We start from the raw sequence: 461373 nt of genomic DNA, 5'->3' as shown, positions 1-461373 counted from the left end.
GTAGATAGCGGAGGATTGCCTGTTTATTATGAATTATCCTGTGGAAATACGCATGATATCGTCCATGCAGAGTCACTTGTAGCCAATTGCCCAACGAGTAATGTTGTTGTCGCAGATAAAGGCTACGATAGTGAAAAACTAAGAGAGTTTATTCGTGACAATAGCGCTACACCCGTTATTCCACGCAAGGATAACAGTTTAGTGGGTAATGAAGATATTGACTGGTGCATGTACAAATATAGGCACTTAGTTGAGAATGCCTTTGGTCGGATCAAACAATATAGAGGGATAGCCACACGGTATGAAAAGCTTGAGCGGAATTATCATTCCATGCTCGCTTTAGCATTCACTATGATGTGGCTACCAATATGGGCTGATTAATATATATACTACAAAGATCAACAGCCCCTAGCTCTTGGTATAAATCTGAATTGTTTGAAAAATAAAGCTGTGAGATTAAATCAAGTGCCGCTCTGTCTTTTTTAGCTGGCTCCCACGCAGCGCCTTTGTACGATACAAGTAACCAATGCCCTGGTAGCGCTTCATCTTGCTGGTGCAAATATTTCGGTGCTTGTTGAACAGGCTCTGCTTTAATGTCAGCAACATAGTTACCCTTTTTCCAGCTACCCCAATGCTTTTTAACCATTGCCATTGTTGCTTGTGGATCTACATCGCCCACAATAACAAGTGACACATACTCAGGTTTATAAAACTTAGCAAAAAATTCTTTCCCGTACGCCATTTGATCAGGCATGGCTTCTATGTCTTTAAAAAAGCCCATAGTGGTGAGTTTATACGTGTGCTTATCAAACGCTTCTTCGCGTACAGCGCTTAATAATTTACGAATTGGGCTCGCGTTGTTTTTTAAGTACTCACCTTTTACTGTTTGCGCTTCGGTTCTAAATTGCTCTTCGGTGTAGGTTAAGTTTTGAAAAATATCAGCTTCAAGCTCAAGTACTTTATCAAGATGCTGCTTTGAAAAGTTTAAATGGTAATTTGTGTAATCGTTTGTTGTATAAGCGCGGTTATCAACACCTGAATTTTTTAATATGTCTGAGTACACATCTTCAGGGTATTTTTTTGAGCCTTTAAACATCATGTGTTCAAAAAAGTGAGCAAAGCCTGTTTTGCCCTCTTCAACTTCGTTACGCGATCCAACCGATACCGGAATTTGCAGCGACACTACATCAGGGTAATCAGTTTTAACAACCATGACACGTAAGCCGTTTTCTAGCTCTTCAATTAAATAATCTTGCGAAAAAACACGATCATCAGCTTTATTTACTTGTTCTTGTTGTGCTGTTGTTTGCGTGCTTTGGTTTTGTTGCATGGCGCAACCTGTTAACGCCAGCGATACCGCTAAGCTGGTTGCTAATAATTTAAATTTCATTGTTGTCCCTTTTTAAATTGAGCAAATTTGTTGTCAGATTTAACTCTTTAATTATGCCCCAAAGCCAATAAATATAAGAGCCCCAAGGGAATTTATTATGTAAACAACTGTGTCAATTATAAATTATGGGAACAGGCCCTATGAATAAACATCATGTTAGTTGAAAAACTTTCACTAAATAAATCTATCTAGACGTCTAAATGGCTGCTATATTAAATCCATCAAAACAAACTTAGCTGGAATGAGGATTATGGCTTTATCACTAAAAGAGAAGATAGTGGACACCAATCAAGGTGTTTATCTTATTGGTACTACCCCGCCTAAAATTGGCACCGATAAAGCGCAATTAAAAACCATTGCAGAAAAGCTATTAGGTCGCTTACACGAAATTGAATACGACGGCGTGATAATTTACGACATTCAAGACGAAAGCAGCCGCACTAATCAAGACCGCCCATTTGCGTTTAAACAAACCGTTGATCCGCGTGAATACAGCCATTTACTTCGTAATTTATCTGCACAAGATGTGATTACTTATAAAAGTGTGGCGCAGCGTGGCGTAGGCGAATTTAAAGATTGGCTAAGTGAAACTAAAAACGACTACGATTTACAAAATGTTGTTTTAGTAGGTAGCCCGTCATCGATAGGCGATATAAAGCTAAGCCTGCCAGATGCGTATAAAGCGATGGCTGAGCAATCAGATGATTTCTTTTTAGGTGGCGTTACTATTGCCGAGCGCCATTCAAGTAAACGAAATGAGCACGAACGATTAATAGAAAAAACAGCACTAGGTTGTCAGTTTTTTATATCGCAAGCTGTTTACGATGCACAAGCTACTATAGAGTTAATTACTAGCTACGCACGTACATGTAAAGCACAGGGTATTACACCTCAACGTATTATATTAACGTTTACCCCGTGCGGCGGCGAAAAAACCTTAGAGTTTATGCAATGGTTGGGTATCTCAGTGCCAGAGGCAACTAAATGGCGCATGCTTGATGCAGACAATACATTAAGCGAATCAGTACGTATTTGCCGCGAAAACCTCGACTTAATACTTAAAAGCTGTGCGCACCTAGACGTGCCACTGGGCTTAAATATTGAAAGCTTAACAAACCGTAAAGAAGAAATTGACGCGTCAATTAACTTATACCGTTTATTAAAAGCCATTATGGAATTAAACCTTGCTGAAAAGTTAATAGCTTAAAGGCTAGGTGAGAGCTAATTAACACCCTTCTTGGCAAGCCTAATGGCTTGCTTTTTTATGGGTAGAATTTAATTTAAAGATATTTATTTCAAGTTTCATCAAATCCACCACAAGAGACATAATTCAACTTAGTATTATTTTTTATTTAATTTTTTGGCCAGCTTATACGCTTAATGCCGATCAGTTAAGAAATATTTGACGATCCATTGACCGATCTTCTGGTTAGTTTATAAAGGCTTCTGAATTTATTCAGGAGCCTTTTATTTTGCAACTCACTACCGCACTTTCTCTTGCCAATAGCTACGCACCCAATTCAGAAGGCTTAGGTCAACTGAGTGATTTTTTATGTCCTGACTTTATCAAACAATGCGCTGAAACCGCTGGTGTCGCGACGATAAGGTGCGTATTCTCATGACTTTGATCACCGATTCTCATCAGCTTTGATCACCTGATTTATCATTTTGTAGAGCCATTTTTAAATTAGCTTAACTGATCATCATCAGTCAATTTATTTAACTGTTTTCGTATCGATTCTCCTTTTAAATTCAACTTAATCGAACCATGAATTAGCCTATCTAAAATGGCGTCAGCATGGGTTGATTCTCCAATCATCTCATGCCAGTTTTCCTGCGGGAGCTGACTTATAATTATGTGTGATTTATACCCATACCGCGCATCGATTAATTCGAGTAAGTCACCTCGTTGCTGTGCACTCAGTGGTTCAAGCCCCCAGTCGTCTAAGATCAGTAGATCATACTTTATTAACTTCGCCAGTAATTTCCGGTAACTACCATCTGCTTGTGCTAGAAACAGGCTTTCAAGTAGTTCTTTTAATCGAATATAGTAAACGCTTTTTCCTTGTAGGCAGTGCTCATGCCCTAAGGCACATGCGAGGTATGTTTTTCCACAGCCTGTTGCCCCGGTGATTAAGATATTTTGATGTAAGTTCAGCCAGCTATTTTGGCTTAAGTTACGTATCTGTGCTTTTTCTATATTACGTGCCGGTGAGTAAATCAGCTGATTTAACTGAGCCGGTAAGCGGAATTTAGCGTGTCGCACGAGCCGGTCGATTTTTCTTTGCTCACGCGTGTCAATTTCATGTGTTAGCAATAAACTGATGCGCTCTATAAAGCTTTGCTCTTGGTATAAGTTAGGCTGCTCAAGCTGCTGCTTTAATGCGTGTTTTATACCGGATAACTTGAGTAGTTGAAGTTGTTGGTTAATGGTGTCTATCATGATTCATTTCCTTAATGGTAATACTGTGTGCCGCGTATGTTGTCATGCTTTATTGGCTTTTCTGGCTCTGTTTGCTGTGTGGGTAACGGTTGTTGATCCAACCCTTTCTTCAGCATCTGCTTTATTGATTTGAGTGTTGTCGTATTCATTATGATTGCGCGATAACACGCTTGATCAAGCCGTTCTTTTGAATAAGTTTTAGCTAAACTTAACACCCCTAAACAGGCGCGATAAGCGTGCTCGGGGTGACGCCGTCCACTGAGCTGTAACTCAATAACTTGGTGAGTATACTCCCCGATACTTAATGCCCATGAGCGTAAATTTATCGGTGACTGCTCATGCTGTTTTTGATGCGCCAGAGGCATATGATGAGACTGTGTTGTATGCCCTCCTAAACGATGTGAGCGCGGATGCTGTGCGATTAAGGTATCGTCATGATAAAGCTGTACTAGCTGATTGGTTATGTGTGCGCGTAATTGTTTCTTAACCCACTGATACGGCACACTGTAATAATGTTTTTCTATTTCAACATGATAATCAATGTGTACTCGCACCGTTTTGATTTGTGTATAGTGATAGGGCTTTTCAGGCAATGGCTTTAATGCGCTTTTATCCACCATCTCAAATAGCTGTTTACGTGACTGTTGATATTGCTTCATGACCTTATTGTTCATTACATCAAGTAGCTTTGCTATTTCTTGATTTAGGTGCGCTAAGCTGTAGAAGGTTTGCTTGCGTAGACGTGCCATGATCCAACGCTCAACAATTTGTACACCGACTTCAGCCTTCGATTTATCTTTGGGTTTATAAGGTCTAGCCGGTATGACAGCGACATTAAAATACTCGGCTAATTGATGATACGTGGGGTTTAAATCAGGCTCGTAGCGACAGGGTTTACTAACGGCGCTTTTTAAGTTGTCGGGAATAACAAGCTCTGGAACACCGCCTAAAAATGCAAAGCAACGGGCATGACTCATCACCCAATCTTCAAGTTGTTGACTATACGTTGCCTCAGCATAGGTATAATTTGATGCGCCGAGCACGGCAACAAACACTTGAGCAGGTCGTGTTTCCTGTGTTGTAGGGCACGTGATGGTCAGCGTAGGGCCACAATAATCCACAAACAGCTTTTCACCGCCTTTATGATGCTGACGCATCGACAACCGTTGTTTTCCTAACCATTGCCGGTAGGCGCGGCAGAAGTGGCTATAGCTGTAATAAGGCTCACCGACTTTCTCACACAATTCATCGAAGACTAACTGCAACGTCAAATGTTTGTGCTGCTTTAAATCCTTATTGATGGTGAGCCAGTCAGGTGTTGGGTATCTTTTTTGACGGGTTGAGAAGTCCCTGATTTTTGTATTAAGAAAAGTACCGTGTTGTTTATCTTCAGGTAACGGCCATTGGTTTAACCCTAACTCATTGGCCTTTTTAACGTAATTAGCCACAGTGCCAGGGGAGATATTTAAGCTTCTAGCAATCTCTCGATGGGATAATTTTGCTGAATATTTCAGCCGTAAAATAGCATGTAATTTACTCATAGATATAGGTCTTGTTGACATTATTGTTATCCTCATCAAATGATTTAGATAACGGTTTAACATACCTACAAAGTAACTATTCAGCCACATTTTCAATAAATATATCAGGTAACTGATTTTTGAAGAGTAACTCAAGGGCTAGGCTTGCTGATACATGCTGTTTTCTGCAAGTCGAGAGGTAGCTTCTGATTAAACAAAACATCTCTGCACCTTGCATGCTTCTGAAGCACCCAGATATCTTTTGATGAACCTTGGTCATCCTAATATCATTCTCACCCTGGTTGTTGCTAAAAGGCACCGCCGTTTCCGTCATGAACCGTAAGACATCATCTTGATAATCTCTTAACCGCTCTAACAACGCTCTAGACTTTGTTCGTTTCAATCTGCCTCGCTGGCCTTTTACTCGGCTGTTTTTATCCGGTGGAGGGCATTTAATGTCACCTTGAGCCAATATTTGTTGATATTTCTCTATATAGTGAGCTTTTGTGTCTGCATCTAGCTCGGGGTTATCTATTTGATGTTTATTGATTTCAGTCAGTAGGGTTTGCAAATCCTTTGCCCATTGCATACCGTCTTGCTCCCATGCCCTTTCTAACTCTCGGATATGATGTGCATTACACAAGGCATGTTGGCACTGTGTATATTGATAATACGGTTTCCAGTGGTCGTGGCATAGTACCCCAGTAAAGTGAGGTAAAATATCGGCGTCATCCATCGCTATTTTCCCTCTTTTCTCATGCGGGTAAAAATACGTCCACCACGTCGTTGATGCACCATGAAGCCATCGTCGTTTACCACCTATATTAATCCCCGTTTCATCAACGTGTAAGGCTTGATAAGTCGTTTTCAGGGCTTTCTTGAGCGCGGCTTCTGCGCCGGAGGACTTTACCAAGGCCGCTGCTTGTTCATTAAAGTTAAATAAACTACCCGCACTGATTGGAATACCGAGTTGATCACAAAAATATTCTTCAATGCGGTTGTAAGGGAGTAATTGATATTGGGATAGGTAAACTGCATGGGCTTTTACACCAACCCCATATTGAATAGGACTGTTAACGTCTTCTGGAAATTCACCAATAAAACGCTTACCTTGCTCATTTTCCAGAATTTGTGCTTGGTATTCAGTGACCACTTTCCTGATATCTATATCGACAACCTGTCGTTTTTGAAAGCCAATTTCACGGTAGTGACCTTTCGGTAAAAAATCACGTTCAACTAGGATGATTTTGATCTCATCAGGCGTCTGTGTTTGGGTTAGTGTTTTACCTGCACGGCCTTTTTGACCACCCGCTGACTTGGCTGATTTCTCTTTGTTTTGTTTTTTTCGGTTGATGTCTTTTGATGGCGGGATACTGCTATTGTTACTGTTAAGTCCTAATTTACTTGCTAACATAACAACGACAACCAGAATGAGTTCAATAGACATCTTCAGCGCAGGCGTGAGAGTTTTACCTTCTTGTAATTGAGCTTTGGTTTTCTCAACGATTTCGTCGATGTTGATGCTGTTTAAATTCATTGAAGCTAGGGCTATTAGGTCATAGCCCTAGCTTGGCATACTGGCGGGATCGGTCAATAGTTAAAAAAGATCCTTTGAAAATAATTTACCATGGTGAATAGTTACCCTACAAAAATGATAAAACGTGAACTCGGTTACGAGTGGCATTAAGCTTTGATCGGCAAAATCATTAAGAACACAAAAGTGATCATTATAGAGTGATTTTCGTGATCAAAGCTTAATGAGAATAAGTGATCAAAGTTAGTGCCATTGGGTGATCAAAGCTGGGGAGAATATGCATACATTAGCTCGTCTTGACTTCAAGGGAGCGTCCATATATGTCTTTGTTGTTGCTTTTCTTTTAGCTCTCTGATCTCTTCTTGCTCAGGGGTTAAATTACCGTTCCCTCTAAAAGCATGCCCATCATCATTTTCAGCTTCTTTTATCCAGCGACCAAGCATGTTGGGATTTACCCCTAAATTTCTAGAGGCTTCTGCTTGTGAGTAGTTTTGCTCAACAACTAATGCGATAGCATCAAGTTTAAATTCTTTGGAATACTTTTTACGTTTTGTCATTATCGATCTCCAGTTAAGTTGATTATCTCTTAACTGGGGTAGTCGAATCCATTAAACCACGTCATATGAAGGCACATGCTCTATTTCATTTGAGTTTCCTGATTTTATCTCTAAAGGGAACTTAGAAGCGGAATTACTCATTAAAGTAAATTCGGTAAAGTTCAAGGCGAATAAAGTTGATATTACACAAAAGAAAATGAAAGAGATTTTGTTAAGTGAGTTAGAGGAACCAAAGCTATCTCTTTATAACGAATACTCAAAATAAGTAACTACCAGTTAGTGACTATCTTTATCAGAGGCTTTAGTCATTCTCTCGTAAAAGATAGCGCTAACAATTCCTATCAAAAATGAGAAAAAGACAAAGCCAACCAATACTTCTATCATAGCTATTATTTGTGCAGCACCTGTAGGTAAATAGTCGCCATACCCAAGAGTCGTAAAAGTCACAACACTAGGGCGTGTTGATCTTTGCGGTATAAAAAACAAACAGCATAAGGATAAGGTATAATTGAATTCGCTAAAAAACATTACACGAACCCTCATGCCAAGATTAATGTTAACAGACGCGACATGGAATGTCTTATCAAAAGTAATGCACTTAAGTGGTCGAATTTATAATAAGCCTGAGCATAGAAAAACGCTCGAAGGCATACTCTATAAGATGCGTACCGGTATTCCTTGGCGAGATTTACCGTCTTATTTCGGCTCGTGGAGTGCTATTTATAGACGATTTAATTTATGGTCCAAAAAAGATATTTTGAATGAATTATTTCGAGTGTTATCCCACTATGCTGATATGGATTGGATCTTTATTGATGGCAGTATTGTCAGGGCTCACCAGCATAGTTGCGGTGCAAGAACCGCTGACAATGAATCAATCGGTAAGAGTCGAGGTGGTAATTCGACTAAAATTCATCTTGCAGTAGATAGCGGAGGATTGCCTGTTTATTATGAATTATCCTGTGGAAATACGCATGATATCGTCCATGCAGAGTCACTTGTAGCCAATTGCCCAACGAGTAATGTTGTTGTCGCAGATAAAGGCTACGATAGTGAAAAACTAAGAGAGTTTATTCGTGACAATAGCGCTACACCCGTTATTCCACGCAAGGATAACAGTTTAGTGGGTAATGAAGATATTGACTGGTGCATGTACAAATATAGGCACTTAGTTGAGAATGCCTTTGGTCGGATCAAACAATATAGAGGGATAGCCACACGGTATGAAAAGCTTGAGCGGAATTATCATTCCATGCTCGCTTTAGCATTCACTATGATGTGGCTACCAATATGGGCTGATTAATATATATACTACAAAGATCAACAGCCCCTAAAGTAAGTAAAATCTAATAAACTGTTTAAAGGAACTTCAGAGTTATTAACTGTCCCAAATAATTCATAGGCATTTGCAAAAAGCATAACAGTAAAAAAGATATCGCATATTAAGCTAAAAGCTAAAAAACAAAGGTGTTTATTAGCTTTCAAATAGTTATTTAATGCGAACTTTAATGTAAAGGGAGTTAACAGAACAAAGAATGCACAATACAATAATGAGAAGATTGGCTTTATCTCATACAGATGAAAAAACAGTAAAACAAAAAGTATTTGAATCACCGCAACAATTATATTCTTCATAGTAAATTCAATCCCTGCTACACATGTGCTACACAGAAAAAACAATCCTGCCAAATAAAAACATAACTCATTGATTTAATTGGTAGCCCCTGCAAGAATCGAACTTGCAACTGCCCCTTAGGAGGGGGCCGTTATATCCATTTAACTAAGAGGCCATAAATAAGCGTGTGCTTAGAGGTGTGAATTATAACGGTATCTGGTTTTTTATATCAAGCGACAACTGAACTTAATTGCTTGATAAGTATATATCTTCTTTATTTAGTACATAAAGTGGTATTAGTTTTCGACTACTCGCGACGATTTTTTTTGTATGCACATTAATTACACGCGCATTTACAGCTACGCCGTTAGGTCTATAAATTAGAGTACCGGCCAATACATAATTCGCCATGCTATCTTCGCTTAGCAATTCTATATCTCGTGAGAGAACAAAGTCGCCTTGGCGTGTTACATTTATGCCATCCATCGCTTTAAAATCAACCACGCTGTAGCCAAATTTTTGTAGTTGATGAATTAAGGTCTCTGATAACTGATTACCTAATTGATTAGTGTTATTCAGCGTTGCATCTAAATCAACTAACGTGGTGACAGCTATATTTATTGGGCTGTTGGCAGTTGCTTTAGATTCTAATGTATCGGCTAAATCAAGTGCCATTTGTTCTACATAGTTAACTAGTGTTTTGTGATGCTTGCGCGCAAGAAATGCAGGGCCATTGTTATGCATTTCTTCTTTCGGGGCTTTTAAGCTTTGTAACATAGCACTAAAGTCGGGCTGCTGTGATTTTTCAGGTGTATTTTCTACGGTGTTATCATTTTGCACATTGGCGCATGCGGCGAGCATTAAAACACTGACCGCACTCAAGCTTTGCTTTAGGTATTTAAAGTCCATACATGCCTCACTTACTCGCTTGTTTAAGCATTATTCCATCGGTTCGGTAACTGCTGTTTAATGCATTAACCACCGATTGCGGTATAAACCCTTGCGCGCTGCCAACAACCGCTTTACTTTTTATACCTACTATACGTGCATTTACTAGTACACCACCTTGATGGCTTACTAATGTGCCAGCTAATACATATTGAAAATTTTGATCTTGGTTTAGCTCTAAATAGTCGCGACTAAATACAAAGTCGCCCGTAGCCGTTACGCGTATGTAGTCAGTTGTTTTAAAGTCGATAACCGGCACCCCAAAGGTATGGAGTTCGTGCATAAAGCTTTCGGCTATTTGATTGCCTAATAAGCTTACGTCGGTGTAATTATCATCTAAAAAAACAAAACTCGATACGGCTAACGGTGTTTTATCGTTTACATATTCTAGGTTGTCTACCATGTCTTGCATGATGCCGCGTACGTAGTGGTTTATGTTTCTTCGTGTTGCAGGGGCTTTTTTAGTGTAGTTACTACGTTGATTAAGTTGAGCCTGAAAAAGATCAATATTTTCTTGCGGTGATTTAACTGCTCGCTGGTTTGACATAAGCGGCGCATTGTTAACCTGCATATTTTGTTCAAGCTCAGCGTCAAGTGAATCATCCATTAGTGAACAGCCAAAGCCCAGCGGTAAGCATAATGTAATTAATAGGTTTTTCATTTTGTGCTCCAAATTAGTATTCGCTTCGGTATAAAAGTCCGTCACGCTGCTGAATTTTCTCATTGCCCCACATTACATTAATTGGGATTTCGGTACTTCCCGCAGAGAGCACCTGTTTATTTTCTATATTCACAAGCCGTGCATTAACTATGTATGCATGCTGCTGGCGAGTCACTGTTCCGGTGATCACTAAGTCAATATTTTGGCGATTATGTAATTTACTTAAATCGCGACTTAAAATACTGTCTGAGTTTTCTGATAAAGAGAGGTTATTCCCAAGTCTGTACTCAACGGTGTGATAACCTAATTGAGTAAATTGTGTAAGTAGACTTTCTTGGATCTGCTGACTTAAGCCTGAGGCCTGCCCTGTCACCAATTTTGTATCTAGTGCATCTGCATAAAAGAAGCTACTAACGCCAACACGTGCATTAGCATTTAATGCTCCGTTTAGGTGGTTGAGTTGCGACGTTAAATTAACTACATAGTCATTAACCGTAAAAGGAGCCATGACTGCTTTAGGTGCATCTGTAGGCACACTGGGTTCTGGCGGTGGCACCAAGTTACAAGCAGCTAAATTTAAAAATAATAAAGGCAGTAAAAGGCGCATAATTGCCATCCTCATTAAAACATAATTAGGACGAAGCAATTATTATGCCTAGTTATTTAATGGTGCTTGCGTGTAGTGGCTAACTACACAATTAATCTCTTGTTTTTTAAGTTTATCACAACCCGCTTTTGCATTAGCTTGGGTTTCATAAGCGCCTAGCTTTAAACGATAAAAAGTTACACCACCAATGTCAACGCTCTCTATATTGGCAATAAACGGTCCCTGAAATAGCTCTGGACTGTTATTTTTTATTTCATTTAGGCTTTGCTTCAAGCGCGTTTTATCTGTAACAGCTGCAACTTGTAGTGCATACCGTGCTGTTGCAGGTATATATTCAGCTTTTTCACTACTGGCTGGTATTATTCTTTTTACCTTATTGGTTTCATCAACTTCAGGTTTTAATACTGGTTTTTCTGCTTTTGCTATTACTGGAGACGATAGCATTTGGGATGTTTTTTCTATTTTTATTGCCGGTTTTGTTATTGCTGTTTGAGGTTTTTCTTCTATTTTTTTTAACGGGCTAATTGTTGCTGATCGCACTGCCTCATTTGAGTCGCTTTCTTGCTTTACCACTGCATTAAGCTGGCTTATTAATAATTTTAAATCTTCTTCTATAATTAATAACCGCTCAACGCCTTCTTTTGCAGACTGCCATTGCTGAGAAGAAGCCTTTAACTGTGCCAATTCTTCTGCTGAAATACGTGTGCCTTCTTGATTTGTCGCTGCTACTTCGCTTGGTTTAGTTGTGCTACTACAGCCTGATAAAACAAGCATTACAAGAGAGGTCATAACTACTAAATTGTGTTTAGATAAATTAATAAAATACATGGTTAAGCCTTTTTAGTATTAGTGGCTGATAAGTTGCGCTTGAATTTTACACTTTAGCCCTTTAGCAGTTAATTTATTGCATACCTGCTCAAGTTTTTCTTGCTCTGAATCGGTGTAAGCAACAGCTAAAATATAACGATTTTGTTCGTTATCTTTTATATAAAACGCATCACGCCTTGATTGTTCATCCAAATGGCGCTTTATCAATTGGTAATACGCTTTCATAATTGACAACGATGAAAAACCACCTGCATTAGCAATATACGCTGGCGTTTGTGTTTTTTCTTTCAGTTCAAAGTCTACGCCCATCACCACTTCGCCTTGCGCTGGTAAATTTACAGTTACTTGTTGTGTGTTTTTTAAGGATTTCCGCTCTTTAAACTCATCATCTATTACGGCTTTATATTGGCCTGGCCGTAAATCTGTAAATAAGTAGTACCCATCGTAAGCAGCTTGTGTTTGCGCCACTTGTTTACCTTGTTTATTGAGTAATTTAATCGTGGCGAACGGCTGCACTTCACTGTTACCTTGTTCACTTTGCTTGTAAACAGTGCCCTCAACTTCACTACTATTGTTGAGCGGTATTTCCATATATTCAACAAAACCTGCGCGGGGGGTAATAGAAAAGCCATTATTTGCGGTAACTAAAAAGGGCTCACTAATACTACCAGAATCAATCACTATATCGGTGGTTAAATTAGCTGTCATACCCTCAAGTATAGCTAAACCATTTTCGTTGGTTATAGCTCGGCGATAGTTTTGAACTCCTTTTACTTTAACGCCTTCAACTCCCTTTTCTCCATCATCTTTAATATTGTTGTTATTTGAATCAAGAAAAACTTGAACCATTAAAGTGCCTGAATTTGTGAGGCTTCTTTTACTTAAAAAGTACTCATTAGTGTTCGTATCAAAGCCAATACTAAAACGACTAAATAAACCTAGTCGCCAATTATCATCATCATCGTAGTTCATTGTGCTATTTAAGCTAAAACTGTCACCTTGCCAATTTAGACCCAACTCCATAGATACTAAATCATTTATACGGGAGTTTCTTAGCGTGAATTCAGATTGTAAATATTGAGATAAGCTACGGCTAAATTCTGCTTGATAACCCAGTATATTTGAACCGGGGTCTGTACTGTAATCAACACTAAAACGAGTGTATGTTTTACCAAACCGATGTTGAAGACGCATACTGCCAAGTGTTGTTGAATCGTCTAAAGAATCAAATTTTCGCCAAATTAAGTTGTTACTAACAACAGTGCCGCCAAAGTTGTAAGATAAGGTATTATCAACACTTAAATATGAGTCGCTAAAATCTCTGTTGTTATATGCAAGGGTATTTTGATAACTCAAGCTTCCAAATGATTTATCAAACAACTTTCCTGACGTATATAATTGATAACTTTCAACTTTCGCTGTTTGCGAATCACCAACTATTTTTTCATTGTTTTGAGACAGGCTTAAACGTACCGATTGACCAATTAATTCACCTCTAGCAGCTACCTCTAGCTTATCTTCATCGTTATTATTTTTTTCATAATCTAGATTAAGTAATACTTTATCAAATATACTTAGGTTCGAACCAAAGGCATAATTGTTAACATTATCACCCGAATTGCTATTTAATATTGATGTACCAGCATAAACCGATAAATAATCAGTTAATCCCATTTCATAACGACCTGCTAACTGCCAACCTTTACCTTCTGTTGAATAAAGTGACTGATTGAATAACTGCTCACCTTGCTCAGTAATTGACAACTCATAAAACGATTCATCTGCTGACAAACTATTACCATCTATAAAATATTGCTCTGTTTTTCGCTCTACTTGTCCTTGAGGGCCATAAAAAATTAGCTCGAAATTATTAGCACCAAATAATAAATCAATGTCTTCAAATAAATAACGCCCGTCAGCTAAACTAAACTGCTGCGCTAACAGTACGTCATTACGGTATAACTCAACATCCCACCCCGGTTGAATAGCACCCGTTAAATTAATTTGATTACTATTAACCTGTTTAAAAAGCGGTTTGTCATCAACTTTTATTCCTCTGGCGTAACTACTACTAAATTGTTTTCCGACTTGGGTTGCTAATACATCTCCAAATTGAACAGTTGTCGCATTTAAAGGACCAAATAGCTGCGCATTTTTACTTTGACGGCTAAATAATAACCTTGAATCTGATAGTAAATCTTCTTTTCGCCCTGCAAAAAAATACTGAGTATTAAAATAGGCCAAGTCATTTGATCCCAATATTGAGTAACCTATCGCTGAATCTGTATCAGTCTTAGTTGCACTAAGCTGCACATCAGCAAGGGGAGATGAAATTGCGCTGTATGGACTGGCCTTCCACGGTAATATTGCTTGGCGTGACTCTCTATTAGTTGCAGTTCCTCGCTGCTCTCTTTCGCGTTTTAATTCTATAGGGAGTTTGTTGGGTGAGCTTACATTTAGCTCAAGTACTGAATATTCAATATCAATGTCTAACGAAAACACCTGCGCTAACAGGTTACTATCAACAAACATATCACCGTTCTCAGTATAAGCTTGTTGGTTATTAAATGAATATCTAGCGCCGTTAATTTGTGCTGTGTTTGTATTTAAGTCTAGATAAAACTGATTATCTTCATTAATAAACCAGCCTTGAGCAATGAGGTCATCGCTATTTATATCGATAGCAAAATCCAAGTTTTCTGAAAAACTTAATAAATCTATTAATACACCGGTTTTACTTTTCACCCCGAACATTTCACCTAGGTAATTTCTTTTCACGAACGATGAAAAAAATAATAACTCCCCTTCTGGAATGCCTTCACCTTGCTGTACATTTAGCTTAGACTCGGCTCTCTCATTTACAGCTTGTTCAGTGTTGTATTGCTGCCATTTTTTATCTATTTTTTTTATGCTAGCAAAAATGGCCTGAGTGTCAGGCTCTGCTGCGAATAATGGATCAATTGATAAAAAAATGATCAACAACCACTTTAAGCGCTTAAAGTAATACATCGCCTATTTCAAATTACCGATAATTGCATTATTAATTGGCGCAAACTTTTCACTAAAAATAGTATCGCGATATTCTTTAAGCCCTGTATAAATGACGCGAACTTCGCCATTTTTCGGGATATTTTGATCTGCAAAAATTGGTATCGTAGCCGTTGTTGTTTTTAGCTCAGGGTAAATACTAAAATCGTTTAACATTGCGATCTTTTTCTCTGAATCCGTTCCTTTTTGCTTAAAGAAAACTTCTAACTTGCCAAAAGAGCTAAAGCCCCCCTCTCGCTTAATTTCAATCTCAAGCGCTTTTTTTTCTGGGCTATGTATAAGCTGTAAATTGCTAATATTAACATTAGGTTTTTCAGCGCCTTTTCGCAAAATAACGGGAATAGTGTAGCTTAAGAGTAAGTTTACCTTAATGCCTAGTCTCTGTTGCTGACTTTGAGCTTCATTAGGGAGTGCTTTAAAGGCTAGATGAGATCGGTATTCCTGCTCTGTTAAACCTTTCGGTTTTCTAATAGCAAGCTTAACAATCTGCCTTTCTCCTGGTGCTAATCTAACTTGCGATGGGCTGATCCTAACCATGTTTTTAAGTGAAGATGAAATTTTTTGATCAGCCGCTAAATTAGCATATCCCCCACCAGCTAGTGCGACTTTATCTTGCCACTCCAACCTATAAGTTTTGGGTTCATTAGAGTTATTAACAACAATGACTTTAGCAACACGTTGGCGCTCATCAAAATTGATTCTTGTTGGAGAAATAAGTAAGTTTGCATAAGAATGAAAGCTAATTAAAATAAAGCTTACTAAGATAAAAAAAGTTTTTATTATTGTCATTTAATCAACATCTCTAGTTGTCTAATAATTTAGCGTCACTTCAATTGTAGTATCAAAGATGCCATCTTTATAAGTATTGCCGTCACCTGAGGTACTCAATTGCCCCCCAACTCTCAATAACGCAGTCCCTGTGGTATCGGTTGTAATGGTCGCATTGTATATGAGTTGATTTAAAATCAGTGGCGCACCACCGAAAATGTTATTTAAAGGTTGGTTGCTTACAAAGTCACTCACATTTACTTGAATACGCGCTGGATAGCCTTCGAGCAGCAACTCGGCCGCATGGCCTTTCTCAAGTAAATATATATTGTTAGTTAAGGTATTTGTATTACTAGGCAACAAAGTTATAGAGCTAACACTTTGATTATCACTTATAACAATTTTACCAAAACTCAATGGCTCAAGCGGTGTTACCTGCGCCCACAAACCTGAAGTTAAGAAAGCTGCTAGTATGAATAAAATTAATTTCATAAAATAGCCTGCTTTATAATAAAGCAGGCTTTGCTCATTAATAGTTTAATTCTAATGTGAATGAGCCACTGTAAGTGCCATCAATGTAATCACTCGTAGGAGTTGTGGCATCTGTCGTTAATGTGGCACCAACATTAAATGTCGCTTCACCATTTGAATCCACCTGAATGGTGGTTGTAGCTGCACTGTTAGGCGTCGCGCCAGTTAGCACATAATACGTTGGAGTGCCCAAAGTAAATGCTGCAGTGCCTGCAGGTGCTGCATCAGGTGAAATTGCAGTTTCTGTCGGATCTGTAATGGTTAGTGAACCGAAAGGAGATACACCTGAAACAGAAAAAGCGGCTGGTGCACCTGGTACTAAAATTGCGATTTCAGCATCTGCAATCGATGTAGAAGCCGTTGTAGGTGAGGTCGCTGGATTTGCGGCTAAAACAAGAGTAGCCGTCTCAGTTGCTGCTAAATCCGCTGAGGCACGAATTGTTCCAAAATCTAGTGCAGAATCGTTAGTCAAGGTAAAAGCATTTTGAACTGTAACACCTGCTTGAAACGAAACTGATTCAGCTGCAGCGCCGAAAGAAAGTACAGCCATTGATGCAGCTAATGCTGCTTTAGTAAATATTTTGTTCATAATTTATCCCTTAAATATATTTAATTAACCCTTAGTCAGGTTACATTAAGTATCGGCCGAGTCCATGAAATATTTAGAAAAAATACATTTTTTATTAATTATTCAAAACAAGTAAACTGTTTTTTAAAATTTAGCCTTCTTTAAAAGTGGTCAATTTACACTTATTACCTAGCCTGAAAAAAAACATGCACAACTGCGCTGCTTGCTTTTGAGTCTCAACGGGCCCAGCTAACAGATTATAAAGCGTAACTGAATTTTTAGTTTGCGCACTTATTTGATATTGCAAAATTGCACTTAATTGCGGGTATTGCTGTTGTAAACGCTGCACTTGTGCTTCAGCTATTTTAGCACTCATATACCTAGCAATTTGAACACTGTAACTTATTTTTTTCTCATCAATAATACTTTTGCTTTCTGTGAATCCTGTTGGTATTAAAGCCCTATTTTCACTTCCGTACTTTATGTGCTTAACATCATCTTTAAGTGGCTCTGGCACTGCATCAATATCGGTTTGTGCAGAAAGAGCCTGAATCAATAATAGCAGGTCTTCTTCCATACCGCTTAAGTTAGCAATTTTTTCTTTACTGTTATCCCATTGCTCTAAATAAGGTTTTATATCTGCTTCGAGCACAAACTTCTCATTAGACGTCGTAAATTGTGTTTTCTGGTTACTACAAGCAGCTAACATCAATAACAAGAGTAATATTCCGGATCTAGGTTTCAATTTTAGACATCCATAAAAAATAACTCTAATTTAAAAGCAATAATTAAGCCAAAAATTCAACTATAGTTTTATAGGTTTATCTGTGTAATTACTTACTATGCAATCGAGTTTATACAGCTTGAATACGGCGCAGTCTGCTTTTACATTTTTAAAATTTTGGTAAGAGCCTAACTTTAGCCTGTAAAACGTTTTGTTATTTATTTTTGCGGTTTCTACATTAGTCAATATTTTGTCTCTAAACAACGGAGCAGCTTTAGTATTTAGCTCTTGCCATGCTTTAGCCACACCTTGCTCTGAGTCAACCGAAGCTACCTGTAAAGCAAATACATGTTTAGGTGTATTTAATTTTACTGTTTGTTTTTTATTACTGTAGTTTTGCATAACTTGTCGCGGGCGCGATTGTGTACTGCGGGTATTGCGTGGCGAGCGGACTGACTTACTGCTATACCCTTGGTTAGACTGCGCAATAGCTTTGCTGTTTATGATATCAATATGATTTACGAGGTAAGTTATTTCTTTTTCTAACCTTAAAATTCGCTCTATGCCTTCGCGCGCTTGTTGCCACTGCGTTGCGGCATCTTTTAGCTGAGCAAGTTCAAGGGCTGTAATTGAGACGTAGTCAGGCGAGTTACTTTGAGGTTGTTCGTCAATGGTTTTTATTTCAGGCTTAACGCTGCATGCTGTACCAAATAAAAGCATTAGCAAGCTGAGTAAAAGCCCTATGTTATTTTTTTGTAACTATTCAGCCACATTTTCAATAAATATATCAGGTAACTGATTTTTGAAGAGTAACTCAAGGGCTAGGCTTGCTGATACATGCTGTTTTCTGCAAGTCGATAGGTAGCTTCTGATTAAACAAAACATCTCTGCACCTTGCATGCTTCTGAAGCACCCAGATATCTTTTGATGAACCTTGGTCATCCTAATATCATTCTCACCCTGGTTGTTGCTAAAAGGCACCGCCGTTTCCGTCATGAACCGTAAGACATCATCTTGATAACCTCTTAACCGCTCTAACAACGCTCTAGACTTTGTTCGTTTCAATCTGCCTCGCTGGCCTTTTACTCGGCTGTTTCTATCCGGTGGAGGGCATTTAATGTCACCTTGAGCCAATATTTGTTGATATTTCTCTATATAGTGAGCTTTTGTGTCTGCATCTAGCTCGGGGTTATCTATTTGATGTTTATTGATTTCAGTCAGTAGGGTTTGCAAATCCTTTGCCCATTGCATACCGTCTTGCTCCCATGCCCTTTCTAACTCTCGGATATGATGTGCATTACACAAGGCATGTTGGCACTGTGTATATTGATAATACGGTTTCCAGTGGTCGTGGCATAGTACCCCAGTAAAGTGAGGTAAAATATCGGCGTCATCCATCGCTATTTTCCCTCTTTTCTCATGCGGGTAAAAATACGTCCACCACGTCGTTGATGCACCATGAAGCCATCGTCGTTTACCACCTATATTAATCCCCGTTTCATCAACGTGTAAGGCTTGATAAGTCGTTTTCAGGGCTTTCTTGAGCGCGGCTTCTGCGCCGGAGGACTTTACCAAGGCCGCTGCTTGTTCATTAAAGTTAAATAAACTACCCGCACTGATTGGAATACCGAGTTGATCACAAAAATATTCTTCAATGCGGTTGTAAGGGAGTAATTGATATTGGGATAGGTAAACTGCATGGGCTTTTACACCAACCCCATATTGAATAGGACTGTTAACGTCTTCTGGAAATTCACCAATAAAACGCTTACCTTGCTCATTTTCCAGAATTTGTGCTTGGTATTCAGTGACCACTTTTCTGATATCTATATCGACAACCTGTCGTTTTTGAAAGCCAATTTCACGGTAGTGACCTTTCGGTAAAAAAATCACGTTCAACTAGGATGATTTTGATCTCATCAGGCGTCTGTGTTTGGGTTAGTGTTTTACCTGCTCGGCCTTTTTGACCACCCGCTGACTTGGCTGATTTCTCTTTGTCTTGTTTTTTTCGGTTGATGTCTTTTGATGGCGGGATACTGCTATTGTTACTGTTAAGTCCTAATTTACTTGCCAACATAACAACGACAACCAGAATGAGTTCAATAGACATCTTCAACGCAGGCGTGAGAGTTTTATCTTCTTGTAATTGAGCTTTGGTTTTCTCAACGATTTCGTTGATGTTGATGCTGTTTAAATTCATTGAAGCTAGGGCTATTAGGTCATAGCCCTATCTCGGCATACTGGCGGGATCGGTCAATAGTTAAAAAAGATCCTTTGAAAATAATTTACCATGGTGAATAGTTACCATTTTTTTTATATATAAACATGTATTTGCTGTCCTGAAAGCAGTGTTTTCACACTACATTTCAGTTAAACATTCTCACAAGAAAGCGTTTAACTTTATTTAAGCTGTGAGCTATAAAACTTAGCTCTTCGCATGCTTGTCAGTGTTTTGTAAAACACAACGTTGCATACTCCCACCCTTCCTTGAGAGCATTATTTAATACAAATTCAATGCCAATTAACACAAACTTTACAACATAAATAACAATATGTCTGTAATGACTTAAAAACTTTATTTTTAGAGTGGCTCCTTTCTTACTTCTACCCTAATAAAACTCATAAAAAAGGCGCCGATACAGGCGCCTTTCATGTTTTTGTTAACTGTTAAATTAGGGGCTGTTGATCTTTGTAGTATATATATTAATCAGCCCATATTGGTAGCCACATCATAGTGAATGCTAAAGCGAGCATGGAATGATAATTCCGCTCAAGCTTTTCATACCGTGTGGCTATCCCTCTATATTGTTTGATCCGACCAAAGGCATTCTCAACTAAGTGCCTATATTTGTACATGCACCAGTCAATATCTTCATTACCCACTAAACTGTTATCCTTGCGTGGAATAACGGGTGTAGCGCTATTGTCACGAATAAACTCTCTTAGTTTTTCACTATCGTAGCCTTTATCTGCGACAACAACATTACTCGTTGGGCAATTGGCTACAAGTGACTCTGCATGGACGATATCATGCGTATTTCCACAGGATAATTCATAATAAACAGGCAATCCTCCGCTATCTGCTGCAAGATGAATTTTAGTCGAATTACCACTTCGACTCTTACCGATTGATTCATTGTCAGCGGTTCTTGCACCGCAACTATGCTGGTGAGCCCTGACAATACTGCCATCAATAAAGATCCAATCCATATCAGCATAGTGGGATAACACTCGAAATAATTCATTCAAAATATCTTTTTTGGACCATAAATTAAATCGTCTATAAATAGCACTCCACGAGCCGAAATAAGACGGTAAATCTCGCCAAGGAATACCGGTACGCATCTTATAGAGTATGCCTTCGAGCGTTTTTCTATGCTCAGGCTTATTATAAATTCGACCACTTAAGTGCATTACTTTTGATAAGACATTCCATGTCGCGTCTGTTAACATTAATCTTGGCATGAGGGTTCGGTGTAACGTTTTTTAGCGAATTCAATTATACCTTATCCTTATTCTGTTTGTTTTTTATACCGCAAAGATCAACACGCCCTAGTTTTTTAATAAATGACTTTAATTCATCAGCAAATTCATCACGGCGTAGTGCAAATTCAATAGTTGCTTTTAAGTAACCAATTTTACTTCCACAATCGTGGCTACGGCCTTTTATAGCGTATGCATCTACTTTTTCGTGTTCCATTAACATCGCAATTGCATCAGTTAATTGAATTTCGTCGCCTGCACCTTGCGGAGTTTTTGCAAGTAACGGCCAGATATTTTCGCTTAATACGTATCGACCCACTACAGCTAAGTTTGATGGCGCTTCATCTACTGGCGGCTTTTCTACCATATTAAAAATTGGCGAGTTTTCACCTTGCTTTAAGTCAACATCACCTAAATCAACCACACCAAACTGGTTAACTTGTGCCATTGGTACTGGTTCTACCATAATTTGGCTGTGCTTGGTTTTCTCAAAGTTAGCGATCATTTCTGCTAAGTTATCTTTTTTAAGATCGCTCTCTACATCGTCAATAATTACATCTGGTAAAATAACTACAAACGGTTCGTTACCAATAATAGGCGCTGCACAACTAATAGCATGGCCTAAGCCTTTTGCTTCACCTTGGCGTACGTGAATAATGGTTACGTCTTTAGGGCAGATTGCTTGCACTTCGGCAAGTAGTTGCCGCTTAACACGCTTTTCTAAAGTAGCTTCTAGTTCAAAACTTGTATCGAAGTGATTTTCGATTGAGTTTTTACTTGAATGCGTTACTAACACGATTTCTTTAATGCCTGCAGCAACGGCTTCGTTTACTACATATTGAATTAAAGGACGGTCTACCACTGGCAGCATTTCTTTAGGAATTGCTTTAGTGGCTGGCAACATACGCGTGCCAAGGCCTGCTACTGGGATCACTGCTTTCATTTTATGTTTTCCTCAATCTTTTATTATACTGAAAATGGATATTGAATCGCTTCGTGGCATTGATAGCCTGTTACTTCGAAATCGTCTCGTGTTACCCACGTTTCTATATCTTCTAACGATTTAATTTTTGGATTAATTTTTAATTGAGGCGATGCAAATGGCTGACGTGTTAACTGCACATCTCGCATCAACTCAAGTTGGTTTTCGTAAATATGCGCATTAGCAATTTTATGGTATGCCTTACCCGCTTTATGACCAGTAATTTGAGCTACTAGCGCCAATAATACAAAGCATTGTATTTGATTAAAGTTCAAGCCAAGCGGCACATCACAGCTGCGCTGATAAGACGTTAAATATAAGGTATCGCCAAGCAACGAAAAGGTGTGCGTATGCATACACGGGCGCAAACAACCAAGCTCAAATTCGCCTGGGTTATAAAACGTGATTATCTCACCACGGTCATCAATGCCATTTTTTAAGTTATTAATAACTTTAGCGAGCTGATCAAGTGTTGAACCATCTGGGCGTTGCCAACCACGCCCTTGTACGCCGTAAACGCGGCCCATGTCGTCCTCACCTTTACGGTTAGGATTATTAAGCCATGCGTTATTATCGTTCGCATTAGCATCCCATGTTTTACAGCCAATATCACGAAACTGCCCAGCACTGTCGTAACCACGTAAGTAACCTAGTAATTCAGCAATCGCTGCTTTGTAGTAACTTTTTCGTGTGGTGATCATCGGAAACTGATTATTAGCTACATCGTATTCTAAATCAGCATTAATTACAGTTAAACAACGCGTACCTGTACGTTTGTTTTCTACCCACTGCCCTTCGTCAACAATACGCTGACATAACTTTAAATATTGTTTCATGTTTTTTGTATTATGCCTTAGCTGTTGTAACGTGTTGTGGTTGCTTATAAGCCCAAATTAATAACCCTAATCCGCCTACTATCATAGGAAGCGAAAGTATTTGCCCCATTGAAATAAAGTCGGCAAATAAACCGAGTTGTGCATCTGGTTGGCGGAAGTATTCAATACAGAACCTAAACACGCCATAACCTAATAAAAACACACCGGCAACGCTGCCTGCCGGACGAGGCTTTTTAATAAACCATTGCAAGATTAAAAAAAGCACTAAGCCTTCAAAAAATGCTTCGTATAATTGCGATGGGTGACGCGCAAGCGGCCCGCCCGTTGGAAATACCATTGCCCATGGCACGTCGGTAACTCGGCCCCATAACTCACCGTTTATAAAGTTACCAATACGTCCGGCTAAAAGCCCTACAGGAACCAATGGTGCAACAAAGTCGCCTACTTGAAGAAGCGATTTTTTGCGCGTCCACGAAAAAATTGCGACGGCGGTTATAACGCCAAGTGTTCCACCATGAAACGACATGCCGCCCTGATCTATTCTAAATAAATACAGTGGGTTTTCTATAAAGTAACTAAACTGGTAAAACAATACGTAGCCAATACGCCCGCCTAGTATTACCCCTAACATGCCGTAAAACAGTAAATCGCTAACTTGATCTTTAGTCCAACCAGAGTTTGGTTTTGACGCTTGACGATTTGCAAACCACATCGCAAATGCAAAACCTATTAAATACATTAAGCCGTACCAACGTACGCTAAGTGGCCCAACTGAAAAAATTATTGGATCGATTTGAGGAAACTCAAGTGCCATAAAAATAAACCTTTAGCTAAAAACCATTTTAATTGCGATAACTACAAGCAGCACCGCGAAAACTTTCTTAATTGTATTAACAGGTAAATAATGAGTTGCTTTAGCACCAATAGGTGCAACAAACCACGACGTTAATACAATACCAAATAACGCAGGAAGATACACAAATCCTGCAAAACCATGTTCTAAATCAGTCACGTGCCAGCCGGCACTGACATAGCCAACAGAGCCAAATAATGCAATAACAATTCCGCAGGCTGCGGCACAACCAATTGCTTTTTTTATATCAACCGAAAAATAATTAAGCATAGGGACTATTAATGCGCCGCCACCAATACCTATTAAACCTGATAACCCGCCCATTATTGCCGAAATCCCGCCTAAAATAGGACCTGCTGGTAACGGTTTTTCTGACATTGGTTTATTACGAGTTGAGAGCACCATTCTCCCTGCTATAAATACAACACTTACAGAAAACACAGTGCGCAATATTTGCTCTGGAATAAGGCTAGCTGCAAAGCCGCTAATAAGCGCGCCTAAAGCCACACCCGACATAACCCAAGGCGCAATTGCCCAAGGCACATTATCATTTTTATGATGAGCCAACGCTGAAGAGGTGGAGGTAAATAAAATAGAAGCAAGTGACGTTGCAATAGCAATCACTAATACATGATCTGCTGAGGTTACATTAAATGACAGCAGTAACGCACTGAGTACTGGGACAATAATTAAACCGCCGCCAATGCCTAGTAAACCCGCTAAAAACCCGACAATACAGCCTAGTAGTGCGCAGCTTGCGACTAACAAACCTAAGTCATACATAGTAATCTCAAATACCCTTTGGAGACTTATATATTAAAGGATTATAAAACTAATAGCATCTTCGTATTTAAATTAATTCGGCGAACTTAGTTATTTTGGCGTGTAAAACAAGTCACCTAAGTGATGTTCTAACATAAAATTACGTGTTAAACGCAGTACTTGCTTTGCAGTTGACTGCGCCAAACATGCAGTTAGTAATTGTTCCATATCACTTACACTTAAACGTCTAAGTACCCACTTAACTTTATTAAGTGATGATAGATTCATGCTTAAACGCCTGTACCCCATAGCAATAAGGAGTATTGCACCTTCAGGATCGCCGCCTAACTCTCCACATAAACTAAAAGGTAACTCATATTGTTCGCACTCGCAGGCTATTTTATTAAGCACTCTAAGTACGCCAGGGTGATAGGGATTAAACAACTCAGCAACTCGGGCATTTGCTCTATCTACCGCTAATAAATACTGTGTTAAATCGTTACTGCCTACGGAGCAAAAATCAACTTTTTTAGACCACTCTGGCAGCATAAATACGCTTGATGGCACTTCAAGCATAATACCTATATCGGGTCTTTCTATTTGTTGTTCTGGGTATTTTTCACTTAGCTCAAAATAAGCCTGCTCAAACAATGCGAGTGACTCGTCTACCTCTTCGGTTCCGCTGATCATTGGCAGCATTATTTTTAAATTACCTAAACCTATATTGGCTTTAAGCATGGCTTTGAGTTGATCTAAAAACAATTCAGGGTGATCAAGGCTGATACGAATACCACGCCAACCTAAAAATGGGTTTTCTTCGGTTATGTTAAAGTAATCAAGAACCTTATCGCCACCTATGTCTAATGTTCGCATAACCACAGGATTGGGATGATAGTTAGTTAGTACTTCTCGATACCAATTTTCTTGCTCTGATTGCGAAGGAAACTGACCTTTTTGCATAAACCACGCTTCGGTTCGATAAAGCCCTACACCGTCACAAATATGTGAACTACTTTGCTCGGTATTAAGCTCAAGGCCTGCGTTCAATAATAAGCTAACATGCTCACCGTCAAGCGTAATTGATTCTGAGTCTTGCTCTGCTAAAAAGCGATTATTAAGTAGATTATCTTGATGTTGTAATTCGGTGTATTCATCCATTAACATTTGCGATGGCGATATGTATAAACGCCCTGAAAATGCATCTAAAATCATTGATTTACCGTCAAACTGCAATAAAGGTAAATCCTCTATACCCCAAATAGCAGGAATACCCATTGCGCGCGTTAATATAGACGCGTGACTATTTGCTGAGCCATTTACACTAACGACACCGGTTAAATGCCCTTTTGGTACTTCTGCAAGCATTGCTGGTGTTAACGTATTGGCAATCAAAATTGTATTGGGTGGGTAATTTTTAACAGCATGTTCGGTATTTACAAGATGATGCAGTACCCGCAAGCCAATGTCTTTAACATCAACGGCGCGCTCTTTTATGTAAGGGTCTTGCATGGCATTAAATTGAGATATTAAACGCTCTATTACAATTTTTAATGCACTTTTAGCACACCAGCCTTCTTGTAATTGCATTTCTACATTGTGGCCTAAACTTTTTGCATCAAGCAGCTGTTGGTAAACATCAAATACAGCAAGAGCTTCGTGCGGAATAGAATCACTTAGCGTCATCGAAAGGGTACTAAATTCTTTACGCGTTGCAGCTACGGCTTGTGTAAACAAACGGTGTTGCTCTGTTGTATCATGATCTTTTTTGAGTTCAATCGATTTAAAATCAAGTTTTGGCAAAAGTACAAATGCCTGTCCAATACCGATACCCGGCGCACTCGATACGCCTTTTAATACCGATGTTTGATGAGATGATTCATCTTGGCGCAAAACTTCTTTAATTTCGGCATGTGCTAACTGTGAAGCCAGTTGAGCAGAAAGCGTAATTAAAAATGACTCTTCATCTTGACTGAATACACGCGCCATTCTTTGTTGAACAACAATAACACCCAATACTTTTTTTTGATGAACAACGGGTACAGATAAAAAAGCGTTGTAGCCTTCCTCATTTACTTCGGGGGAGAGTTTAAAACGCGGATGCGATTTAGCAAATGCAATATTAATAGGTTCTTCGCGTTGCGCTACTAGGCCAACTAAACCTTCGGTAAAACCAATTCTAAACTTACCTACCGCATCGGGGTTTAGTCCTTCGGTTGCCATAAGTACAAAATTGTCTTGGCTGTAATCTGCAAAATAAATGGAGCAGCACTGGGTTTTCATGGCATCTTTCACCATTTGCACAAAGCACACTAATGCGCTGTCTAAATTCGCTTGCCGCGATACAGACTCCGCAATAGATCTCAGTGTAGCCAGCATACCCTGCTCCTTTATTTTATACTTAACCTGAACTCTGGTTAAGAGATTTACTAACGTATTGAATCATGGTGATATTTAACTTTATTTTCTCTAGCCAGAGATTTTCAGTGAAAACAAGGCGAACTTACGCGTCAATAGCTTGCCTATTGCAAGTAAATTCAACGCAGTTAGCGCTGAAAATAGCTGCTCGAGATAGATTTATTATCCAGAGTCCAGGTTACTTAGTTAACTACCTTTTACTTCGCCAGTGATCTTTATGTTGTTCTCTCTTATTAAAAGGCATGGAAAAAGGAGCAAACTCTTTCATTACACGTCGATAAACATCCCGTTTAAACGATACAACCTGTCTTACAGGGTACCAATAACTTACCCAGCGCCAATCATCAAATTCAGGATGATGGGTTTTAAGTAAATTTACATCTTCGTCTTTACAGCGTAATTTTAGTAAAAACCATTTTTGTTTTTGCCCAATACACACCGGACTAGAGTCTCGGCGGATTAATCGTTTGGGTAATTTATAGCGTAACCAATGTTTTGAACTTGCGACTATTTCTACATCTTCTGGTCGCAGCCCTACTTCTTCGTGTAATTCGCGATACATGGTTTGTTCTGCGGTTTCACCATCATCAACACCACCTTGGGGAAATTGCCAAGAATGTTGACCATAACGTCTAGCCCAAAACACTTGCCCCTGATTATTGCAAATTACAATTCCGACATTGGCACGAAAACCTTCGGCATCAATCACCTTAGTGCCTCATTTGTAAGTCGATTTTCTATGATTGTTCCACATAACCCGCAATACGGCAAATACTATTACGAGTTTTACTCTGCTTACCCACAGCTTGTGTATAACTTTTGTAAAACACGCTCGTTTTGCAAACAAATCCACAATATAAGATCTAAAAGCTGACTTTCTCCACAGAATCTGTGGATAAACTTGTTCATATATCTGTATTTATCCCTATAACTCTAATCTCACTTAATTAAAGCTGAACTATAAAACACAAAATTACAAAGCAGTTCAGTTACTTAAGTTAATTCGCTCACTTTTTAGCGTGTGTAAAATTACAGCAAACACCTCATGTACAAAAAACACACAAACGCAAAGATATCCACGGCTTAGCTGATTTGCTATCATGACAAGGGTATTTATTCAACTCAAATTAGTGATATGCGACCAACAAAACCACATTCAATTAATGACCTAATAAAGCGGGTTGATAATATTGCAGGCCTGACACTTGGCCAATTAGCCAGTGAGTATAACTTTAAAACGCCTGACGATTTACTGCGAGAAAAAGGCTGGACGGGACAATTAATAGAATACGTTTTAGGTGCAACTGCAGGCTCTAAACCACTACCCGATTTTGAAGATTTAGGCATAGAGCTAAAAACACTCCCTATTTCTTATAAAGGGAAACCACTGGAAACAACATTTGTATCTGTAACGCCACTAATGAACGTGACGGGGATGACGTGGCATACCAGCAGCGTTCGCAAAAAGCTTAATCACGTTTTATGGCTACCTATTTTAAGCGAGCGTGATATTGCTCCATTTGATAGAACAATCGGCAGTGGCTTTTTATGGCAACCCACACCTGAGCAGGACGCTTTATTACAGCGCGACTGGGAAGAGCAAATGGAGTTAATTGCACTTGGCCGAATTGACGAAATATCGGGCCATTTAGGCGATGCAATGCAAATACGCCCAAAAGCGGCCCATAGCAAAATAGTCACTGATGCCATTGGCCCTAACGGGCAAATAATAAAAACCCTGCCCAGTGGCTTTTATCTAAAAACCAACTTTACTGGCGAGATTTTAAAACAGCAATTTCAGCTTTGAGTGCTCTGTAAAGTAGTAAGACTTAAACAAAGAGTTATTATTTGTGAATCTTCCTTTTCGCACTGCGTGCGCGCGTCAGCAAGCTTAACGCCTATAACTTATTTTCATCTCTTTGAAAAAAGTATCAGGCATAAAAAATCCCCGCTTGTGCGAGGATTTTATCATCTAAAATTAAAAATTAGATTCTATATAAAATAGAATTACTGACCTTTAACTTCTTTAAGACCGTTGTACGGTGCTTTATCGCCTAATTGCTCTTCAATACGTAGCAATTGGTTGTACTTTGCAACACGGTCAGAACGGCTCAATGAACCTGTTTTAATTTGACCTGCAGCAGTACCCACTGCTAAATCAGCAATTGTCGAGTCTTCAGTTTCACCAGAACGGTGAGAAATAACAACAGTGAAACCAGCGTCTTTAGCCATTTTAATTGCTGCTAACGTTTCAGTTAAAGAACCGATTTGATTAAACTTAATTAAGATTGAGTTAGCAATACCATTGTCGATACCACGTTTTAAAATCTTAGTGTTAGTTACAAATAAATCATCACCTACTAATTGGATTTTATCACCCATTAGTTTAGTTTGATGTGCAAAGCCATCCCAATCAGACTCATCGAGACCATCTTCGATAGAAACGATTGGGTACTGATTAGTAAGATCTTGTAAGAAGAAGTTAAATTCTTCAGAAGTGAATTTTTTGCCTTCACCCTTAAGGTCGTAGATGTTTGCTTCTTTGTCGTAAAACTCAGATGCAGCACAATCCATTGCTAAAGTAATATCTTTACCTAGCTCGTAACCTGCGTTTGCAACAGCGACTTTAATTGCAGCAAGAGCTGCTTCGTTAGATGCAAGGTTAGGCGCAAAACCACCTTCATCGCCAACTGCTGTTGAATGGCCATCAGCTTTAAGTACTTTAGCAAGGCTATGAAATACTTCAGCGCCCATACGTAGACCTTCGCGGAAGTTAGTAGCGCCAACAGGTTGGATCATAAACTCTTGGATGTCTACAGAGTTATCTGCATGCTCGCCACCATTGATGATATTCATCATTGGAAGTGGCATTGAATAAACACCCGGCGTGCAGTTTAAGTCAGCAATATGTTCATAAAGCTCAACCTTTTTAGATTGTGCAGCTGCTTTTGCTGTTGCTAGTGATACAGCTAAGATTGCATTGGCACCTAATTTTTCTTTATTTTCGGTACCATCTAAATCTAGCATTACTTTATCAACAGTACTTTGCTCTAATGCATTTTGACCAGCTAAAGCGTCAGCAATTTCTTTGTTGATATAACCAACTGCTTTTAATACGCCTTTACCTAAATAACGCGTTTTGTCACCATCACGTAACTCTAATGCTTCGCGAGTACCTGTAGATGCACCAGAAGGTGCTGCAGCACGGCCCCATGAACCATCAGCTAAATGTACATCAGCTTCAACAGTTGGGTTACCACGCGAGTCCATAATTTCGCGACCAATTACTTTTACGATTTTTGACATCTTGATTCCTCTATATTCCCAAAATGGTGAGTTCGACTAACTTTACTACGTTTTATATAGTTTATACCAATTGCATTAAATTAGTGAGCTATTATAGCGCTAAGAAAATAGCTCAATAACAAGGCAGAAATTATGACATATAGTTGTTCTATATGAGTAATATTTAACGCAGTGAGTGAGTTATTTAATGCGATACAATGCTCATTTTTTAATAAAATTGGTATTAGTCAGCCCTTAAAACAAAAAAGCCGTGCAATATGCACGGCTTTTTTAAATTACGATGACGCTTTTTGGTGGATATGAGCGGCTGCTACAAACCCTTCAAATAGCGGGTGACCATCACGTGGTGTTGACGTGAATTCCGGGTGGAACTGCGCGGCAATAAACCAAGGGTGATCTTTATTCTCAATAATTTCTACCAGTTTTTTATCTTCTGATAAACCGGTAAAGCTTAAACCTGCTTTTTCTAATTGCTCTACAAAGTTGTTGTTAACTTCGTAGCGATGACGATGACGCTCAACAATTTCATCACTACCGTATACTTCATGTACTTTAGAGCCCGGTGTTAAATGACATTTTTGAGCGCCTAAACGCATTGTGCCACCTAAATCAGATTCAGCATCACGCGTTTCAACATTGCCTTCTGCATCTAGCCATTCAGTGATTAAACCAACAACTGGTGCTGCAGATTTTGCATTAAACTCGGTTGAGTTTGCATCGCTAAGGCCTGCAACATTTCGTGCATATTCAATAAGCGCTACTTGCATACCTAAACAAATACCTAAGTAAGGCACTTTATTTTCACGCGCATATTTAGCCGCTAATATTTTACCTTCAACACCACGCCCGCCAAAGCCGCCTGGCACTAAAATAGCATCTAAATGCGAGAGTAACTCAACACCTTTACTTTCAAGATCTTGTGAATCTACGTATTCGATATTAATTGTTAAACGGTTTTTAAGGCCCGCATGCTTTAATGCTTCGTTAACCGATTTGTACGCGTCTGGTAATTCAATGTATTTACCAACCATACCAATTGTCACTTCACCTGTTGGGTTAGACTCTTGATAAAGTACTTGTTCCCACTCAGCTAAATCAGCTTCTGGTGGATCTAAGTGAAAACGACGACATACAAAGTTATCTAATTCTTGCGACTTTAATAATGCTGGAATTTTATAAATGCTGTCTACATCTGGTAGTGAAATAACCGCTTTTTCTTCTACGTTTGTAAATAATGAGATTTTTGCACGCTCATTATTTGGTAGTTTACGGTCAGAACGACAAATAAGAATATCTGGTTGAATACCGACTGAGCGTAACTCTTTAACAGAGTGCTGAGTTGGTTTTGTTTTCACTTCACCGGCAGGGCCTAAGAATGGCACTAGCGTTAAGTGAATAAATAGCGCGCGTTCGCGGCCAATTTCAGTTCCCATCTGACGAATTGCTTCAATAAACGGTTGTGATTCTATATCACCTACAGTGCCGCCAATTTCTACAATAGCAATATCATAACCTTCAGCACCGTCGTATACACGTTGCTTAATATCGTTAGTGATATGTGGAATAACCTGAATAGTTGCACCTAGGTATTCACCACGGCGCTCACGACGTAATACGTCTTCGTATACACGGCCTTGTGTGAAGTTATTACGACTAGTCATTTTGGTACGAATAAAACGCTCATAGTGACCTAAATCAAGGTCAGTTTCTGCGCCGTCTTCTGTAACGTATACTTCACCGTGTTGAATTGGGCTCATTGTGCCTGGGTCAACGTTGATGTAAGGATCCAGCTTTAAAATGGTAACATTTAAACCACGGGCTTCTAAAATAGCTGCCAACGATGCTGCTGCAATACCTTTACCCAACGAAGAAACAACTCCGCCAGTAACGAAGATAAATTTTGTACTCATGCGAACCCTAGAATATCAGGAATTAAAAGGAATATAACACCCAAAGAAGAGCCTAAGGGTATATCATCAAGACGGGGCGAAATTGTACCAAAACACGGCTTATCAATCCAGCTAAAAATAGCAAATGTGCGCACAAAAAATGTGCATAATTTAATTACAATTTTTTAATCGCATCCCATGCGCGATCCATTTCTTCAAAGGTGGCAGTATCTAAACTTTTGCCTTGTGCGTTTAAATACTCTTGGACCTTTTCAAAGCGCGCCGAAAACTTATCATTGGCACTGCGAAGAAGTTGCTCAGGGTCGCGTTTTACATGGCGTACTACATTCACGGTTGCAAAAAGTAAGTCGCCAAGTTCTTCTGCGGTATGATCCGACAAAGGGTCCTGTTCAATCGCTTCTTTTACTTCAAGCACTTCTTCGCTCACTTTATCAAGTGCACCATGATACGTTGGCCAATCAAAACCAAGAGAAGCCACGCGTTGTTGGATTTTTTTAGCTTTGCTTAAACTTGGCATATTTGCAGGAATATCTTGCCAAAAGGAAGGTGATTCACTTTTTGCTCTGGTACTGCGTTCTTGCGCTTTTATTGCTTGCCACTGCTGCGATAATTGCTCAGCAGTGAGTACTTTTTTATCGGCAAATACATGTGGATGACGACGGATCAATTTGCTGTTTAATTGCTCAACTACATCATTAAAATCAAATAGGTTTTGCTCTTGAGCTAGTTGGGCATAAAACACGATTTGAAATAACAAATCACCGAGCTCACCTTTAAGCTCACCTAAGTTGCCTGATTCAATACAGTCAGCAACTTCGTATGCTTCTTCTAATGTATGCGGCACAATAGATTTAAAATCTTGCTTGAGATCCCACGGACAACCGCCCTTGGGATCTCGCAGTGTTTTCATTATGCTAAGAAGTTGTGTAAGCGCTGCATTATCATTCATGGTTAATGACCACGCTTGGCATCGTGTACACCTTCAATTTGGTGTAACTTAGAAAGAACACGGTTAGTACCCGATAAGTCATGTACTTCTATTTGCATTGTGAACACTGCTAACTGATTATCTTCAACCGTATTTACATTCATATTAAGTACGTTGACTTTTTCGTTAGCAAGTACTGAGCTTATATCGCGTATTAGCCCTGAACGATCGGTTGCTTCTATTTTAATACTTAGTGCGTATGAACCACTAATATCGTCTGACCAACTCACTGCAATAACACGCTCTGGGTGTTGTGCCTTAAGGTGGTTAAATGAGTCACAATCCTCACGATGCACCGCAATACCACGCCCTTGCGTAATATAGCCGATAATTTCATCGCCAGGTACAGGGCGGCAACATTTTGCAACATGGCTCATTAAACTACCAACGCCATCAACTACAATGCCGTTTTTATCACCCGTTACTTTACTGGGTGCTTTAATACGAATTACCGGTTCGTCTTCTGTGCGGTCGGTAACAAAATTTAGCATTTGATTGAGGCGTACATCACCCGCACCAATAGCAACCATTAAATCGTCAAGCTCTTTAAAGTTAAACCGCTTTATTGCTGGCTCTAGAGCTTTATAGCTTAAACCTAATTTTTGCAGTTCATTATCAAGTATTTCTTTACCAGCACTTAAGTTTTTGTCGCGATCAAGTTGCTTAAACCAATGATGTATTTTAGCTCTTGCACGCGATGACTTAATGTAACCTAGTGACGGGTTTAACCAATCTCGACTCGGATTAGGTTGCTTTTGTGTCAGTATTTCTACTTGATCCCCAGTTGTAAGCTGATGCGTAAACGGCACTATTTTGCCAAATACTTTTGCACCAATACAGCGGTGGCCAACGTTCGAATGAATATAATAAGCAAAATCAAGCGGTGTAGCGCCAAGTGGCAAATCAATAATATCGCCACTGGGTGTAAATATGTATACGCGGTCTTCAACCACCTGATTTTTAAGCTCTTCAGCTAAATCGCCGCCATCAACTACTTCTTCTTGCCATTGCAGTAATTTACGTAGCCAGCTAATTTTTTGCTCATAACCCGAGCCGCGCCCTGGTAATGCGCCTTCTTTATATATCCAATGCGCTGCCACACCCAGCTCTGCATCTTGGTGCATATCTTGGGTACGTATTTGAATTTCTACAGTTTTACCTTCAGGGCCAAATACCACGGTATGAATAGACTGATAGCCGTTTTGTTTCGGCGTCGCGACGTAATCGTCAAACTCTTTATTAAGATGACGCCAATTGGTATGCACAATACCCAACGCACCGTAGCAGTCTTGCAAGCGCTCAACCACAATACGCATAGCACGAATATCAAACAGTTGATCAAATTCGTAGTTTTTTTGCGCCATTTTTTTATAAATACTGTAAATGTGTTTAGGTTGACCGTAAACTTCAGCCTCTATGCCTGCTTCACTCAAACGGCTTTTGACTTGCTCCACCATATCTTCCATATAAGCTTCGCGTGCTAAACGTTTATCATCGAGTTGCTTAGCAATATTTTTGTAAATATCAGGACGAAGATACCTAAACGATAAATCTTCAAGTTCCCACTTTAATTGCCCAATACCGAGTCGATTAGCTAGTGGAGCAAAAATATCGGCAGTTTCTTTTGCAGCAATAACGCGATCTTCTTCGCCAGCATCTTTTACGTTACGTAAATGGCAAACCTGCTCAGCTAACTTAATAACCACTGCACGGACATCTTCAACCATGGTTAACAGCATTTTTCGAATGTTATCGACTTGCACCGTGCCTTTGCCCTGATGCGATAAAGTGCTAATAGTCGCCATTTGCGCAACGCCTGTTAGCAGTATGGCCACATTACTACCTAGCTGCTCTTCGATCACTTCTAAAGGCACTAAGCCATCTAAAAAATATGGGGTTAAATACGCCGTCGCTAACGATTCAGCATCAAGATTTAACTCAACTAAAATCTCAACCATTTCAATGGCTGTATTTTGTCGGCTCTGACTATTACTGTTAACACACAGTGCTTGCGCTTGATTAAGCATCTCCGCCTTTTCAGCACAAAGTTTGAGTACTTTAAGACGAGTCGCAAAATCACCTGTTTCAACTTGCTGATGTGATTGACGTGTAGCTACCATAATGCGCTTTACCTCCGTTGAAATAACGCCATTGTTTCGATATGTCCTGTATGAGGAAACATATTCATTAGCCCTATTTTATTAAGCTCAAAGCCTGCTTGCGAAATAATAGCGCTGTCACGGGCTAAAGTAACAGGGTCGCAAGAGACATATAAAATTGTTTTAAACTGCTTTAAAGATAGTTGCTCTAAAACAGCCATTGCACCAGTACGAGATGGGTCTAACACTAATACATCTAAATCTTTACTAAACCACGGCGCATTTTGTATTTTTTGCGTTAAATCAAAGCAATAAAACTCGGCGTTGGTAATAGAGTTAGTTTGCGCATTTTGAGCCGCCATTGCAACCGCTGAAGTAACACCTTCTACGCCAATAACTGTTTTTACTTGTTTTGCCAACACTAGTGAAAAGTTACCAATGCCGCAAAATAAATCTAATACGCTTTCATCGCCATTTAAATTAAGCCAGTCTGCGGATTGCTTTAGCATAGCTTGATTAACTTTCGCGTTTACTTGGATAAAATTACCTAAACCAAATTCAAACTTAAGATCAAATTCTTTTAAATAATAATACGGCATCGCAAAGTGTGAATGTTCAATCACGTCACTTTCACTTTGCCATACAATCTCATATTTATGACTTGCAGTAGCCTGCTCGACTAATATTTTAAACTCGTCGGGGATTGTTTTTGTATGACGAATAACAACAAAGCTGTGCTCGTCGCTTTCACACAATTGCAGATGACTTATACTGTGCAGCGACTTATGTTGATTAATTAAACTATCAAAAAGTGTAAATACATCTGCGAATGCTTCACTCAATACCGCACACTGGTTAATACTAACAATATTTTTAGAACCACTCGCCCTATAACCCACGCGTATTTTTTTAGCCGCTTTATCAAACATAACAGCAATACGGGCGCTGCGCCTGTAATGCGTTGACTTACTTAATAATGGCGCCTCCCAATTTAAGTTTTTTTGTTTGGCGAACTTTTCAAATAACTGGTTAACCGCCGTTTGTTTTTCGATGACTTGTTGGCTTGTCTCTAAATGCTGTAATTGACAGCCACCGCAGTGATTATAATGTTCACAAAAAGGGGTTACGCGTGCATCACTTGCTTTAATAATCTTTTGCGTTGCCGCGCTACTGTAGCGGGCTTTATCATCGATTATTGTTGCTTTAACTTGTTCGTTAGGTAAAGCACCACTAACAAAACACACTTTATTATTATGTTTAGCTATACCACGCCCTTGATGATCCATTGCTGTTATATCAAGTACCACTGACTTTTTTTGTAGCGGCTGTTTTTTAGCTTTAAAAATTTGTGCCATTTGGCATTACCTTAAATAATTATTGGTTAAAACAATTGATCTTCAACGATGGTAGATGCTTTGAGAATAGGTGTTGATCCGTATATACTCAAAGGATGCTAATAATGATAAAAATGCTTCCATTATGACCAAATTAGGCTTACGCGATTCTGTTTTAACACTGACCCTGATCCCGACGGTGATCATTGGATTGTTACTTGGTGGGTATTTTACAATAAATCGTTACATTGAGCTTGATGAAATTTTATATCAACAAGGGACTACTATTTCAGAGCCTTTAGCAATTGCGCTTGAACAACCACTACAAGAAAAAAACAAACAACTGCTTAATCGACTAATTAGCTATACCCATAATAAGCACTCACCCACAGTAAAATCGATTGCCATTTTTGATGATAATAATCAGCTCATCATGACCAGTAATTATCATCGCTCTTTTGATAAGTTAATTAATCAAAAAGCAATGCAAAACTTAAATACTACTCAAGTGCAAAAGTCAGATGAACTCGTCACGTTTTTTACCCCCATTTTTAATCACACTAGCCAAGATTTGAAATGGGAACCGACTCAATTACAATCACCTTTAGGCACAGTTATTTTACAGCTAAATAAAGATCAAGCTGTAATAGGCCAACAACGTGCGCTATTAATAAGCGGTATTGTTATTATTCTATCTTTGGTGTTTGCCGCTATTTTAGCATTAAGACTTAGTCGTATGTTTATGACGCCGCTTAATAAACTCGTACTTGCCACCGACAAGTTGGTTGAAGGAAAAAGAAATACGGGACTAACTGATACCATGATCGGTGAGTTTGAACTATTGCGGGAAGGTTTAAATACGATAGCCCATACAATGGTAATGCAAAAAGATGAAATGCAAAAAAACATCGATCAAGCAACCAGTGATTATCGTGAAACATTAGAGCAGTACGAAACTCAAAATATCCAGCTCACGATGGCAAAAAAAGAAGCGCAAGATGCCAACAGAGTTAAGTCTGATTTTTTAGCTAAAATGAGTCACGAACTACGTACCCCTTTAAATGGGGTGATTGGTTTTACACGACAACTTTATAAAACACCACTAAATAAACACCAAAAAGACTATTTAGACACAATTGAACTTTCTGCAAATAGCCTGATGACGATTATTAGTGATATTTTAGATTTTTCTAAATTAGAAGCCGGTGCAATGGAACTTGAATCAATTCAGTTTCAACTTAGGGATGCCATAAACGAAGTAATGACATTGCTCGCTCCGAGTGCTCATGATAAGCAACTTGAGTTATCTATTTATATTAATCAACAAGTCCCTGATGACTTAACTGGCGATCCAACTCGTTTTAAACAAATACTTATAAACTTATTAAGTAACGCTATAAAATTTACTGAAAAAGGCTCTATAAAAGTAGATGTAAGTTACCGATTACTTGATGAAGAGCGTGCTTCTCTATTAGTTTCAGTAACTGATACGGGTGTTGGTATTCCTATGAATAAACAAGACTCACTGTTTACCCCATTTGGCCAAGCTGATTCGAGTATTACTCGAAAATTCGGTGGCACGGGCTTGGGGCTTATCATTACCAAACATATTGTTGAAGCAATGAATGGCCGAATAACACTCAACTCAGCACCTGGTAACGGCACGTGTTTCACATTCAACAGTATATTTAGATTACCGAATCACGTATTTACCAACGATTTACCGAGTAAATCTCTCATTGGTAAACGTATTTTATATTTAGAACCGCATGAGCATACTCATCACGCTGTTCTATCGTTATTAACACAGTGGCAAACATCAGTTACAGCCTGCTTTAACGAAACCAGTTTTTTAGACGCTATAACAAATAAAGAGCATAAATACGATATTTGCTTAATAGGTCACATGGCTTCTGTTGATGATATGCAGCAATTAAAAAGCTATGTAAAATCAGTTCGCGAATCGACTGACTACTTATATTTAATGTTAAATACAGTTTCGCACAATATGCGAGAAGCGTTTATAGGCAGTGGTGCTGATGCGTGTTTAAGTAAACCACTTAACCACCGAAAACTGTGTGAAGTACTTGCAGCACCATACAGACTAGACCACCCTGTTCATAATATTGAGCGGAATGAGCACCAGTTACTTCCACTTAAAGTACTTGTCGTTGATGATAACGATGCTAATTTAAAGCTTCTCCATACTTTATTAAGTGAACAGATTGAAGTAATAGAAACCGCTCATAACGGCTCACAGGCTTATAGTTTAAGTAAAAGCCATAAATATGATGTTATCTTTATGGATATACAAATGCCAATTATGGACGGTATTACTGCATGTAAACTTATTCAAGAGTCATCTCTAAACGAAGATACACCAATCATTGCAGTAACTGCTCATGCACTGAATAGCGAAAAAGAGCAGCTACTTAAAGATGGCTTTAAAGGTTACCTAACCAAGCCTATTGATGAAGACATGTTGAAACAGATAATCAGCGAACATAGCCCGCAGACACCTGTTAATCGTGATAAAACCAAAAATGAAGTACCACAAAGCCCTGCTCCTTTCGAAAGTAATCGTATAGATTGGGCATTAGCACTGCAACGTGCTGGTGGTAAAAATGAGCTTGCTCTTGAAATGCTCAATATGCTGTTATCAAGCATACCTGAAACACTTAGCTTACTTGCAAAAGCAATTGATGATACCAGTTGTAAACAAGTGCTAAGCATTGTCCACAAGTTCCATGGAGCGTGTTGTTACACAGGTGTACCAAGACTTAAGTCATTGGCAGAGACCATCGAAACATCACTTAAGAGCGAATGTATACTTGAGAGTATAGAACCAGAGCTTTTTGAGCTACAAGATGAACTTGAAAGCTTACTTCTCGATTCAAAATCAGCTGAAAAATCTGAAATTGACACGCTATAATAAGCGTGTCTTTTTAACTAAAATAACTTAAGTTCGTGCTTCAAGCATTAGGCGTTTCATATCGCGGACTGCTTTTTCCAATCCATCAATCGCGGCGCGAGCAATGATAGCATGACCTATATTAAGCTCGTAAATTTCTGGCATTGCTGCAATCGGTTTTACATTATGATAATGAAGTCCATGTCCCGCGTTAACAATCAGCCCCAAACTCGCTGCGTATTTAACACCTTCACGAATGTGCTCTAACTCTTTGTGTAAATCGGTATCATTTGTTGCATCAGCATACGCGCCTGTGTGTATCTCTACATAAGGAGCACCACATTCTTTGGCTGCATCTAATTGCACTTTATCTGCATCAATAAATAACGATACTTTAATGCCTGCGTCAGTAAGCGTTTTTGTTGCGGCTTTAATTTTATCTATATTACCGGCTACGTCTAAGCCACCTTCGGTTGTTAATTCTTCGCGCTTTTCAGGTACTAAACACACGTACTCAGGTTTTACTTCAAGCGCTATTTTTATCATTTCATCGGTAACAGCTGTTTCAAGATTCATACGTGTTTGAATCGTTTTAGCCATCACGTAAACGTCGCGGTCTTGAATATGGCGACGATCTTCACGTAAGTGAATTGTAATGCCGTCGGCGCCTGCGTGCTCAGCAACACTGGCTGCATGAGCAGGGTCTGGATATGTAGTTCCACGCGCTTGGCGAAGCGTTGCAATATGATCAACGTTTACACCCAAAAGAATATCTTTCATTATTTTACCTGTAAAATTACGATTATTGAGAAGCACTAAAAAGCTCACGGCTCTTTAATGGCTTATTACCTAACAAAGGCTTTAATAAATATCGACTTAATTGTTTTGCCATATATAACACATCAGTTTGGCTAAAGTCATGATTTGCTATCGCATTTAGTTGTAAACCGCTAAAGCCAGAACGCGTATCTTCTTGCACTAAAAAACCAAACTCAGGAAAGTAACTATACGTTTGCGTCTCGTCTATTGGTTCACCACTGGCATCAAAACTAAAATCGACGCCATAGCCAAGTAGCTCTAATAATTGAAACTCGTATGAGCGAAGCACAGCTTGTAAATTAGCCCCACTGTTTAGGTTTTCTAAATGCGTTTTATAAAGATGAAAAACCTGTTCTATAGGTTCATTAATAGGCACTATTCGGTTAGTTAATTCATTTAAATAAAAGCCACAATAAAGCTCATCACCTTTTAAAAAAAGTGGTGTGCCATGTAGCTCAAACTTATTGATGTATTTTAGATCGTATTTACCACTGTAATGGACAAGTAGTGGTTGAAAAGGTTGTAACTGAGCTTTATGTTTAGTGGCCTGGCGGCCACTAATGCGTGCAATCATTCTAAGTTGCCCAACGCCTTCTACAAGCATATCAAGCATTACTTGCGAGTCACTGTAAGGACGTCGATGCAATAAATAAGCAGTGTAGAAGTCGCTATCCATAGATAATACTAATTATTGGTTTAGTCTTCACCATAACCTAAGCTTCGTAGTGCTCGTTCATCATCAGCCCAACCAGATTTAACTTTCACCCAAAGCTCTAAAAATACTTTGTTATCAAGCATTTCCTCTATGTCTTTACGGGCTTCACGGCCAATGGTTTTTAGCTTTTCGCCTTTATTACCAATAACCATGCGTTTTTGTGTTTCGCGCTCAACAAGAATTAATCCGTTGATATGCCAAATACCGTTGTCTTGCCATTTAAACTGTTCAATTTCAACAGTAACAGAATACGGTAATTCTTCACCCATGAAGCGCATTAATTTTTCACGGATAACTTCAGCCGCCATAAAGCGCATTGAGCGGTCAGTGACGTAATCATCCGGAAAATAAAACTCACACGGTTGTAAGCGCTTAGTTACTTCAGCTTTGATTAAGTCTATATTTTTTCCCTGTTTTGCAGACACAGGCATAATACCAACAAAATCAAACTTATCGCCTAACCACTTCATATGAGGCAATACAAGATCGCGGTCTTTAACTTGGTCTATTTTATTAATAACCAATAATACCGGCTTACCACTTTGCGATACTTTGTTCAGTACCATGTCGTCATCAGCATTCCAGTGAGTGCCTTCAACTACAAATATAATAAGCTCTACATCACCGATTGAGCTAGACGCTGCACGGTTCATTAAGCGGTTAATAGCACGCTTTTCTTCAACGTGTAGTCCTGGCGTATCGATGTAAACAGCTTGATGTTTACCTTCGGTATGAATACCCATAATACGATGGCGCGTTGTTTGTGGTTTACGTGAGGTAATACTTACTTTTTGCTCAATGATCTCATTGAGTAAAGTCGATTTACCAACATTTGGACGTCCTACAATTGCGACCATGCCACAAAACGTATCTACATCACCTTCACGAGGCTGTATTAGGGTATCAAGATTCATTTTTAATTATCTTCAATGCTTTTTCGGCAGCTTTTTGTTCAGCCTTGCGGCGTGAGCTACCAACAGAAATTATGCTATCCATTCCATCAACAATACATTCAACCGTGAATGTTTGATTGTGTGCCTGGCCTTTAGTATCAACCACAGTGTAACCTGGAAGAGGCAACTTACGGCCTTGTAGATGCTCTTGCAGCAGGGTCTTCGGATCTTTTTGATTAAGCCCTGGTGAAATAGCATCCAAGCGAGATTCATACCACGCTAATATAAGCTCGCCACAGCGGTCGATACCTGAATCTAAAAATGCAGCACCAATAATAGCTTCTACTGCATCGGCAAGCGTTGACTCACGACGGAATCCGCCACTTTTAAGCTCACCCGGACCTAAGCGTAAATAATCGCCCAAGCCAAATTCAAGACCAAACTCGGCAAGAGTTTGACCTCGTACAAGTGTTGAGCGCATACGGCTTAAATCACCTTCACGCGCTTTAGGGAATTTGGCATAAAGTGCATTAGCAATCACAAAGCTCAAAATAGAGTCACCTAAAAATTCTAGTCGCTCATTATGTTGACCTTTGTGGCTGCGGTGCGTCATTGCCTGCTCAAGTAAACCTTGATCAGTAAATACATAGCCAATTTTGTCATATAATTCTGTTACATTTTTTTTCATTGTTACTGAATATTACCTAGGCGCTCAAAACGAACACCAGTTGGAACCCATCCTGGTAAAATATCATCAGGGCCATTCTCAAATTCAAAACTCATCCATATAAAGACAGCTTTACCCACCAAGTTTTCTTTTGGTACAAAGCCCCAAAAGCGACCATCTTGGCTGTTGTCGCGGTTATCACCCATCATAAAATAATGATCAGCAGGAACAATCCATTCATCAGAAGGCGTGCCCGGTTGCTGGTAATAACGCCCTTTTCTTTCAGGCGCTTGTGGGTTGATTAAAATATCATGCGTAACTGTTGTTAAATTTTCATTTACGCGAGCTAGAGGCATTGGGCCTTGTTTAAATTCATTATCATTAATTAATTTAAAATCAATTTTATTGAATTCATTACATAAAAGCTCACCCTGCTGGGTTTCGCCTTCTTTACAATTTGGCTGAATATATAAACGTTTATCACGATAAACAACTTTATCGCCAGGTAAACCTATTGTACGTTTAATATAGTCAACTTTTTCATCTAACGGGTATTTAAAAACAACAATATCACCACGTTCAGGTTCACCCATATCAACTAATTGGGTACGCCAAACAGGGTCTTTTATTCCATATGAGTACTTTTGCACTAAAATAAAATCACCAACTAGCAGCGTAGGCATCATTGAACCCGATGGAATTTGAAACGGTTCAAAAATAAATGATCTAAAAATAGTAATTGCAGCAATCATCGGAAAAATCGACTTTGCCGTTTCTGTTATTACTGGTTCTGGTGCTATTAATGCTGCTGTTTCGTCATCTAACGGAGCGCCTGCCGACGTTTGCGCTATCGCTAAGCGCGCCTGTCTTTTAGGTGCATACAGTAAGTGATCTATTAACCATATTAAGCCTGAGCCCAAAGTTAATAGCACCAATAAAATTGAAAAATAACCAGCCATTTATAATCCTTTGTTTTTATTTACCAACTTTTAAAATAGCTAAAAACGCTTCTTGAGGCACTTCAACATTACCTACTTGCTTCATTCGTTTTTTACCATCTTTTTGCTTTTTAAGTAATTTTTTCTTACGACTCACATCACCGCCATAACACTTAGCGATTACGTTTTTACGTAATTGCTTGACTGTGGTACGTGCAATAACATGCTGTCCAATCGCTGCTTGAATCGCAATATCAAACATTTGACGTGGAATAAGTTCTTTCAATGCATCAGCTAACTGACGACCACGAGATTGTGCACCATCTCTGTGAACAATAATCGCAAGCGCATCAACACGCTCACTGTTGATCAAAATATCAACACGCACCATGTCTGATGTTTGGAAGTGTTTAAAATTATAATCCAGTGATGCAAAACCACGACTTGTAGATTTTAATTTATCAAAAAAGTCCATTACTACTTCAGCCATAGGCAGCTCGTATGTAACAGCTACTTGCTTTCCGTGATAAGTCATTTTTGTTTGGCTACCACGTTTTTCAATACACAAAGTAATAACATTACCTAAGTATTCTTGTGGTACCAAAATATTAGCTTCAACAATCGGCTCACGAATTTCTACAATATCGTTTACCGCAGGTAAATCAGATGGGTTATCAATCTGGAATGTACCTTCTTTGGTAACTATCTCGTAGATTACCGTAGGTGCCGTAGTAATTAAATCAATATCGTATTCACGCTCTAAACGCTCTTGAATGATTTCCATGTGTAGCATGCCTAAAAAGCCACAGCGGAAACCAAAGCCTAGTGCAGTTGAATTCTCTGGTTCAAAGAATAATGACGCATCGTTTAAGCTTAATTTATTAAGTGCATCACGGAATGATTCATACTCATCTGATGCAATTGGGAACATACCCGCATAAACCTGAGGCTTAATTTTTTGAAAACCAGGTAAGCGAAGTGGAGCTGCATTTTTTTGATGAGTAATAGTGTCACCTACTGGCGCACCATGTATCTCTTTAATGCCAGCAATAACAAACCCTACTTCACCTGTTCTTAAAATACCGGTGTTGGTTTGCTTAGGTGTAAACACACCCACTTGGTCGGCAGTATGTATATGCTCGTTCGACATTATTTTGATTTTGTCGCCAGTGCGTAATTCACCGTGCTTAATACGCACTAGTGATACAACACCTTGGTATGGGTCAAACCAAGAATCGATAATAAGTGCTTGTAAAGGTGCATCTTTGGCGCCTACTGGTGGCGGAACATCTTTAACAATCATTTCAAGTACTTCAGCAATACCTACGCCTGTTTTAGCACTACACTGCACAGCATCTAGGGCATCAATACCAATAATCTCTTCAATTTCTTCTGCAACACGTAAAGGGTCTGCTTGCGGTAAATCGATTTTATTAAGTACTGGAATTACTTCTAATTCCATTTCAATAGCGGTGTAACAGTTAGCTAGTGTTTGTGCTTCAACGCCTTGGCCTGCATCAACAACGAGTAGTGCACCTTCACATGCAGCTAAAGAACGCGACACTTCATACGTAAAATCAACGTGTCCTGGAGTATCAATGAAATTAAGTTGATAAGTTTCGCCATCGTTTGCTTTGTAATTCAACGTTACACTTTGCGCTTTAATGGTAATACCACGTTCGCGCTCAATATCCATTGAATCCAAAACTTGTTTTTGCATTTCACGGTCGGTTAAACCGCCACAAACTTGGATCAAACGATCTGAAAGGGTCGATTTACCATGGTCAATATGGGCGATGATCGAAAAATTACGGATATGCTTCATAAACTGGATTCTATACTTCTATTTTAATGGACTAAATATGAATACCTAAGTGACTTGAAAATACTTGCTTTAGGATGCCATAAGCTCAGTTTGTAAATTACAGACTTAACTCACGCTTTTTAAGATGCGTTTATAATAATTTTATTTAATGAATAACAATAAGTTATGCTTAATAAACTTAAATAAGTCAGTCAGATAAAATAATTTAAAAAACCACGATTCCCTGTATTTCCAAGTTACTTTGGTATAAAACGGCAATTTTACATTTAATTGGCGTCAATCACCATCTATTTGAGTTAAAGGGATACTAATTGGATGAATTTTTATTACTTTTATATCGTGCCTAAGTGATTTAACACGAGTTTTAGCAATAAAAAATCCAGCAATGCCACCTAAAGCCGCCGCTAAGATTTGCCAGCCTTCAGCCATTAAAAGTAACTCAGAAGCAATAAGTGCAAACGTTAGGCTTAAAAATAAAGGTAACATATATACAGCAAAAGCATGTTTAACAACGAGGCTATCATCAAGTGACAAAGTAACTTTTTGACCGACCTCGACTGGTAAGTCGAATCTATATGGAAAGGTTTTTTTTGCGGTGCCAAATAATTTGCTAAATACTTGTGAGCCGCAACGACCATTGCAGCCTTCACAAGCTTGTTTTTGCTGTGCTTCTAAATAAGCAATGTGGCCATCAAGGGCCACAACTGTGAGGGTTTGTTCAATCATAACAATCCTTACGGAATCGTCTATAGTGCGCGGGTAACTGACTCTGCAATTGCTTTTGCGGTCATACTAGGTACATTACCAACAACCGATACATCAAAATTACCGCCATTATGCACATATACCGTCGTTGCACCAGATGTTAATGCACCGCTTAAACGCTTACCTGGTAAAGGTCGCTGTATAAATATAGAGATCTCAACAAAACCATCAGAAAATAAATAATAGTCTGTTAACTCATTATTTAAATCGAGTTTATGCCTGTCAGATTTTAATAATTCAAAGCCATTAGGTAACCAGTTTATATTCCAATTCTTTGCTGTATTCTCTGCACCACCTAAATCACTTTCTGGTAGAGGCGTTGGAAAGTTACGATTGAGTACTTCCAACAGCATACTAGCAGGCTGTTCAGTAACACTAACATGAGTTAGCTGTAGCTGTTCAAGCGCCTCACCTTCGTGGTTCACGTACGCTGCTTTTAAAAGTAAAGACGACTCCATATCAAGCCAAATCCAGTAGTTATATTTGAATTCATCTTTGGATTCAATTCGAACTAATTGAGCCGCACGCCCTGCAATGCGTCCTTTACCACCCATTACAAAATCATAATGTGCGCTCAAACGCTCAATGTCTTTAAATAACACTTCAGGAATGGGGCCAGCAATCGAATCAGTTTTAAGAGAGTATGGCTCTGACTGCGGTTCAAAATAAGTGACTTGATTATTAACACGAACCATTTCAAGGCCTGCGCCATTGAGTAAACTTAAATGCTCAAGCTCTGTGTCGCCTTGTTTGGCATGGACCCAACGATATGGTTCCATTGTTTTACCCTTAACAACCACAAATGAAGCATCAAAATTACGGTTATGTACGGCATTAGCCATTTTAAGTAATAAATCTTTAGCAGGATTTATATCGTTGGCAAATGCAGTAAAGCTAACTACCAACGACAGAATAAAAGTGATTACTTTCATTTAATTAGTTTTTTTCCTCTTGCGCTTTTATACTATTTTGCGCTGTTTTAAGCGAGTTAGCAACACGTGCTTGCCGTTGATGCTCTAAAACTAATGCGCCAATACGTTGTTGTTGCAATTCACGTAAGCCTTGTTCAGCATTTTCAAGCGCTGGCTCAGATGAGTAACTTACTGGCGAAGCCATACCTGTTAAAGGGGTAGTTTGCAGTAAAGGGATTTCGCTTTGCTGCTGATTGTTACTTTGCGGAAGTGTATTAACGCCCACAATAGCAAACATTGCCACACTTGCTGCAATCGCTAGTTGGGCAACAGGTTTGCGCCAATTAAAAGCAACTACATTATTTTTTACAGTTTCAGTGGCTGCTTGAGGCTCTGTGTTTGGCTGGTTGAAGTCAGCATAAACAGGCTCGCTTTCTAATGCTAATGCAACGCGATCGCTAATATCAATATGTATGTCATTATTATTTTTTTGAGCACGCATTGCATCACCAATTAACGCGTAACGGCCAAACGTGGTTACATCTTGCTCTGCAATTTTTGCATCAGTTAGATGTTGTTCGCCATCAAGTAATGCCGATAACACTTCGTTATCTAACTTGTTAAGGTGTGCTTTCGTCATACTAAGACTCGCCTATTAATGGGTTTAATTTGTTATCAATTGCTTCACGGGCACGAAAGATACGCGAACGCACCGTCCCGACAGGGCAATCCATGACCACTGCTATTTCTTCATAGCTCATCCCTTCGATTTCTCTTAGGGTTATCGCAGTTTTAAGATCTTCAGGCAAACTATCAATCGTATTAAAAATAACAGCGCGTACTTCTTCGCTTAAAAGTAGACTTTCAGGGGATGCATTTGAACGCATCGAATCCGCACAGTCATAAAATTCTGCTTCTTCGGCGTCGATATCATTTGCTGGCGGTTTACGGCCCTGTGCTACTAAGTAATTTTTAGCACAATTAACGGCAATACGGTATAACCAAGTATAAAAGGCACTATCACCTCTAAAGTTTGGAAGTGCACGATAAGCTTTTATAAATGCTTCTTGTGCTACATCTGCAATATCACCTTGGTTTGATACATAACGTGATATCAAACCTGCAATTTTATTTTGATACTTCTTTACTAATAGATTGAAGGCGTTTTTATCACCCTGCTGAACCCTTTTTACTAGCGCTAAATCTAATTCCTGCTCGCTCATTCGAGCCGGTACTCCTATGTCTGATTTTTGCTTGTTATTCATAGTGTCGCTATTGTTCACAAATACTCTGACCTCTACATGAATAAAAAGTTCTGTTTAATATTATTTTTTATAAAATAGTTCATAAATAACAGCGTTAGGCTATTAAAATCACTACGTAGTAATATGACAAATATGATACAACTACAGATATTGAAAACAAATATTGCTCTATACGAGCATTGTAACCGCAAAGTACCTCTGACATGAACCAAAATAAACACCACATTGCTGATGTCGCTATTATCGGTAGCGGCGCAGCAGGCTTATCACTAGCTTTATCTTTAGCTAATTTTTGTAACGTTACCGTAATTAGTAAAGGGGCTCTGACAGAAGGCTCTACATTATATGCTCAAGGCGGTATAGCTGCTGTATTTGATAAACAAAATGACAGCATTGAATCCCATGTAGAGGATACACTCGATGCTGGCGGCGGCTTATGCAACAGAGAAGCTGTCCATTACACTGCAAGCAACGCCCATGATTGCCTGCAATGGTTAATTGATCAAGGCGTGCCTTTTGATATGGAATTTGATAGTAAAGGCAAAGAGCGATTTCATTTAACGCGCGAAGGCGGTCATAGCCATCGTCGTATTTTGCATGCAGCTGATGCGACTGGCAAAGCAGTACAAACCACATTAATAAGCCAAGTAAAAGCGCATAAAAATATTACACTTTTAGAGCAATACAACGCAATTGATTTAATTACTGATAAAAATACCGAAAAAACAGCTTCGCATATTCACGGTATGTATGTGTGGAACAAAAAAGCTAAAAAGGTAGAAACCATTTCGGCAAAATTTGTTGCTCTGGCGACCGGTGGGGCAAGTAAAGTGTATTTGTACACCTCAAATCCTGACGTATCAAGTGGCGATGGTATTGCAATGGCGTGGCGGGCGGGCTGTAAAGTGGCTAATATGGAATTTAATCAGTTTCATCCAACAAGTTTATATCACCCTGAATTACAAAACTTCTTAATTACTGAAGCTATGCGTGGTGAAGGCGCTTATTTAAAACGCCCTGACGGCACTCGCTTTATGAAAGACTTTGATGAGCGTGAAGAACTTGCTCCACGCGATATTGTTGCACGCGCAATCGATTTTGAAATGAAACGCCTCGGCGCAAACTGTGTTTACCTAGATATTAGCCACAAAGATAAAGATTTTATTATTGAGCACTTTCCTACTATTTATGCGAAATGCTTAAGTGTAGGACTTGATATAACCAAAGAAGCAATCCCAGTTGTCCCCGCTGCCCACTATACTTGCGGCGGTGTAATGACCGATTTTAACGGAAAAACCGATTTAGATAATTTATACGCTGTGGGTGAAGTAGCTTATACAGGCCTTCACGGTGCAAATCGCATGGCTAGTAACTCATTACTTGAATGTATTGTGTTTGCCCATGCTGCTGCAAAAGATATTTTAAGTAAAATAGAGCATGCGCCAGAGCCTATAGCACTTCCATATTGGGATGAAAGCCGAGTTAGTAACTCCGATGAAGAAATTGTAATTACCCATAACTGGCATGAACTACGATTATTCATGTGGGATTACGTTGGTATTGTTCGATCAACTAAGCGTTTAGAGCGTGCACTGCATCGAGTTGAACTATTACAGCAAGAAATACATGACTACTATGCTAATTTTAGAGTCAGTAATAATTTGTTGGAGCTACGTAATTTAGTGCAAGTAGCTGAATTAATCATTAGAAGTGCAATGGAACGCAAAGAAAGCCGTGGCCTTCATTACACTATTGATTACCCTGAGCAAAACGAAAATCCAACACCAACTATTTTGACCCCGCAGCGCCACTAATAGCGCTAAGTGTTGCACGTTTTAATCGAGCATAGCTTTGTTCGTTAACTCCATTGGCTGAAATAATTAGCCAATGGTTTTTACTAAAGCCTTTAATATAAAGCCATACACTGCTACCAAGTATGCGACTTTGAGTACTTATTTCACCTTGAATTTTTAGCGACTGACTTTCAAATCTAAATAGGTTTGGCTCTAAAATAACAACTCCCCGTATCGGGTGAGCAGCTAAAACTTTTCGCCAAACAAATAATCCAGCCACTGTATTTACTACAACACAAAAAAGCATTGCCAGTACAGAACTTAAAAATAAGCATAATATCAAAGTCAGCATACAAAAAAAGACCACAACTGGTTTATGGTCTGCTTTATTATCTGTAACTGTAAATCTATACACGAACTCTATCTAAAATAAGTGAAACCATTGTATTTAACTGCTCATCTTTACACTCTTGATGCCCCATAAACCATGCAAATAAATCAGGGTCTTCTTCTGTTAGCAAACGCTGAAAGATAGCTTGCTGCTCTGTGCTCAAAGAGTCGTATGCTTCTTCTACAAACGGCATAAACAAAACATCTAGCTCTAACATGCCACGACGGCAAGCCCAACGAATACGTGCTTTACTATGAATTTCAACCATTTTAAACCTCATACTTAATTGACTCGAGTTTAACAAATGCGTGTCAACTTATCAGCTATTAATCGCCGATTAAAATAATAATCCACGCCAATTAGCGCTTGTCTGTACCATACGTAACAACTGCGTTATTATGTCACCTCATTTATATTGCAAAGAAGGTTTTTATGTCGAGCGTTTATGCATGTCCGTTATCTCATCAACTTATTAGCCTTAGCGGTGTTGATAAATTATCTTATTTGCACGGGCAAATTACTCAAGATCTCAATAAATTAACCAGCAGTAACTATTTATGGACTGGCCATTGCAGTGCAAAAGGAAAGCTCTGGGGTGTATTTAAATTATTTTCTCATCAAGATAACTATTACCTTACAGGCAGCGCAGCCGAAGTAGGAAAGTCGTTAGTTGAACTTAAAAAATACGCTGTATTTGCAAAGGTCGATATAAATGTCTCCTCTGAGCGTTTAATTGGCTTAATCGGCGATGACTTAACAGACGTACTTGCTCAGCTTAGTATAACATTTGAAGACGATGCTACTGCGTGCGACTTTAGTTATGGTAAAGCATTAAAGTTAGCAGATAATCGCGTGTTATTGATGGTTGATAGCCAATTTAGTATTCCTGATAATATATCGACTCTTGATAACGATGCGCCCTGGAAACAAGCAGCAATTTTAGCCGGCGAACCACAATTAAGTAGTGAAGCTATTGGGGAATATGTTCCGCAGATGGTTAACCTACAAGCTATTGGTGGCATTAGCTTTAAAAAAGGATGTTATACAGGTCAAGAAACTGTGGCCCGTATGAAATACCTTGGTAAGAATAAACGCGCAATGTATATCGTTTCAGGACAAAGCGAAGGGCTACTTTCAGAGCTTGATCTGGAAACCCAGTTAGGCGAAAACTGGCGCCGTGCGGGTAAACTTATAACGCAAAATTTTGATGAGCAAACAAATAAACTAACAGGCCTCGTTGTGTTGCCAAACGATACTGATGTAACTCAGGTACTTCGTGCAAAACACACACCTCAGGTGGAGCTAAGCATTCTGCCTCTACCCTACTCTCTTGAAGATGAATAAATAGGAATGACTATGATCGTTGCGGCAAACAAAGTGGTAAAAATGCATTATTCGGTAATGGATAATGATGGCAATAGCATTGATAACTCGTTCGGTGGTGAGCCACTACACTTTATCATTGGCACAGGCTATTTAATTTCAGGCCTAGAAAATGCTTTGCTGGGCAAGCAACCAGGCGACACGCTTAGCGTAAAGGTTGAACCTGAAGAAGGTTACGGCGAGCGCCACGACAACCTAATGCAAGCGGTACCTAAATCAATGTTTGAAGGTATGGAAATTGAAGTTGGTATGCAATTTCGTGCATCAACAGATGATGGCGACCAATCAGTAATGATCATCGACATTCAAGATGAAGAAGTGATTGTAGATGGTAATAACCCGCTTTCAGGTATAACACTTAACTTTGATGTAGAAATTCTAGAAGTGCGTGATGCAACACAAGACGAATTAACTCACGGCCACGTACATGGCGAAGGTGGGTGTGGCCACGACCACTAATATTGTATACAGCAGATAAAAAAGCGCCTAAGGCGCTTTTTTTATATCATATTGTTGCGCTTAACCACTTCAGTTTCTCTTTTTGTCTTACTAGGAAGTGCTATTGATACTTTATTTTCTTTCAATGCGGCTAGTAAACCTTTTTGATCGTTTGTACCTACACGATACATAGTGCCATCCTTAAGCGTTAGCTGTATTGCACTAAAACCAGATACTGTATACACCCAACCATCGTGAGTAATACGGATACCTATACCATGGCGATATGAATTTTGTACTGCTTTTACTTCAGTAATCTCGCTAAGCAAAATACTTTGCCCAGCAACACCAGGCCCAAACGCCCAACTTATTTTATTATCATCAACTTTTACTGTTAAGCCATGAAACAAAAAGCCCACCAGCACTAAAATACCAGTAAATATCATTAAAGGTCCATCTGCACCTAATAAGTTCCACGCTAGTGCAACAAATCCGCCTATCCATGCTAATACAAAAAAAATGAACACCGCATACTGCTTATGCTGATACATAACACTCTCTAAAATTAAATAAATACTTAAAAGTTATAAACCAAGGTTGCACTAAGCTCTGAATCAAACTTAAGTTTATCATCCTCGGGTTTTGAATTATAACGGTACATATACGCAAACTTAAGTGATACAGCACCAATGACTTGGCTTATTAATGCTGTTTCTGATTTAAAGCGAGAATTAAGACCCGAAAGCGATTGCTCTACACTGACATCTTGATTAAAACGAGTTCGCTTAGAAACCAAACGCTCCCATTGCATTGCAACTCTGACTAAATAACCCGTTTTATTTATATCATCCTCACTTACATCTGACTCTTCATCAGCAACGGAGCGATATAAACCGGGTCCTACATCAATATCAACTTTGTTTTTAGCACCTTGATATACACGAGTACCGTAACCGGTTGCGATTGTGCTTTTAAAATCTAAGCCGCTAAATTCATCTTCTTCGTAATCGCCGTAAATAAAAAAGGATGAGTTTTTCACACCCACTTTATAATTACCCTGTGCAGAGACAAACACACGATTAGCTGTTACATCGCTGTCGCCTGTTTCATCGTTTTCATCGCGCTTATAAAGGGAGTCTATTTTGAATTGATTACGCCACTTCTCAAAGTCTTGATATAAATTACCTTTGAGCTTAAAACTGGTCGAATTAGCGTTGCCTTTGCTAAGAATAAAGCCAAACTCAGTATCCCCATAAAGCATTTCACCTTTGTGTAACTCATGGTTCTCTTCATCCGAAAGCTGTCCATATTCATGAAAATCTTCAAAAGGATCAACAGCCCAGCTTGGGCTACTAATCAATAAGAGAATTAAAAATAAATACTTACGCACAAATACGCTCTCTTGCAAACAATTATAAACAAACAAGCCATATGGGCTTATTCACTTTCTTTCCATAAAATATGACAAAACGGCGCGTCTTTATCACGACTAATTAAAATTTTTGCAAATAAGGCATCTTCATTTTCAAATTCTAAACCGACTAACACTTGAATAAAGTGCTCTGGCTCAATTTCAAGTGCCACAAAATCTTGCCATTGGTCATCTGGCTCATCTTCTTCAATAAAGCCAAGATCTTCTCGGTATTGATTAAAGTCTTCAACATCTTTATCGCTCAAGTTATTTGGCGCTAGCTCTAAAAAAATATCATAGGCTTGATGAGTTGCTTCTTCTATCGTGTGTAAACGTGGGCCAGACATGAGTGATTAACCTCTAAGCTTTTAAGTGACATCATAATAACAAAACTAGCATCTATATAGATAAAAAAACGCTTAAATACCTTACTTTTTTATCATCGCTGCACTCATTTCGAAATATTTATATTGTTATTAGCAAGATCAACAATATAAGACTTTGAATTACTCAATTAATTCATTTTTTGTGTAAAAACTTTCTCTCTTTACTTAGTTAACTTAACAACATAAGCTCAAGTAACAGGTCAGAGGAGTGTGTAATGATAAAACTAGAAAAACAACTTGGCATTGCTACCGTCACGCTTAGTAGAGCAAGAAAGCAAAACGCATTAAGCTTTCAAATGTTTGTAGAGTTAAACAAAGCCATTAAAAGCATAAAAAGAGATCGCAGTATTCGTGCTGTAGTAATAAAAGGCGATGGCGAGCATTTTTGTGCAGGCCTTGATATATCAGCTGTCATGGCGGCACCATTGAATATTATAAAATTATTGCTCAAATGGTTACCTGGCAATCAAAACTTAGCGCAAAAAGTAGTATTAGGCTGGCAGTCACTAAGCGTTCCTGTTATTGCACAAATTGATGGCAACTGTTTAGGAGGGGGATTACAAATAGCACTAGGTGCCGATTACAGGATTGTTCATGTTGATGCCAAGCTTGCCATTATGGAAGCACGCTGGGGGCTGTGCCCCGATATGGGCGCAAATGTAATGATGAGCGGTTTAGTTAAGCGTGACCAAGCACTTTGGCTTGCAAGCCACGCAAACCCAATCACAGCACAACAAGCAAATGAGCTAGGTTTGGTTACTCAGCTTACCGATGATACTCAACAAGCCACGCAAAACATGCTCAATACATTACTCGAGCGCTCACCCGATACGCTTGCTGCTATTAAACGTGTTACACAACTTAGCTATAAACCAAACCAACGAAAAATACTCGCTAAAGAAACCTTCAGCCAAATTCGCTTATTGCTAAACCCAAACACTAAAAAAGTAATTGCTAAAGCAAAAGGAAAAGCGGACATAACCTACGCAAATACAAAGCGCTGGTAGACAATGCATAAAAGAGTTTGATTTGTTAAAGTTAAGCTCTTATCTTTTCTGTGAGCCACTTTGATGAAATATCTGCTCAGTAGCGCTATTATTTTACTATGTTTAGCCTGCGCTAAACTCATTATGCACTTTATTGGTGGAAGCTTTCCTGCACCGTTACTCGCTATGGTTATTTTATTAGTTTTACTCTTATCGGGTATTGTAAAAGAGCAACATGTAAAACCATGCGCCTCCCCTATTTTAAATATTATGCCTATATTTTTCATTCCTGCTGGTGTGGGATTTATTGAACATCTCGGCCTTATAAAATCGCACTGGGCATTTTTAGCATCAGTTGTGTTGCTAGTTCCTATAACTACCTTATTGCTTGTTAGTAGTGTAATTGCGTACTTTAAGGGAAGATAAAATAATGACTAATTTTACTTTTTCCGCTATTTCAGAACTACAGCCTACTTTATGGTGGCTAAGTATCCCTTTTATTATTATATTGTTTTTAGCACTAAGGGCCGTAAACCAAAGTATAAAAAACAGCGTATTAAAATCGCTCACCAACCCCGTATTTTTAAGTATTAGTATTATCGCTTTATTCCTCGTTAATCTAAATTTGCCTTATACGCAATTTGCCTCGAACAGCAAACTACTAAGCTGGTTATTAGAGCCCGCGATTGTTGCTTTAGCCCTGCCTTTATATCAACAGTTTATTCATATACGTAAAAACTTATTATTAATAGTGCTTACATGCAGCTTAGGTATTATTAACGCAACCTGTGTGGCGTTTGTTCTTAGCTTATTATTTGACGCTTCGGATCAATTGAGCGCCTCGGTTGCCGCGCTAAGCGTTACAACACCAATTTCTCTTATTGTTACAGACTCATTGGGGGGCATTAGTTCGCTTGCTGCTGCTTTAGTTATTTTTATTGGCTTACTAGGGGCTTTATTTGCCATGATGTTGCTAAAGTTCATAGGAATATATAATCATGAAGCACAAGGCGTAGCAATGGGAACCGCTTGTCATGCAATAGGCACCGCTGCAGCACTTGCAGAGCACCCAAAAATTGGGGCTTTTTCATCTGTCGCAATGGCATTAAGTGCACTACTAACCGCTGTAATAGTTCCCTTGCTGTATCCTTTTCTTGTTAACATTTTGCTATAGTTGGCAAATATAATATTGCCGTGTAAAGAGCCCACTATGATCAGCACCGAAATAGAACAGTTTGAAAAATACTACACCATGCTTACCGAATACTTAGTGACCTACAGTATGCAAATTGTTGGCGCTGTTTTTATAGTACTGATTGGTTTGTGGCTAGCACAAAAGCTTGCCAAAGTGGTTGCAAGCATAATGACGCGTCACAATGTTGACATCACCCTCACCAATTTTGTCAGTAGCGTTGTAAAAGTACTGCTAATTGTTATGGTTATAATTATCGCACTTGGCAAAATCGGTATAAGTGTTACTCCCTTTGTAGCGGCTATTGGTGCTGCATCTTTAGGGGCTGGTTTGGCGCTGCAAGGGATGTTATCTAACTATGGTGCTGGGCTTGCAATTATTGCCACACGCCCCTTTGTAGTGGGCGATACGATTGAAGTTAAAAATGTAAGTGGCCAAGTTAAAACCATTGAACTGGGTTACACCATTTTAATTAACGAAGAAAAAGTAGAAATTACCATTCCAAATAAACACATTGTAGGCGAAATACTGCATAACTCGTTTAGCTATTCATTAGTAAAAGGTGAAATCGACATTGCGTATAACGCGTGCTCCAACACCGCAATTAATCTCATTGAAAATGTTTTAAATGCAAATGAGTTAGTCGCTAAAAATCCTGACTCTCAAGTCGGTATTGAACGTTTTGCCGACAGTGGCGTTACCATTAGTTATCGCTATTGGGTACCAACAACTAAAATTATTGAAACTAAACTCGCTATTAATGGCGGAGTTTATAAAGCAATTAATAGCGCTAATATAGAAATTCCGTTTCCGCAGCGCGTAATAACAATTAATAAAAGTGATTTTTAACGCACTATCACTTTTATAATCTTTAAAGGCTAACTTTACCCGTTAGCTTTATATTTTATCGTCACACGCTTTATAAATTGCATACATTATTTATTTTTTTGTTTATTATATAAGAGTTAAGTAGTACAAACCGACACCATTTAGTTTCACCATATAATTATAACAATGAGTAATTATGAATCGTAGTCCATTTTACTTAGGCGATTGGCAGATAACGCCCTTAGCCAACTCTATTCAGCGACTAGGTAAAACAAAGCAACTTGAGCCAAAAGCAATGGATGTGCTGTTACGACTTTGTCAGCAACAAGGTGATATCGTTACAAGTGACGAATTACTTGATCATTGCTGGAAAAATATCGACGTTGGCGATAACCCACTTCATAAAACTATTACTCAACTCAGAAAAGCACTCGGCGATAAAGCCAGTGAGCCTCATTACATAGAAACTATCCGTAAACGTGGTTATCGCGTTATTGCAAAACTTGATTTTCCACTCACCGATGACATACCAAGCGCTAATAAAGCTTGGCAAGGTGGCTCTCCCTTTTTAGGGTTAAGCGCTTATAACCCAAGCGATACACATTTATTTTTTGGCCGTAATCAATCCATAGAAACGTTACTCGGTAGAGTATCGATCCAAATTAACTTTGGTCGCGCTTTTTGTTTAATACTCGGCCCAAGCGGTACTGGTAAATCATCACTTGTGAATGCCGGTATTTTACCAAAACTACTTGATGAGCGAGGCTATAACGGCATTGGGGTTGTTTCCTACACCCAGCTCGACTTTGCAGATGTACATCAAAATAGGCTTTTTTTAGATTTAGCCTGTGCTCTACTCGATTGGGATATAAACACTCACCCCGTATTTGAAGGATTAAGCGCACAAACACTGGCAGAGCAACTACAATTCGCAATCGATGACGTAATTAACACCATACAAGCAGCGCTTAACAAAGCCGCTACGCAACTTAAAACGCCGCAATTGTTTTTGTTTATAGACCGTTTGGAAGTGCTACTCTCCTCGCCGCTATTTAGTAACGACACCCGAAGTCATTTTTTATCTGTTATTGAGCGTTTAGCGACCTCTAAAGCGGTGATTGTATTTAGTGCGTGCCGTAACGATTTTTACCCTTTAGTAGTTGAACAACCCAGCCTTATGGCGGGCAAAGCTCATGGCGCGCATTACGATTTAACCCCGCCAAATCGCCATGAACTACAACAAATTATTCGCTTGCCAGCCTTAACCGCTAATTTAACGTTTTCGCAAGACCTACACACTAAAACCCCGCTGGATGAAATACTCTGCGCCGATACCGCCAATAATCCAGATGCACTGCCCATGCTGCAATACACACTGCAAGAACTGTATTTGCAGCGCAGTGATAATAACGAGTTACTGCACAGTGTTTACACGCAACTTGGTGGCATTGAAGGCGCAATCGGTAAAAAGGCCGAAGATGTATTTATTGGCCTTAGTAGTGAACAACAGCTGCAACTTAACAGCGTGTTATCGCAATTAGTGACCCTTAATCCAGACGGTAAAACTATCACTAGCCGAGCAGCACGTTGGCAAACATTAAATAATAAAAGCCAAAAAGAATTTGTGCAGGCCATGGTAGAAAGCCGCTTATTTGTATCGCACTTACAAAATGGCGAAGCCTGTTTTAGCCTTGCCCACGAGGCGTTATTACGCCAATGGCCACGTGCAAAAAACTGGATCAGTGAACATAAAGAGGCCCTTGGCGTTAAAAGCCGCTTACAAAATCAAACTCAGCACTGGTTAGCCGAGCACAAAAGTGCCGCTTACCTGTTAGCGCCAGGTAAGCCACTGCAAGAAGTTATTTCACTACTCGACGATAACGTATTCAAGTTTGACGATAACGAACATGCACTTATTAAAAGCTCCATTAAAAGCACTAAAACTAAAACAAACATAAAACGTGGCACAATATTTTTACTCTGTTTGCTTACATTTACCGCACTATTAATGAGCTTTAGTAGTTTTAAAGCGCAACAGCAGGCGCAGCAAAAACGACTTGAAGCTGAAAGTTTACTCGGTTTTATGGTCGGCGATTTTGCCGACAAATTACGTAGCGTAAAACGCATGGATTTACTTGATGGAATAAGTAATAAAGCGCTCGAATATTTTACTAATCAAGCAGAAGAACCCGACTCTTTATTTAGCTTTAACGATGAAAAAACGCAATTTAAAAACCGTTTTCAATACGCACAAACACTTGAGGCGATGGGTGAAGTGGCTTATTCACGGGGTAAAACCGATGAAGCCTTTACCGCCTTTGAAAACGCCCGTATTCGCCTTGAGTCACTATTAAAAGATAGCCCCAACAATCTTGAGTTATTAACCCTCGCGGGTGCCAATGCCTTTTGGTTAGGTCAACTTAGTTACGACAAAAGTGATTACGCTGCCACTGAGCCATTATTTAAAAAGTACCATTCATATAGCGAAAAAATGTATTCATTAGCACCGAATGACTTTAACTCTATTATGGAGTTGTCGTATTCACATAATTCATTGGGCTCATTGTATTTAAAGCAATTTAATTATACAGCAGCAAAACAGCGCTTTACTGAGTCGCTTGCCCTTAAGAATAAAGCGCTTGAGCTTAAACCTAATAATAAAAACTTATTACGTGATAAAGCAGGCACCATCAGCTGGCTTGCAAAAACCGAAGAAAGCTTAGGTAACTTTAATGCAGCATTAGAAATATATATATATGTATCGAATGAATTAAAAAACATGCTAATGTTATATCCTAATGATGCCAGTTTATTCAAAGCTATTGCAAATACTTATATTCAACAAAGTTACCTTTTGAGCTATTTATCTAACAAACAACCAGCCTACAAATATGCGGAGCAAGCGACAAAAATAGTTAATGACGCACGATTGCAAGATCCAAAAAGTAAATATTTTCAGCGTGCTTATTATCGCTTTTTAGCCCACCAGCTAATGCTTTCACCTAATAAAAATATTGACGTTCGGGTAAACGACATTATCGGTTTTTTGAAAGTTCGAGGCTTTAGAAATAATCTAACAATTAATACTCAATTAAGCCTTATTCACTATTTTATTAAGAAACAGTTACCGCTCAAGGCACAAGAGTTATTAACCGCACTTGAGAATGACGACGACTATAAACAGTACATAGCTAAGCAAATGAAAATTGGCGATAACGTAGTTTTAACAAACATAAACCTATTTAAAGCTAAATTAGTTGCAACGAATGAACAGCGAGAGCAATTTTGCTTAAATGCGCTTCAAGCCATTGCCAAAACTATAGTAATAAACCAAAGCGTTCAAGTAACGTATCCGCTGGTACAGGCGTACACATGCTTAAATCGAGCAAACGAAATACCAGCAATAAAAGCAAACTTAGTAAAACTAGGTATTACTAATTTCAAACTATAACCATGAATACAAAAGGAAATAATATGAATACCACCTTAGAAAAAGTCAACTTTCAAGTACACATTGAACTTAACGATAAAAAAGAGGCTATTTTTAGCTATAAAAAAGATGGCAAAGAAGTTACTGGTGGCGGTATGGTAAGAACCGAAACTGCGGGTACTTACATGTTAGATCCAGCAACAGTTAAACAAGGCTTTTTTTTTACAGGGGTAACAATTACTGACAAAATAGGCAAGTGCGCTCAAGATTTTAGTCATAAACTAAGCGATAACCGCCAAGCAATCATCATTACAGACACCGCTGTAAACCCGGGTACTGCGTGTTTAATATTTAATGTTGAGTGTAATGGTAAAACATACGAAAGTACCGATCCTCAAGTAGAAAATGAGGAACAATAACTGTTAACAACATTTGATTTTTATATTGCACAAGGCTGATTTATCCCTGTGCAATTTTATCAATCAAGTACCTTCACGCCAACATTTACTAATCAATATCATTAATAAACAACCCTTTACTACTACCTCACCAGAAAAAGCCAAACTTTCAATTGCTTAATTATTTAATATACGAAACAATCTAATAACAACTTGATTCATATATCAAAAACATAAAAATAAGGATTGTATTATTTATGTATATTAAAAAACCTGCTAGGCTGCTGCCTTCTCGGTGCATTTAGCAGTCTCGCTGCTGGTAACTTAACGAATACCGACCCACTAACACCTTAGCAATGGCATTTAAATAACACCGGTCAAAATAGTCTTACTACAGACACTGTTGAAGGTGAAAATTTAAATTTACTTACCACCGAGCTATTGGGTATTAAAGGAGCTGGCGTAACCATAGTCAACACTGGTGTCGAGCTTAGCCCCCCTGATTTATGGCGTAATGTTGCATCAGGCTCGCTCAATTTATTGAACAACAGTGCAATGCTTGATGATAACAATGGTCACGGCACAGCTGTAGCTGGCATAATTGCCGCGCCCGCCAATAATAATATTGGCGGGCGCGGTGTGTAGCACCTGAAGCGAAAATTGTTGGGTTTAATTACCTTGATGCGCAATCAATGAGTAACTGCCTACAATCGCATGGCATGCCATTAACAGCACAATAGACATCCTCCAAAACACAGGGTTAGATAGCCATGGCGATGCTACGGCAGCCATGTATGGCACTTCTGAGGCAGCTGCCAATACATCGGGCGCAATCGCGCTTGTTATGTCGGCTAATCCGCAACTCGATGCCAGAACCATAAAACATATCCTCGCCACTACAGCACGTAAACTAGATGGCAACAATGCCGGTGTTGATATTAATTTTACAGATACAAATGGTGATGCATTCAGCTACAACGCCACCCCTGGTTGGCAACAAAATGCGGCAGGATACAACGTTCATACATACCTTTTATGGCTTAGGCGCAATTGATGTGACGCTGCTATGGCTCAACAAACTACTGGGTTATTACCCACATTATACCAATCTGCTTATATATGGGGTCTATTTAACGTTAAGAAAATTACGCTAGAACTAGGCTAAAGTTTTTGTATCTAGTTGTTCTAAATGAAAAATTTTTAACAACGTTATAGTGCAATTTAATTCGTTAAATTGATCAAAAATTTATGCAGGTTGGTATTACACGTATCTGATTGGCATACTGCTAACACAGAGCTAACAATACCCGATGCTAACGTGAACGGTGTGAAAGATACTCTAGCAATCACTGATAATCTAACCATTGAAGCTGTGCAGTTAAAGCTATCGATTGATCATGCACGTATGCGTGACCTTGCCATTGAGCTTATTTCTCCATCAGGTACTCGAAGTATTCTATTAAGCCCACGCACAGGGTTAATAAACGCGGCCGATACCCCAGTGCAAAATGCCCTATTGTTGAGCCAACATTTTTATGGTGAATCGGCGGCTGGACAATGGCACTAGCCAAACCCTACTTTACAATGAGCAGGCATGCTTACTCAGCATGAACGACACTAATAATAGTGTAGATGGCACTGTGTTATCTTGGTCTTTTCGCTTTTACAGCCACTAATAGGGAATTTTTATGAAAACAAATATTGTTATTTTAGTACTCACTTTTATTGTAAGTACTATTTCATTAGCGCAAGCACAAACTACAACCGTAAACACAGCTGTAAAAGCAGGCGCTGCAATACTGGCCAGCTTAGCCAGTCAAGCCAACAACGCAAATAGTTTACAGCTTGGCGATATTATTAGTGATAGCCAAAGTAGTACTGGCCTGCAACTCACTGGCGAAGTGTTACTGCAATTAACAACACAAGCCGACTTTACCAACCTGGCAACACGTTATAACTTGCAGCTAAAACACCGAGTAGGCGATATTGTTGCTGTAACAACTGCCACTGATAATCTTCAGCAGCTAGTGCAACAGTTAACGCAAGAGCCAACAGTAAAACACGTAAGTGCTGACCTGCGCGAATTAGGGCTAAGCGCCGACCCACAAGTTATAAATGATCCTCGTTAAACTATTTCTAGTTAGAGCATTAAGATTACAGCTATTTTATTGATGTAATTTTTTAAAGCCTTCATTTAGCTTAAACTAAACGAGGGCTTCGTTATCTATATATTTTAAGTAATCTATCTGATAAATCCGTTCAAAATTTAACGCTCTTTTTTAGCCCCATCCATATTTACTTGTTTATTTGTAACTATTCAGCCACATTTTCAATAAATATATCAGGTAACTGATTTTTGAAGAGTAATTCAAGGGCTAGGCTTGCTGATACATGCTGTTTTCTGCAAGTCGAGAGGTAGCTTCTGATTAAACAAAACATCTCTGCACCTTGCATGCTTCTGAAGCACCCAGATATCTTTTGATGAACCTTGGTCATCCTAATATCATTCTCACCTTGGTTGTTGCTAAAAGGCACCGCTGTTTCCGTCATGAACCGTAAGACATCATCTTGATAATCTCTTAACCGCTCTAACAACGCTCTAGACTTTGTTCGTTTCAATCTGCCTCGCTGGCCTTTTACTCGGCTGTTTCTATCCGGTGGAGGGCATTTAATGTCACCTTGAGCCAATATTTGTTGATATTTCTCTATATAGTGAGCTTTTGTGTCTGCATCTAGCTCGGGGTTATCTATTTGATGTTTATTGATTTCAGTCAGTAGGGTTTGCAAATCCTTTGCCCATTGCATACCGTCTTGCTCCCATGCCCTTTCTAACTCTCGGATATGATGTGCATTACACAAGGCATGTTGGCACTGTGTATATTGATAATACGGTTTCCAGTGGTCGTGGCATAGTACCCCAGTAAAGTGAGGTAAAATATCGGCGTCATCCATCGCTATTTTCCCTCTTTTCTCATGCGGGTAAAAATACGTCCACCACGTCGTTGATGCACCATGAAGCCATCGTCGTTTACCACCTATATTAATCCCCGTTTCATCAACGTGTAAGGCTTGATAAGTCGTTTTCAGGGCTTTCTTGAGCGCGGCTTCTGCGCCGGAGGACTTTACCAAGGCCGCTGCTTGTTCATTAAAGTTAAATAAACTACCCGCACTGATTGGAATACCGAGTTGATCACAAAAATATTCTTCAATGCGGTTGTAAGGGAGTAATTGATATTGGGATAGGTAAACTGCATGGGCTTTTACACCAACCCCATATTGAATAGGACTGTTAACGTCTTCTGGAAATTCACCAATAAAACGCTTACCTTGCTCATTTTCCAGAATTTGTGCTTGGTATTCAGTGACCACTTTCCTGATATCTATATCGACAACCTGTCGTTTTTGAAAGCCAATTTCACGGTAGTGACCTTTCGGTAAAAAATCACGTTCAACTAGGATGATTTTGATCTCATCAGGCGTCTGTGTTTGGGTTAGTGTTTTACCTGCACGGCCTTTTTGACCACCCGCTGACTTGGCTGATTTCTCTTTGTTTTGTTTTTTTCGGTTGATGTCTTTTGATGGCGGGATACTGCTATTGTTACTGTTAAGTCCTAATTTACTTGCTAACATAACAACGACAACCAGAATGAGTTCAATAGACATCTTCAGCGCAGGCGTGAGAGTTTTACCTTCTTGTAATTGAGCTTTGGTTTTCTCAACGATTTCGTCGATGTTGATGCTGTTTAAATTCATTGAAGCTAGGGCTATTAGGTCATAGCCCTAGCTTGGCATACTGGCGGGATCGGTCAATAGTTAAAAAAGATCCTTTGAAAATAATTTACCATGGTGAATAGTTACGTTTATTTTACTATTTAATTCCAAAACACACTCATTATAAAACATCTAAAAACTGCTATAAAAACAATAAAATCAATCAGTTAAACAAGAAGATTACCGAAAGGTTTAAAACACTTAAGTTCAATAAACTACTAGACATCAAATTTCATTAAAATAAAAATGAGCAAACACAATGTCTAATAATAATGAAAACCATAGCCAACAAAATGTAGACACAGGCGTGTCGGCATTAATGAATCGCATTTCTAATACATTTAACAATGAAAAAATAAGCGCTATTATTAATGTCATTAATGTCATGGCCGATGCTATTTTTATTGTTAACGCACAAGGTGTTTTTGAATCGGTAAACCCAATTGCTGCTAAATATTTTAATGTACTCGCTGACTCACTAATAGGTAAAAAGTGGCAATACTTTTTACAAGAACAATATCGCGACGATTATGAGTATATGTTTAACAGTTGGAACAACAACTACCAAACGCCACTTAATCATGGTCCAAAAGAAGTAAAAGTAATTAAGGCAAATGGAAACTTTTTAGATGTAGAGCTTTCAATCTCCTGCCTACCAACAGCCATTACTGGCAATACCCCTTTGTTTATTTGCATCATGCACGATATTTCCAAACACGTAAAAAAATACAAAGAACTTGAATCGTTAGCCAAGCTCGATCATTTAACGGGGGTTGCTAATCGCTGTACTCTTGAAAAAACAATGATTAAAAACTGGCAAGAGTGCTTAAATAACAAGCAACCTTTGAGCTTTATATTGATAGATATTGATTTTTTCAAACAATTTAATGATAGTTTTGGTCATGTAAAAGGCGATAAATGTTTGCAGATGGTCGCAAGAACAATTGAAAATTGTTTACCATCAAAAGAGTGCTTAGTTGCCCGCTATGGTGGAGAGGAGTTTGCTGTTGTACTTCCTCGCGCTCACATTTCAAATGCCGAAATGATTGCGAAACGTATTCAAGAAAAAATACTCAACATTAACTTTAGAGACATAGGCTTGCCTGCTAACGTAAAAATAAGCGTAAGCCAGGGTTTAGCGTGTGAATACTATAATCAATATAGAACATCAGAGGCATTAATATGCGCGGCTGATACGGCTTTATATAGAGCGAAGTCGGAAGGTCGTAATAAACTATGTATAAGGTGATGTGCTGACTATTTGGTATAGCATTTATCTACTAAAATAAAAACCGCAATTGCGGTTTTTTATTACTTGAGAGAAGCTTAAATGTCGATTAGCAGCCCTTCGTCCTTTTTAATTTTTTCAATCACCATATAAGTGTGGTGCGTACCGACTCCCGGTATATCAACTAAATCCCCCAATACTTGTCTATACTCTTCCATGTTAGACACGCGTATTTTTAATAAATAATCATAGCCACCAGCAACCATGTCGCATTCAACCACTTGCTTAATTTTTAAAATATGCTCTCTAAATACTTTAAATACGGCTGTATTTGAGGTAACAAGCGAAACTTGCACATGAGCAACTAAGCTTTGACTTAGCTTAGCTTCACTAAGTTTTGCATAATAGCCTTCTATGTAACCCTCTTGCTCTAAACGTTTAACACGATCAAGGCATGGGCTAGGGCTCAAGTTAACCTGTTTTGCCAGGTTAACATTAGAAATTCTGCCGTTCTTTTGTAGAACGTCTAGTATGGCTAAATCGATACGATCTAGCATGCGTAATCTATTTGGAATTGTCATAACAGAATTTTATGCGGATAAGTTAAATTTATGCCCTGTAAATTATCGTAAATCGTGAAATTTAACCAGCATATTCTGCGGAATTTTAATTAGAATGCACTCACAATATCACTGAAAATTTATTGGTAATTAATTTTACTTTAAATCCTAAACACTCCTGAGGGTTGCTTATGTTATTCAACGGCGATTTAACTACTAACTGTCCTATTAGACAGAAAATTCGTGACTTTTACCGCATAGACGAAAATGCGGTTATCGATCATATTTTACCACTTGCAGAAGTGGGCGTAAAAGCACGAAGCCGTGCATGGGAAAGAGCCCGCCAGATTGTTTTAAACATTCGTAAAGAGCAAGATGGACAAGGCGGTGTTGATGCACTTTTAAATGAATTCTCACTCTCTAGTGAAGAAGGTGTTGTATTAATGTGTTTGGCCGAAGCTCTGCTTCGCGTACCAGACAAAGCAACTCAAGATGTACTTATTCGCGACAAGTTGGCCAAAGGTGATTGGAGCTCTCATTTAGGCAGCAGCGATTCTTTATTTGTAAACGCGTCTTCTTGGGGATTATTAGTTACCGGTAAAATGGTTAACTACACAGACAAAACGAAAGAACAGCAGTTTGGTATGCTTAAAAAGGCCATTGGTCGTTTAGGTGAGCCAGTTATTCGTAAATCTGTAAATTTTGCTATGAAAATTATGGGTAAGCAATTCGTTATGGGCCGTACCATTGACGAAGCAATTGAACGTGCTGCCGATACAGAGCAAAAAGGCTATGTATATTCTTACGATATGCTAGGCGAAGGCGCGCGCACAATGAAAGATGCAAAGCGTTACTTTGACAGCTACATGAATGCAATTCATGCCATTGGTAAAGCGGCTAATGGCCGTGGTCCAATTAAGAGCCCGGGCATTTCAGTTAAACTTTCGGCTATTCATCCACGCTATGAGTTCACTCATAAAGAGCGTGTGATGGCAGAAATAGTCCCTAAGTTAAAAGAACTTGCACTTGCCGCTAAAAAATACGATATCGGCTTTACCGTTGATGCCGAAGAAGCTGATCGCTTAGATATTTCATTAGATATAATTGAAGCGGTATTTAGCGATGAAGATCTTGGTGATTGGCAAGGGTTTGGTTTAGCGGTTCAAGCGTACCAGAAACGTGCTATTTTTGTAATTGAATGGCTAACTGAGCTTGCGACCCGCGTTGGTCGTAAAATGATGGTCCGTTTAGTTAAGGGAGCTTATTGGGATACAGAGATTAAAACCACACAACAAGATGGTTTGGATCACTACCCCGTATTTACACGCAAAGCCACAACTGATGTTTCCTACAAAGCATGTGCAATTAAAATGCTTGAAGCGCGCGATGTGCTTTATCCGCAATTTGCTACACATAACGCTTACACTGCCGCGACTATTTTAGAAGTAGCCAAAGGCGACAATACAGGTTTTGAATTTCAACGTTTGCACGGTATGGGTGAGTCATTATTCGACCAAATCGTTAACGAAGAAAAAATTCAGTGCCGCGTATATGCCCCTGTTGGTCAACACGAAGATTTACTTGCTTACCTTGTTCGTCGTTTATTAGAAAATGGCGCTAACTCATCATTTGTAAATGCCATTGTAGATACATCTAAACCTGTTGAATCGCTATTACCAGATCCTGTAGAAACACTACAAGGCTTACGTAACAAGTATAATACGCAAATTAAAATGCCAATTAATTTATACGGTGAAGAACGTGCTAACTCTAAAGGCATGGATTTAACCGACATTAATGTTATTACCCCTTTCAAAGAGAATCTTGAAAGCTGGTTTAATGAGCATTTAATTGAGCAAAGCCAAGTACCTGAAGGCTCATTGGCCGTTAAAAACCCAGCGAATCATAAAGAAATCATCGGCCACGTTAAATTACAAACTGGCGAAGAGATGAAAGTATTACTGGCTAACGCAGAAGCAGCTTTTGAATCATGGTCGCAAACATCAGTAAAAGAACGTGCAAATTTACTGCGTCGCGTTGCTGATATTTTAGAGCGTCATCACGACGAACTAGTCGCTATCTGTATTAAAGAAGCGGGTAAAGTAGCACAAGACGGTATTGATGAAGTACGTGAAGCGGTTGATTTTTGTCGTTATTACGCTGCACGTGCTGAAGAGTTATCGCAAGATGAACGCTTTGAAGCCCGTGGCGTTATTTTATGTATCAGCCCGTGGAACTTCCCGCTTGCAATATTCTTAGGCCAAGTTGCTGCTGCCATTGTTACAGGTAACACAGTAATAGCAAAACCTGCTGAGCAAACAAGCTTAATTGCCCTTCGTGTAATTGAACTCATGCTGTCTGTTGGTTTACCTGAGCATGTTGTTCAACCGGTTATTGCTCGTGGTTCTGAAGTAGGCAAAATAATTGTTCCTGATGAACGCATTCAAGCGGTTATGTTTACAGGCTCTACTGAAACAGGCACATTAATTTCTCAAACACTTGCTGCACGTAACGATATTCAAGTACCGTTAATTGCAGAAACAGGTGGCCAAAACTGTATGATTGTTGACTCAACGGCGCTTCCTGAGCAAGTAGTTGACGATGTGATCAGTTCTGGTTTTCAAAGTGCTGGGCAACGTTGTTCAGCTCTTCGTGTTCTATTTATTCAAGAAGACGTAGCTGATGGCATCATCGATATGCTTAAAGGGGCTCTAGCTGAGTTACACATTGGCGATCCATCGTTACTATCAACTGATGTAGGCCCTGTAATTGATGAAAAAGCACTTAAAAACTTAAACGACCATGTTGAGTACTTAAAAGGTAATGCAACACTGCATTACGAGTGCAAAATTCCTGATAATACATTAAATGGTGCATTCTTTTTTGCGCCTCGTTTATATGAAATTAAGGACTTATCAGTACTTAAACGTGAAGTATTTGGCCCATGTGTTCATATTGTGCGTTTTAAATCGAGCGAACTTGATGATGTGATGGATCAAATTAACAACACAGGTTATGGCTTAACAATGGGTGTACATTCACGTATTGAAGAGCGCTGTGAATACCTTGCTAAAATGTCACGTGCGGGTAATGTTTACATTAACCGCAACATGATTGGTGCTATTGTTGGTGTGCAACCATTTGGTGGCCGTGGTTTATCAGGTACTGGCCCTAAAGCCGGTGGCCCTAACTACCTACAACGTTTAGTAAAAGAAAAGGCATCACCAGATAACGTGCAAATGACAAACCTGACGCCAGACGAACTTGATTTACACCACTACAGTGGTGCAAATGAACAAGTTAAAAAGCTAATGGCTAACTCAATGCGCGATGAAAAGATTTGGCGTGCAACACCGCTAAACGACCGTGTTTCGGCTGTACGTCAGTTGCTTGCTAAAATCGCGACGGTAGAAATTATCGACGATTTAGCAGACGATTTGGCATTAACACTATCAGAAGCTCGTGCACAGCTTAACCGCCTCGAAAAGCACATGCGTAAATTTACTACCCTGCCTGGGCCAACGGGTGAGTCTAATACACTTCATCTAGAAGCGCGTGGTTGTGTCGTGTGTTATGCAGATAAGAGCACATCATTTAACTTCTGGGCATTGTCTATCATTACCGCTATTGCCGCAGGTAATACGGTAATTACTGTAGCGTCTGAGCTGTTTTATGATGAAGCTGTTGCCTTTAAAGATAAATTTATCTCTACAGGTGTTGCTGAAGGTGTTTTCCAAGTAGCTAAACCTAATCAGTTACAAGCTATCTTGGCTCACCCTCATTTAGCAGGTGCAGTAGTTGCTGCTCGCTCGTCTCGCTTAGGCTACTTTAGCCAGCAGCTAGCACAGCGTAAAGGTGCTATTTTACCAGTAATTAGCTCTGAGTATTACGATACGTTAATCAAACGTCTTATTACTGAAAAAACAATCAGTATTGATACAACAGCATCAGGTGGTAACACATCACTAATGACGCTTGTTGAAGATGATGAGTAATTAGAAAAACTAATTTTTTAATAGACACGAGAGGCACCTAATGGTGCCTTTTTACTATGTAAATAGCGTAAAGTTTGTTACTTTATAGTTAGTCAAACTATATAAGTTATTAAATTGAAAACCATTCTTATTTCACAATTACTCCCTGGTATGTTTGTACAACATGTTACTAAGCAAACAGGTCGCATTAAAGTTAAAAGCCAAGGCTGGGTTAAAACTCAAGCGGATATTGATAAGCTAAAAAAAGCAGGGATCTTAGAAGTCGAAATAGATCCTGATAAAACCCTTATCAATAGAGTTCCTGAAAAAGAGCTAGAGAGCACTTCTGCAGTAAAAATTAAACGAGACCCTTGGCAAAAAGCACACAGTGCAGAACAAGAAATGGGCAAAGCTAAAAAGCTTTATGACGAAGCTAAAACACTTCAAATCAAAGCATTTAAAGAAATAAAAGCTGGCCGAAAAATAGATATAGCCCCTTTTAGAGAGCTTGCAAGTGGCTTTATGGATTCAGTGTTTAGAAACCAAGATGCGTTAGCGTGCCTTACACAAATGCGTCAAAAAGATGCTTATTTACTTGAGCACTCTATTAATGTTTCTATTTTAATGAGTATTTTTGCTAAGCACTTAGAAATAGATAAAGAGATTATCGAACAATTAACCACAGGTGCTTTGTTGCATGATATTGGTAAAATAAAAATACCTGACGAAATTCTCAATAAACCGGGTCGTTTTAGCGACGCTGAATTCGAAATAATGAAAAAACATTCCCTTTTTAGTAAAGAAATTTTAGAAGGGTCTGGCTTAAAAGGAATCGCTGTTGATATTGCTGGTATGCATCATGAGCGTTTGGATGGCAAAGGTTATCCGTTTGGTAAAAAAGGCAATGAAATAAGCCAATATGTGCGCATGGCCTCAATTGTTGATGTTTATGATGCATTAACCGCTGAACGCGTTTATAAAGCTGGCATGGAACCCATTAAAGCATTTAAAATATTAAAAGAAGGCTGCCCCGATAGTTTTGACCCTGTGCTGCTTACTAAATTCATTCAATGCATTGGTATTCACCCGGTTGGGACTTTAGTAAGATTATCAAGCCAAAAAGTCGGACTAGTGACTGAAAGCAACCCTGCATCGCCACTAAAACCGATAGTAAAAACATTTTACAGCGCTAAACACAGCCGTTATACGGAAGTACAAGATATCGATTTAGCCAATAAAAAGACTTTAGATACCCTTGAATCTACTGTTAAACCAAAAGAATATAATATTGATTTAGAACGTTTTTATAAAAATTCAATACTGCCATAGAGTGGTCGCTTATTGCGGCCAATCTTGCAATGCTTTTAAACTAAACTCGTAACCATCAAAATCAAGGACGCTCTGCTCTGGTGTTATTTCTCTAACCGTTAGCGCACCAATACTCTCTCCTTCATGTAGCTCTCGTCCATTTAACTTTATCCAACGTTTATCAGCACTGGATGAATAAATATGCGCTTGGTATTTAATACTAGGCAACATTGATTGCAAACCATCAGGCAGTAGCTCCACAGGCTCAACACGTGATGACGTTTTTGATGCTTGAGTAACTTCATAATCTTGATTTTTTTCGACATCTTGTATCGCTTGCGCAAATGCATTTTTAAGCGTTGTTGGCACGGCATCAAGTTCAGGATCGCTCACTTGTTGAGATTGATTGCTACCATTAATTGGCTTACCTAGTACTTTATATTTGCTCATATCTAGTTGAGCCGATGCGGTATTTTGATTTTGCCCGAATACCGAAGTGTTTTGTGCATTATTTGGATTGTAATTACTTTGTGGGTTAAACGCTGGCTGATTATAATTTTGAACCGGCATTACTTGTTGCATATTTTGCTGATTATAACCTGCTGCGCTCGTGACCTGACTCGATGGCATAGGGATATATTGCCCACTAGGGGTTAATAACATTTGCTGTACACCATTAGGTGTTTGCACATGCACAAGTTGCCCTTCAATCGTTGCAGTATTTGTTGAAGCTACTTTTGCAGGCTCTAACTTAGCTATTTGCTGCTTTTCAACTTCAGTATCTATTTTTTTAGCATCTTCTTTAGGTGCTGATTTTTCGCTTTCAACCACATTAAGTACAGCAGGTTCCAATGTTTTTAATAAGCCTGTACCTTGAAACCACTTACCGACAGTAAAGCCACCAGCGACAGCAATAAAAGCACCTAAGCTTGTACCAAAAACTAATGCTAATCGCCTATAACGCTTGAGTGCTTGCTGCTGTTTTAACTGCTCTGATTGCAAGTCGTACTGCTCAGCACTCATATCTGATTGCTGCGACTGCTTTAGCGCATCTAATAAATAAGACATAACTTACCTAACTATAAAATAAATGAAAGCCCAATACCTACGGCAAATAAAGTAGCGAAAGCAAAGCTGTATGATACAAATGATGTTCCCTTGTTCGCTTCATTAACTGGCGCTACAAAATCCATTGGTAATGACTCATGTGCTGATTTTTTTATTATATCGCTATCAACTATCAACTGCTGCTTTGCAAATGTGCCCACTAAAGCACGTTCACACACCAAGTTCATTAGGCGCGGCACACCACCCGTTAATTGATGAACTGCTTGCATAGCATCCATCGAAAAAATCCCTTTATCGCACCCTGCAACGTGCAAACGATGCTTTATATAAGCCACGGTTTGGCCTTGCGTGAGTGGCAATAAATGGTAACGAGCTGTTATTCGCTGAGCAAGTTGTCTTAATTCATTGCGCTTTAAAAGCTCTTGGAGTTCAGGTTGGCCCACAAGCACTATTTGTAATAGCTTTTTATGATCGGTTTCTATATTTGTCAGCAAGCGCAATTGCTCAAGCACATTAGGAGCAAGTAACTGTGCCTCATCAATGATAAGTATGGTGTGACCACCCGATTTATTATTAGTCTCTAAATGCTTTTTTATAATATCGGTAAGGCTTTTAAGCGTCGAATTATTAGTATCGTAACTAATATTAAGCTCATCACAAATACTGGCTAATAACTCTAGCTCCGAAAGTGCTGGATTATGGATCATTGCGACTTGGGTATTTTCAGGCAATTGCTCAAGCATACTGCGAGTGATCGTGGTTTTTCCGGTGCCCACTTCGCCCGTTAATAATACAAAGCCGCCATCTTCACCCAATCCATAGGTAAGGTGCGCTAAGGCTTCTTTGTGGCGTTCACTTAAAAACAAGTAATGGGGGTTAGGCGAGATAGAAAAAGGTTTTTCGTTCAGGCCAAAATAGCTTAAATACACCGTGATGTTCCTTCATAATTAAATCACGGCCTATAATGGCAAAAAAATCCCCTAAGTGACAACACTGTGAGTGCTTTATTATTGAAATAACGTAAATTTATGAAAAACAAAAAAGCGCAACTGTTTTAAAGTTGCGCTTTATACCTTTAAATTTACACTTTTTTATTTTTCATAGCGCACTAATCGTAAATACACATTACTTGTTTTAGCATGCAAACTATTTAGGCCACTATCAAACTGATAGACCCATGCAGAGCTCATTGTGCTCACACCCGATGTATTTGACCAATAATTTTGAAGCTTAGTGCCAAAAAATACAGTTTCATTAATACTCGGCTCTGTGCAACTGTGCTCTAAAATACTCGCCAATTCTTTAATGTTAGGCATTTGCCAATCATCGTAATCTGCGGTTGTATCATTTTTAGCACCGCGTAGTGCCTCTTGCCAAGTGAGAGAAGGTGTTGATCCTTCACAAAGTTGTGTCTCTGTATTGTAAGTCTGCCCATAACTACAGCGTTGCCACATAAGGCCAGTTTCGCTATCAGACACAGTGCCATCTGTATTTATAGTAAACCTATCTGTCGGTGTTGTGGTATCTGCACCTGCATAACAAGTTTGCGCCGCTGCAATATTAAAGCTCAAACTTATAGTTGCTATTGCATAGAGTAATTTTAATTTCATTATTTTCTCCTAACGACTTCTAACTAAACGTACATAAGCAGTATTTTCTTTTGGATAAGCAAGGTCGTTACCATCACTCATATCAATAATATACGCTTGCGATAAACTTGTACCGTCGGCTGCGGTTTGCGAAGTCCAGTAACGTAGATGGCTTAATGCACTTTCACTTGGCATATTAGGGAAAAATGCCTCGTCAATTAATACACTTTGACCTTGTTTTCCGTAATCAATTAAGCCTAAAAGCTCTGTGTAACTAGGTAATCGCCAGTTCGTACCGCCACAAAAATCTAAGTCATTCACTTCGTTTATATAGCTTTGTACACCACAACTTGTATTATCAGGGCACGTACTATTAGCTGAACTTGTATCGGTAAAAGTCGTATTCCCTACATCCCAAAAGTAATGATTTTGACCATCACGTAACGAAGTATTTGGTACCGTGCCAGATGCCACACTTTTCACCTCCCAAACCAACCCTGTTACGTTATCGCGAATACAACTAAAACTATTGCTGGTATCAGACACTTCATCGGCAAATTCATTTAACTTCGTATAATCAAACGCTAAATTACCTTTACCTACTTTATCCAAACGATTTGCAAAGCTGTCGCGGCCAAGTTCTGCATCTTGCGCGGGAAAGTCATCGCTTTCACAATTAATACGCTGGGTATTGTTATAACACTCACCCACACCACTATCATTTATAAGCCCGAGAGCTTTTGGCGATACATCTACAAATAAAGAATCTGTGTCTGTACGTCCTTTTGAGTCAGTTACCGTTACTTCAAAGCTCAATGTGGTCTCGGTGTCTACATCTGAGGCAAAAAATGTCGTTGTACACTGATTACTATTACTTAATGTTTCGGTATTACCGGTAAGTTGTTGCCATTTACATTGGTATGTATCTGTTACGGTTTCACTGCTAGTTGCATCAAGTGTTACCTGCTCAAACTCTTCAATATTTTGATCAGCACCCGCATTTGCATCCACTAATTCATTTGTTTTGTTGAGGGTCATTGAATATTGAGTGCTTGCCTCACCGCCTTCATCATCTATAACAGTTAACTGCCAAGATAAATTTACGTTACTTTCAAGCAATGGATGAGAAAAGCTGAGTGTTGACTCATTAAAGCTCGCAATATTTAACTCAGGCCCCGATAGCAATTGCCAAAAATAGCTATCAATTTGGCCATTTTCATCCGGATCGCTTGACTCAAGACCGCTTAAAGCGACCGTGTCTTTGTATACAGAAGGAAGTGTTTCAGGCGATGTTTGTGTAACAGTAACAAGGGGAAGCTGGTTATTAGAACTAACTGAGATGGAAATGTCGTCACTAACGGCGCTAGTGCCGGAGCTTTGATAACTCACTCTTAAAACTATTTCACTGTCAGTTTTTACATCTGGTGCGGTGAGCGTTTGTTCTGCTCCCTCTAACGGAAAGCCTTCTAAGCTTGGACCGCTTACTTGTTGCCAAGTAAAAGTTCCATCAGCAGGAGAACCCTGTGCTGTAATGGAAAAATCGGTTTTTTCAATAATTTGTAAATCGTTTCCAGCATTAACAGATGATTCTACATCGGCATCATCGCTGCCACCACCGCCTCCACATGCGCAAAGCAAAGCAATAAGAGGAATTAAAGCAAACGCTTTCATACAAAGCACCTTTTATGTCAAATAGTTACTATAGTGTAATCATAAGCAATAAAGATGCCATTAAAGTGCTACATATAAGTATCTTGATGAATACGTACAAACAACTTAGTACCGATTTTACTGTAATCTACTTTGTATTCACGCCCATCTAAGGCTTGAATGAACAATAGCTGTTTTTCTTCACCAAACACGTCTGGGCTTCCAACATACACTATTTCTAAATAACGATCTTTTGCATCACGTCGATTTTTTGGCAACTCTTCTTTAAAAGGCTCTAGGCCATTTTGTGTTACTTTAATTCGCGGATGAATTTCAGAGTTAACAATCACTAAATCATGTTTTTTATCTTTATGTATTATGGTATTTCGCCCACTTTTTAAAAAGGATCTGTCTTGACTCATTACTATTCCTACTACCGCACTTGAGTATTTACGTTATTTACTCTGCGTCGCTATAAACTGACTGGGGTTTTGCTTCCACTTATTTAAGTTAGCACTAAACGCCCAAATATCTCTATCTAATACACTGGCAGGTAACAATAAATCATAACCTGTTAACAGCTGAAGGTGCTTTGTTCTATTTGCAAACATAGCTATAAGCCCATTATAGCTTATTCCCCTTTGAGAGATATACTGTGTATCTTCTATTAACCATTCTGATGGGCAATGACCATTTTTGCAATGTTTTTGAACAGCTTGCATGAATAAATGTCGTTGTTCTATTAGCAGTTTCCCTGCAATTCTAGGTGATAAACTTGCTAAAAACTCATCAATATCATTTACTTTGATACCCACAGTATTTAACTCAATGTATTCAACCCCGTCCTCAACCTTAGGTATACCACTATGCCTAAAATTACTTTGAAAAAGGTGCCATGCTCCATACTTATGCTGATATATAAGTTTGGATTCACTTAATATTAAACTATAGAAGGGTTCTTGGGTTTTTAAAAACCCAATAAAAATAGCACCGATACAAGCACTCACTAAAAAAACTTCAACAATACTTATTTTATCTGGACGTAATAAATTAAACCCCATAATAAGCACCAACCCAATGGCACCCACTATTAATATTTCGATGCCATCACGTGCGCCTTGTGCCCTGTATTTCACATGGTTTCTATCGTTTTTATCCATGCTGATAGAACACCATATAAAATATCAACATAATAATAGCCCATAAAATAACTTTGCGGGCAGTTATACAAGCCTTACAGGATGTTTTAAAATTCATATACTTACCACTTTATATGTAACAAAAGAGGGACACTGTATCAGGATCATTAACTTTTACGCTTAACGCACAAATTTATGAGACACATAACCGCCTTTCTCCGGTCTTATTTCGTACAATACTTACAATTAATTTTCAGGTATGAAAACGATGTACTCAAGACAATCAGGCAAAGCTCTTTTTCCATTTATTATTACGCTACTTTTGATATTTAGCGTTTACTTATATTTACCGTCAAGCCATGGTGAACAAGCCGACTTATCTAAAATGTCTACTCAGGTATCTGCGCATACGGTGACATCACAAGAAAACGCGGTAATGATAGAAGCTATTGGTAGTGCACGTGCTAACCAAGCTGTTTATATTAAAAGTGCCCAAAACGATTATGTCACAGATATTTACTTTAAAGACGGTGACTTAGTTAGTAAAGGCCAAAAATTAGTGCAACTACAAAGTAAGCAAGAACAACTTGCAGTTAAAGAGCTTGGCATTAATTTACAAGAAGAGAAACGTCAACTCAACCGCTTAACCGAACTTTCACGCTCGCAATCAACGGCAAAGTCATTACTTGAAGAACAATTATCTCGTGTTGATGCCACTGAAGCTCAACTAGAAAGCGCTAAAACAAAGTTAAATGAAATGACTATTACCGCGCCATTTTCAGGCCTGTTAGGTAAGCGTGAAATATCAGTTGGCGCCTACGTAAGCAACACAACAATAATCACCACACTTGATGATATTAGTATTATTAAAGTTGACTTCAAAGTACCTGAAAAATATTTAGCACAATTAAACATAGGTATGAAAGTACTTACCCAAAACGATGCCTACCCAGGGCAGACATTTAACGGCAAGGTAACGCATATTAGCTCGCGTATTGATTCGGTAACACGCAGTGTTGAAGTAACTGCAAGTTTTGCTAATAAATCAGGATTACTTCGCCCTGGTATGTTACTAAATACAGCACTTGAGCTAAGCAGTAACCAAGCTTTAATGGTGCCAGAAAAAGCGGTTATCCCTTTACAAGACAAACACTTTGTTTTTCAAATTCAAGACGGAGTAGCCAATAAAGTTGAAGTACATGTTGCTGGCAGAAATAATGGCTGGGTTGCTATCGATGAAGGTTTAAATGATGGCGAGCAAATTGTTACTGAAGGGCTAATAAAAATTCGCTCTGGTAGTAAAGTAAGCGTAAAGGGGTAATACGTGAAAATTACTGATACTAGCGTTAAACGCCCCGTTTTTGCCATAGTAATTAATTTACTACTTCTTACTTTTGGTCTGGTTGCATTTACTATGCTGCCACTTCGTGAGTACCCTGATATTGAAACGCCAATAGTAAATATCAGCACTGAATACACAGGAGCTTCTGCCGAAATTATAGAAACAAAAATAACGCAAATAATAGAAAATCGAATTTCCGGTATTGAAGGCATTAAAAGTATAAACTCATCTAGTCGTAATGGGCGTTCAAACATTACCATTGAGTTTGATATTAACCGCGATATAGATGCCGCATCTAACGATGTACGTGAACGTGTAGCACGTGCACTTGATAGTTTGCCTGATCAGGTACGCCCACCAGAAGTGTCAAAATCAAATAGTGATGAAAGCCCAATCGCATGGTTTGTATTAAACAGCGAAACAATGGACTCGTTACAGCTCTCTGATTATGCGCAGCGTTTTATTGTTGACCGCTTAGCCGTTGTAGATGGTGTATCTAACGTGCGTATTGGTGGTGAGCGCCAATACGCCATGAAAATTTGGCTAAACCGCCAAGCAATGGCTGCACGCGGTATTACCTCAAGCGATATTGAAAATACACTGCGTACAGAAAACGTTGAATTACCTGCCGGCGAAATAGAATCAATAGATCGCGACTTTACCGTGCGTACCGCACGTAGTTATAAAGATCAGCGCGATTTTAAAAACCTTGTTATTAAACGTGGTGAAGAAGGTTATTTAGTGCGTTTAGGTGAAGTTGCCGACGTAAAATTAGAAGCTGCCGATGACGAAAGCTTATTTCGTGGTAACGGGCGCAACATGATTGGCCTAGGAATTGTAAAACAAGCTAAAGCAAACACGCTTACCGTAGTAGATAACGCACGCAGTGAACTTGAAAAAATAAAACGTAACCTACCTGAAGGTACAACAATTCAAGACAGCTACGATTCGTCTGTATTTATTAAAGAATCAATTAATGAAGTTTACAGCACACTTGCCATCTCTATGGGTTTAGTCGTACTCGTTATATTTTTGTTTTTAGGCAATATACGAGCAACGCTTATTCCTGCGGTTACCGTACCGGTCGCACTTGTTGGTAGCTTTATGTTTTTATTAGCAATGGGCTACTCAATCAACTTACTAACTTTACTTGCCTTAGTACTGGCTATTGGTTTAGTAGTAGATGATGCCATTGTAATGCTTGAAAACATTCACCGTCGTATTGAACTAGGTGAGCCGCCATTACTAGCTGCATATAGAGGTGCGCGTGAAGTTGGTTTTGCCATTGTCGCAACCACGCTTGTACTAATATCGGTGTTTGTGCCATTGGTGTTTATGGATGGCCGTATAGGGGCATTATTTACTGAGTTTGCAATGGCGGTAAGTGCTGCCGTATTTTTCTCAAGTGTTACAGCGCTGACTCTCGCTCCAGCCTTGTGTTCTAAAGTACTTAAAGTATCAGACAAACCAAATAAATTTAGTCAATGGATGGACCACCAGTTTACTAAAATTGAAGTAAGTTACCGTAATTCACTCTCCACCAACATAACCCGTAAATGGGGTTTAATGGTGAGCTTATTATTAGCGGGCTTTGTTAGTTACTCGTTGTTTTTACAAGTTCCCTCTGAGCTAACGCCAAAAGAAGATCGTGGCACATTCTTTATCATGATGAGCGGCCCAGAAGGCGCAAGTTACGAAAATAACGCCGCTAATATGGCTAAAATTGAAGAGCGTTTAATGCCTTACTCGCAAGCGGGTGAGCTAAGTCGCGTACTTGTTCGAGTGCCTGGCTGGGGTGGCAGCGGCGGTGTTGCGATTGTTGGTATGGCCGATTGGGATAAGCGCAAACGCTCAACGTGGGAAGTAATGGATGAAATAAGCGGTAAAATGCAAGAAGTTACCGATGTTCGTGCATTTGCCATTATGCGCCGTGGTATTGGTGGTGGTGGCTCATCTCGCCCAATTGAGTTTGTACTGCAAGGTAATGATTACGCTCAACTAGCCGATTGGCGTGACCGTATAATTAAGCGTGCTGAACAAAACCCAGGTTTAGTAAGAATCGATCATGATTATAAAGAAACCTTCCCGCAGTTTTTAGTCAGCATAGATAAAAACAAAGCTGCCGATTTAGGCGTTTCGGTATCTGATGTAGGCCGTACACTAGAAACAATGCTTGGCCAGCGCCGTGTTACAACCTTTATTGACCGTGGTGAAGAATACGATGTAATTTTAAAAGGGACTAAAGAAGACTTTACTAACCCTACTGACATTTCAAATATATACCTTAAATCACGAAGCGGTGAACTAGTCCCACTTGATAGCCTTATCAGCTTAAAAGAAGAAGCAACCGCATCGCGCTTAAACCGATATAACCGTATGCGCGCAATTACATTAAGTGCCAACTTAGCCGACGGTTATACGCTTGAGCAAGCGCTTAACTTTTTAAACGAAGTAGCCGCGCAAGAAAACGATATAGATGGCGCCGTAGATTACAAAGGCGAGTCGCAGCTTTATTACGAAGGCGCATCAGCGATGACCTACGTATTTATACTTGCACTCACCGTTACCTTTTTAGTACTGGCAGCGCAGTTTGAAAGCTTTATGCATCCGTTCGTCATTATGCTTACCGTACCACTTGGTTTAATGGGCGCTATGTTCGGACTTTGGGCTACAGGACTTACTTTAAATATTTACAGTCAAATAGGTATTGTCATGCTCATAGGGCTAAGTGCTAAAAACGGTATTTTGATTGTAGAATTTACTAACCAACTGCGCGATAAAGGCGTTGAATTTAGTGAAGCTATTTTGCAAGCAGCAACTCAGCGTTTGCGCCCTATTATTATGACCTCGCTGACTACGGTTATGAGTTCGGTACCTTTAGTACTTGCTTCAGGTCCGGGCGCTGAAAGCCGTATGGTGATAGGTGTAGTCGTGTTTACTGGGGTTATTGTATCGACCCTACTAACTCTTTTTGTTGTACCTGCTGCATATTATGCACTTGCACGTAACACTCAATCACCTGAGTTTTTACAGCAAAAATTAGACAAACAAGCTGCTGAAAAACCTTTCGAAGAGATCTAGCCTCTTAATTGCGCCGTAACCTTGTTGTTGCGGCGCATACAATTTATGCTCGCTTTTAAAACCCCATATACATTTTAGGAATACTTATGAGCTCAACAAAGCAAGTAGCAACATTTGGTGGCGGCTGTTTTTGGTGTATAGATGCTGCATTTAGACGTGTAAATGGCGTACTAACCGTAAGCTCTGGCTACACCGGCGGTGAAACAAATAACCCAACATATGATTCTGTATGCTCAGGCACAACCGGTCACGCTGAGGTTGTTAAAATTGAATTTGACGCGACTGTAGTTAGCTTTGAAACACTCTTAGCAATGTTTTTCATACTGCATGATGCAACACAATTGAATCGCCAAGGTAACGATATAGGCACACAATATAGAAGTGTGGTTTACTATCACGATGAAGCTCAACTTAAGCAAACCAACGAAATGATAGCTCAACTGCAAAGCCATGTTGCTGAGCCAATTGTGACAGAAGTCAGCCCTGCCACTACGTATTACCCAGCAGAGCATTATCACCAAGATTACTATAACGAAAATCCACAGCAGGGTTACTGTAGTATTTTAATAGCACCTAAATTACATAAGTTTGAAACCGTATTTAAAGAGTTCTTAGCTGACTAGCTAATTTTAGTAGTTAAACTTAGCTAAACATTAAAAAGCCCGACATATGTCGGGCTTTTTAATATTAATAAATACCGTTAAAACTGGTAGCTTGCGCCTGCAAAAAAGCGACGCTCTGGCGTGTTGTAGTAATACACTTCACCCGTTGTAAAATCAGCGTTTGAATCAACAGCGTTATACTCTTTATCAAATAAGTTTTCTACACGAAGCGAAACTTCAATATGTTCATTTACTTGATAATTACCCGCCAAGTTCCAAAGTGTATAAGAGCCTAAGCGAGTCACAGCACCTTGTCGGTCGCTACGGTATTGCATGTCTAAGCTTGCGTCAAACGCACCAAACTGTTTTGCAAGTTCCCAGTTAAAAGTACGTTTAGCAACATTACGCAACTCTGCGCCCGTTTCTTCGTCTTCAGCGCTTAAGTAAGCAAAGTTAAGGTTGCTATCAAAACCAAAAAACTGCTGAGATAAGCTAAATTCAACCCCTTCGTAGCGTGCTTCATTTAAGTTGATAGGAAAAAAGTTAGAATCTAAAGATATCTTATCTTCAATATCATTTCTAAAAATAGCAACGTCAATACTTGCTATATCAAAATCTACATTTAACCCAATCTCTTGATTTAATGATTTCTCAGGCTCTAAATCAGGATTAGATGAAGGTGGAAAACCAGGGAAAGCCGGAAAGTATAAATCGTTAAATGTAGGTGCTTTAAAACCAGTGCTTTGGCTTATGCGGAACGTGGCGTCTTCAGATAAATGATAACCCGCAGCAGCTGTATATGTTGTTTCGTCGCCAAATTGTTCATCATCGTCTTGGCGAATTGTTAAATTAGCTAACACTTTTTCAGCATTGTAATAAGCCCCAACAAATACTGCTAATACATCACGCTCTTGCATATCATACTGCGTTGAACTGTGCGATACATCATCGTTGTACCAGTTAACACCACCGCTAATATTAAGCTTTTCAGATAATATATATTGACCGTTATAATCAAATTGCACACGTTTCGTTATAAAATCATTTACACCAAATGCTGAGGTATCGTGAGAATCATCTGTTGAAAGCGCTAAATCAATACTATGCGTTTGGTTAGTGTAGTTTTTACTCCAACCTGCAGAAAGCTGATAGTTTTTAAAATCACCTGTTTCTATAGTACTTGTGGCTGGACTAAAGCGACTGTCGTAATCTGCATAGCCTTCACTGTATTGGCCTAATAACTTAAAGTCGCCGTAATGTGCATCGGTGTAATTTACTTTAAAACCAAGGTTTTTATTTTCATAGCCATCTTCATCTGGTGCTACGCCTTGCAGTGCATCAAAGTTATCTGTTTTTTCAAAGCCTGCATTAAATGCTGTTGTTATATCGCCTGATTTTACAGAGCCCGCAACTTGATAATTTTGATAAGAGTCAGAACCAAATGTAGCGCTTAGGGATAAGTTATCTGACTCACGCGTAATAATATTAATAACACCAGCGAGTGCATCAGAGCCATAAACAGCCGCGCGAGAGCCTTTAATAATTTCTATGCGTTCAATACTATTTAGAGGGACATTATTTAGTGCTTTTTGACCTAGTGTTGCTGAGCCTGTACGTACACCGTCAATTAAAATCAACGTATCGCCAGAGCCCGTACCACGAAGTGACACACCTGTATTTTGACCAAAACCACCGTTTGGATTAACTTGAAAACCCACTCGCGTGCTTAAAAGTGTAGGTAAATCGCGTACGTTACTTGCTTCTATTTCAGCACGTTCAATAACATTTACACTCGCTAAAACGTCGTTAATTGATTGCTCAAACTTATTAGCTGTAACGGTTATTTTTTCAATTGATTGCTCTGCACCAGACACAGAAAATGAAAGCGCAGCAGAAATTGCAACGCCTAGAGTTGTTTTGTTTAACATGATGTCCCCTACCTTTGCCCACCGCAAAGATTTAAGTAAGTAAGATTGCATCAAGGCCGGTCTCCGGACTCAGTAAGCATATAAAACATGCAATACTTTACCGTTGCGGGGGCAGTGTTGGGCTTGTAGTCATCATGAAAACGCACCAACTTCCCGATTATCCTGCTAAAAAAATCATTACATGAAGTGGCTAGCAAGCACCTTGAAAATATGCCGCTATTGTGGGTATTTTGTTTATAAATGTCAATGGACGTCTATACAGCTAAAGATAGGTTCATCTATGATAAATACGAAAAATAACCTCACAAAAAAAGCCAAACATTGCTGCTTAGCTTTTATTAATACATTTTACACACTCGTTAGCTAGGTTCTAGCTGGTGTAATTTAGTCGCGAAAGTTTTTAAACTGAAAAGGCTGACCTAGCTCAGCGCTACGCACTACTTGCATAGCCTCTTGAAGATCGTCACGCTTTTTACCAGTAACGCGTACTTCTTCGCCTTGAATAGCGGCTTGAACTTTAACTTTAGAGTCTTTAATGGCCTTAACTACTTTTTTAGCCATGTCTTTTTCGATACCTTGCTTTAAGCCAACGTTACGAAATACATTTTTACCTGCACGAGTAATATCTTGAAGCTCTAAGCTTGATACATCCATACCACGCTTAGAGATTTTGTTTGCCAAAATATCAAACAATTGCATAACTTGAGAATCAGCTTCAGCTTTTAATTTAATTGTTTTGTCATTTAATTCAATAGATGCATCAACACCTCTAAAATCAAAACGGGTCTCTAGCTCACGGTTGGCGTTATCAACCGCATTTTTAGCTTCGTTCATTTCTACTTCAGATACAATATCAAATGAAGGCATTGGTTTCTCCTAACTATTTAATCTTAATTTTATGTGGCAATTATAACGCTAAAATTATAATTCTTTACATTTTTCTGCATCTTGTTCAGGTGCGATACTAAATTAGTTTGATATACTGCGGTCTCTTTTTTAAGCGATTTTAGGATTTGTCGTGACAAGGCGTGTTTACCAAGCAATTTTTTTAATTAGCATTGTGGCTTTTACCCTTTTATTTGCTAAAGAAATAAAAGGTGGCGTTGTAAATTTATTCCCTCATGTTGATAAAGTCGCCCATTTTGGGGTTTTTTTTATACTAGCCATAATAATGGATAAAGCGTTTAAACTTCCTTTATATGCGCAAATACTTTTATTGGCAGGCTATGGCGCATCTATAGAAATAATGCAAGACGCACTCCCGTATAGGCAGGCATCACTCGGTGATTTTTTTGCTGATTTTGCAGGTGCTGCAAGCTACTTTTTACTTAGAGTAATTTTTACATCTCGAAAAAAGAACCCATATGGCTAATATTTTAATCGTTGGCGATGGTGCTATTGGCTTATTACTTAGCCACTTTTTAAGCGCATCGCATAATGTCAGTGTTTTAACTCGTAAAAGCCCAACAAATACCCGCTTTTATAGTCGAGGTAAAGGGACCTCTAAAAAAATTGACGCTCAATTTATTTCATTAAATCAGCTAAATAAAGCTGCTGAATTTGATGTTGTTTTATTTACTGTTAAAGCTTTTCAAGTACTTGATGCGTTTTCACAAATAAAGCCATTTTTACCAATTCATTGCTCTATTGTACTTTCGCATAACGGAATGGGTAATGTTGATGAGGTAAATAGCCAACTAAACACCCATCAAGCACTCTACTTTTTAACGACAAGCATAGCGGGCTTTAAATCAAACCAATATATTGTGCAACACACTGGTGAAGGACAAAGCGTTATTGGTGGCTGTAATGAGCTAGCACTTCAAAATAGTGCGCCAATAGCTGATATTTTTAAAGTAATACCCAACCTAACATTTACTAATAACATTCAGCAGCTTCGTTTTGAAAAACTACTCGTAAATATTGCCATTAACCCATTAAGCGCTTTAAGTAATGTAAGAAATGGCGAATTACGTGCACCTAAGTACAATACAATAATTTTTAATGCACTCACTGAAGCATGTAATATTGCAAAGGCTCAAGGGCTTAATGTTCCATTAATTAAAGCACTTAATACCGCTTATAAAATAATGGAGTTAACCGCAAATAATTACTCCTCAATGCAGCAAGATCTAGCGTATAACAGAGAAACTGAAATCTCAGCTATATGCGGCTATATTAGCCAACAAGGTAAACTCCACAACATTAAAACACCTTACAACGATGAGTTGTTTGTCAAAATTCAGGCAAAAAAAAGCGTGGTATAAACCACGCTTACATAAACTTTTAACTTTACGGGCGATAAACTTTTACAGTTTCGAAGCCCTGTTCGTGCAGCATAAGTGCCTGTAGTTGGCTCATTACGCCTCTGTCACAATATAAATAGTAGTCGGTATCTTTTGGTAAATCACCAAACTTAGTCGCCAGACGAAAGAACGGTAAATGCACCACTTCAACACCGTCGATTTCTAGCGGTGCAGCTTCTTCTTCTTCTGGTGAGCGAATATCAACTACCACAGAGCCTACAGGTAAATCAGCAACCGATTCCGCTTCTTTAAGTTCTTGTTTGGCTTCAACGTCAATATCACGCACATCCATTATACGTGCGTTGTTTACAACGGTATCAAGTACATCAAAGTCGAACTTTTCTTCTTCACCAAGAATAACGTCTATTTTGGCTTTAACTGTTGGCTTTTTAGAAATAACACCACAGTATTCAGGCATTGTTTCTGCCATTTCAGCCGTACCAATTTGGCGAGCAATATTAATAATTTCTTGCTTATCGTGTTGAATAAGCGGACGTAAAATAAGCGTTTCAGTAACACGGTCAATCACGCTTAAATTCGCTAATGTTTGACTAGATACTTGGCCAATACTTTCACCAGTGACAAGTGCCTGAATGTTTAACTTGTCGGCAACTACACTCCCTGCGCGCATCATCATACGTTTAAGTACAACACCCATTTGGCTGTTTTCAACGTTTTCTAAAATTTCAGCAACAACAGGTTCAAAATCAACCGTTACAAATTTAACTTTATGTGTAGAGCTGTATTTTTTCCATAAGTAGTAACTTGCTTGCTTAACACCAATTTCGTGCGCTGCGCCACCTAGGTTAAAGAATAAAAAGTGTGTACGTGCACCTTTACGAATCATTTGATAACTTGCTACGCCAGAGTCAAAACCACCTGACATAAGAGAAAGCACGTCTTCTTGCGTTGGTAGTGGAAAACCAGCCATACCAAAATGCGTTTGCGAAACAATGTAAGCTTTGTCGTCTTTTACTTCTAAACGTATTGTTACTTCTGGACGGCTAAGTTTAACGCTTGCGCCTTCAATATGTTGATTCAATCCACCACCAACATAACGCTCTAAATCAGTTGAGGTAAAGTCATGTTGACCTATACGCTTAGCACGAACACAAAAGGTTTTACCTATAATTGTATGCCCAACTAACGCTATTGTTTTTTGGTAAATATCATCAAGAGTTTCGAATTGTGTTTCGGTTACTTCAATAAATTGAACGATGCCAGGTATGCGTTTAAGGCTATCGATAAAATCTAAACGAACTTGCGCATCTTCAAGCTTTGTAACAACTGAAATATTATCCCAGTTATTTCTAACTTGTACTTTTTCGTCAACACGGCGCAATACAATTTTAATGTTATTTTCTAACACTTTAGTAAAGCGTTTACGGACTGAACGGCTTTTAATGGCTATTTCAGGATGTAGTTTGACGATAAATTTAAGCATAGTTCACTCTTAGACTGCGGGAATTCGCGCTCCCAGGCATTTGGCGCGCGATTATAGCAAAAAATTCAGCGTCTAGGAAACAGCCAATGATTAGCGATTAGGCAACAGTTTGCGCGTGTTGTGCTAATTCGGTGTATTTTTCGCGTAGCAGGTTCATTTTATCGATACTTTTATCAGTACTATACGCTCTAAACAATGTAAGTACTTTTAAAATACCGTGATATATATCTTGCTCAGCAAGGGTACCGCTTGGCCTGCGGGCTTTTATATAAGGCGTCCAAAAGCTAACCGTTAGCTTAAGCGTATGGGCTAAATCAATGACATCTTGCTCATCAATTGCAATCATTTCACTGTCGCGAAGCCCCAGTATAATTTTTCGCACTTGTTCTAATAATTCGAGTTGGAAATCAATGTAAGCTTGCTTCAAATCAGCGTCTCTGGCGAGTATATCGCCGAGGTTGTCGTAAAAAAAATGATAGCGCCACATCAATTCAAACAACGAATCTAAATAAGCTGTTAAGTGGTTAAATGCATCGTCATTTTTGTTGATAGGTTTAAATTGCGTACTTAAATGATCGCGATATAACGCAAATATATGACGAATAATGTCTTCTTTATTTTTAAAATGGTAGTAAAGATTACCGGGGCTCATCCCTAAATGCGACGCTATATGATTGGTTGATATTGCACGCTCACCTTGCTCATTAAATAACGAAATACTGGTGTGTATTATTTTATCCTTGGTATTCATACGCTAATACTCTAATTATCTTATGCACTACATTACACTAAAAATAGACCACGCAGTATAAACAAATATTATCGATTAAAACACACTTACTCCTTAACCATCATTAGGAACTGAATAAATAATCTATTTGGGCAAAGCTGATTTGTGCCCTAAACACTGTTAAACTAACGCTAAAATAATAACTAGTGAATATTATGAACGTTACTGCAATTTACCCAGGCACTTTTGATCCGCTTACCAATGGGCACACAGACTTGATTCATCGTGCTGCAAAAATGTTTGATACCGTATTAGTTGCTGTTGCCCACAACCCAAGTAAAAAACCCTGCTTTACCCTAGAAGAACGTGTTGAACTTGCTAATACCATTTTGAGTCATTTGGGTAATGTTAAAGTTATCGGATTTTCAGGCTTGCTGGCTGACCTTGCGCGCGATCATAATGCTAATGTGCTTATTCGTGGTATTAGGGCTGTATCTGATTTCGATTATGAATTTCAGCTCGCAAATATGAACCGTCGCCTAAACCCCGATTTAGAAAGTGTATTTTTAACGCCCGCAGAGCGAAATTCATTTATTTCATCAACACTCGTTAAAGAAGTAGCACGTCACAATGGTGATGTAAGCGAGTTTGTGGACCCTGTAATTGTCAAAGCGCTAAAAACTAAATTGGGCTGTGGTGCCCAATAGTAATTTACTGCGTTAGCGCATAACCCGTATGCGCTAATTTAGCTTTGATATAGATGATGTCTTTAATTTTTTAATTAACCAAACCAGCTTCAGTAAGTCTTTATTGATAATTAATATTAGTGCCATCGTAATATCAATAATAGGCACAGGGCGGGATCACACTTTGTAAATAAACAAATTTTATGATCTAATACCATAAATTTCATCACCTTAAACTTATTATGTCACTCTTCTCACATTTAGAACTCGTCAAAGATAATCGTTCACATATAAATCAGCACCATAACTTAGTTGATGTGCTTTTTCTTATTATTACTGCCGTTACATCAGGGTGTGAAAACTGGCAAGACATTGAAGTCTATGGCGAAAGTAAGCTTAATTGGTTAAGAGGATTTCGTTCTTTCAAAAATGGCATACCCACTCGACATAGTATTGCTCGGATTTTTAGAACCGTTGATACTGACTCATTACTACTCGCGATGTATAGCTGGGTCAATCAAAACCGCGTTAAATCAGCGCATCCTGTCATTGCCTTCGATGGCAAAACTATTCGCGGAGCAAGTAAACACATTGCTGATAAATTACACCTCGTCTCAGCATTTGATTGTGAGGCAGGTCTCACATTATTCCACCAAACAGTTGGCAGTAAGACGAATGAAATACCGGCAGTTCGGGATTTATTGAAAATACTCGATATCAATAACACCGTCATTACACTTGATGCTTTGCACTGCCAAAAAGAAACGCTAAAACAGCTAATTAGCAGACATGCAGATTATCTAGTGCAAGCAAAGGGTAATCAAAAGAAACTTTATAGCGCGATTCAAGATGCATTTACACACCAGTATGAATCTGAAAACTCAGAGATACTTAGTCATGTAACACAAGATGAAGGGCATGGGCGAAAAGAAGTACGCACGATAGATTGTCTTGATGCGCGTTTATTACCGAGTGAAATTAAAGAGAGCTGGCCATCAGTTAGAACAATCGTTGCGGTGCAGCGAGAGCGAACGAAGGGTAATAGAACGAGTATTGACACACATTACTACCTAACATCGTTGACAGACAATATATTGATAAGTAAAGCAATAAGACAACATTGGCTGATAGAAAATCAGCAACACTGGATACTGGATGTCGTATTTAAAGAAGATGCCTGTCAAATACATGAGCCTTGAATTCAAGTATTAAGTGCAATCATTATGCAGCCACCAGAACTTCTGATTGCCCCGTAAATAACTCATGAGGGGTTTTATACCCTCTTGTTTTTCTTGGCCGATGGTTGAGCTTATCAACTGCCGCCTGTATTTCTGCTTCACTTAGCGACATAAAGTCAGTTCCCTTGGGGAAGAAGCGTCTAAGTAAGCCGTTGGTATTCTCATTTATGCCCCGCTCCCATGATGAATATGGGTGAGCGAAATACACATCCGCTTCTAATTTTTGTGCAATATGCTCATGGTGAGCAAACTATTTTCCATTATCTAAAGTCACGGTAATAACCTTACCTTTATAGGGTGTCATACACTTGATCAGCGCATCGGCTGTTATTTTCGCATGCTTGCTTTCAATTCTGTGAACGACTGTATATAACGTTTTACGTTCAACCATTGTAACAAGGGCATTTTTACGCCCTTTGCCTATCACTGTATCGCCCTCCCAATCACCAATCCTAGACTTTGAATCCACAATACTTGGGCGTTCATCAATACTGACTCGATTAACTATCTGTCCACGTTTATCGTAGCTTCCATAGCGTTTTTTATACTTTTTACATGCACGAGTGAGTGTCTTATGTAGTTCACCACCACGAGCCTTGTCTCTGTAAATATATTGATAAATCGTTTCATGATGCAAAACGACCTTTTTCTCTAAAGCTAAGCGGCCTGCCACCTGCTCTGGCGAAAGTCCGTCAACCAACAATTTATTAATCCAGTCAGTAACATCATCTGTTAACTTACTTGCTTTGAAAGATGACTTGCGTCTTTGCTCTGCAAAATTATTGGCTTGGTTAGGTCGATAGCCTTTAAGCCCTTTATTGCGTTTTAACTCTCTAGAGATAGATGACGGTGAACGAGTGAGTTCATCAGCTATCTGTTTTTGGTTATTTCCTGCTTTTATTAACGCGTAAATCTGGTATCTTTCTGCTTGTGTCAGCTGTTTATATTTCATTAAAGCAATTTCCTTTGGCGAGAGAATGGCCGAATTATAACAGCTGGCCATCTAATCTGAGAAATTGCACTTATTATCCGAATTTAGGAGCCATTAAGTGCGCAACATATGGCACTATTTAGACGCGTCGTTAGGAACATGATAAAGCAGCATACGAAAAGCAAGGGGTCAATAAGAAGTAAGTGTGTAAGAGCTTGTTATGATGATACTTTTAGAGAAGAACTTCTTTTTGGTTAACATTTTTAACAAAGTATGCTTGCGCCCTGCTGAAATTAGGCAATCAAATTTTATGTGATTTTAATTTAATGACTCTTCAATAAGAGTGCTGGTAAATAATGTAACCCTATCTGTTCAGCTAAATAAATTAAAAGTATTTTTAAGTCATATTTGCTAAAGCCATTGAAAATAGATTTACATCGAGTGCTTTATTTAATTAAGTGAATTTATAAGTCTTCTTTTTTTGATGAATCCCTAAAGAATAATGAGAGGCTCTACACAAAAGTAGAGCCTCATTTTTATAATTTAGAAACGATAACTTGCACCTAAATAAACAGTACGACCATTAACCGTCGTATTGTACAAACGATCATTGGAGTCTGAATACTGCTCTTCTCGTTCATTAGTCAAATTACTGGCTTCTATAGTGAGCTTTAGCTTTTCATTAACCTGATAAAATGCTGATGCATCTATGTATGTACTGGCATGAAAACCATTTTCGTCTTCATCGCCGTTACCGGCTTGTACCGATGCAATATAGTCACTTCTATAAGCGGCTGCAACGCGTGCGCCCCATGAATCAGAATCGTAATATACTGTAAAGTTACCCGAATGCTCTGACAGGCCCGGGAATGATTTATATTGATCAATACCTGAATTACCCACATTACGGTACAAGGCTTCACCATCAGCAAATGTATAATTAGCAATAACACCTAAGTTATTAAACGGGGCAGGTAAAAAGTCTAGGTCACGTTGAAAAGCAAGTTCCCAGCCACTAATATCACTTTCATCTAAGTTTTGTGGCTGAATAACAGTAAAAACAGTATTTGCTGTTTGCGGATTACCGTTTTCGTCTACGTCGCCTAAAAAGCTAAGAGGATATCCGGTTTGACTGTATGGAATATCATATGTTTCGGTGATAATGAAGTTATCGATAGATTTATGGAAGTAACTTACGGCCGCATACCCAATGTTTTCAAAATAGTACTCGACTGAAAAGTCGAAGTTAACTGATTCGTAAGGTTTAAGGTTTGGGTTTCCTGAGCTGATACTAAGGCCATTAGTTGATGTGGCATCATTTTGTACAACGCCTGTTGGCACTAATGCACCGAGCGAAGGGCGGGTGAGATTTTCGCCATAGCTTGCACGCAGTACTAAACTGTTATTACTATCCCAAACTAAATTTATAGCAGGCAAAAGTCCTGAGTAGGTGTTTTCAACATCAACTACTTCTCCATTTATTAAACCTACGGCGTTGGTTTTAGTATCGTAATGGCGTACACCAGCATTACCCATTAAATAACCTGAGCCCAATTCCCATTCAGCTTCGTATTGCAAATAAGCCCCAAAGGTTTTTTCTTGTACGTTATCGGTAAAATCAGGATTATCTAAATTAGGATCGATATTCATACTTGCTAGGGTGCCTAGTACATCGACACTTACCCATTGCTGTTTATTGTGCGCGGTATTTGTAAATGTCAGGCTTGGATATACCGTGTCATCCAGTACGCCATTTTCCCAATCGCTGCGGTTAACGTTATCAGATTTAGTTTCACCGTTTTCACTTTCAAACTTTTTATTAGATACACCGAACTTTATATTTGAAGTATTGTTAAGCGTGTAATTAAAATCTAATTTTATAGAGTCAAATGTATTGGTGATTTCTTCTTCAGATATATCAATTTCGTGATAACGGAATAAACTACTGTCAGCAGGATCAAACCCGTATGTATTTTCCCCATAATAAGCATCCTTGCGATAATCAATAGTTTCATTGCCAAATGTTTCTAGGTAAACTTTAACACTGCCTGTATTGAACTTGGTTTCTGAACGCCCGACTAAGGCGGTCATATTTAAATCTTCTGTAATTTGCCAATCGCTATTTAATACAAACTGACTTATTTGAGTATCAGCATATTGGCTACGACTTTCTGAATGAATAGCGGCGTCTTCGTATACCGAATAAATAGCGTCGTTATTTTCATTTATTTCAAGAGTTGTGAGCTTTGAGCATATTTGCTCGTTGTTATAAGCCGGTCCAGTACAACCAATAGCTGTTGAACTAGAACCTCTATTTTGTAAGTGGTATTCACTGCGGTCATTATTCAGTTCACCATATAGAGCGTCAAAACCGAATTCAAGGTTATTACTTGGGCGATACTGCAGGGCAAGTGTCGTCCCTAGGCGCTCCTGTTGGTTTTCAAATAATGAGTAGCGGCTACCGCGTGAAAAGCTAATGTCTGAGTTGTTAATTTTATCTTGTAACTCCTCAGATAATTCAGATATATCTGAGCCTGAAGCATTTTTTTTGCGCCAGCGATACGTATTGTAACCTTGCTCATTTACATCACGTTTGCTGTATGCAATTGAAAATAATGCGCCAAATTTATCATCCCAAGTATCTGAGATCAGAGCTGCAAAACGTGGACTAACATCATCAGTTTGTGAATTGTCACCAAGTTGACCTGATATTGCAGTATTAAAACCATCAAAATCAAATGGTTTTGCTGTATGAAGTCCAACAGTTCCACCTATACCACCTTCATCCATTTCGGCAGAGAAGGATTTTTTTACATCAACGCGCTGAAATAACTCAGAAGCAAATATGTTAAAATCAAAAGCGCGAGATCTGCTTACTGAGCCTCGGCTATCCATTGCCGAAGAAGACGTACCCAAAGCCTCCATACCGTTAAGTTGTACTTGTGTAAAGTTTGGTCCTAAACCTCGTAATGAAATTTGTCGGCCTTCGCCACCTTCTCGGGTAATCGCAATGCCAGGCACTCGTTGTAGTGAGTCAGCTAAGTTTAGATCCGGAAAATCAGCAATATCTTCAGCAACAATAGAGTCCTGTGCGCCTACAGAGTTTCGTTTTAAATCTTTCGCTTTTAACAAACTGTTGCGATAACCCTGTACAACTATTTCCTCTACTTCTGTTTGTACACCTTGCTCTGCATGTAGATAGTTTGAAATACCTAATGTGCTCATTATAGCAGTCGCTAAAAGCGTACGTGATGGTTTGTTTAACATGATGCTTCCTTGGTTTTTAATTTAAAGTTGATTATTAATAAAAGGGTTCGTGCGTACTAAATGACCGTCATCAAATTGCACAACATAGTTAAAGCGTGCCTGTTGTGGCGAGCCTGGTATAAAGTCTGTTGAAATTACTTGTGCGCCGCTATTTTTCGCGGCATTAAATTGGATTGTTCGTTGTGATCTGGTTGCACTTAAGCTTGCATCTGCGCGGGTGCGCACCATGTAACCTTTAAGTACAAGTTGCTGAATTCTATAAAAGTCGCGTGTAGGGTTGTTTACAATCATAAAAGCAGCTTCGGGCTGCTTTTCATCATAATTGGCAAACATGCTTGCCCCTTTTAACGAAGGCCTATTTTGTTTATAAAGTGCCGATTGCTGTGTATTGCCATCAAATAAGAATATGAACTTACCAGCCAAGGCGCGTGTACTTGGCCACCCAAATTTAACGACTGTTTGGTTTAAAGATAACGGTATTTTACGTAAGTTATCGGGCGTGAATAATGAGTTAGGTAACGACTTTAGAATTACTTCATCGAGTAAATAATAATCGTTCGGTGTAAATTTAAGTGGATTATTGCCCAGAATTACATCTGATCGCGTTTCTTTTACATTGAGCATTACAACAATAGGAAAGTGCTGCGGGTTTGCCTCTGACCATGTTTTGAGTGTATTCAAACATCCACTAAGCAATACACAATGGCTTTGCACATCAATATCGGGAATGTGCATTACTTTAAATCCAGGGGTAGCTAATTGCTTTTTTTCTAACTCATTATATAAAGGAGTCGTTGCAAAAGTATTAGCCCAAGGTTTTATGTATAAATCACCATTAGGGTCTTTTAAAACGTCAATTTCTAAATGGCGAACACCGCTATTTAACTGTTTAATAATGGGAGAGTGACCGTAATCAATACGGGCTATTAGTTTAGGATTTAGAGTATTTAATTTATTTTTAACGCCTACATTTAATGTTTTTTTATAGCTGTTATGTGAGCCAATCATTTGAAAGGTATTTAATGGCATAGCGTTAATGCTAGTTACATAACCTGCAAAAATAATAAAAATAAAAAGTGGCATAGCACGTCTCAATTGTTGAGTTTGCTATCTAAGAGCGAGCATTTATAAATTAGGGGACACAAAAATATGGATTTAATAAAAGCTTCATAATTGAAAAGCATGTTTATAAAATTTTATGTCCCCTTTTATCCATTACCGCGCTCTAAACAATAAGTTGAGTGAAAACTGGATAAAGCCATCATGATTAGAGTCAAAGCACTATGGTTAGCACTATGGATTGGGTTATGTATTACATTTAAAGTGAGTGCTATTGAGTACTACGAGGTTAAAAGTGCAGTGAAGGTGGAGACGGTTAAAGTTGCATTTTTAGCTGATATTCATCTACATGATATTTTTGCTAATTTACATAATACAGACAATATAGACTTACCAAAGGATGTAGGGGCAAAGCAACCATTACTGGTGCGAAGTATGTATGCGCAGCTTCACTCAACGCGACTTTTCAATGAAAATTATTTTGTTTTTTTACATGTATTAGATGAGCTAGTAGAAAAAGAAATTAAGTTAGTCATCCTACCTGGCGATTTCACTGATGATGGCCAACCTATTAATGTACGGGCACTAGCACGTATTTTAGACCATTATGAAAAAACATATGGGATGCGTTTTTTTGCGATTCCAGGCAATCATGATCCTGTAAAGCCATTTACAACACCGGCAGGTAAAGCTGACTTCTTAACGGCTCAAGGTAAAGAGTTTGGCGTTTATAGTTATCAACATGAAAAGTGTATGACTAAGCAGTCTGTATGTGATGATGGTTTAAAAAACTGGGGTTACACTGAAATATTAAGCACACTCAGTAACTTTGGATTTAGCAAACATAAAAGTGACGTGCTATATGAAACACCTTATAAAAACCGAGAGTTTATATGGTGTGACCCTAATGATGTTAATCATTGTATAACGATGCCAGATGCAAGCTACTTAGTTGAGCCCATAAAAGGTGTTTGGTTAATGGCAATAGATGCCAATGTGTATGTACCGCAATGGCAAAATTCGCCACTCACTTTTAAGGGGTCGTCTAGTGCCGGCTATAATGCTTTAATTGATGCAAAGCCTTTACTGTTAAAGTGGATAAAAACGGTTGTAAAAAGGTCAAAAGAGCAAAACAAAACACTGATTGCATTTAGCCACTTTCCAATGGGAGAGTTTTACGATAATGCGAATGATGAATTACATAAAGTGTTTAGTCGTGGCCATTTTTCCCTACCTAGAGTGCCTACACCCCGAACAACACAAATACTTGCAGATACAGGATTAACACTACATTTTGCAGGACATATGCATCTAAATGATACTGCGCTGGTAACAAGTAATCGGGACTCTCAGTTAGTTAATGTACAAGTGCCAAGTTTAGCTGCTTATAAAGCTGCATATAAGATTGCAGAGCTAAACTTAGCTAAGCACACCGCATTGGTAAGTACTCATACATTAGACGATGTTCCTGGTTTCAATGATTTATTTGGTTTATATGAAGAGGAATGGCTATATCGTAATCAACATAATCTTAGTAATTTTGACCGAACTATTTTGAACTCAGAAAATTATGGTGATTTTACTAAACAGCATTTATTTGGACTCATTAATCAGCGTTTTTTAAAACGCGATTGGCCAAAAAATTTAGTGGCATGGCTAAACGATAATCACTATTTAGCAGATTGGTTTACAGATATGCAGTGTTTAAATAAAGTCTCGCCTAATTTGCTAATTCAACTTAAAGCTGTATCTACAAAAGAATGGCTTCGAGATTTTTATTTATTAAGAAATGGCGATGTAACTGCAGATATAACACCTCAAAAGCGTATTACTTATCAACAGCTAAATGAGTTTTCAGCTCAATCGACTTGTAAAACAGATACGCAAACACAGCAGTACTTGGCTTTGTTAATAAAAATAATGGCAAAATTTAGTAAGCATACCCAAGGTGAGAATTTTAGCGTTGATCTAAAAACAGGGGAGATTATCTAATACTGATAACTCAACCCCAAGTAATAAGTGCGACCACTTGTGGTTGAGTTGTAGGCTCTTAGTGTTGAGTTACTGTATTGTCGCTCTTGTTCATTGCTGAGATTAAATGCGCTAAATTTAAGTTTCCAATGATTAGAAAAATAATAATTTAGGTTTGCATCCCAATAAACAGTCGGCATAAACCCAGTTTCGTTTTCATCGAGCAAAAGACTGCCTGCTCGAATTAAATATTTATCTCTAAAAATAGCGCCTAGTTTAAAATTGAACTTAGGGTGATCGTAAAAGATCATACTTGAGGCGGTTATTTTAGATAAAAAAGGTAGGTTTTTTTTAAATAAAGCTGAGCCATTATTTGAGTCATAATACGTGACTTTGCCTTTATTGTAAGTTGTTTGTAGGTTGATACCCCAGTCAGAATTATGTATTAAATAATTTAAACTTATTTCCGCTCCCCACTGATAAGCTGATTCTGCATTACTTAGCCAAAGGTTATTAATATCGGGGGTTGTAGACTCTGAAGTTTTTGATAAAGGGACTTGCGTTGTAACTATGTAATCATCTAAATCTTTATAAAAGAGTGATATATTAAACGTACTACGACTACTAAAATCTGCTTCTAAGGAAATATCGGTATTAAAAGATAAGTAAGGTTTTAGACTTGAGTTAAATGTATATTTTGTATTATTTGGGGTATCGTTTGAACCATCAAAACTTAGTGAATTCAGTAATGGTTTTGAATAGTTTTTAGAAAGTCCTACACGTAATCGCCATTTATCGTTTATAAAATATGATCCATTAAAAGTTGGAAGCCAAAGGCTATATGAAATAGGAGAGTAAGGGGCTTGAGTGTGAGATGTTATAGATTCTGATTGGTAACGCAAACCTATATGAGCTTCCCATTGTGCCTGCTCTGTGCTTATTAAAGTATAAGTTCCTCTACTATATTCTTGTATATGCTCAGCTTCAGTGGCGATTGATGAACTATTATTTTGTATGTTAAATGGGTCGATGCTATAAAGTTTAAGTGCTTCATTGGTGTTTATTTTTAACCATTGTAGATTTTTATGTGCATTTTGCGATGAAACATATGACGCAGGAAGGTCAGTTAATTGTTGTGGTGCGTTAGTTAATTCATTAAAAAAAATGTCGTTTTGCTGTGCGTTATACATTTTATTTTCAAACAGAGTCCAATCAGCTCCAAATTGAAGGGTTATTAAACTATTAATGTCATATTGAAAATCTAATTTTGCGAAGGTGTACTCACTATTTGAATTGTATTGTTCTATATCACCATGATGCATATGCCACATTGTAGGGTTGTTTAAATTCTCACTGTAGTTAATATCTGCATAAAATGGAGTTTTACGATAATCAATCGTAACGTCACTTATGCCTTGGGTATAAATCTTATTGCTGTAAGGAATGTCATACTTTGATTGTTCTTTTCCTAATATGGCGCTTACTTTCCAATTTTTATCCACTTGTTGCTTAAGTGATAGCACACCTTGCTGATATGCCGTATTTATTTCTTGGGTTCTATTTTCGGTTGCGACTCGTGCATTTTCGTAACGTGCATACACTAGCTCATTATTTCCATTCGCTTGAATGTCTGTAACTGTTGTTAGCCCTTTAATTATAGGCGTAGACTGCTCCCCTCTAGGGTATAAATGATATTCATGCCTATCCCCTTTTAAAAACCCTGAGAGCATATCAAAATCAAAATGGGTGGTTTCATTTTTATACTCTACAGATAGATTTGCCCCAAATCGCTGCTGTGTAGCTTGCCATACCGAGTACCGATTACCGCGAGGAACTATATAATCGCCTTGAGTCAAATGCAGTGCTTGTGGTTTGGTTAAAGCCGATAGGTCTGCCCCTTCTATCGCGATATTACGCCAGCGAAATGTATTAGCACCTTGCTCTAACGACTCTCTGGTTGTGTATGCAACGCTTGCAAGTACCCCCCAATTATTCCACGTGTTAGAAATTAAGCTTGAATAGCGTTTTGCGCCTTTACCCACATAGTCGTTGTAGCCAACTTCTGGGGTAATAATAAATTTAAATCCCTCATTATCTAAAGGGTTTATAGTTTGTAATGCCATTGTTCCAGATATTCCACCTGCAATTTTATCGGCGGAGTATGCTTTAATTACATGGATTTGTTTAAAAAGTTCGGCAGGTAAAATATTGAAATCGAAAGAACGATCGCGCTGTTTTTGTACTCGGCTATCCATCGGTGAATCATTATTTGCTAACACAGGCATGCCGTTGAGTGTCACCAAGCTAAAATCAGGATAGTTACCTCGTATTGAAACTTGGCGACCTTCGCCTGCTTCGCGAGTAATCGCTACGCCAGGAATATACTGTAAGGCCTCGGCCAAGTTAGTATTGGGAATATCTGTAATATCTTGTGCTGAAATTGCTTCACTAATCGTTTTATTATTGTGTTTTAAATTTCGTGAGCTAGCTAATGAATAGCGAATACCCTTTACTGTTATTTCTTCCAGTATTCCGCTATTGGTCGTTATTTTTTTTTTTTTTGAAAAATAACAAAACCCTTGTCTTGAATTTTATATGTTAACTCGCTGCCTCTTAATAAAAAATCTAGTGCTTGAGCAAGTGTATGATCGCCCACTAAGGTGGACGTAGTTTTGTCGTTGATAAGTGAAGGGTTACTACTAAAAGAGACTGCATATGCATTTGCTACCTCTCTTAAACTATCACTGAGAGAACCCGCTGGTATATAAATAAATGTATTTATATTTTTTGCCGCACTAGGCAGCGTTGTTAAACAACTAGCACCGATAAAAAAGTACACTAAAATACTTTTATTTAATGTACATACCTGTTTTAGCATAATGGTTTAATCAAAGTAATACAGTCATATTTTTTACTCATTTAAGGTAGCGTTAAATGAAGTACGTTGTTCTTCTTATCTACTTTCCAGTTATAAGTTGATGCAATGAGCATAAGGCTTTGTTGTGGCGTTTCGAGATTAAATCGTCCGCTAATTAGTGTATTATTTAGTGTGTTATCTACTTTAATTACCATAGGACTGTAACGCTGCAATTGTTTAATAACACTGGTTAGAGGTTCTTTTTCTGCATCAATCCAACCCATTCGCCAAGCAGGGAGTAGTGTTAACTGCTGGCTATAATCTACAGTTATATGGCCATTTTTTATAATAGCTTGTTGAGAGGGAGTTAATATTACTTTATCTAAAGCCGACACTTCTACTTTGCCTTCGTACACAGTTACCACTACTTCATCTTTACTGCGCTCTACATCAAAAGAAGTACCCAGTACTTTAATGCTTGCTTGTCCTGAATTTATTATAAATGGCCGTGTTTTATCTTTGGCTACATCAAAAAAAACCTGTCCTTTTTTTAATTCGATTTGTCTTGAGTGTGGTAGCAAGTGCGCAGTTAACTCACTATCTGCATTTAAGTGTAGATATGAACCGTCATTTAATAACTGCGATACGCGTTCACCTAAATGCGCTTCTAAAAGCTGAGGCAGGTTAGGTTTAACTGCGGTTTTTGCAATCGGTGTTGGTGTAAATACCTGTTGAGATATAGCAAGCCAGTACACTGCAAAAGCAATAGCGCTAAAACTAGCTGCTAAGGCGAGCATAGGGAAAGTTTTAGAACGTTTTGCATTAGGCGTAATTATCGGAGTCGGTAAACTATATTGTTTAGTGTAAATATGTAAAGCCTGTTTAACAGCAGGATCGCCAAATACATTGGCTATTTTTTCAAATGCATTCTTATTTTCTGTGCATTTTAACCAAAGCGATAGCTCTTCACGGTCATGATCATTTAAATCATTAATCCGATCTACCCAATCTGCTGCCTGTTCTAAGCGTTGTTCGTTCATTAAAAACCTAACCTGCGTTGATTAAATATAAAGAGCGTAAAAGTGTAATAAAGGGGACATTTTTATTGATTTTTTTCTATGTGAAGCGTTATTTGTATCATTGCGCGCGTAATATGTTTTTTTACAGATTCTTGGCTCATATTTAACTGCAGACTAATTTCTTCGCGACTTAATCCGTCAATACGTCGAAGCTTAAATACTTTTCTTCTTAAAGGTGGTAACTCTTCCAACGCACTTTTAACAAGCTCGAGCTTTTGCTCTGTAATAGACTGCGCTTCTGGATCGCTATTATCATTTGTAAAAAGCTCAATATCTTCTGCATTATTTGGTTGGCTTTTATTTTTTTGCCAATCACTATACATAACAGACTTTGTGACTTGATTTATGTACGCCTGAAAGTTTTCAATTTCTAATGTGTCATTTCTATTTAATGTTCTTAGTAGAGCTTCTTGCACAAGATCGTCTACGTCATCTGTATTATTGGTTCGACGACTAATGAATTTACGAATATGGCTGATAACGTTTTTTACATCGCTTTGTTCAGAAGAAATATTTAAATTCGATGGCAGGGGGCTTTTAAAAGTCTTCATTACTCAGTCTAGAATTTTATTTTAAATAAATACTAAGTGAATAATATGACCAATTGATTACAGCCAGGTTGATAGCGATTAAGTAAATTGAAGTGATGACACTAAGAATAAAGTACCATTGAGATCATCTTAACGTTTTAAATAGGGTTTAATACCAATCTGCTTATATATGGGGTCTATTTAACGTTAAGAAAATTACGCTAGAACTAGGCAAAAGTTTTTGTATCTAGTTGTTCTAAATAAAAAATTTTTAACGACGTTATAGTGCAATTTAATTCGTTAAATTGATCAAAGATTTATGCAGGTTGGTATAATTTTAGGCATAGAGTATTTGCGCAAATAACACTTTGAAAAAGCTAAATTTTTGGAGGTACTACATTCACTTGTTATCCTTATTTGAATGTTCTTTTGACGGGATTAGCATATAAGTAGAGGGCCAAAGCGCTTTTTGGCAGGTCAGCTAATTTTATATTAATTTAAACAAATGACTTAGGAAAGTTAAAATAATAATATCAAACTTAGTAAAAGTGCGGCTATTTCTATTGATTAAGATCAACAAAGCAACATAGAAAAATAGGCATAATTCGCGGCTGTAATTTACACCTAAAAAATAAAGGTTTTTTATTAAACTAAAGTTGTTTTAAAATCAGTCTAATTACATCTGTTTTTATTTTATCTATATGCTTTATATGGACTTTAATTGGAAAGGCTAAATAGTGGCTCTACTCATAAATAGTAAATACATTAACTTCGATAGTTATAAGGTTTTCAATTAAAATATTTAAAAACAGCTAGTTACTTTGTCGTGCTATGGCTTGTGCTACGATTTTATGTAACTCGTTAGCATTCAGCTAGTATCTTAAAAACAGCCTTAAAAGGCAAATTGTATTAACTAAAAAATTAAAAACACAAACCAGGGCAAGAGCATGAAAAAAGTCTATGCGTTCAGTACCTTTTCAAGGTAGGCTGTACTGCGCATAGCTTTTTTCTGTTTTGCGGGCATGCCTTTACTAAAACTTTTTTCTGCTTTTAGCTGATTAAATGCGATGTGTCTCAGCCCCGCAAATACAGGTGCTGCACCTTCGCGCCTAATTCGACACTCATCTTCTTTAAATCCTACATCTAAACGCCAATGTAATCCATTTTCTATTTGCCAATGTTGTCGTGCTCCTCTCGCGAGTTCTTCCGCTGTTAAATTCGCTGAACTAATATAGTATCTATAGCATAACTCATTGCTTAATTTACCTTTTTCTTTTCTATAAGAAACAATAACACCCACTGTTTTTACACCTTCCCAGTGTATCGTTTCTGATAAACCGCTCACGTTATGGCTCACTGCACAGCACCTAAATTCTTCTCTATTTTTTTGATAATCGGCTTCGTTAAACAAGAGCCCATCAGATGCTTGTCGTGCTACCTCAGGTAATAACACATCTTCTATTTGTGACAGTAGCCTTTTATGGTTTGCTTTTACCGCAAGTAAGTAATCGGCTTCTTTACCAACTATTTTTTTTGCAATTGATTTTTGACACCCCATAGCGTCAATCGTTACTAAGCAGCCTTTTATCTCTAATAATTCAAGCAGCTCTGGCAACGCTTTTATTTCATTCGACTTTTTATCAACAGGGCATTGTGCCAAAACAACACCATTTTCGCATGCAAATGCACTGATCATATAAAGCGCATCGCGTCTATCTGACTGATTAAATGAACCTTTCAATCGTTTACCGTCAATAGCAACTACACCGCCTTGAGTTAATTTGGAGCAGGCTTTCATCCAAGAAGAAAAGGAATCTTGGAATTGCGTCATGTCAATACGGCTCATTACACGAGCAATTGTGTCATGGCGAGGGATCCCTTGTTCAAGAAGAACATATTTTCTGAGCCAATCTAGTCTATCATGACCAAAATCTTCAATCTCTTCCCAGCCCTGACAGCCTGAAACAACAGCGCTAACAGCTAAGAATATGATATCAAATAGTTTATGAACAACTTTACCTTGTTGGCGAGGGTCGTCGATTGATTCGAAATATTTAAATAGCTGAATGTTAGACATGGGGATGCTCCTTAAAAAAGGAGTATAAGATCATACTTTTAAGTCAAGGTAAAGTTCGTGATCTTGCCCTGGCTTTTATCTTGCTTATTAATAGCAATTGATAGAGTGAACAAAAAAGCAAAAACAAAAAGCCATGTAATAAGTATTCCAAAATATTCATTAATTGAATTTAATTGCCAAAATAGACCCTCCATTCTATTCAACCTTTTTATGAATGCTTTTTATACTGCCAAATAAATAACGTTTTAATGCAACCAAACCTAAAAAGTCTTTATTAATTAGGAGAGCTAAAAGCATTGTTAAATCAGAAATTATTTGCCCTATTACATACAAGGCCCAAAACCACCAGTAGTCTAAATTTCCTAAAACAATACTGTCGTAGTGCATTCCAAAAAAAACAAATGCGTTAAAGCTAAGTCCAACTAAAAGATAATAAAAGGCTATAGGGAGGCTTTTACTAAAATAGCTCCGCCATATAATCAGAAAAAATATAGTTACGATATCAAATATGAAAAGGGTCAAATGAGGCGTGTTGCTAAAGGGATCCATAAAAATACTTGAGGTGTAAGATACCACCATAATGAATGCAAGCTGTGTGCAGCTTTTGTCATACTTGTTAATGCTTGTAGACAAATTATATAAAAAAGCAATAACAAAAGACCATGTAATAAAAATAATTATATAGTCGTATAAACCAGCCAACCTCCATAGAAAGTCAGGCATGGCGTGACCTATTAAATTTTTCAGCTAAAAATTTAGTAAACTTAACTAAACCTCATAGCTTAGTTCTTAAGGAACACAGACCGTGTGACTTCCTATCTTAAAACGGCAAATATCATTGTTTTTCTCAATGCTTTGCCGCTTACAATTTACCGCTAGTAGCTCAAATACACGATGTATCTTATGGCTGCACCGTGTTTGTTCTATGCAATCCAGAATATCATCCAACCAAAGATAACTGCACTTACTCGCTCTAAATGTCGAGATCGCACACTTAAACATACCCGCTGCACTATGGCAGATAAAACGCTTGATAAGTGTTTGCAGTATGCTCAGCCAAACCAATGATTCGGCAATATGAGGATCTCGTGTGATGAACCCTTTAAGGTTATTCCATGACTTTAGTTCTTTGAAAAACAACTCAATTTGCCAACGAGTTGCATATATATCGAGTAGTTCGTCAAAGCTAAACTGTGCCTCTTTTAAATTAGTAACAAGGAAAACGGGGCGCTTTTCATTCGGTAAATAGATAAGCCTGTACTCGGGCCCATTTTTCTTCCAACGTACTGTTAATTCAAGTGGTTGGCTTGCGAATTTATCGAGTAACGTTTTGATTTTAATGTTCTTTTCTTTAAGTTCTATACCCGCGCAATAAGCTGATGTAACGATTGGGTTAATGTTTTTATTTGCTCTGATCAAAAAATATCCGCCATCTTGAGCTACTTGCTCAAAGTAATCTAAGTCAAAATACCCAGCATCAGCAAGTAATAACGTATCTTCAAGTGTGTGGCTACCTGGTAAAAAGGCGCGCTCAGTTTCAACATCAGGACGAATATCTATTTCGCAGGGTTGTTCATTAAATAGGTCATAGGTAACGTGCAACTCAATTGCGGCAGGACTTACAGCAGTAAAACGACCAGCAAAAACCTGCGCTAATTCATCATGTAGAGCAAATGAAGAACCATCTTGCAATAACACTCGCTGTATTCCTCGCTGGGTAAAAAAGGTTTTATCCAGCGTGTTTACAGTCAATTTAGACATCGCTTGAATAACGAGCTCACGGACAAGCTCAGTCAAGGCTGGTTTTCGAATTTGATTATGAAAGGGTTTATAACTTATCGTGCAATCAGCCTGCGTTCGCAAGTTTTGATGGATATCTGACAAGTTAGCGTCTTGCAGGCAAGATAAGCTTTTAAATACGGCTTTGAGCAGAGAAACGATCGACAGGCAACGGTGTCGAACTTGAAATCCAGAGGTTTTTGCAAGCTCAATGAGGTGTTTTTCTGAGATAAGGGCTTTTAATTGGTTTGAAACTTGGTTAATCTGCATGTGAACTCTGTTTTTAGTCATGTTTTTATTGGCGTAACTATTTGATCATTAACAGAGTTCAACTTCAAGTTTTCTTAAGATCCAACCTATGAACTAAACCTAAAAAATCTTTGTTAAAAAAGAGAATAGTTACCATTGTGAGATCGACTAAATTGATAACTATTAAATAAAAATTCCAAAGCCACCAATAATCAACATTATCTAGTACATAAATATCATAGTGCATAAAAAGGTGCAGGGTTGAATTTATAGTCAAACCAGTTAGAAGATATATATAGGCAACATCCCTTTTTAGAAATCGCCTTAGAAGTGTAAGAGCTACAGGGCGCGAGCATACTTTGTTAAAAATGTTAACCAAAAAGAAGTTCTTCTCTAAAAGCATCATCATAACAAGCTCTTACACACTTACTTCTTATTGACCCCTTGCTTTTCGTATGCTGCTTTATCATGTTCCTAACGACGCGTCTAAATAGTGCCATATGTTGCGCACTTAATGGCTCATGTATTTGACAGGCATCTTCTTTAAATACGACATCCAGTATCCAGTGTTGCTGATTTTCTATCAGCCAATGTTGTCTTATTGCTTTACTTATCAATATATTGTCTGTCAACGATGTTAGGTAGTAATGTGTGTCAATACTCGTTCTATTACCCTTCGTTCGCTCTCGCTGCACCGCAACGATTGTTCTAACTGATGGCCAGCTCTCTTTAATTTCACTCGGTAATAAACGCGCATCAAGACAATCTATCGTGCGTACTTCTTTTCGCCCATGCCCTTCATCTTGTGTTACATGACTAAGTATCTCTGAGTTTTCAGATTCATACTGGTGTGTAAATGCATCTTGAATCGCGCTATAAAGTTTCTTTTGATTACCCTTTGCTTGCACTAGATAATCTGCATGTCTGCTAATTAACCTGAGTTCTGCTTAAGCGATAACTAATGCGTTAAGCTCTACGTCAGTTAAATTAAGGTGTGGCTTCTTTTCTTTCAAGCAATAAGCCACCAATCCAGCGACTAAATTCAACATAAAGCCGTTCATACTCCGATGTCTTGAATGTTCAATGAAGGATATGTTCTTGAGCTGGTCATTAATTGTTTCGATTATAAAGCGTTTTGAAAGCATTGCTCTATCCCATAATGACATCGCTTTTGCCTTCATATTTTTGCGAACCGTCGTAATGAGCTTTACCCCTTTATCGAGTAAATCGGCTTCTAAAGCTTTACTTAAATACCCTTTGTCACCATATAATTTATCCGTCAGGCAGCTCGCTAACTCACGCACTGGTTGAGTATCATGTACATTTCCTGTTGTCACTTTCGCAGCAACAATTTCACCATGGTGATTAACGATTAAATGTAGCTTGAAGCCATAAAACCATCCCATTGTTCCTTTGCCACGCTGGGCTATTCCATCAAAGGTTTTGTGTCTTGGAATACGAATATTATGGCACACTTTAATACATGTGGAGTCAATGAATTCAACGCCTGTGGGTTTACCTTTAAGTGAAGTAAAATAGGCACACATCGGCACAATTACCCTTGGCATAACGGCTAAAAATAGTGTGTAACTGAGCAAGTTGGGAAATTCACTTTTGTACATAAGTGATACATAGCCAAGGTAGTAATTTTTGAAATCTCGGTGATGTGACATATGAAAACTAATAACAATAGTCATAATTTCACTGGTCGTCATACGTCCTGAACGCTGACGTTTTTGGGTGCCATCTTCGAGTAATTGTTTTTCCCATTGGGGTATAAATACTTTGCAAAAATCATCGACATCGCAAAATAATTCAACTAATTTAATCATGCCTGTTCCTTGCTTATCCAATCGTTTTTGGTCGAAAGATCGGATCTCGGAACAGGCATTTAGTTCAATTTCTTAAACGAGATTCAGGTTAATTAGCTGTTTTAGCGTTTCTTTTTGGCAGTGCAAAGCATCAAGTGTAATGACGGTGTTATTGATATCGAGTATTTTCAATAAATCCCGAACTGCCGGTATTTCATTCGTCTTACTGCCAACTGTTTGGTGGAATAATGTGAGACCTGCTTCACAATCAAATGCTGAGACGAGATGTAATTTATCAGCAATGTGTTTACTTGCTCCGCGAATAGTTTTGCCATCGAAGGCAATGACAGGATACGCTGACTTAACGCGGTTTTGATTGACCCAGCTATACATCGCGAGTAGTAATGAGTCAGTATCAACGGTTCTAAAAATCCGAGCAATACTATGTCGAGTGGGTATGCCATTTTTGAAAGAACGAAATCCTCTTAACCAATTAAGCTTACTTTCGCCATAGACTTCAATGTCTTGCCAGTTTTCACACCCTGATGTAACGGCAGTAATAATAAGAAAAAGCACATCAACTAAGTTATGGTGCTGATTTATATGTGAACGATTATCTTTGACGAGTTCTAAATGTGAGAAGAGTGACATAATAAGTTTAAGGTGATGAAATTTATGGTATTAGATCATAAAATTTGTTTATTTACAAAGTGTGATCCCGCCCTGGTAAGAGCTATAATAGTTAAAATATCAAAACATAAAAAATCAAGATAAGTTACCGTATTCATATTTGTAAATATACTAAATGAATATGAAACACTCATAACCAAAGACAAATACACTTTTTCTTTATTAGGCTTATTAATCGAATGAGCAAGGGAGTACAAAAAGGCCATAAGGAATCCCCATTGTACAAATGCACCTATGTACAAAGAAACTGTTGGACTAATTAAAAGTTCATTCAATATTTTTCAACTTTTTAAAGTTCAATGCAGCCCCTCTTTTAAAAATGGTATTTTTATTGAATACTAGGGGCTGTTGATCTTTGTTTGAATTTTGTGCGTAAGCGGTAATCTCGTATAATTTACTTCGCCAAAAACAAACCTTACGAGATTACCATGCCCCGATTAATGCTCACTGATAAGTTGTGGTCGAAGCTAAAATCAATTTTGCTTGAAGATAGAGTTTATAACAAGCTTGAACACAGACAAACGATGGAAGGAATTTTATATCGCTTACGTGTTGGTTGCCCATGGCGTGACCTCCCTGAGTGTTTTGGTTTATGGAATACTATTTACCGCCGATTTCTACTTTGGTCTAAAAAAGGAATATTAATAAGGTTGTTCAAATCATTATCCGCCAATAGTGACACTGAGTGGGAATTCATTGATGGCAGTTATGTTAAAGCACATCAACACAGTACAGGTGCTGCGTCTCAACAAGAACAAGCGATAGCATTAAGTCGTGGCGGTAATACAAGTAAAATTCATTTAGCTGTTGATAGTTATGGCTTACCAATTGAATTTATTATTACAGGCGGCGATGTTCATGATAGTAAAGTGGCAAATGAACTGATTGAATTATTGCCCCAAGGCGATTTTGTTATCGCAGACAAAGGCTATGATAGTGAAGTCATTAGAAATAAGGTTCGAGAGAGAAACTCAAGCCCAGTGTTCCCTAGAAAGAAAAACTCAAAAACAGGTAATGGTGATATTGATTGGTGCTTATATAAATATAGGCATTTAGTTGAAAATGCCTTTGCAAGGCTAAAGCACTTCCGTGCTATAGCGACAAGGTACGATAAATTGAAATTACAGTTTGAGAGTATGTTAGCGCTGGCATGTGCAATGATTTGGCTACCAATGTGAAAGATCAACAGCCCCTAGTGAAAGAATCATTAAAACATCGAACATATTTCCACCAAAAGAATAAACACTCCAATACCACCAAGGCTCATAGTTATATAAAACGTATAGGTCATAATATATTATGAGAGTGAGTACAGCATTTATTGTTAACGAAATTATGATTAAGTGAAAAGCTACAGAACGTTGGAGTACTTTGAAGCACTGTAAAGTTAACAGAGCTAAAATTGTAATGAAATCGCAGAGTGCCCAGCTTAAATATAAATTTTCTAATAAATCTATGTAGCCACTAAAAATATATGAGCAGAGCATAAGCGCAGATAAATAAACAGGAGACTTACTTTCCTTATTTATATTAGTAGCTAAACAGCATAAGAAAGCCATTAAAAAGACCCCATTGGGAGAAAGCTCCTACATAATCCGTTAAGGCTTCAGTAACGTACATATTAAACTAGGTTAATTTGTGGGTATCGTTTGATTTAAAGTAACTGAGAGTTTTATTTTTTAATTTATGAAGACCGAGAAAGTCTCTATCAACAATAAGTGCAACAATCATTATTACGTCTATAATATTAACTGAAACTGCGTAAATATCCCATAATAACCACCGTTCTTTGTTTTGATGTACATATAAATCAAAATACATCAAAAGAAAAAAAGTTAAATTTATTGATAGTCCTACGGTCAAGTATATGAATGAAACGGAGGTTTTTTTCTTACAGGCTAGGCTCACAGAAAGAATTAGAATAGTTAGAACATCATATATTGCCCAATCCAAATATACTGTAGTTTTTATAGACAGCCATGTAAAGAAGTAATCTGATAGTGTATAAGAAACCATCATTACAAACGAACTGAACAATAGGTTTGTATCTCTTTTCACATTTAGGGAGTAAACAAAGACATTGAAAAAAAATGCCATTAAAAACCCCCACATTGTAAATGCAGAAAGCGAAAAAAAGCCAAAAAACTCAGTTAAAAACATTTATAACCTTAATTAATCACTTAGGTTTTATAGGTATCATACCACCACCGCGCTGTAATTCTGCACCAGCTGCAGCAATAGCCTCTTGAGAAAAGCTCACTGTATCAGATTGCAGGGTTTTAGGGCTAGCAGTTTGTTCCATTGCAGGCTTTAATTGTTGTGTTTTATTATATGCTTGCATTTGTACTTGGTTATTCGCTGAAATTTGCATGTTATTGATCCTTATAAAATTATATTTTGCGCAACTTTTATCACGCTATTGTATAGGTAAACATGTTACCTGTTTTAATCTAGGTAGCCATTTTTGCCACCCACTTATAATAAAGCAACCTGTATGCCAACTTTATTTGACACTTTAAAAAATGCAACAGATCAAACCAGTTTGTTTTAGATATAAAAAAACGCACAGGGATAACCGTACGTTTTTTGTATCCAGGGAGTTTAAGCCACGTATTTACACGGGATCTCCACACTTTTACTTGGCTTTAAAATAAATTCCATAGCAACTTCATCGCAATTTTCTTTACGAAGACAAAGCTCACAATCTTTCATTACTTTTTCTGGCAAACTGTCTTTAGTGCAAAAGGTAAAGCGCTGCTTTTCGAAAAAGTCAGGCACACGCGTTAGTACAATCACTCTATTCAACGCCAGTTTTTTAGCTTTAATTAACAAATGCTCAACGAGTTGCCGCCCCTGCCCAGTAACAACGCTTTGAGGATCAATACCTAAAGAGCGAATTTCAGCAAGACCTGTATCATATATATACAGCGAGGCACAGCCCGATACCTTACCGTTAATTTCAGTGACCGCAAATTCATTTATAGAATGCACCATGTCACTTTTAGCTCTAGGTAGATTTTCGCCAACTGTAGCCCAATGCTGAATGAGCTTAGCTATAGATTCAACGTCATCTAGATTTGCATCACGAACCGTTATTTGCTGTTTTTTTTTGGCTTCTTTAATTGCACCAGTTACTTGCTCAATCGATGTGCCGCCAAGAGCTTGGCGCGCTTTTATACACGCATCAATTTCTAATACCGGGTATACATCGTCTTCAAAAATATCATTAACTGATTTGTATTGCTCAAGCGAAAGCTCTTCTAGTGTTTTATTTTCGCTAATAGCAAGCTGAACAAGGACGCCTACAATGTGGTGCCCCTCTCTAAAAGGTACGCCTCTTGCGACGAGATAATCAGCAAGCTCTGTTGCATTAGCATGACCGCCTTTAGCAGCAGCAAGTGTACAATCTCCTCTTACCTTAACGCCCTTAATACAAGCTTGTGCCATATGAATACACGCAAGCCATGTTGGCATAGCGTCAAATATACCTTCTTTATCTTCTTGCATGTCTTTGTTGTAAGCAAGAGGGAGTGCTTTTAAGGTCATCATCATCGCACTAAACGCGCCAAATACACGACCCGTTTTACCACGGATAAGTTCTAATGCATCAGGGTTCTTTTTCTGTGGCATAAGCGATGAGCCCGATGTCACGTTATCTGCAAGCTCTATAAAACCAGCTTCACCCGAGTTATAAAATATTAAATCTTCTGACATACGCGATAAGTGAATCATCGAAATCGATGCACAGCTTAATAACTCTACAACAAAATCGCGATCAGAGACGCCATCAAGACTATTTTTAGTCGCACCAGTAAAACCCAAACCTTGCGCAAGTGCTTGACGATCAATTGGGTAAGCAGTACCGGCTAATGCACCACTTCCTAGTGGGCAAAAATTCATGCGCGCTTTCGCGTCTTGCAAGCGGCTTTCATCACGCTCTAGCATTTCTACGTAAGCCATACACCAGTGGCTAAATAATACTGGCTGTGCTCGCTGTAAATGAGTATAACCGGGCAATATAGTACCAAGTTCACGCTCAGCTAAAGATACAAACTCGCCTTTAAGTTGCTCAATTGCTTTTAAAATATGCTCAGCGGTATCACGGCACCATAATCTAAAGTCTGTTGCGACTTGATCATTACGGCTTCGGCCTGTATGTAATTTTTTAGCTAAATCACCTACTTTTTCGATTAATGCAGCTTCAACATGCGAGTGAATATCCTCTGCGCCCGATGTAGCTACAGCGAGTGGATCAGCTTTTACTTCTTCAAGTAACTCATACAATGCTGCAACGAGTTCTTTGTGCTCATCACTCGATAACACATTAACTTGCTCAAGTGCGCCAGCCCATGCCACAGAGCCGATAATATCTTGCTCTGCTAACTGATAATCGAAGGGAAGAGAGTCGTTAAATTGCTTAAACGCCTCATCTGGACCCGTAGAAAAACGTCCGCCCCATAATGCCATGAAATATCTCCAAACCCTGTATTGCCCCTTTTACAGGGGCGTAATAATTTACTTTTTAGCGAGTGCTGAAATTCTGCTTGAAAGCGAGAATAAACGAATAAAGCCTTCAGCGTGTGATTGGTCATACACATCATCTTCACCAAATGTGGCAAATGCTTCGCTATATAAACTATTTGGCGACTGCTTTTGAACCGCAGTTACTTGACCTTTATATAATTTAAGTACGACTTCACCTGTTGCCACTTTAGAAAGCGCTTCTGCACCGGCTAAAATAGAATCTTTAAGTGGTGTAAACCAGCGGCCGTCATATACTAAATGCGAAAATTCACCACCCAGCACTTCTTTCCATTTACGGCTTGCTTTATCAAGTACTAGCTCGTCAATTGCTTGAAGTGCTGCCATGATAACTGTACCACCGGGCGTTTCGTAGCAACCGCGTGACTTCATGCCTACTAAACGGTTTTCTACAATATCAACACGACCAACACCATGAGGTGATGCAATACCGTTTAATTTAACTAAACAGTCATATGGTTTAAGTTCTTCGCCATTTACAGCAACCACTTCGCCTTCAACAACTTTTAAAGTTACTAGCTCTGATTTATCTGGTGCTTGCTCTGGAGAATTAGTCCATGTCCATACTTGCTCAGTTGGTTGACACCATGGGTCTTCAAGCTCGCCACCTTCGTGTGAAATATGCCATGCGTTAGCATCACGGCTGTAAATTTTTGTCGCTGATGCTGAGCACGGAATGTCACGCTCCGCCAAGTAATCAAGTAATGACTCACGGCTCGATAAGTCCCACTCACGCCATGGCGCAATTACTTTTAAATCAGGTGCGAGTGCTGCAAAGCATGATTCAAAACGAACTTGGTCATTACCTTTACCAGTACAACCATGAGAAAGTGCATCAGCGCCTACTTTACGCGCTATTTCAACTTGCGCTTTAGCTATAATTGGGCGTGCCATAGAGGTACCTAATAAATAAGTGCCTTCATAAATTGAGCCCGTTTTAAGTGTTGGGTAAATGTAATCACTTACCATTTCATCTTTTAAGTCAACTACATAACATTCAGATGCACCAGAGGCAATTGCTTTAGCTTCTACGCCTTCAAGTTCTTCTGCGCCTTGACCTACATCTGCAACAAACGCGATTACTTCACAGCCGTAGTTTTCTTTTAACCATGGCACGATAGCCGACGTATCAAGACCACCTGAATAGGCTAAAACGACTTTTTTAATTGAACTCATAGGTGTTCCTTAACAAAATTTGGATTTAATAATGTAACTAGCAGAGCATTTTGCGCGTGCATACGATTCTCTGCTTGTTGAATAATTTTAGATGCTGGACCATCCATTACCTCTGAGGTAATTTCAAATTCACGGTGCGCCGGTTGGCAGTGTAATACCGTCGTAGCACCGGTTTGATCTAGCAATGCCTGATTTAGCTGATATGGCATATACTTGGCTTTAACTTGCTCAATTGGTGTTGTATTACCCATTGATACCCAAGTATCTGCGTAAACAACATTTGCACCAACAGCAGCTTCAACGCGATCACTCACCATAACTGATGCACCGTTCATTGCTGCAATCTGCTCTGCTTTTTTAAGTATTTGTGAATCTGGTGAGCACCCTTTTGGTGTTACAGCTACAAAATCTGTACCTAGTGTAGCTGCTAACAACATCAATGAATGAGTTACGTTATTACCTTCACCTAAGTAAGCAACTTTAAGCTCACTTACATCTCCATGTACTTCTTGAAGCGTTAAAAAATCAGCGAGTGCTTGGCACGGGTGGTACAAATCACACAAACTATTGACCACCGGTACCGATGAATATTCACCTAATGTAGTTAACGTACTGTGTTGATTAACACGCGCTACAATCCCGTCAGCCCATGTTGAAATATTAAGAGCGAAATCTTTAATTGATTCGCGTGCACCCATAGCGCCATTTTGCTGATCTAAATAAACCGCGTGACCGCCCAGGCGATTAATACCTATATCAAATGATAAACGCGTACGTAAACTTTGTTTTTCAAATAACGTTACAACCGATTTACCAGCTAATACTTGGCTGTATTTCTCTGGTTTTACTTTAATGTCTTGCGCTAACTTTAATAAATTAAGTGCGCCTTCTTGGTCTAATTCTAAACCGGTTAAAAAATTCTTAAACATAATAAACCTATGGTGTAATTTTAGTTCCGACATGCTTGCCTTCAAGCAAGTCAGTTAAATTTTCTGGCTTTTGCCAGCTGGAAATATACACACCGCGTCGTAAATGTTGGGCAGCGTGAAGGCTGGTCTTAACTTTGACCTCCATCCCGCCCACAATTACTCCTTCATCTATTAAAGTATCAATGTGTTTTGTGTCAAGTTGATGTAAGGGCTGCTTATTTACGTCAAGCACCGCTTCTACATCAGTCATAAAAATAAGTTCTGCGTTTAAATTACTAGCAATAGCCGCTGCAGCTTCATCAGCATTTACGTTATACCAAAGGCCTTGCTCATCAAAACCGACAGAGCTAACGATCGGTAGCCTGCCAATTTTAAGTAAATCGTTAATAATAGAATCATCGTTGCTTGTGCATTTACCTACTAAACAAAGTGCTTTTAACTTTTGAGTAGCAGTAACACCCGCTTCATACAAACTTAACCCAACCGGTTTATGCCCTGCACTAATAGCCTGAGTCATTAATTGTTTATTGGCACAACCTGCTAGTGCACCTACGATGTAAGGCATTTGCTCTGCAGGGCTGATACGCAAACCTTGGTGCTTAGCACTGGCAAAACCAGCTTCTTTTAGCCAAGTATCAACAAGTGCACCGCCACCGTGTACAATTACAAACTGAGTATCTTGTTGCTCATTAAGTACATCAAACAATGCTTTAGCCGCGTTTTCTGTATTAAGTACAGCACCACCTAGTTTAATAACCCACGTTTTTTTACTCATTTAAAACGCTCCTTTTAAGCCCGTGGTATGCTCTAAATTCATTGATAGATTAATACACTGTAAAGCTTGCCCTGCAGCGCCTTTTAATAAATTATCTATTGCTGCAATAACAATTAATTGCGATCCTTGTTGCTGCCAACCAATATCAATATAAGGTTGCTTAGCTACACCTTTTATTGATGGGATTTTATCGCCTAATAAACGAATAAGTGGCTCATCGGCAAGTACCTGATACGCTTGTGTTACTTGCTCACTTGTTACCTCAGGCTTTAACTGCACATAAATAGTTTCTAAAATACCACGAGGAAAATTGCCTAAGTGCGGCGTAAATAAGACTTGGTGACCAAGATGTTGCTCAATTTCAGGACCGTGACGATGATTAAATAAACCATAGGGAGTAAGCGAAACCTCGCAAAAATGCGTGCCAACACTTGCTTTACGTCCAGCACCGGTAACTCCCGATACCGCATTAATAATAATACTCTGTTCGCTTAATAAACCGGCTTGTTGCAAAGGCTTTAATGCATTTAGTGCAGCCGTTGGGTAGCATCCAGCAACAGCGACTAACTGTGCATTGGCAATAGCTTCACTATTCCACTCAGCTAAACCATAAGCAGCTTTATTTAATAGCTCAGGATGTTGGTGCTCAAAACCATAATATGTAACGTAATCATCATTGCTTGCAAGGCGATAGCCACCAGATAAATCAAATACCTTTTTACCCATTGCTAAAAAACGCGGTGCTAAATCAACACTCACTTTATGGTCTGTACATAAGCACACATAGTCAGCACTAGTTTGAATGTCATCAAAAGCTGATTCACCAAGAGGGAGTAATGGTAAGTCGAGCAAGCCTAGATGTTCAGGATATAAATCACTTAGCAATTTATTTTTATCTAAGCTACCTTCTGATACATAACAACCCGCTAAAGTTAAGTTTGGGTGTTTAGCAACTAAACTTGCTAACTCTGCGCCGCTGTAACCGCTTGCGCCAATAATCACTACATTCATTTGTTACTCGTTATCTTAAAATTAGTTGTTACTTGTCTATCTTGTTCGCTTAAACTAGCCTTGGCGCTAATTTAGCCTTTTATTAATGAATTTTGATTATCGTCGCATTGTTTTCATAACGTTACTTTAATATATTTATGCTTAAAAAGTGAATTGATATTCATCATAAATACTTTTATATTGTTATGCAATTAAATTGAATACTTATTTTGGATTTTTTTATGCCTTTGCCATCGTTTATTTCTATGTATCAACAATTGATTGCAGCTCCGTCTATCAGTGCAATTGAAGATAGTCAGTGTATGAGTAATAAAAGCGTAATTGAACTACTTGCGAGGTGGTGCGAAACACTTGGCTTTACATGTGAAATCATTGAATTAGAAGGAGGTAAAGGTCGCTATAATTTATTAGCTAAACGTGGCAAAGGAGATGGTGGATTAATGCTCGCGGGCCACACCGATACAGTCCCGTTTGATGATAGTCGCTGGAATCATAATCCGTTTAAGCTTACCGAACTCGACAATAAATTATATGGGCTCGGTAGCATTGATATGAAAGGTTTTTTTGCGTTTGTATTACAAGCAATTAGTGAACTTGATGAAAAGCAGCAAACCCAGCCTATCTTAATACTCGCCACTGCCGACGAAGAAACCACAATGGCAGGTGCACAGCAAATATGTAAGCACCCAAATTTAAAACCTGCGCGATGTATAATTGGTGAACCTACTGATATGACACCGGTATTTACACATAAAGGACATATGAGTACAGCGATTAGAGTAATTGGACGCTCAGGTCATAGCTCTGATCCCGAACGTGGTCTCAACGCCATAGAAATCATGCATAAAGTAACTTCAAAATTATTGTTCTTAAAAGAACAGTTAAAGCATAAGTATTCATTAAGCCACTTTGAAATACCTTACCCAACATTAAATTTTGGTAATATTCATGGCGGCGACAACGCTAACCGAATTTGTGCTTGCTGCGAAATGCATATAGATATGCGCCCATTACCAGGTTTGAGTGTAAAAGAGTTACAAGCATTAATACTTGATGCAACGAAAGAGATAAATCAACAATACCCCAATGCGGTCAGCGTAATTGATTTACACGAGCCAATACCAGCCTTTACTGGCAACACCGACAGTGCTTTAGTGATATTAGCTGAAAAAATAGCAGGGCAAAAAGCAATAGCTGTTAATTACTGTACTGAAGCACCTTTTATTCAGCAATTAGGGTGTGAAACAATCGTTATGGGGCCGGGCTCAATAAATCAAGCCCATCAGCCTGATGAGTTTTTAGCAATGGAAAAAATAAAACCGTCACAAAAAATTATCAGTAACATTATTAAAGCCAGCTGTTTTAATATCAATTAACTTAATTAAGTGCCCTATTTTGAGATAAAAAAATCTTATCGATGACAACAGAAAATAATTATTTAGAGCAACTAGATACAAAATTTTTTGCCTAGTTCTAGCGTAATTTCCTTAACGTTAAATAGACCCTATATTTAAGCAGATTGGTATTACTCCTGTGTTCATACAGTTGTAAATAAGAAATTAGCGTTAGGTTTAATCCCTCAAGTTTATTAAGTAACCAAGTAAAAAAAAAGACGCAATTAAGCGTCTTCTTGTTTTAAATTACACCCTATTAGCTACATATACTTACTGAGGTACTTTTTAAATACAGGATCTGTTTTAGCTAGTTCTTTTTGCTCGGCTAAAATATCTTTTAAAATAGCGCCTGATGTAAGTGGGTTTGCAAGGACCACTCTAAATACAACAGTAGGTTGATTATCGTATTTAGATGGCGTTAGGCGTGTACGTGATACAAACGAGCGACCAGACTCCCGCTGACGCTTTTGCATACTCGCAGTAAAACGATTAAGTGATGCAAAAATGTCTAAACGTGTTGTTGCATCAGCATCTTTTATTGCCTGCTTAATCTGTTTAGGTACATAACGATACGTTAGTAAACACAGCTCAGGCTCTGAAATAAGTTCGAAATCTTCATCTGCTTTAATTAAACCAGCAAAATAATGTGCTTTTTTTATACTGCGGTCGATTAACATCTCGTAGCCTTTACGACCAATAACACGTAAGCAAGCATGTACTAACATCGCCATACCTGGGCGACTACCTTCAAGCGTGTGGCTACCTAAGTCTTTTGAACCTTTACGTAATATATACTCAGCATGGTGCTCTATTGCATCAGTTGCAGCAGGATCTTTAAATAAAACTAAACCAGCGCCCATGGGTACATACATTTGTTTGTGTGCATCAATGGTAATTGAATCTGCTCGCTCAATTCCTTTTAATAAAGGACGATGCGTGTTTGATAAAAGCGTCGCTCCTCCCCATGCAGCATCTACATGAAAATGGCAGTTAATATCTTGTGCCAAATCGGCCATTTCGTCCAGTGGGTCAATATTACCGGTTTCAGTTGTACCCGCCACCCCAATAATGGCCATTACTTTAATGCCTTGCGCTTCAAGCTCACGTGCTTTTTCGCGCATCGCTATTACATCGACTTTATTATTTTCGCAGGTTTTAATACCAATTAAGTTATCGCGACCAATGCCGAGTAAATCAACCGATTTACCTAATGAATAATGTCCACGTTCTGATATTAATACCGCTAAACCTTTATAGCCATAATGCAGCATACCGGCAATTAAGCCTTGTGCGCCTATACCTCTAAAATCGCCATCCGGTTTTAATAAACGGTTTCGCGCAATCCAAAGCGCAGTAATATTAGCAACCGTACCACCAGAGCAAAATGCACCTAATGAGGTTTTAGCACTGTGCATCCATTTAGAATAAAATGAATCTTCTTGCCCATAAGCTAGATGATGCATCATCCCAAGTACTTGACGTTCAAGAGGCGTAAACGCTTTAGATGTTTCTATTTTTACTAGATTTTGATTTAGCCCTACCATCAGTTTTGACAGCGGTAATAAAAAATGCGGCAAAGCAGAGGTCATGTGACCAATAAAGCTAGGCGCAGCTGTATGCACAGAATGCGCAACAAGTTGCTCCATAATGTCTTGGGCATAAGCAGATACAAACGTTGGATCTTCTGGGATCACTGCCGATTGAAAGTCTTTTTCTATTTCATGTAATGGTTTTTCAATTGCCGCAATATTTTCGTTTAAGAAACCTGCTAAATTACTCGAAATTTCAAGCTCGATTTTGCTTAAAGTTGAGTCTGGCGCTTCAGGTACAGTAAATATACGCTTAAGGCTTTCTTTAGAGGCGACGGCACAACGCTTTTGATCCATCTCAATACCTAGTGTGTGTAGCTAAAACACGTGTTTGTCTATGAAACACGCCAAACTAAGGCGTTATTTTAAGTAACAGTGTTTTTAATTAATTGCGCTAACTTTACTGCAATATAACTAAAATGTCTCGCTTAAAGCCATAAAAGCAGACAAAGACATGACAAAAAAGTGATAATTTAATTAATATTTAAGCCTTGCCAATAAATAAGAATTAATTATTGGGCATTTATATATTTTGCGTATAATAAAAAAACAACAAAAAAGGGACGCACATGCTAAAAGGAAAAGTAAGGGTAAGTTGGTTAATGGCGGGTTTTAGCCTATTTTTAATCAGTTTACTTACCTACGTTTATTATACTTACCAAACAACACGCGCAGATATAATGCATTCTGTTGATACGCGCTTACTTAACGCAGCCACCAGTGTTAAGCATATACTCGGCGATACGTACCTAAATAAAGTTAATCAGGGAAAAACGATTAGTTTTTCTGATTATCAAAAAAAGAGTAAGCAACTTTCTGACTTTGCCCAAGCACTCAACATTGCTTATGTATACGCGATGGTACTTCAAAATAACAAAGTCTACTTTAGTGCATCGAGTTATACAAAAGAAGACCAAAGCAATGGCAAAGTAACCCAGTTTTTAGATCTTTACCCTGAAGCTACTAAGGCGAACATTAGTGCTTTTTATTCGACAGAGCCTGTATTTGAAATATCAGCAGATCAATGGGGACATTTTAAAACTATTTTTATCCCTTATGTTGATAGCACTAATGGTAAAACCTACATAACAGGTGCTGATATCACCATTTATGATTTAAACCAAAAACTTAAAGAAAGTGTATCAAAAGCGGCCGCTATGGCGAGCTTCTTTTTCTTCATCGCAATACTTGTTGCAACTATTTATATTTACTTACTCAAACGATCTTTAGCAACAGATTCCAGTACGGGCTTTGCAAATCATATAGCGCTTGAATACTTCCTAAAGCAAAGTAATGCGCACCATATGCAATTAGCTGTTATTTGGATTAACGAAATTGAAGACATAAATAGCTTTTATGGCACTGAGGTGGGCGATAAAGTAATGAAGAACTTGCTCATGCATTTTAAAAGTCGCTGCTCTGCTCGTTGTCATATTTATCGCTTAGCGACCAATAAACTGGTATTACTTGCACCAAAAGAAATTCCGTACGATGAGTTTAACGACTTAATCGAAACCTACAACTTTAATACCCCACTATTAACCGACCCGTTTATTTATATTACGTTGTGTGCCGGTATAGCCAGCGGTAACAAATCTTTGTTATTAGAAAATGCCCATATTGCGGCACTGCAAGCCAAACAAGGTCGTCATACCGTTGTTAATTACTCAAAAGCACTTCACGATGTAAAAGTGCAATATCAATACAATGTAGAAATGGCTAAAGAGGTTCGTGAAGCATTTGATAACAATCGTATTGTCCCTTACTTTCAACCTATTATTGATATAAACACTAAACGCGTAGTCCAGTATGAATGTTTAGCGCGCATGGTTACAGCAAGTGGTGAAATACTCAAGCCAGAGGCTTTTTTAAATGTAGTTACCCGTTCAAGAATGGATGGCTTGTTGACCCGTACTATATTCTCACAATGTATTAGCCGCTTTAGAAAAACAGATATTTGCTGGAGCTTAAATATAACCGCGCAAGATATGCTTGATCCTAGTTTGAGCGAATTTATAGCCGACGAATTAAAACGTTATCCACACCCGAGTAACATCACCTTAGAATTATTAGAAACACAAGCTATAGCTAATTTTTCAGAGGTAAAAGCATTCATAGGAATGGTTAAAACAAAGGGTGTAAAAGTAATCATTGATGATTTTGGCAGCGGTTATTCAAATATTTCTAACGTACTAAAACTTGAAGTCGATGGTATTAAGTTAGATGGGGCCTTAATAAAACAAATTGTTAACGATAAAGATATCTATTTGTTTATTGAGCACATAGCAAGCTTTGCAAACCAACTTGGCTTACAACTCGCAGCCGGTTCAGTAGAAAATGCAACCATAGTGACCGCACTTAAAAAAGCGAATGTGACGCTGATGCAAGGTATTTATTTTGCTCCCCCAGCGCCACATGTTAATTCTCAAAGTGATGAAGAATTAATGAGCTAAATTGGTCATCATATTAGGTTAAATTAATAATGAGTCGGTAGCTTTGCTGGCCACTGGCCCAATATTTACGCTCAAAAGGCGTAATTGCATCGTCTGACTCATAAAGCGTTACATCGCAAGGGTTGCCTGTTAATTCAAGTGCCCTAGCAAACTCCTTAACGTAAATATCCCAATTGCTGCGCACTTCTAATTGACCACCTAACTTAACAATAAATGGAAAAATAGCCGCGCCATGCCAGCGTCTACGAATATGCTTAGACTTAGGCCATGGATTTGGATACAACAAGTAATGGTGCGTAGGTTGCCAATTAGCAGCAACCGCTAAACGCCAAAAATCATTTAAATCAGCTTGAACTAAAATATATTGCCCGCTGTCGGTTTGCTTGTACTCAACATCGTGCTTATCTAATCGGTGTGATGACTTATCAATACCAATGACAAGTGCATCAGGATGGCGCTTAGCTAAGTTAGCTGAGCTTTCACCCACGCCACAGCACGAATCTAAAATAAGCGGGCCATTAAAGGCCTGTACTTTAGCATTAACCTCGTCAAATGCAGTTTGTGTATGCGCTGCAATCGGTTTTTTAAACTCAGCATCTAAATGCTTATTTACTATTTCATCAAGCTTTTCGTGAATACCCGCTTGATTAGATACAATACTACGTGAATTTGCATCACTCATTAGTGTCTTAGCCCCACACCTTTTTTAATTAATGTAAGCGCTAATGTAAATAACGCTGTTATAAATACTAAAATAACCCCAAGCGCCACGCTTAAATCGACATCCGACACGCCTAAAAAGCCATAACGAAATGCGTTAACCATGTAAATTATAGGATTGATTTGTGATACATTTTGCCAAAATTCAGGCAATAACGATATAGAATAAAACACCCCTCCTAAGTAGGTTAATGGCGTTAGTATGAAGGTGGGGATAATGCTTATATCGTCAAAGCTATTTGCATAAATTGCATTAATTAAACCACCTAAAGCAAATACAGCCGAGGTTAAAATAACGGTCGCCATAATTACAAAAATATTATGAATTTGAATATCAACAAATAACAACGACACACAGGTAACTATAAAGCCCACCATAATACCGCGCGTCATACCACCGCCCATATAACCAAGCACAATAATGTAGTTAGGCACAGGTGCAACTAAAAGCTCTTCAATGCTTTTTTGAAACTTTGTTGAATAAAAACTAGAGGCTACATTGGAATAGGAATTAGTAATAACCGACATCATTATAAGACCAGGTACAATAAACTCCATGTAGCTAAAGCCACCCATATCGCCAATCCGTGAACCAATCAAGTTACCAAAAATAACAAAATATAAGCTCATCGTAATTGCCGGTGGCACTAAGGTTTGCACCCAAATACGTAAAAAACGAATGCACTCTTTAATCCATAAACTCTTTAAGGCTACGCCATATTTAAACATTTATTCGCCCCGCCCTTGCTCTAATAATCCTACAAATAACTCTTCTAGTCTGTTTGCTTTATTTCGCATACTCAAAACAGTATTACCTTGGGTCGTTAATGCACTAAATACCGCATTTAACCCCTGAGATTTAGCGACTTCAACTTCAACAGTGTGATCGTCCGTCATGGTAAATTTATAGCCTTCAAGCGTGACAGGGTTTGCAGGCATTTTTAAATCTAAAATAAAGGTTTCTTTATCAAGCTTTGCAAGCAACGCTTTAATTGTGGTGTTTTCGACAATTCGGCCATTATCGATTATGGCGATGTTTTTACACAGTAACTCAGCTTCTTCAAGGTAATGTGTGGTTAAAATAATCGTTACGCCTTGCTCATTTATTTGGCGTAAAAAATCCCACATTGAACGGCGAAGTTCTATGTCTACACCTGCTGTTGGTTCATCAAGTATAAGCAGTTTTGGCTCGTGCATAAGTGCGCGGGCAATCATTAAACGGCGTTTCATACCGCCTGAAAGCGTACGCGCTTGTTTGTCTTTTTTCTCAAGTAAGCCAAGCTGCGCTAGGTATTTATCGGCGCGCTTGTGGGCTTCGCCGCGTGGCACACCATAATAACCGGCTTGGTTAACCAGTATTTGGCTAAGCGTTTCAAACTGGCTAAAATTAAACTCTTGCGGCACGAGTCCTAAATGCGCTTTTGCAGCTTCTAAATCAGTATCAATATCACAACCGAATACCTCTACTTTGCCTTTTGTTTTATTAACAAGTGACGAAATAACACCAATAGTAGTTGATTTACCTGCTCCGTTTGGACCAAGTAAAGCGAAAAAATCGCCCTCTTCAACTTGTAAATCAACGCCCTTTACAGCTTCGACACCATTTTTATAAACCTTGGTTAGGCCTTCAATATTTAAAGCAATATTTTGCTTATTCATTATTTACCCTCACCATAACCCCAACGTTTTGTTAGGTTATGTTCAATGTTTAAATGATCTAAAATTCTCGCCACCATAAAATCAACTAAGTCTTCAATACTTTGTGGTTTATGATAAAAACCAGGCGCTGCTGGCATAATTGTCACCCCTAAACGAGATAACTTAAGCATGTTTTCTAAATGAATTTCGTTGAATGGTGTTTCGCGAGGCACTAAAATGAGCTGTCCGCGTTCTTTAATTACCACATCAGCGGCGCGTTCTAATAAATTATCTGACGCCCCCACTGCAATTGCAGAAACCGATCCGGCACTACACGGACATACCACCATTTTTTTAGGTGCAGCAGAGCCTGAAGCGACAGGGCTAAACCAGTTATCTTTACCGTATACTTTTAGCTGCTCAGGTTTGGCATTAAACAGCGTACTTAACTGCTCAGTGGCTTTATCTTCATTACCAGAGAGCTTAATATTTGATTCTGTATCAAGCACCACTCGCGCAGCACTTGAGATAAGTACGTAAACTTGAAATTGCTGCTCAAGCAATACTTCAAGTAACCTAAGCCCATAAGGCGCACCCGATGCACCACTAAAAGCGAGCGTAATTTTATCTTTAAATTGCACGTTATTCTCCGCTGTATTTAGCAGCTAAACCATTAACAAGATGTTGATGAAGGCCATTAAAACCGCCATTGCTCATAATTAAAATGTGTTGATTAGGCTCAATATTTTCAAGCACTGTATCAATAATTGTTTGTGTACTGTTAAAGCACTGCATACCCGCTTGATCTGCTTGTTCTTTTAGCGACCAATTTAGATTCTCTGGATCAAAAAGTAGCACGTCGTCAGCATCACGCAGTGAATCTAATAATGTATGTTGGTGTACGCCCATTTTCATGGTGTTTGAGCGCGGCTCTAAAATAGCGATAATTTTTTCATCGCCTACTTTTGCGCGCAAGCCCGCAAGCGTTGTTTTAATTGCCGTTGGGTGATGCGCAAAGTCGTCATACACTTTAATATTATTTATATCAGCCTTAAGCTCCATACGCCTTTTAGGGCTAATAAATTCTCCTAACGCATCAATACTATGATCAATGGCTATACCCACATGGCGCGCAGCAGCTATAGCCATTATCGCATTTTTAACATTATGCTCGCCTATTGCTTGCCAGCGAACAACTCCCTGCTTTTCGCCATTAAGTAATACATTAAACTCACTACCATCGGCTTTTATTAGCTCATAATTCCAATCAACACCGAGCGTTTCGCTTTCGCTCCAAAGCCCTTGTGCTATTACGTCATTAAGCGCTACGTCTTGCTTTGGCCAAATTACCTTGCCGCTTTGGGGTAATGTACGCATTAAGTGATGAAATTGTTTTTTTATTGCGTTTAAATCTTCAAAAATATCAGCATGATCAAATTCAAGGTTATTTAAAATAAGCGTACGTGGGAGGTAATGTACAAACTTACTGCGCTTATCAAAAAAAGCAGTGTCGTATTCATCGGCTTCAATAACAAAAAATGGCGTTTCGCCCACTTTCGCTGATATACCAAAGTTTTGTACTATGCCGCCAATTAAAAAACCAGGCTTTAAGCCAGCGTATTCTAATACCCATGCCAACATACTCGCTGTGGTTGTTTTTCCATGGGTCCCTGCTACAGCAAGCACCCATGAGTTTTGCAATAAATTATGTTTAAGCCATTCAGGACCTGAAGTATAAGGCAGACCTTTATCAAGGACATATTCAACACACGGGTTACCACGGCTCATTGCATTACCAATAACCACCATATCAGGTTTTGGCTCTAATTGAGATACATCGTAGCCTTGGGTTAATTCAATACCAATATCTTCAAGTTGCGTACTCATTGGCGGGTAAACGTTTTGATCAGAGCCGGTTACTTTATGACCCAACGATTTAGCTATGGCTGCAATACCACCCATAAACGTGCCACAAATGCCCAAAATATGTATATGCATATACTTTCCTTAAATCGTGTGACCACTTTACAGTAATGAAAAGTTTAATGGCGCTATAATGCCAAAATTAGTGCTGAGTTACCATTGCGAGTAAGCATTTCACTCATGCCAAAAAACAACACTTTAATAACAAAAAAGCCTTCTTAAGTTAGAAGGCTTTTTGTTCGTCGGTGGTTAACTACATTGTCAAAAATACAATCAAGCCAACACCTAGTAATAAGCGGTATATTACAAATGGCAGCATACCCATTCGCTCTATCACTTTCAAAAACATAAATATACATGCATAAGCTGATAGGAACGATAACCCCACACCTAGTAATAACGTGTTCCAATCTACAACATGATCGCCTAGCGCAAGCTCTACTGTGTAATATAGCCCCATCATAGAAATAATAGGAATTGCCAGTAAAAACGAAAAACGCGCTGCGCTTTGCTTATTCATTCCAAGCATTAAACCAGCAGTCATGGTAATACCTGAGCGAGAAGTTCCCGGGATCATTGCAACAGCTTGTGCAAAACCGATGAAAAGCGCTGTTTTCCAATTAAGTTGGTAAATAGTTTTAATTTGCTTACCTTTTGCATCGGCGTACCAAAGGAGTAAACCAAATACAATGGTCGTTGTGGCAATAACCCATGCACTGCGTAAATACAATTCAACTAAGTCTTTTAGCAGTAAGCCTAAAATAGCCGCTGGAACAGTGCCTAAAATAATCCACCAGCCTAACTTACTATCATCTGTAGTACCTTGTGCGCCAAATGATTTAAACCACCCAGTAAGTATATCGGCCACCTCTTTACGAAAATAAATAACGACCGCAATTAAAGTCCCAACGTGAACAGCGACATCAAATGCAAGCCCCTGATCTTCCCAGCCTAAAACTTGCGATGGTAGAATTAAATGCGCTGAACTCGATATAGGTAGAAACTCAGTAAACCCCTGAATGAGGGCTAAAATAATTATTTCAATAATACTCATGGGTTAGAAAACTCCACCTTCCATAATTTTTGTTGAGGGTTATTATACGCACTCCATAACTGGGCAATTGTTTGTTTAGCTACAGGGTGATAAAAATCAGGAGCAACCTCGCTCAGAGGCTGTAATACAAATGCATTTTTAGTTATTTCGTCACGGGGCAGTTGTGCAGGGCTTTGGCAAATTACATCGTCGTAAAACAGTAAATCTAAATCCAGTGTCCGAGGGCTAAATTTTTTGTCGCTGGCAGTACGGCCATTATCACGTTCTATTTGCTTTAATAGAGCGCATACATCAGCCAATGCCATATTTGTTGTCGCTGCAACCACTGAGTTATAAAAATTATTACCAGCAAACCCCACCGCTTCACTCTCAAAAACAGACGAGTGAATAATTTTTTTAAAGTGGCTCTCAAGTGCGATTAATGCAGATTGCATGTAATGTACTTTATTTATATTTGACCCAAGGCTGATATAAATCTGCGCCATTTAGTTACTTACCTTAGCGCGTGTAATTTCAACACCTACAGTTTGCGCTTGCGCCACTGCTGCGGGTTTACTTACTTTAATTGTTACTTGTGGAGTATTAAATTCAGTCAAAATAATTTGCGCTAATTGTTCTACTAATGTTTCGAGTAATTCAACTGGTTTAGCAGTGCAGTGCTCAATAACTCGCTCACTTACTTTTGAGTAATCAAGTGCTAAATTAATATCGTCATTCGCAGCTGCGGGTTTAATATCACTCAGCATTTCAATATCAAAATAAAGGCTCTGTTTACTTTCTTTTTCAAAGTCGTACACTCCAATAATAGTGTCAACGTGCAATTGAGATATAAATACCTTGTCCATTGATACTCCAAATAACCAAAACGACTGAACTTGTTATATAAAGCATCAAAAAAATTAATGCTGTATATGCTTTAATCAGTGTTTAAATATGTAAAAAATCCTTCTACAATAGCAAAATAGCTAGGTTAGCTAGTAATGAAAGAAGCATAATAATTTTTACGATAAATTTTGCCGCCAATAATAGCCCAAAAGCAATACCAATTGCATTAAATGTGGTTGGTATAACAATAAAAAAGTAAGGAAGCGTGTGTTAGCCATTTTGATATTTGTTTTAGCTTATTTACTCGGGTCAATTTCATCGGCCATATTGGTGTCACGACTATTCTCCCTTCCAGATCCTCGAAGCCATGGTTCTAACAACCCTGGCGCAACTAATGTTTATAGATTGGGAGGTGCATTACCTGCTTGCTTAGTGTTAATTTTTGATATTTTAAAAGGAACGATTCCGGTCTGGGGCGCTTATTTTTTAAAGTTTGAGCCATTTGAGTTAGGTTTGATTGCAGTTGCTGCGTGTTTAGGACATATGTATCCACTGTTTTTTAGTTTCAGAGGCGGTAAAGCAGTCGCTACAGCATTTGGGTCATTGTTACCTATTGGTTTATCGCTGGCGGGTTTACTTATTTTTACGTGGTTAGTTATTATTGCAGTTACACGTTATTCATCACTTGCAGCATTGGTTACGGTCTCTTTAGCACCTTTGTATACTTGGCTAATAAAACCACTTTATACGTTACCAGTCGCTTTTATTACGATCTTAATTATTTTTCGTCATCGCACTAATATTATTAGATTATTTAGTGGCGATGAACCAAAAGTGGGCACTAAAAAAGCACCCACAGATGAAAATAAAAACATTTAATATATCGAGTATCAAATAGCTTCCAAACTATCTATTGGCCAACGCGGTTTTGTTTTCATATCAAGCGTGGCAAATTGCCCTGCTTTTAAACGCTGCATACCTGCATAAGCAATCATTGCTCCATTGTCGGTACAAAACTCAGTGCGAGGATAAAAAACCTCGCCTTTCATGCCCTTCATAACGCGCTCAAGCTGTAAACGAAGCTGTGTATTTGCACTTACTCCGCCTGCAATGACTAAACGTTTAATACCGGTTTGTTTAAGTGCTCGCTTACATTTAATAACAAGCGTATCAATAACTGCAGTTTGAAATGCATGCGCTATATCGGCTTTAGTTTGTTCGTCATCATCATTTTCACGAATAGTGATTGATGCAGCTGTTTTTAAACCACTAAAACTAAAATCAAGGCCTGGCTTATCGGTCATCGGACGAGGAAATACAAAGCGTTTAGCAACACCTTGTTCAGCCATTTTAGCTAAGCGCGGACCACCGGGGTAATCAAGACCAAGCAACTTAGCCGTTTTATCAAAAGCCTCACCTGCAGCATCATCAACCGACTCACCTAGTACTTCGTATTGTCCAATACCTGCTACTTTAACCATCATGGTATGACCGCCAGATACTAATAAAGCAATAAACGGAAACTCAGGGATATTTTCCTCAAGCATAGGGGCAAGTAAATGCCCTTCCATGTGATGAACCGCTACCGCAGGAATATCCCACCCGTATGCTAGAGAGCGGCCAATGGAGGTACCTACAAGTAGTGCGCCAACCAAGCCAGGTCCTGCAGTATAAGCAATACCATCTAAATCTTCAGGGCCACAACCAGCTTGCGCAAAAGCAGCATCTATAAGCGGTAGCGTTTTACGAACATGATCGCGTGATGCAAGCTCCGGCACTACACCGCCATAATCAGCGTGTACTTTTACTTGGCTATATAATTGATGAGCTAACAAGCCTTTTTCATCATCGTATATTGCTATACCCGTTTCATCACACGACGATTCAATGCCTAAAATTCGCACAGTATTTCTCCAGCCTTTTTAAATTATTACTAAACTATTTTTATAACGAAAGACCAATATTTGTTTGGCCATCTTCAAGGGCAAACTTTTTAAGTGCCTTTACGCTATCGGAGGTAATACGCCCCATATTCTCTACAAAATCAATTAGCTCACCCAATACTTCAATCTCGTATTGCATTAATGGATGCTCTCTAACGGCGGTATTATCTGCGATTTCACCTTCAACTGTCATTTGGTATTCAATAAAACGCGCAACGGTCGCTTGCGATATTTTACTTACACTAATGAACTCTTGCTCGTCTTGCGCCATTAAACCGTGCATTAAGCTAAGTAACGACGTTGCTGCATCAATAGCTGGATACGTACCAAACATATCAAAATCAGCAAGTTCAGGAACATTTGGCTCTATTTTTTCAACTTGTTTCTCGAGATCTATTTTACTTTTAGGTAGTAATATTTTTTCCCAACAAACATTAAGCGAATTTCGTAATAATGTTTCGTCACCAAACCCTGTTGCTTCGCTAAATAAACCGTAATTTGGCAGCATTCGCTCAATTAAAGCACTCGCTAAAACGGCTTTTTGTAAATAGTTTAGCTCTCTAATACGCTGAAAATTATTTGCTTTAGTCATTCTTTAATGTCTCACATGACCAACAAAAATCAAATGTTGATCCATTATGCTCATTACAGTTAGGGCATACCCAATCTGGAGCGGATTGTTTTACTTGTTGATAGTTTACCAATATTTGTCGCGCATGGCGCTCTTTTATCGCATAAACCTGCACGCTAACTTGGGTTTGATCAAATGGGATTTCTCCCATTGCGCCTTGCAACATCTCTCCTTTAATTTGGCATTCAATACCACTTGTTTGTATTAAACCTTTAAGAATATTAGCTTCAAGGGTATTTTCGGCTTTATAAATTGTTACCCATTGAAAAGAGCCTACTGTTTCGTTTGTATTATTAGTATTTTGCAATTTCCACCTCGTTTATTTTATGTATACAATATCTTGCGTTACGCTGTACAAATTAAAGCTAGTAATACCACTTAAGGATACATTATGACACTCACTACTCCAGGTTTACTTTTTCCTGCAATATCATTGTTATTACTTGCCTACACAAACCGATTTTTAGTATTAGCACAATTAATTCGGGAACTAAATGCACGAGAAGGAGAGTCAATTCGTCCCGTTGTCGTCGCGCAAATAACAAACTTGAGAAAGCGTATTAAGCTAATTAGAACTATGCAAGTATATGGTGTGGCATCATTTTTATTATGCACTTTATCCATGTTTGCACTATTTATTGAATTTAATACAGCGGGCATTATTTTATTTGGTGTTAGCTTAACTTGCTTAAGTTTATCGTTATTAACCTCTTTATTTGAAATCCACATATCATGTGATGCTATTGAAATAGAACTCCAAAGCATAGAAAACAAACCATTAAGCAACCGTGTTAATCGTAACTTTGTTAAATAAAAAGCTGATATGTGTCAATGTTCATGCAACTATTCATAAATTGTGCTTAATCAATACCCTATTATGTGGCATACTTTTTTCTTAATTTAGAATGTTCGTCTTTACTAAAATATATAAAAAATTGATTACAAAGCCTTTTTTATGATTTACTTATCCCTAAAAAGGATACTAGGTAAGTAATAAATCATGAGTTTTAAGGCTAAAGGATAATACTTTTTAACAATTTACCTCTTTGATAAATATTAAAAGGGGGATATCCTGACCAAAATTTGTCATAAATTTGCAAACGCATTTAGATATTAAATTTTACTATTTTGTTTAGCTAAAAATTAATATAATTGATGTTCGCGGCATCCGCGACTTACTTATAAAAAGGGACTATAAAGTGAGATTTGAACAATTAGAACAATTTGTAGCACTCGGCATACTACGCCATTTCAGACAAGCAGCAGAACAAACCCAAATCAGCACCTCCGCACTTACGCGAAGTATTCAAACTCTTGAGGATGAAATGGGATACGAACTAGTTAAACGTTCAACTCGTTCTGTAAAGCTAACTCAGCAAGGTGAGCTATTCCTTGATTACGCAAAAAACACTTTATCTGAGCTAGAGCTTACTAAAAAGCTTATTTTTCAATCCGTAAGTGGAAAAACAGGTGAGAAATTAATTATTGGTTACACCAATAAAGCAAGTAATGTTGTACCTATTTCTTGCGGGCAATTTTTAGCACAGTACCCACATGTAAAAATAGAAATGCAACTGCAAGAAGAACACGAACTGAGCCGAAAGCTTCAACTAGGTGAAATTGATATTAGCGTATATTCACAAGCGATTAATAGTATTGGCAGTGATATACATTTACCAGATCAACTCATTTTATTCGTATCTAAAAATCACCCATTAGCTCAAAAAAATGACATTAGTAAGCACGACCTTGATAGCTACCCGATGTATGGTTGCTTTTCGCAATCAAAACAAGTTCAAACAATGCTAAATGAAGCAATTGACTCTTTAAATAAGTCATCAAGCATTAAAGTGGGTAGTATTGAACAGGTCATAGCTGGTTTAGAAAAGTCAGACCACTTTGCTATTGCTAGCATAGAGCATACGAATGCTGTAGCAGAGCACTCTGAGTTAATTCAGCTAAAAACAAATAAGAGTTTAAGCCACGAACAGTTAGTCGTACAAACAAACAAACAGACAGCTGTTAATGAACATATAGATCAACTGTTATCTCTCATTAAAAAAGCCGCAACGACAATCAACTAACCTCGTTTTGTCTTGAGATAAGTGCGACACAAAGTGATAGCTTTTAACTTCTTTTGAGCTACACTGTCGCACCTTCAAAAAATGACCCACTTGAATGATTAACTTTTCAGCCGACGATACTTATTTAAATGATATCGAAGAGCTTGGCTACACTGTTATACCTAATGCTATAAATGAAGAGCTTATTATTGATTTAATGGCTGACTGTTATCGTATAAATCCTCAATTTAGCCTCGCAGGTATTGGCCGTTTAAATAATTTGCAAATTGACGATACTATCCGCAAAGATAAGACCTTTTGGTTTGATGGTACCTCACAAGCGCAATTAACTTATCAAGCGACTATGGAAAGTATTCGTACAACGCTTAACCGTACTTTTTTCATGGGCTTATTTGACTATGAATGTCACTATGCAAAATATACTGAAGGTGATTTTTATAAAAAACACGTTGATGCTTTTAAAGGCCGCTCAAACAGAGTTTTTACCAGTGTACTTTACCTAAATACTCCAGCACAAGGTGGTGAACTCGTTGTCTACAAAACCAAAAGCAAAGAAATTGAAATAATAATAAAACCTCAAGCCGGTACATTGGTTTTATTTGAAAGTGAGCGTTTTGTACATGAGGTATTGCCAGCCATAGATAATCGTTATTCAATTGCTGGGTGGTTTAGAAAAAACGCATCTATCAGCGGCATTATTGATCCGCCTCGCTAAAGATGACTCAAACTAAATAGCCATTGGATACGAAAACAATAAACCTATAAAAATAGCTAATCCAACATAGTGATTATTTAAAAATGCTTTAAAACATGCCCCGCGCTCACGTTTGTGGATAAGTGTTTGCTGATAAAACAACAAACCAGCAGCGACACTTAATCCAACTCCAAATGCAGTTGATAGTTCATTAATAAAACCTATAAAAGCCACTATAACTACAAAGGTCATATTAAGGAAAAAAATGATGTGACGATCGTATTCACCAAACAAAATAGCCGTCGATTTAACGCCTATTTTTAAATCATCATCTCTGTCTACCATTGCATACATTGTGTCGTAGGCTACCGTCCAGCAAATATTAGCAATAAATAATAACCAAGCCTGTAAAGGAAGTGCATTTATCGAAGCCATATAAGCCATCGGTATTGCCCAGCCAAATGCTGCCCCGAGTACAACTTGAGGTAACTGTGTGTAGCGCTTCATAAACGGATAACAAAAGGCTAATGCCAACGCACCAAAAGAAAGTAAAATAGTATTAAAACTGAGTATCAACACTAAAATAAATGCTATGACTATTAATAGTAAAAACAAACTAAGTGCTTCACCACTGCTAACCAGCCCCGAAGCCAATGGACGCTGGGCGGTCCGCTTTACTGAGCCATCTATCTCTCTATCAGCAAAATCATTTATTACGCAACCTGCACTTCGCATAACGATAACGCCAAGCGTAAATACAACAAAGTTGACTAAGCTAGGCATTCCATCATTAGCAAGCCATAAAGCCCAATAGGTTGGCCAAAGTAACAATAGTGTACCAATTGGTTTATCTACACGCATAAGTTGTATGTAGTAAGGGAGATGCTGTGACTTTAAGGTTGCTAGCTTCATGAGTAAAGGTACGCTCCAGGTAAAAACACTTCACAGACCAAAAAATTGTAATCTTTAAGCGAAAATACGCTACGTCGGCCTAACAACTTTTGTATTGGTAAGTTTAGTTGTAATGCTAATTGCTGTATCGGGTGCTCTGTATCAAAACGAGCGACTTCTATCTCTTTGCGCACGAGCTCTGGATTTTGAAAAATAACATCGCCTAATGGGCGATCCCCCATATTATGCAGAGGGTTTTTTGGTTGATTTGATAATTTATTATCTGGCAGCCAGCTTTGTGCATATACCATGGGAATATTATCGCACAATAAAAGTACTTCTCGGTTTAATGCCGTTGAGGCTTCGCAGCCAAGCAATGCTTTTTGCTCAAGTGTTAAATCAAAGATTTTTTCACTGAGCACTTTTACGTTAAATACTTGCGCCCTGCTTTTTAATTTAACTGTTAAGGAATGTGGCTCAAAAAGCCACTCACGTTCAGAGGATGATAAATCACTTACTTGTGATGTGCATTGCCAATTGACTAATAACGAAATAGGGAAAGTAATCACGATAACTCTATTAAATAAAATCCAACGCGATAATAACATTGCTAAAGCATTTGAAAAAGTGATCATTCATTATCGTAAATAACGAGGGCGTGTTGACCTTTCAAGATGGAAAATAGTTCAACTTAGGGACGATTTAATCGCAGCGCGAGATAATAAGCGAAACAATTAGTTCAAAATATCTTTTTTAGTCCATAAGTTAAACCGCCTCCATATGGCACTCCATGCACCAAAGTAAGAAGTCAGATCTCGCCATGGAATATCTGTGCACAGATTATAATGCTTTCAAGCGTTTTTCTATGATCAAACTGATTATAAATTCGACCACTTAAGCACATTACTTTTGATAAGATATCCATGACGCCTGTGAACATTAATCTTGGTATTAAGATTAGGTGTATCATTTTTTAGCGAGTTCAATTATGCCTTTCTTTCATGCTATTTATTTTTCATACCTCAAAGTTCAGCGCGCTCTAGTATAAATAGCTCGACTCAATAGGGTGTATTAACCGAATTTACTGCCAACTTACTCTTAAATCTAGTGCTTCCCCTATACTCGAAGAACAAGGACCAAAAACGGCATAGTCACCAATAATTCTCATAAATTTAGCCTGACTGCTCCTTGGCAGCGTTGATAAATCGAGTATAGTATTAAGGCCATAAGGTTGCCCCTCTTCGACAAATTCATCTACGACAAGCTCATTAACCTCATCGCCATAAATTCCATTATCGTTGAGGTCAATCCAGACTTTCCATGAGGTAGAACGCTCTGTTACTTCAGTATCTCCTTGAATATTAATGATAGTATTGCTGGGATCTATTAGCTCTATAGGCATTTGGGTATAGTCCCATGCTGTTGAACTATAATTAATGTTGTTATCACCAATTAAAACATGAGTGATGTGCTTATCGACGCTAGCTGAGTTTATTGAACAATACTCATCTGTTACCTGAATAAGCCGTTCAAAGGTATCCTGATCATCGGATTGATCAGTTACTGTTAACTTAACTGGGTAGCTTCCAGATTCTGCGAAGATATGCTCGGGGCTTGCTTCTGTTGAAGTTTGGCCGTCTCCAAAATCCCATAACCATTGAACTACTTGACTCGTTGAGCGGCTATCATCGGTAAACTGAGTGCGTAATTTAATTTTCTCTGCATTAAAATAGCTAAGCACGCCTTGATCAAAAAGTTTTATTTTTACCACCTTAAAAGCTTCAACAACATCTTCTTCAGATAAGCCAGCTACACCTGCTTGCTGTTTAATACATTCAGCAGCTTCAGTTAGTGTGGTCAACGCACTCCAACAGACCTTCGCTGAATTTAAATACACTTTATAGGTAGGCTCTATTCCCCATTGATTTGATAGTAAATAAAATGGGTAGGTGATCATACCAATGCGTAAATAGAAATTATCACCAGCCTCTTCATAATCAAGAAAGCTATCAATTGCACCATTTTCAGTTTTTATCTGATCGAGATGACGAATAAAGCCGCCATTCTCTTGGCCGTGAATCCAATTATCTGAATGTCCCGTAAACTCGTATTTTGCCATTACACCTGAGATATCGCCAAAGGCTTCATGCAAGGTACGAGCATCAGTACTAATTTCATGATCGAATCGATTTAAATCAGATATTCTATTTAAAACTCCATGGCCTACTTCGTGCGCAATGATGTCAAGTGAAGCCATAGAGTAAAATAATGGATACGCATCACCAAAGTTGGCATATGCGCCATCCCAAAAGGCGCTTTGTTCATATTGTTGACCATAGTGGACACGGATTCTAATTTTGTCCTCCAGTGGCGGCTCCCCTAGGTATTTAACAAAGCTATTGTAAACTAGTGTGCCGTAAAACATGGCGTCATTTAGCGTTGAATACGTCCAAACCCCAGTCTCATCAGAAATCATATCTTCGGAATGTGTTGGCTGCGTACCACATAAAAAGGAATAAGGAGGGAAGGCATTCTCATTAATATCGTTAGGGAGTTCGTTACGATTATAACTCTCCCCAACTTCATCCTTAGTATTATTCATATGCGTAATACTAACTAAACCATTATCAAAAATACATAATCCACCTTGCTCTTCTGTGCGTTGAATTGAAATTTTCTTGCGACCAACGCCATAATCCCAAGTGTGAACTTTATTTCCACCAGGCCCCGATAATTCAGCATTACCGATGAAATCATGAAAGGGAATAAGGGTACCTTTCGTGGCCTGTCCAATGGTGTTTACCGGCAAAAGAAGTAACGCATTGGTATTTTCAGGTATACTTGTATCCTCTGGAATATTAAGATCGTAAACCGATTTTTTCATAGTTTTTAACCAAGCATCCCCCTGTTTATTTCCTTGCTCATCTACCCAATAAGCCCATACAGACTCAACTCTAGCGGGGTCACTATCAATAACTTCAGGCGCGACAATAGTTACGCTGCCAGATAGTTTGCCAATAGAACTATCTTGATCACGAAAAAACGCATGTAATATTTGATTTGTTGGTACTTCAGTAACAGAGTTTAGCGGTTCTTCAATTGGCGGTAGTTTTATCTCAGGAGAGCCAGAGCTGCCGCCCCCACACGAAACGAGGAATAAAGTAATAAATATAGAGGTGAATTGTTTAAATCGAATAAGATTTAATTGGATGAGATTTGTCGGCAATAAAAGTGATTTAAAAAAAGTCATTGGCTATCCTTAGTCGATGGGCATATAAAAAGACATTATAAATCAATGAAATATGAGTTAACTTTAGCTTTTTATCATTAAGTTTACACTCTAGAACAAATACGCTATTTTTTCAATTTATTAGGCTAAATTATAGACTGTAGTGTGTAAGTAACTTGAGGTTTCAATTAGCCTGTTTTTCATCCAAAGTTCAGGTTAAATAACCCCATTAGTTAAAGAGCAATCTAACTAATGTGGCTAGACAACGGGTTAAGACCGTGCAGTATCGCAGATATTCTTCCAAATATTTGTTCAACTAGTCAACGTTCGCTATCGCAGACTCAATACGGCTTTCGCAAAGAGTTGTTCCGGGCAAAATTGCACAATACTCGCCAGCTTGCTCAAGTCCGATACGTTGAGTATTACGTGCAGTAATACGCGCTGCTAGTTGCTCGATTTCAAGCGGCTCTTCAGATACCGCTTTAAACGCACTCAACCTCTCTATCTCGTCATAAACTAAATCTTGATAGCTTCTGAGCCTTGCGGACAGCGCAATATAGCGCTCAGATATTGCAGCTTGACCAGCATAGGCTAAGTCATAATGGCCAGAATCCTCGTAACTTTCGACTTCATACTTTAAAATATTTAAATGTTCATCTTTAAGATCATCAACATAGTCACCACCATCAAATAAATAGCTAAACAAATTATCGGCATACGTTATACAAGGAGTTAGATTATCGGTTTTACAATGCATAGTGCCATTTTTACTTAGCCCTGCTAGTTCTGGCGTCATACCACCATCGGTGTTCACCTGAATAGTATATACAGCATCTTTGGTAGCTTCTTGAAATACTTTAGTTTTAGTAAAAGTCTTACTAAAAAAAAGAAACTTCACTTTGATTTTAGTCTGAAACCATTCGTATTTAGCGCGATCTTTAAAATGGAGTTTGGCTGTTACATAGATACGCGAGCCGAGTTTGATATTGTGGATAAAGCTGTCACCACAGCGGCTTCTTACTTGATTTGGATCTGTATTTAGTAGCCCTTGAATAGCCATTTTAGTCGTTCTATTTTCAAAGTTATAACTTCCTTTTTCATAGGTTAATTCTACTGCCGAGGCGGCAGAATTTCTATTTTTTGTTACTTTCCTGCGCATGGAAAATTTGGCTGAACCTCCAAAAATAACCAAGTTGATACCAGCCTTTACGCTGCCAGTGATGGTATTGATCATGGTATCTGAGTCAAAGTCGCCACGATAAGCCAAATCGCCCATACTACCGCCTTGAAATTGCCACTGACCATCGAGGCATGATTCAAGCGGTATGCCTAATTTCTGCTCAAACCCATGTCCAAGTTGTTCTTGTTCGGTATTTAAAGAGTAATAGGTATGTCCATTTGCGTAAAAGCTTAACAGGCCACAGAGCACTATTAATATGGTAATTAAGTGCATACATAAATTCCTGTAAATGGTTTGCAGAGGCAAAGGGCGAGGAAGCAATAACTCAATATTCGATTGTTTATTACTTACCACGTCCCAATTTTACTAATTGAATCTTAGCATTTTTTATTACTCGCTAATTTTCAAAAGCAGCTCCATAGGTTGGAAGGGCTGATTTACATGGTAGCCATGCCATCACACCCGCAGCGGGGTCATTAGCATCAACGAATGATGGTGCCCAACCTAATTGTCTAAACCCAAGCGATACATGGTTTTCTTCAATACCAAAGTTCGCGGTTGCCTCTCGAGCATTTTCGCATTTGAAATATTGGCTCATGTTATCCGCTGGTATATTCAGATCAGCAAGCGTGTAGCTTTGTATGCAGCCGACACCGCTACCACCACAGGTGTTGAGGTAATCATTCCATGCATCTGAACATGCTGCCCCATAAGGGTTATCGCGACAAACTCGGGCATATTGCTCATAAATCCAAGCGTTATTGTAAGCGGCTTCCTGCACGCTTTCTGCTTTTTGACGTTGTACATCAGTCATCCAGCTAGCGTATTGTGCAAGCACACCACGAGCACGGTGCTCATGATTAACCGACTTTTTGAATTGATCTTCAAGCCATAAAGTACGGTAGGTAGTTTCAAAGCGAATATCTTTATTACCGGAGTCTAAGCGACGTAAATCCTGTGAACTGATCTCGTAAGGAGTTGCTTTGTAACGCACAACATTATAATCAGAGAGTGCATTAAACTGATTGCCAAAGTCGTTCTTCGCATAGTTCACCGCTTGCTCAAATAAGGTAAAGCAAGGCTCATAGTTATCAAGTGAACAAGTGATAATATTGTTAGGAATTATACTTAGCAGCTGCTTAGGATCCCCCCCTTTTTGCAATGCTCTGACGGTGATACGCACACTTTTCTTAAGATCTTCGTCAATATAATTAAGCTTACCATCGACGCTAATACCAATATTTCCTGCGCCATAGCTAACGCCTAAATAACCGCCAATTTCACTTTTGTGCTGCTCACTTAAGTACTCAATTTTCATGTTAATAAGTAACTGAGCACCGTATTCAATCTCACTAATAAAGGCATCACCAGCCATGCTCATTAGTTTACTTTGATACTCATTTGCTAGCGTATTACCTGAAGGTGTCAATGTATAACCAATATTGGCATCTGTTGGCATAAGAACACGTTTTTTGGGTGTCAACGATGCTTGGAAGGTATAAGTATTCGAAAACTCAGTAGAGGACATTTCCTTGGCTAAATGACCACCCGCTTTAATACGAATAACAGGAAAGCCAACATCTACATCAACATTACCATTTAGCTGACGAAGAACTGCGTCGTAGCTGCCATTATTTACTAATTCAAATTGCACACGAGTATTACCAAGGGTTTCAATGGTTTCACCTGCGACAGTTTGAACATTCAAAAAGCGTTTTTGATCGCTGTTATAGGCTGTACCCAACACAATGTGATCGTTCACCAATCCAGGTATTTCACTTTGGAAGGTATTCACATTGAGTGCTTTTTGCATTAGCTGTGCTTCATTCACAAAATTTGAATCTGCGAATGCGAAAGGTGTAGTGCAGGCAATAAGTGCCGCGATAGTCTGTTTGTATAAGTTCATGTTGCCACCTATTACTTCACGTAAAGGAGGTAATCTTCTACCTCTCCGGAGTCTACTTCTTTACATGCATCATTGCTGCCACCCAAGTAATCCATGGTAACGCGCATTTTCGTCATGCCCTTTTTTGCACCTGTTGGTGGGGTAATTTCGACCTGAGTTGCTTGCTCAGAAACACCAGCAAACAAGGTTTCTTTTGTATCGTTGAAATCACCGTCTTGGTTCCAATCAATAAACACATGCCAAGTTTCAGGGTATGCTTCTGCACTACTAAATCCCGGTGTTAATGTTAACTGGTAGCTTTTATCTGCATATATTTTCGCGGTATCGCCAACATAGTTACTGTAAAAGGTGTTGCTGCTGGTGTTCTCAATATTGGAAAATTTCACCGATTGGATGAATTCGTAGGTTCGCTCACGAGACTTTGTCGTACAGTAGTTTGGCATTGTAGGGGTGACCATAACAGCACTGATCCGATAGTCAGACGGGATCTGAAAACAAGAGGTAGTTGGTAATTTACCCGCAAACCAGTTCTTAGGATTCGCATTATCTTCGTCACCAAAGGTGAGGTATTTAGCATCTCCCCTAAGGGTATTATTTTCGTATAGCATCACTTTTTTAAGATCCGCTATTTTCTCATCGTTTGGAATGGGGGTTGTGGGGTCGAAAATATTATCAGAGACCTCAACCAATAATCCTGAATAGCACTTTTCCAACCATTGAAAGCGACCTAACGCTTGCTGTGGTGTGAGTACATCTCGAGATTCAAATAAAGTCGTATTCGCTTGTACTGATGGCACTATTATGGCAGCAAACGAGGTAATTAATGTGCTGGTTAGCATGACTTTTAACATAGTCTTATTCCTTATAATTCTAGCCATTTACGGTCATATTGATGAACGCGGCCACGAGTCTGTAGCTCTCTATCACGGCAATAATTACCTATTGGATTACGCTTACAAAAATCAACGGCGTCCGCCAAAATAAAAGAGTTAAAGAGTGAATTATCGCGAATGGTTTCTAATGCAGTTCGATGTGAGTTATTCAACTCACTGGCGTAGTAATTGAGTACGTTATCCGCACGACGATTATCGAGAATTGCCTGCACCCAATCATCACTCATGTTTTTGAGCGCCAATTTAGTCAAGATGCTTTTAGCAGGGTACACATCATCAGGTACTAAAGGAGATAGACTTGGCCCTGAATCGGTGTAACTTTGTGTCAATACTCTACCGACGTTATATTTATCCAAGGTATCAAACTGAGCAACGTAGTTGGTTTTGATGTAATCGATGCTATTTTTAAAAACATCAAAGCATGGTGTCGGGTTTTCCATCGTGCAGTTGACGAGTTGATTTGGGATCACCTTCAAAAGCTCTATCGGGTCGCCACCAAACTGTAATGCAGAAACCGTAATTTTTATATTACGTTTCACGTCTTCGTCTACTTTTTGCAATTTCCCACTGACATTGACTTTACCAGCCCAATCGACACCAAGCTGTCCCCCCCATTTTACTTTGTCTTCGTCATTTTTATATTGGAACTTGAGGTTGATCATCACTTGAGAGCCATATTCAATCGCTGACACGAACTCATTACCAATATTATTGAATTTGTCTCCTGGATTAGCATTGGCCAAATCAAGCGCGGCTTGTGTAGGTTTAAACCCTATTTGAGGATCTGCAACTAACAGCCGTTTTTTTGGCTTTAAAGAGAGAAATAGTGTGTAAGTACCGGTGTAGTTATCTGCAGTATTTTGTTTTGCGTAGCTTGCGCCAACCCCCACTTTTATTACGGGAACATCAAGGGCCGCTCCTAAGTTACCATCAAGCATACTCGATAGTTGGCTATAACTCATGTCAACACCGACAACAAAATCCATTTCAGTATTACCATAGGTTTCATCTACTTGACCAAGTACACTTTGCAGTGCATAAAAACCTTCTTTTTCACTGTGGTAAGCGGTACCTAGTGTGACTGAATCTAAGTCAGAGTTACTTGCTTGAGTAGCAAAGTTAGAATTGCCTATTTGCTCAGCTGCGGTTGAAAAACTACAGGCAAAAAAAAACGCTACCCCCATGGCACGTGCCAATGGAGAATATGTAAATTTCATATTTAATTCCTTACAGAGAAGTATGGCCTTTCGAATAGAAAGGCCTAGTGGCCTGATTAATCCAAACTGTTGATGTAGTCAGTTTTCCACTTTTCAGGAAGGCGTTGAAGAATCTCTTCTTCTGACATGCGAATATTCTGATCTTTGTAGTTCAATTCGTCTTGAGTAGCCAAATCCCCTACCGCCATGCCGTTTGCAAACATTGCAAAATTACGAGACTCAGCGAATTTCGAATTTTCTGTAGGCGCTAGTTTCAAATTGTAGATTTTGTCTTTGTACTTCTCTTTTGTTACATTAGTAACAAGCACAGAACCTGTTTCCGTAAGAATACGATCACCTATTTGCAGTTCTTTCGCCCAAATAAGACCTTTATTAGAGGTAGAAATTGGGTGGGTTTCAGTTGTTAAGATATCAGAGCCATCAGCGCCTTTTATGCGATACATCTTAATAGCTTCAATTCCTACTGACACATCAATAACTTGCATAGGTTCTTTAACTTGAGTATTCGAAGCTAGTGCACCTAACACCAAATCGCCTTTCGCAATATCTTCAATAGCGCGTTGCTTGCCATCGGCCATAGTGATCATTGTGCCGGTTGCTAAACAACTGTAACCAAGCTTCATCATAGGCAACACTTCACTATAGAAGTTACCAAAACGCGCTGATGTCTCTGACGTTAACGATACTTGGAATGCATTCGCGCCACCACGCCCCCTTTTAAAGTACGGATAACCTTTAACAGCAAATGTCATATACCAGTTTGCTTGGGCGATATTCGAGAAAAGTTTGGCATTGCCAAAACGACCTTCTGAACGCGGGATGTTCCAACGGATGATCGACTCTTGGTTTGCACTATCAACTTCAAATTCTAAATAGTCAGAAAATTGTTTAACTGCATTGTCGAGTCCTTTGTAGCTTTGCTTTGTCGCGCCACCATAGATACCTTCTTGTAAATAGATATTTGTTGGCTCATCTATACCGTTTGGTAAATCACCTATAGTTGGATAAATATCAGTGATCTCGTGAGGAATCCGTAATTCACCGTTGAATGGGATGTTCACACCCGCCATGTCGTTTGGATCTCCAATTTGGTCGGCGGCGTAGTCACAGTCTGCATGATTACGGTTTAGACAGATTTTAATAACAGCATCATTGTTTTTATCGATAGGTGCAGTTGCATTGTATTTTGGACGTGTGTCCAATGATGAACTGATCCCAACGTTAAGTGCAGATACCGGAGCGTCGCCCTTTGCAGCTGGTGAAGCAGAGCCATAAAGTGCTTCAAAATGCTCCCATGAGAAGGGGTATTCAGTATACTTCATCGTTGTACTGATGGTGCCATCGTCTAGATCAAGTTCCACATATGAACTGGCATAAATGGTATCTAAATTTGGGAAGTTTGCCTTCAATGATTTCAGTGAAATAGTCGAAGTTGCAAGCGTGTCTTTGCCAGACAACACATTAAATGTAGAGCCAAAAGGAGCAAGCTGATTGCCGTTTGCATCTTCTAATAATAAGTCGATGTAAGTCACTTTTGTACCGCCAAAACGTGAGCTTTTTGCACGTACAATAAGATATGGCTCGTTTGTATCTGATGAAATGGCTAAGTTCATATCCAAGAAGAAATGCGCTTCTTTGATGATATCGACTTCAGCTTCACTAACCGGTGGCACTTCAGACGTTGTCATGTTCATTTTTGCTGATAAATGCTGTCCTTTAGCTACATCTAGCGTTTTATGTAGTTGCGGATAATCACTCTCAATACGATTTGCTTTTATCAATCGTGACTTTGCCAATTGATAGTGCTGTGGATTTGACATATCTAGCTTGCGGATCCCAAATTGATCCGGCTGTGTTACCGCTGTGCCCTTCGTTGCTGCAGGCCCAGACTTCTGTTTTGACGCGGTGGTAACTTGTTGTTCATTAATATAGTTGCTAGCAGCTACCGCGTTACTGATTGCTAAAGCGATTGCAAGCGGCATGAGCACATTTATATTTAGTTTTTTCATGTTATTTTCCTTAATTTTTATAGATTTCGACAAGGTAGTCTTCAATTTCTCCGCTCCCCGAGGTTGCGGCACTGCTATAGTCAGAGCAAGGATTAATACTATTTACTCTACTAAATCCGTAATACTGCAAAATTCTCATACGAGTCGTCGTGATAGGCTGTGACAACTTATTGCTTAAAATGCTAAATTCCCCTTCAACATAACCTTTACCGTAGTCTTGGTTAGTCTGATCGAAGTCCATTATTAAAAGCTCTGATTTGTCGTTTCTCCAGTCTCCATTACCAAATTGACCATCACCGTTTAAATCAATCCAGACATGATAATTCTCAGCGAATGTTTCACTGCCTGCATAACCTGCTTCAATACGGTAGGTATTACTCTGTGTGGCATATAGTTTGATTGGATTATTCGGATTAACGACGCCAGATTGCTGCGCATTGCTAAACGGACCATCTTGATTGAAAGTCACTTTACTAATGTGTTCATAGTCGGTGAGATCCACCGCCGTGCAATATTCAACAGATTGTGCTGATTTAAGCTCTAGCAGCATATTTTTGGTGCCGGTAACTCGCCCACCCCACCAATGTTGGTCGTAACTAATAGTTAGGCTAGCGGTATAGATTCCAGCAGCTTGATATGTATGCTCTGTATCGTCGGCAAAATCACTGTTTTGTGTAAGCGTTGTGCCGTCTCCAAAATCCCAAACTAGAGTGACATCGGGATCCCAAGCTGCGTTGTCAGGTTTTGTGGTAGTGTTATTAAAGCTTACCTTAAATGTACCATCTGCTTGTTCGTTTATCGTATAGCTCACTTCAGGGGTCAAATTACTCTCGCCAATGTTTACCGTTTCACTGGCCGATTGCGTACCATCAATATGCTGAATTGTGAGTGTAATTGTGTACTCACCATCGGCTTGGTAGGTGTGATCAGTGTCTCTGTCCGATGAGTTATCCCCATCGCCAAATTGCCACTGTATCTTACTGTTTTCAGGTATAATACTTTGATTTGTGTCTAGATAAACAGTGCTTCCAGAACTGTGAGGTGTAAACTTTGCTGTGATTGTCGTATCGAACTGAACTTGTTTGTTCCAACTTCCTATCACTTTGTTGAATCTGTCATATGCTTTTAGCTCTACCTCATAGCTACCAGACTTCGCATATTTATGAATCGGTGACTTTTCGCTACTGGTGGTGCCGTCGCCAAATTTCCACTGCCAACGTTTAACACGCGCATCTATCGTGTTGTTATCAAAACTCATCTGATTAACACCTTGGTTAGCACTAATTCTCAAAACAACAGGGTCATTGTTTTCAAGTAGTTTAACGGTGTAGTCTTCAACTTCACCCCAAGACATATCTCCACACGCGGATTTCACTAAACCAAATGACACCATAGTACGAATGCGGTAAGTTTGGTTTAACTCGCCACTCAATGATATCTCGCCAGTCAATTGTGTCTTAGTGCTTCCATAGAGCACGAGTTCTTCAGTCTTGTGGAATAAACCATCATTGTCTTTGTCTAACCAGACATAAAAGTTCTTTGTTTTGTCTTGAGTGTCTGGATGTGGTGCTGCGGTTAGCGTTACATTGAGTGCTTTACCGTCCTCCACTTCGACTACATCAGATGAGTAGTTACTGTAATTACTTGAAGTAGAATCATTTTTAAAGTTATTTAACGAAACCGACGATAAGTAATACTTACTATAATTAATACCTTGCGCTGGACAATAGTCGTTAAAAACTTCAATAGGTAGCATGAAAGTATCTGACTGACCAGAAGGGGCTATGGCCGTGAGTTCAACGTTATATTCGCCAGCATTAGCAAAGTTATGTTGGGGCTCAAAGGCGCTACTTTGCAAACTGTCATCGCCAAAGTTCCATTGCCATTGCCATCCTTCGCTGTTGGCAGCCGCAACTTGCTGACCATCTTTTCGAGTTAAATTTTTAAAGTCAAAAGCCAAAAATTGGCGGTCATAACCAAGTTCGCTTTCGAGTCCACGGTCAACTTTCAGACCAATACCTACTTGCGCAAACGCCTTACGTACATGGTTTTGTAATTCAATGGTTTGCCATTGGCTACCATCTTGCTTTTTAACCCCATCTTGAGTCAACTGATCACCTACCGTGTGGGTTTGTCGCATTACACAATCTGCGCCAGTAAGATAATTACTATTACTGGTCCAGCAGTTTTTATTTGCGTTAGCAAACAGGATAAAGGAATATTTTGTATTCCAAGGTGAGGACTCATTATCTAAATCAGTTGTAGTGAGGTAGTAAAAAGCTTTGTTAAATACCCCTGCGCCATGATGAGAAGTTACTGAGTCATCATAGTCATCAACATGATCAATTGAATTTCCATCGAGTGTAGGTGTTTTGAAATAACGCAGTGCATCATCGAGGCGAAATGTTTCGTGATTGCTTTTCCAATCATTAGTTCCCAAGTAAAAGTATTTAGCTGCTTCACCCGCCATATCAGAAAACGCTTCATTAATAGCACGAGCCTGCCCTGTCAGCATTGACTTTGGCGTATTTGAGCCAAATTCCTCAGTAAAACCATGAGCGATTTCATGCGCAACTACATCTAAGGAAACCATAGGATAGAAGAGGTAGTCACCATCACCAAAATATACCTCGCCATTTTCGTAAAATGCCTGATCCATATTAAGACCATAATGGACATTTTGAGTTATCTTTTTATTAAAGTAAGGCTTATGCCCAAGGTAAGCTTCAAACATTAAATTCGCTGTTTGTCCATGATGATGGGCATCATTCAAGGCAGAGCGAGCACCGTGATATTCTTTATAATTGTTACGAGTTGAATCTGAGCAGTTGTAGCTATAAGGATTATTAACTTGCGCTGTGCCGTGATTATAGTTTCTAGTCTCAACGTTTTTTGCATCAAATAAACAGGTGGTTTGCTGATTGTCTGTTTCCATTGCAACAACAAAAGTCTTTGGTGGATAAGAAACATAATCTACTTGCTTATAATCTGGACGTGAAACCTTGTCATTGCCTGATGGACCGCTTCCTCCCTCATAAACGATCCGCTGTAACACATCGGATTGGCTGATGAGTTCGTTTGTCGTTAAGTCTATAAAAGAGATGATTCTTTGTGGTTTAAAGGGCCCTGACTCGAAATCGGTGAAAAAGGCAATTTTAGCAGCGTGCCGTGCTTTTCCTTGAGTATCTATATAAATGACTTCCTCTGCTGATTTACGCCTAAAAACTCTGGGGCGTTCATTATTAAACTGAGAAATTATTGAATCTAGAGCTACGCTTAGCTGTTCTTCTGACGCGGGAGTTAGAGTTGATATATCTTTAGCAACGTTAACAATGAGATCGCCATAAACTTGTTCAACTACACCACTCTCGTCAGTCAGTACAACAAGGTCTTGATTCCAAATAGGAATATTTTGGTACTTTTGAGTAATTGTATGGCTTTGCTTGGTTTGACTAATTTTGCTTTGGTGAAATGTAAGCGTGTGACCTGAGTATTGCGCTGCAAATACTTTTAGCGCGAGTAGATAGTTTTTATCTGAAGCATCACTAAATATGGATTGTTTTTTTTGTAAAGTAGGCGCAATTTTTTGCGTGTCGTTGAATAAAGATACACGTTCTGTTGCATGGCAATGCGTACTTATCGCTAATGCTAAAACGCAAAGAGACTTTAATCCTTTCATATTAACTCCATAAGTATTTGAAGATACCTTTCCACTTAAACGCAATGACTCAATAATTAAAACAGTCGAGCGAATAAGTGCTGTTAAGAATAAAACCCTACACTAGCAACCAAATTAAAACAAGTAAATAACATAAAATAAATAAAAACTTAACATATAGTTCATAAATTAAATTAGAGATTAATTTTACTTTTTTTGTTCTTTTTATTTAACCTGTTATTATTGTTGAATAAATCCAAACTTTTTGAGAAAAAATAAAGATGTGAAAAACCTGTACGATACGGAGCACAGTCATCATTTTGTAATTTACAGTGAATTTGAAAACTGAAGCGTTAGCTAGCCATTTTTGTATTGGGATCATTGACGCAATATTGGGGAAGTAAAATGAGAAATAAACGTCGTTTTAGGTTGGGTGATTGTAAAATAATTACTCTGGTAAAAAGACTAGAGCCATTTAATCTTTCAGGATTAAGGTTTGCTTAACCCAGACGAAACCCTTCAGGCGGCGTATATTTGGCATTTATACTATTTTATCGCCTATTTATGGGGGATAACCACATGCAACTTTACCTAAAAGCCAACATACGGTTTATCTTTGTAGTACATAACAACCCATATAAGTAAGCACAGCAAAGGCATACCTTGTAGCTATTTCTCTATATTACTTAATTCGATCAAATGCATTGCCAACCAAGTGCCTATATTTACGTGCACCAGTCAATCTTTTCATTACCGACCAAGCTGTTACACTTACGTGGAATAAAAGGTGTAGCGCTGTTATTACAAACGAAAGCTCTCAGTTTTTCACTATCGTAGCCTTTACATTGTTTACTGGGAAGTTGACTACGATTGACTCTGCATGGAAGGTATCTGCATATTTACACAGGATAATTCATAGTAAACAGGTAACTCTCTGCTATCTACTGCAAGGTGAATTTTTGTAGACCCACCTCGACTTTTCCGATTGATTCATTCTCTGCGATTCTTACACCGCAATTATACTGCTGAGCCATGACAATACTGCCATAAATAAAGACCTAATCCATACCAGTATCGCGAGATAATATGCGAAACAATTCGTTCAAAATATCTTTTTAGACCATAAGCTAAACCGACTCCATATGGCACTCCATGCACTAAAATAAGAAGTTAGATCTCGCTATGGAATACCTGTGCACATATTATATAATTTGCTTTCAAGCGTTTTTCTATGATCAAGCTGATTATAAATTCGACCGCTTAAGCACATTACTTTTGATAAGATATTCCATGACGCCTATAAACATTAATCTTGGTATGAGGATTCGGTGTATCGTTTTTTAGCGAGTTCAATTATGCCTTTCCTTCATGCTATTTATTTTTCATTCCGCAAAAATCAACATACCCTAATATAAATAATTGTTTGGCGCTGTTTATTACCTATTATTAAGTATAAACTATTTACAACAGGTTTTAGGAAACGCTTAAAATATGAAAAAAATAATATACGCAGGTCTTTTTACATTCTTGGTAAGCGTAATAAGCTTTACGGCACGTGCGGAATCAACCGTCGGTTATTTTGGCTTTGAGCCAGATATAATCACTAATTATATAGGTGCATCAAGTAAAAAAATGGGCTATGTGCGTGTCACTGTCGATTTAATGCTTAATGATACTTCAGATATTGCTGTAGTCGAACATCACACACCATTACTGCGTGACGCTTTAGTAGAGATTTTATCTAAAGAGCCAGAAGAAAAAGTAAAATCCCTCACTGGTCGTGAAGAAATACGCGCAAAGTGTGTAGAAAAACTTAAGAGCCTGTTAAAAGAAGAAACAGGACAAGAGATCATCCGTGAAGTCTTGTTCACTAAATATTTATATCATTAGTGTTTAACGTTTTGCGTTAAATATTTTGGCGGTGTAGGCAAAAGCCATACCGCTAACTAACCCACCTAAATGCGCCCAATTAGCCATACCTACAAACAAAACATCTGCAAAGCCAAGTACTAACCAAATCAACATAAAACCAACAATTGCCGTACTGACTAGCGCTGGCTTGTTAGGGTTTAAAAAGCTGTGTATCCAACAAAAACCGAGCAATCCATACACCACGCCGCTTAGCCCACCAAAATTAGGACCAACCATTAAATATTGTGCCCAATTACTAATCAGTGCAGTCACTAAAAACAAACCTATTAAGCTTAATTTTCCGCATTGCTTTTCGATATTATCACCAAGCGACATCCACCAAATTAAATTAAACACTATATGCATCGCGCTAAAGTGAACGAGCGCGGGGGTTAGCCAACTAAGTGGTTGTGATGGGTTAAATTGCAGAGCGGTATAAATTTCATTAAATCCACCTAATAAAAAAGCAACATAAATAACAATACTCAATATGCTAACCGTTTGATTAAGCCAGCTTAGCGCTTTAAATCGCGCCATTAAATTAAGTGATTGCCCTTGATATTTAAGCGGCGATTGAGTGCTACCTACATCCCAAGACGCTTGTTGATAGCGTTCATGATTAGGGTTTTGTGTAAATTCAGCCCATAAAGGTTGTATTTGATGAAAATGCTCAGGCGCAACACTAATAATGACATTGCTACCATCTGAGGAGCTTAATTGCCCTTGTAAACCTTGGCTTTTTAAATAATCTATAAAGCCCTGTGCGGCGCGCGGGTTATTTAAACTGCCAAGCTCTATCATCGCTCTACTTTCTCGCTGTAAGCAGCTTCCCAAGCTGTAAAGCCGCCATCCATACTGTAAACGTCTTCAAAACCTTGCTCAACTAAATAGCTAGCTGCGCCTTGAGAGCTCATACCGTGGTAGCAGACAATAATAATTGGCTGATCGAATTCTTTTTCCATCATAAATTGTGCGATATTACCGTTAGAAAGTGCTTCTGAGCCTGGAATGCGACCGGCTTGATACGAATTAGGATCGCGAATATCTGCAATTACCACGTCTTCTTTATCTAAAAACTCTAACGTTTGCGCTATAGAAATATGTTTAAATGCCATTGAAGTCTCTTTAATTAATAGTATAAAAAAGGCGGCTAGGGCCTGTTTATCTTTCGAGGTTGAATTTGCAGCAGTATGTTTGGTATTTAGGCAAGGCAGAGCCTATGTAGTGTGGTTATTCCCCATAAATAGGCGATAACGTAGCACAAATGCCAAACATACGCTGCCCGAAGGGTTCTGCCTAGGGGCAATTTACTCTTTGTTGCTCGGTTTTTACTTAGCCCACTAGGTCACAAACCTCGCGCCGCGATTAAATAGCCCCTAGTTTGAACAAATTTTAATCCGCAAAGATCAACAGACCCTAGAGCCGCCCTTCTCGTAAAATAAGTTTAAACTAGTCCCAGTTTAAAATCACTTTACCTGACTGACCTGAAATCATCATATCAAAGCCAGCTTGGAAGTCATCTACAGAATACTGATGTGTAATGATTGGGTTTAAATCAAGACCAGATTGAATCAGACTTGCCATTTTGTACCACGTTTCGAACATTTCGCGACCGTAAATACCTTTAATCACTAAACCTTTAAAAATAACTTGGTTCCAGTCAACTGCCATATCAGATGGTGGAATACCTAGCATGGCAATTTTACCGCCGTGGTTCATGTTATTAAGCATTGAATTAAACGCGCTTGGTACACCTGACATTTCAAGGCCAATATCAAAGCCCTCTGTCATACCTAGCTCTTTCATTACATCTTCAAGCTTTTCGTTTGCGACGTTTACAGCACGTGATGCACCCATTTTACGTGCTAAATCTAGGCGGTATTCGTTTACGTCGGTAATTACAACGTGGCGAGCACCAACATGTTTTGCAACAGCTGCTGCCATAATACCAATTGGGCCTGCACCAGTGATAAGTACATCTTCGCCAACTAAGTCAAACGATAGTGCGGTATGAACTGCGTTACCAAATGGGTCGAAAATAGAAGCCAGTTCGTCAGATATATTATCTGGAATTTTAAATGCGTTAAATGCAGGAATAACTAAATACTCTGCGAATGCACCTTCACGGTTTACACCTACACCCGTTGTATTACGGCATAAATGTACACGCCCTGCACGACAATTTCGACAGTGCCCACACGTAATATGCCCTTCACCCGATACACGGTCGCCTACTTTGAAGCCACGAACTTCCTGACCCATATCAACGACTTCACCTACATATTCGTGACCAACAACCATAGGCGTTGGAATCGTTTTACTTGCCCATTCATCCCATTTGTAAATATGTACGTCGGTGCCGCAAATAGCTGTTTTGCGAATTTTAATCAGTAAGTCGTTGTGACCCACTTCTGGCTTTGGCGCATCTGTCATCCAAATGCCCGGTTCTGCTTTTAATTTAGATAATGCTTTCATAATTCACACTCAACTAAAAAACCGAAGCGAGGCTTCAGTTTAAAATAAAATTAAATAACGCCCATTTCTTTACCAATACGGGTAAATGCATCGATAGCTGTATCGAGTTGCTCAATACTATGTGCCGCTGAAATTTGTGTACGAATGCGGGCTTGCCCTTTTGGTACTACTGGGAATGAAAAACCAGTTACGTAAATGCCCTCAGCAAGTAGCTTATCAGCCATTAACGAGGCTACTTTGGCATCTCCTAGCATTACAGGGATAATTGCATGATCTTTACCTGCACACGTAAAACCAGCAGCTTCCATTTGCTCACGGAAATATTTAGCATTTGACCAAAGTTTAGCGCGAAGCTCGCTGCCATTTTCAAGCATTTCAAGTACTTTAATTGATGCAGTAACAATTGAAGGCGCTAATGAGTTTGAGAACAAATAAGGTCGTGAACGTTGGCGTAACCATTCAACAATTTCTTTTTTACCCGATGTATAACCGCCTGATGCGCCACCTAGCGCTTTACCTAATGTACCGGTGATAATATCTACACGGTCTAAAACATTACAGTACTCAGGTGTACCCTTACCGTTTTTACCAACAAAGCCAACTGCGTGAGAGTCATCTACCATTACAAGCGCATCATATTTATCGGCTAAGTCGCACACAGCTTCTAAATTACAAATAACGCCGTCCATAGAAAACACGCCATCGGTAGCAATTAGTTTAGTTTTAGCACCGGCTTCATCTGCTGCAATAAGTTGCTTCTCAAGATCAGCCATGTCGTTATTTGCATAACGAAAACGCTTAGCTTTACATAAACGTACACCGTCGATAATTGATGCATGATTTAATGAATCAGAAATAATAGCGTCTTCTGCGCCTAAAATAGTTTCAAACAAACCTGTATTTGCGTCAAAACATGAAGAATATAAAATAGTATCCTCTGTTTCTAAAAACGCACTGATTTTTTGCTCTAGTGTTTTATGGATATCTTGCGTGCCACAAATAAAACGTACTGAAGCCACACCAAAACCATGATTATTTAAACCATTTTGCGCCGCTTCAATTAACTCTGGGCTATTAGCTAAACCTAAGTAGTTATTAGCACAAAAGTTGATTACTTTACCTGATGCAACTTCAATTTGAGCTTGCTGCTGGGACTTAATAATACGTTCGTTTTTATACAAACCTTCGGTTTTTACGTCTTCAATTTGCTGTTGTAACTGGCTAAAAAAAGCAGATGCTCTCATCTAGGTTCTCCATCTATTTGAACGGGTAAACAACCGCACTTTCGCGGCTGTTTATTATGCGGGGTATTGTAAAAGTTTAATGGGTAAAATGCACGGTTTGCAGTTCGTCGCAAACGGCCTAAGTTGGAAGGAATTCCTGCCAGTTTACAGGCTGTTTATTTATGTGTTTAAAAGTGCAGGTAAACTGCTTATAGAATCGATAATTAAATCAGCTTCATGCTTAGCGCTTTCATCAAATCTTTGCCCTGAACGCACTAAAACGCGTGTAGTTATGCCTGCTTTTTTTGCAGCCTGCATATCACTGAGTTTATCGCCCACCATAATACTGCAAGCAGGGTCGATGTTATGCTCTTGTATGCCCTGTAATAACATACCTGGCGCAGGCTTTCTGCAACTGCACTCTTTCAAATATTCAGGGTGCGCTTTTTTTGGGTGGTGCGGGCAAAAATACACATCGGTAACTTCAATGCTGTGGGCACTAAATTGGTCTTTCATCCACTCGGTCAGTGCTAAAAAATCAGCTTCGGTGTAATAACCTCGACCAATTCCAGATTGATTAGTGACGATTATGATTTTATAGCCTGCATCATAAAATGTTTTACAAGCGCTAAAAACACCTTCAATAAATTCAAATTTATCGCTTTGATACACATAACCATGATCAACATTTACCACGCCATCTCGGTCTAAAAAAAGCGCTTTATTTTTTTGTTGCTCATTCATTACAAAGACTCTTTTTGTACAACATGGTCAAACATCGCTTTTACATCATCAACCGTAATTTGGCTCATTAAATCATCGTCTTTTACGCGTGTACCCCACGGTACTTGCTCAGCCGTTTTACCTGTTTGCTTAAACAAGTTTTGATGATAAACCTCTACCACGTAGTCTTGATATAAATAAGGACCTGTGCGTGCTGGATTTGAATGTGCATATAAACCAATAACCGGCGTACCAACTGTTACTGCCATATGCGCAGGACCCGTGTCGGGCGCAAGCACTAAGCAGGCACGTTTTAACACGCACAACAATTCTTTGAGTTTCGTTTTACCCACCAAGTTTAAAATAGGCGTGTTGCTGTGCTCAATAATGCTATTTGCTAGGTTAATTTCAAGCTCTGTTGGGCCACCCGTCAATACCACCTTAAAGCCTTGCTCGCTTGCATAATCAGCCAATGTGGCATAACGATCAGCGAGCCAATTACGCTGCGCTTTACTAGCTGCGGGCGATATTACTAATAGTTTATTAGTTAGGTATTCTGATGTTAATAACTCATCTGCAACCGCTTGGTCTTGCTCGGTATATGGCATGTTCCAACTCGGTTTATAATCAGCAACACCAATGGCTTTTGCAAAACCTTTAAAGCCTTCAAGAACGTGCGCCTGAGCTTGTGGCTCTATTCGTTTATTAATAAATAAACTGTGCAATTCTTTTGAGCGCGCCCAGTCAAAACCAATTTTTACTTTTGCCGGAATACAACGCGCTACAAACCCAGCCCTTAATGCAACTTGCATGTTAAGTAACACATCAAATTTTTGATCTTTAAAGCGTCGTTTTAAGCTTTTAAGCGCTGCTTTGCCTTGCTTTTTATCAAATACCACCAGCTCAACGCCAGGTAAGTCAGCAAGTAACATGGCTTCTATTTTGCCAATAACCCAGGTGATTTTTGCATTAGGGTGTGCTTTTTGAATAGCTTGTACTGCACTCACACCATGACATACGTCACCAATGGCTGAGAGTCTTAATATACAAATAGATGAATAATTAGGAGCTTGAGTCACACATTCCCTTAGGTATTAAATACAAAAGCCGATCTTAAATTATAATCACGCTATTGCAAGCACTTATCCTGCGCTTTAAAACGCGCTAATATAGACACATTATTTAGCAATTACACAGAGCTATGTTTAAACAACACGTGCAAGGCAACCACACTGTATTAAGCCACCCTAAATACACAAGCCAAATTACCCTCGATTGGTTTGATGCAAATTATTGGCAACAACAAAATAAAATTGTGGGCGCTAAAAAAGGCAGAGCAACTGCGTGGTTTTTTAAGCAAGACGAATTAACAGCCGTACTTAGGCATTATTGGCGCGGTGGTTTAGTGGGTAAATTGCTAAGCGATCAATATTTATACCCAGGACTTGAACAAACCCGTGTGTATAAAGAGTTTAGTTTAATGAGTAAACTTATAGAGTTTGGTTTAAACGTACCAACCCCTGTTGCAGCTAAAGTAACCCACAGCGGATTAATTTACCGTGGTGATATTATTACCGAGGCTGTTAAAGGCGCTAAAAGTGTACTTGATATATTAATTGAACGCCCATTGACCGAAGATGAGTTAGAGGGCATAGCTAAAACAATCGCGCTATTTCATTCAAAAGGTGTGTATCACGCCGATTTAAACATTAATAACATTTTGTTTGATGATACTGGTGATGTGTATATTATCGACTTTGATAGAGGTGAAATAAAAACACCTAATGTGCAGTGGCAACAAAGTAATATGGCACGTCTTGAGCGCTCATTTTTAAAAGAACAAGGTCGAAACGAGTCATTTAATGGGCAAGCGACTGACTGGCAAACTCTGCATAGCAACTACCTCAAAGCACTCGCTAATATAAGTTAACCTAATATAAGTTAACTTAGTTAGCCAATGCTAAATACTGCAGAGCAACCTGCTCTGCCTGTACTTGTTTTAGAATATCTGCGTTTTCTACATTTGGCTTATCTGCTAGCACCTGCTTAACGGCATTGGCTAATGCCTCACTTTGCTGAACGGGTACTAAATATTTACTTAGCTCGCCTGTTAATATCTCGCTTGGTCCAAATGTACAATTAGTGCTGACTACCGGAGTACCCACCGCTAAAGCCTCAATTAATACCGTTGGCAGCCCTTCAAAATCAGAACTCAACACTAAAGCTTTGGCATGCTTAATCCAGTTGTACGGGTTTTGTTGAAATCCAGGCACTACTAACTGTTTATCTATGCCATATTGCTGTGCAAGCTTTAACGCTTTTGCAGGTTTATTAGATAAAAGGACTAACTTGTATTTTTTATCAAGCTTTGCAAATGCTGCAAATAATATATCGTGGCGTTTTTGTTTGGCCAGCCTTCCTACATGAATTAAGTAAGGCTCATTTGGGATGTCGTTATTTTTCTCATTTGCTTGTTGGTTTATTTTTTCAAAATCGAACGGGTTATAAATAGTCGCGATTGCACTTGGGTTAATTAAATCCCCTTGTGTTATTTCTTTTTCAACACCCTTTGATACGCAAATAAGTGATTTACCATTTAAGTTTTGCTTACTTTTTTTAAGGTATAAATATGAAAATGGACCTAACTTTTTTTGACGAGCAAGTTCTGCATTGACGGAGTTATGAATAACAAAGTGAACATTTTTGATATTACTACGCGCAAGTAAATTATTACTTCTATCAAGGTTAGAAAGCACTAGATCAATATTGCCAATCTCGCTTTGTTTTTTTTCAAACCACGCATCTAATCGCAAAGTACTATTTTTTCGCTGCCAGAATCTATCTACTTTAGATGCTCTATCAGGAAAAAGGCTATCAACTTTAACTATATCAGGAATGTCATACTCAGCGTTGCTCGCAAGAGATAATATAGTGACATTGTGCTGTAGTTTCGCCATTTTTTCAGCCAAAGTAAGCATTACTTTTTCAGCACCACCACCTACTAGTGAATCAATTACAATAATGATATTCATAAAGAGGATCCATCAAGCATATTTTTCACACCATTAGTAATAACATCATAGCTGTGTATATTTTCAAGCTGAGCATATTTACTAGTTGTCTCATTATAAAAAACCACCTCTATAACTTTCTCTACTTTAGTCACTATGTCATCAATATTAAGATTTGCTTTTAATACAACCCCCGTATTAATGCAGTGGTCTAAACGTGCATTTTGATCCTTAGATATTGCACATGCAACAGCAGGTGTGTGCACGGCAATTGCTTGTAATAAGGTGTCACCACCACTTAGCAATGCAACTTTGGCTTGGCTCATTAATGCTAAAAACTCAGTATTTTGCAAACTTTTGATACAAAGAATGCTATCAGAACTTGGGATCGTTTTACTATAATTTTGGCCAAATACAACAACGCCCCTCAAACCTGTTTGTTTAGCAATTTTAAGCGCGGCCTCAAAGTAAATATCGGCGCAATTTTGACCATTTAGTGTGTGACCGCCAGATCCTGCATTAACTATAAAATAATTTTTTAGTTCTAAACTATACCTGCTCAACATCTGTTGCTTTTGCTCACTGGATGCAAAAGCAACAAATGGGCCCACATTACGTGGACGCACTAAAGGAAATATATCTAACTTAGCATTTTCAGCCCAAGTTAATGGCTCTATACAATAGTCTGGCTGGACAACCCAATGTACATCAATCAAATTGATTCTATTAAGCTTTAAGCCTTTTGCTCGTTTTTTAGCATGTTGAGAAATAAAGACTACTTTTGCGCCTACCTTTTTAGCCGCTTTCATATGCCCTGCTCGTCCGGCACAATCAAAAATAACAACGTTAGGCTTAAATTTTTCAATGACATCGCACACATAATCCAGCTCTTTGGTCGCTGAATGATCAAGTAGTGTCGTTTCGAATGGGCAGCTTTTTGCATAAGCAGCATGCTTATTTAATATAAAATGAATATCGATAGAAGCGTGAAGTTCAGCCTGTAAACTTTGAGCTAACAGCAACGAGCGCATATACTCACCAATGCCTTCTGGTGATGATACTGGAATAAATAAAAGTCGTTTGTTGCTCATTGCATTCTCAATTTCCTATTTAGCCCGCAGTATATCAACCACATCGTTATTACGATAGACAGGTTACATTTTTATACATTAAATACCCCCTATTTTGTCTATTATTTGCTGCAATAGACGCCTGAGGTTGATAAACTTAGCCGCAATCTAAATCACAAGGATCTGAACTTTGCGAAACAGAATTTTTCTTCTTTCTTCTCTTTTTTGCGCAATGAGCGTATCGATTAACGCTGAACCATGGGTAAAACCAGATGACTACGGATTAAGAGCTGACATTCAACAATTAGCCGATGCCGGCGTTATTTTAGCTCCTGTAACCACTTACCCACTTATGTGGAAAAGTTTTATAAACGATGTCGATAGTATGCCGCTTGAGCAATTAACACCAAGCCTACAAGATGCATTGTTACGTGTTAAACATCGATATAAATCCGAAAATAGTAGCTCGCATAGTCTTCAATTATCAGCTTTTGCAGCCACAGATCCAATTGTAGCAACAAGCTTTGGTGCAACAAATACACAAGAAACAGAGCTTTCAGCAGCTTACGCTTATTTAGGCGATAACTTTGCAGCTAAAGTAGCCGTAAATTATAGAAAAGACGGTAAAAAATGTTTAGCTGATGGAAAAACGGCTGACGATATAGTTACTGATCAGCAAGCTTTAACCGATTGTAACGACACTTCACTTGACGATAGTTACTTAGCTTATCGTTTAGGCAATTGGATTTTTAGAGCCGGTGCTGTTGAACAATTTTGGGGACCTGGTGTTGATAACAGCTTAATTATATCTGGTAATGCGAAACCTTTACCTGCACTAAGTGTAACCAGAGAAAAAAGTACTGCTTTTGAAACACCGTGGCTAAGCTGGATTGGTCAATGGGGCTTTACCGCACAAATGGCTAAACTTGAGTCTACACGTGTAATTCCTGATGCTTTACTTTGGAGCAGTAGATTAAATATACGCCCAATACAACAATTAGAAATTGCCGTTAGCTGGTCTGCACAATGGGCAGGAGACGGACAACCAGGATCTGCTGGTGACTTTATTGATGTAGTTACAGGACAAACAAGCTGTATTGATGGAAGCGATAGTTGTGATAGCCAATTAGAGTCAAAAATAGGTAATCAATTAGCAGGCATAGATATTCGCTGGTCAGATACACTTTTCAACCAACCTTATGCTGTATATGCCAGTACGATTGGAGAAGATGCCAGTTCACAATTTAAACCCGCTGATAGAGCCTACTTATTTGGTGTACAGACAACACAGCGTGTATATGATCAAAACTTATTAATAAATGTAGAGTACATAGATACAGGTGTTTCATGCCAAGCTGAATCAATAGTTGAAAATTGCTACTATGAGCATTCAGATTACAAATCGGGTTACCGTTACCACGGTCGCACTATTGGCTCTACTTATGATAACGATGCACAGTCAGTTGTTTTAACCCTATTAGGTCAGTTATCTAATGGAGACGATTGGCAGGTAAAATTGCGCAGTGTTGATTACAATAGCGATAACCGTGATCTTTACCCAAATAATCCTGACTTAGGTAACACCATTACTAAAATAGGGTTTAACTCTAAGCAGCTAGAAATGCGTTACAGAATGCTTTCTATGGGCGGCCGCGTCACTTTAGGTGCTTTTGCATCTAACAATGACGGTGCTGAAAACGATACATCAGCATTTGCCAAGTACGAATTAAATTTTTAGTAAGTTACTTTATTAAAAATAAAAAGGGATGAAAACACTGTTTTCATCCCTTTTTTGTATTTTTTAAGCAAACTTAAATCAGTAATTATACCAATTGCATTAAATTATTGTTCTATTATAGCGATAAGAAAATAGCTCAATAACAAGGCTAAAATTATGATACATAGTTGTTCTATATAAATAATTTTTAACGTAGTTAGTGAGTTATTTAATACGCTAGAATGCTCATGTTTTTAATAAAATTGGTATTACTGTTTAATTTTACTTATTACTTTTGATGTTGAGCAGCCATCTAAAAATTCAAGCACTTCAACTTTTCCGCCATGGCGAAGTACATGCTCAGCACCCGCTATTTGATCTACAGTGTAGTCGCCACCCTTAACTAAAATATCAGGGCTTATTTGCTCTATTAAGTTAGCGGGAGTGTCGTTTTCATCTAAGCTACCAAACGGAATAACCCAATCAACTGATGAAAGTGCGCTAAGTACCATCGCACGCTCATCTAGCGGGTTAATAGGACGTTCTGCCCCTTTTAAACGCGTAATAGATTCATCATTATTTAATCCAACAACGAGTCTATCGCCTCGTGCTTTAGCTTGCGCTAAATAACGTACATGCCCAGCATGTAAAATATCAAAACAGCCATTAGTGAATACAATGGTTTCGCCGTTTTGTTTTGCAAATTCAATATGCTGAAGTACATCATCAAATGGTGTTTGGTAATGCTCACCCGTAGTATGTAAATACTGACCAAGCTTGCGGCTTAGCTCTTCTGGCGAGACCGTTGCTGCACCAAACTTACTCACAACGATACCTGCGGCTAAATTAGCAATTTCGACAGCATTTTTAGGTTCCATGCCCGCGCCAAGCATAACCGCGAGTGTAGCTATAACCGTATCACCAGCCCCGGTTACATCGCTTACTTCAAGCTCTTGCGCTGCAAAATCAAACTTTTCATCTGCACTAATAAGCGACATACCTTGCTCAGAACGCGTAAGTAACATGGCTTTAATGCCATTTTTGCTTATTAAATCACGCGCACTTGCTGCTAAAGCTGCTTCTGAATCGGTTTGACCACCCGCTAATTTAAACTCATGTAAATTAGGCGTAATGTAATCAGCACCTTCATATAAATGTAAATCTGGCGATTTAGGGTCGATTAAAACCGTTTTTCCGGCGCCCTTAGCAAGGCTTACCATCTCTTTAATTAAGCTTAAAGATCCTTTGCTGTAATCAGAGAACACTATAAAGTCGTATTCATCAAGTACAAGCTCTAAGCGATTTAATAAAAGCTGGCTATGCTGCTCGGTAAACGTTTCTTCTAAATCAAGTCGGACTAGTTGTTGATGGCGGCTAATAACACGCATTTTTGAAATAGTTGGTAAATCACATACACTGACTAATTGTGAGCTTATTTTTTCACCTTTTAGGATGGTCTCTAAAATTTGCCCGCTTTCGTCCTCACCAATTAAACCCAATAAACCAACTTTTGCATCTAACCGCGCTATATTTTTTGCAACGTTAGCTGCGCCGCCCGCTTTGTCTTCAAATTTACTTACTTTAACAACCGGTACTGGCGCTTCTGGCGAAATGCGACCAGTATCGCCATACCAATAACGGTCTAGCATTACATCGCCAACAACTAATATTCGTGCCGCTGATAAGTTTTTTAATAACGATAAATCCATTACTGCTGCTCCGCAACAACCATATCCATGGCTTCACATAACCAGTGACCTATAAACATGTGAGCTTCTTGGATACGTGCTGTTTCGTCATTTTTTATAATAATAGGTAACTTAGCAATATCTTTTACTTTACCGCCATCACGCCCAGTTAATGCCACTGTAAAAGCGCCTAGTTTATTTGCAGCTTCTAATGCTAAATTAATATTATTACTAGTACCTGATGTGGTTAAACCAATAACTAAATCTTCTGGCTTACATAGCGCTTGAACTTGGCGCTCAAACACCGTATCAAAGTGATAATCGTTGCTGTGCGCTGTTAAAATAGAGGTGTCAGTCGTCAATGCCATAGAGGCAAGCGGACCACGTTCCAATTTATAACGCACTACAAATTCTGCTGCTAAATGCTGCGCATCGGCTGCACTACCACCGTTACCAAACCAAACAATCTTGCCACCAGCTTGTAATGCACTATGGCATGCCTCTAACAATTGCATAGATTCTTGATGATAAGCTTCCATCGTTTCAAATAATGCCTGATGACGGTTTAATGTTTCAACGTAGCTAGTTGCCACTGAATCGATAATTGACATGAAAAAATTCCTCTTGGAACTGAAATGGCAGGAAAAATTAAATTCATTATTCCATAATTTTATTTAATTGTGTGTATTTTATCGGGTTATAACTGAACCCAGACCATATTTTATAACGAGTATGTTTAGAAAACGGCTATTTCACGGTAAACTAACGCCACTTCCCTTTAAGAAAGATCAGTATGGCACGCATTTTTTACTCATTCGCATTAATTATTATTAGCCCACTGATTGTATTTTATCTCTATATTTTACGAGGTAAAAAAAACCAAGGTTATCGTGCACACTTTAAAGAGCGCTTTGGGTTTGTCAGTAAGTCTTTATTTACGGTTAAAACTAAACCTTTAGTTTTTCATTGTGCTTCTGTTGGTGAGGTACTTGCCGCAACGCCACTTATTAAAGCTTTGCAAAAAGCGCATCCAAACTTAAATATACTTATAACCTGTAATACCCCAACAGGCAGAGAGCAAATACTTAGCCAGTTTAAAAATACTGTGGCGTGTAGCTATTTACCAATCGATTTTCCGTTTGCGACGGCTCGATTTTTAAAGCGTATAAAGCCACAAGCATTATGTATTTTAGAAACCGAGCTATGGCCAAATTTAATGGCGATAAGTCACAAAAAAAATATACCGGTACTTGTCATCAATGCAAGACTCTCTGAAAAGTCGCAGCAAGGCTATCAAAAGGTCGCTAAATTAACGCATATTATTATGCGCTCAATTACAGTACTTGCGAGTCACAATAAAACAGATGCTAAACGCTTTATTGAACTTGGTCTTGAAGCTTCAAAAAGCCATGTAACAGGCTCAATAAAATTTGATATAACACCAAGTGAAGAGCAACTAGCTAAAGTACTCAACCTTAAACAGCTTTATAGTAGTAATGAACGCTTTGTGTGGGTGGCAGGCTCAACACATCCTGTTGAGCATGAGCTGGTACTTTCAGCCCATCAAGAGTTACTAAAAAAACAACCGAACGCATTACTTATAATTGCCCCGCGCCATCCAGAGCAATTTGACAAAATGGCAGAGCTTTTAACGCAAAGCCCACTTAGCTTTAGCCGTCGTAGCCAAAATAACTATAATAATGAGCAAGTACTTCTTGCTGATACGCTTGGTGAATTACAGTGTTTATATGGCGCTGCAAATGTTAGCTTTATTGGTGGCAGCTTAATTCGCAGAGGTGGGCATAACCCACTGGAATCAGCAGCGTTTTCGGTAGGTGTAATAACAGGTCCACACACATACAATTTTGACCATGTTTATCCCGAGCTAACAAAGCTCAAAGGTGCTGTAGTGGTTGATAGTAACGACAAACTCGCAAAGCAGCTTATAACGTTTAGCCAAAACACAAAAGCGTGCCAAACCTTAGGTATTAAAGCTGCGCAATGCGTAACTAAAAACCAAGGTGCTATACAAAAAACACTTACCATTATTAATCAATATTTAGAGCCAAAACCGTGACCAACATAGCTATAAGCCAAACCCGCGAATGGGTATCATCTGTTATTGTTAAATATAACTTTTGCCCGTTTGCTCGAAAAGAAGTAGAAAATAACTGTATTCATTACATCGTAAGTCCAGCAACGAGTATGGATGATGCTGTAATGGATATGCTTGAGCAATGTGTTGAGCTTGACCGTGAACCAGAGCGCGAAACAACCCTTATCATGTTTGACAACGGCTTTAGTGACTTTGAAGACTTTTTAGACTTGGTCGATTTAGCTAATGCACTTTTAGTCGCGCAAGGCTTTGAAGGTAAGTATCAAATCGCTAGTTTTCATCCTGATTACGTATTTGCTGACAGTGATGAAACCGATGCCGCAAACTACACAAATAGAGCGCCCTTTCCTACATTGCATTTAATCCGCGAAGCAAGTATGAGCGAAGCACTTGATAGTTATAACGAGCCTGAATCTATTCCTGAGCATAATATAAATCTAGCAAGGCGTAAGGGGATTGATTTTTGGCAGCAGTTACTTGAAGGCTGTAAAAAACCGAGCGCTTAAATGCTCGGTTTTATTTGGGTTTGTGCAAAACAAGACAATAACAAACGCTTATTTTTTAACCCAGTTACCATTTACTTCAACGTAATGACCACTTTGGGTTTTTTCAATTGTTTTAGCGGCAGCAAGCGCTTCTACTTGTGAAAGTGACAAGTTATTCTTTTTAGCCAACTTTAAGTACTGCGCTTTACGCTTTGCATTTATATCATCAACAACGGCTTTTGCTTCTGCGTTTTGTACAACAAGCCCTAAATAACCAGAGCTATCTTCACCTACTAAACCTTGGTTTTTAGCGTCATCAAGGCTAATAGCCCACGCAGAGAACGACATACATACTGCACTAACTAACGTAATAATGTTTAATTTTTTCTTCGTATTCATGTTCTAGCTCCTTAAAATAACTCACTGTCGTCACTAAATAAATTGTCGAGTTCTTTATCTACTTTTACGCGAATTTCGTGATCGACCTTCACATTTAAATTAATAGTAATGGGCTCTTTAGCAGACACCTCAACACGATGCGTGCAGGCACTGAGTGCACTAATAGCACTCAGCGCGAGTAGTACTTTTGTCAATAACGACTGTCTCATTATTAGTTTCCTTTTTGTGAGTATTGTTGCTCAACTTTTTGTGTAATTTCGTCACTTAAACGCAGTGCGCGTAAAAGTGTAAACACGTTTTCTTCGTGGTTATAGTTAAAGTTAACTTGCTGCTGCTCTGCTTTATTATAGCCTTGTAAATTAACCCCTAGTTTTAACCAGCCATCGTTTTTTAGTTCAACACTACTATTTAGCTTTTGAATATCTAGATTTGTTAATAACCCTAACACAGGTTGCAACTCTTGCTGTTGCTGCATCACCGAATCAAACGCGGCATTATTAGTAATTTTTAAATTACCGGTGCCTTGGCTAAATAAGCTACCGTCAATTATTTCAATTTTTCCACTATCAAAATGGACAGGTAAAGACCCCGCCAAGCGCCCCGTTAATACAATGCCCGACTTATCGTCGAGTGTAACAAGTTTACTTGCATCAATATTTTCAAACTTAACATTAGCAACTTGGTTTGGCTTCCCTACTGTGTAGCTATCTAACGAAAACTCGCCACCAAACACACTTCCTTTTACATCATTTATAAGCGCGGTATTGCCACTCACTTGCCATAGCCCTTTAATCTTTTTAACTACGGCACCTGCTCTAAATTCATTCAAATTAAAGTTAGTTGATTTTAAATTAAGCTTACCTGAATTATATTCCCCACTAAATGTACTGTTCAAATCGCTCGCAAGGTAATCGTTATACAATGCACTTGTATGACTAATCCCTATATTGAACAGTGCATTTTGTAAGTTTATATCGCCACTAATATAGCCATTAAATTCGCCCTCTGTTAGTTGCGCTAGTGGCTCAAATTGACTAATAAACGCATTTAACGGCAACGTACTTTGCTCAGGAATAATCACTTCAAACGGATGAGCTTGCGACGATACATGATGATTTACCACTAACTCAACATCGTTTACAAATACATGATGCGTGGCTTTTAGCGCTCGGCTTTGTAGCCCAGTAGACTCTACTTTTATATTATTAAGTTTTATGTCAGGGCTATTAACAGCTTTTATATTCGTTTTTGCTGTTAGATCAGCAAATAACTCACCTACTCCTAAATTAGCCTTTGCTGTTAATGTGTTACTTATATCTGTGACTTTAAATTCTTTATATTCTGCGCTTTTTAATTGCTGGGTTAACGCTACCTCTGCGTTTAACTGTTTATCCATTTTTGCTGTTAAATCACCTTGGTATTGCACTGCACTTATATCAAACGCATCTACACTATTAAGCGTTAATTTAGCATTTATAAACCCAATTGGTTTTGAGTCTATAAACCCACTTATATCAAAGTGACCACTAAGGCTAAGCCCATTAGCTGTTGCAGGTACAAACTCAGGCAAGCCTTCAAGCATAACGACGTAATCGCCTTTAATTGCAGTGCCAGATAACTGAGCATTAACGTTAATATTATTTATATCGGGTGTATTTATTTGAGCTGATAAAGTTGTCTGTAAGTATTCAAGTGGAGATGTAATATTTAGTGTTGTATCTGTTATTAAAATATCAAATTGCTTATCGCCCACGCTTACCAAATTAATTACAGGTACACTCAACTCACTAGCCCCTAAGCTAATTGATTGAGGGAGTTTAAGTTGCCAATTTAAAGGAACTTGTTTGCTAACAAAGCCTGCATATTCACTCGGTGGAATTAACTCAGTACAGCTTGGTTTTAAATTAATTTTGTTATTAAGCAAATCGGTATTAAACATTAACGCTTGGCTATTAAAATTAAAACGCATCGCCAATTTACCAGTGGTTAAAACGTTAACTTTGCACTGCTCATACATGTAAGCAAACTGGGAGCTAATATCGCCATTTAACTCAAGTTCTATACCATCAAAGCTAAATGCTTGCTGAGTATTAAAGTTAAAATCTGCTATTAATGTATTTTTAGTGTTTGTAACGTGCTTTAAAAAAGTGTCATTAATTTCAAACTGACCACTTACTTTATTAGCAGTCAAAATTGCACTTGCGTTTATATCACCTGAGACATTAAATTTATTTATTTCGGGTTCTAATATGCTTATTTTAAGTGGCTTATTGAGCTCATCACTTTTTACTACAAGCTGTTTAATATTGATTAATGGGCGATTTAAGGGAAGTGCTAAATCGAGATTTTTAGCAAGCTGATTAGCATTATCACTTTTAGGGAGTGGATTAACTGTTAGCACTGCATTTTCAATATCTACACGCTTTGTATTTGCAGTAATACCAGTAAGTTGTAATTGTTGACTTTGATAATTTAAACACACTTTATCAGCATGGAAATTTAGTTCAGACGTGATTGAAAAATCAAGGCAGTTTAATGTGACACCCGCTTTTTTAAGCTCAGGCGCTATAACCCACTGTAATAATGGCAAGCGAAATACATAACCAAGCAGTAAGGTACTTAGTAATACAGCTCCAACAATTAAACCAACTCGCTTAAACATACTATCCTTAAATGCTTTGTGCTTTTAGCTAAAACTATACTAATCAAAAAAGGCTGCACAATGCAGCCTTTTTTATTTTACAGTAAGATTATGAATCTAACTTGTATAAACGTAAATATAATTAACCTACGTTTTTACGTGCGTTACGGAACATACGCATCCACGGGCTATCCTCGATCCACTCATCAGGATGCCAAGAGTTGGCAACGCTTCTGAATACGCGTTCTGGATGCGGCATCATTACAGTGGCGCGACCATCAGTTGACGTAATACCTGTAATACCTTCTGGAGAGCCATTTGGGTTAGCTGGGTACTGCGTTGTAGGGTTACCGTAGTTATCTACAAACTTAACCGCTACAGTGCCGCTATCAAGCGCCGCTTTAGTGGCTGCATCGTTTGCAAACTCAGCATGACCTTCACCATGAGAAACCGCTATAGGCATACGCGAGCCAGCCATTCCGTTAAAGAACACAGACGGATTTTCTTGTATTTCTACTAAACTAAAGCGTGCTTCAAAACGCTCTGATTTATTAGTTACAAAGCGCGGCCAATGTTCAGTACCAGGGATCAACTCTTTTAACGTTGATAACATTTGGCAACCGTTACATACACCTAAGCTAAAGGTATCTTCACGGTGGAAGAAGTTTTGGAACTGATCGCGTGCCATGTCGTTAAACAAAATAGACTTAGCCCAACCTTCACCCGCACCAAGTACGTCACCGTATGAGAAACCACCACAGGCCACTAAACCTTTAAATTGCTCGAGTGTTAAACGACCTTCTAAAATATCGCTCATGTGTACATCAACAGCAGCAAAACCTGCACGGTTAAACGCTGCCGCCATTTCTAAATGAGAGTTAACACCCTGCTCACGTAAAATAGCCATTTGCGGTTTAGCACCGGTTGCAATGTATGGCGCTGCTATATCTTCGTTTAAATCAAAGTTAAGTTTTACGTTTAAGCCTGGATCTTTTGCATCAAATTTTGCATCAAACTCTTGCTTAGCACACTCAGGGTTATCACGACGTGCTTGCATTTGATACGTTGTTTCAGCCCAAATAGTACGAAGCTCAGTACGCGTATGATTAAGTACCGTATTTTCGCCACGGTTAAATATAATCGTATCGTCACTGTTAAGCGTGCCAATGTTGTGGCTAATTGCTGCTATACCATGTTGTTCAAACACCGCATTTACTACATCTAAATCAGCATTTGCAACTTGAATTACTACACCTAGCTCTTCGTTATAAAGCGCTTCAATGTCAGAACCTGTTAAAACTGCTAAATCAACCGTTACACCGGTATGACCCGTAAACGCCATTTCAGCAACCGTGGTAAATAAACCACCGTCTGAGCGGTCATGATAAGCAAGTAACTTACTATCAGCCACAAGTGCTTGCATTGCGTTATAAAAGCCTTTTAATAACTCAGGGCTATCAACATCAGGGGTTACATCACCTAATTGCTTATAAACTTGCGCAAGGCTTGATGCGCCCATGCGGTTTTTACCCGCACCTAAATCAACTAATATAAGCGATGTATCGCCTTTATCTGTGCGCAGTTGTGGCGTGACTGTCTTACGTACGTCGTCAACACGACCAAACGCAGTTATAACCAGTGAAAGCGGCGATGTTACTGACTTCTCTTGTGAGTCACCATCATCTTTCCATGTCGTTTTCATCGACATAGAATCTTTACCCACTGGAATCGTTAAACCAAGCGCAGGACAAAGCTCTTCCCCTACAGCTTTAACAGCTTCATATAAACCAGCATCTTCACCAGGGTGACCCGCTGCTGCCATCCAGTTTGCCGATAACTTAATGTTTTCAAGGCTACCAATATTTGCACAGGCAATATTAGTTAACGACTCAGCTACAGCTAAACGAGCAGATGCACCGTAATTAAGTAATGCAGCCGGAGTACGCTCACCAAGTGACATAGCTTCACCGTGGTAAGTGTCATACGTTGCCGCAGTTACTGCACAGTTAGCAACAGGTACTTGCCAAGGACCAACCATTTGATCGCGCGCCACCAAACCCGTAACTGAGCGATCGCCGATTGTTATTAAGAATGTTTTTTCTGCAATGGTTGGTAAACGCATTAAGCGCTGCGCTGCATCTGCTGCATTTATTGATGTGATATCAAGCGCTTTGCCAACAACGTGCTTTGACGTTACATCGCGGTGCATTTTAGGTGCTTTACCTAATAATACGTCCAGCGGCAAATCAACAGGGTTATTTTCAAAATGGCTGTCTGACACTGTTAAGTGAGGTTCAGTGGTTGCTTCACCAATAACAGCGTACTGGGCACGTTCGCGCTTACAAATTGCTTCAAAGCGGTCAAAGTCCTCTACGCCAACAGCGAGTACATAACGCTCTTGTGATTCATTACACCAAATTTCGTGTGGTGCCATGCCTGGCTCATCGTTAGGGATGCTACGTAATTGGAACTTACCACCACGTCCGCCATCATTAACAAGCTCAGGAAACGCATTAGATAAACCACCGGCACCTACATCATGGATAAACGCGATTGGGTTTTCATCGCCTAGTTGCCAACATTTATCAATAACTTCTTGGCAACGACGTTCCATTTCTGGGTTTTCACGTTGTACTGAAGCAAAGTCTAAATCTTCGTTTGACTGACCTGAGGCCATACTTGATGCAGCACCACCGCCTAAACCAATGTTCATTGCAGGTCCGCCTAGCGCAATTAATTTAGCGCCAACAGGAATATCACCTTTTTGAACATGATCAGAGCGAATATTACCCAAACCACCGGCAAGCATAATGGGTTTATGGTAACCACGTACTTCTTCACCATTATGGCTTGTTACTTTTTCTTCGTAAGTACGGAAGTAGCCTAGTAGGTTAGGACGACCAAACTCATTATTAAATGCAGCGCCACCTAGTGGACCTTCTGTCATTATATCAAGTGCGTTTACAATACGACCCGGCTTACCAAAATCGCTTTCCCACGGTTGCTCGTAACCTGGAATACGTAAGTTTGATACAGTAAAGCCAACTAAGCCTGCTTTTGGCTTAGAGCCACGACCAGTTGCGCCTTCATCGCGAATCTCACCACCAGAACCTGTAGCAGCACCTGAGAATGGCGCAATAGCTGTTGGGTGGTTATGAGTTTCAACTTTCATTAGTATTTCAATGTCTTCTTGGTGATACGCATATTCACCTTGCGCATTTGGGAAGAAGCGACCCGCTTTTGAGCCTTTCATTACCGCCGCGTTATCTTTATACGCCGACAATACATTTTCAGGATTTAGCTCAAAAGTATTTTTAATCATTTTAAACAGCGATTTTGGCTGCTCTTTACCATCGATTGTCCAGTCAGCATTAAATATTTTATGGCGACAATGCTCTGAGTTCGCTTGTGCAAACATAAACAATTCGATGTCGTTAGGGTTACGGCCTAACTTTGTAAAATTTTCTACTAAGTAGTCTATTTCGTCATCAGCAAGCGCAAAGCCTTGTTCAACATTGGCTGTTGCTAGTGCTTCGCGTCCACCACCTAAAATATCGACAGACGACATTTGGCGTGGTGCATCACTGCGAAACAGCTGAGCCGCATCTTCAAGTTCATTATGTGTGGCTTCAGTCATGCGGTCGTGTAATAACGCAGTTACTTGTGCAAGTTGTTCTGCATTTAAATCACCTTCAACATAATAAGCAATACCGCGTTCAACACGGTGAACCTGCTTTAAACCACAGTTGTGGGCGATGTCGGTAGCTTTAGATGCCCAAGGTGAGATGGTACCTGGGCGAGGTGTAACAAGTACAAGTTTGCCAGCTGGGGTATGCTCAGCAATGGTTGGACCGTAAGTTAATAGTTTTTCAAGCTTGGTTTGCTCAGCGCTACTCAACGGCGATGTTAAATCGGCAAAGTGAGTATACTCGGCATATACGTTAGTGATTGGAAGTTGCGATTGTTGGCAACGCGCTAAAATTTTATTAACTCTGAACTCTGAAAGTGCTGGTGCACCACGAAGGATCAACATAGATAATTTCATCCGGGGTTAGGGATTGAACGATATTTTAGGCACGCATTATAGTCCAATTAGCATTCAGATTTAACTCAAAATTACGCTTTTCATAAAATTAACTTTTCAGCTGTATTTATAGTCTGTTTTGGTTAATAAAATAAAAGGTAAAGTGACGTGATGGCTTAGTTTTGCTATAACGGTGGCTAGCGAGATTAAGGGGCACTCAATGTTCAAAGAAAAACTAATAATAATCATTACTTTAGTTATGCTGTTATGCGCATGTGATATGCAAGAACAGCCAACTCAACTCGCCCAAATAAAAGAGCAAAACAAAATACGTGTGGGTACGCTTGCGAGTGCCAGTAATTATTATCAAGCAGTACAAGGAGAGCAAGGTTTTGAATATGAGTTATCTCAAGCCTTTGCTGATTATTTAGGTGTAGAGCTTGAAATAGTACCTTTCTTTAACTTATCTGACATGTTTGAACGCCTTGAAAAGGGGGATTTAGACTTAATTGCCTCAGGACTTACCTACAATAAAACCCGTGCAGAGCAATATCGCTATGGCCCAACTTATCGCACAATTAGCCAAAAGTTAGTTTATAAACAAGGGCGCGTTCGCCCACGTGATTTTGATGATTTAGATGGTAACTTTACCGTTATAGCTAAAAGTAGCCATTCGCTTACTTTACAAAAAATGAAAAAAAACAATCCTGAACTCACTTGGACCGAAAGCGAAGAGTTTGACGAAGAAGAGTTACTTCAAGCAGTTATTGACGGTGAGATAGATTACACCCTTGCCGATACACATACCTTGTCTCTGTTTCGTCGGTATCACCCTAATTTAAGTATTGGCTTTTCAGTTACCCATAACGACCCAATCGCATGGATACTCAACAAATCTAAAGACGACTCTTTATATGCTCTACTTGTACCTTTTTTTGGTGATATAAAACAAAGTAATCAACTTTACGTACTTGAAGAAAAATACTTTGGGCATGTACGCCAATTTAACTATGTAAATACCCTAGCTTATATAGAAGCGATAAAAGAAACTCTACCAACATACCAACCGTGGTTTGAACAATATGCAGGTAGTCTTGATTGGCGTTTACTAGCAGCGCTTAGTTATCAAGAATCTATGTGGAATCCTCGCGCTAAATCGCCAACAGGCGTTCGCGGTATTATGATGTTAACCCGCAGTACAGCAAAACAAGTGGGTGTTACTAACCGATTAGAGCCAGAGCAAAACATTCGCGGTGGCGGTAAGTATCTAAGTAAGCTTATTAAGCGTATTCCCGACAGAATCCCGCAACCCGATAGAACATGGCTTGCATTAGCGGCCTACAATGTAGGTTGGGGACACGTTAACGACGCGCGTATAATTACCGAACAGCAAGGCGCAAGCCCTGATAAATGGGCTGATGTAAAAAAACGCTTACCACTGTTAATTAAAAAGCGCTATTACCGTAAAACCCGCTATGGTTATGCTCGTGGCGATGTAGCTGTAAAATACGTTGATAATATACGTCGCTATTACGATGCACTTGTTTGGTTAGATGAAAATAATGCTATTACAGAAAAACCTGAATCAATCGTAGAGCTAAGCACTGGAATCGAGCCAAAGCTAAACGTAACAAGTGAGATAAAAATTGAGGCAAGTGAAGCTCAAATACAAAAGCAACAACCTATAATTGAGCCCGAGCAGTCAAGTGAAAAAAATAACTAAGATTAATTTAGGTGTTTAATTTTGACCATATCTATAAGCGAAATTTAAGTAAATAAAATATCTGTTTACTTGTCATCAAATGATCACTAATGTGTGTTAATTGTATATCATTAATTTATAAGATACACCTCGTGCCTTTCTCACTCTTGCATTAGGAGAAAACATGCTAAAACGTAGACGCACACAAAGATTAAAACGTAATGTAATTTATTCAACGGCCACACGTCGTCGTGTTATGTTGCGAAAACTGCACAAAAAGATTATCTGGCGTCGCCGAATGTTTGCTATGCAGCAAATGGTAGAGTCAGAAATATCCCCTGCTGCTAATTAAAGATTAGTCGCATCACGAGCAGCTTTTTTAGCTGCTTTAATTTGTGCTCTTCTACGTTTAAAAAAATCTGAAATAGTATTGCCACACTGCTGTGCTAAAACACCACCACACACTTCAACTTGATGGTTTAACCTCGGCTCCTGTAATAAGTTCATAATTGAACCAGCGGACCCTGTTTTTTCGTCGGCTGCACCAAATACTAAACGCTTTATTCTGCTATGCACCAACATTCCTGCACACATAGAACAAGGCTCTAATGTTACGTACAGTGTACAATCTACTAAGCGATAGTTGTTAAGGACTTTTCCTGCTTCCCGCACTGCGATCATTTCGGCATGGGCAGATGGGTCGTTATCGGTTATTGAACGGTTGTACCCTACTGAAATTAGCTGGTTATCTTTTACTACAATCGCTCCTACAGGGATTTCATCAAGCAACTCTGCCTGCTTTGCATACAAAAGCGCTTGCTCCATCCAGTAGGAATCATCAAATGGCTCGTTCATTCTTTCTACTTAAATAACTTTTTATGCTGTGATTATACCTAGTTAGCACTCTAAAGTGCGTCATTCATTACTTTATTGCAAAAATAAAACAATATTTACCCGTTTGTAATGGCTCACTCGTGCTGATTTACGCTATAATCTCACGCTTTTTTTATTTAGCTCACAACACGGGTAGCAAATGAAATTTCCTGGACGCCGCAGGCATAAACATTATTTTCCAGTGGAAGCCAAAGATCCACTTACCAATCAACTTAACGCAACAGAGCGATTACAACGTAGTTATATTACGGGTATCGATCAGATCGTTGTTGATATAGAGGCAAAAGTTGATCAAGCTTTCCTTGACGAATTTCAACTACGTAGAGGTATGTCGCAAGTTATTGATAGCGACATAACAAACGCCTTATACGATCGTTTAAAATTAAACGATATGGTTGATTTTGAGTTTGCTGGTGGGACCATTGGTAACACTATGCACAACTACTCTGTACTTGCAGATGATCGCTCAGTTTTATTAGGCGTAATGAGCGAAAATATAAAAATAGGTAGCTACGCCTACCGCTTTTTATGCAACACCTCAAGCCGCGTAGATTTAAACTATCTTCAACCAGTAGATGGGCCTATAGGTCGTTGTTTTACATTAATTGATGAAACCGGTGAGCGTACTTTTGCAATAAGTGCGGGCCTAATGAATCACTTACGTCCTGAATCTATCGATAAAAACCTTATTGAAAATTCATCAGCATTAGTGATCAGTGCCTACCTCATGCGTACGCAAGGTAGTGAAACGATGACTGAAGCGACTATGCAAGCGGTAAAATACGCTAATGATGCAGGTGTGCCAGTTGTTCTTACACTCGGTACCAAGTTCTTAATTGAGCAAGACCCTACCTGGTGGGCAAACTTTGTTGAAAAGCATGTTGATATTCTTGCTATGAACGAAGAAGAAGGGTTAGCTATTACGGGTTTTGAAGACCCACTCCTAGCTGCTGATAAAGCACTTGATTGGGTAGATTTGGTAATTTGTACTGCTGGCGAAAAAGGCTTATTTATGGCCGGCTACGTTGACGAAAATTTAAAGCGCGAAACCGAATACCCGTTATTACCAGGAGCAATACCTGATTTTAATCGATACGAATTTTCACGTGCTATGCGTAAAACCGAGTGTGATAAGCCTATAAGAGCATATAGCCATACAGCCCCATTCATGGGTGGACCTGACTCAATTAAAAACACCAATGGTGCAGGCGATTGTGCTTTAGCGGCTGTACTACATGACTTATCAGCAAATGTTTATCATAAACTTAACGTGGCAAACTCTGCTAAGCATCAGCAACAAGCTATTACTTACTCATCACTATCGCAAATTAGTAAATATGCTAACCGAGCTAGTTATGAAGTGTTAGTTCAGCACTCTCCTCGCTTATCTCGCGGTTTACCAGAACGCGAAGACTGCTTAGAACAGGTTTATTGGGAACAGTAAATAACGGTGGGAGCAAGTATTGCTCCCTCTCGATTTCCTAAAAAATAGAAATATCGAGCTTTTTAGATAGTAGTTCCAGCGCCGCAATTCCTGCTACCGAATTACCAAACGAATTAAGCCCTGGAGAATAAACAGCTACCGTAAACTTATTTGGTAACACGGCTAAAATAGTCCCTGACACTCCCGACTTACCTGGCATACCTACTCTGTAACCAAAATCCCCCGCAGCATCATATAAACCACTGGTAAATAAAAGCGAATTTAGCTGCTTATTTTGACGACTACTTAAAACACGATCGCCCGATCGATTATCAACACCTTTATTTGCTAAAAAATTATAAGCTTTGGCTAATTCAATACAGTTGAGCTCAATAGAACAAAAGTTAAAATAAGACCATAAAACATCATCGACTTCATTTTCAAAATTACCAAACGATTTCATTAAATGTGCCATAGCAGCATTACGATGCCTAAATTCATACTCAGAATTAGCGACTTTTTTATCAATCACTATCCCTCTATTACCAGCTAACAACCTAAAGGTCTCGAGCATAGAGTGCATTGGTGCAGATAAGCGGCTGTACAACGCATCACACGTTACAATTGCGCCTGCATTTATGAAAGGGTTACGAGGAATCCCTTTTTCAAACTCAAGCTGTGTAAGCGAGTTAAAGGCAGTCCCTGAAGGTTCCTTTCCAACTCGATGCCAAAGCTCATCACCATAACGTTGCAGTGCCATAGTAAGTGTCATAACTTTAGAAACTGATTGAATAGTAAAACGTTGGGAGCAATCCCCCGCACACACAGTCTCACCATCAGTTGTATAAATAGCAATAGAAAATTGCTCAGGATCGACCTCTGCTAGGGCCGGTATATAATCAGCTACTTTTCCTTGTGATAATAAAGGGCGTACTTCATGTGCTATTTCATCAAGCACCTTTTGATAATCAGCTGTAGGCAAACTAGACCTCTATATCATCATTCATAAAAATTGGATTTTAGCACGCGCGAATAGACGCAACTAGTTTTGTTGTTGAATTTAAAGGGGGATGTTTTTCTTAATTTTAAAAAGCAAAAAACCCGTCACATTGCTGTAACGGGTTTCTCTTAATTAAATCCTAGTAATGTCGTAGTTGCCCACAGCGGTAGAGAGTCACATAGCAAATGCTAAACTATCTTTGTGTCGGGGCGTCCTTCTGCGGGGCTCGCCTTAGAACTATTTTATTTCGCCACTGAGTTCGGCATGGACTATTTACAAAATTCCAAAAAGCAAAAAAAACGTCACATTACTGTAACGGGTTTCTCTTAATTAAATCCTGGTAATGTCGTAGTGCCACAGCGGTGGAGAGCCACATAGCAAAAGCTACACTATCTTTGTGTCGGGCCATCCTTCTGCGGGGCTCGCCTTAGAGCTATTTTATTTCGCCACTGAGTTCGGCATGGACTATTTACAAAATTTCAGAAAGCAAAAAACCCGTCACATTACTGTAACGGGTTTCTCTTAATTAAATCCTGGTAATGTCGTAGTGCCACAGCGGTGGAGAGCCACATAGCAAATGCTACACGATTATTAACCTTGTCGTCACTTAGTGTGCAGAGTTCTACTAATTTCAAAAAGCAAAAAACCCGTCACATTGCTGTAACGGGTTTCTTTTAATTAAATCCTGGTAATGTCCTACTTTCACATAGCAAATGCTACACTATCATCGGCGCTGTTTCGTTTCACTACTGAGTTCGGCATGGAGTCAGGTGGGTCCAAAACGCTATTGTCACCAAGAAAATTCTTTTCAATTTTCTTATTTTAATTATTAAGGTTAAAGTCCTTCGACTGAATTTGAAGCCTGGTAATGTCCTACTTTCACATAGCAAATGCTACACTATCATCGGCGCTGTTTCGTTTCACTACTGAGTTCGGCATGGAGTCAGGTGGGTCCAAAACGCTATTGTCACCAAGCAAATTTGGGCGTTAATACGTATTTCTGCGCATTAACTGAATTTGGAAAATATCTGATAATATTTTTTAAGTCTTTCTAAGTAATTTCTACTTTAGTCATATTAACTTCTTCGCTTGTTTCACTATCACATAAAACGCGTTTGGCGTTGTATGGTTAAGCCTCACGGGTAATTAGTACAAGTTAGCTTAATGGCTCACACCACTTCCACATCTTGCCTATCAACGTTGTAGTCTTCAACGGCCCTTCAGAGACTTTAAAAGTCTAGTGAGAACTCATCTCGAGGCCTGCTTCGCGCTTAGATGCTTTCAGCGCTTATCAGTTCCGAACGTAGCTACCGGGCAATGCCATTGGCATGACAACCCGAACACCAGCGGTTCGTTCACTCCGGTCCTCTCGTACTAGGAGCAACCCCTCTCAATTCTCAAACGCCCACGGCAGATAGGGACCGAACTGTCTCACGACGTTCTAAACCCAGCTCGCGTACCACTTTAAATGGCGAACAGCCATACCCTTGGGACCGACTTCAGCCCCAGGATGTGATGAGCCGACATCGAGGTGCCAAACACCGCCGTCGATATGAACTCTTGGGCGGTATCAGCCTGTTATCCCCGGAGTACCTTTTATCCGTTGAGCGATGGCCCTTCCATTCAGAACCACCGGATCACTATGACCTACTTTCGTACCTGCTCGACGTGTCTGTCTCGCAGTTAAGCTGGCTTCTACCATTACACTAACCGTACGATGTCCGACCGTACTTAGCCAACCTTCGTGCTCCTCCGTTACTCTTTAGGAGGAGACCGCCCCAGTCAAACTACCCACCAGGCACTGTCCGTAACCCCGATTCAGGGGCCAACGTTAGAACATCAAAACTACAAGGGTGGTATTTCAAGGTTGACTCCACAACAACTAGCGTCGCTGCTTCAAAGTCTCCCACCTATCCTACACATGTAGGTTCAATGTTCAGTGCCAAGCTGTAGTAAAGGTTCACGGGGTCTTTCCGTCTAGCCGCGGGTACACAGCATCTTCACTGCGATTTCAATTTCACTGAGTCTCGGGTGGAGACAGCGTGGCCATGGTTACACCATTCGTGCAGGTCGGAACTTACCCGACAAGGAATTTCGCTACCTTAGGACCGTTATAGTTACGGCCGCCGTTTACCGGGGCTTCGATCAAGAGCTTCTCCCTAAGGATAACCCCATCAATTAACCTTCCGGCACCGGGCAGGTGTCACACCGTATACGTCATCTTGCGATTTTGCACAGTGCTGTGTTTTTAATAAACAGTCCCAGCCACCTGGTCACTGCGGCTCCCGTCCGCTTAGAGAGCAAGTCTCATCACAGATAGGAGCGTACCTTCTCCCGAAGTTACGGTACGATTTTGCCTAGTTCCTTCACCCGAGTTCTCTCAAGCGCCTTAGTATTCTCTACCTGACCACCTGTGTCGGTTTGGGGTACGATTCCATATAATCTGAAGCTTAGAGGCTTTTCCTGGAAGTATGGCATCAGCAACTTCATCACCGTAGTGACTCGTCTCGTGTCTCAGGTTTAGTGTTCGTCCGGATTTACCTAAACAAACGCCCTACTCACTTTCACATAGACTACCAACGCTATGCTTGCTTAGCCTGCTCCGTCCCCCCATCGCAATTATATCGAGTACAGAAATATTAATCTGTTTCCCATCGACTACGCCTTTCGGCCTCGCCTTAGGGGTCAACTTACCCTACCCTGATTAACATGGGATAGGAACCCTTGGTCTTCCGGCGTGGGAGTTTTTCACTCCCATTATCGTTACTCATGTCAGCATTCGCACTTCTGATACGTCCAGCATACCTCCCGGTACACCTTCAACCGCTTACAGAACGCTCCCCTACCACTCAGAATAAATTCTGAATCCGCAGCTTCGGTGCATAGTTTAGCCCCGTTACATCTTCCGCGCAGACCGACTCGACCAGTGAGCTATTACGCTTTCTTTAAAGGATGGCTGCTTCTAAGCCAACCTCCTGGCTGTCTGGGCCTTTCCACATCGTTTCCCACTTAACTATGACTTTGGGACCTTAGCTGGCGGTCTGGGTTGTTTCCCTCTTCACGACGGACGTTAGCACCCGCCGTGTGTCTCCCGGATATTACTTTACGGTATTCGGAGTTTGCAAAGGGTTGGTAAGTCGGGATGACCCCCTAGCCTTAACAGTGCTCTACCCCCGTAAGTATTCGTCCGAGGCTCTACCTAAATAGATTTCGGGGAGAACCAGCTATCTCCCGGTTTGATTAGCCTTTCACTCCTAGCCACAGGTCATCCCCTAACTTTTCAACGTTAGTGGGTTCGGTCCTCCAGTTGATGTTACTCAACCTTCAACCTGCCCATGGCTAGATCACCGGGTTTCGGGTCTATACCTTGCAACTAGTCGCCCAGTTAAGACTCGGTTTCCCTACGGCTACCCTATTCGGTTAACCTCGCTACAAAATATAAGTCGCTGACCCATTATACAAAAGGTACGCAGTCACCCAACAAGTGGGCTCCTACTGCTTGTACGTACACGGTTTCAGGTTCTATTTCACTCCCCTCACAGGGGCTCTTTTCGCCTTTCCCTCACGGTACTGGTTCACTATCGGTCAGTTGGGAGTATTTAGCCTTAGATGATGGTCCACCTATATTCAGTCAAAGTTTCACGTGCTCCGACCTACTCGATTTCACTTAAAATGTCTTTTCATGTACGGGACTATCACCCTGTATCGTGGCGCTTTCCAGCAGCCTTCCATTAACACATAATGAGCTTAAGGGCTGTTCCGATTTCGCTCGCCGCTACTTTCGGAATCTCGGTTGATTTCTTTTCCTACGGGTACTTAGATGTTTCAGTTCTCCGCGTTCGCCTCGTTAACCTATGTATTCAGTTAACGATACCTGCAAGCAGGTGGGTTTCCCCATTCGGAAATCCTAGTCTCAAGCGCTTTTTACTAGCTTGACTAGGCTTATCGCAAGTTAATACGTCCTTCATCGCCTCCAACTGCCAAGGCATCCACCGTGTACGCTTAGTCACTTAACCATACAACCCAAACGGGTCTTTGTTTCGTGACAGTTTAACTTCGCCAGAAGTCAATATTGAATACTAAAGTAGATACCAATCAATCAACTCATAAGAGTTAACTAAATGGCACTCAATGGTACTGCTACCATTGTTTTTTACTTTTGAAAACTCTTGATAAATACAATGTATCTATCAGAATTTTATTATCAGCTTTTCCAAATTTTTAAAGAGCATATTAATTAGTTATTCCGAAGAACAAGCACTAATTAACAATCATCTGTGTGGACACTACGAACAAATAAGTTCTAAATCGTATAAGGAGGTGATCCAGCCCCAGGTTCCCCTAGGGCTACCTTGTTACGACTTCACCCCAGTCATGAATCACTCCGTGGTAAACGTCCTCCCGAGGGTTAGACTATCTACTTCTGGAGCAACCCACTCCCATGGTGTGACGGGCGGTGTGTACAAGGCCCGGGAACGTATTCACCGCGTCATTCTGATACGCGATTACTAGCGATTCCGACTTCATGGAGTCGAGTTGCAGACTCCAATCCGGACTACGACGCACTTTAAGTGATTCGCTTACCTTCGCAGGTTCGCAGCACTCTGTATGCGCCATTGTAGCACGTGTGTAGCCCTACACGTAAGGGCCATGATGACTTGACGTCGTCCCCACCTTCCTCCGGTTTATCACCGGCAGTCTCCTTAGAGTTCTCAGCATTACCTGCTAGCAACTAAGGATAGGGGTTGCGCTCGTTGCGGGACTTAACCCAACATCTCACAACACGAGCTGACGACAGCCATGCAGCACCTGTATCAGAGTTCCCGAAGGCACCAAACCATCTCTGGTAAGTTCTCTGTATGTCAAGTGTAGGTAAGGTTCTTCGCGTTGCATCGAATTAAACCACATGCTCCACCGCTTGTGCGGGCCCCCGTCAATTCATTTGAGTTTTAACCTTGCGGCCGTACTCCCCAGGCGGTCTACTTAATGCGTTAGCTTTGAAAAACAGAACCGAGGCTCCGAGCTTCTAGTAGACATCGTTTACGGCGTGGACTACCGGGGTATCTAATCCCGTTTGCTCCCCACGCTTTCGTACATGAGCGTCAGTGTTGACCCAGGTGGCTGCCTTCGCCATCGGTATTCCTTCAGATCTCTACGCATTTCACCGCTACACCTGAAATTCTACCACCCTCTATCACACTCTAGTTTGCCAGTTCGAAATGCAGTTCCCAGGTTGAGCCCGGGGCTTTCACATCTCGCTTAACAAACCGCCTGCGTACGCTTTACGCCCAGTAATTCCGATTAACGCTCGCACCCTCCGTATTACCGCGGCTGCTGGCACGGAGTTAGCCGGTGCTTCTTCTGTCAGTAACGTCACAGCTAACGGGTATTAACCGTTAACCTTTCCTCCTGACTGAAAGTGCTTTACAACCCGAAGGCCTTCTTCACACACGCGGCATGGCTGCATCAGGCTTGCGCCCATTGTGCAATATTCCCCACTGCTGCCTCCCGTAGGAGTCTGGGCCGTGTCTCAGTCCCAGTGTGGCTGATCATCCTCTCAAACCAGCTAGGGATCGTCGCCTTGGTGAGCCATTACCTCACCAACTAGCTAATCCCACTTGGGCCAATCTAAAGGCGAGAGCCGAAGCCCCCTTTGGTCCGTAGACATTATGCGGTATTAGCAGTCGTTTCCAACTGTTGTCCCCCACCTCAAGGCATGTTCCCAAGCATTACTCACCCGTCCGCCGCTCGTCAGCAAAGTAGCAAGCTACTCTCTGTTACCGCTCGACTTGCATGTGTTAGGCCTGCCGCCAGCGTTCAATCTGAGCCATGATCAAACTCTTCAATTAAAAAGTTTTATGTCTTTCGACAGCTCAATGAATTCTGAATTTTTAATATCTTTCGATATTGAATTGACTGTGCCGAATAATTACCTAAATAACTATTCTGTTGGTCACTCAGTTTTCAATTGAGACTCTAATTTGTTTGCCTCGCTAATTACCCATAAAGAGTAAGTAGTTTGGCTGTTAGAACTCAATCTGTACGAGTGCCCACACAGATGATTGCTTTATATTGTTAAAGAACGTTTTGAGTCGCTTTAGCGCCTCAAGGGATGCGAATAATACACCCTTTATTTTTCGAGTCAATACTTTGTTTTAAACTTTCTTTTTAGAAGATTTAAAACCGAAGTTTTATTTAACTCTCTAAGTAGTTCGTGCCTCGCTATGCGTTGGCGTTTCCCGTCTCAGTGGGGTCGCATTATAGGGAGCGGCGGATTTTACGCAAGCGTTATTTGCATAAAATAGTAATTAAAATTAAGTCCCAAGCAAGCGCACACGATAAACACAAGTTACCCACAAAACCCTGTTGATAACTCTTGTTTTTACATAGCTAAACCATACTAAAGCTATTAATTAAAACCCTAAAAATGCAAAAAGCACCTTATGTAGGTGCTTCTCAAAAGTAATAGTTATTAGAATCTAGGGTCTGTTTATCTTTCAAGGTTAAATTTGCAGCAGCCTGTTTGGTATTCAGCCAAGGCAGAGCCTATGTAGTGTGGTTACTCCCCATAAATAGGCGATAACGTAGAATTAATGCCAAACAGACGCTGCCCAAAGGGTTCTTCCTAGGGGATATTTACTCTTTGTTACTCGGTTTTTACTTATTCTTACATGGATGTAAGCCTGTCTCTTGATCACAACTTTTCTGTCTGCTGAATTGATATTAACAATTCGGCAGATTCGACCATTTCTGCTAATTTCAACCACCCCTTCCAGAGTGCTTTTACGCCAACTCGACCATTTCTTTTACTGTCATACCACCCTCCCAATTTCGCTAAACTATAGTATAGCCAATGGAGAGACGGTACTTTATCCGGCAACACATCCTTTTCAACCTTTGCCCATAGTAATTTCCACGTCATCTCTTTAACACAAGTTGTACATCTCACTTCTTTGTCTAATTCACTCCTTTGCGCCATATTTTGCAGCTGTAATAACCTGACAGCAATAAACGCTTTAATGATCGCAATTCGTAAAATATTATCACTGTGCTGCAAACGTAAATCTTCTACTTCGGTTCCATCTGTTTTCCATGTTTTATGAAACTCCTCTACACGCCAGCGAAGTTCATAGTATCTTACTAATTTCTGGGCATCTTCTGCTGTATTTACGGGCTCTGTCGTATATAAAATCCAACATAATGGATTTTTTTGCGTACTTTCTTTTTCCTGACAGACAATGACATTGACGCTCAATGTCGGTGATTCTTGCCCTTGTACTCGCTTAGGCTTGGCGAGTGTTATAGGTTGATAGCTCAATGTAATTCGGGCCTGACGCGCTTTTCTTCCCGCACGTTGCGCTATATTAATAGTGTAACAACACTGACCCTGCGCTGTTTCTATTAACTGATTGAGATTGCATTGAGGCTCTATTAATTTTCTATTTTCTTTTGCTCTGACTAAAAATCGATGCCCTTCATCTTTTTGGTAAGTCATGTACTCATAAATGTCAGCTTCTCTGTCGCAGATGTTAAGTATATTTGATAATTCACCTGTACGTTTTTTTATATCCATTAATGTTTGTTGCCAGCGATAGCTTTCTTTCTCTTCGTAAGGGCGTTGCTGTTGTTGATCTTTAGTCCCTTTAACCTTTGATTTCCTAAACCAATAGGACTGGTCGAGTAAACCAATAACGTGCTCCGTATCTGCATCAATTGCTAAAGTTGAATGCGCATATAGCGTTCTTGTTTTTGATGGTTTTCCTAATGTATTTGTACAGTTCACATCGCCTAATTCTTTGCAAACACTGTGTTTAAATGTCAATCCTGTCGTATCTTGGATAGCGAGAACCAAAGGCAACTGCTTTACCGCTTCACTCGTTTGTGAGAATCCTGAATAGGCAATCGCTTGAGGGGATATTTTCTCATTTCTAATGAAACGATAAGCGGCTTCAATTTTTGCGGGTGTATCAGAAGCCTTAACAATTGAGCTGTCTGCATTCTCAGCCATATCGCTTGCTAGTAGAGCTAATCGTCGGGTGCGTCTCGGATCTCCTAAATTAGCGTTACCAAAAATTAATTGAGCCCATTCTTCAGAAGTGTTTGTGTGCATATGATAAATCTATGAGTGATGATGATCGATTAGATCACAGACTTAACGATATTCAAAGACTTGTGTATAAGAGACAGGGATGTAAGCCAGTAGGGTAACGCTGGAGTAGTTACTGAGCCCACTAGGTTACAAATCTCGCACCGCGATTAAACAACCCCTAGTTTGAACAAATTTTAATACGCAAAGAGCAACAGACCCTAGGGGCTGTTGATCTTTCACATTGGTAGCCAAATCATTGCACATGCCAGCGCTAACATACTCTCAAACTGTAATTTCAATTTATCGTACCTTGTCGCTATAGCACGGAAGTGCTTTAGCCTTGCAAAGGCATTTTCAACTAAATGCCTATATTTATATAAGCACCAATCAATATCACCATTACCTGTTTTTGAGTTTTTCTTTCTAGGGATCACTGGGCTTGAGTTTCTCTCTCGAACCTTATTTCTAATGACTTCACTATCATAGCCTTTGTCTGCGATAACAAAATCGCCTTGGGGCAATAATTCAATCAGTTCATTTGCCACTTTACTATCATGAACATCGCCGCCTGTAATAATAAATTCAATTGGTAAGCCATAACTATCAACAGCTAAATGAATTTTACTTGTATTACCGCCACGACTTAATGCTATCGCTTGTTCTTGTTGAGACGCAGCACCTGTACTGTGTTGATGTGCTTTAACATAACTGCCATCAATGAATTCCCACTCAGTGTCACTATTGGCGGATAATGATTTGAACAACCTTATTAATATTCCTTTTTTAGACCAAAGTAGAAATCGGCGGTAAATAGTATTCCATAAACCAAAACACTCAGGGAGGTCACGCCATGGGCAACCAACACGTAAGCGATATAAAATTCCTTCCATCGTTTGTCTGTGTTCAAGCTTGTTATAAACTCTATCTTCAAGCAAAATTGATTTTAGCTTCGACCACAACTTATCAGTGAGCATTAATCGGGGCATGGTAATCTCGTAAGGTTTGTTTTTGGCGAAGTAAATTATACGAGATTACCGCTTACGCACAAAATTCAAACAAAGATCAACAGCCCCTAGTTTGAACAAATTTTAATACGCAAAGAGCAACAGACCCTAGTATAAAATACTATATAACTTGCGACGATACTTAGCTGCGAGTGCGTCGCCATCAGGTAAAGAGGCAATAATGGCTAAAAAGCTTGGTTTTGCTTCGTTGAAGTTCAGATCTTTTTGCAACACTGTAAATAGTACATCCAATGCTTCTTCTTTTCTGCCCGCTTCATTTAGTAAAATACTGAGCTCTTCTTTTAATTCTAAGTCATTTGGATACTTTTCTACTTGTTGTTGCTTTTCTTTAATCTCTGGTGAATCTTTTGCTTCAAGCGCGGCTTCGCATTTTGCTTTTATATTATTAAAGTAAGCATCTTGCTCTTGTGCATCTATTGTATTTATAAGCGCTTGCGCTTCATCTACCTTATGAATTTGAATACATATGTCTGCAAGCACTAATTTGATACGTGCATTACCGCTGTCTATTTCATAAGCTTGCTTTGCATAATTAAATGCAGCATTTAAATCTGACTTTAGTAACGCTTGCTTTGCTTGTTCTAACAGTAAGTCTTGTTGCGCAGGTAAATGCTTCGCTAGGGCTTCGCGTATTTGTGCTTCGCTTTGAACACCTGCAAGTAAATCTACTGGTGCAGAGTCTTTTAATAATACAAGCGTAGGCAGTGTTTGCAGACCAACTTGTTGCGCAAGTTGAGATGCGAGTGCTTGCTCTGCATCGCAATCTAGGTTTGCTACTACTATATAGCTTGCATATTCTGCCGCTACTTTATCTAAAATTGCAGCCTGTCCGATGCAGTCAGGAGTTTGAGGAGAGAAAAAATTAAGCAACACCAATTTTTGCTGTGATGTTTCACCGAGTACTTGTTGAAGGTTTTGCGCATTAATACTAACTATGTTGCTCATTGAATTGATTGCCATATTCATCTATTTAGGTTTTTATATGGTGGTGAACATAATAATTACAAGTCATATACCTAAATCACTCGGTATACATATTCAACAATGAGGGAAAACATGAAATTAACTTATCTAAGTGCAGCACTTTTATTAGCAAGTCCATTTGTACAGGCAAATGGACTCGATTTGAATTTAAGCAAAACCATGCCAGCTATAGAAAAGTTTTACCTCGATTTACACCAATCGCCAGAGCTTTCTTATCACGAACAAAAAACAGGTAATAAAATAGCGAATAAATTAACTCAGCTGGGTTTTAAAGTAACAAGTAATGTAGGTGGCTTTGGTGTTGTCGGCATTTACAAAAACGGAAGTGGTCCAACCGTGATGATCCGTACTGACACCGATGGTTTACCTATTATTGAGCAAACAGGAAAATCCTATGCCTCAAAAGTCAAAGTAATAGACGAGCACGGTGCAAAAGTAGGTGTAATGCACGGCTGTGGCCACGATATCCACATGAGCTCTTTTATTGGAACTGCAGATCAGTTAATTGCTCATAAAAAACAGTGGCAAGGTACATTAATGATGGTTGCACAGCCTGCAGAAGAAGTAGGTGGGGGTGCTAAAGCGATGTTAAGCGAAGGACTATTTAGTAAATATGCAAAACCTGATCATATAATTGCTTTACATGTAAGCGCTAGCGTCCCCGCTGGTAAGGTATCAATGAAAAATGAATACACGATGGCAAGTGTAGATTCTGTCGATATTACAATTAAAGGTAAAGGTGGTCATGGTGCTTATCCGCATACAACTATAGACCCAGTGGTTATAGCTGCACGCACTGTACTTGCTCTACAAACAATCACAAGCCGAGAGCTTTCACCGCTTGAGCCTTCTGTTATTACAGTGGGGTCTATTCATGGTGGTTCAAAACATAATGTGATTTCGGATGAAGTAAAACTACAACTCACTCTCAGAAGCTATAACCCCGATGTAAGAAGCGCTCAAATAGCAGCAATAAAGCGAATCACCGCAGGTATTGCACAAAGTGCTGGCTTAAATGAATCAAACTACCCTGTAGTATATGTACATGAAGATGAATCTATTCCATCTACTTATAATAACCCTGCACAAACAGACATTGTTAGAAACTCTATTGCCAGCGCAATTGGCGATACTAATGTACTTGAAACACAAGCTGTAATGGCGGGTGAAGATTTTGGCCTATACGGACGCACCGATGAAAATATCCCTATTACCCTTTTTTGGCTAGGAGGCGTAAACCAAGCACAATATGCAGATTCGATAAAAACAGGTGAGGTACTCCCTTCTCTACACTCTAGTAAATTTGCACCAGATTATAAAGTTGCTATTCCTACTGGAATAAAAGCAATGAGTAACGCTGCTGTTGCCTTATTTAATAACGAGTAAATAGTGTTGAAGAGCTCAGTTATCAACTAGTTGCTGAACTCTTTTTATAATTTGATTTTTTACTACGTTTAGCAAAGCGTTTTTTGGGGGATGTTTTAGGAAGCTTTGAAAATGCATAGCTATCGCAATTAGCCGCTTGCTGTACGAAGCCTTCAAGCTCTGCTAGTAATGGCTGTAAAAACTGCTGATAACCCATTGCTTGTTGCGCTATATCCCCTAAGCTCGACTCCCACTTAGCCGTTAAGTCGGGACTTGCTAGACCTTGGGGTAAAACACTAATAAGTGCCAAACCGGTTTCGGTTGCTTTAATTGCTTTACCTTCACGCTTTAAAAAACGCCGCTTGAATAGCAACTCGATTATTCCCGCTCGTGTTGCCTCCGTACCTAAACCATCGGTGTCTTTTAATACTTTTTTAATTTGTGGATCTTTAACATAACGACTAATACCGGTCATCGCAGCCAATAATGTAGCATCGGTAAAATAAGTAGGGGGTGATGTATGCTTTTCGACTACTTCGCCTTTATCGCAAAAAAGAGGCATACCTTTTGTTAAAGGAGGTAGCGAGGCTTCATCTTTTAATTCAGATTTACCCATTAACACCTTAAAACCCAAGCTTACATCTTGCTTTGCATTTGTCTTAAAAAGCCCACCAGCAATAATTACCTCAGCTTTAGTTTCGTTATATATATAGTCGGGATAAAACTGAATTAAGTAATGACGGCTTATTAATTGATATACCTTTGCTTCGTCACCGCTCAAACTCGCTGACTTTAACTGCTTAGCCGTAGGCACAATGGCATGATGGGCTGCTACTTTTGAATCGTTAAAACATTTACTACGCTTTTTTACATCAGCCCCGTTTACTAATTCACTGCTTTGCCCCCCATTAGCACTTATTGCCTTAAAAATAGCAGATGCTTCTTGATGGTGATCTTTGGGTAAATAACGATTATCTGAGCGTGGGTAAGTAATTAATTTATGACGTTCGTAAAGTATTTGGCAAATATCCAATACTTTTTGAGCTGGCATTCCAAATGCTTTAGCTGCATCTATTTGCAGAGCAGATAAATTATAAGGCAATGGAGCACTTTGCTTTTTTTGTTTTTGGTCGAGTGAAGTAAGCTCAGCACTTTGCTTTGTAATGCGTGAAGCAACATTTCCTGCAAGAGCTTTGTTAAGTATTCGCCCTTCTTCATCTTGATGTGGCTCACATGCTTTGCTTGGAACCCACTTAGCTATGAATGGTTGATTATCTGGAGTAAACAAATGCGCCAATACATCGTAAAAAGGCTTAGATACAAAATTAGCTATTTCGTTATCTCTATTAACAACAAGACCTAAAATAGGGGTTTGAACCCGCCCTACCGAAAGCACATTACCAAATCCTGCTTTTTGCCCAGCTAATGTATATGCACGCGTTAAATTCATACCAAATAACCAATCCGCACGAGAGCGCGCTAAAGCAGATACACTTAACGGAATAAAATCTCGATTAGAACGCATTGCGCCCAATGATTTCTTTACCGCCGACAAGTTTAAATCACTAATGAGTAAACGTTGCGTACTTTGCTTTTTAGCCTGACTTATTTTAGCTTCTTCTATTACTTGGTCAACCAGAAGCTGGCCTTCGCGGTCTGGATCGCCAGCATGAATAAGTTGCGAAGCTTGTTTAATTAATTTTTTTAAAACAGTGAGCTGTTTGCGAGTTTTGGTTTTGGCTTTTAATTTCCATTGCTCAGGTATTATAGGTAAGTGATCAAACTGCCACTTTTTAAAGCGCTCATCATAATCATCAGGCTCTGCTTGTTCTAGTAAATGCCCAATACACCACGAGACACAATCACCGTTAGCAACTTCTATATAGCCATCGTGTTTTTTATGTGGTTTTGGTAACGCATCAGCAATAGCGCGTCCAAGTGAAGGTTTTTCTGCAATGTAGAGTTTCATAGCTTGCTCACAACTGTTCATATAAACAGTAGTTTAGCACAGCTATTTTAAAGGAGGGGTATTTTGTAGTTATTAACTTAAAGCTTTATTTCGCTTATTAGCAAAAATATATAAAAGAGGAAGATAACACACTACAATAGTGCCAATATTAATTAATGGCAGCAAAGTTTTATACATATAAGTGCTGTAAGATAAATCCCAAAGGTGACGGTCAACTAGACGAAACAACTGCAGGATGGGTGCACCAATAACCACAAGTTGGCCCAATACGCATTGCCACAAATGCACTTTATCTTTAAGACCCCAATAGGCAATCAGAGCCATCCACGCCAGATCATTAAATACCCAGACAACATAACGCCAAATATAAGGGTCATCAATAGTTATTAGATCACCGTAAATTAAAGTACCGTACAAAAAAAAAGCAGCGGTAACTAACACAAAGCGAAGTGCCAGATAATCCTTACGTAAGTAGAATACAAAAATAGCTGGGAGTAAAAATAGCACCCAGCTAATTTCGAGTATTTGCATACTACTATTAAACCATGTAGGCATAGAGTTACCTAATCTGGTTTTGTGTCATCATCCTGTCCATTTCCATTGCCTGGCATGTAGCTAAATTTATCTAACTTTTTCATAATTGATATCCTGTAAGTAAAAGTTATTATTGTTTAGAAGAAAAACTTCCACCAATCTTGAGTTTGGCTATCTGTTTTATCATCATTATCATCTCCGCCACTACCATTTCCTGGCATATCGCTATACTTATATTTTTTATTCATGGGTTCTCCATTACATTTGTTAAGATTTATTATCTTAAGTTAAAAAAACTGCTTTGCCAAGCAGTACTATCTTACATCAATAGGTGCTGACTCTTTTGCTTTACCTTGCAAAATAGAAATCTCGACACGACGATTTCTTCGGCGGTCTTCATCTGTGTCATTTGGTACAAGTGGTCTTGTTTCAGCTCGCCCAACAACCATCATCCGCGTTTTATCAAAACCAGATACTTTTTGTAACTCGCTTGCTACAGCAACAGCTCGCTTAGAAGAAAGATCCCAGTTGTTTATGTACAGCTCATTCGAAACCTGAAAATCATCAGTATGACCTGATACTGTTATCTCACCAGGTACATCTTTTAACAATATGCCAATATCTTGAATAATGGGTTTAAATTTAGGCTGCAAAAAAGCACTACCGGAAGGAAAAGACCCATTTTCTCTGATGCGAATAATTATTTGCTGGCCTAAAGACTCAAGCTCTATTGCACCATCAATAATTTGCTTTTCAAGCTGCTGCGCGATTTTTTTAACAAGCTCGTTTGTTTGTTCTTGATCCGCTGCTGAAATAGCCTGCTCTGATGATTTTTCTTGCGAAGTGCTCCGAGACTCACCACCACGTTTATCACCTCGTTGTTCTTGCCTGCCGCCAGCTGAACTTTCATCACCGGCTTGAAATTCAAGCATTTGCTGAGTCATTTCTACGGTTTGCTGCTGAATAGTTTCAATTGGTGTAGGTTCTGGTTTACCTGGCGTAAACTCCATTGCAATAACCGAGGTACCTTTGGGAATATCTTTTACTTCTATTTTGTTTTGTACACCGAAAGCAAACTTCATCGAGCCTGCTATTTGTTTAAATTTAAGTACATCCATTTCAGAAAATGCAAGCAAGAGTACAAAAAAGCACATCAGTAAAGACATTAAGTCGGCAAAGGTTCCCATCCAAGCAGGTAAACCAGGAGGTGGACATTTACACTCTTGCTCAGACATGGTTACTCCTCAGTATCAACTTTACGTTTTGATTCAGCTAAGTAGTTCTTCAAAATACCTTCAATCACTTTTGGATTTTGACCATCTTGGATACCTAAAACTGCATCTAAAATCAAACGTTGATTCATCGCCTCTTCGTCTTTACGAAGTTCCAATTTAACTTGAATAGGGATAGCCACTACGTTTGCTAAAAAGGCACCGTATAAGGTAGTTAATAGTGCAACAGCCATTGAAGGACCAATTGATTTTGGATCGTCCATATTCGATAACATAGCAACTAAACCAATAAGCGTACCAATCATACCCATTGCAGGAGCAATATCAGCCATCGCTTTAAATAAGCCTGCGCCCATTTCATGTCGTGTTGAAGTTAAAGTGATATCTTTTTGTAAGGTCGCTCTAACAACGTCAGCATCGTGACCATCAACTAGCATATCTACGCCTTTACGCATAAATTGATTTGGTATTTCAGCTTCCTCAAGCGCCAGAAAACCGCCCTTTCGAGCTGAATCTGCAAGTTCAACCGCTTTTTCAATTAACTCTTCCGGCGATTCAATTTTAAACATAAAAGCTTTAGCGGCAACTTTACCTATCCCAAAAAATTGTCCCATGGTGTAATTAGATAAAACTATAAATATAGAGCCACCAAATACAATTACCACTGAAGGGGTATTGTAAAACATGGCCATTTCACCACTACTACTCATAAACATGGACATGACAATTAAGCCAATTGCGCCAAGGATCCCTATTATGGTTGCTAAATCCACATTACCTCCAGAGGTTTCATGCACTAAGGCCTTATTGTAAAACTTTTATTATTAACTGCTTATCGGCAACATGCTAAATTGCTTGAGTCATATATGAAAATAAACATAAAAAACAATTTCAGGATTATTTTTAAACAAAGTTACAATGTTAATATAACGATTAATCATTTAAATGATATCAGTATGACCGTAATTAAGGCTTTATTAATCCACATAAAGTAACATTTAGCCGTAATAGAAGAAAAAAACATATCATTCTTTGACCTAGTTTAGCATTCCCCCTAAAATTGGCTCCTAAATTTATCAAGTAAGCTGAAATAAGATGGCGACTAAAAAACCTGAAAACTTAAGTTTCGAACAAGCACTAGAAGAATTATCAATAATTGTTAGTGATATGGAACAAGGTGATTTATCGCTTGAGCAGTCATTGAAGCAGTTTGAACGCGGTATTGCTCTAGCTAACGCTTCATCTGGTAAACTCAAGCAAGCAGAACAAAAGGTATCTATTTTAATGGGTAATGGCGATAAATCAGTACTTACAAACTTTGATAATGATATGGAATAGCGGTGAGCATTAAAGAACATATTGAGCGTGCTCAAATAGACGTTGCATCAGCACTAAACCTTTATTTTGAACAAGCACTTGATAGTGATAGAGCAATAAAAGAAGCAACTCATTACAGTTTGTTTAATGGTGGAAAAAGGCTGCGCCCATTTTTAGTCTACGCAACAGGCAAAATATTAGGGGCAGACAAAAAAGATTTAGATATATTAGCAGCAGCTATTGAATGCATACACAGTTACTCGCTAGTACATGATGACTTACCTGCTATGGATGACGACGATCTGCGTCGTGGTCGACCAACTTGTCATATAGTTTATGGTGAAGCCCAAGCAATTTTAGCCGGCGATGCTCTTCAAACTTTAGCTTTTGAACTAATTGCTAAACATAGTTTTAACTGCTCTGCTCAAACACAGGTAAAAATGATAGCGGCACTCGCCCACGCATCAGGCCTTGAAGGAATGGTTTCAGGTCAAGGTTTAGATATTGCAGCCACTGATAAAATAATTACAGTACAAGAACTTGAGCGAATACATAAGCTAAAAACTGGCGCACTTATTAATTGCGCAATTACACTTGGTGCACTGTGCAGCGAAAATGTTGATGAACAAACCTTAGAAAACTTAAGCGTTTTTGGGTATGCTATAGGGCTTGCATTTCAAGTACACGACGACATTTTAGATGTTGAAGGCGATACGGTTACTTTAGGTAAACCACAAGGCTCCGATATTGCCGCGAATAAAGCGACATACCCTGCGTTATTAGGTATGCTAGGCGCTAAAGAAAAGGCACAAAACTTAATACAACAAGCCCATGAAGCGTTGGCAAATATAGATGCAGACACCACACTTCTTGCATCGCTGGCAAATTACCTAATTGAGCGTGACCACTAATTATTACTCACACGTATTGCAATTAACACTGACATTATTACTCAACATTAATTATTCGTAAAAGCTTTGGATTAATTAATGTTAGCGAAGGATATATATAAAACCATGACACTTGATAGTAGCAAGTATCCATTACTTAATTTGGTTGACGAGCCAGCCCAATTGCGTGATTTAGCGCAAGATAAACTCCCTGCATTTAGCAATGAGCTGCGCGATTATTTACTCAACTCAGTATCGCAAAGTAGCGGTCATCTAGCGTCTGGTTTAGGGACGGTTGAACTAACCGTTGCGCTGCATTATGTTTATAACACTCCAGACGATCGCCTAGTTTGGGATGTGGGTCACCAAGCTTATCCACATAAAATCCTTACAGGTCGTCGCGACCAAATGCACACTATTCGCCAAAAAGACGGTTTGCACCCTTTTCCTTTTCGCGATGAAAGCCAATACGATACGTTTAGCGTAGGCCATTCAAGCACCTCTATTTCAGCTGCCTTAGGTATGTCTATTGCCGCCCAAAAAGAAGGCAAAGGTCGAAAATCTGTAGCCATTATTGGTGACGGAGCAATAACCGCAGGCATGGCATTTGAAGCGATGAATCATTTAGGTGATGTAAAATCAGACATGCTTATTATTTTAAATGATAACGAAATGTCGATTTCTGAAAATGTTGGCGCCTTAACAAATCACTTTGCCCGAATTTTATCAGGTAGCTTTTACACTAACATTCGTGAAGGTAGCAAAAAGTTACTCTCAGGCGTGCCTCCGGTAAAGCAACTTGCCAGTAAAATGGAAGAGCATATTAAAGGCATGATGATCCCAGGTACCTTCTTTGAAGAATTAGGCCTAAATTACATCGGCCCAATTGATGGTCACGATGTAAACATGCTTGTAGATACATTACGTAATATGCGTAATTTAAAAGGTCCGCAACTTTTACATATAAAAACGCAAAAAGGTAAGGGTTATAAACCAGCTGAAGCCGATCCGATTGGCTATCATGGCGTACCAAAATTTGACCCAAGCACAACTAGCTTACCTAAATCTAAACCTAGTGCAGCTACTTTTTCAAAAGTATTTGGCGATTGGTTATGCGATATGGCAGAGCAAGACAGCAATTTAATGGCGATTACGCCAGCAATGCGCGAAGGCTCAGGTATGGTGCGTTTTTCTAAAGAATTCCCTGACCAGTATTTTGATGTGGCCATTGCAGAGCAGCATGCTGTTACTTTAGCTGCTGGTTTTGCCTGTGAAGGTTTAAAGCCTGTTGTGGCTATTTACTCAAGCTTTTTACAACGTGCATATGACCAATTAATACATGATGTTGCACTGCAAAACTTACCTGTATTATTTGCCATTGACCGGGCAGGCATTGTTGGAGCCGATGGTGAAACTCACCAAGGTGCATACGATTTAAGCTTTATGCGCTGTATTCCAAATATGGTCATTATGGCACCAAGCGACACTAACGAGTGTCGCCAAATGCTATACACCGGTTATAAAGCAAACTGCCCTGTTGCAGTTCGTTATCCTCGAGGTAGCGCAGGTACTGCAGACATTGAAAGCACTATGCAATTGCTTGAAATAGGCAAAGCAAATACGGTTAAACAAGGCAGAAAGATTGCCATTTTATCATTCGGTACATTACTTGAAAACGCACAGCTTGCCGTAAATGAATTAGATGCAACGCTTGTTAATATGCGTTTTATTAAACCACTTGATACTGCACTTTTAAATGAGCTTGCTACTAGCCACGATACCTTTGTTACGCTTGAAGATAACGCGATTGCTGGCGGTGCCGGCTCTGCAGTTAACGAATACTTCGCAACGCAAAAAGCTGATATTAATATCCTTAACTTAGGTATTCCTGATGAGTTTATTAAACACGGCACGCAAGATGAAATGCACGATGAAATGGGATTAGGCGAGCAAGGAATATTAACCGCGATTAAAACGTTTATTAATTAACTTCTATACATTTAAATGTAGAGCACATTAAAAAAGGAGCCTAGGCTCCTTTTTTAATGTCAAATATTACCCATCAGCTGATCAGCGCATCCACACTTTAATATCAGCTAGGCCATTACTTTGTAAAATACCTAATTGTTGGTCAACGTTAGAATTTTGCTCAAACTCAAATGCATCAAGCTGATCATCAAATGTAATGTTTGCAACACCATCGCCACCACGCTTTTTAACTTGGTGCAGTGCAATATCAGCTAAGTTAATAGATGTCTCCCAACTGATTACTTGCCCACCTAAAAGTGGTAACGGGTAGAAAGACCAACCAATTGACGCCATAATATTAGTACTTTTTCCATTCGGAAGCTGGAATGAATACTCTGCAACAGCTTGGCACAGCTCCGAAGCATAGCTATCTATTTTATTACATTTAAAATCACGCAGTAGGAGTAAAAATTCATCGCCACTCCAACGCGCTACGTAGTCGGATCCTTGTGTGCGAGAGTTAAGTAATGCTGCCATTTGCTGCAAACAGCTATCACCCGCTATTGGGCCATATGCATCGTTAATTCGACTAAAGTTATCAAAGTTGATTATTAGTAAAACAAGTGACTTACCCTGAGCTTGCAGCGATTGAGAATTACGTTGAAAGTGTTCGATATCTTTAGGCAATTGATCGAACAAAAATCGACGACTACGAAGCCCCGTAAGCTCGTCTGAATGACTTACTAGCTTGAGCTGTGAATTCACTTGATTAAGCTTATCATTAGCTTGACGTAGCTCTAATGTACGTTCGGTGATCAATCCCTCGAGTGCTTCTTGCTTTCTGCGCTCTTGTGCTCTAAATACCCAAAAAACCAAGTAAAAAAACAAAATGAAGCCACTGGTGATCAACAATCTAAAATAAATAGTTTCATCAAAGCGCTCTGGCACAATAAAGCCGTATTCAGCTTCTTGTGCTTTACTCCAATCTTCACCTTGTCGCTTTGCTTCAAGCTGAAATAAAAACGACCCTGCTGGTAAGTTAGTATAAATAGCTTCTCTACGTGTATTTGCATAACGCCAATCGCTATCTAAGCCACTTAGCTTATACCTAAATTCAATGCTGTTTGGTGCATAATAATCTATAGCCGTGTAGGCAAGCGTTATATCTCGCTCATCAGTTTCTAATGATGGTTTTTGACCTAAGGCTGCAGTTGTTAAATTACGCAATGGTGTGGTAATTGTTTCTACTTTTGGCTTCAATGACAACACGCCAAATAGCTCTACGTTTTTAGGGATCTCTACAATCCCTTGCAAACTAGGATACCAAATTGAACTGCCAATATTAGCAACTGCGTCATGGCCTAACCCACTACAACACTGATTAGCTTTACCATCGAGTTGACGATCAAATGAAGAAATAACTTCCTCTACTTTTAAGCTTTTAATATCTGCTTTGAATTGATCTACAGGCATCCTATAAACGCCTTTCATGGTGCTAACCCAAACATGTTTTAGCTTTTCATCGTATTCGAGGCTAAAAATTGATCCATATGGTAGACCATTAGCCGCATCAAGTTGACGCCATTGCCCTTGGGTACTTCTATAAAAAAGCCCGTCGTTAAGAGAGCCAATTAAAATACCTACACCATCAATATGCAGTACACTTGTTACATAAGCACTTTCTAAAGATGTTTGATCACCAATTTTTTCAATGCCACGCTCGGTAAAGTAATAGGCGCCTTTACTTGTACCTATCACTCCAAAATTAGTTTTATCCAATACGTAAGTAATAAACTTACTACCTAAAAATGCATTATACGCAAACGGCGTTAGTCCCGCATAACCAAGACGATATAACCCCCGTCCAGTGCCAATCCAAAAACCACCTTTGCTTGAACGGCTTATAGCAAATACAGGGTTATCACGTAGCGCGCGCCCTGGAACGGTATAAAGTGTATTATTCTCATAAACAAATAAACCTCTTCCTGTGGCTATATAGAGTCGCTCACCATCAAACTGTAAGTCATGGACTGACGATCGGCTGTATTTACTACTAGGGATCAGATTTATAAAGCTTTTACTTAAATCAAAGTAACCAATACCACTTTTGTTAGCGACCCATAATTTACCATCAGGTGCTTGGCTTATTGCCATAACGGCCTCAGTCATCTCAGATACAGCTGAATGTCGTTCAACCCGCCCTTCATGCGCAAGCCATAAGCCTTCACTAAAGCTTGCTAGCCATACATTATTTTTATCATCACGAAAAATATCTGCAAACCAAATACTTTGATCTAGCTGGCTTGGCTCAACCCATTGCCATTCGCCTGACTTATCTCTAAATAATAAACGCCCGTAAGTTGAAACCCATAATCCACCATTGGTATCACTCATAAACTTATAAACAGCTGAATTATTAGCATTGGGTAAAGGAAATGGCCTTAGCTCATCATCTAAATCTAGAAAATATGCACCTAGTTCTGAAGCCAAGTATAAATTGCCGTTCAAAAATGATAAATCATGCACAATAGTTTGCGCTAAACGCTCTGGTAGCGATATTTTTGCAGTGAGCTCTAAACGTAATTTAGAAAAATCGGAGGCGTTTTTAGTAAGGCGTAACAAATGACGGTCATTAACCAGCCAAATACCTTCCGGAGAAAGTGCCATTTGACTAACTGAGCCGACAATTTGGGTGATTACTGTCGCATTGACAATAGGTAGTTGACCGCTAGCGTGAGTTTGCAAGTCAACTTGCCCTCTATCAACATAATACAAACCATTTGCTGCAATCCAGATACTGCCTTTAGAATCTTCTAAAATATCCCTTACAGGGCCTTTAATATTAAATTCTTGTGCTGCAAATGTTGCCGGGTTAATTACAACTAATCCGCTTTTAGTACCTATCCACAACAACCCGTTCGAATCGATTAAAAGTTTATTAATACCATTACTTGGTAAAAAATAACTATTTTGGGTACTATAGTTAGTAAATGTTGTTCCATCAAAACGGCTTAACCCAAACTGAGTACCCAGCCACATATAACCTTGCTGATCTTGCACTACACTTTTGAGTGATTGTGACGGCAAACCGTCTTTTATATTCCATTGCTTAACGACATAATCAGTAATTGAGGCCCAGCTTGGCGTCGCGCACAACATCAGTACACAAACCAGTAAAAATCGCATCATATTGCTGCCACCTAGTTAAACAATTCAAATATAAAAATTAAAAGGGTAGTAAACCCACTTTTATTAACGCTTGCAAACAAATAAGCGAAAAAATACCAGCCAATATATCATCAGCCATAATACCTAAACCGCCATGTACTCGTTTATCTAGCATACGGATTGGGCCGGGTTTTGCTATATCAAAAAAGCGAAATAACAAAAAGCCAACTAATAAACTCTGCCAGCTAAGCGCTGCGCCAATCATGGTAATGTAATAGCCAGCCACTTCATCCCATACAATTGCAGGATGGTCGTGCACGCCTAAATCATCAGCCGTTTTACCACATGCCCATATACCAAATATACTGATCACTACAGCAAACACAATTTGTAACCATAATGGATAGTACATTGTCATAAAAATAAATGGCAGTGCAGCAAAAGTACCAAATGTACCAGGCGCTTTAGGTGCAAGGCCTGTGCCAAACCCTAAACCAAAAAATTGGTGCGGACGCTTTAAATTAAACTTGCGGTTATTATTCAAACCTGCTCCTTTGCAAAATGCTCAAAGCCATGCTGCTCAAAATTAAACTCTTCACCATTGTATAAAAGCTCAATTTGGCCATCACCACTTTTAACTTGGCCAATGCATGTTGCATCTACACCATACTGACGTAGCTTAATTTCTAACATACTTTTATTACTATCAGGAACAGTAAATAACAATTCGTAGTCATCGCCGTAGCTAAGAATAAACGGTAATTGCTGATCAAAATCAAGGCTCGATTTCATCGCATCTGATGTAGGAATACTTTCAACATTAATAACAGCACTTACTTGCGACATATCTAGAATATGGCCTAAATCAGCAATAAGACCGTCAGATACATCAATAGCCGATGATGCAAGTCCGCGTAAAACTTGGCCAGCTGCTACGCGAGGTGTTGGATAATCGAAACGTTTATTAACATATTTTAAATGTTCAGGCTCTATTTTAAAACCTTGCTTGCGCGATTCAATAGCTAAACCTGCATCCCCTAAAGGACCTGTAACATAAATCCAATCCCCCACTTTAGCACCACTTCTGCGCAGAGCTTTCCCCTCAGGTACCGTTCCTTTTGCACAAATAGTAATAGTTAATGGCCCTTGAGTCGTATCGCCACCAATAATTTGTACATTAAAGTATTCTGCAATTTCATGCATGCCTTCAGTAAATTCTTCAATCCACTGCGGATCTATACTTGGCAATGTGAGTGCAACCGAAACCCATGTTGGTTCAGCGCCCATTGCAGCTAAATCACTTAAATTCACAGCGAGTGCTCTATGACCTAATGCACGAGGGGAAATATCATCAAAAAAGTGCACGCCAGCAACAAGAGTGTCTGTTGTAACGGCAAGTTGGCAATTTTGTGGAACAGAGACCAATGCGCAATCATCCCCTATTCCTAGGTTTACATCACGACGAGTGATACCGCGACCTTTAAAGTAGCGATTAATTAATTCAAATTCCTTCATACACAAAAAAGCCGACCTATGCCGGCTCTCCTTTTAACGGTTGTTTAACCAATCAATCTGAAATTTAAAATTCAGAGTGAATTGTTATGACTTGCGTAAATGCTTAACAGCTTTATCAAGTACACCGTTTACAAATTTATGGCTATCTTCAGCGCCAAAAATTTTGGCAAGCTCAATACCTTCGTTAATAGCAACTTTATAAGGTACGTCTTCACGGAACTTAAGCTCATAGCTGCTTAAACGTAAAATTGCACGCTCAACCATATCTAAGTCATCAAACGGACGTGTTAAATGTGGTGATACAGCTTCGTCTAGTTGCTTGTAATTTATAGCAACACCCGTCGCTAAATCTTTAAAGTATTCAACATCAATTTTAGTAACGTCTGTTTCGATCAACATTTGTTGTTCGATATCGGCAATTAGATTGCCACTTATTTGCCAAGAATAAACGGCTTGGAGTGCTAAGATACGTGCTTTACGTCTTGCTGCTGGTTTCACAAAAATTCCTTAAACTTAAATTTTATCTAACACATTAACCATTTCAAGCGCGCCTAAAGCAGCTTCGCCGCCTTTATTGCCCATTTTGGTGCCAGCACGCTCAATTGCTTGTTCAATGCTTTCGGTGGTTAATACGCCAAATGCAACCGGGATATCATACTCAAGTGATACTTGCGCAAGACCTTTGTTTGATTCGCCAGCAACTAGGTCAAAGTGTGGTGTACCACCTCTGATCACTACGCCTAATGCGATGATTGCATCATACTCTTTTTTTGCTGCAACGCGTTTAGCCGCTAAAGGTAATTCTACCGCGCCTGGTACATAAATAACGGTAATGTCGTCATCAGATACGCCACCAGTGCGTTTTAGCTCATCAACAGCACCTGCAAGGAGGCTGCTACCAATAAAGTCATTAAAACGAGAAATGACAATGGCAAACTTTTTGCCTGGAGCGTACTTATTACCTTCAATAATTTTCATTTGATAACCCTAAAAATAAGTTCAAGCGGTTGCGATTGCGCAAAAATTGCTGCGCATCATACCATAAAAATAAAATAATAGCCTAGTTTAAGCGTGATGCTTATTGTGGCTCAATGTAATCAACAACTTCTAAATGAAAGCCCGAAAGTGCATGGTACTTTTTAGGACGACTCATTAATCGCATTTGTTTAATTCCAAGATCGGCAAGTATTTGCGAGCCTACGCCAACAGTACGAGATGTACCTTTGAATTTACGTGGCGTAACGCTTTCGCCAGCATCAGCTGCCGCGAATGCTTTTACTGTTGCTTCTAATTCTTCAGTGCTTTCTTGCTTACCTAAAATAACTAAAGCACCTTCATTTTTAGCGATATAAGCCATTGCTTCAGAAAGGCCCCAACTACGCTCAGCACTTCTGTCCGAAAGTAGGATATCGTTAAAGGTACTTTGCAAATGTACACGTACATTTGTCGGTTCTTGCTCTTTTATATCGCCTTTAAGCAATACGTAGTGTAATTGGCCGTCAATTGTGTCTTTGTAAGTCACCAAATCAAACTCGCCATGCTCTGTTGGTAACTTACATTTTGCAACTTGCTCAATTGTTGTTTCGTTTAAGTTACGGTATTCGATTAAATCAGCAATGGTGCCAATTTTAATACCGTGCTCTTTCGCAAAGACTTCTAAATCAGGGCGACGCGCCATGGTGCCATCAGCATTAAGTATTTCAACAATAACAGATGATGCTTCAAGCCCAGCCAAACGCGCTAAATCACAGCCAGCTTCAGTGTGTCCTGCGCGAGTTAATACGCCACCAGGTTGTGCCATAATAGGAAAAATATGCCCCGGCTGCACAATATCACTTGGTATTGCACCTTTAGCTATAGCAGCTTGCACTGTGCGCGCTCTATCTGCTGCTGAAATACCGGTTGTAACACCCTTTGATGCTTCTATCGACATTGTAAAGTTAGTCGAAAATGCTGCACCATTGTTTTTAACCATTAACGGTAAATCAAGTTGCTCGCAACGCTCTTGCGTCATGGTTAAACAAATTAAACCACGGCCATAGGTAGCCATAAAATTAATCGCTTCTGCGCTAATATGCTCAGCAGCTATTATTAAATCGCCTTCATTTTCTCTATCTTCATCATCCATTAAAATAACCATTTTACCGGCTTTAATATCGTCGATGATTTCTTGCGCGCTGTGTAAATTCATAAATTTGCTCGTGTAAGTTATCAGTTTCGTTATTTAATAAAACCCGCTTTAGCGAGTAAGCTCATCGAAATATCAGAGCCCGTTGGTTGCTCTGCACCTTTTATAAGGCGCTCTAAATAACGTGCAATTTGATCGACTTCTAAATTAACTTGAGTGCCTACTTTAAAATGAGCAATTGTGGTTTGCTCACTCGTATGTGGGACAATTGTTAATTTGAATTTATTACCTTCTACAGCGTTTACTGTCAGGCTTATACCATCAATACATACCGAACCTTTGTACGGAATGTATTTCATTAAATTTTCTTCGGTTGTAAGCCAATACTCTGTTGCTCGAGCGTTTGCTGTAATGCTTGTAATCGTTGCTATGCCATCAACATGGCCAGATACTAAATGACCGCCTAAACGCGAAACAGGTTGCATGGCTTTTTCAAGATTCACCGTTTGCCCTAAAGCATAGTGAGTAAAACCGGTTAAACCAATCGTCTCGTTAGATAAATCAGCACTAAAACCGTCAATATGTTTATCAACTACGGTTAAGCAAACGCCATTGGTTGCAATGCTGTCGCCTAGCTTTACGTCTTTCATATCAAGGTCAGCACTTTGGATACGAATGGCTAAGTCGCCTTGTTTTTTTTGTAATAAAGCAATTTTGCCTGTGGCTTCTATTATCCCAGTAAACATAGCGCTACTCTTTTTATTAAGTGATTTTAATGAGTTTTTAACGCGGTGATACGTAAGTCGTCACCAATGCGCGCACATTCATTAAATGTTAAATCAACGGTGTTTTGCATACTCGTCAATTCAGGAAAATTAACTAAACTTTTTGCATCATGGCCCATTAGTTTAGGCGCTAAATAAAAAACAAACTCGTCAACTAAATTAAGCTCTGTCATTTTACCAGCAAGTGTTGCGCCAGCTTCAAGCCAAACATTATTAAACTGCAGTTGCCCAAGTTTTTCTAAAACGGCTTGTAAATCAACTTTACCGTTACTTTCACTGACTTCAATATGCTTTACAAAATGCGGCCATTGCAATGATTTATCAACCTTAATGGTAAATATAATTACATCACTTTGGATTTCAAATAAAGCAAGGTCAGGTGTTAAACGGTTTTGAGAGTCAATTATAACACGCACGGGCTGGCGAAGCGGCAAATCAGTAGGCAGTGTGCAAGGCAGCTCACTTAGTCGCACATTAAGTTTAGCATCATCGACTAACACGGTATCGGCACCGGTTAGAATAGCGCAGCTTTTCGCTCGGTATAGCTGTACGTCTTGGCGAGCAGCGGGGCTTGTGATCCACTTACTTTGCCCATTTTTAAGCGCTGTTTTACCATCAATACTTGCTGCCATTTTACAGGTCACATAAGGTAAGCCTTGTTCCATACGCTTAAAAAAGCCAACGTTAAGTGCCCGCGCTTGTGATTCAAGTAACCCATAAGCAACGTCAATACCGGCGTCGCTCAATATTTTAAGGCCTTTGCCTGCAACTTGTGGGTTTGTATCAACCATAGCGGCAATTACTTTTACTACGCCCGCCTTTTTTAAGCCTTCAGCGCACGGTGGCGTACGCCCATAATGACTACACGGTTCAAGCGTTACATAAGCCGTTGCACCTTGTGCATTTTTTCCAGCGATTGCCAGTGCATTTACTTCAGCATGACCTTGACCTGCTAATTGATGAAAACCCTCACCAATTATTTGATTATTTTTAACTAATACACAGCCAACATTAGGGTTCGGCGTGGTAGTAAACCGGCCTTTTTTGGCTAGTTCTATGGCGCGTGCCATATACATTTCGTCATGTTCAGTAAAAGTAGTTTGGCTTTGCATTGTTACTCCCCTAAGCGGGCAATTTCTTCGCCAAATTCACGTATGTCTTCAAACGAGCGATAAACAGAGGCAAATCTTACATACGCTACTTTATCGAGCTTTTTGAGGGCTTCCATAATGCATTCACCAACCAAATGGCTTGAAATTTCTCGCTCGCCTGTAGCGCGCAACTGCGATTTTATTATATTCACTACTTCGTCTACTTGCTCTGTGCTCACTGGGCGTTTTTCGAGTGCGCGATTTAAGCCATTTAATAATTTATCTTCGTTAAATGGTTCGCGGCTGCCGTCTTGTTTAATAACACGAGGCATAACCAGTTCAGCGCCTTCAAATGTAGTAAAGCGCTCATGGCAGTCGTTGCACTCACGGCGCCTGCGAACTTGATGGCCTCCACCAACAAGGCGTGAGTCAATAACTTTAGTATCTTTTGCGGTACAAAATGGACAATGCATAGCTCGGTACTTCCGTTTTAAAACAAAAAAGACCGCTAAATAGCGGTCTTTTATCTTAGCAAAAAAATAGGGCCTGTTGACCTTTCAGGATTAAATTTGTTCTATCTAGGGGCGATTTAATCGCGGCGCGAGGTTTGTAACCTAGTGGGCTAAGTAAAAACCGAGCAACAAAGAGTAAATCGCCCCTAGGACGAACCCGAAGGCAGTGCATGTTTGGCATTTATGCTGCGTTGTCGCCTATTTGTGTGGAGTAACCACACTACATAGACTCTGCCTTGCCTAAAAACCAAACATACTACTGCAAATTAAACCTCGAAAGATAAACAGGCCCCTAGCCTATGTGATCTAAATTACTGCTGCTTATGCAATTAAGCGTATACAGGTAATTTTGCACAAATTGCTTTAACTTTTTCTTTAACTTGCGCCTGTACAGATTCATCAGTGATGTTATCTAGTACGTCACAAATCCAGCCAGCAAGCTCTTTTGATTCTTCTTCTTTGAAACCACGACGAGTGATTGCAGGAGAACCAATACGCAAACCAGATGTTACAAATGGAGAACGTGGATCGTTTGGCACTGAGTTTTTATTAACTGTGATATTAGCGTTACCAAGGGCTGCGTCTGCATCTTTACCAGTAATATCTTTATCGATCAAATCGAGTAGGAATAAGTGGTTTTCAGTTTTGTCAGATACGATTTTGTAGCCGCGCTCTTGCATTACAGCAACCATTGCTTTTGCGTTTTTAACAACTTGTGTTTGGTATACTTTAAATTCTGGTTGAAGCGCTTCTTTAAATGCCACTGCTTTTGCTGCAATAACGTGACATAAAGGGCCACCTTGGCCACCAGGGAAAACTGCGCTGTTAAGCTTTTTATAGATTGCTTCGTCGCCACATGCAGAAATAATTAAACCACCACGAGGACCAGCAAGTGTTTTATGCGTAGTTGTAGTTACAACATGTGCATGAGGAACTGGGCTTGGGTAAACCCCTGCCGCAATTAAACCTGCAACGTGAGCCATATCAACAAACAGGTAAGCACCTACTTTGTCAGCAATTTCACGGAATTTAGCCCAATCAACAATACCTGAGTACGCTGAGAAACCACCAATAATCATTTTTGGTTTGTGCTCAAGTGCTAGTGCTTCAACTTGTGCGTAATCAATTTCGCCCGTTGCTTCATCTAGTCCGTATTGGATTGCATTGTAAAGCTTACCAGAGAAGCTTACGTGAGAACCGTGAGTTAAGTGACCACCATGAGCTAAGCTCATACCTAATACAGTATCGCCTGCTTCTAATAGCGCTAGAAAAACAGCAGCGTTTGCTTGCGAACCAGCATGTGGCTGTACGTTTGCGTAGTCAGAACCAAATAATTCGTTAGCACGGTCAATTGCTAATTGCTCAACAACATCTACATGCTCACAACCGCCATAATAACGTTTGCCTGGGTAACCTTCTGCGTATTTGTTAGTAAGCTGTGAACCCTGTGCTTCTAGTACACGTGGGCTACAGTAGTTTTCAGATGCAATTAGTTCAATGTGCTCTTCTTGGCGAGCAGTTTCTTTAGTGATTGCGTCAAATAACTCTGGATCAAAATCCGAAATATTCATGCTACGTTCTAACATTGGGGTCTCCTAGGGCAACGTGTATGGTGTTTTTTAGAGGCTTTATTGTACGCTTTAAACGACTCTTTGCCTACGCTCTTAAGTTGAGGATATTTAAACAGGGATTGAAACTATTTCACAGACTTTTTAAGATGATATTTTTTAATAAGTACATAACTATTTTAAATGCATTTCATTTTTCACATTTAATTAGCTAATGAAAGCCTCTCTTTTTTGAATTATAATTTATAAAAAAAGCGGCCATAGCCGCTTCAATTGTTATTTTTTATTATCCTAGCTTTGCAAGAATTTCAGTACGCAAAGCATCGTAATCGGCGTTTATATCGCTTGCTAGACATGGTTTTGCTAATGCATCACTAAGTGGTTTTGGCATATCCAATTCAATATTTAAAATATCCTCTACGCTTTCTTTAAACTTAGCAGGGTGAGCGGTCGCTAAAAAGATACCCGCTGCACCAGGCGCTCGATTTTCAACAAGACCTTGGTACGCAATAGCAGTGTGAGGCTCTGCAACATAACCCGTTTGTTGAATTTTTTTCATCACCGATTGCGTGTCTTGCTCGTTTACGCTAGTTGAATAAAAGTTATCGTAGCTAAACCAGTTATTATCTAACATTGTTTGCACACGCGGCCAGTTGTTTGGCTTACTTACATCCATTGCATTTGAAAGCGACTCAAGTGTTGCGTTTGGCGTCCACGTTTTATCAAGCATAAAGCGCGGCACAGTATCATTTTGGTTGGTTGTTGCACTTAATTTACCTACAGGTAAGCCAATAACCGCACCAATCATTGCAGCACATACATTACCAAAGTTGCCACTTGGCACTGATATATGCGCTGTTGCGCGTTTTTCTTTTGGTAGTTGTGCAATGGCCTCAAAGTAATAACAAACCTGAGCAACTAAACGGCTAATATTAATTGAATTAGCAGAATTAAGCCCAAGTGTTGATTTAACTTCTTCATCTAAAAAGGCATTTTTAACCAACTCTTGGCAATCATCAAAACTGCCCTCAACTGCGTAACAATGAATATTGTTACCTAGCGTAGTAAATAGCTTTTGCTGAGCAAGTGAAATTTTGCCTTTAGGATATAAAATTACTACGTCGATATTTGGTTTGTTGTAAAAAGCATGCGCTACAGCTGCACCAGTATCGCCCGATGTTGCGGTTAAAATAGTTACTTTTTCATCTTTATTAAATTGCGCCAAACACTCTGCCATAAAGCGACCACCAAAGTCTTTAAAAGCAAGCGTAGGACCATGAAACAACTCTAAGCAGTATGTATTCTCTTCAACTTCCACCAGCTTAACTGGAAAGTTAAATGCATTTTTAACCATTTGTGCAACAGTGTCGCTTGGTAGCTCATCACCAATTAGGTGAGATAATATTTTGCCACTGCGTGTAACAAAGTCCATATCAAGCAATGCATCAACATCGGACAGTGGGGCAAGGGTTTCAGGAAAAAACACACCTTGATTACGACCCAAACCTGTTTTTACGGCTTCAACGAACGACACTTTTTGTGAGCTATCTTTTAAATTATGTAATTGCATGACTACCTATCCTATAAAACTGTTAATTGACGCGTGCCGTCGTTATCTAATTTACAAATGTGGCAAAAGCCTTGCTCGTTAATGTAATTTTCCTCTAACCACTGTGCGCATTGCTGCGCAGCTTCAAGTGTTTTACATACACTAAACAAGGTGGGTCCTGCGCCCGAAATACTCACTATTTCAGCGCCCAGCGTTGGCAAGCTTGCTTTAGCTTCACTAAAGCCTTTAATAAGCGGTGCGCGGTAAGGTTCTGCTATTTCATCTTTCATTATGCTTAGCGCATCGTCAAAACGGTTAGTTAACAGTAGGCTACTAAATGCCGATAAACGCTGTGCAAACTCAACACTTGCATGCATGCTCAACTCTTTTGGTAAAACCGAGCGCGCTTTTGCAGTGTTGAGTGAAAAACCAGGGAACGCAGCAACGTAGTACCAATTATCATCAACAGGCAGTGCAATCGATTTATCAGGGATTAAATCACCTGTTAATTGCAAACCACCTAAATAACATGGCGTGATGTTGTCGTAATGACGACCGCCGCTTACCACAGCTTCAAAGTCAGCCATAAGCTCAATAAGCTCAACCTGACTCAAGTTAGTTTGTGCAAACTTATCAAGAGCTGCAAAGGTAGCCACTACCGAACATGCACTGGATCCAAGTCCAGATCCAATTGGTAAATTTTTTTTAAGCTCGAGCTTTACGCTTGGCATATTAGGCGCAACATGCGCTCTAAAATGCACTAAACACTGGTACGCTAAGTTTTCATTCGCATCACTTGGTAACTTGTGAGCGTAGTCGCCAGTACAAATAAATTCGTCACTTGGTGCTGCACTTACAACAGCTACATCGCCTAATAAACTACCATCAATTGGCGCAAGCGCTGCGCCAAGTGCATCAAAACCCACTGCAAAATTACCAATAGACGCCGGAGCATATACTTCAATCATAACGAGCTCCTAGCGCGATAGTGTTTTTAAAATATCAGCAAATACACCCGCTGCTGTTACTTCAGAGCCGGCACCATAACCACGAATTACAAACGGACGTGGCTGGTAGTATTGGCTTAAAATAGCCAGCGCGTTTTCGCCATCGCGAATTACATTAAGCGCATGTTTTTCATCAACAGCCTCAATACCTACTTTACAGTGACCTTCTTTAATTGTACCTACATAACGAAGTACCTTACCTTCGCTCGCAGCACTTTGAATGCGGTCATTAAAATCAGCATCTAGGCTTGGTAGTTTTGCCATAAACTCATCAACGCTATCACCTTGTGCAAAACCTTGTGGTAATACTGACTCAACTTCGATATCGCTTAGCTCCAACTTCATGCCGGCTTCGCGAGCAATGATCAATAACTTACGTGCTACATCGGTACCCGATAAATCATCACGAGGGTCTGGCTCAGTAAAACCGCTTTCTTTGGCTTTAATAGTTGCCTCAGAAAGTGATAAACCATCTTGAAGTGCGCCAAACATATACGAAAGTGAGCCTGATAAAATACCGCTAAACTCTAATAACTCATCACCCGCACCAAATAGCGACTGTAAGTTATCGATTACTGGTAAGCCTGCACCAACGTTAGTCTCGTATAAAAATTTACGATTATTCTTTTGCGTTGCCGCAATTAAATCTTGGTAATACGTGTATGAGCTTGTTGTTGCTTTTTTATTAGCAGCAACTACATGAAAGCCTGCATTTAAAAAGTCTACATACTGCGCAGCAAGTGCATCTGAAGATGTACAATCTACTAATACCGGATTCACTAAGTGGTTTTGCTTAACAAATTGCTCTACTACCTTTAAATCAAATGCTTGCTCAGATGAGGCTAATTTTTGCTGCCAATCACTAAAAGCAATGCCTTCGTTATCAAGGTGTAATTGACGAGAGTTAGCAACACCGTACAAGTTGAGTTTAATATTACGCTTTTCAAGCCAAGCTTGTTGACGTTCAAGCTGATTAATAAGCTCTTGCCCTACTAAGCCACAACCTAGTAAAAACACATCAATTGACGGCACATGTGTGAAAAAGTTTTCATGGCATATTTTTACGGCGTCATTACATAACTCACCATCAATTACCGCAGAAATAGCACTTTCTGTAGAATCCTGTGCAATTGCCACAATATTTACTTGCGCTTGTGCAAGCGATGCAAAAAACTTAGCTGCTAAACCACGGTGTGCGCGCATGTTATCGCCCACTAAAGTAACAATGGCTAAATTGCGCTGCACTTGTACAGGCTCAATAAGCCCTGCTTGTAATTCAAGCTCAAATGCAGTTTGTAGCGCATCGAGTGCAAGTGCTAGGTCTGTTTCGTGCACACAAAAACTAATGCTAAATTCACATGATGATTGCGTGATCAATACAATTGATACGTTATCGTGAGCAAGCGCGTTAAATACCTTAGACGCCATGCCTACTTTACCTTTCATGCCAGGGCCTGAAACAGTTAACATTGCAAGGTCTTGTAAGCTAGAAAGCGCTTTTACGGGCTCATCAGATGAATAATCGTTACCAATTAATGAGCCTTGTGCGTCTGGGTTATGCGTATTTTTAATTTCACATGGCACGCCTGCTTTAGCACACGGTAAGATTGTTTTAGGGTGAAGTACTTTTGCACCAAAGTAAGAAAGCTCCATCGCTTCTTTATAAGATAAAAAATCTACTTTAGTGGCTTTTTTAATATAACGAGGATCAGCGCTATATACGCCATCAACGTCAGTCCAAATTTGGCAAATCTCAGCTTCTAAACATGCCGCAGCAATAGCTGCTGAGTAATCTGAACCATTACGGCCAAGCGTTGTAAGCTCACCTTTATCATTACTCGCCGTAAAACCAGGCATGATATAAATAGTTGCAGGGTTTTCTTTAAGCACAGCTTGAAAGCGAGCTTTACTTGCCACTAAATCAGCTTCTGCATCAATGTAGCCACCCGTTGAAGCAATACAGCTTGTTGCTTCTAAGTACTTTGCATCTTGCGAGTTCAATAAAGCCTGCATTAAAGAAACACTAACGCGCTCTCCAAAGCTAATTACAAATGCGCGAACTTGATCAGGGCAACACTGTATAAGCGACACGCCATCTAATTTATTTTTAAGTTCCCTTAGGTCTGGCCAGCTTGTAACTACTACGCCACTTTTTTCAACGTCAGCTTTCAAGCCTTCACAACGGCTAGCTAATGCTTGCCATTGCTGCGAAAAATCTAAGCCTTGCTCTGCCTCACTTGCTAACGCAACTAATGAATCGGTCATTCCACCTGGAGCAGAAAGCACCAATAACATTTCATCTTTTAGCTGTGTTTTAACTAATTGAGCTACCTGCTGAAGGCAAGTAAAGTCGGCAAGCGACGAGCCTCCAAATTTTAAAACGCGCATTGTTTATGTTCCTCATCCCATAAAACGAAAAAAGGCCTGTGTTCTAAGTGAACACAGGCCTTTAAATTTGTTGCACCGACCTATGCCACTATCCAGTAAGAATGGTGGTTGTAATAATAATGGTCAGTACGCGATTAATTGTTTTCATAGGTTAAGACTGCCTTAACAAAGGCTATACTGTCAACCCCAAATTAAAAGATAAAACAGCCTTTTTGAACATGAAAAAACCTAATGAATGCCAAATTTATGCAAAATATTATTCATGCGGGTTTTATCTATTGGTTTATTTATAAAATCGATAGCGCCTAATTGAGTAACTCGTAACTTCATTTTGTCTTGAATATCTGCCGATATGACGAGCACAAAACACTCTATTTTATTAGCTTTGATATACTCAAGCACTTGAACTCCATCAACTTCAGGCATAGTTAAATCCAAACATAACAAATCAAAATTATGAGTATTTAATAGCTCAATAGCTTGTGCGCCATTTATTGCTTGCTGAATATCTGCATCAAGACATTGCTGCAAACATCGAATAACTTGCTTACGAGCCACGGTTGAGTCATCACATACTAAAATAGAAAAATTCATAATATTTACTACTGTATTAAGCGTAATTAAATTTGTTAAAAAACAGCTATCCATAGCAACTTTATTTTATCTTATCACGGTCTCTTTATAAGCAAACAAAGTAATGGTAATTATTTACTCTTAAATTTTCACCCTACGATAAACTATAGTACTAGGCGTATTGTTCTTACATAACTAAACGTGCTCATTTCGGTAGCTAATCAGATACAAAGTTTGTAACCTAACCGCTAAGTAAAAATGTCGGGCTCTGGTTATGCATTCCTTGCTTGAAATCAAACATGCCGAAGTGAAATAAAGCTAAAGACTTAATGTAATCAGAAAATAAATTTTGATTACATTAGGGCGTGTTGATCTTTGCGGTATAAAAAACAAACAGCATAAGGATAAGGTATAATTGAATTCGCTAAAAAACGTTACACCGAACCCTCATGCCAAGATTAATGTTAACAGACGCGACATGGAATGTCTTATCAAAAGTAATGCACTTAAGTGGTCGAATTTATAATAAGCCTGAGCATAGAAAAACGCTCGAAGGCATACTCTATAAGATGCGTACCGGTATTCCTTGGCGAGATTTACCGTCTTATTTCGGCTCGTGGAGTGCTATTTATAGACGATTTAATTTATGGTCCAAAAAAGATATTTTGAATGAATTATTTCGAGTGTTATCCCACTATGCTGATATGGATTGGATCTTTATTGATGGCAGTATTGTCAGGGCTCACCAGCATAGTTGCGGTGCAAGAACCGCTGACAATGAATCAATCGGTAAGAGTCGAGGTGGTAATTCGACTAAAATTCATCTTGCAGTAGATAGCGGAGGATTGCCTGTTTATTATGAATTATCCTGTGGAAATACGCATGATATCGTCCATGCAGAGTCACTTGTAGCCAATTGCCCAACGAGTAATGTTGTTGTCGCAGATAAAGGCTACGATAGTGAAAAACTAAGAGAGTTTATTCGTGACAATAGCGCTACACCCGTTATTCCACGCAAGGATAACAGTTTAGTGGGTAATGAAGATATTGACTGGTGCATGTACAAATATAGGCACTTAGTTGAGAATGCCTTTGGTCGGATCAAACAATATAGAGGGATAGCCACACGGTATGAAAAGCTTGAGCGGAATTATCATTCCATGCTCGCTTTAGCATTCACTATGATGTGGCTACCAATATGGGCTGATTAATATATATACTACAAAGATCAACAGCCCCTAACAGAAATCATTATTTAACTAAGGGGGGAAAGTTAAATATCTGAGATACATTTCCGACTTTTAACACTTTTTAATAAGTAAAAATTAATTTTTATTTATTTTTATTTATTTTTACGCCTTTATTGACTAGCTTTTATATAAACCGCAGTTATTTAACTCAACCCAAGGAACCATAAATCACTTATGTTACAACAAAGCCTTTCTAAAAAGTTGCTGACCAGTGTGCTATCGGTCTATTTTTTGCTTACCTTTGTGGTCACTTGCGGACAAGTTATTGCCGAATATGTAAACACTAAGGACTATATAAGAGACGAGCTAACTACTTTACAAAAAACCTTTAGCCGAAGCCTAACCCGCGCTATTTGGGAGCTGAATATAAAGCAAACCATAACAACTGCAGAAGGTCTGTTAGCTATTCCTATGATTGAAGGTATTATTGTCCGTGATGATAGTGGTGAAGTAATTTCGCAACTCGGCCGTTCTCTCGATATACATAAACTTTACAGCCAACAGCTAGTACAAGAAGAAGTCATGTTAGAGGACTCTAAGTCTGGTTTGTTTGGTTATACTTTTCCGCTTATTTTTGAGTTTTCAGGCAGAGCAACGCAAGTTGGCGATGTGACGTTATTTTCTAGTCGTGAAGTCGTTTTTAGTCGAATCATGGTTTCAATCTACTTTTTGATTGGTAACGCAATGATTAAAACTACTTTTTTAATCATTCTATTTCTAATGGCATTTAGAAAGTTACTCACAGACCCTTTATCTCAGCTAACAGATCAAATAGAAAACCTCGAATTAGACGAACTTGAAGGGCAACATATAGAAATCGAAACGGAGGAGCATAATGAACTCAACGTTATGGAACAATCGTTTAATAAATTAATAGATAAAGTAGTCCAATACCGTCTAGAGCTCGAGCAAGCACAAAAAGAACTCATTATTAGTAATGAGAAGCTAGATCAACATAACATTCAATTAGAACAAGATGTAGCACGTAAAACATCAAATTTAAGCCAAGCAATGATGGATCTACAGCAGCAAAAATATGAATTAGAAAAACAAAAAATTGTACTTACTGACGAAGTTGATCTTCGTAGAAGTACAGAGCAAGAGCTGCTAACAAAACAAACTGAACTAGAACGCTATGTTGAAGAATTAAGTCTTGCACAAGAACGCTTACTTGGCACTGAAAAAATGGCTGCATTAGGGGGACTCGTTGCTGGGATAACTCATGATATAAATACCCCTATAGGAATTGGGGTGACTGCAATTTCGTTTTTACAAGAACGCTTAAATCAGCTTGAAGCCGCCTATAAAGAAAAAACGCTTTCGCCGAAAGCCCTTGAAGAGTTCATTAATGACGCAAAGCAAAGTACGAGTTTGCTTACAACTAACCTTGATAGAGCCTCAGAACTAATTGCAAGTTTTAAACAAATAGCCGTAGATCAGGCAAGTGATGCAGTAAGAACGATCAATTTTAAAGACTACGTGAACGAGGTGATCCATTCACTTCATCCCAAACTCAAAAAAACGTCTCATAAACTTCATCTAGAATGTCCTGATGACTTAGTTTTAAATTTACCTGCGGGGGCAATAAGCCAAATTTTCACTAACCTAATAATGAACTCGCTAATTCATGGTTTTGAAAATATAAACAACGGCATTATAGATATAAAAATAGCCAGCGACGAAACATTTTTAACTATTGATTATAAAGATAATGGGAGCGGTGTTACAGAGCAACAACTTAAAAAGCTGTTTGACCCTTTTTTCACAACAAAACGAGATCAAGGCGGTAGTGGGCTTGGTACACATATAATGTTCAATTTAGTAAAACAAACTTTAAGTGGTTCAATTGAAGCGATTAGCGAACCAGGTGAGGGTTTGCACTACCATATACAATTCCCTAAAAACATGCCTAAACCCCTGCCTATTTTTAATCAGAATTAAATTGGCAGGAATAAAATCAAGCATTTCGAGATAGTGATTTTATTGTTATGATTGTGCAAATTTTTCAAATGGATCAGTACCCCTATGTGGTTTAGTAACCTTATATGTTATCGCTTTAAACAAGACGTTTCATACACGCAAGAAGATTTCGACAAAGCATTAGAGCAAGATTTATTTCGTCCATGTACAGGCCAGGAGCTTTCTACATTTGGTTGGACAAAAGCATTTGGAAAGCACGGTGAAACACTATCGCATTTTTCTCAAAAAAGTATTTTAGTCTGCGCTAAACGTGAAGAAAAGGTACTACCAGCATCAGTTATTAATGAACTTGTCGCTGAAAAAATTGACTTAATTGAAGCTGAAGAAAACCGTCCAGTTAAGAAAAAAGAAAAAGACGAATTAAAAGAAAACATTCTTCATGCTCTTCTACCTCAAGCATTTAAAAAATCGAGCTTACAATTTGCATTTATCGACCAAGAAAATGGCTGGGTAGTTGTTAATAGTGGCAGCTTTAATAAAGCCGAAGAGCTACTTGCATTGCTTCGTAAATCACTTGGTACGCTACCAGTAGTACCTGCATTTGCAAACTACGACTTGGATGTATTTTTAACTGATTGGTTAACTAACTTTAGTACACCGGAAGGCTTTGCTATAGGCTCAGACGCAGAGCTTGAAGAAGCAGATGACAGCGGAGCACAGGTAAAGCTTAAAGGTCATGACTTGTCGTGTGACGAAGTTAAATCACATCTTGAAAGTGGCAAACGCGTAACTAAACTTGCTCTAGATTGGCAAGAACGCGTTAAGTTCATGCTACAAAATGATGGCTCTATTAAGCGCTTAAGTTACTCAGAAACATTAAAAGAAGAAAATGCGGATATCCCAAAAGAAGATATGGCTGTAAAACTAGATGCTGACTTTATTTTGTCATCAGAAGAGATTAAGCAACTTCTTGAAGAACTTACTCTTGGCTTAGGTGATTCTGACGATTTAGCTAAACCTGAACTCTAACTTAGAACTCTAACTTAGAACTCTTTAATATTCTAAGAGCAAAGGCAAACTTTCGTATTAATAGCTAATTGCCAGAAATAAATACGCCGTTCATTTAAAATGAACGGCGTATTTATTTGTAACTATTCAGCCACATTTTCAATAAATATATCAGGTAACTGATTTTTGAAGAGTAATTCAAGGGCTAGGCTTGCTGATACATGCTGTTTTCTGCAAGTCGATAGGTAGCTTCTGATTAAACAAAACATCTCTGCACCTTGCATGCTTCTGAAGCACCCAGATATCTTTTGATGAACCTTGGTCATCCTAATATCATTCTCACCTTGGTTGTTGCTAAAAGGCACCGCTGTTTCCGTCATGAACCGTAAGACATCATCTTGATAATCTCTTAACCGCTCTAACAACGCTCTAGACTTTGTTCGTTTCAATCTGCCTCGCTGGCCTTTTACTCGGCTGTTTCTATCCGGTGGAGGGCATTTAATGTCACCTTGAGCCAATATTTGTTGATATTTCTCTATATAGTGAGCTTTTGTGTCTGCATCTAGCTCGGGGTTATCTATTTGATGTTTATTGATTTCAGTCAGTAGGGTTTGCAAATCCTTTGCCCATTGCATACCGTCTTGCTCCCATGCCCTTTCTAACTCTCGGATATGATGTGCATTACACAAGGCATGTTGGCACTGTGTATATTGATAATACGGTTTCCAGTGGTCGTGGCATAGTACCCCAGTAAAGTGAGGTAAAATATCGGCGTCATCCATCGCTATTTTCCCTCTTTTCTCATGCGGGTAAAAATACGTCCACCACGTCGTTGATGCACCATGAAGCCATCGTCGTTTACCACCTATATTAATCCCCGTTTCATCAACGTGTAAGGCTTGATAAGTCGTTTTCAGGGCTTTCTTGAGCGCGGCTTCTGCGCCGGAGGACTTTACCAAGGCCGCTGCTTGTTCATTAAAGTTAAATAAACTACCCGCACTGATTGGAATACCGAGTTGATCACAAAAATATTCTTCAATGCGGTTGTAAGGGAGTAATTGATATTGGGATAGGTAAACTGCATGGGCTTTTACACCAACCCCATATTGAATAGGACTGTTAACGTCTTCTGGAAATTCACCAATAAAACGCTTACCTTGCTCATTTTCCAGAATTTGTGCTTGGTATTCAGTGACCACTTTCCTGATATCTATATCGACAACCTGTCGTTTTTGAAAGCCAATTTCACGGTAGTGACCTTTCGGTAAAAAATCACGTTCAACTAGGATGATTTTGATCTCATCAGGCGTCTGTGTTTGGGTTAGTGTTTTACCTGCACGGCCTTTTTGACCACCCGCTGACTTGGCTGATTTCTCTTTGTTTTGTTTTTTTCGGTTGATGTCTTTTGATGGCGGGATACTGCTATTGTTACTGTTAAGTCCTAATTTACTTGCTAACATAACAACGACAACCAGAATGAGTTCAATAGACATCTTCAGCGCAGGCGTGAGAGTTTTACCTTCTTGTAATTGAGCTTTGGTTTTCTCAACGATTTCGTCGATGTTGATGCTGTTTAAATTCATTGAAGCTAGGGCTATTAGGTCATAGCCCTAGCTTGGCATACTGGCGGGATCGGTCAATAGTTAAAAAAGATCCTTTGAAAATAATTTACCATGGTGAATAGTTACATTTATTTTATCTTTTTATACCAATCTGCTTGTATATGGGGTCTATTTAACGTTAAGTGAATTACGCTAGAACTAGGCAAAAATTTTTGTATCTAGTTGTTTTAAATAAAAATTTTCACGACGTTATAGTGCAATTTAATTCGTTAAATTGATCAAAGATTTATGCAGGTTGGTATTACTTATGAATCTTACTTTTCTAGCAAAATATCATGTATTTTTGCAAGGTCAGATTTACCTGCAATAATTTCATCTGGTGTTAAACCCGATAGTTCATGCGGAAACACCAACCACTCTTCAGACTCATGAATATAGTAATCTGGCACTGTATCTACTTTTGAGTTTTTTGGTTTGTAATATGGGCATGCGATACGAATATCACGTGGCAAGTTTAAACGCATAAGCTCTGAAAGTTTTTCTTTTAATGCAACAATACTACGACCAGAATCAAATACATCATCAACAATTAATAATGAATCGCCTGCATTCGCGTTTTCAACTATGTAATGTAAACCATGTACTTTAATTTCTTTCGATTGTTTACCAATACCGTAATAAGACGAAGTACGTACTGCAATGTGGTCAGTCTCAATGCCTTTGTAATCGTAATATTCTTGAACAGCAATACCGATCGGTGCACCACCTCGCCAAATACCAATAATAAAATCAGGACGAAAGCCATCTTGGTATACTTGTGCCGCTACGCGGAACGAATCTTCAAGCAGTTGTTGAGCTGTGATGTAGCACTTATCTGACATAATTAGAAACCCCAGTGGTGGATATAACGCTTGAGCGCAGCTTAGAGTTAAGCAGAAATTAAACTCAAACAGGTATTGGCGACGGATTTTACCGCAAATGAAATAAAATTGCTTGCTTCACGTACAAAAAAATAGGCACCAAGTGGTGCCTATTTATTCAAAGTATAAAAAGCATAAATTTAGTAAATACTATGCTTTTTCTAGTAAAGTTCGCGCAACTGTACGCATACCTTGAGTAGTTGCACCCGCTGCCCACTGACTTGTGCTGCCCATGTTAAACGCAGCGGCTAAATCTATGTGTACCCAACCTTTGCCGTCGTTTGGCACAAAGCGTGATAAGAAGCCAGCCGCATTTGATGCACCGCCGTAACCGCCACCTTTTTGTGCACGGCTATTCGCTGTGTCTGCATAAGGGGATGGGCAGTTTTGTTGATGCCATTTTTCAAGAGGTAATGGCCAAGCCGCTTCCATTTCTTGAGATGCAAAACCTTCAACTTCGCGTGCAAGTTCTTTATCAAGTGCAAATAGTGCATTGTACTCTTGGCCAACAGCAACAAGCGCTGCACCGGTTAGTGTTGCGGCATCAATAATAAGTGGAGCGCCAGTCTCCCCTGCGGCCATTAAGCCATCAGCAAGTACTAAGCGACCTTCAGCATCGGTGTTTACAATTTCAACTGTCGTGCCATTTTTATAAGTAAGAATGTCACCTAATTTGTATGCATGACCTGAAATTAAGTTTTCAGCACAACATAAAAACAGTTTAATACGCTTTTCAATACCACGGTTAATAGCCAATGCTAAACCTGCAGTTACTGTTGCAGCACCGCCCATGTCGCACTTCATACCAAGCATTCCTTCGCTTGATTTAATTGAGTAACCACCTGAATCAAACGTAATACCTTTACCTACAAGCGCTGCACTTACTGGAGCATTTTCATCGCCTGTTGGGTTGTAATCAAGTTCTAACAATACTGGTGGGCGTTCACTGCCACGACCAACAGCATGGATACCAATCCATTGTTGCTCTAGTAAGGCATCGCCTTTAATAATTTGGTAACTTACATGCTCAGGCGCTAATGATTGAATAAACTCAGCCGCTTTTTCTGCAAGGCTTTCAGGATAAATGTCATCGGCAGTGCCGTTAACCATTTCACGCGCCCAAATTGCTGACATTTTTAAGTGAGCAAGTTCTTTAATATCTGATTGTGCGTTATCAACAAACTCAACACCGTTTAACGATTTTGGTGTTACAAAACCTTGATAAAAAGCCCACTGACTTTCTGTACACCAAGTATCGCCTGCTAGTTCAACGTTTTTAACGCCTTGGCTTGCAATAGTACGACCTGCTTTTTGAACATTTTTCAATGTTTCTTGCTCAGACAAATGCACTGTTGCACCGCGCTCATTAAAAGACAATGACGCATTATCGCCCCAATGACTCGCTGCTGCTTGTTCGCTTAGTTGAACAACAAATTTTTCACTCATGTTAGAATACCCTTGCACTTAAATGTGCCACCGAGTTTACTATAGAGTGCTTAAGTTCCCAACAGCTTGAGATAAATAACATAAACCACACTGCTGTGCAGTATTTACGCTTTGGAATTTATCATGAAATACACGCCAACTCTGCAACCTGCCATCTTATTAAGGCGCTACAAACGGTTTTTAGCTGATTTACAATTAAGTGATGGCAGCGAATTTACCGCCCATTGTGCTAATACAGGTAAAATGATCGGATGCGCTGAGCCAGGCTTTGCTGCTTTTTATTCAACGAGCGATAACGCAAAACGAAAATACCCGCATTCATTAGAGCTGACGCAAAATAATTTATCGCAGCTTATTTGTGTAAATACAGCGGTGGCCAATAAAGTAGTAGAAGAAGCAATAAACAATAATGTGATAAGCGAGCTACTCGACTACAGTCAATTGCAAAGCGAAGTAAAGTACGGCAGTGAAAATAGCCGCATAGACTTTTTACTCACAGACGAAAATAAACCTGATTGCTACGTAGAAGTTAAATCAGTCACATTACTAAGCCAAGATGCACCACAAAGTGGGCAAGGCTACTTCCCAGATGCGCAAACACTGCGCGGACAAAAACATATTCGCGAACTAATAGAAATGATCGAACAAGGTCACCGAGCAGTATTACTGTTTGCTGTTTTGCATGAAGGAATAAATACAGTAAGTGCAGCTGCGCATATTGATGAAAAGTACGCCATGCTATTAAGCCAAGCAATTGTGGCGGGGGTTGAAGTATTAGCATACAAAGCAAAGATTTCAGCAAATGAGGTTTTGCTTCATAAAAAAATAGCATTTGTAAAATAATGTATAAATACAAACAATTAAACTAGTCTTACTGTTGAAATGACAAAGACTCGAAAATAGTCCTTGTTAAATTGTACAAATCAGCTTGTTTTTAAAACTTTTGCCCACATAACTAGGCAAGTTTTAAAGAGCGAATACATGAGTTAATAAAAGTGTAAATAGACTATTAATACACTTTTTGATCAGTGAACATGGTTGAAGCTAATTCGATTAATTAAAAATAAATTTGCCTAGGGTATAAGATTCTGTTATTTATACCGCCGGCTAATGCTGAGGCATTAAATTAAGGATTTAGGAGAGAGTTATGCCAGACCAAAAGAAACATGGTTTATTGGCTCAAGCCGGTTTAGAACCATACCAAGAAAAACCAGGTGAAGAGTACATGAATGATGCACAACGTGCACATTTTAGAGCGATTTTAGAAGCTTGGCGTAATGATTTACGCAATGAAGTTGACCGTACTAAATCGCACATGCAAGACGAAGCTGCTAACTTTCCTGACCCAGTTGACCGCGCTGCACAAGAAGAAGAGTTCTCTTTAGAACTTCGTACTCGTGACCGCGAACGTAAATTAATCAAAAAAATTGAAAAAACAATTAACCTGATTAAAGAAGATGATTTTGGCTTTTGTGAGTCTTGTGGCATCGAAATTGGCATACGCCGCTTAGAAGCGCGTCCTACTGCCGATTTATGCGTAGACTGTAAAACACTTGCAGAAATCAAAGAAAAACAATCTGGACGCGGCTAATTAACCTCTATTAATTAGTTATGTCTCCTACAGCCGTTACTGTGCCAGTGCGTAAATATCGCGGTCGTTTTGCACCGTCTCCTTCTGGGCCATTACATTTTGGCTCACTTGTGGCGGCTGTGGGTAGTTACCTTGATGCAAAAGCAAACAAAGGTAAATGGTTAGTCCGTATCGAAGATATAGACACTACGCGCGTTGTAAAAAATGCCGACTCCGATATTCTAAATACCTTACACGCTTATGCCCTTTACTGGGACGAACCGGTTGTTTATCAAACACAGCGCTTGCCTTTATATCAAGATATTACCCACTCACTTTTAAAACAAAAGCTTATTTATGGTTGCACCTGTACTCGCAAACAAATAAAAACCATTGGTGGTATTTATCAGGGACATTGCAAAGTACTTGATCACAGCACTGAATCCGGTGCACTTCGCTTAGTTCAACAACATCCAACGACTCAATTTAGTGACTTAATCCAAGGTGATATAACGGTAAATAGTCCCCTTGCCCATGAAGATTACTTAATTAAACGTAGCGATGGTTTATTTGCTTATCAGCTTGTAGTGGTTGTTGATGATATTGATCAAGGGATTAATCGAATTGTAAGAGGTGCAGATTTAATTGAACCTACTGCTCGGCAAATTAGTTTGTTTAAACAACTCAACAGCCCTGTACCTGAATTCGCTCATTTACCTTTAGCGGTTGCCAAACCTGGCTTTAAACTGTCTAAACAAAATTATGCACCCGCAATTAGTAAAAACAATCCAAAACCTGCATTAATCAGTGCATTTGAGTTTTTAGGACTACCTGTAATTGCTGATCTAATCGATTTAAATATTGAACAATTAGTCGCTTGGGGAGTTAAAAACTTTAGCTTAAAACAGGTGCCACACGTTCCCGAAATACAGATTTCTCAGCATCCGACGAGTCAAGCCATCCAATTTACTCAACTAAGTAAATAAAAATCGCTAAAAACGGCTTAATTTCAACACATCAACTTAATTTTTAAACCCTGCTGGTATATGATAGCCGCCTAAATATATGCTATTTACGTTAAACAGCTTGTACTGGGTTATAACTTCCCTATTTGCTGTAATTTTTGATTGCGATGACAAGTCAATCAACACCTTCTAGGAGACAGACTATTATTTCCAAGCTTTTTCAATTTTGCCGACAAATAATCGGCCCGAATACCAGTGCAAAAAGCGCTTCGGTAAGCAGTGAACCTATTGTTGTCACTCGTGGTGAGCATGGTATTTCGCGCAAACAATTTAGCCCAAATGCAATCAAAGTACTGTACCGTTTAAAAGATGGTGGTTACGACGCCTACCTAGTTGGTGGTTGCATTCGCGATATATTGTTGGGCCAACAACCAAAAGATTTTGATGTAGTAACCAATGCAACGCCAGATCAAGTAAAGAAACTTTTTAGAAACTGTCGCTTAATTGGTCGTCGCTTTCGCTTAGCACATATCGTATTTGGTCGTGAAATTATAGAAGTCGCAACGATGCGCGGACATCACGAAGCGCCAGAAGATAAAAACCAAATAAGCCAATCGAGCGATCAAGGTCAATTACTACGTGATAACGTATTTGGCAGTATTGAAGAAGATGCAGAGCGCCGCGACTTTTCAATCAATGCACTTTATTACTCAATCAATGATTTTAGTATTCATGATTACGCAAACGGCTTAGCTGCAATTAAAGCCAAACAAATTGAGCTCATTGGTGACCCTGAAACTCGCTACCGTGAAGACCCTGTTCGTATGTTACGTGCAGTGCGTTTTGCCACTAAACTTGATATGAGCATCGCACCGAAAAGCGAAAAACCAATTACAGAACTAGCAAGTTTGCTTGATAACATTCCGCCAGCTCGCTTGTTTGAAGAAGTACTTAAACTGTTTTTAAACGGTAAAGCTGAAGCTAACTTTTTAATGCTGCGTAAATACGGTTTATTTAAATCGCTATTTCCAGACCTTGATAGCATTTTAAATAAAAAGCCTGGTGGGCTAGAGCACACACTTGTTCAGCAAATGTTTCAAAACACCGATGAACGTATAAATGCCGATAAAAAAGTAACACCTGCATTTATTTTTGCAGCGCTACTTTGGTTTCCATTATTAGCACGAACTAAAGAAATTCAAGAACAAGAGCAACTCGTTGAATACGATGCTTTTGCTCAAGCAATGAATAAAGTATTGAGCGATAGCGCTCAGCACATTGCAGTTCCAAAACGCTTTACACTAGGTGCTCGCGACATTTGGCATATTCAGCACCGTTTAGATAAACGAGCAGGGCAACGCGCTTACAGACTAACGCAACAGCCTCGCTTTAAAGCCGCTTATGACTTTTTGTTATTACGTGTTGATGCAGGTGAAACACAGCACACCGAATTAGCACAATGGTGGACACAGTATCTAGGCCAAGACATTAACGGCCAAAAAGAGATGGTTAAGAACCTAGGTCACCCTGGCGGTCCTAAACCACGAAAGCGCACACGCCGTCGTGCACCTAAAAAGCCTGCTGAGTAATACCATGCATTGTGTTTATTTGGGTTTAGGTGCAAATCTAAACTCACCAAAAGAGCAGCTTGATAACGCCGTTATTGCGCTTAAAAAGTTGCCTCACTGTGAATTTATGAGCGTATCGCATTATTACGCCAGTAAACCTATGGGTCCACAAGATCAACCCGACTACATAAATGCCGTTGCATGTATTAAAACAAGCCTTGAGCCAGAGCAATTACTTGATTTAACACAAAGTATAGAGCTTGAGCACGGTCGAGTTAGAAAAGCAGAGCGTTGGGGGCCACGCACTCTTGATATAGACACCCTATTATTTGATGATCAAATCATAAATACACAGCGCTTAACAGTGCCTCATTATGGTTTGAATAATCGCGAGTTTGTAGTGTATCCACTATTAGAGCTTGCACCTGAACTTATTTTACCTAGCGGCGTTGCATTAAAAACCATTGCAAAAAATTTACCGCTCAACGACTTACAACAATTACCTCTGTAATTAACCTAGGCTCAGCCTGCGAGGAATATTATGTCTAAAATAACTGTTTCTACTTTAAATAAAATGAAAGCAGAGAATAACAAAATTACTGCGTTAACGGCATACGACGCCAGTTTTGCAAAGTTATTTCATGATAACGGCGTTGAAGTTATTTTAGTGGGCGACTCTTTGGGCATGGTACTTCAAGGTGGCGATGACACGCTTGGCGTAACCAATCAAGATATCGCATACCATACACGTTGTGTGCGCGCTGGTAGTCGTGAATTATTTGTAATTGCCGACCTGCCTTTCATGACCTATTCAAGCGTAAGTGATACCTGTAAAAATGCAGCTGAGCTTATGCGCGCTGGCGCAAACATGATTAAGCTTGAAGGCGGAGAATGGCTTTACGAGAGTATTAAAACGCTTACCCAACAAGGTATTCCAGTTTGCGGGCATTTAGGCCTTACACCGCAGTCAGTGCATGTATTTGGTGGCTTTAAAATACAAGGTCGCGAAGAAGACAAAGCACAAAAAATGATTGATGACGCAAAAGCACTAGAAGCTGCTGGCGCACAATTATTAGTACTTGAATGTATTCCTAGTGCATTGGCAAAACGCATTACAGACGCTCTAAGTATCCCAACTATTGGTATTGGTGCTGGTAGCCTAACTGACGGCCAAATACTGGTAATGCACGATCTAGTCGGTATTTCAGCTGGGTATATTCCTAAATTTTCTAAAAACTTTTTGCTCGAAACAGGCAATATGCCTGCAGCCGTTCAAAAATATTGTACAGACGTTAAAAGCGGTGCATTTCCTTGCGCTGAACACGAGTTTAAATAATGCAGTCAATCACTGAAATAAAATCATTACGCAGCCAAATTAAAGCATGGCGACAAGCAGGTCTTAGCGTGGCATTAGTACCAACCATGGGAAACTTACACCGAGGGCATTTTTCGCTAGTCGAAAAAGCAAAAACACTGGCCGACAAAGTGGTTGTGAGCATTTTCGTAAACCCTATGCAGTTTGGTGCTAACGAAGATTTAGATAACTACCCTCGTACACTTAACGAAGACAAACAAGGTCTTGCTGAGCTTGAAACCGATATTGTATTTACTCCAAGCGTAGAAACAATCTATCCTAACGGACTTGGTGCACAAAGCTTTGTCGATGTGCCTGACATTTCATTAGGCTATTGCGGTGGTTCACGCCCAGGGCATTTTAGAGGCGTTGCAACAATCGTTACTAAGTTATTTAATCTAGTACAACCTGATTATGCCTGCTTTGGTGAAAAAGATTTTCAACAGCTGCAAGTCATTAAAACCATGGCACGCGACTTATCAATTCCGGTTGAAGTGATTGGTGTCCCTACAATGCGAGAAGTTTCTGGCCTTGCTATGAGTTCACGTAATGGTTATTTATCTGAAGAGCAAAAAACGACTGCAACCGTATTATTTAAAACGCTTAATACATGCGCAGAACAGCTAAAAAGTGGCGAGAAAGACTTCGTAAAACTTGAAAGCTTAGCTAAACAGAGCTTAGAGCAAGCTGGTCTAAAGCCAGACTATTTTGAGATAGCTCAACAAGATACATTAAAAACTGCTACACTCAAAGACACCAAGTTTGTTATTTTAGCTGCTGCCTATTTTGGTAATGTTAGATTAATCGACAATATTCAGGTCGAAATTTAATATTATTGCGACTCCATTTTTAAGGATTAAACATGCACAATTTAATAAAAACAAGCGTAGTTGCCCTTACTTTTGCATTTTTAGCTGGTTGTCAAAACCAAATACAAAACCCTGAACTTAACCAGTGTGCTCAACAAAACTATCAATGTGAAACTACCTGTGAACAGCAGTCAAGTGGCGAAGGCTTAAAGCAACAAGTATGCTCTGGCAAATGTGTTGAAAGCTACAATCAGTGTAAAGTACAAGCCGAAAAATTAGGTGGTATATAAGCGTTTAAAATACTTGGAGCTGTTTATCTTTCAGGCCCTTAATTTTAGGCACAAAAAAACCGCTCAATGAGCGGTTTTTTTATTGCTTATAGTTTATTAATTTAAACCTAGCTTTTTAAGCTCTACTTCTACGAGCTTTGCCGAAAGTGGTACATAACCATCTTTTTCTACAATTTGTTGACCATCTTGCGAAAGCACCATTTTTAAAAATTGTGCTTCGATAGGCGCTAATGGTTTATTTGGGTGTTTATTCACGTAAACGTATAAGAAACGAGATAGCGGGTATTTACCTTGAGCAACGTTATCAAGAGTCGCATCAACAAAATTACTGCCTTTTTTAGCCAATGGAACAGTACGTACACCCGACGTTTTGTAACCAATGCCTGAGTAACCAATTGCATTCAATGATGATGAAATTGACTGTACTACCGATGCAGAGCCTGGTTGTTCATTTACGTTGTTACGAAAGTCACCTTTACACAATGCTTTCTTTTTAAAGTAACCGTAAGTACCTGATACCGAGTTACGTCCGTAAAGTTGAATATCTCTTGCTGCCCAGCTACCAGTTAGGCCAACTTCACTCCAGCGGTTAACTTGCTCTGGTGCTCCACATTTACGAGTCGATGAAAAAATAGCATCTACTTGGTCAATACGAAGACCTTCAATTGGGTTATCTTTATGAACATAAACCGCTAGCGCATCAATAGCAACGCGCACTTCTGTTGGTTTATAACCGTAACGTTTTTCGAACGCTTCGATTTCTTTTGATTTCATTTTTCGGCTCATTGGGCCTAAGTTAGCTGTACCTTCAGTCAATGCCGGTGGTGCAGTAGAAGAACCTGCGGCCTGAATTTGGATATTTACATTTGGGTAAATACGTTTGTACTCTTCAGCCCAAAACGTCATCATGTTGGCTAAAGTATCAGAACCTACCGATGAAAAGTTGCCTGAAACACCACTAATTTTTTGATATTCAGGAATGTTTTTATCTAGTGCAACTGCTTGCGCAGATACGAAAGTTGTAACAGCCACACCCATTGCGGCAACTAAATTTTTAAATTTCATGTCGGGTTCCCCGGTTTGTTCGTCTCATTTACTAACTGTTGCCCACTCTAAAGTGAGTAGATGACAGTTAGATTGCTATTAAGTGACACTTTTATGACTTTGATTTTTATACCAATTCGCTTAATTCGTTGTTCTACTTTGAGATAAGAAAGTGGTGTTGATAACAAGGCAAAAAGTTCGTTATTTAGTTGTTATATATAAGAAATTTTTAACGCAGCTAGCACCAGGTTTAATCCCTCAAATTGATTAAGTATTATTGCGAATTAGTATTAGGGCATGTTGTTCTTTATGGATTGAAATTTGCTCAATCTAGGGGCGATTAAATCGCGGCGCGAGATTTGTAACCTAGTGAGCTAAGTAAAAACCGAGCAACTAAGCGTTAATCCTCCCTAGAAAGAACCCTTTGGGCAGCGCATGTTTGGTATTTATGCTGCGTTATCGCCTATTTATGGGGAATAACCACACTACATAGGCTCTGGCTTGCCTAAAAACCAAACATACTACTGCAAACTCAACCACTAAATATCAGCACGCCCTAGTATAATTACTTAGCCAACGGAACTATCTTATCGATTGAAAAATCAAAAGAAAAACATGAACCTTTGCCTATTTCACTGCGAATATTTAATTTGCTATCGTGGCGCGTTAGTACATGTTTTGTGATCGCAAGGCCTAAACCCGATCCCCCTGTTGTTCTGCTTCGTGCTTTATCTACCCGATAGAAGCGCTCCGTTAAACGATTAATATGCTCTGGCGCAATACCATCACCATTATCGGTAACACTAAAACAAGCACGATCACCTTTATGCTGCCAGCATACCTGTACTTTGCCGCCAGCTTTGGTGTAATGAATAGCGTTAAAAACGAGATTAGAAAACGCGCTACGTAGTTCATCCTCAGAGCCTTTAATATCTAAAGTCGCATCAATATCAAAAACAAGTTCATGACCTTTATCCTGATTAATTGATTGTCCTTCGGTTTGAATGTAACCAAGCAACTTCGGAACATTAATTGCTTTATCGTTATCTTGACGCCTAGCACCTTCTATTCGCGAAAGTGATAATAACTGGCTAACCAAGCTATCCATGCGCTTACATTGCTCAAGCATCGTTTTTTGTGCCTTGCCCCACATTGCTGGCGGCGGCATCATATCGCCATCCATCATTTCAAGATAGCCAGATACCACTGTAAGCGGCGTACGTAGTTCATGTGATACATTGGCTACAAAGTCTTTACGCATTTGTTCAAGCTGCTTTAAACGTGTTACATCACGCACAACGACCATTAGCTGTGTACTTGCATATGGCATAACCCTAAATTCAAGTACTTGCTCAACCGCATGTCCATTATCAAGCTCAAGGGCATCATCAAATTCACCTTTGTGCATGTATTTAGCAAACTTAGGTTCGCGAATTAAGTTATCAAGGCGCTGACCGTGATCAGTTGGCCACTGCAGGCCAAGCACCTTAAGTGCTAGTTGATTACACCACACAATACTTAAATCATTTTGCAGTACCACAACAGCATCAGGTACAGCTTCTGCCCCATCGCGAAAGCGCCGAATTAAATCAGCAAGCTCATTACGCTTTTTACGATTGCGGTGCTGTAGATGATAAATGCCTTCGAATACTTGTTCCCACGCACCTTCGCCCTCGGGTGGATTAAAGCTGCGTTGATTAAGTAGCCAATCGCTCAAGCGATAAAGCTGATGATAGTGCCAAATAAGGAGGGAAAAAGATCCTAAAAATAAAAGCAAAAATGGCGCGCCAACCAGCACACCAATTAATAGTAAAGGTAAAAAATAGATAAACAGACGTTTTACTAACGCCTGCTTATTAACAACTCGATACATACACTCACTTTACCTTAGAGTAGTAATACACACGCACGTTATACCAACTGGCTTATAAATGGGGTCTATTTAACGATAAGGAAATTGCGCTATAACTAAGCAAAAATTTTATTTCTAGTTGTGTTCTAAATAAAATTTTTAACAACGTTATAGAGTTATTTAACTCGTTAAATTGTTCAAATATTTATGCAATTTGGTATTACAGCTTACTTGAAAAACGATACCCAGCACCACGTACAGTTTGCACCAAACGGTCATGTCCAAGTGGGCCAATTGCTTTACGCAGGCGACGAATATGCACATCAACCGTACGATCTTCGACGTAAACGTTAGTTCCCCATACATGATCAAGCAGTTGTTCACGGCTATAAACACGCTCTGGGTGGGTCATAAAAAAGTGTAGCAATCTAAATTCGGTTGGCCCCATATCAAGCTCGTTACCTTCAGAGGTAACACGGTGAGAAATAGGATCTAAGCGCAGGCCATGTACTTCAATAGCTTCCTCTAATGAGGTTGGCGATACACGGCGAATAACTGCTTTAATACGCGCCATAAGCTCTTTAGGGGAAAACGGCTTAGTGACGTAATCGTCAGCACCTACTTCAAGACCGCGTACTTTGTCTTCTTCTTCGCCACGGGCTGTAAGCATAATAATTGGGATTTGGCGGGTATGTTCATTTTGCTTAAACTTTTTCGCAATTTGAATACCGCTGCCACCTGGCAACATCCAATCAAGTAAAACCATGTCTGGATAAGGTTCAACCATAGCTGCAATTGCAGAGTCATAATCTTCTGCTTCAATCGCCTGAAATCCATTTTGCTCTAAAACAAAAACCAGCATCTCCCTGATAGGAGCTTCGTCATCTACGACTAGTACTTTACGTGACATTCCAATTTATCTCTTACGCTATCGAATTAGTTTTCATTATTATGACTAAGTATGACATTTTTATGAAAGTGTAACGTGTAAATTAAAATGGTGGTAAAAAAAACACAAATTAGTGATAAATAACCTCATTAACGTCATATTTTTAAAACCTTTTTAATATTTAACGCAATAAAAAGAGGTTTACGATAGATTTATAAAATATTTAACTTTGACACTACCTGCTTTTTTGTGATTATTTAAATAACACCTAACTAACTGGGATCATTATTTTACTAACCAATGTTTTTTTCAGATCAGCGACTTAAAAGTAACCTTAAAGCCATTTCAAAATCAGCAAACCCGCCTGTGCAACCATCAATACGTTTAAAAATAGATCTAAATTTTACTAAGCCTTAAATAAAGGATCAGATTTTTACCAAGCCGATCACCCCTCAGATCAGAGTTGTACTTAGTCAAAGCTATAAGTTGTTGATTGTTTATACAAATAAATAATGATCAGATTATTTCAAAGCCTAAAACAGCGTCAAAGTGTACTTTTCTTAGTAAAATAATGATCCAAAAATAGCTGTGTTAGTAAATGCGTGATCCCAAAGTACGGTGTTGGTAATACAGTGATCTGATTAATAAACCGTAATCTGCAATATAAAAAGGGCTAACATTAAAAAAGCCAGTAACAAAGTTACTGGCTTAGGGCCTGTTGACCTTTCAGGATTAAAATTTGTTCAATCTAGGGGCGATTTAATCGCGGCGTGAGGTTTGTAACCTAGCGGGCTAAGTAAAAACCGAGCAACAAAGAGTAAATTGCCCCTAGGCAGAACCCTTCGGGCTGACGAATCCCCAAAACGTGACAGGCACAGCAATTTATGATCTTATGTAAATCACCACAACCCACATAAGTCACAACTGCTATGCCTGACACATCAGTTTGCCATAAGTACTTTAAACATGCATTAGCGCCATTCAATAATGCCAGAGTAAAAACATTACTAAGCTGCAGTAATGCATTAATTTCGGGCAATAAACTTACCTTAACTGAAATCGGCAGAAATTTGTCTGGCGCTGTGGATGTAAAACATAAAATAAAACGCGTTGATCGCTTCTTAAAAAATACTCACCTCTACAATGAAAGGGTCGCTATCTATAAAGCATTAGCTCATCCTATTATCGACTCTTTACCAATGCTTGCAATTGCCGTTGACTGGAGCGGTGCCTGTGGTCACGACTATCACTTACTGCGAGCAAGCTTACTTGTGGATGGGCGCTCTATCGTGATTTATAACATGATTGTTGAGCAGAAGAATTTTGATAGCCCAGCAACCAACAGCCTGTTTTTAGATGAACTTTATGAAGTGCTTGGACGACATCCTAGTGTCTATATTGTAACAGACGGCGGCTTTCTTACGCCTTGGTATAGTAAAGTACGCGAACTTGGTTGGCATATGATAGGTCGATTAAGAGGCTCAATGAAGTGTAAACTAGCCATGCAATCACAATGGCATACATTAAAACAACTTAGGGCTGGTGCCAGCGATATACCAAAGGCGTTAGGTCAAGCAAGACTAACTCAGTCCAGCCCGACAGCATGCGATACATTTTTACACGTATATCATGGAAAAAATAAAGGAAGAAAAGGAAAAAGCAGATTTACGAAAGATACAAAAATGTATCAAAACTTAGCGAAAGAGCCATGGTTACTCGCGACATCAGACAATACAATGACGAGTAAGCGAGTAGTTGGTTTATATAGTAAAAGAATGCAAATAGAGCAAAATTTCCGCGATGACAAAAGTTTGAGATATGGTTTTTCGTGGCGTTTTAGTAAAAGCACCGGCATAAATAGAATAGGAATATTATGCTTGATAGCCACAATAGCGAGCACTGCGTTATGGTTTATAGGGTGTGAAGCAGAAAAAAGAAAGTGGCATATAAAATTTCAAGCAAATAGTGTTAAGAATCGCCGAGTTCTTTCATTTTTAACCTTAGCCAAGCAAGTCATAAAGCTATGTAAGAGACGTATTACACAAAGCTATATAGAAAAAAGTTTAAAAAACTTTATTTTTAATTATCAAAAAGAGGCCGCTGGATAAAGTGGGGATCCCTCAGCCCTTCGGGCAGCGCATGTTTGGCATTTATTCCACGTTATCGCCTATTTATGGGGAATAACCACACTTCATAGGCTCTGCCTTGCCTAAATACCAAACATACTGCTGTAAATTTAACCTCGAAAGATAAACAGGCCCTAATAATGATCAATTATAAATTGATCGATTATCTAATTTTAGGGTCTAGCTCACCGCTTAAATATTTAAGGTGCATTTCATCAAGTGAAATTGGCTTAATTTTACTCGCCTGACCAGAGGTACCAAACGAGTTATAGCGTGCAACACAAATCTCTGTCATTGCTTTAGTTGCTTCAGCTAAGTATTTACGAGGATCAAAGTTAGATGGGTTTAACGCCATGTGACGGCGAATTGCACCGGTAGAAGCTAAACGTAAATCAGTATCAATATTTACCTTACGAACACCAAACTTAATGCCTTCAACAATCTGTTCAACTGGCACACCATAAGTTTCTGGAATTTCGCCACCATACTGATTAATAATTTCTAACCACTCTTGTGGAACCGAAGATGAACCATGCATCACTAAGTGCGTGTTAGGAATACGTGCATGAATCGCTTTAATGCGGTCAATCGCTAAAATGTCATCTGTTGGTGGGCGCGTAAATTTATAGGCACCGTGCGAAGTACCACATGCAATTGCAAGTGCGTCAACGTGTGTTTTATTTACAAAGTCAGCCGCTTCTTCAGGATCTGTTAGCATTTGCTCAGTGGTTAATATGCCTTCTGCGCCAACGCCATCTTCTTCGCCAGCTTCACCTGTTTCAAGTGAACCAAGTACACCTAGCTCGCCTTCAACCGATACGCCACAGGCATGCGCCATAGCAACAGTTTCACGCGTTACTTCTACATTGCATTCGTAGCTTGAAGGAGTTTTACCGTCGCTCATTAACGAGCCATCCATCATTACTGATGAAAAACCAAGCTGAATTGAACGCTGACATACACCTGGCGATGTGCCGTGATCTTGGTGCATAACAACGGGGATATGTGGCCATTCTTCAACAGCTGCTAAAATCATATGACGAATAAATGGAGCACCAGCATAAGCACGTGCGCCCGCTGATCCTTGCACGATTACTGGGCTGTTTGTTTTGTCAGCCGCTTCCATTATTGCGCGCATTTGCTCTTGGTTATTAACGTTAAAAGCTGGAACGCCGTAACCATACTCTGCTGCATGATCTAAAAGTTGTCGCATACTGATTAAAGCCATTGGGTATTCTCCAATTTATCGATAGCAGTTCCCTACCATCTAGTTTGAACGGATGTGTTAGTTTGGCGTTATAACAACGCCACGAAAAACCACTGCTTTACAGTAAAATTCCGTCAAAATTAATTATTAAATTAGGGTGAGAGGTATTTAATAATTAATTGTTGGCGAGGGTTTCCCCTCACCTTACACGGCTAAATAAATTTATTTAGCGCGCGACTCTAGCATTTCAACTGCTGGAAGTTTTTTGCCTTCTAAAAACTCTAAGAACGCACCACCACCAGTAGAAATATAAGAAACTTTATCGGCAATGCCGTATTTATCGATTGCGGCTAAGGTATCACCACCACCCGCAATCGAAAACGCATTTGAGTTAGCAATTGCTTGTGCAATAGCACGAGTGCCATTACCAAACTGGTCAAACTCGAACACGCCTACTGGACCATTCCATACAACAGTGCCCGCATTTGCAATAATTTTTGCAAGCTTACTCGCTGTATCAGGACCAATATCAAAAATCATATCGTCGCTTGTTACTTCGCTTACATCTTTAAGCGTAGCTACAGCAGATTCAGAAAACTCATTACCAACAACTACGTCAGTCGGTACCGGAATTTCACCATTATTAGCAATCGCTGCTGCACATAAACGGTTCGCTTCATCCATTAAATCAGGTTCGTAAAGCGATTTACCAACTGGGCTACCTGATGCAGCAATAAAGGTATTTGCAATACCGCCACCGGTAACTAATTGATCAACAATTTTAGAGAGTGAATCTAAAACGGTTAATTTAGTTGAAACTTTAGAGCCACCTACAATCGCCACTAATGGACGAGCGGGGTTATCAAGTGCCTTGCCTAATGCTTCTAGCTCAGCCGATAACAGCGGACCTGCACATGCCACATCAGCAAATAAGCCAACGCCATGGGTAGATGCTTGTGCACGGTGAGCCGTACCAAATGCATCCATTACATATACATCACACAGTGCTGCTAGTTGCTTAGATAGCGCTTCGTCGTTTTTCTTCTCGCCTTTGTTAAAGCGTACATTTTCAAAAACAACCACTTCGTTATCAGCAATATCAACACCGTTTAGGTAATCTTTTTCTAAACGTACAGTTTGCTCTAGGGCATCGTTTAAGTAATCAGCTACAGGTGCAAGCGAAAACGCTTCATCGTATTCCCCTTCCGTAGGACGGCCAAGGTGTGACATAACCATTACTTTAGCGCCTTTCTCAAGGGCTAGTTTAATAGTAGGTAGTGCTGCACGAATACGCGCATCTGACGTCACTTTACCTGCTTTAACTGGTACATTTAAATCTTCACGAATTAATACGCGTTTGCCGTTTAAATCTAAATCTACCATTTTTATGACCGACATGAACATCTCCTTAGTTAACGATACTGAACCTGAAAAATACGTTTAAAATTATTATATTAATAAATTACTTATTCACTGCCATCATAGCACGCGCGGTGTCGAGCATACGATTAGCAAAACCCCATTCGTTATCACACCATACTAATAATTTTATCAGTCGTTTGTGACTAACACGTGTTTGTGTGCCATCAATAATACAAGAATGTGGGTCGTGATTAAAATCAACCGATACAAGCGGCTCTTCGGTATAACTTAAAATACCTTCTAAGCGGTCTTTTGCTTGTGCTTTAAGTGCATTATTTACTGCGTTTAAATCTACATCGGTATTAACCGTTACACTTAAATCCATTGCCGTTACATTTATAGTCGGAACTCGTACGGCAATTGCCTCAAAACGACCTTTAAACTTAGGTAAAATACGGTCTATACCACGGGCAAGCTTTGTATCAACTGGAATAATTGATTGGCTTGCAGCGCGAGTACGGCGTAAATCATGATGATAACCATCAATCACTTGTTGATCGTTCATCGACGCATGAATCGTTGTAATAGCGCCCGACTCAATACCAAATGCATCATCTAATACTTTAATAACCGGCACAACACAGTTAGTTGTACACGAGCCGTTAGACACAATTGTATGCTCGCTTTTAAGCTCATCGTCGTTAATACCATACACAATAGTGGCATCAACATCGTTATCGGCCGGATGTGAAAACAACACCTTTTTAGCGCCTGCTGTAATATGTAACTGCGCATGTTCGCGCGAGTGATAAACACCTGTACATTCAAGTACAACGTCTACATCGAGCGTTTGCCAAGGTAATTCAATTGGGTTTTCTTCACAAAAAAGTGCAATGGTATCGCCTGCAACACTAATGGTGTCTTCACCAAGTTTTACAGGAAAAGAAAAACGACCGTGGGATGTGTCGTATTTTAATAAATGAGCAATAGCTTCAGGGTCAGCAAGTTCGTTAATCGCAACAATTTTTATATCGTCGCTCAAACCAGACTCGTATAACGCGCGGACAATATTTCGACCAATACGACCAAAACCATTAATTGCAAGTTTGATTGCCATGAAATATAAAATCCACTCTTTTAGCGTGCAGATAAAGGCAATATGCCTTTTAGATGGCTGTATTGTAATCGACCTTGCATCTGATTATAAGAGGGAAGCATTAGAAACTTTAAATTAAGAGAAAAGAGCTTAGGCATTGCAAGCTCTTCGAGAGTTCTGACTTTTTAAATTAAGTTTTTTAGTAACTATTCACCATGGTAAATTATTTTCAAAGGATCTTTTTTAACTATTGACCGATCCCGCCAGTATGCCAAGCTAGGGCTATGACCTAATAGCCCTAGCTTCAATGAATTTAAACAGCATCAACATCGACGAAATCGTTGAGAAAACCAAAGCTCAATTACAAGAAGGTAAAACTCTCACGCCTGCGCTGAAGATGTCTATTGAACTCATTCTGGTTGTCGTTGTTATGTTAGCAAGTAAATTAGGACTTAACAGTAACAATAGCAGTATCCCGCCATCAAAAGACATCAACCGAAAAAAACAAAACAAAGAGAAATCAGCCAAGTCAGCGGGTGGTCAAAAAGGCCGTGCAGGTAAAACACTAACCCAAACACAGACGCCTGATGAGATCAAAATCATCCTAGTTGAACGTGATTTTTTACCGAAAGGTCACTACCGTGAAATTGGCTTTCAAAAACGACAGGTTGTCGATATAGATATCAGGAAAGTGGTCACTGAATACCAAGCACAAATTCTGGAAAATGAGCAAGGTAAGCGTTTTATTGGTGAATTTCCAGAAGACGTTAACAGTCCTATTCAATATGGGGTTGGTGTAAAAGCCCATGCAGTTTACCTATCCCAATATCAATTACTCCCTTACAACCGCATTGAAGAATATTTTTGTGATCAACTCGGTATTCCAATCAGTGCGGGTAGTTTATTTAACTTTAATGAACAAGCAGCGGCCTTGGTAAAGTCCTCCGGCGCAGAAGCCGCGCTCAAGAAAGCCCTGAAAACGACTTATCAAGCCTTACACGTTGATGAAACGGGGATTAATATAGGTGGTAAACGACGATGGCTTCATGGTGCATCAACGACGTGGTGGACGTATTTTTACCCGCATGAGAAAAGAGGGAAAATAGCGATGGATGACGCCGATATTTTACCTCACTTTACTGGGGTACTATGCCACGACCACTGGAAACCGTATTATCAATATACACAGTGCCAACATGCCTTGTGTAATGCACATCATATCCGAGAGTTAGAAAGGGCATGGGAGCAAGACGGTATGCAATGGGCAAAGGATTTGCAAACCCTACTGACTGAAATCAATAAACATCAAATAGATAACCCCGAGCTAGATGCAGACACAAAAGCTCACTATATAGAGAAATATCAACAAATATTGGCTCAAGGTGACATTAAATGCCCTCCACCGGATAGAAACAGCCGAGTAAAAGGCCAGCGAGGCAGATTGAAACGAACAAAGTCTAGAGCGTTGTTAGAGCGGTTAAGAGATTATCAAGATGATGTCTTACGGTTCATGACGGAAACAGCGGTGCCTTTTAGCAACAACCAAGGTGAGAATGATATTAGGATGACCAAGGTTCATCAAAAGATATCTGGGTGCTTCAGAAGCATGCAAGGTGCAGAGATGTTTTGTTTAATCAGAAGCTACCTCTCGACTTGCAGAAAACAGCATGTATCAGCAAGCCTAGCCCTTGAATTACTCTTCAAAAATCAGTTACCTGATATATTTATTGAAAATGTGGCTGAATAGTTACGTTTTTTATACTAAATTTTTTAAAGCGTTAATTATATCTTCTGGCTCAGAACGAGTACGATAATCAACATCAACATAACGCCAAGTCACTTTACCTTGTTTATCTAAAACAAAGGTGGCAGGGATCGGTAAAACACTACTATTGCCATTGTTAACCGACTCTAAATCTAGGCCTCGGTCTACTCGCATATGCTCTAGTAAAAATGTGGGTACTTTCCATGCTACGCCGTAGCTTGCTGCTACATCTGCATTTTGATCACTCAGCACTAAAAAATCCATGTTACTTATTTCATCGTCACTAAGTGAGCCATCGGGTACTTGCGGGCTAATAGCCACCAATTGTGCGCCTAATGCGTGAACTTCAGGTAAACGTGCTTGAAGCGCTTTGAGCTGTAAATTGCAGTACGGACACCAACTTCCACGATAAAAAGTAACAACCACAGGCCCTTTAGCAAGTAACTCGGTTAACTGCACCGATTGACCATGTTGATTTGGTAACTCAAAACTTGGTGCGCTTTGGTTTAAATCAAGTGCATTAGCACCTTGTTGAAACGCTTTTGCTTGTGCAATCGTTTCATCTACACCTTTCATAAAATCAGGATTACCTTTACGCCCTGCTGCTATTTTTGCCTCAGTTTGTGCTTTTAACGTGCTATTTTTATCGCTCATAATATAGCTACTTTTAAATTAATCAAAAACTTAAAGCCAGCTTACATTATGAAAATGTATTTGAAATGAAAATTTTAACTTAATCATTTACTTCTAAATCAAATACCACGTTTATTGATGATTTAAATGTAATAGTTTCTTGCAGGTATCTACCTTGCTCAAATGGATTTCTAGTAACTTTAGAACCGCTCACAACTATTCGCTCAAAATCATCTACGCCATAACCATAACTTGAACGGTTAGAATTTGAATTAATGCTGTAAATTTTTCCAAGCTCTGCGCCAAATGCTTTGGCAAGCTTACCCCCTTTAACTATAGCGTTATCTATTGCGCCTTGTGTTGCTTGTGCTTTTAACTGCGCGGCTTTTGAAGACATAAGCTCAATATTCGTCAGTTCATTAATTTTTACACTTAGTGCAAAATCGATAAAATCATTCAACTTTTCAAAATTTCTTAATGTTACTTTAAGTGTTCTTGTTGCCACAAATCCTGCATTAATCATTGTGCCACTCTCAACATTAAACTTGTCGTCATCATTGTAAGTTAACAGGCTTGTAGCAGAAACATCCGTCTCCTTAACACCGTACTTGCTTAATCCTTTAAGTAACAAATTTACTCGATCATCAACATCACGTTTAGCATCAAGTGATTTGTCTTTAAAGCTTATTACTTCAAAAGAAATCTTAGCCATATCGGGCTTTGCTAATACCTCTGCAGTACCCTGCACTGCAATATGGCGATTAGCAGGCAAGCTTGAATTAGCAAAAGTGATAAGTGGGAATAAGGTTAAGAAAATAGTAGTGATGAGTTTCATGTTCGTTCCTTGAAGTAATTAGTAAATAATGATTACGTAACTGTACCTATAGTTATACGGATAACAATAAAAGTAAACTGCTCTTTATTGTAGGCGGGAGTTTATCTCGCGCGGCATAAAGCCCAACCTACAGCCAACCTACGTCAACTCGCCTACTTTTAACTCTTTGCCACGGCTTATTTGATGGCATTGAGCTAGCAGTAACTCGGCGGTCGCTTGTGCATCGGTTAATGCGTGGTGGCAATGATAGCTTGGTAACTCATAACGTGTGCGGCAAGCATTAAGGGTTAAATCATCTTGTTTTATTTCAGATGAATGGTTGAGTAAGCGCTTTTTCTCGATGTGAAGGGTGTCGAGTATCAGTTTAGGCCGCGTTGTTATATTGGCATTTTTTAAGGCTATTTTTAAAAACCCCCAATCGAGCATGGCATTATGAAACACTAAAATACAGTCGCTAAAATGGCAGCTCAATTGCGTTAATATACTGCACAAGCTCTGTCCTTTTGTTATAGCATCGTCGCTAATCCCATGAAAAACAGGGCTTTGTTCGAGGCTTATAACGTCTTTATTGATAATATGCTGCGACTCACTCATTTTTATACATTGATTATCTATTACCACCCACGCTACCGATACAATTTCGTGCTGTTTTGCATCAAGGCCAGTGAGCTCTAAATCAATCACTAAGTAACGCTGTTGCAAGGCATTTTTGCCTAGTAATTTACGGCGCTTTAAGTACCGAGTGAGCAGCTTTTTTACCATGTTAGTAATCCATCATTATAAACTGCCGCGAGCAAACTTAAACGCAGCAGCTTGCTGCGCTTGTTTAACAAGGTAAAACGCTTCTTTTAGTTGATGGCGCTCTAGTGAGTTTAATTTATTAGGATTAATACAATTACTTGGTAAACCTTCTTCGTTTATTTGTGTACTCAAACGAAGCTGCGTTAAAAACCGCCAGCAATCTTTTAGGTTGTATATATCTTCTTTGCTAAGCAATTTATGTTTGAGCAGTGCCTCTAGTCGCTCTTGGGTATTGGCGCGCTTAATACCCGCTTTTAAAGCGTATAACCGCACTATGTCATTTATAATTACGACACCGCGTTTTTTTAAATCTATGTATTTATTATTTTCATCGGTTTTTTCGGTTTTAAATTTATTAAATAAACCAATTGGCACGCTGTTACTACTTATGTCGGTTGCCATTGCAGCATAGAATAAGTCGTTACGCGATATACGAATTAGCTGCTCGCAAAAAGCGGTGTATAAAGCGTTTGAACCTTCAATAAAGCGCAGGTCAAAAAATATTTTACAATTAAGCATCGCATCTGGTGTGGGGCTTTTTATCCATTTAAAAAAGCGCTCGCTCCAGTCATTTACGCTCATTCGGCACTCATCGCTGCTTGCCATAATATTACCTGGGCAACGCCTAATGCCGCATTCAACTAAGTTCTCACATACAAATTCCCCCATGCTTTTAAAGTAAGCTTGCTGATCATTGCTTAAGTCGTTAGGGAGTAATAAGCCGTTATCTTGATCCGAATGCAGAGTTTGCTCTTCGCGTGCTTGCGAGCCAAAGCAAATAAAACTAAAGCTGGTTGGCGCTGCGCCATGCTCTTCTTGAAATAAGTGAATAAGTCGCGATGTAAGCGCATCGGTTAATCCACTTAGTAATTTACCAATTAGCGATATGTCGTCAATGTTGTACGAAAAACCACGCAATAACTCGGGGATTTCTTTTGCATAGCGTTTTAAGTCAGTAATAGTGTGCGCTTTATAAATGCGCCCAATAAGCTGCACGGGGTCACTTTTTTGTTGGCGTAATAAGTCGGTGCTGGTTATCATTCCTATCGGTTTATGGTTTTCATCAAGAACCGGTAAGTGATGAATATTATGCTTAAGCATTAAGTGCAGCGCTGAAAACACTCGATTATTTTCAAATATAAACTTGGGCTTAGCGGTCATAATGCTGCTTACTGCATCTTGAGGGTTTACCTCATCGGCGAGTACGCGGTTACGTAAATCACGATCGGTAACCACGCCAACTAAATGTGCATGCTGCGTTATCATTATTGACGACACACCATGCTGTTTCATCTTTTTAGCGCTTTGCCTAATGCTTGCATCAGGCGCAAGCGTAATCGCTGTGCGTGCCATCAGCTCTGATATTTTACGCTCAGACCAGCTATCGTTTTTACTTTTATAATGCGATGACAACAACCGGTTAGCATGAGCGCGTACAAAGTATTGCTCAAACGATTTATATTCTCTGCGCAAAAAATCAAAATGCGTTTGAGAGAGCATATACACTATGCCCTCTTTTTGTACCGCTAAACGGTTTTGAATCGCTTCCCCCGTTAGTAACGACGGGAAGCCAAAGTAATCACCTTGTGCTAAACGCGTAACAACGTCGCCTTTAGCATCAACTAAATCATACAAACCAGAGCGAATTAAAAATAGTTTAGGGTTTTCACTTTGCAACCACTGAGTTTGATTTTCGCGGGTGAGGTAAATAATGTCGAGATGATTTACAAAATACTCGTATGCACTGCTATCAAGTAGGCTAAATGGTGCTTGCATGCAAACATATTGGGCTATTTCTTGTTGTTCTAAGCTCATCGTTGTGCTCATTAAAAAGTATACACAACACCAATGTACTCATTTTTTATACAAATAAAAAGCCCGACTTAAGTCGGGCTTTTTACGCTTTATTTTAAGTAACCTTAGTGATCGTGCGCTTCTGCCGATCCTTTAGGATTACGAATACCTTCTACCATTTCTTGAATTTCAACAGGTGTTGGTTGAGTAAATTTAAGAACAATTGCAGCAACTGCAAAGTTAATAATCATACCAATTAAGCCAATACCTTCAGGCGAAATACCTAAGAACCAATTTTCAGGGCTGTTTAGCTCTGGACTAACAAACTTGAAGAAGATGATATACGCAGCGGTAAAGCCTATACCCGTTACCATACCGGCAACAGCACCTTCGCGGTTCATTGTTTTAGAGAATATACCCATAATAATTGCAGGGAAGAAACTCGCAGCCGCCAAGCCAAAGGCAAATGCCACAACCGATGCCACAAATCCAGGCGGGTTAATACCAAAGTACGCGGAGATAACAATAGCAACCATGGCTGCCAACCTCGCTGCAAATAGCTCTTGCTTGTCGGTAATATCGGGCTTGAGGGTTCGCTTGAGTAAATCGTGCGAAACGGAGGTCGAAATAACCAGTAGTAAACCTGCTGTTGTAGATAATGCGGCGGCAATACCACCTGCTGCTACAAGTGCAATAACCCATGCTGGTAAGTTAGCAATTTCTGGATTTGCTAATACCATAATGTCGCGATCTACATTGACTTCGTTAGCACTGTTCGGATCGGTAATTTTACCCGCCGTGTAGAACATTTTGCCATCGCCATTTTTATCATCAAACGTAATTAATCCCGTACGTTCCCAATTTTTAATCCATGCAGGTGCTTCTGCGTAAGCTGTACCGCTACCGTCTTTACCATTAATGGTATCAACCATGTTTACTCGAGCAAAAGCTGCAACCGCAGGTGCTGTAGTATAAACAATCGCGATGAACACAAGAGTCCATGCGGCAGAAATACGCGTGTCTTTTACGCGAGGTACAGTGAAAAAGCGTACAATTACATGTGGTAAACCAGCAGTACCTACCATTAACGCACCAGTAATAGCGAACACGTCAATCATGCTCTTAGAGCCTTCGGTATATTGCGCAAAACCAAGTTCAGCGCTTAAGCCGTCTAGTTTATCAAGTACGTACACGCCGTCGCTGCCAATTAATGTGGCACCAAAACCGGTTTGTGGGAAAAAGTGACCCGTCATCATCATTGAGATGAAAATGGCTGGTACAAGGTAGGCAAATACAAGTACACAATATTGCGCTACCTGTGTATAGGTAATGCCTTTCATGCCGCCAAGTACCGCATAAAAGAATACAATCACCATACCGATGTAAACACCAGTTTCAATTTCTACTTCTAAAAAGCGTGAAAATACGACGCCTACGCCGCGCATTTGCCCTGCAATATAAGTAAAACAAATGAATATGGCACATACAATTGCCACTAAACGTGCGGTGCGTGAATAGTAACGGTCGCCAATAAAGTCAGGTACAGTAAACTTGCCGAATTTACGTAAGTAAGGCGCTAAACACATAGCTAATAGTACATAACCACCTGTCCACCCCATTAAGTAAACGCTGCCATCGTAACCTGCAAACGAAATAATACCCGCCATTGAAATAAACGACGCGGCGCTCATCCAATCAGCTGCTGTTGCCATACCATTAGCAAGAGGAGGTACGCCGCCGCCCGCGACATAAAATTCTTTAGTTGAACCCGCTCGGGCCCAAATTGCTATGCCGATATAAAGCGCAAAGCTTAAACCAACAATTAAAAACGTGAGTGTTTGAACATCCATTGCTTAGCTCCTATTCGTCTACGCCATATTTTTTATCTAACGTATTCATTTTGAAAACGTACACAAAAATCAAAGCAACAAAGGTATAAATCGCGCCTTGCTGGGCGAACCAGAAGCCAAGTTTAAACCCAAAAAAACGTACTTCATTAAGTACATCTACCAATAATATGCCAAAGCCAAAAGACACAATAAACCACACTGCTAATAGTTTAAATAACAGTGAAATATTTTCTGCCCAATAAGCTTTTGCTTGTTCTTCATCTTTAAAAGCCATTTTTATTTTCCCCTTTAAGCACCGCAATATCGCGATGAGTGGTTTTTTATCTTCACTTACCAATTTAGCAATGCTGTCTCAAGATTGAATTGCGACCATAGTCGTAACAGCTTATTAACGTTTACGTAAACTGTATAAAAACAACTAAACCTAAATAGCTCTTTTTGTTATTTTTCAGCCTGTTAAGGTTTTTAAGTTGAGTTTTAGGGTTATAAAGAAGCTAAGTACTAAATTAATGCGACATTAGTCTAATGCTATAAGTTATTTTATTTTTATCTTTAATATTCAAAAAGATAAAAACAAAACTAAAATTATGATTTAAATTCAACCCTCACACTTAACCTGAGTTCTGGTATTGTGTTAATCCCTCATAGGGTTGGGGCTATTTTAAATAATAAGGTTTAATAACAACATGACTGCCGTACTCATTATTGTTGCTTTAGGATATATAGGTGTGCTGTTTTGGCTGGCTAACTGGGGTGATAAAACGACGCCTTTAGCAAAACGCATTAGCCACCACCCTTTTGTTTACTCATTTTCATTAGGTATTTATTGTACTTCATGGACCTACTATGGGTCAGTAGGAACTGCGGCGACTAGTAGCTGGAGCTACTTACCTATTTTGCTTGGTCCTGCATTGTTGTTTTTTTTCGGACAAGGCTTTTTACGTAAATTAGTGTTGGTGAGTAAAAAACAAAACATAACCACTATTGCCGATTTCATCTCTGCTCGTTACGGTAAGCGCCAAACTACTGCAATTATGGTAACAGTTATCGCGTTACTGGCGACTATTCCTTATATCGCACTACAACTAAAAGCACTCAGTACCAGCTTTTTACTTTTGCAAAACAGTAATAAAATATCCGGCGATATGCTCGCGCTTTCTGCCACATTAATTATGGCTTTATTTGCTATATTTTTTGGTACGCGCAAAGTCGATGTAACCGAATATCACTCAGGCTTAATGCTTGCTGTTGCCTTTGAATCAATGATTAAACTTATTGCACTTATGGCTGTGGCAGGACTTGCCATATTCACACTATTTAATTTGCCCGAATCAACCTCAAGTAAAATCACCGAATCAATTTGGGATCACTGGAGCGATTTTAACTTTTTCAGTTTTAACTTTATTGGTCAGTCGTTAATGGCTGCAGCTGCCATTATATGCTTACCACGCCAATTTCATGTCACCGTTGTAGACAACCAAAATAAACGTCATTTATTTACTGCTCGCTGGGCTTTTCCTCTGTATTTGTTATTGACTGCTGCGATGATTTTACCCATTGCAACTGCCGCTATCCATCCTGAAATTGGCAGTGGTTATTCCCCCGACAGCTTTGTACTTGCCCTACCGTTAATTAACGACAATGCATTTTTAACCACTTTTGTATTTATAGGCGGGTTGTCTGCCGCCACCGCAATGATAGTGGTCGCAACACTTACATTAAGTACTATGATCTCAAATGATGTTGTATTGCCATTAATATTACGCCGTAAATTTAAACGTAACTTAATTACCACCAGCTACAAATCGCAAATTTTATTGGTAAGACGTTTTACCATTGCCGGTATTCTAATCTTGGCTTATTTTTATCAACAATGGTTTGGCCACAGCAGTGCATTGGCGAGTATGGGGCTAGTGGCATTTTCACTCGTTACGCAATTATTGCCCGCTATTGTTGGCGGTTTATACTGGCGAAAAGGTCATGCTTACGGTGTTTATGCTGGTTTAATAGCTGGCATTATTTGTTGGGTGCTATTTTTAATGCTACCTATTTTAGATGCAGGCAACACCTTAAATAGTGAATTACAACAAACACTCATAACACGCGGGACGCTCATTGCCTTATTTGCCAATATTGGTTGTTATATTAGCTTTTCATTAGGCGCAGAAGAGCGTCTAATCGATAAAATTCAAGCAGCTGCATTTGTTAACCCAAAAGATCAGGCTATCTTAGCAAGGCGTTTAAATAAAGACGTAAAAGCCACGGTTTACGATTTTAAAATACTACTGCAAACTTTTTTAGGTATTCAGCGTAGCCAACAAGTCCTCGCGCATTACGCATTGGCACATCATTTAAGTGATAACAACGCTCACCCTGAACCTGAATTTATTGCTTATTGTGAGCGTGCTCTTACGGGTGTGTTGGGCGCCTCATCGGCACAAGCATTAATACATACGGTATCGTCGGGTAAGCGCATGGCGTTTGAAGAGGTTGTAAACTTTTTTGACGAAACGACACAAGCACTGCAGTTTAATCAAAATTTATTGTTTACCTCGCTCGAAAATTTAAGTCATGGTATTTCAGTAGTCGATAAAGACTTAAAACTTGTTGCATGGAACAAACGCTATGGTGAAATGTTTGGCTACCCAGAGGGCTTTTTAGAAGTAGGCCAACATATTGAAGATATTATTAGGTACAACGCCAACCGTGGTGAATGTGGCCCAGGCGAAATAGAACGCCAAGTAGAAAAACGCGTGCAGCATTTAAAAAATGGCAGTTCCCATCATTTTATTCGCCACCGCCGTAACGGCCAAGTATTTGAGATGATTGGTAACCCACTACCTGATGGCGGTTTTGTTACTAGCTTTTCGGATATTACAAATCATATAAGCACACAAAATGCGCTTGAAGAAGTAAACATGGATCTTGAAAATCGCATAGAAGCACGTACCCAAGAAGTACAAACAATTAATAAAGACTTACAAGCACAAATAGACAGTCGCGTACAAACAGAGCAAGCACTTACTTTAGCCAAGCGTGAAGCAGAGCAAGCTAACGACAGTAAAACGCGATTTTTAGCGTTGGCAAGCCACGATATTTTACAGCCGCTTAATGCAGCGCGTTTATACCTTGCTGCTATTGACGAAAAGCAGCTCGATAGCACCAACCAAAATAACTTTGATAAATTGGGCGACAGCCTCGACTCAACCGTGCATTTAATGTCAGCTTTGCTCGAAATAGCCAAACTAGAACAAGGCGCGATGACCCCAACGCCTCGCCATTTTTGCATTGATGAAATTTTAGCGCCATTACAAAGCGAATACGCAATATTATCTAGTGATAAAGGGCTTAAACTAACGGTACGTTCAAATCAACAAATCGTACACAGCGACATAACCTATTTACGCCGAATTATTCAAAACTTGGTATCTAATGCCGTTAAGTACACTGACAAAGGCCGTGTATTAATTGCCTGTAGAAACCGTAAACACAACCTACTGATAGAAGTATGGGACACCGGCCCAGGTATTAGCGAAGTTGAACAAGCCAAAATATTTAACGACTTTTACCGTGTTGAATCAGGTGATAACAAAGGCGTTGGCTTAGGCCTTGGCGTAGTGAAACGAATGGCTGACTTACTTAGCTTGCCATTGCATGTTCGCTCAGAGCCCAATAAAGGCAGTCGCTTTAGTGTTGAAGTACCTTATGGCGATAAGCTGTTCGTACAGCAAAAAAACACTGCAAGTAGCCTAATAGAAAACCGCGCAGCAATTAATATAATAGCCGTAGACGACGACCCCGAAAATTTAGCCGCCATGGCGAGTTTACTTAAAAAATGGCAAGCTAATTACACACTATTTGATAACGTAGATAGTGTACTCACTTATGCTAAACAAAATGGCGCACCCGATGTTATTTTAATGGATTATCAACTAGGCAGTGACTGCGATGGAATAACACTAATTAAAACCCTGCGCGAAATTTGGCAAAGCCAAGTACCTGCTATTTTAATTACCGCTGTACGCGACACAGAGCTTAAACAAGAAACCAAAGCCGCTAATATTCATTATTTAAGTAAGCCAATTAAACCGGGCAAACTAAAAGCACTGCTTAATCACAGTACATAATAAGCGAGTAACAAGTGTTCTAGTTAAAAGCTATCTAGTAATCGAGTAAAACAAAAAGCCCAGTATCTTCACTGGGCTTTTTGTTTTATAAAGTGTTCATAAAGTTAAACTGGATTTACTCGGCTTCTGAGCTTTTGGAACAACCAACTTAGCCCCACTAACGAAAGCCCCAATCCAATAAACGAAAGCGCTTTAAGTAAGCCCTCCAAGTTAGCCATGTCAATTAAAAACACCTTAACAATAACTGCAGCTAGTAAGCCTAGGCCTACTTTTTGTATTAATAATTGATTTTTAAGATGACCAAAAATAACAGTACCCGCCCCCAATAATAACCAAATAACAGAGTAGCTATAAAGCTCTGCATTGCTTGCGCCTTTTGATAAGTAAATGTAAGGGCCTTGCCAATATTGGCGAATAAAGCTGTTTATAGCCAATAATATAAAACCACCCGCAACGGCCAATATAAATGGCGTAGCTTTAGCATTTATTGGTTTTACAAGCTTGGCCAGCCAAAGCGTTAATCCTGCAGGTACTAACCACAATAGTAATAACCAGTTAAATATTGGCAGCTCACCTATGTAAAGTGATTCAAATAATGGGTTGTCGTCAAGCAGTGTTTTAATAGCAAAAAACCCCGCTAACCCTGCAAGTGCAAAACCCGCCACTTTATATAACTTAGCTAAAGTACCGGCAAGTTTTGCTCTGTGTAAGTACACGCACCCTAATGCCAGCCAGTTACAGGTAAGGAGTATTTGTTCGTAAAAGTTAAGTGAATCAAATTGCGGATAATGCCCTACTAACTGATAACTTGTTTCGGTGGTAATAAAAATCGCTAAACAATGAAGGGCTGCACCTTCTAACCATACTTTTAATTGAGATGCTTTAAAGCACCTAGCTGCGGCAAAAAATAACGCAATGCATAACGGGTAAACCACTATGCTCCAATGCAAACCAAATACCGTGAGTGCATCGTAACTTGGCGTCCAAGGTGAAAGCGTAAGGCGCAGTAATAACGCAGCAACCAAGGCTTTTATAGGCCAATGTGGCATAGGCACGCTATAGCGTTTAATAAGTACGCTTATAAGTAATACTTGTACAGCAAGAGCAATGGTTAGGCCGCTGTCACTTAGTAGCATGGTAATTGCTAACGTAATATTGGCATTAGCGCCTACCCAATAAGTAAAACGCTGAAATAGCGTTGTATTATGTTGCGCGAGCTTTATTAAAATAGCCGCCACTACAAACAATACAACGGCCCAAAATGGATATGCAGTACTTAACGCAGAATTAGGAATAAGCGTATATAAAGTCGCTATCATTACAAATACACTAAATGCCCCCGTAATATGAAACGCTAAACGCTTAATCTGTTTTTTACCGTAATAAAGCCCAAAAGCGGTAAGTAACAATCCGAGTAATAAACCCAAACCGTATTCATTTTTGAATATAAAGAGAGCGTCATCAAATAGATTTGGCGAAAGATGCGTGCGCTGAGCGCCTATCACTAATAGCGTTGATATAACTAACGCTACACCCTGCCAAATATCCCAACGGCTATTTTTAAGGACTAAAAATAGCATTAATACAATACTTAACACGCCGATTGCTTGCCACTGCATATCAAAGTGACTTATTAGCATGGTAAATATTAAGGGCGCTATAAAAGCGAGTAATAAGAGATGATCTGGGAGCACTTTAATTAAGCGCTTTAAACTGTGCGGGCGATGTTCAATAACATTCAGTTTTAGACCTAAGCGCGGTATAGCAATTAGCCCTATAATACTAAGTAAAGCAAACGTCCCCATTAACCAAACGGTATTAATTTTAAGTAATGTAAAACCAACTAAATACCAGCCAATGTGCCCTGCCCATAATAAATACCACAACCAAGCTCGCTGTACTTTATGTGCAACTAACGCAGCCGACAAACTTACAAAACCAACATACATAAATAATGCAAACAAGTTACCACTGCCTGTACTAACCCATATTGGTACACTATAAGCGCCAATAATACCTAATACAGCCAATAATGGGCCTAGCCTAAGCGCCATTGCGCTTGCACTAATCGCAATAACAGCCAGTGCAAAAAATGCCACGGTAGGGCTAAGCATAGCGTAGCTACTGTAAGCTAAAAGCGTTAAAGCAAAGCAGGTAATAAACCCGCCGCTGGCAAGTGCTGCGGGTATGTAATTATTAAAGCCTTCAAATACAATGCGTTTATGGTGTAAATAAGCCGCAGCTGCAATTAAGCTAAGCCCAAATAAGCCACCTAAACTCAGCCTCATAACAGGCGATAGTAATCCCGCTTCTAGGCTGTATTTAGCTAAAAATATGCCACCAAACGCAAGCGCTATTGCGCCAATCCAGGTCATCCAATTCTCTTCAAACCCTGTACGTAGTTTATTAAGTAATAATTCGATAGGAGATGGTGTTTTGCGTTTTGTTTTAGCTGTGCTGTTAATACTGGATTTAACCGCTATTTGGGGTCCAGTGGCTAGATTTGTGTATACGGGTTCTGGTTTATATACTTTGGCTGAAGCAATCACAGGCTGGTTATGTGCAATATTTGCATCAACACATTGAGTTTGTTTTTGCACTACGACATTTGATTGTAACTCATTCACTTTTGCTTTTAAAAAAGTAATATCTTGCTTCAAACTCTTTAATTGTATAAGCGCAATTAATCCACAAATAGCGCCCCCCACAACTACCAATATAAGTATTACTGCTAAACCTATTAAATCATCCATGGCACACTCTGTAGTTATTCATTTACAGCGGCTATAGTACCTATTTTTTTATATTATCTACATTAATAATGTTTTTTACGCTATTACTTAGCCTGAACTCTGGTTAAGAGGCTTACTAACTTATTGAATTATGGTGATATTTAAATTTATTTTCTCTAGCCAGAGATTTTCAGTGAGAACAAGGCGAATTTACGCGTCAATAGCTGGCCTATTGCAAGTAAATTCAACACAGTTAGCGCTAAAAATAGCTGCTCAAGATAGATTTTTTATCCAGAGTTCAGCTTAATTAGCATCAATAAATAATACAAAAGCCAAGCACAGCTTGGCTTTTGTTGTGTTAAGCTTTTATATTATTGTGTGCGTTTTTTAAACCTAAATTGCCCCTCATCTATCAACCCACCACTTAAGTTTCGCGGCGTTGTATAAAAACTAACTTTAAGTTGATCTTGTTGATTATCAATATTTATGTGACTAAAGCCCCAAACAAAGCTCTTTGACCACACTAAATCATACTCCGGATATTTTTGGGCTTGAAACTGTGCAAATGGGGAATGTTTGCCACGCATTTTTGAAGCTGCACCAGATATTATAAGCGGTAATTTGCCATGACTACTGCCGCTATCAAACTCAGAGCAATCATCAGTTAACAGTTCTAAATCGTGTTCATGACCCGCAATATAGCCATCAGCATATTTACATAGTGTTGGCATTAGTAAACGCCGTAAAACATGCCCTTCTGTGTATTTTGTACCACCAATTGACCATAAAATATGATGCCCATACACTAACTTCCACTTAGCTGTTGAGTTAGCAATTTCTTTTTTTAACCATGCTAGCTGCTTAATATCTTCGCCATTTTTTGGTCCTTCGTGCTTATCATGAACTTCAAGCTTGGCTGCACCACTTTTAATTGCTTGTTGTTCATTACCTTCACTGCCATCAGGGTTAAGCGGCACTTTATAGTATGTTTGCCCCGCCAACAGCATATTTGTATCTAAAACGAAAAATTCTACGTCGTTACCTGGCGTCCCTTTTTTATAACTGTAGTACCCTTGTTCACCCATAAAAAAATTAGGTTGTTGCGCCATCCACTCAGTTTGTAATGCCACACCTTTTCGAGAGCTGCGCCAGTCATGGTTACCTAAAGCAGAATATACAATCAAAGATGGATCAGCATCGAACAATGGTTTCAAAGGGGCATAAATTAGCTCATGTAAACGTTTTTGATCATCTTTACCATCATTAGCATCTGCGCCATCGGGGTAAACATTATCGCCTAATTGAATAGCAAACTGACACTCTTTGCTTTCACATAATTTAGCCATAGCTAGGCCAACCGCTTGTGCACCACCTTGTTCGGTTGCTATATCTGTCCCCGGATACACATAAATAGGAGCATGATCAAACTCTTTACGTGGTCGATAATCTTCAAGCCAATCTTGTAATTCTTTGGCTATAAATTCAGTTTTGTTTTTGGGGTTTTTAATCTGTTTCTTTTTGGGGTAGTCAACGTGATAGCCGCCATCCCCAAAAGCGATAAAATTTATATTTTTACTAGGTGTATTTTCAGCCTGCGCACTGCACGCACTAAGTAACATGCAACAAGCAAATGCAAGTGGTGAAAGAAGTAATTTGTTCATCATTTTATATTCCACAAAAAGGCCTACTTATATCAAGTAGGCCTTTTTAGTTGTGTAAATTAAAGAGAGTTAATAGTAAACCCTAGCTCATAAGTACGACCGTATGATTCATATTGGTAGTTGTATTTACGCTCACCATGATAAAGATACAAAGGCTCATCGGTTAAGTTTTTCGCATTAAAGTAAACATTAACAGAATCATTTATAAAGTACTTACCGCTGAAATCTAATTGCGTGTGACTATCTTCATATACATTCATGTCAGCATCTTCAAATTGGAAGCTTTCACTCTTATAAGATGCGCTCAAACGAGTGCTAATTACATTGTTTTCATAACCAACAATAAAGTTACCTATTTTATCTGCTTGATTTGGTAAGTCATCGTCAGCATTAATAAATGTGCCATTTGCACTAATTAAAAAACCAGAATTAAACGTTTTACTCCAGTTAAGTTCAAGCCCTGTTAGTGATGCAGAGCCACCATTAACCATTTGCACAACTTCTTGGTAACCATTCCATTGGCCGTTATCTTGTACTTCTTGCTGAACAATATAGTTGTCGATATCTTTGTAGAACAGCCCCGCTGAAAGTACCCCAATACTGCCTGGGTAGTATTCAATAGAGGCATCGAGATTCATTGATTCATAAGGGTCTAAATCGGGGTTTCCCACTTCAGCTTTACGCTCAACGGAAATTACGCCGTCATCTTCACTGCTTTCAGATTCAATTAACTGAAACGCCGCAGAATCTTTAAATGAAGGGCGTGCAATTGTATTTGTATAGGCAAAACGAGAGACTAATTTATCACTGTGCTCATAGCGCATATTTAAACTAGGTAAAAAATGATCATAATCTTTTGTGGCTTTCCAAGGTGTGCTTGTAACTACTTCCGTATCGTTTACATCATCAGTTAATAGCGCGACCTGATTACCTTCAGTATCAAATTGAGTTCCTTCATAACGAAGGCCTGCGACAATTTGTAACTTATCAATATCTAACGTTACCATTGCATAAGCTGCAACAATATCTTCATTACTGGTATAACTTGCACCATCGGACTCAACTTGTGAGTCGTTTTCGTTCAGTTCAAATGCACCACGATTATTATTCACAAATTGACGGATAGCTGAACGATTTAGACCAGGACCAAATTCTCCTAAATCATAGTCGGGGGCAGACGCAGCGAAGTCACTCGCGAGTGCTCCTTGTAAGTCATCCTTATAAATCCAAACATTTACATCGTTACGTTTTTCACGGCTTTGATATTTAGCGCCAAACTTGAATTCACCATTGTTATTATTCCAAACAAAATCACGACTGAAATCAACCTTAAAGGTCATTGCTTCATCTTCACTAAGATTGTCGTTAGCCTCGACTTTATCTAAAACAAAATTGCTCATGTCGTTAGCATTAGATGATTGAGATAAGCTTGGTATTTCACTTTGTGCAATATAACCCAAATCAAGCCCTTCACCCGCAAAGCTTACATCTAAGCGATCTGGCTCTTTTTCGTCTGACTTTGAGTAACCGACGCTGTATTCAACAAACCAATTGTTTAATTGATGCTCGCCACCTGCGACCAATGACAAAATGCTTTGTTCTTCATAACGATCTTTCGTATCTCGGTCCATTTCAGCGTCAGAAAAAGAAGCGCTGTTATTATCATGTGTATTAACTTGGCCATCGCTAAACTTAAACTCTTTACGCTGGCGGTATTCATCATCCGAGAAATCACTGTAAAGTGTGCGTAAATAGTATCGATTTGCTACACCACTGTGTAAATCAAAGTTAAGCGCAGCACCTAAACGCTCACGTGTAATTTGATATTGGCGTTGCTCAATCTCTTCTGCTCCAAAAATTTTTATATCTTCACCCGTAGCGTCATCTTCAACTTTAAATTCGCTCCAGCCACCATCAGTTTCAACATTACGAGAACCAAAGTCACGTTTAAACCATGAAATAGCAGTCGCTACCCCTAAATCCAAACCGTTACTGAGTTCATAAACATCTGTAAAACTTGCCGAAAATTTAGGGCTAGTGTCCGACTCAAGTTCATTATATGAACCTTGTGCGGTGAAGCTATAACTCTGCCCAGATTTATCAAAAGCACTTAAACTTTTAACTTCAATTGAGCCACCAATCGCACTTGCATCCATGTCGGGTGTGACCGTTTTACTTACTTCTAAACTTTGAATTAATTCACTTGGAATAACATCCATTGCCACACTGCGAACCCCTGCCTCGGGAGAAGGTACATTAAGGCCATTCACGGTCACATTATTTAAATTAGGATCGATACCACGAATACCAACAAAACGTCCTTCACCTTGGTCTCGCGCTATAAAAACCCCCGGCAGGCGCTGTAAAGCTTCCGCTGCATTTTGATCTGGGAGCTGACCAATTGAATCAGCACTTACCACTGACTTTAGGTTACTGGCATTTTTTTGTCTGTTAATCGCGCCAGCTTGCCCTGCACTTTGACCATAAACAATAATATTATCAATCGCATCCTCTTGCTCACCTATTATTATTTGTTGCGTGAACACGTTTTCATCAACAATTTTTATTTTTTTCTCTACCGAGGATGCACCAATATAATCAACCATTAAGGTGTAATCCCCTGCTGGTAGATTATTAAATGAGAAAGTACCATCACGCCCGCTGACTGTTTTTAGGTTTAGTTCTTTTACAGTAATTTTTGCACCACCAAAGTAAACACTTTGACTTGAATCGGTAATGCGTCCTTTAACGGCGCCATCAGCTAAAACTGGGGTTGTATATAAAATGCCACAACATGCTAATGCGAGACTCGACTTAATAAAAGGTGATGATTTAAAAGGGTTCATAATGTTTCTCTTAATTGCTGCTTATGATTAATAGGCCATACTGGCTCGGCACGGACATCCTAATTACAGAAGATGAATTAAATATGTCAGTGTTTTTTATCTCCTATTTAAACCATGTTTTTATGTTGTTTTTTTTACAAAAAAACGACAACGTGAGCTAATTTGACTCCCCTTAATTTACCTATAATTACGGTTTGATAATAAAAACTACAAACAAAATAGAGCTAAAATAATAAACGATTAAATATGTTGAGCTGTTCAGACTCTAACTTAACTAAGACATCTGTTTACGACCAAAATACAACCTGTCTCAATCAACAAACAAACCTGTTATTTTTAATCAAAAAAAAGCCCCAAGTAAAAAATACTCAGGGCATGTAACTATTTTTAAAACTAACTATTCAACACTATCGGTGATCGTACGTTCTAAGGTCATTTTATAACCTGAACTCGTTGTTGTATCGTGCTCTAAGATAAGTATGTAGTTTCCTTCTTGCGTAAAGTCCATATCGCTTTGTTGGATAAGCACGATTTGCTGCCCGTTATCCTCAAATACTGCATAAACAGTGTAAATCTCGTTGTCTACGACTTGCTCTTCTTGATCGTATTTATCAAGCCCATCAACAACATTACTTGTGTCTTCTACTGTTTCACCGTTAAGTGTAAAGTACACGTCAACTTCAGAGACTGATTGACCTGCATAATTTTCAATTAAATTTACAACTGATACCGTATGACTATAACTGCTAGGTGTAAGGTTTTCTTCTACGCTCATCATACGAGGACCATTTTCTTCGTCGTTATAAAAAATCCCCACTGCACTTTGTTCACGCTCTAACGTCATTAAAAAGTTATCAGCAAGCTTAGTGCCTTCTTCGTCATACATAGCAACACTGTAGCTGTTAGGCGATAATTCAACATAGTTAGTATAAGTATCGTTGGCTACTGTATCGGTTGTTAACTCTGTAGTACCACGAGTAATTGAGAAGCTAACCGGTGAATAGCTATCCATTGTATTAATGAATCGTAATTGGCCTTGTGCATCTTGATGATTTAGCTCCGTGACATAGTTATTATCAGTCACTACATCAAGCGTAATACCGTTTTTTTCGGTTGCATAGCTTGGACGGATCATAGCAACGTAGCTTGCTTCGTCGTAGTAATAAACTGAAGGTGATTCAAAAATAACATCCGAACTACCTGCCGCTGTCACATAAATTGTATAATACCCTTCTTCAAGTGTTTGCAGCTCGGGCTCAGCCAAATACTGCGCAGAGGCAAATAATGTTGCGCTTTCAAATACACCATCATCCGTAGCTATATAAATATCATAGTTATTATTTTCATTCGTGGTATTAAAAAAGCCTAAGTTAAATTCATCAGTGTCACTAGAGATAGGCACGCTAAGCTCTGTGAATATAGGCTCAGCAAAATCGCCACTCATCACAATTAATTGTGTTTTATCACCTTTAATTGATATTTCTTGATCACTAATTGTTATATAGCTGTCGTTAGCATCTAGATACTCAAAACTTACGTCATAAGTACCTGTACTGTAGTTATGGCGAGTAGTTACATCGGCAAAATCAGCGCCTGATCGCTCTGTTTCTTCAACAAACAAACGTGTGTATGGGCTATTGTAAGAGCCGTTATACAATTGGATGTAACCTGTAGAGCTTGAGCTATCGTCAGAGCCACAGCCCGACAAAATAGTAATTAGACTTAAGGGTAATGCAGCTTTTAAAAGGGAGTTGGTCATTAAGGTTATTCCTTATTATTAATATCCCCATTATGACCCAAACATTCTATTTTAATTTCATGGTTTACAAACCATTACTCTCACTGACATTTCCTTACGAAAACGTTAAAAAGTGTAAGGAATGTGCAAACAATAAGAATATATTTTATATAATTAAGAGCGACTAGAGGGCAATTTCATAACGATCTCGACCGCCTTTCTTAGCTAAATATAAAGCTTGGTCAGCGCGCTTCATTACTTTATCCAAAGGCTCATCAGGCATTTGCATTGCAACACCAATACTCACTGTCAAGTGGCGAGCATTTTGAACATTAATAGAATGCGCAAGGGCAATTAACTGCTGCGAAAACTCACACGCTTGCGTCATATTATTTGTAGGTAAATAACCACCAAACTCCTCACCACCGAGACGAGCAAATTTGTTTTTGTGCGTAAAAGTATTGTCGAATTTAGTTGCTAGTTCTTTGAGCACTAAATCACCAATATCGTGACCAAACTCATCATTAATCATTTTAAAGTGGTCTATATCGATAATTAAAATAACGTAAGGTGAGTGCTGAGCACCTTTAGCGTGCTGATAAAAGTAGCGTCTGTTATGTACCTTAGTTAAATCATCAATAATGAGCTCACGCGCTAATCGGTTATTAATACTTTGTACAAACCTCATCGTTTTAAATAAACCATAAGATGTTAAAAGCATGCCGATGGTTCTGCATAAGTCTTCCAAGTAAATACTCACCCAATAAGGCTGTACTACTATCTCATCTATTAAATCAGCTATGTTACCCATAGACCAAAGCATCAATCCAAGAGTCAAAAATGCATATGCAAGCTTAGAAAGTTTGGAGCATTGAACCATCCAAAATAAAAAAATAAGAACAATTAAATTAATAAAGTCAGTTGCAAAGCCGTAAACATTACTTTGAACTTGCAAGGGAGGTAAATTAGTTAAAGAATAGGCCGAAAAAATAACAATATAAGCGAATAAAAATAGACTTACAGCTTTATTTCCCCAACTCATTTTAAAAAAATTAGAAAGCCTAACGGTAACGTTTACAGTTTCAATCATATTGACCACTAAGCTTTTTCAGCAATACATCAGAAAATTATAACATACTACTAAGTAGTAGTATGAGAATAAAGTGATAGATAATGCTTAATATTGAGCTTAAATCACCAAACTTAGTCCCCAAACCACTAACACTAGAAATGTTATTAAAACCATTGCCTTAGTTTTATGCTTATTAATAATGCGTTCGGCTTGGTTGCCTGCATAGTAGACCACAATGGCCAAGCCAAAATAACGAATAGAGCGTGCAATAGCACTTGCTAATAAAAACAGTACGAGTGAATATTTAGTAGCGCCCGCTGCAAGCATCGCTATTTGAAAAGGGATTGGTACAATACCAAGCGTTATTACAAACCAAAAACCTTGATCTTGTATTTTTTGTTTAACGTTTTCAAATTGCTCAGGGCTCGAAAGTGTATTAATAATCCAATCGCCAACGGCATCAAATAGGTAATAACCCAAAGCATAGCCAAACAGAGCTCCCACAACACATCCCAAAGTAGCCATAAATGCAATAAGCCAAAGTTTTTCACGTCGAGCTTGCATTAATGGCACTAAAACAGCCTCAAGTGGAATAGGGACTATAGTCAACTCTAAAAAAGACGCAACGGTAATACCACTTAACATATGCTTAGAATCTATAAATTGACGTGTTTTTTGTTTAAGTTTTTTTTGAATAGCCATTATAATTCCCTTCTATAATTTAAACTCTCAACAATATAAAGTAGAGGTCTTTATTTCTATTTATCAGACACTTAAAAAACAAATATAAAGTCTATTTCACCTAAAAAACCACTACTGTAAATTTAACCTACAGAGATAAACCCACCAAAATCGAATGCTAGGGGCTGTTGATCTTTCACATTGGTAGCCAAATCATTGCACATGCCAGCGCTAACATACTCTCAAACTGTAATTTCAATTTATCGTACCTTGTCGCTATAGCACGGAAGTGCTTTAGCCTTGCAAAGGCATTTTCAACTAAATGCCTATATTTATATAAGCACCAATCAATATCACCATTACCTGTTTTTGAGTTTTTCTTTCTAGGGATCACTGGGCTTGAGTTTCTCTCTCGAACCTTATTTCTAATGACTTCACTATCATAGCCTTTGTCTGCGATAACAAAATCGCCTTGGGGCAATAATTCAATCAGTTCATTTGCCACTTTACTATCATGAACATCGCCGCCTGTAATAATAAATTCAATTGGTAAGCCATAACTATCAACAGCTAAATGAATTTTACTTGTATTACCGCCACGACTTAATGCTATCGCTTGTTCTTGTTGAGACGCAGCACCTGTACTGTGTTGATGTGCTTTAACATAACTGCCATCAATGAATTCCCACTCAGTGTCACTATTGGCGGATAATGATTTGAACAACCTTATTAATATTCCTTTTTTAGACCAAAGTAGAAATCGGCGGTAAATAGTATTCCATAAACCAAAACACTCAGGGAGGTCACGCCATGGGCAACCAACACGTAAGCGATATAAAATTCCTTCCATCGTTTGTCTGTGTTCAAGCTTGTTATAAACTCTATCTTCAAGCAAAATTGATTTTAGCTTCGACCACAACTTATCAGTGAGCATTAATCGGGGCATGGTAATCTCGTAAGGTTTGTTTTTGGCGAAGTAAATTATACGAGATTACCGCTTACGCACAAAATTCAAACAAAGATCAACAGCCCCTAATAAAGTTAAATTAACCTGAGATCTGGTTAAGATATTTACCAACGTATTGAATTATAGTGATATGTAAATTTATATTCTCTAGCCAGAAATTTTCAGTGAAAACAAGACGAACTTACGCGTCAATAGCTGGCCTGTTGCAAGTAAATTCAACACAGTGAGCGCTGAAAATAGCTGCTTGAGATAGATTTATTATCCACAGTTCAGGTTAAATTAACCTCCCTACAATCCAAGTAACAATATAACTAACTTGCGAAGTATCATCGCATATTCAGCTTAATACAGGATGAAAATACATATTTATGAGCAAGTCGCTATTTACTACATATGTTTCGCCTTATAAGCAATAAACGTTACAAGCTAAGTCCAAGGTTTTTACTGAAAACATATTCATGTAAAAAACACACCAATTAAATAAAAATGATATTGCGAATTATTCGTATTTATATATAATATGCCGAAATTATTCCCGCTCAACTGTATTATTTGTTTACTTAATTAGGAATTTATTATGCGTTTAAAAAAACTATTAACAGGTGTGATGCTACTCACAGTCTGTGCAACAAGTTATGCCCACACTCCTTATTTAGCGCCCTACTCTTTTGATGAATCAAGTCAAGATAACGTTACTTTAGACGCTGCTTTTGCAGAGAAATTCTTTGTTCCTGAGCTTGCGTTTAATAACAGTATTTTTACTGTAATTAATCCTAATGGTGAAACCATAAATCCTGATAATGTTGTGAAATTGCATTTACGTATGGTTGTAGAGCATCAGCTAAAAGAAGAAGGTACTTATCGCTTTAGCACAGGTAAACGCTTAGGCCGTGTGTTTAAAATGTATGAAATAAACGGTGAAAGAAAATCGCTAGAAAACCCAATGGATGCAATCCCTGAGGGAGGAAAGTTACTCGCCTTTTTCCAATCACTCACCTTAGCTGAAAGTTATGTAACCAAAGGTGCCCCAAGTGAAACAGCCCTAAAACCTTACGGTCAAGGCTTAGAGTTTGTTGCTAAAAGCCACCCTAATGAACTTTTTGTTGGTGAACGTTTATCAATGGTTAGCTTGTTTAATGGAAAACCACTGGCTGACTTAACTGTTGATGTTTTTCAGGCGAACGATCAATTTAGCAATGATAAACCTTCCATCTCATTAAAAAGTAACGATAAAGGCGAGTTTAGCTTTATGCCACAAAAACAAGGCGTATACCTTTTACGTGCACGTTATAAAAGTGATGCACCTAAAGGCTCTCCGGCCCCTCAAATCAGTAATACCTACACCCTTGTTGTTGAAGCGACAGAATAAACGAGAAATAAAATGAACAAAATAATAACGATTACTTTTACTACTGTTTTAGCACTACTAAGTACAGTCACAAATGCAGCATCGCATAGCAAGTCGATTTACATAAACCAATACGATACCAACAATGACGGCAATGTGCACTTAGCTGAATTTGACAATGCCCGACAGAATAACTTTAACAACACTGACGAAAATAAGGATGGCGCAGTAAGCGAAAACGAATATGTTTTTGAATACCAAGACCGCATGGATAAACAACTCACCCTTGATAGGTTAGTGCAAGTTAAACAAACCACAGTACGCTTCAAAGCACTCGATAAAAATGAAAATGCTAAAATGGAATGGCAAGAATACCAAGCATCTGGTGTACGAAGTTTTACAAAATATGATGTAAATAAAGACGGCACAATTAACGACCTAGATCCTGAGCCAAAAAGAAAAACAGAAAAGAAAACGGTTGAAAAAACTGAGCAGCAATTAGCACAAGAAAAACAAAACAAATTAAACAGAGCAAAACGCCTACTTCGTATGCCAACAACGCACGATCGAAAAGGTTTTTTTATTAAATACGACCTAAATCAAGATAACATTATTACCCAAAAAGAATTTAACCAACGCCGCCGACAAGACTTTGATCGTGCCGACGAAGATGCTAATAATTGGCTAACAGAGCAAGAGTATATTTTTGAATATGAAAACCGTTTAGATAAAAAGATAGCCAGTACACGCAAAGCTGCATTAAAACAAACACACATTCGTTTTAATGTTTTAGATAAAGATGAAGATGGTGCAATGACCTTTGCTGAATACCAGCTGTCAGGGCATCGTAGTTTTACACGTTGGGATACTGACAAAAACGGTATCGTCAACAACCTAGATCCAGCTCCTAAAAAAAATGAATATGTGAGCAACAATAAAACGGCAAAATCATCAAACACTAATTACTGAATATTAAACGCCTCCCTGCCAATAAATTTACAGGCAGGGAGAACAATATTGAATTAAGGAATGTTGATAAATCATGTTAAAAAAAATATTCGGTGCTGCTTTATTGCTTATTTTTAACACACAGCCAGTTCTTGCAATGGTAAATGCCCATTACGATAATGTATTAGGTACATCAATGGATATAAGCATTGCAGGTGTACCTCAACTGCAAGCCGAAAAAGCGATAGGTAGTACATTAAATGAAATAACACGCTTAGAAGGGATTCTTTCAACGTGGCAAAAAGAGAGTCAGATTAGCTTGCTAAACAAATTAGGAAGTAAACAAAACCTTCCTAGTGAATTAATTGAAATTGTTGAATTATGTGAAAAATGGCATGCCGCTTCGCATAAAAAATTCAGTTGCAAAATGGGAAAATTAAAAGAGCTTTGGTTAGCCGCTGAACGCACTGATAGCGTACCAGATAGGATTGCCGTACGTTATAAAGCTCGCGATATCCAACGCTCAACCATTAACATTGATGCTGTAAAAAGCAGTGTAATATTAGATGAAAAAATAGCACTTGATCCTGCGGGGTTAGCAAAAGGGTTTATTATTGACTTAGCTTATGCGCATTTGCATTCGTTATTGCCTGATGCAACGGGATTAAAATTAGATATTGGCGGTGATGCATATTATTGGGGAAAACCAAATAATAATGCTAAATGGCATGTTGCAATAGCCGATCCGACAAATCTAAACGATGCTCAATCAGCAGCGCCATATTATGTGAATTTATCAAATATGGCCATTGCATCAAGTAGTCACCATAATCGCTTTAGACAGATTCAAAGAAGAAAATTTAGCCATATTTTAGATCCACAAGATGGCTGGCCAATGGACTATGCGCCATCTGCAACGGTTATAGCTAAAGACGCCGTCACTGCAGATGCCATCGCAACAGCATTAAGCACTCAATCAATATCACAAGGAATAGATTGGGTTAATCAACTAGAAAATGTTGAAGCATTAATAGTATCGCCTCAAGGTTTAAAAGTGGCATCAGCTGGATGGCATACTTTTGTAGGCTCTGAAACTGAAGCCATTGATGAGCTTTCTGCTAACTCACTGCAAATAGAATATCAAATACCTAATTTACAAGTAGCTAAATATGAAAAACCTTATGTTGCTATTTGGATAAGCGATCGCCAAAACCGTAGTGTTTATAATTTACTATTACTGGGTGAAAGTAATCGATGGGCTAAAGAAAACAGTCGTTGGTGGCGACGTGTCGGTCGTAAAAATCCAGATTTATTAGATGGTATAGCTCGTCCAACTCGCCGACCAGGAGAATATAAAGTTATTTGGAGTGGCCTAAATAATAATGGTGAATTTGATAGAAAAGCTAAATACTATCTAAATATAGAAGCGGCAAGAGAAGGTGGAGGCCACAACTATAAACGGATTGAATTTGAGTTTAGCCCTCATACTGAATCAGCCTCACTACCTAAAAAATTGGTCATTCCTGCTAAAGGTGAACTGGGAATTGTAAGCATAACTTATAAAACAACAAATAATAATCGCCTCTAACGCTCACTCATTTAAAGGTATTATTAAAAAATAAATATGTAAATCGCAATCATTTGCTTTTGCATTTAAATTAACATTAAATTAGGGATCATCATGAAATATAAAAAATCCATTTTAACCAGTGCGATAACCATTGCACTTAGTGGGCAAGCTTTCGGACAGACCATACAAACACTAGAAAAAACGGTTGTTAAATCTCAAAGCATTGAGCGTGATGCGGTAGTAGAAGTACTTAGTAGTGAAGAATTAGCACTTCGCCAAGTTGATAACTTTGAAGATTTAGTAAAATTAGTACCTGGTGTATCTGTATCAAAAGGTGATGATCGCTGGGGTGCAAGTGGCTTTAATATTAGAGGATTAGATGAAGACCGAGTTGCTATTAATGTTGATGGCGTGCCACAGGGCGAAACACTAAAGTACGAAAGCGGACAAGCTTACGGATATTTTAAAGGTTCACGTAATGGTGTCGATATTGAAGCACTAAAAACAGTTGAAATTGTTAAAGGTGCTGATGCTATTTTATCGGGTAACGGTTCGCTTGCTGGTGCCGTTAATATGACAACGAAAGATCCAGACGATTTTCTTTCTTATCAAGGCAATGACTCAGGTTTTGCCATAAAAGCAGGCTACAGTGGTGAAAATAGCGAAACAATGACCTCACTCACAGCGGCTAATAGAACTGGTGCTCTAGAATCACTCATTATTTATACCTATCGCGATGGTAATGAATTTGAAAACTATGATATGAATGGCGCTGATATAGAAGGCTCTGCCAGAGAAATTCCTGACCCTCAAGATACTAAGTTAAATAGTGTACTAGCTAAGCTTATTTATGAAATTAGTCCTGACAATGAAATTGGATTTGTTGGTACTTATTATAAAACAAAAGTTATTACTGATACGCAATCATTTAATGGGGGTTGGTATTCAAACCGAGTAGGCAACGATATAAGTAAAACAACCCGAGTTGGTGTTTTTCATAAATACGAAGGTGAAACAGCTCTTTTTGATAAAATAACCACTGCATTAAATAAACAAAGTATCGACTTTGCGGCTAATACGAGCCAACACGCTAGATTTGGTTTTGGTGGTGGAATAACTACCGATGAAGACCGTGTTGATACACGTGCTTTTAATCAAGACCTATTCCAAGTAACAGTTGATCTAGAGAAGTCATTTAAGTTTGCGCAACAAAAACATAAATTAGTTTATGGTGCTGAAATATTAAATAAAGACTATGAAAACTCACAAGTACGAAAGTCTAACAGCATTTTAAACGACAAGGGTTGGGTAGAATCAAGCAGCCAAGCTTTGATCCCAAAATCAGAAGCCGACACTTATACTTTATACGCCTTAGATACGTTTAATCTTGGAAAAACAACTCAGGCGCGTCTTGGCGCACGATATGACCACTATACATATAATGCTAAAGCAGATGAAAACTATTCAGATGAATCAGGAACATTAGGAGAAATTTCGTTCTCTATGGCAACATGGACAGCTGGCATTGAACAAGCACTCAATGATTCATTTAGTATTGAAATGGGTGTATCAACTGGCTTCAGAGCACCTACCATTGAAGATATGTACACAACAAGTGGCACTCTCGATGATTGGAATGAAGTTCCCAATGCCGATCTAAAAGCGGAATACAGCACTAACTATGACGTTGCGTTAGTTGGTGAGTTTTCTAAAGGTAGTTTTCGTTTAGGTACTTTTTTCAGTAAGTATAAAGACTTTATTGATAGCGAAAAACGCCAAGGCATAAATACTAATACGGGTGAAACAGACCCAGATGGATTTTTTGTCAACTTTAATTCAGATACCGTTGAAATTAAAGGTATTGAGTTCTCGGCCGACCTTAACCTAAGCCGCACATTTGATTTAACACCCGGTTTAAAAACGCGTGTACAAGCGGCTTATACAAGTGGTGAAAATAGCGAAGATACGCCTATCTACTCTATTCAGCCGTTTAATTTAACGTGGGGAATAAGCTACGACCAGCCTGAAGGTAATTGGGGCGTTCACACATATGCTTCTTACACTGCAGGTAAAGAAGATAAAGACTCCTTTACAATCGATGAAAATGGCGAAAAAACATACCCTCTTTATTCTAGTAATGCAGCAACAATTATTGACCTAACTGGGTATTACAATATTACTGAGTCTTTACGCTTGGTTGCAGGCGTATACAACGTAACAGATAAAGAATATTACCGTTGGGATAGTGTCCGCTTTGTTGACCAAGGTGATATGAGACCTGGGATCGGAGTGACTGATAACGGCATTAAACGCTACAGCGAAGCAGGCCGTAATTTAGGTGTAAATGTAAGTTATAAATTTTAAGGTACACAAAATAATTAATTTTTAGGCCGAGTTATGACTATAACTCGGCTTTTTTTCTTCTAGCCAAGATAAATAGTCCTTAAACAAAAAGCATGTTAGAAATAGCAGACAAATTAACTTACAATTAAAAGTAGTGAGTATTTTAATTGTAAGTAGTTATTAAATTTATGCAAAGTGCGCGTTTTATTCCCTTTAGAAAGCAAGATATTGTTGATATGTGTAGCGAAGAGCTTAAAAGCAGTACACAAAAAACATCGTTTAAACAATTTTGCGATTTACTAGCCAGCCTTATTCATTACGATTACCACGCAACACTTGAATCACTTAAAAATAACTACGCCCCGTTTGATCCCAACAGTGACACGCGATCATTAGCGCCAGTATCGGCGGATCAAAAAGCGCAGTGCCAACATGAGTTTGCTAAAGATTTTGCCAAAGTACTCAATGCTGCTAATTTTGAAGTGATCACCAATGAAGACTTACAAGAGGCATTAAACGAAGAATCACTATTTAAAGTGCGCCTTGAGGTTGAGTTTGACGACTTTGAAGAAGTGGTATTTTATCGCCGTGGCGAGTCGCAACTCACTGAAACCATCACCAGCTTTTGGGGCCTTCGTAAAAAACCGCTGCACTTTACTAATTACGACCGAGTTGCGGTGTTTATTCGCTTTAAAGACAGCGCTTATTTTGCAGCTAAAAATAAAACGCCAATGGGGTTTGAGCCAAGTTCAACCATAGTAAAGTTGTTTCAAAATGTGCCAAAGGCTGATCTCGAAATGCTATTTCCTAATAGCGAAGTACGCATGCGCCCTATTGATAAAGCAATTATTGGCTCATCGGCTTTAGTTGGCGGTGCAGTGGTACTTATAACTAAACTTGGCGCATCAATCGTATTATTGCTTGCTCTGTTTGCTTTTTGGGGTGGTTTTAGAAGTGAAGCTGTAGAAATGACCCAACAACATTTTATTACCTTTGCTATTGGCATGGGAGTATTTGGCAGCTTTATTTTTAAAGAATGGAGTAAGTTTAAAAACCGTAAAATTAAATTTATGAAAGCGCTTAGCGATAACCTCTACTTTAAAAACCTCGATAACAACGCGGGTGTTTTTCACACGCTTATTGACGCCGCCGAAGAAGAAGACATAAAAGAAGCCCTGCTTGCGTATACCTTTTTACTCAAATCAGAAAGCGGCTTAACCGCACAAACGCTTGATGAACAAATAGAGCATTGGTTTAAAAGTAAATACCAGTGCGATCTTGATTTTGAAATTAGCGACGCACTTGAAAAGCTGGTGCGTATGCGTTTGGTAACGTGCACTAGTGATGTGTATAGCGCAATAAATTTAGATCACGCAAAAACGATACTGGATGAGCGCTGGGATAATCTTTTTCAATATAATTAATGTAGTATTTTTGCTAAATAATACCCAAATAAAAAAGCAGCTGATAAGTACAGCTGCTTTTTTATTATATTATCAATAGCTAGTATTTAAGCTAATTCAGCTTCTGCTTTTTTAGTAAATTTAGAATGCACTAACTTATAAAGCGCAGGCAATATTAACAGTGTCAGTAAAGTTGATGAAATAATCCCGCCAACCACTACTGTGGCGAGAGGTTTTTGCATTTCAGAACCCGTTCCCGAATTAAGCGCCATAGGTATAAAGCCTAAACTTGCCACCAGCGCAGTCATCAGTACTGGGCGCAGGCGCTGTAATGCACCGCTGTGAATTGCTTCAAACAAACTTAAGCCGTCGCTTCGTAACTGCTTAATAAACGACAGCATAACCACGCCGTTTAATACCGCGACACCACTTAGGGCAATAAACCCCACACCCGCTGAAATTGAAAGCGGCATATCGCGCAGCAATAACGCAAGCACACCCCCCGTTAATGCCAGTGGCACACCACTAAATATAATCAATGAATCACGAAGCGATCCAAAGGCGCTATACAGTAAGCCAAATATAAGCAGTAAAGTGACCGGCACAACCAACGACAATCGCTTACTTGCCGATTGTAGCTGCTCAAACGTGCCGCCGTATTCAAGCCAATAGCCACTTGGTAAATTAAGTGATTCATTCATGCTCGCTTGCGCATCACTTACAAAGCTTGCTAAATCGCGCCCCTCTACATTGGCAGTTACTACTACATTGCGCTTACCACTTTCGCGGTTTATTTGATTAGGCCCTTTTTCAATGCTGATTGTCGCTACTTCGCCAAGCGGTACAAATGCAAGTTCTGGGTTACTATCTTTAGGTAAAGCAACTGGCAAACGAGCAAGTGCTGATACATCGCTAGACCAACGCTTATCAAGGCGCACTAATAACGAAAAACGTTTATCGCCCTCGTAAATTAGTCCGGTTTGCACACCACCAACAGCGGCGGCAAGTGTTTGTTGAATATCGTTTACGCTTAAACCTAATAACGCCATGTGGTCGCGCATTGGTGTTACCGAAAGTGTTGGCAATCCTTCCATTTGCTCCAAACGTACATCGGTAGCGTCTGCAATATTACGCATTAGCCCTGTGGCTTTTTCGCCAAACTCTTTAAGTACGCTTAAGTCGTCACCATAAATACGCAGTGCCACATCGGCGCGCACGCCAGCAATTAACTCGTTAAAGCGCATTTCTATTGGTTGTGTAAATTCGTAATTATTACCTGGTACATCGTTAACACGGGTACGAATTTGCTGAACCAATTCTGCTTTAGTGAGTGCTGGATTAGGCCACTCTTCTTGCGGTTTAAGTATTAAAAAAGTATCAGCAACATTGGGCGGCATAGGATCGCTTGCTACATCAGCAGTACCAATTTTTGAAAATACGTTAGCAACCTCAGGCTGATCTAATATGGCTTGCTCAAGTTCTTTTTGCATTTGCACAGATTGCTCAATACCAGTGCCAGTAATGCGCAGCGCGTGCATAGCAATATCGCCCTCATCAAGTTTCGATAAAAATTCTGCGCCCATGTTTTTAACTTTAAAACCAAGCACTAATACTAATGCAGTGGCAATACCCACCATCAGCCACGGTAATTTAAGCGATATACCAAGTAATGGTTTATACACTTTTTTAACGCCGCGCATGAGTGCATTTTCGGTTTCATCAACCTTACCGCGAACAAACACTGCAATAGCAGCAGGAACAAAGGTAACGCCAAATATAAGCGCGCCAATTAACGCCGCAACTACTGTAAATGCCATTGGCTGAAACATTTTGCCTTCAACGCCGCTTAGTGCAAATAAAGGTAAATAAACCAGCATAATAATAACAATACCAAATACAGCCGGTGTAAATACTTCTTTGGTGGCTGCGGTCACTACATTTAAACGCTCGCTTAAGGTAAGTAGCCTGCCATGTTTATGCTGAGCTACACCGAGTTGGCGCAGGCAGTTTTCAACTACAATTACAGCGCCATCAACAATTAAACCAAAATCGATTGCGCCTAGGCTCATTAGGTTACCCGATACGCGATTACCCACCATACCTGTAACGGCAAACAACATACTCAACGGAATAACCATTGCCGTAATAAGCGCGCCCGTTACATTACCCAGCAGTAATAGCAAAATCACTATCACTAAAATGGCACCTTCAAATAAGTTGGTTTGCACGGTTGCTATGGTTTTATCAACAAGAGTTGTACGGTCGTAAACCGCTTCAACAATAACGCCAGCGGGTAAGCTTTTTTGCACATCAACTAACTTATCAGCCATCGCTTTTGCCACTACGCGGCTGTTTTCGCCAATTAGCATCATGGCGGTGCCGAGCACGGTTTCCTCGCCGTTATAAGTGGCCGCGCCAGTTCTAAGCTCCTTGCCTAAAAGCACGTTAGCCACATCTTTAATGCGTACAGGTGCATCGTCGCGCTTAGCTATAACGGTATTGGCTATGTCATCAATGGTTTTTAACTGCCCTGGTGAGCGTACTAAATATTGCCCATCAAAACGCTCAATATAGCCTGCGCCTCGGTTACTGTTATTAACCTCAAGTGCACTAATTACATCGCTAATAGTAAGCTTATAGGCAATGAGTTTTTCGGGCACTGGCGCTACTTGATATTGGCGCTCAAAACCACCTTGGCTGTTTATTTCGGTTACGCCTTTTACTTTTAAAAGCTGAGGACGAATAACCCAATCTTGCAAAGTACGTAAATCTTCAGCGTTGTAGGCGGTACCATCTTCTTTTAACGCATTAGGCGCGGCGTGCGCACTATAAGTAAATATTTCGCCTAAACCACTGGCAATAGGACCCAAGTTTGGCTCTACATTATTAGGTAAGTCAGAGCGAATACTTTGAATACGCTCACCAATTTGCTGACGCGCCCAATAAATATCGGTGCCTTCATCAAAAATAACCGTTACTTGCGAAAGCCCATAACGCGAAAGCGAACGGGTGTAATCAAGCTTAGGTATGCCCGCCATGGCGGTTTCTACCAAATAAGTAATGCGTTGCTCTACCTCTAATGGCGTAAAACCCTGCGCTTTGGTATTAATTTGCACTTGTACGTTAGTTATATCGGGTACTGCGTCTACCGCTAAATTTTGAATGTTGTATACACCAAATCCAGCAAATAAAAATGTAAGCGCAAGCACCAGCATGCGGCGTTTAACCGCAAAAGAAACTATCCAATTAATCATGGTGCCTCCTAGTGAGCGTGGCTTGCGCCGCTTTTTAAAATATCAGCTTTAATGACATAACTATTGTCTGTTACGTATTCGCTACCCGCGTTTAAACCTGCAAGTACTTCTACCCACTCGCTATTTTTTGCGCCTAAGGTAACGGGGCGCACTTCAAATACATTATTTTTACGAACAAACACACTGGGTTGACCGTTAAACTCTTGAATGGCTTGTGGCTTTACACGCACGCTGACATTTATTTTAGCCACACTTACATCGCTATTTATATGCATGCCTGGGCGCCAATGCCCGTCTGGGTTATTAAGCTCTATACGGGCACGCGCTATGTGCCCGCCTGTCATCATTGGGGCTATAAAAAACACTTTGCCTTGCGTATTTAAATGGTGATGCAAGTCGTACACTTTAGCGCTTTGGCCAATGGCGAGTTTTTCAATGTTTTCAGGAAAAGCCGACAGCTCAACCCACACTTTATCAAGGTTAACTACCTGCATCAGTGCGCTGGTGCTTGCAAGCTCGCCACGCTTTAAGTATTGCTCGGTTACAACGCCGCTAATTGGGCTTTTAATAGGGTAGTTTTGCAGTGTTTCGCGGTTGGTTACATTGGCAAGTACGTCGCCTTTTTTAACGCTTTGACCAATGCTTACAAAAATATCGCTGATCAATCCTGTATACGGTGCCATTACTTCTACCGTGCCGTGCTGCGTTGGTGCAATAACACCAAAAAGCGTATCGGTAATATCCACTTCACCACTTTGCGCTATCTCGATTTTAATGCCAGCGCGCTTAATAGCTCGCTCTGTTAACGTGGTACGGCCTTCGTGTTGGTCGTACTCATAGCTAATGCTCTCGCCTTTATAATTAGCAGTAACGGCAAGTGCAAACGAATGTGGTTCGTTAATTGATTGCGTACTCACAAGATAGTCGCCCTCAGCTGTAAACTGTATATTTTGCGACCCTTCAACTAAACGTTTTAAGCTCATTGTTATGTTTAAGTCGTTTATATTAATTGGCTTGTTTTGTTTATAGCCGTATACACGTAGCTCAACATTACCTGCAAATTCTTGCAATTTAAGCTCAAGAGTTAATTTAGGGTCAGTTAATAAAAAACCGCCGTGCGGGCCTTGCTTTTGCTCGTGTTGATCAGCTTCTTTATGACCTGACTCGCCATGCTCTGCAGAGGCAAATGCATGTGTACTTACAAAGCTGCTGGCAAACGAAAGTGATACTAGTAATGCGATTATATTTTTATTCATGATTGATGAGTCTCAATTAAAGATTGGCCTGTTAAACGCTCAAGAGTAAGTAACACTTGGTACAGCTCTGCGTGAGTGGTAATAAGTGTGCGTTTAGAATCAAAAAGTGCTTGTTGAGCATCAAGCAATTGCAACACCGAAATTTGTCCACGTTGATAACTTTTTAAGCTTTGCTCAATCAATGTTTGTGCCTGAGGAATTATTTGATCGGATAACAGCTTTGCCTGATTAGCTCGACCTTGATAATAAGCGTACAAAGTACGTACTTGCTGGCGTAACTGGATGCGCAATTGCCCTTGCTGCTCATTTAAAAGCATGAGCTGACTATTTGCAGCTGCAATATTTCCGCTATTTGAATTACTTATTTGCAGTGGCATAGAAAACGAAAACACTAATGAGCTGGAGTCGCTTTGTTGGTTATAGCGCACGCCTCCCCCTATATTAATATCGGTTTGTCCGTTTGCTTTTTGCAATGTTAAGTTGGCTGTTTGCTGTAAATATTGCTGCTGTAATAATGCAAATTCAGGGGCTTGGTTAACCGCATCTAAAAGTGCTTGCGCTGATTTAAGCGCAGTAATTGCATTAATATTGCCAGCAAAAGTGTTGTAGGGTTGATCCTCACTCCACAGCTCGTTAAGTGATAAACTTGCTCGCTCAAATTCACTATTAAGCATGGCTTTATCAAGCTCTACTTGGCTAAGTGCATAACGCATACGCGTTACATCGGCTTGCGACGCTGCACCCGCATTAGCTCTTTGTTCAATCGCTTTAAGTGCTTGGGTTACTACCTGTTTACGCTCGTTATTTAAACTTAATAATGTTTGAAATTTAAGCCCTTGGTAGTATCGCTCAGCAGTGGTTGCCAATAATGCTAAACGGGTATTTTCATACTGTATTGCTTGGGCTTTAATATTGGCGGTTGCGTAATTAATACGACTTTGGCGCTTATCGCCCAGCTCTATTAGTTGGCTAAGCCCAAGCGTTATTTCAGCGCCTTGAATGCCACGCGCCTTGTTTGTGCCAAGTAAGTTTTCGGCTTCAACATTCAATACAGGATTAGGCGAAAGTGCAGCTTGAGTTTTAAGCGCACTCAATATTTTTTGATGATAAGGGTAGCGTTTTAATACCGGGTTTTGTTGTTCGGTATTACTCAGCGCTTGCTTAAGGGTTAATGTTTTAACATTCGCCAAAGTACTAAAAGCAGGTAACGCGCACATTAGCGCCACCAGTATAATTGGTTTTTTATTCATATAGCGTGTCCGTTTTTTAACAAACAGAGTTAACTTAATCACTACGCCTACTTTAAAAACAAGCGCGATCAAGTAACCTAAATATGCATATAACTAGCCTAATAGCGCATAAACGCAGGCTCTAATATACAAAGTATTTAAAATTAGAAACTAGCTATAAAAATTTGGTGGCGGTACATCTGGCGGGTAATTTAACCCGTTATAGCACGCAGGCGAAGTTGCTTTACTTTGCTCAGGGCTTATTGAATGGCTAGAGGTGCTGTTGTAGCCACAATGGCAATGTTGGTGGGCATGAATTTCGGTAGTTGATGTTTTATCGCTTTGGTTATCATCGGCTGTGGAGTCGCCTTGCGATAACGAACTGGTTACGTGATCAACATCTTCTTGCAAATGATACGCAGCGCCATCACAGCTAATAAAGCTGTGTACAAGCACTAATAATATCACTATTAAAAAACGGTTTGAGCGCATTACCTACCTAAAACTCTAAAATGCAATTTAAGAAATCGCACAATACCTTAAATTTATTCAAATGTAGAGAGCCGCTAACGTTATTTTCTAAATTCGCTTGGCGACACACCTACCGACTTCTTAAAACGTTTGGAAAAATTAAAAATATTAGAGTACCCCACATAATTTGCCACATGCGATATTGGCCAAGCCGTGTTTAACAATAAGTTTTTAGCTCGCTCAATGCGTAAATAGATAAGTTGTTGTATTGGGCTTTTACCAAATTGGGCTTGGCATAACCGATGTAAATGCGGCGATGAGTAATGCACATGTTCGCACATTGCCTCTATTGTCCAATCAAACTGCAAGCGCTTATCTACCTCTTCAAACAAACTAATTAAACGGTTATGCGCCGCACCTTGTGAGTTATTTTGCAGCGTAGCATTTAAGTAATGACTTAAAATAGGCGTTACGCTTTCGCGTAAATTAGCATTGGGCTCGCTATATAAAAGCTCCAAAGCAAGGTGTAACGGCTCAAGTTTTTGCTCGGTTAATACCAATGCTTGCGCTAAATTTAAATGCTGCCAACGTTTAGTATTTGCAAGGTTTAACCAAATAACATCCCAATGTTCAGCATCAATTTTCACTTCAAAGCTTTGCTTTGCTGGTAGCACAATAAGTGTATTGGCATTAAGTGTGTACTGCTCATTTTGTGTTGTTAATTTACCTTGCCCTGCAAGCGTATAAAAAAGTGTATGTTCTAGCGGTGCTGAGCGTGCTACACAATAACGACCCGATAGGTTTGAGCAACCCGCAAGTGCTATTTCAAGGTTTGGCATTTGCGCGAGCGTTTGTGAATCAATAAAGCGTTCTATACAACGCGGACCAATATCGAGTATGTCTTTAATGTTATAGCGCATAATTAAAATGATAGTTTTGGACAAATAAAGGAGAGCTTTAAGCATAACCCCTGTGATTATTTTTAGCTATATTTAGCGCATTATAATTGCCCGCTTATGCAATAGGATAAACATGACCTCTTTACAGCACATAATTAATCGCCGCGATTGGGAAAGCCCAATTTCAGTACAAGTTAATCAAGTAAAAGCGCACAGCCCACTCAATGGTTTTAAAAGCGTTGAACATGCCCGTACTAACACACAATCGCAAAAAAAAAGTTTAAACGGTCAGTGGGATTTTAAATTATTTGATAAACCCGAAGCGGTTGATGAATCACTGCTAAGTGAAACACTAAGCAAAAATTGGCAAAGTATTCCTGTGCCTTCTAACTGGCAATTACACGGCTTTGATAAACCTATTTACTGTAATGTTAAATACCCATTTGCAGTTAACCCGCCGTTTGTACCAAGCGATAACCCAACTGGTTGCTACCGCACTGAGTTTACTATTACGGCGGATCAATTAGCGCAGCGAAACCATATTATCTTTGAAGGCGTAAACTCGGCGTTTCACCTGTGGTGTAACGGTCAATGGGTGGGTTATTCGCAAGATAGCCGCTTGCCAAGCGAGTTTGATTTAAGCGAGCTGTTAGTGGCTGGTACTAACCGAATTGCGGTTATGGTTATTCGCTGGAGCGATGGCAGTTATTTAGAAGATCAGGACATGTGGTGGCTAAGCGGTATATTCCGCGATGTTAATTTACTTACTAAACCGCACCACCAAATACGCGATGTATTTATAACCCCCGATTTAGACGCCTGCTACCGCGATGCGACTTTGCATGTAAAAACAGCGATTAATGCACCAAATAACTATCAAATAGCAGTACAGGTTTTTGATAATGAGCAAGCATTGTGTGAGCCACATATACAAAGCACTAACAATAAACGCGTTGATGAAAAAGGCGGCTGGAGCGATGTTGTATTTCAAACCATTGATATACAAAGCCCTAAAAAGTGGACCGCCGAAACCCCCTACTTATACCGCTGTGTTGTAAGCTTATTAGATGAAAAAGGCAACACAGTAGATGCAGAAGCCTATAGCATTGGCTTTAGAAAAGTGGAAATGCTTAACGGGCAGCTTTGCTTAAACGGCAAACCGCTACTTATTCGCGGTGTTAACCGCCACGAACACCACCCAGAAAACGGCCATACAGTTACTACCGCCGACATGATTGAAGATATTAAGCTGATGAAGCAAAATAACTTTAATGCTGTACGTACTGCTCACTATCCTAACCACCCTCGTTTTTACGAACTATGTGACGAGCTAGGTTTATACGTAGTTGATGAAGCAAATATAGAAACCCATGGCATGTTTCCTATGGGGCGTTTAGCTAGCGATCCGCAGTGGGCTGGTGCATTTATGTCGCGTTATACACAAATGGTTGAGCGCGATAAAAACCACACCTCAATTATTATTTGGTCACTAGGAAACGAATGCGGACACGGCGCAAATCATGATGCTATGTACGGCTGGTCAAAAAGCTTTGACCCCTCTCGCCCAGTGCAATACGAAGGCGGCGGCGCAAATACAACGGCTACCGACATTATTTGCCCTATGTATGCTCGTGTAGATACCGATATTAAAGACGATGCGGTACCTAAATACTCTATTAAAAAGTGGCTAAGCCTACCGGGTGAAACGCGACCACTTATTTTATGCGAGTACGCCCATGCAATGGGTAACAGCCTAGGTAGCTTTGACGACTACTGGCAAGCATTTAGAGAATACCCACGCCTGCAAGGTGGCTTTATTTGGGATTGGGTAGACCAAGGTTTATCTAAAACTGACGAAAACGGTGAGCATTATTGGGCTTACGGTGGCGATTTTGGTGATGAACTAAATGACCGTCAATTTTGTATTAACGGCTTATTATTTCCAGACCGTACGCCCCACCCTAGCCTGTTTGAAGCTAAATACAGCCAGCAACATTTACAATTTACGCTGCGCGAGCAAACTAAAAATCAATACACCATTGATGTATTTAGCGATTACGTATTTAGACACACCGATAACGAAAAGCTCGTTTGGCAATTAATGCAAAATGGCGAATGTGTTGAACAAGGCGAGCAAATTATTAATATTGCTCCGCAAAGTACACACACGTTAACGATTAAAACTAAAACAAAGTTTGAGCAAGGTGCGCAATATCACCTTAATTTAGATGTAGCACTTATTAACGATTGTAGCTTTGCAAGTGCAAAACATATATTAAACACCGAGCAGTTTAAGCTTATAAATAGTAATAATTTAAACAGTAAATCATTTGCATCAACTACAGATCAAAGCGCTATAAGTGTTAGAGAAACCGACTCCCACCTATGTATTGAAAACGATAAGTTTAAACTTGTTTTTAGCAAGCAATCAGGGCTTATAGAGCAGTGGTTACAAAACGATAGCCAAGTTATTAGTAGCCCACTGGTTGATAACTTTTATCGTGCCCCGCTTGATAACGACATTGGTGTAAGCGAAGTAGATAACCTAGATCCTAATGCATGGGAGGCACGTTGGTTACGTGCAGGTATAGGGCAATGGCAGCGCACATGTAGCTCAATTCATGCCGTTCAATCAAGCGTTGATATACGTATTACTTGTGTATTTAATTATGAATTTAACGGCGCAGTACAAGCAAAAACACAATGGCTATATACACTAAATAATACCGGCAATATTAGCTTAAATATTGACGTGCACTTAAACGATACTCTGCCACCAATGCCGCGTATAGGGCTGAGTACAACACTTAACAAGCAAAGCGATACAAAAATAAACTGGCTAGGTTTAGGGCCTTTTGAAAACTACCCAGATCGCAAAGCCGCAGCACGTTTAGGTTATTACAGCTTGAGCTTAAATGAGCTACATACACCGTATATATTCCCAACTGATAATGGCCTGCGTAGCGATTGCCAATTGCTGAGTATTAATAGCTTAACTGTAACTGGCGCGTTTTTGTTTGCAGCCAGTACTTATTCGCAAAGTACGCTAACGCAAGCAAAACACACTAACGAACTCATTGCTGATGATTGCGTACATGTACATATTGATCATCAACATATGGGGGTTGGTGGCGATGATTCATGGAGCCCAAGTACACATAAAGAATATTTACTTGAGCAAAAGCAGTACAGCTATTCTTTAACATTATCTGCTAAATAATTTAAACAAAAATAGCGGCCAAATTGGCCGCTATTTTTTTAATTTAAAAATTCTATTTATTAGCTAGTTTTTTAACTAGTACGTTATCAAGAGAAAAGCTTCCCGCTCCTTGAATTGCTAAAACGACAGTTACTACTAGTAACGTTAATGCATATTCATAACCATTGTTTGCCATAAATAAGCCATTATTAATATGTACGCTAAAAATAGCAATCAGCATAGTAAAGCCAGCAACTAAAGCAGCTGGGCGTGTTAATAAACCAATTGCTAATGCAATGCCACCAAAAAATTCAGCGCTACCTGCCATCATTGCTAACCAATAGCCAGGCTCTAAACCAATACTCGCCATCCATTGACCTGTACCTTCAAGCCCGTAACCGCCAAACCAAGCAAATAGCTTTTGTGCACCATGTGCCGCTAAAATAAGGCCAACTGGCACTCGTAAAATTAATGCTGCTATGCCTGCTTTTGAGCTAAGTAATGTATTTAGTAATTTCATGAGTTTTAGTCCTGTTTGAATTTATTTAATCGTTAGGTTTTTCCTAACCGTTGAACACAGTTTACTATCATCATTAAAAAACATTAATATGGAATTTATTGGTTAATTAGCAACGCAGTATTTATAATAATCCATAAAAAAACCGCCAACCTAAAGGTGACGGTTTTTTATTAACATATTACTTAGTATATTTAAGTAAGCGCTTAGCTTTGAAAATTAAGCGACTGCTTGCTCTAAAATTTCGCGGCTTTCTTTAAGCGTAATAGCTTGGTTTTCACCAAGTGCTAGCATGCCGTGCGCTTCAAGTTTGCCAATAATATTGTCAATAGCTGCAGCTTTATCATCGCCATGCTCAGTAAGCTGGGTCGCTACGTCGAGGCTGTGGTAAAACGCTTCAATCTCTAGAATTGTTTTCTCAGCCAGGTCGTCAGATTGCTCAAGACCAAACACATTTTTACCCATTTGCTCAAGCTTTGCTTTTTTAACTGCAAATTGGTTGCGCAGTAAAGAAGGCTGAACAATAGCAAGTGAACGTGCATGATCAACGCCGTAAGCGGCTGTAAGCTCGTGACCAATCATGTGCGTAGCCCAATCTTGCGATACGCCAGAACCAATTAGACCGTTAAGTGCTTGGTTAGCAGACCACATAAGGTTTGCGCGCCATGCGTCGTCTTGGTTTTCAAAGTTATCGCCCAGTGTTTTAAGCGCTTTTAATAGTGCTTCTGCGTAGCCATCTTGTACAAGTGCGCCTGCTGGGAATGTTAAGTATTGCTCACAGGTATGTACCCACGCGTCTACTAAACCATTTACAAGTTGGCGCTGTGGTAATGTTTTCATTACATCAGGATCCATAATTGCAAACTTAGGTTGTACCGCAGGAGACATAAACGGAAGTTTTTGTTTAGTCGCAGCTTTGCTCACAACAGAACCTTGGTTAGACTCAGAACCTGTAGCAGGAAGAGTAAGTACTGCCCCAATAGGTAATGCGCTAGTTACTTTATGTTTACCAGTAGGAATATCCCAACCTTCGCCATCATAAACTGCAGATGCTGCGATGTATTTAACGCCGTCGATTACTGAGCCGCCGCCTACACCTAGTACAAAGTCGATACCTTGTTCTTTACAAATTTTTACTGCCTGGTCTAGTACTTCAATTGTTGGGTTAGCGCCAACGCCCGAAAACTCTACCCAATCAAAGCCTTCAAGTGCTGCAGCAACTTGGTCGTACACGCCGTTCTTTTTAATTGAACCGCCGCCGTACACTACAAGTACTTTTTGATCCTTTGCGATCAAATCAGTTAGTGAGGCAATTTGTTCTTGGCCGAACTGGATAAGTGTTGGATTTACGTAGCTAAATTTCATTATTTTGCTCCTAGGTGACGGTTAATTGCTGAGTACTTTACTTAGTTACCTAATAAAGTATCGATGTGTGCATATTAATGGCAAAACAAACATAAAAAAAGCCCAATAACTCGCAAAAGCTTGCCTAAAACTATCAACGTTGTTATTTTACGCAAAATACACTCAATTAAAGATGCCTTTTATGCCTACCATAGCCAATATGTTGCAACAATACGCCGAGCATAATCAATTACTCAGCTTTGAAGGCACCATGGAAACTATCATTCCAGGCGTGTATTTTCATCGAGCAACTAAAAGCTCGTCGCGCCAGCCGCTTATATATAACTCAGGTATTATTATTGTTGGACAAGGCCATAAAATAATTCACTTTCCTGAACATCAAATAAAATACGGCGCAGGCGACTACTTAGTCCTTGGCGTACCGGTGTCATTAGAGTGTGAAGCATTTACTGATAACGACTTACCCGTTATGGGCATTGCCATAGATATAAACCCTGCAATGCTACACAAACTCGTTAATCAAATAATGCAGCATAAGCCTCTTTCAGCGTCATCGTCTTCAGCACAAATTGGCGCAGTACAGTCGGCAACTTTAGATACAGCAATGGAGCTCGTTACTCATCGGTTATTAACTGTTTTAAATAACCCCATTGAAGCTGACATTTTTGGCGAGGATATAGTAAAAGAATTGGTATATCGCGTACTTTGTGGTCCACAAGGACATACTTTAATAGGGCTTGCGATGCATGATGGGCATTATGCACGTATCGCCCGCACGCTCTCAACTATGCACAGTAGTTATGCCAATCAAATTACGGTTGAAGGGTTGGCTGAAGATGTAAACATGAGCGTATCGTCATTTCATCGTGCTTTTAGGCAAGTTACGTTTGAATCCCCTCTACAGTATTTAAAAAAAGTACGCTTAGCTAAGGCTAAGGAACTTATAACCACTAGTGGAAGTAAAGCCAACGAAGCTGCATTAAAGGTTGGCTATACCAGCCCATCGCAATTTAGCCGCGAATTTAAACGCCACTTTAATAAAACACCTAGCGAAGTATTAACTCAGCTACATAGCTAGCCCACAAAAAAGCCACTATAGAAAGTGGCTTTAAATAGCACGAGTGAAAAACTATACTTTTTTAAATAAAACCTCTGGGTTAACCATGGTTTTCATTTCAAGTACATTGCCATTTGGATCTTCAATAAAAAATGTTTCTTGCTCAAACTCATCACCAATAAAGCGACGGTAAGGTTTATCAAGATACTCTATACCCGCACTTTGTATTCGTGCTTTTAACGCGTTAAAGTCGGTTTCTGATAAATGAATACCAAAATGCGGTACAGCTACAGCGCCCATATCTACGTCGTGGCGCACTGTAGGAAGACGCTCAACACTTTGATGCAATGTTAACTCGTTACCCCAAAAGTCGATATCAACCCAGCGACCCTCTTCACTATTACCGGTTTTACAACCAAGTACGTCACAATAAAATGCTTTAGTGACTTTTAAATCACCAGCTGGAATAGCTAAATGCAAACAGTTAGACATAAATTACCCTTGGTTAACTCTTTTAATATACTAAATTACCCGCATTATACATAAATCTTAATTTATAGAACATTAACAGCCATATAATTAAGCATATTTAATACTTTCAAAATAATTAATAAACAACCTTATTAAAGTTAGTGAATACTTATGCAATTATATTTGCAGGCAGTGCTTTAAAACCAAAAAGGGTTACTTTAAAATGCGTGGACTATGATTAAATTCTTATCTTTAAAATTCATCACTTTTTTTATGGGTTTTATATCCTGCTTTGTAATGCATACAACATTTAATGTTCCATTAGTGATTTCAGCCGCATTAACTGGGCTCATAGGATCGTTTATACCGTTTCCTAAAAACGTTAAAAATCACCCTTATGCTGCTATTTATGCCGGTAGTTTTGCTGGCATGTGCTCGACTAATTTAATTACTAGTTATTGGGAGATTGTAATTATCTCGCTTATAGGTGCTAGTTTGTATGTGCTTTCCATGAACTTATTTACTGGTTTTGGCGGCAAGTTAGGTGGTGTTGCTTTTGCAAGTGTTGCAATATTTGTATTAGCTAAAGGGATTGTATTATGAGCCTTGAATATCCGTTAATTGCGCTGCTAGGGGCATTTTTAACGTTTTTTTTAGCAAAACATAATCGCTTTGATGCCATAAGAGCATCAGCTGCGCTTTCCATTGTTGCCTATCTACTTCTTAGCGTGCTTAACTTAAACCCTGAGCTTTACAGCATTGTGTTTTTTGGCGGCACATTTATAGGCATGAGCGCCCCACATCGCTTTGGTATATATACTGTAACTAACTCAGCCATTATTTTTTCAATACTCTTTGAGTATTTAGTTCCAAGGCTCGATGGCTATGGCGGCGCACTTGGCATTAGCGCGTTTTTGTCTGTATGTATTTGCCATACTTTTATTCTACTAGGCGCACCAAGAAGTAAAAAATAGTTAGGATTTACGAGAGCATGTGGGGTAACCAAATAAAACGTTTAGCTTTGCTTTAATGCCTTTTACTCTATAGATGCTTTTTATCAAATAGTCCCATTGGTGAAATGTTATTTTAAATGGGTTGTTAGTCTTTAACTGTCCTACGATGCCATATTTACAGGTTTTATTTGGGTCTTCCTCAACAAAGGTGCCAAATAATTTATCCCAAATAATTAATACACCCGCAAAATTTTTATCCAGGTAGCCTGCATTAATTGCATGATGCACTCTGTGATGAGAAGGTGTATTAAACACCTTTTCAAACCAACCAAGCTTATTCACTATTTGTGTATGCACAAAAAACTGATACGCCAAGTTGAGCGCCACAACAGTTAGGACTGTCATTGGGTCAAACCCGATCAACATCATAGGTAACCAAAATATCCACATGCCCACCAAGGGATACATTAAGCTTTGCCTAAACGCGGTAGTAAAATTCATTTTAGTGGAACTATGGTGTACGACATGCGCCGCCCATAACCAATGAATATGATGTGATGCTTTATGAAACCAATAGTACAAAAAGTCTTGCAGTAAAAAAGCACATAAAATAGAAAATACAGAAAGCTCTATATCAAACAAGCGGTATCCGTAAAGCCAATAAAAAAACGGCATGAGTATAATTAATGAAAGCGCATCTGCTCCTTGATGCATTAAAGCCAAAACCGTATTAGCTAGGCTGTCTTTTATACTGTAATAACGCCTAAACGCTATAAATTCAAATACTACAAAGGTTAAAAATACAGGGCTTAAGGCAAGTAAAATAATTTCAACACTCATGTTGTGCACTCCTTAAAATAGCGCTCTAATTTTGTAAGTGCGTTTTTAATATCTTTTTTAATGAAAAATTTAAGTATAAAACTGGGCATCCACCAAGGTGAAATACACTGTATAGAATAAGTAAGCTCAGTAGAGATAAATGCCTGCTTTTCGATAACAGTTAAATAAATATCACCTTGATGAGCAGCCACAGGCTTATTGCCCACAATTTGATAGCAAATGTGATTATCGCTAGCACTTATAACTTGCTCAGTAAAAGTATACCCTGATGTTCTAACTTGCCTCACGGCTCCTTTTCCGCCGCTTATCTGCCCGCAATTTTGCGGTTTCAATAATAAAAATTGAGCGTTAAAAAACCTATTTAAACGTTCATGATCAAGCAACACATTAATTATTTCAGTGGGAGGAGCCGCAAGGTTTTGTTTTAAATTTATTAATATCACTGCTATAACCTTAAAAATTAGTAACTATTCACCATGGTAAATTATTTTCAAAGGATCTTTTTTAACTATTGACCGATCCCGCCAGTATGCCAAGCTAGGGCTATGACCTAATAGCCCTAGCTTCAATGAATTTAAACAGCATCAACATCGACGAAATCGTTGAGAAAACCAAAGCTCAATTACAAGAAGGTAAAACTCTCACGCCTGCGCTGAAGATGTCTATTGAACTCATTCTGGTTGTCGTTGTTATGTTAGCAAGTAAATTAGGACTTAACAGTAACAATAGCAGTATCCCGCCATCAAAAGACATCAACCGAAAAAAACAAAACAAAGAGAAATCAGCCAAGTCAGCGGGTGGTCAAAAAGGCCGTGCAGGTAAAACACTAACCCAAACACAGACGCCTGATGAGATCAAAATCATCCTAGTTGAACGTGATTTTTTACCGAAAGGTCACTACCGTGAAATTGGCTTTCAAAAACGACAGGTTGTCGATATAGATATCAGGAAAGTGGTCACTGAATACCAAGCACAAATTCTGGAAAATGAGCAAGGTAAGCGTTTTATTGGTGAATTTCCAGAAGACGTTAACAGTCCTATTCAATATGGGGTTGGTGTAAAAGCCCATGCAGTTTACCTATCCCAATATCAATTACTCCCTTACAACCGCATTGAAGAATATTTTTGTGATCAACTCGGTATTCCAATCAGTGCGGGTAGTTTATTTAACTTTAATGAACAAGCAGCGGCCTTGGTAAAGTCCTCCGGCGCAGAAGCCGCGCTCAAGAAAGCCCTGAAAACGACTTATCAAGCCTTACACGTTGATGAAACGGGGATTAATATAGGTGGTAAACGACGATGGCTTCATGGTGCATCAACGACGTGGTGGACGTATTTTTACCCGCATGAGAAAAGAGGGAAAATAGCGATGGATGACGCCGATATTTTACCTCACTTTACTGGGGTACTATGCCACGACCACTGGAAACCGTATTATCAATATACACAGTGCCAACATGCCTTGTGTAATGCACATCATATCCGAGAGTTAGAAAGGGCATGGGAGCAAGACGGTATGCAATGGGCAAAGGATTTGCAAACCCTACTGACTGAAATCAATAAACATCAAATAGATAACCCCGAGCTAGATGCAGACACAAAAGCTCACTATATAGAGAAATATCAACAAATATTGGCTCAAGGTGACATTAAATGCCCTCCACCGGATAGAAACAGCCGAGTAAAAGGCCAGCGAGGCAGATTGAAACGAACAAAGTCTAGAGCGTTGTTAGAGCGGTTAAGAGATTATCAAGATGATGTCTTACGGTTCATGACGGAAACAGCGGTGCCTTTTAGCAACAACCAAGGTGAGAATGATATTAGGATGACCAAGGTTCATCAAAAGATATCTGGGTGCTTCAGAAGCATGCAAGGTGCAGAGATGTTTTGTTTAATCAGAAGCTACCTCTCGACTTGCAGAAAACAGCATGTATCAGCAAGCCTAGCCCTTGAATTACTCTTCAAAAATCAGTTACCTGATATATTTATTGAAAATGTGGCTGAATAGTTACGATCTTTTTACTTAAGTTTAGGCTTAGGTTTAAGTTTTAATTTAACTAACAACTGAAATTTTTTACGGCCTTGCACTCTCTTCTTTTAATAGCGTTATCAACTTAAAAGGGATGGTGTATGCCCCCCTTGCTACAAAAACTATTAACTACAGCCCTATTATTTATAGGCTTTGCCACACAAGCCTATGAAATAGAAGACCTAGGCAATGGCTTACATCGCTTTATAGACGACAGACACCGCTCCGTATTTTTAATCACTCCTGAGGGCGCAATTGTTACCGACCCGCTTAACAAAAAAGCCGCCACCTGGTTAAACGAGCAAATTAAAACTCGCTATAACGTGCCTGTAAAATATGTAATTTATAGCCATAATCACAGCGATCATATTTACGGCGCCGAGGTATTTAAAAGCCCGCACACCACGTTTATAGCGCATAAACTCGCTGCGCAAGATATTAAAAACACACAAATGAAAACAGTAACGCCCAGCCTTACTTTTGATGACGAGTTACTGCTTACTCTTAGGGGCTGTTGATCTTTGTAGTATATATATTAATCAGCCCATATTGGTAGCCACATCATAGTGAATGCTAAAGCGAGCATGGAATGATAATTCCGCTCAAGCTTTTCATACCGTGTGGCTATCCCTCTATATTGTTTGATCCGACCAAAGGCATTCTCAACTAAGTGCCTATATTTGTACATGCACCAGTCAATATCTTCATTACCCACTAAACTGTTATCCTTGCGTGGAATAACGGGTGTAGCGCTATTGTCACGAATAAACTCTCTTAGTTTTTCACTATCGTAGCCTTTATCTGCGACAACAACATTACTCGTTGGGCAATTGGCTACAAGTGACTCTGCATGGACGATATCATGCGTATTTCCACAGGATAATTCATAATAAACAGGCAATCCTCCGCTATCTACTGCAAGATGAATTTTAGTCGAATTACCACCTCGACTCTTACCGATTGATTCATTGTCAGCGGTTCTTGCACCGCAACTATGCTGGTGAGCCCTGACAATACTGCCATCAATAAAGATCCAATCCATATCAGCATAGTGGGATAACACTCGAAATAATTCATTCAAAATATCTTTTTTGGACCATAAATTAAATCGTCTATAAATAGCACTCCACGAGCCGAAATAAGACGGTAAATCTCGCCAAGGAATACCGGTACGCATCTTATAGAGTATGCCTTCGAGCGTTTTTCTATGCTCAGGCTTATTATAAATTCGACCACTTAAGTGCATTACTTTTGATAAGACATTCCATGTCGCGTCTGTTAACATTAATCTTGGCATGAGGGTTCGGTGTAACGTTTTTTAGCGAATTCAATTATACCTTATCCTTATGCTGTTTGTTTTTTATACCGCAAAGATCAACACGCCCTAGTTTTATAATTGGTAACATTGTTAAAAACACCAGTATTATGGGTATACTTTTATGTTTTTCATATGGTGGCCACATGGCTTTAAGTACTTACATCATTCAAAGCGATAACGGCTTTACAGACCTTGTTTTGGTAAGCTTATATGTATGTTCATTAGCATTATTAAATCGTTTCTCTGCAAAATATTTATAGCTTGAATTAAAGTAACTATTCAGCCACATTTTCAATAAATATATCAGGTAACTGATTTTTGAAGAGTAATTCAAGGGCTAGGCTTGCTGATACATGCTGTTTTCTGCAAGTCGAGAGGTAGCTTCTGATTAAACAAAACATCTCTGCACCTTGCATGCTTCTGAAGCACCCAGATATCTTTTGATGAACCTTGGTCATCCTAATATCATTCTCACCTTGGTTGTTGCTAAAAGGCACCGCTGTTTCCGTCATGAACCGTAAGACATCATCTTGATAATCTCTTAACCGCTCTAACAACGCTCTAGACTTTGTTCGTTTCAATCTGCCTCGCTGGCCTTTTACTCGGCTGTTTCTATCCGGTGGAGGGCATTTAATGTCACCTTGAGCCAATATTTGTTGATATTTCTCTATATAGTGAGCTTTTGTGTCTGCATCTAGCTCGGGGTTATCTATTTGATGTTTATTGATTTCAGTCAGTAGGGTTTGCAAATCCTTTGCCCATTGCATACCGTCTTGCTCCCATGCCCTTTCTAACTCTCGGATATGATGTGCATTACACAAGGCATGTTGGCACTGTGTATATTGATAATACGGTTTCCAGTGGTCGTGGCATAGTACCCCAGTAAAGTGAGGTAAAATATCGGCGTCATCCATCGCTATTTTCCCTCTTTTCTCATGCGGGTAAAAATACGTCCACCACGTCGTTGATGCACCATGAAGCCATCGTCGTTTACCACCTATATTAATCCCCGTTTCATCAACGTGTAAGGCTTGATAAGTCGTTTTCAGGGCTTTCTTGAGCGCGGCTTCTGCGCCGGAGGACTTTACCAAGGCCGCTGCTTGTTCATTAAAGTTAAATAAACTACCCGCACTGATTGGAATACCGAGTTGATCACAAAAATATTCTTCAATGCGGTTGTAAGGGAGTAATTGATATTGGGATAGGTAAACTGCATGGGCTTTTACACCAACCCCATATTGAATAGGACTGTTAACGTCTTCTGGAAATTCACCAATAAAACGCTTACCTTGCTCATTTTCCAGAATTTGTGCTTGGTATTCAGTGACCACTTTCCTGATATCTATATCGACAACCTGTCGTTTTTGAAAGCCAATTTCACGGTAGTGACCTTTCGGTAAAAAATCACGTTCAACTAGGATGATTTTGATCTCATCAGGCGTCTGTGTTTGGGTTAGTGTTTTACCTGCACGGCCTTTTTGACCACCCGCTGACTTGGCTGATTTCTCTTTGTTTTGTTTTTTTCGGTTGATGTCTTTTGATGGCGGGATACTGCTATTGTTACTGTTAAGTCCTAATTTACTTGCTAACATAACAACGACAACCAGAATGAGTTCAATAGACATCTTCAGCGCAGGCGTGAGAGTTTTACCTTCTTGTAATTGAGCTTTGGTTTTCTCAACGATTTCGTCGATGTTGATGCTGTTTAAATTCATTGAAGCTAGGGCTATTAGGTCATAGCCCTAGCTTGGCATACTGGCGGGATCGGTCAATAGTTAAAAAAGATCCTTTGAAAATAATTTACCATGGTGAATAGTTACGAATTAAATAGGAATAAACCAAGTAATGCTAAAATTAGTGCTTATTTACATATCGTTATTATGCTGTAGCTTTTCAACAAGCGCGCTGGTGGTCGTTAAAAAAAACACCCTGTATTACAGTGGCCAAATTACTGAGGTTCAAAATAATAAAGCTTCTGAACTTTTAAAAAGCAATTCCTCGATAAACGCATTAACGATTACCAGCGGTGGCGGTAACATCGATTTTGGTATGGATTTAGCTGACTTGATCGCCGCTCATAAACTTAGCGTGAGCATAAAAGACTTTTGTTTTTCATCTTGTGCTAACTACATACTACTCGTAGGGCAACCGACAACCATTGAGAAAAATGCAATAGTTGGCTGGCATGGCGATGCAGCCTCTGCAAAATGGCTCGACAGTGATATAGACACTATGGTCAAAAATTTAGATGAACCAAAAAAAAGTAAAAAATGGCAAGTACTCCGTGCACATTATGATCAGGTTATAGCCAAAGCAAGTAAGCGAGAACGAGCAATGTATAAACGCTTTAATGTAAATCATGACCTACTTACTGTGGGTCTAGAGCCAAGTTTACGCAAAGCAGCAATAAAAAAACATGCGCGAGGCTGGACATACTCACCCAAGGCACTTGCGTCTTTAGGTGTTAAAAATATAATTTTTAATCAGTGGCAACCTCGTTCCGTTAAGCACTTCCCTTTATTAATAATAAAAGACGTTAATTAAAGCTTAATCTATTGTTTGCTAAGGAATAACCATTCAGCCTTAGCAAACTACCATTCTATTTTTTAGTTTATTTAAACCCCTTAAACTTTATTTCATTCAATAAATCACCTTAATTTATCATATAAATTACTTTTTCCGTATAAAATACAATTGATATGCGTTATCATTTGCAACATCATCAACCTTTACTGTTCAATAATCATGAATAAGCTAATTCAACTCACACCTATATTATGCACTTTAATTTTAACTGGTTGCGGTGGTGGCTCTAGTAATAAAGCACCTTTATTTAATGAGCCAAACCTAAGCTTCACTTTAAACGAAGACACCTCTTTTACTGCTCAAGTAACAGCCACCGACGATGACGTCCTAAGCTATACACTTGCTAACGCGCCAAGTAATGGCATCATAGCAGTAGAGGCTAACGGTGAGTTTACTTACACACCATTTAGTAATTATTTTGGTGACGATACGGCAACCATAAGTGCAAACGATGGAAGTTTAACGGCAAATGTAGTAATACGCTTTGCTATTGAAAATGTTAATGATGCTCCTCAACTTCTCGCCACTAACGTGTTTGTTACTTCTTCAACCACCACCGAAGGGGTTATAACCACACAGGACTTAGATGGCGACACCGTAACTATTAGCCTAATTACCCCACCAAGCAATGGCGTAATGAGCATAAATAGCACCACAGGTGAATTTACCTATAAGGCACAAACTCTAAGCAGCATTGATGAACAATTTGAAATTAGCTACACAGATGGCTTAATTAGCGAGCCATTAACGGCTATTATTTCGCTAAGCCCTTCTTATGTAACTAACGAAGATAAACTTAATTATTACTACAGCTCTAGCTTATCTCACTTAAAACAAGCAGATGAGTTAAGCGTAAATATTGCTGATGAACTTTCTCGATATGACGTATACGCAACACAAGCTGCTGCCTATGCGCGTGCAGGTTTTTTAGATACTGCTAGCGACTATTTAGCGCTTATAAACGAGCAAACCGCACGTTCTTCAGCATTAAAAGAGGTAGCGCAAGCACTTGATGAAATAGGCCAAACAGAAAAAGCAAACGATTACCGCGACCAAGCAGTAGCAGCCTACAACCAATACTTAGCTGATAAAGGCTTTGATAACATTGCCTCATCAGACGCATCAGCGCTTTATTCTTTAGTAAAAAGCTATTTAGCTGCGGATCAAGTTTCGCAAGCAAGTAATTTGTTAAATACTATTTCGTTATACGCTGAACAAGTACGTGAAGAAGAATACACATCGAGCTATGGCTTTTTTTTAAATGGTGTACGCTTATCAATAGATGACGCTCTAGAAAGCTATGCGCAAAGCCTAGATGAAAGCGATTTAACTCAAGCTAAATTACTTGCAAACAACTACGCGCAACTCGCGGTAAAAGCGGGTTACAGACTAGTACGTAGCGGCGAATACAAAGGCCAACCATACGAGCAATACAAAACGTTGCACGGGGCATGGGCTGCGCAATACCTTTATAGAGCTGGCGAGTTTGAGGCCGCAAAAGATTACACTAACCAAGTACTTGCTATGTATGGCTCAACGGGTTTTGATAGTAACTATAACTATAGTACGTCGGCTTATAGCGCCGCTACATTAGATAACTACACCTACCCTATTCAATTTTTAGCAGGCTTAATTGAAGGCTTATACCAAAGCGACGAAAACCCAGCAATAATGCTATCAGACAGCGAAACCGATATAAACAACGCGCAAGAACAAGTGTACGGCTTTAATATAGCTAACCGCCTACTTGCCGGTGAAGATATAAACAGTGCCGCAGCACAAGCTCGCAGCTTTTTTACTGAAAACGGCGATTACAGCGAATTTTTTAGAGCGCTAACCTCACTTGATAACGTCCCTGGCACAGGCCTAATTTTAAGTGAAGCCGGCAGAAACGACTTAGCACAGCAAGTATTTACCTATGCTGGCGACTTTTTAGTCTCTGATGAATACATTAGCAAAGAGTTATCAACCACAGTTTTAACGGGTTACAAGGGCTGTAAATCGTTAGTTGATTTAACAGCGCGAGTTGATGGCGATGCAGCAAGTGCAGCGAATAAATGTTTAACTATGCTTAATACGCTCAATGCAGGCGATGTACGTACGCTAAGTAATAGCTCATCAATTACAGCTCATAATCAAGTAATGGTATCGCTTATTAAAGGCGGCTTATCGGAGCAAGTAGCTGGTGTACACAATCAACTACTTAGCTACATTGCACTAGATGAAGATACCGAAGACAGGTTTGAAGCCCGCCTAGAAACATTAGGTTATTTAGTTAATGCCAACCAAACATCACTGGCAAGCACCACCTTAAATGATGCCATTGCCGAAATCACGCCTGCGTTAAATGAGTTAACAAGCGATCAGCTAGAAACTATATTAGCCGCTGTTAAAGCTGAAGTCATTGGTTTAGAAGCGGCTACAGGCGGGGAATTTGAACGTTACTCTATGCTTTCAAGCATGGGCACAAACGCGGCCAATATAAGTGATTTTTCAGCAAATTATAGTAATGCAAAAAATCAAGCAAGCACGCTTTTAAATACGCTTGAGCCTCTTATTTTGGGTTTTGCCAATACAATTATTGCCGACAACATGGAAGATTTAGTTAACAGCTTTACGTTAATTAACGATATTACTAAAGCACAAAGCCTAATAACTAATGGCGTTAATGGCGAGGCTGATCAGCTTGAGCTTTACATAGGCATGACCAACTTAGTTGCCTCACGCGATGACTTTAGAGGCATAGCTATTGCGAGCGTAGACACCGACCACGACGGCTTACCTAACTTCTTTTTACCTAATAGCAGTGATGAAGACATAGCCTTAGCTGGATTAATAGCCGACCAAGACGCTGATAATGATGGCGTAATTGATAGCGAAGACACAACCCCACTAGGTATTTAACAAAGAGCCGTAATATATGCAGACACCGACTACCCTCGCGTGTCTGCTTTTGCTTTCTCAGGGTGTATACGCCGCAGAGCAGCAACAGCAGACAGAGCCAAAACCACAGCCATGTAACGAACTTAAAAATGAGCAAAAAGAGCGCTGTGAAGCACTTGAGCACATTGAAGTAAAAGGCCAGTACATAGGCATAGAAGTACCCGAAGTTATTGGACGTTCTTACTTAAATCGTGACTTTATAAACGCCACACCTAAAGGCAACGGCGATATAAATGAACTAATTGCCCTGCTCCCTGGCGTACAGCTAAGCAACGAGGCCTACTCTATTGGTAGCCTCGCAGAAATTAGCGCACCAGAAATTTCTATATCAGGTGCGCAACCTTGGCAAACGGGGTTTTCGATTGATGGCATGAACTACAATAACCGCATAGACCCTGGCAGTTCATCTAGGTTGAGGTCATCGTCAAACGATGTGTCGGGCGGCGTACAAAGCATGAATGTAAACTCAGATGTAGTTGAATCAATCACAGTGTACGACCATAACATTCCGGCAGAGTTTGGTGGTTTTTCGGGTGGTATTGTTGATAGTAAAACTAAAAGTGTATTTACAAACGACAGCTATAGTTTTGGCGTACGTGGCAATCAAAGCAGCTGGGGGAGTTATCACTTTATAGAAGCCGAGCAAGACAGCTCTCAGCAAAGTGTTGACCAAAGCACGCTTGAAGAACCTAAATACGAAAAAATAAGCTACAACTTACGTGCTAATAAACAAATTAACGAGCGCCATGGCTTAATGATGAGCGTTAATTACTTAACTAGCGATATTAGTGATTTGTCGTTAGGAGAAGTCAAAACGCAAAGCCGTAAAAACATTAATGCCATTGTAAAATATGGTTACCGTAATGGCTGGATAGACGCATTAGATTTAACTTTAATGTATTCACCTTACGAAGTAGATGACTTTATAACCGACGCCAAAGACAGTGACTTTCATTTAGAAGGTGGTGCAATTGGCGCCGTGGCGGCACTAACTGAACACTTTGATTTAGCAACGTGGCACAGTAATCTTAATTTTAGTATGAGCGACAGCAGCCGAGAAGGCCCTGCTCACTTTTATAACTGGCTACAAGCAAAAGGAAAAGATTGGGGGCAATACGCCGACCAAGGCGATGCGCAAACACGTTACTCTCGCCAAGGGGGTTATGGCGCGCTCGATAACACCCAATATACCACCAGCTGGAAAAATACCCTCGACTTTAAGACGTTTGAATTTGCTGGCACAGAGCACCGTATTAAAGCAGGTATTGAGCTTATTCGCCAAGAAGTAGAACGCGAACGTATACAAAATAGCTACGGCTATGACTCGCCAATTATATGGTCTAGCGCTAGCACGCCACTTAATTGCAGTGGCTATACACTTGACTGCCAAGCACTTGAAACAACTATATCGATTGACGAACTTGCAGCGCAGTTAGGCGGCGAAATTGATTTTAATAATAAAGATCACAATAAAGCGTACAGTAATAATGTAACAGCCACCGCGCAGTATTTTAATGGCCGTTTAGTAACTCCTGCAGAGTATATAAATGCAACCTTAAATCGAGCCTCATTTTATGCAACAGATAGCATTACATTAAGGCAATTAAATCTAAACTTAGGTATGCGCTACGAATATGATGACTTTTTAGCTAATCATAATATCGCACCGCGTATATCGCTTGGTTACGATGTATTTAACGACAACCGCACTATTATTAGCGCAGGCGTTAACCGCTATTACGACTCAGCTATTATTGGTTATAAAGTAAAAGAACAGCAGCGTTTTTCATACCGAGAGTACCGTCCTATCGAAAATGGCTACCTTCAAGGTTGGCTGCCATCTAACTACACAGGCGCATTTAAATACCGCTTTGATGATGTAAATACCCCCTACGATGACGAGCTAGCATTAGGCATAGCCCACTCCTTTGAGAAAGCAGGAAATATATCGCTTAAGTATGTAAAGCGTAAAAAGCATCAGCAGTTTTCTCAAGTTACCGACGAGGAAGCAGGCAGCGATGGTTATAAATATATTTATATGACTAACGAAGGTGATGGCAGCTCAGAGCGCTACTCAATATCGTGGAGCGCGCAGTTTGGTAGCCACTCATTATGGGCTAACGCCTCATACGCTGAAAACAAAATTTCAAACGACGAATACAGTGCTAGCGCTGAAAATACCCCGCTTGACGAACTTGTTTATTATGTAAATGCAAGTGGCAGCGGCAAGCCTGTAACGCTTGGGCAGCTTGCTCAAATACGTACCAACTTTGGTATCCCTGTTACAGGCGCACTTGGCTGGAATGTTGATTGGAGCGACTCATTTAGTACAGGCTTAAACGTCACCTATAGTGGCAGCTACACCAGCGCTGTAAGCACCGGCGCAAGTCAAAGCATTGGGCTTGCAAAAAGCTGTGCAAGTTGCCCCGTAGAATCAAGTTTAGTTGATAAATACGAAGAGCGAGAAATGCGCGCCAGAACCATGCTAGGGCTAAGTTTACGCTATAGCCATAACCTAACAAAAACTCAATCTATTGACATTAGAGCGGATATTTCTAACTTATTAAATGCCCGTACTTACACAGTAAACGAAGGTGCATCAGGCATTGAGCCTGGGCGTATGTTTTGGCTTGGAGTAACTTATAAATATGATTAAGCAACTTTGTGTAATTACATTATTACTCTCCTTTAGTATGCACGCTCAACAATACAGCAACAAAGAGTTACGTGGTTTGTATAGTAAGAGCCAAGTAAACTGGCCTGCCATTCAAACCAGTGATGAGCGTATAGTTGAGCCTCTTTCGTTATTGCCAATAGCTACTCCATTGCCAGAGCACGTTGCACTTGGTAATAAGCTTTTTCATGATCCACAGCTTTCGCGTGATAAAACCGTAAGCTGCGCAAGTTGTCATGAACGAGATAAGGGGTTTCATGATGGTCGTGCCACTGCTATAGGTATAAATGATCAAGTGGGCACCCGCAATACCCCTGCTATTTTTGGTATAGATCAGTGGCAAAGCTTTTTTTGGGATGGTCGCGCTAAAACAGCTGAGCAACAAGCACTTATGCCTATTAGCAATCCAATTGAAATGGACTTAGAGCCACAAGAAGCCTTAATACGGGTCAATAAAGATAAAAGCTATACGGCATTTAATAAAAGTGCCTTTAATTCAGACACGCTTTCTATGGCACAAATGGCAGAAGCCCTCGTTGCATTTGAGCGAACACTCATTGCACCTAATACTCGCTTTAAATCATTTATTAATGAGGTTCAGAGTAATCCAAAAAAAGCGCTTAGACGTTTATCAGATAATGAATTAAACGGATTACATTTATTTAGAACTAAAGCGAAGTGTATGACTTGCCACAATGGCGCGCTATTAAGTGACAACCAATTTCATGGCACTGGTCTTCATTACTACGGCCGTAGTTTTGAAGATAAAGGCCGGTTTAATTTTACAAATAATCCAAGTGATATAGGGTTATTTAGAACCCCTTCTCTACTTGGTTTAACTGAAACATTTCCATGGATGCACAATGGACTTTTTGATGATCTACTAGGCATAGTAAATATGTATAACCATGGTGGAGCAAGACCTAAGCCTAGGAAAAACCAATTAAACGATCCACACTTTCCTAAGACGACGAAACTGTTAAAACCATTAAAACTCACCAAGCAAGAGCGTTTAGATCTTGTTGCATTTTTACGGATTTTATAAGTTTTGTAATTGCTCTATCAACCATTTATGAATTGGGCTGTTATTAGTACGTGGATGCCATGCTGCTATCACTTTAAAAGTAGGTGGAAGTGCCTCAACTTCTAGCAGTCTAACTTTACTATTTGGTAATAATCTTGAAGGGTAAAACGCGAGCATATCAGTAGTATGTAAAATGTCGGGCACCGCTGAAAAACTCGGTACCGACATAACAATATTACGTTTTAGCCCCTGGCTTTCAAACCATTGATCGTGCGACCCGCGTAAATTAGCGCGTGAAGGCGACACCACCAGCTGCGGGTGCGCTGCAATTTCCGACAGTGTTAAGGGCTCATCTTCAAACTCATTTTTACAGCCTGTAATACACAAGTGCTGCTCTTCTAGCAAAGTGACATACGCTAAGTTGTCAGGTATAAACTCTGGAAAGCTTATCAGTAAATCAAGCTCGCCTGCCGTTATAAGTTGATTAACGTTGTCAGACGCAAAGTCGCGCACTATCAGCTTTAAACCTGGCGCTTCACGGCGGGTAATATTAAATAATTGCGGCAATAAAGCCTGCGTGGCGTAGTCGGTTGCGCTTATGGTAAACACACCTTTATAAGTTTGCGGGCTAAACTGCTCAGGCTCTAGTAACGACTCTATTTGCTTTAAAATATGATTAACAGGCGCCTTTAGCCCTTGCGCTTTAGGAGTAGCAACCATGTTATTGCCTTGGCGAATAAACAAACGATCGTCAAATAAATCTCGTAGCTTTCGTAGTTGCTCACTAATAGCTTGTTGCGTTACCCCCATTTTTTTGGCTACTTGTGAAAGGTTTTGCAGTTCTAATAAGCTACTGAGTACTCTTAACTGCTTTATATCAAGCCGACTAATACCATTCATAATTGTATACTGTACAAAAAAGTGTTGTTTCAAATTGTATCTTTAAATCTCTATGCTGCCAATGTCGCTTAACCACTATTTAAGCCTTTGTTTGCTTTATAAGAGAATTTAAAATGAAATCAGAATTAATTAACACCGCCCCTTTATTCTCATCAATTGAGCTTGGCCCTTTTACACTTAAAAACCGTATTGTGATGCCTCCTCTTACTCGCTCTCGCAGCACTCAGCCTGGCAATATCCCTAATGAATTAATGGCTGAGTATTACTCGCAGCGCGCATCGGCTGGTTTTATGGTTACTGAAGGCACACAAATAGAACCTCGTGGACAAGGTTACGCTTGGACCCCAGGAATTCACTCGCAAGCACAAATTGAAGGCTGGAAAAAAGTAACACATGCAGTACACGCTAAAGGCGGCGTTATTTTTGCTCAGCTTTGGCATGTAGGGCGCGTATCGCACACCACACTACAACCAAATTCAGGTAAACCGGTTGGCCCTTCAGATAGAGCTATAGTCGTTTCTGGTGTATGAGAAAAAGTCATTGCGATGTAATCTGTTAATTGATCTTGACCGGATCAACAATTAACCAGAGAGACATCGCAATGACTGAAAATGATAATGTTATTTCCATTGAAAAACCAGACAATCCGTTAGAGCAGTTGCTTAAAAGCGGGGCGCAGCAGTTGTTAGCTCAAGCGATTGAGGCTGAGTTGGCTGTTTTATTGGCTCAATACCAGCATGAGACCGTCGAGGGACTTCAGCGGATCGTCAAAAATGGTCACCAGCCTGAGCGTACGATCCAAACAGGCCTTGGTGATATTGAGGTCAAAATACCTAAAGTCAGGGATCGAAAAAAGGAAGGCATTAAATTCAATAGTGCCTTGATCCCGCCTTATCTGAAACGGACAAAAAATATCGAAGAGCTGATCCCATGGCTCTATTTACGAGGAATTTCGACGGGTGATATGCAGCCCGCTTTAGTGTCTCTTTTAGGCGAGCAAGCCAAAGGTTTGTCGGCCAATAGTGTCTCTCGGTTGAAATCCACCTGGGAAACGGAGTATCAGCAGTGGTCTAAACGTTCCTTGGCTAAACGTCGATATGTGTATATCTGGGCCGATGGGATTTACAGTAAAATTCGAATGGATGATAAGCTGTGCTTACTGGTAATTATGGGGGTAGATGAAACGGGCAGAAAGGAGCTATTGGCGGTGGTTGACGGGGTTCGTGAGTCTGAGCAGAGCTGGACTGAAGTGTTAAATCAGTTGCGCTCACAGGGTCTAACAATACCACCAAAATTGGCCATAGGGGATGGTGCGCTGGGGTTTTGGAATGCCCTCACCAAAGTATGGCCAACAACCCAACATCAACGTTGCTGGGTGCATAAAATCGCGAATGTGCTAAACAAAGTGCCGAAATCAATGCAACCTAAAATCAAAGCGAATTTACAAGATATCTGGATGGCAGAGAGTCGAGCTTCTGCTTATAAAGCGTATGATTTATTTGTTAAAAATTACTCAGTCAAATACCCAAAAGCGACGGATTGCTTGATGAAGGATAAAGATGAAATGCTGGCATTTTATGATTATCCTGCTGAGCATTGGATGCACATAAGAACGAGTAATCCGATAGAGTCAACGTTTGCGACGGTAAGGCTGAGAACGCATAAAGTGAAGAGTTGTGGCAGCCGGACAACCACCTTAATGATGGTTTTTAAACTCGCGCAGTCGGCAGAGAAAAAATGGTACCGCTTGCGAGGGTTTAAGTTACTGGCTGAAGTAATTACAGGGGTAAAATTTAAAGACGGCGAAAGAATAACTCAAGATCAAACAGAGCATCAAGATGAGCTCATACACCAGATTTGACAATAACTCCTTCAGATATTATTGCTGACAATGTAAAAGTCTTTATTGAAACCGCACCTGGTGAAGGCGCATTGGCTGACCCAAGTGAACCCTGCGCACTAACTACAACTGAAGTTGGTGAACTGGTAAACATGTACGCTCAAGCTGCACGCAATGCTTTAGAAGCAGGCTTTGATGGTGTGGAGCTTCATTGTGCTAACGGGTATTTAGTTAATCAGTTTATTTCTGAGCATACAAATAACCGTGATGATCAATACGGTGGAACACTTACTAATCGCCTGCGATTTTTAAAAGAAATAGTTGAAGCGGTAAGTGACGTTGTAGGCGCAAACCGTTTAGGTGTTCGCTTTGCTCCTTTATTTGAAAGCACAGATGAAACACGAGTGTATTTAGGACTTGTTGAATCAAACCCTCACCATACTTATATACAAGCCGTTAAAGTGCTTGAGCAAGCTGGGATTGCTTACTTATCGATTGCGGAAGCTGATTGGGATAATGCTCCCGATTTACCACTAGAGTTTTATAAAGCAGTACGAGCTGAATTTTCAGGTCGCATTATTTATGCTGGCAAATACACAGTAGAAAAAGCGGTGCGTATTTTAGGTGAAGGTTACGGTGACTTATTTGCATTTGGTCGCCCATTTATAGCTAACCCAGATTTACCAGAGCGTATAGCAAATAATTGGACGTTTAACGAAGCCGATGCCGCCACTATGTATGGCGGTACTGAAGTGGGTTATAGCGATTATCCGCTCTACGAAAAATAGTTAATTTAATTAAGCCAAGGAAGGCTTAATTACTAATTTCGTATCCATTTTTTGTGATACCACTAATCATTTTGGTGTATCAAAATATTCCTAAAATCGTCAAAAACTAGAGATTATGTCAAGAACCGTCAGTAAAATGTAAAAAGCTGTAAGCATAACTCCGTTTGCTGTTGTATGTCAGTTAACATTCAGTTTGAGCCGCTAGTATTGAACCCAGTTATGTAAAAACATAAACGAGGCAATACTATGAAACTTACTTTTTTACTACCTGCCCTGCTCGCCATTGGCGCAGTATCAGGCTCTGCGCTTGGAGCACAAAACGAGCGAGAGAATGATAAAAGCTTTAAACGCGATCACGACAAACGTGTTGAATATAAACGCGATGTACGCCGCCATGAAAAAAAGCCGCGTATTGAGCATAAAAAAGAAAAACGAGAAGACCGTAAACAAGAAAAACGTAGACTCGCAAAGTACAAGCAGGAAAAGCGTGAACAACACCGCTACAATCAGAGAAAATATAACTACTTAACAAACCATCATAATTCAGTCACTTACAAACAAAACCGATTTATAAACCATTTACCACGCAGTAGCGCATCGATTAGGTTTAATGGTATTTCGTTTACGTTTAACGACGGCCTTTACTATCGTAAAGCTAAAAGAGGCTACCATGTTGTTAAACCACCTAGAGGCCTGCGTATAAATACGCTACCAAGAAATTATAGGCATTTTAAACACCATAATACGACTTACTACACTTATCAAAATGTATACTACATGGCGGATAATGATGGTTATACGGTTGTTGATGAGCCATCAACTCGCCTTAATCAGGCAATAAAAGTGGGTAATGTAAAGGACTATCGCTTGGGTCAAACATACGACTCACTGCCTATGGCTGCACAGGCCGTAATAATTAACTCACAGCAGTATTTTAAATACGGCGATATTTATTTTTTACCGCAAATAAGTGACGATGAAATAAAATACCTCGCTATAAAGCTGGGATGAATTAATTTATATTGCTATTTAACTACCACTCTCTCATTGAGCTCAATGAGAGAGTGGTAGTAGCCCGTATACGCTAAATGGCTCTGATCAATAAAAGCAACAACGTCATTTTCGCCATTATTTTATAGTGTTAAAAAATACATTTTTATTGTTCTAACTTTAAACGTTGATGCCACTGAGCAATACTTTCGCTTGGGTATTGATCAAACTGCAGATCACCGTCTTTTATAGGCGCATCAACCCAATGAGCTTTACTGCCTAACATTAAATGAGTGCGCTCTGGCGGTATGGGTAACTCACTATCAATTGCACCAGCAAATGGGTGAACTTGATCTGGCCAACGCGCGTCGTACAGCCATAAATTAGCACTACAATGCTTGCAAAAATGACGCTCAGCGGGGCTGATTTTATTGTCTATTTTAGCGTGATAAATCGTTATATGCTCCGCACCTGTCACTTTTAATGTTTTATATTCTGCACTTAAATTAATAACAAAACCCCCGCTTCCTGCGGTTTTTCTGCATATAGAGCAATAACATAAATTGTAAGGATAAGGGTGTTTTGAGTTGACCGTAAATACCACTTTGCCACAGTGGCAAGAGCCATTTAACTTCATAATAAATCCAATTTTAATGTTGGCTTGAACTAATACCTTAACTAGATGAGCATAAAAAAACCACAACAATTACACGCTGTGGTTTTTAAATTAATGAGCTTACTAACGTTTCCAATATCTTAAATTTCGTAATGTATTTATAAATTTATCGCCTGAATGTGTCTTTAAATCTATCCAGCCATCATCTACTTTTCCATCAAGGCCTGCTGCTTTAAATAATGGCTTAGCCTCATTTGTAAAGCCTATAAATTTCATATGTGCGTACGCATCACTTACAAAGTCTTTAGCTTCTGCTATAGCAGCTAGTTTTTCAGCTCCTTCTTCAGTGGTGAGTATAAGTACCGCATCGTATAAAACCGATGGACCACCATTAATAACCTGATCAGCTTTAAAGTGCTTACCTTTACTGCATTTAGCACCGCCAACTTGAGGGGCAATAATTTCAAAGTTTGCGCCTTCACTTTTAAGTGCATTAGTAACCGATTCAAAAATTTCTGCATTAAAGCCATCACTTATTAAAATACCTAATTTGCGGCCTTTAAATGTATTTGGCGCATTTTTCAAAATACTCAACGCATCAGATACAGGTAAGTCTTTACGTGTTGGCATAGCAGCTTCAGCTGGGTCTGGCATTTCTTGCAAGCCAAGCCCTTCGGCAACTTTGTTTGCGAGGGTTTCGTCAATATTTAATAAATGCGATACCAAACGCTCTCGTATTGGTACATGCTCTACTTTAGAAAGCTCAAACACGTACGCAGATTGTATATGCGCCTGCTCTACCTCTGTTTGACTTAAATAAAATTGACGAGCTTGACTGTAATGATCGCTGAATGTTTCTGAGCGATAACGCAGTTTATCACCGCCGCTTACTTCAGGTTCCTTTGAGCTTTTAAAGCCATGTACTGGGCATTCGCGAGGGTTGTTTTCGTCGCCACTCCATGAGTTGGGTTCGTAATTAACACGCCCTTTTGGATTATGCATTGCCATGTGGCCATCTTGCTGAAAATGACGCATTGGGCACTTAGGCGCATTGACCGGAATATGCGTAAAGTTAGGACCACCTAAACGCTTAGTTTGAGTATCAAGGTATGAAAAATTGCGCCCTTGTAGTAATGGATCTGGGGTGAAATCGAGCCCTGGTACAATGTTTTGAGTACAAAATGCTACTTGCTCTGTTTCTGCAAAAAAGTTATCGACTACGCGATTAAGCACCATTCGCCCAACTATTCTAACGGGCACTTGTTCCTCTGGTATTAGTTTAGTGGCATCGAATACATCAAATTCAAACTCATCAGCAAATTGCTGATCAAACACCTGCACACCTAATTCCCATTCAGGAAAGTCGCCGTTACCAATTGATTCCCACATGTCGCGACGATGAAAATCAGGGTCTGCGCCATTTAGTTTAAGCGCCTCGTTCCACACAACTGACTGCATACCGCCTTTTGGTTTCCAATGAAACTTAACGTATTTTTCATCTCCTTTGGCATTAATAAACTTAAATGTATGAACGCCAAAACCTTCCATAAAGCGTAAAGAGCGTGGAATAGCCCTATCAGACATTGCCCACATAACCATGTGCATTGACTCAGGCGACAAACTTACAAAGTCCCAAAAGTTATCGTGTGCGGTTTGCGCTTGAGGAAAACCTCGGTCTGGCTCGGCTTTAGCTGAATGAACTAAGTCAGGAAACTTCATCGCATCTTGAATAAAGAATACCGGTATATTGTTACCCACTAAATCCCAGTTTCCTTCTTGGGTATAAAATTTTACCGCAAAACCACGTACATCACGTGCTAAATCTGGAGACCCTTTATTACCTGCAACTGTAGAGAAGCGAGTAAATACTGGGTTTTTTTCACCTTTTCGCTGAAAAATATCTGCACAGGTTAAATCTTCAAGCGTGTCGTAAGTTTCAAAATACCCGTGTGCACCATAGCCTCTAGCGTGCACTACACGCTCAGGAATGCGCTCGTGATCAAAGTGAAAGATCTTCTCGCGCATTATGTGATCTTCTAATAATCCTGGGCCACGCTTTCCTGCACGTAATGAGTTTTGATCATCACTTACAGGGCTGCCCTGCGCGGTAGTCATGGTAGGGTGTTCATCCGACGCTTTTTGATGCAATTCACCGCCATGCCCTTTATTACCTGAGTATTTAAATGATTCAGCCATGTTTAGTCCTTCATCATAGCTTAGTTCTTAAGGAACACAGACCGTGTGACTTCCTATCTTAAAACGGCAAATATCATTGTTTTTCTCAATGCTTTGCCGCTTACAATTTACCGCTAGTAGCTCAAATACACGATGTATCTTATGGCTGCACCGTGTTTGTTCTATGCAATCCAGAATATCATCCAACCAAAGATAACTGCACTTACTCGCTCTAAATGTCGAGATCGCACACTTAAACATACCCGCTGCACTATGGCAGATAAAACGCTTGATAAGTGTTTGCAGTATGCTCAGCCAAACCAATGATTCGGCAATATGAGGATCTCGTGTGATGAACCCTTTAAGGTTATTCCATGACTTTAGTTCTTTGAAAAACAACTCAATTTGCCAACGAGTTGCATATATATCGAGTAGCTCGTCAAAGCTAAACTGTGCCTCTTTTAAATTAGTAACAAGGAAAACGGGGCGCTTTTCATTCGGTAAATAGATAAGCCTGTACTCGGGCCCATTTTTCTTCCAACGTACTGTTAATTCAAGTGGTTGGCTTGCGAATTTATCGAGTAACGTTTTGAGTTTAATGTTCTTTTCTTTAAGTTCTATACCCGCGCAATAGGCTGATGTAACGATTGGGTTAATGTTTTTATTTGCTCTGATCAAAAAATATCCGCCATCTTGAGCTACTTGCTCAAAGTAATCTAAGTCAAAATACCCAGCATCAGCAAGTAATAACGTATCTTCAAGTGTGTGGCTACCTGGTAAAAAGGCGCGCTCAGTTTCAACATCAGGACGAATATCTATTTCGCAGGGTTGTTCATTAAATAGGTCATAGGTAACGTGCAACTCAATTGCGGCAGGACTTACAGCAGTAAAACGACCAGCAAAAACCTGCGCTAATTCATCATGTAGAGCAAATGAAGAACCATCTTGCAATAACACTCGCTGTATTCCTCGCTGGGTAAAAAAGGTTTTATCCAGCGTGTTTACAGTCAATTTAGACATCGCTTGAATAACGAGCTCACGGACAAGCTCAGTCAAGGCTGGTTTTCGAATTTGATTATGAAAGGGTTTATAACTTATCGTGCAATCAGCCTGCGTTCGCAAGTTTTGATGGATATCTGACAAGTTAGCGTCTTGCAGGCAAGATAAGCTTTTAAATACGGCTTTGAGCAGAGAAACGATCGACAGGCAACGGTGTCGAACTTGAAATCCAGAGGTTTTTGCAAGCTCAATGAGGTGTTTTTCTGAGATAAGGGCTTTTAATTGGTTTGAAACTTGGTTAATCTGCATGTGAACTCTGTTTTTAGTCATGTTTTTATTGGCGTAACTATTTGATCATTAACAGAGTTCAACTTCAAGCTTTCTTAAGATCCAACCTATGAGTCCTTCATACAGTTTGATTTAATGGGTCAATAGTTTTTATGAGCTTAAAAGCTAAAAGCGACTATGCAAATGCAAAATAAAGACCAGCCATCCAACCTAGAAAAAAAGGGCTGTACAGATAACAATGTAGTATTTGAGGTGGTTTATAAAAGAAAAAGTTACACAGGTATGTAACTTTTTCAGACAAAAAAAGAGCACTTAAAAGTGCTCTTAGATTTAAATCATTTTAAATTTAGTTAATCTTTGCTTTCGTTAACTAAAATAACTTTACGATGTGGGAAAGGTATTTCAATGTTGTTTTCATCAAGTGCTTTTTTAATTAACTCTGGCACCGTGTAAAGAATATCGAAGTAATGCTCGCCCTTACAAAATGGCCTTACTAAAAAGTCTACTGAGCTGTTGTTAAGTGTTTCTACTTCAACAAAAGGAGCTGGATCTTTTAGTATATGTGGGTGCGCTGCAAGTACCCCATCTATAACTTTACGTACAGCCGTTGTATCTTCACCGTAAGCAACACCAAAATGCATATCCACACCACGAATTGGATGATGTGAATGGTTTATAATTTGCGCGCCCCAAATTTGACTATTTGGTATAATAACCTGTTGATTATCGAACGTTTGTAAAATAGTAGTAAACATATCTACTTCTGTTACTTTACCAAAACGCCCTGCAGCCTCAATAAAGTCATTCACTTTATAAGGTCTAAATATTAGCAACATAACGCCTGCGGCAAGGTTCGACATTGCACCTTGTAACGCCAAGCCTATAGCAAGTCCCGCAGCACCGAGTAAAGCAATAATAGAGGCTGTTTGTACACCAAAGCGATTTAACACAGCAATAATAACGAACGCTAATATGATGTAGCGAGCCATGCTGCCTAAAAAGCGAAAAAGCGTATCGTCAAGATGAGTGTATTTATGACACAAGCCAATAATTAAATTGCGTACTTTGCCCGCTAACCATAAGCCCGCAAGTAAAATTGCAATTGCTAGTAATATGTTGGTTGCCCACGTAATTGCAGCGGGTAAATATTGATTAATATCAATGTTGTTTATTATGTCTTCCATTGTTTTTCCTGTTTTAAAAACTTTTAGCTAGTTTTGCTATGCCAAGCGCAATAGTTTAATAAAGAATTAACTAAAGTACGAATATAGGAGTATTTTAAAACATAACGAAAGAGCGTTCCCCTCAAAACATGTCATCGCTCATGTAAATCTTTCAACACATAATTTTGCTTTACCCCTTGGTTTATAGCTTAAATAATTAAACTTTAACTAGTTCATAAATAAAGCTAATACCCGAGATAACCCTCGGTTAACTCTCTTAATTTTCTAATTATTACTGGCACTCACCTATAAATTTACCGATAATCTCACCTAAGCGCATATATTGGCGACACAACGCAATTGGATGAAATTAAAACAAAGGATTATTATGAAAAAGTACTCAATTTTACTTACAGCGGCAGCTCTTACTGTACTTGCTGGTTGTTCAACATCTGTCGCAGTAAGAGACTTCGAACAAAACCCTATTCCGCAAACATCAACAATTACCAACAGTGAAGCTGACGTAGCAAAAGGTATTCTAAAAGCATGTATTCAGCTTGGTTGGAAGTGCACACCTATGAGTGAAGGTAAAATAAAAGGTGTGCTGGATATTCGCACACACCAATTAACAGTCGATATTACATATGATAAAACAGCATACTCAATCAACTATAAAAACTCTATTAACTTAAACTACAATGGCAAAAAAATTCACCGCCAGTATGTTAATTGGGTGTCAAACCTTATACGCCATATAGATGCTGAAATGATTTAGTAACGTGTAACCTGCTTAACAAATTATAAAAAGCACTAACTATGAATAATAAAAGTGGAGAAGCTACCTATAGCTTCTCCATTTTTTAGTTGAGATTTAAACAGTAATTATTACGTCAAAAACATTACTAATTTTCAACCAACTACAAGTTCAAATAAGCACCAAATCTAATGCTATTAATAAAGGTTCTCCCCCGCATTTTCACTCTTTAATGAATGAGTAATTTTTTACTCATTTTCCTTCGTAAAAACATATTTTATATCTTGCTATAACGCAGTTTCGCTCATATAGTCAGCAAATTATTACACCTTATTTTGAACACCTTTGTTTATGAAATCTCCTGCTAGTGATTTTGGTACCTTATTAGGTTATGCATCTGGTAATGTTGCTGTGTATTCATCTGATTATGATACGGCTGATGAAAGCATTTATCCTAATCGTAGCGCCTATCGTAGTTACCTAGACGGTATTTACATGGGCTATAAATGGCAATGCGTTGAGTTTGCCCGTAGATGGATGTATCTCAACCATGGTTATATTTTTGATGACATAGCCATGGCTTACGATATTTTTGAGCTGCGTTCAGTGCGCGATGTAAATAGCCAAAATAGACTGCCACTAAACGCGTTTAAAAATGGTGCTAAACATCACCCTCAAGTAGGCAGTTTACTGATATGGGAAGAAGGCGGCGAGTTTGAAGAAACAGGCCATGTTGCTGTTGTTGTTGAAGTGCATGAAGATAAAATACGCCTTGCTGAGCAAAATGTCGGACATCAAATATGGCCAACAAATCAAAACTGGTGCCGAGAACTAAAAGCAAAAGTAACTAAAGATGGCGACTATTGGATTGAGTGCTCTTACAGCGACGCCACTATTTTAGGTTGGATGACACAAACTGATGAAACAGAATATGCTGAGTCAACGCCTGAGCTAAACACTGACTTATTTACTATAGAAGCCCATAAAGCAGCAGATACAGGGCAAGCAAATAAGTCATGGTTAAATATTGCGAATGACGATGAAGCTGCCTACGTAGAAATGATGCAAGGCCATAAACTTACATCCGTAGATGAGGATCAGCATAATTACTTTGCAATATCTCAAACGGCGCAGCAAAGCATTGAACATGCAAAAAATGAGCTGCATGGCTTATTTATGCATGCAACCGATTATGTACTGCAGCACCCTGAGTTATTAAAAAAGTTTAATTTACCCGATGTTGTGCTTAATAAAATTCGCCAATCGTGGGATAACCGCTTAAACCAATTAATTACCAGCCGGTTTGACTTTGCCTTAACAGCAGCAGGTTTAAAAGTTTACGAATACAATTGCGATTCGGCATCGTGTTATATGGAAAGCGGCAAAGTTCAGGGCAAGTGGGCAAAACACTTTGGTGTTAAAGCAGGTGTAGATGCAGGTCAAAACTTATTTAAAGACCTCGTAAAAGCATGGCGTAAAAGTGAAGTGAAAGGTCTTGTTCATATTTTACAAGACGATGAACCAGAAGAACATTACCACGCATTATTTATGAAAGAAGCTATTGAAGCCGCGGGCTTTGAGTGTAAGTTAGTAATTGGCTTAAGCACACTTCGCTGGAATGAATCAGGCAACATAGTAGATGCAGATGGCGCACAACTTAGTTACGTATGGAAAACCTGGTCGTGGGAAACCGCACTTGATCAAATTCGTGAAGAATGCGAAGCCGAGCAATCATTAGGTGATAACTTTGAACCACAATTCAAAGCTGGTGAAACGCCGCGCTTAGTCGATGTATTACTGCGTAAAAACGTGATGGTATTTGAACCACTGTGGACATTAATCCCAAGTAATAAGGCCATTTTACCAATACTTTGGAGCTTGTTCCCTAATCATAAGTATTTACTTAATACCGCGTTTGGGCTTAACGACGAGTTATTACAAACCGGTTATGTAGTTAAACCAATAGTAGGACGCTGTGGCGCTAATATTCAACTTGTTGATGAACAGCAGCAAGTTATAGAAAAAACAATGGGGCACTTTGCCGAGCAAGACCAAATATACCAACAACTATTTGCACTGCCCAAAGTAGATGACTACTTTGTACAAATATGTAGTTTTACAGCCGCCGGAAAATACTCTGGTGGTGGCGTACGTGTTGATAAAAGCATGATCATAAACGGCCATAGCGATTGTATGGCGCTGCGTATTAAATAATAAACAATACTAAGCCCGCAATTTGCTGCGGGCTTAAGTTTGTGTAGCCCTTCCCTCTTTTAAGTTTTATAGCTATCTCAAGCGAGTTACTCCTGATAGAGTAAATTTATTAAACACCACAAATTAAGGTATTTCATGGCGAATCAATTTAATGTACTCGGCACACGCTTAAAACTATGTTGCGGTAATGGTGGCTACACACGTGAAGGGTTTTGTTATGTACCAGAATCAGATCTTGGCAATCACAGTGTGTGTGCAATTATGACTGATGAGTTTTTACAATTTTCAAAATCACAAGGTAACGATTTAATAACCCCGAACCCTCTTTACGATTTCGAAGGTTTAAAAGCCGGTGATAAATGGTGCTTGTGTGCAGTAAGATGGCTTCATGCTATTTCAGCAAACGTTGCGCCACCGGTGGTACTTGAAGCCACAAATAAAAAATCATTAGAAATAGTCTCGCTCGATGCTTTAAAAGCGCACGAATATAAAGCCAACGTTTAAATACACCTAAGAGTAACTAAATTAAAGTCTGCATATTTTACAAATATATGCAGGCTTTTCAAAAATCCAATCTCCTCTTCAGCCTTAAAAACCTTAAGTTAAAATGTAACCACTTGTTTTTGAATTACTTTTTAAATAAATCAACTTACGGCATAGCAGTTGCTTTATTAAGCTTAAGTCACGCTCATCACGCAACATATATATGAGCAACACATTAGTTAAGTAGGAGAAATTATGAGTAACAATAACGAATCAAACAAAACAACTAAATTTACCGCGCCAGGTATGAGTGACGAATCAGCCCAAAAAACAATAGCTACCCTCGATAACCGCATGGTTGCATTGATAGACTTACAACTAACTTTAAAACATATTCATTGGAATGTAGTGGGACCAAACTTTATTGGCGTACACGAAATGATAGACCCACAGGTAGACATTGTGCGCGAAATGACAGACACCATCGCTGAGCGAATTGCGACTCTTGGTGGAGTACCAGTGGGTACTCCAAAATCAATTGTAGATCGCCGAACATGGAGCGAATACTCAATTGGTAAAGGGCTAGTGACCGAGCATTTAGCTGCACTTGATAAAGTATATAACGGCGTTAATGCCGATCACCGCAAAGCAATTGAGACTCTTTCTGAGCTAGATCCGGTCTCTGAAGATATGATCACCAGCCAACTGGCTGATTTAGAGCAATTTCAGTGGTTCATGCGAGCACATTTAGAATCATCTACAGGCGAATTACAAAGCTAATACATCTAAAGTAAGAAAGCCCAGCATTATTATGCTGGGCTTTTTTTTGCGTAAAAATCTATTTATCACTACCTAGTGTATCGCCCCCCACCCCAGCTAGTACAAAATCAATATAAAAACAATAGAAAATTGGTATTACCAAAATGATTTTTAATTATTTTAACCTCTCCACTATTTCGAAAATTTATAAATCATTTAGAACTTTTAATGGTCGCTCTTCCAATTCAATATCACTTAAAAAGTAAACTAAACACGTATAAAAGTACGACATAAAATTTCAAAATAGTACTAAAAAATATATTAAATAGTACAAATAATATATAAAAATGCCTTTGGTAAAGATACTTCAATAAAATTCATTCAAAATATAAAAAATAAAAACACACCATAAGCCATTAAATTTATTAAATATAAACAAAATAAAAGAAGTTTTTGTAATACACATTGTGAAATTTTGGTAAACAAAGGTTGTAATAAAAGCTGAATTTGACTAATTTCAACCATACCACCTGTATGACACACCACAGGAAAAAGCAGTTAAATTGGTTAACCAAAACAAGTAACAACACACACAATGACGTTAAGTCGTACCCAAACGGGAGAGATACATGAAACTCAATCAAATTACTTCAACATTAACTAATAAACATAAAAGAAGTAGCTCTACAACAATCAGTGCAGCAGCCCTTTTATTAATGGCTTCTTCTAATATTGCAGCGCAAGAGGCTCCAACTGCTTCAGAAACCGCATCTGATGATATTGAAGTTATTGAAGTAAAAGGCATGCTAGGTAGCATGAAAGCTGCGGCAATGCTTAAACGTACTGATGGGCGTATTGTTGATGCTATTGTTGCTGAAGATATAGGTAAATTACCAGACAATAACATTGCAGAAGCACTGCAACGTATTACTGGCGTATCTATTAATACCGACTTTGGTGTGGGTGACAGTGTTTCTATTCGTGGCTTACCTCAAAACCGTGTTGAATTAAATGGCCGCTCTACGATTGGTGACTCTCGTGACGGCATTAGCTTACAAGATTACCCATCAAGCTTCTTAAAAACAGTAGAAGTAGTTAAATCGCCTACTGCCGATATGATTGAAGGTGCATTAGGCGGAACAGTGAGTTTAAAGACAGTTCGCCCACTAGAGCTGGATAAGCTAACCGGCGCAGTTTCGTTAGATGGCGAATACGCTGATAAAACAGAGAATATTGCACCTATTTTTAGCGGCTCAATTGGTAACAATTGGGACTTTGACGAAATGGGTACTTTTGGTGCCATTGCTATGTTTTCATATCAAGATCGTGAAATTCGTCAAGATGAAACATCTAGCCGAGTTAAACCTCAAGATATCGAAATTAACGGTCAAGAAGATAATACACCTAGTGGTAATGCCATTGTTAGAGATGAGCACAGTGTTGAACAATACGTAGAAAAACGTGAACGTACTGCTGTAAATTTATCTCTTCAGTGGGCACCAACATCTGGTAACGGCATGGTGTACCTTGATTTAAGCGGTACTAAGCGCTCTGGCGAGCAAGCTGGTAATTCTATTTTAGGTGTCGTTGGCTCATTATCAACAGATTCAAACACAACTCAAGGTGCTAACGGCGTAAACAACTACACGCTAACAAACGAATTTGGTATCCCAAAAACATACAGTGACTTTCGTGAAACCGACTCGTTTTCAAATGCACTTGGTGCAGAGTGGAACCTTACTGACAGCATAAAAATCTCTGGTGAAATTGCGGTAGCATCATCAGAAAGCGTAAGGCCTGATTCTGAATTTACACTTCGTCCAATCGAAAAGTTGACCTTTGAAGCTAGCGGTGGGGTTGATTTAGTAAATCATTTATATGATGGTGCATTTTCGCAAAACGGTAATAAATTACCAAGCATCATTCATTCAGATCCAAATGCATTTACCGACCCGCAAAACTTAGCATTACGTACTTTTAAAAGTGAAGATAAAAGAACAAACAATGATGAAACAGCGGTTCGTTTTGATGTTGAAATGTTTGAGCCTCTCAGCAGCTTAAGTTGGGTATCTAAAGTAAAAGCAGGTGTACGTGTTACTAACCGTGATTACGAATACGAACAATACAAAGTAGAAATTAAAGACATTTATAAAAATGCATTTAACGACTCAGACGGTTCGTTAGCCACTTTATGGGTTGATGACTACAACGCTGCTTTTTCAAATAGCTTTACAACAGTTAGCCACGACAACTCATTTGACCAATTAGGTCATTCGGGACAAAACGACCTACTAACCTTTTTAAGCTACAACGGTTTATCTAACCCGGCCAATACTTACGCTCAACTTCAGCAGTTACTTGCAGGTACTAACTTAGCGTCAACAGGTAGTCTTTCAGATAACCAAGAGTTCCAAGAAAGCGCATACCGTAACGTAGTTGAAGATACAGCTGCCGTGTATATATCAGCCTACTTAGACTTTGATAACATCACTGCAATTGTGGGTGGTCGTTATGTAACTACAGATTTAGAATCAAGCGTATTTCTTAATGGCGAAAAAGTAACTGGCGACAATGACTACAGCGACTTTTTACCAAGCTTAAACGTAACGTATAACTACTCAGACGAAACATTATTCCGCTTTGCTGCTGCAAAAGTTATGCGCCGCGCTGACTTTAGTGAGCTAAGCCCTGCATTTGACGTTAATAATGACATTACAGGTGCAACGCAAGGCTCTATTGATTTAGAACCATACCGTGCAACGCAATACGACTTATCTGTAGAGCATTACTTTGATGAAGGTAACGTACTATCTTTCGCAGTATTTTATAAAGATGTTGAGTCTTTCTTAAGTAACGAAAGTAGCTGTGTAGCTGCATCAAGCACTTCAACAGGTCAAAACGTAACTCAGTGGAACCAAGTATGTCAGCTTGACGTTGCAGGTGTATCTCAAGACAACCTAGTTTACTCAGATGCAACTGACTTCCCAGTAGATGCTGATGGCTTTAACCATGTAGCAGGCTTACGTGACGCAGGACTAACGGGTATCGATACTGTTAAAAATGTAAACGGTGAAAACGGTGAAAACGGCTCAGTACAAGGCTTTGAAGTTGGTTACCAACAGTTCTTTACAGACCTACCTGGTGCATTTTCTGGCTTAGGCATTAACGCAAACTACACATACGCAGACAGCGAGCAACCAAACGGTAACCCGTTATTAGATATTTCTAAAAATACGTATAACTTACAAGTATTTTGGGAATACGAAGGTTTCTCTACTCGTCTAGCTTATAACTACCGTGACAGTTTCTTAGATACTGAAAACGAGAAACGTGTAGAAAATATTAACTCAGACGGCAGTATTTCAGCAGAAGGTACTGTTTACGGTAATAACTACCGTGACGACAGAGGCCAGTTAGACTTCTCTGCAAGCTGGGATATTAACGAAAACGTGACCTTAGTAGGTAATGCGACCAACTTAACGGGTGAGCCTTCTATTTACCTATCTGAACTAGGTGGTGCTTGGAAGTACACTGAAGCGGATCGCCGTTACAGCTTTGGTATTCGCGCTAAATTTTAATTTTCCCTAGAAACTAAAGCCTGCTTTTATGCAGGCTTTTTTACGTCTACAAAAAAGTGGCTTTATATTACGTAAAAAACACACCCACCCAGGGCAAGATCACGAACTTTACCTTGACTTAAAAGTATGATCTTATACTCCTTTTTTAAGGAGCATCCCCATGTCTAACATTCAGCTATTTAAATATTTCGAATCAATCGACGACCCTCGCCAACAAGGTAAAGTTGTTCATAAACTATTTGATATCATATTCTTAGCTGTTAGCGCTGTTGTTTCAGGCTGTCAGGGCTGGGAAGAGATTGAAGATTTTGGTCATGATAGACTAGATTGGCTCAGAAAATATGTTCTTCTTGAACAAGGGATCCCTCGCCATGACACAATTGCTCGTGTAATGAGCCGTATTGACATGACGCAATTCCAAGATTCCTTTTCTTCTTGGATGAAAGCCTGCTCCAAATTAACTCAAGGCGGTGTAGTTGCTATTGACGGTAAACGATTGAAAGGTTCATTTAATCAGTCAGATAGACGCGATGCGCTTTATATGATCAGTGCATTTGCATGCGAAAATGGTGTTGTTTTGGCACAATGCCCTGTTGATAAAAAGTCGAATGAAATAAAAGCGTTGCCAGAGCTGCTTGAATTATTAGAGATAAAAGGCTGCTTAGTAACGATTGACGCTATGGGGTGTCAAAAATCAATTGCAAAAAAAATAGTTGGTAAAGAAGCCGATTACTTACTTGCGGTAAAAGCAAACCATAAAAGGCTACTGTCACAAATAGAAGATGTGTTATTACCTGAGGTAGCACGACAAGCATCTGATGGGCTCTTGTTTAACGAAGCCGATTATCAAAAAAAATAGAAAAGAATTTAGGTGCTGTGCAGTGAGCCATAACGTGAGCGGTTTATCAGAAACGATACACTGGGAAGGTGTAAAAACAGTGGGTGTTATTGTTTCTTATAGAAAAGAAAAAGGTAAATTAAGCAATGAGTTATGCTATAGATACTATATTAGTTCAGCGAATTTAACAGCGGAAGAACTCGCGAGAGGAGCACGACAACATTGGCAAATAGAAAATGGATTACATTGGCGTTTAGATGTAGGATTTAAAGAAGATGAGTGTCGAATTAGGCGCGAAGGTGCAGCACCTGTATTTGCGGGGCTGAGACACATCGCATTTAATCAGCTAAAAGCAGAAAAAAGCTTTAGTAAAGGCATGCCCGCAAAACAGAAAAAAGCTATGCGCAGTACAGCCTACCTTGAAAAGGTACTGAACGCATAGACTTTTTTCATGCTCTTGCCCTGGGTAGTAATACGTTTGATAAACTAGATAGATGATCAAGTGCAGCTTGTCCGTCGCACGCCTGGCCTATTACTTCTATATTAAAGTCGAGACTTAGTAATGCCGATATAGCATCGCGAACTAACCCTTGGTCTTCTACTAAAAATACTTTGATCATACTTTTTCCTTTACTTGGTATTTTTAACTTTGCTTATGGCAAAGGAATGTGTGCTGTAAGTTTAAATCCATTTTGAATTTCAAATTTCACTTGGCCATTTAATTTTGCTACGCGCTGTTTAATACCCGTTAAACCATTGCCAGGAGTGATATTTTCACAATCACCGTTATTAAATAAATTTAGCGTTATGCTTTGTTTAGTTGATGTGAGATTAATATCGCATTGATTGGCTTTACTATGACGTAAAATATTCGTCACGCTTTCTTTAATAATTAAACACAGCTCGCTTTCTATTACTGCAGGTAACACCGGTAAATTAAGCGTTACATTAGTGATAATGTTTTGCTCCTCTAAGCGCTGTCTTAGTTGCTCAACTTGCCCTGTCAGTTGCTGCTGTTTTAAATCGGTTACAGCGTGACGAACATCTGATAAAAGCGCACGGGCTAAATCGGCTACTTGGGTAATTTCATTTCCAGCTTGTTCAAACCGCTCAGCGTTATGTAATTTGTTGGCAAGCTCGGCTTTTAGAGCTATTGATGAAAGTGAATGGCCTAAAATATCATGTAAATCACGAGCTATTCGCTCTCGCTCTGCAATTGCTGCTAATTGCTCTAGTTGGTTTGCATTTTCTTGTTCACGCTTTTTATATTGACGCTCCCTTCTTTCTGCAATGCCGTAGCTAAAAACGCAGCGCATAAAATTAAAGCAATCGCTAAAAAGTACTGATCCTTTCCTATATCACCAATATATGCGCTTAATAAAACTGAGAATATAATCGCTAATGCGGCATAAACTCTTTGATGCTTGCTGTATGCATAGCCTGCTATATAGGCTGCAAAGCCAAACAAGGTAGGAGTGCCAGTGCTGTAAAAAGTAGCACTGAAGCAAATTAATAGCATTGCTACAAATAACTTAGTTACACCAGTACCTTTACAATTTATTGCTTTTACATATAAAAGAATAAAAGCAATATAAAAAGCTAAAGAAATAACGATTTTCTCACTCGTGAAATGAGCAAAATCGATTATCATCGGAAGTAAGTAAAAGCCAGTAAAAATTAGATGTCCATATTTCCAAAAACCTTTATCGCTTTGCTTAGAAAAGACACTAAGTGAACTCATGCTAATACCTCTGGTATATTATTTTTATTTATAATTTTGTTTTTATTACTAAATATAAATAACACGAAAATACATATCAGCATAAAGCAATATGCGTCACTAATAGTAAAATTTAATGTTTCTAGCGCTTCACTAAGAGTCAAACTAAATAAAATTAAGGAATTCATAACTACCTCCAATTAAGTCAGGGCGCGAGCATACTTTGTTAAAAATGTTAACCAAAAAGAAGTTCTTCTCTAAAAGCATCATCATAACAAGCTCTTACACACTTACTTCTTATTGACCCCTTGCTTTTCGTATGCTGCTTTATCATGTTCCTAACGACGCGTCTAAATAGTGCCATATGTTGCGCACTTAATGGCTCATGTATTTGACAGGCATCTTCTTTAAATACGACATCCAGTATCCAGTGTTGCTGATTTTCTATCAGCCAATGTTGTCTTATTGCTTTACTTATCAATATATTGTCTGTCAACGATGTTAGGTAGTAATGTGTGTCAATACTCGTTCTATTACCCTTCGTTCGCTCTCGCTGCACCGCAACGATTGTTCTAACTGATGGCCAGCTCTCTTTAATTTCACTCGGTAATAAACGCGCATCAAGACAATCTATCGTGCGTACTTCTTTTCGCCCATGCCCTTCATCTTGTGTTACATGACTAAGTATCTCTGAGTTTTCAGATTCATACTGGTGTGTAAATGCATCTTGAATCGCGCTATAAAGTTTCTTTTGATTACCCTTTGCTTGCACTAGATAATCTGCATGTCTGCTAATTAGCTGTTTTAGCGTTTCTTTTTGGCAGTGCAAAGCATCAAGTGTAATAACGGTGTTATTGATATCGAGTATTTTCAATAAATCCCGAACTGCCGGTATTTCATTCGTCTTACTGCCAACTGTTTGGTGGAATAATGTGAGACCTGCCTCACAATCAAATGCTGAGACGAGGTGTAATTTATCAGCAATGTGTTTACTTGCTCCGCGAATAGTTTTGCCATCGAAGGCAATGACAGGATGCGCTGACTTAACGCGGTTTTGATTGACCCAGCTATACATCGCGAGTAGTAATGAGTCAGTATCAACGGTTCTAAAAATCCGAGCAATACTATGTCGAGTGGGTATGCCATTTTTGAAAGAACGAAATCCTCTTAACCAATTAAGCTTACTTTCGCCATAGACTTCAATGTCTTGCCAGTTTTCACACCCTGATGTAACGGCAGTAATAATAAGAAAAAGCACATCAACTAAGTTATGGTGCTGATTTATATGTGAACGATTATCTTTGACGAGTTCTAAATGTGAGAAGAGTGACATAATAAGTTTAAGGTGATGAAATTTATGGTATTAGATCATAAAATTTGTTTATTTACAAAGTGTGATCCCGCCCTGCCAATTAAGTAGAGTAATTATGCTAATGTGCAAAAATAATATGAGTGTGGAATGTCATTAACTTTACTGACATTTGTCATGTATTAAAAAAATCATCTCAAGAATTTTTAACCGATGCTAATATGCTAAAAAAGCATAACAAGGAAACTCAATGCAACCCCAACAGCAAAGCCTGCTTTATTTACATATTGCCGTATTACTTTTTGGCGGAACCGCTCTATTTGCAAAGCTCATTGGCTTAAATGCACTTGATATAACCGTCTATAGAACCGCAGTTGCTGGCATTGCGATTTGGTTTTTGCTAAGTATGCAAAAAAAACCTATTAAGCTTAATAAACCTAAAGATTATTTAATGGCTATATTGCTCGGTGTGGCGGTAGGTATACATTGGGTTACCTACTTTGCTGGTATGCAAATGGCGGGTATAACAATTGGGATGCTCGCATTTTTTAGTTATCCAGTAATTACTGTATTTTTAGAGCCTTTATTTAATAAGAGTAAACCCAAAGCTAAAGATATACTTAGTGCAGCGGTGGTTATATTAGGTATTTACCTTCTTGTCCCTACTGCCAGCTTAGGTGACGACGTAACTCTTGGAGTGATAACAGGCGTAGTGTCAGCATTCTTTTTTTCAATAAGAAACATCACTCACAAACGTTACTTTAGCCAATACGGTGGCCCACAAACTATGTTTTATCAAACCTTGGTTGCAAGCCTTATGCTATGTGCATTTATAAAAGTACCTGTGTATGAAGTAAGTAACCATGATTTGTTATTAATTTTGATTGCAGGGGTAATATTTACAGCTACGCCTCATTCACTATTTGCAGCCAGTTTAAAACATTTATCTGCAGCTACTGCGGGGCTCATTTCTTGCCTTCAACCTCTCTATGGCACACTATTAGCGATTATTATAATACATGAACGCCCATCAGCAATGACACTAATAGGTGGCACATTAATTGTTAGTGCCGCCTGCTTTGAAACTTGGTCAATCACAAAAAAGGCACGTAAATGAAAGTATTTGCACACAGAGGCGCAAGCGGACATTTCCCAGAAAACACTAAAAGTGCTATTTTAGAAGCGCTAAAAATAGGTGTAGATGGCATTGAAGTAGATATACAAAGTGCTATTGATGATTACATGTTAATCCACGATTCATGGCTTGATAGAACGACTAATGGCACAGGTAAGGTCAATGAATTTGACGCTGTAACAATAGCCAAGCTTGACGCGGGAAATGGTGAGTATGTACCTAACTTACAGCAGTTATTAGATTGGAATAACGATAAAACATTACTCAACCTAGAGCTTAAGCATACTTTTGAACTTGAAAAACTTGCGACTCAACTTGAATACAATATAAGCATGGGAAAAATATCACGTACCAATGTTTTAGTATCATCGTTTGATCACCATCAATTACTGTGGCTTAAAAACCGTTTACCATGGTTGAAAATAGGCGTACTAACGTCTTCTATACCTATAAGCTATGCAAAATTTGCTGAAGATTTAAATGCCTATAGTGTGCATGTAGATAAAAATTTTGTTAATAAAGCATTTGCTAATGATGCAAAGCAACGCGGACTAAAAATTTATGCCTACACAGTAGACAAAGAGCAAGATATAGCACTAATGCTCGAATATGGTTTAGATGGGGTTTTTACCAACTACCCGGCACAAACTAAAGCATATTTACTATCGTTAGATCATAATTAAACACATCTATACTCCTTACATAGAACGTAAGAGCACTAATACCATAAAGGTTTCAGTAAAATGAGTAGCTACATGAAAATTTATAATTACATTGAGCAGACCTTCTTTTTCACATTAACACGTAAAATTGTAGGCAATCTAAGTTTTGTATTTCTATTTCAAGCCATCACTCTGTTTTGGTTGTACCAAAGCCTTAGCGAACAACAAAGTACAGAGCTATTTTGGCTTTTAACACTTGTAATTGTTATGGGGTTTGGTTTTACACTTTCGTATATGCGTTTTTTAATCGTGCGTCCTATTACCGCGATGCGCGATACACTAATAAAAATAAACCAACAAGATGCTAATTTAGCCGCAAAACTTCCGCATTTTTCGTATGATGAATTTAGAGATTTAAGTATCCAATACAATACTTTCACCACTCACTTAGGCGAACTACTAAATACAACTTACAGTAGCGCTGAAGCCAGTGCCAATAGTAATAAAGCCGTTACCGAGTCAATGAAAAATACGGATAACTCAAGCGAGCAACAAATACATTTAAGCCACAGTATAATTAATGCGAGTATGCAAATAACGCAAAGCTTACAAAACATAGTCATTAATACCGACAGTGTCCATAACGTTAATAATGAACATCTAAACTTTGTAAAACTCTCAGCTAAAGAGCTTTCAGCGCTTGTCGAACAAGTTAAATTAATCACTAATATGCTAGGTAGTTTTTCAAATACGGTCGCAGGTTTAAAAGAAAACAGTGAAAATATACGTAGTATTTTAAAAATGGTTGAAGAGTTTTCAGATCAAACCAACTTATTAGCACTCAACGCTGCAATAGAAGCAGCCCGAGCAGGTGAAGCTGGACGAGGCTTTGCTGTAGTTGCTGATGAAGTCCGTACGCTTTCTATAAAAGTAAGTGGCGCAACAAGACAAATTAGTGATTTTATTACCCAAATGAATGAGCTAGTAAACGAAACAAATAAAGAGTCAGAGCAACTGATCACCCACTCTAATAGTGCACAAAGTGCAATTAGTGCAACGTCTGACGGGTTTAGCAAGATGCTTAATGAATTTGAGCAAAATCAGCAACAATTGAAACAAATAGCCAGTGCCGTGCATCTGCTTGAGCAAACACAAACTCAAACTCATCAATCTGTTGAGCAAATTGTAGAGCTAGGTGAGCAAGCTAAGCAATTAATCGACACTGCTGTGGCCGATAGCGAAAACTCTCAGCAGCTAAGCTTACAAACTCAACAACAGTTAAAACGTTTTGTACTGTAGCAAAACGTTTTAACTTATTAGAGCCTGTTGGCCTTTTAGGATTAAAATTTTTTTTACCTAGAGACAGCGCATGGCAGGCATCTATGCTGCGTTATCGACTATTTATGGGGAACAACCATACAACATAGCTTTGCCTTACTTAAAAACCAAACTCATGGCTTTAAATTCAACCCGAAAGATAAACAAGCCCTAGTAAATATGGTAAATTACGCAGCTATTAATTTAAGTGTGTAAAGTGTGTGAGCAACCCAACCCCAGACTATGAAAAATTAGCCCTGCAAATAAAAACCTGGGGACAAGAGCTTGGCTTTAGCGAAGTGGGTATTACCGATATTGACCTAAGTAAGCACGAGGCTCAACTGCAACGTTGGCTTGATGCTGGCTTTCATGGTTCAATGGACTACATGGCTTCACACGGCATGAAACGCGTTCGCCCAGCTGAATTAGTACCTGGCACACAACGTGTAATATCAGTAAAAATGAATTACCTCCCACCCGATGCTGGCTTTGCAAAAACCTTAAAAAATAAAGAAAAAGCATATATAAGCCGCTACGCACTGGGTCGTGATTATCATAAATTAATGCGTAATCGATTAAAAAAACTCGGCCAAAAAATAGAACAAGAAATTGGTGAATATGGCTTTAGACCCTTTGTAGATTCAGCCCCAGTACTTGAACGTCAACTCGCCGAAAAAGCGGGGTTAGGTTGGCGTGGTAAGCATTCTTTATTAATTAATCAAGAAGCAGGATCGTGGTTTTTTTTAGGCGAGCTATTTATTGATTTACCACTGCCAATAGACGCCGAAAACACCTTTGAAGGTTGCGGTAAATGCGTTGCCTGCATCACTCTTTGCCCAACAGGCGCAATTGTAGAGCCTTATGTCGTTGACGCACGTAAATGCATATCGTACTTAACAATAGAGCACCAAGGGCCCATTCCTGAGCAATACAGGACTCTATTGGGTAATAGAATTTATGGCTGCGATGATTGTCAGTTAGTATGCCCTTGGAATCGTTATGGCCAAATTACTGACGAAAACGATTTTCACCCGCGAACTCAATTAAAAGACAAAGATTTACTTGAGTTGTTTGCTTGGGATGAAGCTACTTTTTTAAAAAATACCGAAGGCAGTCCTATTCGCCGTATTGGTCACGAACGTTGGTTACGTAACTTAGCAATAGGGTTAGGTAATGCACAATTTAGTCCCGCTATTATTTATGCCTTAGAAGACAAAAGCCAAATATGCAGTGAACTTGTTTTAGAGCATATTGAATGGGCACTTTCCCAACAAAATGATAAACAACGAGTAGCGCTTCGTAAAACAGCTAGGTTAATCAGAATTGTAGAAAAAGGCTTACCCAGAGATGCATAATGCAGTTGATGTAAGCCTTTAAAGTAACATTATTTAGTTAAATATATTTAGCCTGAACTCTGGTTAAGAGATTCACTAACATTTTGAATAATAACTATATTTAAACTTATTCCCTCTAGCCAGAGACTTCCAGTAAAACAGGCGAACTTGCATGTCAATCGCGGGCCTATTGCAAGAAAATTCAACGCAGTCAGTGCTGAACAAACTGCTTAAGATAGATTTATTATCCAGTCCTCAGGTTACTTAGCTCTTTAAAAGTAATGACAGGTCTTGTTCAATCTCAACAAAAGAGGCTTTAACTTCTTGAACTGACTCCTCTCTTGCAATTGAATTTTGAATTGTTTCATCTACTTTTTTGTAAATAAAAACCTCTTGGTCCTCATCTAATCCCATTGTTGGTATTCGCACTTCAAGATCTTCTTGTAGTTGCTTAAAAACTCTTTCGTTATTTTTACGATTATCGTTAAGTAAGCCAATTAAACTATGAAATTTACTATGTACGGAATTTGCGACCGTATTTAGTCGTTCTTGCTGGGATACAAGTATTCTTTTGGTCATTATTGCTCGTAATTGCTGCTCTGTAACACTGACAATAAAACATACGTGGTCACGAATTCGTCCATGCTTATCTGGATCATGATCCGGCATATTTAAAACCAGCAAGCTTATGTATTCGTAGTTAACCAAAATTCGATGTGAAAATTCGTGCAACCGACCTTTACTTTTAAGCATTTCAAATAGTTCAATAACAATCGGTGAACAAACCCCATGTAACGCAAAATGCTCTATAACATTCGCATATCGAAACTCTACGTTACTTTGCAAATTAAAAGACTGTAGACAATCTATGAGCGCTTTTCCTAAACTTTGGGGATCATTTATAAAACCAATATTTTCAACATAATTAACTATTTGCCCCATTTCACTACTGTTAGCCATCGCATTAAATGCTGTAGAAGTTGCATCTTCAACTTGTTTTTCAAGACTCTCTTTCTCTACCAGCACTTGATTCAAATTATTTAATTTAGACTTGAGTTCGTCATGTCCAAACGGTTTAACAATATAATCTTCTGCACCAACAGAGTAACCTTCCATACGTTCCTCAACCGTCCCCCTTGCTGATACAAACATCACAATTATATGCGCGGTATTTGGGTTGGATTTAAGGCTCTTACAGACTTCATAACCATTCATTTGTGGCATACTCACATCCAGCAATATAACCTGAGGCATATAGTCCTCTACCATACTCAAGCACTCTGGACCGCTAACGGCTACCTTTAATTCAAAATCGAGGTCCTCCAGAATCTCTTCTATAATTTCAAGATTAAAGGGTTCGTCATCCACTGCGAGTATTTTTGTTAAAGCCATCGTTTCATCATCCATTTAAATTCTAAATATGCTACTTCAAACACTTGTTTAAAAAATTAACTGCTTTGCAGTGCTAAGTGTTCGTCTAGGTTTATTTTAAGTGGTATTTGTATACAGATAGTAGCGCCGCCATTAGTGTTATTTAAGGCTGTAATATTACCTTGATGCAAAGAAACAAACTCCCTACATAATGCAAGGCCTAACCCTGTTCCACCAGCTCCGCTATTGGTTTTACTGCTTTGTACAAATTTAGTGAAAATGTCTTCAAGTTCATCCTCAGGTATACCAATACCATTATCGATAACGGCTATTACTGCAAACTCGTTCTCAGATGCCAATTCCACTTTAATTTTACTTTTTGGCTCACTAAACTTTAATGCGTTACCTAATAAATTACACATTAATTGATTAATTTGTTCCTCATCACACAGAGCGACTACCGGGTTAGACTGCACTGAAAAAATGATTTCAATCTCTTTTTCCATTGCAGTTCCAGCGACATCATCAATACTCGTTCTAATGATATTAGCTAAATTATGTGTTCTAGGATTGAAAGGAAATTTACCCACATCAAGCTTGGATAGATCCAGTAAATTATTAAGTAATGAAAGTAACCGTTCTCCACTGGATTCAATTCGAGACAAGTACTTAAATAATTTTTCTTCCGCAAAATCACCAACCTCTAATTTATTTAAGCCAAAACGAGAAAAGCTTAAAATTGAATGCATTGGTGTACGAAGTTCGTGAGACATGTTTGCTAAAAATTCTGATTTACTTAAATTGGCGGCTTCAGCCACATTTTTAGCGTGCTCTAACTGTGAGGTACGCGCTCTAACTTGTTCTTCTAAAATATCTTTTGCTTCAAGTAGCAACTCTTCTTTTTGTTTTAAGTGCGTTACATTTTTAAAAATAACTGCCAGCGCAATTTCACCATGGTGATCTATTTCATTAAAAGATCCCACAAGAGGTATATAACCTCCTAGTGTTTTTGTTAAACGTAAATCGCAACTAAACTGTCGATTACTATTTAAAGTCAAAATTTTATCTTTAATTCCTGCGCTTGAATCAACATCTAAAAAATCAAAAAGAGACTTACTTTCTAATTCATTAAACGGTAAATCAAATAGCTTTAAGCAAGCATCATTCGCTTCGATAACTTTACCACCGCGCTCAAATAACATAATTGCATCGGGTGTATGCTTATAAATAACTTGTAATAAGCTATCCTTTTCAATAAGCGCATCTACGGTGTCTTGAAGCCTTTCTACTAACTCTGCATTATGTCGTTTCAATAATTCGGTTTGCCATAGCTTATGGACCGACTGCAAAAGAATACTATCGTTAAGGGGTTTAATAAGTACATCTTCAACTCCCTCACGAATAGCCTCAATCATGGACACTTGATCAGGGCGTGACGTAAAAAGTAAACACCTACAATGTGGCTGCTTTAATTTTAGGCTAGAAAATATACCTAACCCAGTTACATCACCAAAACTAAAATCACTAATTAATATATCAATTTTAGTATCAACGGATATTGCCAATACTTCATCTAAATTTGTCGCGGTGTAGGTGTTTATATGAGCGCCTACTAAGCTGCTTTTCATTTTTTCAAGACGCTCAGGTATATGATCAACCAGTAAAATAGTGGGTAATTGAAGAATATGGTTAGAACCAAGCTCTAATAAACTCTCAAGTAGAGAAGTTATCTCCTTATTAGAAAAAAATGGGTAAACTACAGTTGCATTAGCAACAGCATGATTAAGCTCACTAAATGCGTTTAGTTGTTCACCATTTTCAGCTTTTGGAGCAAGCAACATAAACCGTGATTGTGAGACCTTAGCAATCAACGGTTCAATAGAAATAACAGGTACTCCATGTGCCACTATAATTAAATCATACGCATCAGCATTTATATGCATATCGAGCATAGAAAAATGAATTAATTCAACCTCACATCCAATTAACTCTAAAAGTACTTTTACTCGCATTGCGATAATAGTGCTGCTGTCTACTGTTAATATTTTCCGAATCATCAAGCTACACTTTAAAAATAATTAACTTAATATATTAATAGCGTAGCCTATTATTGTTTAGTTAGCATAGGTTCTTAGCGTTATTTCATAAGATTTTTTTACCTAAAAGAGATACGAACTTTATTCTACATGTTTTCCGAAAATAGTAAGGCTATAAAGCTTACTATCCATCATAGCGACATTGGGCAACTCTCCCCAAACATCGAAGCCAAAATGTTTAAATAGATTTACACTTGGTAAGTTGTGGCTAAAAATAAATCCTAGCAATACGCGTATATTTAGTTGTTTAGCTTGGATTTGTGCAAATTCCATCAACTTTTTGCCAAGCCCTTTACCTTGTGCTTTTGCGGTAATATATATGCTCATTTCAACAGTGCCATCGTAAGCTGGGCGACCATAAAATGATTTATAACTAAGCCATGCGAGTATTTTGTTATTCTCACAGTAAACATAAATAGGTCTTTTTTGTGTATGGCTATTAAACCACTCACGCTTTTCTTCAACGGTGACTTCTTCAGTGTCAGCAGTCACCATTCGACCAGCAATAGTCTCGTTGTAAATCGCTACGATTTCGCTAAGATCATTTATAGTTGCTAAACGGGTTGTCATAATAGATTGCATGGTTGATCAATTTTCTCCATATTAGCGTATGATCATCCACTCAAACAATCGTAAATTTAGGTCGTTAGTTATGCTAAAAAAAATATTACTCGGGTTAGGGGTTTTATTAATAAATACACCACTTCATGCTCAAACAGAATCAATTGATAAGCACGTGCCCACAACATGCCAAGATTTTACTAACATCAATATACGTAAGTTACGTTCTGAAGAGTCAATCAACTTATGTCAGTTTAAAAATAAGCCTTTATTGATCGTTAATACAGCCAGTAACTGCGGTTTCACACCTCAATTTAAAGGCTTAGAAGCACTTTACAAACAATATAAAAGTCAGGGGTTAGTTGTCTTAGGGTTTCCTTCTGACGATTTCTTTCAAGAAGAAAATGATGAAAAAGCGACAGCTAAAGTCTGCTTTATTAATTATGGGGTTACTTTTCCTATGTTTGCTACCAGTGAAGTACGAGGCAGTGATGCCAATCCTATTTTTAAACATCTAAATGAGCAAACTAGTTCACCTAATTGGAATTTTTATAAATACCTAGTGTCTGCAGATCGCAAAACAATTTTACGTTTTAACAGCAAAGTGTCGCCTGACTCAGAAAAGATGATTACGGCAATTGAAAATACACTTTCTAAAAATTAAGTTTATACTGGTACAATTAGTTGAAACTAACTAGAATGACATTTCATTAGGTTAAAAAAACACCACATAATAAGCCGGAGATTTTATGACAGTGGCAAGCGCACGACACATATTAGTAGATAGCGAAGCACAATGCTTAGACTTAAAAACAAAAATTGAACAAGGTGAAGATTTTGCTGAATTAGCAAAAAACCACTCTAACTGTCCTTCAGGTCAAGATGGTGGCGCCCTTGGCGAGTTTGGACCGGGCATGATGGTACCAGAATTTGATAAAGTGGTATTTTCTGCGCCTATTAACCAAGTACAAGGCCCAGTACAAACACAATTTGGTTATCATTTACTTGAAGTTACTAGCCGTTCAGAATAAATTTTTGTATTGTAAGTAAAACTTCTAAAAGCCGCTTTTGCGGCTTTTTTAATGAGCAATTAATACTAAATATCTTATACCAATCCGCAATAATACTTAACCTGAGTTCTGCTTAAGCGATAACTAATGCGTTAAGCTCTACGTCAGTTAAATTAAGGTGTGGCTTCTTTTCTTTCAAGCAATAAGCCACCAATCCAGCGACTAAATTCAACATAAAGCCGTTCATACTCCGATGTCTTGAATGTTCAATGAAGGATATGTTCTTGAGCTGGTCATTAATTGTTTCGATTATAAAGCGTTTTGAAAGCATTGCTCTATCCCATAATGACATCGCTTTTGCCTTCATATTTTTGCGAACCGTCGTAATGAGCTTTACCCCTTTATCGAGTAAATCGGCTTCTAAAGCTTTACTTAAATACCCTTTGTCACCATATAATTTATCCGTCAGGCAGCTCGCTAACTCACGCACTGGTTGAGTATCATGTACATTTCCTGTTGTCACTTTCGCAGCAACAATTTCACCATGGTGATTAACGATTAAATGTAGCTTGAAGCCATAAAACCATCCCATTGTTCCTTTGCCACGCTGGGCTATTCCATCAAAGGTTTTGTGTCTTGGAATACGAATATTATGGCACACTTTAATACATGTGGAGTCAATGAATTCAACGTCTGTGGGTTTACCTTTAAGTGAAGTAAAATAGGCACACATCGGCACAATTACCCTTGGCATAACGGCTAAAAATAGTGTGTAACTGAGCAAGTTGGGAAATTCACTTTTGTACATAAGTGATACATAGCCAAGGTAGTAATTTTTGAAATCTCGGTGATGTGACATATGAAAACTAATAACAATAGTCATAATTTCACTGGTCGTCATACGTCCTGAACGCTGACGTTTTTGGGTGCCATCTTCGAGTAATTGTTTTTCCCATTGGGGTATAAATACTTTGCAAAAATCATCGACATCGTAAAATAATTCAACTAATTTAATCATGCCTGTTCCTTGCTTATCCAATCGTTTTTGGTCGAAAGATCGGATCTCGGAACAGGCATTTAGTTCAATTTCTTAAACGAGATTCAGGTTACTTAATCAATCTGAGATATTAAATCTGACGCTAACTACGTTAAAAACTTCTGATATAGAACAAATAACGAAATTTTTTCCTTGTTATCGGCACGATTTTCTTACTTCAAAATAGATTATTTAATTAAGCGAATTGGTATTATATATGGAGTCTATTTAACGATAAGAAAACTGCGCTAGAACTAAGCAAGAATTTTTACTGATATATTGAACAATAATGGTATTTAAATTTATTGTTCTCTAGGAGCTATTTAATCGCGGCGTAAGGTTTATAACCTAGTGGGCTAAGTAAAAACCGAGCAACAAAGAGTAAATAGCCCTAGACAGAACCCTTTGGGCTGACGAATCCCCAAAACGTGACAGGCACAGCAATTTATGATCTTATGTAAATCACCACAACCCACATAAGTCACAACTGCTATGCCTGACACATCAGTTTGCCATAAGTACTTTAAACATGCATTAGCGCCATTCAATAATGCCAGAGTAAAAACATTACTAAGCTGCAGTAATGCATTAATTTCGGGCAATAAACTTACCTTAACTGAAATCGGCAGAAATTTGTCTGGCGCTGTGGATGTAAAACATAAAATAAAACGCGTTGATCGCTTCTTAAAAAATACTCACCTCTACAATGAAAGGGTCGCTATCTATAAAGCATTAGCTCATCCTATTATCGACTCTTTACCAATGCTTGCAATTGCCGTTGACTGGAGCGGTGCCTGTGGTCACGACTATCACTTACTGCGAGCAAGCTTACTTGTGGATGGGCGCTCTATCGTGATTTATAACATGATTGTTGAGCAGAAGAATTTTGATAGCCCAGCAACCAACAGCCTGTTTTTAGATGAACTTTATGAAGTGCTTGGACGACATCCTAGTGTCTATATTGTAACAGACGGCGGCTTTCTTACGCCTTGGTATAGTAAAGTACGCGAACTTGGTTGGCATATGATAGGTCGATTAAGAGGCTCAATGAAGTGTAAACTAGCCATGCAATCACAATGGCATACATTAAAACAACTTAGGGCTGGTGCCAGCGATATACCAAAGGCGTTAGGTCAAGCAAGACTAACTCAGTCCAGCCCGACAGCATGCGATGCATTTTTACACGTATATCATGGAAAAAATAAAGGAAGAAAAGGAAAAAGCAGATTTACGAAAGATACAAAAATGTATCAAAACTTAGCGAAAGAGCCATGGTTACTCGCGACATCAGACAATACAATGACGAGTAAGCGAGTAGTTGGTTTATATAGTAAAAGAATGCAAATAGAGCAAAATTTCCGCGATGACAAAAGTTTGAGATATGGTTTTTCGTGGCGTTTTAGTAAAAGCACCGGCATAAATAGAATAGGAATATTATGCTTGATAGCCACAATAGCGAGCACTGCGTTATGGTTTATAGGGTGTGAAGCAGAAAAAAGAAAGTGGCATATAAAATTTCAAGCAAATAGTGTTAAGAATCGCCGAGTTCTTTCATTTTTAACCTTAGCCAAGCAAGTCATAAAGCTATGTAAGAGACGTATTACACAAAGCTATATAGAAAAAAGTTTAAAAAACTTTATTTCTAATTATCAAAAAGAGGCCGCTGGATAAAGTGGGGATCCCTCAGCCCTACGGGCAGCACATGTTTAACCTCGAAAGATAAACAGGTCCTAGCCAGAGGTTTTCAGTGAAAATAAGGCAAGTTTACGCGTCAATAGCGGGCCAATTACAAGTAAGTTCAACGCAGTTAGCGTTAAAAATAACTGCCTAGGGTAGGTTTATTATCCAGAATTCAGGTTACTTACGCTTTAATTTCATAAAATGAACATATTGTTGAAACATTAAACTATTTAACTGCCCATTTAACTGATGATGAATTTAAAGGCTGTGAATGCTTCAACATCAGTTTATACTGCCCGCTTGATTGGATTTGCTTTCGTTTGTTGACTCATTTTTGCCAACATTCGTAATTTATTGCTTGTCATAAGTAATATAACCAACGCCAAGCAGCTATAGATACTAATCCTAGTCACTAATTTAAAAGGTAAACACATGAGCGATATCGAAATTGAATCACAACTAGTTAACTTTGTAGAAAAAGTACGTGTTAGCGAAGTAATTTGGGCGCTAGGTGCAGAAGATAATGGCTTTGTAGTATGCGATTCAAATCAATTTGACGAAACTGACGTATTACTACTTTGGGAAAGCGAAGAAGCTGCTAAGGCACAATGTAAAGAAGAATGGAAAGACTACAGCCCTGTAGAAATTAATCTTGACGAGTTTTTAGATGCTTGGGTTGAAGATTTAAGCGAAGATAACGCACTAGTTGGTATTAATTGGAATGATGACCAAGTATGTGTGGAAATTGAACCTGTTGGTCTAGCTCGCGCATTAAGCGAATAAACAGATAGCGTAGCTTATTATAAAGTTACTGAAACCCAACGAGTCCCGCTGCTCGTTGGGTTTAATTGATTTTAACCTCAACGACACTCGCATCTTACTGTGGTTTGAGTATAAAATATAACACGTCATTATTTTCAAGGTATTGCGTTGAAAACCCATCTTGGCCGTCGCCCTTTTTCAGCTATGGAGCTGCATACACTTTATAATGGATATATATACGGTGATGTTAAAGTTATCCGCGAGCAACCAAAACATTGGCACTTTTGGCTGCCCTTAATTTCATATTATAGTGGTGCTTACAGTGACGAAATTGGTTACTTAACACTTGATGATCTAATCTTTAAACAAAATATTTTATGTTTTAGTTTTCATACTCACGGAAAAATAAAGCCCCGCTTAGTCCCTGTACACAAAGCGCTTATAAATTATGGTCTTAATGAATATATAGCGTTTATTAAATCGCAAAATCAACACCGATTGATGTTCGACTTGCCCGCAAAAACTGGCAGGTACAGTGAAAAAGTGCGTATTTGGTTTTCAGGTGAAGGTGAGCGAGCCGGCTATTTACAAAAGTGTGATATACCAAATGTTGATCAACTCGGCATGAAAACAGCAATAAGCAGCTTACGCCTCAACTTTGAGCAACAAGTTCGTATACATGCTCTGCAGGCTAACTCGAAAGACGCCTTTAATTATTTAATGGGCTTTAACGAATATTCATGTGATGAATTTAACGACGTGCTTTTATTAAATAACGTGATCCAAAAAATACGTACTATTAACTCACACCTGCACTGGCAACGTTTTATAACACGTGAAAGTCACTGACAAACTTTGTTACTATTTCCCCTTAAAGTCACTGTTATAATCAATTACTCTATTTAAAAAAGCTGTTAGGATATCCACATCCCTAATTATATACGCATAAAAAAGCCTATTTAGGGTAATTTCTAACAACAACAATCTAGGGATCATTATGTTTCTCAAAAGCCTATTAACTGTGAGCGTTGCGCTGGCAATGAATGCTGCAAACGCTAACGAATTTGTTATCGAAAAACTCGCAAAACCAAGCTCGCAAAAAGTATCGCTAACACTCGACCCAAGCCAAGATACATTCACAGGGATGACAGAGATTTCCCTAGAAGTACTAAAACCAACAAAATACATTGAGCTAAATGGCGTTGCTTACGCTGTTAAAATGGCGCAACTGCTTGGCGACGAAAACTGTGATTTAAACAACGAAATGCTTAAAACAGGCAAAGTTAAATTTAGTTGTGATGAGCAAATTCAACCAGGTAAATACACGCTTAAAGTTGATTTTTCAGCGCCATATAATCGCCAAAGCGTAGGCTTGTACAAAACGCTAGACCAAGGTACGCCTTATTTATTTACTCAGTTTGAAATGAGCGACGCGCGTCGTGCGTTTCCTGTTTTTGACGAACCTAGCTATAAAATTCCATTTCAGTTAACGATTACTGCGCCTACATCACAAAAAGTATATTCAAATACGCCTGAGCTTAAAGCAATCGTTAATGGCGATATGACCACACACTACTTTGATAAAACGCCGCCAATTCCTTCATACTTAGTCGCTATGGCTGTTGGCCCGTTTGAAGAATTAGAAATAAAAGGAATGCCAATTCCTGGTCGTGTAATTACCCCACAAGGTAAGATTCACTTAGCCCAATACGCTAAAGAAAACATGCCAAAAGTACTGGGCGCACTTGAAGCGTATTTTGGTATTCCTTACGTTTACAAAAAATTAGACTCAGTAGCGGTACCAGAATTTCCATTTGGCGCAATGGAAAACTCAGGCTTAGTAACCTACCGAGAAGATATTTTATTGGTTGATTTAGCTGCAGCAACACGCAGTAAAAAACAGCGCAATGTATCAATTATAGCTCACGAACTTGCTCACCAATGGTACGGTAACTTAGTAACCATGAAGTGGTGGAACGACTTATGGTTAAACGAAGCGTTTGCTAGCTGGATGGCTGCAAAAATTACTAAGCAGCTTAACCCTGAGTTTGAATCGCACTTAGACCTGCCACAAAACAACGTAATGGCACTTGATGCACGCCTAAGCACTAAGCCTATTCGTAAGCCAATTAAAACTGAAGCCGACATTATGGACGGTTTAGGTCTTGCTTACAGTAAAGGCAGCTCAGTACTTGCTATGGTTGAAAACTGGATTGGCGAAGACGCATTTCAAAAAGGTATTCAAAGCTACTTAAAAGAGTTTTCATATAAAAATGCAGAAGCGGCCGACTTATGGGAAGCACTTGGTAAAGCATCAAATAAAGACGTAGCGAGTGTTTTAAAATCGTTTATTGAGCAATCTTCTTTCCCACTAGTTAAAGTAACTCAACAAGGTAGCAAAGTAACTATTTCACAAAGCCGCTTTGTAAACGCAGGCGTTGATGCGCCAGAGCAGCTATGGAATGTACCGGTTGCAATTAAATATGGTGCTGGCGATAGAGTAAAAACAGCAAACGTATTACTTAATAAACAAAGCCAAACACTAGATTTAGACTTTGAACCAGAGTGGATTTATCCTGACCAAGGTGCACTAGGCTACTACCGCTGGGTAATGGATGATGCACAATTTAGCGCACTTGTTAAAAAGGCGCCAAGCGTACTGAGTGACCGTGAACGCTTAGCGTTACTATCGGCTACTGATGCGCTACTTGATGCTGGTGTTATATCTGCAGCTAAGTTAATGCAAACACTTGAAGTGTTCGTAAGCGATAGCCACCCTCGCGTAGCAAATACCGCACTAGGTTACTTAGTATCGCAACAGCGCACTTTTAAAGACGATAGCAATAAAGACCTATGGCCTGAATTTATTCGCGGTGCAGTAACGCCTGCTGCTAAAAAATATGGTTTAGAAGCAAAAGCGGGTGAAGACGGAGCTATTGCACAACTTCGTGCAGCCGTTGTATCACGCTTAGGTTTTGATGGTGAAGATCAAAACGTCATCAATAAAGCCAAAGAACAAACGCAAGTTTATTTAAATGATCCACAAAAAGTAGACCCATACTTAGCGGGTACGTACTTAACTCTTGCTGCTTTTCATGGTGACAAAGCGCTGCTTGATCAATTCATGACAACGTTCAAAACGACTAAAGATCCGCAAGTACGCACAAACATGCTTGCAGCTATGGGCTTTTTTGGTAAACCTGAGTTACAAAAAGCAGTATTAGCTTATAGCTTAACGGATGAAGTAACGGCATCTGACATGCGTACTATTTTGTCAGGTCAAAGTTATACAGATGAGCGCCAAGCGTTATTTATTGATTGGGTTTACAGTAACTACGATAAAGTAACAGCAAGCTTACCGCCTTTCTTTATTCCTAACTTGCCGTACTTTACAACTGCAAGCTGTGATGCAGAAAGCTTAGCGACAACAAAAACCTTCTTTAACGAAAAAGTAGCTGATGTAGCAGGCTACGCGCGCACATTAAGTAAGCTTGAAGAAAGCACAAACGATTGTATCGCGCTTAAAACACGTGAACTTGAATCGGTTAATAGCTTCTTAAAAAGTAAGTAATTATTAGGTTTATTGAGCTATAAAAATACAAAAGCCGCTGAATATAAATTCAGCGGCTTTTTACGTTTATATTTTTGCTTTATTAATTACCAATAATCATCGTAAGTTTAGCTATAAAATCTTTGGCTGCTTGCTCAGAGTTTATTTTAAACGCAACACCATAGTGAATAGGTTGAGCGCTTTTAAAAATGCGCGTAGGAAAGCGTGTCATCTCACTGCTATGAAAATACCCTTGCGCACGTGTTACGCCATCAATATCATTAAAATCATCGCTAAACACTTCAAATGCGGGCCGAATTACTATTTTACCCTTGCCGCTTTCGCTGTGGGTATAAAATGCTTCTTTAGAGTTTACTAACATGTACTCTGCAATATTTTTAATCTTAAAATTACTTCTGCACTGTAATTTAATAAGCTGTTCTGTCAGCTCGTCTGCACTATAAGCCACGTGTAATCCCTATTAGTTAATTTGCGCATTAGATTAACGCATACACACAATAAAATCTGAATTTATTTGTCTATTTTACTTTGTTATATCACATACAAAAGCGAGTTTTTCATTGTTGTAACTCATTCTTGTTATATTTGTTTCGCAGTAAGTACTTAAGTTAAGCCATTGCGATACTTCGTTACTCCCATCAAATTTGCGCTGATAAACACGGTTTTTAATTGCGTAAGCAATCGTTTCACCGTCTTTTAAGATAAAATCTTGAACTTGAACCGGTAATCTCAACAAGTCTTCCACTTGCTTATCTTGTGGATTAAAACTCGCTAAAATGTGTTGCTCGTTTTTAGTGTAACTAAATAAAAATGCAGCCATTGAGTTGTTATAAATAAGCGTTCGCCCAATATTACTGGCTGCTATTTCCCCCTTCGCTTGTGCAACTGAAGTATATTGAAGAGTATGAGGCTTTCCTAAAATGAACATCACTAAATCATTTTGAACACCCCATGCATGGTACCCAACAGGTTCAATCCAATCAAAAATACGACTTGGCGCATCTTCATTTTTGAGTAGGTATTGCCACAATTTTTGCTTACCGTCAGCTTCTACAACAATCGCTGATATCGCATCACCACTTGGCATAACCGTTGGTGAATATTCGCTTACTGGAGAATTAGTTATATTGCTGATTTGTTTTGATGTTAAGTCATAATAAGCAATATCGGTTTGGCTTTGCTCATCAGTAATTACTTCATGAGTAAAGTATAAACCTGTATTTGTTAAATGTGGCTGGTTGTTATAACTGTTTTTATCACTCACAATACTAACTTGTACCCCATAAGGCGTATTTAAATCAGCAAGTAATACTTGGCTTTTTGGCATGCTAGCCTGCACCACAATTGGGCTAAGCGCTGCTATAGAAAATAATCCAAGTAATGGTTTAATAATTTTCATGCTTTCTCTCGTTTTAATTTTAAGCACCTCATGATAACGTTATTTGCTGATGGCGTCACTTGAGCTAAGTCAGTCAACTCTTAAGATACCCAAACGACTTAAAATAATGTTAAGTTTAGTCTGGTTATAAAATCGGCTCCTAAAAAAGAGAATTAACATGTCAGCTAAAAATCCTATTATTGCGATTACGGGTTCGTCTGGTGCAGGCACAACCACCACAACCAATGCAATTAAACATATTTTTCGTAGCCTTAATATTGAAGCGGCTTTTATCGAAGGGGATAGCTTTCATCGTTACACTCGCCCTGAAATGGATAAAAAAGTACGCGAAGCACAGCAAGAAGGTAAGCACATAAGTTACTTTGGCCGAGAAGCCAATGATTTTGGTGCCCTCGAAACTTTATTTAATCATTATGGTGAAACTGGGCAAGGTAAATTACGCCGCTATTTACATACATTTGATGAAGCAGTTCCGTACAATCAGTTACCGGGCACCTTTACTCCTTGGCAAGAGCTTGAGCATAATACTGATATTTTATTTTATGAAGGTTTACACGGTGGTGTAGTCGATCAAGATGTAGACGTTGCTAAGCATGTTGATTTAATAATAGGCATGGTGCCTATTATTAACCTTGAGTGGATTCAAAAACTGATACGCGATACCTCTGAGAGAGGTCATTCACGTGAGGCTGTTATGGACTCAATTGTCCGTAGTATGGATGATTACATTAATCACATCACGCCACAGTTTTCTCGAACTCATATAAATTTCCAACGAGTGCCGACCGTTGATACTTCAAATCCATTTAGCGCTAAAGATATTCCATCGCTTGATGAAAGCTTTGTAGTTATTCGCTTTAGAGGTATTGATGATGTTGATTTTCCTTATTATTTACGCATGATCGAAGGCAGTTTTATGTCTCGTATAAATACGCTTGTAGTACCTGGTGGCAAAATGGGCTTAGCAATGGAGCTGGTGCTTACTCCACTAATTAAAGATATTATTTTGAAAAAGCGTGCACTGGAAAACTTAGCACCTCTGGATATACCTATTTAACTCCTCTTCTAAGGTTGAGCTCTCTCACGTACACTGCTGATTTTTAGTAACAATAAGGGACATTGTGTTGTACTCATTAAAAATTATTGTGGGTTCTAAAAACCCTGTAAAAATTAACGCGGCTAAATATATTTTTGCAATGTATTTCCCTGATCATGAAATTGATTGCCAAGGTGTTGATGCACCATCCAATGTGCCCGATCAACCTATTGGCGAAGACGAAACACGCATTGGCGCGCAAAACCGCGTTGATTACTGCAAAGAACATCACCAAGCTCACTATTACGTGGCAATGGAAGGCGGTGCAGAGCAGTTTAGCTATGGCCCAGCAACCTTTGCCTATGTAATTATTGATAATGCCTTAAATCAAGTTGTAGGGCGCAGCAGTAACCTACCCTTGCCTCAAGTACTTTATAATGCATTACTTAAAGGTGAAGAGCTTGGCGATGTAATGGACAAGGCATTCAATACCACCAATATTAAGCAAAAAGGGGGCGCTATTGGACTACTTACAAACAATCATGCCACGCGTGAAAGTACATATACACAAGCACTCACTTTAGCTATGGCGCCATTTTTACACTCTGAGCTATACAGCCAAACAAATTAATTTAGGAAGTTTAATGAAATACAGCTATGTATTGTTTGACGCAGACGAAACCTTATTTAGGTTTGATATTTTAGCGGGCATGACTCGCATGTTTAAAGCTTACAACGTAGATTTTAGCCAAGACGATTATATTCATTATCAAAAAACCAATAAGCAGCTGTGGGTTGATTATCAAAACGGTTCTATAACTGCTGATTACTTACAAGTAACTCGCTTTAATGAATGGGCTGCAAAGCTAAATGTGCCAGCAAAAGAGCTGAACGATGCTTTTTTAGATGCTATGGCGCAAATTTGCGAGCCATTACCTGGCGCTATAGAACTTTTAAATAAGCTTAAGCCAAATGCTCGATTAGGTATTATTACTAACGGATTTGCCCGCCTACAAACAGTACGTTTAGAACACACTGGTTTAAAAGATATGTTTGAATGGTTGGTTATATCTGAGCTTGTTGGCATAGCAAAACCGAATAAAGCGATTTTTGAACACACATTTGAGCTAATGGGTAACCCAAATAAAAGCGAGATACTTATGGTCGGTGACACCGCAGCAAGTGACATACTTGGCGGCAACAATGCAGGTATTGATACTTGCTGGTTACAACACCCTGGTGAGCAATTACCCGACGGAATAAAACCAACCTATACCGTAACTCATTTAAATCAGTTACAACAGACATTGATCAGACCAATTTCAAAAATTTCGATTTAATTTAAACGCTTAATTCTCTTTAATTTGATAAAATAACATCTCAACTTTGAGGTGTATATGAATCTAAAAATCAGACGGTTAGACCATCACGGTATTGTTTCAGGTGTTATAGAAGACTTAAAAATTGTCAGCCTTTTAGATCAATACTTACCTCAAGACGATAAACAAGAAATCACCCCCGGTGAAGCTGTAAAAGGCATGATCATGAATGGACTCGGTTTTGCCAATCGACCTTTATCACTCAGCCCTCAATTTTTTACTAACTTGCCTCTTGAACATTTATTTCGTGAAGGGGTTCAAGCATCACATTTTAATCGTCACAAACTTGGTAGAACTCTCGATCAATGCTTCGAGTTTGGCTGTGAAAGCTTATTTTCATTAGTCTCCGGACAAGCATGTGAAATAGAACAAGTTGATAAAACCTTTGAATCACTTGATACAACGAGTCACTCACTGACAGGTGAATATGCTTTTGATGATGGAGATAGTGATGAAAACGTCATTAAAATTACTCATGGCTATAGCAAGGCTCACCGTCCTGATTTAAAACAAGTCGTACAAGAAATCATTGTTAGCCAAGATGGTGGGATCCCGCTTGCATGTAAAAACTGGGATGATAACAGCGCAGACACCGCTATTTTTAAAGCGCGAAGTAAGGCGCTTGTTGACGAGTTCAAAAAAAGCCAAGCTCCTAAATACCTTGTGGCAGACTGTAAACTTTATCATAAAAGTAATGCTGAGTTTTTAACCAAAATTCAATTTCTCACGCTAGTACCTTCAACAATTTCTCTTGAAAAATCCTCTATAAGTACAGCCATAGCAGCCAACCAATGGGTTAATATTGATGATAACTATCAATATGTTGTTGAAGAGATTGAGCATATGGGGATAAAGCAAAGATGGATGATTATTTATTCAAAAGCAGCTAATAGCCGAGCACAAAAAAGCATTGTTCGACAAGTTGAGCGAGCACACACAGGCATCAAAAAAGACCTCTTCCATTTACAAGCTCAACGTTTCGCTTGTCAAACTGACGCACAACGCGCATTAGATAAATTAGCGAAAAAGATGAAGCATCATCAAATAGCGACTCAGCAATTTATTAAGCATAAAGTCTATGAAGGTAAAGGGCGACCTAAAAAAGATGCGCCAGTAAAAAATATTGAATGGCAAATCACGGCAGAAATTGAAGAAAACGAAAGCGCAATAAAACAGATTGTAGAACAAAAGTCATGCTTCGTATTAGCAACGAATATTGATAAAGAAGCCCTTTCACCAGTAGGTTTACTTAAGCATTACAAAGCACAATCTGAAGTAGAAAAAGGGTTTAGGTTTTTAAAAGACCCCTTGTTTTTTGTTTCATCATTATTTATCAAAAAGCCAAGTAGAATAGATGCTCTGTTGATGGTGATGACACTTTCATTGTTAGTTTATTCAATCGCGCAAAGACGAATGAGAGCGAATATGAAAAAAGAAAAAGCCACGATAGCGAATCAAATCAATAAAGAAATATCTAACCCAACATTACGTTGGGTCTTTCAGTGTTTTGAGGGAATTAATCTACTCCAGCAAGGCGACAAAATCAGCTTGGATGGTTTTGATGAGTTCAGGGAAAAGATAATAAGGCTCATTGGTGGACATGCGTTGCATTTATATAAAATCCAAAAAGTTGCCTAGGGGTCTGATCAATGCCTGTTACAAGCTATTTTAGAATTGCAATAAAGTAAATTTTACGCAAAAAAATGACGCTAATTAGCGTCATTTTTTATAACTGTTTGCGAACTGTACTTTTATTGCTTTTAGGCTGGAGCTAACTCAAGACCGGGTGCAGGCATCGTCACGGGCGTTTCAAATGTTGCCCATTCCCATGCTGACTCTGTAGCCATAATTTTACGAAGTAATTTATTATTTAAATCATGACCCGATTTAAATGCGGTTACTTTACCTAAAAGGTTATGACCTGTCATAAACATGTCACCAACACAGTCTAATATCTTGTGCTTAACAAACTCGTCGCTATAACGTAAACCATTAGGATTTAAAACTTTGAATTCATCAAGTACCACAGCACTATCCATACTACCACCTAGTGCTAGGTTGTTTGCATGCATGTATTCAATATCTTTCATAAATCCAAAAGTACGCGCACGGCTAATTTCTTCAATAAAGCTTTGCGTTGTTATATCTAACCCTATACGTTGGCGACTTTCGTTGATAGCAGGGTGGTTAAACGCAATCTCAAAGTCGATATGAAAACCATCATAAGGTTCAACTTCAGCCCATTTATCACCTTCTTCAATACGTACTTTTTCTTTAATACGAATAAAGCGTTTAGCAACATTTTGCTCTTCAATTCCGCCTTTTTGTAACAGATATATGAATGGTAATGCACTACCATCCATAATCGGCACTTCTGAGCTGTCTAATTCTACAATTAGATTATCAATGCCCATTGCAGCAACGGCTGCAATAAGGTGCTCAGTAGTCGATAAGCGAACGCCATCTTTGTTAATTAAACAAGTACACAATTGCGTATCACCAACGGCTTCAGGTGTTGTTTCAAAATCAACAACCGGATCAAGGTCAACACGACGAAATACAATCCCAGTATTTGCGCTCGCAGGTCGGAGAGTTATTGTGACCTTCTCACCTTTATGAAGTCCAATTCCTATGGCTTTGACTATTTCTGCAATCGTACGCTGTTTAATCATAGGTTCGCTCACTTTTAAATCAGTTACAGTTAGACGGCGGAGTTTAACATAAATCCTTTTGCCTTTCAATATTTGTATATATTTCAAACAAAAGTATTATTAAATGTTAATCTGCCTGCTTACGTAAAAAAGCTGGAATATCAAAATAATCACCGCCTTCTGATTTATCCGCTTTTTTACCGCTTTGCGCTGAAGAGCTCGAACTACTTGAACTCGTTGAAGGCGCTTTTTCTTTGCTTTGCGTTTGTGCTTTAGCAGCATTTTCTTCAGTGTTTGTGTCTTGGCTTGCAAAGCTTGGTACGTACATACTACTTGCTTGCTTTAATGTGCTTGCAACATCAGATCCTGATGCCTTTTTAAAGCCATTATCAACAATACCAAACTGTGGACGACGATCACCGCCTAAACCTGTTGCAACAACCGTTACACGTAGCTCATCAGTCATTTCTGGGTCGATTACCGCACCAACAACAACCGTTGCGTTTTCTGACGCAAGTGCTTTAACGTGATTGCCAACAATTTCAAATTCTTCAATCGCAATGTCCATACCGGCGGTAATATTAACCAAGATGCCTTTAGCACCTGTTAAATCAACGTCTTCTAGTAGTGGGCTTGAGATAGCCGCTTCTGCAGCCTCCTGTGCACGATCAGGACCTGACGCAGACGCCGTTCCCATCATTGCAGTACCCATTGCAGACATTACTGTACGTACATCGGCGAAATCCACGTTAATTAAACCAGAACGTGTAATTAGCTCTGCTATACCCTGTACCGCACCAAATAATACGTCATTAGCTTTAGCGAAGGCATCTAGAAGAGTAGTCCCTTTTCCTAAAACCTTAAGTAATTTATTGTTCGGAATTGTAATAAGCGAATCTACAATTTCTGACAATTCATTAATGCCTTGATCGGCGGCTGCTGCACGTTTTTTACCTTCAAAATCAAAAGGACGTGTTACAACTGCAACTGTTAAAATACCGAGCTCTTTAGCAATTTTAGCAACAACCGGTGCTGCACCAGTACCTGTACCACCGCCCATACCTGCAGCTATGAATACCATGTCGGCGCCTTCAAGGCTGGCACGAATTGTATCGGCGTCTTCTTCAGCCGATTTACGGCCTACTTCAGGATTTGCGCCCGCACCTAACCCTGAGGTTATTTGCGTGCCTAATTGAACTGTAATATCGGCAGCAGAGTTACGTAATGCCTGTGCATCCGTATTAGCAGCAATAAAGCGTACGCCTTCAATCTGTTGTTTTACCATGTGCTCAACAGCGTTACCGCCGCCGCCGCCCACGCCTATCACTTTTATGACAGCTTCTTCGCTGTGTTGTTCCATTATATCAAACATATTTACTCTCCGACTTGAGCATTAAAACTCGCCTTGAAACCATTTTGTAACACGGTTCCATAAATTATTGTTCCCTTCTGCTTTCGACTTTTGTGCATTCATCGATTGCATTGTACGTCCGTATTGTAACAAACCAACAGCAGTTGCGTACGAGGGATCATCTACATAGTCTGTCAAACCAACTATCCCAATTGGTTTTCCTATTCTAACTGGCATTTGGAAAATGTCTTCTGCCACTTCCATTGCACCAGTCATTTTAGCAGTACCACCAGTAACAACGAGGCCTGCAGCAATTTGATCTTCTAAACCAGAACGACAAATCTCTTCCATCGCAAGCTCAAATAATTCTCTAAAACGAGGTTCTACTACCTCTGACAATGTATGGCGTGACATCAATCTTGCTGGTCGTCCGCCAACACTTGGTACTTCAATTGTGTCTTCGCTACTTGCCATTTGGCTACTAGCACATGCGTATTGTACTTTGAGTGACTCTGCATGTGATATAGGTGTACGAAATATTTTTGCAATATCACCTGTAACCTGATTACCAGCAACAGGAATAACGGCAGAATGGCGAAGTGCACCATTAATATAAATAGTGATATCCATAGTACCGCCACCAATATCAAGTACTGCAACACCTAGCTCTTTTTCGTCATCTGTTAATACAGAATAACATGATGCTAGTGCGGTAAAGATAAGTTGATCGACTTCAAGACCACAACGTTCTACACATTTTTCAATGTTTTTTGCCATATCGTTTGAGCAAGTAATGATATGTGCTCGCGCTTCCATACGAACACCACTCATACCAAGTGGGTTTTTAATGCCCTCTTGCATATCAATACTGTATTCTTGCGGCAATGCATGCAGCATTTTACGCTCTGCCGAGATAGGCACAGAGCGTGCAATATGAATGACATTTTCAATATCTTCATCGGTCACTTCAGTGTTGTTAATAGCAACCACACCACTCTCGTTCTGGCACTGAATATGCTTACCAGAGATACCAAGGTACACAGAACTAATACGACAATCAGCCATTAACTCAGCTTCGTCTATAGCTCGTCGAATAGACTCAGATACCAAGTTTAAATCGTTAACGCCGCCTTTATCCATACCACGAGACACTTGGCTGCCCACACCAACAATACTGAGTTTGTTATCTGCGGTGATTTCACCTACCGTGGCAACCACTTTCGAGGTACCAACATCTAATCCAATCACGAGGTTTCTTTCTGCTGACTTAGTCATGCCTTACTCTTATTTTGTAATTGTTCTTCTTGCATTGGCTTAAAGCTTACTGCAAGGCCGGTATCATACCGTAAATCGATTGTATCTATCTGAGCATTTTCAGGATGTTCCATTCTAGGGTAAACATCTATAAAGCGCTGAACTCGCTTGGCTTTATCTTTACGCCCTAAATTTAAACGTACACCATTATCTAACCACAGTTGCCATGAAAAACGCTCAGACAACGCTAAACTATTTAATGTTAACGCATTTACTTTAAGCATTTCATCAAACTGTTTAAAAGCTAACCATGCTTCTTGTTCACTGCCTTCTGGCCCGAATAATTGCGGTAAATCTACATTTAGTTTATCGCTACTAGCCTGAAAAGCTTCACCTTTTTGATTTAGTAATAAATCACTATTCCAATGTGCCACAGCATCATGCTCAACAACATATACTTGCAAAGTATCTGGCCATTGTTTACGTACTGATACTGTCGCAACCCAAGGTAAGTCTTGCACCAGTTGTTGCACATGTTTTACATCAAGTTCAAAAAAACTACTTAAATCGGCTCTTTTTATTGCTTTTATTATTGCCGTTTCATCAGTGTACTTAGGATGCCCTTGCACTGTTAAATGCTTAATTTGAGCATCTTTGTTTTCAACTAACCAATGCGAAATCCCCGCCGTGATCTGTATTAAGCCAATCACAACAATTAGAAAAAAGCTCACACCAAAAATGAGCGACCAATTTAGTTGCTGTTTGATTTTCTGAGCTTTTTCTAAAAGGGGGTGCATATTAAAGTGTTTGCTCCAAAATGCGAACAACTAATTGCTCAAAACTTGCCCCATTCGCTTTTGCAGCCATTGGTACTAGTGATTTTTCAGTCATGCCAGGCACTGTATTTACCTCTAGTAGGTAAAAGTGTCCTTGCTCATCTTGCATTGCATCCACACGTCCCCAGCCACTTGCACCTACAAGGTCAAATGCATCAAGTGAAATTTCTTGTAAGTGCTCTGTATCGTGCTTTGATAAATTTGCAGGGCAATGATATTGCGTCGTGCTTGATTGATACTTAGCTTGGTAATCGTAAAAACCATTAGGCGTGGTCATCTCAATTACAGGCTGCACTTCATCACCCAATACAGTAACCGTGAACTCTCGTCCTGTAATCCACTGTTCGACAAGTACTTGGCTATCAAACTTAAATGCATTAGCGAGTGCTTCTTCTAACTCTTGCGCATTACTTGCTTGTGCCATACCTATGCTTGAGCCTTCGTGCGATGGCTTAACCATTACCTTTTTAAACTCATCCATAATGGCAACTGCATCAAAGCCTTTTTTAGCATCGACAACCGCATAAGGAGCCGTACTTAGACCCGCCGATTTAAACAAGTGTTTACAGCGAATTTTATCCATAGCGAGGGCTGAGCCCAATACATTACTACCTGTGTAAGGCAGGTTCATAAATTCAAGCGCACCTTGTACAGTGCCATCTTCACCACCACGACCATGTAACGCAATAAAAACGCGCTCTACATTTAATTCTTTTAATTCCCACAAAGAACGACTTTGTGGGTCAAATGCAATTGCATCAATGCCACTACTTTGCAGTGCATTTAAAACAGCTTGACCAGATTTTAATGACACTTCACGCTCTGCTGAATTGCCACCTAACAGCACCGCTACTTTACCAAATTGTGTGTTTACCTGGGTCATACTTCACCTTGCTTAAGTTTTTCTATCGACATACCCGTTGCAGCTAAGGTTTTTACTAATTGGCCTATATTACCTGCGCCTTGGGTTAATACTAAATCGTTATTTTTTAGGCATTCACCGAGGACACCTGCAAGCTCTGAACTTGAAGCAACATGAAGTGGCTCTTTGCCACGTTGGCGTAAACTTCTACAGAGGCTTTTACTATCAGCACCGACTATAGGGTCTTCACCTGCGCTATACACATCAAGTAATAGTAACTGATCTACATCAGCAAGTACTTTTACAAAATCTTCGTACAAGTCGCGTGTACGAGAAAATCTATGTGGTTGATATACCATAACTAAGCGCTTATCAGGCCAACCTTCACGCACTGCAGCAATTGTTGCTGCAACTTCTGAAGGGTGATGCCCATAATCATCAACTAACATCACATTGCCACGCTCGTTTTCAAATTCACCATAGTGTTGAAAACGACGACCAATGCCTTCAAACTTCTGCAGCGCTTCTAAAATTGCATGGTTAGCAATGTTTTGATCTTTTGCTACAGCAATCGCTGCGGTTGCATTAAGTGCGTTGTGTCTACCTGGCATATTCAACGTGGCAGTTAAACACTCACCTTGTTTGTTAGTTACTGTAAATGTGCACGTATTAGCTGATTGGCTAAAGTCGCTCATGCGGTAATCAGCATCCTTCGATTCGCCATACGTGATAACTGGGCGACCAAATCGCGGGATAAGTTCAGCAGCAACTTCAGAATCAATACATACAACAGCTAAACCATAAAACGGTAAGTTATGAATGAAATCTACATATGTGTCTTTCATTTTTTCGAGACTGCCGCCGTAAGTATCCATGTGATCTTCTTCAATATTTGTGATCACCGAAACCATTGGCTGCAAGTGTAAAAACGACGCGTCGCTTTCATCAGCTTCTGCTATTAAAAAATCACTTTTTCCTACTTTTGCGTTACTACCTGCGCTATTTAACAAGCCACCAATAATAAAAGTTGGATCAAGCCCCGCCTGTCCATAAATACTCGCAATTAGGCTTGTTGTCGTTGTTTTACCATGCGTCCCCGCAATCGCTATACCATGGCGAAAACGCATTAGCTCCGCGAGCATTTCTGCGCGGCGCACAACCGGAACTCTTGCTGCTTTTGCTGCAACAATCTCAGGGTTTGTTTCATCAATAGCACTTGAAACAACGACTACGTTAGCATCTTTTACGTTATTTTCGTGATGACCAATAAATACCTCAGCACCGGCTTTAATTAAGCGATCTGTCATAGCGCTATGAGCAATGTCAGAACCTGTAATACGGTAGCCTTCAAATGCGAGTACTTCAGCAATACCGCCCATACCGGCACCACCAATGCCAATAAAATGGATAGTATCAATTCGACGCATTGCAGGTCGTGTGTGTTTTTCTTGTACTGATGCTTCTTTCACTTACACTCTCTTATTTGTTACTTGCTCACAGTGTGCTGCAACGCTTACTGTGGCATCTAAAATGGCTTGCTTTTGAGCATTTGCTGCCATTTGTTTAATTAATATAGGCTTAGCTAAATAAGGATTTAAAAGCTCAACAATTGAATGTTGATTAAACTGTGCTTGAGGCATTAACAAAGCCCCATTTGCCATTACTAAATACTGTGCATTCGCTGTTTGATGGTCGTCCACTGCATGAGGAAACGGAACAAATATAGCCATTTTTCCAGCCGCAGCAATTTCACTAACCGTTAACGCACCCGCGCGGCAAATGACAATATCAGCCCAAGCATAAGCCGTATCCATATCATCAATAAATTCAGCAACGTTTAAGTTATTACTATCAAAACTGTGTGCTTTATAAGCCTCTTTAACGCTGTGTAAATGGCCTTTACCTGTTTGATGCCACACACTAATTGCGGTGGTATTACTCAATACTTTAAATGCTTCAGGTAATGTTTGGTTAAGTACTTGTGCCCCAAGTGAACCACCCACTACCAACATATTTATTGGGCTTGATACATCACGCTTTGGTATATCAATAACACTTTGACGTACCGGATTGCCAACAAGTTCAGCTTGGCCATGCGCAAATGCACTTGGAAATGCCGCTAATACACGATTAGCACACTTAGCTAGCAATTTGTTACTCATGCCCGCTACCGCATTTTGCTCATGAATAACCAGCGGAATACCTAAACTTTTGGCAGCAATACCTGTTGGTCCAGTTACATACCCGCCCATAGCAAGTACGACATCTGGACGCTGTTTTTTTAAAACTTTACGTGCTTGCAATATGGCGTTAAACACCATAAATGGCGCTTTAACAAGACGTTTTATACCGTTACCACGCACACCCTTAACATCAATAAAATCAATGTCTATGTTATGCTTTGGAACAACGTCAGCTTCCATTCTATCAGGTGTTCCTATCCAGCTAACTTGCCAGCCTTGTTGTTTTAAATAGTCAGCTACAGCGATACCAGGGAAAATATGCCCGCCAGTTCCACCAGCTACAACGACTAATTTTTTACTCATCGCTTACCTCCGCGTGAAGTGGCTTGTTTTGTTGCCATCTTAGTCTCAAAATCTACGCGTAATAAAATGCCCGTGGCTATCGTCATAATCATTAAGCTTGATCCACCGTAAGAAATAAACGGCAGTGTTAATCCTTTTGTCGGTAAAATACCCGCACTCGCACCTACATTAACCATGGTTTGAAATGCAAACCAAATACCAATAGCAAACGAAAAATAGCCTTCATATTCTTTGCCACACTTTAATGCTTGCTGACCAATTAATAGCGCTCTAAATACCAAGGTAGCTAATACCATTAAAATACTTACAACGCCGATTAAACCAAGTTCTTCACCTATAACAGCAAAAATAAAATCGTTATGCGCTTCAGGTAAATATTGTAGCTTTTGTACACTGTTGCCAAGGCCTTGGCCAAACCAACCACCTTGGCTATATGCCATTAGCGATTGCACCAACTGATAACCTTTACCAAAAGGATCATCCCAGGGATCTAAAAAGCCAACAACACGTGCCATACGATATGGCTCAACAATTATAAGTAAAACAACGAGGCCAACCCCCGTTAAAATAAGTACAAAAAACTGCCATAACTTAGCACCGGCTAAAAATAGCAGACCAACCGTAGTTACAAACATAACAACTACGGTGCCCAAATCGGGTTGCAGCAAAATAAGCAGAGCATATACCGCAAATACAGCAATAGGCTTTGCAAAGCCTTTAATATTTTCTTGTACCTCTTCGCGTTTTCTTACTAAATAGCCCGCAATATAACTAAAAAAATACAGCTTTGCAGCCTCAGCCACCTGAAAACCAACCGGGCCAATAGGGATCCATCGCCTAGCTCCATTCACTTCACGACCAATAATTAATACGGCTATTAACAGCACCATGCCTAATATTAATAAATAAGGGTTTGATCTTTTCCACCAATCCATTGGTACACAAACCGTTATCCAAAAAAGAACAAAAGCCATAGCTAAAAACATACTGTGACGAATAGTAATATGATACGAGTTATCAAATAATCGTTCAGCGGTCGGCATTGATGCGCTGGTTACCATGATAAAACCAACACCTATCAGCATTATTACGCAGTACAATAGCGGTACATCGTATAACTGCGCCGAAGGCTTAGGTGTTAATGCGTCTTTTATATCGGCAAAGGCACTCATACTTTCTCCGCCATAACGCACTCAACAAAGTCATCACCGCGTTGCATATAGTTGTTATACATATCAATACTGGCACACGCAGGGGCTAACAAAACAATATTGCCAGCACGACTAAGTACTTTGGCCAAAGCAACGGCTTCTTCCATATTGTTAGTTAAATAGCTCTTATTGGTAATCGCAGCTAAGTCACTTGCATCTTTGCCGAAACAAATTAATGCTTTAACATGCCGTTGAATATAAGGTTTAAGGGCATTTAAATCAGCGCCTTTGGCATCACCACCTGCAATAACAATCAGGTTTTCACCATCACTAGCTAAGCTATCTATTGCTGCAATAGTTGCCCCAACATTAGTCGCCTTTGAATCGTTAAAATATTTTACACCATTAAATTCAGCTACAAATTGGCAGCGATGCGCCAACCCATTAAATTGGCTCAACGCGTTTACATACTGCTCTTTGCTTACTTCAAACAGACTTAAAAGCGCCATTACAGCAAGTGTGTTTAAATAATTGTGTTTACCCACTACAGCAAGCGTACTCACGGGTAAAAAGGCATCGCCTTTAACCATAAAGTGAGTTTCGTTATTGTATTGCGCTAAATGGTAATCACCTTGTTGAACACCAAAGCTAATTTGGGGGGTTGTACTGCGCTCAACTGGATGCGTTTGACTATCGTCAGTATTAACTACAATAAGCTCTGCACCGTCATAAATACTTAGCTTTGAGTCTATATAAGCTTGGTAACTGTCGTAGCGGTCAAGGTGATCTTCTGACACATTTAATACCGTTGCACTTATTGGCTTTAAGCTCTTTGTGGTGTCTAGCTGAAAACTAGATAGCTCAAGTACATACACATCAAAATCATCATTGAGTAAATCCAGCACCGCAGTGCCAATATTCCCACCCAAAGCAACTTTATAGCCGGCTTCTTTTAATACTTCATAAGCGAGCGTAACCACGGTTGATTTACCGTTGGAGCCAGTTACTGCAACAACCGGTTTTGTATTAATACGTGCAAATAACTCAACGTCGCCAATCACTTCAACACCTGCGTTAATTGCATCTGCAACAGCTGGTATTTTTAAGCTAAGCCCTGGACTTATAATAATTATATCGCTTGAACGAAGCTCTGCGTCATCCAAATTACCAAAGTGTGTATCTAGATTTGGTGCATGCTCTTTAAGCCAATCAATCCCTGGAGGGTTTGTACGGCTATCAACAACTTTTGGCATAAGGCTATGAGATAATAAAAAACGCACAATGCCCAGACCGGTAACACCGAGTCCGAGCACTGTTATTTGTTTATTTTTTATCTCGTTTAAATACTGCATTTATCGAATCTTTAATGTCGCTAGACCAGCGAGGACTAGCACAATAGAAATAATCCAAAAGCGTACGATAACACGTGGCTCCGGCCAACCTTTTAATTCGTAATGATGATGAATTGGCGCCATTCTAAAAATGCGTTGCCCACGTAATTTATACGATCCCACTTGTAATATGACCGAGAGTGCTTCCATAACAAATACGCCGCCCATAATAATAAGCAGTAATTCTTGGCGTACTAAAACAGCAATAATACCTAATGCACCACCAAGTGCTAATGAGCCTACATCACCCATAAATACTTGTGCTGGGTAAGTGTTAAACCACAAAAAGCCAAGCCCTGCACCCACAATGGCAGTACACACAACCACAAGCTCACTTGCTAGCGGTAAATGCGGAATATGTAAGTAAGCCGAAAAGTTAATATTACCTGTTAAGTAAGCAATAATTGCCAATGCTGCGGCGACTAAAATAGTGGGTACGATGGCTAAGCCATCAAGCCCGTCGGTCAGGTTTACTGCATTTGATGTCCCTACTATTGCAAAATACGTAAGCACAATATAAAACAAGCCAAGTTGCGGCAATACATCTTTAAAAAATGGAACAACAAGTGATGTTTCAGAAGCTTGTGCACTGGTAAAATACAATGCTGTCGCTACCACTAACGCAATTACTGACTGCCAAAAATATTTCCATTTAGCAATTAAACCTTTTGGATCTTTACGGATAACTTTACGGTAGTCATCAACAAAGCCAACAATACCTAATGAGCCAATTACAAACAGCGTTGCCCATACATACTTATTCGATAAATCAGCCCATAGTAGCGTACTGGTAAAAATAGCCGCTAAAATAAGTAAGCCACCCATAGTCGGCGTACCCGACTTAGATAGATGCGATTGCGGACCATCGTCTCGAACCGTTTGACCTATCTGCATACGTTGCAAACCACGAATTAACTTAGGTCCTAAATAAAGAGACATAATTAGCGCAGTTAAAATACCTAAAATGGCACGTAGCGTTAAATACGAAAAAACATGAAAACCACTAAAATACTGGGTTAAATACTCTGCCAGCCAAACTAACATTATGATACTCCATTGATGGCTTGTTGCTGGCCATTAACTAAATCGGTTACTAATAATTCCATGCGAGAACTGCGCGATCCTTTCACTACTATTGTTGTTTTTGTATTCACTTTATTAATACTTTCTTGAATTTTTTGCTGCATTTGTTCACGGCTCGAAAAGTGGCGATTAGGGAGTTCAAACACATCACTTGCGCATTTACTTAATACACCTAATGTAAATAACTCATCAATCCCTTGCTCAAGTGCATACTCACCAACTTCTTGGTGATATTTACGTGCATCTTCACCTAGCTCCCCCATGTCTCCCAGCGCTAAAATGCGGTGACCTTGCATATCACTTAACAAGTCAATCGCAGCCTTTACCGACTTAACATTGGCATTATAGGTATCATCAACCACGGTGAGTAAATCAGACACTTCAATTAGATTAACGCGCCCTTTTACATCACCCATAGTGGCAAGTGCATTGGCTATTTCTTCAAGAGTTACATCAAATTCACTAGTAAGTGCAGCCGCAATAAGTGCGTTACTAATATTGTGCTTGCCAGGTAGCGCCAAAGTAACAGGGACTTGCTTGTCTTTAGTACAAAGCGTAAAGCTTGCACGCGCATTGGCATCAAGCGTGATATTCTCTGCCCAAATGTCGAGTTTTTCGGTTGTAGAAAAACGTTTAACATTACGCCCTTCAAGTTTATCTAACCAATACTGGCTAAATTCACTATCGCAATTAACAATGGCAACGCCGTCATCTTTTAGGCCATCAAAAATCTCACCTTTAGCTTTTGCAACCCCCATTAAGCTACCAAAACCTTCTAAGTGAGCGGCTGCAACATTACATACAACGGCTACATCTGGTTTGGTCATTGCAGTTGTGTAGGCAATTTCACCTAAGTGATTTGCACCTAGTTCAATTACTGCAAAACGATGTTGAGGCTCTAAGCGCAATAACGTAAGTGGGACGCCAATATCGTTATTAAAATTACCTTTAGTAGCTAATACATCACCGTGAACCGACAAAATTGCTGCACACATTTCTTTTACGGTGGTTTTACCTACACTCCCTGTAATTGCAATTGTTTTAGGCGCCACTTGCGCCATAACAGCAGTGCCAATTGCACCTAGTGCAATACGTGTATCGCTTACTATAAATTGTGGAATATCTACATCTACTTTGTGCTGAACAATAACGCCAATAGCGCCTTTTTGTTTAGCTTCTGCTATAAATTTATGGCCATCAAAATTGGGCCCTTTAAGTGCTAAAAACACTTCGCCATCGCACACTGTACGAGTATCAGTATTTATATTAAGCACTTGTTGATTATCACCTTGATAATCGGTTGTTAGTACATTGGCTAACCAATCAAAATCCATTGGGATCATTGTGTTATCCCTCTTACTGCTTTTTTTAGTTGTTCTTGTACATAACGGCGATCGCAAAAGTCGATGCGCTTATCGCCTATAATTTGATAATCTTCGTGGCCTTTACCTGCAATTAAAATAACATCATCAGCTGTAGCATTTTCTATAGCAAAACGAATTGCAGTTGCTCTATCAGCCTCTAAATGTGCGTCTTGAGGGTTCACTAAACCGCCAGCCACATCAGCAATAATGTCATCAGGATTTTCAGATCGCGGGTTATCGCTGGTAATAATAACTTTATTAGCATTTTGCTCAGCTGCTTGCGCCATTAATACTCGCTTACCTTTATCTCTGTCACCACCGCAACCAAATACACAACTCACACCACCTGGTACATGCTGTTGCAATGCTTGCAATGCAAGTGCAAGTGCATCGGGCGTATGTGCATAATCAACAACACACGTTGGCATGCCTGCTTGACTAAATGCTTGCATTCGCCCAGCGACTGGCTGTAACTGCGCACAACCTGTAATTAATTGCTCAAGCGGATAACCAAGCCCTAGCAATGTAGCGAGCGCTGCCGTTAAGTTATATAAATTAAATTCGCCAAACAGAGGCGATTTAATTGATATATCACCCCAACTCGTCGATAACTGCGCCGAAATACCTACACTTGAATATTCAACATCAGAAAAATAGACGTATCGAGTATTCTTAGGAGCTAAGTTTTTGCGGCCATAACAAATTAGATTATTAAAATCATACTTTTCAAGCCATTGCTCCGCTTGAAAATCATCTTGATTAAGCACCACAACTTGCGGTTCAAAATCACGAAAAAGCATTAATTTTGCATCACCGTAACTTGCCATATCACCATGATAATCTAAGTGATCACGCGAAAGATTAGTAAACACAGCTGCTTTAAATTCACATTTAGCAACACGCTGTTGCACTAACCCATGCGATGACACTTCCATGGCGACTAGCTTTTTATGCTGTAAATTTAAATCGCTTAAAATATGCTGTAAATCAACCGTTGAAGGCGTAGTATTCATCAGTGGAGTTAAGTTATTAGGATGTCCATAACCTAGCGTGCCAATAATCGCTGACTCAGTACTACAAAATTGCGCTAAGTGGGCAATCATTGCTGTGGTGGTTGATTTACCATTTGTGCCAGTCACACCAATTAAATCCAAAGCCTGACTTGGTTGGTTATAAAAGCGACTTGCTAATTCTGGAAGCTTTTTATCAAGCTCTGAAACTAAATATAGTGGTTCGAAACTTGTTTCAAATTCGCATAATCTGTCAGCAATAATCGCTGTTGCGCCATTTTCAATTGCTTTAGCAATAAATTGTCCGCCATCAAGTGAATGGCCTTTAATAGCAACAAATACATCACCTGGTGTTACCTCACGACTATCAATGCGTAAATGTTTTACCAGTTGCGAGGGCGCATCAATTTCGATGTATTTTAAAGTATCTCTTAAATCACGCATCGTTCTTTTTACCTTCCACGTAGGCAACATCTTCCTTGTCCGGTGCTACATTTAATATTCTTAATGAATTCGAAATTATTTCAGCAAATGCAGGCCCAGCGGTGGCCCCTCCGTAGTACACATCCCCGCCGGGTTCATTAATCATAACAACAACGGCTAATCGAGGATTACTTGCAGGTGCGACACCTGCAAAATAGCCAACATATTCGTCACCATAACCACCAACAGCTGCTTTTTTAGATGTACCTGTTTTACCTGCTGCCCGATAGCCATCAACTTTAACGCGACTGGCTGTGCCGCCCTCTTCAAATATACTTTCCATCATATGGACTACGGCTTCTACGTCTTTTTGTTTAAAAATACGTTCGCCTTCTGGTACATTATCTTGTTTTAAAATCGTTAATGGACGGTTGACTCCCCCAGCGCCTAACATGGCATAAAATCGTGCCATTTGGGCTGTACTTACTGCAATATTGTAACCAAATGAAAGCGCAGCAATTTCATGATCCGACCAACGGCGATTAGGGTAAAACAAACCACTGCTTTCCCCCACCATACCGGTGCCTGAATCTGAGCCAAACCCTACCTTTTGAAACAATCCCACTAAATAATCTTTAGGTACTAACTGCGTTACTTTCGTAACTCCCATATTTGAAGAGTATTTTAAAATTTCGCGCAGTGTCATCTCACCATGATTGCGAGTATCTTGAACTAAGCTACCGCCTAAACGCATCCAACCAGGGTAAGTATCAATTTTGTCATCTGCTTTAATTGCGCCGTAGTCTAGCCCAGCTAAAATGGCTAGAGGCTTAACAGTTGAGCCTGGTTCAAACAAATCGGTAATTGCGCGGTTACGGCGCTTATGCGGGGCTGCATCGCTTAAGTTGTTTGGATTAAACGAAGGGCTATTAACCATCGCTAATACTTCGCCTGTTTTTATATCAACAACCATCGCTGAACCCGATGTCGCTTTATAAGTAAGTACAGCAGATTTAATCGCTTTATAAGCGATGCCTTGAATACGTTGATCAATACTTAATTGAATACTTTCAGGTTCTACGCGTTCGCGCTCATCAAGCACTTCTACTTCGCGTCCTTGTGCATCTTTGCGTATAGTACGACGGCCTTCTTCGCCCGTTAATGCATTCTCATACAGCTTTTCAATACCTTCAATACCTTTGCCATCTATATTGGTGAAACCAATAATATGTGCAGTTACTTCACCGGCAGGGTAATAACGCTTAGATTCATCTAATAAATGAATGCCAGGCAAACGTAAGTCGCCAATATAATTTGCAACGGCAGGAGTTACTTGGCGTTTTAAGTAAACAAAGCGACGAGAAGGATCGTTAAGAAGGCGTGAATTAATTTTTTTCGGATCGATACGCAGAACGTCAGCTAGTTCACGCCAGCGCATATCATTTTTGTAATACTGCACTGTACGTTTATCAAGTTCGACCGCATTGTCTGCAAGTGATTGTTGATCCTCGCCATTTTTACGCGCTTGCTTAATCACTTTAGAAACAAGTGATTTGTGAAGTGCTTTAGGATCTGCATACACACTCACTACCGGTACACTCACCGCGAGCTCTTTGCCATTACGATCAAAAATCATCCCACGCTGGACGTGAAGTTTTTCGACACGTACGGTACGTTTATCACTTTCAGAACGGGCTTTGTCAGGTTCAATTACTTGTAAATAAGCAGCACGAGATACCAGTGTTACAAACACCATAAACACAACGCCACACACCAGCATAAAGCGCCATGTAATTAAGTTATTTACTGGTTTTTTGCCTCGATTTCTCATTGCAGTATTATTACCTGTTCATCTTGACTCGTTGGTCGTTTCATTTTCAACTGTGATTTCGCAATTTCTTCGATACGTGCATGCTGTGAATAAAATTCCTCTTCAACTAATAAATAACGCCATTCTAAATCAAGTTCATCACGCTCTTGGAGTAACGAATCTTGTTCAATAAGTTGCCCTCGAGCAAGATATGTTACTTGTACGACAGTTAAACTTGACGCGAATATCACAACCAACAAGGCCGAGGTAAGCTTATTAGCTCCTAGGCCTTTAACAATTTCAAAAAATAAATTAGGTGGTTGACGATGATTCGCTTTTATATTCATTCCAGCCTCTGAGCAATCCTAAGTACAGAGCTACGAGAACGCGGATTACGCTCAACTTCAGCGGCACTTGGCTTAATCGCTTTACCCACTGCCTTTAACGTCAGATTTTTATTTATTTGTGCGTCAGTTAAAGGCAGACCTCTGGGTAATACTTCTCCCCGACTCTGTTTTCTAATAAACTGTTTTACAATACGATCTTCTAATGAATGAAACGAAATAACAACCAAACGACCACCGGGTTTAAGGACCTTAATTGCAGACTGCAATGCCGTTTGAATCTCTTCAAGTTCGCTATTAATATAAATACGGATCGCCTGAAAAGTACGAGTAGCAGGGTGTTTAAACTTATCTTTTACAGGTACTGCTTCATCGACTAAATCAGCTAACTGCTTAGTCGTAGTAATTGGCGTGTGCTCTCTAATCTCAAGTATTTTATGCGCAATACGCTTACCAAATTTCTCTTCACCCAGCTTTTTAATTACATGGGTAATATCATCCAATTCAGCTTCAGCTAACCATTGGGCTGCACTGCGACCACTTGTTGGATCCATACGCATATCTAGTGGGCCGTCTTTCATGAAACTAAAACCACGCCCAGCATCATCTAACTGTGGCGACGACACACCTATATCTAATAAAATCCCGTCAACTTTACCAATGAGATCGTTTTGCTCTGCTACTTCGTAAAGTTTTGAAAAGCGAGTATGTGCAATTGCAAATCGCGGATCATCAGCAAACTTTTCAGCTGATTGTATTGCCTGCGGATCTTGGTCAATCGCTTGCAAACGGCCTTCATTACCAAGGCGTGCTAATATTTGCCCTGAATGACCGCCACGTCCAAAAGTGCCGTCCATGTATATGCCGTCTGGCTTAATTGCAAGGGCATCTATGGTTTCGTCCATTAAAACGGATACGTGTTCAAATTGCGCTGTCATTAGCTATTATTTGCCTTTTATTGTGCTGTTAGAGAGTGAAATTATCTAAATCAGGGTGAGGTTCAAAATCACCAAGCCTCTCAAGCTCAGTATCTTGACGCATTTGTTCGTTCCAACGCGCCTCATCCCAAATTTCAAACTTATTCATCAAACCAACCAACATTATTTTTTTGCCTAGATCTGCATGTGCACGCAATGAAGGCGCTAACAGAATCCGACCATTTTTATCAAGTTGATATTCTGTGGCATTCCCGAGCAACATACGCTGCATACGTCGAGCTCGTGGATTCATATTTGAAATTTTAGCTAAACGATTTTCTATTTCTTGCCACTCAGCAAGCGGATATAACCATAAGCACGGCTCATTTAGCGCAACAGTACAAATAACAGTTCCTTGGTCTTCAGATAGCAGAGATTCTCGGTACTTGGTTGGTACCGCAAAGCGTCCTTTATCATCCAAACTCAGTGAACTTGCGCCACGAAACATAAACAGCCTGCTTTAAATTATTTTAATCACCTAGCGATTACTTTGATCCAGTTTGATCCACTAAAAACCACTTTTTACCACAGTCCTCCAGTTTAGGGCTTGACAAGCCTTTTTGTCAAGTAAGCTGACCAGCTTTAACGAGTCTCAAAGCTAGAAAAAATAAGGGTTCAAGCAAAGCGATTGAATTACGTGGGAAAAAGTGGAATAACAGCGAAAAAAAAATTTACTTAGTTTTAATATGCTTATTTCTACATGTTCTGCTTACTGAATAAACAATGAATATTTACAGTTTTTTAAGCATTTTCACCTTCTTTGTAAAATTTACCTAACCGTGTAGTAATAGTTACTGTTTTTTTAAATTACCAACCTTGACAAAACCAGGGGAAACAAAAAAACAAATAAAATTCAACAAGTTAAAATAAAAGTTAAATTTGGTTTAATCATTGCATCATCTAAATCACTACTTAAATTTTTAACTTATTAAGGATTGATTATGGCTACTGCAACAAATACGAAACCAAACACAACTTCAGATGTTAAGCCTGACGTTAAACTAAAAAATACTGACTCACCACTTACAGAGAAAGCCACATCAGCGGCGCACGATGCTGTAGATGCACTTTCTAGCAAAGCAGCAACAGCTGAAAGCAGTGTTCGTAAAGGCGCTTCTAGTTCAGCAGAAGCACTGAGCGAAAAACAACTTATTGCACGCGAAAAGCTGAGTGAATGCACTGCAAAAACGCGTGCTTTCGCTTCTGAAAACCCATTAGCAACTGCGGGCATTGCTTTTGCTGCTGGTATGTTAATTACATCATTATTTCGTCGTAAGTAATCAGTGATGAATAACCCACAAACAACCGCAACCAAGGATGGTAACGCGCAAAACCAAGCTACTGAGCAGCCAAGCCAAAAGGACGATTGGCAAGATCATATTGCAAAGCTTTTAGAGTACTCTAAGCAACTCAAGGATGATTACCAGACCCAAGGAGAGATCACCCATCAGCTTGCTAAAGCTGAATGGCGGTTGTCGCTTAGATCGCTTGCATTGATCACTATATTTTTAGGCTGTTTTGCCAGTGGCTTGGTTTTGTTGTGGGCAGGATTTCTAGGTGCTGTTGGATACGGTGTATATGATCTCTTTGGGTCGGTATGGCTGAGTATTGCAACAGCTACTTCACTGCAAGTTGCTTGTTTAGTATGGCTTTGGAAAAACACAGTTTACCTAAGCAATAAAATTGGTTTTAGTAAAACACTTAAAAGCTTAAAGCAGCTATTAAATTTACATGGGAATTAGTATGTTAGTAGATAATTTGATTAAGGCCCCAAACAAAAACGTTCAAGCTCTTAGTAAGCAAATGGATATGCGCAGTGAATTAAAACGCCAACACCATGCGGCGTTTCAATATCGGTTAAAACGTTTTGCAGCAACTAAAGTAGGACTAACAAGTGCTTTTTTAGCCGGTGCTGCTGTACAAGCAGGGAAAAGCGAAACCAGCTTGGTTAGAAAATATGGCTGGCTTGTTAGGCTACTCGCTTAAAGATAAATACCTCTACCGTGATCAGATAAGTAATCAATACTTGGACCACTTGGCACAACTTGTGTCGGGTTGATCATTGTATGGCTAAAATAGTAATGACGCTTAATATGATAAAAATCAACTGTTTCAGCCACACCTCTAACTTGATATAGCTCTCTAAGATATCCGCTCAGTGCAGGGTAGCTTTCAATTGTGCGTAAATTACATTTAAAGTGACCAACGTACACACTATCAAACCGAATCAACGTAGTGAATAATCGCCAATCAGCCTCGGTGAGTTTGTTTGTGGCTAAATAACGCTGCTTGCTCAGTATCCCCTCTACTGTATCGAGTGCTTTAAATAAATCATTAAATGCCTCTTCATACGCATCTTGAGTTGTTGCGAAACCCGTACGATAAACTCCATTATTTATATCTGGATAAATCAACGCGTTTAATTCGTCAATTTTTAGTTGCAATTCTTCAGGATAAAAGTCATCGGTATTGCCTGTTAATTCATTAAATGCACTATTGAACATACGTATAATATCGGCAGACTCATTACTGACAATTTTATTTAGCTTTTTATCCCACAATACGGGAACGGTTACCCGCCCGGAGTACTTTGGGTTATTTTTTGCATAAACTTGATGTAAGTAATTACTATTAAATAAAGTATCGCCAGTACTGTGGTTTTGCGTATCAAAAGCCCAACCACTATCAAGCATATCAGGGCTAACAACCGACACAGTAATTAAATTTTCCAACCCTTTTAACGCTCTAAATATAAGCGTTCGATGCGCCCAAGGACACGCAAGTGATACATATAAATGATACCTGTTCGCTTGTGCTTTAAAACCGGCCTCGCCCGTTATTCCAGCGCTACCATCAGCAGTTATCCAATGACGTAACTGCGCTGCTTCACGCTCAAACTTTCCGTTACTTGAATCGGTGTCGTACCACTTATCTTGCCATTGACCATCAACTAATAATCCCATGAAACTCTCCTAAAAATAGGGTTAAATTTTGCCGAACTCGCCGTTTTGATAATCACGCACTGCTTGCTGTACTTCAGCTTGCGTCGTCATTACAAACGGCCCCATGTGAGCAATCGGTTGATTAAGTGGATCGCCTGCTAAAACCAAAACACCAGCGCCTTGCTCTGAGGTAATATTAATATTACTGTCTGGCTCTAAAATAAGTAACTTACCAGCTGGGATTGTTTGATCGTCGCTTGTTATTATTGAGCCGCTATGAATATAGATCATTACTTTTTGTTGGCTAAGAGGCTCCAAATGAACGCTTTTACCGGCGGGTAATTTAATGTCAGCAAGTAGAGCATTAGCAGCTAAACCCTGCAAACTACTTGTAAGCGTTTCACTTTCGAACTGCCACGATCCCGCAAGTGCTTTTAACGTCACACCGTGCGTATTTGTAAAACTCGGAGCTGAATTTTGCGTAGTATCTTGATAACGTGGGTCGCGCATCTTATCCAAACTTGGTATGTTGATCCAAATTTGAAAGCCATGCAATCCATCAACGGTATCAGCGAGTGGCATCTCACTGTGCATAACGCCGCGCCCTGTACTCATCCATTGCACATCACCTGCTTTAATTGCTTTTTTGTTACCCATTTGGTCACGATGTTCAAAGCCACCTTTTAAAATATAAGTAAACGTTTCAATCCCTCGATGGGGATGCTCTGGAAAACCTCCCATATAATCTTTTTTGTCGTCTGACTTAAGTTCGTCAATCATTAAAAATGGATCTAAATATTTACCATCAAATCCTGGGATACGACTAATACTTACGCCATCGCCATCTTGAGTTGCATAAGCTGTAAGCACTTTTGATATTTTCATTTTTTAATTCACTTTAAAAAAGAAGTTGATGGAGGTATTAAATCATTCATTAAATAAAACAACTATGTCTTTAAATTGGTCATAATATTCTAAAAAATAGAAAGCTATGCTTTATTGTTCATATTTCAAACCTTGTATTACCGTGGTTATTTTTACTTATTTTTTAAATATCCGCTTTATCAATTACTTAAATTGCTGAGTAATTGATTGTTAATCCTGAAGTACTAATGCAAAGTTGTTTAATAATGATTAGTAAAATTAGAATGCAGCTTGCTTTCGACGGCTTTGGTACAGGCTCCTCATCACTTACTTACAATAAATGGATACGACTACTTAAAAATAGAAATGATTTTATGGGGTAATCCCCCCGAAAAATAATAGATGCCAAACGTAGAATTTTCTCTTATTGTAAACACAGGAGAAAATTATGAAAAAAGCACATTTTACAGACAGTCAGATCCTTGCCATTTTAAAGCAAGCAGAAAGCGGCGTGCCTATTCCTGAGCTATGCCGTGAACATGGTATGGGCAACTCAACCTTTTATAAATGGCGCGCTAAATACGGCGGCATGGATGCGTCTTTAATGACACGAATGAAAGAGCTTGAAGATGAAAATCGCCGTTTAAAGAAAATGTATGCAGAAGAGCGGCTAAAATCTGAGGTCATTCAGGAGGCAATGGCAAAAAAGTGGTAAAGGCTTCTGAGCGCAAAGTCTTGGCTCATGAAGTCGTTAGCACAAATAAAATGAGTATTGCCTTAGCCTGTCGTACTTTCATGATAAGTGAAACATGCTATCGCTATACGCCAAAACTGTCTGATGAAAATGAGAAAATTGCAGCGTTGCTATTGGATTTAAGCCAATGTCAGCGTAATTGGGGATTCGGTTTATGTTTTTTATATTTACGCAATGTTAAAGGCTACACATGGAATCATAAGCGCGTTTATCGTATTTACCGTGAGCTTGAGTTGAATCTGCGAATAAAGCCTAGAAAACGTCTAACAAGGGAGAAGCCTGAACCATTGACTGTCCCTGAGGCCATTAACGAATGTTGGTCAATGGATTTTATGCACGACCAATTATCGGATGGCAGAGCGTGTCGCTTGTTCAATGTGATTGATGATTTCAATCGCGAAGGACTCACAATAGATGCTGACTTATCACTCCCCGCTGAGCGTGTTATCCGCTCACTCAATCAAATTATAGAATGGCGTGGTAAGCCAAAAGCTATCAGGTGTGACAATGGGCCTGAATATATTAGCCATAAATTAGCAGAGTGGGCGTTAAATAATAATATTGAATTACGATTTATTCAACCAGGTAACCCGCAACAAAATGCTTATGTAGAGCGGTTTAATCGCACGGTTAGGTATGACTGGCTAAGTCATTATATTTACAGTGATATTAGTGAGTTACAAGATAAAGCAACCGATTGGTTATGGACTTATAATAATGAACGCCCTAACATGGGCATAGGTGGCATAACACCCATACAAAAACTGGAAAAGTTAAACAACGAAAATTCTACAGATAGCCTCCATTAAAAATGGGGGGATTACCATGGCGTTTCGAAAAATAAAAAATCATTCTATCTAAATAATCCAACAAAAAGTTTAACTGTTACGCAATAAATAATGAGTCTATGCGGTCAAGTTATGCAATCAGATAAAAGTGGTAGTAGGATAAAATATGGCGAAAGCAACACTAGAGCAGTGGAGAATGTTTAAGGCTGTTGTTGACCATGGTGGATTTGCTGGTGCAAGTGTAGCTGTTCATAAAAGCCAGTCAACGGTTCATCACGCAGTGCAAAAACTAGAAGTCGCTTTGCAAATTAAATTACTTGAAGTAAAGGGTCGCAAAGCCTTTTTAACAGACAGCGGGAAACTTATTTTACGCCGCGCAGAGTTTTTAATTGAAGAAGCGAGTAAAATAGAATCTGTCGCCAATACGCTCAGCGAAGGTGTGGAGAGCACATTAAAAATTGCAGTTGATGAAGTATTCCCCCACCCCATTTTGTATCAAGCACTGGCCAGAACCAGTGAACTTTATCCGCTTTTAAAAATCGATTTAATAGAAAGCGTGTTAACGGGCGCTAACGAGTTATTAAATAATGCCGTTGTTGATTTAGCTATTTCTTCAATTCCTATTTACGGTATTAGTTGTAACCAGCTTTGTGATATAGAATTTGTCGCTGTAGCACACCCAAATCATCCGCTGCATCAGCGCACAGAGACTTTGTCATTTCGTGATTTAAAATTGTATAGGCAAATTGTAGTTCGTGATTCTGGCACGCAAACTAGCCATGATGAAGGTTGGCTAGGCGCAGATATGCGCTGGACGGTTAGTCATTTACGAAACTCTATTGATATGGTTAGCCAAAATTTAGGTTATGCATGGCTTCCTCGTACACAAGTATCTCACCTAATTGAAGAGGAAAAATTAAAGGTACTAAATCTAGAGCAAGGGACAACCCGTGCCCTTAAGTTATATTTAATGTGTAATGACACAGACAGACTAGGGCCTGCTGCACAAGAGTTTAAAGAGCAATTAATTAACCTGAGTTTAGATTAACAATCTTTAACTCATCGCCCTAAGTTATAGTAAATTAAATCACTTGTTTTTCACATCGAGGTGGTCGGCTACATATGCGCCTCGATTGCCTCTTTTTTTGCGGGGCCTATTGTGCTGTCTATCGCCGTTTGTTGTTCCGTTGCGGCGTTAGTCGAAGCGCCTAAAATAACAATATAGGCACTTATATAAAGCCACATTAACATAATAACTACCCCACCTAACGAGCCATAGGTTTCGTTATAGCTCGAAAAACGCGACACATAAAATGAAAAACCAATAGATGCCAAAATCCAAAGCACGGTAGCAATGGAGGATCCTATTGTGATCCAACGCCATTTAGCTGGCTTTCGGTGCGGGGCGTAGCGATATAAGAGCACTAATGTAAAATTAAATATTAAAGCCAATAATGGCCAAGAAATAAGCTTGATCAGTAAATCTATGCCTTCTTTAAGTCCAACTAAGTTAAGTACAATTGGCAAGATACCAATAATTATAAGTGAAAAAATAGCAACGATAATCGCACCCATAGAAAATAAAAAGCGCACTAGTAACGCTTTAAAAAATGAGCGTTTTTCGTATTCTCGATAACTAATATTACACGCAGTAATAAGCGCCTGACTCCCTTTAGAACTACTCCAAATAGTAAGTACTAAGGTTCCCAATGCACTGATACTTAAACTAGCGTTTGAACTTTGAGCAAGACTTGAAACTTGAGACAAAATGAGTTCTCGTGAGCTGTCAGGTAATAACGTAACAAACAAACTCAAATGTTCACTAATATCAGTAGGAGAGGAAAAATAAGCATAAATAGAAACAACGGCGGCAATAGCCGGAAAAATAGCAAGCAGTGCATAAAACGCAACTCCTGCAGCAACAAGCGATAAATTGTCCTCGTTCATTTGCTTAAAAATACGCTTAACAATATCCCACCAACCTACTACAGGAATATGCACAGGTTGAGCTGCTTGCTGCCCTCGTTTAGGGGCTGTTGATCTTTGTTTGAATTTTGTGCGTAAGCGGTAATCTCGTATAATTTACTTCGCCAAAAACAAACCTTACGAGATTACCATGCCCCGATTAATGCTCACTGATAAGTTGTGGTCGAAGCTAAAATCAATTTTGCTTGAAGATAGAGTTTATAACAAGCTTGAACACAGACAAACGATGGAAGGAATTTTATATCGCTTACGTGTTGGTTGCCCATGGCGTGACCTCCCTGAGTGTTTTGGTTTATGGAATACTATTTACCGCCGATTTCTACTTTGGTCTAAAAAAGGAATATTAATAAGGTTGTTCAAATCATTATCCGCCAATAGTGACACTGAGTGGGAATTCATTGATGGCAGTTATGTTAAAGCACATCAACACAGTACAGGTGCTGCGTCTCAACAAGAACAAGCGATAGCATTAAGTCGTGGCGGTAATACAAGTAAAATTCATTTAGCTGTTGATAGTTATGGCTTACCAATTGAATTTATTATTACAGGCGGCGATGTTCATGATAGTAAAGTGGCAAATGAACTGATTGAATTATTGCCCCAAGGCGATTTTGTTATCGCAGACAAAGGCTATGATAGTGAAGTCATTAGAAATAAGGTTCGAGAGAGAAACTCAAGCCCAGTGATCCCTAGAAAGAAAAACTCAAAAACAGGTAATGGTGATATTGATTGGTGCTTATATAAATATAGGCATTTAGTTGAAAATGCCTTTGCAAGGCTAAAGCACTTCCGTGCTATAGCGACAAGGTACGATAAATTGAAATTACAGTTTGAGAGTATGTTAGCGCTGGCATGTGCAATGATTTGGCTACCAATGTGAAAGATCAACAGCCCCTAGTCTCTTTCATTCTAAATCCCAAAATTTGTGTTACGTTATCTCAGCAAAATGTTTGCCAAGTTATATTGAACATTTGGTACTAAACTTGCTGCTAACAATTATAAAAACTAAACACGGATGACAGCCATGCCCAGTAGCCAAGCAAACAACATAGTACAAAATAATGCCCCTCTCATAACACATAGTTTTGAAGGTGATATACTTTCATGGCATTTTTTCCACGAACAAAGTCTGCAATTACTGCACGCAACAGCGCAAATATTACCCACTCTATTACTTGGCACAGTCCTTTTAGTACTAAGCTATTTAATCGCAGGGCCGCTTTCGCGACTACTTATAAAACCCATCGATTATATGACCGACAGTAAACTCGTTCACTTAGTCGCAAGGCGCAGTATTAGTACCTTAATTATTTTATTAGGCGTGTACTTATTTTTACGTTTAGCTGGGCTTACTGAGTTTGCAGTCGCTATTATGAGTGGAACAGGATTAATAGGCTTAATATTAGGTTTCGCTTTTAGAGACATAGCAGAAAATTTCATCGCCAGTTTATTACTAAGCATACAAAGACCTTTTAAAATTGATGATGTAATAGAGGTAGATAATCGCTTAGGGATCGTTAAAAAAGTAACCGCACGGGCAACAACACTAGTGGATTACGATGGTAATCATATTCAAATACCAAATGCGACTGTGTACAAAAACACCATTAAAAATCTCACCGCCAATCCCAAAATGCGCGGTAAAGTAGAAATAGGTATTGGCTATGATAACGATATACGCAATGCACAAACTCTCGCACTCGACATTGCCAATCAGCAAAGTGCCGTACTAAGCGACCCACCAGCGCAAGTATTAATAAAAAACCTTGGCTCATCCACTATTAACTTTACCTTGTTCTTTTGGGTTAATAGCGAGCAGCACAGCCCATTAAAAGTAGGCTCACAACTTATGCGAGAACTTGTAAACGAATTTACAAAGCACAATATCAGCATGCCTGACGACGCAAGAGAGCGTATTTTACTTACCCCTGCTAACGAAACTATTTTTGGTTCAGAGCAAAAACAATCACCAAAAGTAAAAAACATAGTTAACGAAACAGACGATAAAACTAAAACACTCGATGATGTGAGCAGTGATACTGACGAAATACGTGAACAAGCAGATAAATCAAGAGATCCTGAACAAGGAAAAAATATTATTTAACCTGAGCTCTGATTAAGAGATTTTCAGTGAAAACAAGGCTAATTTACGCGTCAATAGCTGGCCTACTGCAAATAAATTTAATGCAGTTAGCGCTGACAATAACTGCTTGAGATAGATTTATTATCCAGAGTTCAGGTTCTTTATTATAAACACTGCGCATTTGCAGCTTAGCTTGCTAAAATAGGAAAAAATATGTTTTAAGTAAAGCAATATGGCATTAACTACTACCTATACACTTGATAGACCTTACTTTTATGAATGCTTTGATGAGTCGCTTCCTTACAGTAAAGAGCTATAGTCGTTTCTGGTGTATGAGAAAAAGTCATTGCGATGTAATCTGTTAATTGATCTTGACCGGATCAACAATTAACCAGAGAGACATCGCAATGACTGAAAATGATAATGTTATTTCCATTGAAAAACCAGACAATCCGTTAGAGCAGTTGCTTAAAAGCGGGGCGCAGCAGTTGTTAGCTCAAGCGATTGAGGCTGAGTTGGCTGTTTTATTGGCTCAATACCAGCATGAGACCGTCGAGGGACTTCAGCGGATCGTCAAAAATGGTCACCAGCCTGAGCGTACGATCCAAACAGGCCTTGGTGATATTGAGGTCAAAATACCTAAAGTCAGGGATCGAAAAAAGGAAGGCATTAAATTCAATAGTGCCTTGATCCCGCCTTATCTGAAACGGACAAAAAATATCGAAGAGCTGATCCCATGGCTCTATTTACGAGGAATTTCGACGGGTGATATGCAGCCCGCTTTAGTGTCTCTTTTAGGCGAGCAAGCCAAAGGTTTGTCGGCCAATAGTGTCTCTCGGTTGAAATCCACCTGGGAAACGGAGTATCAGCAGTGGTCTAAACGTTCCTTGGCTAAACGTCGATATGTGTATATCTGGGCCGATGGGATTTACAGTAAAATTCGAATGGATGATAAGCTGTGCTTACTGGTAATTATGGGGGTAGATGAAACGGGCAGAAAGGAGCTATTGGCGGTGGTTGACGGGGTTCGTGAGTCTGAGCAGAGCTGGACTGAAGTGTTAAATCAACTGCGCTCACAGGGTCTAACAATACCACCAAAATTGGCCATAGGGGATGGTGCGCTGGGGTTTTGGAATGCCCTCACCAAAGTATGGCCAACAACCCAACATCAACGTTGCTGGGTGCATAAAATCGCGAATGTGCTAAACAAAGTGCCGAAATCAATGCAACCTAAAATCAAAGCGAATTTACAAGATATCTGGATGGCAGAGAGTCGAGCTTCTGCTTATAAAGCGTATGATTTATTTGTTAAAAATTACTCAGTCAAATACCCAAAAGCGACGGATTGCTTGATGAAGGATAAAGATGAAATGCTGGCATTTTATGATTATCCTGCTGAGCATTGGATGCACATAAGAACGAGTAATCCGATAGAGTCAACGTTTGCGACGGTAAGGCTGAGAACGCATAAAGTGAAGAGTTGTGGCAGCCGGACAACCACCTTAATGATGGTTTTTAAACTCGCGCAGTCGGCAGAGAAAAAATGGTACCGCTTGCGAGGATTTAAGCTACTGGCTGAAGTAATTACAGGGGTAAAATTTAAAGACGGCGAAAGAATAACTCAAGATCAAACAGAGCATCAAGATGAGCTCATACACCAGATTTGACAATAACTCTACAGTAAACGTGCGCAACCTAAATATTTTCTACTCGTGCTATTAATAGCACTGGGTTTGTTTGGTATTTATGGTTTAAATGATCATTACTTAGGTTCTTTTTTAATCATGCTGGCAATTCTTGAATGCGTTGCCTTTTACTATCGCCGTCCTTGGTGGGTAACCAGACAAATGCTCAGCAGAGCATCTGGCTCAGAAGTCACCCTTACTTTTGATGACGAAGGCATTAAATCGGTTAATCATTACAAAAACTATCAATTAGTATGGCAAGATATAAACGAAGTTATAAATACAGAGCGCGGATTATTATTAAAAAATAAACGTGGTATGCAATATATTTCAAAACAAATTTTAAGCCCCGAAATTATTAATTATATAAACAAAAAAGCCACTCGATGAGTGGCTTTTTTGTTTAGCTAAGTAAATTACTCAGCTATTTTATACCAATCTGCATATATATGGGGTCTATTTAACGTTAAGAAAATTACGCTAGAACTAGGCAAAAGTTTTTGTATCTAGTTGTTCTAAATAAAAAATTTTTAACAACGTTATAGTGTAATTTAATTCGTTAAATTGATCAAAGATTTATGCAGGTTGGTATTACATGTTGATTAAGCATTGCCCGGCTCAGGGTTAGACTTTTCAGCTTGTATACGCATGTAAATTTCTTCACGATGCACTGATACGTCTTTTGGTGCGTTAACACCGATTCGAACTTGATTTCCTTTAACACCTAGAACGGTAACTGTTACTTCGTCACCAATCATTAGGGTTTCACCTACTCTACGAGTTAGTATTAGCATTCTATTGCTCCCATGTTCCAATAAAAATTATAAGATTCCACTTAAACATACTAATAAAAATTAGACTGAAAAGTAAGTAAAAACTCCCAATCTATTCATTTTCTGTTAAAAATACTTTGTGTAATGCACGAACAGCCAACTCTAAGTACTTTTCATCTATTAAAACTGAAATTTTAATCTCGGATGTTGAAACTAAAACTACATTAATGTTTTCTTGCGCTAATGCTTCAAAAAATAGACTCGCGACACCAGAATGCGATTTCATACCCATACCAACAGCAGACACTTTTGCCACTGTGGTTAATCCGCATATATTTTGAACACTTAATTGAACTTGCTGCTCAGTGAGCAATTCAATTGCTTGCAGGTAATCATTCGTGTGCACAGTAAAAGCATAGTCTATTTTTTCAAAGTTATGATTAACTTGATTAATCATATCTATTTCGATGCCATTTTCGGCAAAAAGTTTCAATATTTTTGAAAGATATTGCGTCCCCGTTGGCACACCTTCTACCTTAATTAAACATTCGTCACGATTAAACGCAACCCCCGATACAACCTTGCTTGGCATATCGTTCACCTCAAAGCTTATTAATGTACCTTCATCGGGATTAAAGCTCGAAAGCACCCTAAGTGGCACATTATGTTTGCCTGCGGCTTCTACCGAGCGAATATGCAAAACTTTCGCCCCTAAACTTGCCAGCTCCAGCATTTCGGCAAAAGTAACTTGGCTCATTCTGCGCGCGTTAGGTTCAACACGAGGATCTGTAGTATATACGCCGTCAACGTCTGTATAGATCTGGCATTCGTCGGCTTTTATAGCCGCTGCTATTTCTACAGCCGATGTATCGGTGCCGCCGCGTCCAAGCGTTGTAATATTGCCCTCAACATCGCGTCCCTGAAACCCAGCAATAATAGCAATACGATTATGCTCAAGCTCATGCTTTAAGCGCGTAGCAGCAACCTCAGCAATACGAGCTTTACCAAACATGTTGTCGGTTAGAATATTGACTTGATCGGCTAATAAGCTTACAGCTGAATGACCACGTTTAATAATAGCCATAGCAAGCAGTGATACAGAAACCTGCTCTCCGGTGCTAATAAGTACATCTAGTTCACGGCTACTCGGGCGAGTATCAATTTGTTTGGCGAGGTTAATTAAGCGGTTGGTTTCTCGCGACATAGCCGAGAGCACCACAACCACTTGATGTCCTTGTTGCCTGGTTTTTACAACAAGGTCGGCGACCGCTTCAATTCGCTCTATTGAGCCGACCGAAGTGCCACCGAATTTTTGAACAATAAGCGCCACTTAGGCTTAAGTACGCTCAGTTAACCAAGCTGTAACACTATCTAGTGCAGCAGCAAGGTTTTGTGGCTCACTACCACCGGCTTGTGCCATATCTGGACGACCGCCACCTTTACCACCTACTTGGCCTGCCATGTGATTAACTAACTCACCGGCTTTTACTTTGCCTGTTAAGTCTTTAGTTACACCAGCAATTAGGCTTACTTTGTCGCCACTGGCAACACCCAGTGCAATAACACCTGAGCCAATTTTGTTTTTAAGGTCATCAACCATACCACGCAGTGCTTTAGATTCAGTACCTTCAACGTTTGCTACAAGTAGCTTAACGCCATTAATTTCAACCACTGAGTCAAGTAAAGACGCGCCCGCTGCACTTGCTAACTTATCGTTAAGTTGCGCAATTTGCTTTTCAAGACCTTTAGACTTTTCAAGTAAGGCAGTAACTTTTTCAAGTACCGATGCACTATCGCCTTTAACTAAAGCAGCTACATCATGTAATTTTTGTTCTTGCTCGCCAACGTACGCTACAGCATCTGCACCGGTTACGGCTTCAATACGACGAACGCCTGCGGCAATACCACTTTCAGATACTATTTTGAATAAACCAATATCGCCAGCGCGCTCAACGTGAGTACCACCACAAAGCTCAATAGAGTAGTCGCCAATAGTAACTACACGTACTTCGTCGTCGTACTTTTCGCCAAACAATGCCATAGCACCTTTCGCTTTAGCATCATCAATTGCCATAAGCTCAGTATTAAGTGCAAAGTTACGACGAATTTCATCATTAACTACACGCTCAATTTCACGAAGCTCATCTTTAGTAACCGCTTCAAAATGTGAAAAGTCAAAACGTAAACGATCAGGTTGAACAAGTGAGCCTTTTTGGCCTACATGGTCGCCCAATAACTGGCGTAGTGCTTCGTGTAAAATATGCGTCGCTGTGTGGTTTTTCTTAATGCTGTCGCGGCGCGTATCATCAATAGTCGCATCCACTTTATCGTTAACACCAATACGGCCTTGTACAGTACCGTGGTGAGCAAAAGCATTACCAAGCTTCGTGGTATTGGTAACATTAAATTCGCCACCAGCAACTGTAATAGTACCAGTATCACCCGTTTGGCCGCCTGATTCAGCGTAAAACGGTGTACGGTCTAATACTACAATACCTTGTTGACCATCTTCTAATAACTGAACAGCTTCGCCACCGGCAAAAATTTCAATAACGGTCGCGCTGTAATGTGTGCTGTCGTAACCTTTAAAGTCAGTGTGTTTATCTGATTTTAATTGGTCATTGTAATCAGCACCAAACTTACCCGCTTGTTGCGCTGTTTTACGTTGTACAGCCATGCATTCTTCAAAGCCTTGATGATCAATTGTCATCTGGCGCTCACGCGCAACATCGGCCGTTAAATCAGCTGGAAAACCGTACGTATCGTAAAGTTTAAATACTAAGTCGCCCGGTATAATATCGCCTTTAAGGTCGCTTAAGCTTTCTTCTAAAATAGCTAAGCCACGCTCAAGTGTTTTACCAAACTGTTCTTCTTCAATGCGTAATACTTTTTCAATAATTTCTTGTTGCTTAGCAAGCTCAGGGTACGCTTGACCCATTTGCTCAATTAGCGCAGCAACTAATTTATAGAAAAACGAACCTTGTGCACCTAACTTGTTACCGTGGCGCACAGCACGACGAATAATACGGCGCAGTACATAACCACGACCTTCGTTAGATGGCATAACACCGTCTGAGATTAAAAACGCACACGAACGAATATGATCCGCCACTACGCGTAGTGACTTGTCGTCCATGTCTTGTGCATTAGTAACACTTGCAGCAGCAGCAATTAAGCCTTGGAATAAATCGATTTCGTAGTTTGAATGCACGCCCTGCAAAATAGCAGAAATACGCTCAAGGCCCATTCCCGTATCAACAGATTGCTTAGGTAGAGGCAACATTGTACCGTCGCTTTGACGGTTGTATTGCATAAATACAAGGTTCCAAATTTCGATGAAACGGTCGCCGTCTTCCTCTGGAGAGCCCGGAGGTCCGCCCCAAATATGCTCGCCATGGTCATAAAATATTTCAGAACACGGACCACACGGACCCGTATCGCCCATAGACCAAAAGTTGTCTGAGGTCGCAATACGAATAATACGATCCTCTGGTAAGCCAATTTCGTTAGCCCAGTAACCAAACGCTTCTTCATCATCGTGATAAATAGTTACTAAAAGTTTTTCTTTAGGTAGGCTTACTACCTCAGTTAAAAACTCCCATGCAAACTTAATCGCGTCTTGCTTAAAGTAATCACCAAAGCTGAAGTTACCTAACATTTCAAAAAATGTATGGTGGCGAGCAGTGTAGCCTACGTTTTCTAAATCGTTATGCTTACCGCCAGCACGTACACAGCGCTGCGAGCTTGTCGCACGTGTATAAGGGCGGCTTTCTGCGCCTAAAAATACATCTTTAAATTGCACCATGCCGGCATTGTTAAATAACAACGTGGCATCGTTACCCGGTATAAGCGAGCTAGAAGGTACTATTTGATGTTGCTTGCTGGCAAAAAAGTCTAAAAACTGTTGCCTAATTTGTGCGGTAGTCATGTGCTGCATTTGAAAGTCTCACCTGTATTTACTGTGCTTGCATTGCAAAATTAATTTCATCGTAGCTAAAACCCCGATACATTAAGTAGCGCACGCGCTTAGCTTTATCTTTGTAATCGAGGTTTGGCGGTGTATTCGAATATTTTTTATTGTACGCATCCTGCGCAAGCTCAAACCAATCTATTTCAAGCTCTTCAACTACCATTTCAAGTAGCGAACGATCAATCCCTTTGCCCATAGCTTCGCTTTTTATTCGCTTAAGCCCGTGGCATTTAAATATGTGTTTTCTTACAAAGCCTTCACAGTATCGCTGCTCGTTAATAAAATTGTGCTTTTCGCACCAATCAAGCAGCGTTTCAATAAACTCTTCTGTCGCTTCTTTTTGCTGTAATTTGAGCGTTAACTCACGACGCGAATATTCTTGGCGCCCTAGTAACCAAAGTACATAGTTTTTTAGTTTTTGCTTTAATTTATCATCCATTAAGCGTCAAAACGCCCGCTTGTTTCACTACTAAGTGGCTTAACATTAATGTCGTCACTCGGTGGTACAACAGGCATAAAAATGGCTTGATAAGATACAAAAAAGCTAATGTAGCAAATCGGCATTAAAATCAACAGTGGTAAGAACGATAAGAACATCGAAAGCGCCATAAATAATGCGCAAATAAGACCAAAAGCGCCAAGTGGCAAAATATTATGATAAAACACCATTAACGACTTTTTCAGCGCCGTTAAAATGCGTGTTTCTTTACTAAAATAAACAAGCGGTACAGCGTAAGCAAACGCCGTTAAATAAATTAGCATTGCCATAAAAAATAAAATTACATTCGCGCCCGAAATACTCTCAAGCATTTGTTCAAGTGCTACGTTTGGATCAAGTCCTGGTTGGCTCATAACAGCCACTGCATCGGCAAATAAGCCATTAGCAAGTAACGCCATTAAAATACCCGCACCCATTTGATAAAGTGCTAAACGTAATAACCCTAAACGATTTCCCTTAGCCGTAAATGGCTTGAGAATATCGGCTAGCATAATTTTTCCGCCCTGCTGCTTACTAAGCACCGCTTGGTAAAACCCTGCGGTTAAAAATGGCGTAGCTAGTGCTGCAACTACTTGCAGTAAAGGTAAAAATAAAGACAGCAGCCCTACAATGCCAATAAATAAATGCATAAAAATAAAGGTTGCTGGCTGGGTTTTAAAAATAAGCCATCCGGCTTTTAACCACTTTAGCCCTGCATCGGCTTTAAAAATTCGTAATTGTGTAGACATACTTGCTCTTAATTTAAAACGAAACACGCCAAGTATAACTTGGCGTGAGGGGGGATTAATAGACGAAACGTAATTAAATGATTAAGGTTTTTTAATTTTCTTAATATCTAACATATGCGCGCCATGCTTAATTTTTGTTTCTAGGTACGATTTATTACCCGCAACACCCGCTTTAATGTGCGCATGCGTGCCCACAACCGAGTCAACATTAATACCGGCATCTTTTAATGCGTTAAGCTTTTTAGGATTATTGGTCATTAATTTAACGTGGCTTAAATTAAGCGCATTAAGCATTAATACCGCATCCGAAAAGTCACGTAAATCATCAGCAAAGCCTAAATGATTATTAGCTTCGTAGGTGTTCATACCTTGCGATTGCAGTACGTAAGCATCAATTTTGTTGTATAAACCAATGCCACGGCCTTCTTGGCGTAAATACAATAAAATACCGCCTTGCTCGTGCATCATTTCAATACACTCATTTAGCTGCTCGCCGCAATCACAACGCGATGAGTAAAATACATCGCCTGTTAAACACTCTGAATGCATACGAATAAGCGGTACATCTTGCTCTGTATCGGCGTTGTTAAACACCATAGCAATATGTTCTTTACCATCTTTTAAATCAGTAAATGAGATTATTTCTGCAGGGATATCACTATTTCTGCCAACATTAAGCTGGACTCTTGCTCTTACTTGCGCCACGACAAATCCAAATATTTAAATAACTACGACACGACAATAAAGTGATAATATCACAAAATAGGATAAATACACCGTAGTACAAGACTGTTTATGGCAATTATATGGCGACGACAGGCGTTATTTTCAATGATTGTTAGCAATAAATTAATACAAATAACACCCAATGTTATTTACGTTGATTTACCTTAATCAGTGACACTTACGGGCGCGTTTGGTATTTTGTATTTTAAACAACGATAGGGATTATTATGAAACGTCAGCAACTCGCTTTATTTATAGGCTTAAGTTTGTCTGCTTTAAGCGCAACAACTTTAAGCACTACAGCACTTGCCAGCCAAGCAAGCGATCCTCAAACGGTATTTAGCCAAGCATACCAAAGCTATTTAGCAGCAGTTAAAGCAGACAAAAACGTACAACAAACTGCCAAACTTGCTTACACATCAGGTAAAGCCGTTTACGGTAAAAGCGACGACAATACTGCCAACTTAGCTATTAATTACGCTAAAGCAATAAAAGGCTACGGCGATGAGCTAGACGAACAGCGTTTTGCACTCTATAACGAAGCCCATACTATTTTAGCTGCAAACCACGGTAAACTATCAATAGAAACAATTGGTGCACTACTCGGCCAAGCTAACTACACAACATCAGCTTACAAAGCAGCTAACTTTTTAGAACAAGTAATAGATATAGCTAAAACACAAAATAAGCCTAAATTTGTAGCCGACATGAAACTAGAAGCGGCATCACTGCTTGCTAAAAAGTTTAGCTCTAAAAAATATCGCGAAGCGAAAAACTACCTAGAAGAAGCCGACGAATACTACCAAGAAAACTTACCAGAAAACTCACTAGAGCGCATAAAAGCCGATTTTTTAATGGCCTCATTCGCAGAAGGTCGTAAAAAATACAATCAAGCGATTGAAAGGCTAAACCGTATAGTGAATGTATTCGATAGTAATTTAAACTTTGATCACAGCGCAGAGCTAAGCGCTCACTCTAAGCTTATTGGCCTGTACGAAAAACAAGGTAAAAGCGAAGAAGCAACTAAACACTGTCTAGCAATTGCTAAAATGGTGCCATGGAAAGAATCGCAAGAGCAAACGCCACTCTATCGTGTTAACCCTAAATACCCAGTTAACAAAGCCAGATTTAGTACCGATGGTAGCGTTGTTATGGAGTTTGAGGTAGACGCAGCTGGCTTTGTAAAAAACCCAAAAGTACTTAGCTCTGAAGGGGGCAGCGCATTTGAAAAATCAGCCAAAGCAGCGCTTGAGCAATGGCGTTACGCGCCAAAGTTTGAAAATGGCAAACCCGTTAGCGCTATTTCTCAGGTACAACTCGACTTTAAAATTAATCGCCATTAAAAGCGGCTCATTAAAAAAGGCGCTTTAAGCGCCTTTTTTAATACTAACTAATACAAATCCTACGTAGTTAAAATTCGTAACTTACGCTAATACCGCCATCGGCTCTTTTTTCATTGCTGTCACTTGTTTTACCGTAGCCTACATCTAATTCCAGTCTAAAACCGGCATTGTTTAATCCATTAAAGTTATAGCTGTAAGTAAGCCCTATGCCGTTAGTTGTTTCCTCATCAAAAATACTGCCAATTGCGCAGCCTAGCGTATTAGCAAAGTCAGTTGCTATATCATTTGTTGAACTTTCACATTCTTGGTCTGTATCTCTTGCGCCAATAGCGCCCACAAGCACGCCAAATGCATGCTTTTTATTATCGCTTACTGCTTGTTCAAAACCTGCTGAAAATCCATCATCAAGGCCTATTTTATAGTTTGCATACCAGCGTTGTTGATTCTCATTAGCCGATAAAGACACTTCTGGAATAACTAAATAAGGATAGCCACCCCCAATCGAAAAACTAACATCGTTAGCAAAAGTAGAACAAGAAGCGATAGATAAAGTGAGTAGTAATATTTTTGTTTTCATAAAATTCCCTTTGAGTAAGCACCAAATGTACCTAGTTTAGTTCCTTTTCACAATGCAACAAAAGTCCTAACCGTGCTTTTTGTGATTTTAAAACTTCCTGTTGCGATTAAAGCCGGCTTCTCTTCCTAGCTAGAAGTTTCAGTAGTACGCTGATTTTAATATGGTTATTCTCCATACATAGGCGATAACGCAAGGGAAGTTGTCGAACCGACTAGGTTACACACCTCTCGCCGCGATTAAATACTCCTTAGATAGAACAAATTTTAATCCTGAAAGACCAATAAACTCTAAACCACATTAACTGTATTTAATTTAAAAAAGACTTTAGTAGAGCAATAATAAATACAGATAATGCATGTAAATAATCATAATTTATGGTGAAATTAGCTTAATTGATAAAAGGTACCCACGGAGCTTTCATGACTATTTTAGTAACCGGTGGCGCAGGCTATATTGGCTCGCACACTGTTTTAGAACTTTTACAGCAAGGTAATGATGTTGTTGTTATTGATAATTTGAGCAATTCATCGCAAGAATCTCTTGCTCGTGTTAAAAAAATCACAGGTAAAGATACTACCTTTTACCAAGGTGATATTCTCGATAAAGCTTTTTTAGATTCAGTGTTTGCTAAACACTCTATTGATAGCGTTATACATTTTGCAGGCTTGAAATCGGTTGGTGAATCAGTGGCTAAACCAATTGAATACTACCAAAATAATGTACAAGGTACGTTAACGCTTGTTGATGCAATGCGCGAAGCTGGTGTATTTAAATTAGTATTTAGTTCATCAGCTACCGTTTATGGTGATCCGGCTAGTTTACCAATTAAAGAAGACTTCCCTGTGGGCGGTACTACAAACCCTTACGGCACATCTAAGCTGATGGTTGAAATGATGCTGCAAGATATCGCTAAATCAGACGAGCGTTTTGCGTTTGCTATTTTGCGTTACTTTAACCCTGTTGGCGCACATGAATCGGGCCTAATTGGTGAAGATCCTAACGGTATCCCAAATAATCTTTTACCGTTTATTGCACAGGTTGCTGTGGGTAAATTAAAGCAACTTGCTGTATTTGGCGATGACTACGACACAGTTGACGGTACAGGTGTGCGCGACTATATACACGTTGTAGATTTAGCAATTGGTCATTTAAAAGCGCTTGATAAAATTGCCAGCAGCACGGGTGCATTAGTTTATAACCTGGGTACTGGTAACGGGTATTCTGTACTGCAAATGGTTAATGCATTTATTAAAGCCAGCGATCAGGCTGTGCCATATCAGGTTTCACCTCGCCGCCCAGGCGATATAGCCGCCTGTTATGCAGCACCAGAAAAAGCACTTAATGAACTTGGTTGGGAAGCGGTGCGTGGCATTGATGAAATGATGCAAGATACATGGCGTTGGCAGTCAAATAACCCCAACGGCTATAAAGGTTAAGTAAAAAGTAATTTATAAGCTTTGCCTGTTGCACCAGCAGGTAAAGCGCCCTTTACACTCTATATAAATAAATTATCTAAAACGTTATTGCACAAAAAACAGAGAATAAAGGTAAGTGAGAAGACACCAAAGCATGAGATTACGAGCGTTGCTCGTCACGCCAGCAAGCTGTGCGTCTACACGTAAATCAAACCACACTGTAAAACTTTGCCGGTAGGCGTAGAGCTTGCTCACGCGAAAAGCGCAGCTTTTAATTACTTATATCTAAATCTAACACTTAATAACGAGTATCTTCGTTATGTCTGTGCCCACTGCCTAAGCAAATTATGATAAACCCCCGTTAACTGAATAATCTCAGGGCTATCTTCTACTTTGCTGCGCAAACTTTGAATCGACATATCTAAATCAAAGAGTAAACCACGTTTTTCGTCGCTGTTAACCATGCTTTGCAACCAAAAAAATGAGGCTAACCTACGCCCACTTGTAACTGGCATTACACGGTGAAGGCTGGTTGATGGGTACAACACCATACTCCCAGCTGGTAATTTTACGCTGTGCGGTCCATACGTATCTTCAATAACTAATTCTCCACCCTCATAATCTTCAGGCTCATTAATAAAAAGCGTCATTGATACATCTGTTCGTACTTTTACAGGCGTACCAGGAACCTGCCTAATGGCATTATCTACATGCACACCAAACGATTGCCCGCCTTGGTAACAATTAAATAACGGAGGAAAAATTTTTGCAGGAAGCGCTGCCGACATAAACAAATTACTACGAGCGAGAGCTGCCATAATAATGTCGCCAAGCTCTTGGCATTCAGGACTATTTTCAGGTAACTGTAAGTTATTTTTAGCTTTCGTTGATTGATGCCCAGCCGTAATACTACCATCTGCCCACTGTGCTTTTAGTAAAACCTCATGACAATAAGCAACTTCTTCTTTAGTTAACAACTCTGGTATTTTAACTAACATGTGCGCCCTCTCACATAATAAAAAGAAAGGGCAGAAATTTCTGCCCTTAATGATTATGTACTCTTAAAGTAAAGTTTAAAAAGAGTAACTTGCCGTTAAGCTAAACTTACGACCTTCACCAGGAACAAAGTGTCCGCCACCTAACTGGTTAACGTAATCTTTATCACCTAAGTTTTCAGCATTAAGCTGCAAGCTCAAATCTTTTGATACATCATACGCGACCATTAAATCAAAAATAGTGTAGCTTGGAGCACGAGCGCGAGTAGACGATGAACTACTGTAACGCTCACCTAAATACTGCATACCTGCGCCAAATGATAATTGCTCAGATATTTCGTATGTCGTCCATATGCTCGCACTATTTTTAGGCGTACGTGGTAATTCGTTACCTATTTGAATAATATCGTCACCTGATGCTTTAGTTATTTCGCTATCTTGATAAGTATACGATGCAATAACGGTCCACTCTTTGGTGATTAAACCTGTAGCTGATAACTCTAAACCCTGAACACGTTGTTCGCCATTTAATAAATCAGCTCGTGTATCTTCTGCAAATGGATCATCGGTACGAGCATTTGTTTTTTCAGTACGGAAAAGAGCTGCATTAGTTTGTAAGCGACCATCCATTAAGTTCCATTTCGTACCTAATTCATAGCTATTACTTTCTTCTGGATCAAGATCTGCTGTATTTCCGCGAGTAGATACCGTAATACCTTCGGCTGAAGGATTAAACGAATTACCCGCCCCAAAATAAATACTGCCGTTTTCTGTAGGTTTATAAACTACAGCTGCATTCCAGCTAAATAAGTCGTCACTTGTAGAAATTAAAGCACTTGGGTTCGCGTAATCGTAATGGTAATCCGTAGTAAAGCTATCAAAACGAACTCCGCCTGTAACTTCCCATTGCTTGTTAAGCGTTACTGTATCAAATACATAAATAGCTTGGTTTTTAGCTTTAGCTTCAATGCTTGTACCATCACGGCCGTACACACCCGTAAATGCAATTGTTGCATCAGGGTTGTATAAGTCGTTGCGTATTCCATCTTCAATTAGGTTATCAGGCGTAGTTGCAACAAAGTTATGGCGTGTAAACGTTTCATTTGCAAGTTCAACACCCACTACTACGTCGTGAGTAAAGCCTGCAAACTCATAGTTACCAATTAAATCAACTTGAAGTGCAGCAAGTGAATTTTCTGTATCACGTGTTTTTTCATCTGCAAAGGTAATATCAGTGTCTGTTGTAACCGAGAAGTAACGCGGTGCAGTTGTTACTGACTCACGCTTAACTTTACCTAAACGACCTTGCACACGTAACGTAGTATTTTGAGAAAAATCATACTCATAACGAGCTGTTGTTGAGTAAGCTTCAATATCTTCGTAATCACGATAAATATTACCGTAAAAGTTATCAAAGTCAACAGGGGAAGGTGAGCGCGCGCTATCTGCAAGTTCAGCTACTGGCGTATCACTGGAAACCCAAGGAATTCCGTAATCTGGTAAATTATCTTGACGTTGATACTCTAGGTTTAAATCAAAACGGCTTTTTGTACCAAGCCCTGTTGCAAATGCAAACGCAACAGCATTTGTTTCATTTTCAACATGATCGCGACCTGCAACATCACCTTTATCAGTAAGAAGATTGATACGTAGTGCGCTTGTATCGTTTACTTGAATGTTAGTATCAAAACGACCACGGTAATCATTTTCTGTACCTAAACGTAATGAAACATCATTAAAGTTGTCTAACTTCGCCTTTTTACTTTCTAAATTAACACTACCGCCTGTTGCACCACGACCAGAGACCGCAGAACCAGGGCCTTTAGCTACTTCAACGGCTTCAATGTTATAAACATCGCGGGTGTATCCTGCAACATCACGAATGCCATCAACAAAAATATCACTTGCGGCACTAAAGCCACGAATAGACATGCTATCGCCAGTAGGAGAACCACCTTCGCCAGCCGCTAAAGAAATACCTGATACATTACGTAATGCATCTTGTAAGCTATCTACGTTTCTATCTTTCATTACCGCTTGGTTAATTACAGTAACTGTTTTAGCCGTATCGAGTAGCGGTTGAGTATATTTATGCGATGTTGATTTTTCTACAACATAGCTAGACTCGGTTTTAGTTTGCGCTTTCGTTACCGATAATTCTTGAACATCCTGTGCACTTGCCCAAGTTGAAAGCGTAGCTGTAACAACCGCTGCAATTGGCTTTACGTACGCATTTCCTTTATTCGATGGCTTACTCATGGTTACTCCGTAGTTTTTATTAAGCACTTAACTATTGTTAATTTAAGGTACATATTGAATTTCGGCAGAATCCTACCACCGCCACAAATAAATGTAAATACCAATTGTTATCAGTTGCGTTGTTATACCCGTTGTTATATTGTATGCGCACTTAAAAATTAACAGTAATTGCTCCATGTAATTACTCGTCGTAACTTTCAGGGTCTTTGTTGAACAATGCGAAGTTTAATTAAACCAATCAGTATGGTTATCGCGCTTTGTTGCGCTATGACAGTGCAAGCCGATACCGTTAGCGAATTAGAACAACTCATCAACAAATGGCTGCAAATAGAAAATCAAAACAATGAATTAAATACTCATTGGCTTGAACAAAAAAGCAGTATGGAGCAAACATTAACGCTTCTAGATGCTGAGCAACAGCAACTTAGCGAGCTTAATCAGCGTAGAAAAAAAAGCACCAGCGAGCTTGCCCAAAAACGCGAACAGCTTGTTACTAAACAATCGGAACTTGAAAACGATCAACAACAATTAAACGAACAACTTACACGCATTTCCCAGCAATTACTTTCATTACAAGTGCAATTACCTCCGCCACTTTTAAGTAGTTGGAAAAACACAGGTGATTTAACTAACTCACAACTAAATACCACAGATAAATTGCAAACAGCACTCAAGATGCTGGGATTATTACGTGATTTTCAGCAACGGATCTCTATACACGAAATGGCAATTCTGCACCCTGACGGCCAAGAAGTATGGGTAAAACAGCTTTACTTAGGTGCAGCCCAAGCTTGGTTTGTAAGTGAAGATTTAAGTTATGTAGGCATTGGCTTTCCAAGTGATTTAGGCTGGCAGTGGGAGTTCGATCCGAGCATTAACGCTGAGCAAGTTGCATTAGGAATAGCTGTTCAACAAAAAAAGCGCGCTGCTGACTGGGTAACACTACCTATCTTAAGTTATGCAAAAAACACACAAAAAGGGGCTAAATAATGATTTTCGCCCGCATCTTTAAAATAGCTAATATTTTAGCTTTACTCTTTAGTGCAAACATCGTTTTTGCAGCAAGCAGTGATGACGCGCAACAAAGTATTTTAAGTGACATTAAAACAGCTCAACGCGCGTTGAATAAAACTCAAAATAACATTGCCAAAGAGCAAGCCGCTCTTGCTAAAAATATATTTAACAAGCAGCAATCACTAAGTAAATTACGAGAGCAGGCTGCCGTTAACCGCCGCCTTGCTGATGAAGATACTTTGAGCTTAAATCAGCTGCAAACACGCCTAGATACATGGCAACAGCAGCAACAATATCAGCTAAATTTGTTAAATCGATTTGTACGCCAAAATAGTAAAAACCAACACATTTCTAATGATCAAAACGAATTGTTGAAACAAGTAGTATCACTTATTAATGACCAAAAACAGGCACTTTATCCACAATTTAAAAAGCAATCGGTTGTGCTAAGTAATGGCGAATTAAGCCAAGCGAATACCCTTCAAATAGGCCCAGTTGCTTGGTTTAGTACACAAACCCCAAAACTAGCTGGATTACTCGATTTAGACGACAAATCTAACGCGTTAAAGGTAGCGCTAGTGCAATCTACAAGTGACGATAACCCACTCGATAATACCTTAAAACAAAATGGCGTAGGATCTACACTCCTCACTTTTGATCCGAGTTTAACGCATTTAGTAACGAGTCAGTCTCAACAAGAAAGTCCGCTAGAGCATTTAGAAAAAGGCGGTTTATGGGCTATTCCTATTATTTTATTTGCCTGCTTTGCACTAACTATCGCATTACTGAAAGCAGCTCAGTTACTGCGTTTAAATAAAATAAAAATGCACTCGCAATTGCAATTACAGAAATTGTTTATAAGTAAAAATAGCAGCGAATTTAATGGCATGCAGCAACAGCTATTTAACCTAACCTTACAAAGCGAAAAAGGCCAAATACGAGATGATCAGTTATTTAACCAACTTATCCACGATAAACATAAGCTCGATAACTTTATTGGTGCAATAGCCGTTACCGCAGCAGTAGCACCACTACTTGGCTTACTGGGTACTGTAAGCGGTATGATCGAAACATTCAAAATGATGACCTTGTTCGGATCAGGCGATCCTGAGGTCGTATCGGGTGGCATTGCACAAGCACTCATAACCACAGAACTTGGTTTAGTCGTTGCTATACCAGCTCTGGTACTAAACGCTTTGTTATCGCGTAAAGCTAAAGCCTATTACAGCCAATTAGAAGGCTTTGCATTACAGCTAAGTCAGCTAGATGAAGGAAAAAACAATGTTTGATCAAATCATTAGTAATCCTATTTGTTGGTGCATTATTTTACTGGCTTTATTTGTGTATCAATTGATTTTTCATGACTTACTACATCTGAAACATTATCAAACACAGCGCAAAGGTTATTGGCAAGAAGTAAGCTCTATTTTAACTGCGGCTTTGCCACTACTTGGTTTACTAGGCACAATTGTTGGCTTACTCGATACCTTTAAAGTTATGGCTCTGGGTCATAATGAGTTAATGAGTGATGCAATTGGCCATGCATTACTAACCACTCAACTTGGTCTGGTGTGCGCTATTCCTGCTTGGTTAATGCAAGCCTATTTAGCATATTCGCAGCGCAACCCTAAATTACATGCACTAAGTAAACAATTAGGGTAATAACCATGCAATCACGTTTAAAACATCGTTTAGAACAAGAATCTGGCCAACATATTGATATGTCGCCGCTACTTGATGTGGTATTTATATTGTTAATATTTTTTATTGTGACTACGGTATTCGTACGCGAGAGTGGCGTTGAGGTTGATAAACCACAAGCCGTATCGGCCAGCCGTCTAGAACAACAAGTTATATTTTTAGCCATAACAGACACCCAGCAAGTATTTTTTGATGGCAGCCAAATTGGTGTTGCTGGCGTGCGCAGCAGCGTTGAACAAATGCTCAAGCAACAACAGCGCCCTGTGGTTATTCAAGCCGATAAAACAGTACCTACCGAGTTGCTTGTTCAAGTGATTGACGAGGCAAAGCTTGCCGGCGCGGCGCAAGTTAATTTAGCGACCAAACAATAATATGTACGCGATTACACCGACCCAAAAATCACGAAATATTCGTCATCCATTGTTTGCATTTGCGCTAAGCCTAATAGTACTTACTGCTGCATTGTTACTTTTATGGCTCGCTCAACTAGCTGAACATATAGTGCAAGATAAAGTTATTGTACGCGAGGTAGCTATGGTGGCATTACCGCCACCACCTCCGCCTTCAATACAACAGCAACAAGCAAATGAGCCTGCGCAAAGCTTAATGGTGGAAGGCGCTGGCGCTTCTATTCAAGCAGTTAAAATTAAAATAAAGAGTAAACTAAAAATTGTAAGACCCGATACGCCAAGTGTAAAAGTAAGTACGCCACAATGGCAATCGGTCAATGTAAATTGGGATGCACTTAGCCTAAACCAGCTCGACGGCCTACCCACTTTACTCACACCAGTAAAAGCATTACTCCCAAAAAGCTTAACTCGCCAAGGTATTGATACATTTACCGTAAAGCTCGATGTACTAATTGATGAGGGTGGCAATGTAAGTTTGATTGAAGTGGTGCAAAATCCGTATCCGTCGCTTAAACCTGCAATCGATAAAATAATTAAACAGAGTCGCTTTAGCGCGCCTAAAAAAGAAGGCGAAGTCGTACGCGCTCGCTTTATTTGGCCCATTGAATTTAAACCTTAAGCTTTAAGCCTTATTAAAATGAAAAATATGAACGTAATTAAAACGCTAAAACCTTTCACTCACGCATTACTAACAACTTTAATGTGCTCATTGCCTTTATTAGCTGTTGGTAATGTGAATGCAAACACAGTAAGTACTCCACTGAAAGTAATTTTATCTCCTAGCGATCCAACATGGCAATTGGCCATAAATAATAAATTACTTAGTCCTACTGAAATGCTTATTGAACCGACTGAACGTGGCTTTGCACGCCAAGTGCAACCATTACTACAAGCAGGTAATTATAACGAAGTAGCCGCGCTATTTAAAAACCGCGACCTCACGCAAGATAGCACCGCACTCAATTTATTGCGTGCTCAGGTTTTACTCACCTTAAAAGAGTTCGATAACGCCGAAAATGCATATTTAGCATGTTTAAAAGCCGCACCTAACTTAGTAAAAGCACACCAAGGCTTGAGTCTTTTATACATGCAACAAGCAAATTACAACAAGGCACAAACACACCTAGTACACAGTATTGAACAGGGCCAAGCAGATGCACAAAGTTATGCGCAACTTGCTTATATTCATATACAACACAGCCAGCCTTGGAGCGCAGTAGCCGCTTATCGTCAAGCACTGATGCTTGCCCCTGAAACGCCTCAGTACCAACAAGGGCTATTGTTTGCCTTAATTGAATCGGGCGATTTAAATCAAGCAAATGCATTATTAAAAGAGTTACTTAATAAAACACCTGATAATGCTCAATTGTGGTTACAACGTGCACAAATAGCACTGCAATTAGAGCAAAATAAAAAAGCACTTGCCGCCATTGAAGTGGCCTTAAAACTCAACCCTAAAGATACCAGTAACCAGCTTTTAGCAGCCCAGCTGCATTTAAGTGAAGGCAGCACTGAACGCGCTGTTAGTTTATTAAAGCAAGGTTTAAAACACGCCACTAAACAGCAGCAAGTTGAGGTTATTAATACCACGATGCAAACTTTAGGCTGGCTTGTATCTCAACAAAAATGGGATTTAGCTAAAGAGCTAATAGGCAGCGCAAAAAGATTAACTAAGCAGCTACCCCGTGATGAACAAGCGCAGTTTTCTGTATACAGCGCACAAATTGCTATGCAACAAGGTAATACTAAGCGCGCACTTAAAAGTTTAAACAACGCACTTAAAATAAACCCGAATTTAGGTGATGCTTTACTTAGTTTAGCGAGTATATATCGCAGTAAAGGCCAACTCACCCAAGCTAAACTTATGTATGTTCGTGCACAAGCTCTACCTGATTACCAACTATCGGCATGGCTTGGGTTATCGCAAATAGCAATTGATTCTAAAGACTACTCTAGTGCGCTGAAGCATCTTAGAAAAGCATTGCAAGCTAACCCGCAACGCCAGGATTTGATTACCAATATTCGTGCACTTGAAAATATTGTGCGCCAAGAAGGGTGAGTTTATAGCTTTAACGTGAGCAAGCCAGGCGTCTACATTTCCAGCCATTGAGTTTCCCTGTAGACGCACAGCTTGCTGGCGTGTAAAAACGCAGTTTTTATAAAATAGCTTAATAATTAGAAGCTACGCTTCTCACGTGAGCAAGCTCAACGCCTACAGATAAAATTTAACGCCGTGGTTAAACTCACTTGTAGACGCACAGCTTGCTGGCGTGTAAAAACGCAGTTTTTAAAATAGCTTTATAACTAGAAGCTACGCTTCTCACGTGAGCAAGCTCTACGTCTACTGGTAAAGTTTAACGCTGTGGTTAAACTCACTTGTAGACGCACAGCTTGCTGGCGTGTAAAAACGCCGTTTTCAAAATAGCTTAATAACTAGAAGCTCACGCTTCTCACGTGAGCAAGCTCAACGCCTACAGATAAAATTTAACGCCGTGGTTAAACTCACTTGTAGACGCACAGCTTGCTGGCGTGTAAAAAAGCAGTTTTTAAAATAGCTTTATAACTAGAAGCTACGCTTCTCACGTGAGCAAGCTCTACGTCTACAGATAAAATTTAGCGCTGTGGTTAAACTCACTTGTAGACGCACAGCTTGCTGGCGTGTAAAAACGCAGTTTTTAAAATAGCTTAATAATTAGAAGCTATGCTTCTCGCGTGAGCAAGCTCTACGCCTACTATATATCAAACCAAAGCGTTACCAATTTTGCATTTCGACTATGCGTGATTGTGTGCGTGCATATTCAAAGCGCAATTTTTTACCTTTATACAAATGTTCAATGTCGGTTTGCGCATTTATTACCAGCAATTTATGGCAATCGTAAAATTCATCTACTAAGGCAATAAAGCGACGCGTTTCGTCGTCAAAGGTGTGCTCATCAAGCGTTTGTTTTTCGCGCTGATAACTATCTTCTATACCGTGAACTATAACTTTACCCGTCGCCTTAACACCCATTTGTGGCACATTCGATACATATAACACATCAAATTGCGTTGCTAAATACATATAATCGTTAGCACTACGCGGGCCGGAGCATAGCGCCATAAAATCAATCATTAAGACATTATCGGCTTTTAATAAATAAGGTAAATCACGGCCATGCACGCTAATTGTATTGCTGTATGTTGCAGCAGGATAAGAAACTAAAAACTCATTTTGAAAATCATGTTTAGGTAAATTAATAAAATAGTGCCGGCTGTTTTTACCATATCTAAAGCGGTGATCGTCCTCCCCTGCCACGTTAATTATATGGCAATGGTTATTAATTAAATCAATAGTAGGTAAAAATCGCACTCGTTGTAGGCCGTTGTAATAAAGCTGCTCTGGCTTTGCGTTCGATGTGGCCACCAGCACAACACCTTGTTCAAACAACGCATTGAACAATCTGGCCATAATCATGGCATCGCCGATGTCGCTCACAAAAAACTCGTCAAAACACAGTAAACGGATGTTTTTAGCCCACTGTTTTGCAATTAAGATTAATGGATTTTTTTGACCTTGTAGCTTCGAAAGTTGGGCATGCACTTGTGCTATAAAATGATGAAAATGCAGCCGCTGCTTTTGCTCAATCGGTAGGTTTTTATAAAATAAATCCATCAGCATAGATTTACCGCGCCCTACTGGTCCATATAAATAAACACCTTTTGTTAAGGGCGCTTTTTGCCACCATAATGTGTGAACTTGAAGTTGCTCGCCTAGCGTATTTAAAGCTTCCACCGCATTTTGCTGCGCAGCATCAAAACACAATTCACCCGTGTCTATTTTTGCTTGGTAAAGGCTTAATATTTGTGTGCTGTGCACTGTCATGGTATTTCACTATCGGCTATAATCGCGCCCATTGTAGCCGACTAAAAATGTGAACCAAAATGAAATTCCCTTGCCGCTTAGATAAATTTATTAGCCACTTAGCTGAAATACCGCGCACCCAAGCTCGCGCTAGTATTAAGCGAAAAGAAGTAAGCGTTAATGGCGAAATAATTACCTCACATAATTTTCAGCTAGCCCAGCAAGACGAAGTACTGCACCAAGGTACGCCTTTGGTATTTTTAGGTAAGCGCTATTACATGCTAAATAAACCTGTTGGCTATGTATGCGCTAATAGTGACGAGCTACACAAAACCGTTTTTGACTTACTTAATGAGCCAAATATGAGCGACTTTCACGTGGCAGGTCGTCTTGATATAGATACCACAGGATTAGTTATTATTACCAATGATGGCGATTGGTCACATAAAATTACGTCACCTAAAAGCAATAAATTTAAAACTTACTTAGTAGAAACTCAAGAACCTATAACCGACGAAGCGCTTGAGCAATTACGAACAGGTGTCATGCTCCATAATGAAAAAGATTTAACCCGCCCAGCGATTGCCGAACGACTTGCTAATTACGGACTGCGTTTATCAATAAGTGAAGGTAAGTATCATCAAGTTAAGCGTATGCTTTACGCGGTAGATAACAAAGTCGTTGAGTTACATCGCGAGCAGATTGCAGGCATTAAATTAGATGAAAACTTGGCAAGTGGTGAATATAGATTGCTAACAGCTGATGAGATTAAATTATAAAACCTCACCTACGATATGTAAAACCCTGTAGGTGCGAATTTACTTCGCGCTCATGTAACGTGGCTTGGGTGTTTAAAAAAGCGAGGTATAAAACCTCACCTACAATATGTAAAACCCTGTTGGTACGAATTTACTTCGCGCTCATGTAACGTGGCTTGGGTGTTTAAAAAGCGAGGTGTAAAACCTCACCTACAATATGTGAACCCTGTAGGAGCGAATTTACTTCGCGCTCATGTAACGTGGCTTGGGTGTTTAAAAAGCGAGGTGTAAAACCTCACCTACAATATGTAAAACCCTGTAGGTGCGAATTTACTTCGCGCTCATGTAACGTGGCTTTGGTGCTAAAAAGCGAGGTATAAAACCTCACCTACAATATGTGCAACCCAGTAGGTGCGAATTTACTTCGCGCTTTTATAGTTAATATTTAAATTACGATTTTATCTGTACTAAATCAAAGTCAGCCATGCCAGGTACAATTGCCTGCAGGCGAGACTCGGTAACATCGAGCGCGTTCAAACATTCGCAATATTCTGAAGCTTTTAGCTCAAGTTGATGTGCTTTTTTTTGCAATGATTTATCAATTTCTTTTGAAATGATATCCATTCGCTGTCCCATATCGTTAATACGATCTTCTATATTACCTTCTCGCGACTTAAACGCATCACCTAGTGACACCAAAATGGCACCGAGAGACCCATGAACTGCGGAATGAATTTTTTGGCTGATCTCTTTAGTAAAAAAATCATCTATTTGAGAAAGTGATTGTGGGGCTATAAAAAAGAAATCATCGCCGCGCTTAAATTTATCCATCAGCGCACGCTCTACATATTGCAGTTGGGTTTTAAGCACCTCAGGCTCTTTATCTGACATACCTTCAACCACGTGCTCAATAGCACTTAAACCTAAATTAACACCATCGGTGGCTAAATTAACTAGTTCAGGGACTGTATGGCGAATACCATTACTAAACTGCTCGAGCACTTTACTTTCGTCATCACTTAAATCAACCCAATAACCGCGAATAAACAGTTGGTTATTGTTGTTAATTTGCACACGTGTTTGGCCTTTATCAACAATTCGAATTACATCGTCGGTGATGATTAACCCATGCCTGAGTTCTACATCACATTGCTTTTGAGCAAATACACTGGTGCTTGAAAGTGCTATGGACAACGCCAATATCGAACGAGATAGAAACGCCATAAACACCTCAAAAAGACTAAAATGGAAGGCGAGTAGGTTAACAAAAAACCAACTTTATGCAAGTAAAAGAACATGCACAATACAAACACTACACAGCTAATTAAGCGAGGTGTAAAACCTAACCTACAATATGTAAAACCCTGTAGGTACGAATTTACTTCGCGCTCATGTAACGTGGCTTGGGTGTTTAAAAAGCGAGGTGTAAAACCTCACCTACAATATGTGCAACCCAGTAGGTGCGAATTTACTTCGCGCTCATGTAACGTGGCTTGGGTGTTTAAAAAGCGAGGTATAAAACCTCACCTACAATATGTGCAACCCTGTAGGTGCGAATTTACTTCGCGCTCATGTAACGTGGCTTGGGTGTTTAAAAAGCGAGGTATAAACCTCACCTACAATATGTGCAGCTCTGTAGGTGCGAATTTACTTCGCGCTCATGTAACGTGGCTTGGGTGTTTAAAAAGCAAGGTGTAAAACCTCACCTACAATATGTAAAACCCTGTAGGTGCGAATTTACTTCGCGCTCATGTAACGTGGCTTTGGTGCTAAAAAGCGAGGTGTAAAACCTCACCTACAATATGTAAAACCCTGTAGGTGCGAATTTACTTCGCGCTCATGTAACGTGGCTTGGGTGTTTAAAAAGCGAGGTGTAAAACCTCACCTACAATATGTGCAGCCCTGTAGGTGCGAATTTACTTCGCGCTCTTAAACATGCTATTGGCGCTCAAGAGCGAGGTTTATAATTAAATTGGCGATCCAGGTGGTATTGGTAACACTTTAAAATTATTTGGCCAATGCCCTTTAATTAAAAACTGATTTACTTGTTCGGCTAAATATTGCTTAAACGCACTCTCGCCAGTACTGGTATGGCTCAATATTGAGTTTTGGTTAAAGTCCTCACTCAACTTAACTAAGTAGTAACGTAACTGCGCCTGCACTTCAGGGCTTGCACTATCGCTTGCTACTAAATCAGCCATGGTTTTTGCTGTTAAAAATTGCACGCGCTGAGTTATTTTACCTGTCATTGTATTAGGCGACGATACGTTAAAAACGTGGCTATAAAGCGCTTTTAATAGTTCATCTAAACTATAAAAGTCGTTACTACGCGCTTGCTGCTGGGCTAGGCGATTTAAACGCTGTGCATTTAATAAAAGCGACAAGCTGTGCTGCACTGCAACCTCGGGTAATGCCATTGCATCGAGCGTTAACCCTGTGCGCCCAACTATGCTCTCGCGCGATTTAGACTCGCCATACGCTTTTGGCGGAATTAGCGATAGTACCGATTCAGGAAGTAATAAGTTACTTGGCTTAAGCGTTGCAAAAATAGCGTTTACCGCTTCTTGTTGCATTTTTTTATCAACCACTTGCGCACCTTTTACGGGTGAGTCACTGCGTGTTTCGTATTCGTAATCAACACCGGCTATAAGCTTCACCGCAGCCTCAACCTGAAAACGGTGAAACAGATAAAGCGGAACTAGTTTTTCCTCTAATTGCGATAGTGAGTCGCCCGTTTTAATATTATTAATACCAAACTGCGAAAGCGCTTTTTTACGTACGTCGAGTACTCGTAAAAGCTCCTGCGAAGGATTAGTGCCGTTATCCCATAAATGAGCGGTTGGATGCGCGCCACCTTTAGCTCGAGCGTCGCTATCTGATATAAACTCAAGGCCTTTAGTTTTGTTCTCCTTTAAAATAGCAGCGAGTTCTGCGCTTTCATCTTGGTTAGTAAAATCGCTATAACCATATTTAATTACTTGGGTATCCCACACGCCCATGCCTGTTGCATACCCGCGCGTTACATCAAGCTTACCTTGTTCATTAAAACTAAGTAGCGGGTGTGGGTAATCCATTACAGAAGCTCTATCCCCTACCGATGCCGCAAAGTTATGAGCAATACCTAATGTGTGACCAATTTCATGCGCGCTTAATTGGCGAATACGATCAAGCGCCATTGCTTGCAAGTTTTTAGCAACTTCATTGCCTTTTAAATAAGGAGCAGCGAGTGCTTCAGCTATTAAAATATCTTGGCGAACACGCAATGAGCCAAGTGTTACGTGCCCTTTAAGTATTTCACCTGTACGTGGGTCAATTACAGAACTACCGTATGACCAGCCTCGCGTTGCGCGGTGTACCCACTGAATGACGTTGTAACGAATATCCATAGGGTCGGCATTACTTGGCAGTACTTTTACTATAAATGCATTTTTATATCCTGCAGCAGTAAATGCATCGTTCCACCACTTTCCACCTTCAAGCAAAGCGCTTTTTACAGGCTCTGGAACGCCAGGATCAAGGTAATAAACAATTGGTTTAACAGGTTCACTAATAGGTAAGCTTGAGTCCTTTTTAGTTAGACGATGACGCGGTATATAACGCACATACATAGACTCACCAAGCGGCGCTGCGTAATCTTTATGTTCTATACTCCAAAAACCTGATTGCGGATTAAACTTACGAGGCGCGTAGTTATCATCTGGTAATTGAATAAGTGAATGATGCATATGAACAGTAAGCGCATAAGGGTCGGCACTTACTTGGCGAACAAATTCACCTGGTTTTGTGCCCTTAAATGTAAGTACGGCTTCAAGCTCGGTGTTTTTTACAAATGCTTTTGAGCGATTTATATAAACGGCGCTGCGTGATTCATCAAGGCTAAAGTTGCCTTGTTTACGTGCTGCAAGCGTCCGGCTTACGCCATGTACATCACTTAATAAGTAAGGTGTGTAATCAATAAGTGCTGTGGCTTTATCTTCTGCAACCACTTTAAAACCAGCAAGTATACTTGATGCAAACGCTTCTTTAATACTTTGCTGCTCAGCCTTGTTACTTGTATTAGCACGATAGTAAGTATTTACAGCCCGCAGCATTACTTTGTCGCCAAAACGCTCAAACTGCACAAGGTGAGTATTACCAAGCTGACCTCTATCAAGGCCTATATCGTTAGAGCCAATACCGTAAGGCAAGCTTTGCTGCAGTAAAAATTGTTGTTCAAACTTATCAACTTTTAAATATACATTTCCGTTTTGGGTATCGTAAAAAAACGAATAATAGCCCGGAAAATGATTCATTTGCGTAGTAAATTCATCAATTGACTTAATTGCTGCGTGCGCTTGAGTTATGATAGAGCACAGCACAGTAAAGAATATGTAACTTAGTAGTGGTATTTTTTTCATAATCTTATCTTTGTTATTTGTGTTTTAAGTACGATTAGGTGGTCCCATTATAGGGTGCTATTTAAACAATACAGTTATTTAAGACGAATTTCAGCGCTCTAAGCTAATCTCTCTCACATTATGATTGGTTTTAACACGTTATCAGGAAAATAGAATGCGTAGACTCCCTCCAGTATTACTTGAAGATGGTTGTTCAAGAGAACTTTTATCATTAATTCGAACAATTTTAGCAGCATGTAAAGAAATTTCGTTTCGCGTTGGTCAAGGCGCGCTTTCTGGCGTGTTAGGCTCAACCCTTGATGAAAACATTCAAGGTGAAACTCAAAAAAAGCTCGATGTATTATCTAATCAGCTGTTAAAAGATATTTTACTGGAATCAGGTACGGTTAAAGCAATCGCCTCTGAAGAAGAAGACTACACAGTAGCAGGCAACCCAGATGCTAAATTTATAGTGGCATTTGATCCATTAGATGGCTCGTCAAATACGGATATTAACTCACTTGTCGGTACTATATTTTCTATTATGGAAGCGCCTGAAGGTTCTGACGCCGCTGATGAAAGCATTTTTATGCAGCCAGGCCATAAGCAAGTTGCAGCAGGTTACGTACTTTACGGGCCATCAACAATGCTTGCGCTGACTACAGGTAAAGGCACGCGCATGTTTACTCTTGATAAAACACAAGGCAGCTTTTTACTTACACAAGATTTTGCCGAAATCCCTGCTGATACAAACGAATTCGCCATTAATACGTCTAACCAACGCCATTGGCAACCAGCGATGCAAAACTACATCAATGATTTGCTAGCCGGTGATACAGGCCCGCGCGCTAAAAACTTTAATATGCGCTGGATTGCAGCAATGGTGGGCGATGTGCATCGCGTGCTTAGCCGTGGTGGTTTGTTTACTTACCCTACCGACACCAAAGATCCTAAAAAGCCAAATAAATTACGCCTACTTTACGAAGCAAATCCAATGGCTATGTTAGTAGAGCAAGCTGGCGGCATTGCATCAACCGGTACTGAGCGTATTATGGATATTCAGCCTGATGCAATCCACCAGCGAGTAGCCGTTATTTTAGGTTCTAAAAACGAAGTAGAAACGTGCTTGGGATATCATAAATAATCGCTTAACACGATTGTCTTCAATTTAAAAACCGCATTTAATTGAAATGCGGTTTTTTTGTAGGTGAGGTTTTACACCTCGCTTTTTAAACTCCAAAGCCACGTTACATGAGCGCGAAATAAATTCGCACCTACGAGGTTGGTGTATGTTGTAGGTGAGGTTTTACACCTCGCTTTTAAACTCCAAAGCCACGTTACATGAGCGCGAAGTAAATTCGCACCTACGGTTTGGCGTATGTTGTAGGTGAGGTTTTATACCTCGCTTTTTGGCACCCAAGCCACGTTACATGAGCGCGAAATAAATTCGCACCTACGGTTTGGTGTATGTCGTAGGTGAGGTTTTACACCTCTCTTTTTAAACAAATCAAATTTTTACTAACGCAACTATTTGAGCAAGCTTTTGATGATTAAGCTCTCCCATTTGCTCGCTATTACTGAGCGCATAAATAAAACCTTCATGCTCAGTACAATCAATATCATCTCGCGATTCAATTACGTTTGCCCAAAGCTCTAAATCATCCAAGTCTATTTCGTTATTTAGGCAACGTTTAAGTACATCAATTAAAACCTCGGTTGAGAGAGTATAGTGAGTTTTATTGCTATCAGCAGGGCTTGAAACGATAACCGATATAGCTTCATCTCTTTGTTCACCAAACGTAATAAATTCAGCTAATGCTTTTTGTGTATTCATAATATTTGTTATTCTTGGCTCACTGTTACTAAAAAGAATTATAATGACTGAACTTAACTGCACTCAATGCCACAGTACTCTAACGTGTAATATAGACGATATATCAGCGTGTTGGTGCAATGAGCTGCCGGCTATTTTACCGCTAGATACCACAGCAACAAGTTGTTTATGCCGCAAGTGCACGCTTAATAAAATAAATACTTTTTTAGAGGGTGTTTATACACAACCTATTAAAACCCAAATAGACTTTGCAAAGCAATTTAGAGGAAACGACAATTTAATTGAAGGGCTCGACTACACCATGCAAAGTGGTTACATGATATTTAGTAAGTGGTTTTTTTTAAAGCGTGGTTCGTGCTGCAAAAATGGTTGTAAAAACTGCCCTTATGGTTTTAAAAGGTAGTAAAGTAATTTACTGCGCTTTTCGCATGAGTAAGCTCTACACTAACCACACTTATGCTTCACCCGTACTGATGGGTAATGAATCACTTGCGCCCCACTCACTCCACGAGCCATCATAAACGCTTAAATTACTGTAACCACATTCAGTAGCAAATAACGCTAAAACACACGCCGTAATACCTGAGCCACAGCTAAATTGTAACTGCTGCACATCACCGATTACGTCGTTAAATATCGCTTTAATTTCAGTAAGTGGTTTGGCTTCACCTTTATTAAGTAAATCCATAAAAGGTAACGAGCGACTATTAGGGATATGCCCACTTCGCATACCTTTTCGGGGTTCACTTTCTTCGCCTGTAAAACGTTTATAAGCACGTGCATCTAGCAATACAGTGCTGGGCTCATCAATTGCGTCAACCACTTGTTGGCTATTGATAAAACACGCAGAATTATAGCTTGCCGTAAAATCACCTTTACCTAACGATTTGCTATAACCTTGCTGTGTGGCGTAACCACTCTCTAACCACTTTTTAAGGCCACCATGTAGTACTTTTACGTTGTGATGCCCCATAGCTTTAAACATCCACCACGCCCTTGCTGCGCTAAATAAACCGCCATCTTCGTATACAACTATAAGTGAATCGTTATTTACGCCTGCATTTTGCATAACATGAGTAAACTGCTGCTCGCTGCATACCGTACTTGGTAAGGGGTTTGACTTATCAGCCAACTCGTTTTTTATGTCAAAACGTTTAGCGCTTGGCAACATAGCTTGCGGCGAATAAGTACCCAAAACACCTGGGCGCAGCATACCTGCATCAAATATCACTAATGCAGGGTTGTGGAGTTGCTCGTGTAATTGCTGACAGTTAATTAGGTTTTTCACTACGATTCCTTCTCACCATGATAATTAGCAAACTCATCATTATCCGTAAAACGCGCTTCAATCGCTTTAATGTGTTTATCTTCAGTGTGTTTCCAAACGCCAGGAATACAATATACATGTTCAATAAAGCTAAAAAATTTATCCTTTAATAATGTATTTGGTTGCCAGCCCTGCGCTACTTCGTTCATATTCTCTGCTAGCTGCTCTGCAGTGCTTGCATGCTTTACCAGCCCCTCAATGTTGTAACAGGCTTGTCCAAGAGTTAATACTCGTTTATTTAGCAGTAATGCTTCTAAGCCGACTGTTGAATTAATCGTTACTACCGCTTCAGAACACTCAATTAAGTCACTTGTTTGGTTTCCATTAGCAAAAATGGCAATCGGATCTTTTTCATAAAGATGAGTGTAATGTTTATGCCATGACGGATGCTCTTTAAAAACCACTTTCAAACTTGGATCGTTTAAGCTTTTGACGGCTTTAATCACTTCCTCATAAAACATATCCATGGAATCTATCCATGGCGAAAAACTCGCTAATTGAGTATCGTGAGGTACTTGAAAAGGCGCAAATATATAGCGTTCTGGCACATCGGCGCACTCAAATCCACAGCGTTTTTTATGATCAGCTCTTGGAACTAAATCCGGCGCAGAAAAGCTTAGCTTATTTTGTGGATCAAAATTTAGATAAAAAGAAGGGTCACGACTTAACGACGCATTATAGTTAATACCATTAGGGTCTAAACTGCTTGTACCGGGTAGTAAACCATTTTCATAATAAAACTGCTTAATACCTAATGCTTTTGCAGCCATAGCAACTGTGGTATTTGGAAGTTTATTGCCATTCCAAATAACAATACATTCAGGGTTAACTTCGCTTAATAAGGCTAAATATTTAGCGTATCGTAATCGTTCAAATAAAACTAACCCAGCAGTATAAACCGCAGTAATAACAGAGTTATTCCAGATAGCATTACGTGCTCTTTTACGTTTTAGTTGAGAGTTGACTACATCAGTAAAATTAACTTGAAACGCAGCTTTTAAATATTTAACAGCAGAAAGCTTAGGCGCTCCCATTATGTGTAACTGGCAATCCATCGACAATTTTTTGATTATTTTTTTATAGTATTTTGCGTGTACATTTTTGCGAGAAATAAATAGATAAGCCATACAAGCTATATTTGCCAATTGTTGTTTTTATGAAATAATTCTATGTGGACAATGCAATCAAAGCAAGGTTCCCTTTACTTAATAATTACTTTGAAAGCTTTATAGTTACATTTTTATAATTTCACTACGAAGTGGCGCCATTCTAGAAAGAATATCGTTTTGTAAGCTATGGCTAACATCTTGCTCATTCATTGCATTTATAAGTAAATCAACAACATGATTAAAATCTTTCTCTGTAATGTGCATACCGGTATGAATTGCCACCATAGAGTCGCCATCGTATGTACACGGGCCTTCTACTAGCATGCACATATGAGTAATAAATCCTTGGCGGAAATGCGCTATATTACTGTGTTCAAAGTAATGAATTATCTGCTCGTCATTGCCTATTTGATAGATAAAGCTATCAACAATTCTGCCTATCCCCGCTTTACCATCCAGCTTTTGATAAAGTGAGAGCTTAGTAGAATTTGCACACCCACTAAGCAACCCTAAAAAAATCAAAAAAATCAAAAAAATACCAACGCTTTTCATTACCAATACCCTGTTACCGATAAATACCAACCTGTTTGATCGTCAGCCCCTGCAATGCTTCCTAAATCAAGGTAAGCCGCTGTCACACTCACATGCTTGTTAGGCATCCACGCTACAAATAAGTCTTTCCAATCTTGTTCGCCTAAGTTTAAGTTATTTGATTTTTGACGATACTCAACACCTACGGCTATTACGCGACTAAAAAATAGTGCTGTGCTGCCTTCAAATAATACTTTTCCACTAGTATTTTCTCCACCGTAACCAAGTAAACCAAGTTGATTAGCTTCACTGTATCGTGTAGTTACGTTCCAAAACCAGTTATAGCCAGCAATAGCCCCTAAATGTAATTTACTAGCAGCGAGGTAGTAGTCAGTACCGCTAGTCTCTTCTGCGCCTACAAGTGTTGCTATACTGCCATCATCTAGTGATTTATGCTGAATCCCTAAGCTAAGCTGTGGCCAATCACTGTAAACAATATCGCCGTACAAACGTATTTTAGCACCTGTAATTGATTGCTCTATTTCAGCATCAAGTGCTGGTACATCAAAGCGCTGTTGGGCATAACTAAGCTCAACACGATTAAATAAATTAAGTTGTGCACCACATACGTCAAGTGTGTAGTCGGTTACATCTGCGCGGCTACAAAAGCCATTTACCGAAAATTCATCATCACTTGCGTACCCAGCAAGTTGTGCCCACGGTACAATCCCCCCGCCGCCACTGCCTTCAATTTGAGAAACTCCCGGCGTAGCTAGCAGTTTTCCATTGCTTGCAATGCTCGGCACACTAACTATTAAAAACAAACTTGCTAATAAGTATTTAATTTTTTGCATAGTATTCCTCCAGCCATTCTTCTAATAGCTCTGCTTTTAAAGGCCTACTTAAGTAATAGCCTTGTGCATGGTCGCACTGCATGCCTCTAAGTAAATTTAATGAGCCAAGCGTTTCAACGCCTTCAGCTACAACCGAGAAACCTAGCTGATGTCCCAACGTAATTGATGATTGCACTATAAATTGATCTTTTTGCGATTCATCAAGTTTTAAAATAAAACACTTATCTAATTTCAACTCATCAATAGGCAGCATTTTTAATCTACCAAGTGATGTTTGCCCTACACCATAATCATCTAATGATATTTTAACGCCAATTGCCTTTAGGTTTTCGAGCGCTTTAATACCTTTTTCTTCGTTTTCGATCATATCGCGCTCAGTAAGCTCAATAGTGATCAGCTTAGAATCTACTTTGTACTTTTTAAGCGTACGAACTAATGCAGCATGAAAGCCCGGAAATGCTATGTCTTGCGCAGATACATTTATTGCAGCCTGTAAGTTTATATTTTTAGACTGCCAATCAGCTACTTGTGCTACAACCGTATTAACAACCCACCCAGTAAGTTCAACAATAAGCCCCGACTGCTCGGCTAAGTCAATAAACAGTTCAGGATTGACCCAGCTACCATCTTTTCGCTGCCAGCGAATAAGCGACTCAACTTTATCTATTTTTTGCGATTTTAAATGTAATTTAGGCTGATAAGTCATAAACAATTGACCATCGTCATCACTAATAGCCTGCTTTAATTCATCAAGCATTATTAAGCGATCTAAGTGCGCTTCGTCTTCGCCACTTTGATAATAATGAATACTTTCGTGATCGCTTGCAGCACTGTCAACAGCAATCAATACACGGCGCATTAAATCATCGCTAGTAATACCTTGCGCTGGGTATTGCACAATACCGGCACTAAACCGTAAATTAATTTTTAACTTTTGAATGGTATAGCAAGCCTGTAACTGCATCATTAAGCCGTCAATGCCACTTTTTAGCTCTTGTGCTGCAGTTGCTGGGAATACCGTTAAAAATTCATCGCCGCCAATTCGCGCATGAAAACCACCTAGCTCATCAGAAAACTCACTAATACGACTTGCTACCGCTTTTAAACAGTCATCCCCAACACGAGGGCCTAACTTATCGTTTATGTGTCGCAAACCCTTAATATCAATAGCAACAAGTGTGTATTCATTCGTTGCATCTAATTCATCCCCCAACACATCTAGCATTGCTGAACGATTATAAAACCCTGTAAGGGAGTCATGGCGAGCCTGAAAACTAATTTGTTTCTCACGTTCATTAATATCGTTACCCATGCTATTAAATGCATCAACTAGGGTCGTTATTTCTGTACTTTGTTTTTTTCCTTTAAATTCGAAACTATAGTTACCTTGTGCAAATTGCCTAGCAATAACAGCGAGTTGAGATAAAGGAGTAGTAAGGTTGTTTGCTAATAAGCTACTTGTTATAACACCTACAAACATGGTTAAAATAGCCAATATCATTAATGTAAAAAATAGCTTTTCAAAATCACTGTAACTTTGCGTTAAATCGGCACTGAGTAAAATAACAATTGGGTGAGAAAGTAGCGACGGTAAATCAATATCACGATTGCGATACACTAAATATTCACCAAAAAAGCGTGATGTGGTTAACGTATTAAAATAGTTCACAGGTTCAAAAGGGGTTGGGCGTTTAACTAAAGAGCTAATAACTAAATTATCCGCACTGCCTATAAAGCTTACATCCATACCTGTTAAGCTTTTAAGCTCGGCGGCCACTTCATTATTTATTTTAAATCCGACTAAACTATAAGCAACTGTACGTGGCGCCTTAACGGGAAGTAAAATCACTTGGTAAAGTTCGTTATTTAAAACAACAAAACTAGATTGCTCCGAAGTACTTAATAATTCTTTCATTAGCGGCTGTAAATCGTGCCCGTAAATATCTTCGCTAGTATTAGCCGAAATTAATTTACCCGACAAATCAATTAACAACATTAGCTCGGCGTTTATACGCTGACTATGGTTAAACAATACGCTACTTATTGTACCCGCGTCTCGTGTAGCAACAGCTTGTTTAAAGCCAAAGTCAGAGGTAAGTACTTTAGCGGCGGTTAATAATAGGCTCTCTTTTGATTTTAAGTATTGCTTGTATACACTTTGGGCAACGCTTATATCTTGGTTAACTTTTTCTTCTTGGAGTTTACTCGTAGACCACCAAAAACTAAATAAGCTAACCACAGTGGTTAATAACACTAAGCCAACGCAGAGTATGGTTATACGGTTTTTTAAACTATTAGTCATTTTGGGCCTTAAATTTACTGCCAAATGTATTTCGAAGCTCTGGGACCGCAGTATTTATGGTTATTAAAAGCTGTGTTTGAGAATTAATAGTAATTATTTTTTTATTCTCCAATGCGGCACGCTGAAGAAGATGCCATACAGTCACCTCAGAAGAAGTGGCTGGCAAAGTAACACGCCCTCTTTCATCTGTTTTATAAACAAGATCATTATCTGCCACATAAATATAGCCAATCATAGAGTCATGAATATTGCATCCTAAAACAACCACACCGAGCTTATCAAATACAATAGGGTTTTTTGGTTGCCCTGAATATAATTTTAGCTGAAAAGGCTTGGCTTGTGAAAAAGAATACACATGATGGCGAATATTATCGCTATTAGGAAAATTTACTTGCTGCCCCTTTTGAACAATTAATAATTCAGGTGAAAATTGCTTATTAACTTGATCCATTGTCGCAACCGTCTTTGGTGTAAAAGCAGACTTTATATTATTTTTATTTAGCTCAACCACCGCATCTGGTAATGCTTGCCCATGTTGATCTTGTATAACTAAATCAATATTTGCGCTCAAAGCAAAATGGCTAAAAAACAAACCTATCGCTAAAAAACAACGATTTTTTGCAATGCTCGCTCTAACATAACAACACCAAACTATTAACGTTAAGCTAAGTTAATTAGAGACGAGCACTAATTGCAAGAATTATAGCCCAGTAACCACAAATAAAGACCGAGTAATTAGGTTAAGCCATCCTTTAGTCGTGTTATTTTACAATCAATCCGTATTCAGCATCTAAAATAGCAATTACTTCTTGGCGAGGATCGCTAGGTATAACAATATCTTTGCCAACAATTTTACTCGCAATACCTACATAGGTATTTGACACTTCAAGCATGACTGATTCTGGTAAAATATAATCTTTAGCAACTTGTTCACGTTCACTCATACGGTCTTTATTTAATAATACATCGCTTTCTGGCACATTATTAATTAGTAACTGGCGAAAGCCTTCTTTAGAATTTTCGACAATTTTGCCATCGCGATAAGCGGCTTCATCCCAAATACGTGACGAATCGGGCGTGCCTACTTCATCAATATATATAAGCTGTTGCGCGCCATTTAAATCCTCTACATAACCAAACTCAAATTTTGTATCCACAAAAATTTGATCAAGCTTTGCAAGTTCATCGCTAATTAACTTAAAGCCTTCAACTAGCAGTTTTTCGTACTTAGTTACATCATCTGCCGACTTAAAGTTAAATACATCTAAGTTATTAGTAATGTTAGCACGCGTGATATTTACATCATCAACAGGTGGAATGTCGGCAACGCCTTCAATAATACCTTTTGTTGAGGGCGTAATTAAAACATTATCAAGCTTTTGGTTTGCTTTTAAGCCTTCTGGTAAATCAATACCACAAAAATTACGCACGCCTTTTGCGTAATCGCGCCACATGCTGCCTGTAATGTATTGGCGTGCAATCGCTTCTACTTTTACTGTACTGGCTTTGCGTACAATCCATACGTAAGGATGCGGAATATCAACAATATGGTTACCTGCAAGGCCTGCTTGATCAAATAATTTAAACCAATGCGATGCAACCGAGTTAAGGGCGATCCCTTTACCTGGCACGCCATTTAACCCGTTTTCGCCTTGCCAAATACAATCAAACGCCGAAATTCGGTCTGAAATAACCATAATTGCAAGCTCAGTGCCTGCAGGTACTTTATAGCCTTTGTCGCTAATTAATCGCGCGCTGTCTTCATCTGTTAGCCAATAAACTGAACGAACCTTACCGCTATGTACTTCACCTTTGGTACGAATTGGTAAATCATCGTTTACATCTAAAACTTTATAGCTAGTCATGCTATCTCCGGGGTTAGGGATGCTCTTTGAGCAAAGTATGGTATGGGGTTATATGGGCTGTATAATAATCTAGCCAACCTCAAAGCTCAATCGGATGCTTAAAACAAATAAAGGCATATATTTATAAGCGAGTCGCAATGGGGTAAACTTAATGTGCCAACCAGCCTGGGGAGATAGCTTGAACTACTTAACTGCCACTAAAAATAAAAAATACTTGATGTATATCTCTCAAAATTATTCGTACGCTATCTTGAGGCCTATTCAGGCTGCAGTAATAGCTAATGGTGGCGAAGTGCGCTGGTTTTTAGCGGGTATCGAAGTAAACCCCGATTTTTTAACCACAGACGAGCCACGTTTGCATACCATAAAAGATGTTAAAAGCTGGGATCCAAACATTACATTTATACCGGGTAATATAGTACCTAGCTTTATTCCGGGTAAAAAAGTAGCTGTATTTCATGGTTTTAATTCTGAAAAGCGCAGATCTGAAGGTAATCGTGGTCATTTTACTATTCGTGGTTGTTACGATTTATATTGTACGCAAGGCCCAAATACAACAACCCGATTTAAAGAGCTAGCTAAGCAGCATGGTTTCTTTAAGGTAACTGAAACTGGCTGGCCAACACTCGATCCACTTTTTAGTAATACTTCAAATAATCCTTATGTAAGCGACGACCCTCGCCCTACTTTACTTATATGCTCTACTTTCTCACGAAAGCTATCACTTGCTCCTAAATTATATGAGCAAATAAAACATTTTAGTGAACAAGGTAAGTGGCGTATTTTGATGCAGTTTCATCCTAAAATGCCTGCCGAATGGGTTAATAAATATAAAGCGCTGAGTAACGAAAATCTAACATTTATTGAAACCGATAACGTTTTGCCGTTACTGCAAGCTGCTGATGTTATGCTGTGCGATACATCGTCAGTTCTTTTAATGTTTTTACTACTACGTAAACCGGTAGTCACGTTTTGTAATCAAAAACCATTTCCTCATTTACTTGATATTACCGACGCAGATGAAGTAGAAGCAGCTATTGAACACGCGCTTACTAAACCTAGTGACTTAATGCAAAATATTGAAAGCTATTGCCAGGAACTTCATCCGTATACCGATGGCCAATCTAGCCAACGCGTATTAAATGCAGCTAATGAATTTTTACAAAGTAACGAAAAACTAAAACCCAAGCCATTAAATATAATAAGACAGCTAAAAATGCGTAAAGATCTAAACTACTGGGGTTGGTAATCTGATAATGATAAACCTGAAAAACGTAACTTTTAAGTGGCATAAAAGCGATAGCTCACCCACGCTCAACATAAAAGAGTTAGTTATAGAAAAAGGTGAGCATATTTTTTTACACGGTCCTAGTGGCTCAGGTAAATCGACATTGTTAGCGATTCTTGCTGGTATTAATACAGCCACCAGCGGTGAGGTATCAATTTTAAACCAAAACTTAACTACATTAAGCAATACTACCCGTGATGTTTTTAGAGCGGATCACATTGGCACCATTTTTCAAAACTTTAACCTGCTTCCTTATTTAACTCCTATTGAAAATATAACGCTTGGATGTGAGTTTTCAAAAAGCCGAAAACAAAAAATATTAAAGCAATCATCAAATAAAAATTCTGCCTTACAAAAAGAAGCGATACGGTTATTAAATGCTTTAGGCCTTACTGCCCAGTATCACCATAAAGATGTAGCGACACTGAGTATTGGGCAGCAACAGCGCGTTGCTGCCGCTCGCGCATTTATAGGCAGCCCTGAATTAATAATTGCTGATGAGCCCACATCAGCACTAGACACTAACAATCGTGAGAGTTTTATAAAGTTACTATTTGAACAAGCAAAGTTATCTAATAGCACGCTGGTATTTGTGAGCCACGATGAAACACTAAAGCCTTTATTTAACCGCTCCATTGACCTTATAAATTTGCAGGAGCAGGTATGATCATCGCTAAACTTGCTTACAAAAGCTTATTAAATCGCCGCGCAAGTGTACTGCTTACATTATTTACTATCGCAATTAGTGTAATGCTACTTTTAAGTATTGAACGTGTACGAATTGATGCTAAAAGTAGTTTTAGTAATACTATTTCGGGTACTGATTTAATTGTTGGTGCGCGTACCGGCGACATACAGTTGCTGCTTTCGTCAGTATTTAGAATTGGCCATACTAATAACGGCGTAAGTTGGAAAAGTTATGAATACATAACAAGTCAGCGAGGCGTAAAATGGAGCATACCTATAAGCTTAGGTGATAGCCATAAAGGCCAAGCTGTACTTGGCACTACTCTTGACTACTTTGAGCATTACCGCTTTGCTAAAAAGCAAAACTTAAGCTTTAACCAAGGCCATCCGTTTTTAAATATTAACGAAGTTGTACTGGGGAGCAGCGTAGCCAACAAGTTAGGTTATAAACTTGGCGATCATATCGTTATATCCCACGGTATGGGCAATACTAGCTTTCATCATCATGACGACAACCCATTTAAAATTGTCGGTATTTTAAACCCCACCGGCACACCTGTTGATAAAACGTTACACATACCGCTTGCCGCTATCGATTTAATACATGCCAGTGCTAGCACCAAACATGACGAACATGACGAACATGACGAACATGACGAACATGACGAACATGACGAACATGACGAACATGACGAACATGACGAACATGACGATCTTATCGGTCATCCAAAACAAATCACTGCATTTTTAATGGGTTTTAAATCACCGCTATACACATTGCAAATTAGGCGCAATATAAACCAACATAAGCAAGAAGCACTGCTTGGTATTATGCCCACTGTAACACTGAAAGAATTATGGCAAATGCTCGCCATAGTAGAAAGAACACTGCAACTATTCTCCGCAGTCGTCGTACTTGTTAGCTTACTAGGCATGCTAACCACACTGCTTGCAAACCTGAGCCAACGTCGCCGTGAGCTTGCTATATTACGTTCGGTAGGAGCCCGCCCTTGGCAATTATTCACACTTATAAGTATAGAGTCACTGTTAACTACTTTATTAGGCTGCTTAGTTGGCTGTGCATTATTTTATTTAGTTATGTATTTAGGTGCTGGCTACCTACAAAGCCATGCAGGTATTAGCGTAAATATAGCGATGCTCTCTTACTATGAACTCACATTAATAGGCGTTATTATGGTAGCTGGTTTTATTATTGGTTTAGTGCCTGCCACACGCGCTTATTTTTACTCTCTCAGCGATGGCATGAGTATAAAAACATAATTTTTAGGTATCCCATGACGTTTTTTAAAACAGCTTTTCAATATATTACTATTCTTAATTTGCTACTCGTAAGTTTTGCAAGTAATGCAAATCCACCAAAAGAGATTTTTTGGGAAGACTTAATCCCTAAAAATCACGTGCAAATAGACACACAAGCACAAGCCAATCACGAAGGCAGCGATCAAAATTGGGTGCAACCCGATCTAGACGCACCTGTAGTTAAAGCGTTAAACGGTCAGTCTGTAAGCTTACCTGGCTTTGTAGTACCACTTGAAGGTGACAGTGAAATTATTACTGAGTTTTTACTCGTCCCATATTTTGGTGCATGTATACACGTACCGCCACCGCCGCCAAATCAAATTGTGCATGTAACTATTAAAGGTGGCGTACCTATAGACAGCCTGTATGACGCAATCGTTGTAACTGGCATTATAAGTACAGAAACGTGGTCAGGCGAAATAGCCCAAGTAGGCTATAAAATAAAGGCAGTTGGCGTTGCGCCATTTGAGCTTTAATTAACTAACCTGAACGGCTGATAAATTTATACCAATCTGCTTATATATGGGACCTATTTAACGTTAAGAAAATTACGCTAGAACTAGGCAAAAATTTTTGTATCTAGTTATTCTAAATAAAAAATTTTTAACGACGTTATAGTGCAATTTAATCCGTTAAATTGATCAAAGATTTATGCAGGTTGGTATTAAATACCGATATAGCGCAATATGTTATTAGGGCGTGTTGTTCTCTGGTGGTTTAATTTGCAGTAGTATGTTTGGTTTTTAGGCAAGGCAGAACCTACGTTGTGTGGTGTTCCCCATAAATAGGCGATACGCACCATAAATGCCAAACATGCGCTACCCACTGCTGAAAACGACATTTTATTATTTAAAATAGCTTGCTCATCAGCTTTAGTTATTTCACCGTCTGGTCGATAAAACTTAAGGCCATTTCGGTCAAACGGTATATGGCTACCTGTAACCATTATGCTTGGGATAGAGTCTTGCATCGCTTTATAAGCAAGCGCTGGAGTGGGTATAACACCATAGTAAATTACATTAATATTGAGTTGCTTTAAGCTTTGCGCGCAGGCTTGCGCCATAAAATAACTACTGGGGCGATTATCAATAGCTAATGCTACGGTATTAAAGCTAAATTCTGTTTTTATCGACTTAACAAACGCGATAGAAAAAGCAGCACATACATATGCGGTAAAATCTGTAACTAAACCACGTGCACCACTGGTGCCAAAAACAACACCACTTTTGGCTATCACTTCTCAGCAAATCAATGTGTTATCCATATACAACCTTATCGCTTTTTATACAAAGAAAAGTGAAAACGAAAAATTACTAATAACTATCACTTATCTAAATAACCTGAACTCTGGTTAATAGATTTACTAACGTATTGAATCATGATGATATTTAAATTTATTTTCTCTAGCCAGAGATTTTCAGTGAAAACAAGGCGCATTTACGCGTCAATAGCTGGCCTATTGCAAATAAATTCAACGCAGTTAGCGCTGAAAATAGCTGCTTGAGATAGATTTATTATCCAGAATTCAGGTTAAATACAGCGCCCTTACAAGTATTTAATACCGAGTAATTAATCACTTCACTCGGCCGTAGCAATCTTCAAAACGGACAATGTCATCTTCACCAAGATATGAACCAGACTGAACTTCAATAAGCTCTAAATCAACTTTACCTGGGTTTTCCAGCGCATGTACTGCAGTAATGGGAATGTACACCGACTCATTTTCAGTTACGAGCTGCTCAGCACCATCTATTCGCACCTTTGCAGCGCCTGATACAACAATCCAATGTTCTGAACGGTGATGATGCATTTGCACGCTGAGTTTTGCGCCAGGCTTTACTGTAATACGCTTAACTTGGAAGCGTTCGCCGCTATCAACTGAGTCATATTTACCCCAAGGTCGGTAAACTTCGCGGTGCGTGATTGCTTCTGAACGATTTTCAGCTTTTAATTGCTGTACGATTGCTTTTACATGCTGTGATTGATCTTTGTGCGCAACAAGCACTGCATCTTTAGTATTTATTATAACGAGGTCCTCAATACCGATTGTAGCAACGAGTTTGTCTTCACCAAAAACCAGGGTGTTTTTAGTGTTAATCGCTTTTACATCACCTCTAAATACATTGCCATTTTTATCTTTAGTTGATACGTCCCACAATGCAGAAAAACCACCAACATCGCTCCAACCAGCATCCATCGGCACAACCACTGCATCTTTGGTATGTTCCATCACAGCATAGTCTATCGACTCGCTCGCGCATTTTTCAAATGCTGCTTTATCTATACGAACAAAATCCATATCGTCGTTTTGTACTTGCATAGCTTTTTCGCATGCTTCATAAATATCAGGGCGAAAAGTGTTTAGCTCCTCTAAATAGCGACTTGCTTTAAATAAAAACATGCCACTATTCCAATAATAATCGCCACCATCTATGTATTTTTTTGCCATTTCTAGGCTTGGCTTTTCTACAAAACTATCAACCACAAAACCGTTATTAAATTGCTCACCGCGCTTTATATAGCCATACCCTGTTTCAGGTTTGTTTCCTACAATACCAAAGGTAACTAACTTGTCTTGCTTGGCCAGTTCTACAGCTTGGTTAATACTATGTTGTAATGCAATAGTGTCGTCAATCACATGATCTGCGGCAAGTATAAGCAACAAAGGGTTTTCACCTTTCTCTACAGCTTTAAATGCAGCTAAGGCAATCGCTGGCGCCGTATTACGCCCTACAGGCTCTAAAAACAGTCCACTATGCTGCACACCTAATTGTCGAACTTGTTCTGCCGCTATAAAACGATGTTCTTCATTACAAATAAGCATTGCAGGACTATGAACTAAACCATTTAAACGACTTATCGTATTTTGTAGCATAGTTTGTTCGCCACTTAATGGTAAAAATTGTTTTGGGTAATTCCCGCGAGAAAGCGGCCATAAACGCGTACCCGATCCACCAGCCATTATTACAGGTAAAATCATTATTAAATTCCTTTGCTAAAATGGCTTCAAAGTACCACTTTGAATGTGTGAAGAATGTTCATAATTGAATGTCAGATTAAAAAATCTGACATGCTACCTAATTGACCTTCGAAACGGGAAATTAATTGCGACAATATTTAGCTTCATTTAAAAGCGAGGTGTAAAACCTCACCTACAATATACATTAACCCGTAGGTGCGAATTTACTTCGCGCTCATATAACGTGGCTTTGGTTTAAAAAGCGAGGTATAAAACCTCACCTACAACATACACCAACCCGTAGGTGCGAATTTACTTCGCGCTCATGTAACGTAGCTTTGGTTTAAAAAGCGAGGTGTAAAACCTCACCTACAACATACACCAAACCGTAGGTGCGAATTTACTTCGCGCTCATATAACGTGGCTTTGGTTTAAAAAGCGAGGTATAAAACCTCACCTACAACATACACCAACCCGTAGGTGCGAATTTACTTCGCGCTCATGTAACGTAGCTTTGGTTTAAAAAGCGAGGTGTAAAACCTCACCTACAACATACACCAAACCGTAGGTGCGAATTTACTTCGCGCTCATGTAACGTGGCTTTGGTGTTTAAAAAGCGAGGTGTAAAACCTCACCTACAACATACACCAACCCGTAGGTGCGAATTTACTTCGCGCTCATGTAACGTAGCTTTTATGTTTAAAAAGCGAGGTGTAAAACCTCACCTACAACATACACCAAACCGTAGGTGCGAATTTACTTCGCGCTTTGTGACGTGGCTTTAATTTTTAAAAGCAAGGTGTAAAACCTCACCTACAACATACATCAACCCGTAGGTGCGAATTTACTTCGCGCTTACTCATCTTAAAAATTTCTATATTTCTGCTACCTTTAAAATAAAAAGGATCAATAAAAATGCATCATTCCGATTTATTAAGAAAAGGCAGAGTATCGTTAATAAATCGATTCTACTCTATTACATTGGTAGCACATAAAAGAGAAAATAAGTTTATCTCTATGGATATTAATCGTTTAATTATTAAAGAAATGAAAAATATAGAAGATCAAAAAGCGGCTAAAACAATAGCGTTTGTAATTATGCCAAATCATGTGCATTGGTTAATTCAATTGGGAAATGAAAAATCCCTATCGGACGTAATTAAATCTTTTAAAGGTCGCTGCTCCAAAACTATACGCGATCGTTTAGGGGTACAAAAACTATGGCAACGTAACTACTACGACCATATGATTAGAAATGAGGATGATTTACTTAATAACGCTAGGTATATAATTGCAAACCCTTTAAGGGCTAAAATCGTCGATAAAGTTGCTTCGTATCCCTACTGGAACTGTATTTACATAAAGTAAAAAGCGAGGTGTAAAACCTCACCTACAATATACACCAAACCGTAGGTGCGAATTTACTTCGCGCTCATGTAACGTGGCTTTGGTTTAAAAAGCGAGGTGTAAAACCTCACCTACAACATATGCCAAACCGTAGGTGCGAATTTATTTCGCGCTCATACACCATAGCTTTAATGTATAAAAGCGAGGTGTAAAACCTCACCTACAACATACACCAACCCAGAGGTGCGAATTTATTTCGCGCTCATATCACGTGGCTTTAATGTTTAAAAAGCGAGGTGTAAAACCTCACCTACAACATACACCAACCCGTAGGTGCGAATTTATTCCGCACTCATGTAACGTAGCTTTAATGTTTAAAAAGCGAGGTGTGAAACCTCACCTACAATATACACCTAACCGTAGGTGCGAATTTACTTCGCGCTCATATCACCATAGCTCTAATGTATAAAAGCGAGGTGTAAAACCTCACCTACAACATACACCAAACCGTAGGTGAAAATTTACTTCGCGCTTAAAGCTTTTCTAAAACGTATTCTGCGCGGCTTACTGCAAATTCTTTATCTTGTTCTACAAACAAACCGGTTACTACCGAGTTATCAACAATCATTGCGTAACGTGAAGAACGTATACCGCCAAAGCCAGCGGTGTCTTTATCAAGGCCTAATGCCTTAGTAAAGCTTGCATCACCATCGGCAAGCATGGCAATTTCTTGTGCGTTTTGTGTATCGCCCCATGCTTTCATAACAAATGCATCGTTAACTGACACACAGTAAATAGCGTCAATACCTTTTGCTTTAATTTTATCAGCAAGGGTAATAAATTCTGGCAAATGAGCATTTGAACAGGTTGGTGTAAACGCGCCTGGCACAGCAAACAGCACAACTTTTTTACCTTCAAATAACTCACCGTTCGTCAATGTTTGCATGCCGTCGTTAGTTAATTGCGTAAGTGTTAAAGCCGGTAACGTTTGGCCTTGTTCAATCATAATAAATCCTTAAAAAAATATTGAAACGTAATGAATTTTTAGCTTATCGCTTAATGCGACTAACATACAGCTTTGTTTATTTTTTAAGGCCCAAGCTACCTTTTATTGTTTGCATTTGCTGCTGTAGCTGATTACGAATATCATCAACAAGTAAACTTGATTCACTCACTTGCCCTTTCATGCTTTGCATTGATTTACTAAAATTGTCGAGTAAGCTACTTTGTTGCTTTGCCAGTTCCATTGCCTCAAAAGCAACGCTGTTTGCACTTTGAGCATTGCTGGCTACCCCTTCGGAGTTTAGTTTTAGCTCTTGAGCATTTTGTGTTTGTGACTGTGCACCGTTGGCCAATGCTGATATTTGCGTAGACACCACTCGCGAGTTTTCAGTTAGCAAGCTTAGTTGATCGTTTATATCGCTAAGCGATCCTTGTGTTTGCCGCGCTAACTGCCTTACTTCATCAGCCACCACAGCAAAGCCACGTCCGTGCTCTCCTGCACGCGCTGATTCAATCGCTGCATTTAGGGCTAAAAGGTTAGTTTGATCGGCAATATTACGAATAACCTCAATAATTTTACCCACTCCATCAACACCTGTTAGTAACTCTTGTATGCTTTGCATTCCTTGCTCTACACGCACTTGCGTATCAGAACTGGCATCTAACATATTTGCTGAAAAGCCCAAACTTTGCTCCATTGCAGTAAATGTACTTTGTGCGTTATCGGCCACCTGTGCATTAATATCATTTACCTGCTCGCCAATACGTTGAATGTCGCTTAATAAGTTTTGATTTTGTTCTACTTGCCCATGGCTAAGCGATGCTTGTTGACTAATAGTGTATAAATTTTCGCTCATTTGCTGCATAAAACTGTTAACCACCTTTAGCATTTGTGCCCGCTCTTGCGCTTCAGTTCGCTGCCTATCGATGAGTTGATTAAAAAACTGCGCAATCTCACCAATCTCAGTTTTTGAATTTTTACTTTCAATACTCTTAAGCTCATTACTTTCAATTAAAAAAGCAAAGCCATCTCGCAATTGCCTAAGCGGGTTTAATACTTGATTACGTTGTACAAAATAAACGCTCGCAGCCAATATAACCAACGTACCTATTGCAACACAAAATACCCAAAGTACTTGCTGCTTTAAATTATCTTGCTCCGCCTTAAGCGCCTGCTCTGCATTAATAACCGTATTTGAAAGTCCACTAATTTGTGAGCGTAACGCATTAGAGCCATTTTCTCGTAACTGAGTTTGCTTAAGGGTACTTGCTAAATCACGCGGATAACGATTAGGCCAACTGACAAGCTCTGACTTTATTTCGTCGCCAAGGTCCTCAGCTTCTTCATCAATAAATAGAGCATCTTCGTCAACGGCACTCATAACACCTAAATTCAGGGCGGGATCACACTTTGTAAATAAACAAATTTTATGATCTAATACCATAAATTTCATCACCTTAAACTTATTATGTCACTCTTCTCACATTTAGAACTCGTCAAAGATAATCGTTCACATATAAATCAGCACCATAACTTAGTTGATGTGCTTTTTCTTATTATTACTGCCGTTACATCAGGGTGTGAAAACTGGCAAGACATTGAAGTCTATGGCGAAAGTAAGCTTAATTGGTTAAGAGGATTTCGTTCTTTCAAAAATGGCATACCCACTCGACATAGTATTGCTCGGATTTTTAGAACCGTTGATACTGACTCATTACTACTCGCGATGTATAGCTGGGTCAATCAAAACCGCGTTAAGTCAGCGCATCCTGTCATTGCCTTCGATGGCAAAACTATTCGCGGAGCAAGTAAACACATTGCTGATAAATTACATCTCGTCTCAGCATTTGATTGTGAAGCAGGTCTCACATTATTCCACCAAACAGTTGGCAGTAAGACGAATGAAATACCGGCAGTTCGGGATTTATTGAAAATACTCGATATCAATAACACCGTCATTACACTTGATGCTTTGCACTGCCAAAAAGAAACGCTAAAACAGCTAATTAGCAGACATGCAGATTATCTAGTGCAAGCAAAGGGTAATCAAAAGAAACTTTATAGCGCGATTCAAGATGCATTTACACACCAGTATGAATCTGAAAACTCAGAGATACTTAGTCATGTAACACAAGATGAAGGGCATGGGCGAAAAGAAGTACGCACGATAGATTGTCTTGATGCGCGTTTATTACCGAGTGAAATTAAAGAGAGCTGGCCATCAGTTAGGACAATCGTTGCGGTGCAGCGAGAGCGAACGAAGGGTAATAGAACGAGTATTGACACACATTACTACCTAACATCGTTGACAGACAATATATTGATAAATAAAGCAATAAGACAACATTGGCTGATAGAAAATCAGCAACACTGGATACTGGATGTCGTATTTAAAGAAGATGCCTGTCAAATACATGAGCCATTAAGTGCGCAACATATGGCACTATTTAGACGCGTCGTTAGGAACATGATAAAGCAGCATACGAAAAGCAAGGGGTCAATAAGAAGTAAGTGTGTAAGAGCTTGTTATGATGATGCTTTTAGAGAAGAACTTCTTTTTGGTTAACATTTTTAACAAAGTATGCTCGCGCCCTACACCTAAATTAGGAAGCTGCTCAATAGCTTGTGCTAATTTATTTAAATTTACGATGCTTTGTTGCAAGCTTTGTTCTGTGTTTTTATCGTACTGAACAATAAGTTGATAGGTAAATAAAGATAAATTAATTACTTCAGTGTAATAATCACTCGCCAGAGAGTAATACATTAGCGCATGGTTATTTTGCTCAGGTGCTTTTTTAGCATAGCTAATTAATGTTGATGCTGAGCCTGCCATTTGCCTAAGCGCGTTATCAAGTAGTGCGGTTTCGTTACCCGAAAGCTTACCAAGTGCACGGTATTTGCCATTTATGTCATTGTTGAGGGTCGTTAATTGCTGTTCAAGCGTTGCGCTTAACTCACTTAGCAATATAGATAATTGATTAACTTTAACGTTGTTAATTAATGTAGAGGCTTGATTTAAATATTGGCTGTCACCTTGGTCTAAGTAACGCCCTAAATAACCGGCTAAATCAACTAAAATAGTATTTTTGAGTTGGCTGTATGCGGTATTTTGCTGCTCTAGCTTAAGTAAAGTTTGGCTTGCCCAAAATAAGGTAGAGCCTAATAAAATACTCGCCAAAGCCAATAATATAGCCAGTAACCGGGTAATAGATGACACGCGCATAAATCTTAGCTCCAATAGTGAATGCGCGCTTAGAGTATTAACTATTTATGACAGTTTTATGTAAACCATCTTTAAAGGCCGAGTTATACAACAATTTTTAATGTAACCAATACAAAAGAACTGCTTATAACAATATGACAAGGCTGCGCCTAATAACCATAAATACCCTCAATGATTGAAGGCTCAAAGCGGTAAACTTTTCGTTTAGCCTTTGCTTTTCTTCTTTCTTACTCAAGCGTTTATTGTTAACCTCGCATTTACGTTTTTACTTGAACTAATTTTGCTAACGGAATAATTATGCTAAAAAAAATATCGCTGCTCGTCGGGTTGGCAATCAGTGCAAATGCGATGGCTAAAGGTGGCGTATCTCCTTATTTACCTTTAAATCAAGCACCCGACCTTGAGCACCAAATACAACGTCTTTTAGCGGTTAGTAAAAATACACATATAATGAGTAAGCCTTATAAAGCGCACGATATTTATAAGGTTTTGCAAACTGTAAGACACTCCTACCCTGAGCTTTACCAAACATTGTCGTATCAAATTAGTCCTTACGTGCAAAGCGATGCCGGCACTTTTGCCAAAGTAACACTCGCTGCGGGCACAAAAGATAAAACTCTCCCTAATCAACGCGGCCAAACCACTAAAACTAACTTAATAGTTGAAGGCGGTGCGTATGCTAATTTTGGCCGTTACTTTGGTGTAAGTGTTGCTGGTATAGCCAACGAAGACGAAATGCTCCCAACACAAAGCTTTGTTTACCTTGGTTATAAATATGCTCAGCTAGATATTGGCTACCGCGAGCATTGGTACTCACCATTTAACGACAGTGCCATGCTATTAAGCACACAAGCTAAAACCACGCCTTCTATCACGCTGAGCAATGTAGAGCCAATTACCAGCTTTAATATTCGTTACGATATGTTTATTAGTAAAATGACAGAGCAACGTGGAATTTTAAAAGAAGGCAAGCAAACAGGAGTCAAAAACGTGTATGAGCCAGGCAAGCCTTATTTATTTGGCTTACACACTAGTTTTGCAGCAACCGATAATTTAACAATAGGTTTAAGCCGTTTAATGCAGTTTGGCGGCGGTCCGCGAAGCGTTACAATTAAAGATTTTACAGAAGGATTTTTTACACCGGGAGCTAAAGATAACGTAGGTAATAACGATGCCGATGAGTTAGGAGAAAACTTCGAACTTGGGGATCAATTAGGCTCAATAACCTTTGCCTATAATAACAGTATTTATGCGCTCCCTTATGAGCTTTATGGTGAGGTAGCACTTGAAGATACTCTAGGTGGCTCGCGTAATAACGCATATAGCTTTGGTATTTACTTACCTTTTATTGCTAATACCCACAGTATACGTATTGAACACAGTAACTGGCAAACCGGTTGGTATAGAAATAGCCTCTACCTAGATGGCAACCGAAACTCAGGTAATGTAATTGGCCACTGGGCAGGTGATGAACACGATTACAACGACTATACACCGGCTAAATCGATGAGCGTAAACTGGCATTGCCAATTAAGCAAAATAGAGAGCTTAAATACCACAATTCGTATGCTTAAAAATAAAAATGAAGCTTATAAAACAAGCTACGAATTACAAACAGCGTACACGCGTAAATTAAGCAAACCTATTATGGGCGCAAAAAGTTGGGGCGCGGAGCTATATCAAGGGAAAGATGTATACGGAGAAACATTTGCTAGGTTAGGCTTATTTGCTAATTTTTAACACCTTGTAGGTGCGAATTTACTTCGCGCTTTGTAACGTGGCTTTAATTTTTAAAAGCGAGGTGTAAACCTCACCTACAATATACGCTAAACCGTAGGTGCGAATTTACTTCGCGCTTTGTAACTAGATTATTAATTTTCTCCGTTCATAAGTATATTTAAATGCTGAGTAAACTCTTTTCCTAGCTTTGCATCACGCATACTGTACTCAACAATCGCTTTTAAATAACCTAACTTATCGCCACAATCGTGTGAGCGCCCGCTCATATGGAATGCTTCAACCGTTTCTTGTGTCATTAATGCATCAATAGCGTCAGTTAATTGAATTTCGTCGCCTGCGCCTACAGGTGTTTTAGCAAGTAATGGCCAAATATTTTTACTTAATACATAACGCCCAACTACCGCAAGGTTTGAAGGTGCTATATCTGCCGGCGGTTTTTCAACCATGGTTTTAATTGCTGCGCTCATCCCTGGGGTAAGTTGCACGCCATTAATATCAGCAATCCCATACTTGCTTATATCTTCCTGTGCCACAGGTTCTAGCATAATCTGGCTTGCTTGGGTTTCGTTAAAGCGCTTAATCATTGCGGCTAAATTTTCAGTTTTTTGATCCGCCGTGTAGGCATCGAGTATTACATCAGGGAGTAGCACAACAAAATCGTTATTACCTACAATTGGCTTTGCACATAAAATTGCATGCCCTAGCCCTTTAGCCTCATCTTGGCGTACACTCATAACCGTTACGTCTGTTGGGCAAATTGAGCGGATTTCGTCAAGCAGTGCGCGTTTAACACGTTTTTCGAGGGTGGCTTCTAGCTCGTAGCTTGTATCAAAGTGGTTTTCAATCGCATTTTTTGAGCTGTGTGTAACTAACACTATATCTTTAATACCTGCGGCTACACATTCACTAACAATATATTGAATCAGAGGTTTATCAACTATTGGCAGTATTTCTTTAGGAATTGCTTTGGTCATTGGTAACATACGAGTGCCAAGGCCGGCAACAGGAATAACAGCTTTCATGGGTAATCCTTTATTTATAAATTAATTATTTTTAAGTTAACAGGTAAAAAGTAGATGAGGGCTGAATAAGTAATCAAAAACCTGTTGTTAGTAAAAAACGATCCTATTAAAAACAAAAAACACCGTTTTAAACTAAAACAGTGTTTATTTTGTAAGCGGCTAATTACTTTTATTTATAAAAATCTTTATACCACTTAATAAGCTCGCTTACACCTTGCTTAACACCTACTTGTGCTTTATAGCCTGTTGCATTAAATAAGTCTGTAGTATCAGCATAAGTTTTATAAACATCGCCGGCTTGCATTTCGCGGAAGTTCTTTTTAGCTTCGATACCTAACTCAGTTTCAATAGCTTCAATAAACTTCATTAGGTTTATTGGGCTACCGTGGCCAATGTTATACACCGCATAAGGAGCAGAGCTAGAAGCTGGCGAACCGCTTTCAACTCTCCAATCTGGGTTTGCAACAGGAATAACATCGGCAGCACGAACAACACCTTCAACAATGTCATCTATGTAAGTAAAGTCACGCCACATATCGCCGTTGTTGTTTATATCAATAGTGTCGCCGGCAAGTATTTTTTTAGTAAAAATATACGGTGCCATATCTGGGCGACCCCATGGGCCATAAACGGTAAAAAAGCGTAAGCCTGTTGTAGGCAAGCTATATAAATGAGAATAGCTATGTGCCATTAGCTCATTCGCTTTTTTAGTTGCAGCATAAAACGACACTGGGTGATCAACACTATCGGTTGTTTCAAACGGTGTTTTTTCGTTTAAACCATAAACTGAGCTAGAAGAGGCATAAACTAAGTGTTTAACTTTATTATTACGACATCCTTCAAGCACATTTAAGTGCCCTACTAAGTTAGAATCTGCATAAGCATCAGGGTTTTCTATTGAATACCTAACACCGGCTTGCGCCGCTAAATGTATTACTTTATCAAACTGCTGTGTTTTAAATAACTCGCTCATTGCTGGGCGTTCACTTATATCAAGCTTAATAAATGTAAACGCTTCATGGCTTTCAAACTGCGCTAAACGAGCTAGTTTTAAATTTACATCGTAATAGTCGTTCAGATTATCAATACCGACTACTACATGACCCGCCGCTAATAATTTTTGGCATGTTGCCGCGCCAATAAAACCAGCAGCACCCGTTACTAAATATTTCATAATTACCTAATCTTTAAGCTGATAAAGTTGAAAGTTGAAAGTTGAAAGTTGAAAGTTGAAAGTTGAAGACTAAAAGCCTAATCCCACGTTTCAATAGTTTTCATCAAGGCAGATATCATTTTTGATAACTGCCTAGACTCTTCTATCCAGGTTTCTGCTGTTTTTGTATCAACTTCACCAATTTTTAAGGCAATATATATTTGTGAACGAAGCTCACCACAGCTACCTTTAGAGTAAGAGAGAAAACGGCAGTAATCTTTAGCTGTCTTTCTCTCATAACCCTCTGCAATATTTGATGAAATTGATAATGCAGATCGTGTAATTTGATCTTTTAAACCAAATTGCTTACTTGCCTTAAAGTAAATAAAAACTTCACAAGCTAAATCGGCAGAGCGTTGCCATACATATAAGTCCTCAAACTGCACAACGCCCCCTAATATAAATTTACCTTAGTTTTTGACTTATACTTTAGCCTTTAACCTTTAGTCTTTAGCCTTTAGCCTTTAAACTTTGTTTATTAATCACTACCAAACAAATCGCGTGTATAAACTTTGCCTGCAATATCACTGAGCTCCTCAACCATACGGTTAGATACAACAACGTCAGATATTTGTTTAAACTCATTTAAATCTTTAATAACACGAGAGTTAAAAAATTCACTTTCTTGTAATACAGGCTCGTAAACTACAACTTCAATACCTTTAGCCTTAATACGCTTCATAATGCCTTGAATCGATGAAGCTCTAAAGTTATCAGACCCTGTTTTCATGACTAAGCGATACACACCAACCACTTTAGGGTTACGTTTAATTATTGAGTCGGCAATAAAGTCTTTGCGTGTCGTGTTCGCATCAACAATGGCACCAATAATGTTGTTTGGTACATTTGCATAATTTGCTCTAAGTTGTTTGGTGTCTTTTGGTAAGCAGTAACCACCGTAACCAAACGAAGGATTATTATAATGGTTGCCGATACGTGGGTCTAAACTAACACCCTGTATAATTTGCTTACTATTTAAGCCATGTGCTTCAGCGTAGCTGTCTAGCTCATTAAAATAAGCCACACGCATTGCCAAATAGGTATTTGAAAATAACTTAATAGCTTCAGCTTCAGTTGAATCAGTAAACAACACTTCAATATCTTTTTTTATAGCGCCTTGCTTAAGTAAGTTAGCAAACACGCTTGCGCGCTCACTTTGCTCACCCACTACAATACGTGATGGATATAAATTATCGTGTAGTGCCTTACCTTCACGTAAAAACTCAGGTGAAAAAATTAAGTTATTAATGCCAATTTTTTCTTTAATACTTTGCGTAAAACCAACAGGTATGGTCGATTTAATAACCATAACTGCGTTTGGATTATGTGCTATCGCATCTTTAATTACAGCTTCTACAGAGCTTGTATTAAAGTAGTTATTTTCAACATCGTAATCGGTTGGTGTAGCAATAATTACAAAATCAGCGTTTTTGTATGCTGCTACTTTGTCAGTAGTTGCTGTAAAGTTTAAGTCACTACGTGTTAAAAAATCACTGATTTCGATATCAACAATAGGCGACTGCTTCTTCTTTAAAAGCGCTATTTTTTGCTCATCTATATCGAGCGCAACCACTTCATTATGTTGCGCTAATAACATAGCGTTAGAAAGGCCAACATAGCCCGTACCTACTACTGTAATTTTCATATAAACCCTTCGCGCAAATAAATAAACGAATGTTTCAAAATACGCTAAAAAACTAACGCAAGTTAAAAATCATCAAAATTATTTTTAGAGTTTAGTATAAAATTAAACAATAAGCTTAACGCAAAAAGCTAGTGCCTCGAAATAGAATCATCAATTACATAATTATTTTTACCATCCATAAAAAGCACTAAGCCTAAAAAAGTTATCATCGAACACTGTTTTACCTGTATATAACTCTAAACCCCAATAGCCATCTTGCAACTGCTGGGTATAACGTGTTTCTAGCTCAAAGCCTATTGAATATGGCGCGTCAGCAGAGCCTATCTTACCATTAGAATCCATTTCTGTTTCGATACGTCTAAATGTAGTATCTATGTTTTGCGTCGCGCTATATTGCCATACCCAGTTAACTGATTGGCTTTCAGCGCTTGGGTAATGCTGAAAATAACGCTGTTCAGCCCCCCAATGCCCTAATGCCTGTTTATCAATAGTATTACCTTGAGAATAAAGCTTTGACCAATACCACTCCGTTTGCCAGCGGCTGTTTTCAAGTCTTAAGCTGTGGTTTTCACTTAAATAAGGTAAATATAAACCAAAGTTATAACTGTTATTACGAGTACCACCAAGAGTGTCTTCCAGCCCCATATCGCCATAAAGGCTAAACGGCATGTCAAACCATGCCGCTTTATAATCAAAACTTAGTGAAGCTAATTGGTCGCCTACCTCATAGTTAGGGCCATATTTTTGGATTTCTTCTGCATTTACATTATCGTTACCACCCGGTAAAAAAAAGGCTTCGGCAAAACCTTTCAAGCTTACTGAGCGGTCACCACCACCAAACTGCAATAACCTATTTGCCCCTAATGTTAATCCATCAAAAGGTGCAAAGCTTAAATGCACACCAGCTAAATGAGGTTTACCTGGTACTTTTTTACCAATTTCCTTACCTGAGTTAATAGCAGAATCTGTTTTCATTTTCATGTAAAACAAGTCGTAGCGTATATCAAAATCGGTAATGGGTTTTACATTGCTAATACTTATTGAAGGAAGTGTTTTAGCATTGGTACTTAAAATCATTGCACTATCGTTAAACGGTGAGTACCAATGCTCACGGTAACCTATGTCAACTTGCGCGTATTCGTTACCAAAATAAACAAAACTTTGAGTAGGTAGTAGGTTATCCTCGTTAGCAATACCAGCAACACTTACACCAAAGTGATTACCAAAATTAGCAAAGCCACCGGCCTCTAGCTTTAAATACGTATCAACCTTTTGGCCACGCTGGTTAGGGATTGATTTAGATTCATTACCATAAGCAAGCGTTGCTTTAGCATAAGTTACTGCATCTGATTGCTTGTAAAGAGCCAACTCATTAAATAACTTTTGATATAAGCTTGGGTAGCTATGCTCAATAGATTTTAATACCCTTAATACTTCAGACGTTTTATAAGGTTTACTCATCATATGGGCGTTATCGCCAACTACTAGCAACTTTTCAACTAGGTGCTCTAATTGAGGATTCTGTTTTAAAGGTAAATAAGCTGATACACCATTTGCTAGAACCTGAGAACTAAATATCAATCCTATTAATACGGGTAATTTTTTTAGCATTTTTATTCCATTTATTGTTATGTTCTAGGTAATACGTACATAATAAAAAATCGCTGCTGAGTTAACAACAACGATTTGATTAATTTAACATTTTAGTAGGTATTAGTTGATTTCACACTGATACAACTTAAATTTTTCAAAAGCGAGGTGTAAAACCTCACCTACAACATATGCCAACCCGTAGGTGCGAATTTACTTCGCGCTTTGTAACGTGGCTTGGGTGTTTAAAAAGCGAGGTGTAAAACCTCACCTACAACATGCACCAAACCGTAGGTGCGAATTTACTTCGCGCTTTGTATGTGGCTTGACTGTTTTAAAAGCGAGGTGTAAAACCTCACCTACAACATACATCAAACCGTAGGTGCGAATTTACTTCGCGCTCATAACTCATATCATTTAAGCTTTAATGTTTAGAAACGAGGTGCAAAACCCTACTTTCTATCAGATTTAAGCTCAAACAGATCGAAGTCGGCGGTTCGTTGTTAGCGTTTAAAATTCACCACATTATCAACTTTTGATGCATCTACTGCGTTCATAAGCATATTTAAATGCTGAGCAAACTCTTTTCCTAGCTTTGCGTCACGCATACCGTACTCAACAATCGCTTTTAAATAACCTAACTTGTCGCCACAGTCGTGTGAACGGCCACTCATATGAAATGCTTCTACCGTTTCTTGCATAATTAACGCATCAATCGCATCGGTAAGTTGTATTTCGCCACCAGCACCTGCATGCGCTTTAGCAAGTAAAGGCCAAATATTTTTACTTAATACATAACGCCCAACTACCGCAAGGTTTGAAGGGGCTGCATCCGTTGCTGGCTTTTCAACCATGGCTTTAATTTTTTCGCTTTCACCTGAGGCTAATTGAACACCATTAATATCAGCAATACCATACTTGCTTACATCTTCCTGTGCCACAGGTTCTAGCATAATCTGGCTTGCTTGAGTTTCGTTAAAGCGCTTAATCATCGCGGCTAAGTTTTCAGTTTTTTGATTCGCCGTGTAGGCATCAAGTATTACATCAGGGAGTAGCACAACAAAATCGTTATTACCTACAATTGGCTTTGCACATAAAATTGCATGCCCTAGCCCTTTAGCCTCACCTTGGCGTACACTCATAACCGTTACGTCTGTTGGGCAAATTGAGCGGATTTCGTCAAGCAGTGCGCGTTTAACGCGCTTTTCGAGGGTGGCTTCTAGCTCGTAGCTTGTATCAAAGTGATTTTCAATCGCATTTTTTGAGCTGTGTGTAACTAACACTATATCCCTAATACCTGCGGCTACACATTCACTAACAATATATTGAATCAGAGGTTTATCAACAATTGGTAGCATTTCTTTAGGAATTGCTTTAGTCATGGGCAACATGCGAGTGCCTAGGCCGGCAACAGGAATTACAGCTTTCATAGGTAGTCCTTTATTGTAAATAATTAAATCTATATTTGACAATAGCGTACCAAACGTTAGTTATATATAAACTGAATAGATGCAATAAACTCAGATAAGTAGGAATTAGTTATTAGTGGCTAGGGTGCTAGCTCCTAATAATTATCAGTAGGCATTTTTATTTATAAAACCTTTAAAGATAGTCAAAAACACTATTTTTAAGTCTAAGACAAGCGACCAATTTTGAATGTATTCAAGATCGAATTCAATTCGTTTTTCCATTTTATCCAGCGTATCGGTTTCACCGCGCCAGCCATTTATTTGCGCCCACCCTGTAATACCTGGTTTTACTTTATGACGAAGCATATAACCGTTGACCAAGCTGCGATATTCTTCATTATGAGCTACGGCATGAGGTCGAGGGCCGACTATCGACATCTGCCCTTGCAATACATTCAAAAATTGTGGGAGTTCATCAAGGCTTGTTTTACGAATAAACTGCCCTATTGGAGTAAAACGACTATCATTTTTAGTGGCTTGGGTTACTTTAGCCCCATCTTCCATTACATTCATCGAACGAAACTTCCAAACTTTAATAGGTTTACCATCAATACCATAACGATTTTGTTTAAAAAACACAGGCCCTTTAGAGGTAACTTTAACAGCAATCGCAAGCCCAATTAATACAGGTGAAATTATAGCAAGTATTAATACTGACAATATTACATCTTCTATACGCTTAATTATGGCATTACTGCCATCTATAGGAGAATCATAAATACTTATAGTGGGTATGCCCATAATAGTATCACTGCGTGAGTGCAATAGTTGGTAAGTAAATACATCAGGTACTATATATACACTTGCAGTGCTATCAGCAAGTTCTTTAACTAACCATTTACGGCGCTCATATGCTTGTGGGGGTAGTACTATATAAACTCGGTCAATTCCACCATTTTTACAATCAGCAACCAACTGCTCAAGATCGCCCAAGGTTTGTGCAGCCACAACTTTTTGATTAGGCGTTTCATCGTCATAATAACCACTAAAAACCAACCCAAAACTAGTATGTTCAATAATATTATTTGCAAGTTTTTGACCTAATACACCAGCCCCTACAACTACCACATTACGAGTATTGTAACCCTGTGCACGCAACAACCTTAATAAAAAACGTAAAAATATCCTGTAAGTACCTAACAATACTGTCGCTAATGTAAACCACGCTAGCTGTAATCCTGTAGGGTTTAAGTATTCAGGGGCTATAAAGTTAACGCTTAGAAATAATACGGCAGCACTTATAAACCAATGAGATATTGTTTTTTTAAGCTCTTTATAAAGTGATAAACCACGCCACGATATATAAAGCTTATCGAGTTCGCTTGTAAAATGAAACAAAAAAACAGCAAGTAAAGCCGCAGTTGTATGCTGTAACAACCAAGGTATGTTATGCAGATATGTGCTTACCCATAAGGTAGCTACAATTATTACAATGTCGAGTACCCGCTGAATAAAAGCAACTATGGTTGCATTACTTTGCAAAATTCCTTTATGCATTTGCATATAATCTCAATTATTATTGTTGTTAAAAATGCAATTCAAGAATAACCTAATACACTTAAATTACTACTAATTCTTCGCTTAAGGCCAAATAAAAAGCTAACTATGACTTACAAACTTTAATGCATCCACTACAAGTTTATCCGCTAATTGTTCGCTGCTACTTTCAGCATAACAGCGCAGCTCTGGCGCATTACCAGAAGGCCTAAGGTGTACAACATCGTCACAATCCAGAGTAATACGCAGGCCATCTGTTGTATTTAATGAGTAACCCTCTTCATAGCCTAAACAGCTTAAGAAATGGCTAGCATCATTTTTTAACTTGTTGATCAACTCTAAACTTTTCTCTCGAGCAAAGTTTTGCAATCTATCACTCGCAGTAAAACGCATAGGTAATGCAGTTAAAAGTTCTGTTATTTTTTGTTTTTGCATAAGCAAAACAAACACAGGTAATAAGGCATCACGTGTGGGTAGTGCTTTTAAAAGCATATTGTTTATTTGTATATCTGTACCAAGTAAATAACCACCATTTGCTTCAAAACCAGCAATACTCTTATATTCACGGCTTAACTTAGCAAATTCAGCAATAACATAAGGTGAGCCTATTTTTGTACGTATAACTTTTTTAAACTTGCCTGATTCTTCAATTGCAGTATTACAACTTACAGGTATAGCTAAAGCTTCAATATTTAATAGTTGACTGCATAACAAGCCTAAAATATCACCGCGTAACCATTGGCCGTTTTCATCAGAAATTAATGGGCGGTCGCCATCACCATCGGTAGAAAATATAGCATCAAACTTATGCTTTTTTGACCAGCTAATCGCTTTTTGTTTATCTTCATCAGATACAGCTTCAGTATCTATAGGGACAAACTCATCACTACGGCCAATACTTACTACTTCAGCACCTAATCGCTCAAATAGATTTTTATAAATATCGCGCCCTGCACTCGAATGTTCGTAAATACCTATTTTTTTGCCAGCTAATGCATTTTGATCAAACAATGTTGCGTAACGTTCAATATATACAGTTTCAGCAGCTTTATTTAATGTGAGATCTGCTAAATCCTCAATAGCATTTAGCTCTGCGGTATTGGTAATAATTGCTTGCTCATCGGCTTTAGTAATTTCACCATCCGGGCGGTAAAACTTAAGCCCATTACGGTCAAACGGTATATGGCTGCCTGTGATCATAATGCTTGGCATACCGTCTTGCATTGCTTTATATGCAAGTGCAGGAGTAGGTATTACACCGTAATAAACAACACTTAAACCAAGTTGTTTTAAACCTGCAGTACACGCTTGTGCTATTGCATAACTACTAGGGCGATTATCGATAGCCAGTGCAACAGTGTTAAAACTAAATTCTTTATCGATTGATTTTATAAATGCAACTGCGAACGCAGCACATACATTAGGAGTAAAGTCGGTTACTAATCCACGCGCACCACTTGTACCAAATGCAATGCCACTTTGAACTATTACCTTGGAGCTAATCAATTTATTCATTGTTTTTCCGAATTATTCTATTTTTTATGCTTTTAGCAGGGAAGTCACATAGGCAATATGCTCTAGGCTACACAGAATAAATTTAACTATTTAATCTGTGTAGCCTAGAGCATATTGGTATAGTTGAATGAGACTTTATTTAACACGCCCATAGCGGTCTTCAAAACGTACTATGTCGTCTTCTCCTAAGTACGAGCCTGACTGAACTTCAATAAGTTCTAAATCAACTTTACCTGGATTTTCAAGTGCATGAACTGCTGTAATAGGAATATAAACAGACTCATTTTCAGTAACAAATTGCTCTGTGTCGTCAATTTGAACTTTAGCAGTACCCGAAACTACAATCCAATGCTCTGCGCGATGATGATGCATTTGTACACTTAACTTAGCGCCAGGCTTTACCGTTATACGTTTAACCTGAAAACGTTTACCACTGTCTACTGAGTCGTATTTGCCCCAAGGACGGTAAACTTCTCTATGTATTATGGCTTCTGGACGCTGCTCATTTTTTAACTGTTGTACAATTGACTTTACATGTTGTGATTTATCTTTATGAGCAACTAATAAGGCATCTTTAGTGTTTACTATAACTAAATTTTCAACACCTACTGTAGCTACTAATTTATCTTCACCCATAACTAAAGTGTTTTTTGTATCAACGGCTTTAACGTCACCTTTAAATGCATTACCGTTTTCATCTTTAGTTGATACTTCCCACAACGCAGCAAAACCACCTACGTCACTCCAACCTGCATCCATAGGCACAACAACCGCATCTTGGGTGTGTTCCATTACGGCGTAATCTACAGACTCATCAGGGCATACTTCAAATGCCTCTTTATCAACACGAATAAAGTCCATATCACTGTTTTGAATAGCAATAGCTTTTTGGCAAGCATCATAAATGTCAGGGCGATGTAATTTAAGCTCATGCAAATAACGACTGGCTTTAAATAAAAACATACCGCTATTCCAGTAATAACCCCCATCGGCAATATATTTTTGTGCAGTTTCTAAATCTGGTTTTTCTACAAAACGCTCTACTACAAAGCCACTTTGATATTGCTCGCCACACTTAATATAGCCGTAGCCTGTTTCGGGTTTATTACCTATTATACCAAACGTTACAAGCTTACCTTGTTTTGCCAAATCAGTTGCTTGAGTTACACTTTTCTGAAATGCCAATGTGTTTTCTATTACGTGGTCAGCAGCTAATACTAACAACAACGGGTCTTCACCCTGTTCAATTGCTTTAAGCGCAGCAAGTGCAATTGCAGGAGCTGTATTACGTCCTACTGGTTCTAAAAATATACCACTATGCTCTATACCTAACTGGCGTACTTGTTCTGCAGCTATAAAACGATGCTCTTCATTACAAATAAGCATAGCTGGACTATGCTCTAAACCGTTTAAACGGTTTAGAGTATTTTGAAGCATCGTTTTGTCACCACTCAGTGTTAAAAACTGTTTTGGGTAATTGCTACGTGAAAGAGGCCATAAACGCGTACCAGAACCACCAGCCATAACTACAGGTAAAATCATTTTATTTCCTTATTACAACATACTTTTTAAGGTTTCAGAGATGCTTATCGTTTCATAGTTACCGATAATTTTATCTAACTTACCTCTATCGCCCAATAAAAATTTAATATCGTTCTCTCTAACAAACTTTTCGTTTACAGTGACTTTTAATGTATGGTGAGTTTGAATCGAGAGATCTTTAATTATATCCAATAAGCTGCATGCATTATTGGAACATAAATTAACCACTTCGCCTTCAATATCACTTTCCAAAAGAGCAACATAATACCGAGCAATATCATTAACATCGCTAAAATCTCTTGCAATTTCAATATTCCCAAGTTCTATACTTGGTTTTTTTTCCTTGAAATGACTAACTATTTTAGGAACTAAAAAATTTTCATCTTGGCCTTTACCAATGTAATTAAACGGCCTGGTAATAATAATAGGAAGCTCGTTAAAAAAGGTTTTGCACACCCCTTCCATTGCAAGTTTACTAATAGCGTAATGATTTCGCGGCTCTGGCATTGCATCTTCGCGTATCGCTGCAGAACCTTGTTCACCATATACATTTGCACTACTGGCAACAATTAGCTTATTTAAGTTATTGAGCTCTTTACATGCTAAAAGCAAGTTTTCAGTGCCAAATAGATTAACATCATAAAAAGCTTTGGAATCGCTGTGTCCAACAAATGATATTGCAGCTAAATGAATTACAAACTCTGGATTCAACTCACACACTATATATTTAAGTGACGCTAAATCAGTTATATCACAAGCGTATTCATTTTTTTCAGTTGCCTCTTTTACCAAAAGGGATACCTTGTATCCCTTTTTTTCAAGCTCAGAAACAACATATTTTCCAGTAAAACCTTTACCACCGGTAACTAAAACATGTTTCATAAAACAACCTAAAAAGAAAAACCAATTTCGTTTCTTTTAATATCTGCATCAACCATCATTTTACATAGCTGCTCTAAGGTTGTATGTGGTTCCCAACCAAGCTCTTTATGCGCCTTCTCTGGATTACCGATTAAAAGCTCAACCTCGGCTGGTCTATAAAATTTAGGATTAATTTTAACAAGAACCTGTCCAGTTTTAGCATCAGTTGCTACTTCATCTTCCGCTTTACCACTCCAACATAATTCGATATCAACAGCTTTAAATGCCATAGTAACAAAATCTCTTACAGTTTCTGTTCTGTTTGTCGCTAAAACGTAAGTCTCAGGCTTATCTGCCTGCAGCATTCTCCACATACCTTCAACATAATCTTTTGCAAAACCCCAATCGCGTTTTGCATCAATATTACCCAACTCTAAAACGTCTAACTTGCCAAGCTTTATTTTTGCAACAGTATCCGTTATTTTCCGAGTAACAAACTCTTGCCCGCGCAAAGGTGATTCATGGTTAAATAAAATACCACTTGTAGCAAAAATATCGTACGATTCACGGTAATTTATAACCATCCAATGTGCGTAAAGCTTAGCCACACCATAAGGGCTACGTGGATAAAATGGCGTGCTTTCTTTTTGCGGAATTTCTTGTACTTTTCCGAACATTTCAGAAGTAGAAGCCTGATAAAATTTAATTTTAGAATCTACAATTCGAATTGCCTCTAGTAAATTCACGGGACCTAACCCCGTAATATCCGCAGTTGCTAAAGGCTGATCAAATGATACACCTACAAAACTTTGGGCAGCTAAATTATAAACTTCGTCTGGCTTTGAGTTTTGAATTAAGCGTATGCTAGAAGAGAGATCAGTTAAATCGTATTCAACTAATTCAAGATTAGGACAGTTTTGAATACCCAACTCTTCAATACGCCAAAAGTTAACGGAAGCAGTTCTTCTATATGTACCAATAACTCTGTAGCCTTTGTCTAATAGTAGCTCAGCAAGGTATGCACCATCTTGTCCAGTAATACCTGTAATAACTGCCGTCTTCATATTATTTCCTTTTTATTTCTTTAATTGATAACCATAAAAATGGCCAACTCTCTATAAAATATCTTCTAAAAAGCCGACTTGGCTCTTGTAAAAAACGATATAACCACTCACACCCAAAAGATGTCCATACTTGGGGGGCCCTTTTTTTAATACCCAAATAGAATTCAAATGCAGCGCCAAAAAGCAAATATTTTGAATTAACAAAACCTCGTTCAACAAGCGCTTTAGTTAATAGCTCTCTATTAGGTAAACCAATTCCTACGACAATAAAATCAAAGGAGTCCAATTCAAACTGTAACTTGAGACCATCAATTATCTCACCCACAACAGCGTCATTACTATAATCAACAAAAGGAGCAACCCAACATTCCACTGCATTGTTATCTTTTTTTAATTGTGCAGCGACCTGCTCATTAGGTACAACACAAAGAACTGTTGCGTTTACCTCTTTGGCTTTTTTCCAAAATAAAGGGAATAAATCACTTCCCGTAATTCTCGCAGGAAGTTTAGTTGCTGTAAAATTGCTTACCCAAACTAAGGGCTGCCCATCAGCAAAAGTAAGTTGTGACTTTTTAATGAACGTTTTTAAAACATCATTTTTTTCAAATTTAACAATCTGGTCTACATTTAATGTAGAAATTACAGGGTACTTGTTAGCCTCTGTAGAGAAATCAAATATATACTCAATACCAGCTTCAGGACTGGCTGCATGTATAAAGTCATAACCAAATAATTTACTCTGCTTAATATTTTTCATAATCTCTCTATAACTCGTAAAGCTTTTTCAGCAACTCTCGACCACGAAAGCTCCTCAACCCGTCTAGCGCCATATTTAACAATTTCCTGCCGCTCATTGGTACTTAAATTAGTGCAGCGCTTCATTTCTATTAACCAGCTTTCAGGCGATAAGTAGTCATTAACGAGAATAGCGGCGCCACCTGCAGCCTCAGGAATAGCACTATTATTAGACGCAATTACAGGGCAACCTGCTGACATAGCCTCTACCACCGGCATACCAAAACCTTCATAAATTGAAGGGAATAAAAACCCAGTTGCATTAGAATATAACTCTTGCATAAGTATATCATCAACATAGCCTAGTAACTTAACATTATTATGAATCGCTAACTCTTCTATTTTACTGTTTAACTCTTGGCTACCCCAAGCCGCTCTTCCAGCAATATAAAGCTTAAACTCTAGGCCTTCTTTTTTAGCTAATGCGATTGCATTCAGCACTACGTTTATATTTTTTCGTTTATCAACAGTACCAACAAACAAAAAATATGGTGTAGTACTTCCTGTATCACTGCTAACACAAACCTGCTTACGCTCAACAAACGCAGTACCTATGTTAGTTATTTTACTACTCGATTTATGAAAAAAACTGCTTATATCACGTTTAGAAAAATCACTTATAGTCAATATTTCGTCGTAGAACCGCATTCCTAATGTTTCAAATGGCTTGTAGTAACATTTGTTTTTTAAAGAAAGTGTTTCAGGATAACGCCATAAAACAGCATCATATACTATTCTTATATACTTAGTTTTCCTAAATAATTTAAATAGCGGAAAGTATATAAAAGGAGGAAAAACACTAAAAAAAGCAATATTGGGTTTTAACTTTAAAATATAATAAGGGACGATAAATAAATTTGCCAAAAGCTTATTACTTGTCGTTTTTAAAACCTTAACACCGCCCTTTTTTTTGTAATTCCTTATTACACTTTGGTCACTAGCAAGCAATATCACCTCAAAATTTTCGGTTAGGTCGTCAATTAGGGCATCCAATAAAGATAATGAATAAAATTCAATGCCTGTTTTATTATTACCTATGGCACTTAAGTCAAAAAGAACATTCTTTTTTTCAGGCATTTCAATCCTTAACAAAAACATAAATTAATCAATAACGGTATAAAAATTCAAATACTGCAATCATATAGTCATCTGAACAAATTGCGCTTATTTGATAGAAAAACAAAAAACAAAAGAAAAAGCTGAAAGTTATTTACATAAAAAAAGGCTGATTCAAAAAAACCATATGTTATGAATATAACGAGAAAAGTGATATAAAATTTATTATAAAAATTATCACTCTCAAACTTTGTGATTAATATAATTAGTAGTGCTATCAAGCCAAAAAAACCATAAGAAAGGGCTACTTCTAGGAAAAAATTATGGGCGTTTCCAAACTCAATAATCCAATCCAAAGATGTGTAATTATGAATATCACCTCCATTCCAAAACCACATATACCCGTGACCAAGTAATAATTTTTCATTTACAGCATCAATTACCAATGGCCAAATAACTATACGTCCAGTAAAAGTTAAATCCCGCCCAAAAATATCAATATAGTAACTAAATGAACTAGATAAAACAAAAACAATGAAAGGTAAAACTAAACACAAGGTAAAAACAACCTTTCGATTAAAAACCTTTAATGGTAAAGGTATTATAGCGATAAAAAGTAACAAACAAATAAGTACAGTTATCGATTCTGAAAGAAAAACAAAAAATAGAAGCAATATAGTTGACACTATAAACTCAACTTTTAAAATTTTATTTCTTTGTGTTTCCTTAACCAGATAAAAATGCAAAGTGTACAAAAAAAACTGACACATTAGAATTGATGCCAATGCATTTTTGTGAGAAAAACTTCCCTTAAACCTACCTAAGTGTTCATCATCTAAATGAAATGCAACATCTCGAAAAAAAATAAGAAACAATAATTGGACAAATAAGTTGATAAAATATGAATATTTAAAAACTATAAATCGTTCATCCATACTTTTTTTTAAGATTAAAAAAGCAAAAGACAAATAGAGAGCAGCACTAATATAGTTTTTTAAGAGATAAAGCTTATCCTCTATTATATAAAAATCTCTAAAAACGAAAAAAAGTGCAACAATAAAAAAAACAACATATTTATATTTTATTATATGAAAATAATGATTTTTTTTAATTACACAAAAACTAATACTGAAAAAAGTTAAAAACAAAAAAAACTGAACGGTCCAGCCACCTTTCTGTACATGTTCATCAAACCCTAACAAGCTAAGAAAACCAAAGTATGAGGAAGATATAAGTAATAGTATTATTACATATAATAAGTTATATACTCTCAAAAAAGCTCCTTAAAGAGGATCATAGTAATCAATACTAAACTTATTTAGTAATGATGTATGGATTTTGCTTATGTGCGCGTCACTAGCGTAATTTGAGGCTAAAGCCATCAAACTTTTTGCCTTAACACCAAAAAGAAATGAACTATATAAAACGGGTATACTCCACAACCCAACAACTTCATTAAATTTATAATTCACGAGCAATTGCTCAACCATATCATTTGTCTCTATATAAAGAAATTTCCCTTTATCCGAAAGAATTATTTTTTCTAGCAATAGTTTTTTCTTATCTTTTGAAGTTCTAGGGTGAGGTTTAAATACCACATTATTACCTGATAAGAGCTTCTGGTTTATATAAGATCCATAAATTTCACATTCATCCTCAATAGACAGAGACTTATCTTCACACAAACTCTGACCTATAAATAACAACGTTTTCTCGTTCTTGTTTAATTCATCTAAATATTTCGATGCTTCTGCTGTTAGACCCATCCCCATTAGGACCCCAACTAAAGCACGACTATATCGTTGAAGTGAGTTTATTTTAATAAAATCTTCGGAAAGCAGTTCAGGAAAAAAGAACAGAGCATTATCATTCAAAAAATACTTACTGGAATCAGGCTCATAAAAAGAGCTAAGCCCTAACAGCGTCTTAACACTGCGATTGAGCAAACTTTTATCATGTAAATCGAAAGGGATATCGAGATAATCTCTTATACCATCTTCAACTCTAATTATTATTGCATTTTTAGAAAAATGGCAAAAGACTCGTTGATACGGACTCCAAGGACAAAAATAATATAGTTGCTCTATTTCAAGTGGGTTTATTGGAGGATTAAGCTTAAGCTTCAAAACCTCAATACCAGATTTTAAACCTGACTTTTTCTCACCTAAATAAAATAAATTTTGCTCACCAACAATTAATGAAACCCTTTCGTAAACGCTTTGACTGGCAGGTTCTAAAATATATATAGCATTTTTGTAACCCTCAGCCTCAGAAATAGATTTTGCTACAAGCGCATGCCACACTGATGCCACACTAAAAACAATCATGAATGTACTCTTTTAAAGAAATAATAACTGTATGATATAACAATAAATTCAGCAATTAATGTTGAATAAGCAGCGGCAACGATACCTAGCTTATCTAAGTAAAAAAAATTAAAGGTAATATTAAAAAAAGCAGCTAAACCAGTAATAAACATGAAAGGTTTTGCCTTGCCTTGTATATGCAATGTATTGGGTAGTAAAAAACCAATCGTTAACAGAGAAGCTATAATTAAGTAAACATTAAAAACAGTAATAGTGTCTTTAGTTATATATTCAGATCCGAAAACAATTTCAATGATAGCTTCCGAAAAAAAATAAAATGCAAACAAAACAGGTAATATAGCCAATGAAAAACAGGCGGTATATTTATAAACTAACGCTCTGTAATCACCTTTTTTATAAGCAACGCATAATTTTGGATAAATTGTATTAATAGCGACCCCTCTAAACGTAATAAATATAACGTAAAAAGTTGCTATAGCAGAATACAAACCAACATCAGCCATTGTTAAAACAGACTGAATAATTAGCACGTCTGAATTAAAATATAACCTAGCTAAAAAAGCACCGATTAAAACATGTATATAAGGCTTTAAATCAAAGTTAGCATAGTCAAACTTATAACTAATCTTATTTTTATTAAAAAAAACAAACCCAAAAAAAATAAAAACAAAAAAACAACTTATTGCCCTTAGGTAAATAATATCGACTGTTGAGTTACTTTCACTATAAAAAAAATAAAAAACAAACAACGGTATCATGGCAGCAATAAAATTTTGTAACGCTGCAAAAGTGATTTTAAATTTTGAGCGGTAATAAAACTCAAAGTTTAAAAAATATATCAAAGAGCTGAAAAACAACCCTACAGACAAATTTATATCAATAACTTGAAATAAATAAAGAGCTAGTATTAAGCTAAAACAAGCAAAAACACCTATACTTTTTAAAAATATAATCTCAGAAAAAACTGAGGATGTATTTACGGCGTCAATCGTTTTTTTAATTCCTACTTGCAAAGATGAAAAATCTATAAATAAAAAACAATATACTAGTACCGCACTAGCTATAGACCACAATCCGAATTCGTCAGCACCTAAATTTCTAGCTAATAGAATACCAAATAAAAAAACAACCCCTTTTGCAGCTAAATCTAATACCCCTGGTAATACATTATTTTTCATTGCTATTCATATAAAAAATAACTTTTTCCAAGTCCGCAGGCGTGTCCACAGCAATTCCTACATTATCTACTTCTATCATTTTTACTGAAATATCATTTTCTAAAAACCTCAATATTTCAATATCTTCCACATCTTCTATTTTTGTTTTAGCTGGATTTAAGCTAAAAAACTCAAGATGTTCTTTTGAAAAGGCATAAATACATACTTGCTTAAAATTATTTTTACCTTCCCCATATTTACTCATTGGTATGGCAGCACGGCTCATATAAAGTAAGTTACCACTTTTACTAGTAACAACCTTAGGCAAAGTTGTGGAGTATGGATCTTCATTATCAGATATTTTTGTATAAGCATTAACTATTTGAGCCGGATTTTTTATAAAAGCATCCCTCACTTTTATAATATCGGTTGGCTCTAACATGGGCTCATCGCCTTGAACATTTATTATAAAATCTAATTGTAATGACTCATTTGCCTCAGCAAGGCGGTCGGTTCCCGTTAAGCAATTAGATGAGGTCATAATATATTGTCCTCCAAAGTCCTTTACAACTTTGGCTATTCTATCATCGTCGGTAGCTACATATACTAGCTCGCTGCCCACAGCTGCAACACATTTATCCCAAACATGTTGGATCATTGGTTTGCCATTAATATCAGCAAGTGGCTTTCCTGGAAATCGGCTAGACTCATATCTAGCAGGTATTAGTACCGCATACTTTAAAGACATAATGCTCACTCGTAGTTATCAATTACTTGAAAATCATTTTGCTTACTTAGCTCAAGCATAACCTGTTTTACATTGGAAAGAGGGGAGTAAAACACAAAATCAATATCATTTTCTATAGCCGCTTCATAATCTGCAACAGCATCACCGACCATAACGGCTTTGTTGTATTTAACATCATTTAGTATTGTTTTAATATTATCGGCTTTGCTTACAGGGCTACCTAAAATATCTTTAAAAAATTCAGAAAAACCTCTTTGTTTTAAAGTGGCTCTTAACTGCTCTTGTTCTGAACCCGAGGCTACGTACATTACTTTTGAAGTACAACACTCTTTTAAGAGCGCTTTAATACCAGCAGCTTCAGGTACTGCTAAATACAGAGAGCCAACTTGTTCAGTATAACAATTGAGTAAAAAATTTTTTAAATCTGTTTTTTTTTCTATATCTAGTAGCAATGGGGCTACAAAGTTATCAACATGATAATATCGACTTTTACCAAAGTTGTTTTTAAACTGAGAGGTTAAGGTTTCAACTTGTTGACTGGAAAAAATTTTTGAAAGTGTAAGCGAATTACTCATAGCCTCCACTTTCATATTATTAGAATCTAATAGCACGCCATCACAGTCAAAAATAATAAGATCATACTGATCAAATATACGCATACACGCTTCCCTTATTTACTGGGTACGTTGTAGGTGTAATAGAGAAAATATTTAACCGTTCAATAACTTGCTCTTTAAGCAGTTCGAAAAACTCTATCATTTCAAGTTGTCTAGAATCATTTGAATCATATCCATCTACACCTGCAAGAGTAATATCCGTTGCACCGCCTGCCAGCGCAAATGACAAAGCATACGCTATTGTTAATTCATTAGGGATTACACATGAACTTTCTTTAACATTAAAAACACCTTTCGCTACATCTAAGCCATAACGTATATTATTATTTGCAGGTATTAGTTTAAAGTCTTCTGGCGAAAAACGATGCGCTGGATAAACTATCGGCTTAGTCAAACTAGGATAATCAGATTTTTCTGATAGAAACTTAAAATTATGAGTAATAGCAATATAATCAATCACTTTATCATTTATGATTTTATTTACATTTAAAGAAATAACGATTGGTTTTTTCTTGTCTATGTAAAGCTCAATTGCTTTTTTGTGTTTTTTAACTGATTCTGCGTTAGTAAGTATTAGTACTTCCTTATTTTTGAAAATATTGCTTACGTTATCCCCAGAAATCACTTCAGTACTCGTATTTAAATTTAAGGCGGCTTCTAATACCGCCCCATCATACTTACTTGTTCCATTTTGCTCTAATAAATACTGTAGAGCTCCAACAACTTCATCTTTGCCTAGATGACTATTAGACAATAAGTTTTGGATATAAGTTGGATGAACATTTTTTTGAGCACCCAAGAAGTATAATAAATTACTCCCCCACCCGTAATCTTTTTGCATTGATTCAAAGTAACGAATAACGAGTTCATAAATAGCTGTTGGATTGAGGTAAGTATACTTATCAGCTAAAATTGCCATTAAATTCTCAGTTTGCGTATTACCTGCTCCTCTACCCATACCGGTAATAGTTGCATCTAACCAAGTAACGCCCAAATTTAATGCGGTAAGGCTATTATCAAGCCCTCTGCCCATATTATCATGTGTGTGTATTCCCATTTCACCATGCCAATATTTACGAAGCGCATTAACTATACGTGTAACCTCTTCAGAGTCCATATTCCCAAGCGAGTCAGCAAAATAAAGCGAATCAACACAATTCCATGAATTGATCTCTTTGGCCTTCTGCTCTAATTCTAAATCGGGCTTGCCTCCAGCTTGCATTAGGTTATAGCCAACAATATAGCCTTTAGCTTTTAAACATTGCGCAATTTTTTTCGAGTCTTCAACTTCATAAAAGTGTGCTGCAATTCTTACTAAACTTACACAGCTTTCACTCTCTTCACAAAACAGTGCATCAACAGCATGTTCAATACTAAGCGAACTTGTAAGAATTGTTTTTGCATCTACCATTACACCGTATGTTACACCGCTCGGTAGGTTAAGTGATTGTAAATAGCTTTCAGAACTATATGCAAATGGCCCCAGAAAACCACTCTTTGGAAAATTTCTTAAACCAAGTTCTACATATTTGATTCCACTTCCAGATACAGCATTTAAATAGCTTTGCACCAGTTCTGCATCAAAATCCCAATTATTGTAATATCCGCCATCTCGCAATGTGCAATCAAGAATTTTCATCGGTGTCCTTTTATTTATCTGATTTATATTCGTAGTTGTAATAGCCATAGTAACCGTAGGCATTACTGGCTTTTTTAACCACACCATTAAACACTAACCCTTTTACATCTATACCGTTTTGCTCAAAGCGATTTCGAGTAAGCTCTATTTCACGCAAGTGGTTTTGCCCAAAACGCGCCACAAGTAATGTGGTGCCCGTATGGGCGCTTACTATTGCGGGGTCTGTTACAGCGAGTATTGGCGGAGTATCAATAATTACTATACCATAAGCGGCATTTATCTCTTCAATTAATTTGCTAAAGTTTGAATGCATTAATAATTCAGATGGGTTTGGTGGTATTTGCCCACGGGTAATAACGCTTAAGCCTTCAACCTTAGTGGGTTTAGTTACTTGCTCTAAATTTAAACGGCCCGACAGATAGTCACTTAAGCCGTCCTCCCACTTTAAACCGAACTGCGTTTGCAAGTAACCTTTACGCATATCGGCATCAATAATAAGTACTTTTTTACCACTTTGAGCCAACACCGCGGCTAAATTAACCGATATAAATGACTTACCTACACCTGGGCTTGGGCCCGATATTGCAATAATATTATTTCTAGATTCCATCATCGCAAAGTGTAAGCTCGTACGCAGGCTTCGTAGTGCCTCAATTGCTAAATCGGCAGGGTTGTCGAGCGCAAGTATTGATTTAGGTTTGCCCACTTTATTTTTTTTAGTTCTTCCTGTAAAGCCTGCTAGTTTATCTTGAAAATCTGAGTGCGGCACACTTGCGTAAACAGGTATTCCAAGCGTTTCTATCTCTACTGGGTCTTCTACGCCTTTATGCATAGCTTTTTGAATCAATACAATTGCTACAGCTAAAAACCCACCAAGTAGTGTTGCCACTATAGCTATAAGCGCCTTTTTAGGTTTCACTGGTTCAGTCGTATCAACCGCGGCTATATCTACAACTCGCACATTACCTACAGTACCAGCACGCACAATATCAAGCTCTTGCGTTTTACTAAGTAGTAACATGTAAATTTCGTTACCCACTTCAACATCGCGCGTTAAACGAAGTAACTCTTGCTGTGTTTCGGGTAGATTGCTTATTTTAGAAGTAAGTAATTTTTTTTCGGTTTCAATAGATTCAACTTGCTTAATAACACCTTGATATGCTGGATGTTCACGCTTAAATTTGCGACTTAATTCTAAGCGTTTCAAATCAAGTTCTTGCAGTGTTGTGTCTAGTTCTACAATCTGCTCAAGCACCGCTTGAGTTTCTAGAGTTATATTTACAGACTTTCGTTGTTTTTGGTAATCATTAAAACGCTGTTCTGAGGCTTCTAATTGTTTTTTAACCTCAGGGAGCTGTACTTCTAAAAAGTCGAGAGATTTTTTAGCCTCGGCGCTGTTACGCTCTACATTACGGCGCACATAAATATCAGCAACTTTATCGAGTACTTTTGCTGCATGAGTAGAACTTTTATGTTCGTACGCCAAAGTAATAATACCTGAGTCTTTACCTTTTTCACTGGCAGATATTTCTTGCTGCAAATCGATTACTGTTCGATAACGGTTATTCTTAATTAAAGTAAATGTTGTACCAGGGCGTGCATTTAAACTGCGTACTGTAAGTTCATAATATCCACTGCTTTCATCCTGACCCACTTTACCCGTTAGTACAGTTTCTCCATCAGGGTTAATTAACTCATACTGCGCATTTTTATTTACAACTAATTCAAATTCTTTATCTTCAAACGCTGTTGGTACTACAAATCTAAATACATTAATTGCTTCGCCGCCCCAAGCATAGCTACTGGCGCCTAACATTGGTTTCGCTATTTCATTTTCTTTTTCGGCTACAAACCCCCTAAAAAAACGCCCTCCAATAACAGGGAATAACTTTGGTTCGGCTACTATATTAAGCTTTAACGAATCAACGGCTTCACCAATAACGCTGCGCGACTTTAATAGTTCAATTTCGGTTACAGCTTCGCTTGAACTCTCAAACATGCCAGCCATGTCATCTAAACCAGGAACTGAAGGGCTACTTTCTTCAACTTGTATTAGGGCTGTTGCCTTGTAAATAGGCGTACTAAATAAGGCTACTGCGACCCCAATTATTGCAAATACAGCCGTAAATAAAACAATAAAATACTTACGGTCGAGTAGTGCTCCAAATAGAGCCAGTAAGTCGATTTCTTGTTCATTTGATTTATTTTGATTGCTGGTTGGAGCTGTCGGCTTAGGATTCATTAACTTTGCCATTCCTTATAAATACTTTTGCCAAGCGCTGCATGCGCTGTCGATTAATGTGTAAACGTGTTCAAAAGCCTCTTGGCTTTGGCGGTATGGGTCGGGTATTTCGGCGTTATTAATCCATTTACCTAATAAAAATATTTTACCACGCGCCTCAGGATAACGCGCATGTACGTCGTTTAAATGGCGCTCTTCCATTACCAGTATTACGCTGTTTTGCGCTACTAAGCTTGATGTAAGCTGCTGCCCTTGGTGAGCATCCATATTAACACCATGAGCGAGTGCTATTTGTTTGGCTTTTGCATCTGCGGGTTTGCCTTCAAGCGCTGTTAAACCCGCTGATGATACTTTAATATTTTTACCTTCGAGCTTTGCTTTTAATACATACTCACCGGTTGGGCTGCGGCAAATATTACCCGCACACACTATTAAGACAGAATCAAACATATCCATTAACCCTTAATTGGCGCTTATATCATCTAAACTATCAACGGTAGCTACCGATGGTAATAATAAACTAATTACACGGTTCCAACGAGCTAGTGGCGCTGATGTTACATATATAATGTCATGCGGCTGTAGTTCAAATTGCTCGGCCAATACCATTGCTGCTATATTTTTAGCATGTAGTTGATATACATCGGCAATAATTCCGCTTTTCTCAGTATTGCTTTTACGCATTACAAATATGCCATTGGCGTCGGCTGTATTTTCGTTCAAACCACCTGAGGAACTTAACGCTTCGGCCAAGTTTAAACCATAACGATTAAGTGTTACTGAACCGGCTTTTTTCACATCGCCTAATACAAACACTTTTTGCGTGTCGTTACGATTTACATGCACTATATCGCCATTTTGTAATAATCTGTTTTGCGAAATGTCGCCATGGGCATAAAAATCATCGAGTTTAATAACTTCTGTTTTATTGCCTCGGGTAAATGTTACTGTTCGCCAATCAGCTGCACTAGTTAAACCACCGGCTTGGTTTAAGGCATCGATTAAAGTTAGCGGCACTTCTGTTACAGGGTATATACCTGGCTGTTTTACTTCACCAGTCACATACGCTTTTTGACTTCTAAACCCTACTATTTTCATATCTACCTGAGGGTCTTCAATTACTCGACTTAAACGCTCGACAAGCTCGTTACGAACTTCACTTACAGTGCGCCCCAAAGCTGGTATGTTGGGTGCATATGCGTAAGTTATAGTACCATTTTCTTGCACTCTAAAGCCGTCAAACTCTGCTGTTCGTTGTACCGCTGCAGGTATTGTTAGCTCAGGGTGGTCCCATACGCCAATAGTTAATACATCGCCAACACCTAGTTTATATTCGTAGTTGCTTGTGTTTATGTTATTTAAACTAGATATAGGCCTAGCAGCTACTCGCGCTTGTTTTTGAGTATTAATTAACGACGAATCAATAATTTGAATATTTACTTTTTCGAGATCTTGTTCGAGGTTTTGTGTTTGCTCGCCAGGGGCAACCCCCTCAAAATGGCTACCAGGGACTATAGTGCAACCGGTAATTGATAATAATGCGAGTATTGTTGTGAGTGATTTACAGCTTAACGCCATTGTAGAATCCCAATTTTTTTAATATTGCACTTACTCACCGACCTTGGTGAGTACTTGTATTTTTAACTGGCTAATTAAAGCATGGCTATAGTAGCGGCGCAAGATACGACTGTTCAGTAAACACGCAATCAGCTAAATAAATGTGAAAAGCATACCCGCAAAAAGCCTCACTAGTATATTATTCTTATATTTTCACCTTCGCCCTATCCTCTACCCCTAGTTAAAAGTTTGCGTACTGATTTATTTTCAACCTACAATTTCAGTGCTGCGTTTACTTTTTAACAAATATATTTACTGGTAATGTTAAATGAGCTGGTATAAATAACTTAAAAATAAAATAGCTTGTTTAGCGCCACATGCTTTAACCAGTACTTTAGTGAACAACTTAAAAACACTTTACCCATTGATTATAAAAGCCGATTATTATTATTTCTTATTAATCAGGGTTACATAAAACAAAGTGCTAACTTTCTATAGTAAAGATGTAAATTGAGTGAGTGCAGATTGTACTTGGTTGGGTCAAACTGTGCAAACAACACAGAGAGTTAAGTTTGGGGGTTTATGTGTAGACAAGCTAAGCTTTTGTAAAAACTCTATCTCAACAGGCTACTTTCACACTAATTTACCTGAACTCTGGTTAATAAATTTGCTAAAACACTGAGTTAAAAGTATTTAAATTCATTTATTTCTAACCAGAGATTTTCAGTGAAAACAAGGCTGCATATATTTGCAGCCCTATATACTATATTGGTTTAAATATAATACTCATTAGAAAATTTCAATGCAGCTACAACTAATTTTTTTGCTACCGTTAATGACAATGCTTCTGCGTAACAACGAAGTTCGGGGGCATTACCTGAAGGCCTAAGGTGCACTATTTCATCATTAATTAACGTTACTCTTAAACCATCGGTTGTATCAATTGCTGAGTGTACTTGCAATCCTAATCCAGAAGTCAGTACTTCAACATTTTGTGTTAACACACTAATCAGCTCACGACTTTTATCGGTAGGGAAGTTTTGTAACCTATCACTTGCAACAAATCGATTTGGTAATGCTAATAGCTGATTTGATATACATTTGTTTTGAGCCAAAACTAACAACGCTGGTAGTAATGCATCTCGCGTTGGCAATGCCGTTAATCTTTTACCATTAACCTCAATATCAGAACCAAGTAGGTAACCACCATTTGCTTCAAAACCAGCAATACGAGTAAAATGCGCTTTTAATTCATTAAACTCTGCTATTACATAAGGCGAGCCTATTTTTGTGCGCGTAACCTGTTTAAAACTATTTGATTTTTCTATCGCAGTATTACAGCTTACGGGTACTGCCAGTGCTTCTATATTTAATAGTTGGCTTGTAAGCAACCCTAGAGTATCACCACTTAGCCAGTGACCTTTTTCATCAGCTAATAATGGACGGTCTCCATCTCCATCGGTAGAAAATATTGCATCAAAGCTGTGCTCTTTTGACCAGTTGAGCGCTTTTTCTCTATCCTCATCCGACACAGCTTCTGTATCAATAGGTACAAAAACATCACTTCGCTCTAAACTAATTACATTGGCACCGAGGCTTTCAAACAATGGTTTATAAATATCGCGCCCCGCACTTGAATGCTCATATATACCTATTTTTTTACCTGCCAATGCGTCGCTATTAAATAATTCGCTGTAACGCTGTATGTAAGCACTTCTTGCTGCCTGACTTTCACATAGCTCTGTTAAGTCTTGACTCAGTGTAATAAATTCTACCGATGCACTTAAAATACTTTGTTCATCTATTTTAGTAATTTCACCATCTGGGCGATAAAACTTTAAGCCATTTCTGTCAAATGGTATATGACTGCCTGTTACCATTATGCATGGAATATCATCCAGCATTGCTTTATATGCTAAAGCTGGTGTAGGTATTACGCCGTAATATATTACGTTTACATTAAGTTGTTTTAATCCTTCAGCACAAGCTTGTGCTATGGCGTAGCTACTTGGACGGTTATCAATTGCTAGCGCGACTGTATTAAAGCTAAATTTTGTTTCAATCGATTTAATAAATGCGATTGAAAAAGCTGCACATACATCTGGAGTAAAGTTAGCAACCAGCCCACGTGCGCCACTTGTGCCAAAAGTAATATCACTTTGCTCAATTATGATTTTTGTATCCATAATTTATCCTTTTACTCGCCCGTAACGATCTTCAAAGCGCACTATATCATCTTCACCTAGATACGAGCCTGATTGAACTTCAATAAGCTCTAAATCAACTTTCCCTGGGTTTTCGAGTGCATGCACCGCTGTAATGGGAATATAAACCGACTCATTTTCTGTTACAAATTGCTCTGTGTCGTCGATTTGTACTTTAGCGGTGCCTGATACAACAATCCAATGCTCTGCGCGATGATGATGCATTTGTACACTTAGCTTAGCGCCAGGCTTTACCGTTATACGTTTAACTTGAAAACGCTCACCATTATCAACCGAATCATACTTACCCCAAGGGCGATATACTTCACGATGCATGGTTGCTTCTGAACGATTTTCAGCTTTTAATTGCTGTACGATCGATTTTACATGTTGTGATTGGTCTTTGTGCGCTACAAGTACGGCATCTTTGGTGTTTACTATGACTAAGTTTTCAACACCTACGGTGGCAACAAGTTTGTCTTCGCCAAACACAAGGGTATTTTTAGTATCAACGGCTTTCACATCACCAGTAAATGCATTGCCATTTTCGTCTTTAGTTGATACTTCCCACAACGCAGCAAAACCACCTACATCACTCCAACCTGCATCCATAGGCACAACAACCGCATCTTGGGTGTGTTCCATTACGGCGTAATCTACTGATTCATCAGGGCAAGCTTCAAATGCAGCTCTATCTACACGAATAAAATCTAGGTCGTTAGACTGTATTTCAATTGCTTTTTTACAAGCATTATAAATATCAGGACGAAACGCTTTTAACTCGGCTAGATAACGGCTCGCTTTAAATAAAAACATACCGCTATTCCAGTAATAATCACCACTGGCAATATAGTGTTTTGCAGTTTCTAAATCTGGTTTTTCAACAAAGCTGTCTACTACAAAACCTGTACTAAACTCTTCGCCACGTTTTATATAGCCGTAACCTGTTTCTGGTTTATTGCCAACAATACCAAATGTGACTAACTTACCTTGCTTTGCAAGCTCTGAGGCTTTGTTAACGCTTTGATGGAACGAAACGATATCATCTATTATATGATCGGCAGCAAGTACAAGCAGTAATGGGTCTTCGCCTTTTTCAATTGCTTTGAAGGCAGCGAGTGCTATTGCAGGGGCTGTATTACGCCCTACTGGCTCTAAAAATATACCGCTATGCTTTACACCTAATTGACGTACTTGCTCTGCGGCAATAAAACGATGCTCTTCGTTACAAATTAGCATAGCTGGACTATGCACAAGACCATTCAATCGACTTAATGTATCTTGCAGCATCGTATGTTCGCCGCTTAGCGATAAAAACTGTTTTGGGTAATTGCCACGAGAAAGCGGCCATAAGCGCGTGCCTGAGCCACCCGCCATTACTACTGGTAAAATCATAAAACCTTCTATCATAAAATTTTTAAGTTCTGCAAAAGCTCTCTATATTGCTTCTCTAGTGCAGGTTTGTCGTAGTGTTTAAACTCTTTCGAGACATTAATTTCAAAATTATTATAGTCATTTCTAATTATTTTCAGTTTCTCTATAAAGTCATATATATTTCCATGTTCGACCAGCATTCCATTTATTCCGTCTTTTATGTATTCATGCAAAGCACCTACATCAAATGCGACAACAGGCTTAGAATAAGAGTAAGAATGCAGAATAACACCGCTTTGTGTTGCCGAGTCATAGGGTAGTAAAGTCGCTATAGCTCCCTGTACTAACTTTTCTAGTTCATCATCTGCTATAAAATGATTCATCATCACAACATTTGGTAAATTAGAGAGCTCTTTAATTGCACTATCGGTTCCTTTACCGGCTATAATGATTTTTTCACTTAATCCCTGTTCGTGCATACTTTTTGCTATTTTAATTAAATGCTTTAACCCCTTGTAGGGTTCTATGCGCCCAAAAAACAAGTAATAACCTTGAGGCTGTGAAACACTTTTTTTCGTAAAGCCAGAAAGCTGCAATTGATGAACTTTTAACCTTGATTTCACTTTTGAAAAAGTTATGTATTCGTCAGCTAAAAAGCGATCTACGAACTTGTTATATAATCGAACATTTTTTTCTTGAGTCCCCTCGTGTGGATTCCAATCATGTACAGTAAATATTAACTTAACCCGAAATAACTTACACAATATGGCTAAAGGTATATTTGAAATGTGTGCAGTATCAAATATAACAACATCAATTTTTCTTATTAAAAGCTTAAGTATACATAATAAAGCTAAAAAGCAATCAGCAATAAACCAAATTGTTAAACCAGAAACTTTTGATACTGAAGAGCAATCAATATGAAGCTGTTTAGATAGCTGTTTATTTCCTAAAAAATAAACATTGCTATTAAAAGCTTTTACTTTATTTGAAAAGTACATTGCTAAATCAGGGTTATTTGAATTGCAAATAATAGACAATTTATTCACTTGCTAACTTACCCCACATTTTTCTTCTCAATTTTACAGGTACACATACCTCTCCACCAGCTTCAAGCCAATCAACAACTTTAGTTTGTACACCAGCTTTAGGCGTTTCAATCATAACTAAGGTATATTTGTTAACAAACGAGGAAAAGTTATCTATTTCACCATAATAATTGGCCTTAATCTCTTTAGATAAAAGGTTCCCATACCTACCAAACAAGCTAATATTTGGGTGTTTTTGAAATAATTTTTCTGCCATCCTTCTGTTTCTAACATTGCTAAATGCACCAAAAAAACAAATACTTTTTGTATCATATTCGTCTTTAAATTGACTAACTAATACTTTAGAAAAAAACAATACGTCTTTTCTAAAGATAGAATTTATCCCTTTTCTACGAAGTAGCCTAGCTTCTGTTAAAGATAAGCAATGAACCGTGTGGTTCCCCAAGCCTCTCCATTCTAAAAAACGTAAAACAAAGTATTGGTGATAATAGATAACTTTTTTAAGCCTACTACTTTCAGCTTTAGCTTCCTCTAAATAATAAAGAAACTCTATATTATGGTAAAGCACTGATACCTTTTTAGGTAATAAGCAAACAGGAAATAAAGACCTTGATATGCAAACAGAGCTCGCCTGATTTATTGTGCTAAATTTACACAAAATTCTAATAAAAGTAAGCGCACCAAAAACCCCAAAAAAAGGGATTATTGGTAACGAAAGCATGAATTCCAAGATACAAACCAGTTTATTCTTTGATTTAAGACTAATTAACTCATGCTCGTCAGTAATAGAGAAGTTCTTATCAAATTTATAACCTGCGGTATTATCTGGGTGAGGAGAAAGTATGACCTTCATTTTTTGGCATCAACTCATAAAAACAAAAAATAACAAATAGCATTAAACCAATTTGAAAAGAAGCAGTATAGAGCCCCTCTATTGGTCCAAAAACCCCTAAAAACAACAATGGAAAACATAACAATTTAAACTTATATGACAACCTGTTGAAAAATTTAACTAGCAAAAAAGCATAAACAGAAACGATTAGAGTTGAAATAATAGCTCCACCTAAATTACCAAAATATATAAAATACTCACTCATAAAAAAGCCCGAGCTCTTAGCTGGTACATATTTCTTATCATAAAAGCACATAAATGCTCGGATATTAAATACCAACTCCTTATCTGAATACAGCACTCTGGGTATAAGCAACCCAAATGGGTTGCTATATTCCAGCGAATTAGCACACAACTTATACTGAAGTAAAATACCATTTAAGAGTGAAACATTTCTTTCTACTAACTCAAATAGAAAATACATCAATGTATCTCTGTTAACACCACCACCAGACTCTCTTACTACAGCAAGCACTGTAGACAGAAGCACTGTTACAGAGAGTGTTAAAATTGTCTTGATGCTCTTCAAGCGAACGCCAAAAACGAGCATTGTCAAAACCATATATATTAATAAATATAATCTTGAACCAGTTAAAAGAATCCCTATTAGGGTAACAAGAATATAAAAGTAACTCTTCTTACTATTCCCCAAGGGGGACACAAGTAAAGAAATATTTAATAGTAACCAAATAATTCCTAAAGAGTGGTGGTTATTAGTTCTAAACTCGATTAGATCAGGCATGCCTTGAAAAAAATAAATTAAGGCTATTAAACATGAAGCTAAAACACCTACAATTTTTATGTATAAGCTGGCTTGATTATCATGCTCAAAGCTCCAAAACGTTGGCTTTAATTTGGAGTAGGCAAAAAGTAAAATTACTGAATTAAAAATATAAGTTGTATAAAATAAAGCATGTTCAAAATATGAAGCTACAGACATAGCTACAATTAAATTACCAATAGTCAAAAAGGTAAAAAAGCCCCCAATAATTAAGTTCACATCAACTTTAATTACACCATCCTGACTTTTCACGTATAACCTCAATCTGTTATGTTAATAAAATCAAGTTACTATGATCATCAAACTCAAGTAAGTCATGGATCCCTTGCAATTTTTCACTTACGCCAAATAAATATACTTTTTTAGAATTGATTAACCCCGCGATAGCTACATGCAACCTATCGGTTATAATATAATCTGCATTGTTTATAAATTCTAAAACCTGATTATAATCTGTATAAGGCTGTATTTTAAATTTACAATTTAATAACTCACATACATGACTTGAGCGCTCTATCTGCTCTTTTTCTTTATATGGGCTGGTAATTTGTATAACTGCATTTTTACCTTTTACAGGCTCTAGAAGGCTGTTGTTTTTAATTAAAATATCTAATGATTTTTCTTTATCCACACTGACATAAGTATAGTTTCCAACTGAACTGTTTGCAGGGTTACAGTGAAATAAATCTTTTTGAAGTACCACAATATCACCGGTTAACTTAAGATTCCCCCTATAAGAACGGTAAGCCTTAAAGCTATCTTTATCTCTAACACTAATATCATCAGCAAGCCAACAAAAATATTGCAGTGATATTTTTTTTAAAAAGCTTACGTCTCTTGATAGACCTACAGAAACGAAGCTTAATTGTGCGCCAAATAGTTTCACCAAAGTAAACTCCAAGAGCATAGATACAAGCATTTTCAAATCTGTATCTTTGTCAATAAAGGTGCCACCCAGCCAAGTATAGTGTTTAGTGTTTTTTAAAAAGTTTAACCACTCAAGGTAATTTCGTGAACTCTTTTCGTCATTTCTAACTTTATAATCACCTTCAACATATTTGTGAGCGCAAGCTAGAAACATATCATCTCCAAAGTTACGTTTCGGGAAAAAACCATTTACTAGATTAAACTTACTCAAAGCACACCATCATATTTTTCTAAAAGATAAGCTTTCGCATTATCTGTTTTATTTAAAGTTTTAACTACTTTTGCAGGATTACCAACTATTAATGAATTATCCGGATATAGTCCTTTTAAAACCGATTTGGCTCCAATCACACAATTCTTTCCAACATGGGACCCTGGTAGTATCAGACTGTCAAATCCAATCCAAGTGTTATCCCCTATAACCACTTTTTTCCTTATAATTTCAGGTGAGTAAGGTAACCAATCACTATTAGTATGATCATGATTATATGTAAGAATACATACTCTAGGAGCTAATATCACATTCACACCTAAATCTAAACCACCTCTGGCATCAATAAAATTAGAGTCATTAAAATGTATATAACCTTTATGATTAATTTTTTCCGGATAATATATCGCCGTATTATATTTTAAATGTATAGTATGACGGTTATCATCAAATTTCTTAAATTTAATTATATATATAAATGTATTAATTATTTTTTTTATCATAACTGTTGCCATACCTAAACAAGACAAGTCCAATTGAACTAAAGGTGTATACCTGGATAAGATTAAATTTGCCAATAGAAAAAATGATAGCAAGTATTAATAAAGCTATCGCATCGAAAAACATCGTTTTATAGTTATAAGCCTTATGTAGTTTTGCTGAGTAAGTTGCATAAAACATCTCTGACAAAAAAAATACAAAAATATAAATAAAATACTTTATATATAAATTCACATTTAGATAAGAAACAAAAACTAAAATAAAAATCATTAAAACCACAAAAGCATATTTGCTAAATTTTATTTTTATTTCGTGATGAATCATTAAAACAACCAACGTGGTTTTAATGAACATTAAACCAAATAGAACTCTAATAACTATCTGCTCTAACCTTTCATTATCATCAACTCCCTGACTTACTGAAAATAAGCTAGGCACTTGTTGGTAAATAACAATTACTAGACTAGTATAAAATGCAAAATTGAAAATATTAACTTTGCTATTTTTGTTAGATTCATTAGGTTCTTTAATTGTTACTACCAATATCAACAGTAATAAAGCCGAGCATAGAGATGCAAAGTAATAATCATACCCTGTAAACCAAGAGACTACTCTAGGAGTTATTAATAATAAAGTTGCTACAAAGAACTTTAATATTTTACCTTCGCGTCGCAACCTAAACTCATTTAAATGAGCATATATGGCTCCTAACACAATAGCCGCAACCACTTCTTTACTTTGCTCATAAGCAGATAGAATCACAAAAATAATAGAAGCTGAAATAACAAAGCATTGTAAAAATATTTTTTGATTTAATAATTTACTAGATGTCGATATTTGATATTGTGCTCCAAAGTTTAACAGTACAGCGGCAACATTAAAAACGGCTAAAGTAAAAAGGTAATCAATAACTCTATCATTACTTTCAGAGCTAACAATTAATATCGTTGTAATTAATGGTAATGCTCTAGGTAAAAGATCTAGAGCCATTGATTGCAAGAAAATATACATTTCCGATTTAAAAAATGTATTCAACGTCCCAAACCAAACAATACGACTTTAATTGTTTTAAAAGCAATGATGAAGTCACTCCACAATGTGTGGTGTTTGATATAATAAATATCATATTTATGCTTCCATACAGCATCCTCTACGGAATCACCATAAGGGTAAGAAACTTGTGCTAACCCTGTTATTCCTGGTTTTACTGAATGACGAAATCTATAATATGGAATCTCTTTTTCAAGCTCACAAATAAAGAATTCTCTTTCCGGCCGCGGGCCTACTAAACTCATTTCACCTTTTAAAACATTTATAAACTGTGGTAATTCATCAAGTCGTGTTTTACGAATGAAGTTACCTACGGTGGTTATACGTGTGTCATTTTTTGATGCCCACTGCGCCCCGTTTTTTTTCAGCATCATTACGCATTGATCTAAATTTATAAACTTTAAATTCTTTATTGAATTGCCCAACCCTCAATTGCTTGTAAATAACATCACCACGACTTTCTAGCCTTATGGCAATAGCAACTAAAATATAAATAGGTAGTAAAAGTGTTAATGCGAGACATGAAATGACTATATCAAAAGCACGCTTAATCTTTTTATTACGTTGTGTTGATAAGATAGAAAATGCTTTTTGATGTAAAAAATAGCCACTATCAAGTAACTTAACTTCTGTATATTTATTTCGAGAATCTAAATAACTAACTAATGGCTCAACCCAAGAACCAAATTCCATAGCTCTAATTAAAAATTGTTTTTGCTCATCTGACAACATTGAGCTTTTATAATGGCAAACAACTTTTTTACTGAAGGGAATTAAATTATAATTATTTATTACAATTTCAAAATCATATGACTCAGTGCACTTCTTGACTTCATTTATTACAGAATCAGGACAATAGAGATAAATTTTATTCTGCTTTAAGGTTTGTGACCTAGAGCGAAAAGATTTATTTAGATCAAGATTTATTCTCTTTTTTTTCATAAAGTAATCTCTCCATTGCATTTATGCTCAGAGCTTTTAAATTTCATTTCAATTAATACAATCAGCACTCCAAAGCTAAAACCAAAAATCACAGATAGCATTGCAAAAAGTAGTGTTTGTGGAGATACAGGTTTAAAATTTACTACAGCTGGATCTATAGTAATAAATACGTAATCACTATGAACATTTGCTATCATTTTCTTTTGTAGCTCGCTCTCAATTAGCTTTAAAAGAGTTTTTCGAAACTCTAATAACTCGGTTTTTTCTAGCTCTTCCTTTAAATACTTCACACTCAATTCGGCATTATTTATAGCTTGCTCCTGCATTAGAATATTTAATCCATTAACCAAGTTATCTAATACCTCTTTTGCGATATAAGGCGAGTTATGCGTAAATGAAATTGATATAAATTCAGTAACATTATCTTGAGCAATGTCAATTGAGCTCAAAAACCTTTTTTGAACTTCAAAAATACTAGGCTTCGGTATTCCCCAGCCATCATTAGGGTTATAATAATCTGCATACAACAGACTATTACTTTCTTTGTCCCAGCTTTTCACGGCAAAAAGAATGGGTAAATAATTATACTTCGTTACGAAACGCTCAATAAAAGAGCGGGTTTGCATTATTTTTAACGTTTTATCGGCTTCCCCACTATCTTTACCACTTATACCGACTAAAGCTCCAAGTGATCCTAAACCACTAGGCAACTCAGTAGAAGACTGCTCTTCCCTCTCAGATAACAGAACTTGTGCTTTATACTTTTTCTCTATACCAAAATATACGCCTGCATTCACAATTAATATTGTAAAAGCGGTTACAATAAAAATAGTTAGCTTTTTTTCCCAACACAGCTTTAAAAGGCTACTGAAGTTTATTTCATTATTTTCAATTTTCATTAACAAATCACCTTAAATACCGCTAATAGCAGCAACCGCTACACCTAATTGGTACATAATCTGCGTTGCTGTGCTCCAAAGCGTTAGCTTATCCATGTGCCCTGCATCCATTGGTACCACAATGGTATCCCCTGGTTCTAATTGGTCTGTATTATTGGCAGCAAACCAGCCGCCTGTATTAGGGATTTTTACTGAACCATTGGCTTTAATAATATAAATACGGTCTTCAGCCGCACGCTCTTTAAGGCCACCACTTAGCGCTATATAATCATCAACACTCACACCAGCTTGATAAAGGTGAGACGTAGAGTAGTTAACTTCACCTATGATGCTTATAGAGTCGCGCTTGCTTGGCACATAAAGCGTGTCACCATCTTGTAATACTAATTTTTGTTGATTATTTACAATTAAAGGTAAATCAATTACTAAACGCCCTACGGCTTCAACACTTGCGAGGTCGTTTAACAGCTTGTTCATTTCTTCATAAGAAAGTGTGTTACTGCTTACAGAGTTTTGGAAGCTCTTAGAGGCGATGTCACGGCGAAGCTCTGTAGATAAACGCGCTAACTGCTTTTCCTCTTGTTCTTTAATTGATGTACGGGTAAATACAGCTGCTTTTTGTTCTGCAAATTGTGAAAAACCACCCGCACGATCAAGTAATTCAGTTAGCGTTTCACCTCGGCGTATAGTGTACGTGCCTGGAAATTTAAGCTCACCTTTTAATTCTACTTTTACATTTTCTTGCCAATTTGGAATAGCGAATACGTTTATGCTGTCTTTGCTTTGTAGCGTAATGTTACTTTGAAGATCGCCCTTCATGGCGCTTTCAAGATCAAATCGTAAGTGTTCGATCTTAGAACCATCACTCGCTACTATTCGCGTAATTTCAGCTTGTTTTATGTATGCAGACTCCAGCAAGCCACCTGCTGCTGTTATTAAATCACTTACCTCACCACCAATCATTAGTGGATAAATACCAGGGAAAGTAACATTCCCGCTGATTTCAACTAATTGCATAGCTTGCTGCACTGATGCTTGCTGCTTAAATTTAGCAATAATAGGCGCTAATAAGTTATGGCGGCTAAATAATGCATAATCTTCAGCTTTGAGTTCTTGGTCTTCTTCTTTTGCTTTGCGTTTAGAAATTTCAGCAATTGTAAGTATTTTATTGTCTTCAAGAACAAGCTCTTCGTCTTCTTGATTAACACCAATATATTTTTCGAACTCTTTTTGCTCAAACTTGTGCCATTGCTCTGCTTTTTGTTGCTGCTCTTGTTGCTCTTGGCTAAGGGCCATATTTGCTAGAGCTGATTGCTCTGCTTCTTTTCCTTCAAAGCGACTAAATACAACTATCTTGTCATTAGCTTTAAGCTGTAAGTTGTTTTCAGGATTTTTAATAATCGCTTGAGCAACGTCGAACTGATGCGCTTCTATATCACCGTTTACATTTATTTCGCGGATTACGAGGCCGTAACTTAAATCGGCTTGCGGCAGTAGATCACCGCGTACTAATTTTAGAACGTCGGAAATACGTTTTCCTTGGTACCATTGATAATTACCCGGGCGTGCTACCGCGCCAATCAAGCTAATAGTGTTTTGGTATTGAGAGCTAACTGAATTAAAGCGAATACGGTCGCCATCTTGTGGAAAATAGTTAATTTGCGATTTTGAAAAGTCTACCGATAGAACTTCTTTACGATCATAGTTAAAGCGCTCTACAATTGCGCTTAAGGCATATGCATTTGCCTTAAGGCCTCCAGCCATTGCTAATAACTGCTTAGCAGACTCGCCTTTTTTTAGTTCAAATATAGCTGGGCGTTTAACCGCACCTTCAACTCTTACTTGAGCGCCAACTGATGGTATAAATACGGCATCGCCCGGCTTTAATACAATGTCATTGCTGCTATCGCCATTAATAAGTAAATCGTAAAGGTCAAAATTTGCTACAACCTTGCCTGCGCGTTTAACTTGAATATTGCGAAGAGAAGCAATATCAGACACGCCACCACTTACGAATAATGCGTGCGAAACAGTTGTTAATGAAGAAACACTGTAGCTACCTGGCTTGTAAGCTTCACCTAGCACTAAAATACGCATGCTACGAAGCTGACCAAGCGACACAAAAGCTTTTACACCTATTACCTCTTGCTCTACTTTTACTTTTACTAATTCTTTAATTTCAGCAAAGGTCAAACCGGCCACTTCTACAGGGCTTAAATCTGGAATACTAATACGTCCTTCACGGTCAACTATGACTTCAAAACTGTCACTTTCTTTGCCATAAAAGTTAATTTTTAATTGATCGCCAGGGCCCACTATATATGTATCTGGTACTGCGGCATTTTCGCTTGGCATAAATGTAGTTGGCTCACCTGCAAACAATTCGTAACCGTATGGTTTTAATTCGTCTGTTTTTGGTTTAAAGCGCTCTTCATCTGTAAGCTTTTCTTTTTCGGGTTCTGCGCGCTCACCAATACTATTTTGCTGCTGTGCGTTATTTTGATTATTAGATTGGTTTGTACCAGTAATCGTTGCTATATCAACACCGTACTGTTTTGCGAGGGCTTCTTGTTGAGCTTTAGGTAACTTTTTAAATTGCTCAATTTGAGACGCTGTTGGCGTTAAAGCCAATGCACTAAAACTGCACAATAGAACAAAAGCACTAAAAAATTGAGTAAATACTTTCACGAGTAGGTATATCCCTAGGTCTACAACCAAAATTGGTCGCCATAATACATTATTTAGTAGCAAATAAAAAAGGGACTTTCGTCCCTTTTTGTCACTTAAATGTCATATCTTTAGTTACATTGGTTAAAAACTGTAAACTAACGTGAATGACGTTTCAGTATCAGTGCTTTCTTTATCATCAGCAACATCTGAGTTGTTGGTAACATTAAAAGCAACTTTCATTTGTAATGAGCCATTAATTTTTGCAAGTAGTGCAGTTTCTGAACGCGTTTTAGTGTTTGTATCACCATACTCCACTGCAATTAACTGAGTAAAGCGCGCATTATCAGAAATCTTCCAGTTATAATCTAACTTACCTAGAGCAATCACCTCACCTTCAAACTCACCAGCAAGTAAATTACCGTTGTCGTCAATTTCAGTGCTGTCATCTGGGTATTCGAAATACTTATAACCTGGACCAATTTCAGCACTTAGCCACATGGTTTTTTCGTTTAATAAACGTAAACCATAACCAGCAGAAATTACTGATTCACTTCGGTATGCGCCAAAGTAATCTGACACGTGTGAACCATAAATGAATAAGTGAGCATGCTTTTCATTTAATTTGTAATTACCTTGTGCAGAAATAGAGTATTTTTCGTTGGTACGCTGCTTATCTTTATTACCGTCAGCATCTTCAACTTCATCTTCTTTGAAGATTCCATCGATTTTATACTCGTTGTTCCAGTTTTCTAGATTGTGCTGTACTTTAATACCACCTTTAAGCGTGGTTGTTTCTGTATTACCACTGGTAATAATAGCACCAAGCTCACTGGTAACTTCCCACGTTTTTTTCTCTGTATCTTCGGCAAATGCGTTAGTTGCAGCAGAGGCTGCAACTAATATTGATAAAAGCTTTAATTTCATTAAAAAATAACCTATTTAAAATTAGTCTTGCTTGTGTAAATGAACATCCATTTGTGGAAATGGAATTGAAATGTTTGCGTCGTCTAATGCAATTTTAATATTTTCCATTAGCGAGAAATATGTTGGCCAGTAATCCGCACTGTTAACCCAAGGACGCACTACAAAATTAACACTCGAATCACCCAGCTCAGATACAGCAACTGTATAAGCTGGATCTTTAAGTAGACGTTCTTCTGCATCTAACACTGATTTTAATACTTCTTTTGCTTGACGTAAATCAGCATCGTAACCAACACCGATAACTAAATCGATACGACGAGTAGACTCACGTGAGAAATTAGTAATAGCACCCGACATAATTTGTGAATTTGGCACAATTATTACTTTATTATCTGGAGTGCGAAGTTCAGTTGAGAATATTTCGATTTTTTTAACAGTACCCATTTTACTACCAGCCTCAACAAAATCACCTGATTTGAATGGACGAAGTAAAATAATTAGTACGCCAGATGCAAAGTTAGACAATGAACCTTGAAGCGCTAAGCCAACAGCTAAACCTGCGGCACCTAAAATAGCGATGAATGACGTAGTTTCAATACCAATTTGCGAAAGTGCCATTAAAATAGTGACAGCAAATACAAGTGTATACACTATGCTTGAAACAAATGAGCCAACCGCTTTATCTACGTTCTTTTTAGCAAAACCTTTTTCAGTTAAGTTAGAACAAAACTTAGCAATACGACTACCAAGTAAAAAGATAACAAGCGCAACAACCGCCTGTATACCGTAATGTAAAATTAAGTCTGAGTTTTCGTTCAGCCAGTTTAATATTGAATCCATAATCACTCCAAATAGTTTTTATTAAGCGTTTTTCCAGCCAACATTATACATTCATTTACAATCTATTCTCAAAAAACAATGAATTTTCACTATAAAAGACGCTATGATTATATAAATTAATATATAAAAACGACAATATGTTTTATATTTATTGAGTATTTATCGTTTTTTTAGAAGGTATGCGCTGTTTCTTAATCATTCGCACTTACTAATAAAGAAAGTAAGACTTAAATATTTCTTCTCCCTTTACTAATCCCGTTCGTTACACGTTTTGCCCCCAGTTAAATGGCCTAAAGTAGCCATATTTAAGCACTAATCAATCACCACCTTACATACTGTATTTTACGCATTAATTATTTTTTTTGATTTTTTTCACTTTTAGGCTTCACAAGATTTATTATTTTATGTATCATGCGCGCCACACCAAACAAGGTGTATTGTGGCGGTTGTAGCTCAGTTGGTAGAGCCCCGGATTGTGATTCCGGTTGTCGCGGGTTCAAGCCCCGTCAATCGCCCCAATTTTTCTCCTTTTTTATTTTTTTGTATAATCATTTTCATATTATATCCTCAGTAATTTTAAATAACTAAAAATACAATCTATTACCCCCTGCATTTACTTGTCTGAACAGCTAGACCAGTTCTAAACCAATTTTATTAAAACATGACTAATTTACCGAATTAAATTACTCTAAAACGTTGTAAATTTTTATTTAGAACAACTAGGGCGTGTTGACCTTTCGTGATTGATTTTTCAGCAGACTGTTTGGTATTTAGGCAAGGCAGAGCCTATGTAGTGTGGTTATTCCCCATAAATAGGCGATAACGCAGTATAAATGCCAAACATGCGCTGCCCTTTGAGTTCATTCTAGGGACGATTAAGTCTTTGTTGCTCGGTTTTTACTTAGCCCACTAGGCTACAAACCTCGCGCCGCGATTTAATCGCCCCTAGATTGAACAAATTTCAATCCACAAAGGCCAACACGCCCTAAATAACGAAATTTATGCTTTGTTATCAAGCTGTTTTATTATCGCTATAATAGGCCACTAATTTTATGCTATTGATTTAAAAAACTGGAAGATATTAACATTTACATTTTTGAAATAATGTTTTCATTTGATTTACATGCCTATAAAAAGTGCTAAATTATTACCTACTACCATCATTTTATTAGGGCTTGTTTATCTTTCGAGGTTAGATTTGTAGCGGCGTGTTTGTTTTTTAAATAAGGCCCGTGAGCATGACTGGGCAGCTTTGCTCGGTTTTGATTTATTCTTATAGGGATGTAAGCCATTAGAGTAACGCAGGAGCAGTTACCGAGCCCACTAAGCTACAAACCTTGCGCCGCGATTAAGTCGCCCCTAGATAGAACAAATTTCAATCCGCAAAGGTCAACTGACCCTAATGGCAATAAAGCAAAAAAATTCTTATAGGATATTCGATAAAACATGATTAGACAGGCTTTAGCACATTTACTGTGTGGTTTTTTAACTGTAGTTAGTGTTAGTGCTCTGGCTAAAAATGACGAAAGCTACGCTAAATTGTTAAATGAACTACAACAATTAATTTCTGATCATAAGTTTCAACAAGCCTACAAAAAAAGTCATATTGAAAATCAATATTTAGGCGAGCCTGCTTTTGATTTTTTGTTAGGGATTTCCGCACTTAAAACAAACCAACCGGCTACAGCAGTCTTTGCTTTTGAACGTGTAGTCGAAGCAAGCCCGCAATGGTACGAAGCTCGCCTACATTTAGTTCGAGCTTATTTAATGGTTAAAAACTTACCCGCAGCAGACACTCAAGCGCTAATACTTATTAACGCGGCTAATACACCCAAAAATATAAAAACGAGCGCGCAATCACTACTTGATGCTGCCATTGTTGAACAGCAACGTGCAGGGCGTTCTTATACGCAAAATATTCAACTTGCTTTTGGTGTGGATGACAATGTAAACGCAGGGACAACCGAAGATACTATTATCATACCTAATTTAGGCGAATTTTTACTGTCGCCAGACAGCAAAAGTACTGATGATAACTATATGCAGCTTAACTATAGAGGGAGCTACTCTCATCCTCTGGACCAACAAAGCTTATTAACGTTAAGTGTTAATACTGGATGGTATAAGTTTGAAGCGTTAGAGCAATATGACCGCGTTAACACACACATAAATGCAGCTTATAAACACAAACAAGATAAGCTAAGTTGGTATGTACAAGCTGGTGTAACACCATTAATACTTGATGGCGAACTTTATAGAACAGAATCGTCGCTCGTAACAGGGGCTGATTTTAAATTCTCTAAAAAGTCTCGCTTATTTGGGGCTGTTTCTTTTGGTGTAATGAATAATAAACTTGATGAAAAACTCGATAACACATTTATTGCACTAAACGCAGGAACTAGTTATGTATCTCAACGCTGGTTTCAGAGTGTGAGTATTAATATCAAAACTGAAAATGCGGATGTGCCTGCGGGTAAATCAAATAGTCGTAATATACTTGGCATGTATTATCAGGCTAATTCTCAGCTTGCTGAACATTGGCAACTACTAACACTTGCAGGATATCAGTGGATTGATTACCAAGATGAACATCCTTTATTTTTAAAAGACCGTGAAGACAATTTACTGATGCTTACAAGCACCATACGTTATTTAATAAACGACGATTTAGCTATACAACTGGCGGCCAATTACCAAGATAAAACCAGTAATATATCTTTATTCGAATATGACCGCTTAGATGTTAATTTAAGCGTTTCTTACTCATTCTAATTTAAGGTACTTATGAAACTTTTACTCCCTGTAATAACAACCTTATTTTGTGTGAGTTTTAATGCACAAGCCGTCAATCCTGCTGGTAAAACGATTCTTGCCCGAGGTACTGTTTTAGCTCTAGATGCTA

377 protein-coding genes, 2 tRNA genes, 4 rRNA genes, 20 pseudogenes and 1 riboswitch (2 of these 404 only partly in view) are annotated in these 461373 nt (G+C 38.9%); of the genes and pseudogenes, 135 read left to right on the top strand and 268 right to left on the bottom strand.

Annotation, left to right across the window (positions count from 1 at the left end; all coding sequences use genetic code 11):
- Nucleotides 1–381: the 3' end of an IS5 family transposase gene (locus tag AC0VZ4_RS04620; protein ID WP_475439680.1), read on the top strand. Its footprint begins 381 nt before the window's first position; 381 of the gene's 762 nt are visible here — the last part of the coding sequence; its start codon lies off the left edge, out of view; the stop codon is at nucleotides 379–381.
- Nucleotides 382–409: 28 nt separating this feature from the next.
- On the opposite strand, the pseudogene AC0VZ4_RS04615 reads toward AC0VZ4_RS04620, so the two are convergent.
- Nucleotides 410–1390 (bottom strand): annotated as a pseudogene (locus tag AC0VZ4_RS04615) (M16 family metallopeptidase); the annotation flags it as partial.
- A 250-nt stretch (nucleotides 1391–1640) separates the two neighbouring features.
- Between AC0VZ4_RS04615 and AC0VZ4_RS04610 the strand changes: the two are divergent.
- Both AC0VZ4_RS04610 and AC0VZ4_RS04605 read left to right on the top strand, forming a co-directional pair.
- A complete protein-coding gene (locus tag AC0VZ4_RS04610) occupies nucleotides 1641–2597 on the top strand; it encodes a methylenetetrahydrofolate reductase (protein ID WP_475441045.1) in 957 nt (318 codons plus the stop codon).
- 265 nt (nucleotides 2598–2862) lie between these two features.
- Nucleotides 2863–2997, top strand: a pseudogene (locus AC0VZ4_RS04605) (IS4 family transposase); the annotation flags it as partial.
- An 80-nt stretch (nucleotides 2998–3077) separates the two neighbouring features.
- On the opposite strand, the gene istB reads toward AC0VZ4_RS04605, so the two are convergent.
- The 5 genes and pseudogenes from istB to AC0VZ4_RS04580 all read right to left on the bottom strand — a co-directional run bounded on the left by istB (nucleotide 3078) and on the right by AC0VZ4_RS04580 (nucleotide 7891).
- Nucleotides 3078–3833 (bottom strand): IS21-like element helper ATPase IstB, encoded by a 756-nt coding sequence (gene istB, locus AC0VZ4_RS04600; RefSeq protein ID WP_290210805.1) that lies wholly within the window; start codon nucleotides 3831–3833, stop codon nucleotides 3078–3080.
- 11 nt (nucleotides 3834–3844) lie between these two features.
- Nucleotides 3845–5395, bottom strand: coding sequence for an IS21 family transposase (istA, locus tag AC0VZ4_RS04595; RefSeq protein WP_475439695.1), 1551 nt, complete (start codon nucleotides 5393–5395; stop codon nucleotides 3845–3847).
- A gap of 55 nt (nucleotides 5396–5450) precedes the next feature.
- Complete coding sequence (tnpC, locus tag AC0VZ4_RS04590) at nucleotides 5451–6890, bottom strand: IS66 family transposase (protein WP_475441044.1); 1440 nt, start codon at nucleotides 6888–6890, stop codon at nucleotides 5451–5453.
- Between the two features lie 323 nt (nucleotides 6891–7213).
- Nucleotides 7214–7444 (bottom strand): annotated as a pseudogene (locus AC0VZ4_RS04585) (transposase); the annotation flags it as partial.
- A 276-nt stretch (nucleotides 7445–7720) separates the two neighbouring features.
- Nucleotides 7721–7891, bottom strand: a complete 171-nt coding sequence (locus AC0VZ4_RS04580) for an ion channel (protein ID WP_475441043.1) — start codon at nucleotides 7889–7891, stop codon at nucleotides 7721–7723.
- Nucleotides 7892–7985: 94 nt separating this feature from the next.
- Between AC0VZ4_RS04580 and AC0VZ4_RS04575 the strand changes: the two genes are divergently transcribed.
- Nucleotides 7986–8747: an IS5 family transposase gene (locus AC0VZ4_RS04575; protein ID WP_475439610.1), complete on the top strand. Its 762-nt coding sequence runs from the start codon at nucleotides 7986–7988 to the stop codon at nucleotides 8745–8747.
- Between the two features lie 412 nt (nucleotides 8748–9159).
- Here the strand turns inward: AC0VZ4_RS04575 and AC0VZ4_RS04570 are convergent.
- The 19 genes and pseudogenes from AC0VZ4_RS04570 to rppH all read right to left on the bottom strand — a co-directional run bounded on the left by AC0VZ4_RS04570 (nucleotide 9160) and on the right by rppH (nucleotide 27782).
- Nucleotides 9160–9234, bottom strand: a tRNA-Arg gene (locus AC0VZ4_RS04570).
- Between the two features lie 71 nt (nucleotides 9235–9305).
- Nucleotides 9306–9968, bottom strand: a complete 663-nt coding sequence (locus tag AC0VZ4_RS04565; protein WP_475441042.1) for a FlgO family outer membrane protein — start codon at nucleotides 9966–9968, stop codon at nucleotides 9306–9308.
- 7 nt (nucleotides 9969–9975) lie between these two features.
- Nucleotides 9976–10668 carry a FlgO family outer membrane protein gene (locus AC0VZ4_RS04560; RefSeq protein ID WP_475441041.1) on the bottom strand — a complete coding sequence of 231 codons (693 nt, stop codon included), beginning with the start codon at nucleotides 10666–10668 and terminating at the stop codon, nucleotides 9976–9978.
- A 13-nt stretch (nucleotides 10669–10681) separates the two neighbouring features.
- Nucleotides 10682–11275, bottom strand: a complete 594-nt coding sequence (locus AC0VZ4_RS04555) for a FlgO family outer membrane protein (RefSeq protein WP_475441040.1) — start codon at nucleotides 11273–11275, stop codon at nucleotides 10682–10684.
- A gap of 48 nt (nucleotides 11276–11323) precedes the next feature.
- The gene (locus tag AC0VZ4_RS04550) at nucleotides 11324–12103 is read right to left on the bottom strand and encodes an SPOR domain-containing protein (protein WP_475441039.1); all 780 of its coding nucleotides are present in this window, start codon (nucleotides 12101–12103) and stop codon (nucleotides 11324–11326) included.
- A gap of 18 nt (nucleotides 12104–12121) precedes the next feature.
- Nucleotides 12122–15085 carry a hypothetical protein gene (locus AC0VZ4_RS04545; RefSeq protein WP_475441038.1) on the bottom strand — a complete coding sequence of 988 codons (2964 nt, stop codon included), beginning with the start codon at nucleotides 15083–15085 and terminating at the stop codon, nucleotides 12122–12124.
- A 30-nt stretch (nucleotides 15086–15115) separates the two neighbouring features.
- Entirely contained in the window at nucleotides 15116–15940 is an 825-nt protein-coding gene (locus tag AC0VZ4_RS04540) for a fimbrial biogenesis chaperone (protein ID WP_475441037.1), read from the bottom strand.
- A 21-nt stretch (nucleotides 15941–15961) separates the two neighbouring features.
- Nucleotides 15962–16411, bottom strand: a complete 450-nt coding sequence (locus AC0VZ4_RS04535; RefSeq protein ID WP_475441036.1) for a DUF4402 domain-containing protein — start codon at nucleotides 16409–16411, stop codon at nucleotides 15962–15964.
- A gap of 37 nt (nucleotides 16412–16448) precedes the next feature.
- Nucleotides 16449–17039: a DUF4402 domain-containing protein gene (locus AC0VZ4_RS04530; protein WP_475441035.1), complete on the bottom strand. Its 591-nt coding sequence runs from the start codon at nucleotides 17037–17039 to the stop codon at nucleotides 16449–16451.
- Nucleotides 17040–17169: 130 nt separating this feature from the next.
- Nucleotides 17170–17670 (bottom strand): SPOR domain-containing protein, encoded by a 501-nt coding sequence (locus AC0VZ4_RS04525; RefSeq protein ID WP_475441034.1) that lies wholly within the window; start codon nucleotides 17668–17670, stop codon nucleotides 17170–17172.
- Nucleotides 17671–17823: 153 nt separating this feature from the next.
- The gene (locus tag AC0VZ4_RS04520; protein WP_475441033.1) at nucleotides 17824–18462 is read right to left on the bottom strand and encodes an SPOR domain-containing protein; all 639 of its coding nucleotides are present in this window, start codon (nucleotides 18460–18462) and stop codon (nucleotides 17824–17826) included.
- 39 nt (nucleotides 18463–18501) lie between these two features.
- Nucleotides 18502–19942, bottom strand: a pseudogene (tnpC, locus tag AC0VZ4_RS04515) (IS66 family transposase).
- 503 nt (nucleotides 19943–20445) lie between these two features.
- On the bottom strand, nucleotides 20446–21207 hold the full coding sequence (locus tag AC0VZ4_RS04510) for an IS5 family transposase (protein ID WP_475441032.1): 762 nt from the start codon (nucleotides 21205–21207) through the stop codon (nucleotides 20446–20448).
- A 34-nt stretch (nucleotides 21208–21241) separates the two neighbouring features.
- Entirely contained in the window at nucleotides 21242–22168 is a 927-nt protein-coding gene (gene galU / locus AC0VZ4_RS04505) for a UTP--glucose-1-phosphate uridylyltransferase GalU (protein ID WP_475441031.1), read from the bottom strand.
- Between the two features lie 23 nt (nucleotides 22169–22191).
- Nucleotides 22192–23043, bottom strand: coding sequence for a thymidylate synthase (locus AC0VZ4_RS04500; protein WP_007377511.1), 852 nt, complete (start codon nucleotides 23041–23043; stop codon nucleotides 22192–22194).
- 10 nt (nucleotides 23044–23053) lie between these two features.
- Nucleotides 23054–23857 (bottom strand): prolipoprotein diacylglyceryl transferase, encoded by an 804-nt coding sequence (gene lgt, locus AC0VZ4_RS04495; RefSeq protein ID WP_007377512.1) that lies wholly within the window; start codon nucleotides 23855–23857, stop codon nucleotides 23054–23056.
- Nucleotides 23858–23869: 12 nt separating this feature from the next.
- Entirely contained in the window at nucleotides 23870–24679 is an 810-nt protein-coding gene (locus AC0VZ4_RS04490; protein WP_033029013.1) for a sulfite exporter TauE/SafE family protein, read from the bottom strand.
- Nucleotides 24680–24769: 90 nt separating this feature from the next.
- Entirely contained in the window at nucleotides 24770–27034 is a 2265-nt protein-coding gene (gene ptsP / locus AC0VZ4_RS04485; RefSeq protein ID WP_475441030.1) for a phosphoenolpyruvate--protein phosphotransferase, read from the bottom strand.
- Between the two features lie 229 nt (nucleotides 27035–27263).
- Nucleotides 27264–27782: an RNA pyrophosphohydrolase gene (rppH, locus tag AC0VZ4_RS04480; protein ID WP_475441029.1), complete on the bottom strand. Its 519-nt coding sequence runs from the start codon at nucleotides 27780–27782 to the stop codon at nucleotides 27264–27266.
- Nucleotides 27783–28208: 426 nt separating this feature from the next.
- Between rppH and mutH the strand changes: the two genes are divergently transcribed.
- Complete coding sequence (mutH, locus tag AC0VZ4_RS04475; RefSeq protein WP_475441028.1) at nucleotides 28209–28880, top strand: DNA mismatch repair endonuclease MutH; 672 nt, start codon at nucleotides 28209–28211, stop codon at nucleotides 28878–28880.
- Nucleotides 28881–29080: 200 nt separating this feature from the next.
- Here the strand turns inward: mutH and eno are convergent, their stop codons facing one another.
- From eno to rlmD, 5 genes are all read right to left on the bottom strand, one after another.
- Complete coding sequence (gene eno / locus AC0VZ4_RS04470) at nucleotides 29081–30379, bottom strand: phosphopyruvate hydratase (protein ID WP_475441027.1); 1299 nt, start codon at nucleotides 30377–30379, stop codon at nucleotides 29081–29083.
- Between the two features lie 275 nt (nucleotides 30380–30654).
- Nucleotides 30655–32289: a CTP synthase gene (locus tag AC0VZ4_RS04465; RefSeq protein WP_033015319.1), complete on the bottom strand. Its 1635-nt coding sequence runs from the start codon at nucleotides 32287–32289 to the stop codon at nucleotides 30655–30657.
- Nucleotides 32290–32443: 154 nt separating this feature from the next.
- Nucleotides 32444–33238 carry a nucleoside triphosphate pyrophosphohydrolase gene (gene mazG / locus AC0VZ4_RS04460; RefSeq protein ID WP_475441026.1) on the bottom strand — a complete coding sequence of 265 codons (795 nt, stop codon included), beginning with the start codon at nucleotides 33236–33238 and terminating at the stop codon, nucleotides 32444–32446.
- Between the two features lie 2 nt (nucleotides 33239–33240).
- Nucleotides 33241–35397, bottom strand: coding sequence for a GTP diphosphokinase (gene relA, locus AC0VZ4_RS04455; RefSeq protein WP_475441025.1), 2157 nt, complete (start codon nucleotides 35395–35397; stop codon nucleotides 33241–33243).
- Between the two features lie 8 nt (nucleotides 35398–35405).
- Nucleotides 35406–36731, bottom strand: a complete 1326-nt coding sequence (rlmD, locus tag AC0VZ4_RS04450) for a 23S rRNA (uracil(1939)-C(5))-methyltransferase RlmD (RefSeq protein ID WP_475441024.1) — start codon at nucleotides 36729–36731, stop codon at nucleotides 35406–35408.
- A gap of 124 nt (nucleotides 36732–36855) precedes the next feature.
- Here rlmD and barA point away from each other — a divergent pair, with 124 nt between their 5' ends.
- Nucleotides 36856–39642 carry a two-component sensor histidine kinase BarA gene (gene barA, locus AC0VZ4_RS04445; RefSeq protein WP_475441023.1) on the top strand — a complete coding sequence of 929 codons (2787 nt, stop codon included), beginning with the start codon at nucleotides 36856–36858 and terminating at the stop codon, nucleotides 39640–39642.
- Between the two features lie 27 nt (nucleotides 39643–39669).
- On the opposite strand, the gene pdxJ is transcribed toward barA, so the two are convergent.
- From pdxJ to rpoE, 10 genes are all read right to left on the bottom strand, one after another.
- Nucleotides 39670–40401: a pyridoxine 5'-phosphate synthase gene (gene pdxJ / locus AC0VZ4_RS04440; RefSeq protein WP_007377524.1), complete on the bottom strand. Its 732-nt coding sequence runs from the start codon at nucleotides 40399–40401 to the stop codon at nucleotides 39670–39672.
- A 22-nt stretch (nucleotides 40402–40423) separates the two neighbouring features.
- Nucleotides 40424–41116, bottom strand: a complete 693-nt coding sequence (recO, locus tag AC0VZ4_RS04435; protein ID WP_007377525.1) for a DNA repair protein RecO — start codon at nucleotides 41114–41116, stop codon at nucleotides 40424–40426.
- Nucleotides 41117–41136: 20 nt separating this feature from the next.
- A complete protein-coding gene (gene era / locus AC0VZ4_RS04430) occupies nucleotides 41137–42069 on the bottom strand; it encodes a GTPase Era (protein WP_033028994.1) in 933 nt (310 codons plus the stop codon).
- Nucleotides 42059–42736: a ribonuclease III gene (gene rnc, locus AC0VZ4_RS04425; RefSeq protein ID WP_007377527.1), complete on the bottom strand. Its 678-nt coding sequence runs from the start codon at nucleotides 42734–42736 to the stop codon at nucleotides 42059–42061. Before rnc ends, era begins: the two co-directional genes overlap by 11 nt.
- A gap of 2 nt (nucleotides 42737–42738) precedes the next feature.
- Complete coding sequence (gene lepB / locus AC0VZ4_RS04420; protein WP_475441022.1) at nucleotides 42739–43674, bottom strand: signal peptidase I; 936 nt, start codon at nucleotides 43672–43674, stop codon at nucleotides 42739–42741.
- Between the two features lie 16 nt (nucleotides 43675–43690).
- Nucleotides 43691–45478, bottom strand: coding sequence for a translation elongation factor 4 (lepA, locus tag AC0VZ4_RS04415; protein ID WP_475441021.1), 1788 nt, complete (start codon nucleotides 45476–45478; stop codon nucleotides 43691–43693).
- A gap of 276 nt (nucleotides 45479–45754) precedes the next feature.
- Nucleotides 45755–46204 (bottom strand): SoxR reducing system RseC family protein, encoded by a 450-nt coding sequence (locus tag AC0VZ4_RS04410; RefSeq protein ID WP_475441020.1) that lies wholly within the window; start codon nucleotides 46202–46204, stop codon nucleotides 45755–45757.
- Nucleotides 46205–46224: 20 nt separating this feature from the next.
- Nucleotides 46225–47175, bottom strand: a complete 951-nt coding sequence (locus tag AC0VZ4_RS04405; protein WP_033040040.1) for a MucB/RseB C-terminal domain-containing protein — start codon at nucleotides 47173–47175, stop codon at nucleotides 46225–46227.
- Nucleotides 47176–47179: 4 nt separating this feature from the next.
- Nucleotides 47180–47794 (bottom strand): sigma-E factor negative regulatory protein, encoded by a 615-nt coding sequence (locus AC0VZ4_RS04400; protein ID WP_475441019.1) that lies wholly within the window; start codon nucleotides 47792–47794, stop codon nucleotides 47180–47182.
- Between the two features lies 1 nt (nucleotide 47795).
- The gene (rpoE, locus tag AC0VZ4_RS04395) at nucleotides 47796–48377 is read right to left on the bottom strand and encodes an RNA polymerase sigma factor RpoE (RefSeq protein WP_475441615.1); all 582 of its coding nucleotides are present in this window, start codon (nucleotides 48375–48377) and stop codon (nucleotides 47796–47798) included.
- A gap of 245 nt (nucleotides 48378–48622) precedes the next feature.
- Here rpoE and nadB point away from each other — a divergent pair, with 245 nt between their 5' ends.
- Nucleotides 48623–50233, top strand: a complete 1611-nt coding sequence (gene nadB, locus AC0VZ4_RS04390) for an L-aspartate oxidase (RefSeq protein WP_008134820.1) — start codon at nucleotides 48623–48625, stop codon at nucleotides 50231–50233.
- Here nadB and AC0VZ4_RS04385 read toward each other — a convergent pair.
- Both AC0VZ4_RS04385 and AC0VZ4_RS04380 read right to left on the bottom strand, forming a co-directional pair.
- Nucleotides 50208–50564, bottom strand: a complete 357-nt coding sequence (locus tag AC0VZ4_RS04385) for a hypothetical protein (RefSeq protein WP_475441018.1) — start codon at nucleotides 50562–50564, stop codon at nucleotides 50208–50210. The two genes, nadB and AC0VZ4_RS04385, sit on opposite strands and share 26 nt — an antisense overlap.
- A gap of 55 nt (nucleotides 50565–50619) precedes the next feature.
- Nucleotides 50620–50871: an FAD assembly factor SdhE gene (locus AC0VZ4_RS04380; protein ID WP_008134821.1), complete on the bottom strand. Its 252-nt coding sequence runs from the start codon at nucleotides 50869–50871 to the stop codon at nucleotides 50620–50622.
- A 164-nt stretch (nucleotides 50872–51035) separates the two neighbouring features.
- Between AC0VZ4_RS04380 and ygfZ the strand changes: the two genes are divergently transcribed.
- Together ygfZ and AC0VZ4_RS04370 are read left to right on the top strand one after the other, a co-directional pair.
- The gene (ygfZ, locus tag AC0VZ4_RS04375) at nucleotides 51036–51947 is read left to right on the top strand and encodes a CAF17-like 4Fe-4S cluster assembly/insertion protein YgfZ (RefSeq protein WP_475441017.1); all 912 of its coding nucleotides are present in this window, start codon (nucleotides 51036–51038) and stop codon (nucleotides 51945–51947) included.
- A gap of 12 nt (nucleotides 51948–51959) precedes the next feature.
- A complete protein-coding gene (locus AC0VZ4_RS04370) occupies nucleotides 51960–52445 on the top strand; it encodes an FKBP-type peptidyl-prolyl cis-trans isomerase (RefSeq protein ID WP_007377538.1) in 486 nt (161 codons plus the stop codon).
- Nucleotides 52446–52486: 41 nt separating this feature from the next.
- Here the strand turns inward: AC0VZ4_RS04370 and AC0VZ4_RS04365 are convergent, their stop codons facing one another.
- Genes AC0VZ4_RS04365 through AC0VZ4_RS04355 form a run of 3 tightly spaced genes read right to left on the bottom strand, consistent with a single transcriptional unit; the run spans nucleotide 52487 to nucleotide 54182 of the window.
- Nucleotides 52487–52975: a hypothetical protein gene (locus tag AC0VZ4_RS04365; RefSeq protein WP_475441016.1), complete on the bottom strand. Its 489-nt coding sequence runs from the start codon at nucleotides 52973–52975 to the stop codon at nucleotides 52487–52489.
- Nucleotides 52976–53001: 26 nt separating this feature from the next.
- Nucleotides 53002–53814 carry a DUF481 domain-containing protein gene (locus AC0VZ4_RS04360; RefSeq protein WP_475441015.1) on the bottom strand — a complete coding sequence of 271 codons (813 nt, stop codon included), beginning with the start codon at nucleotides 53812–53814 and terminating at the stop codon, nucleotides 53002–53004.
- 47 nt (nucleotides 53815–53861) lie between these two features.
- Nucleotides 53862–54182, bottom strand: coding sequence for an HI1450 family dsDNA-mimic protein (locus AC0VZ4_RS04355; protein WP_007377541.1), 321 nt, complete (start codon nucleotides 54180–54182; stop codon nucleotides 53862–53864).
- 254 nt (nucleotides 54183–54436) lie between these two features.
- Between AC0VZ4_RS04355 and AC0VZ4_RS04350 the strand changes: the two genes are divergently transcribed.
- The 7 genes from AC0VZ4_RS04350 to AC0VZ4_RS04320 all read left to right on the top strand — a co-directional run bounded on the left by AC0VZ4_RS04350 (nucleotide 54437) and on the right by AC0VZ4_RS04320 (nucleotide 61700).
- Nucleotides 54437–55228, top strand: a complete 792-nt coding sequence (locus AC0VZ4_RS04350; protein WP_475441014.1) for a crotonase/enoyl-CoA hydratase family protein — start codon at nucleotides 54437–54439, stop codon at nucleotides 55226–55228.
- Between the two features lie 63 nt (nucleotides 55229–55291).
- A complete protein-coding gene (locus AC0VZ4_RS04345) occupies nucleotides 55292–55633 on the top strand; it encodes a CidA/LrgA family protein (protein WP_475441013.1) in 342 nt (113 codons plus the stop codon).
- A gap of 4 nt (nucleotides 55634–55637) precedes the next feature.
- Nucleotides 55638–56381, top strand: coding sequence for an LrgB family protein (locus tag AC0VZ4_RS04340; protein ID WP_475441012.1), 744 nt, complete (start codon nucleotides 55638–55640; stop codon nucleotides 56379–56381).
- A 36-nt stretch (nucleotides 56382–56417) separates the two neighbouring features.
- On the top strand, nucleotides 56418–57248 hold the full coding sequence (locus tag AC0VZ4_RS04335; RefSeq protein WP_475441011.1) for a mechanosensitive ion channel family protein: 831 nt from the start codon (nucleotides 56418–56420) through the stop codon (nucleotides 57246–57248).
- A gap of 175 nt (nucleotides 57249–57423) precedes the next feature.
- Nucleotides 57424–60678, top strand: coding sequence for an nSTAND1 domain-containing NTPase (locus AC0VZ4_RS04330; RefSeq protein ID WP_475441010.1), 3255 nt, complete (start codon nucleotides 57424–57426; stop codon nucleotides 60676–60678).
- A 23-nt stretch (nucleotides 60679–60701) separates the two neighbouring features.
- Nucleotides 60702–61076: a DP-EP family protein gene (locus AC0VZ4_RS04325; protein ID WP_475441009.1), complete on the top strand. Its 375-nt coding sequence runs from the start codon at nucleotides 60702–60704 to the stop codon at nucleotides 61074–61076.
- Between the two features lie 420 nt (nucleotides 61077–61496).
- On the top strand, nucleotides 61497–61700 hold the full coding sequence (locus AC0VZ4_RS04320; protein ID WP_475441008.1) for a S8 family serine peptidase: 204 nt from the start codon (nucleotides 61497–61499) through the stop codon (nucleotides 61698–61700).
- 24 nt (nucleotides 61701–61724) lie between these two features.
- Here the strand turns inward: AC0VZ4_RS04320 and AC0VZ4_RS04315 are convergent, their stop codons facing one another.
- A complete protein-coding gene (locus AC0VZ4_RS04315; RefSeq protein ID WP_475441007.1) occupies nucleotides 61725–61847 on the bottom strand; it encodes a hypothetical protein in 123 nt (40 codons plus the stop codon).
- On the opposite strand from AC0VZ4_RS04315, the gene AC0VZ4_RS04310 reads away from it, so the two are divergent.
- The 3 genes from AC0VZ4_RS04310 (at nucleotide 61846) to AC0VZ4_RS04300 (ending at nucleotide 63184) form a co-directional block, all read left to right on the top strand.
- Nucleotides 61846–62109 carry a S8 family serine peptidase gene (locus AC0VZ4_RS04310; protein WP_475441006.1) on the top strand — a complete coding sequence of 88 codons (264 nt, stop codon included), beginning with the start codon at nucleotides 61846–61848 and terminating at the stop codon, nucleotides 62107–62109. The two genes, AC0VZ4_RS04315 and AC0VZ4_RS04310, sit on opposite strands and share 2 nt — an antisense overlap.
- 180 nt (nucleotides 62110–62289) lie before the next feature.
- Nucleotides 62290–62622 (top strand): proprotein convertase P-domain-containing protein, encoded by a 333-nt coding sequence (locus tag AC0VZ4_RS04305; protein ID WP_475441005.1) that lies wholly within the window; start codon nucleotides 62290–62292, stop codon nucleotides 62620–62622.
- A 121-nt stretch (nucleotides 62623–62743) separates the two neighbouring features.
- On the top strand, nucleotides 62744–63184 hold the full coding sequence (locus tag AC0VZ4_RS04300) for a hypothetical protein (protein WP_475441004.1): 441 nt from the start codon (nucleotides 62744–62746) through the stop codon (nucleotides 63182–63184).
- A 184-nt stretch (nucleotides 63185–63368) separates the two neighbouring features.
- Here AC0VZ4_RS04300 and tnpC (AC0VZ4_RS04295) read toward each other — a convergent pair whose 3' ends face one another.
- A complete protein-coding gene (tnpC, locus tag AC0VZ4_RS04295) occupies nucleotides 63369–64808 on the bottom strand; it encodes an IS66 family transposase (RefSeq protein ID WP_475439674.1) in 1440 nt (479 codons plus the stop codon).
- A 277-nt stretch (nucleotides 64809–65085) separates the two neighbouring features.
- Here tnpC (AC0VZ4_RS04295) and AC0VZ4_RS04290 point away from each other — a divergent pair, with 277 nt between their 5' ends.
- Nucleotides 65086–66075 (top strand): GGDEF domain-containing protein, encoded by a 990-nt coding sequence (locus tag AC0VZ4_RS04290; protein WP_475441003.1) that lies wholly within the window; start codon nucleotides 65086–65088, stop codon nucleotides 66073–66075.
- A 77-nt stretch (nucleotides 66076–66152) separates the two neighbouring features.
- Here the strand turns inward: AC0VZ4_RS04290 and AC0VZ4_RS04285 are convergent, their stop codons facing one another.
- Nucleotides 66153–66635: a winged helix-turn-helix transcriptional regulator gene (locus AC0VZ4_RS04285; RefSeq protein ID WP_475441002.1), complete on the bottom strand. Its 483-nt coding sequence runs from the start codon at nucleotides 66633–66635 to the stop codon at nucleotides 66153–66155.
- Nucleotides 66636–66805: 170 nt separating this feature from the next.
- Here AC0VZ4_RS04285 and putA point away from each other — a divergent pair, with 170 nt between their 5' ends.
- On the top strand, nucleotides 66806–70609 hold the full coding sequence (gene putA, locus AC0VZ4_RS04280; protein ID WP_475441001.1) for a bifunctional proline dehydrogenase/L-glutamate gamma-semialdehyde dehydrogenase PutA: 3804 nt from the start codon (nucleotides 66806–66808) through the stop codon (nucleotides 70607–70609).
- A gap of 114 nt (nucleotides 70610–70723) precedes the next feature.
- Nucleotides 70724–71917 (top strand): HD-GYP domain-containing protein, encoded by a 1194-nt coding sequence (locus AC0VZ4_RS04275; RefSeq protein ID WP_475441000.1) that lies wholly within the window; start codon nucleotides 70724–70726, stop codon nucleotides 71915–71917.
- A gap of 9 nt (nucleotides 71918–71926) precedes the next feature.
- On the opposite strand, the gene AC0VZ4_RS04270 is transcribed toward AC0VZ4_RS04275, so the two are convergent.
- From AC0VZ4_RS04270 to AC0VZ4_RS04245, 6 genes are all read right to left on the bottom strand, one after another.
- Entirely contained in the window at nucleotides 71927–72964 is a 1038-nt protein-coding gene (locus tag AC0VZ4_RS04270) for a general secretion pathway protein GspB (RefSeq protein WP_475440999.1), read from the bottom strand.
- An 11-nt stretch (nucleotides 72965–72975) separates the two neighbouring features.
- Nucleotides 72976–73893 (bottom strand): ExeA family protein, encoded by a 918-nt coding sequence (locus AC0VZ4_RS04265; protein ID WP_475440998.1) that lies wholly within the window; start codon nucleotides 73891–73893, stop codon nucleotides 72976–72978.
- A 162-nt stretch (nucleotides 73894–74055) separates the two neighbouring features.
- Complete coding sequence (locus AC0VZ4_RS04260) at nucleotides 74056–74574, bottom strand: Lcl C-terminal domain-containing protein (protein ID WP_475440997.1); 519 nt, start codon at nucleotides 74572–74574, stop codon at nucleotides 74056–74058.
- Nucleotides 74575–74583: 9 nt separating this feature from the next.
- The gene (locus AC0VZ4_RS04255; RefSeq protein WP_475440996.1) at nucleotides 74584–76224 is read right to left on the bottom strand and encodes an Lcl C-terminal domain-containing protein; all 1641 of its coding nucleotides are present in this window, start codon (nucleotides 76222–76224) and stop codon (nucleotides 74584–74586) included.
- Between the two features lie 68 nt (nucleotides 76225–76292).
- Complete coding sequence (locus AC0VZ4_RS04250; RefSeq protein ID WP_007377553.1) at nucleotides 76293–76625, bottom strand: hypothetical protein; 333 nt, start codon at nucleotides 76623–76625, stop codon at nucleotides 76293–76295.
- A 33-nt stretch (nucleotides 76626–76658) separates the two neighbouring features.
- Nucleotides 76659–77363, bottom strand: coding sequence for a DUF2982 domain-containing protein (locus AC0VZ4_RS04245; protein WP_475440995.1), 705 nt, complete (start codon nucleotides 77361–77363; stop codon nucleotides 76659–76661).
- A 247-nt stretch (nucleotides 77364–77610) separates the two neighbouring features.
- On the opposite strand from AC0VZ4_RS04245, the gene AC0VZ4_RS04240 reads away from it, so the two are divergent.
- From AC0VZ4_RS04240 to msrA, 3 genes are all read left to right on the top strand, one after another.
- On the top strand, nucleotides 77611–78663 hold the full coding sequence (locus tag AC0VZ4_RS04240) for an efflux RND transporter periplasmic adaptor subunit (protein ID WP_475440994.1): 1053 nt from the start codon (nucleotides 77611–77613) through the stop codon (nucleotides 78661–78663).
- Between the two features lie 3 nt (nucleotides 78664–78666).
- Complete coding sequence (locus AC0VZ4_RS04235) at nucleotides 78667–81765, top strand: efflux RND transporter permease subunit (protein ID WP_475440993.1); 3099 nt, start codon at nucleotides 78667–78669, stop codon at nucleotides 81763–81765.
- An 86-nt stretch (nucleotides 81766–81851) separates the two neighbouring features.
- A complete protein-coding gene (msrA, locus tag AC0VZ4_RS04230; RefSeq protein WP_337119949.1) occupies nucleotides 81852–82388 on the top strand; it encodes a peptide-methionine (S)-S-oxide reductase MsrA in 537 nt (178 codons plus the stop codon).
- A 77-nt stretch (nucleotides 82389–82465) separates the two neighbouring features.
- Here msrA and AC0VZ4_RS04225 read toward each other — a convergent pair whose 3' ends face one another.
- The gene (locus AC0VZ4_RS04225; RefSeq protein ID WP_475440992.1) at nucleotides 82466–84295 is read right to left on the bottom strand and encodes a TonB-dependent receptor domain-containing protein; all 1830 of its coding nucleotides are present in this window, start codon (nucleotides 84293–84295) and stop codon (nucleotides 82466–82468) included.
- A gap of 37 nt (nucleotides 84296–84332) precedes the next feature.
- Nucleotides 84333–84515: riboswitch (cobalamin riboswitch) on the bottom strand.
- 164 nt (nucleotides 84516–84679) lie between these two features.
- The gene (locus AC0VZ4_RS04220) at nucleotides 84680–85162 is read right to left on the bottom strand and encodes a YajQ family cyclic di-GMP-binding protein (protein ID WP_007377833.1); all 483 of its coding nucleotides are present in this window, start codon (nucleotides 85160–85162) and stop codon (nucleotides 84680–84682) included.
- A 151-nt stretch (nucleotides 85163–85313) separates the two neighbouring features.
- Between AC0VZ4_RS04220 and AC0VZ4_RS04215 the strand changes: the two genes are divergently transcribed.
- Nucleotides 85314–85667 (top strand): VanZ family protein, encoded by a 354-nt coding sequence (locus AC0VZ4_RS04215; protein ID WP_475440991.1) that lies wholly within the window; start codon nucleotides 85314–85316, stop codon nucleotides 85665–85667.
- On the top strand, nucleotides 85660–86562 hold the full coding sequence (locus tag AC0VZ4_RS04210; protein ID WP_475440990.1) for a ketopantoate reductase family protein: 903 nt from the start codon (nucleotides 85660–85662) through the stop codon (nucleotides 86560–86562). The genes AC0VZ4_RS04215 and AC0VZ4_RS04210 overlap by 8 nt, the downstream gene beginning before the upstream one ends.
- Nucleotides 86563–86587: 25 nt before the next feature.
- Here the strand turns inward: AC0VZ4_RS04210 and thiI are convergent, their stop codons facing one another.
- Together thiI and AC0VZ4_RS04200 are read right to left on the bottom strand one after the other, a co-directional pair.
- The gene (thiI, locus tag AC0VZ4_RS04205) at nucleotides 86588–88045 is read right to left on the bottom strand and encodes a tRNA uracil 4-sulfurtransferase ThiI (RefSeq protein ID WP_008134855.1); all 1458 of its coding nucleotides are present in this window, start codon (nucleotides 88043–88045) and stop codon (nucleotides 86588–86590) included.
- A gap of 97 nt (nucleotides 88046–88142) precedes the next feature.
- Complete coding sequence (locus tag AC0VZ4_RS04200) at nucleotides 88143–88796, bottom strand: TetR/AcrR family transcriptional regulator (RefSeq protein WP_007377837.1); 654 nt, start codon at nucleotides 88794–88796, stop codon at nucleotides 88143–88145.
- 194 nt (nucleotides 88797–88990) lie between these two features.
- Here AC0VZ4_RS04200 and coaD point away from each other — a divergent pair, with 194 nt between their 5' ends.
- Together coaD and AC0VZ4_RS04190 are read left to right on the top strand one after the other, a co-directional pair.
- On the top strand, nucleotides 88991–89482 hold the full coding sequence (gene coaD, locus AC0VZ4_RS04195) for a pantetheine-phosphate adenylyltransferase (protein ID WP_007377838.1): 492 nt from the start codon (nucleotides 88991–88993) through the stop codon (nucleotides 89480–89482).
- A gap of 221 nt (nucleotides 89483–89703) precedes the next feature.
- A pseudogene (locus tag AC0VZ4_RS04190) lies at nucleotides 89704–90657 on the top strand (ISAs1-like element ISPsesp1 family transposase); the annotation flags it as partial.
- A gap of 25 nt (nucleotides 90658–90682) precedes the next feature.
- On the opposite strand, the pseudogene AC0VZ4_RS04185 reads toward AC0VZ4_RS04190, so the two are convergent.
- Nucleotides 90683–91651 (bottom strand): annotated as a pseudogene (locus AC0VZ4_RS04185) (IS30 family transposase).
- An 87-nt stretch (nucleotides 91652–91738) separates the two neighbouring features.
- Between AC0VZ4_RS04185 and AC0VZ4_RS04180 the strand changes: the two are divergent.
- Nucleotides 91739–91888: pseudogene (locus AC0VZ4_RS04180) on the top strand (ISAs1-like element ISPsesp1 family transposase); the annotation flags it as partial.
- Nucleotides 91889–92173: 285 nt separating this feature from the next.
- On the opposite strand, the gene AC0VZ4_RS04175 reads toward AC0VZ4_RS04180, so the two are convergent.
- Both AC0VZ4_RS04175 and AC0VZ4_RS04170 read right to left on the bottom strand, forming a co-directional pair.
- The gene (locus AC0VZ4_RS04175) at nucleotides 92174–94897 is read right to left on the bottom strand and encodes a TonB-dependent receptor (RefSeq protein WP_475440989.1); all 2724 of its coding nucleotides are present in this window, start codon (nucleotides 94895–94897) and stop codon (nucleotides 92174–92176) included.
- Between the two features lie 21 nt (nucleotides 94898–94918).
- Nucleotides 94919–95980 carry a Ca2+-dependent phosphoinositide-specific phospholipase C gene (locus tag AC0VZ4_RS04170; protein WP_475440988.1) on the bottom strand — a complete coding sequence of 354 codons (1062 nt, stop codon included), beginning with the start codon at nucleotides 95978–95980 and terminating at the stop codon, nucleotides 94919–94921.
- A 180-nt stretch (nucleotides 95981–96160) separates the two neighbouring features.
- Between AC0VZ4_RS04170 and AC0VZ4_RS04165 the strand changes: the two genes are divergently transcribed.
- A complete protein-coding gene (locus AC0VZ4_RS04165) occupies nucleotides 96161–97948 on the top strand; it encodes a metallophosphoesterase family protein (protein WP_475440987.1) in 1788 nt (595 codons plus the stop codon).
- Here the strand turns inward: AC0VZ4_RS04165 and AC0VZ4_RS04160 are convergent.
- The 10 genes and pseudogenes from AC0VZ4_RS04160 to AC0VZ4_RS04115 form a co-directional block, all read right to left on the bottom strand.
- Complete coding sequence (locus AC0VZ4_RS04160; RefSeq protein WP_475441614.1) at nucleotides 97945–100431, bottom strand: TonB-dependent receptor; 2487 nt, start codon at nucleotides 100429–100431, stop codon at nucleotides 97945–97947. The genes AC0VZ4_RS04165 and AC0VZ4_RS04160 overlap by 4 nt on opposite strands.
- A gap of 41 nt (nucleotides 100432–100472) precedes the next feature.
- Entirely contained in the window at nucleotides 100473–100766 is a 294-nt protein-coding gene (locus tag AC0VZ4_RS04155) for an STN domain-containing protein (protein WP_475440986.1), read from the bottom strand.
- Nucleotides 100767–100846: 80 nt separating this feature from the next.
- Nucleotides 100847–101824, bottom strand: coding sequence for a FecR family protein (locus AC0VZ4_RS04150; protein ID WP_475440985.1), 978 nt, complete (start codon nucleotides 101822–101824; stop codon nucleotides 100847–100849).
- A 62-nt stretch (nucleotides 101825–101886) separates the two neighbouring features.
- The gene (locus AC0VZ4_RS04145; RefSeq protein ID WP_475440984.1) at nucleotides 101887–102414 is read right to left on the bottom strand and encodes an RNA polymerase sigma factor; all 528 of its coding nucleotides are present in this window, start codon (nucleotides 102412–102414) and stop codon (nucleotides 101887–101889) included.
- A 937-nt stretch (nucleotides 102415–103351) separates the two neighbouring features.
- Nucleotides 103352–104470, bottom strand: a complete 1119-nt coding sequence (locus AC0VZ4_RS04140; RefSeq protein ID WP_007378406.1) for an ISAs1 family transposase — start codon at nucleotides 104468–104470, stop codon at nucleotides 103352–103354.
- Nucleotides 104471–104665: 195 nt separating this feature from the next.
- Nucleotides 104666–105193: a hypothetical protein gene (locus AC0VZ4_RS04135; protein WP_475440983.1), complete on the bottom strand. Its 528-nt coding sequence runs from the start codon at nucleotides 105191–105193 to the stop codon at nucleotides 104666–104668.
- A 66-nt stretch (nucleotides 105194–105259) separates the two neighbouring features.
- Nucleotides 105260–106519, bottom strand: coding sequence for an IS4 family transposase (locus AC0VZ4_RS04130; RefSeq protein ID WP_337119945.1), 1260 nt, complete (start codon nucleotides 106517–106519; stop codon nucleotides 105260–105262).
- Nucleotides 106520–106869: 350 nt separating this feature from the next.
- Nucleotides 106870–107436 (bottom strand): annotated as a pseudogene (locus tag AC0VZ4_RS04125) (ISAs1-like element ISPsesp1 family transposase); the annotation flags it as partial.
- A 9-nt stretch (nucleotides 107437–107445) separates the two neighbouring features.
- The gene (locus tag AC0VZ4_RS04120) at nucleotides 107446–108330 is read right to left on the bottom strand and encodes an IS982 family transposase (RefSeq protein ID WP_475441613.1); all 885 of its coding nucleotides are present in this window, start codon (nucleotides 108328–108330) and stop codon (nucleotides 107446–107448) included.
- Nucleotides 108331–108417: 87 nt separating this feature from the next.
- Nucleotides 108418–108960, bottom strand: a pseudogene (locus AC0VZ4_RS04115) (ISAs1 family transposase); the annotation flags it as partial.
- Nucleotides 108961–109427: 467 nt separating this feature from the next.
- Here AC0VZ4_RS04115 and AC0VZ4_RS04110 point away from each other — a divergent pair.
- Complete coding sequence (locus AC0VZ4_RS04110; RefSeq protein WP_475440982.1) at nucleotides 109428–110177, top strand: IS5 family transposase; 750 nt, start codon at nucleotides 109428–109430, stop codon at nucleotides 110175–110177.
- A gap of 448 nt (nucleotides 110178–110625) precedes the next feature.
- On the opposite strand, the gene AC0VZ4_RS04105 is transcribed toward AC0VZ4_RS04110, so the two are convergent.
- From AC0VZ4_RS04105 to argC, 7 genes are all read right to left on the bottom strand, one after another.
- Complete coding sequence (locus AC0VZ4_RS04105; protein WP_475440981.1) at nucleotides 110626–111159, bottom strand: hypothetical protein; 534 nt, start codon at nucleotides 111157–111159, stop codon at nucleotides 110626–110628.
- A gap of 16 nt (nucleotides 111160–111175) precedes the next feature.
- On the bottom strand, nucleotides 111176–111370 hold the full coding sequence (locus AC0VZ4_RS04100) for a hypothetical protein (RefSeq protein WP_475440980.1): 195 nt from the start codon (nucleotides 111368–111370) through the stop codon (nucleotides 111176–111178).
- A 230-nt stretch (nucleotides 111371–111600) separates the two neighbouring features.
- Complete coding sequence (gene argH, locus AC0VZ4_RS04095; protein WP_475440979.1) at nucleotides 111601–113466, bottom strand: argininosuccinate lyase; 1866 nt, start codon at nucleotides 113464–113466, stop codon at nucleotides 111601–111603.
- Between the two features lie 48 nt (nucleotides 113467–113514).
- Nucleotides 113515–114717, bottom strand: coding sequence for an argininosuccinate synthase (locus tag AC0VZ4_RS04090; RefSeq protein ID WP_475440978.1), 1203 nt, complete (start codon nucleotides 114715–114717; stop codon nucleotides 113515–113517).
- Complete coding sequence (locus AC0VZ4_RS04085) at nucleotides 114714–115646, bottom strand: ornithine carbamoyltransferase (RefSeq protein WP_007377845.1); 933 nt, start codon at nucleotides 115644–115646, stop codon at nucleotides 114714–114716. Before AC0VZ4_RS04085 ends, AC0VZ4_RS04090 begins: the two co-directional genes overlap by 4 nt.
- Before the next feature lie 7 nt (nucleotides 115647–115653).
- The gene (gene argB, locus AC0VZ4_RS04080) at nucleotides 115654–116421 is read right to left on the bottom strand and encodes an acetylglutamate kinase (protein ID WP_475440977.1); all 768 of its coding nucleotides are present in this window, start codon (nucleotides 116419–116421) and stop codon (nucleotides 115654–115656) included.
- A complete protein-coding gene (gene argC, locus AC0VZ4_RS04075) occupies nucleotides 116422–117432 on the bottom strand; it encodes an N-acetyl-gamma-glutamyl-phosphate reductase (RefSeq protein WP_475440976.1) in 1011 nt (336 codons plus the stop codon).
- 221 nt (nucleotides 117433–117653) lie between these two features.
- On the opposite strand from argC, the gene argE reads away from it, so the two are divergent.
- Nucleotides 117654–118808 carry an acetylornithine deacetylase gene (argE, locus tag AC0VZ4_RS04070; protein WP_096792597.1) on the top strand — a complete coding sequence of 385 codons (1155 nt, stop codon included), beginning with the start codon at nucleotides 117654–117656 and terminating at the stop codon, nucleotides 118806–118808.
- Between the two features lie 278 nt (nucleotides 118809–119086).
- Here the strand turns inward: argE and panP are convergent, their stop codons facing one another.
- Entirely contained in the window at nucleotides 119087–120712 is a 1626-nt protein-coding gene (gene panP, locus AC0VZ4_RS04065; RefSeq protein WP_007377849.1) for a pyridoxal-dependent aspartate 1-decarboxylase PanP, read from the bottom strand.
- 272 nt (nucleotides 120713–120984) lie between these two features.
- On the opposite strand from panP, the gene AC0VZ4_RS04060 reads away from it, so the two are divergent.
- Nucleotides 120985–122868, top strand: coding sequence for a bifunctional diguanylate cyclase/phosphodiesterase (locus AC0VZ4_RS04060; protein WP_475440975.1), 1884 nt, complete (start codon nucleotides 120985–120987; stop codon nucleotides 122866–122868).
- A gap of 13 nt (nucleotides 122869–122881) precedes the next feature.
- Here the strand turns inward: AC0VZ4_RS04060 and trmB are convergent, their stop codons facing one another.
- The 8 genes from trmB to folB all read right to left on the bottom strand — a co-directional run bounded on the left by trmB (nucleotide 122882) and on the right by folB (nucleotide 129048).
- On the bottom strand, nucleotides 122882–123550 hold the full coding sequence (gene trmB / locus AC0VZ4_RS04055) for a tRNA (guanine(46)-N(7))-methyltransferase TrmB (protein ID WP_475440974.1): 669 nt from the start codon (nucleotides 123548–123550) through the stop codon (nucleotides 122882–122884).
- The gene (locus AC0VZ4_RS04050) at nucleotides 123550–124317 is read right to left on the bottom strand and encodes an ABC transporter permease (protein WP_007377852.1); all 768 of its coding nucleotides are present in this window, start codon (nucleotides 124315–124317) and stop codon (nucleotides 123550–123552) included. The genes trmB and AC0VZ4_RS04050 overlap by 1 nt, the downstream gene beginning before the upstream one ends.
- Nucleotides 124318–125247 carry an ABC transporter ATP-binding protein gene (locus tag AC0VZ4_RS04045; RefSeq protein WP_149613446.1) on the bottom strand — a complete coding sequence of 310 codons (930 nt, stop codon included), beginning with the start codon at nucleotides 125245–125247 and terminating at the stop codon, nucleotides 124318–124320.
- Nucleotides 125247–125867, bottom strand: a complete 621-nt coding sequence (locus tag AC0VZ4_RS04040; protein ID WP_033030926.1) for a flavin prenyltransferase UbiX — start codon at nucleotides 125865–125867, stop codon at nucleotides 125247–125249. Before AC0VZ4_RS04040 ends, AC0VZ4_RS04045 begins: the two co-directional genes overlap by 1 nt.
- A gap of 1 nt (nucleotide 125868) precedes the next feature.
- Nucleotides 125869–127224 (bottom strand): UDP-N-acetylmuramate:L-alanyl-gamma-D-glutamyl-meso-diaminopimelate ligase, encoded by a 1356-nt coding sequence (mpl, locus tag AC0VZ4_RS04035; protein ID WP_475440973.1) that lies wholly within the window; start codon nucleotides 127222–127224, stop codon nucleotides 125869–125871.
- 178 nt (nucleotides 127225–127402) lie between these two features.
- Nucleotides 127403–128203, bottom strand: coding sequence for an undecaprenyl-diphosphate phosphatase (locus AC0VZ4_RS04030; protein ID WP_475440972.1), 801 nt, complete (start codon nucleotides 128201–128203; stop codon nucleotides 127403–127405).
- Nucleotides 128200–128688 carry a 2-amino-4-hydroxy-6-hydroxymethyldihydropteridine diphosphokinase gene (gene folK, locus AC0VZ4_RS04025; protein ID WP_033030922.1) on the bottom strand — a complete coding sequence of 163 codons (489 nt, stop codon included), beginning with the start codon at nucleotides 128686–128688 and terminating at the stop codon, nucleotides 128200–128202. Before folK (AC0VZ4_RS04025) ends, AC0VZ4_RS04030 begins: the two co-directional genes overlap by 4 nt.
- A complete protein-coding gene (folB, locus tag AC0VZ4_RS04020; RefSeq protein ID WP_033030921.1) occupies nucleotides 128689–129048 on the bottom strand; it encodes a dihydroneopterin aldolase in 360 nt (119 codons plus the stop codon).
- Between the two features lie 247 nt (nucleotides 129049–129295).
- On the opposite strand from folB, the gene plsY reads away from it, so the two are divergent.
- Nucleotides 129296–129907 (top strand): glycerol-3-phosphate 1-O-acyltransferase PlsY, encoded by a 612-nt coding sequence (plsY, locus tag AC0VZ4_RS04015; RefSeq protein WP_033030919.1) that lies wholly within the window; start codon nucleotides 129296–129298, stop codon nucleotides 129905–129907.
- Nucleotides 129908–129918: 11 nt separating this feature from the next.
- On the opposite strand, the gene tsaD is transcribed toward plsY, so the two are convergent.
- Genes tsaD through AC0VZ4_RS04000 form a run of 3 tightly spaced genes read right to left on the bottom strand, consistent with a single transcriptional unit; the run spans nucleotide 129919 to nucleotide 131909 of the window.
- Complete coding sequence (gene tsaD / locus AC0VZ4_RS04010) at nucleotides 129919–130932, bottom strand: tRNA (adenosine(37)-N6)-threonylcarbamoyltransferase complex transferase subunit TsaD (RefSeq protein ID WP_007377860.1); 1014 nt, start codon at nucleotides 130930–130932, stop codon at nucleotides 129919–129921.
- Between the two features lie 40 nt (nucleotides 130933–130972).
- Nucleotides 130973–131563 (bottom strand): YjaG family protein, encoded by a 591-nt coding sequence (locus tag AC0VZ4_RS04005; protein ID WP_008134889.1) that lies wholly within the window; start codon nucleotides 131561–131563, stop codon nucleotides 130973–130975.
- Nucleotides 131556–131909 (bottom strand): putative signal transducing protein, encoded by a 354-nt coding sequence (locus AC0VZ4_RS04000; protein ID WP_033030914.1) that lies wholly within the window; start codon nucleotides 131907–131909, stop codon nucleotides 131556–131558. Before AC0VZ4_RS04000 ends, AC0VZ4_RS04005 begins: the two co-directional genes overlap by 8 nt.
- A gap of 84 nt (nucleotides 131910–131993) precedes the next feature.
- On the opposite strand from AC0VZ4_RS04000, the gene AC0VZ4_RS03995 reads away from it, so the two are divergent.
- The 3 genes from AC0VZ4_RS03995 to AC0VZ4_RS03985 all read left to right on the top strand — a co-directional run bounded on the left by AC0VZ4_RS03995 (nucleotide 131994) and on the right by AC0VZ4_RS03985 (nucleotide 134401).
- Entirely contained in the window at nucleotides 131994–132416 is a 423-nt protein-coding gene (locus tag AC0VZ4_RS03995; RefSeq protein WP_007377863.1) for a DUF2721 domain-containing protein, read from the top strand.
- 385 nt (nucleotides 132417–132801) lie between these two features.
- Complete coding sequence (locus AC0VZ4_RS03990; protein ID WP_007377864.1) at nucleotides 132802–133686, top strand: LysR family transcriptional regulator; 885 nt, start codon at nucleotides 132802–132804, stop codon at nucleotides 133684–133686.
- A gap of 94 nt (nucleotides 133687–133780) precedes the next feature.
- Nucleotides 133781–134401, top strand: coding sequence for a 2OG-Fe(II) oxygenase (locus AC0VZ4_RS03985; RefSeq protein ID WP_007377865.1), 621 nt, complete (start codon nucleotides 133781–133783; stop codon nucleotides 134399–134401).
- 12 nt (nucleotides 134402–134413) lie between these two features.
- Here the strand turns inward: AC0VZ4_RS03985 and ubiA are convergent, their stop codons facing one another.
- The 10 genes from ubiA to AC0VZ4_RS03935 all read right to left on the bottom strand — a co-directional run bounded on the left by ubiA (nucleotide 134414) and on the right by AC0VZ4_RS03935 (nucleotide 149384).
- Nucleotides 134414–135292 carry a 4-hydroxybenzoate octaprenyltransferase gene (ubiA, locus tag AC0VZ4_RS03980; protein ID WP_007377866.1) on the bottom strand — a complete coding sequence of 293 codons (879 nt, stop codon included), beginning with the start codon at nucleotides 135290–135292 and terminating at the stop codon, nucleotides 134414–134416.
- Complete coding sequence (locus AC0VZ4_RS03975; RefSeq protein ID WP_475441612.1) at nucleotides 135289–135840, bottom strand: chorismate--pyruvate lyase family protein; 552 nt, start codon at nucleotides 135838–135840, stop codon at nucleotides 135289–135291. The genes ubiA and AC0VZ4_RS03975 overlap by 4 nt, the downstream gene beginning before the upstream one ends.
- Before the next feature lie 165 nt (nucleotides 135841–136005).
- Entirely contained in the window at nucleotides 136006–136083 is a 78-nt protein-coding gene (locus AC0VZ4_RS03970) for a hypothetical protein (RefSeq protein ID WP_475441611.1), read from the bottom strand.
- Between the two features lie 269 nt (nucleotides 136084–136352).
- Nucleotides 136353–138521, bottom strand: coding sequence for a PKD domain-containing protein (locus AC0VZ4_RS03965; RefSeq protein WP_475440971.1), 2169 nt, complete (start codon nucleotides 138519–138521; stop codon nucleotides 136353–136355).
- Nucleotides 138522–138816: 295 nt separating this feature from the next.
- Complete coding sequence (locus AC0VZ4_RS03960; protein ID WP_475440970.1) at nucleotides 138817–139953, bottom strand: hypothetical protein; 1137 nt, start codon at nucleotides 139951–139953, stop codon at nucleotides 138817–138819.
- A 124-nt stretch (nucleotides 139954–140077) separates the two neighbouring features.
- Nucleotides 140078–141586 (bottom strand): hypothetical protein, encoded by a 1509-nt coding sequence (locus AC0VZ4_RS03955; RefSeq protein WP_007377871.1) that lies wholly within the window; start codon nucleotides 141584–141586, stop codon nucleotides 140078–140080.
- Nucleotides 141587–141597: 11 nt separating this feature from the next.
- Nucleotides 141598–142437, bottom strand: coding sequence for a GEVED domain-containing protein (locus AC0VZ4_RS03950; RefSeq protein ID WP_475440969.1), 840 nt, complete (start codon nucleotides 142435–142437; stop codon nucleotides 141598–141600).
- An 11-nt stretch (nucleotides 142438–142448) separates the two neighbouring features.
- A complete protein-coding gene (locus AC0VZ4_RS03945) occupies nucleotides 142449–143696 on the bottom strand; it encodes an internalin (RefSeq protein ID WP_475440968.1) in 1248 nt (415 codons plus the stop codon).
- A 56-nt stretch (nucleotides 143697–143752) separates the two neighbouring features.
- Complete coding sequence (locus AC0VZ4_RS03940; RefSeq protein WP_475440967.1) at nucleotides 143753–145705, bottom strand: Hint domain-containing protein; 1953 nt, start codon at nucleotides 145703–145705, stop codon at nucleotides 143753–143755.
- A 10-nt stretch (nucleotides 145706–145715) separates the two neighbouring features.
- A complete protein-coding gene (locus AC0VZ4_RS03935; RefSeq protein ID WP_475440966.1) occupies nucleotides 145716–149384 on the bottom strand; it encodes a PKD domain-containing protein in 3669 nt (1222 codons plus the stop codon).
- Between the two features lie 1470 nt (nucleotides 149385–150854).
- On the opposite strand from AC0VZ4_RS03935, the gene AC0VZ4_RS03930 reads away from it, so the two are divergent.
- Nucleotides 150855–151253, top strand: coding sequence for a flagellar basal body-associated protein FliL (locus AC0VZ4_RS03930; RefSeq protein ID WP_475440965.1), 399 nt, complete (start codon nucleotides 150855–150857; stop codon nucleotides 151251–151253).
- 3 nt (nucleotides 151254–151256) lie between these two features.
- Here AC0VZ4_RS03930 and glpG read toward each other — a convergent pair whose 3' ends face one another.
- The 6 genes from glpG to AC0VZ4_RS03900 all read right to left on the bottom strand — a co-directional run bounded on the left by glpG (nucleotide 151257) and on the right by AC0VZ4_RS03900 (nucleotide 156774).
- Nucleotides 151257–152075: a rhomboid family intramembrane serine protease GlpG gene (gene glpG / locus AC0VZ4_RS03925; RefSeq protein WP_096792582.1), complete on the bottom strand. Its 819-nt coding sequence runs from the start codon at nucleotides 152073–152075 to the stop codon at nucleotides 151257–151259.
- Entirely contained in the window at nucleotides 152072–152389 is a 318-nt protein-coding gene (glpE, locus tag AC0VZ4_RS03920) for a thiosulfate sulfurtransferase GlpE (protein WP_475440964.1), read from the bottom strand. Before glpE ends, glpG begins: the two co-directional genes overlap by 4 nt.
- A 334-nt stretch (nucleotides 152390–152723) precedes the next feature.
- Entirely contained in the window at nucleotides 152724–153749 is a 1026-nt protein-coding gene (tdh, locus tag AC0VZ4_RS03915) for an L-threonine 3-dehydrogenase (RefSeq protein ID WP_002961053.1), read from the bottom strand.
- A 50-nt stretch (nucleotides 153750–153799) separates the two neighbouring features.
- A complete protein-coding gene (locus tag AC0VZ4_RS03910) occupies nucleotides 153800–154993 on the bottom strand; it encodes a glycine C-acetyltransferase (RefSeq protein ID WP_475440963.1) in 1194 nt (397 codons plus the stop codon).
- A gap of 159 nt (nucleotides 154994–155152) precedes the next feature.
- Nucleotides 155153–155716 (bottom strand): D-glycero-beta-D-manno-heptose 1,7-bisphosphate 7-phosphatase, encoded by a 564-nt coding sequence (gene gmhB, locus AC0VZ4_RS03905; protein ID WP_475440962.1) that lies wholly within the window; start codon nucleotides 155714–155716, stop codon nucleotides 155153–155155.
- Nucleotides 155716–156774 (bottom strand): glycosyltransferase family 9 protein, encoded by a 1059-nt coding sequence (locus AC0VZ4_RS03900; RefSeq protein ID WP_475440961.1) that lies wholly within the window; start codon nucleotides 156772–156774, stop codon nucleotides 155716–155718. Before AC0VZ4_RS03900 ends, gmhB begins: the two co-directional genes overlap by 1 nt.
- A 122-nt stretch (nucleotides 156775–156896) precedes the next feature.
- Between AC0VZ4_RS03900 and AC0VZ4_RS03895 the strand changes: the two genes are divergently transcribed.
- The gene (locus AC0VZ4_RS03895) at nucleotides 156897–157625 is read left to right on the top strand and encodes a 3-deoxy-D-manno-octulosonic acid kinase (protein ID WP_475440960.1); all 729 of its coding nucleotides are present in this window, start codon (nucleotides 156897–156899) and stop codon (nucleotides 157623–157625) included.
- A 16-nt stretch (nucleotides 157626–157641) separates the two neighbouring features.
- Here AC0VZ4_RS03895 and AC0VZ4_RS03890 read toward each other — a convergent pair whose 3' ends face one another.
- Nucleotides 157642–158727: a glycosyltransferase gene (locus AC0VZ4_RS03890; RefSeq protein ID WP_475440959.1), complete on the bottom strand. Its 1086-nt coding sequence runs from the start codon at nucleotides 158725–158727 to the stop codon at nucleotides 157642–157644.
- Entirely contained in the window at nucleotides 158724–159797 is a 1074-nt protein-coding gene (locus tag AC0VZ4_RS03885; protein ID WP_475440958.1) for a glycosyltransferase family 1 protein, read from the bottom strand. Before AC0VZ4_RS03885 ends, AC0VZ4_RS03890 begins: the two co-directional genes overlap by 4 nt.
- Nucleotides 159798–160008: 211 nt before the next feature.
- Here AC0VZ4_RS03885 and AC0VZ4_RS03880 point away from each other — a divergent pair, with 211 nt between their 5' ends.
- The gene (locus tag AC0VZ4_RS03880; RefSeq protein ID WP_475441610.1) at nucleotides 160009–161514 is read left to right on the top strand and encodes a capsule assembly Wzi family protein; all 1506 of its coding nucleotides are present in this window, start codon (nucleotides 160009–160011) and stop codon (nucleotides 161512–161514) included.
- A gap of 248 nt (nucleotides 161515–161762) precedes the next feature.
- Here AC0VZ4_RS03880 and hldE read toward each other — a convergent pair whose 3' ends face one another.
- Nucleotides 161763–163202, bottom strand: a complete 1440-nt coding sequence (gene hldE / locus AC0VZ4_RS03875; RefSeq protein WP_475440957.1) for a bifunctional D-glycero-beta-D-manno-heptose-7-phosphate kinase/D-glycero-beta-D-manno-heptose 1-phosphate adenylyltransferase HldE — start codon at nucleotides 163200–163202, stop codon at nucleotides 161763–161765.
- Nucleotides 163202–163792: an SIS domain-containing protein gene (locus tag AC0VZ4_RS03870; RefSeq protein ID WP_002961065.1), complete on the bottom strand. Its 591-nt coding sequence runs from the start codon at nucleotides 163790–163792 to the stop codon at nucleotides 163202–163204. The genes hldE and AC0VZ4_RS03870 overlap by 1 nt, the downstream gene beginning before the upstream one ends.
- A gap of 182 nt (nucleotides 163793–163974) precedes the next feature.
- Between AC0VZ4_RS03870 and waaA the strand changes: the two genes are divergently transcribed.
- Entirely contained in the window at nucleotides 163975–165258 is a 1284-nt protein-coding gene (gene waaA, locus AC0VZ4_RS03865; protein ID WP_475440956.1) for a lipid IV(A) 3-deoxy-D-manno-octulosonic acid transferase, read from the top strand.
- Complete coding sequence (locus AC0VZ4_RS03860) at nucleotides 165255–165803, top strand: DUF1415 domain-containing protein (RefSeq protein WP_337150806.1); 549 nt, start codon at nucleotides 165255–165257, stop codon at nucleotides 165801–165803. Before waaA ends, AC0VZ4_RS03860 begins: the two co-directional genes overlap by 4 nt.
- Before the next feature lie 48 nt (nucleotides 165804–165851).
- On the opposite strand, the gene AC0VZ4_RS03855 is transcribed toward AC0VZ4_RS03860, so the two are convergent.
- The 4 genes from AC0VZ4_RS03855 to purL form a co-directional block, all read right to left on the bottom strand.
- Nucleotides 165852–166181, bottom strand: a complete 330-nt coding sequence (locus AC0VZ4_RS03855) for a YdbL family probable chaperone protein (RefSeq protein ID WP_002961068.1) — start codon at nucleotides 166179–166181, stop codon at nucleotides 165852–165854.
- 11 nt (nucleotides 166182–166192) lie between these two features.
- Nucleotides 166193–166390 carry a YnbE family lipoprotein gene (locus AC0VZ4_RS03850; protein ID WP_337150805.1) on the bottom strand — a complete coding sequence of 66 codons (198 nt, stop codon included), beginning with the start codon at nucleotides 166388–166390 and terminating at the stop codon, nucleotides 166193–166195.
- A 2-nt stretch (nucleotides 166391–166392) separates the two neighbouring features.
- Nucleotides 166393–168843, bottom strand: a complete 2451-nt coding sequence (locus AC0VZ4_RS03845) for an intermembrane phospholipid transport YdbH family protein (protein ID WP_475440955.1) — start codon at nucleotides 168841–168843, stop codon at nucleotides 166393–166395.
- A 121-nt stretch (nucleotides 168844–168964) separates the two neighbouring features.
- Nucleotides 168965–172855 carry a phosphoribosylformylglycinamidine synthase gene (gene purL / locus AC0VZ4_RS03840; protein WP_475440954.1) on the bottom strand — a complete coding sequence of 1297 codons (3891 nt, stop codon included), beginning with the start codon at nucleotides 172853–172855 and terminating at the stop codon, nucleotides 168965–168967.
- A 211-nt stretch (nucleotides 172856–173066) separates the two neighbouring features.
- Between purL and mltF the strand changes: the two genes are divergently transcribed.
- Together mltF and AC0VZ4_RS03830 are read left to right on the top strand one after the other, a co-directional pair.
- Nucleotides 173067–174569, top strand: coding sequence for a membrane-bound lytic murein transglycosylase MltF (mltF, locus tag AC0VZ4_RS03835; protein ID WP_475440953.1), 1503 nt, complete (start codon nucleotides 173067–173069; stop codon nucleotides 174567–174569).
- 163 nt (nucleotides 174570–174732) lie between these two features.
- Nucleotides 174733–174900 (top strand): hypothetical protein, encoded by a 168-nt coding sequence (locus AC0VZ4_RS03830; protein ID WP_475440952.1) that lies wholly within the window; start codon nucleotides 174733–174735, stop codon nucleotides 174898–174900.
- On the opposite strand, the gene tadA is transcribed toward AC0VZ4_RS03830, so the two are convergent.
- Nucleotides 174897–175403 (bottom strand): tRNA adenosine(34) deaminase TadA, encoded by a 507-nt coding sequence (tadA, locus tag AC0VZ4_RS03825; protein WP_475440951.1) that lies wholly within the window; start codon nucleotides 175401–175403, stop codon nucleotides 174897–174899. The genes AC0VZ4_RS03830 and tadA overlap by 4 nt on opposite strands.
- 178 nt (nucleotides 175404–175581) lie before the next feature.
- Here tadA and AC0VZ4_RS03820 point away from each other — a divergent pair, with 178 nt between their 5' ends.
- On the top strand, nucleotides 175582–176886 hold the full coding sequence (locus AC0VZ4_RS03820) for an inosine/guanosine kinase (RefSeq protein ID WP_033016283.1): 1305 nt from the start codon (nucleotides 175582–175584) through the stop codon (nucleotides 176884–176886).
- A gap of 37 nt (nucleotides 176887–176923) precedes the next feature.
- Here the strand turns inward: AC0VZ4_RS03820 and glsB are convergent, their stop codons facing one another.
- The 8 genes from glsB to AC0VZ4_RS03780 form a co-directional block, all read right to left on the bottom strand.
- Nucleotides 176924–177847, bottom strand: a complete 924-nt coding sequence (glsB, locus tag AC0VZ4_RS03815) for a glutaminase B (RefSeq protein ID WP_007378792.1) — start codon at nucleotides 177845–177847, stop codon at nucleotides 176924–176926.
- 701 nt (nucleotides 177848–178548) lie between these two features.
- Nucleotides 178549–178663, bottom strand: a 5S ribosomal RNA gene (gene rrf / locus AC0VZ4_RS03810).
- Nucleotides 178664–178725: 62 nt separating this feature from the next.
- Nucleotides 178726–178840: ribosomal RNA gene (rrf, locus tag AC0VZ4_RS03805) — 5S ribosomal RNA — on the bottom strand.
- Between the two features lie 150 nt (nucleotides 178841–178990).
- Nucleotides 178991–181881: ribosomal RNA gene (locus AC0VZ4_RS03800) — 23S ribosomal RNA — on the bottom strand.
- Nucleotides 181882–182178: 297 nt separating this feature from the next.
- Nucleotides 182179–183714: ribosomal RNA gene (locus tag AC0VZ4_RS03795) — 16S ribosomal RNA — on the bottom strand.
- Together the 16S, 23S and 5S rRNA genes form the textbook arrangement of a ribosomal RNA operon.
- Nucleotides 183715–184559: 845 nt before the next feature.
- Nucleotides 184560–185975 carry an IS4 family transposase gene (locus AC0VZ4_RS03790; RefSeq protein ID WP_475440950.1) on the bottom strand — a complete coding sequence of 472 codons (1416 nt, stop codon included), beginning with the start codon at nucleotides 185973–185975 and terminating at the stop codon, nucleotides 184560–184562.
- A 215-nt stretch (nucleotides 185976–186190) separates the two neighbouring features.
- Nucleotides 186191–186940 carry an IS5 family transposase gene (locus AC0VZ4_RS03785; protein ID WP_475439649.1) on the bottom strand — a complete coding sequence of 250 codons (750 nt, stop codon included), beginning with the start codon at nucleotides 186938–186940 and terminating at the stop codon, nucleotides 186191–186193.
- Nucleotides 186941–187066: 126 nt separating this feature from the next.
- Nucleotides 187067–187924 (bottom strand): tetratricopeptide repeat protein, encoded by an 858-nt coding sequence (locus AC0VZ4_RS03780; RefSeq protein ID WP_475440949.1) that lies wholly within the window; start codon nucleotides 187922–187924, stop codon nucleotides 187067–187069.
- 111 nt (nucleotides 187925–188035) lie between these two features.
- Between AC0VZ4_RS03780 and AC0VZ4_RS03775 the strand changes: the two genes are divergently transcribed.
- A complete protein-coding gene (locus AC0VZ4_RS03775; RefSeq protein ID WP_475440948.1) occupies nucleotides 188036–189349 on the top strand; it encodes a M20 metallopeptidase family protein in 1314 nt (437 codons plus the stop codon).
- A 22-nt stretch (nucleotides 189350–189371) separates the two neighbouring features.
- On the opposite strand, the gene AC0VZ4_RS03770 is transcribed toward AC0VZ4_RS03775, so the two are convergent.
- From AC0VZ4_RS03770 to pomA, 4 genes are all read right to left on the bottom strand, one after another.
- Nucleotides 189372–191297 (bottom strand): DNA topoisomerase III, encoded by a 1926-nt coding sequence (locus AC0VZ4_RS03770; RefSeq protein WP_475440947.1) that lies wholly within the window; start codon nucleotides 191295–191297, stop codon nucleotides 189372–189374.
- A 72-nt stretch (nucleotides 191298–191369) separates the two neighbouring features.
- A complete protein-coding gene (locus AC0VZ4_RS03765) occupies nucleotides 191370–191852 on the bottom strand; it encodes a hypothetical protein (protein WP_096792566.1) in 483 nt (160 codons plus the stop codon).
- A 293-nt stretch (nucleotides 191853–192145) separates the two neighbouring features.
- Nucleotides 192146–193066, bottom strand: a complete 921-nt coding sequence (locus AC0VZ4_RS03760) for a flagellar motor protein MotB (protein WP_475440946.1) — start codon at nucleotides 193064–193066, stop codon at nucleotides 192146–192148.
- Nucleotides 193067–193068: 2 nt separating this feature from the next.
- Nucleotides 193069–193836 (bottom strand): flagellar motor protein PomA, encoded by a 768-nt coding sequence (pomA, locus tag AC0VZ4_RS03755; RefSeq protein ID WP_007377461.1) that lies wholly within the window; start codon nucleotides 193834–193836, stop codon nucleotides 193069–193071.
- A gap of 322 nt (nucleotides 193837–194158) precedes the next feature.
- On the opposite strand from pomA, the gene AC0VZ4_RS03750 reads away from it, so the two are divergent.
- The 3 genes from AC0VZ4_RS03750 to dxs all read left to right on the top strand — a co-directional run bounded on the left by AC0VZ4_RS03750 (nucleotide 194159) and on the right by dxs (nucleotide 197259).
- The gene (locus tag AC0VZ4_RS03750) at nucleotides 194159–194401 is read left to right on the top strand and encodes an exodeoxyribonuclease VII small subunit (RefSeq protein WP_008137959.1); all 243 of its coding nucleotides are present in this window, start codon (nucleotides 194159–194161) and stop codon (nucleotides 194399–194401) included.
- A gap of 2 nt (nucleotides 194402–194403) precedes the next feature.
- Nucleotides 194404–195291 (top strand): (2E,6E)-farnesyl diphosphate synthase, encoded by an 888-nt coding sequence (gene ispA / locus AC0VZ4_RS03745; RefSeq protein WP_007377463.1) that lies wholly within the window; start codon nucleotides 194404–194406, stop codon nucleotides 195289–195291.
- A 105-nt stretch (nucleotides 195292–195396) separates the two neighbouring features.
- Nucleotides 195397–197259, top strand: a complete 1863-nt coding sequence (dxs, locus tag AC0VZ4_RS03740; RefSeq protein ID WP_475441609.1) for a 1-deoxy-D-xylulose-5-phosphate synthase — start codon at nucleotides 195397–195399, stop codon at nucleotides 197257–197259.
- Between the two features lie 81 nt (nucleotides 197260–197340).
- Here dxs and AC0VZ4_RS03735 read toward each other — a convergent pair whose 3' ends face one another.
- The 14 genes from AC0VZ4_RS03735 to AC0VZ4_RS03670 all read right to left on the bottom strand — a co-directional run bounded on the left by AC0VZ4_RS03735 (nucleotide 197341) and on the right by AC0VZ4_RS03670 (nucleotide 213543).
- Nucleotides 197341–200427: a diguanylate cyclase domain-containing protein gene (locus AC0VZ4_RS03735; RefSeq protein ID WP_475440945.1), complete on the bottom strand. Its 3087-nt coding sequence runs from the start codon at nucleotides 200425–200427 to the stop codon at nucleotides 197341–197343.
- Nucleotides 200428–200464: 37 nt separating this feature from the next.
- Nucleotides 200465–200950: a phosphatidylglycerophosphatase A family protein gene (locus AC0VZ4_RS03730; protein WP_007377466.1), complete on the bottom strand. Its 486-nt coding sequence runs from the start codon at nucleotides 200948–200950 to the stop codon at nucleotides 200465–200467.
- Nucleotides 200947–201921, bottom strand: a complete 975-nt coding sequence (gene thiL, locus AC0VZ4_RS03725; RefSeq protein ID WP_475440944.1) for a thiamine-phosphate kinase — start codon at nucleotides 201919–201921, stop codon at nucleotides 200947–200949. Before thiL ends, AC0VZ4_RS03730 begins: the two co-directional genes overlap by 4 nt.
- A gap of 84 nt (nucleotides 201922–202005) precedes the next feature.
- Nucleotides 202006–202419, bottom strand: coding sequence for a transcription antitermination factor NusB (gene nusB / locus AC0VZ4_RS03720; RefSeq protein WP_475440943.1), 414 nt, complete (start codon nucleotides 202417–202419; stop codon nucleotides 202006–202008).
- Between the two features lie 15 nt (nucleotides 202420–202434).
- Nucleotides 202435–202899, bottom strand: coding sequence for a 6,7-dimethyl-8-ribityllumazine synthase (gene ribH, locus AC0VZ4_RS03715; RefSeq protein WP_002961753.1), 465 nt, complete (start codon nucleotides 202897–202899; stop codon nucleotides 202435–202437).
- Between the two features lie 100 nt (nucleotides 202900–202999).
- Entirely contained in the window at nucleotides 203000–204112 is a 1113-nt protein-coding gene (gene ribBA / locus AC0VZ4_RS03710) for a bifunctional 3,4-dihydroxy-2-butanone-4-phosphate synthase/GTP cyclohydrolase II (protein ID WP_475440942.1), read from the bottom strand.
- A gap of 29 nt (nucleotides 204113–204141) precedes the next feature.
- Complete coding sequence (locus tag AC0VZ4_RS03705; protein ID WP_475440941.1) at nucleotides 204142–204795, bottom strand: riboflavin synthase; 654 nt, start codon at nucleotides 204793–204795, stop codon at nucleotides 204142–204144.
- 26 nt (nucleotides 204796–204821) lie between these two features.
- Nucleotides 204822–205946: a bifunctional diaminohydroxyphosphoribosylaminopyrimidine deaminase/5-amino-6-(5-phosphoribosylamino)uracil reductase RibD gene (gene ribD, locus AC0VZ4_RS03700; RefSeq protein WP_033032242.1), complete on the bottom strand. Its 1125-nt coding sequence runs from the start codon at nucleotides 205944–205946 to the stop codon at nucleotides 204822–204824.
- Nucleotides 205947–205948: 2 nt separating this feature from the next.
- Nucleotides 205949–206398 carry a transcriptional regulator NrdR gene (nrdR, locus tag AC0VZ4_RS03695; RefSeq protein ID WP_002961761.1) on the bottom strand — a complete coding sequence of 150 codons (450 nt, stop codon included), beginning with the start codon at nucleotides 206396–206398 and terminating at the stop codon, nucleotides 205949–205951.
- Between the two features lie 368 nt (nucleotides 206399–206766).
- Entirely contained in the window at nucleotides 206767–208023 is a 1257-nt protein-coding gene (glyA, locus tag AC0VZ4_RS03690) for a serine hydroxymethyltransferase (RefSeq protein WP_008137971.1), read from the bottom strand.
- Nucleotides 208024–208291: 268 nt separating this feature from the next.
- The gene (gene thrC / locus AC0VZ4_RS03685) at nucleotides 208292–209575 is read right to left on the bottom strand and encodes a threonine synthase (protein WP_033041212.1); all 1284 of its coding nucleotides are present in this window, start codon (nucleotides 209573–209575) and stop codon (nucleotides 208292–208294) included.
- A gap of 11 nt (nucleotides 209576–209586) precedes the next feature.
- Nucleotides 209587–210522: a homoserine kinase gene (thrB, locus tag AC0VZ4_RS03680; protein ID WP_475440940.1), complete on the bottom strand. Its 936-nt coding sequence runs from the start codon at nucleotides 210520–210522 to the stop codon at nucleotides 209587–209589.
- 9 nt (nucleotides 210523–210531) lie between these two features.
- Entirely contained in the window at nucleotides 210532–212949 is a 2418-nt protein-coding gene (gene thrA, locus AC0VZ4_RS03675) for a bifunctional aspartate kinase/homoserine dehydrogenase I (RefSeq protein WP_475440939.1), read from the bottom strand.
- A gap of 228 nt (nucleotides 212950–213177) precedes the next feature.
- Nucleotides 213178–213543 carry a response regulator gene (locus AC0VZ4_RS03670; RefSeq protein ID WP_188085272.1) on the bottom strand — a complete coding sequence of 122 codons (366 nt, stop codon included), beginning with the start codon at nucleotides 213541–213543 and terminating at the stop codon, nucleotides 213178–213180.
- A 428-nt stretch (nucleotides 213544–213971) separates the two neighbouring features.
- Here AC0VZ4_RS03670 and AC0VZ4_RS03665 point away from each other — a divergent pair, with 428 nt between their 5' ends.
- The 3 genes from AC0VZ4_RS03665 to rdgC all read left to right on the top strand — a co-directional run bounded on the left by AC0VZ4_RS03665 (nucleotide 213972) and on the right by rdgC (nucleotide 217721).
- Nucleotides 213972–214733, top strand: a complete 762-nt coding sequence (locus AC0VZ4_RS03665) for an IS5 family transposase (protein WP_475439610.1) — start codon at nucleotides 213972–213974, stop codon at nucleotides 214731–214733.
- A gap of 213 nt (nucleotides 214734–214946) precedes the next feature.
- On the top strand, nucleotides 214947–216713 hold the full coding sequence (locus tag AC0VZ4_RS03660; protein ID WP_475440938.1) for an ATP-binding protein: 1767 nt from the start codon (nucleotides 214947–214949) through the stop codon (nucleotides 216711–216713).
- Nucleotides 216714–216797: 84 nt separating this feature from the next.
- Nucleotides 216798–217721 carry a recombination-associated protein RdgC gene (rdgC, locus tag AC0VZ4_RS03655; RefSeq protein ID WP_007377477.1) on the top strand — a complete coding sequence of 308 codons (924 nt, stop codon included), beginning with the start codon at nucleotides 216798–216800 and terminating at the stop codon, nucleotides 217719–217721.
- A gap of 122 nt (nucleotides 217722–217843) precedes the next feature.
- On the opposite strand, the gene tnpC (AC0VZ4_RS03650) is transcribed toward rdgC, so the two are convergent.
- The 3 genes from tnpC (AC0VZ4_RS03650) to pepB form a co-directional block, all read right to left on the bottom strand.
- Entirely contained in the window at nucleotides 217844–219283 is a 1440-nt protein-coding gene (gene tnpC / locus AC0VZ4_RS03650; protein WP_475439674.1) for an IS66 family transposase, read from the bottom strand.
- A gap of 293 nt (nucleotides 219284–219576) precedes the next feature.
- Nucleotides 219577–220143 carry a phosphoribosyltransferase gene (locus tag AC0VZ4_RS03645; RefSeq protein ID WP_007377478.1) on the bottom strand — a complete coding sequence of 189 codons (567 nt, stop codon included), beginning with the start codon at nucleotides 220141–220143 and terminating at the stop codon, nucleotides 219577–219579.
- Between the two features lie 189 nt (nucleotides 220144–220332).
- Nucleotides 220333–221628, bottom strand: coding sequence for an aminopeptidase PepB (gene pepB, locus AC0VZ4_RS03640; RefSeq protein ID WP_475440937.1), 1296 nt, complete (start codon nucleotides 221626–221628; stop codon nucleotides 220333–220335).
- A gap of 123 nt (nucleotides 221629–221751) precedes the next feature.
- On the opposite strand from pepB, the gene sfsA reads away from it, so the two are divergent.
- The 8 genes from sfsA to AC0VZ4_RS03600 all read left to right on the top strand — a co-directional run bounded on the left by sfsA (nucleotide 221752) and on the right by AC0VZ4_RS03600 (nucleotide 228184).
- Nucleotides 221752–222471: a DNA/RNA nuclease SfsA gene (gene sfsA / locus AC0VZ4_RS03635; protein ID WP_475440936.1), complete on the top strand. Its 720-nt coding sequence runs from the start codon at nucleotides 221752–221754 to the stop codon at nucleotides 222469–222471.
- Nucleotides 222472–222775: 304 nt separating this feature from the next.
- The gene (gene dksA / locus AC0VZ4_RS03630; protein WP_007377481.1) at nucleotides 222776–223219 is read left to right on the top strand and encodes an RNA polymerase-binding protein DksA; all 444 of its coding nucleotides are present in this window, start codon (nucleotides 222776–222778) and stop codon (nucleotides 223217–223219) included.
- A 20-nt stretch (nucleotides 223220–223239) separates the two neighbouring features.
- A complete protein-coding gene (gene gluQRS, locus AC0VZ4_RS03625) occupies nucleotides 223240–224184 on the top strand; it encodes a tRNA glutamyl-Q(34) synthetase GluQRS (RefSeq protein WP_475440935.1) in 945 nt (314 codons plus the stop codon).
- A 146-nt stretch (nucleotides 224185–224330) separates the two neighbouring features.
- On the top strand, nucleotides 224331–225752 hold the full coding sequence (pcnB, locus tag AC0VZ4_RS03620; RefSeq protein WP_007377484.1) for a polynucleotide adenylyltransferase PcnB: 1422 nt from the start codon (nucleotides 224331–224333) through the stop codon (nucleotides 225750–225752).
- 4 nt (nucleotides 225753–225756) lie between these two features.
- The gene (gene folK / locus AC0VZ4_RS03615) at nucleotides 225757–226242 is read left to right on the top strand and encodes a 2-amino-4-hydroxy-6-hydroxymethyldihydropteridine diphosphokinase (protein ID WP_033040306.1); all 486 of its coding nucleotides are present in this window, start codon (nucleotides 225757–225759) and stop codon (nucleotides 226240–226242) included.
- 30 nt (nucleotides 226243–226272) lie between these two features.
- Nucleotides 226273–227067 carry a 3-methyl-2-oxobutanoate hydroxymethyltransferase gene (gene panB, locus AC0VZ4_RS03610; protein ID WP_008137984.1) on the top strand — a complete coding sequence of 265 codons (795 nt, stop codon included), beginning with the start codon at nucleotides 226273–226275 and terminating at the stop codon, nucleotides 227065–227067.
- Nucleotides 227067–227915 carry a pantoate--beta-alanine ligase gene (gene panC, locus AC0VZ4_RS03605; RefSeq protein WP_475440934.1) on the top strand — a complete coding sequence of 283 codons (849 nt, stop codon included), beginning with the start codon at nucleotides 227067–227069 and terminating at the stop codon, nucleotides 227913–227915. The genes panB and panC overlap by 1 nt, the downstream gene beginning before the upstream one ends.
- Nucleotides 227916–227947: 32 nt before the next feature.
- The gene (locus AC0VZ4_RS03600; protein WP_475440933.1) at nucleotides 227948–228184 is read left to right on the top strand and encodes a hypothetical protein; all 237 of its coding nucleotides are present in this window, start codon (nucleotides 227948–227950) and stop codon (nucleotides 228182–228184) included.
- 96 nt (nucleotides 228185–228280) lie between these two features.
- Here the strand turns inward: AC0VZ4_RS03600 and AC0VZ4_RS03595 are convergent, their stop codons facing one another.
- The 3 genes from AC0VZ4_RS03595 to phoB all read right to left on the bottom strand — a co-directional run bounded on the left by AC0VZ4_RS03595 (nucleotide 228281) and on the right by phoB (nucleotide 231990).
- Entirely contained in the window at nucleotides 228281–229249 is a 969-nt protein-coding gene (locus AC0VZ4_RS03595) for a PstS family phosphate ABC transporter substrate-binding protein (protein WP_007377489.1), read from the bottom strand.
- Between the two features lie 544 nt (nucleotides 229250–229793).
- Nucleotides 229794–231101, bottom strand: coding sequence for a phosphate regulon sensor histidine kinase PhoR (gene phoR, locus AC0VZ4_RS03590; RefSeq protein ID WP_475440932.1), 1308 nt, complete (start codon nucleotides 231099–231101; stop codon nucleotides 229794–229796).
- Nucleotides 231102–231300: 199 nt separating this feature from the next.
- Nucleotides 231301–231990: a phosphate regulon transcriptional regulator PhoB gene (phoB, locus tag AC0VZ4_RS03585; protein ID WP_006791869.1), complete on the bottom strand. Its 690-nt coding sequence runs from the start codon at nucleotides 231988–231990 to the stop codon at nucleotides 231301–231303.
- A 908-nt stretch (nucleotides 231991–232898) separates the two neighbouring features.
- Between phoB and AC0VZ4_RS03580 the strand changes: the two genes are divergently transcribed.
- Nucleotides 232899–234077 (top strand): IS4 family transposase, encoded by a 1179-nt coding sequence (locus tag AC0VZ4_RS03580; RefSeq protein ID WP_475440808.1) that lies wholly within the window; start codon nucleotides 232899–232901, stop codon nucleotides 234075–234077.
- Nucleotides 234078–234258: 181 nt separating this feature from the next.
- Here AC0VZ4_RS03580 and fba read toward each other — a convergent pair whose 3' ends face one another.
- From fba to epd, 3 genes are all read right to left on the bottom strand, one after another.
- Complete coding sequence (gene fba / locus AC0VZ4_RS03575; protein WP_475440931.1) at nucleotides 234259–235323, bottom strand: class II fructose-bisphosphate aldolase; 1065 nt, start codon at nucleotides 235321–235323, stop codon at nucleotides 234259–234261.
- A gap of 201 nt (nucleotides 235324–235524) precedes the next feature.
- Nucleotides 235525–236700 (bottom strand): phosphoglycerate kinase, encoded by a 1176-nt coding sequence (locus AC0VZ4_RS03570; RefSeq protein ID WP_007377492.1) that lies wholly within the window; start codon nucleotides 236698–236700, stop codon nucleotides 235525–235527.
- Between the two features lie 64 nt (nucleotides 236701–236764).
- The gene (epd, locus tag AC0VZ4_RS03565; protein ID WP_002961528.1) at nucleotides 236765–237781 is read right to left on the bottom strand and encodes an erythrose-4-phosphate dehydrogenase; all 1017 of its coding nucleotides are present in this window, start codon (nucleotides 237779–237781) and stop codon (nucleotides 236765–236767) included.
- 286 nt (nucleotides 237782–238067) lie between these two features.
- Here epd and tnpC (AC0VZ4_RS03560) point away from each other — a divergent pair, with 286 nt between their 5' ends.
- A complete protein-coding gene (gene tnpC, locus AC0VZ4_RS03560; RefSeq protein WP_475439674.1) occupies nucleotides 238068–239507 on the top strand; it encodes an IS66 family transposase in 1440 nt (479 codons plus the stop codon).
- 9 nt (nucleotides 239508–239516) lie between these two features.
- Here the strand turns inward: tnpC (AC0VZ4_RS03560) and AC0VZ4_RS03555 are convergent, their stop codons facing one another.
- The 6 genes from AC0VZ4_RS03555 to AC0VZ4_RS03530 form a co-directional block, all read right to left on the bottom strand.
- Entirely contained in the window at nucleotides 239517–240179 is a 663-nt protein-coding gene (locus AC0VZ4_RS03555; protein ID WP_475440930.1) for a peroxiredoxin-like family protein, read from the bottom strand.
- Nucleotides 240180–240258: 79 nt separating this feature from the next.
- The gene (locus AC0VZ4_RS03550) at nucleotides 240259–240993 is read right to left on the bottom strand and encodes an SIMPL domain-containing protein (protein ID WP_475440929.1); all 735 of its coding nucleotides are present in this window, start codon (nucleotides 240991–240993) and stop codon (nucleotides 240259–240261) included.
- A 138-nt stretch (nucleotides 240994–241131) separates the two neighbouring features.
- Nucleotides 241132–241755 carry a 3'-5' exonuclease gene (locus tag AC0VZ4_RS03545; RefSeq protein ID WP_475440928.1) on the bottom strand — a complete coding sequence of 208 codons (624 nt, stop codon included), beginning with the start codon at nucleotides 241753–241755 and terminating at the stop codon, nucleotides 241132–241134.
- A gap of 15 nt (nucleotides 241756–241770) precedes the next feature.
- Entirely contained in the window at nucleotides 241771–243609 is a 1839-nt protein-coding gene (locus AC0VZ4_RS03540) for a DUF294 nucleotidyltransferase-like domain-containing protein (protein WP_475440927.1), read from the bottom strand.
- 104 nt (nucleotides 243610–243713) lie between these two features.
- The gene (locus AC0VZ4_RS03535; protein WP_475440926.1) at nucleotides 243714–245438 is read right to left on the bottom strand and encodes a sodium:solute symporter family protein; all 1725 of its coding nucleotides are present in this window, start codon (nucleotides 245436–245438) and stop codon (nucleotides 243714–243716) included.
- 10 nt (nucleotides 245439–245448) lie between these two features.
- Nucleotides 245449–245712: a DUF4212 domain-containing protein gene (locus AC0VZ4_RS03530; RefSeq protein WP_007377498.1), complete on the bottom strand. Its 264-nt coding sequence runs from the start codon at nucleotides 245710–245712 to the stop codon at nucleotides 245449–245451.
- A gap of 412 nt (nucleotides 245713–246124) precedes the next feature.
- Between AC0VZ4_RS03530 and AC0VZ4_RS03525 the strand changes: the two genes are divergently transcribed.
- Nucleotides 246125–249565, top strand: coding sequence for a PAS domain-containing hybrid sensor histidine kinase/response regulator (locus tag AC0VZ4_RS03525; RefSeq protein WP_475440925.1), 3441 nt, complete (start codon nucleotides 246125–246127; stop codon nucleotides 249563–249565).
- 104 nt (nucleotides 249566–249669) lie between these two features.
- On the opposite strand, the gene AC0VZ4_RS03520 is transcribed toward AC0VZ4_RS03525, so the two are convergent.
- From AC0VZ4_RS03520 to AC0VZ4_RS03490, 7 genes are all read right to left on the bottom strand, one after another.
- Nucleotides 249670–252318 carry a DUF2339 domain-containing protein gene (locus tag AC0VZ4_RS03520; RefSeq protein ID WP_475440924.1) on the bottom strand — a complete coding sequence of 883 codons (2649 nt, stop codon included), beginning with the start codon at nucleotides 252316–252318 and terminating at the stop codon, nucleotides 249670–249672.
- Between the two features lie 350 nt (nucleotides 252319–252668).
- Complete coding sequence (locus AC0VZ4_RS03515) at nucleotides 252669–253961, bottom strand: metallophosphoesterase (protein ID WP_475440923.1); 1293 nt, start codon at nucleotides 253959–253961, stop codon at nucleotides 252669–252671.
- Nucleotides 253962–254017: 56 nt separating this feature from the next.
- The gene (locus tag AC0VZ4_RS03510) at nucleotides 254018–256804 is read right to left on the bottom strand and encodes a TonB-dependent receptor (RefSeq protein WP_475440922.1); all 2787 of its coding nucleotides are present in this window, start codon (nucleotides 256802–256804) and stop codon (nucleotides 254018–254020) included.
- Nucleotides 256805–257201: 397 nt separating this feature from the next.
- Nucleotides 257202–258563, bottom strand: coding sequence for a hypothetical protein (locus AC0VZ4_RS03505; protein WP_475440921.1), 1362 nt, complete (start codon nucleotides 258561–258563; stop codon nucleotides 257202–257204).
- A 163-nt stretch (nucleotides 258564–258726) separates the two neighbouring features.
- On the bottom strand, nucleotides 258727–259632 hold the full coding sequence (locus tag AC0VZ4_RS03500) for a GGDEF domain-containing protein (protein ID WP_475440920.1): 906 nt from the start codon (nucleotides 259630–259632) through the stop codon (nucleotides 258727–258729).
- A 99-nt stretch (nucleotides 259633–259731) separates the two neighbouring features.
- Nucleotides 259732–260316, bottom strand: a complete 585-nt coding sequence (locus AC0VZ4_RS03495; protein ID WP_475440919.1) for a YqaA family protein — start codon at nucleotides 260314–260316, stop codon at nucleotides 259732–259734.
- A gap of 175 nt (nucleotides 260317–260491) precedes the next feature.
- Entirely contained in the window at nucleotides 260492–261241 is a 750-nt protein-coding gene (locus tag AC0VZ4_RS03490; protein WP_475439649.1) for an IS5 family transposase, read from the bottom strand.
- A gap of 598 nt (nucleotides 261242–261839) precedes the next feature.
- Between AC0VZ4_RS03490 and AC0VZ4_RS03485 the strand changes: the two genes are divergently transcribed.
- From AC0VZ4_RS03485 to AC0VZ4_RS03465, 5 genes are all read left to right on the top strand, one after another.
- On the top strand, nucleotides 261840–262631 hold the full coding sequence (locus AC0VZ4_RS03485; RefSeq protein WP_475440918.1) for a DUF4198 domain-containing protein: 792 nt from the start codon (nucleotides 261840–261842) through the stop codon (nucleotides 262629–262631).
- A gap of 12 nt (nucleotides 262632–262643) precedes the next feature.
- Complete coding sequence (locus AC0VZ4_RS03480) at nucleotides 262644–263579, top strand: EF-hand domain-containing protein (RefSeq protein ID WP_475440917.1); 936 nt, start codon at nucleotides 262644–262646, stop codon at nucleotides 263577–263579.
- 73 nt (nucleotides 263580–263652) lie between these two features.
- Nucleotides 263653–265146, top strand: coding sequence for a DUF2271 domain-containing protein (locus AC0VZ4_RS03475; protein ID WP_149614469.1), 1494 nt, complete (start codon nucleotides 263653–263655; stop codon nucleotides 265144–265146).
- Between the two features lie 93 nt (nucleotides 265147–265239).
- Nucleotides 265240–267492 (top strand): TonB-dependent hemoglobin/transferrin/lactoferrin family receptor, encoded by a 2253-nt coding sequence (locus tag AC0VZ4_RS03470; protein ID WP_475440916.1) that lies wholly within the window; start codon nucleotides 265240–265242, stop codon nucleotides 267490–267492.
- A gap of 167 nt (nucleotides 267493–267659) precedes the next feature.
- Complete coding sequence (locus tag AC0VZ4_RS03465; RefSeq protein WP_475440915.1) at nucleotides 267660–268895, top strand: TMEM143 family protein; 1236 nt, start codon at nucleotides 267660–267662, stop codon at nucleotides 268893–268895.
- 86 nt (nucleotides 268896–268981) lie between these two features.
- Here the strand turns inward: AC0VZ4_RS03465 and AC0VZ4_RS03460 are convergent, their stop codons facing one another.
- From AC0VZ4_RS03460 to AC0VZ4_RS03440, 5 genes are all read right to left on the bottom strand, one after another.
- Nucleotides 268982–272128, bottom strand: a complete 3147-nt coding sequence (locus tag AC0VZ4_RS03460) for an efflux RND transporter permease subunit (protein ID WP_475440914.1) — start codon at nucleotides 272126–272128, stop codon at nucleotides 268982–268984.
- Between the two features lie 8 nt (nucleotides 272129–272136).
- Complete coding sequence (locus AC0VZ4_RS03455) at nucleotides 272137–273384, bottom strand: efflux RND transporter periplasmic adaptor subunit (protein ID WP_475440913.1); 1248 nt, start codon at nucleotides 273382–273384, stop codon at nucleotides 272137–272139.
- Complete coding sequence (locus AC0VZ4_RS03450) at nucleotides 273381–274634, bottom strand: TolC family protein (RefSeq protein ID WP_475440912.1); 1254 nt, start codon at nucleotides 274632–274634, stop codon at nucleotides 273381–273383. Before AC0VZ4_RS03450 ends, AC0VZ4_RS03455 begins: the two co-directional genes overlap by 4 nt.
- A 150-nt stretch (nucleotides 274635–274784) precedes the next feature.
- Nucleotides 274785–275105, bottom strand: coding sequence for a hypothetical protein (locus tag AC0VZ4_RS03445; RefSeq protein WP_008135125.1), 321 nt, complete (start codon nucleotides 275103–275105; stop codon nucleotides 274785–274787).
- 80 nt (nucleotides 275106–275185) lie between these two features.
- A complete protein-coding gene (locus AC0VZ4_RS03440) occupies nucleotides 275186–276004 on the bottom strand; it encodes an AraC family transcriptional regulator (protein WP_475440911.1) in 819 nt (272 codons plus the stop codon).
- A 112-nt stretch (nucleotides 276005–276116) separates the two neighbouring features.
- Here AC0VZ4_RS03440 and AC0VZ4_RS03435 point away from each other — a divergent pair, with 112 nt between their 5' ends.
- Entirely contained in the window at nucleotides 276117–279203 is a 3087-nt protein-coding gene (locus tag AC0VZ4_RS03435) for a beta-galactosidase (protein WP_475440910.1), read from the top strand.
- 52 nt (nucleotides 279204–279255) lie between these two features.
- On the opposite strand, the gene AC0VZ4_RS03430 is transcribed toward AC0VZ4_RS03435, so the two are convergent.
- Complete coding sequence (locus AC0VZ4_RS03430) at nucleotides 279256–279702, bottom strand: DoxX family protein (protein WP_475440909.1); 447 nt, start codon at nucleotides 279700–279702, stop codon at nucleotides 279256–279258.
- A 216-nt stretch (nucleotides 279703–279918) separates the two neighbouring features.
- Nucleotides 279919–281064, bottom strand: coding sequence for an iron-containing alcohol dehydrogenase (locus AC0VZ4_RS03425; protein WP_475440908.1), 1146 nt, complete (start codon nucleotides 281062–281064; stop codon nucleotides 279919–279921).
- Between the two features lie 181 nt (nucleotides 281065–281245).
- Between AC0VZ4_RS03425 and AC0VZ4_RS03420 the strand changes: the two genes are divergently transcribed.
- Nucleotides 281246–282142, top strand: coding sequence for an AraC family transcriptional regulator (locus AC0VZ4_RS03420; RefSeq protein ID WP_475440907.1), 897 nt, complete (start codon nucleotides 281246–281248; stop codon nucleotides 282140–282142).
- A gap of 51 nt (nucleotides 282143–282193) precedes the next feature.
- On the opposite strand, the gene AC0VZ4_RS03415 is transcribed toward AC0VZ4_RS03420, so the two are convergent.
- Nucleotides 282194–282613, bottom strand: a complete 420-nt coding sequence (locus AC0VZ4_RS03415) for a VOC family protein (protein ID WP_475440906.1) — start codon at nucleotides 282611–282613, stop codon at nucleotides 282194–282196.
- A gap of 276 nt (nucleotides 282614–282889) precedes the next feature.
- Between AC0VZ4_RS03415 and AC0VZ4_RS03410 the strand changes: the two genes are divergently transcribed.
- Both AC0VZ4_RS03410 and AC0VZ4_RS03405 read left to right on the top strand, forming a co-directional pair.
- The gene (locus AC0VZ4_RS03410) at nucleotides 282890–283195 is read left to right on the top strand and encodes a hypothetical protein (RefSeq protein WP_096794077.1); all 306 of its coding nucleotides are present in this window, start codon (nucleotides 282890–282892) and stop codon (nucleotides 283193–283195) included.
- A complete protein-coding gene (locus tag AC0VZ4_RS03405) occupies nucleotides 283192–283566 on the top strand; it encodes a hypothetical protein (RefSeq protein ID WP_007378224.1) in 375 nt (124 codons plus the stop codon). Before AC0VZ4_RS03410 ends, AC0VZ4_RS03405 begins: the two co-directional genes overlap by 4 nt.
- Here AC0VZ4_RS03405 and AC0VZ4_RS03400 read toward each other — a convergent pair whose 3' ends face one another.
- On the bottom strand, nucleotides 283567–284385 hold the full coding sequence (locus AC0VZ4_RS03400) for a sterol desaturase family protein (RefSeq protein WP_033029956.1): 819 nt from the start codon (nucleotides 284383–284385) through the stop codon (nucleotides 283567–283569).
- Nucleotides 284382–284828 carry an SRPBCC family protein gene (locus AC0VZ4_RS03395; protein WP_337150772.1) on the bottom strand — a complete coding sequence of 149 codons (447 nt, stop codon included), beginning with the start codon at nucleotides 284826–284828 and terminating at the stop codon, nucleotides 284382–284384. Before AC0VZ4_RS03395 ends, AC0VZ4_RS03400 begins: the two co-directional genes overlap by 4 nt.
- Nucleotides 284829–284953: 125 nt before the next feature.
- On the opposite strand from AC0VZ4_RS03395, the gene tnpC (AC0VZ4_RS03390) reads away from it, so the two are divergent.
- Together tnpC (AC0VZ4_RS03390) and AC0VZ4_RS03385 are read left to right on the top strand one after the other, a co-directional pair.
- Complete coding sequence (tnpC, locus tag AC0VZ4_RS03390; RefSeq protein WP_475439674.1) at nucleotides 284954–286393, top strand: IS66 family transposase; 1440 nt, start codon at nucleotides 284954–284956, stop codon at nucleotides 286391–286393.
- A gap of 122 nt (nucleotides 286394–286515) precedes the next feature.
- Nucleotides 286516–286920: pseudogene (locus AC0VZ4_RS03385) on the top strand (MBL fold metallo-hydrolase); the annotation flags it as partial.
- Between the two features lie 29 nt (nucleotides 286921–286949).
- On the opposite strand, the gene AC0VZ4_RS03380 reads toward AC0VZ4_RS03385, so the two are convergent.
- Together AC0VZ4_RS03380 and tnpC (AC0VZ4_RS03375) are read right to left on the bottom strand one after the other, a co-directional pair.
- The gene (locus AC0VZ4_RS03380) at nucleotides 286950–287711 is read right to left on the bottom strand and encodes an IS5 family transposase (protein WP_475439610.1); all 762 of its coding nucleotides are present in this window, start codon (nucleotides 287709–287711) and stop codon (nucleotides 286950–286952) included.
- Nucleotides 287712–288007: 296 nt separating this feature from the next.
- The gene (tnpC, locus tag AC0VZ4_RS03375; protein WP_475439674.1) at nucleotides 288008–289447 is read right to left on the bottom strand and encodes an IS66 family transposase; all 1440 of its coding nucleotides are present in this window, start codon (nucleotides 289445–289447) and stop codon (nucleotides 288008–288010) included.
- A gap of 130 nt (nucleotides 289448–289577) precedes the next feature.
- Here tnpC (AC0VZ4_RS03375) and AC0VZ4_RS03370 point away from each other — a divergent pair, with 130 nt between their 5' ends.
- The 4 genes from AC0VZ4_RS03370 (at nucleotide 289578) to AC0VZ4_RS03355 (ending at nucleotide 296980) form a co-directional block, all read left to right on the top strand.
- Nucleotides 289578–290276: a hypothetical protein gene (locus tag AC0VZ4_RS03370; RefSeq protein ID WP_475440905.1), complete on the top strand. Its 699-nt coding sequence runs from the start codon at nucleotides 289578–289580 to the stop codon at nucleotides 290274–290276.
- Between the two features lie 201 nt (nucleotides 290277–290477).
- The gene (locus tag AC0VZ4_RS03365) at nucleotides 290478–293222 is read left to right on the top strand and encodes an Ig-like domain-containing protein (protein WP_475440904.1); all 2745 of its coding nucleotides are present in this window, start codon (nucleotides 290478–290480) and stop codon (nucleotides 293220–293222) included.
- Nucleotides 293223–293238: 16 nt separating this feature from the next.
- Nucleotides 293239–295917 carry a TonB-dependent receptor gene (locus tag AC0VZ4_RS03360; RefSeq protein WP_475440903.1) on the top strand — a complete coding sequence of 893 codons (2679 nt, stop codon included), beginning with the start codon at nucleotides 293239–293241 and terminating at the stop codon, nucleotides 295915–295917.
- Nucleotides 295910–296980, top strand: coding sequence for a cytochrome-c peroxidase (locus AC0VZ4_RS03355; RefSeq protein WP_475440902.1), 1071 nt, complete (start codon nucleotides 295910–295912; stop codon nucleotides 296978–296980). Before AC0VZ4_RS03360 ends, AC0VZ4_RS03355 begins: the two co-directional genes overlap by 8 nt.
- On the opposite strand, the gene AC0VZ4_RS03350 is transcribed toward AC0VZ4_RS03355, so the two are convergent.
- Complete coding sequence (locus AC0VZ4_RS03350; RefSeq protein WP_475440901.1) at nucleotides 296975–297892, bottom strand: LysR family transcriptional regulator; 918 nt, start codon at nucleotides 297890–297892, stop codon at nucleotides 296975–296977. The two genes, AC0VZ4_RS03355 and AC0VZ4_RS03350, sit on opposite strands and share 6 nt — an antisense overlap.
- Nucleotides 297893–297972: 80 nt before the next feature.
- Here AC0VZ4_RS03350 and AC0VZ4_RS03345 point away from each other — a divergent pair.
- From AC0VZ4_RS03345 to AC0VZ4_RS03330, 4 genes and pseudogenes are all read left to right on the top strand, one after another.
- Nucleotides 297973–298362: pseudogene (locus AC0VZ4_RS03345) on the top strand (oxidoreductase); the annotation flags it as partial.
- Nucleotides 298363–298460: 98 nt separating this feature from the next.
- Nucleotides 298461–299720 (top strand): IS256 family transposase, encoded by a 1260-nt coding sequence (locus AC0VZ4_RS03340; protein ID WP_475439694.1) that lies wholly within the window; start codon nucleotides 298461–298463, stop codon nucleotides 299718–299720.
- A 2-nt stretch (nucleotides 299721–299722) separates the two neighbouring features.
- Nucleotides 299723–300487 (top strand): annotated as a pseudogene (locus tag AC0VZ4_RS03335) (oxidoreductase); the annotation flags it as partial.
- A 246-nt stretch (nucleotides 300488–300733) separates the two neighbouring features.
- Entirely contained in the window at nucleotides 300734–301498 is a 765-nt protein-coding gene (locus tag AC0VZ4_RS03330) for a DUF6515 family protein (RefSeq protein WP_475440900.1), read from the top strand.
- Between the two features lie 145 nt (nucleotides 301499–301643).
- Here the strand turns inward: AC0VZ4_RS03330 and AC0VZ4_RS03325 are convergent, their stop codons facing one another.
- The 4 genes from AC0VZ4_RS03325 to AC0VZ4_RS03310 form a co-directional block, all read right to left on the bottom strand.
- Complete coding sequence (locus AC0VZ4_RS03325; protein ID WP_475440899.1) at nucleotides 301644–302114, bottom strand: GFA family protein; 471 nt, start codon at nucleotides 302112–302114, stop codon at nucleotides 301644–301646.
- A gap of 102 nt (nucleotides 302115–302216) precedes the next feature.
- Nucleotides 302217–304289 carry a catalase gene (locus AC0VZ4_RS03320; protein WP_475440898.1) on the bottom strand — a complete coding sequence of 691 codons (2073 nt, stop codon included), beginning with the start codon at nucleotides 304287–304289 and terminating at the stop codon, nucleotides 302217–302219.
- Between the two features lie 27 nt (nucleotides 304290–304316).
- Complete coding sequence (locus AC0VZ4_RS03315; protein WP_475439645.1) at nucleotides 304317–305576, bottom strand: IS4 family transposase; 1260 nt, start codon at nucleotides 305574–305576, stop codon at nucleotides 304317–304319.
- Between the two features lie 329 nt (nucleotides 305577–305905).
- Nucleotides 305906–306739: a mechanosensitive ion channel family protein gene (locus AC0VZ4_RS03310; RefSeq protein ID WP_002958062.1), complete on the bottom strand. Its 834-nt coding sequence runs from the start codon at nucleotides 306737–306739 to the stop codon at nucleotides 305906–305908.
- 367 nt (nucleotides 306740–307106) lie between these two features.
- On the opposite strand from AC0VZ4_RS03310, the gene AC0VZ4_RS03305 reads away from it, so the two are divergent.
- The 7 genes from AC0VZ4_RS03305 to AC0VZ4_RS03275 all read left to right on the top strand — a co-directional run bounded on the left by AC0VZ4_RS03305 (nucleotide 307107) and on the right by AC0VZ4_RS03275 (nucleotide 315786).
- On the top strand, nucleotides 307107–307493 hold the full coding sequence (locus AC0VZ4_RS03305) for a putative periplasmic lipoprotein (protein ID WP_007376940.1): 387 nt from the start codon (nucleotides 307107–307109) through the stop codon (nucleotides 307491–307493).
- Nucleotides 307494–307823: 330 nt separating this feature from the next.
- Nucleotides 307824–309686 carry a bifunctional glutathionylspermidine amidase/synthase gene (gss, locus tag AC0VZ4_RS03300; RefSeq protein WP_475440897.1) on the top strand — a complete coding sequence of 621 codons (1863 nt, stop codon included), beginning with the start codon at nucleotides 307824–307826 and terminating at the stop codon, nucleotides 309684–309686.
- Between the two features lie 135 nt (nucleotides 309687–309821).
- On the top strand, nucleotides 309822–310190 hold the full coding sequence (locus tag AC0VZ4_RS03295) for a DUF2237 family protein (protein WP_033039145.1): 369 nt from the start codon (nucleotides 309822–309824) through the stop codon (nucleotides 310188–310190).
- A gap of 234 nt (nucleotides 310191–310424) precedes the next feature.
- Nucleotides 310425–310949, top strand: a complete 525-nt coding sequence (gene dps, locus AC0VZ4_RS03290; RefSeq protein ID WP_475440896.1) for a DNA starvation/stationary phase protection protein Dps — start codon at nucleotides 310425–310427, stop codon at nucleotides 310947–310949.
- 608 nt (nucleotides 310950–311557) lie between these two features.
- Entirely contained in the window at nucleotides 311558–314506 is a 2949-nt protein-coding gene (locus AC0VZ4_RS03285) for a TonB-dependent receptor (protein ID WP_475440895.1), read from the top strand.
- A 160-nt stretch (nucleotides 314507–314666) separates the two neighbouring features.
- Nucleotides 314667–315365 (top strand): ISAs1 family transposase, encoded by a 699-nt coding sequence (locus tag AC0VZ4_RS03280; protein WP_475440894.1) that lies wholly within the window; start codon nucleotides 314667–314669, stop codon nucleotides 315363–315365.
- Entirely contained in the window at nucleotides 315325–315786 is a 462-nt protein-coding gene (locus AC0VZ4_RS03275) for an ISAs1 family transposase (protein ID WP_475440893.1), read from the top strand. The genes AC0VZ4_RS03280 and AC0VZ4_RS03275 overlap by 41 nt, the downstream gene beginning before the upstream one ends.
- A gap of 22 nt (nucleotides 315787–315808) precedes the next feature.
- Here the strand turns inward: AC0VZ4_RS03275 and AC0VZ4_RS03270 are convergent.
- From AC0VZ4_RS03270 to AC0VZ4_RS03260, 3 genes and pseudogenes are all read right to left on the bottom strand, one after another.
- Nucleotides 315809–315964: pseudogene (locus AC0VZ4_RS03270) on the bottom strand (helix-turn-helix domain-containing protein); the annotation flags it as partial.
- Between the two features lie 33 nt (nucleotides 315965–315997).
- Nucleotides 315998–317085, bottom strand: a pseudogene (locus AC0VZ4_RS03265) (sensor histidine kinase).
- A 214-nt stretch (nucleotides 317086–317299) separates the two neighbouring features.
- Nucleotides 317300–318397, bottom strand: a complete 1098-nt coding sequence (locus AC0VZ4_RS03260) for an ISAs1-like element ISPsesp1 family transposase (protein WP_475439755.1) — start codon at nucleotides 318395–318397, stop codon at nucleotides 317300–317302.
- Nucleotides 318398–318623: 226 nt separating this feature from the next.
- On the opposite strand from AC0VZ4_RS03260, the gene AC0VZ4_RS03255 reads away from it, so the two are divergent.
- The 4 genes from AC0VZ4_RS03255 (at nucleotide 318624) to queG (ending at nucleotide 322842) form a co-directional block, all read left to right on the top strand.
- On the top strand, nucleotides 318624–319490 hold the full coding sequence (locus AC0VZ4_RS03255; RefSeq protein ID WP_008135050.1) for a DMT family transporter: 867 nt from the start codon (nucleotides 318624–318626) through the stop codon (nucleotides 319488–319490).
- The gene (locus tag AC0VZ4_RS03250) at nucleotides 319487–320191 is read left to right on the top strand and encodes a glycerophosphodiester phosphodiesterase (protein WP_007376954.1); all 705 of its coding nucleotides are present in this window, start codon (nucleotides 319487–319489) and stop codon (nucleotides 320189–320191) included. Before AC0VZ4_RS03255 ends, AC0VZ4_RS03250 begins: the two co-directional genes overlap by 4 nt.
- 60 nt (nucleotides 320192–320251) lie before the next feature.
- Complete coding sequence (locus tag AC0VZ4_RS03245) at nucleotides 320252–321469, top strand: methyl-accepting chemotaxis protein (protein WP_475440892.1); 1218 nt, start codon at nucleotides 320252–320254, stop codon at nucleotides 321467–321469.
- A 239-nt stretch (nucleotides 321470–321708) separates the two neighbouring features.
- Nucleotides 321709–322842: a tRNA epoxyqueuosine(34) reductase QueG gene (queG, locus tag AC0VZ4_RS03240; RefSeq protein WP_475440891.1), complete on the top strand. Its 1134-nt coding sequence runs from the start codon at nucleotides 321709–321711 to the stop codon at nucleotides 322840–322842.
- Between the two features lie 243 nt (nucleotides 322843–323085).
- Here the strand turns inward: queG and AC0VZ4_RS03235 are convergent, their stop codons facing one another.
- From AC0VZ4_RS03235 to AC0VZ4_RS03225, 3 genes are all read right to left on the bottom strand, one after another.
- Nucleotides 323086–324213, bottom strand: coding sequence for a response regulator (locus AC0VZ4_RS03235; RefSeq protein WP_475441608.1), 1128 nt, complete (start codon nucleotides 324211–324213; stop codon nucleotides 323086–323088).
- A 56-nt stretch (nucleotides 324214–324269) separates the two neighbouring features.
- The gene (locus AC0VZ4_RS03230; RefSeq protein ID WP_475440890.1) at nucleotides 324270–326249 is read right to left on the bottom strand and encodes an ATP-binding protein; all 1980 of its coding nucleotides are present in this window, start codon (nucleotides 326247–326249) and stop codon (nucleotides 324270–324272) included.
- Between the two features lie 120 nt (nucleotides 326250–326369).
- Nucleotides 326370–326858 carry a GNAT family N-acetyltransferase gene (locus tag AC0VZ4_RS03225; protein WP_033015403.1) on the bottom strand — a complete coding sequence of 163 codons (489 nt, stop codon included), beginning with the start codon at nucleotides 326856–326858 and terminating at the stop codon, nucleotides 326370–326372.
- A gap of 82 nt (nucleotides 326859–326940) precedes the next feature.
- Between AC0VZ4_RS03225 and AC0VZ4_RS03220 the strand changes: the two genes are divergently transcribed.
- Both AC0VZ4_RS03220 and AC0VZ4_RS03215 read left to right on the top strand, forming a co-directional pair.
- Nucleotides 326941–327513 carry a glutathione peroxidase gene (locus tag AC0VZ4_RS03220; protein ID WP_475440889.1) on the top strand — a complete coding sequence of 191 codons (573 nt, stop codon included), beginning with the start codon at nucleotides 326941–326943 and terminating at the stop codon, nucleotides 327511–327513.
- An 85-nt stretch (nucleotides 327514–327598) separates the two neighbouring features.
- On the top strand, nucleotides 327599–327880 hold the full coding sequence (locus AC0VZ4_RS03215; protein WP_007376961.1) for a peptidylprolyl isomerase: 282 nt from the start codon (nucleotides 327599–327601) through the stop codon (nucleotides 327878–327880).
- A 112-nt stretch (nucleotides 327881–327992) separates the two neighbouring features.
- Here AC0VZ4_RS03215 and AC0VZ4_RS03210 read toward each other — a convergent pair whose 3' ends face one another.
- Nucleotides 327993–328877, bottom strand: a complete 885-nt coding sequence (locus AC0VZ4_RS03210; protein WP_475441607.1) for an IS982 family transposase — start codon at nucleotides 328875–328877, stop codon at nucleotides 327993–327995.
- A gap of 510 nt (nucleotides 328878–329387) precedes the next feature.
- Between AC0VZ4_RS03210 and AC0VZ4_RS03205 the strand changes: the two genes are divergently transcribed.
- The 4 genes from AC0VZ4_RS03205 (at nucleotide 329388) to AC0VZ4_RS03190 (ending at nucleotide 334908) form a co-directional block, all read left to right on the top strand.
- On the top strand, nucleotides 329388–330566 hold the full coding sequence (locus AC0VZ4_RS03205) for an IS4 family transposase (RefSeq protein ID WP_050484169.1): 1179 nt from the start codon (nucleotides 329388–329390) through the stop codon (nucleotides 330564–330566).
- Nucleotides 330567–331007: 441 nt separating this feature from the next.
- Complete coding sequence (locus AC0VZ4_RS03200) at nucleotides 331008–331358, top strand: DUF2750 domain-containing protein (RefSeq protein ID WP_007376962.1); 351 nt, start codon at nucleotides 331008–331010, stop codon at nucleotides 331356–331358.
- A 147-nt stretch (nucleotides 331359–331505) separates the two neighbouring features.
- Nucleotides 331506–332186, top strand: a complete 681-nt coding sequence (locus tag AC0VZ4_RS03195) for a site-specific integrase (protein WP_033029922.1) — start codon at nucleotides 331506–331508, stop codon at nucleotides 332184–332186.
- 148 nt (nucleotides 332187–332334) lie between these two features.
- On the top strand, nucleotides 332335–334908 hold the full coding sequence (locus tag AC0VZ4_RS03190; protein WP_475440888.1) for a M1 family metallopeptidase: 2574 nt from the start codon (nucleotides 332335–332337) through the stop codon (nucleotides 334906–334908).
- A gap of 82 nt (nucleotides 334909–334990) precedes the next feature.
- On the opposite strand, the gene AC0VZ4_RS03185 is transcribed toward AC0VZ4_RS03190, so the two are convergent.
- Together AC0VZ4_RS03185 and AC0VZ4_RS03180 are read right to left on the bottom strand one after the other, a co-directional pair.
- Nucleotides 334991–335356: a hypothetical protein gene (locus AC0VZ4_RS03185; RefSeq protein WP_007376965.1), complete on the bottom strand. Its 366-nt coding sequence runs from the start codon at nucleotides 335354–335356 to the stop codon at nucleotides 334991–334993.
- A 75-nt stretch (nucleotides 335357–335431) separates the two neighbouring features.
- On the bottom strand, nucleotides 335432–336307 hold the full coding sequence (locus AC0VZ4_RS03180) for a TolB-like translocation protein (protein ID WP_475440887.1): 876 nt from the start codon (nucleotides 336305–336307) through the stop codon (nucleotides 335432–335434).
- 157 nt (nucleotides 336308–336464) lie between these two features.
- Between AC0VZ4_RS03180 and AC0VZ4_RS03175 the strand changes: the two genes are divergently transcribed.
- From AC0VZ4_RS03175 to AC0VZ4_RS03160, 4 genes are all read left to right on the top strand, one after another.
- Nucleotides 336465–337364: a phosphoribulokinase gene (locus AC0VZ4_RS03175; protein ID WP_475440886.1), complete on the top strand. Its 900-nt coding sequence runs from the start codon at nucleotides 336465–336467 to the stop codon at nucleotides 337362–337364.
- A 64-nt stretch (nucleotides 337365–337428) separates the two neighbouring features.
- Nucleotides 337429–337974, top strand: a complete 546-nt coding sequence (gene yjjX, locus AC0VZ4_RS03170; protein WP_096792501.1) for an inosine/xanthosine triphosphatase — start codon at nucleotides 337429–337431, stop codon at nucleotides 337972–337974.
- A gap of 13 nt (nucleotides 337975–337987) precedes the next feature.
- Nucleotides 337988–338683 carry a pyrimidine 5'-nucleotidase gene (gene yjjG / locus AC0VZ4_RS03165; protein ID WP_475440885.1) on the top strand — a complete coding sequence of 232 codons (696 nt, stop codon included), beginning with the start codon at nucleotides 337988–337990 and terminating at the stop codon, nucleotides 338681–338683.
- 57 nt (nucleotides 338684–338740) lie between these two features.
- A complete protein-coding gene (locus tag AC0VZ4_RS03160; protein ID WP_475440884.1) occupies nucleotides 338741–340360 on the top strand; it encodes an IS1634 family transposase in 1620 nt (539 codons plus the stop codon).
- 122 nt (nucleotides 340361–340482) lie between these two features.
- On the opposite strand, the gene lpxC is transcribed toward AC0VZ4_RS03160, so the two are convergent.
- The 16 genes from lpxC to mraZ form a co-directional block, all read right to left on the bottom strand.
- Nucleotides 340483–341394, bottom strand: a complete 912-nt coding sequence (lpxC, locus tag AC0VZ4_RS03155) for a UDP-3-O-acyl-N-acetylglucosamine deacetylase (RefSeq protein ID WP_007376970.1) — start codon at nucleotides 341392–341394, stop codon at nucleotides 340483–340485.
- A 106-nt stretch (nucleotides 341395–341500) separates the two neighbouring features.
- Nucleotides 341501–342745: a cell division protein FtsZ gene (gene ftsZ / locus AC0VZ4_RS03150; RefSeq protein WP_475440883.1), complete on the bottom strand. Its 1245-nt coding sequence runs from the start codon at nucleotides 342743–342745 to the stop codon at nucleotides 341501–341503.
- Nucleotides 342746–342766: 21 nt separating this feature from the next.
- The gene (gene ftsA / locus AC0VZ4_RS03145) at nucleotides 342767–343999 is read right to left on the bottom strand and encodes a cell division protein FtsA (protein ID WP_475440882.1); all 1233 of its coding nucleotides are present in this window, start codon (nucleotides 343997–343999) and stop codon (nucleotides 342767–342769) included.
- A complete protein-coding gene (locus AC0VZ4_RS03140; protein ID WP_007376973.1) occupies nucleotides 343996–344775 on the bottom strand; it encodes a cell division protein FtsQ/DivIB in 780 nt (259 codons plus the stop codon). The genes ftsA and AC0VZ4_RS03140 overlap by 4 nt, the downstream gene beginning before the upstream one ends.
- Nucleotide 344776: 1 nt before the next feature.
- Nucleotides 344777–345697: a D-alanine--D-alanine ligase gene (locus AC0VZ4_RS03135; RefSeq protein WP_007376974.1), complete on the bottom strand. Its 921-nt coding sequence runs from the start codon at nucleotides 345695–345697 to the stop codon at nucleotides 344777–344779.
- On the bottom strand, nucleotides 345694–347145 hold the full coding sequence (gene murC / locus AC0VZ4_RS03130; protein WP_008135027.1) for a UDP-N-acetylmuramate--L-alanine ligase: 1452 nt from the start codon (nucleotides 347143–347145) through the stop codon (nucleotides 345694–345696). The genes AC0VZ4_RS03135 and murC overlap by 4 nt, the downstream gene beginning before the upstream one ends.
- Nucleotides 347146–348222 (bottom strand): undecaprenyldiphospho-muramoylpentapeptide beta-N-acetylglucosaminyltransferase, encoded by a 1077-nt coding sequence (murG, locus tag AC0VZ4_RS03125; RefSeq protein ID WP_007376976.1) that lies wholly within the window; start codon nucleotides 348220–348222, stop codon nucleotides 347146–347148.
- A complete protein-coding gene (ftsW, locus tag AC0VZ4_RS03120) occupies nucleotides 348219–349394 on the bottom strand; it encodes a cell division protein FtsW (protein WP_475440881.1) in 1176 nt (391 codons plus the stop codon). The genes murG and ftsW overlap by 4 nt, the downstream gene beginning before the upstream one ends.
- Nucleotides 349391–350725 (bottom strand): UDP-N-acetylmuramoyl-L-alanine--D-glutamate ligase, encoded by a 1335-nt coding sequence (murD, locus tag AC0VZ4_RS03115; protein WP_007376978.1) that lies wholly within the window; start codon nucleotides 350723–350725, stop codon nucleotides 349391–349393. Before murD ends, ftsW begins: the two co-directional genes overlap by 4 nt.
- Nucleotides 350726–351808: a phospho-N-acetylmuramoyl-pentapeptide-transferase gene (mraY, locus tag AC0VZ4_RS03110; RefSeq protein WP_007376979.1), complete on the bottom strand. Its 1083-nt coding sequence runs from the start codon at nucleotides 351806–351808 to the stop codon at nucleotides 350726–350728.
- Nucleotides 351808–353190 carry a UDP-N-acetylmuramoyl-tripeptide--D-alanyl-D-alanine ligase gene (locus AC0VZ4_RS03105; RefSeq protein WP_096792491.1) on the bottom strand — a complete coding sequence of 461 codons (1383 nt, stop codon included), beginning with the start codon at nucleotides 353188–353190 and terminating at the stop codon, nucleotides 351808–351810. Before AC0VZ4_RS03105 ends, mraY begins: the two co-directional genes overlap by 1 nt.
- Nucleotides 353187–354665, bottom strand: a complete 1479-nt coding sequence (gene murE, locus AC0VZ4_RS03100; protein ID WP_149606495.1) for a UDP-N-acetylmuramoyl-L-alanyl-D-glutamate--2,6-diaminopimelate ligase — start codon at nucleotides 354663–354665, stop codon at nucleotides 353187–353189. Before murE ends, AC0VZ4_RS03105 begins: the two co-directional genes overlap by 4 nt.
- Nucleotides 354658–356475 (bottom strand): penicillin-binding transpeptidase domain-containing protein, encoded by a 1818-nt coding sequence (locus AC0VZ4_RS03095; protein ID WP_475440880.1) that lies wholly within the window; start codon nucleotides 356473–356475, stop codon nucleotides 354658–354660. Before AC0VZ4_RS03095 ends, murE begins: the two co-directional genes overlap by 8 nt.
- Nucleotides 356472–356801, bottom strand: coding sequence for a cell division protein FtsL (gene ftsL, locus AC0VZ4_RS03090; RefSeq protein ID WP_475440879.1), 330 nt, complete (start codon nucleotides 356799–356801; stop codon nucleotides 356472–356474). Before ftsL ends, AC0VZ4_RS03095 begins: the two co-directional genes overlap by 4 nt.
- On the bottom strand, nucleotides 356798–357736 hold the full coding sequence (gene rsmH / locus AC0VZ4_RS03085; protein WP_007376984.1) for a 16S rRNA (cytosine(1402)-N(4))-methyltransferase RsmH: 939 nt from the start codon (nucleotides 357734–357736) through the stop codon (nucleotides 356798–356800). Before rsmH ends, ftsL begins: the two co-directional genes overlap by 4 nt.
- Nucleotides 357737–357764: 28 nt before the next feature.
- Nucleotides 357765–358223 carry a division/cell wall cluster transcriptional repressor MraZ gene (gene mraZ, locus AC0VZ4_RS03080; RefSeq protein WP_007376985.1) on the bottom strand — a complete coding sequence of 153 codons (459 nt, stop codon included), beginning with the start codon at nucleotides 358221–358223 and terminating at the stop codon, nucleotides 357765–357767.
- A 493-nt stretch (nucleotides 358224–358716) separates the two neighbouring features.
- Here mraZ and AC0VZ4_RS03075 point away from each other — a divergent pair, with 493 nt between their 5' ends.
- The 3 genes from AC0VZ4_RS03075 to AC0VZ4_RS03065 are packed head-to-tail and all read left to right on the top strand — an operon-like array spanning nucleotide 358717 to nucleotide 359761.
- Complete coding sequence (locus tag AC0VZ4_RS03075) at nucleotides 358717–359055, top strand: hypothetical protein (RefSeq protein WP_007376986.1); 339 nt, start codon at nucleotides 358717–358719, stop codon at nucleotides 359053–359055.
- 6 nt (nucleotides 359056–359061) lie between these two features.
- On the top strand, nucleotides 359062–359517 hold the full coding sequence (locus tag AC0VZ4_RS03070) for a threonine/serine exporter family protein (protein ID WP_149614404.1): 456 nt from the start codon (nucleotides 359062–359064) through the stop codon (nucleotides 359515–359517).
- Between the two features lies 1 nt (nucleotide 359518).
- Entirely contained in the window at nucleotides 359519–359761 is a 243-nt protein-coding gene (locus AC0VZ4_RS03065; protein WP_007376988.1) for a hypothetical protein, read from the top strand.
- Here AC0VZ4_RS03065 and AC0VZ4_RS03060 read toward each other — a convergent pair.
- Nucleotides 359758–360738 (bottom strand): glutathione S-transferase family protein, encoded by a 981-nt coding sequence (locus tag AC0VZ4_RS03060; protein ID WP_475440878.1) that lies wholly within the window; start codon nucleotides 360736–360738, stop codon nucleotides 359758–359760. The genes AC0VZ4_RS03065 and AC0VZ4_RS03060 overlap by 4 nt on opposite strands.
- Nucleotides 360739–360759: 21 nt before the next feature.
- The gene (locus AC0VZ4_RS03055) at nucleotides 360760–361602 is read right to left on the bottom strand and encodes a pirin family protein (protein ID WP_475440877.1); all 843 of its coding nucleotides are present in this window, start codon (nucleotides 361600–361602) and stop codon (nucleotides 360760–360762) included.
- Nucleotides 361603–362029: 427 nt separating this feature from the next.
- Here AC0VZ4_RS03055 and AC0VZ4_RS03050 point away from each other — a divergent pair.
- Nucleotides 362030–363144 (top strand): IS3 family transposase gene (locus tag AC0VZ4_RS03050; RefSeq protein ID WP_475440334.1). Its coding sequence is split into 2 segments (ribosomal slippage): nucleotides 362030–362282 and nucleotides 362282–363144, totalling 1116 coding nucleotides; the frame shifts between segments, so codons are not numbered across the junction.
- A 145-nt stretch (nucleotides 363145–363289) separates the two neighbouring features.
- Nucleotides 363290–364171: a LysR family transcriptional regulator gene (locus tag AC0VZ4_RS03045; RefSeq protein WP_475440876.1), complete on the top strand. Its 882-nt coding sequence runs from the start codon at nucleotides 363290–363292 to the stop codon at nucleotides 364169–364171.
- A 39-nt stretch (nucleotides 364172–364210) separates the two neighbouring features.
- Here AC0VZ4_RS03045 and AC0VZ4_RS03040 read toward each other — a convergent pair.
- A pseudogene (locus AC0VZ4_RS03040) lies at nucleotides 364211–365202 on the bottom strand (YihY/virulence factor BrkB family protein).
- A 37-nt stretch (nucleotides 365203–365239) separates the two neighbouring features.
- Between AC0VZ4_RS03040 and AC0VZ4_RS03035 the strand changes: the two are divergent.
- The 5 genes and pseudogenes from AC0VZ4_RS03035 to AC0VZ4_RS03015 form a co-directional block, all read left to right on the top strand.
- Nucleotides 365240–365989: an IS5 family transposase gene (locus AC0VZ4_RS03035; protein WP_475439649.1), complete on the top strand. Its 750-nt coding sequence runs from the start codon at nucleotides 365240–365242 to the stop codon at nucleotides 365987–365989.
- Between the two features lie 144 nt (nucleotides 365990–366133).
- Nucleotides 366134–367213 carry a mechanosensitive ion channel family protein gene (locus tag AC0VZ4_RS03030; protein ID WP_008135008.1) on the top strand — a complete coding sequence of 360 codons (1080 nt, stop codon included), beginning with the start codon at nucleotides 366134–366136 and terminating at the stop codon, nucleotides 367211–367213.
- Between the two features lie 211 nt (nucleotides 367214–367424).
- Nucleotides 367425–367502 (top strand): annotated as a pseudogene (locus AC0VZ4_RS03025) (YcxB family protein); the annotation flags it as partial.
- Between the two features lie 97 nt (nucleotides 367503–367599).
- Nucleotides 367600–368859, top strand: coding sequence for an IS256 family transposase (locus tag AC0VZ4_RS03020; protein WP_475439694.1), 1260 nt, complete (start codon nucleotides 367600–367602; stop codon nucleotides 368857–368859).
- 9 nt (nucleotides 368860–368868) lie between these two features.
- A pseudogene (locus AC0VZ4_RS03015) lies at nucleotides 368869–369267 on the top strand (YcxB family protein); the annotation flags it as partial.
- Between the two features lie 212 nt (nucleotides 369268–369479).
- Here the strand turns inward: AC0VZ4_RS03015 and csrA are convergent.
- From csrA to AC0VZ4_RS02985, 6 genes are all read right to left on the bottom strand, one after another.
- Nucleotides 369480–369671 carry a carbon storage regulator CsrA gene (csrA, locus tag AC0VZ4_RS03010; RefSeq protein WP_011327236.1) on the bottom strand — a complete coding sequence of 64 codons (192 nt, stop codon included), beginning with the start codon at nucleotides 369669–369671 and terminating at the stop codon, nucleotides 369480–369482.
- 91 nt (nucleotides 369672–369762) lie between these two features.
- Nucleotides 369763–370980 carry an aspartate kinase gene (locus AC0VZ4_RS03005; protein ID WP_475440875.1) on the bottom strand — a complete coding sequence of 406 codons (1218 nt, stop codon included), beginning with the start codon at nucleotides 370978–370980 and terminating at the stop codon, nucleotides 369763–369765.
- 6 nt (nucleotides 370981–370986) lie between these two features.
- A complete protein-coding gene (gene alaS / locus AC0VZ4_RS03000) occupies nucleotides 370987–373587 on the bottom strand; it encodes an alanine--tRNA ligase (RefSeq protein WP_475440874.1) in 2601 nt (866 codons plus the stop codon).
- A 19-nt stretch (nucleotides 373588–373606) separates the two neighbouring features.
- Nucleotides 373607–374059 (bottom strand): regulatory protein RecX, encoded by a 453-nt coding sequence (locus tag AC0VZ4_RS02995; RefSeq protein ID WP_096792484.1) that lies wholly within the window; start codon nucleotides 374057–374059, stop codon nucleotides 373607–373609.
- The gene (locus AC0VZ4_RS02990) at nucleotides 374059–374847 is read right to left on the bottom strand and encodes a BPSS1780 family membrane protein (protein ID WP_096792483.1); all 789 of its coding nucleotides are present in this window, start codon (nucleotides 374845–374847) and stop codon (nucleotides 374059–374061) included. The genes AC0VZ4_RS02995 and AC0VZ4_RS02990 overlap by 1 nt, the downstream gene beginning before the upstream one ends.
- A gap of 81 nt (nucleotides 374848–374928) precedes the next feature.
- Nucleotides 374929–375552, bottom strand: a complete 624-nt coding sequence (locus tag AC0VZ4_RS02985) for a GTP cyclohydrolase II (RefSeq protein WP_007583803.1) — start codon at nucleotides 375550–375552, stop codon at nucleotides 374929–374931.
- Between the two features lie 248 nt (nucleotides 375553–375800).
- On the opposite strand from AC0VZ4_RS02985, the gene AC0VZ4_RS02980 reads away from it, so the two are divergent.
- Complete coding sequence (locus AC0VZ4_RS02980) at nucleotides 375801–376916, top strand: energy transducer TonB (RefSeq protein ID WP_475440873.1); 1116 nt, start codon at nucleotides 375801–375803, stop codon at nucleotides 376914–376916.
- Between the two features lie 67 nt (nucleotides 376917–376983).
- Here AC0VZ4_RS02980 and AC0VZ4_RS02975 read toward each other — a convergent pair whose 3' ends face one another.
- On the bottom strand, nucleotides 376984–377493 hold the full coding sequence (locus AC0VZ4_RS02975) for a hypothetical protein (RefSeq protein WP_475440872.1): 510 nt from the start codon (nucleotides 377491–377493) through the stop codon (nucleotides 376984–376986).
- Between the two features lie 419 nt (nucleotides 377494–377912).
- Between AC0VZ4_RS02975 and galE the strand changes: the two genes are divergently transcribed.
- Complete coding sequence (gene galE / locus AC0VZ4_RS02970) at nucleotides 377913–378929, top strand: UDP-glucose 4-epimerase GalE (RefSeq protein WP_007378962.1); 1017 nt, start codon at nucleotides 377913–377915, stop codon at nucleotides 378927–378929.
- A gap of 296 nt (nucleotides 378930–379225) precedes the next feature.
- Here galE and AC0VZ4_RS02965 read toward each other — a convergent pair whose 3' ends face one another.
- A complete protein-coding gene (locus tag AC0VZ4_RS02965) occupies nucleotides 379226–379906 on the bottom strand; it encodes a Fe2+-dependent dioxygenase (RefSeq protein ID WP_475440871.1) in 681 nt (226 codons plus the stop codon).
- Between the two features lie 75 nt (nucleotides 379907–379981).
- On the bottom strand, nucleotides 379982–382162 hold the full coding sequence (locus AC0VZ4_RS02960) for a TonB-dependent receptor (RefSeq protein WP_475440870.1): 2181 nt from the start codon (nucleotides 382160–382162) through the stop codon (nucleotides 379982–379984).
- A 216-nt stretch (nucleotides 382163–382378) separates the two neighbouring features.
- On the opposite strand from AC0VZ4_RS02960, the gene AC0VZ4_RS02955 reads away from it, so the two are divergent.
- The 6 genes from AC0VZ4_RS02955 to AC0VZ4_RS02930 are packed head-to-tail and all read left to right on the top strand — an operon-like array spanning nucleotide 382379 to nucleotide 387346.
- Nucleotides 382379–383152, top strand: coding sequence for a DUF3450 family protein (locus AC0VZ4_RS02955; RefSeq protein WP_475440869.1), 774 nt, complete (start codon nucleotides 382379–382381; stop codon nucleotides 383150–383152).
- Nucleotides 383152–384465: a MotA/TolQ/ExbB proton channel family protein gene (locus AC0VZ4_RS02950; RefSeq protein ID WP_475440868.1), complete on the top strand. Its 1314-nt coding sequence runs from the start codon at nucleotides 383152–383154 to the stop codon at nucleotides 384463–384465. Before AC0VZ4_RS02955 ends, AC0VZ4_RS02950 begins: the two co-directional genes overlap by 1 nt.
- Nucleotides 384458–384838 carry a MotA/TolQ/ExbB proton channel family protein gene (locus AC0VZ4_RS02945; protein WP_149606507.1) on the top strand — a complete coding sequence of 127 codons (381 nt, stop codon included), beginning with the start codon at nucleotides 384458–384460 and terminating at the stop codon, nucleotides 384836–384838. The genes AC0VZ4_RS02950 and AC0VZ4_RS02945 overlap by 8 nt, the downstream gene beginning before the upstream one ends.
- Before the next feature lie 5 nt (nucleotides 384839–384843).
- Nucleotides 384844–385248: an ExbD/TolR family protein gene (locus AC0VZ4_RS02940; RefSeq protein ID WP_007378977.1), complete on the top strand. Its 405-nt coding sequence runs from the start codon at nucleotides 384844–384846 to the stop codon at nucleotides 385246–385248.
- Nucleotide 385249: 1 nt separating this feature from the next.
- On the top strand, nucleotides 385250–385906 hold the full coding sequence (locus AC0VZ4_RS02935; RefSeq protein WP_033031925.1) for an energy transducer TonB: 657 nt from the start codon (nucleotides 385250–385252) through the stop codon (nucleotides 385904–385906).
- Nucleotides 385907–385933: 27 nt separating this feature from the next.
- The gene (locus tag AC0VZ4_RS02930) at nucleotides 385934–387346 is read left to right on the top strand and encodes a tetratricopeptide repeat protein (RefSeq protein WP_149606508.1); all 1413 of its coding nucleotides are present in this window, start codon (nucleotides 385934–385936) and stop codon (nucleotides 387344–387346) included.
- 693 nt (nucleotides 387347–388039) lie between these two features.
- Here the strand turns inward: AC0VZ4_RS02930 and zapE are convergent.
- Nucleotides 388040–389149 (bottom strand): cell division protein ZapE, encoded by a 1110-nt coding sequence (zapE, locus tag AC0VZ4_RS02925; protein ID WP_475440867.1) that lies wholly within the window; start codon nucleotides 389147–389149, stop codon nucleotides 388040–388042.
- 59 nt (nucleotides 389150–389208) lie between these two features.
- Between zapE and rsuA the strand changes: the two genes are divergently transcribed.
- Nucleotides 389209–389907, top strand: coding sequence for a 16S rRNA pseudouridine(516) synthase RsuA (gene rsuA / locus AC0VZ4_RS02920; RefSeq protein ID WP_475440866.1), 699 nt, complete (start codon nucleotides 389209–389211; stop codon nucleotides 389905–389907).
- Between the two features lie 429 nt (nucleotides 389908–390336).
- On the opposite strand, the gene AC0VZ4_RS02915 is transcribed toward rsuA, so the two are convergent.
- The gene (locus AC0VZ4_RS02915) at nucleotides 390337–391110 is read right to left on the bottom strand and encodes a YggN family protein (RefSeq protein WP_007376785.1); all 774 of its coding nucleotides are present in this window, start codon (nucleotides 391108–391110) and stop codon (nucleotides 390337–390339) included.
- 743 nt (nucleotides 391111–391853) lie between these two features.
- The gene (locus AC0VZ4_RS02910; RefSeq protein WP_475440865.1) at nucleotides 391854–394283 is read right to left on the bottom strand and encodes a zinc-dependent metalloprotease; all 2430 of its coding nucleotides are present in this window, start codon (nucleotides 394281–394283) and stop codon (nucleotides 391854–391856) included.
- Nucleotides 394284–394437: 154 nt separating this feature from the next.
- Between AC0VZ4_RS02910 and AC0VZ4_RS02905 the strand changes: the two genes are divergently transcribed.
- Nucleotides 394438–395406, top strand: a complete 969-nt coding sequence (locus AC0VZ4_RS02905) for a class 1 fructose-bisphosphatase (protein ID WP_166376454.1) — start codon at nucleotides 394438–394440, stop codon at nucleotides 395404–395406.
- A gap of 363 nt (nucleotides 395407–395769) precedes the next feature.
- Here the strand turns inward: AC0VZ4_RS02905 and AC0VZ4_RS02900 are convergent, their stop codons facing one another.
- Nucleotides 395770–396096 carry a hypothetical protein gene (locus AC0VZ4_RS02900; protein ID WP_008137845.1) on the bottom strand — a complete coding sequence of 109 codons (327 nt, stop codon included), beginning with the start codon at nucleotides 396094–396096 and terminating at the stop codon, nucleotides 395770–395772.
- Between the two features lie 43 nt (nucleotides 396097–396139).
- On the opposite strand from AC0VZ4_RS02900, the gene AC0VZ4_RS02895 reads away from it, so the two are divergent.
- Nucleotides 396140–396499 carry a DUF5522 domain-containing protein gene (locus AC0VZ4_RS02895; RefSeq protein WP_475440864.1) on the top strand — a complete coding sequence of 120 codons (360 nt, stop codon included), beginning with the start codon at nucleotides 396140–396142 and terminating at the stop codon, nucleotides 396497–396499.
- A 51-nt stretch (nucleotides 396500–396550) separates the two neighbouring features.
- On the opposite strand, the gene AC0VZ4_RS02890 is transcribed toward AC0VZ4_RS02895, so the two are convergent.
- The 7 genes from AC0VZ4_RS02890 to AC0VZ4_RS02860 form a co-directional block, all read right to left on the bottom strand.
- Nucleotides 396551–397384, bottom strand: a complete 834-nt coding sequence (locus AC0VZ4_RS02890; RefSeq protein WP_475440863.1) for a sulfurtransferase — start codon at nucleotides 397382–397384, stop codon at nucleotides 396551–396553.
- Nucleotides 397384–398550 carry a capsular polysaccharide export protein, LipB/KpsS family gene (locus tag AC0VZ4_RS02885; RefSeq protein ID WP_475440862.1) on the bottom strand — a complete coding sequence of 389 codons (1167 nt, stop codon included), beginning with the start codon at nucleotides 398548–398550 and terminating at the stop codon, nucleotides 397384–397386. The genes AC0VZ4_RS02890 and AC0VZ4_RS02885 overlap by 1 nt, the downstream gene beginning before the upstream one ends.
- A 105-nt stretch (nucleotides 398551–398655) precedes the next feature.
- Nucleotides 398656–399084, bottom strand: a complete 429-nt coding sequence (locus AC0VZ4_RS02880) for a group I truncated hemoglobin (protein WP_475440861.1) — start codon at nucleotides 399082–399084, stop codon at nucleotides 398656–398658.
- The gene (locus AC0VZ4_RS02875; protein ID WP_475440860.1) at nucleotides 399084–399917 is read right to left on the bottom strand and encodes a DUF3034 family protein; all 834 of its coding nucleotides are present in this window, start codon (nucleotides 399915–399917) and stop codon (nucleotides 399084–399086) included. Before AC0VZ4_RS02875 ends, AC0VZ4_RS02880 begins: the two co-directional genes overlap by 1 nt.
- On the bottom strand, nucleotides 399904–402219 hold the full coding sequence (locus AC0VZ4_RS02870) for a bifunctional diguanylate cyclase/phosphodiesterase (RefSeq protein WP_475440859.1): 2316 nt from the start codon (nucleotides 402217–402219) through the stop codon (nucleotides 399904–399906). Before AC0VZ4_RS02870 ends, AC0VZ4_RS02875 begins: the two co-directional genes overlap by 14 nt.
- On the bottom strand, nucleotides 402212–402844 hold the full coding sequence (locus tag AC0VZ4_RS02865; RefSeq protein WP_475441606.1) for a methylamine utilization protein: 633 nt from the start codon (nucleotides 402842–402844) through the stop codon (nucleotides 402212–402214). The genes AC0VZ4_RS02870 and AC0VZ4_RS02865 overlap by 8 nt, the downstream gene beginning before the upstream one ends.
- Nucleotides 402845–402980: 136 nt before the next feature.
- Entirely contained in the window at nucleotides 402981–404084 is a 1104-nt protein-coding gene (locus tag AC0VZ4_RS02860) for a phosphoribosylaminoimidazolesuccinocarboxamide synthase (protein WP_475440858.1), read from the bottom strand.
- Nucleotides 404085–404262: 178 nt separating this feature from the next.
- On the opposite strand from AC0VZ4_RS02860, the gene AC0VZ4_RS02855 reads away from it, so the two are divergent.
- The 4 genes from AC0VZ4_RS02855 to AC0VZ4_RS02840 are packed head-to-tail and all read left to right on the top strand — an operon-like array spanning nucleotide 404263 to nucleotide 407855.
- Nucleotides 404263–405333 carry a CDP-glycerol glycerophosphotransferase family protein gene (locus AC0VZ4_RS02855; RefSeq protein ID WP_475440857.1) on the top strand — a complete coding sequence of 357 codons (1071 nt, stop codon included), beginning with the start codon at nucleotides 404263–404265 and terminating at the stop codon, nucleotides 405331–405333.
- 7 nt (nucleotides 405334–405340) lie between these two features.
- Nucleotides 405341–406039: an ABC transporter ATP-binding protein gene (locus AC0VZ4_RS02850; protein ID WP_475440856.1), complete on the top strand. Its 699-nt coding sequence runs from the start codon at nucleotides 405341–405343 to the stop codon at nucleotides 406037–406039.
- The gene (locus AC0VZ4_RS02845) at nucleotides 406036–407340 is read left to right on the top strand and encodes an ABC transporter permease (RefSeq protein WP_475440855.1); all 1305 of its coding nucleotides are present in this window, start codon (nucleotides 406036–406038) and stop codon (nucleotides 407338–407340) included. The genes AC0VZ4_RS02850 and AC0VZ4_RS02845 overlap by 4 nt, the downstream gene beginning before the upstream one ends.
- A gap of 14 nt (nucleotides 407341–407354) precedes the next feature.
- Complete coding sequence (locus AC0VZ4_RS02840; protein WP_475440854.1) at nucleotides 407355–407855, top strand: DUF3299 domain-containing protein; 501 nt, start codon at nucleotides 407355–407357, stop codon at nucleotides 407853–407855.
- 347 nt (nucleotides 407856–408202) lie between these two features.
- On the opposite strand, the pseudogene AC0VZ4_RS02835 reads toward AC0VZ4_RS02840, so the two are convergent.
- Both AC0VZ4_RS02835 and AC0VZ4_RS02830 read right to left on the bottom strand, forming a co-directional pair.
- A pseudogene (locus AC0VZ4_RS02835) lies at nucleotides 408203–408616 on the bottom strand (phosphomannomutase); the annotation flags it as partial.
- Nucleotides 408617–408952: 336 nt separating this feature from the next.
- Nucleotides 408953–410359, bottom strand: a complete 1407-nt coding sequence (locus AC0VZ4_RS02830) for a mannose-1-phosphate guanylyltransferase/mannose-6-phosphate isomerase (protein ID WP_475440853.1) — start codon at nucleotides 410357–410359, stop codon at nucleotides 408953–408955.
- A gap of 894 nt (nucleotides 410360–411253) precedes the next feature.
- On the opposite strand from AC0VZ4_RS02830, the gene AC0VZ4_RS02825 reads away from it, so the two are divergent.
- The gene (locus AC0VZ4_RS02825; RefSeq protein ID WP_475440852.1) at nucleotides 411254–411706 is read left to right on the top strand and encodes an REP-associated tyrosine transposase; all 453 of its coding nucleotides are present in this window, start codon (nucleotides 411254–411256) and stop codon (nucleotides 411704–411706) included.
- Nucleotides 411707–412217: 511 nt separating this feature from the next.
- Here AC0VZ4_RS02825 and AC0VZ4_RS02820 read toward each other — a convergent pair.
- Entirely contained in the window at nucleotides 412218–412691 is a 474-nt protein-coding gene (locus AC0VZ4_RS02820) for a redoxin family protein (RefSeq protein WP_475440851.1), read from the bottom strand.
- A 76-nt stretch (nucleotides 412692–412767) separates the two neighbouring features.
- Nucleotides 412768–414081: pseudogene (locus AC0VZ4_RS02815) on the bottom strand (methyl-accepting chemotaxis protein); the annotation flags it as partial.
- Nucleotides 414082–414156: 75 nt separating this feature from the next.
- Between AC0VZ4_RS02815 and AC0VZ4_RS02810 the strand changes: the two are divergent.
- Nucleotides 414157–415254: an ISAs1-like element ISPsesp1 family transposase gene (locus tag AC0VZ4_RS02810; protein ID WP_475440415.1), complete on the top strand. Its 1098-nt coding sequence runs from the start codon at nucleotides 414157–414159 to the stop codon at nucleotides 415252–415254.
- Here AC0VZ4_RS02810 and AC0VZ4_RS02805 read toward each other — a convergent pair.
- Nucleotides 415186–415911: a hypothetical protein gene (locus AC0VZ4_RS02805; RefSeq protein ID WP_475440850.1), complete on the bottom strand. Its 726-nt coding sequence runs from the start codon at nucleotides 415909–415911 to the stop codon at nucleotides 415186–415188. The two genes, AC0VZ4_RS02810 and AC0VZ4_RS02805, sit on opposite strands and share 69 nt — an antisense overlap.
- A 297-nt stretch (nucleotides 415912–416208) precedes the next feature.
- Here AC0VZ4_RS02805 and AC0VZ4_RS02800 point away from each other — a divergent pair, with 297 nt between their 5' ends.
- Entirely contained in the window at nucleotides 416209–417651 is a 1443-nt protein-coding gene (locus AC0VZ4_RS02800) for a capsule assembly Wzi family protein (protein ID WP_475440849.1), read from the top strand.
- 131 nt (nucleotides 417652–417782) lie between these two features.
- Here the strand turns inward: AC0VZ4_RS02800 and galU (AC0VZ4_RS02795) are convergent, their stop codons facing one another.
- The 35 genes and pseudogenes from galU (AC0VZ4_RS02795) to AC0VZ4_RS02625 all read right to left on the bottom strand — a co-directional run bounded on the left by galU (AC0VZ4_RS02795) (nucleotide 417783) and on the right by AC0VZ4_RS02625 (nucleotide 458471).
- Nucleotides 417783–418673 (bottom strand): UTP--glucose-1-phosphate uridylyltransferase GalU, encoded by an 891-nt coding sequence (gene galU, locus AC0VZ4_RS02795; RefSeq protein WP_475440848.1) that lies wholly within the window; start codon nucleotides 418671–418673, stop codon nucleotides 417783–417785.
- Nucleotides 418674–418842: 169 nt separating this feature from the next.
- Entirely contained in the window at nucleotides 418843–419847 is a 1005-nt protein-coding gene (locus AC0VZ4_RS02790) for an NAD-dependent epimerase (protein ID WP_475440847.1), read from the bottom strand.
- A 77-nt stretch (nucleotides 419848–419924) separates the two neighbouring features.
- Complete coding sequence (locus AC0VZ4_RS02785) at nucleotides 419925–420272, bottom strand: four helix bundle protein (RefSeq protein ID WP_165723996.1); 348 nt, start codon at nucleotides 420270–420272, stop codon at nucleotides 419925–419927.
- 92 nt (nucleotides 420273–420364) lie between these two features.
- Nucleotides 420365–421531 carry a nucleotide sugar dehydrogenase gene (locus AC0VZ4_RS02780; RefSeq protein WP_475440846.1) on the bottom strand — a complete coding sequence of 389 codons (1167 nt, stop codon included), beginning with the start codon at nucleotides 421529–421531 and terminating at the stop codon, nucleotides 420365–420367.
- A 168-nt stretch (nucleotides 421532–421699) separates the two neighbouring features.
- On the bottom strand, nucleotides 421700–423142 hold the full coding sequence (locus tag AC0VZ4_RS02775) for a capsule assembly Wzi family protein (RefSeq protein WP_475440845.1): 1443 nt from the start codon (nucleotides 423140–423142) through the stop codon (nucleotides 421700–421702).
- Nucleotides 423143–423624: 482 nt separating this feature from the next.
- Nucleotides 423625–424551, bottom strand: coding sequence for a UTP--glucose-1-phosphate uridylyltransferase GalU (gene galU / locus AC0VZ4_RS02770; protein ID WP_475440844.1), 927 nt, complete (start codon nucleotides 424549–424551; stop codon nucleotides 423625–423627).
- 144 nt (nucleotides 424552–424695) lie between these two features.
- Entirely contained in the window at nucleotides 424696–426093 is a 1398-nt protein-coding gene (locus AC0VZ4_RS02765) for an undecaprenyl-phosphate glucose phosphotransferase (RefSeq protein WP_475440843.1), read from the bottom strand.
- Nucleotides 426094–426189: 96 nt separating this feature from the next.
- On the bottom strand, nucleotides 426190–427602 hold the full coding sequence (locus AC0VZ4_RS02760) for a phosphomannomutase (RefSeq protein WP_475440842.1): 1413 nt from the start codon (nucleotides 427600–427602) through the stop codon (nucleotides 426190–426192).
- 135 nt (nucleotides 427603–427737) lie between these two features.
- The gene (locus AC0VZ4_RS02755) at nucleotides 427738–429144 is read right to left on the bottom strand and encodes a mannose-1-phosphate guanylyltransferase/mannose-6-phosphate isomerase (protein WP_475440841.1); all 1407 of its coding nucleotides are present in this window, start codon (nucleotides 429142–429144) and stop codon (nucleotides 427738–427740) included.
- A 12-nt stretch (nucleotides 429145–429156) separates the two neighbouring features.
- Nucleotides 429157–430026 carry a GDP-mannose 4,6-dehydratase gene (locus AC0VZ4_RS02750; protein ID WP_475440840.1) on the bottom strand — a complete coding sequence of 290 codons (870 nt, stop codon included), beginning with the start codon at nucleotides 430024–430026 and terminating at the stop codon, nucleotides 429157–429159.
- An 8-nt stretch (nucleotides 430027–430034) separates the two neighbouring features.
- On the bottom strand, nucleotides 430035–431069 hold the full coding sequence (gmd, locus tag AC0VZ4_RS02745) for a GDP-mannose 4,6-dehydratase (RefSeq protein WP_475440839.1): 1035 nt from the start codon (nucleotides 431067–431069) through the stop codon (nucleotides 430035–430037).
- Nucleotide 431070: 1 nt separating this feature from the next.
- Nucleotides 431071–431826 carry a WecB/TagA/CpsF family glycosyltransferase gene (locus tag AC0VZ4_RS02740; RefSeq protein WP_475440838.1) on the bottom strand — a complete coding sequence of 252 codons (756 nt, stop codon included), beginning with the start codon at nucleotides 431824–431826 and terminating at the stop codon, nucleotides 431071–431073.
- Nucleotides 431823–432941, bottom strand: a complete 1119-nt coding sequence (locus tag AC0VZ4_RS02735) for a glycosyltransferase family 4 protein (protein WP_475440837.1) — start codon at nucleotides 432939–432941, stop codon at nucleotides 431823–431825. Before AC0VZ4_RS02735 ends, AC0VZ4_RS02740 begins: the two co-directional genes overlap by 4 nt.
- Before the next feature lie 68 nt (nucleotides 432942–433009).
- Nucleotides 433010–434194 (bottom strand): O-antigen ligase family protein, encoded by a 1185-nt coding sequence (locus AC0VZ4_RS02730; protein WP_475440836.1) that lies wholly within the window; start codon nucleotides 434192–434194, stop codon nucleotides 433010–433012.
- Nucleotides 434195–434203: 9 nt separating this feature from the next.
- The gene (locus AC0VZ4_RS02725; RefSeq protein WP_475440835.1) at nucleotides 434204–435247 is read right to left on the bottom strand and encodes a polysialyltransferase family glycosyltransferase; all 1044 of its coding nucleotides are present in this window, start codon (nucleotides 435245–435247) and stop codon (nucleotides 434204–434206) included.
- Nucleotides 435244–436425, bottom strand: a complete 1182-nt coding sequence (locus AC0VZ4_RS02720) for an oligosaccharide flippase family protein (protein WP_475440834.1) — start codon at nucleotides 436423–436425, stop codon at nucleotides 435244–435246. Before AC0VZ4_RS02720 ends, AC0VZ4_RS02725 begins: the two co-directional genes overlap by 4 nt.
- A complete protein-coding gene (kdsB, locus tag AC0VZ4_RS02715) occupies nucleotides 436415–437152 on the bottom strand; it encodes a 3-deoxy-manno-octulosonate cytidylyltransferase (protein ID WP_475440833.1) in 738 nt (245 codons plus the stop codon). The genes AC0VZ4_RS02720 and kdsB overlap by 11 nt, the downstream gene beginning before the upstream one ends.
- A gap of 5 nt (nucleotides 437153–437157) precedes the next feature.
- Nucleotides 437158–437811: an HAD family hydrolase gene (locus tag AC0VZ4_RS02710; protein ID WP_475440832.1), complete on the bottom strand. Its 654-nt coding sequence runs from the start codon at nucleotides 437809–437811 to the stop codon at nucleotides 437158–437160.
- Complete coding sequence (locus AC0VZ4_RS02705; protein WP_475440831.1) at nucleotides 437798–439408, bottom strand: aldolase catalytic domain-containing protein; 1611 nt, start codon at nucleotides 439406–439408, stop codon at nucleotides 437798–437800. The genes AC0VZ4_RS02710 and AC0VZ4_RS02705 overlap by 14 nt, the downstream gene beginning before the upstream one ends.
- Nucleotides 439409–439418: 10 nt before the next feature.
- Nucleotides 439419–441650, bottom strand: coding sequence for a polysaccharide biosynthesis tyrosine autokinase (locus tag AC0VZ4_RS02700; RefSeq protein ID WP_475440830.1), 2232 nt, complete (start codon nucleotides 441648–441650; stop codon nucleotides 439419–439421).
- A 15-nt stretch (nucleotides 441651–441665) separates the two neighbouring features.
- Nucleotides 441666–442100 (bottom strand): low molecular weight protein-tyrosine-phosphatase, encoded by a 435-nt coding sequence (locus AC0VZ4_RS02695; RefSeq protein ID WP_475440829.1) that lies wholly within the window; start codon nucleotides 442098–442100, stop codon nucleotides 441666–441668.
- 12 nt (nucleotides 442101–442112) lie between these two features.
- Nucleotides 442113–443228, bottom strand: coding sequence for a polysaccharide export protein (locus AC0VZ4_RS02690; RefSeq protein WP_475440828.1), 1116 nt, complete (start codon nucleotides 443226–443228; stop codon nucleotides 442113–442115).
- A 752-nt stretch (nucleotides 443229–443980) separates the two neighbouring features.
- Entirely contained in the window at nucleotides 443981–445393 is a 1413-nt protein-coding gene (locus tag AC0VZ4_RS02685) for a phosphomannomutase (RefSeq protein ID WP_475440827.1), read from the bottom strand.
- A gap of 3 nt (nucleotides 445394–445396) precedes the next feature.
- On the bottom strand, nucleotides 445397–446806 hold the full coding sequence (locus AC0VZ4_RS02680) for a mannose-1-phosphate guanylyltransferase/mannose-6-phosphate isomerase (protein WP_149604841.1): 1410 nt from the start codon (nucleotides 446804–446806) through the stop codon (nucleotides 445397–445399).
- A gap of 11 nt (nucleotides 446807–446817) precedes the next feature.
- Nucleotides 446818–447834 carry a glycosyltransferase family 4 protein gene (locus AC0VZ4_RS02675; protein ID WP_149604840.1) on the bottom strand — a complete coding sequence of 339 codons (1017 nt, stop codon included), beginning with the start codon at nucleotides 447832–447834 and terminating at the stop codon, nucleotides 446818–446820.
- On the bottom strand, nucleotides 447827–448555 hold the full coding sequence (locus tag AC0VZ4_RS02670) for a glycosyltransferase family protein (RefSeq protein ID WP_475440826.1): 729 nt from the start codon (nucleotides 448553–448555) through the stop codon (nucleotides 447827–447829). Before AC0VZ4_RS02670 ends, AC0VZ4_RS02675 begins: the two co-directional genes overlap by 8 nt.
- Nucleotides 448556–448655: 100 nt before the next feature.
- Complete coding sequence (locus tag AC0VZ4_RS02665) at nucleotides 448656–449759, bottom strand: hypothetical protein (protein WP_475440825.1); 1104 nt, start codon at nucleotides 449757–449759, stop codon at nucleotides 448656–448658.
- Between the two features lie 16 nt (nucleotides 449760–449775).
- The gene (locus AC0VZ4_RS02660; protein ID WP_149604837.1) at nucleotides 449776–450645 is read right to left on the bottom strand and encodes a polysaccharide pyruvyl transferase family protein; all 870 of its coding nucleotides are present in this window, start codon (nucleotides 450643–450645) and stop codon (nucleotides 449776–449778) included.
- The gene (locus tag AC0VZ4_RS02655; protein WP_475440824.1) at nucleotides 450642–451148 is read right to left on the bottom strand and encodes an acyltransferase; all 507 of its coding nucleotides are present in this window, start codon (nucleotides 451146–451148) and stop codon (nucleotides 450642–450644) included. Before AC0VZ4_RS02655 ends, AC0VZ4_RS02660 begins: the two co-directional genes overlap by 4 nt.
- Nucleotides 451129–452181, bottom strand: coding sequence for a hypothetical protein (locus tag AC0VZ4_RS02650; RefSeq protein ID WP_475440823.1), 1053 nt, complete (start codon nucleotides 452179–452181; stop codon nucleotides 451129–451131). The genes AC0VZ4_RS02655 and AC0VZ4_RS02650 overlap by 20 nt, the downstream gene beginning before the upstream one ends.
- A pseudogene (locus tag AC0VZ4_RS02645) lies at nucleotides 452178–453159 on the bottom strand (sugar transferase). The gene AC0VZ4_RS02650 and the pseudogene AC0VZ4_RS02645 overlap by 4 nt, the downstream one beginning before the upstream one ends.
- Nucleotides 453135–454037, bottom strand: coding sequence for a hypothetical protein (locus AC0VZ4_RS02640; protein WP_475440822.1), 903 nt, complete (start codon nucleotides 454035–454037; stop codon nucleotides 453135–453137). The pseudogene AC0VZ4_RS02645 and the gene AC0VZ4_RS02640 overlap by 25 nt, the downstream one beginning before the upstream one ends.
- Nucleotides 454038–454049: 12 nt before the next feature.
- Nucleotides 454050–456725, bottom strand: a complete 2676-nt coding sequence (locus tag AC0VZ4_RS02635; RefSeq protein ID WP_475440821.1) for an SLBB domain-containing protein — start codon at nucleotides 456723–456725, stop codon at nucleotides 454050–454052.
- 123 nt (nucleotides 456726–456848) lie between these two features.
- Nucleotides 456849–457631, bottom strand: a complete 783-nt coding sequence (locus AC0VZ4_RS02630; protein WP_475440820.1) for a DUF481 domain-containing protein — start codon at nucleotides 457629–457631, stop codon at nucleotides 456849–456851.
- 21 nt (nucleotides 457632–457652) lie between these two features.
- The gene (locus tag AC0VZ4_RS02625) at nucleotides 457653–458471 is read right to left on the bottom strand and encodes a mechanosensitive ion channel family protein (protein ID WP_475440819.1); all 819 of its coding nucleotides are present in this window, start codon (nucleotides 458469–458471) and stop codon (nucleotides 457653–457655) included.
- Between the two features lie 442 nt (nucleotides 458472–458913).
- On the opposite strand from AC0VZ4_RS02625, the gene AC0VZ4_RS02620 reads away from it, so the two are divergent.
- From AC0VZ4_RS02620 to AC0VZ4_RS02610, 3 genes are all read left to right on the top strand, one after another.
- Nucleotides 458914–458989, top strand: a tRNA-His gene (locus tag AC0VZ4_RS02620).
- A 928-nt stretch (nucleotides 458990–459917) separates the two neighbouring features.
- Nucleotides 459918–461243, top strand: a complete 1326-nt coding sequence (locus AC0VZ4_RS02615; RefSeq protein WP_306725118.1) for a DUF2860 family protein — start codon at nucleotides 459918–459920, stop codon at nucleotides 461241–461243.
- A gap of 12 nt (nucleotides 461244–461255) precedes the next feature.
- Nucleotides 461256–461373: the start of a FecR family protein gene (locus AC0VZ4_RS02610; RefSeq protein ID WP_306725119.1), read on the top strand. It continues 1034 nt past the right edge of the window; 118 of the gene's 1152 nt are visible here — the first part of the coding sequence; it begins with the start codon at nucleotides 461256–461258; the stop codon falls past the right edge of the window.

The sequence above is a fragment of the Pseudoalteromonas sp. QJM3NY_22 genome, from assembly GCF_056173065.1.
The sequence above is the reverse complement of the archived record's forward strand: the minus strand, read 5'-3'. Positions and strand labels throughout refer to the sequence as shown.

Coding starts and splice junctions, on each gene's coding strand:
- AC0VZ4_RS02860 (WP_475440858.1), bottom strand. CDS start 404,084: ATGACTAGCTATAAAGTTTTAGATGTAAACGATGATTTACCAATTCGT.
- AC0VZ4_RS04315 (WP_475441007.1), bottom strand. CDS start 61,847: ATGGCTGCCGTAGCATCGCCATGGCTATCTAACCCTGTGTTTTGGAGG.
- AC0VZ4_RS02640 (WP_475440822.1), bottom strand. CDS start 454,037: ATGAAAATTGAAAATAATGAAATAAACTTCAGTAGCCTTTTAAAGCTG.
- AC0VZ4_RS03360 (WP_475440903.1), top strand. CDS start 293,239: ATGCAGACACCGACTACCCTCGCGTGTCTGCTTTTGCTTTCTCAGGGT.
- AC0VZ4_RS02900 (WP_008137845.1), bottom strand. CDS start 396,096: ATGAATACACAAAAAGCATTAGCTGAATTTATTACGTTTGGTGAACAA.
- AC0VZ4_RS03370 (WP_475440905.1), top strand. CDS start 289,578: ATGCTAAAATTAGTGCTTATTTACATATCGTTATTATGCTGTAGCTTT.
- AC0VZ4_RS03885 (WP_475440958.1), bottom strand. CDS start 159,797: ATGAGCAACAAACGACTTTTATTTATTCCAGTATCATCACCAGAAGGC.
- AC0VZ4_RS03340 (WP_475439694.1), top strand. CDS start 298,461: ATGACTGAAAATGATAATGTTATTTCCATTGAAAAACCAGACAATCCG.
- ptsP (WP_475441030.1), bottom strand. CDS start 27,034: ATGCTGGCTACACTGAGATCTATTGCGGAGTCTGTATCGCGGCAAGCG.
- AC0VZ4_RS03295 (WP_033039145.1), top strand. CDS start 309,822: ATGGCGAATCAATTTAATGTACTCGGCACACGCTTAAAACTATGTTGC.
- AC0VZ4_RS03105 (WP_096792491.1), bottom strand. CDS start 353,190: ATGATCCCAATGGATTTTGATTGGTTAGCCAATGTACTAACAACCGAT.
- AC0VZ4_RS04245 (WP_475440995.1), bottom strand. CDS start 77,363: ATGGATAAAAACGATAGAAACCATGTGAAATACAGGGCACAAGGCGCA.
- AC0VZ4_RS03705 (WP_475440941.1), bottom strand. CDS start 204,795: ATGTTTACTGGGATAATAGAAGCCACAGGCAAAATTGCTTTATTACAA.
- AC0VZ4_RS02775 (WP_475440845.1), bottom strand. CDS start 423,142: ATGCTAAAAAAATTACCCGTATTAATAGGATTGATATTTAGTTCTCAG.
- AC0VZ4_RS03830 (WP_475440952.1), top strand. CDS start 174,733: ATGCTAAAACGTAGACGCACACAAAGATTAAAACGTAATGTAATTTAT.
- AC0VZ4_RS03665 (WP_475439610.1), top strand. CDS start 213,972: ATGCCAAGATTAATGTTAACAGACGCGACATGGAATGTCTTATCAAAA.
- AC0VZ4_RS04140 (WP_007378406.1), bottom strand. CDS start 104,470: ATGTCTAACATTCAGCTATTTAAATATTTCGAATCAATCGACGACCCT.
- AC0VZ4_RS04225 (WP_475440992.1), bottom strand. CDS start 84,295: ATGTTAAACAAAACAACTCTAGGCGTTGCAATTTCTGCTGCGCTTTCA.
- phoR (WP_475440932.1), bottom strand. CDS start 231,101: ATGTATCGAGTTGTTAATAAGCAGGCGTTAGTAAAACGTCTGTTTATC.
- AC0VZ4_RS03500 (WP_475440920.1), bottom strand. CDS start 259,632: ATGATTGAAACTGTAAACGTTACCGTTAGGCTTTCTAATTTTTTTAAA.
- rlmD (WP_475441024.1), bottom strand. CDS start 36,731: ATGGCACAAATTTTTAAAGCTAAAAAACAGCCGCTACAAAAAAAGTCA.
- galU (WP_475441031.1), bottom strand. CDS start 22,168: ATGAAAGCAGTGATCCCAGTAGCAGGCCTTGGCACGCGTATGTTGCCA.
- AC0VZ4_RS02720 (WP_475440834.1), bottom strand. CDS start 436,425: ATGAAAAATAATGTATTACCAGGGGTATTAGATTTAGCTGCAAAAGGG.
- AC0VZ4_RS03455 (WP_475440913.1), bottom strand. CDS start 273,384: ATGAATAAAAATATAATCGCATTACTAGTATCACTTTCGTTTGCCAGC.
- AC0VZ4_RS02845 (WP_475440855.1), top strand. CDS start 406,036: ATGATCATCGCTAAACTTGCTTACAAAAGCTTATTAAATCGCCGCGCA.
- AC0VZ4_RS03205 (WP_050484169.1), top strand. CDS start 329,388: ATGCCTGACACATCAGTTTGCCATAAGTACTTTAAACATGCATTAGCG.
- putA (WP_475441001.1), top strand. CDS start 66,806: ATGTTATTCAACGGCGATTTAACTACTAACTGTCCTATTAGACAGAAA.
- AC0VZ4_RS03215 (WP_007376961.1), top strand. CDS start 327,599: ATGACAGTGGCAAGCGCACGACACATATTAGTAGATAGCGAAGCACAA.
- AC0VZ4_RS04210 (WP_475440990.1), top strand. CDS start 85,660: ATGGCTAATATTTTAATCGTTGGCGATGGTGCTATTGGCTTATTACTT.
- AC0VZ4_RS04240 (WP_475440994.1), top strand. CDS start 77,611: ATGTACTCAAGACAATCAGGCAAAGCTCTTTTTCCATTTATTATTACG.
- AC0VZ4_RS02995 (WP_096792484.1), bottom strand. CDS start 374,059: ATGGATGATAAATTAAAGCAAAAACTAAAAAACTATGTACTTTGGTTA.
- AC0VZ4_RS03060 (WP_475440878.1), bottom strand. CDS start 360,738: ATGGGATTATTAGTTGATGGTCAATGGCAAGATAAGTGGTACGACACC.
- thiL (WP_475440944.1), bottom strand. CDS start 201,921: ATGAAGGAATTTGAATTAATTAATCGCTACTTTAAAGGTCGCGGTATC.
- AC0VZ4_RS03960 (WP_475440970.1), bottom strand. CDS start 139,953: ATGCACTTAATTACCATATTAATAGTGCTCTGTGGCCTGTTAAGCTTT.
- AC0VZ4_RS02990 (WP_096792483.1), bottom strand. CDS start 374,847: ATGTCTACACAATTACGAATTTTTAAAGCCGATGCAGGGCTAAAGTGG.
- AC0VZ4_RS03260 (WP_475439755.1), bottom strand. CDS start 318,397: ATGTCACTCTTCTCACATTTAGAACTCGTCAAAGATAATCGTTCACAT.
- rsuA (WP_475440866.1), top strand. CDS start 389,209: ATGAAATTCCCTTGCCGCTTAGATAAATTTATTAGCCACTTAGCTGAA.
- AC0VZ4_RS03220 (WP_475440889.1), top strand. CDS start 326,941: ATGCTAAAAAAAATATTACTCGGGTTAGGGGTTTTATTAATAAATACA.
- AC0VZ4_RS03770 (WP_475440947.1), bottom strand. CDS start 191,297: ATGAAACTCTACATTGCAGAAAAACCTTCACTTGGACGCGCTATTGCT.
- gmhB (WP_475440962.1), bottom strand. CDS start 155,716: ATGAATGAGCAACAAAAAAATAAAGCGCTTTTTTTAGACCGAGATGGC.
- tnpC (WP_475441044.1), bottom strand. CDS start 6,890: ATGAATTTAAACAGCATCAACATCGACGAAATCGTTGAGAAAACCAAA.
- trmB (WP_475440974.1), bottom strand. CDS start 123,550: ATGAGTGATGCAAATTCACGTAGTATTGTATCTAATCAAGCGGGTATT.
- AC0VZ4_RS02885 (WP_475440862.1), bottom strand. CDS start 398,550: ATGGCTTATCTATTTATTTCTCGCAAAAATGTACACGCAAAATACTAT.
- folK (WP_033040306.1), top strand. CDS start 225,757: ATGCATTGTGTTTATTTGGGTTTAGGTGCAAATCTAAACTCACCAAAA.
- lepA (WP_475441021.1), bottom strand. CDS start 45,478: ATGAAGCATATCCGTAATTTTTCGATCATCGCCCATATTGACCATGGT.
- panC (WP_475440934.1), top strand. CDS start 227,067: ATGCAGTCAATCACTGAAATAAAATCATTACGCAGCCAAATTAAAGCA.
- AC0VZ4_RS03380 (WP_475439610.1), bottom strand. CDS start 287,711: ATGCCAAGATTAATGTTAACAGACGCGACATGGAATGTCTTATCAAAA.
- AC0VZ4_RS03660 (WP_475440938.1), top strand. CDS start 214,947: ATGTTACAACAAAGCCTTTCTAAAAAGTTGCTGACCAGTGTGCTATCG.
- AC0VZ4_RS04465 (WP_033015319.1), bottom strand. CDS start 32,289: ATGAGTACAAAATTTATCTTCGTTACTGGCGGAGTTGTTTCTTCGTTG.
- AC0VZ4_RS03995 (WP_007377863.1), top strand. CDS start 131,994: ATGACACTCACTACTCCAGGTTTACTTTTTCCTGCAATATCATTGTTA.
- tnpC (WP_475439674.1), bottom strand. CDS start 64,808: ATGAATTTAAACAGCATCAACATCGACGAAATCGTTGAGAAAACCAAA.
- AC0VZ4_RS03545 (WP_475440928.1), bottom strand. CDS start 241,755: ATGGTAAAAAAGCTGCTCACTCGGTACTTAAAGCGCCGTAAATTACTA.
- AC0VZ4_RS04335 (WP_475441011.1), top strand. CDS start 56,418: ATGATCAGCACCGAAATAGAACAGTTTGAAAAATACTACACCATGCTT.
- AC0VZ4_RS02710 (WP_475440832.1), bottom strand. CDS start 437,811: ATGCGTATATTTGATCAGTATGATCTTATTATTTTTGACTGTGATGGC.
- AC0VZ4_RS02630 (WP_475440820.1), bottom strand. CDS start 457,631: ATGAAATTAAAGCTTTTATCAATATTAGTTGCAGCCTCTGCTGCAACT.
- phoB (WP_006791869.1), bottom strand. CDS start 231,990: ATGTCACGTAAAGTACTAGTCGTAGATGACGAAGCTCCTATCAGGGAG.
- AC0VZ4_RS04575 (WP_475439610.1), top strand. CDS start 7,986: ATGCCAAGATTAATGTTAACAGACGCGACATGGAATGTCTTATCAAAA.
- AC0VZ4_RS04565 (WP_475441042.1), bottom strand. CDS start 9,968: ATGGACTTTAAATACCTAAAGCAAAGCTTGAGTGCGGTCAGTGTTTTA.
- AC0VZ4_RS02960 (WP_475440870.1), bottom strand. CDS start 382,162: ATGAGTAAGCCATCGAATAAAGGAAATGCGTACGTAAAGCCAATTGCA.
- AC0VZ4_RS04350 (WP_475441014.1), top strand. CDS start 54,437: ATGATAAAACTAGAAAAACAACTTGGCATTGCTACCGTCACGCTTAGT.
- AC0VZ4_RS04270 (WP_475440999.1), bottom strand. CDS start 72,964: ATGTCTTATTTATTAGATGCGCTAAAGCAGTCGCAGCAATCAGATATG.
- AC0VZ4_RS03400 (WP_033029956.1), bottom strand. CDS start 284,385: ATGAGTGTTGAAATTATTTTACTTGCCTTAAGCCCTGTATTTTTAACC.
- AC0VZ4_RS03405 (WP_007378224.1), top strand. CDS start 283,192: ATGAGCCTTGAATATCCGTTAATTGCGCTGCTAGGGGCATTTTTAACG.
- AC0VZ4_RS03965 (WP_475440971.1), bottom strand. CDS start 138,521: ATGACTTTTTTTAAATCACTTTTATTGCCGACAAATCTCATCCAATTA.
- AC0VZ4_RS04175 (WP_475440989.1), bottom strand. CDS start 94,897: ATGTTAAACAAACCATCACGTACGCTTTTAGCGACTGCTATAATGAGC.
- AC0VZ4_RS04560 (WP_475441041.1), bottom strand. CDS start 10,668: ATGAAAAACCTATTAATTACATTATGCTTACCGCTGGGCTTTGGCTGT.
- rdgC (WP_007377477.1), top strand. CDS start 216,798: ATGTGGTTTAGTAACCTTATATGTTATCGCTTTAAACAAGACGTTTCA.
- panP (WP_007377849.1), bottom strand. CDS start 120,712: ATGGATCAAAAGCGTTGTGCCGTCGCCTCTAAAGAAAGCCTTAAGCGT.
- AC0VZ4_RS03245 (WP_475440892.1), top strand. CDS start 320,252: ATGAGTAGCTACATGAAAATTTATAATTACATTGAGCAGACCTTCTTT.
- eno (WP_475441027.1), bottom strand. CDS start 30,379: ATGTCAAAAATCGTAAAAGTAATTGGTCGCGAAATTATGGACTCGCGT.
- AC0VZ4_RS04260 (WP_475440997.1), bottom strand. CDS start 74,574: ATGAAATTAAAATTACTCTATGCAATAGCAACTATAAGTTTGAGCTTT.
- AC0VZ4_RS03020 (WP_475439694.1), top strand. CDS start 367,600: ATGACTGAAAATGATAATGTTATTTCCATTGAAAAACCAGACAATCCG.
- AC0VZ4_RS04510 (WP_475441032.1), bottom strand. CDS start 21,207: ATGCCAAGATTAATGTTAACAGACGCGACATGGAATGTCTTATCAAAA.
- msrA (WP_337119949.1), top strand. CDS start 81,852: ATGAGCTCAACAAAGCAAGTAGCAACATTTGGTGGCGGCTGTTTTTGG.
- lepB (WP_475441022.1), bottom strand. CDS start 43,674: ATGGCTGGTTATTTTTCAATTTTATTGGTGCTATTAACTTTGGGCTCA.
- AC0VZ4_RS03895 (WP_475440960.1), top strand. CDS start 156,897: ATGTTTAAACAACACGTGCAAGGCAACCACACTGTATTAAGCCACCCT.
- AC0VZ4_RS03055 (WP_475440877.1), bottom strand. CDS start 361,602: ATGAAAATATCAAAAGTGCTTACAGCTTATGCAACTCAAGATGGCGAT.
- AC0VZ4_RS03765 (WP_096792566.1), bottom strand. CDS start 191,852: ATGCCTACATGGTTTAATAGTAGTATGCAAATACTCGAAATTAGCTGG.
- AC0VZ4_RS03140 (WP_007376973.1), bottom strand. CDS start 344,775: ATGCACCCCCTTTTAGAAAAAGCTCAGAAAATCAAACAGCAACTAAAT.
- AC0VZ4_RS02800 (WP_475440849.1), top strand. CDS start 416,209: ATGCTAAAAAAAATATCGCTGCTCGTCGGGTTGGCAATCAGTGCAAAT.
- tnpC (WP_475439674.1), bottom strand. CDS start 219,283: ATGAATTTAAACAGCATCAACATCGACGAAATCGTTGAGAAAACCAAA.
- AC0VZ4_RS04490 (WP_033029013.1), bottom strand. CDS start 24,679: ATGTATGACTTAGGTTTGTTAGTCGCAAGCTGCGCACTACTAGGCTGT.
- AC0VZ4_RS04310 (WP_475441006.1), top strand. CDS start 61,846: ATGTATGGCACTTCTGAGGCAGCTGCCAATACATCGGGCGCAATCGCG.
- dxs (WP_475441609.1), top strand. CDS start 195,397: ATGACACTTGATAGTAGCAAGTATCCATTACTTAATTTGGTTGACGAG.
- glyA (WP_008137971.1), bottom strand. CDS start 208,023: ATGTTAGAACGTAGCATGAATATTTCGGATTTTGATCCAGAGTTATTT.
- istA (WP_475439695.1), bottom strand. CDS start 5,395: ATGTCAACAAGACCTATATCTATGAGTAAATTACATGCTATTTTACGG.
- AC0VZ4_RS04300 (WP_475441004.1), top strand. CDS start 62,744: ATGAAAACAAATATTGTTATTTTAGTACTCACTTTTATTGTAAGTACT.
- AC0VZ4_RS03555 (WP_475440930.1), bottom strand. CDS start 240,179: ATGAGCGATAAAAATAGCACGTTAAAAGCACAAACTGAGGCAAAAATA.
- AC0VZ4_RS04355 (WP_007377541.1), bottom strand. CDS start 54,182: ATGTCTGGCCCACGTTTACACACGATAGAAGAAGCAACTCATCAAGCC.
- AC0VZ4_RS04105 (WP_475440981.1), bottom strand. CDS start 111,159: ATGTTTTTAACTGAGTTTTTTGGCTTTTTTTCGCTTTCTGCATTTACA.
- AC0VZ4_RS04005 (WP_008134889.1), bottom strand. CDS start 131,563: ATGACTAAAGCAAATAATTTTCAGCGTATTAGAGAGCTAAACTATTTA.
- AC0VZ4_RS02905 (WP_166376454.1), top strand. CDS start 394,438: ATGCGTAGACTCCCTCCAGTATTACTTGAAGATGGTTGTTCAAGAGAA.
- AC0VZ4_RS04400 (WP_475441019.1), bottom strand. CDS start 47,794: ATGACGAAAGCACACCTTAACAAGTTAGATAACGAAGTGTTATCGGCA.
- folK (WP_033030922.1), bottom strand. CDS start 128,688: ATGGCGCAGATTTATATCAGCCTTGGGTCAAATATAAATAAAGTACAT.
- AC0VZ4_RS03330 (WP_475440900.1), top strand. CDS start 300,734: ATGAAACTTACTTTTTTACTACCTGCCCTGCTCGCCATTGGCGCAGTA.
- AC0VZ4_RS03430 (WP_475440909.1), bottom strand. CDS start 279,702: ATGAAATTACTAAATACATTACTTAGCTCAAAAGCAGGCATAGCAGCA.
- AC0VZ4_RS03255 (WP_008135050.1), top strand. CDS start 318,624: ATGCAACCCCAACAGCAAAGCCTGCTTTATTTACATATTGCCGTATTA.
- AC0VZ4_RS04130 (WP_337119945.1), bottom strand. CDS start 106,519: ATGCAGATTAACCAAGTTTCAAACCAATTAAAAGCCCTTATCTCAGAA.
- AC0VZ4_RS03955 (WP_007377871.1), bottom strand. CDS start 141,586: ATGAACTTATACAAACAGACTATCGCGGCACTTATTGCCTGCACTACA.
- AC0VZ4_RS03175 (WP_475440886.1), top strand. CDS start 336,465: ATGTCAGCTAAAAATCCTATTATTGCGATTACGGGTTCGTCTGGTGCA.
- AC0VZ4_RS02820 (WP_475440851.1), bottom strand. CDS start 412,691: ATGATTGAACAAGGCCAAACGTTACCGGCTTTAACACTTACGCAATTA.
- AC0VZ4_RS03530 (WP_007377498.1), bottom strand. CDS start 245,712: ATGGCTTTTAAAGATGAAGAACAAGCAAAAGCTTATTGGGCAGAAAAT.
- AC0VZ4_RS02875 (WP_475440860.1), bottom strand. CDS start 399,917: ATGCAAAAAATTAAATACTTATTAGCAAGTTTGTTTTTAATAGTTAGT.
- AC0VZ4_RS04325 (WP_475441009.1), top strand. CDS start 60,702: ATGAATACCACCTTAGAAAAAGTCAACTTTCAAGTACACATTGAACTT.
- AC0VZ4_RS03275 (WP_475440893.1), top strand. CDS start 315,325: ATGGGCTCTTGTTTAACGAAGCCGATTATCAAAAAAAATAGAAAAGAA.
- AC0VZ4_RS04120 (WP_475441613.1), bottom strand. CDS start 108,330: ATGATTAAATTAGTTGAATTATTTTGCGATGTCGATGATTTTTGCAAA.
- AC0VZ4_RS04090 (WP_475440978.1), bottom strand. CDS start 114,717: ATGAGTTCAATTAAAAAAGTCGTTTTAGCCTATTCAGGTGGTCTTGAT.
- AC0VZ4_RS03850 (WP_337150805.1), bottom strand. CDS start 166,390: ATGAGACAGTCGTTATTGACAAAAGTACTACTCGCGCTGAGTGCTATT.
- AC0VZ4_RS02840 (WP_475440854.1), top strand. CDS start 407,355: ATGACGTTTTTTAAAACAGCTTTTCAATATATTACTATTCTTAATTTG.
- AC0VZ4_RS03580 (WP_475440808.1), top strand. CDS start 232,899: ATGCCTGACACATCAGTTTGCCATAAGTACTTTAAACATGCATTAGCG.
- AC0VZ4_RS03065 (WP_007376988.1), top strand. CDS start 359,519: ATGTTAGTAGATAATTTGATTAAGGCCCCAAACAAAAACGTTCAAGCT.
- AC0VZ4_RS03870 (WP_002961065.1), bottom strand. CDS start 163,792: ATGTCAATTATCGATTCAGTGGCAACTAGCTACGTTGAAACATTAAAC.
- AC0VZ4_RS02615 (WP_306725118.1), top strand. CDS start 459,918: ATGATTAGACAGGCTTTAGCACATTTACTGTGTGGTTTTTTAACTGTA.
- AC0VZ4_RS03410 (WP_096794077.1), top strand. CDS start 282,890: ATGCATACAACATTTAATGTTCCATTAGTGATTTCAGCCGCATTAACT.
- AC0VZ4_RS04150 (WP_475440985.1), bottom strand. CDS start 101,824: ATGAACGAACAACGCTTAGAACAGGCAGCAGATTGGGTAGATCGGATT.
- AC0VZ4_RS03890 (WP_475440959.1), bottom strand. CDS start 158,727: ATGAATATCATTATTGTAATTGATTCACTAGTAGGTGGTGGTGCTGAA.
- AC0VZ4_RS02895 (WP_475440864.1), top strand. CDS start 396,140: ATGACTGAACTTAACTGCACTCAATGCCACAGTACTCTAACGTGTAAT.
- AC0VZ4_RS02705 (WP_475440831.1), bottom strand. CDS start 439,408: ATGAAAATTCTTGATTGCACATTGCGAGATGGCGGATATTACAATAAT.
- AC0VZ4_RS03945 (WP_475440968.1), bottom strand. CDS start 143,696: ATGAAATTTACATATTCTCCATTGGCACGTGCCATGGGGGTAGCGTTT.
- AC0VZ4_RS04135 (WP_475440983.1), bottom strand. CDS start 105,193: ATGCCTGACTTTCTATGGAGGTTGGCTGGTTTATACGACTATATAATT.
- pcnB (WP_007377484.1), top strand. CDS start 224,331: ATGACAAGTCAATCAACACCTTCTAGGAGACAGACTATTATTTCCAAG.
- argC (WP_475440976.1), bottom strand. CDS start 117,432: ATGAATGTAGTGATTATTGGCGCAAGCGGTTACAGCGGCGCAGAGTTA.
- AC0VZ4_RS02750 (WP_475440840.1), bottom strand. CDS start 430,026: ATGAAACATGTTTTAGTTACCGGTGGTAAAGGTTTTACTGGAAAATAT.
- AC0VZ4_RS03775 (WP_475440948.1), top strand. CDS start 188,036: ATGAAATTAACTTATCTAAGTGCAGCACTTTTATTAGCAAGTCCATTT.
- AC0VZ4_RS03520 (WP_475440924.1), bottom strand. CDS start 252,318: ATGGATGATTTAATAGGTTTAGCAGTAATACTTATATTGGTAGTTGTG.
- tnpC (WP_475439674.1), top strand. CDS start 284,954: ATGAATTTAAACAGCATCAACATCGACGAAATCGTTGAGAAAACCAAA.
- AC0VZ4_RS03535 (WP_475440926.1), bottom strand. CDS start 245,438: ATGGATGTTCAAACACTCACGTTTTTAATTGTTGGTTTAAGCTTTGCG.
- AC0VZ4_RS03460 (WP_475440914.1), bottom strand. CDS start 272,128: ATGATTAATTGGATAGTTTCTTTTGCGGTTAAACGCCGCATGCTGGTG.
- AC0VZ4_RS03250 (WP_007376954.1), top strand. CDS start 319,487: ATGAAAGTATTTGCACACAGAGGCGCAAGCGGACATTTCCCAGAAAAC.
- AC0VZ4_RS03480 (WP_475440917.1), top strand. CDS start 262,644: ATGAACAAAATAATAACGATTACTTTTACTACTGTTTTAGCACTACTA.
- AC0VZ4_RS03940 (WP_475440967.1), bottom strand. CDS start 145,705: ATGAAAAAACTAAATATAAATGTGCTCATGCCGCTTGCAATCGCTTTA.
- AC0VZ4_RS03075 (WP_007376986.1), top strand. CDS start 358,717: ATGGCTACTGCAACAAATACGAAACCAAACACAACTTCAGATGTTAAG.
- AC0VZ4_RS04060 (WP_475440975.1), top strand. CDS start 120,985: ATGCTAAAAGGAAAAGTAAGGGTAAGTTGGTTAATGGCGGGTTTTAGC.
- AC0VZ4_RS04330 (WP_475441010.1), top strand. CDS start 57,424: ATGAATCGTAGTCCATTTTACTTAGGCGATTGGCAGATAACGCCCTTA.
- ftsZ (WP_475440883.1), bottom strand. CDS start 342,745: ATGTTTGATATAATGGAACAACACAGCGAAGAAGCTGTCATAAAAGTG.
- AC0VZ4_RS04145 (WP_475440984.1), bottom strand. CDS start 102,414: ATGAAGACTTTTAAAAGCCCCCTGCCATCGAATTTAAATATTTCTTCT.
- AC0VZ4_RS03505 (WP_475440921.1), bottom strand. CDS start 258,563: ATGACCAACTCCCTTTTAAAAGCTGCATTACCCTTAAGTCTAATTACT.
- AC0VZ4_RS03095 (WP_475440880.1), bottom strand. CDS start 356,475: ATGAGAAATCGAGGCAAAAAACCAGTAAATAACTTAATTACATGGCGC.
- AC0VZ4_RS03070 (WP_149614404.1), top strand. CDS start 359,062: ATGAATAACCCACAAACAACCGCAACCAAGGATGGTAACGCGCAAAAC.
- AC0VZ4_RS04530 (WP_475441035.1), bottom strand. CDS start 17,039: ATGAACAAAATATTTACTAAAGCAGCATTAGCTGCATCAATGGCTGTA.
- ftsA (WP_475440882.1), bottom strand. CDS start 343,999: ATGACTAAGTCAGCAGAAAGAAACCTCGTGATTGGATTAGATGTTGGT.
- barA (WP_475441023.1), top strand. CDS start 36,856: ATGACCAAATTAGGCTTACGCGATTCTGTTTTAACACTGACCCTGATC.
- AC0VZ4_RS03225 (WP_033015403.1), bottom strand. CDS start 326,858: ATGACAACCCGTTTAGCAACTATAAATGATCTTAGCGAAATCGTAGCG.
- AC0VZ4_RS04550 (WP_475441039.1), bottom strand. CDS start 12,103: ATGTATTTTATTAATTTATCTAAACACAATTTAGTAGTTATGACCTCT.
- AC0VZ4_RS03490 (WP_475439649.1), bottom strand. CDS start 261,241: ATGCCCCGATTAATGCTCACTGATAAGTTGTGGTCGAAGCTAAAATCA.
- pepB (WP_475440937.1), bottom strand. CDS start 221,628: ATGAGTGAAAAATTTGTTGTTCAACTAAGCGAACAAGCAGCAGCGAGT.
- AC0VZ4_RS02945 (WP_149606507.1), top strand. CDS start 384,458: ATGTTTGATCAAATCATTAGTAATCCTATTTGTTGGTGCATTATTTTA.
- AC0VZ4_RS02965 (WP_475440871.1), bottom strand. CDS start 379,906: ATGTTAGTTAAAATACCAGAGTTGTTAACTAAAGAAGAAGTTGCTTAT.
- tnpC (WP_475439674.1), top strand. CDS start 238,068: ATGAATTTAAACAGCATCAACATCGACGAAATCGTTGAGAAAACCAAA.
- AC0VZ4_RS02740 (WP_475440838.1), bottom strand. CDS start 431,826: ATGAAAAATATTAAGCAGAGTAAATTATTTGGTTATGACTTTATACAT.
- AC0VZ4_RS03845 (WP_475440955.1), bottom strand. CDS start 168,843: ATGTTTAAGCGAGTTGGTTTAATTGTTGGAGCTGTATTACTAAGTACC.
- dksA (WP_007377481.1), top strand. CDS start 222,776: ATGCCAGACCAAAAGAAACATGGTTTATTGGCTCAAGCCGGTTTAGAA.
- AC0VZ4_RS02755 (WP_475440841.1), bottom strand. CDS start 429,144: ATGATTTTACCTGTAGTTATGGCTGGTGGTTCTGGTACGCGTTTATGG.
- epd (WP_002961528.1), bottom strand. CDS start 237,781: ATGGCAATCAAACTTGCAATTAATGGTTTTGGTCGTATTGGTCGAAAT.
- AC0VZ4_RS03420 (WP_475440907.1), top strand. CDS start 281,246: ATGCCTACCATAGCCAATATGTTGCAACAATACGCCGAGCATAATCAA.
- AC0VZ4_RS02950 (WP_475440868.1), top strand. CDS start 383,152: ATGATTTTCGCCCGCATCTTTAAAATAGCTAATATTTTAGCTTTACTC.
- AC0VZ4_RS03855 (WP_002961068.1), bottom strand. CDS start 166,181: ATGAATACGAAGAAAAAATTAAACATTATTACGTTAGTTAGTGCAGTA.
- AC0VZ4_RS03160 (WP_475440884.1), top strand. CDS start 338,741: ATGAATCTAAAAATCAGACGGTTAGACCATCACGGTATTGTTTCAGGT.
- ribH (WP_002961753.1), bottom strand. CDS start 202,899: ATGAAAATTATTGAAGGTAATAAGTACGCTCCAGGCAAAAAGTTTGCC.
- AC0VZ4_RS03600 (WP_475440933.1), top strand. CDS start 227,948: ATGCACAATTTAATAAAAACAAGCGTAGTTGCCCTTACTTTTGCATTT.
- AC0VZ4_RS02930 (WP_149606508.1), top strand. CDS start 385,934: ATGAACGTAATTAAAACGCTAAAACCTTTCACTCACGCATTACTAACA.
- AC0VZ4_RS03570 (WP_007377492.1), bottom strand. CDS start 236,700: ATGTCGGTCATAAAAATGGTAGATTTAGATTTAAACGGCAAACGCGTA.
- AC0VZ4_RS03180 (WP_475440887.1), bottom strand. CDS start 336,307: ATGAAAATTATTAAACCATTACTTGGATTATTTTCTATAGCAGCGCTT.
- AC0VZ4_RS03230 (WP_475440890.1), bottom strand. CDS start 326,249: ATGATTCGGAAAATATTAACAGTAGACAGCAGCACTATTATCGCAATG.
- AC0VZ4_RS02690 (WP_475440828.1), bottom strand. CDS start 443,228: ATGGCGTTAAGCTGTAAATCACTCACAACAATACTCGCATTATTATCA.
- nrdR (WP_002961761.1), bottom strand. CDS start 206,398: ATGCATTGTCCATTTTGTACCGCAAAAGATACTAAAGTTATTGACTCA.
- AC0VZ4_RS04045 (WP_149613446.1), bottom strand. CDS start 125,247: ATGAATAAGCAAAATATTGCTTTAAATATTGAAGGCCTAACCAAGGTT.
- AC0VZ4_RS04050 (WP_007377852.1), bottom strand. CDS start 124,317: ATGTTTAAATATGGCGTAGCCTTAAAGAGTTTATGGATTAAAGAGTGC.
- glpE (WP_475440964.1), bottom strand. CDS start 152,389: ATGGCATTTAAACATATTTCTATAGCGCAAACGTTAGAGTTTTTAGAT.
- AC0VZ4_RS03930 (WP_475440965.1), top strand. CDS start 150,855: ATGAAAAAAATAATATACGCAGGTCTTTTTACATTCTTGGTAAGCGTA.
- argE (WP_096792597.1), top strand. CDS start 117,654: ATGCCTTTGCCATCGTTTATTTCTATGTATCAACAATTGATTGCAGCT.
- AC0VZ4_RS03325 (WP_475440899.1), bottom strand. CDS start 302,114: ATGAAGTTAAATGGCTCTTGCCACTGTGGCAAAGTGGTATTTACGGTC.
- AC0VZ4_RS03435 (WP_475440910.1), top strand. CDS start 276,117: ATGACCTCTTTACAGCACATAATTAATCGCCGCGATTGGGAAAGCCCA.
- yjjG (WP_475440885.1), top strand. CDS start 337,988: ATGAAATACAGCTATGTATTGTTTGACGCAGACGAAACCTTATTTAGG.
- sfsA (WP_475440936.1), top strand. CDS start 221,752: ATGAAATACACGCCAACTCTGCAACCTGCCATCTTATTAAGGCGCTAC.
- AC0VZ4_RS02830 (WP_475440853.1), bottom strand. CDS start 410,359: ATGATTTTACCTGTAATAATGGCTGGTGGATCGGGTACGCGTTTATGG.
- AC0VZ4_RS02880 (WP_475440861.1), bottom strand. CDS start 399,084: ATGAAAAGCGTTGGTATTTTTTTGATTTTTTTGATTTTTTTAGGGTTG.
- AC0VZ4_RS03495 (WP_475440919.1), bottom strand. CDS start 260,316: ATGGCTATTCAAAAAAAACTTAAACAAAAAACACGTCAATTTATAGAT.
- AC0VZ4_RS03785 (WP_475439649.1), bottom strand. CDS start 186,940: ATGCCCCGATTAATGCTCACTGATAAGTTGTGGTCGAAGCTAAAATCA.
- AC0VZ4_RS04385 (WP_475441018.1), bottom strand. CDS start 50,564: ATGCTGACTTTGATATTATGCTTATTTTTAAGTTCTGTACTGGCAATG.
- nadB (WP_008134820.1), top strand. CDS start 48,623: ATGAACCAAAATAAACACCACATTGCTGATGTCGCTATTATCGGTAGC.
- mraY (WP_007376979.1), bottom strand. CDS start 351,808: ATGTTAGTTTGGCTGGCAGAGTATTTAACCCAGTATTTTAGTGGTTTT.
- AC0VZ4_RS03935 (WP_475440966.1), bottom strand. CDS start 149,384: ATGAAAGGATTAAAGTCTCTTTGCGTTTTAGCATTAGCGATAAGTACG.
- glpG (WP_096792582.1), bottom strand. CDS start 152,075: ATGATAGAGCTTGGCAGTTTAAATAACCCGCGCGCCGCACAGGGCTTT.
- AC0VZ4_RS03200 (WP_007376962.1), top strand. CDS start 331,008: ATGAGCGATATCGAAATTGAATCACAACTAGTTAACTTTGTAGAAAAA.
- thrA (WP_475440939.1), bottom strand. CDS start 212,949: ATGCGCGTTTTAAAATTTGGAGGCTCGTCGCTTGCCGACTTTACTTGC.
- AC0VZ4_RS04535 (WP_475441036.1), bottom strand. CDS start 16,411: ATGAAATTAATTTTATTCATACTAGCAGCTTTCTTAACTTCAGGTTTG.
- gmd (WP_475440839.1), bottom strand. CDS start 431,069: ATGAAGACGGCAGTTATTACAGGTATTACTGGACAAGATGGTGCATAC.
- AC0VZ4_RS03485 (WP_475440918.1), top strand. CDS start 261,840: ATGCGTTTAAAAAAACTATTAACAGGTGTGATGCTACTCACAGTCTGT.
- AC0VZ4_RS03470 (WP_475440916.1), top strand. CDS start 265,240: ATGAAATATAAAAAATCCATTTTAACCAGTGCGATAACCATTGCACTT.
- thrB (WP_475440940.1), bottom strand. CDS start 210,522: ATGATTGAAGTATATGCTCCGGCGTCTATTGGTAATTTTGCAGTGGGT.
- mpl (WP_475440973.1), bottom strand. CDS start 127,224: ATGCATATACATATTTTGGGCATTTGTGGCACGTTTATGGGTGGTATT.
- AC0VZ4_RS03515 (WP_475440923.1), bottom strand. CDS start 253,961: ATGATGAACAAATTACTTCTTTCACCACTTGCATTTGCTTGTTGCATG.
- AC0VZ4_RS02695 (WP_475440829.1), bottom strand. CDS start 442,100: ATGTTTGATTCTGTCTTAATAGTGTGTGCGGGTAATATTTGCCGCAGC.
- AC0VZ4_RS03315 (WP_475439645.1), bottom strand. CDS start 305,576: ATGCAGATTAACCAAGTTTCAAACCAATTAAAAGCCCTTATCTCAGAA.
- mazG (WP_475441026.1), bottom strand. CDS start 33,238: ATGAATGATAATGCAGCGCTTACACAACTTCTTAGCATAATGAAAACA.
- kdsB (WP_475440833.1), bottom strand. CDS start 437,152: ATGTCTTTAAAGTATGCGGTACTAATACCTGCTAGATATGAGTCTAGC.
- AC0VZ4_RS04555 (WP_475441040.1), bottom strand. CDS start 11,275: ATGCGCCTTTTACTGCCTTTATTATTTTTAAATTTAGCTGCTTGTAAC.
- AC0VZ4_RS02700 (WP_475440830.1), bottom strand. CDS start 441,650: ATGAATCCTAAGCCGACAGCTCCAACCAGCAATCAAAATAAATCAAAT.
- AC0VZ4_RS02625 (WP_475440819.1), bottom strand. CDS start 458,471: ATGGATTCAATATTAAACTGGCTGAACGAAAACTCAGACTTAATTTTA.
- AC0VZ4_RS03280 (WP_475440894.1), top strand. CDS start 314,667: ATGTCTAACATTCAGCTATTTAAATATTTCGAATCAATCGACGACCCT.
- rpoE (WP_475441615.1), bottom strand. CDS start 48,377: ATGAGCGAGCAGGAATTAGATTTAGCGCTAGTAAAAAGGGTTCAGCAG.
- AC0VZ4_RS02735 (WP_475440837.1), bottom strand. CDS start 432,941: ATGCCTGAAAAAAAGAATGTTCTTTTTGACTTAAGTGCCATAGGTAAT.
- AC0VZ4_RS02670 (WP_475440826.1), bottom strand. CDS start 448,555: ATGCTTTCGTTACCAATAATCCCTTTTTTTGGGGTTTTTGGTGCGCTT.
- AC0VZ4_RS03305 (WP_007376940.1), top strand. CDS start 307,107: ATGAAAAAGTACTCAATTTTACTTACAGCGGCAGCTCTTACTGTACTT.
- AC0VZ4_RS04610 (WP_475441045.1), top strand. CDS start 1,641: ATGGCTTTATCACTAAAAGAGAAGATAGTGGACACCAATCAAGGTGTT.
- AC0VZ4_RS03320 (WP_475440898.1), bottom strand. CDS start 304,289: ATGGCTGAATCATTTAAATACTCAGGTAATAAAGGGCATGGCGGTGAA.
- dps (WP_475440896.1), top strand. CDS start 310,425: ATGAGTAACAATAACGAATCAAACAAAACAACTAAATTTACCGCGCCA.
- lgt (WP_007377512.1), bottom strand. CDS start 23,857: ATGGCACTTGAGTTTCCTCAAATCGATCCAATAATTTTTTCAGTTGGG.
- AC0VZ4_RS02810 (WP_475440415.1), top strand. CDS start 414,157: ATGTCACTCTTCTCACATTTAGAACTCGTCAAAGATAATCGTTCACAT.
- AC0VZ4_RS03355 (WP_475440902.1), top strand. CDS start 295,910: ATGATTAAGCAACTTTGTGTAATTACATTATTACTCTCCTTTAGTATG.
- AC0VZ4_RS03135 (WP_007376974.1), bottom strand. CDS start 345,697: ATGACCCAGGTAAACACACAATTTGGTAAAGTAGCGGTGCTGTTAGGT.
- AC0VZ4_RS03415 (WP_475440906.1), bottom strand. CDS start 282,613: ATGTCTAACTGTTTGCATTTAGCTATTCCAGCTGGTGATTTAAAAGTC.
- thrC (WP_033041212.1), bottom strand. CDS start 209,575: ATGCAATTACATAATTTAAAAGATAGCTCACAAAAAGTGTCGTTCGTT.
- tnpC (WP_475439674.1), bottom strand. CDS start 289,447: ATGAATTTAAACAGCATCAACATCGACGAAATCGTTGAGAAAACCAAA.
- csrA (WP_011327236.1), bottom strand. CDS start 369,671: ATGCTAATACTAACTCGTAGAGTAGGTGAAACCCTAATGATTGGTGAC.
- recO (WP_007377525.1), bottom strand. CDS start 41,116: ATGGATAGCGACTTCTACACTGCTTATTTATTGCATCGACGTCCTTAC.
- AC0VZ4_RS03525 (WP_475440925.1), top strand. CDS start 246,125: ATGACTGCCGTACTCATTATTGTTGCTTTAGGATATATAGGTGTGCTG.
- alaS (WP_475440874.1), bottom strand. CDS start 373,587: ATGCAGCACATGACTACCGCACAAATTAGGCAACAGTTTTTAGACTTT.
- AC0VZ4_RS03645 (WP_007377478.1), bottom strand. CDS start 220,143: ATGTCAGATAAGTGCTACATCACAGCTCAACAACTGCTTGAAGATTCG.
- gss (WP_475440897.1), top strand. CDS start 307,824: ATGAAATCTCCTGCTAGTGATTTTGGTACCTTATTAGGTTATGCATCT.
- waaA (WP_475440956.1), top strand. CDS start 163,975: ATGGCACGCATTTTTTACTCATTCGCATTAATTATTATTAGCCCACTG.
- AC0VZ4_RS04370 (WP_007377538.1), top strand. CDS start 51,960: ATGATCGTTGCGGCAAACAAAGTGGTAAAAATGCATTATTCGGTAATG.
- AC0VZ4_RS03210 (WP_475441607.1), bottom strand. CDS start 328,877: ATGATTAAATTAGTTGAATTATTTTACGATGTCGATGATTTTTGCAAA.
- murE (WP_149606495.1), bottom strand. CDS start 354,665: ATGCGTGATTTAAGAGATACTTTAAAATACATCGAAATTGATGCGCCC.
- thiI (WP_008134855.1), bottom strand. CDS start 88,045: ATGCTTAAATTTATCGTCAAACTACATCCTGAAATAGCCATTAAAAGC.
- galU (WP_475440848.1), bottom strand. CDS start 418,673: ATGAAAGCTGTTATTCCTGTTGCCGGCCTTGGCACTCGTATGTTACCA.
- ribD (WP_033032242.1), bottom strand. CDS start 205,946: ATGCAAAGCCAAACTACTTTTACTGAACATGACGAAATGTATATGGCA.
- mutH (WP_475441028.1), top strand. CDS start 28,209: ATGCGACCAACAAAACCACATTCAATTAATGACCTAATAAAGCGGGTT.
- AC0VZ4_RS02725 (WP_475440835.1), bottom strand. CDS start 435,247: ATGATTGTTTTTAGTGTGGCATCAGTGTGGCATGCGCTTGTAGCAAAA.
- AC0VZ4_RS03790 (WP_475440950.1), bottom strand. CDS start 185,975: ATGCACACAAACACTTCTGAAGAATGGGCTCAATTAATTTTTGGTAAC.
- argH (WP_475440979.1), bottom strand. CDS start 113,466: ATGGCATTATGGGGCGGACGTTTTTCTACGGGTCCAGATGAGGCGTTT.
- ftsW (WP_475440881.1), bottom strand. CDS start 349,394: ATGAGTGCCTTTGCCGATATAAAAGACGCATTAACACCTAAGCCTTCG.
- AC0VZ4_RS02790 (WP_475440847.1), bottom strand. CDS start 419,847: ATGAAATATTTAGTAACGGGTGCTGCTGGTTTTATTGGCGCGGCAACA.
- coaD (WP_007377838.1), top strand. CDS start 88,991: ATGAACGTTACTGCAATTTACCCAGGCACTTTTGATCCGCTTACCAAT.
- rnc (WP_007377527.1), bottom strand. CDS start 42,736: ATGAAAAAAAATGTAACAGAATTATATGACAAAATTGGCTATGTATTT.
- AC0VZ4_RS04500 (WP_007377511.1), bottom strand. CDS start 23,043: ATGAAACAATATTTAAAGTTATGTCAGCGTATTGTTGACGAAGGGCAG.
- AC0VZ4_RS03780 (WP_475440949.1), bottom strand. CDS start 187,924: ATGAGCAACATAGTTAGTATTAATGCGCAAAACCTTCAACAAGTACTC.
- AC0VZ4_RS03045 (WP_475440876.1), top strand. CDS start 363,290: ATGGCGAAAGCAACACTAGAGCAGTGGAGAATGTTTAAGGCTGTTGTT.
- AC0VZ4_RS04380 (WP_008134821.1), bottom strand. CDS start 50,871: ATGGTTGAAATTCATAGTAAAGCACGTATTCGTTGGGCTTGCCGTCGT.
- relA (WP_475441025.1), bottom strand. CDS start 35,397: ATGGTAGCTACACGTCAATCACATCAGCAAGTTGAAACAGGTGATTTT.
- AC0VZ4_RS02680 (WP_149604841.1), bottom strand. CDS start 446,806: ATGATTTTACCAGTAGTAATGGCGGGTGGCTCAGGCACGCGCTTATGG.
- galU (WP_475440844.1), bottom strand. CDS start 424,551: ATGAAAGCTGTAATTCCTGTTGCCGGCCTAGGCACTCGCATGTTGCCC.
- mraZ (WP_007376985.1), bottom strand. CDS start 358,223: ATGTTTCGTGGCGCAAGTTCACTGAGTTTGGATGATAAAGGACGCTTT.
- AC0VZ4_RS02765 (WP_475440843.1), bottom strand. CDS start 426,093: ATGCAAATGCATAAAGGAATTTTGCAAAGTAATGCAACCATAGTTGCT.
- AC0VZ4_RS03670 (WP_188085272.1), bottom strand. CDS start 213,543: ATGAATTTTTCTATTTTAGTATGTGATGACTCAACCGTGGCTCGTAAG.
- AC0VZ4_RS04100 (WP_475440980.1), bottom strand. CDS start 111,370: ATGCAAATTTCAGCGAATAACCAAGTACAAATGCAAGCATATAATAAA.
- ygfZ (WP_475441017.1), top strand. CDS start 51,036: ATGTCGAGCGTTTATGCATGTCCGTTATCTCATCAACTTATTAGCCTT.
- purL (WP_475440954.1), bottom strand. CDS start 172,855: ATGTTGATCCTTCGTGGTGCACCAGCACTTTCAGAGTTCAGAGTTAAT.
- AC0VZ4_RS03440 (WP_475440911.1), bottom strand. CDS start 276,004: ATGCGCTATAACATTAAAGACATACTCGATATTGGTCCGCGTTGTATA.
- murD (WP_007376978.1), bottom strand. CDS start 350,725: ATGCAGTATTTAAACGAGATAAAAAATAAACAAATAACAGTGCTCGGA.
- AC0VZ4_RS04405 (WP_033040040.1), bottom strand. CDS start 47,175: ATGAAAGTAATCACTTTTATTCTGTCGTTGGTAGTTAGCTTTACTGCA.
- AC0VZ4_RS04200 (WP_007377837.1), bottom strand. CDS start 88,796: ATGAATACCAAGGATAAAATAATACACACCAGTATTTCGTTATTTAAT.
- rsmH (WP_007376984.1), bottom strand. CDS start 357,736: ATGACAGCGCAATTTGAACACGTATCCGTTTTAATGGACGAAACCATA.
- AC0VZ4_RS04365 (WP_475441016.1), bottom strand. CDS start 52,975: ATGTATCAGCATAAGCAGTATGCGGTGTTCATTTTTTTTGTATTAGCA.
- AC0VZ4_RS03735 (WP_475440945.1), bottom strand. CDS start 200,427: ATGATGCGATTTTTACTGGTTTGTGTACTGATGTTGTGCGCGACGCCA.
- AC0VZ4_RS03880 (WP_475441610.1), top strand. CDS start 160,009: ATGAGCGTATCGATTAACGCTGAACCATGGGTAAAACCAGATGACTAC.
- AC0VZ4_RS03285 (WP_475440895.1), top strand. CDS start 311,558: ATGAAACTCAATCAAATTACTTCAACATTAACTAATAAACATAAAAGA.
- AC0VZ4_RS04030 (WP_475440972.1), bottom strand. CDS start 128,203: ATGAGTATTATTGAAATAATTATTTTAGCCCTCATTCAGGGGTTTACT.
- folB (WP_033030921.1), bottom strand. CDS start 129,048: ATGGACAAGGTATTTATATCTCAATTGCACGTTGACACTATTATTGGA.
- murG (WP_007376976.1), bottom strand. CDS start 348,222: ATGAGTAAAAAATTAGTCGTTGTAGCTGGTGGAACTGGCGGGCATATT.
- AC0VZ4_RS02870 (WP_475440859.1), bottom strand. CDS start 402,219: ATGACTAATAGTTTAAAAAACCGTATAACCATACTCTGCGTTGGCTTA.
- AC0VZ4_RS02780 (WP_475440846.1), bottom strand. CDS start 421,531: ATGAAAATTACAGTAGTAGGTACGGGCTATGTTGGCCTTTCTAACGCT.
- AC0VZ4_RS04520 (WP_475441033.1), bottom strand. CDS start 18,462: ATGCTTTTATTTGGTACAGCATGCAGCGTTAAGCCTGAAATAAAAACC.
- AC0VZ4_RS02975 (WP_475440872.1), bottom strand. CDS start 377,493: ATGAAAACAAAAATATTACTACTCACTTTATCTATCGCTTCTTGTTCT.
- AC0VZ4_RS02685 (WP_475440827.1), bottom strand. CDS start 445,393: ATGGATACAAAAATCATAATTGAGCAAAGTGATATTACTTTTGGCACA.
- AC0VZ4_RS03750 (WP_008137959.1), top strand. CDS start 194,159: ATGGCGACTAAAAAACCTGAAAACTTAAGTTTCGAACAAGCACTAGAA.
- AC0VZ4_RS04340 (WP_475441012.1), top strand. CDS start 55,638: ATGACTAATTTTACTTTTTCCGCTATTTCAGAACTACAGCCTACTTTA.
- era (WP_033028994.1), bottom strand. CDS start 42,069: ATGAATCTTGATACCCTAATACAGCCTCGTGAAGGTGATGTAGATACG.
- argB (WP_475440977.1), bottom strand. CDS start 116,421: ATGAGTAAAAAAACGTGGGTTATTAAACTAGGTGGTGCTGTACTTAAT.
- AC0VZ4_RS03910 (WP_475440963.1), bottom strand. CDS start 154,993: ATGAGAGCATCTGCTTTTTTTAGCCAGTTACAACAGCAAATTGAAGAC.
- AC0VZ4_RS03510 (WP_475440922.1), bottom strand. CDS start 256,804: ATGAACCCTTTTAAATCATCACCTTTTATTAAGTCGAGTCTCGCATTA.
- AC0VZ4_RS03030 (WP_008135008.1), top strand. CDS start 366,134: ATGCCCAGTAGCCAAGCAAACAACATAGTACAAAATAATGCCCCTCTC.
- AC0VZ4_RS03820 (WP_033016283.1), top strand. CDS start 175,582: ATGAAATTTCCTGGACGCCGCAGGCATAAACATTATTTTCCAGTGGAA.
- ftsL (WP_475440879.1), bottom strand. CDS start 356,801: ATGAATATAAAAGCGAATCATCGTCAACCACCTAATTTATTTTTTGAA.
- galE (WP_007378962.1), top strand. CDS start 377,913: ATGACTATTTTAGTAACCGGTGGCGCAGGCTATATTGGCTCGCACACT.
- tdh (WP_002961053.1), bottom strand. CDS start 153,749: ATGAAAGCATTATCTAAATTAAAAGCAGAACCGGGCATTTGGATGACA.
- hldE (WP_475440957.1), bottom strand. CDS start 163,202: ATGGATTTATCGTTATTAAAAAACTTATCAGCGGCACGAATATTAGTT.
- AC0VZ4_RS04170 (WP_475440988.1), bottom strand. CDS start 95,980: ATGCCACTTTTTATTTTTATTATTTTTGCAGGTTATGTAACTAGCATT.
- gluQRS (WP_475440935.1), top strand. CDS start 223,240: ATGTCTCCTACAGCCGTTACTGTGCCAGTGCGTAAATATCGCGGTCGT.
- AC0VZ4_RS03550 (WP_475440929.1), bottom strand. CDS start 240,993: ATGAAACTCATCACTACTATTTTCTTAACCTTATTCCCACTTATCACT.
- AC0VZ4_RS03035 (WP_475439649.1), top strand. CDS start 365,240: ATGCCCCGATTAATGCTCACTGATAAGTTGTGGTCGAAGCTAAAATCA.
- AC0VZ4_RS03365 (WP_475440904.1), top strand. CDS start 290,478: ATGAATAAGCTAATTCAACTCACACCTATATTATGCACTTTAATTTTA.
- AC0VZ4_RS04085 (WP_007377845.1), bottom strand. CDS start 115,646: ATGTTTAAGAATTTTTTAACCGGTTTAGAATTAGACCAAGAAGGCGCA.
- AC0VZ4_RS04345 (WP_475441013.1), top strand. CDS start 55,292: ATGAAATATCTGCTCAGTAGCGCTATTATTTTACTATGTTTAGCCTGC.
- ribBA (WP_475440942.1), bottom strand. CDS start 204,112: ATGAATTTACACAGCGCGCAAGAAATCATCGACGATATTAAAGCCGGT.
- AC0VZ4_RS03760 (WP_475440946.1), bottom strand. CDS start 193,066: ATGTCTGAGCAAGAGTGTAAATGTCCACCTCCTGGTTTACCTGCTTGG.
- AC0VZ4_RS03595 (WP_007377489.1), bottom strand. CDS start 229,249: ATGAAATTTAAAAATTTAGTTGCCGCAATGGGTGTGGCTGTTACAACT.
- AC0VZ4_RS02655 (WP_475440824.1), bottom strand. CDS start 451,148: ATGATAAAAAAAATAATTAATACATTTATATATATAATTAAATTTAAG.
- tadA (WP_475440951.1), bottom strand. CDS start 175,403: ATGAACGAGCCATTTGATGATTCCTACTGGATGGAGCAAGCGCTTTTG.
- AC0VZ4_RS04255 (WP_475440996.1), bottom strand. CDS start 76,224: ATGAAAGCGTTTGCTTTAATTCCTCTTATTGCTTTGCTTTGCGCATGT.
- AC0VZ4_RS03465 (WP_475440915.1), top strand. CDS start 267,660: ATGCAAAGTGCGCGTTTTATTCCCTTTAGAAAGCAAGATATTGTTGAT.
- AC0VZ4_RS04540 (WP_475441037.1), bottom strand. CDS start 15,940: ATGACAATAATAAAAACTTTTTTTATCTTAGTAAGCTTTATTTTAATT.
- istB (WP_290210805.1), bottom strand. CDS start 3,833: ATGATAGACACCATTAACCAACAACTTCAACTACTCAAGTTATCCGGT.
- AC0VZ4_RS04410 (WP_475441020.1), bottom strand. CDS start 46,204: ATGATTGAACAAACCCTCACAGTTGTGGCCCTTGATGGCCACATTGCT.
- AC0VZ4_RS02915 (WP_007376785.1), bottom strand. CDS start 391,110: ATGGCGTTTCTATCTCGTTCGATATTGGCGTTGTCCATAGCACTTTCA.
- AC0VZ4_RS04290 (WP_475441003.1), top strand. CDS start 65,086: ATGTCTAATAATAATGAAAACCATAGCCAACAAAATGTAGACACAGGC.
- AC0VZ4_RS02935 (WP_033031925.1), top strand. CDS start 385,250: ATGTACGCGATTACACCGACCCAAAAATCACGAAATATTCGTCATCCA.
- AC0VZ4_RS03190 (WP_475440888.1), top strand. CDS start 332,335: ATGTTTCTCAAAAGCCTATTAACTGTGAGCGTTGCGCTGGCAATGAAT.
- fba (WP_475440931.1), bottom strand. CDS start 235,323: ATGGCTTTAATCAGTATGCGACAACTTTTAGATCATGCAGCAGAGTAT.
- ubiA (WP_007377866.1), bottom strand. CDS start 135,292: ATGAAGCTAGCAACCTTAAAGTCACAGCATCTCCCTTACTACATACAA.
- AC0VZ4_RS03425 (WP_475440908.1), bottom strand. CDS start 281,064: ATGAAATTTAGCTACGTAAATCCAACACTTATCCAGTTCGGCCAAGAA.
- AC0VZ4_RS04250 (WP_007377553.1), bottom strand. CDS start 76,625: ATGAGTCAAGACAGATCCTTTTTAAAAAGTGGGCGAAATACCATAATA.
- AC0VZ4_RS02760 (WP_475440842.1), bottom strand. CDS start 427,602: ATGAATAAATTGATTAGCTCCAAGGTAATAGTTCAAAGTGGCATTGCA.
- zapE (WP_475440867.1), bottom strand. CDS start 389,149: ATGACAGTGCACAGCACACAAATATTAAGCCTTTACCAAGCAAAAATA.
- AC0VZ4_RS03950 (WP_475440969.1), bottom strand. CDS start 142,437: ATGTTAAAAGTCATGCTAACCAGCACATTAATTACCTCGTTTGCTGCC.
- panB (WP_008137984.1), top strand. CDS start 226,273: ATGTCTAAAATAACTGTTTCTACTTTAAATAAAATGAAAGCAGAGAAT.
- AC0VZ4_RS03985 (WP_007377865.1), top strand. CDS start 133,781: ATGATTAACTTTTCAGCCGACGATACTTATTTAAATGATATCGAAGAG.
- AC0VZ4_RS02910 (WP_475440865.1), bottom strand. CDS start 394,283: ATGAAAAAAATACCACTACTAAGTTACATATTCTTTACTGTGCTGTGC.
- AC0VZ4_RS02850 (WP_475440856.1), top strand. CDS start 405,341: ATGATAAACCTGAAAAACGTAACTTTTAAGTGGCATAAAAGCGATAGC.
- AC0VZ4_RS03540 (WP_475440927.1), bottom strand. CDS start 243,609: ATGAGCTTAGAACAACAAGAAATAGCCCAATATGTTTGCATGCAAGCA.
- AC0VZ4_RS02980 (WP_475440873.1), top strand. CDS start 375,801: ATGAAACGTCAGCAACTCGCTTTATTTATAGGCTTAAGTTTGTCTGCT.
- AC0VZ4_RS04220 (WP_007377833.1), bottom strand. CDS start 85,162: ATGCCTTCATTTGATATTGTATCTGAAGTAGAAATGAACGAAGCTAAA.
- mltF (WP_475440953.1), top strand. CDS start 173,067: ATGTTCAAAGAAAAACTAATAATAATCATTACTTTAGTTATGCTGTTA.
- AC0VZ4_RS02805 (WP_475440850.1), bottom strand. CDS start 415,911: ATGCGCGTGTCATCTATTACCCGGTTACTGGCTATATTATTGGCTTTG.
- pdxJ (WP_007377524.1), bottom strand. CDS start 40,401: ATGAAAGATATTCTTTTGGGTGTAAACGTTGATCATATTGCAACGCTT.
- AC0VZ4_RS03445 (WP_008135125.1), bottom strand. CDS start 275,105: ATGCGCTCAAACCGTTTTTTAATAGTGATATTATTAGTGCTTGTACAC.
- AC0VZ4_RS03310 (WP_002958062.1), bottom strand. CDS start 306,739: ATGGAAGACATAATAAACAACATTGATATTAATCAATATTTACCCGCT.
- AC0VZ4_RS02940 (WP_007378977.1), top strand. CDS start 384,844: ATGCAATCACGTTTAAAACATCGTTTAGAACAAGAATCTGGCCAACAT.
- lpxC (WP_007376970.1), bottom strand. CDS start 341,394: ATGATTAAACAGCGTACGATTGCAGAAATAGTCAAAGCCATAGGAATT.
- AC0VZ4_RS02955 (WP_475440869.1), top strand. CDS start 382,379: ATGCGAAGTTTAATTAAACCAATCAGTATGGTTATCGCGCTTTGTTGC.
- AC0VZ4_RS03450 (WP_475440912.1), bottom strand. CDS start 274,634: ATGAATAAAAAACCAATTATACTGGTGGCGCTAATGTGCGCGTTACCT.
- AC0VZ4_RS03475 (WP_149614469.1), top strand. CDS start 263,653: ATGTTAAAAAAAATATTCGGTGCTGCTTTATTGCTTATTTTTAACACA.
- AC0VZ4_RS02825 (WP_475440852.1), top strand. CDS start 411,254: ATGCATCATTCCGATTTATTAAGAAAAGGCAGAGTATCGTTAATAAAT.
- AC0VZ4_RS03235 (WP_475441608.1), bottom strand. CDS start 324,213: ATGGCTTTAACAAAAATACTCGCAGTGGATGACGAACCCTTTAATCTT.
- AC0VZ4_RS04110 (WP_475440982.1), top strand. CDS start 109,428: ATGCCCCGATTAATGCTCACTGATAAGTTGTGGTCGAAGCTAAAATCA.
- AC0VZ4_RS04285 (WP_475441002.1), bottom strand. CDS start 66,635: ATGACAATTCCAAATAGATTACGCATGCTAGATCGTATCGATTTAGCC.
- AC0VZ4_RS04165 (WP_475440987.1), top strand. CDS start 96,161: ATGATTAGAGTCAAAGCACTATGGTTAGCACTATGGATTGGGTTATGT.